The following is a 453,227-nucleotide window of genomic DNA, read 5'->3' on the forward strand; positions in this document are numbered from 1 at the left end:
AAGGCCACCTGGCTCAACGACCGCGACCAGTTCCTGGCCCCCGCCGCCGAGCCGCTGCCCGCCGACTTTGTGGCCGGCTGCGTGGCCTGGAGCCTGTTCAGCAACTCGAACCAGACCGCCGCCCTGGCGGCAGTGCCCTACCAGGGCACCACCTACAGCGTGCCCAACCACCTGTATCCGTGGGCCAAGGCGGAGGTGCGCACCTGGCCCCTCAAAGACCTGGACGTGCAGCGCACCCTCACCGCCGCCGATCCCGACCGCCACGCCGCCGCCTGGCTGCTGGTCCACGCCGCCGCCCTGCCCCCCGCGGCCCAGGCCCTGCTGGCCGCGGCCCGCCCGCTGTACCAGTTTTTCTACGCCCACCTGCCCGCCCTGCGCACTGGCCACTTCCGCATCGGCACCTGGGACGCGGGCTGGTTTCAGGTGCGCAACGCCCTGGCCGACCAAAACCTGGCCCCCGACCTGCTGGCCGACGTGAAGCGCCACCACGCCGCCCTGGGCCAGTGGCTGCTGCCCCAGCTGGCCCCGCTGGGCTTCCTGCCCTAGCCCCGCCCCCCGCGCCGGGGCCCCCAGCCCGCTCCAAGGACGTTTTTTTTCCTTCGGAACGGGTTTTTACTCCCCCGGAGGGAGTTATTGCTGCTTCGGCAGAAGGAGTTTCTCCCTTGGAGGGAGTTATTGCGCTCTCGCAACGGTTTCTCTCGCCTTCGGAGGGAGTTATTTCCCCTGCCCGGGGCCCCCAAACCCCTGCGGTGGGCGCAAAAGCTCGTTCCGAAGGCCCGATAAGTCGCTCCAAACGACTTAGGGGGCCCCGGGCGGGCACAAAAAATGGCTCCGAACGGGCAATAAGCCGTTCGGAGCCAGTAAGAGGTAGGGCAGCGCTACATTTTGGGAGAGAAAAACGGCTTAAGCAGCGGGGGCGGCCTTTTTGGCCGGCCGGCCAGGGAAGCGCTGGCTCAGGTCGTCGTAGGCGAGCTGGGCCCCGGGCTGCTTCTGCTGCGCCAGGAACCGGATATTCTGGTACACGGGCGAGGCCTGGGTCATGCCCTCCGAGCCGGCCAGCATCACGGTGCTGCCCAGGTCGAGGGCCAGCTGGGCGGCAAACTGCTCCACAGGGGCCAGGTCGGTGGCCGTGCCCACGTCCTGCTTCAGCTCATCAAAGTTCACGAAGGCCGGCACAAAGGCCGGCGAGTTAGCGGCATAGTCAAGCAGCTTCGTCATGAAGCCTACTGACTTGTCGCCCATTTTCACCATATTCTTGCGCTCGTCGGGCGTGAGCGGGTGCAGGTAGGGTTCGAGCAAGGCGCGGGCCTGCTTGAGCAGGTCGAGGGCCTGGGCCAGGTCGGCGGGGGGAACGGCGGCGGTAACGCGGTTGGACATCGGATAGCGAAAATAAAGAAAGGGATAACGTGCCGGGGGCCCCGGCTGCCGGGCCCCCGGGCCGGCCAGCCGGCCGGCGCCCAAAGATGCCGGTTTTAAGCGGGACCGTCCGCCCGCGGCTCATCTTTTCTTCACCAACGCTCAGCCCGCCAGCGGCAGCTCAACGTAAAACTGGGTGCCCTCCCCCACCACCGTCTCGAACCAGATGCGGCCCCCGGCGCTCTCGATGCCGCGCTTGGCCACGGCCAGCCCAATGCCCGAGCCGCTTTCCTTGGTGGTGAAGTTGGGCACGAACACCTTGGCGCGCACGTCGTCGGCGATGCCCGTGCCGTTGTCGGCGATGGTGATGAGCACCTTGTGGGGGCCCTCGGCGCGCAGGGCCACGGTTTGGCGGGCCGGGCGGCCGGGCGGCACGGCCTGCCTGGCGTTTAGCAGCAGGTTGTTAAAGGTGCGCACCAGCAAGCTTTCGTCGGCAAACACGGTGAACGCGCCGTCGGGGGGCAATTCAAAGCGCAGCTCGTCGTGCTCGTCGCCGTCGCTCTGCTGGAACAGGTCGGCGCAGCGCCGCAGCACGGCCACCACGTCGAGGCGCTCGGGGCGCATGGCGGGCAGGTTGGTGAAGGTGCTGAACGAGGTAGCAATGTCGCTCAGCACGTCTACCTGCGTGATGAGCGTCTGGCTGATGCGGCCGATGAGCTCCTCGGCGTTGGGGCGGCGCTCGGCAATGGCCTTCTGCAAAAATTGCAGGCTGAGCTTCATCGGCGTGAGCGGGTTCTTGATTTCGTGGGCCACCTGGCGGGCCATTTCGCGCCAGGCCACTTCTTTTTCCTGGGCGGCCAGCTCGCGGCGGCTGGCTTCGAGCTTGCCAATCATGGCGTTGTACTCGCGCACAAGCAGGCCAATCTCGTCGTCGCTGCTGCGGTACGGAATCGGCTCGTTCTGGCCCGTGAGGGTGGTGCGGGTGAGCCGCTCGGTGATGCGCTTGAGCGGCGCCGTGAGCTGGCGCGCCGCCACAAAGGCCAGCCCCAGAAATAGCAGAAACATGAGCGTCACGATGTTGAGTAGCGTCGTGAACAGCCCCGTGAGCTTGGTATCGAGGTTCTTGGCCGAGTCGAAAAACGGGACGCCCACGTAGCCCACGATGGGGCCCGCCGCGTCGTCGGGCAGTAGCTCGTCGTCGGCCAGCACGCGGCGCCGGGCCCCCGCCGGCGGGTAACCGGCGCTGTCGGCCACCTCGCCCGCGCTGGCCCGCACCGGCAGGTACAGCGCCGTGAAGGCCAGCGAGCCAGCCTGCTCCGTCAGCAGCGCCCGCGGGGCCCCGCGCTCGCGCAGCGTGGCCACGGCCTCGGGGTTCAGCAGGGGCCCCAGCAGCCCGGCCTCAAAAATGAGGGGCTGGCTGCTGGCCAGCAGCTCGCCGCGGGCGTTGTAGAGGTTGACGTCGGTTTCGGTGAGGGCGGCCACCGTGCGGGCCAGCTGGGCCAGCACAGGCCGGGCCGTGGAGTCGGCCAGTAGGTGGCGCTGGGCGCGCACGCTATTCAGGGCCAGGCGCCCGCGCCGCTCGTAGGTGCGGATAAGGTCGAGGCGGTAGGAGGCAATGAGCTGGCTAGCCGTGGCGATGCTCACCACCAGCAGCGGCACCACAATGCCCATGTTCAGCAGCAGCTGGATGCGCCCGCTGAAGTTGAGCCGCAGCCGGGCCCCGGCGCGCCGGCGCAGCAGCAGCCACGCCCCGCCTAGCACCAACCAAAACACCACCGACAGCAAAAACTGAAACGAGAAGTTGGCCAGCCCGTCGGCCAGCGAGTAGCGGGCGGTGGTAATCACCACGGCCCGCTGCCGGGCCCCGCGCACGGCCAAGTGCTGGAAGCCGCCCAGCTCCAGCCCGTTGGTGTACAGGGCGGGGTCGCGCAGGCGGGTAGCGGGCAGGCGGTTGGCGTAGTCGAACTCGCCCTCGCTGTACACGAGGCGGCCGTGGTCGTAGCCGGCATAGCTGAACTGGCTCACCACGCTGGACTGGAAGAACTTTTGGTCGACGAGCAGCTCGGGCAGCACGCTGTACGACGACAGTTTTTTCAGCGTCAGATCGACCCGCACCGTGCCCAGCGCCGGCCCGGCCCGGCCCGGCCCGGGGCCCTCCACCGTGGCCAGCGCCACGTAGTGCCGCGAGCTAAAGGAGTTGTCGGAGCGCAGCAGGTACACGCCCCGCTGGTCGGTGCGGGTAGCATTGCGCCGGATGGCCCGCCGAATGTTGGCCAGGCTGGGGGTCCCGGCCGGGGCGTCGAGCGGCTGGCCGGCCGCGTCGTACAGCGTCACCTGGCTCTCGTATTTATCGAAGTAGTCGCCCAGGTACTGGCGGTCCACGCGCCGCTCGGCGTCGCCCGCCTGGCCAAACGCGCCCACCAGCGCCTGCCGCACAAACGGATCGGCCGCAATCTTGTGGATGCGCTCTTCGAGCAGAAACTCCCCCTGGAAATCGTTGTCCACCAGCAAGCTGCTGGCCAGGCGCTGCTTGTCGGCCAGCAGCTGCTGCTCGAACTGCTGGTGCAGCACCAGGGCCCCGGTGGCGGCGGCCAGGGCCCCCAGCAGCACGCCCAGGGCCCCCAGCTGGTAGCCGCCCAGGGCCCCGGCGCGCAGCCGCGCCAGCCGCACCAGCGCCCCAAACGTGGCCAGTACGCTCAGTAGCTGCCACTGCACTGCCCCCGTGGCCACCCCCACTGCCAGCACCACCGCCGCCGTGAGGGCCGTGGCGGGGACCAAAAACGATTCGGACACGTGCCGCATCACCGCGTCGGCAAGCTGCGTGAGCAGGAAAAACCCGATTAGGTAAGCCCCCGTTTGCACCACCAGGGCCAGGGCCAGGACCAGCCGGAACCCGGTCACGGGCAGGCCCCGCGTCACGTCCAGGCTGAGTTGGCTGCTGTTCAGCATGTCCGTATAAGTACCGTAGAGCAGCTGCAGCAGGGCCCAGAACAGCAGCACCAGCCCGGCCACTACCACCATTTGCCCCGGCATGGTGCGCGGGGCCCGCACCCGCGCCGCCACTCGGGCCCGCACCCACAGCACGCCCACCGCCGCCGCCCCGCCAAACACCAGCACCGCGTTCAGCAGCAAGTCGCCCAGCGAAGGCGACAGCCGTGAAGCGGCATACACCCGCGGGTCGAACAGCGGCAGCTCAATGAGGGAAAACGGCAACCCCCAGTACAGCAGGGCCCCGCGCAGCAATAGCAGCGGCCCGGCTAGCACTGCCAGGGCCGCCTCCACGCGCCCGGCCCGCCAGTAGCGCAGCGCCAGCCACGCCCACCCGGCCCCGTAGCACAGCGCGCCCAGCAACAGCAGTCCCAGCGGCGCGTACTGGCCCGTGAGCCGGTACGGGGCCTGCTGCTGAATGGAAAACAAGTACCGCCCCGCCGGGTCCCGAAACGCCGGTAGCCGCCGGTTTGCACTGTCGAGCACCACCCGCAGGCGCAGGCCCTGGAACACGTCGGCGGTGCCGCCCTTACGCAAGTAGCGGTTGCTGATGCCGTAGTGGCGCTCCAGCGGCACGTAGGCCAGCACCTGCCAGTGGCCCACGCGGCGGCGCACCAGCAGAAACTGACCGAACGTTGTTTCTACCGCCGTCTCGGGCAGGGCCCCCACCAAGTCATCCGGGGTGGGGCGTAGCGCGGCCGATGACCAGTAGCGCAGCTTCCCGTCTTGAAAAACGAACGTGGGGTAGTAAGTCTGGCGCAGCAGCTGGGCGAAGCCGTAGCTGCTGTGCTGCACCTGGGCGGCCACCGTATCGGCGTCGCGGCCAGCCACCACTTCGGCGGCGCGCACCAGCTGGTGCAGGCGGCGCAGGTCGGTGCGGCGCACCACGCCCGGCAGCTGCCCGTACCGGCTGGCCAGAAAACCGCTCGCAAAGCACACCGCCGCCAGCACCAGCAGCGCCCACGGGCCCGGGCGCAGGGCGGCCAACAATTTTCTCACGGGCAAAGGGCTGGTACGAAATGCATTTCCAACAAAAATGCCGCCAATTGGCGGCATTTTTGCAAAACTGTTCCGATGTAGCCGCAGCCCGCAGCCAAGCTGATTATACCTTGGTCGGCTTCGGATGCGTGCGCCGGTACCAGAAGTAGCCCACGGCACCCATTAGCAAGTAGGGCACGGTCATCATGTACACAATGCCTTTGTTAAGGCCCGTCACGTCGTAGTCATCGTTCTCGGCCTTAGCAGCCTCAACCTGGGCTTTACACATAACGCACTGGGCCCCCGCTACCATTGGCGCCAAGCCCAACATAAAGGCCAGCGCCAGCGCCGCCACTCCCCGGAAAAATGCTTTCGTTTTCATACAATTAACCAACAGGTTTTTAAGAAGAAAGTTTCCAACGCCCCAAATGGCCCCAAGCCGCTAGCTCAGGTATAGTACGGAGCAATCATGAAGTATACCACCACGCCCGTTACCGACACGTACAGCCACACCGGGAACGTCCACTTCGCAATGGCTTTATGCTTGGTGTATTGGCCAGTAAGGGCGAAATACAAGGTAAACAGCACCAGGCCCACCGTTACTACGGCTAGGCTGATGTGGGTGAGCAGCAGGAAGAAGTAAGCATAACGCATTGCCCCTACGCCGCCAAACTTGGTGCTGTCTACCTGCGAATGATAAGCTACGTACGAGAGCAAAAACAGGGCCCCCAGCCCAAAAGCTGTGCCCATGGAGGCGCGGTGTGCCAGCACGTTTTTTTGCTTGATGAAATAAAACCCGACTAGTAATGCCACCGCCGTCAACGAATTCAGCCCCGCGTTCACAGCGGGCAGGAACTTTACCTGGGCCCCTGGAATGCGGAACAGGTTCGGAAATGTGAACAGCACGGCCACCAGCAGCGGCACCACCACGCCCAGGGTGCCCAGAATTATCTTGTAGCGCGCGTAGTTGCCAGCGGGCAGCACGGGCGGGTGCAGTTGGTCAGTGGGAGTGGGCATATTCGTAAAGTTGCACGTTGATTTCGGTGAGCAGCCGGTCAATTTCCCGGGGCTTGGTGCCGTCGTAAACGCCCCGCACCCGGCAGTCCCGGTCAATCAATAACAGTGTACCGGGCGGTAGGTTGGGCCCCACCACGGGCAGCAATTGGTGCGGCTGCGCGGCACGGCCCAATTCCTGCTGCGCCACCTGTTTCAGCGCATCGGCCGGCCCCGTCGCAAACATCCATTTGCCAGCGATGGTGCCGTATTGCTCAGCCAATTGGGCTAAAGTGGCAACCGGCGCAGGGCCCGGCTCCAGCACAATTGACACCAGGTGCACCAGTGGTTCCTGACGAAATTTTTCCTGCACTTGCAGCAACTCGCGCGCCACGCGGGCACTCGTTTCATCGGGACCAAACAATTGGGCTACCCATACGCCGCGGCCGAGGCTTTGGCTGGTCAGTTCACGTCCATTGGAAGCTAGCAGCTGAAACGGTTGGATTTGATGGAAAACAGTATCGCGCTGCCACTTACCGCCAACCTGCGTGGAATCCACGCGGTCGGGCAAATAAGTTGGCAGCGCGTAACGATTAGCGCCAAAGCGGTACAGAAACAGAAAAGCCAGTACCGGCACCATTAACAGAAGGCCCAACAACAAGGTCTGGCGGGGCCGCATTGGTTAGCTGAACATATTGCTCAGCGTTTCGCCGATGGAAGAACCTTCTGTCACCAAAGCAACCAGCAGCCACACCAACAGCACGCTAGGCACCAAAATAGTCCATATAAGGCCTTTGGTCTCATGCTTCAAGTGCATGAACTCACCTACAATGAAGAACGCCTTCAAAATGGTCAGGCCAATGAGGATGCTGTTGCGCAAGGTGCGCACGCTTTGCGCCTCCATGGCAAACGTGACAGCAAACTCAATGGCGGTAATGCCAACCAGTATGAAAAATATTTTCCAAATCCCGGCCGTATTGGGTTTGGTGATTTCGCCGGTTTGTACGGCATGGTCAGGAGCAACAGGAGCAGACATAATGCGCGAATAAAAGTAAGTGAATAATCTTCGCAACGTACGCAATCAAACGGTATCACTCGTTCAGTTGAGCACGTGCTTGTTCACTAATCAGACCAAGTAGAAAAAGGTGAAGACAAATACCCACACCAAGTCAACGAAGTGCCAGTAGAGGCCAATTTTCTCCACCATTTCGTAGTGGCCGCGCTTCTCAAAAGTGCCGTTGGTGGTAGCAATGAAGCACCAGACGAGCAAGCATACCCCAGAAAGCACGTGCGTACCGTGAAAGCCGGTGATGAAAAAGAACAAATCAGCGAATAGTACGGGGCCGTACTGGTTCATCGACAGATTGGCGCCGTGGAACACCGTACCGTCGGCCATCAGCGTACCTTCTTCATGGCCCCGGATGAAGTGCCCCCACTCCCAAGTCTGGCTAAGCAAAAAGATCGTTCCGAAAAGAATGGTCCAAAGCAACCATTTCTGCACATCTTTCTTGTCCATGCGGTGGCCAGCCTCCACGGCCAGCACCATCGTCACGGAGCTAAAGATGAGGATCATCGTCATCAACGCCACAAATCCCAGGGGTACGTTGGCATGGCCCATCCCAGGGAAAGCATTGAATACGTGGTCAGGGATAGGCCACCATTTCGTACTAAAATGGAATGCTGATGCTTCGCCGGTAAACACCTCGTGTTTATGGCGAATCATGCCGTAGGTGGTCAGAAAAGCTCCAAACGTGAAAGCATCCGACAACAGGAAGAACCACATCATGAGCTTGCCGTAGCTCGCCTTAAAGGGTTCGTTGCCGCCGTCCCAGTTGCCAGTACGGGGAGCGTCGAGGGTGGAGGCCGCAGTGGGCTGCAAGGTGGTGGTTTGGGCCATAGCGGATAAAGATAGGGCGTTTTAGTGGTTCAAAAGTAAGAACAAATACAGGTACAGCCAAAGAGCTCCCAAAAAGTGCCACAGGATGGAAACGTTGCCGATGGACAATAATGCCCGCGAATGCACCTGATAGTTAAAGGTTCGGCGCAATACAACTGCCAGGAAAATCAGCCCCGCAAGTAAGTGGAAAGCGTGCATGCCCATGAGCACGTATACAAACGAGCCAGACACGTTAGCGTCAATTCCACCGAAAAAGGTACGGCCTGCCACTAGGTCGCCCCAGCATATCCATTGCCCGACCAAAAATACCAGCCCGAGCCCTAAGGTGAGTGCCAAGCCAATTTTGACCCGGCCTATTTCATCTTTTTTGGCCGAGCTGTAAGCCCACTGCAAAGCAATGCTGCTCAAGGCAATTACAATGGTGTTGATGCCCATAATGGTGGGCAGGTCGAACTCACGCCAGTTGCCTTCGTCTCGCCGCACGATGAAACCACTGGTAAGCGAAGCAAAAATCATGGTGCTCGACACCATGAGCAAAATCAGCAACACACGTTTAGGGTGCCAGCCCAGGCCGACTTCCTTTTCTGAGAAGGTTTCGATGGGATTCATAAAGTTGTTTGGCGAATTGCTAAGTGCGGCCGGCAACGGCGCCGGCAAGAGCAATTTGCCCTTGAATGTGTAACAATAAACTACTGTATTTTGTCCAACACCAGCGCAATTTGTACGATGGGTAGATATAAAAAAGAAGCAAACATGATGCGCAACGCGGCCTTGCGGTCCTGGGTGCGCATGAGTTGAAACGTGAGCAGCAAAAACAGCACGCCGCACACCACCGCCACGCCCGCCGAAATACGGCCGGCAATATTGAATTCGAGCGGCAGCAAGCTCAATGGGATAAGCAGCAGCGTATAGGTCATTATCTGAAAAGCCGTACGCAGGTCGCGTTTACCTGGCGAAGGCAGCATCTTGAATCCAGCTCGCTTGTAATCGTCATCGGCCACCCAGGCAATGGCCCAAAAGTGCGGAAATTGCCACATAAACTGAATACCAAACAACACCCACGGCTGGGGGCCCATGGCCGCAAACGTAGCTGCGGGGCCCATGCCTGCAACCCAGCCAATAAGGGGAGGCAACCCACCTGGCAGGGCCCCCACCGCCACGCAAACGGGCGAAATGGTTTTGAGTGGCGTATACACAAACCCATATAACACCAACGACAGCAGTGACAGCGCCGCCGTGAGGTAGTTAAACTGCAACGCTAGCAGTGCCAGCCCGGAAACGCCCAACAACACGCAAAAGACCCATGCCTCGGCCGGTGATATGATACCGAGCGGAAGTGGCCGCTTAGCCGTGCGGGTCATCAGCTTGTCCAAATCCTTTTCGTGGACCTGGTTGATGATGTTGGCTGCTCCCGTTACCAGTAGTCCGCCCAGCATCACTAACAGTACATTCGTCCAGCGGAATTCCGCTACCCGTAGCATGTAGCCAATAGCACTGGAAAACGCCACTGTGAGCGAAAGCCGGAATTTAAGCAGCTGAAAATAGGCGCGGGCCTTGATCATTCAATAATTACTACAAAAGCCACTCAGCAAATGAAAGCCGAACGGGGCCATAAAGTTACGCAACAACCCTGTGGGCCGGCTGGATTGGCACACCAATTTTCGGTTTAGCATTCAATCGCCCGACGGCCAACAGCCCGAGAAATTGTAACCCGAACAATACAGTAGCCAGCGTGAGGTGCACCGGTTGCACTGCTGGGGGCAGGGCCCCGTATGCCAGCACTAAGCCAGCAAGTAGTTCCAATACCAGCACAGCTACCATGCCCTGTGCCAGTCGCCGCAAATAGGACCCCAGCGACCATAGCTCGTAGGCCATATACAACACCAGTACCACTACAGCTGCCGAGAATGCTCTGTGCACAGTAAAACTGCTGCCCAACTGCGCAACCCAACCGGCACGGTTGGCATAGTTTGCCACTGCCGATACCATATCTACCTGCTCACGCACTTGGGTTCCCAGCACAATTTGCCCAAACGTGACTAGAAGCCCTACCCACAATACGGCCTGTAAGCCGCTATTCGAGCCTGCTTGAGGGCGAATATTGATAGATGGGTTGTCTTGCATCTGAGCTCGGTCCACGGCATACAGCAACATAGCTACGATTAGCAGAGCCAGCCCCATATGAATAGTCACCATTACTGGCAAAAGGTTGGTTGACACCACTAATGAACCTAACCAGCCTTGCACACCAGTTAACAGCCAGGCTCCCACAGCCAGCCAAAATACTGGAGGATCGCGGCGGCGGTATGACCAAGCGAATACAGCCGTCAAAAACACGAATACGCCGATGAGGGCCCCTAGCAGGCGGTTCACGTATTCAATCCAAGTTTTAACGGGATTGAAATCAGTTTCTATATACTGCGTAGGATGGGCAAAAATGCTACCTGCTACCTGGGCGAATCCCATCCGCTGCAGCGTAAGGGCAAGCTTTTGGTTCTTAGCTACGCGCTGCGCAGTATAAACCTCTTTATAATTAGCGGGCAGTTGGCTAATGTCAGTAGGCGGCACCCAAGTACCAAAACACTTCGGCCAATCAGGGCACCCCATACCCGACCCAGTGCTTCGAACTACTCCTCCTACCAGAATCAATAAATAGATTGCTACCACAGTGAGCAACCCGACGAAGCGGAAACGTCGGTAAGCAGCGTTTTGCATGAGCAGTGAATCTTTAAATGACAATTGCAAAGCACTTTACGTATTGTAGTGCGCCACAAAAAAGCGGGCCGCCGATCAGGCGGCCCGCTCAGGACTTCGGTTTATTCCTTTAGTTAGTCGGCTAGTTCTTGCTCGTAAGGCAAGTTAGAAGACTGCGTTTGAGAATAAGGGATGTTCTGTGGAATGAAGTCCGACTCTGATCCTGGCTTACTGTAATCGTAAGGCCAACGGTAAACAGCAGGTATCTCACCCGGCCAGTTGCCATGTCCTGGCACGATGGGAGTGGTCCATTCCAAAGTGTTAGAATTCCACGGATTTTGCGTAGCACGGCGGCCACGGAAAATGCTGTAGAAAAAGTTGAAGATGAAAATGAATTGAGCAGCGAAAGCAGCGATGGCCGCAACTGAAATGAATTTATTCAGGTCAGCAAACTGCGAGAAAGAATCAAAGCCAGTCCACGCGTAATAACGACGGGGGAAGCCGGCGATACCGATGTAGTGCATAGGCAAGAACACCAAGTAAACACCCGCAAACGTTAGCCAAAAATGAATGTAGCCAAGCTTCTCGTCCATCATACGACCAAACATCTTCGGGAACCAATGATAGACGCCAGCGAATAGGCCAAAGAATGCCGCCGAACCCATTACTAAGTGGAAGTGAGCAACCACGAAGTAAGTGTTGTGCATCTGAATATCCAGCGTAGCGTTACCCAGAATAATGCCTGTCAAGCCCCCCGAGATGAAGAGGGATACAAACCCGATACTAAACAACATTGCAGTGGTAAAGCGAATGTTACCACGCCACAACGTCGCCAGCCAGTTGAACACTTTTACACCGGAGGGAACAGCAATGATCAACGTTAAGAACATGAACACCGAACCTAAGAAAGGATTCATGCCTGTCACAAACATGTGGTGAGCCCACACAACGAAAGACAACAGTGAAATACCAATTAGTGACCCAATCATAGCACGATAGCCAAAGATTGGCTTACGAGCATTGGTGGCCAACACCTCCGAAACCATGCCCATTGCTGGCATAATTACGATGTATACCTCTGGGTGTCCCAGGAACCAGAACAAGTGCTGGAACAATACTGGCGAACCACCTTGGTTGGGTAAAGCCTGTCCAGCAATGTATATGTCCGAAAGGAAAAACGAGGTGCCAAAAGAACGATCAAACACCAACAACAGAGCTGCTGAAAAAAGTACCGGAAAGGAGAGGATACCAAGGATAGCTGTCAAAAAGAACGCCCAAATGGTAAGCGGCAGTTTGCTCATGCTCATCCCACGGGTGCGAAGGTTAATAACGGTAGTAACGTAGTTAACACCACCTAGCAACTGCGATATGATGAAAAACACCATGCTCACCAACCACATCGTCATACCCATTCCCGAACCCGGAATTGCCTGTGGTAGAGCTGAGAGCGGAGGATAAATAGTCCAACCCGAAGCAGCAGGACCAGTCTCCAAAAACAGGGAGGAGAACATAACAAGACTCGACAGAAAAAAGAACCAGTACGAGAGCATGTTCATGAAACCCGAAGCCATGTCTCGGGCCCCCACTTGCAATGGAATCAAGAAGTTGGAAAAGGTACCACTAAGCCCGGCGGTAAGCACAAAGAATACCATTATGGTACCGTGCATCGTTACTAAGGCTAAGTAAAACTCTGGATTGAGTTTACCGCCTTCTACCCATTTGCCAAGCAAGGGAGTGAGCCACTCCATTGTGCCTTCCGGCCAACCCAATTGCAGACGAAAAAGACTAGACAGCGTGCCACCGATGATGGCCCAGAATATCCCGGTAATAAGAAATTGCTTACCAATAACCTTATGATCTTGGCTAAACACGTACTTCCATAACCAGTGCTGATCGTGGTGTTCGTGCTCATCGTGGTGGGCATCGCCATGCTCCGTGTGCGATACAGGGGCAGTGCCTACACCACCGGCCGTCTGAACCCCGGCTGACAAATTCGGCTTGGCTGACATATCTGACATATCGAAAGGCTTTTGATTTGTATTTAGTAAGAAGCGTTAGCCAGAGGAACCGGTGCTACTTCTTTTGATTCGGTAGGCACATTTGGTTTCGCTATATCTTGGATTGCTTTCTTTTTAAAAGAAGCAACCAAGTCGGGGTTTTGTGAGGCAAACGATTTTTGTGAGGCAAACCAGTTCTGATAATCATCCGGTTCATCTACAATAACAGTTGCCTTCATTGCATAATGGCTTTTACCACAGACCTGATTGCACGCTAGCTCGTAGTTGAACTTGGGATTGCCCAACTTGGCACGCATCTCATCGGTAGACATTGTTGGGGTAAACCAAAAACGAGTAGGCATACCTGGAACGGCATACATCTGCACTCGAAAGTTGGGCATGTACACTGCGTGCAAAACATCACGCGAACGAATCTTGAATAGTATCGGGTGGCCTTTTGGTATATGGATCTCGTTCACTGTAAAATCATCCTGCGACGCCTGATCGTTAAGGTCAATACCGAAATCGTTAGAAGCATCAATCAGGCGGTAGTTGATAACACCCAATTTCAAATCCCGACCAGGATAACGCACCAACCAGTTGAACTGCTTACCCATCAACTCCACTACCACGGAGTCCTTGGGAGCTGGGCCAGTAATGCGCGTCCATGCTTTCCAACCGGCAAAAATGAGCGCAGCCATCACAATGGCTGGGATGATAGTCCAGATTACCTCTATCTTATTGTTGTGTGAAAAAAAGTAAGCGCGACGGCCCTCCTTGTACTGATACTTGTAGGCGTACACAAACAACAGCGTTTGGGTGATTGCAAAGGCAACACCAATTACTGTCATCGTTGTCCAAAACATCGTTTCCATGTGATGGCCATGAACCGATGCAATCGGGGGATTCATTTTGCTATAGTTCTGAACAAAAGAATAAGCGAACCATCCGCCGCCGCCAACTAAGAACACGAGCATTAGAATAGCGTTTACGCTATTGCTCATGCCTATGTCGCGAGTAAATGATCCAGAGAAGATGGAAGACAGAATCTGGAGACGAAATAGCAAGCCGAGGACGACCAGTAGCAGTACCAGAACTGCTATAATAGTAAGAGCAGACATTGTGATTTGTTAGGTAGCCAGCAAAGAATAGCTATTAGATGCCTTTAGAACAGGTGTGGCCGGCTTAAGTTATATGCCGTGGCTGTTAGTTCTGATGAACATCTTTCTAAGTAGTGTGGTGAACACTTTCCTCAACAAAAGGATGGTTGACTGGAATCAACAAAGCTCCTGCCAGTCGACGGGTCATCAGCAAAAGGAATGCGCCTAAAAATATTGCTGCTACACCTATCTCTATCAAGAACCCATTTTCGCCCCTCATAGTGCCCGGCATTAGCATCAAATAGAAATCTATCCAGTGCCCAACGAGAATGGCAATACAGACGATTTTAAGAATGATCATTTGCCGTTTAGCATCGCGAGTCATCAACGCCAAAAAGGGGAAGACAAAATTGATGACTATGTTAAGGAAAAACAGACCCGTGTATTGACCATTGAAACCGCCAAGACGCTGATTGAAATAAACCGCTTCTTCGGGTAGGTTGGCATACCAGATCAGCATGAACTGCGAAAACCACAGGTAGGTCCAGAAAATACTGAAGCCAAATATCAACTTACCCAAATCGTGTAAGTGGTTGGCGTTGAGCATTCGCAAATAGCCATTTTGCTTAAGAAAAATAGCTGTCAGCGTGATGCCGGCAATTCCGGATACCCACCACGAGGAAAAAACATACCAGCCGAACAAGGTACTGAACCAATGTACATCGACCGACATCACCCAATCCCAACCAGACATGGAAGACGTGACGGCATAAAGCACCAGAAAGCCTGCGGACATGGTCACGCTAGTATGAAAATACCGGGTGCCGCCGTGCAAGTCTTCTTCCAGAGAAAGCTTGCGTAGCTTCCAAGAGAAGGCTGCCCAGATTGTCAGGTACGACACCATTCGGAAGATGTAGAATGGCCCGCTGAGAAAGCCGCCCTTGGCGGCGATGATGGGGTCGTAATTAGCCGCTCCTTTGGTCATAACGCCCTCCTGCGTCCAATGAAAAATGTCATGGCGGCCTAAGAGAAATACGACCAGCATAATAACGCCTCCCGGTACAAGCCAGACGCTGAATGCCTCAGAAATTCGTTTTATTACCACCGACCAGCCAGCATAGGCCACGTAGTTGATAGCTAGGAACACCGTACCCACGGCTGAGACACCGACAAAAAACAAGTTACTGTGCCACAAGCTTATGATTAAGCGCTTGAGCCAGATAGGACTACCGGTCCCGTGCGTGGCCGTTCCGGTGGCTTCGGGCCCAGTACCCCAGTGGAAGATAGCGGCCATAAGGCCCACCACCAGTAGTACAACGCCAGCAATTATGATGGCAAAAAAGATTTTACGGGCGCCATCCGTAACGACGAGTTGCTCAGCCGTGGCGCTTTCTTGATGCGTCAGAGTTGCCATAGTGCGTGCGAGATGGTGTTATTTAGCGGAGCCATTCTGGCCTTTGGTGTTACCCTGACCGGGCGTCTCGGAACCAGTACTTAAATCGGCTTTACTCGCAGGGGTTGTACTTGCCGCTGCGGTAGTAACAGTTGTATCACTGGCCGAAGACTTGGGGCCCTTAGCGATCATCTCAGTGAGTCCGTCGGGGCCCTTGCCTAACTCCAGTGCCCTGACGTACATGGCTATTTTCCAGCGTTCCTCTGGGATGACCTGCGAGCCATGAGGCATCATGCGGTTGCGACCCCATTGAATGACGTGGTATATGTGACCATCGTTCATTTTGGAATAGTAGCCAGCAGCAGCATAGTTTGGAACGCCCTTGAACTTAAGTCCAACCGGGCCCTGACCATTGCCTTGTTCGCCATGGCAATGCTGGCAGTAACGTGAATACAGTAGCTTGCCTTCTTCCAGATTCGCTTTAGTGTAAGCGAAAGGATTGCGAAGCGTACGCTCAGCAATGCCAACGCTATCCTTAGGGATGTGGTCGTAGTAGCTCAATTTGCCGCGAGCTACGGTGCCAGTGGCAGGAGTCCGCTCATTAATGCCGAAAGCATTAATGGTGTTATAACCCGTCTGGCGCAATGGCTCATACGGAATGGACTCGTACATTTCTGGAGCGTATTCTACGCCAGCATTATCGGCTTGCGGCGTGCAAGACGACGCTAGGCCTCCCAACGATAGTAACAGCACCGAAGCGCGTAGACTCAAAATCAGCGGATGCGTCATTATTTCTTGGTCATTTCTTTCTGGTTGACTTCCGATGCGCCGTTTTCACGCAACAACTGAGTCAGCTTTGGCAGTGATGAATTGTTCTCGTCTAATTCAATGGCCATTACGAATTTATCATCAGTCGAGCGCACGTCCATCACCGGAGTTTTGAAGCGTGGGTACAGCCCAGTGATGGTATAAAAGGTTATCACCATCCCGTGGCAGGTGAAGAATACCGTCAACTCAAAAGCGACGGGTATGAATGCGGGCAATGCAATTTGCGGCTTGCCACCAATAATCATGGGCCAATCGAAACCCAGCGTATAGATTTGGAGCCAGAGTGAAAAAGCCAACCCGCACATGCCGTAGAAGAAAGCAGCAATGGGTAAACGTGAGCGCTCAATTCCCAATGCGTCGTCAATACCATGCACTGGATATGGGGAAAACACATCGTAAATCTTGACCCCTGCGCCACGCACATTGTCAATAGCGTGCAGGAGCACGTCCTCGTCTTCAAAGACGCCCAGAGCGAAACGCTTAGTCATGCTTGTCGTAGGTTACGGGGGCCGAAGCGGGCACGCCGGGAGTTACGGAATAGGTAGTGGCCGGCACACTGTGGCCATGGTTACCTGTGTAAGTAGGGCCGTTATCAACGGTATACTTAAGGATACTCTTGATCTCGACCATGTTAATGACGGGAAAAAACTTAGCAAATAGAAGGAACAGCGTGAAGAACAGACCCAACGTACCTACAAACACTCCGATATCAATTATCGAAGGCGAGAACATTGCCCAGCTCGAAGGCAAGTAGTCGCGGTGGAGCGAAGTAACAATGATTACGAAACGCTCAAACCACATCCCGATGTTCACAATGATGGATAAAATGAACGTTAGGACAATACTGTAGCGCACCCGGCGGAACCACACCAGTTGCGGTGTAATTACGTTGCAGGTCATCATAGCAGCATAAGCCCACCAGTAGGGGCCCGTAGCCCGGTTGATAAATGCATATTGCTCGAATTCTACTTGAGAGTACCAAGCAATAAAAAATTCTGTGATATAGGCAACCCCTACAATGGACCCAGTCACCATCATGATTTTATTCATCAGGGCAATGTGTTCGAGGGTGATATAGTCTTCAAGTTTGAATACGACGCGAGTGATAAGCATCAGCGTCAATACCATAGCAAAACCCGAGAAGATAGCGCCAGCAACGAAATAGGGAGGGAAAATAGTGGTGTGCCAACCAGGTACAACCGACGTGGCAAAGTCCATCGATACAATAGTGTGTACCGAAAGCACCAACGGAGTGGATACACCGGCCAAAATCAACGATACTGTTTCGTAACGTGACCAGGCTTTAGCAGAACCAGTCCAACCGAAGCTCAGCATAGAATAGCTGAACTTGGCGATGGGCCCTTTAGCACGGTCACGAATGGTAGCAAAGTCAGGCACCAAACCCGTATACCAGAATACCAACGATACCGTGAAATAAGTAGAGATAGCAAACACATCCCAAAGCAAAGGGGAGTTGAAGTTCACCCACAGGGAACCTAGCGTGTTTTGCAACGGAAACACGTAGAAGGCCAACCAAGGACGGCCCATGTGCAATACCGGGAACATGGCAGCGCAGATAACGGCGAAAATCGTCATGGCTTCTGCTGCACGGTTGATTGACGACCGCCATTTTTGGCGGAACAACAAGAGCACCGCCGAGATTAGTGTACCGGCGTGGCCAATACCAACCCACCACACAAAGTTGGTGATGTCCCAGGCCCAACCAACGGTCTTGTTTAGGCCCCATTCTCCGATGCCATACCACAACGTGCGGTATACAGAGTAGAAGAAAACCCCCAAGAAAAATAAGGCTACGCTCATAGCGCCAATCCAACGGATATTGGGTTTAGCTTCTACTTGGTAGCAAATATCCTGGGTTACGTCGTGTAACGTTTTGCCCCCGGTAATGAGCGGCTCACGAATGGCTGATACGTGTTGCATAATGAGTATTGGGGGCTTGGGTGCGTAGAAACTAAGTACTCCGATGCAATTAAGCTTCTTCCTCAGGCCCGAACATTTCGGATGGTGAGTTACGAATCTTCGTTAAGTATGTCACGTTTGGCTGCACATTGATAGAATCAAGCGAGTGGAAAGCTCGCTCACCATCTTCGCGGCGCAACAACTGGCTAATGCGGCTGGTAGTATCACGCATATCACCGAACACAATAGCATCAGTGGGGCATGACTGTGCGCAGGCAGATACGATTTCCCCATCTTGGGGGCGGCGCTTTTGCTTTTTGGCTTCCAGCTTCCCTAACTGAATGCGCTGGATGCAAAAAGAGCATTTTTCCATCACACCCCGGGCCCGTACTGTTACGTCGGGGTTGAGAACCATACGGCCCAAGTCGGTGAACATGTGGCCGTTAACGGTTTCGAATTTCTCGTTAGAATAGTAAGAAAACCAGTTGAAGCGACGCACTTTGTACGGACAGTTATTTCCGCAGTAGCGAGTACCTATGCAACGATTGTAGGTCATTTGGTTTAGACCTTCCGAGCTGTGCGTGGTGGCCAATACTGGGCATACCGTTTCGCAAGGCGCGTGGTTGCATTGCTGACACATCATCGGCTGGAAAATCACCTGCGGGTTATCCGAAGGGTCTTCCATTGCGCTGTACGTCGACAGTTTGCCTTTTGTATCGAACTCGCTTTCGTGGTGGTCTGACGAGTAGTAACGGTCGATGCGCATCCAGTGCATCTCACGGCGGTTGATAACCTGCTGCTTGCCTACGACAGCAATGTTATTCTCCGTTTGGCACCCCAATACGCACGAGCCACACCCAATGCACGAATTGAGGTCGATGGCCATACCCCAGTGGTGGTTATTATACTGGTAATCTTGCCACAACGACACCTTGTTAGGCTTTTCAAGACCATCAGGGGTAACAACTTTTTCGTACTCAGTTACCTCTTTGGGGTTCTCCTTGTACTTAGCTAACGTGTTCTCCTGTACCACCGAACGGCGGTCCATGATGGTATGGTGGGTTTGAGTCTGAGCGATAGGCGATTTAGCCGCCGTCTTCTCCAACGTCACAGCCGTGGCATACAGGATGCCATTGGGCGTAGCTACCAAAAAGGGCGCTGCATTAGCACCTACCCCATCACCAGCCTTGCCGCTTAAGACGCGACCGTAACCTAGCGCAATACTAACGGTATCTACTGCTTGGCCAGGTTGAACCAGCACTGGCAGTTCGATAGAGGCTACGTTAGGAGCAGTAATCTTAATAACGTCGCCTTGCTCCCATTTGTTAGCTACTGCCATAGCGCGCGGCACAGCTAGGTAGTTGCCCCAAGTAGCTTTAGAGACCGGATCAGGCAGTTCTTGGAGGAAAGGGTTATTTGCACCTGAACCACTGGTAGGCAAGCCAACTTTTTCGTAGAGCGCAACCTCTACCAAGTTAGCAGCAGGCTTAGGGGCCCCAGTAATACGAGCTACTGCTTCGCTAGCGCTTAATGCTGCCGTAGCCATTGCTGGAGCAGCGGGCAAACCTGTGCCGGTAGCTACGCCATCGTGAACAGCCTTATCCCAGGCAGCGGTAAAATTGGTATTGCCTAGAACTCCGCGCCAGTTATTACGCAAGAAGCTATAATATGTCTCATTGTTGCCGGCCCAACGCAATAAGCTTTCCTGCGCTTGGCGGGTAGCAAAAATCGGGGTAATAGCTGGCTGCGATAGGCTAAGAAAGCCACGCTTCGGTTCAAAGTCATTCCACGACTCCAACCAGTGGTGGTCAGGAGTAGCATAGTCGCAGATGCTACCAGTCTCATCCAGGCGGTCGTTGAACGAAATGCTCAACGGCACTTTGGCAATACCCGATTTTACCTGGGCGGCTAGAGGATGGTTGTAAACTGGGTTAGCATTATAGAAGATCACTGCACCCACTGTACCAGCGTTCATTTCTTTCACCAGTGCAGCCATGCGGACGTCATCCCCTTGGCGCACATTGCTAGGGGCGGCAAGGTCTACTGTTGTGCCCACGTTGCCTAAGCTCTGGTTCAACGCGGTTACCAATGCTTGAACAGCCGGGTCATTCGACCCTGAAACGACGAGGCTAGCACCCCGATTTGCCTTTAGCTCAGCAGCGGCTTTGGCGATTTGCGGAGCCACACGTGGGTTGCTAAAGGCGGGCGCGCTACCGCCACCTACTACCGCATTATACAATGCAACGGCTACCAAACCCCACTCTGACGGCTTAACCGACTCGCGCACATCGGCATTGGAGCCAGTGAGCGACATAGCCGTTTCGAACTGGAAGTGGCGCGACATGAAACGTTTGTCGTTGCTCACCTTACGGTTTTTGACGTACTGCTTGGCAAATTCAACCGGCGAAATCCAAGTACCAAGGAAGTCAGCACCAATGCTTACGATCACGTTAGCACGGCTGAAATCATAACCTGGCAACACACCGTTGTTTGCCTGAAGCAAGCCGCTAGCCGACTGCGCATCGTACATAACGTGCTCAGTGGTACGGTAGCGGGCAGCAAAGGCAGCAATGGCTTTCTTAGTGCTCGGGCTGATAATAGTAGGCGAAACAATGACGATTTTACCCGTCGTTGCAGCCAGCTTAGATTGAATTTGGCGATCTACTTCGGCAGTTTCAGTGCGTTGGCCCTTAACAGCGAAATGCTGCAAACGGCCTCCATCATATAAATCAAGCACAGCGGCTTGGGCCCGGGCAGAAAGTCCACCCCGAGAAATGGGCGATTCCGGGTTGCCTTCTAGCTTAATCGGACGACCGTCGCGGTTCTTTACCAGTACAGCGTTGTAATCGGAGCCCGTAAAATACGTCGAAGCGTAGAAGTTGGAGATGGTAGGATCTACTTCCTCAGGCTTATTTAGGTAAGGAATAGCTTTATGCACCGGGGTTTCGCACGCGGCTAGCGCAACTGCACCTATCCCAAAACCCATCAGCTTCAGAAAGTCACGGCGGGGAGCCGACGTGGCATCCTTGCTCTCGTGGCTCTCCTTTACCGGCAGGAACTCGGCAAATGCCGTGCTCATGAATTCCGGAGTGCTTTCTAGTTCCTCAATTCCTTTCCAGTACTTCATTTTTGGGGACTTAGGGACTCCAGTCTTAGGGGCCGTAAGCCAGCTAAGCCAAGAGGTACTTAATTTTTTAAAGCGGGATTTTCTATTGAGCAGTTAACGGCTCTGCAATTCTATCAACAAGCACTAGAAATTGCAGAGCCTTTTTTAACTGATTAGTAGTGGCACTTCGAGCACTCGGTACCGCCGTTTGACGATACGGTGAAGGGGGCCCCTGCATTTTTGGTATCGTGCAGCTTTACTAAGTTGTCGTAGTAAGCATTACCCTTGGTGTTAAGCGGTGATTCGCGGTGGCAGTTGATGCACCAGCCCATGGTCAGGGCCGAATACTGATACACTACTTCCATGTTTTGAATAGGGCCGTGGCAGGTCTGGCACTGGAGGCCAGCTACCTGGGTATGCTGCGAGTGGTTGAAGTAAGCCAAGTCGGGCAGGTTGTGAATGCGAACCCACTGTACTGGCTGCTTGCGCTCGATGGCGCGGTAAATCTTCTTGATTTCCGGCGACTCTGTTTTGATCTGCGAGTGGCAGTTCATACAGATGTTAGCCGAAGGAATGTTGGCCGACTTGCCCTTGTACACCGACGTATGACAGTAGACACAGTTAATCTGGTTAGTACCGGCGTGCAACTTGTGCGAGAAAGCAATGGGCTGCGTTGGTTGGTAACCCTGGGTCAGGCCCACAGCCATTACGCTTTGTACGCCTTCGTAAAGCAGCACTAAGGCAAATACGACACCAACAATGCCACGCAACACCGGCGAACGATAAAACTTGCCCCAGTCAAAACGCTGCTCCAAAATCTCGTTATCGCGACCATCGAGGTCTTTACGGCCGCGCAACACATCCTTCATCAGGTTGCCGATGATGATCAGCGTTACCACCATCACGATTAGTACTACCACTAGAGCGATGAGCAGAATGTCAACGTACTTACCTGCTCCGGCACCGTCAGCACTTGCGTCAGATGCTTTCCCGTCAGTCGAACCGGCATTTTGTACAGTTACCCCACCTGCTACTGCAGCGGCAGGCTGACCCTCCTGTGAAGTGATGTAGGCAACAATCGAAATAATTTCTTTGTCCGACAGCCCAAAACTGGGCATTTGCTGCTTCTGGAACTTATTGTTGATGGCTATGGCGTACTCATCGCCGCTGGCAATTAATTTGGAAGAATTTTTAATCCACGGAATGATCCAAGTAATTGGGCGGCGTTTGCTGATGCCCCCAAGCGCAGGGCCAACCACCTGCTCATTTATGGCGTGGCATTGGGTACAGTTAGCTTTGAATAAGGCATCACCCGCCTGAATGGCGGCGGCGTCAGCCCCACCCGCAGCGGGGGCGACAGCTGTGGCAGGCGTGGCACCGGCGGTAGCGCCGGGCGTGACGCCTGCTTTGCTCACGGTGGCAGTGCTAGCACTTGCATCCTGAGCCGTGGCCTGTTGGGCCCCGGCTAGCGTAAGCAGTATCGCTAGCAACAGGTGAGGTAACGAACGTAGTCGGTTACTATTCATACAAAAACAAGCAGAAATAACGAAATGCCAGGGCATTTCAGGGCCACAAAGGTAAGATGTGATTTGCGGGCAGCAAAAGCTAGCAGAGGTTTTGTGAGTTTAGAAACGGTTGTGGGAGACTATTTGGAATGTGACTAAATAAGCATAATCATCTTATTCAGATACCAATTATTCAACTGCACAAACCCGCTAACTCAGCAGTTAGGGGCCCTTGGAATGGACGCCAGCTTGGTAGCTGCCTGCTTCTCTTGGACAAATTTATGCGTCAACTTGTTCAAGTTTTTGGCTAAAAGATGACCTTAGTGGGGAAAGGCCGGCAACAGCTTGATTTTCTGTCGCAAAATCAGTACCTTTGCGCCCCAATCAAATTTTTTTCACCAAATTCACCCCGTCGTAATGGAAGTAAGAAATTACGAGACGGTCTTCATCGTAACCCCCGTTTTGAACGAGGGCCAGGTGCAAGAGACGGTCGAGAAGTTCACCCAGGTGCTTAAGGAAAATAGCGCCGACATTTTGTCCACCGAAGCCTGGGGCCTGCGTAAGCTAGCCTACCCCATCCAGAAGAAAACTACCGGTTACTACTTCTGCTTGGAGTTCACGGGTTCGGGCAACATCGTTGACGTGCTGGAGCTGGCTTACCGCCGCGACGAGCGCATCATCCGTTTCTTGACCACGGTGCTTGATAAGCACGCCGTGGACTACAACCGCCGCCGCCGCAACGGCGAGATGAACCAGCAAAAGGCTGCGAAAGAAACCGAAGCCGTAGCCCAATAACTTTAGAAAAGATATGGCAACGCCCTCGAACAACCGCAACAACGACCGCTCGGCTATGAATAAGCCAGTGGACACGCGTAAGAAATACTGCCGCTTCAAGAAGAATGGCATTAAGTACGTGGATTACAAAGACCCGAACTTCCTGCTGAAGTTCGTGAACGAGCAGGGCCGCGTGCTGCCCCGCCGCCTCACGGGCACCAGCCTCAAGTTCCAGCGAAAAGTGACCCAGGCTGTGGCCAAGGCCCGCCACCTGGCCCTGATGCCTTACATCGCCGACGCCCTGAAATAAATTATGAGTTACAAACTATGGGTTATTAATCACTGCTCCATTGATTGATAAGTCGTATTTCAAAACTCAAAACTCATAATTAAAACAAGACATGGAAATTATCCTCAGAGACGACGTCAAGGGCCTCGGCTACAAGAACGACATCGTAACCGTGAAGCCGGGCTACGGCCGTAACTTCTTGTTGCCGCAGGGCTTGGCCATGCTGGCCGACAAAACGAACAAGAAGATTACGGCTGAGAATGTGCGCCAGGCGGCTCACAAAGCCGATAAAGTGAAGGGCGATGCCCAGGCCGTGGCCGACCAGATCGGCGGCATGGTGCTGGACATCCTAGCCAAGGTGGGCGAAAGCGGCAAAATCTTTGGCCGCGTCACCACGTTGCAGCTGGCCGAAGCTTTGAAAGCTAAGGGCATCGAAGTGGACCGCAAGCGTCTATCGTTCGACCAAGAGCCTTCGGCGGCTGGCGACTACACTGCTACTTTGAGCCTGCACAAGGAAGTGAAGCACACCGTAAACTTCCGCGTGGTAGCAGAGTAACCTACCTGGGGTTTGCCTGTTTAAAAAGGCCCTGCCGTGACGGCGGGGCCTTTTGCTTTTTAATGCTGCCGGGCGGCTATTTTTGCCACAATGTTTAGAACTGAACTGATACTTGCGCCAATGGCGCAACAGCTGCCGCCGTCGGCGCGGGTGCTTACGCTAGGCTCTTGCTTTGCAGATAGCATTGGTGCACGCCTGGCCGCACACAAAGTAAACGTGGTAGTAAACCCCTTCGGCACGGTGTTCCAGCCCTTGGCGATGGGCCGGCTGCTGCGGGCGGCGCTGGGCGAAGACGTGGATTGGCAGCAGCACTTGGTGGAAGCCCGGGGCCGCTGGCAGAGCTACGACCTGCACGGCAGCCAGGGGGCCCCCACACCGGTAGAGCTGCTGCACGACATTCAGCAGACGGTGCGCCGCACGGGCGAATTTCTGCGCGGGGCCGATGCGGTACTACTCACGCTGGGCACGGCCTGGGCCTACCGCCTGCGCGAAACCGGTGAATTGGTAAGCAACTGCCACAAAATGCCCGCCGAACTGTTCGAAAAGGAACTGCTGACCCCGGACGAAATCATTAACGCGCTGGCCGAAACGCACGCTTACCTGCGGCGCATTAACCCCAAGCTGCGCGTTATCCTGACGGTGAGCCCGGTGCGCCACCTGCGCGATACCCTGCCACTGAATGCGGTGAGCAAATCGGTGCTGCGCGTGGCCTGCCACTACCTCAGCGAACTGTTGCCGGAAGTGAGCTATTTCCCGGCCTACGAGCTACTGGCGGATGACTTGCGTGACTACCGGTTTTATGCCGCTGACATGCTGCACCCGTCGGAAGTAGCGGAGGACTACATATGGGAGAAGTTTGCCCGCACGTACTTTGATGCCGATTTTGGTCGTTTCCGCAAAGAGTGGGCGGGGCTGAGCCAGGCCCTGGGCCACCGGCCTCTGAACGCCGCGGCCCCCGAACACCGGCAGTTTCTGGTTGCCACCCGCGAGCGGCTGGAGCGCCTGAGCCGCCAGCGCGTGAACGTGGCCGCCGAACTGCGCGAAGTAGACGAGCGGCTCGCTACGCTGCCCGTGCCCGCCGATGTGGTAACACCCGGGCCGGAGCTTGACGCAGAAGAGCGGGTGGATGTTGGCAACGCCAAAACGGTGGAAGCGCTTTCCTTGACAGAGGCGGCAGCCAGCGCGGATGGGGCCCTGGCAACAAATAATGAGCGGCACGCACGCTTGTCACCGGAAGAGTTCCGGGCGCAACGCGCGGCGCGCAACAACCGGCCGGGGCGCGGCCGGCGCGAGGACCGCAACGCGGATCCGAACGCTGAGCAGCCCGCTGCCGATGCTGCCGCAACGGCCGATGCCGTGGCAACTGCTGACTTAGCTGCACCCTTTGAGGCGTTCGACGATAGTGCTGTTGAGACTCCGCCCGCCGTTGAGGGAGCCGAACTGGACCCAGCGAAAAAGAAGAAGCGCCGTTCGCGGGGCGGTGCCAAGCGCACGGCCCGCAAAAACGCCGCTAAGCTTGCTGCTGATGGCGATGACGAAGGACTTGCCCCTACCGAGCCGGACGCAACGGCCGAGGGGGGCCCAGCCTTGCCGCGCAATCCGCAACCGGAAGCCCGCAAATCGAGCGTCATCACCAAATCGGTACCCGTGAAACGGGGCGGCCGTGGGCGTGACCGTTCGCAAGACGACGCAGCCCCGGTGGAGACAATGGCCAATGGGTACACGCCGGCTTCGACGCAGGAAGCAGCAGTGCAGCAACCGGATAAGGCACCACAGCCAAGCATCAATGAGCCGGTAGCCCAGGCAGCGACAGCGGCTGATGAGTCAATGACTTCTCAGGCCGACCGCACGGGCAACCGGCGCAACCAGGGGCCCAAAACCCGGCCTTTGTTTGCCACCCTGGCGCAAGAGGCCCCGGGCGCTTCAGATACCTCGGAAGCAACTCCTGTAGACGCTGTCAGCCAGCCAGCCCCGGCCGCAGCAGCGAAGAAGCCGAGTCGTCGCCGGCCGTCGCTCATGACCGAAACGCCGCCCATGACGCCCATCGTACCGATTCGAACGGCACCGCAAGTTGGCGTAGCCGCGGGCCGAATGCGCGGCTCCGATGCTACGCTGATAGCCAGCGTACCGGCGAAGAAAGCCTTAGCGCCGAAAGCTGCCGTTTCAAAAGCTGCTGCGCCAAAGGCAACTGCGCCAAAAGCTGCTGACGTGCCGAAGGCTGCCGCACCGAACAAGGCTACACCAAAAGCCACCATGCCCAAAGCTTCGGTGAAGGAAGTTGCCGTACCCAAAGTTGCGGCTGTAACGGCCCCAGCGGCTGCGGCCAACACCCTTACAGCTAAGGCACCCAAAGCCACTGCGCCCAAGGGTAGTACGCCGAAAGCCGTTGTGTCGAAGGCTAAGATACCGAAAACCGCTGCGCCGAAGGCCACAGCCCCAAAGGCTGATAAACCGAAAGTGAAGGCCCCCAAAGCCACGCCGAAAGCCAAGGCCCCTACTCTGGCCCCAGCCCCGCCGGAGGCACCGGCACCCGCTGCGAAGCGCCCAGCCAAGCCTCGGGCGAAGAAGGACGCTGGCTCTCCCGAATAGGCGGCTAGTTCAGATTCCCCGGTTTAGCCGGTATTTATTCAAACCCGGCCTTGTTTGCCGGGTTTGTTGTTTAACCGCCGCGTTAGTTTTACCCGCCCATGCCCGAACACGCCCCTAACCGCCTCGCCCACGAAACCAGTCCCTACCTGCTCCAACACGCCTACAACCCGGTGGACTGGTACCCGTGGGGCCCCGAGGCGCTGGCCCGCGCCCAAGCCGAGCAGAAGCCCATCCTAGTGAGCATTGGCTACGCGGCCTGCCACTGGTGCCACGTGATGGAGCGCGAATCGTTTGAGCACGAGGCGGTGGCGGCCGTGATGAACACGCATTTTGTGTGCATTAAGGTGGACCGTGAGGAGCGGCCCGACGTGGACCAAGTGTACATGGACGCCCTCCACGCAATGGGCGTGCAGGGCGGCTGGCCGCTGAACGTGTTTCTGACGGCCGACGCCAAGCCGTTCTACGGCGGCACGTACTTCCCCCGGACCAGCTGGACGCAGCTATTGGTCAACATCGGCGAAGCCTACGCCGGCGAGCACCGCGATGAATTGGAGCAGTCGGCAGCCCGGTTCATGGCCGCCATCGGGACCAGCGAGCTGGCGAAATACGGCACCACGGTGGGCGGCGGCGTGTCGGCCGACGAATTTAAGCTGCTGCTGTACAACCTCGGGCTAAAGTTTGACCGCGAGCGGGGCGGCACCAACCGGGCCCCCAAGTTTCCGATGCCCAGCATCTGGCGGTTTTTGCTGCGTGCCCACGCCGCCACGGGCAGCGCGGAAGCGCTCAAGCAAGCCGTGCTTACGCTGCGCGAGATGGCCTGGGGCGGTATTTACGACCAAGCCCACGGCGGCTTCGCCCGCTACTCGGTGGACGGCGAGTGGCTAGCCCCGCACTTCGAGAAAATGCTCTACGACAACGGCCAGTTGGTGAGCCTCTACAGCGAAGCCTTCCAGCTGACGGGCGAGCCGCTGTTTCGCAGCGTGGTGTACGATACCGTGGAGTTTGTACGCCTGGAGCTAACGAGCGAAGACGGCGGCTTTTTCTCGTCACTCGACGCTGACAGCGAGGGCGAGGAAGGCAAGTTCTACGTCTTCACCAAAGACGAGCTGCGCAAGATTTTGGGCCCTGAGGAGCCGTTATTTTCCGACTACTACCACTGCACGGAGGAGGGCAACTGGGAGCACGGGCGCAACATTTTGCACCGCCGCGAGTCCGACGCCGACTTTGCCGCCCACCACCACCTCACGCCCGGGGCCCTAGCCACAGCGGTGGCCGGCTGGAAGGAAAAAATAATGGCCGTGCGCGCCGGGCGGGTACGCCCCGGCCTCGACGACAAAATCCTGACCGGCTGGAACGCCCTTATGCTGCAGGGCCTCACCGACGCCTACCGGGCGTTTGGCGAGCCCGAATTTTTGGCGATGGCGGAGCGCAACGCGGCTTTTATTGAAAAAAACCTGCGCCGGGGGCCCCAGCTGTGGCGCACGTTCAAGGCCGGCACGGCGCACATCGATGGCTTTCTGGAAGACTACGCGCTGGTTATTCAGGCCTACATCGGCCTGTACGAGGTAACATTTGCCGAGCAGTGGCTGCGCACGGCCGAAACCCTAGCGGAATACGCAATGGGGAATTTTTTCGACTCCGCCGAAACGCAATTTTTTTATACCGACAGCAACGCTGAGCCGCTCATTGCCCGCAAAAAAGAACTGTTCGACAACGTTATTCCCGCCTCCAACTCGGTGATGGCGCACAACCTGCGCCGCCTGGGCCGCCACCTCGACCGCGCCGATTACGTGGACCTGGCCGCCGCCATGCTGGCCCAGGTGCGCGAATTGGTGGCCAAGGAGCCACAGCACCTCGCCAACTGGGCCTCACTCTACGCCGCGCTGTTGTACCCAGGGCCCGAAATTGCCATCGTGGGCAACCAAGCCGGCGCCTTCCGCGCCGAGCTGAACCAGCAGTTTCTATTCGATACCGTGCTGGCCGGGGGCCCCAAGATGGGCAAGCTACCGCTGCTCCAGCACCGCCCGGCGCGGCCCAACCACACCGACGTATACGTGTGCCGCAACTACGCCTGCCAAGCGCCTGTGCAAACCGTTGCCGATGCCCGAGTGACGCTGGCCGTAGTTTAGCGCGCTACGCGCAACTACTGGCCGACGAGTGGCGCGAGTTTGTAACTCGCAAAATTGAACGACCGACCTGTGCCACCCGCTGGGCCGCTACGCGGCCGCGCGTCGCAAACTCACCCCGTTTGCCGGCTTGCAGTTACGCGCTTTACGCTAAACTACGGCCAGCGCCGGCGCGTTATCTTTACTATTCGCCTACTCTGCCGCCGTTTTGACTTTAGCGCTTGATTTTATTTCGCCGACCCCGGCCAGCGCGCCCGACCGGGTGACGCTGTTCGTGGACGTGATTTTGCCCCTGCCGCTGCCCCGGCTCTACACCTACCGCGTACCGTTTGAGCTGAACGACAACGTGGTGATTGGGGGCCGCGTCATCGTACAGTTTGGAGCCAAGAAGACGCTGAGCTGCATTGTGGCCGCCGTGCACGAAACGCCGCCGGCCAACTACCAGGCCAAGTACATCCTCGAATTTATTGATGACGCGCCCGTCGTCACGCAGCCACAACTGAAGCTATTTCGCTGGATGGCTGACTATTACCTCTGCACGCTGGGCGAGGTCATCAACGCCGCGCTACCGGCCGCGCTCAAACTCAGCTCTGAGTCGCGCATCCAGCTGCACCCAGGCTTTGCGCGCGAAGACAACGAGTACCCGCTCACGCCGCAGGAAGGAATAATCGTCGACGCGCTGGGCACAGTGAGCGACGGCAAGGCCCTGACCTTCACCGAAGTGGGCGACCTGCTGGGCATCGCCTCGTTCCACAAGGTCATCAAGTCCTTGATGCACAAGGACGTGATTTTCCTTTTTGAGCATACCGCTGATAAGTACGCGCCCAAGGTGCTGAAAAAGGTGCGCCTGGCCCACCGCTACGTGAGCGCGGGGGCCCTGGAGGAACTATTCAACGTGCTGGGCAGCAAGCCCAAGCAGCTCGATGCGCTGCTGCACTACTTGCAGCGCGTGCCGGTGGTGCAAAACGAACACGCCAACCACGCGGGCCTCGAAAAAGCGGCCCTTACCAGCAGCCCGCGGCTATCGGCCTCGGCCGTGAACACGCTGATTAAGAACGGCGTACTGGAGCAGTTCGACCAAATTGTGTCGCGCTTTCCGATGGACGACGGCACGGCCACTCAGCCCAATTTCGACCTCACCGCGGCCCAGCTCGCGGCGCGCGACGAGATTATGACGCACTTTGGAGCCCGCGACATTGCCCTGCTGCACGGCGTGACGGGCTCGGGCAAGACCGAGATTTACATCGACCTGATTCAGCAGGCGCTGGCGGGCGGCGGGCAGGTGCTGTACCTGCTACCCGAAATTGCCCTCACGGCCCAGATTGTGACCCGGCTGCTGCGCGTGTTTGGGGCCCGACTGGGCGTGTACCACTCCAAATTTTCGGATAACGAGCGGGTGGAGGTGTGGAACGGCGTGCTCGGCGGACGCTTCCAGGTGGTGGTGGGCGTGCGCTCGGCGGTGTTTTTGCCGTTCGACAACCTTGCGCTCATCATCGTCGACGAAGAGCACGAGTCGAGCTACAAGCAGTACGACCCCGCCCCGCGCTACAACGCCCGCGAGGTGGCCTTGATGATGGGCAGCTTCCAGGGGGCCAAGGTACTGCTGGGCTCGGCCACGCCGGCCGTCGAAACCTATTACCAGGCGCGCCAGGGCCGCTACGGGCTCGTCACGCTCAGCAAGCGCTTTGGCGAGGCCGGCATGCCCGACGTGGAGCTGGTGGACACCCGCAAGGCCCGCGAGCAGAAGACGATGCACAACCACTTCTCGGCCGAGCTACTGGGCGAAATCGAACGAAAACTAGGGGCCCAGGAGCAGGTCATTTTGTTCCAGAACCGGCGCGGCTACTCGCCCGTGGTGGCCTGCGACGACTGTGGCTGGATTCCGAAGTGCGCGAACTGCGCCGTGAGCCTGAGCTACCACAAGCACAGCCACGAGCTGCGCTGCCACTACTGCGGCTACCACGAAAGCATGGTGGTCAAGTGCCCCGCCTGCGGCTCGCGGGCCGTGAAAACGGTGGGCTTCGGCACCGAAAAGATTGAGGACGACCTCAAAATAATGCTACCCCAGGCCAACGTGCAGCGCATGGACCTGGACACAACGCGGGCCAAAAACTCGTACCAGCAAATCATTTCCGACTTCGAAAAGCAGAACACCAACGTACTGGTGGGTACCCAAATGGTGACCAAGGGCCTCGATTTCGCCAACGTGAGCCTGGTGGGCATCATCAACGCCGACAGCATCATCCACTACCCCGATTTCAGGGCCCACGAGCGGGCCTACCAGATGTTTGTGCAGGTGAGCGGCCGGGCCGGGCGCAAGGGCAAAAAAGGTAAGGTGCTGATTCAGACCGCCGACCCCACGCAGGTCATCTTCGACAAGGTGATGCGCAACGACTACGAGGAGTTTTACAACTACGAAATTACGCAGCGCCACGAGCACGGCTACCCGCCCTTCACCCGCATCATCAAGATGACGGTGAAGCACGTGGAGCAGGGCGTGGGCGAAAAGGCGGCCATTCTGCTCGCGCAAGAGCTGGTGGAGCGCCTGGGCGCGGGCGCCGTGCTGGGCCCCGAGGCGCCCTATATTTTCCGCATCCGCAATTTTTTCTTGCAGGAAATCACCATCAAGCTGGAGCGCGCCCACACTGTGCTGCGCCACGCCAAGGAGCAAATCGGCGCGGCCATGGACGTGGTACGCGACCAGAAAGAGTTCAAGCAAGCCCGCCTAGTGGCCGACGTAGATCCCATGTAACCAATTCATTAACTCAAAATTAGAGCCCCTGGCTGAATAGCCAGGGGCTCTAATTTTGAGTTAATGATCAACTAGCCTACGGCCTACGCTTGGTCAAGCAGCCAGAGCACGATGAATACCAAGCCGATGACGGCGAGAATAGCGCCAATCACACCGAAAATCCCGCTGATGCCGGCGAACAACGATACGATCAAGCCCACCAGCAGAAAGATCAAACCCGTACGCAGGTTGCCATCGATGCGCGCCGTGGAGGCAGTGCTGCTACCGTCTTTGGCTTGCATCCTGGCGGTAATCTTGTCCAGTTTTTTCATCACTTTCTTGGCCATCATGCGCTGCACCAGCGTAGGCTTGGGGACCGCAACTACGGCGGTGGCCGCAGCGGCCGACGGCGTAGCCAGGGCCTGGGGGGCCACGGCTTGGGGCGCGGCGGGCGCCACAGCGGCTACGGGCGCTACCAAAGCAGGAATGGGAGCCTCTATCGGGGCGGCAACTACGGCGGCGGGGGCAGCGGCCACGTGGCGGTGCGTAGCCTCGCCGTAATACGTCGACGTTTTGGGGAGCATGGCGTACTCAGCGCGGTTGCAGCTGCCCAGGGCGAGGGCGCAACCGGCCACGGCCAGCAAGCGAGCGAAGGGAGAGGAGAGTTTTTTCATAAAGGGTAGTAGGAGTAAAATGAAAAACGATTTGTGGCGTTCTACGAGTAAAAGTAGGTACCGTTGTATGCGTCGATGGTTTTCTTACATTATTTTTTTTGGAATTAGAGCCCCGAGTAATTGCCAAACCGGGCCCCGTTTTTGCCTGCTTAACCTCAGCATTAACCCAATGCGCCAAACGGGACGGCCCAGTTTGCTGTTAAGCCCGGCGCGATTAGCTGCTCCTTCTTATGCGTAAATATTCTGTGATTTGGTTGCTCGGCCCGGCGGCAGGGGCCCTCTTGGCCGCTTGTGCCCAGATGCCCACCGAAACCGCCACCACTGGCCGCGTAGGGGCCCTGGCGGCGCTATCTCCCGCCCCGCCCCTGCCCGACACCAGCGGCTACGAGCTGGCCCCGCCCCGCGACCCCAACGGCATCGGCAAGTACTATCTAGGCCGCCAGATTGCCCACGTGATGGGCCACGAAGGCGCCGACTGGCTGGAACGCAGTGACCGCAGCCATGAGGAAGGCACCGACTTGCTTCTCAAAGAGTTGCAGCTAAAGCCCACCGACGTAGTGGCCGACATCGGGGCCGGCACGGGCTACTTTTCGTTTCGGATAGCCCGGCTGGTACCCCAAGGCCAGGTGCTGGCCGTTGACATTCAGCCCGAGATGGTTGCCGAGCTGACCGCCAACAAGGCCAAAAACCACCTCGCCAACGTGCGCCCCGTGCTAGGTGCGGCCGACAACCCTAACCTGCCCGCCGGCGCCGTGGACCTGGTACTAATCGTGGACGCCTACCACGAGTTCGACTACCCACGCGAAATGGGCAGGGCCATCCGGCAGGCCCTGCGCCCCGGCACCGGCCGCCTGGCCCTGGTGGAGTACCGCGCCGAGGACCCTAACGTGCCCATCAAGCGCATTCACAAAATGGACGTGGCCCAGGCGCGTAAGGAAATGGCCGCCGTGGGCCTGGAATTTGCCGGCGCCATCGAATCCCTGCCCCAGCAGCACCTGCTGCTGTTTCGCCGGCCCAAGTAGAACGAGCTGGAGAATCCAGGGCCCTGGCTGCTGGCTTTTCGCCAGCTGTCCGGTAATCGCTGAACCGCTGCACCCCTGGGGCCCCTAACTGCCCGCAAACCACCGCGACGATTACCGGGCAGCCGGCGAAAAGCCGGTAGCCCGGCCCCAAACCGCTTCCTTTGGACCTATGAACCCGCTTACAGACCAGCCGACGGACCCGCGCCAGCTCGCCATCCAAGACTTTGTGTACGATTTACCGCCCGGGCGCATTGCCCCGGAGCCCCTGCCCGACCGGGCCGCCAGCCGCCTGCTGGTGAACCGGGGCGGCGTTATTGAGGACCGCATCTTCCGCGACTTGCCCGGCGAGCTGCCCGCCGGGGCCCTACTGGTCTTTAACGACACCAAAGTGGTACGGGCGCGGCTGCTGGCCCACCGCCCCACCGGCGGGGCTGTGGAGCTGTTTTGCCTGGAGCCCGTGGCGCCGCACCGGGCCCTGGAACCCGCTCTGGCCCAGATGGGAGCCTGCACCTGGCGCTGCCTGGTGGGCAACGGCCGCCGCTGGAAAGAGGGCCCCGTGGCCGTAGAATTCATCGCCCCTGACGGCCAGCCCGCCACCCTGTGGGCTACCCGCCAGGCCCGCGAGTCCGGCGGCACGGCCCTCATCAACTTTCGCTGGGCGCCCGGGGCCCTCACCTTTGCCGAGGTGCTGCAAGGCGCCGGCCGCCTGCCGCTGCCGCCCTACCTGGGCCGCCCCGACACCGACGCCGACGCCGTGCGCTACCAAACCGTGTACGCCGCCCACGAGGGCGCCGTGGCCGCCCCCACCGCCGGCCTGCACTTTACGCCCGAACTGCTGGCCGAGCTGCAAGCCCAAGGCTTCGAAACGGCGCATGTCACGCTGCACGTGGGCGCCGGCACCTTCCAGCCCGTGAAGGCCACCCGCATGGCCGAGCACCCCATGCACACCGAGCCGCTGCTCGTGACGGCCGCGCTGCTGCGCCAGTTGCTAGCCCACCGGCCGCGGCCGGTCATTGCCGTGGGCACCACCAGCCTGCGCACTCTCGAAAGCCTTTACTGGTTGGGCGCCGCCCTGGCCACGGGGGAGGCCGCCGGCCCGGCGCTGGCCGTGGGCCAGTGGCAGCCTTATGAGAACGCCGCTGATGTGTCCGTCGAGGCGGCCCTGGGGGCCCTGCTGCGCCACCTCGAAGCCAGCGGCACCAACACGCTCCAGGCCAGCACCCGGCTGCTCATCGGGCCCGGCTACCGCTTCCGGCTGGTGCAGGGGCTCATCACCAATTTCCACCAGCCCGAAAGCACCTTGCTGCTGCTGGTAGCCGCCCTACTGGGCCCCGGCTGGCGCGCCGTGTACGACCACGCCCTGGCCCACGGCTACCGGTTTCTGAGCTACGGCGACAGCTCGCTGCTGCTGCCGGGGCAGGATCGGATTTAAACCCTATTTATTGCTGTTTTATTGCTCTGGCACGCTCCTTGCGAATAACTTTTATACACCGGGGGCGTACAAAGCTCCGTCACAATTTTTATACTCCCAATCATGAAAAAAGCACTTCTGTTGCTCGCCAGCTTCGCCTTTACCACTGCCGCCTTCGCCCAAACCACGCCCACCACCGAAGTGAAAGTGCGTGACAACGGCACGGAAAAAACGGTGACCACGACCGGCAAAACCAATGTGGGCCAGGCCATCGAAAACACGACCGACGCCGCTGGCAACCTCGTTAGAAAAGGTGCCAAAGCCGTGGAAAGAAGCACTAAAAAGGTCGCCCGTAAGACGAAAAAAAACAGCCTGAAAGCCAGCCGTAAACTCAAAAAGAGCACGGCCAAGATGGAGAAGAACAGCCAATAGCTCCACTCATTTCCCAACAAAAAGAGCCCCGGAGCAATCCAGGGCTCTTTTTATTGGGGCCCGCTGCGGGGCCCCTACGCGCCCGGCGTGGGCTTTTCGCGCACCTCGTGCAATACTTTTTCTACCACGCCGCGGCCGAACAGGCTGACGCCGGCGTTCAGCACGACGAGGGCGGCGGTACCGGCGGCCACCCACTGCAGGGCGGGGGCCCGGCGGTCCTTCAGGGCCCCGGCCCAGTGCACCATGCTGGCCCCGGCCCCGATGACGGCCAGCCCGGCGGGCGCAAACAGCAACCATTTTTTCTTGTGCGTCATGGCCATGCGGCAAGGGTGAGGGGGAAAGCCGGGGCCCGTCCGCCGCGTAACTTTCGGCGCGAAGGTAGCGCGCCTGCCTTCGTTTGCCCACGGCCCCGGGCCGTGTTTTCCGCCCCCATGTCGCCCTACGAACAACTCCTGCACCTCGCCTTCGCCACCCCGGCCGAGGCCGCCCAGTACCTCACCCCCACCGCCCGCGGGGCCCACGACCAGTTTCGGTCTGCCGCGCCGCCCGACCAGTCGTTTCGCTTCGAGCAGCTGCGCCTGGGCCTGGCTATGAGCCTGCTGAAACTGCTGGCCGACCTCGGCGACCACGAGGAGAGCCGCCGGGCCCTGGCCGTGCTGCACCGGGCCCTGGAGCAAAGCCGCTCGCCGCAGGACATCGACCGCATCATCGGCCGCGAAGCCCAGCTGTTCGACCAGCTCTACGACAACCTCTACGTGAACGAGCAGGGCGAGGAATTGCTCAACCTCTTCGGCCGCACCCTGGACGCCGACACGCCCCACTTGCTCGCCGAAATTGCCCGCGAAGGCATGGACCTGGCCCGCAACCTCGACTTTGAGGCCGACGCGGACGACGAATGAATTGCGGGAATTAATTGTTAAATACTAACGGCTTCCGGCCCGGGCGCTTTTGAATGCCCGCGCGCCGGTGGGCCCCCAAATTTCTCTACCCAACCCATGTTCTTGGTCATAATTGGTTTCTTTATTTTGATAGTGGGGCTGAACGCGAGCCGGTTCTCAGAGCGCGTGGAGCGGCTGCGCGGCGGCCTTATTTTCCTAGGTAGCGCGCTGCTGCTGCTCGGGGCCGCCTTCAGTACGCTGGTGCAGGTGGGCGTAGGCCAGGTGGGCGTGCAGACCTTGTTTGGGCAGGTGCAGCAGCGCGTGCTCCAGCCCGGCCTGAGCTTAGTGAACCCGCTCGTGGATGTGACGCGCTTCGATACCCGCACCCAGAACTATACCATGTCGGCGGTGCGTAACGAGGGCCAGCAGGCCGGCGACGACGCCATCCGGGTGCTGTCGGCCGACGGGCTGGAAGTGGTCATCGACCTCACCGTGCTCTACCACGTGGTGCCCACCCAGGCCCCTAAAATCCTGGCCACTATCGGCGAGGACTATCAGGACAAGATTGTGCGGGCCATTTCGCGCACCCGCATCCGCGACAACGCCGTGTACTACGACGCAGTAGCACTGTACTCCACGCGGCGCGAGGAATTCCAGGCCCGTATTCTGGCGGCCATCGAGAAGGACTTCCGTTCCAACGGCCTCCAGCTCGACCAGCTCCTCATCCGCAACATCCAGCTCCCGCAGTCGGTGAAGGCCAGCATTGAGAGCAAGATTTCGGCCGAGCAGGATGCCCAGAAAATGCAGTTCGTGCTGCAAAAGGAAAAGCAGGAAGCCGAGCGCAAGCGCGTGGAGGCCCAGGGCATTGCCGATTACCAGCGCATTGTGAACACCGAACTGAGCGACAAGCTGCTGCAATACGAAGCCATCAAGGCCAACCAGGCCATTGCCACCTCGCCCAACGCCAAGGTCATCATCATGGGCAGTGGCCGGGGGGCCCCGCAGCTGATCATCGGCGAGAAATAAATGCTAGCGCAAACACGAAAAAGGCCCGCAACAAGTGTTGCGGGCCTTTTTATGTTTACGCTAGCCAGAGCTAGTACCCGGGGTTTTGCACCAGGTTGGGGTTTACGTTGATTTCGGCCAGCGGGATGGGCAGCACCAAGCGCGGCGAGTTCCAGGCCACGGCGGCCCCGGTGGCGGGGTCGGTGGTGGATTCCTGGTTGCGCTTGAGGTCGCCGAGGCGGAAGCCCTCGAAAGCCAGCTCTAACTTGCGCTCCTTAAGGATGATGGGCAGCGTGACGGTGGCCAACGCCGGCAAGCCCACGCGGGCCCGCACCAAGTTGACATCGCTGAGCGGCGTGGCGCCCACCGGCACCGCCGTACCGGCGCGGAAGTTGGCCTCGGCGCGGGTCAGGTACATTTCGGCCAGGCGGATAAGCTTGATGGTGCCATACTGCGCGTCGTATTTGTTCGAGTAAGTTTGGCTAGCCTTTGCGGTGAACAAGCTGGTGCGGGCATCGCCGGCCTCGAATTGCTTCAGCAGCTGGCTATTAATACTCACATCGCCTCGTCGCTTCTCCGCATAAAAAACGTTCAGCTGGTTGGTACCACTTTGAGCCGAGTTCTGGATGGTGAAAATGTCTTCCGGCGTGTTGGCCACTAAATCGGTGCCTTGGTAGAACTCAGTATTGTAGACAGGGTTGAGCAAATAGGGCCCCGCGGTGGCGCGGTTGGCGGCGGCGGCGGCCTCCGGGTAGCGGCCCTGCTGCAAGTACACCCGCGAGATGATGGCCGCCGCGGCGTACTTGTTGGCAAATATCCCGTTGTTGGTAGGCAGTTGCGCTTCAGCCGCCGTCAGGTCGGCGATGATTTGGGTATATACCTCGGCCACCGTGTTGCGGGTCAGTAGGTTGGCGTTCGTTACGACGGTGGTGGGCGTGGTCACCACGGGCACGCCGAGGTTGGTACTGGGCGTGCCATCGTTCCAGGCGCGGGCATAGAGGCGCACCAAGTCGAAGTACGACAGGCCCCGCAGGAACCGGGCTTCGCCCTCAATCCGCGTTTTGCTGGCGGCAGCCGTTACCTTGTCCAGGTTGGCTAGCACATTGTTGGCGCGGTTGATGACGGTGTAGCCCTGAGCCCAGGTGTTTTGCGCGTTAGTGTTGTCGCGGCGAATGCTTTTACGCTGGAACTGGTACGGGTTGATGAAGGTCCCTACGAAGGTAAAATCGCCGTCGTCGGCCAGCAGGTCCGAGTCAAACTGCACGTACCCGCCGTACGCGTCGGCGGACTGCAAGCTAGTGTAGCTGCCCACCAGGGCGGCCTGCACATCGTCGGACGTATTCAGGGCATTGGCGGCGTCAATAGAATTAACGGGCACCACGTTGAGCTTGTTGTTGCAGCTTATTACCGTACCCGTGGCGAGGCAGGCGGCCAGTAACCCAAATAGTATTTTTTTCATAAGAGTAGCGCGTTGAGAAGAAATAGGGCCCCTACGGCTTAAAAGCCCAGGTTGACGCCCACCGTGAAGGTGCGCGCCTGCGGCGCGGTGTAGAAGTCCGTGCCCTGGTTGATATTATTCTGGCTCGTGCTGCCCGAGCCGGTCAGGTAGTCGGTGCTCACCTCGGGGTCCCAGCCTTTGTACTTGGTGAAGGTCAGCAGGTTGAGGGCCTGCACAAACACGCGGGCCGATTGCAGGTAGCCGCGCTTCACCACGCTGGTGGGCAGGTTGTAGCCCAGCAGTACCGTGCGCAGGCGGCCGTAGTCGCCGTTGCGCACGAAGCGCGACGAGGCGCCCGTGCCGTTGCCCCCAAACAGGTAAGCCTTGGGCACATTGGTGATGTCGCCCGGCTTCTGCCAGCGGTTGAGCTGGTCGATGGTCTGGTTGTCGTAGCCGTTATTGAAGCCCACCGAATAAAACTGGGCGCCACCGTCGTAAATCTGGTTGCCAAACACGCCCACTAGCGTCGCCGCCAGGTCGAAGCCTTTGTAGGAGAAGTTGTTCGTGATGCCCCCCGTCCAGGTCGGGTTGGGGTTGCCCACTACCACGTAGGCAGCGCCGTTGATGTCATTGGTAGTTGAGCGGTCGAGGCTGCCGTCGGCCTTTGTGGCGTTAGAGTAGTACAGCGCGTCGCCGTTGGCGGCATCCACGCCGGCGTACTCGGGGCCCACAAACACGCCTAGCGGCTGGCCTTCCTGGGCGCGGCTGAGGTTGCCACCCAGGATGGACGGCCCGTTGAGGTTGGTGATTTTGTTGCGGTTGATGGATGCGTTAAAGCTAGTCGTCCAGGCAAAGTCGCCCACGAAGTTGCGGGTCGTCAGCGTGAACTCAAGACCTTTGTTTTGCAGGCTGCCCACATTGCGGAAAATCGAGCCGAAGCCCGTCGTCAGCGGCACGGGCTGGTTCAGGGCCAGACCGTTGGTGTTTTTCAGGTAGATATCAAACTCGCCCGAAATGCGGTTGTCGAGGAAGCCGTACTCCAGCCCGGCGTCGTACTGCGTGGTCGATTCCCAGGTCAGGTCGGGGTTGCCGAGCTGCAACGGCGACTGGCCCGGCACACCCACGTAGCCGGAGGTGCCGCTGAACAGGTTGCGCGACGGGAAGTTGCCAAAGCCCTGGTTGCCGGTTTTGCCGATGCTGGCCCGCACCTTGAGCGTGCTCAGGGTGGCGTTGCCCTTCAGGAAGTCTTCCTCCGAGATGAGCCAGCCCAGCGAGCCGGCCGAGAACAGGCCGTAGCGGTTGTTGGCCCCGAAGCGCGACGAGCCGTCGAGGCGGGCGCTGCCGCCCACCAGGTACTTGCCCGCGTAGGCGTAGGATAGCCGGCCGAAGTACGAGACCAAAGTGTTGCCGCCGTTGTTGAACGAACTACCCGCCGTGATGGACGAGGCATTAGCGATGGTTTTGTAGGCATCCGAGGCAAACTGGGTACCGGTCACGTTGTTGCCCGTGATTTGGCCCTGCTCATAGGCCGTGCCCACAGTCACGTCCACCAGGTGCTGCTCGGCAAACGTTTTATGGTAGTTGAGGTAGTTATTCACCACCAGTTTGGCATTCACTTGCGCCGCGTTGTAGCCGTAGCCGTTTGTAGGGTTGCTATTGCGTGAGGTGACGCGGCCCAGGTACTGCTCTTCGTTGTAGTTGGTGAAGTCAACGCCCACTTCGGAACGGAAGTATAGCTCCGGTGTGAATTTGTACTGTGCGTACACGTTGCCCAGCAGCCGGTAGGTAGTAGTGGTGTACGAGCCCCCTAACACGCTCAGCAAAGGGTTGTAGTAGAACGGGAAGTTGGTGCTATAAGAACCAGTGGCCGGGTCGAGGGCCCCAGCGGGCAGGTTCGTGCGCGGGTCAGTAATGGGCGTCAGGGGCGACAGCGCTACAATTTGCATCGGCGTGCTGAAGGCGTTGTCATTGGGCAGGCGGTTGTTCACCGAGCGGGTAGCCCCCACGTTGGTGCCGAACGTTAGCTTGTCGGTGGCTTGGTGGTCAAGGTTAAAGCGCGCGTTCATACGCTGGTAGCGGTTGCTCACCAAAATGCCGTGCTGGTCGCTGTACTGGCCCGAAATAAAAAACCGTGTCTTCTCCGAGCCGCCGCTGGCGCTCAGGTCGTACTGCGAGAACGGGGCGCGCTGGAACGCCTCGCGCTGCCAGTTGCTGTCGAAGCTCGCCGGGTCCTGGCCGCCCGAGATGATGCGCAGGCGGGCAGCAGTGGAAGCGGCCGAGGAGCTGTTGTTGTTGCGGGCCTCGGTCAGCAGGTCGATGTACTGCGAGGCGTTCAGAAAGTCGCGCAGGTGCGTGGGGCTGCTCAGGCCGGTCTGGTAGGCCACGGTGAACTTGGTGGCCCCCACCCGGCCGCGCTTGGTCGTCACGATGACCACGCCGTTGGTGGCGCGCGAGCCGTAGATGGCCGTGGCCGACGCGTCCTTCAGCACGCTGATGCTCTCGATGTCGTTGGGATTGATGTCGCCAATTGGGTTGGTGGCGGCCGTCGTCGACGACAGGTTGTCGGCGAGCACCGGGATGCCGTCCACCACGTATAGCGGCTGCGTGTCGCCGCTGATGCTGGATACGCCGCGCACCCGCACCCGAATGCCCTGGCCCAGCTTGCCGCTACCACTCTCGATGAACACCCCGGCCGCCTTGCCTTGGATAGACTGCTCGAACGACTGCACCGGCTGGTTGCCCACGTCTTTGCTCGACAGCAGGGCCACCGAGCCTGTGAGATCAGCTTTATTTTGGGTGCCGTAGCCCACCACCACGGCCTCACTCAACTCGGTGGCGCTGGCTTGCAGCGTAACGTTGACGGTAGACTGGCCGCCCACGGCAATAGTTTGGGTGGCGTAGCCCACGGAGCTGAACACCAGCGAAGCCCGGGGCCCTACGCTCAGGCGGTAGGTGCCGTCGGCGCCGGTAGTGGCGCCGTTGGTGGTGCCTCGCTCCAGCACGGTTACGCCGGGCAGGGCCCCGCTATCCGAGCCCAAAATACGGCCGCCCACGGCCTGGGTCTGGGCCCAGGCGGGCACAGTTAGCAGCCAGCTCAGCAGCAGTAATAGCGGCCGATAATGAGTAAAATGTTTCATCTTCATGCAGCAGGGTTTAAAGTTGAAAAAGCAAAACAAGGGGAATACAGTACCAAAAATTAATATTTTTTCTCAAACTATGTCAATTATAAAGGTCAAATCTATTCCAATTTAACAAAAACTCCACTTATCACCCAATTTTTTTACCTTAAAAAAGCTTGTTGGACTATTTGCATGAATAAGCCACGTAGCATTTGATAGGCAATAGGGCCCCACACCCCTATTTTTGCCAGCGATGCCCACAATCCACTACCTCACCACTGCCGACGCCATTGCCGCCGCGGCCACCCACTTCGCCACCCTGCCGCGCATCGGCATCGACCTGGAGTTTGACGACATGCGCTACCGCTACGGCCGGCACCTGGCGCTAATCCAAGTGTTCGACGGGCAGGAAGTATACCTCATCGACCCGCTGCCGCTGGAGCCCGGCATGGCTGCCGGCCTTGACCCGCTGTTTGCCGTGCTGCGCGACCCGTCCGTGGCCAAGGTATTCCACTCCTGCAAGTCGGATATTCTACTCCTCGACGAGGTGTTTGGCGTCAACTGCCGCACCATCGTCGACACCAGCGTGCAATTCAGCCTGCTGGCCGCCGAAGATAACAACATCTCCTTGGGCCGCCTCATCCAAAGCGAGCTGGGCTTTGAAGTGGACAAGGGCGAGCAGAAGTCGAACTGGCTGAAGCGCCCCCTCACCGAGGCCCAGAAGGAGTACGCGGCCAACGACGTGCTCTACCTGTTCGAACTGACCGACCGCCTGGCCGACCGCCTCGCCGACATGGGCCGCGCCCAGTGGGCCGCCGAGGAAAACCAGGCCCTGGAAGCCGTGCGCTACGGCCGCGACGAGCCCCGCCCCTGGGCCCGCAACGCCACCAAGTTCAAGATTACGCCCGAGGAAATGCCGGTATTCCGCGAGCTGTACAAACTCCGCGACACGGTGGCGCGGCAGCTCGACCGCCCGCCCTACCACGTCATCAGCAACGACCGGCTGGCCGAGCTAGCCCGCCAGCCCATCGAAACCGCTAACCAGCTGCGCGCCGCCAACGGCCTGCACCCTGAGCTGAAGCGCGCGCCCTACGCCGACCAGTTGCTGGCCATCGGCACCACCGACCTGCCCGGCGAGGCCCCGCTGCCCGCCGACCAGCGCAAGTTCCCCTTCCGCCGCCGCCTGAACGGGGCCACCGCCAACCGCGCCGAAGCCCGCGAAACCTTGCTGCTGACCCTCAAGGCCCACCTCGCCGCCGACCAGGGCCCCGTGATGGCCAACATGGTCCTCAGCAACCGCCTCATAGCCGAGGTGGTGGAGCAGGGCGCCGCGGGGGCCCTCCGCCCCTGGCAGCAACAGCTGCTAAAAGCTACCGCCGAAAAGCACGGCGAAGACTACGAGTTGATTACCGCTCCATTTGCCTGAACCGCAGATTAAGTAGACTTAACGGATAAGAACAGATTCGGGGAGGCCTTTTGATGGGGCCTTGGGGCGGGCTGCTGGTTTTTTGCCGGCAGCCCGCTAATCGTTGCGGCAGTTTGGAGCCGTTGCGTGGCCGACTGGGTTGGCAATAGTCGTCTGCCGGGGCCGTTGATGCGCGGCGGGGGCCCCGAACCTTCCAGCTCGCCTTTACGGTTGGGGCCCCGGGGCGGCCATAATTCATTAACCGAGTACGATGCGCCGTTGGCTGTTAATTGGATGTTTGGGTTTGCTGGGGCTGCTGGTGGCGGGCGGCTATGCGGCGTGGCGGGTACTGTACCGGCCCAATGTGGTGGCATTTGAGGAGGGCGATGCGTACCTGTACATTCGCACGGGCAGCGGCTACGGGGCCGTGCGCGACTCGCTGCGGCGGCAGGGGATGCTGCGCGAGCCGGGCGCGTTCGATTGGGTGGCGCGCTGGCGCGGCTACCCGGCGCACGTGCGGCCCGGCCGCTACCGGCTGGGCCCCGGGCTGGGCAACCTGGCCCTGGTGCAGCTGCTCGAAAGCGGGCGGCAAGACACGGTGCAGTTTGAGCTAGCGCCGTTCCACTACTTAGAAAACCTGCCCCGGCAAGTCAGCCGCCAGATTGAGGCGGATTCGTTCAAGCTCAGCCTGTTGTTGAATAACAACGCCGGCCTACGCGCGCGCTACAACCTTGATACCTGCACGGTGCGCACGCTGTTCATTCCGGGGCCCTACCGGCTACTGTGGAACACCAGTGCCGCCGCTTTCCTGGATACCGTGGCGGCGCGGCACCGCCGGTTTTGGTCGGTCCCGCGCCGGGCCCAGGCCGATTCGCTGGGCCTCACGCCGGTGCAGGTGGGCGTGCTGGCCAGCATTGTGCAGCGCGAAACGGCCCAGCTTACCGACAAGCCGCTCATCGCCGCCGTGTATCTCAACCGCCTGCGCCTGGGCCAGCCCTTGCAGGCCGACCCCACCTTGCTGTGGCCCCTCCACGGCCTCGGCACCCGCAAGCGCGTGCTGAACGTGGACAAAAAAGTGGATTCGCCCTACAACACCTACCGCCACAAGGGCCTGCCGCCGGGGCCCATCACCACGCCCCGCGCCAGCTCGCTCGACGCCGTGCTACGTCCCGCCCACAACGACAACCTGTTCTTCTGCGCCCGCCCCGACGGCAGCGGCTTTTCGGACTTCGCCGCCACCTACACCCAGCACAAGCGCAACGCCCGCCGCTACCAGCACCACCTGGATAGCCTGGGCGTGAAGCGGTGAGGGCATTGGGTATTAACTAAATATCAATTCCAAGAACGTCATGCTAAACACAGTGAAGCACCTCTACCGCGCAGGTAATCCAGCCGATTGAGGCAGTTACGCGGCAAAGAGATGCTTCACTGCGTTCAGCATGACGTTCTTTTTTGCACTTATTCCAGATAGGGTCTGGCAACCAACCGCTACCGGGGCCCCAGGCGGTACACGCGCAGCTGCACCGAATCCTGCGTGGCTTCGCGCTGCCAGTCCAGGGTTTGGTCGTAAGTGAGGCCGGTGAACTCGGAATGCTCCAGGAACAGCAGCGGCTCGGTGAGGCGGGTTTCCGGCCAGGCGGCCAGGGGTGGCTGGCGGCGCAGCGAGTCGAACTGCGCTACGTGGGCCACTTGCCAATAGGCATCGAGCACCACGTAGTCGTAGCCCTGGCGGCGCAGGGCCCCTAGCTGGCGCTCGTTCGTTATGCTAGTAAATTCTTCGCCTTTAAGTAGATACGGGGCCAGGCCCAGGCCCACCGTGCTGGCCACGCGCCGGGCCCCGTGGGCGCGCAGCCACGCGGCCACGGCGGGGTAGTGGCTGGGCGGGTAGCGGTAGAGGTGCTGCCAGAGCCGGTAGCCATTCAGGGCCAGGGCGGCCAGCAGCACGGCGGCCCCGGGGCCCCGCCAGCGGCCGGGCAGGTGGCGCAGGCTGAGCACCACCAGCGCCGCCAGGGGCAGAAAGGCGTAGGTGAGGCCGCGGGGCGCCTTTTGCAGCAGCGCCATGCCCGCCAGCCAGCACCCCGCCCAGATGCCCAGGTACAGTAGCAGCGGCAGCGGCCGGCCGGCGGGCCCCGGCAGCCGCGCCCGCCACTGCCGCCACCCCAGCCACGCGCCCGCCGCCAGCCCCGGCAGCAGCAGCGGCGACTCGAACGCCCACAAATAGCGGAAGTAGAAGAAAAAATCGGGGCTCAGCACCAGCTGCCGGCCGGCGGGGTTGGGCGCGTCGGGCAGCACGAGGCGCACGTAGGTGGCCGGCCAGCGGTACCAGGGCAGGCCGGCCAGCAGGGCCCCGGCAGCCATCAGCACCATGTAGGGCAGCGCCAGGCGGCCCAGCACCTGCCACTTCACGGCCCCGCGCCAGGCCGGCCAGTCGGCCCGCCACCCCTCCAGGGCCCCCAGGATGGGTAGCACCAGCAGGAACTTGTAGCTGTAGCACAGGCCCGCGGCCAGCCACCACGCGGCCTGCCGCAGCGCCGCCTGCCGCCCGGCCAGGGGCCCCGCCTGCACCCGCCGGAAGTGGCTGCGCAGCAGCCCCGCCGCCAGCACCAGCCCGCCCGCGCCAGCCGTAAAATCTCGCCCCGAAAACGTAAGCAGCAGCCCGGTGCCGCCCAGCAGCACCAGCGCCGCCGCCTCGGCGTTGCGCCAGGGCCGCCCGCTGGCCGCTACCGCCTGCCCCACAAACCGCGCAAACAGCCCCAGCCCCGCCACGCCCAGCAACGCGTTGGCCACCTGAAACACCCGCACATCCGACGTGACGCAGGCCAGCAGGGCAAACACCAGGTTGAAGCCCGGCCCGGCCGTGAAGAACATGGAGTGGCCGTCGCCATGCGCCAGCTCCTGCACCAGCTGCCAGTTGCGCACCGAGTCGTAGTCGGGCAAGCCATTGGCAAACAGGTGCCACAGCCGCAGGACCAGCACCGCCAGCAGCGCCAGGCCCAGCCCCCAGCGGGCGGTGGGCGGGGCGGGAAGCGGCGGCGCGGCGTTATTTGCGGGCATCAGGGGGCAATTAGGACCCCGGGGGCGGGCCACCGCAAAGGTCGGCACGGGCATCCGCTGGGGCCCCGGCAGATCAGTATTCAACTTAATTTTTCTTATGCGCCTTGTCATTCAGCGCGTTCGCAGCGCGCAGGTTACTGTGGCGGAGGCCGCCACGGGCAGTATTGGACCGGGGCTACTGGTACTGGCCGGCTTCGCGCCCACCGATGGCCCCGCCCAGCTAGCCTGGATGGCCCGCAAGCTGGTGCAGCTCCGCATTTTTGCCGACGAAGCGGGCCAGATGAACCGCAGCGTGCTCGACGCCGGTGGCGAAGTGCTGGTGGTGAGCCAGTTCACGCTGCTCGCCGACGCCCGCAAGGGCAACCGCCCCAGCTACGTGGGCGCCGCCCCGCCGGCCGTAGCCGAGCCGCTGTACCAGCAGTTTGTGGCCATGGTGGCCGAGCTGCTGGGCCGTCCGGTGCCCACCGGCATCTTCGGGGCCGACATGCAAGTGAGCCTGGTGAACGATGGCCCCGTCACCATCGTCCTCGATTCGCCCGCTGGGTAAGGGCCCCGCCAAGCTGTACTCGGCCTTGCCTATGCTGCCCTGGGGGCCCCTGGGGCGAGGCCCAGTGCAGCTTGGCGTCACATCCCTACCTGGCCGCTTAATTTTATCACTAAAACCAACCTTACGCCATGACCATCGAGCAAGCCCAACAAACAGTTGACCAGTGGATTACGACCACCGGCGTACGTTATTTCAACGAACTCACCAACATGGCCATCCTCACCGAGGAAGTCGGCGAAGTGGCCCGGCTCATTGCCCGGCAATACGGTGAGCAGTCGTTCAAAGAGTCCGACAAAGGCCACGAGTTGGGCGACGAGCTGGCCGATGTACTGTTCGTGGTCATCTGCCTCGCCAACCAAACTGGCGTCGACCTCACCGAGGCCATGGCGCGCAACCTGGCCAAGAAAACCCAGCGCGACGCCCAGCGGCACCAGGACAACGAGAAGCTGAAGTAGCTGGGAAGCCATCTAATGGCTTCTAATATAACGTTATGCCGAGCGCAGCGAAGCATGACGTTCTCAAGTATTCGTTCCTCGCCTCCCGGGGCCCTACGCCAGCACCAGCCGGTCGTTTTGCAGCACGGGCAGGGCGTGGGCGTAGGTGTCAATTTTCGCGCAGAACAGGAAATCGTCGTTGGCTTCCAGGGCATTGAGGCGACGCACGGCGGCCGATTGCAGCAGGTAGCCCGGCAGGTCGGCCTGGGCTTGCTGCCACAGGTGCAAGGCCGCCAGCGTGCTGTCGGAATGGTCCACGTCGAAGCCCAGGGGCCCCAGGCGGGCGGCCAGGGCCCCACCAAACAGGGTGTCTTCGAGGCAGAACTGGCCTTTCCAGCCGGCGCAGACCACTAGTACGTCACGCTGCTGCTGCTGGGCATAGTTGACCACGGCCGTCAGGTTCACGAAGCTGCCGATAACGACGGCCTCGGCCGCCAGCGAGCGGCGCAGGGCCTGGGTGCCGTTGGTGGTGCTGATGGCCAGGGCGCGGCCCCGCACCGGCCGGGCGGGGTCGAGGAAGCCGAAGGGCGAATTGCCCAGATCGAAGCCTTCGGCCATCACACCCTCACGCTCGGCCGCTGTGAGGCAGCCCTGGGCCCCCAGCGCCTTGCATTCGGCAAGGGTACCCACCGGAAATACATGCGTGACGCCCGCCACCAGGGCCGTAACGATGGTGGTGCTGGCCCGCAGCACGTCCACAATCACGGCCACCCGGCCCCGCAAATCATACAACGGCAGCAAATCGGGGGAAAAACAAACGTCTAGAGCAGGCATTTCGGGGGTGTTGAATTTCTAAATAAGTGACAAGCACGCGGGCGCACTGGATGACAAAAAACGGGTCATCCTAAGCGCAGCGAAGGATCTGGGAAGGCCGAAAGGTTGGCAGTAAATAAATACTGCAAGCCGTTCAGTTGTCCTCAGATCCTTCGCTGCGCTCAGGATGACAGTTCGTTATGAAAGTTCTTTGGCCAAAATCTATACATCCTCCGTACCCGGCACCAGCGGCAGCTTGTGCACGGTGGCGGGCAGGTTTTTGCCCCGGATTTGCACGAAGATTTGGGTGCCGGGCGCGGCCAGCTCAGCGCGCACGTAGCCCAGGCCCACGCCCTTGCCCAGGCTCGGCGACTGCGTGCCGCTGGTGACGTCGCCGATTTTCTGGCCGTCGGCGTCCACCAGTTCGTAGTGCCCGCGCGGAATGCCGGGGCCGTCCATCACAAAACCGACCAGCTTTTTGGCCATACCGGCGGCTTTTTGGGCCTTCAGGGCCGTGCTGTTGGTAAACTCCTTGGTGAACTTGGTGATCCAACTCAGGCCCGCTTCGAAAGGCGAAGTGGTGTCGTCGATGTCGTTGCCGTACAGGTTGTAGCCCATTTCGAGGCGCAGCGTGTCGCGCGCGCCCAGGCCGATAGGCTTGAGGCCGTGGGGCTTACCGGCCAGCATGATGGCATCCCACACGCGCTGGGCGTACTCGTTGGGCACGTATAGCTCGAAGCCGCCCGCGCCGGTGTAGCCCGTAGCCGAAATGATAACGTCGGGGGCCCCGGCGAAGGGGCCCTGCGTGAAGGAGTAGTACGGAATGGCGGCCAGGTCCACGTTGGTGAGGCCTTGCAGCGCGGCTACGGACTTGGGGCCCTGCACGGCAAACAGGCTGGTGCGGTCGGAAATATCTTCCATCTCCGCCCCCTCAGTGTTGAACTGCTGAATCCAGTTCCAGTCTTTTTCGATATTGGAGGCGTTGACTACCAGCAGGTAATCGTTTTCGGCCAACATGTACACCAGCAGGTCGTCGACGAGGCCGCCGGTGTAGTTGGGCAGGGCTGAATACTGGGCCTTGCCGGGCTGGAGCTTGGCGGCGTCGTTGGTGGTCACGCGCTGGATGAGGCCCAGCGCCTGGGGGCCCCGCACCCGGAATTCGCCCATGTGCGACACGTCGAACATGCCCACGGCCCGGCGCACAGTGTGGTGCTCATCGAGGTCGGAGGAGTAGCGCACAGGCATGTTGTAGCCGGCGAAGGGCACCATTTTGGCCCCTAGCTGCTGGTGGGTGGCGTCGAGGGCAACGGTTTTGAGCGAGGAAACGATCATGAGGGAAAGGGAATGAGGCCGACTGCGGCCGCGGCTTCGGCCCGCGAAAGTAGCTACTTTCGGCCCATAGCCGTAGACGAACTTACGCCGACGCCGCCCCATGACCCCCAAAGAAATTAAGCAGGACTTCGAGTCGGCCATTACCAAACACGTATTGTTCAAGGTAAAGGCGCGCTCGTTTTTGTACGGCAATGGCTACGCCGAAGGGCCCCTGCGCGACCCCGACCAGTGCGCCCTGGGCCACTGGATTGCCGAACGCCGGACCGGGGCCTACATGCACGTGCCCGAGATGGCCATCCTCGACGCCGCCCACCGCCGCCTGCACCGCGACGCGGCGGTGCTGATGGACCACCGCCTGGCCGGCCGCCTCGACGCGGCCGCCGCCGGCCTGCCCGCCGTGCTGGTCCAGGCCGAAGGCATTGCGGGCATCTTGCGAACCATTGAACGCACGCTACGTACCGAAGCCTAAGCCCGGGACCCTATTCAGCGCCGGGCCTGCGGCCCGGTAACTCCATGAAGATCAAGCTAAGTACCAAATTATTTGCCGGCATTCTGCTGCTGCTGGGGCTGTTTGCGGCGGTGCTGTTCGTAAACTACCGGCTGGCCGTGCAAGTGGTGAGCAATGCCCGGGCCGTGGCAGCGTCGGAGCGCGTATCGGAAGGAGCCAACGGCCTGCTGCGCAACATTGTGGACATGGAAACCGGCTTCCGCGGCTACCTGCTTTCGGGCGACGAAGAATCGCTCGACCCTTACTACCAGGGCGAGCGGCAGCTGGTAGGCCGCTTCAGCGACCTGCGCACCCTGGTGGCCCACGACCCGGCGCAGGTGGGCCACCTCAACCGCTCGCAGCGCCTGTTTCGGCAGTGGAGCGCGTACGCGCACCTCATCATCGTGGAAAAACGCCGGGTGCACGCGAAAAATCCCAACATGGAAGCACTGGCGGGCCTGCCTCACCGCCGGCTGGTGGAGGGCCTCACGGGCAAGCAAATTATGGACAACGTGCGCTTTCACCTCGGCCAGTTCGACGTAGTGGAAAACGCCACCCGCCGCCAGCTCGATACGCGACGCGACGCCAGTATCAACCGGGCCCAATGGATTTCGGTAAGTGCGGCCGTGGCGGCACTGGTACTCGGGCTAGCCTGGGCCGTGTACCTAATGCGGCTGCTCACGCGGCGGCTCGGCGGGCTGGTGCGCTTGGCCCGCCGCCTCGCCGCCGGCGACTACGACGCCCAGCTCCTCGACGACAACCAGGACGAGCTGAGCGTACTCACCGGGGCCCTCAACGGCCTGGGGCGCACCGTGAATACCAGCATCGGCCAGCTCGAAGCCCGCAACCGCGAGTTGGACCAGTTCGCCTACGTGGTGTCGCACGACTTGAAAGCGCCCCTGCGCGGCATTGAAAGCGCCTCACGCTGGATTGAAGAAGACATGGGACCCGACAAGCTGCCGGCCCACGTGCGCGAGTTTCTGGGGCTGATGCGCCAGCGGGTGCACCGCATGGAAAACCTTATCACCGGCATTCTCGACCTGGCGCGGGTGGGCCGCGTGACGGAAGTGCACGAAACGGTGTTTGTGCGCCAGCTGCTGCGCGAAATTGCGGCCAACCTCAACCTGCCCGCGGGCCTGCACTTCGAGCTACCGTTCTTTTTGCCCACCCTCGTCACCACGCGGGTGCAGCTGGAGCAGGTGCTCACCAACCTCATCAGCAACGCTGTGAAGTACCACGAGCACCCCGAGCAGGCCAACATCACCATTGGCTGCGACGACGCGGGCGACTTCTACCGCTTCTCGGTGACGGACGACGGGCCGGGTATCGCGGCGGAATACCACGAGCGGATTTTCGTCATTTTCCAAACCCTGGTTGAGCGCGATACGCTGGAGAGCACCGGCGTGGGCCTAGCCATTGTGAAGAAGATTGTGGAACGCCAGGGCGGCACCATCGGCGTCGAATCGGTGCCCGGGCAGGGCGCCACCTTCGCTTTCACCTGGCCCAAACAGCCGCCCAGCACCCAAGCCAAACCCGCCAAGGACTACGCCACCACGCCCGCCCTGGCCGCATAGGGCCATTGCTTTGCCCTTCCACACCCCGGCCCCGCCGGTTTACTTTTTCGCTTATGTCCCCCGAATCCACCCCGAGCATCCTGTTAGTTGAAGACGACCAGATGGACGTCATGAACGTACAGCGCGAGCTGCGCCGCCAGCACATTGAAGTGCCGCTCACGCACGCCCGCAACGGCCGCGAGGCCCTGGACCTGCTGCGCGGCGAGAACGGCCAGGAAAAAATTGCCAAGCCCAGCCTGGTGATGCTCGACATCAACATGCCCCGCATGAACGGCCTGGAGCTGCTGGATGTCCTGCGCGCCGACCCCGAGTTTGCGGATTTGAACGTGTTCATCATGACCACTTCCGACCTGGATTCGGACCGCTTCAAGGCCCGGCAGCTAGCCGTGAGCGGCTACATCATCAAGCCCCTGAGCTTCGAAACCTTCGGCGAAGGCGGCACCAGCGTTGATGGCTTCAGCCTGTTCCTCGACCTGATTCGGCTGAAGCGGTGAGGGCCCCGGGGCCCCGGCCGGCGCTACTGGCCACCCGCACCGGCCTGCCGCTCGAAGCCGGCCTCGACGAGGCCGGGCGGGGCTGCCTGGCGGGGCCCGTGTTTGCGGCAGCGGTCATTTTGCCGCCCGGTTTTGCCCCGCCCCTGCTGCGCGATTCCAAGCAGCTCAGCGCCCGGCAGCGCGAACTGTTGCGCCCGCTCATCTGCGCCGAAGCCGTGGCCTGGGCCGTGGGCGAGGCCTCGGAAGAAGAGATTGGGGCCCTGAATATTGCCCAGGCCAGCTACCTGGCCATGCACCGGGCCGTGGCCGCGCTGCCCGTGGTGCCGGCCCACCTGTTGGTCGACGGCAACCGCTTCCGGCCCCTCGATGGGTTTGCCCATACCTGCGTGGTGGGCGGCGACGGCCGGTACCGCAGCATTGCCGCCGCCTCGGTGCTCGCCAAAACCTTCCGCGACGAGCGCATGGCCGCCCTCGACCGCGAGTTTCCCGCCTACGGCTGGGCCCGGAATGCGGGCTACCCCACCGCCGCCCACCGGGCCGCTATCCGGGCCCACGGGCCGTCGTCGCGGCACCGGCTGGGGTTCCGGCTGCTGTAAAGCGCTGGCCTGAAATGGTTTTAACTGAGCGGGGGCCTGCGGGCAGCCATTGTGGCTGCCCGCAGGCCCCCGCGGTTCGCAATTTTCGGAATGATTGCGGCTATGCTTAGGACTACTTGTGGCCGCCGGCATTACTGCCAATCACGTCTGGGTCATCCTCGCCGCGCACAAAACCCTGGCTATCGCGCGGCACCATGGCCTCGTCGATGTTTGCTTCTTCCTCATTGGTCACGTAGACATTGGTAGTCGGGCCGAGGCCACCGTTTTTCTCAGCCAGCGCGGCTTCGGCCTGGGCGAAGTGCAGCGTGAGGAGCGGGTCGCCCTCGGTGGGTATGGGTGGAATGTTTTCGTTATCGGCGGGTTGTTTGGAGCTGGTTGACATAGTGAAGGGATAGCGACCGGGAAATAGACGGCCGATTCCGTTCTTGAATACGACGGTCGGCTAACTCAGGTTCATCCGTCGGTCCCAAACGAGCACAAAAAAAGGCCGTTGCCCGAGGGCAACGGCCTTATAAGCAGCAGGGCCGGCCGGAAGCTGTCTACCCCAGCTTTTTGGCCAACCCCACCAGCGCACGAGAGGTCCTTCCTTTCCACATTTCCAGCCCGTGCGGGGCACTTATAGAAACAAACTTACAGCGGACTTTGGATTGTTGTTCATTCATTTAGACCAATTTGGTACTATCCTCTGCCAAAGGGTAATATTCCTCGCCGAATGGCGCCATGGCGGCGGGCACCGCGTAGTTTTGCCGGGTGCGCGGCCCATACCCGCGCCGCCCGCGCCCATGCCTTCCAACGCCGAATTCGACGAAACCCACAACCCCTGGCGCGTGCTGAGCAGTGCCGTGAAATACCAAAATCCCTGGATTTCAGTACGTGAAGACCAAGTACTGAACCCCGCCGGGGGGCCCGGCATCTACGGCGTGGTGAGCATGAAGAACAAAGCCATCGGCATCATTCCCGTCGACGCCGAGGGCAACACTTGGCTCGTGGGCCAGTACCGCTACCCGCTCAGCGAGTACAGCTGGGAGATTCCGATGGGCGGGGGCCCCGTGGAGCTCGACGTGCTGGAATCGGCCCAGCGCGAGCTGCGCGAGGAAACCGGCCTGCTGGCCGCCCGCTGGACGCGCATTGCCCGCCTGCACACCTCCAACTCCGTGACCGACGAAGAGGGTTTCGTGTACCTGGCCGAGGAGCTGACGCTGGGCGAAACCGAGCCCGAAGAAACTGAGGACTTGCGCCTCTGGAAGCTGCCCCTGGCCGAGGCCGTGCGCATGGCTATGACCGACCGCATCACCGACGGCATCAGCGTGGCGGGCCTGCTGAAGGCCGAGCGCATTTTGGCGGCGCGCGCTACGGGCTAACTTTGCCCGGACTATGCGCCACTTGCTTCGCTACCTGGGCCATCGCCTCTACACCACCTGGGCCACGTTTTGGTTCATGCTGCCGTTCGTGGTCACGTACCCCTGGCAGCGGTGGCTGGGGCGCTCGCCGGCCGGCTACCCCGGGCTGCACCGCATTTACAGCGGCTGGGCCACGTTCTCGATGGCGCTGTGGGGCGTGCCGATTGAGGAAATCCACGAGGAGGCGGGGCCCCTGCCCAGCCCCTGCGTGTACGTGGCCAACCACGGCTCGTACATCGACATCATGTTGATGTTTAAAACGATACCCGGCTACCTCAACATGATGGGCAAGCTTTCGCTGGCTAAGGTACCACTGTGGGGGCCCCTGTTCGCCAAGGTCTACATCACCGTGGACCGGGCCAGTGCCGTGAGCCGCGGCCGGGCCCTGGTGGCGGCCCGCCAGGGCCTGGCCGCCGGGCGCAGCATCGCCATTTTTGCCGAAGGGCGCATTTCGCCCACGCCCGGCCGCGAGCTGCTGCCGTTTCAGGACGGCGCTTTTCAGCTGGCCATTGCCGCCGGTGTGCCCATCGTGCCGGTAGGGATGCCCCTGAACCACCTGTTCATGCCCGACGTGAAGGGCAGCCTGCGGGTGCGCCACCACCGCCTCAAAATTGTGTTCCACCCCGCCATTTCCACCGCCGGCCTCACCGCCGCCGACGTGCCCGCCCTCAAGGCCCGCGTGGCCGCCCTACTCACTGCCGACTTCCTGCCCGAAGGCGCCGAGAAACCGGGCCCCAGCACCTGGCGGTGAAGTGGCTAATTGGTAAAGTGTAAATACTAAGACACTTAAAAGAATAGTCATGCTGAGCGCAGCCGAAGCATCTCTACCGCTTAACTAACTCAATCGATTCAACGAAGCGGTAGAGATGCTTCGGCTGCGCTCAGCATGACGGCCTTGCTTAACTCATAACTTTTAACTCATAACTCCAAAAATGAGCACCGACCTAGCCACCCTGCGCGGCCTCGCCCATCTGGCCCGCCTCGAATTTGACACCGCCCACGAGCAGCAGATGCTCGGCGACCTGAACAACATCCTCGACTTTGTGGCCCAGCTGGAGACCGTGGACACGACCGACGTGGAGCCGCTGGTGCATTTATCGCAGGAAATCAACGTATTGCGCGACGACGAAGGCCACAACACCGTGAGCCACCAAGAGGGCCTGCGCAACGCTCCGCGCAAGGATTCGGACTACTTCCGGGTGCCCAAAGTGCTCGACTAGTTGGCGCCTCCTGCACTTCCCGGGGGCCCCGGCCGTGCCTGGCGGCCCCGGCCGCTGGCCGGGCTGGCGGCGCTGGCCGTAGGTTTGGCGGTTTACTACTACTTCACGGGGCCAGCCGCCACGTTGCCACTGGTGCTGGTGCCGCACCTGCTGGCCCAGCCCCTCACCCTGCAAACCCTGGCCGTGGGGCCCCTGGCGCTGCCCGTGCAGGCCAGCGGCTTCGTGGTGAGCTTGACGCACGACCTGGCGGGGCCCTTCGTGCAGCCGGCCGCCGCCACGTGGCTGGTGGCGCTGCTGGCGGGGGCCCTGGCGGGCTGGGTGGCGGTGGCCACCACGCTGCGGCGCACGGCCTTCGTGGCGGCACTGGTGCCGGTCATCTTCCTGCTGATGTCGCTCAACCTGGACTTAGTGGGCGTTTTTTCGATGGAAAAACAGTATTTCCTAGCCCTGAGCCTGGCGCTGGTGGGCGGGCTGGCCTTCGGGCTACACGCCTACGGCGAGCGGGTGCCACTGGCCGGGCGCGTGGCGCTGTGCGCGGCGTTGGTGGCCGGGCTGGGGGCCCTATTATTCTTCCGCGGCCAGCTACCACCCGCTGAATTAGCGCTGCACCTGGCGGCCTACGCCACCCCGAGCGGGGCGGTGCTGGTGGCGGCGCTGGTGCTGTGGGTGGGCATTGAGAACGTGCGCGGCCTGCTGTGGCTGGCCGGCCGTGGGGGCTCGACGGGCACGGGCCTGGGACCCTTCGTGGGGGCCAGCCTGGTGTACATCGGCCTGCTGGCTGCCTGGTTCTGGACCGACGGGCAGCTGACGCTGTACCGCAGCGTGGGCCTCGACCCGCTAGTGCTGCTGCTGCCGGCCGTGCTGGTGGGCGGGCTGGGCCTGCGCCTGCGGGCCCCCAGCTACGCCGCCTGGGTGCCCCACGCGCCGGGCGTGGCCCAGTTCTACCCGCTGCTGCTGATGGCCGGCGGCGGCACCCTGGCCTACGCCCTAGCTACGGATAACACGCCGCTGCTGGCGGCGGCGCGCGGCTTCAGCGGCCTGGCGCTGCTGGGGCTGGGGTTCGCCTTTTTTGGGTACGTGCTGATTAATTTTGGGCCCCTGGTGCGGCAGCGGCTACCGGTGTACCGGGTGGCGTTTGCGCCGCGGCGACTGCCGTTCTACACGGTGTACGTGCTGGGCCTGGGGGCCCTGCTGGCCGTGCAGCTGCGCCTCGACTGGCCACTGCTGGCGCAGGTGCGCGCCGGCATGTTTAATTACCTCGGCGACCTGGGCCGCCGCCAGAGCGAGACCCACCCCGACGACCTCGGCCTGGCCTTGCTGGCCGAGCGCTACTACGCCGAAAGCGGCGACGTGCTCGCCCGCAACAACCTGCATGCCCAGCTGGGCCGGGCGGCTCTATATCGCTTCCGCGAGCAGCGCCAGAACGAGCTGAACGCCCTGCGCCGGGCCCTGCTGCCCGCCCCCAACGAGAAGGTATCGCTGCGCGTGGCGGCCCTCGGCACCGCGCCCCAAGACTTGTTCGACAACCTCGATGCCCTGCGCCAGGGCCTGCGCCGCCAGCCCGGCAGTGCTGCCCTGGCCGGCGACCTGGCCCAGCTGTTCACCCAAACGGCCCTCACCGATTCGGTGGCCATTTACCTGGACCGTGCCGAGCGCCTGGCCCCCGGCTCCTACCCCAGCCGCACCAACCGCCTGGCCTTTTTGCTGCAGCAAAACCTGCTCCCCGACGCCCAGAAGCTGGCCGCTGGCTTCCAGCCCACGGCCGCCGAGCCAGCCCTGGCCAGCAACCTGCTGCTACTGCGGCTGCTGCAACACCGGCCCGCGGCCGGGGCCCCCAGCGTGGCCGACGGCGACCTCGACGCGGCGCAGTTTGCGGCGGTGTACCACGCGGCGCTGGCGGCGGCCGGCCAGGCGCGCCCCGCGCTGCTGCCGCTGCTCACGCGCCTGGCCGCCCGCCCGGCCAACGCACCCTACTACGAGCAGCTGCTGTTTTTGCAGGCCCTTACGCGGCACGCGCTGGGGCAGGAGCAGGTGGCCCGGCAACTGCTGGCCCCGCTGGCGGCGGGTACCAGCGCCACGGCCGGCTACTACCAGCAGCTGCTGGGCCTGTGGCAATTGCAGCAGAGCCAGTTCGCCACGGCGGCCGACCAGCTGGCCCTGGCTGCCGAGCACGGCGCCACCACTGCCCCGCTGGCCCGCGCTGGGGCCCTGCTCCTGGCCGGCCAAGTCGATGCGGCCCGCGCCGTGCTGGCCCGCATCGCGGCGGCGCCTGATACGGCGTTGCGCCGCGCCGCTGGGCCCCTGGCGGGGGCCCTGCCCGGGGCCGATATAAACCAATGGCGTACCGCGTTTGCCGCGCATTACCCGCGGGCGGGAACGGCCTGGTTGGCGCAGGCACGGGCAGCCGGCACGGGGCCCCAGGCGGCAGCCTTATACCAGCGCATCGTGCGCGAAGCCCCGTTCAACGAGCCAGCGGTGCTGGCGGCGGCGGCCTTCTACACCCAGCGGCGCGACTACTCGGCGGCCTACACCTCCTTGCAAATGGGCCTGGCCGAAAACCCCGGCTCGCTGGCGCTGTTGCAAGCCTACGTGCTGGCCGCGGCCGACGCGGGCTTGTTCGATTACGCCACCGACGCCCTGGCTCGGGTGCGCCAGCAGCTGCCGGCGCCGGCCTTTGCGGCGCTTCAAGCGCAGTTTGCGGCGCGCCGGGCGGCCCACGCGACTTTTTAAGCGTTTATTTCGACCGTTTTTCGCCCCCGCTTATGCAACCAAACGTCATCGAAACCCACAATATTTCCCGGATGTACCGCATGGGTACCGAGGAGATTCACGCCCTGCGCTCCATCAGCATCACCATTCCGCGCGGCGAGTACGTGGCGTTTATGGGCCCCTCGGGCTCGGGCAAGTCCACGCTGATGAACATTGTAGGCTGCCTCGACACACCCAGCGGCGGCCAGTACATCCTCAACGGGCAGGACGTGAGCCGCATGAGCGACAACGCCCTGGCCGAGGTGCGCAACAAAGAAATTGGCTTCGTTTTCCAAACCTTCAACCTGCTGCCCCGCGCCTCATCGCTCGACAATGTGGCCCTGCCGCTGATTTACGCCGGCTATGGCAAGCGCGAGCGCGACGAGCGGGCCATGCACGCGCTGCAGAGCGTGGGCCTGGGCGACCGCGCCAAGCACCGCCCCAACGAGCTCAGCGGCGGCCAGCGCCAGCGCGTGGCCATCGCCAGGGCCCTGGTCAACAACCCCAGCATTATCCTGGCCGACGAACCCACCGGTAACCTCGACAGCAAAACGAGCTACGAAATCATGGATTTGTTCGAGGCGCTGTACGCCAAGGGCAACACCATCATCATGGTAACGCACGAAGAGGACATTGCCCGCTACGCCCACCGCATCGTGCGCCTGCGCGACGGCTTGGTGGAAACCGACGAAGTGAACACGGAAGTAGCCATCCACACGGTGCCCGGGTGAGTGAATTGCTGAGCTGGAAAGAGACCATCATGCTGAGCTTGTCGAAGCATCTCTACTGCTCAACTAATTATTTACTACCGCGGGAGAGATGCTTCGGCTGCGCGGACACCAGATGAGCATGACGGCCTTCTTTCATCAGATATTTTTTAGGCAACTCGATTAGCTAAACCATGAAAATCTACACCCGCACCGGCGACCAAGGCCTCACCTCGCTTATCGGCGGCACCCGCGTATCCAAAGGCAGCCTGCGCATTGACGTCTACGGCACCGTCGACGAGTTGAATTCGCACGTGGGCCTGCTACGCGACCAGGACATCAACGCCCCGCGCCGGCCGCTGCTGAAGGAGCTACAGGACCGGCTGTTCACCATCGGCTCGGCCCTGGCCGCCGACCCCGAGAAGTCGCGCATGAAACTGCCCGACCTGCACGACGCCGACGTGAAGCTGCTGGAGGACGAGATGGACCGCATGAACGAGGAGCTGCCCGAGCTGCGGGCCTTCATCCTGCCCGGCGGCCACCCCGCCGTGAGCATGGCCCACGTGGCCCGCTGCGTGTGCCGCCGGGCCGAGCGCCTGGCCATTCACCTGCGCGAGGAATCGTTCGTGGCCGATTTGGTGGTGATATACCTCAACCGCCTCTCCGATTACCTCTTCGTGCTGAGCCGCTACATGGCCCACGAGCTGGGCGTGGAGGAAGTAACCTGGAAGGCCCGGGTATAACCCACCCGATCGGCTGGGGCCCCGGCCTTACCTTTGCCATCATCCCACCCACCCGTTCTTCGTTCGTTACTCCTTCAGTTTATGCTCGACACCCTCGCCATTCGCACCCAGCGCACCGATGCCTCTCGCATTGCTGAGCGCGACGCCACTCCGCTGGAGTTCGGCAAAGTGTTTTCCGACCACATGTTCCTGGCCGAGTACCGCGGTGGCGAGTGGCACAATGCCCAGATTTTGCCCTTCGGCGACCTGCCCGTGAGCCCAGCTAACTCGGCCCTGCACTATGGCCAGGCCATTTTTGAGGGCATGAAGGCCTACCCCATCGCCGACGGTGGCGTGGCCCTGTTCCGGCCCCTCGACAACTGGGCCCGCCTCAACGCCTCGGCCGAGCGCATGTGCATGCCCCCCATTCCTGAGGAGCTGTTCATGCAGGGCCTTAAGGAGTTGGTGAGCCTCGATGCGCACTGGCTGCCCAAGGTGGCTGGCGGGGCCCTCTACATTCGCCCCTTCATGTTTGCCACCGACGGCATGCTGGGCGTGCGCCCTTCCGAAACCTACCTGTTCTCCATCATCACCTGCCCGGTCGACCTGTACTACAGCAAGCCGCTGCGCGTGCGCTTCGAGCAGAAGTACGTGCGCTCGGCTGAGGGCGGCGCGGGCTTCGCCAAAAACGCGGGCAACTACGGTGCCGCCATGTACCCCACCAAGCTGGCCCAGCAGGAAGGCTACAACCAGCTCATCTGGACCGATGCCTCGGAGCACCGGTACGTGGAGGAATCGGGCACGATGAACATCGTATTTATTATTGATGGTAAGCTTATTACCCCGTCACTCAGCACGTCCATCCTCGACGGCATCACGCGCCGCTCGGTGCTCCAGCTAGCCCACGACATGGGCGTGCCCGTGGAAGAGCGCCGCGTGAGCAGCCGCGAAGTCATTGGGGCCCTGCAGGCCGGCACGCTGCAAGAAGCCTTCGGCGTGGGCACAGCGGCCACCATCGCCCCCATCGCCGTTATCGGCTACGAGGGCCACGACTACGAGCTGCCCATCCCGGGCCCCGACGCGCTGTCGAAGCAAATCAGCGCGGCCCTCGCGGCCATTCGTAGCGGCCAGGCCGCCGACCCGCACGGCTGGATGGTACAGGTAGACGAATAGTTGATTCGGGAAATCTGTTTTACATAAAAGAACGTCATGCTCACCTGGCGTCCGCTTGCCGAAGCATCTCTCCCGCAGCAGTAAATCATGATTAGTGAGCGGGAGAGATGCTTCGGCGCGCGGACGCCAGGTGAGCATGACGTTCTGATTTCAGCAATGCAAAAAAGGCAGCCGGCCCCGTAACGGGCCGGCTGCCTTTTTTTTGCGGACCTTTGCCCGTTCAAACTCCACCCATCCCATTCAACACTCCTAAGAATGACTCAAGACCACGTGCGGGACTTGAAGGGCCGCGCCGAGGCCCTAAGGAGGTATCTTTGACTACGATACCCGCAAAGAACAAGTGACCGCGGCCGAAGCCGAAACCCTCGCCCCCGACTTCTGGGACGACTCCAAGGCAGCCGAAACCAAGCTCCGCGAAATCAAGGCCGTCAAGACCTGGACCGACGACTTCGAGGCCGTGCAACACGCCGTGGCCGACGTCGAAGTGCTCTTCGACTTCTACAAGGAAGGCGAGGCAACCGAGGCCGAGCTCCAGGCTGAATTCGACAGGGCCCAGCAGAAAGTAGAGGCCCTGGAATTCAAGCAGATGCTCTCCAACGAGGAAGACCAGCTGCCGGCCGTCATCGAAATCAACCCCGGCGCGGGCGGCACCGAAAGCCAGGACTGGGCCGAGATGCTCATGCGCATGTACATCATGTGGGGCGAGCGCCACGGCTTCGGTGTGCGCCAACTCAGCTACCAGCCCGGCGAGGGCGCCGGCATCAAGTCGGCCTCGCTGGAAATCGATGGGCCTTTCGCCTACGGCTACCTCAAGAGCGAGATTGGCGTGCACCGCCTCGTGCGCATGTCGCCGTTCGATAGCAGCGGCCGGCGGCACACCTCGTTCGCGTCGGTATTTGCCTACCCCGTGGTCGACGACACAATTGTCATCGACATCAACCCCGCCGACATTTCCTGGGACACGTTCCGGGCCGGCGGCGCGGGCGGCCAGAACGTGAATAAGGTCGAAACTGCCGTACGCCTCACCCACGCCCCGTCGGGCATCGTCATTGCCGTGCAAATTGAGCGCAGCCAGCTCATGAATAAGGAGCACGCCCTGCGCATGCTCCGCTCACGCCTCTACCAAGTGGAGATAGACAAGCGCCACGCCGAGCGCGACAAAATCGAAGCTACCAAAAAGCGCATCGACTTCGGCTCCCAAATCCGCAACTACGTGCTGCACCCCTACAAGCTCATCAAAGACTTGCGCACCGGCATCGAGCGCACCGACGTGCAAAACGTGCTCGACGGCGACCTAGATGAATATATCAAAGGCTTTTTGATGCAGCACTAGGGGCCCCATTGCCTTCCCCAAAGCAAGCCCGCCGGGGCTGGCGGCCAGACAACTGTTTCCGTAGAAACAGGGGAGCACTGACGCATAAGGTATTACCAGAGATAAGGTAAGCCCAATCTCGTAATTACATTCGCACTCGAAATAAAATACATTATGCGCCAATTATTTATTTCCAACGAGCTAACTTTTTAACAACTACGGTCAACCACCTTCTTTTTGGAGGTAATAAACCAAAATAAAATTCATATACACAAGCACTTAAGCTATTATCAGTTTAATAATTTTTCTCTTTTTTATGTAGAGAATTACTATTTTTATAATGAAGAAGATTTTTTCTCGCGCATTCGTCATACTTTTAGCCAGCATAACAATTTTTTGATTTAAAGAATACAATTTCTTTACTTACCCCCCTTTCTCTTCATCACTTATGAAAAAAACACTACTCATGAGCTTGGTGCTCATGTTCACGCTTTTCCATCAAGTAATGGCCCAAACGCGGACCATTTCGGGCAGAGTAACTGACCAGACCAACGGCGGGGGCCTACCCGGCGTAACGGTGGTGCTGAAAGGCACCACCACCGGTGTATCAACCAACGCCGACGGCGGCTTCACCCTAGGCGTTCCTGCCAGCGGCGGCACGCTGGCGTTCAGCTCCGTGGGCTTCATCACCCAAGAGCAGCCCATCGGTAGTTCGGCAGTAATGTCGGTAGCCATGGCCACTGACACGAAGCAATTGAACGAGATTGTGGTGATGGGCTACGGCACCCAACAGAATCGCCGTGAAGTAAAAGGCGCCGTGTCCACGGTAAATTCAGCTGACTACAAGGACCAGCCTATCATCAGCGTTGACCAGGCTTTACAAGGCCGGGCCGCCGGGGTGCAAGTGGTGCAGAGTTCGGGCACACCCGGTGGCGGCATTAGCGTGCGCGTGCGTGGCGCGGCCTCCATTGGGGGCAGCAACGAGCCGCTGTACGTGGTGGACGGCTTGCCCGTCGTCACGACCAGCCCCACCCAGCAGGGCGCGGGAGGCCAGTTGACCAACGGCCTGAGTGACCTTAACCCCAACGACATCGAGTCCATTGAAGTGCTGAAAGACGCCGCCTCGGCCGCCATCTACGGTTCGCGGGGCTCGAACGGCGTGGTGCTCATCACCACCAAGCGGGGCAAGTCGGGCAAGGCCCGCATCGACCTCGACTACTACACCGGGGCCCAGTCGGTGTGGAAGCGCCCGCAGGTACTAAACGGCGCGCAGCAAACCCAGCTGTTTCTGGACGCCGCCGCTGGCGCGTACCCGGCCAACGCGGCCGGCAACTACCCGGCTTTCGGCGCCATCTTCCGCAGCAATGCTGACTTGGCCGCCTACATATACGGCCCCGGCGACGCGACCATCGTGAACGGCCTAGCCCAATACGTGGACGCCGGCCCGGTTCGGCCCCTGAGCCAGTTTCAGAACCCCGCCACGTCCACCAGCACCGACTGGGGCAAGGAGGTGCTGCGCACGGCCCCCATCAGCAACTACGGCCTGACATTTTCGGGTGGCTCGGATGCCAGCCGCTACCGCTTGGCACTGAACTACTTCGACCAGCAAGGCACTATTATTGGCTCGGGTTTCGCCCGCGGTAGCGCCCGCTTGTCGGTAGACAATAAGCTGTCGGACAAAGTACGGATGGGCGTCTCCATTGGCCTGAGCCAGAGCGTGAACAACCGCGTAAACAACGACAACAACATTTACGGGGTGCTGACAACGGCCCGCCTCTACTCCAGCGACCTGCCGATTTACAACGCCGACGGCACCTACTACAAAAACGGCTCGCTGGAAAACCCGGTGGCCGCGGCCAAAGAGCCTTTTTTCAAGGCTACCACCAACCGCTTGATTGGCAGCCAGTACACCGAGTTTGAGCTGGTCAAGAACCTGAAGTACCGGGCCACCTTCGGCATCGACTATACCTACAGCCGCGACGATGTTTTCTTATCGACTCTAACCAACGCCGGGGCCGCGGTACGTGGCGATGCCACCGCGGCTACTTCGCAGGACCTGAACTACAACCACATCAGCTCGCTGAACTACAATAAAACGTTCGGCACCGACCACAGCCTGAGTGCTTTGGTGGTAGCCGAGTACCAGCGTGATCGTCTGAGCACTATTTTCACGGAGGTGACGGGCTTCCCCAGCAACGCCATCCGTGAGCTTTCGGCCGGTGCTACAAAAACGGCGGCTACCTCTGCTTCCACGGGCAACGCGCTGTTTGGCTTGCTGGCAAAAGTTGATTATGCCTATAAGGGCCGTTACCTGTTAGGGGCCTCCGTGCGCCGCGACCAAGGCTCGCGCTTTGGAACCGATAACCAAGTGGGCTATTTCCCAGCAGTCTCGGCGGGCTGGCGCGTAATTGAGGAGAGCTTCCTCAAGGACCAGACTACCCTGAGCGAATTGAAATTCCGGGGCAGCTACGGCGAGACGGGCAACCAACCTGTTGGCAACTTTGGTTCGCGCGGCCTCATCAGCCCGGGTAACAACTACCTCGCCCAGGGCGGCTTGGCTTTTTCACAACTGGCTAACCCCAACCTGAAATGGGAGCGGACGCGCCAAGCCAACATAGGCGTGGACTTCGGCTTCTTGCAGAACCGCTTTTACATCTCGGCGGATGTGTACCAACGCAAAACCGATGACCTGTTGCTCGCGCAGAACCTGCCGTCCGATACCGGTTTCCTGAGCTACAGCGCCAACGTGGGCAACCTCGAGAACAAAGGCATCGAGTTTGCCCTGACCACGGTTAACTTCCGCCACGAAGGCACGGGCTTTAACTGGGAAACCAACTTCAACATCAGCTTCAACCGCAATAAGGTAACGAAGCTGTCGGACCTCAGCGCTACCGGTACTGCGCAGGGTTTTGCCAGCCGCCTCATCGTGGGCCAGCCATTGGGTGCGTTCTATGGCTACCGCGTGGACCATATCTTCCAGACCCAGGATGAAATCAACGCATTGGACGCCAAGGCCAGGACGGCCAGTGGCTCGGCTGACGCGGCCTACCAGTCTACTGACACCCGGCCCGGCGACATCAAGTTCAAGGACCTGAACGGTGATGGCCGCATAACGGCCGCTGACCAGGAGATTATGGGCAACGCTCAGCCTAAATATTACGGGGGCATTACCAACACGTTCCGCTTCATGAACTTTGACTTTAGCGCCTTCCTGCAATACAACGTGGGCAACAAAGTGTACAACAACCCGCGGGCCTATACCCAGGGCATGAGCAGCGTATATGGCCAGGACGTGGCGGTGCTGAACCGGTGGACGCCGACCAACACCAACACCGACATGCCGCGCGCCGTGTACAACGACCCCAACAACAATGCCCGGACGTCGGACCGGTTCCTGGAGGACGGCTCGTACCTACGCCTGAAAAGCCTGACGCTGGGCTACACCCTGCCGTCGGCCCTGGCTACCCGCGCCCACCTGCGCACCGTGCGCATCTACGTGCAGTCGCAAAATCTGGTGACCTTCACTAAATACACGGGCCTCGATCCTGAAGTTAGCACAGTCAACGGTACGAATCAAGACAGTAACGCATCACCCGGCACCGACTTTTTTACTTATCCCCAGGCCCGCACCATCACCGGCGGCGTGACGCTCGGCTTCTAACCTCTTGCTTATTCATAACCATGCAAATAATTAATTTTCGTCAGCTTGCCAACCGCTCGGCCCTGCTTTTAGGCCTGGGGCTGGCCGTGGGTGCGTGCGACAAGGCAGTAAACGTGCAGCCAACGAACGACATCAGCTCGAATGCCGGCTACAGCACCAAGGAAGATGCCGCCGCCGGCTTGCTTGGCTGCTATGATGCACTACAAGATGTTGACTACGACGGGGTAGGTTTTCCGTCAACAGTTGACTTGCTAGCCAGAGAAATCCGGGAAGTAGGCACGTATAACACCACCTTCGGGCTGATAAACCAGAACCAGACTGCGCCGGACAACGTGCAGGTAGGCAACACCTGGAACGCCATTTACAGCGCTATTAACCGCACCAACTACCTGCTGCAGCAGAGCGACAAGATTACCGACCCCGCCTTTCCAAAGCTGGATACCCAAGGCCAGGCCCGGGCACTACGGGCCTATAGCTACATGAACTTGCTGGCTTTGTGGGGCGGCAGCCCCCAGGGCTACGGCTACACCGGGGGCCTCGGCGTGCCGTTGCGCCTCACGCCTACTACGTCCATTGGCTCGGAGACGGCCCCGGTTCCCCGCTCAACCGAAGCCGAAGTAGCAGCAGCCATCCGGGCCGACCTGGATTTTGCTGTTGCCAACCTGACGGATGGGGATGGCACCGTTGCCCTCGTCACCAAAAGCGCAGCACTGGCCCTGCGGGCCCGCTTTGAGTTACGAATGCGCAACTACGCCAATGCCCTGGCGTTCGCCAAGCAAGTGTCCGCCACAGGTGGCTTTGCCACGGCCGCGGCCACGGGCATCACAGCACCCGATGCTATTTGGCAGCTGGTATTCTCGAATACCGATCAGAACCTGTTCGCTTTTTACTGGTACCCTGCCCCCGGCGGACGGAACGAGTTTGACCCGGGCACGGGCTTTGCAGCGGCGCACCCGACCGGCGACCGACGCCTGGCCGTCAACGTGGCTCCTTCGGGCACCACGCTTAAATACACCCATACTGCCACCCGCGACGACCCATTTAACGCGGTACGTTATGCAGAAGTGGTGCTGACGCTGGCCGAAGCCGCTGCCCAAACCGGTGACCTGGCCACCGCTACGACCCAGCTTGACCTCATTCGTACGCGGGCCGGCCTGGCCCCCACCACAGCCACCACGGCGCCGGATCTGGTTAATGATATCCTATTGCAGCGCCGCTTGGAGTTAGCTTACGAAGGCAACTACTGGTTCGACCTGCGCCGCACCAACAACGTACAATCAATACTGGGCACGGTACCGCCGGCAGTGCCAAATGCCTGGAACCAGACCTACCGCAACTTGTTCCCCATCCCGTTGCGCGAGGTCAACATCACCAATGGAGTGATTGCGCAGAATCCGCAGTATTAATTCAGCGGACCCCTTGTATGCAAAGAAGCCCTAGCCAACTTGGCTGGGGCTTTTTTGCGTCTATACCGCGCGCAAATCCTCAGAGAATGTACTGGCTCAGGTCGCGGTTTTTGACCACGCTGGCCAGGCGCTCATCGCCCCACTCTGCTGTGAGTGGGGATGGGCGCGGGCCCCCATTTTGCTAGGCACGTCGAATGCAAACCTCCTGACCCTCTATTTGCAACTGGTCCAGCAAATGGAAGAACCTTATTGAGAGTTGGCTAGCAAAAAATAGCGCTGACCTTACCCCCTGGGGAAGGATAGAAAAAAGATTAGGGCAAAGGCCAAGGCCAAATTGGCCAGGACCTTTTTAAGGGCCCCTGGCCATGATATGCCCAAACTTTTTGTGAGGGGCAATATTTTCTCTCGGCAATTTTCAACGCCATTAAGCACTCATGCAAAAGTAATCGTGTAGTGATTACCGACGTTTGCCAGCACGTGTTCGAGGCGTTGTAGCAAGGTTTGCTCCGTGGCGTAATCCTGGGGGCGAACCCAATAGTGCTTGCAGCGGTGCCAGAGCAGTTCGATGTGGTTGAGTTCGGGGCTGTAGGCGGGCAAGAAAAAGAGTGTCAGGCCGGCCGCTGCCCACTTGGCTTCACAAGCGCGCACCACGTGCGCTTTGTGAATGGAGGCATTGTCGAGTACGAGCACGGTAGGGCCGCTTAGACTGTGGCAGAATGCGTTGACGGCCAGCACAAATAAGTCGGCCGTCAGGCTGCCTTCCCGCACGTAGGCCTCCAGGGGCTGGTGCGGGGCGTGGGCCTGCCAGAAGCCCAGGACCGAATGCCCCCCGCGCCCCCGTACGGCGGGCAGGCCCACCGGGGGCTGCCCACGCCGTTGCCAGGCATAGGGCACGGGGGCTTGGCGCGAGAAGCGGCACTCATCGACGTAGACCACGGCCACCGCGCCGCGGGCTTCGGCTTGGTGCAACGTGTGCAGGTGCTGCTGGGCGGCGGCAAACAAGACCGGGTCGCGTTGCGCTTTCAGACTCCTGCGGCAGCGCTTCCAGCGGTAGCCGGCGCGGCGCGCCAGCCGGCGCAGCGTGCTCAGGCTGAGCTTGAGGCCCCAGCCTCGGCGGATGTCAGGAAGCCACGCGCGCAATTGCTGGGTGGCCGTACCCAGCCAGGTCGCTACTTTTTTTTACTGCTGGTGGGAGTTTCGGCGGGCGGCCCGACCGCTGGCCCTCGGCCAGCCCGGCCAAGCCCAGCTCCTGCCAGCGGCGCAGCCAGATACCGACCGTATTATAGCCCACGGCAAACAAAGTGGCCAATTGCTGAACGGTCGCCCCGCGGTGGTGTCCCAAAATAACTTGGGCACGCCGCCGCATTCGCGGGTGCGGGCCCTGAGCAGCAGCGGCCTCCAGGGTGGTGATTTCAGGAGCTGCGAGCGGAAGTGAAGCGAGTAGCATACGCCAAAATTAGCGCCTTCGCCCCACACGATTACTTGTGCATGGGTGCTTAGTGGCCGAAGTGTGGAATGACAGAACATTTTTCAGATATAATATGTAATAATATTTATTTAAATTACTATATATTTTATATTAGCGTCGGTGATAAAAAGCAGAATATTAAGCTCATCTGGTTACTAGTTGAGGTTGTTTTACAGGGCATTTTGGTGTACTATTGATGAAAAAATTCCATTAATGAGTTTCTAAACCATTACCTTTTGGGCAGCATTTCATTTACCAAATCTAATTTTTCATCTGCCCAACCGGGCAACTAACTCTTTTTCGCATATGAAAAGAACATTACTCATGAGCTTGGTGCTCATGTTCACACTCTACCACCAAGTGATGGCCCAAACGCGGACCGTCTCAGGAAGAGTAACCGACCAAAAATCCGGCGAAGGTTTGCCAGGAGTAACCGTGCTGCTGAAAGGCACCACCACCGGCGTTTCTACCAGTGCCGATGGTGCGTACGCTCTGACCGTTCCTCAAGATGGAACAACGCTAGTGTTTTCGTCCGTAGGCATGGCCACTCAAGAGCGGCCAATCGGCAAACAAGCACAGATTAACGTTGCCTTACTGCAAGACGCGCGCGAACTGAGCGAAGTCGTGGTAACGGCCCTCGGTATTGAGAAAGACAAGCGCACGCTGGGCTATGCAACCCAGGAAATCAAAGGCGGAGAGGTTGCCCAAAAGTCCGAGCCCAATGTCATCACGGCCCTGCAAGGCAAGATTGCTGGCGTGAGCATTACGGGAGCTAGTGGCTTGGCCGGCTCTTCTGTCAACATCAACCTCCGCGGTATCACTTCGCTGACGGGTAGCAACCAGCCCCTGTTCGTAGTAGACGGTATTCCGATTAGTAACGATGCTGACCGTACGAACGGGGGCGCGGCGGGCACCTTGTACGGAGCCCAAACGTCGAACCGGATCGCGGACATCGATCCGGAAAATATTGCCAGCATCAGCGTTTTGAAAGGACCGGCCGCGGCCGCGCTTTACGGCTCGCGGGCTTCATCGGGTGCGATTGTAATTACCACTAAGTCGGGCGCTGACGTCAGTAGAAAGCTGGAGATTAATGTCACTTCGGGTCTCAATTTTCAGCAGGTACTAGGGCTGCCCGACTTTCAGAACGACTACGGCCAAGGAACCCTGGGGGTAAATACTACCACCGGTGGAGCCGGAAACATTTTTACAGGCAGCCCCAACTCTTGGGGTCCCCGCTTCGGTACGATGCCTACCCGAGCAAACGGTTTACTGCTCGCCGATGCCAGTTTTTTGCCTTACCAAGCGTACCCAGACAACATTAAAAACTTCTTCCGGCAAGGACGTTTGCTGACGAACGGGGTACAGTTGGCGGGCAATAACGGCACGTCCAACTTCTCGCTCAACATCAACAACACCGACCAAAAGGGCATCACGGAATCATCGCTCCTAAAGCGCACCAACGTTCAGTTGGGGGGTGGTACTACGTTGCAGAACAAAGTACGAATCTCGGGCTCGGTAAATTTTTCGCAAACCGAGCAGCTCTCTCCCCAAACGGGTAACGGTGGCAGTGCCTTCGGTACCTTGGCTTTGGTACCACGAAGCTTCGATTTACAAGGGCAGCCCTATCAGACGGCTACGGGAACTAACTTGTACTTCCCAGGCCGCGACAACCCGAACTATAACCTTCGCAATTCTAACACAGCCAGTAACGTTACCCGCTTCATCAACGTGGCTAACGTCAGCTACGATATTCTCCCGTGGCTGAGCGTGGCCTACCGGGCCGGTCTGGACGCGTACACCGACCGCCGGAAGCAAATTGCTTCCCTCAGTTCGGCCCGTAACCCAAGCGGCCTGATTTTTCAGGACAATATTCAGTACGCTGAGTTCACCGGCGACCTGCTGATAAACGCCAAGAAGGAAAACATTTTTATAGACAAGCTGAATGCCAATCTACTGGTTGGTCAGCAGGTCAACCAGCGCCGGCGCAACGAGCAGTATGTTTCGGGGGTTTCTCTGGCCTTGCCCGGTTTTTACAATGCCAGCAATGCTGCTAACTTCAACGGCAGCGGCGAATTTTCTACCGTTCGTCGCCTACTTGGCTACTACGCCGACCTGTCGCTATCTTACAACAACTACTTGTTTCTGGAAGCAACGGCGCGGGTTGACCAATCATCGACCTTGCCTAAAAACAACAACACATTTCTGTACCCGTCCATTTCGGCTGGCTTTGTGTTCACGGATGCCTTACACATCGATTCCCGCTTTTTCTCCTACGGTAAAATTAGGGCGGCCTATGCGCAAGTGGGCCGCGACGCGGACCCCTACCGGCTCGACAGCTATTATGTGCAGGCAGGCCAGGGCAATAACGTCGCCAACGTCACTTACCCTTTTATCGGGTTGGTGGGCTTCACTCCCAGCAACACTTTGGGCGGCGGCGACAATTTGAAGCCGGAGTTTACTAAGTCGGCCGAAGTGGGCTTAAACCTGGGCTTCTTTAACAACCGTCTGACGTTTGATGCTACTTATTTCAAGACCGTTAGCACCAACCAGATTGTGCCCGTTACTATTCCAGGCTCTACCGGCTACACCAGCTTTTACACCAATTCGGGCGAACTTGATAATAAGGGCATTGAAGTATTGGCTACGATCAGGCCCGTCAAATCCGCTTCGGGCTTCACCTGGGATGTTTCGGCCAACTACACCTGGCTGCGCAACCTGGTCGTTTCCATTTATCCCGGCGTGCCAAGCTCGTCGATTCCGGGCAGTGCCTTTATCGGTTCTATTCCGTCATACGTGGCCGGCCAACCTTACGGGGTTATCCTGGGCCAGAAAAAGGCCACTGCTCCTGACGGCCAGTACCTGATTAACGGCAAAACTGGTTTGTGGGTGCCCGAATTAAGCTCACAAGTCACGGCTAATCCGAACGTAAAGTGGCAGGGCGGAATTACTAACACATTGATTTACAAAGGCCTGACGCTTTCTTTCTTGGCTGATGCGATTGTCGGGGGCGACATCCTTTCCTTTACCCAGGCCGCTTACAAGTCATCCGGCTTGTTGAAAGAAACCGGCCAAAACCGCGAACAGCCCCGTGTTATTCCGGGCGTGATTCAGAGTGCGGACGGTACTTATCGCCAGAATAATATTCAGGTTGATGCTCAGAGCTACTGGGCCAACCAAGGTTTGCAGAGCGACCGGGCCATATTTGACGGAACCCACTACACCTTGCGCGAAGTATCGCTGGGCTACTCACTACCCAAGGGGTTGTTGGAGCACACTCCTTTTGGCAACGTAACCTTCTCGCTGTCGGGCCGGAACCTGTTTTACTACGCACCCAATGCCAACTTCTTCCCGGAAGTGAACACCCAAGGGGCGGGTAACATCCGTGGCCTTGACCTGCAGGGCCCCCCGAGCGTGCGCAGCTACGGCGCTTACCTGCGGTTCACTCTCTAACGGAATCACAAAAGCACAGATGAAAAACCTATATAGCTTTCGGTATTCTGCACTTGCTACGGCTGCCCTGGCAGTCGCAAGTTGCTCCCCCAACAATTTTTTGGACGTCAACGCCAGCCCCAACAGTCCAACCGTCGTCCCTCCCTCTGTCCAATTGCCGGCCATCACCGTCGGCACTGGTTTTGTGGTAGGCAACACGCTGGGCCGGGATGGCGACCTGTTCACTCAGCACTACGCAGGCATTGCCAACCAACCTGCCACAGAAGACCGTTATGTAATCAATGGCAACTACGATAACGAATGGCAGGGTGACCTTTATGGCAATAACCTGATTGGTGCGCAAACACTCATTACCAGCACCCAGGCAACCAGCCCGGCGTATTCGGGCATCGCCAAGCTCATCAAGGCATACAACTTCGCACTGACTACTGACATGTGGGGTGACATTCCCTACTCGCAGGCGTTGCAAGGACTGGCCAATCTCCACCCCGTCTTTGATAAGCAACAGGACATATACGAGGGTGCCACCGGAATCCAAAGCTTATTTGACCTAGTGCGCGACGGCTTGGCTGATTTGGATAAAACCAGTGCTTTAACACCCGGTGCTGATGACGTAGTTTATGGCGGCAACCTTGCAAAGTGGAGGAAAGTGGGTAACATGCTACTGCTGAAATTTGCCAACACTGTAAGCAGCAAAGACCCGGCCTTAGCTACGAAGGTGATTAACGAAGTATTGGCCAAAGGAGTCGGTGGTAGCGCCGCCATTAACGCTAATGGTGATGACTTCGCCGTTCCTTTCGGCCCTGCCGTGGGTAACACGAATCCGTTCTACTCTTACAATGTCACGAACCGGCCTGATGACCAAATGGCTAGCACCCGCTTCCTGGACTCGCTGGCGGCTTACAAAGACCCGCGCCTGCCCAAGTATTTCACGACTACACCCGGCAACCCCACTCCCACAGAAACTACCTCGTTTGGTAAATTCACAGGCTTCGAAAACGGTAATAACATCGTTGCACCCGCGAGGAACGCTGATCCGGCAAAGACAAGCCGTTCGGTGTACGGTGCTTACGTGTTGAATGACCCAAAAAGCGGTGCAGCGGGGGCAGGCCCGATTCGCTTGCTTACCAATTTTCAGCGGGCTTTCATCCTGGCGGAGTCGGCAATACGACTAAAAACCGCCGGCGATGCCGATGCTTTGTACAAGGAAGGTATTCGTCGCTCGATGGAGGAAACAGGCCTTACAACGGCCGAGATTGATGCCTATTTTACTGCCAACCCGGCTATAGTAGGGCTACATGGTACAGATGACCAAAAAGTTGACCAAATTCTTCGTCAGAAGTGGATGGCTTGGCTTGGCAACGGCTACGAGTCGTTTAATGATTACCGTCGGACGGGTCGCCCGAGGTTGCAACCGGCCTTGAACGTGGTAGTTACCCCAAATATTCCGCAGCGTTTGCTGTACCCACCGTCCGAAGTATCCGGCAACAGAGACAACGTTCCGACGACGGTAATTTCCGACCCGGTCTGGTGGGCATCGAAATAATGCCTGGCTCCAACAACTCTCCTTTGCTTCATACCATGAAAAATATAGCCTTTAAGTTTTTTGCCCTTCTGCTTCTTGCCGTAAGTTTTACGGCTTGTAAGAAAGACTACGGCAACCAGCTCGGCCCGCTTCAAGACAGCCTTGCCGCTATTCCGGTCACCGTCACCAATCAAGTGTATTTTGAGCGTTTCCCCATCGTAACCGCCAAAGTGGACACTACGAACGGCAGTCCTAATTCCACCGGCACGTTTTCCATTGCCTTCAGCATTCCCGCTGACAAAGGCAAAATAAAGGAAATCACGAAAATAGCCACCGGCAACGGCGGGGTGGAGTACCTGCAGGATGGGCGTTACCCCAGCTACACAACCACCACCATCGCTGGCAACGGCTCAAATACCATCACGTTCAGTTCAGACTTGAACGCGATGCGGGATTACGTGAAGCGGCTCAACGCTGCCTTCGCTGTTCTGCCGGGTAGCGCAACGAAAGCCGCCGCCTTCGTCTTTTCCGGCAAGTCGACCGGAAGAAAAGGTACTCTCACGCCAAATGCGGACCCGCAAGCACCCAACCAACTGCGCTTTTTCTTTCTTATTACTCTGGAAGACGGCACCATCCTTATTCCTACTGAGGTAGACGTTCGGCTCATCTAAAACCCGCGTAAACGCAAATAATAAAAAAAGCCCTGGCAAATGATGCCAGGGCTTTTTTTATTATTTGCGTTACTATTTGCTGATTATCAAGATTTTTTATGCTGAGAACGTCATGCTGAGTTTGCTGAAGCATCTCTACTGCATCGTTTAACGGAGTAGTGGAGATGCTTCAGCAAGCTCAGCATAACGTTATAATTTACTTAAGAAATTCACCGTCAATTGATAGCAATTCTAATACAGTCTCCGTTTTAATTCTATTGAAACTGACAAGCCAACTCCTCAGAGAATGTACTGGCTCAGGTCGCGGTTTTTGACCATGCTGGCTAGGCGTTCCTCTACCAGTTCGGCAGTAATTTGGATGTGGGCGTGGGGCCCTATTTTGTCGGGCACGTCGAAGAGCAGGTCGTTGAGCAGGCGGCTCATGACGGTGTGCAGACGGCGGGCCCCGATGTTTTCCACCTCGGCGTTTACTTCAAAGGCGATTTGGGCCACGCGCTCCAGGGCGGCATCGTCGAAGGTCAGCTCTACTTCCTCGGCCTTTAGCAACGCTTCGTACTGCTTGGTAAGGGCATTTTTGGGATCTTTGAGGATGCGGTAGAAGTCGTCTTTGGTCAGGCTTTGCAGCTCGACGCGGATGGGGAAGCGGCCTTGCAGCTCGGGTATCAAATCGCTGGGCTTGCTAACGTGGAAGGCGCCAGCGGCAATGAACAGAATGTGGTCGGTGTTGACGATGCCATACTTGGTGCTCACGGCCGACCCTTCGACGATGGGCAGAAGGTCGCGCTGCACGCCCTGGCGGCTCACGTCGGGGCCCCCGTTCTTGCCGCCGCCGCTGGTGGCCACCTTGTCAATTTCATCGATGAAGATGATGCCCGCGTTTTCGGCTTGGCGGATGGCTTCCTCCTTCACCTCTTCCATATCAATGAGCTTGGTGGCCTCCTCTTCGAGGAGGACTTTGCGGGCCTCAGCCACGGTCACCTTACGCTTGCGCGACTTCTTGGGCATCATGTTGCCCAGCATTTCCTGCAAGCCCGAGAGAGCGGCCTCGTCCATGCCCGGGGCCCCCATCACGCCCACGTTAGGCCCCGCCTGAGCTACTTGAATCTCAATGTGGCGGTCTTCCATTTCGCCGTTGCGGATCTTTTGGCGGAACCGCTCGCGGGTACGCTCGTTCAGTTCCTGGTCGGAGGTGGGCAGGGCATCACCCACGATGTTTTCACTACTGCCGCCGAAGCCCACGTTCGCACGCGCCGCGCCGCCGTCCTTGCCGGGGGCTTTGAGGGGCGGAATGAGAGCGTCGAGGATCAGGTCTTCCACAGCCTGGGCGGCCTGGGCCTTCACGGCCTCCTGGCGGCGTTGGCGCACGCGGCTCACGCTCTGCTCAGCCAGGTCGCGCACCATGCTTTCCACGTCGCGGCCTACGTAACCCACTTCCGTGAACTTGCTGGCCTCCACCTTCACAAAGGGCGCGTCGGCGAGGTGGGCCAGGCGGCGGGCAATTTCGGTTTTGCCCACGCCGGTGGCCCCAATCATGAGGATGTTATTGGGCACGATTTCGGCCTGCATATCGGCCGGTGCGTGCAGGCGGCGCCAGCGGTTGCGCAGGGCAATGGCTACGTGGCGCTTGGCCTCGTGCTGGCCGATGATGTACTTGTCGAGTTCGGCCACGATTTGGGCCGGGGTCAGGAAATGTTCTTGGAGCATGGGTAGGGAATGGGGCCCCGGACCGGCGAACGGCCGCCGCCCCGGGGCCCGGGGAGTAGTTCAAGTATTGAGCCGTTAGCTTTTAGCTGCTAGCTATTATTTTAACTGACAACGAGTTGCCAATGATATATTGTCAGTTTGATTTCACCTGGCCAATTATAACCCGCGGGTTAATCTTTCTTCTTAACTAAAGCGCGCGCCAGGGTAAAATAGTTGCTGGCCCCCGCCGCTTGCAGGGTAGCATACGTGTAATCGAGCTGAAAGCCGCTGATGGCCACCATCGCCCCGAAGCTGAGGCCGGCCCCGCCGCTAGTGGTGGCCAAGCGCAGCTCGCGGCGCTGGAGGTGGTTGTAGCCCACGCGCAGTTGCAGGTTCTGGCTGAGTACCAGGGCGGCACCCACCGTGAAATGCCGGGCCAGGTTATCGCCGAAGCTTTTTTTGGGGGCCTGCACGCCACCGTTGGCGTCGAGGGTGGTGGCGGCGGGGTCGAGGTACTGAATATCCCACTGCTGCAAGTGGTGGGCCGTAAGCGAGAAACGCACCGGCATGTGCGTGGGCTTGGCGGTGGTGCCCAGCTGCACGTCGAGCGGTAGGGGGCCCCGGGTGGTGCCAGCGTAGGGCACGAACTGGTAGCCCACGTTTTTGGCCACCAGGCCCAGCGTAAAATCCTGGGTGGGGTGCTTGTATAATACGCCGGCATCGGCCACGCCGGCCAGTGAGCGGATGCCGGCAATGCTCGACACGGCCAGCTTGGCGGTGAGGCCAAACGTGAACTTGCCCTTGGTGTAGCTGTCGCTCACGCCGGCCGTGTACTCGCTCACCACAAACGAGCCCAGGCTGTTGCCGGCCGCGTCGTAGCTGGGCAGGTCGGCGTAGTTCACGTACGTCAGGGCCAGGCCGAAGCGGCCGGCTTTGGCCGTGTTGAACACGTAGGCGGCGGTGCTCTGCTTGATGTCGGCCACGTAGCCCACGTAGCTCAGGGCCAGGCGGTGGTCCATGTCGGCGTTCAGCAGCGCGGGGTTGCCGAAGAGCATGGTGGGGTCGGCGCTGCGGGCCGATGGGTTCATGCCGCCCCAGGCCGCCAGCTGGGCCCCGGGCGGCAGGTCCAGAAACGGCAGCACTGCCCGCCCCCCAAGCTGGGCAGCGGCGGGCAGGGCCCCCAGCAGGCCCGCCAGTCCGAAAGCAAAACCGGCAAGCCGGCGGGCGGAAAAGTGCTTCACGGGGGAATTAAAAATTAAAAACGAAGAATTAAAAAGGAGAAACGAACGCCGGCCCGCCTTCGTGAGCCAGTTTTAATTCTTCATTTTTAATTTTTAATTCTACCTACTGCACCTCCACGCTGGGACCCGGGGCGGGCACCGGCTCGTCGCGCACGGGCAGCTTTTGGGGGTGCGGCACCAGCTCGGCGAGCAGGGCCACGCCTAATACATCCAACACGCGGTCGACGTAGTGAATATGCAGGCCCTGGAGGTAGTCGGCGGTGATTTCGTCCACGTCCTTGCGGTTTTTGGCGCAGAGGATAATGTCCGTCATGCCGGCGCGGCGGGCGGCCAGCAGCTTTTCCTTGATGCCGCCCACTGGCAGCACCTTACCGCGGAGCGTGATTTCGCCGGTCATGGCCAGGCGTGGGCGCACCCGGCGCTGGGTGAAGGCCGAGGCCATGCTGGTGAAAATGGCGATGCCCGCGCTGGGCCCGTCCTTGGGCACGGCACCCTCGGGGAAGTGAATGTGCAGGTCGTACTGCTCAAACAAGCGGTAGTCGATGCCGATTTCGTCGGCCCGGCTGCGCAGGTAGCTCAGGGCCGTAATGGCCGATTCCTTCATCACGTCGCCGAGCTGGCCCGAGAGCGTAAGCTTGCCTCGACCGCGGCTCAAGAGGCTCTCCACGAACAAGATGTCGCCGCCCACGCTGGTCCAGGCCAGGCCCGTCACCACGCCGGCCGTGTCGTTGTCCTGGTACATGTCGCGGTCGTAAATGGGGGCCCCCAGGATGCGGCGCACCTCGGCGGCATCGAGGACGGCGGGCACGGGCTCCTTGCCGGCCTTGCGGCGGGCCAGGTTGCGCGTCACGGCGGCCAGCTTGCGCTCCAGGCCGCGCACGCCACTCTCGCGGGTGTAGTCGTCGGCCACGCGGTGCAGGGCCCCGTCGCTGATTTTTACTTCCTGGGGCCCCAGGCCGTGCTCACGCAGCTGCTTGGGCCACAGGTGCTTCTTGGCAATCTGCACCTTTTCTTCCTGGGTATAGCCGGTCAGATCGATGATTTCCATCCGGTCGCGCAGGGCGGGCTGAATAGTGTCGAGCGAGTTGGCCGTGGCAATAAAGAGCACCTTGCTCAGGTCATACTCTACCTCTAAATAATTATCGACGAAGGTCGAGTTCTGCTCCGGGTCGAGCACTTCGAGCAGGGCCGAGCTGGGGTCGCCGCGGAAGTCGGCGCTCACCTTGTCAATCTCGTCCAGAATGATGACTGGGTTGCTGGCCCCGGCCTTCTTAATTTGGGCAATGATACGGCCCGGCATGGCGCCCACGTAGGTTTTGCGGTGCCCGCGGATTTCGGCCTCGTCGCGCACGCCGCCCAGGCTCAGGCGCACGTACTTGCGGCCCAGCGCCGTGGCAATACTGCGCCCGAGGGAGGTTTTACCCACGCCGGGGGGGCCGTACAGGCACAAAATGGGCGACTTCAAGTCCTGCTTCAGCTTGAGCACGGCCAGATATTCGAGAATGCGCTCCTTCACCTTCTCCAGGCCGAAATGGTCGGCGTCGAGGATTTTGCGGGTTTGCTTGAGGTTGATTTTGTCCTTCGTGTACTCGTTCCAGGGCAGGTCGAGCAGGAATTCCACGTAGTTGGAAATCACTGAGAAGTCGGGCGCCATCGGGTTGGTGCGGGCCAGCTTTTCCATCTCTTTGGCGAAGTGCATGGCCACCGGCTCGGGCCACTTTTTGGTCAGGGCCCGGTCGCGGTAGCGGCCAATGTCCTGGTCGGGGCCCTCCTGGCCCAGCTCGTCCTGCAAGGTTTTGAGCTGCTGGCGCAGGAAGTACTCGCGCTGCTGGGCGTCGATGCCGGTGTGGGTTTTGGTGCGGATATCCTGCTTGATTTCGAGCAGCTCCACCTGGTTCAGCAGCGCTTCGAGCAGCTGGCGGGCCTGCTGCTCGGGGTCGCTCAGCTCCAGCAGGCGCTGCTTGGCGGGCAGGTCGAGCTGCACGTTCGAGCACAGAAAATGCGTGAGGAAAGCCGGCGACTGGATGCCTTCGAGCATGCTACGCGCCTCCGACGGAATTTCGGGGCTCAGCTCCACCACCTTGCCGGCGGCCTCGCGCAAGCTTTGCAGCAGGGCAAATTCGGCGGGCACGTCCACGTTCAGCGACGTTTCGGCGAAGTACTGCACCTGGGCCGTGAGGCGGGGCGCGTAGGTCAGCTCCTCCTCAATGGTGAAGCGCACCTGGCCCTGGATGATGATGGTCACCTGCCCGTCGGGCTGCTCAATGAGCTTGAGGATGCGAGCCAGGGTGCCCACGGGGTGCAGCTCGGCCACAGTGGGCTCAGCGTCGTCGGGGCTGCGCTGGGCCACTACGCCGAGTAGCTTGTCGCCGCTGGCGTAGATGGCGCGCACCAGCTTAGCGCTTTTCCTGCGCGTGACGGTGACTGGCAGCACCACGCCCGGAAACAGCACAGTGTTGCGCACGGGCAGCAGCGACAGCTTGGCGGGCGCGTCGTCGCCGTTGAGCAGGTGGTCGGGGTCGGCCGCCATGATGGCGATGGCCTCGGGTTGGGGATTGGCTTCGCCGCGCAGCCAGTGAGGGCGCGCCGCGGCGATGGAAACGGAAGCCAGGGGCATGGCAGAAGGAATCAAAGGACAAGCGCCGGGGGTGCCAGATTGGCAGCCCGCCGCGGATACAGAACTAGCCGACAAGATACACCCGTCGGCGGCCCTGGCTGGTCAAGTGCCGTGCCAGAGCCCGGGGCCAGCCAAAGCGGCGCTTACCCGGATAATTATATTTTTATGAACAACTTGCATCCGCTAATCAACTCTTCGCACCCGGGCCATGCCTGTAATGTTTTGTCGGCGGGCGCTGCGGTGGCTCGTCTTTGCGTGGAGCCTGGCCCTGGGGCCCGGCGCGTGGGCCCAGGCGCCGCGCCCGGTCATTACGCCCGGGGCCTACAAAGTACGCGGCCTGGGCAGCCCCACCAGCCGCCGGCTGCGCCTGCGCCCCGACGGTACGCCCGATTTTGTATACATCAATAAATACCGTTTCTACGAAGACAAAAAGGCCCTACGCGCCATTGCCCACGCCGAAAAGCGCCACCGCTACCACCAGGCCCGGCTGCTGCTCGAAGACTACATCGCGCGGTTCGGGCCCGAAAACTTTGGGCGCGGCACTGGAATGCTCTGGCGCATGGGCCAACTGCTGGAGCGCGACAGCCAGTTGGTGAAGGCCAAGGCGTACTACCGCCTGGCCTTGAAACATCGCCGGACGGATGTTACCAAAGTACAATTGTACTACGATTCGCTGGAGCAAAAAACTACCGCCTTGTACGTGCCGCTGCAAACGTATTACGATCTGGTGGAGTACCGCAAGAACCTCAATACGTTCCATCCGCCCAAGGGCGTGTACACGAGCATGGGCGACGCCGTGAACAGCAAGGCCCCCGACTACGGCCCCACCCTAGCCGGGCGCGATTCGCTGCTGCTCTTCAGCAGCAAGCGCAAGCGCCGGGGCCTGACCGGCACCGTGGACGAGGACCTGTACATCTCGCGGCGCGAGGGCGTGAGCTGGACCGACGCCGAGCCGCTGCCTAAACCCATCAACTCGCCTTATAACGAAGGGTCGGCGTGCTTTAGCAAGGACGGGCGTACCATCTTTTTTGCCCGCTGTGAGTGCCCCACCTGCCACGGCAACTGCGACCTATACACGGCCAAGCTGGGCAAAGACGGCCAGTGGAGCGTGCCCCGCAGCCTGGGCCCCGCCGTGAATTCGGTAGCCTGGGACTCGCAGCCCGCGCTGTCGCAAACCGAAGACACCCTGTACTTTGCCTCCGACCGCCTAGGTGGTTTCGGGGCAAGCGACATCTACTTCACCGCCCGCCAGAAGAACGGCCAGTGGGGCCCCGCCCAAAACCTGGGGCCCGTGGTGAACACCCGTGAAAGCGAGGTCAGCCCCTTCTACCACCCCCTCTACCACGTGTTGTACTTCAGCTCGCGCGGGCAATTGCTGAACTTCGGCGACTTCGACATCTACAAAACCTACCGCGTACAGGGGCGCTGGCAGGAGCCGCGCAACATTGGACCCCTGGTGAACGGCAAGGGCCCCGAGTACTATTTCACCATCGACCGCGGAAGCCGCAACCTCTACTACGCCCGCTCCGAGCCCACCGATGTGGGCAACCTCGACCTCTACTCCTTTCCGCTGCCCATGGAGGCCCAGCCGCTGGCCACCACCACCGTGGCCGGCACCCTGCGCGACTCCATCAGCAACAAGCCGCTGCAAGGCATTGTGAGCGTGATTGATACCGATAACGGCGTGGAAGTGGCCAGCAAGTACCTGCGGCCCGACGGCAGCTTCGACTTCGAGTTGATGGAGGGCTCGCACTACGTGCTGCTCATCCAGAGCCCGGATTTTTTCAGCGTTGAGAAAAAATTTGAGCTTAAAGGCGACACCGTGGTGAGCCTGCTGACGAACAGCTTGAACTACAAGCTACCGCTGGTGTTCAAAAATATCGAGTTTGAGGCCGGTAAGGCCAATGTGCTGGCGGCCATGCACTCCACCCTCGACCGGCTTACGACCTTCCTGGCTGACCACCCCAGCTACCGCCTCAGCATTGCGGGCCACACCGACGCCCAGGGCGACCCCGACGCTAACCTGCTGCTCTCGCAGGCCCGCGCCGAGGCCATTCGCCGCTACATCGAGCACCGGGGTAAGATTGCGCCCGCCCGCCTCGAAAGCGGCGGCTTCGGCAGCTCCCAACCGTTGAAAGACGAGGCCAACGAAGCCGACGCCCGCGTGAACCGCCGCGTGGAGTTCCGCATCCTCCAGCCCGACGGCAACGCCCCGGCCAGCGGGGCCTGGAAATAAAAGCCGGGTTGAAGCCCTGAAATCAACTACTTGCTTTACAGCGCTTTAACAAATATGTAGGCATTCAGTAGCATGAAGGACAGGGCCGGCAGCGAAACCAACAGACCGTCCTTCACTTTGATGCGGATGGCTACGCCCAGGAACATCAGCACGGCCAAGCCGCCGGAGGCAATCAGCAGGATGGGGTTGATTCTTAGGCCCACCAGCAGCCCCACGGCCCCGAGCAACTCGAAAATTATGGCAATCAGCCCCACCCTTTCCAGCCCAAACCGTTTGAACTCCTCCTTCATGTTGGGCGAGATGAAATAGGCAACGCCGTAGCCCAAAAAGGACAAGCTCGAGAATAGCGTTAAAACGGTGAGCAGGTACATCAGGCGGCAGGAGTATGCAGGGCGGCGTAGGCAATGAATAAGCTCAGCACCAGCAAGACTAAGGAAGGAGCACGCTTGAAAAGCGGATTATTGACCTTGTAGTGAAAGTATTGCGCGGCCAGCATCAGCACGGCCATGAGCAGGGCGGGCACCAGCACCAGGGCCGGGTACCAGATGCCGGCAATCAGCAGGGTGGCCAGGGCAATTTTGGTGGACCCTACCAGCGTGCGGGTTTGGTCGCTCAGGCCGTACTGCTTGAATTCCAGTACGATGTTATCGAAGCGGAAGACCCACACGTAGATGACCGACAGGGCAACAACGAGCTGGACGATGATGGCGGCAGTAGTCATGCTAGTTTCCGTTTAGTGCCCCATCGGCCGGTTGCCTTGCCGCGTTGGCTCGGGTTGCTGCCGGCTATGCCGCCCCGTTTTCCGGGCCCGGCGCAGTGCATGGGTTTGGTAGCAAAGCCCCTAAGCCGCTCGAATGTTTAGGTCGGGGCGTTAGCAAAGGCGTGTAGAATGGAGTGCCACTCCATTTTTGTGCGCACGCCAAACGGAGTAGCACTCCGTTCTACGCACCTTCCGTGCTGGCTGTGCACTGACTTGAAAACTGCGCCAACAGCGCTACGAAACGGCCAGCACCTGCACCGTTTTGCCGTTGAACACGGCCGCCTCGCCGGCGCGCTTGCCCTTCAGGGCCAGGGCCACCGGCGCGGCCCCCGACACGGCAAAGCACTCCTGCCCGCCCACCACTAGCCGGCCGGCGCTGATGGCCAGGTAGAACCAGCCCAACGAGGTGTGCACCAGGGCCCCCGGGCGCACCGCGTCGCAGGGCGCGTCGGGGCTGATGCGGGCCAACTCAGCAGCCAGCTGCCGGGCCTGGTGCAGCTGACCGGCGTTGCGGTCGCGCTCCTGGGTGGCCATTTCGCGGCCGGTTTCGTACTTGTCGCCCGCGCTGCTTTTGGTGTCGGAGTTAGCCGATTCCTGGGCGGCCTGCATGGCCAGGGCAGCAGCGGCCATGCGCTGCTCGATGAAGGCCTGGCAGGCGGCGTGAAGGGCGGGTTTGGGTAAAAAATCGGCCATTGGGGCGAAGCGGAAGAGGTAAAAGCGGGCCCGGCCGGGCCCTGGCAACCGCCGCGCAGCCGCGGCGGGGACTAAAATCGGGTAATTCTACGCGATAAACAGCTGGCTGCACCTTGGTTCTTTGCAGTGCCGAACCGAACCAACGCGGGGCCCTGGCTTTTTGCCCCGCCGCGCGCCACGAAATCACCCGCTTTCTTTTTCCCTACATGAGCCCTATGCCCACGCTGATGCTTGAAGCTGAGGCCCCCGCGCACCGCCTGCCGCGCTGGCAACAGCGGCAGAAGAACTTCGACGCCGCGGTTCCCACCGTGGCCGATTGCGCCCGGCGCGCCAGTGTCATTCCTTTTCACCCCTCCCCCATGTCGTCGCGCGAACTCGCCAACCTCCCCGCCCTGAAAAGCGCCCAGCGCGCCGAGTTTCTACGCCGGGCCCGCCAGCTGGGCCACTACTTCGACGCCCTGGAGCAGGGGCTGGAGGAACGTCGGTTTTTTACCGCAGCCGCCGAAGCGGTGCGGCTGCTGCCCGCCGCGGCCTTGCAGCCGCACCGCGTGCCCGGCTTCTACCAGCCGGGGCCGGAGGCCGGGGGGCCGGGCAAGGGCGGGGCGTTGGTGTTTGCCGACGGCCTGCTGACGGCGGGGCCCCGGGGGCCTGTGCACGTGCACGCCATTTCCATCGACACCAAGGTATTGGGCCCCGGCGAGCAGTGGGACGTGAGCCCGCCCGACGGCGACGCCTGGGCCCCCGATGGCCTGCCCTCCTACGTGGTGGTGAACGTGCGGCGGCTGATTCTGCACCCCGGGGCCGTCGTGGTGGTGCGCGGCCACGCGTTTTCGCTGCTTTGCCAAGAGTACCACTCCCTGGCCGTTGCGGACGCCGGTGCACACCAGGTGGCCATCGGGCCCGCGCCGCTGGGGGCCGGCCTACCGGGGCCCTGCCAGCTGGCCGAGCTGGTGTTCCGCGACGTGTGGGGGCCCCTGGCTGTGCACGCCCAATCGGCTGCCCACGCGCCCGGCCGGCGCGTGGTGCTGGCCCACCATGTTTCCGGCCTGGCCTAATCCGCTCCCGCTCAGGCATAAATAAATTTGCAGTAGCGCTTTATTACGCATTGGCTGCTAGTTGCTTATACCTTGTATAAAGTTCACCTTATTTATCCCCAATAAATGCCCTCTAATCCCGACCTCCTTACCCCCCAACAATTCGAGCAGTACGCCGCTGAGTGGCAGAAAATTGCCAGTGGCGCCGGGGGGCCAGCGCTCGAGCGGTGCTTCGCCGCGCCCGGCCACGGCCGCCGCACCTACGCCAGTCTGCCCGTCCAGCACTTGGTATGGCTGGTGTCGACGGTGGGTATCGTCTACGTTAGGACCCGGTTTTTAGCTATTGCCCACGACGACCGCCCGACCCGCTTCGCGCTGGCACTATTTGCCACCGATGCCGAGGGCAAACGCCTCTCGGCCTACTACTTGGCCGATGCGGAGGACGAAGGCTCCGCCCTGCACCAGCTGCCCGCCACCCAGGTACCGCACAGCCTGGTGAAGACTTGGCTGCACAACTGGACCGCGGCGCCGGCCATCACGCCCGCTCTGTTTGCCACCGGCTACGGGCCCCTGCGGGGCTACACCTTCGAGCTGGGCGATTTCCTGGAGCCCCTGTTTGCCGCCCAGCCTTTCGGCGACCAAACGCTGCGGGTTAGCTTCGGCCTGCACGAATACTACCCCACCGAGGGCCCCCTGACGCAAACCTTCGGGCTAGTGCTACGCATCCACGACCCTAAGAAGCTGGACGGCAGCGGCTCCAGCGACCCATTTTTCGATATGTCGAGTCCCTGCCCACCGAAGTGCTAGGGGCATGCCCGAGGGCGTAGGCAGCGCTAAGGGCAGCTTACCATTCTCTACTTGCCCTACCCGTAAGCAGCATGACCAGCGACGGATTATTTATATTTATACTTATAGCCCGCTTTATGGAGGTCGCGCTAGCGGTCGCGTTCCTCAGCGGCGTGATACGCTTCCGGCGGCTACCGCCGGAACTGCGGTATTTGGCAGTGTTTTTAGGGTTTGACGTGGCAACAGAAGTTGTATCTACTTGGCTAGGGTATTTACATCGACCCAACTTGTTCCTATTCCCAATTTTTGCGGCGGTTGAAGTGTGGTTTTTGGCGTTAGTCTACGACCGGGCGTTGCGATGGCCGGCCTTTTCGCGGTGGCGGCCGTGGCTGGCCGGCGCATTCGTAGCCTACTGCGCGCTCGACGGCTTGCTGGCCCCCGAGGTGGCCCGGTTCAAGCCCGCCCTGTTGCTCGTGGAAAGCGTGCTGGTGCTGAGCCTGGTGGGGCTGTATTTCCGCAAGCTGCTCCACGAGCTGCGCGTAACACGCCTGGATCGGGAGCCAATGTTCTGGATTTCGGTCGGAATCGTCATTAACTTTCTGGGCAGCATTCAAATTCACCTGTTCAGCAACTACCTGCTCACGCACTACTCTAAGCAGCTGAGCTTATATGCCTGGACCGTCCACTCACTACTCAACGTGGTGTTGTATGCCTGCTACTGCACCGCTCTATGGATTCGCCCCCGGAAGTAACCTTCGCCCCGCTGCTGTTCGGCGGCATTGCGTTCATGCTGCTGGCGGCGGGGGCCCTGGTGCTGTTTTTAGTGGTGTACCAGAAGCGGCTGCTGCAACAGCAACTGCGCCTGCGCGCGGCCGAGGCCACGCACCAGCAGGCGCTACTGGCCGCCATCGTGGAGGCCCAGGAACTGGAGCGGGAACGCATCGGCCGCGACCTCCACGACGGCATCGGCTCGACCATTGCCACGGCCAAACTGCTGGTGCACCGCCTCGAAGGCCCCCAGCCCCTCGACGACCGCGCCGATTTACTCGGCTTGGTGAAAGAAATAATGGGCACCGCCGTGCAGGACGTACGCACCGTATCGCACAGCCTCTACCCGGTGGTGCTGGCCCGTTTTGGCTTGGCCGAAGCCCTTCAGCACTTGGTCGACGTGTCGAACGAAGCCGGCACGCTGGCCGTCGAGCTGGAGGTGGAGTACCCCCGCCCCCTGGCCCTGGCCCAGGAGCTGGCCCTGTACCGCATTTGCCAAGAGCTGATGCACAACGCTTTCAAGCACGCCGTCGGGGCCACGCGTCTCGGCGTGCAGCTGCGGCAGCGCGGCACACTGCTCACGCTGGCCGTGGACGACGACGGCTGCGGCTTTGCGCAACCCGCGCCGGGGCCCCCCGCGCTGGCCGGCGCGGGCGTGGGCCTGCGCAGCATCGACGTGCGGGTGCAACTGCTGCGCGCCCGCCTGCACCGGGCCTCGGGCCCCGGCCAGGGCACCCACACCCGCGTCGAGCTACCCTCGGCCTTTGTGGTGTAAGCCCAGGGGTTTTTACCGTTTCTGTCCTTTCCCCCTTCCCATGGCTTCCATCGATTTCCCGGTTCGCATTGCGCTACTCGACGACCACCCGCTGTTTCGGCAGGGAATGCGCTACATTTTGCAGGCCCTACCCTACGTGGAGGCCGTGGACGAAGCCGGCGAGTTTGCCGAGCTGCTGGCCCTCTGCCGCCAGCGCCTGCCCGACGTGCTGCTCCTCGACCTGCAAATGCCCGGCATGGACGGCCCCGAAGTAGCCAAAACCCTACTCGCCGAATTCCCCGGCCTGAAAATCATCGTCCTCTCGATGTTTTCCGCCGACAAGTTCATCACCCAAATGCTGAAGCTGGGGGCCCGCAGCTACCTGCCCAAAGACGCCGACCAGGACCAGCTCCGCCAGGCCCTGGAAGACGTGCTCACGACCGGCCACCACGTCACGCCGCGCATGGCGCGGGCGTTGCTGCGCGGGGCCCCGGCGGCCCCGGCCCCCGCGCCGCCGCTCTCGGCCCTGGTGCAGCTCACCCCGCGCGAGGAGGAAATCCTGCGTCTCATCTGCGAGGGCCGCACAGCGGCCGAAATTGCCGACCACCTCTTCATCAGCCGCCGCACCGTGGAGGGCCACCGCCAAAACCTGCTCGAAAAAACCCACGCCCCCAACTCGACCGGCCTGGTAGTGTACGCCGTCCGCCACGGCCTACTGGACGCGTGAGTTAGGTGCTGCGCAATTTGAACGAGTGGGTTGGCAAGCCCAAAGGCAATGCGCGTGGGACCCTACGGCTACTTCGGTAGTTGCGGGAACTCGCCGACCAGAGACGTGTGCTTGCCCTTGCTGGCAATTTTGGTGATGGTTTCCAGGAACTGGTAAAACCGGATGTTTTCGTCGCCCTTCATCAGCTCCGAAGCGTTTTTCAGGGCCCGGGCCGTAGCCACAGTCGTGCGAGCGTTTTCTAGGTCGGCCTTTGCCCGGATTTTGGCTTCCAAGTGCCGGGCGAATAGTTCTTGAATATTTTTGGGGAAAGTCAGGTCGCGCAGCTGCACCATTTCGAGCACTACGCCAAATTCTAGCGCGCGCTGGGCCAGGGCCTCGGTCTGCAAACTGGCAAGCTCGGCCCGTCGCTCATTCAGGTCCTCGCTGGTGGAAACGCCAATCTGGACGCGGGCCGAAAGCTGCACGGCGACGGCCACGCGCTGCTCGGCTTCGTTCAGGGCCGGGCCTACGCCCTGGCTGAAATCGAAGCTGTTCACGAACCGCAAGCCATCGGCAATGCGGTAAAGTACCACGCATGAGAACCGGAGCGCAATATTATCGCTGGTGAGCACCTCTTGGTTGGTAATCACTACTTGCCGGGAAGTAGTGGGCAGCACCAGTAACTCGGTCTGGTTGCGCCAATCAGACACTTCGTAACGCCCCGGCTCCCACTGTTTTTCCAGCACGTTGTTGCGGTACAAGAAACCTTGGCTATTGGGCCGTACCTGATAGGTTTTGGTAAATAATCCCATAACAAAGCGACGGGGGTTGAGAATAGTCAAAAGTAGGAGAAAAAGGACCCCAGGCCGGCCGGGGGCCGTGCGTAAGCTTTGGGGCAGGCCCCGCGGCGGTATCTGCACGGCCACAAACGGCCAGCTGGGTAAGCCGAAGCTTCGCCCTTTTCCTCCACTCAAGGTCAGCTTTTCAGGCTGTTTGCAGGATAGTGCAAAGTCCTTCCAGGTCTGACGAGGGGAATCGAACCCCCTACCGGCCCGCTCCGCAATGCCCTGAATCTAACGGGCCGGCAAGTGATGCAGGTGGCGGTTAGGCCCCAAGTTACTACTTTCTACTGGGCGCTCAGCAACCCCTCGGCCAGGGCCCTATCGTTACTCAGGCGGGGCACTTTATTCTGGCCACCGAGCTTGCCCAGGCGCTTCATGTGGCGCTGGAACGCGCCGGGCGGCAGCGGCGTGAGTTGCAACGGCACGAGAATATTACCTTTTCTTAAGTCATCGTAGTAGGTGTTGCGCTGGCGTAGGGCCCCGTCCAGGGCCCCGGCGAAGGCGGCGGCATCAGCCGGGGCCCGGGCAAATTCTACCAGCCACTCGTGGCGCGAGGGCTGCGAGGGGTCGGCGCTGATGAGCGGGGCCACGGTGAACTCCACTACTTCCACCGCCGGATACTGCCGCATGGCTTCGCGCAGGGCCCCTTCCACCTCCTCGCCGATGACGTGCTCGCCGAAGGCCGAGAGGAAATGCTTGAGGCGGCCTGTGACTACCACCCGGTGCGGGGCCAGACTCACGAAGCGCACCGTATCGCCGAGCGAGTAGCCCCACAGGCCGGCGTTGGAGGTGAGGACGACGGCGTACTGGCGGTCCAACTCCACGTCGGCGATGGTGAGGCGGGGCGGGTTCTCCTCAAAAAACCGTTCGGCGGGCACGAATTCAAAGAAAATGCCGCTGTTCAGCAGCAGCAGCAGGCCGGGGTTGCCGGGCTGGTCCTGGAAGGCCAGGAAGCCCTCGGAGGCCGGAAACAGCTCGATGCTGTCGATGGGCCGGCCGATGCTTTCGAAAAGCTTGGCGCGGTAGGGCGCGAAGTTGACGCCGCCGTATACGAACAGATTGAGGTTCGGGAAAACGTCTTTAATGGGCCGGCCGGTGAGCTGGATGAGCTTGTCGAAGTACATCTGCACCCAGGGCGGGATGCCCGAAATCAGCGTCAGGTCTTCGGGCAGCGTTTCCTCCACGATGCGGTCGAGCTTGGCCTCCCAGTCCTCGATGATGTTCGCCTCGTAGCTCGGCAGTTGGTTGCGGCGCAGGTAGGCCGGCACGTGGTGGTTGGCGATGCCCGAGAGGCGGCCGGTGGCAATGCCGTGGTGTTGCTCCAGGGCCGGCGAGCCGCTGAGGAACATCAGCTTACCGTCCAGAAACTGGCTGCGGCCGGTGGCGTGCACGTAGTGCAGCAGCGCGTCACGGGCCCCGTTGATGTGGTTGCCGATGCTGGCCCGGGTGATGGGGATGTACTTGGTGCCGCTGGTAGTGCCGCTGGTTTTGGCCAGGTACAGCGGGTGGCCGGGCCAGAGCACGTCGGCCTCGCCGGCCTGGGTGCGGTCGAAGTACGGCTTCAGGCCCTCGTAGTCGCGCATGGGCACCAGGCGGACCAGGTCGGCGGGCGTGCGCAGGGCCCCCAGGCCGTGGGCCTGGCCAAAAGCGGTGGGAGCCCCAGTGGCGCCCAGCAGCCGCAGTAGCCGCAATTGCGCGGCCACCGGCTCGCGCTGCCACTGGCGGTCACGGTGCACGATGTAGGCGGCCAGGGGCCGGCTCAGCGTTGATTTTAATCCCATAACCCGAGCAAAACGCCCTTTTAGACGCCCGGCGAAAGTACGCCCGGGGCCCCCGCCGCCCGCCGGGCAGCAACCTTCGCCCGGGGGCCCCGTTTCCTATCTACACCTCCACTTATTCTTTCTTTACATCATGGCAGATCATGCAGGCAAGGCCGTTTGGAACGGCGACATTAAAGGCAGCGGCACCCTCACCACCGACAGCGGCCAGCTCAACGCGCCGTACTCGGCCAGCAGCCGCTTTGAGGGCAAGCCCGGCACCAACCCCGAGGAGCTGATTGGCGCCGCTCACGCCGGCTGCTACACCATGTACCTCACCAGCGTGCTCACCAAGCACGGCCACACCATCGAGAACATTACCACGACCAGCACCGTGACGATGAACCCCAACGATGGCCACCCAATCATCGAGCACATCCACGTGAACACCGTGGGCAAGGTGACGGGCGGCAACATCACGCCCGACGACTTCCAAAAGCACGCCGAAGACGCCAAGGCCAACTGCCCGGTGTCGAAGGCGCTGGGCGCCGTGCCCAAGATGACGCTCGAAGCCAAGCTGGCCTAGGTTAACTCCTATTACTTCCCGCTGCCGGTTTTGCGCCGGGGGCCCATTTGGCGGCTCCGACGCAAAACCGGCAGCGGGAAACTATTTTTGTCCCATGCCCACAGGTTCTACCCGCATCCGCCTCCGCCCCGCCAACACTTCCCGCGTCCCGTTTTGGGGCCAGCTGGCCATTGGCTTGTTCTGGGTGGTCTACGTTTTGGGCATGGCCTGGGGCGACCCCACGGCCCACGACTACCACTTCCTGCACTGGGTATTCCTGGCGTTCAGCCTCGTGTACATCGGCTACGTGCTGGTGAACAACGCCCCGATTTTTGGCACCCAGAGCTATTTGGAGTTCACGCCTGGCTACATGGTGCACAAAAACGGCCTGTTTCGCCCCAAGCAAGTGTTCGCCGTTGAAAACATTGTCAGCCTGGAGCTGCTGGCGTCGGTAATGCGCGTGCGCATGAAAGACAACGAATTGTATGCCCTCGACTTGAAAGAGGTGAAGGGCAAGCGCCGCAAGCTGGTGTTCCGCGAGCAAGTGCGCCGCTTCGCTGCCCGCTACGATATCAACCTGATTGAGCCCAATCCGCTACGCGGGTAGCCTGCCAGCCGGGGCCCCTACTTGGCGAATTTCTTGCGCAGGTCGTCGACCTGGCTGCGGAATTTCTTGTCCAGATCTACCAGATCCGACACGGTTTGCACCGAGTGCATGACGGTGGTGTGGTCGCGCCCGCCGAAGTGGAACCCAATGGTTTTCAGCGTGTGGCTGGTGTAGTGCTTGGCGAAGTACATGGCCACCTGCCGGGCCGTCACCACTTCCTTCTTGCGGGTTTTATCCTTCAGCAGGTCCACCGATACGTTGAAGTACGCGGCCACCGTTTTCTGGATGAAGTCGAGGTTTACTTCCGCCTCCACCTCCTCGATGATATGGCGCAGGGCCTGCTTTACCATTTCCAGGTCGATGTCGCGGCGCGAAAGGCTGCTCTGGGCCACCAGCGAGGCGATGACGCCCTCCAGCTCGCGCACGTTGGTGTGCACCGAGTTGGCCAGGTAATCGACTACGTGCGGGGCCGGAATGTCAATTCCGTCCTGCTCCATCTTGTTGCGGATGATGGCCACACGCGTTTCAAAGTCGGGCGTTTGCACATCGGCCGTCAGGCCCCACTTGAAGCGCGAGAGCAGCCGGTCTTCCAGGCCCTGCAAGTCCTTGGGCGGCCGGTCCGAGGTCAGCACAATTTGCTTGGCCGACTGCTGCAAGTGGTTGAAGATGTGGAAGAACATCTCCTGCGTCTTGTCCTTATCGGCCAGAAACTGCACATCGTCCAGAATCAGCACGTCTACTTGCAGGTAGAAGTTGGCGAAGTCCTGCACCTTGTGCGACTTCACGCTCTCGATGAACTGGTTCGTGAATTTCTCAGCCGACACATACAGCACGAACCGCTCGGGCGTGGTGGCCTTGATGTGGTTACCAATGGCCTGCACCAGGTGAGTTTTGCCCAGCCCCACGCCACCGTACACCATCAGCGGGTTGAAGCTGGTGGTGCCCGGCTTGTTGGCCACGGCAATGCCGGCCGAGCGGGCCAGGCGGTTGCAGTCGCCCTCAATATAGTTGTCGAACGTGTAGGAGCCGTTGAGCTGCGAGGGCACCAGGTTGCCGTCCACGGCGCGCGCCTGCTGGAAAGGGTTGCGCGGGGCGGCTTCGGCGGTGGCTGCGGAGGCCATCACGGGGCGGTTGCTGCCGGCGGCCTGGTAGTAGCGGGGGCCGCTGGCGGGCCCGTTGCCAGGCACGGGGCGGGGCCGCGCGTCGGGCGGCGGGGCGTCGCGCTCGGGGGCCGCCTGCTTGCGGGCCGGGGGCAGGTGCAGCGTTTTGGGCTGGTCGAGAGGCGTGCCCTGGTCCACCACCACGCTGTACTCCAGCCGGCCGGCGGGCCCCAGCTCCTGGAACAGGGCCCGGCGCAGCTCGTCCACGTAGTGCTCTTCGAGCCAGTCGTAGAAGTAGTTGCTCGGCACCTGGATGGTGAGTACGTTGTCCTTCAGCTCAATCGGCACAACGGGCCGAAACCACGTCTTAAAGCTTTGCTCGCCGATTTCGGCCGCAATCGTGCGCAGACAGCCTGCCCAAACGGTGCGAAAATCTTTGAGCATGGGATAAGTCCGCCAGCGAGCCGGGCAGCATCAAACGAGGGGTAGAAGAACAACCAAACCCGTTCCGAACGTGGAGGCGTTTGGGTTAGGGGGGGACAAAATTGTGGAAAACTTAGCAGGAAAAAAAGTCGGTTCTTCCTTGCTTATGTCGGGCTTTTAGCAGGCCCCACGCACGGGCACCACAGCGGCACTGGCTAGCCCGCCACGCTTGGCCCCTGGCGAAAATTCGTAGTCGAGCCGCCCCAGGTTGATGCCCGACCAGCCCACCTGGTTGATGAGCGCGGCGTGGCCATCGGGGCCCTGGATGGACTCGGGCGCATCCATGAAGGTGTGGGTGTGGCCGCCCAAAATTAGGTCGAGGCCGGCCACCTGGGCGGCCAGCTTGCGGTCGTCAATTTTTTCGTTGTCGTACTTGTAGCCCAGGTGCGAGAGGCAAATCACCATGTCGCACTTTTCGGGGCCCCGCAGCTGGGCCACCATTTCCTTGGCCTTGGCCACGGGGTCGAGGTAGCGGGTTTGGCCGAAGTTTTTGTCGCCCACCAGCCCGGCCAGTTCAATGCCCAGCCCGAACACGCCCACGCGCACGCCCTGCTTCACGAATACCTTGTAATCCTGGAATTTACCGGCCAGCGGCGTCTGGACAAAATCGTAGTTGGCGATAAGAAACGGGAAGCCGGCGTTGGGCAGCTGGCGCCCGAGGCCATCGAGGCCGTTGTCGAAATCGTGGTTACCCAAGGTGCTGGCGTCGTAGCCCATGCGGGTCATCAGCTTGTATTCCAGCTCGCCGCCGAAGAAATTGAAGTACGGCGTGCCCTGGAAAATATCGCCTGAGTCGAGCAGCAGCACGTTGGGCTCCTGGGCCCGCACATCGGCAACCAGGGCCGCGCGCCGGGCCATGCCGCCCAGGCCCGCCCACTGCCCGCCGCCCTCGGGAAATGGCTCAATGCGTGAGTGCATGTCGTTGGTGTGCAAGATGGTAAGCTTCACCGGGGCCCGCTGAATGGCCGCTTCGGCCGTGTTGGCCAGGGTCCCCAGCGCGGTGAGGCCGGCAGTGCCCAGCAAAGAATTACGGAGAAAGTCGCGGCGTTGCATATCGAATCAGTTAACAGTGAGCAGTTATCAATGAAAAATCGTTAGTCCGGCTCAACAGCGAACAGCTTTCGCAACTGCTAACTGTATCACTGTATCACTGTATCACTGCCTAATTGACTTTCACCCGGCCTTCGACCTGGGCCGTGACAGGCTGGCCGGCCTTGGTGAGGGCCCGGATGTGGTCGGCGATGGCGGTGCGCAGCAGCACGCCGGTGTGGCGCGGGGCGATGTTCTTGAAAAACACCATGTTGTCGCCGCCCCCGGCCAGGTAGTCGGAAATGGCGATGGCGTAGGATTTGGCCAGGGCGGCATCGAAGGGCTGGCCGCCGATGCGAATATCCTGGGCGCGGCCGTCGGGCATGGCCGTGTAGGTGGCCCCGGAAATGGCCATTTTCACGTGGGCGGCGTAGTCGAACAGCTGCTGCACGGTGGCGGCCGGCGCATCAAGCACCACCAGCTCGTTCTCAAAGGGCATCAGCTCGAACACGTTGCCCAGTGTGACGGGCCCCGCGGGCAGGCTGGCGCGCAGGCCGCCGTTGCTCATTACGCCCAGCGGCACGGGCTCGTGCAGTACCTCGGCGGCGCGCTGGCGCTGCAAGTCGGCCACAAAATTGGCCAGCGGTGACTCGCCCGATTTCTTGGTAAGGGCCACCGGGGCGGTGCCCAGCACGCCCTGCATTTCGGCCGTCACCTTGTCGTGGTAGGGCCGGATGAGGGCGGCCACGGCGGGGTCTTCGGCCTGGGTTTTGCCCACCGGCTGGCTCGTGGCGGGCGCGAAGTGGGCGGTGGGCCGGTAGGGGCCCCGCTGGCAGCCGGCGGCCACCAGGGCCAGTAACAGGCTGCTGGCAACGAGCTGGCGGTAGTGGGCGGCGAAGATCATAAACTGGCAAGCATTTTTTGAGAAATAACGTCGGCGCTGACCCACACCGTTTTATTTGAACAAATCGAGGGTCAGCAAGCCGTAGATGCGCGTGACGGGCGTAGCAATGCCCCCAACACCGCTGTAGCCGTCGCTGCGCTCATAGCGCACCAGCAGGTTCAGGTTGCGGCCTTGCCAAACGGGGGCGGCCAGCCCCACGCCACCCGTCAGGCCCAGCTCCAGCCGCCGAAAGCCGTCGGTGCCGAACACGGGCCGCGGCGAACCGGTGCCACCGCTGGAATTAATATCCTGCGCCGAATTATTGGTTTTGAAGGCATACGCCACCGCGCCCCCTGCTTCTGCAAACGGATGCACGTGCCCGTTGGGCAAGGTATAGCGGAGCAAAACGGGGGCCCGCAGGCCAGCCAAGTCAAATTTATAGGCGGTAGTGGTGGTCCCGACCGAGCTATACACCGGGCTTTTTCCCGTCAGCGCGTACTGCTGGGTTTCGTAGAACACATTGACCTGCAACGACAGCTTGCGGCTGTGGCGCGAAAATGGAACGGCCAGCGCCAGGCCCACCACGGGGCCGGTAGCCGCCTCAGAATCCGTGCTTAGCGCGTCTCCGGTGTTGATGGTGAGGCGGCCCTGCTGCACGCCCACCAGCAAGCCAACGGTGGGCCGGCCCGCATCCACACCCGGCGGCGCTGCAGGCGCCACGTGGCCGGCAGCTGGCGCCGCGCAAGCATTGTAGCGCGCCACGGCCCGGACCAGGGGCCGTTCGCCAAAGGCCAGCGTGGGCAGCATCGACTGGGCCGCCGGGCAGTTGGGCAAAGCCTGCGCCAGGGTAGCGCGGTAGGTACGCTGCTCGTCGTAGTACGTTTTGCCGTCGCGCTCTACCAACATCGTGCGATGCACCAACTCGCTGAGCGGCAGGGCTGGCGAAGCCACGTAATACCGGTCTTGCCCATCTTCGGCGCGCAGGTAGTACAGCTGGGCCGGGCCGTCGGCCAGCACCAGCAGGAAGCTGGGCGCGGTGGCAGGGGTCGGGGCCGGGGCGGGCGGGGGCCCCGGCACGGCCAATGCCCGGTAGTCCTCTTTGGGAGCTGCGTAGCCATAGGCCAGCACATCGGCAGGGGTGTACGTGGCGATGGCGCCGGCGGCATCGGGCCGGAAGCGGCACCGCGTGGCGTTCAGGCGGGCTTCGCGCCGGTCCACCAAGCCGCGCAGGGTGTCGCCGGCGGTGCGCACCACGTAGCCGCTGCGGAAATCGGCTTGGGCCCGGGCTTCCTGGCCAGAGGCCACCAGCCCAACCCAGGCAAAAACAGAAATTATGAGGCAATTATTTTTTCGCATAAACTTTACGCTTGAACATAATACTTGGACATAAAACCGGAACATAGCAGCGGGTAAAGGTAAGCGGGCACGCGAAGCCCCAACAACTGTTTGGGGGCCGGGGCGGTATCTTGCGGCCCCCCGCGGCCCGGACCGGCTGCGGTTTCCCACCCCCGCCTTATGTCCGAACCCCTGCCGGCGCCACCGGTTGCTTTCACTGAATTTCCGGCCCTGACCACCGCCGCCTGGCAGGCCCGCCTGGCCCGTGACCTCAAGGGCCAGGATCCGGCCGTGCTGCGCTGGCCCCTGCCCGGCGGCCCGGTGCTGGAGCCGTTTTACCACCGCGAGGCCCTCGACGCGCTGGGGGGCCCGCCCGCGCCCCTGCCTTTCCCGGCCCGGCCCTGGCAGAACGTGCCCGCCCTGCCCGTGCCGGCCGGTACCGACGGCCACTTCGAGATTGAGCGCGCCGTAACGTCGCTGGCCCACGGGGCCGAGGGCGTGCACTTCGAGTTGGCCACGGCTTCGGCCTTTGATGCCGACTACCTGGCCCAGCGGCTGCCGCTGGGGGCCACGTTCGTGGGCTACACCGTGGCCGAGGGCCCCGACGAGTTGCTAGCCCGCCTGGCCGCCGCCGCGCCGGGCGTGGCGCTGCGCGGCTTCCTGTGCTTTGCGCCGCTGCTGGGGCCCGAGGGCGGCACGCCACCGCAATACGCCGGGGCCCTACGCTACTGCGTGGCCCTGGCCCAAACGTGGCCCGACTTCCGGGCGCTGGCCGTGAACGCGGCGTACTTCGGCAACGCCGGGGCCACCGGCGGGCAGCAGTTGGCCTATGGCCTGAGCACCGCCGCCGCCCTGCTGGCCACCCTACCCGACGCGGCCACGCCCCTGGCCGCCGTGACCGGGGCCTTGCACTGGCACGTAGCCGTGGGTCCCAGCTATTTCCCCGAGCTGGCCAAGCTGCGGGCCCTGCGCCGCCTCTGGCCTACATTGCTGCACGCCTACGGCCTGCCGCCCGCCGCCGCCGCCACCCTGCGCGTGCACGCCGCCACCGCCACCTGGACGCAAACCACCCTCGACCCGCACACCAACCTGCTGCGCGCCACCACCGAGGCCATGAGCGCCGTGCTGGGCGGGGCCGACTCCTTATCGGTGGGTACGTTCGACAGCTTGTACGCCGTGCCCAACGAGTTCTCGGGCCGCCTGGCGCGCAACCTCTCGCTGGTGCTGCGCGAGGAAGCCCACTTCGGCGCCGTGCAAGACCCCGCCGCCGGCTCGTACTTCGTCGAAACCCTGACCGACGAGCTGGCCCGCGCGGCCTGGGCCCTGTTCCAGCAAACCGAAGCCGCGGGCGGGCTGCCGGAAGCCCGCCCGCTGGTGCTGGAGGCCGTGCACGCCACGGCCACGGCCACATTCCAACGCATCGCCGCCGGCAAGCAAGTGGTGGTGGGCACCAACCGCTTCGAGAACCGCGCTGAACGCTTTGCCTTCAACCCCAAGAAGTTGCTGCGCTCGGCCGCCTTCGATACCACGCGCGCCACGTACCCGTCGGAGGTCTTGCGCCTGGCCACGGCCCTGCACTTCGAGCGGCGCGAGCGCAAGACCCGGCAGGCGGCGCTGGTGCTGCTGGGCGCGGGCGTCAACCGCCACATCGAAAACTCGTTTTGGCAGTCGCTACCGGCCCTGGAGCGTCCCGAGCTGGCCGCCAGCCACCCCGATGGCACCCTCTCGTTCCTATTCTCCTCGCCCGAGGAGGCCACGCTGATGTACGCCACGCCCGAGCAGTTCCAGCGCTTCGCCCGCTTCCTCTACCGCATTCCGGTCGAGCGCCAGATGTTCATGGCGCCCGTGCTGCTCTCGTCCGACTTGGCCACGCTACAGGAGGCCCTGCGCGTGTTCGGCTTCCAGGAAATGCGGGTGCAGGGCTACACCACCGAAGAAGTGCTGGCCCGCCTGCAAGGGCGGTAGGCTTCAATTAAAATTAAAAATGAAGAGTTATGAATTATGAATTTCCACCTTGGCTCTTCGGCAAAAATCAAGGCCGGACCAGCTGATTCGCTGATTTTTAATTCATGATTTTTAATTTTTAATTCTCCCCTATGAAACCCGACTTCGCCGCCATTGCCTACGACGCCGCGCCACCCCAGCCCGCCCCCGGGGGGGGCCAGGCGCCAGCCCAGCCCACGCCCGAAGGCATTGCGCTGAAGCACAGCTACTCCGCCGCCGATGTGGCCCACCTCGACCACCTGGGCTTCGGGGCCGGGCAGGCGCCCTACCTGCGGGGGCCCTACGCCAGCATGTACACCCAAAACCCGTGGACGGTGCGGCAATACGCGGGCTTCTCGACGGCCGAGGCCAGCAACGCCTTCTACCGCCGCAACCTGGCCGGCGGCCAGAAAGGGCTGAGCGTGGCCTTCGACCTGGCCACCCACCGCGGCTACGACTCGGACCACCCGCGCGTGCAGGGCGACGTGGGCAAGGCCGGCGTGGCCATCGACTCGGTGGAGGACATGAAGATTCTGTTCGACCAGATTCCACTGGACCAGATGTCGGTGAGCATGACCATGAACGGGGCCGTGCTGCCGGTGCTGGCCTTCTTCATCGTGGCGGCTGAGGAGCAGGGCGTGCCGCCCGAAAAGCTGACCGGCACCATTCAGAACGACATTCTGAAGGAGTTCATGGTGCGCAACACCTACATCTACCCGCCGGGCCCCAGCATGCGCATCATCGCCGATATTTTTAGCTATACGGCGGCGCGCATGCCCAAGTTCAACTCCATTAGCATCAGCGGCTACCATATGCAGGAAGCCGGCGCCACCGCCGATTTGGAGCTGGCCTACACCCTGGCCGACGGCCTGGAGTATGTGCGCGCCGGCCTGGCCGTGGGCCTGCCCATTGATGACTTTGCGCCGCGCCTGTCGTTTTTCTGGGCCATTGGCATGAACCACTTCATGGAAATTGCCAAGCTGCGCGCCGGCCGCCTGCTTTGGGCCAAGCTCATGCAGCAGTTCAACCCCCAGAACCCTAAAAGCCTGGCCCTGCGCACGCACTGCCAAACCTCGGGCTACTCCCTCACTGAGCAGGACCCCTACAACAACGTGGCCCGCACCGCCATCGAGGCGCTGGCGGCCGTGCTCGGCGGCACTCAAAGCCTGCACACCAACGCCCTGGACGAGGCCATTGCCCTGCCCACCGACTTCTCGGCCCGCATTGCCCGCAATACCCAACTGTACTTGCAGCACGAAACCGACGTGACGAAAGTGGTGGACCCCTGGGGCGGCTCATACTACGTCGAAACCCTGACCCACGAACTGGCTGATAAAGCCTGGGCCCTCATCCAGGAAGTGGAGGAGCTCGGCGGCATGGCCAAGGCCATCGAAACCGGCCTGCCCAAACTGCGCATCGAAGAGGCTGCCGCCCGCAAGCAGGCCCGCATCGACGCCGGCAAGGAGGTGATTGTGGGCGTGAACAAATACCAGACCGACGAGAAAACCGAGGTTGAAGTGCTAGACATCGACAACGATGCCGTGCGCGAAAGCCAGATGGCCCGCCTCACCCACGTGAAGGCCACCCGCGACGACGTGGCCGTGAAAGTGGCCCTGGCCGCCCTCACCGAAGCCGCCGGCCTGCGCCTGGCCGACGTGGCCGCCGAGGCCCGGGGCCCCGAAGCCATGCCGCATAACCTGCTGGCCCTGGCCGTAACCGCTGCCCGCGCCCGCGCCACGCTGGGCGAAATCTCGGACGCACTGGAGGCTATGTACGGCCGCCACCAGGCCACCACGCGCACCGTGGCGGGCGTGTATTCACAGGAAATGAGCCATAACGAGGAATTTGCCCGGGCCCGCGCCGCCGCCGATGCCTTCGCCACCGCCGAAGGCCGCCGCCCGCGGATGCTGGTGGCCAAAATGGGCCAGGACGGCCACGACCGGGGCGCGAAAATCATCGCCACCAGCTTCGCCGACGTGGGCTTCGACGTAGACATGGCGCCCCTCTTCCAAACCCCCGGCGAAGTGGCTGGCCAGGCCGTGGACAACGACGTACACGTGGTGGGCGTGAGCAGCCTCGCCGCCGGCCATAAAACCCTGCTGCCCCTGCTCATCCAAGAGCTAAAAGACCAAGGCCGGCCCGACATCCTGGTTATCGCCGGCGGCGTCATTCCCGCCCAGGATTATCAGTTCCTGTTCGATGCCGGCGTGGCAGGCGTGTACGGCCCCGGCACGGTGATTGCCAAAGCCGCGCAGGAGATTTTGGGCAAGCTGGTTGCCCCCGAACCTCCGACGCTTGGCTGATTTAGCCTTTTCAAATCTTTCAAAAACAGGCTATTTGCGGCGCATCGGCTGCCACTGCCGGTAGGTAGCGCTGCGCCACAGCCACTCCAGGGGCCCATAGCGGAAGCGGTGCAGCCAGGCGTGCGCCGCGGCGGCTTGGGCGGCGAATAGGAGCGCGGCGGCCCCGAGCACCACTTGCAGCGGTAGGCCGGCTGCCCCCACGTAGCGCCGGCCGCACCAGGCGAAGAGCAGCAGACATAAGGATTGCAGCACGTAGGTGCTCAGGCCCATTTTGCCTAGGGGGCCCAGCCAGGCCAGGGCACGCCGAAACAGGGGCTGCCGGTACAGTTGCATCATGCCGGCCAGGTATAGGGCCGAGACGGCGAGACTTTTCAGGGTGAAAAAGGTGTCGTAGAAACGAATCGCCGGACCAATTCCCGCGCCCACTACCGAGGCGAATTGGCTGTAAAAGAGCTTGGCGCCGGCAAACCCAACCGCTGCTACAACCAAAACCCGGTTAAAAAATACCCGGTTGGCAGCGGTATCGGCAAATGCATCGCGGCGGCCCAAGTACAGGCCGAGCACGAACATGGCGGCAACGGTGAATACCCGAAATCCAGAAAATTCGTCTACCAGAAAACTACCCACCGCCTCCCCAAAAGCCCCGGTGAACAGCGCCGTGACCGGCGCCAGCCAAAAGGCAAACCCCAGTCCGCCGACGAAAAGCAACCCGCTTGCAAACAACAGCCACGCGTTGCGCCACCGGTACACCAGCACCAGCAGCAAGCCCACCACGGCGTAGATGTGCAAAATTTCAAACTCGAACAGCAGCCGGTGCAGCCACCCCAGGGCCCCCAGCAGCGCTAGCCGCCACACGAAGCGCGCGGTGTAGGGCTGGCCTTTGGCTCCGGCGCTGCGCAGCTGCAAAGCAAAACCCAGCCCAAAAAGCAGCGAGAAGATGCTGAAAAACTTCCCCGCCACGAACGTGTCAATTGCCAGCCGAACGGCTGTTTCGCCGGCGCTTGGCGGGCCCGCGGGGCCCGTGCCGTCGCCACGCTGGCCCACAAAAGTTATTAGGAAGTGCACCAGCCAGATGCCCAGTAAAGCGAAGCCGCGCAGCGCGTCCACCGCTTCGAGCCGCACCGGGGCGGCGGGGCCAGCGGGCGACGGAGCAACCGGCTCAGAGGAAAACGTTGGGTTTGCTTGCACGCCGGGGTTCAGTTGGGCCCCACCGGTGGGGCCCTGGCAAAACTAACCGTTGGCGGCGCTTTGGCTGGAGGCAAGGCAACCCCGCCGGACGAGTGCTAGGCGGCGGTGGGAGTGCCGGGCCCGGCGGCCAGCGGCTGGGCAGAATAGAAGTAGCGGCTGGAGTGCGCAGCAGCACCCGCGGGCTGGGCGGGTTTGTGAACCGCTTTGGCCATGGCAAAGCCACAACCAAAAGACAAGCAAGCAAACGCCAGCACCCGAAAAGTAAAATTGTTTAATACCGTGTTCATAAATAAGTAATTTACAACCTTAATTAATCGTCATCATCAATAAGATACAAATTATTGCAATAAATACCCAAAATGTTTGTAGGCCAAATACTTCGTTTGCAATAGATCTGACAAATAAAGGCAATTATTTACGGTCTAACTGATTTTAGTTTTGTTAAAAAACAACGTAAGAAATAAGCTTGCTTTAATATTATTTTTATTATAATTTTTCCAATTATCGAGTGCAGTTTTAACTTCCCGGTCTTGGGCTGGGGGCCCAATTATGGGGGTGGGACGGGCGGCCGCCGGTGCCAAGGCCCCGGTGTGGCCGTTACGCGGTGCCAATTGATTTTCCTTACTCTTTTTCCTGGCTCCTGGATCTTCCACTCACCAGGTAAAATGGCCCTCTTGAGGGTTCCACGGCGGGTACCGGCCTGGCCATTACCCAGCGGCTGGCGGCCACGGGGGCCCACCTCATTGCTTATCGGGCGCGCGGGGGCCAGCAAAAAAGGTCCGCCGCCCCTAACCAGTGGTTGGAGCGGCGAACCTTTTTTTCTGGGGGGCCCAGCGGGACTTATTCGGCCGCTTCGGGCTCGCCGCCGAGCAGCACACAGGCTTCCTGGTTGCCTTGCTGGCCGGCGAGGTGCAGGGCGGTGAGGCCGCGGGCGTCCTGCACGGTGGCGTCGGCCCCGGCTTCGAGCAGGAGTTTAACCAGCTCGTTGCGGCCAAACATGGTGGCAAACATGAGGGCCGTGCTGCCGTTGCCGTTGGTCAGGTTCAGGTCGGCGCCGCGGGCGATGAGCAGGCGGGCAATTTCGGAGTAGCCCTTGAAGCTGACGCCCATCAGGGCCGAGTTGCCGCTGGCGTCCCGCACATTGGGGTCGGCGTGGTGGTCGAGCAGCACGCGGACTGCGGCGAGCTGGTTGTCGTAGGTGGCTAGAACGAGGGCCGAGAAACCCTTATCGTTTTGAGCATTGATGCCAACGGCAGAGTTTTGCAGCAACTGTTCAATTTGGGCTACATCGCCTTTGCGGGCGGCATCAAACAGCAGGTCTTGGGGGTGAGCAGCGGGAGATTCCATGAGAAAGCGGGTTAGAACAAGAATAATTTGCTGGCCGATACGCGGCAAGACCGTTTTGCGCCGGGTGGGGTGGGCCCGGGGCCATAAGAAAGTCTTCCCGGGCTGGGAGGCTTTCTTATGCTATGCGTTGTGGCGTAGGTGCTTATAGCAGTTTAAGGGCCCTTCCCCGGCGGCAGTGCTTTATGTATCCCGCACACCGAATGCGAAACTGTTTTTTAAGCCTGGGGCTCCTCCGGAATGGCTGGCTCCTTGGGATCTTTCGGGGCCACCGAGCCGTTGGCGACGGTGGGTTGGGGCTCTTTTGCGGGCGCCGGGGCCGGTATGGGCGCGGGCTTGAGGGCCCCGGATTCTCTTACCCGAATGCCCGCGTCCTTCAGCTTGCCCCACGAGAAATTGCCCGTAACCAGAGCGCTGGCCACGGCGAGGCCCGCGGCGGCCAGCGCCCCGGCCAGCAACGGGTTCAGCGTGGTGCGGGTGTAGTAGCTCTTCATTACGTGGCCGGGGTAGTCGCTGTGAGCGTGGCCGCCCAGGCCGGGCTGCCGCAGGCCCCCGGCGGGGTTACCGGCGGGCTTGTCGCTTTTCTCCTGGCCCACAATGGCCTTGGCGCTGATCCAATCCATCACGCCGGGCGCCAGCTTGTTGGTGACGCTCATCACTTTGCCACCACCGCCCACGTAAATGTCGCGCATGGGGTGCACCGCGGCGTGCAAAATGGCGTTGGCCACTTCCTCGGGCGCGTACACGGGCGGCGGCAGCTGCAATTCGCTGTCAGTATAGTTGCGCACGTTCTTGTTAAAGGGCGTGTCGATGCTGGCCGGCTTGATGAGCGTGACCGTGACCGGGGCCTGCTCGTGCTCCAGCTCGATGCGTAACGCGTCGGTGAAGCCCTTCACGGCGTGCTTGCTGGCCGAGTACATGCCCTGCATGGGAATGGCCACGTCCGACACCACGCTGCCCAGGTTGATGAGGGCCCCGCCGTGCGCCTTAAAGTGCTTGAGGGCCTCCAGCGAGCCGTTGACGATACCCCAGAAGTTGGTTTCGAACAGGCGGTGGTGATCTTCGGAATTGCCGTCTTCGATGCGGCCGAAAATGCCCACGCCGGCGTTGTTCACCCACGTATCGAAGCCGCCGAAGTGGCTGCGGGCGGCCTCGGCGATGCGGGCCACATCGACGGGCTTGGCCACGTCGGCGGCCACGGTGGCCACGTGGGCCCCGGCTTGCTCAAGCTGCCCGGCCACGGCGCGCAGGTCTTTTTCGGAGCGGGCGGCCAACACGAGGCGGGCCCCGGCCCGGGCGGCGGCGCGGGCCGTGGCCAGGCCGATGCCGCTGGTAGCGCCGGTGATGACAATGATTTGCTGGTCGAGCGGTTTGGGTTGGTGGGCCATGGGAAGCGAGGAAATGAAAGGAAACCGGATGCTTTAGTCACGCGGGCAACTTCCCTGCTTACGCGGCCGCGCCCCGGTTGGATATGCCGGGCTTACCGGGGCCCCACCGGGCCGCGGCCCGGGCTGCCGGCTTCTCGCCGGCGGCCCGGTAATCGCCAGGGGCCCAAGAATAACGTAAGCAAGGCAACGATGGGCGGGCCACTGGCGAAAAGCCGGCAGCCCGCCCCGTCCCTACCTTTGCCCAAGCTCATTCCCGTCCCCAAATGACCCCTGATTTTACTATAAAAACCCTGGCTTTGCTGGGCAGCACCGGCTCCATCGGCACGCAGGCGCTGGAGGTAGTGCGCCAGCAGCCGGGCCGCTTCCGGGTAGCCGTGCTGAGTGCCCAGCGGCAGTGGGAGTTGCTGGTGCGGCAAGCGCTGGAGTTCCGGCCCGCCGTGGTGGTCATCGGCGACGAGAGCCTCCGGGCCCCCGTGCAGGCCGCCCTGGCCGGGCAGCCCGAAACCGAGGTACTGGCGGGCCCCGGGGCCCTGGCCGAGGTCGTCACGCGCCCCGAAATCGACATTGTGCTCACGGCACTGGTGGGCTACGCCGGGCTGCTGCCCACGGTGGCCGCCATCCGGGCCGGCAAAGACATTGCGCTGGCCAACAAGGAAACCCTGGTGGTAGCCGGCGAGCTCATTACCAGCTTGGTGCAGCAGCACGGCGTGCGCCTGCTGCCCGTCGATTCTGAGCACTCGGCCATTTTCCAATGCCTGGTGGGCGAGGCGCTGAACCCGATTGAGAAAATCATCCTCACCGCCTCCGGGGGCCCCTTCCGTGGCCGCTCGGCCCGCGAGATGGAGGCCGTGACCAAGGCCCAGGCCCTCAAGCATCCCAACTGGGACATGGGCGCTAAAATCACCATCGACTCGGCCTCGCTCATGAACAAGGGCCTGGAAGTGATTGAGGCCAAGTGGCTGTTCGGGCTTGACGATGAGCAGATTGACGTGGTGGTGCACCCCCAGAGCATTGTGCACTCGCTGGTACAGTTCGCCGACGGCTCGCTGAAGGCCCAGCTGGGCCTGCCCGACATGAAGCTGCCCATCCAGTACGCCCTCGGCTACCCGCAGCGGCTGGCCAACACGTTCCCGCGGTTCTCGTTTCTCGACTACCCGTCGCTCACGTTTGAGGCCCCCGACCGGGCGGCGTTCCCCAACCTGGAGCTGGCCTTCGGGGCCATGCGCCGGGGCGGCAATGCGCCCTGTATCCTCAACGCAGCCAATGAGATAGCCGTGGCCGCATTTTTGCGAGAGGCAGTCGGATTCCGCCAGATGTCCGACCTTGTGGCCGGGTGCCTGGCGCGGGTGCCGTACCTTGCGGCCCCGTCGCTCGACGATTTAATGCACACCGATGCGGAAACGCGGCGGGTGGCTATGAGCTTAATTAAAAATTGAGAATTAAAAATTAAGAATCAGTGTAGCTCTTTCAGCCACTGTCCCTTTTAGTTTTTGGTTTCGGTGATTTTTAATTCATAAATTTTTAATTTTTAATTCCTGCTTCTTGGAAATTCTCGTTATGGCCGGCCAGCTGCTGCTGGGCCTGTCGCTGTTGGTAGGCTTGCACGAATTCGGCCACTTCGCCTTCGCCAAGCTGTTTAAGATTCGGGTCGATAAGTTCTACATCTTCTTCGACTTCCTGTTTCCGCTGCCGGCGGTGATGAACTTCGCTCTGGTCAAGAAAAAAATCGGCGAGACGGAGTACGGGATCGGCTGGTTCCCCCTGGGCGGCTACGTCCAAATCCACGGGATGATTGACGAAACCCAGGACGCCGATGCCCTGGCCGGCCCCCCGCAGCCCGACGAGTTTCGCTCGAAACCGGCTTGGCAGCGCCTGTTGGTGATGCTCGGCGGCATCATCATGAACGTGATTACCGGCATCGTCATTTTCTCGGCCATCACCCTGTACTATGGCGAAAACTACCTGCCCGCTTCCGAGGCCCGCTACGGCATCCTGCCTAACGGCCTGGGCCGCAGCATGGGCTTCCGCACCGGCGATAAGATCGTGAAGATCAACGGCCGGCCCTTCGCCGAGTTCGACGAGGTGTACAAGCCCGACGTGCTGCTGGGCTCACATTCCTACTTCACCGTGGAGCGCGGCAGCCAGTTGGTAGACGTAAACGTGCCAGCCAACTTCATGGATCACTTCGCCCAGCAGAAAGACAGCCTGTTTGTGCGGCCCCGCGAGCCTTTCACCGTGGGCCGCGTAGTGGCCGGCAACCCGGCCGCCGAAGCGGGCCTCAAGCCCGGCGACCGCATCGTGGCCATCGCGGGCAAGCCCATCCAGTTTTTTGACGAGCTGCAGGCCGCCCTGGTGGCCAACGCCGGCAAGAAGACCACCCTCGCCGTGGAGCGCGACGGCCAGCCCTTGACCCTGACGGCGGCCGTGACGGCCGCAGGCAAGCTCGGCTTCGAGCCCAAACCTACCATGCACTTCGAGCAGCGCCAGTACACCTTGGCCCAGGCCGTGCCAGCGGGCGTCAGCAAAGCCTTTGGCGTCATCAGCCTACAAGGCCGCGCCATTGCCAAGATTTTCCGCGGCGAAGCCAAGGCCTCGGAGAGCCTCGGGGGCCCCGTGGAAATTGCCCAGCAGTACGGCGGGCAGTGGGATTGGCAGCGCTTCTGGGGCCTCACCGGCGGCCTGAGCATGGTACTGGCCTTCATGAACTTACTGCCCATCCCAGCCCTCGACGGCGGCCACGTGGTGTTCCTGCTCTACGAAATGATTGCCCGCCGCAAGCCATCCGACAAGTTCCTGGGCGTAGCCCAGCAAATCGGTACGGTCCTGATCCTGATGCTGATGGCCTACGTCATCATCCTCAAGCCGCTGCTCAAGGCAATCCACTAAAAACGAACGGCTTTATTGCCGCTTTTCATCCTCGTTAGGCCGTCATGCTAAGCGTAGCCGAAGCATCTTTTCCGCCCAAGTAATTTTTTACTCAGCGGGAGAGATGCTTCGCTGCGCGCTGCACGACGTTATTTTTGTGCTGTTTTTTATTTAGGAACAACTTTAAACCCTTCCGCCCATGCTGTCCTTTGCGCCGTTGCTCGGTTTGGTTTTGACGTTGCTGGCCCCTCCCGCGCCCAGTAGCCCGAAGTTGCACGCCTACCACGCCAGCATCACGGAGCTGCGCTACAACGCGGCCAAGCAGCAGCTGGAACTGGCTACCAAAGTCTTCACCGACGACTTTGAGAAGGGCCTGTCGGAAGGCCGCCCGGCGCACGTGGACTTGCAAACGGCGGGGCCCACCGGGGCCCTCATAGCTGCTGATTATCTGCGCCGCACGCTGGTGCTGCACACGCCCGCCGGGGCCCCGCTGCCGCTGCAATTCATTGGCATGCAGCCCGAAAAGGATTCGTACTGGCTGTATTGCAAAGCGGCCGTGCCGGGCAAAACGACAGGCGTGCAAGTGCGCAATTCCTTGCTGCTCGATTCCTTCGCCGACCAGATGAACATCGTGAACCTGGAAGCCAACGGCAAGAAATCCAGCGCCCTGCTGCGCCAGGGCCACGAGCAGGAAACGCTGAGTTGGTAGCAAGTAGCGCGGACTTTATAGTCCGCGGCTCCCGCTTCGTCCTGCCAGTAATCGTTCGGCGACCGTTCAACCGCGCGGACTCGCAGAGTCCACGCTACGGCCCGGCGCTACTGATCCAGCGCCTCGCGCAAAAAGCCGCAGAACGGCACCAGGGCCCCCAGCCGCGCCAGCACGTAGCCACGAAAATCCTGTTGGGCCAATGCTTCGGCGTCCGGTATTTCCTGGCTGATGATGAAGCTCTTATGCTTCAGGAATTCGATTTCGGGGTGGGCGGGGTCGTAGCCAGCGGGGGCTTTTTTGAGGCGGTCACCGCCCAGGCCGGCGAAGTATTGGCGGAAGCCGGGGGCCCCCAGCACGGCGCGCAGGCCAGCAGCATTGTAGTCGATTTCCTGACGGATGATGGCCAGCTGCGCTTTGTCGGGCTGATAGAGGCCGGCGGCCACCAGCGTACCGCCGGGGCCCACCTGCACGTAGTAGCCGGGCGCGTCGACGTCTTTGCCCGCGCTGGCGGTGAAGTAGGCAGAAAAGTGCGTTTTGTAGGGGTCTTTGTTCTTCGAGAAGCGCACGTCGCGGTAGATGCGAAACACGCTGGTACGGCCCAGGGGCCCCGCCAGCGCCGGGTCGAGCCGGTTCAATGCCTGCCGCCAGAAGGCGGCATCTTCCTCAAAATCAGCCCGAAGGCGGGTGTACTCGGCCTTGCGCTCCTGGAACCAGGCGCGGTCGTTGTGCGCGGCCAGACCGGCAAGGAAATCAAAAAGCGGGGAAAGCTGCATGGGCGTACCAACGAAAAACGGGGCCCCGCGGCCAACTAGCCGGGGGCCCGCAAAATAGCAGCGGCCGGCCGGCGTTGTATCACTCAAGGGCGAGGCAGGGCTTAAATCCGCTGATAACTACCTGAACGTCATGCTCACCTGACGTTCTACGTTTTAACCAGGTGGCCCCATACATAGGGCCCTGCGGTTGGCCCGGTTTTCGTTTACCTGGCGTCTACGCTGCTTTTTTTGCACCCATGAAGATTCCCATTTTTCCCCTGCGCCTGCTCGTGCTACCACTGTTGCTGCTGGCCAGCGCGGCCAGCGCCCAGCGCCCTACCGACCTTTGGTACTTCGGCCAGCAGGCCGGCTTACGCTTCGCCGACGGGGCCCCCACGCCCTTGCTCGACGGCAAGATGAGCACCTACGAGGGCTGCGCCGTGGCCACTACTGGCAAGGGCGAGCTACTGTTTTATACCAACGGCATCAGCGTCTGGAACCGCGAGCACAAAATAATGCCCAACGGCCAACACCTAATGGGCGGCACCAGCGCCACGGGCCCCGGCAGCAGCACACAGTCGGCGCTAATTGTACCCGACCCGGGCTCGGGCAATTTGTTCTACATCTTTACGGTAGCCCCGCAGGGCGGGCGCGACGGCCTGCGCTACTCGCTGCTGGACATGACGCGCGCCGATGGCCTCGGCGACCTGCCCCGCACCAACCTGCTGCTGGTGCAGCCCGTGGCCGAGAAGCTGGCCGCCGTGCGCCACGCCAACGGCCGCGACACCTGGGTGCTGGCCCACCGCTGGAACTCCAGCGCTTTTGTGGCCTACCTCGTCACGCCCGATGGTGTGCAGGGCAACAAGCCAGTGCTCAGCAGCGTGGGCAGCGTGAACTCGGGGCCCGGCCGCAACGCCATCGGGGCCCTGAAGTTCTCGCCCGACGGCCGCCATGTGGCCGCGGCGCTATGGCGCGAAAACAATAAGTTTGAGGTGTACGACTTCGACCGCAGCACCGGCAAGGTCAGCAACGCCCGCAGCTACGGGCCCTACGCCGAGGCCTACGGCGTCGAGTTTTCGCCCGACGGCAGCAAGCTCTACGGCAGCTGCAACGGCACGGGCGGCGGCGAAACCCAGATTTGGCAGTTCGACCTGGCCAAGAAAGGCGCCGCCACGCTGGTGGGCCGCTCGGCCAACCGCAAGATCGGGGCCCTGCAACGGGGCCCCGACGGCAAAATCTACGTGGCCCGCGAGGACAACCCCAGCCTCGGCGTCGTGCAAATGCCCAATGCTGCCGGCAAAGCGTGCCAGTACGTCGATGATGGCCTTAAGCTGGGCGGCCGGCGCAGTAAATTGGGGCTACCCAACTTCGTGGTAGTGCCCTAAAAGCTGTTAGCTGTTGTTCTTATTGATTTTGAAGCTTTTTAGGAAGTCTGGAAATTCAAAATTGAACGTCATGCTCATCTGGCAATTTCCTAAACAGCTTCTTTAATGCGGTGGCGCGATACCAAGCAACGGCACGCTTTTTTCTTAAGCGTAGTTACCATTCGCGCCATTCGTTCTCGTTTTTGCCATGAATAAATCTTCCTTTTTCGCGTTGCTGCTGGCCCTTTCGGGGGCCTCGCTGGGGGCCCAGGCCCAGTTTTCGCTACCCAAAATCGGTGGCTTCAAGCTGCCCACGCTGGGCAAAACCACCCCGGCCACCAGCACCACCGGCGTGCCCGCGGGCGTGAGCAGCACCGAGGCGGCCAGCGGCCTCAAGGAGGCTCTCATCCAGGGCATCAGCAAGGGCGCCGACCTGGCTTCCAAAACCGATGGTTTCAACCTCAACAGCCTGATTCGCATCCCGTTCCCGCCCGATGCGCAGCGCGTGGCCACCACGTTGCGCAGCATCGGGCTGGGCAGCCAGGTCGATAAATTTGAGCTGTCGCTGAACCGCGGGGCCGAGGACGCGGCCAAGAGCGCCAAGCCCATTTTCCTGAACGCCATCAAAAGCCTGTCGTTCAGCGACGTGTGGGGCATCCTCACCGGCCCGAAAGATGCGGCCACGCAGTACCTAAAGCGCACCACCACCACGCAGCTCACCACGGCCTTCCAGCCCATCATGCAGCAGAGCCTTGATAAAGTGGACGCTACCAAGTATTACACCGGCCTCACCACGCGCTACAACCAACTGCCGCTCGTGACGCCTGTGCAAACCAACCTCAACCAATACGCCACCAGCAAGGCCATCGACGGCCTTTTCACGCTCATCGCCCAGCAGGAAGCCGACATCCGCGAAAACCCCGTGGCCCGCACCACCGCCCTGCTAAAAAAGGTATTCGGCGGCTAAAGAATGTGGCGCGGCCTTTGGTCTTTGAGGCCCCGGTAGGCCGTCATGCCCATCTGGCGTCCACGCAGTGAGGCATCTCTTTCACGCAAGTAATCAGGATTTACTGCCGCGAGAGAGACGCTTCACTGCGTTCTGCACGGCGGTCTATTCTGTTGTTTATATCCAGTTGCGACAGCGGGCCAAACCGTATTAGCCGGTAAGTTTGCGGGGCCTAACCACTGCCCCCGCCCCTACCTTGCCCGCCCCCCGCCTTTCCGCTGCTGCTTTTGTTGAGGGATTACTAGCCGGGCAGCGCGGCGTGCTGAGCCGCGCCATTACGCTGGTGGAAAGCACGTTGCCCGCCGACCGGGTCCTGAGCCAGGAGGTGCTGCAAGCCGTGCTGCCGTGCACCGGACGCAGCCTGCGCATCGGCATCACAGGCGTGCCGGGCGTCGGCAAAAGCACGTTTATTGAGGCCCTGGGGCGCCACGTGGTGGGAACGTTGGGCAAAAAACTGGCCGTGCTGGCCGTTGACCCCAGCAGCCAGCGCGGCGGCGGCAGCATTCTGGGCGACAAAACCCGGATGCCGTGGCTATCGGCTCACCCGGCGGTGTTCGTGCGGCCCTCGCCGGCCGGCACCAGCCTGGGGGGCGTCACGCGGGCCACCCGCGAGGCGCTGCTGTTGTGCGAGGCGGCGGGCCACGACGTCATTTTCGTCGAAACCGTGGGCGTGGGGCAGTCCGAAACCGCCGTGCACGGCCTGGTCGATTTCTTCCTGCTGCTGCTGCTGGCCGGCGCCGGCGACGAGCTTCAGGGCCTCAAGCGCGGCATTATGGAAATGGCTGATGCGCTGTGCATCACCAAGGCCGACCATGCCAACGAGCAGGCCGCCCGCCGCGCCCGCGTCGATTACCAGAGCGCGCTGCACCTGTTCCCGCCCGCGCCCTCGGGCCAGGTGGTACCGGTGCTGCTCACCTCCGCCGTCACCGGCGCCGGCCTGCCCGAAACCTGGGCCACCATCGAAACCTACGCCGCCACGGCCCAGGCCAGCGGCTACTTCGCGCAGCGCCGGGCCGAGCAGCAGCTTCAATGGTTTGAGGAGGCCGTGCAGCAGGCCCTGGCGGCGCAGTTCTACGGCCGGGCGGGCGTGTGGGGGGCCCTGCCGGGCGTGCGCGCCGCCGTAGCAGCCGGGCAGCTCACGCCCTGGGCCGCGGCAGAACGGCTGCTAGGGGCAGAGTAGCGCGCCGCGGAGCAACCGATGCAAGGCTTTCGGGGTTAGCAGTGAACAGTGGGCAATGCGGGGGCCCCGGGCCGTCATGCTGAGCTTGTCGAAGCATCTCTCCAGCTGACTAAATCAATCAATTTTTTTAGTTGGCGGGAGAGATGCTTTGGCTGCGCTCAGCATGAAGGTCCGGGGCCCCCGCATTGCCCACTGCTAACTGTTCACTGCTAACTGATACTACCCATGCCCGTTCGCCACTACCCGACCCTGCACACCTACGTGGAGGCCAACCGCCGCACCACGCCCGAGTACGACGACGTGGCCCTGGAGCTACTGGAAGGGGCCCTGCCGCCCGACCTGGTGGGCACACTGCTGCGCAACGGCAACGGCCACTTCGAGCAGCACGGTGTACTGTACAACCACCTGTTCGACGGCGACGGGATGGTGGCGCGGTTCGTGTTCGACGGGCAGACGGTGCGCTACCGCAACCGCTACGTGCGCACCGATGAGTTCGTGGCCGAGGAGCAGGCCGGGCGGATGCTCTACCGCAGCTTCGGCACCAACCTGCCCGGGGGCCTACGCACCAACTTCCTCAAAACCAAGTTCAAAAACACCGCCAATACCAGCCTGGTGCAGCACGGCGGCCAGTTGCTGGCCCTGTGGGAAGGCGGCCTGCCCCACGCCCTCGACCCCGCCACGCTGGCCACCCGCGGCCGCTTCGACTACGGCGGGGTACTGCGCAACCCGTTCTCGTGGCTCGACCGGCGCATCACGCCCGAACTGCCGTTTTCGGCCCATCCCAAGGTGCACCCCACCACCGGGGTGCTGCACAACTTCGGCACCGTAGCGGGCACCCAGCACCGGCTGGTACTCTACGAGGTGAGCCCCGCGGGGGAGGCCCGGCTGGCCCACGTGCTGCCCATGCCCGAGGCCACCTTCGCCCACGACTTCGTGCTGACTGAGAGCGGGCACCAGATTTTTTTTCTGACCCCGGTGGCCTTCGATGTGCTGCGGGCCTTCGCGGGGCTGACCTCGCCGGCGGCCTCCATTAAGGTGAACACCACCCAGCCGACGCAAATTATCGTGGTGGCCCCGGACGGCGTCGTGCACAGGCTGCATACTGAATTTGGCTTCGTGTTTCACTTCGTGAATGGCTTCCAAGATGCCGACGGCACGCTGGTGGCCGACGCGCTGCTGCTCGGCAACTACCCCGACTCGGCCAGCATGAAGGCGTACTTGAGCGGCCACCTGCCCGACGACCAGCCCCAGGCGCGCTTCGTGCGCTTCCGCCTCGACCTGGCCGCCGGCACCGTAGCCCGGCAGTCGCTGTCGGACTGCGAGGGGGAGCTGCCCGAAATCCACCCCGACCGCCTGGGCCGCCCCTACCGCTACGCCTGGACCATCGGCCGCCCGCCGGGCCACCCCCTGCCCCTGCTCGACCACCTGCTCAAGCTCGACGTGCAGACCGGCGAAGTGCGCCACGCCTACGCCCCCGACACCCTGTGCAGTGAGCCCGTAGTAGTGCCCCGCCCCGGCAGCACCGCCGAAGACGACGGCTACCTGGCCTACCTGCGCTACTCGGCCGCCACCGACACCACCGATTTAATCGTGGCCGACGCGGCCGATATGCGCCTGCTGGCGCGCCTGCGGCTGCCGCACCACATCCCGCTAGGGTTTCATGGTATGTGGCTGAAGTAGGGCTACTGAGGAATGAATGGTCGTATGTTTGGCGGAGCACTACTTCCTCCTTTCCGATTTGCCAATCTTTCAATGGACGCCCGCTACGCTACCCCGCAAAAACTTTTCAGTGGAGAGATGCAATTTGTTGTTCCACTGTTTCAGCGCTCCTACAGCTGGAAACTGAAGCAGTGGAAGGCCCTTTGGGATGACTTAAAACAGCTACCCGATTTAGAGGCCGGCCGACAGCATTTCATTGGTTCGGTGGTGATGCACCCAACGAACACCGTGCCTACCGGCGTCAGCAAATACGCGGTAATTGACGGCCAGCAGCGGCTTACGACGCTTTTTATTTTGCTAATTGCGCTGCGGGATACGGCGCGGGCCGCAGGCAATGAACGGCTAGCCGAGCGCATCACTGATAATTATCTGGCTAATAAATATGCCCCGGCGCACGAGCGCTACAAGCTACTGCCCACGCAGGCCGACCGGGCGGCATTTCGGCAGCTGGCCGACCACGCCCCGGGCACCGAGGCTGTGCCGGGCTTGATTAGCGAAGCCTTTGATTATTTCCGGCACCGGCTGGGTGCCTGGGTTGGCAACGAGCCAGGGCAGGCCGAAGACATGCTACGCTTGATACTGGAGCGGTTGTCGCTGGTAAGCATTACCCTCAACGACGACGACGACCCCTATCTGGTCTTTGAAAGCCTCAACGCCAAAGGAATGCAGCTGACGGCGGCTGACCTCATCCGCAACTACTTGTTCATGAAGATTCACCCGGACCAGCAGGATGACTTGAACGAGCGGTACTGGATGCCGATGCAATCGGCGTTGGGCGATTCGCTCACGGCTTTCATTTGGCATTACTTGATGCGGAACGGGGGTAACGTGCCGCAGTCGGATGTGTACCTCTCGTTTCGCAAGGCCACCGCGGGGCGCGAAGTAGCGGAAGTACTGGCCGAGCTGGCCCGCTACGCCCCCACCTACGCCCGGCTGCTGAACCCGGAACTGGAAACGCAGCGCGGGGCGGTACAACGGGCCATTCGCCGGCTCCACCGCACGCGCCTGACGGTAGCGTACCCGCTGATTATGCGTCTTTACGACCAGGTGCGCCACGGCGGGCAACTGGCCGAAGCCACGCTGCTGGCGGTATTTGACTTGCTGGAAAACTACGCGCTGCGCGGTTTCATAGCCCGCCGGGGCGTGGGCGGGGCCAATAAATCGATGCAGACCCTGGCCACCCGCACCAACCACCTCGACCAGCAGCCCGAAGCCCTATTGGCTGATATACGGGCTTACCTCGCCACCCAGAACTATCCGAGCGATGCGGACGTGTACACGGCCTTGCAAGAGCAGCCACTGTACCACCACGCCGGCGAGCGGCACACCCGCACCAAACTGCTGCTCGATACGCTGGAAGCCGACCTTAACCCCAAAGAAACTGTGCTGCTAAGCACTCTCAGCATCGAGCACATCATGCCGCAAACCTTAACCGCCAGCTGGCGGGCAGATTTGGGCGAAGCAGCGGAGCGCGACCACCAGCAGCTGTTGCACACCCTCGGCAACCTTACTCTCACGGGCTACAACAGTGAGCTTTCCAACTCCCCGTTTGCAGAGAAGCGAAAGCATTACGCCGGTAGCAACGTGGGGCTGAACGCCGAGTTGGCAGCAGCTCCGGCCTGGAACGCCGCCGCCATTCGAGAGCGGGGCGTACGATTGGCGCACCGCGTATTGGCCCGGTGGCCTTCGTTTGCCCCGGATCTAGTCGAGGAGGCCGATACGCCCCATGCGACCAGCAACCGGCCCACGGCTGTGGTTTTGCGGGGGCAGCGGCAGGCCGTCGGCACGTGGGTGGAAGTGGCAACGGCAACCGCGCATTTGATAGCCGAAACGTCTGGGCCGGACTTGTGGATCCGGCTGCAAGAAGCCAAGCCGGGGTACTTTACCCAACAAGCCCACCTGCTGCGCCGCCCGAAGCTGCTGCCTGATGGTTGGTACTACGAAGGCAACAGCGATTCCGAAGGCCACCGCCGCAACTGCCGGCTCATGCTGGAGCAAGCCGGCATCGCGGAAACCGAATGGCAGGTTGAGACAACTGGATAAGCAGCGAGCCTATTCACCGAAGCTAGGGCCCCTGGGGCCCCTAGCTGGCTTTGCGCCGGGGACGTAGGGCAAGATAGTCAAGGTAATACAATACCTTGATCGACACGTTGTTGTTGTGCGGGGTGTTGGCCACGTTGGCCAGGTTGTCGAAGTAGAGCGGGGTGGCCTCGTTGCCGAGCAGGTACGACGAGGTGGCGTCCTTCCAGACCAGGCTCACCTGCGAGCCGGGCGCGAACCACCAGACCAGGGACGCGTCCACGTTGAAGGCGCTGAAGCTGTTGTCGTGGTTGCGGGTGTACTCGGGCAGGCTTTCCTCGGCCCCCCCGGGGCGCAGGCGCGCGAAGGCCTGGTAGCGCACGGCGCTCACGTAGTGCCGCAGGCGAATGGTGAACGAGAGGCGGTTGGTGAAGGTGTAGTTGGTGGTCAGCGTGTTGGTGAACGTGGCCACGCGGCGGCCACCCAGCAGCACGTCGGGCCCGAAGGCGGCAATGAGTGGCTGGTCGAGCGGATTGGTGGCGTCCAGGCCGTCGTTCACGTAGCCGATCTGGTTCACCTTCAGGCCGTAATCAAACGTGTAGCGGAAGTTCAGCTGGTCGCTCACGCGGTAGCGGGGGCTGAGGGTGAGGCCGTAGCCGGCGCGGCGCGGGCGCGGCAGGCGCTCGTCGGGGGCGTAGGAGCGCACGCCGAGGTTCACGTCGTAGGCCAGCTTCTTGCGGTAGTCCGACGACACGAACACGCCCAGGTTGGCGCTGGCGGGCACCCGCACGTAGTAGGGCCCCAGCGGGGCGGTGCGCGGCTCGTAGTAGTCGTGCTTGGCCAGGTCGAGGTTGGCGTTGAAGCCCGTGGTGAGGAAGCTTTTGGAAAAGGTGGTGTTGGCGCTGCCGTACACCCCGGCGTCTTGGTAAAGCAGTGGCCGAAACAGCTGCGATTGGTAGGCCCCCAACGAGGAGGAAAAGTTATTCACCTTCCAGAACGGCTGGTACTTGTTGTAGTTCACGGTGGCCGACTGCGAGATGTTGTTGTTGCCGAACAGGATGCCCAGGTCGTTGGGGTTGTAGGTGTCCGACTCGATGCCGTGGTCCACGTTCCAGGTCCAGTTGCCCGATATTTTGCCGTAGTTGAGGTAGTATTTGTAGCCGTTGCGGTCGCTCACGGGGGCGTCCGAGTTCAGGATCTGCCCGCGGCGCTGCGAGTAGTTGAGCTGGCCCTTGAAGGCATACTGGTTCAACTTATCCACGAAGCGGAACAGGCCCGCCGTCACGTTGGCGTCGTAGGCCTGGCCGGCGCGCGTCACGTTGGTGTTGATGAGCGAGATGTAGGAATTGTGGGGCAGGCTTTGGTCGAGCACCACGATGTTGTAGTTGGTCAGCGGCTGGGTCAGCACCTCACGCCGCTCACCGCTCACCGAGTCCTGCACCGTGGCGTAGCTGGCCGCCGACAGGGCGTTGAACACGCCGATGCCTAGCCCCTTACTGGTGCGCCCCGATACTTTGGTGGCGTTGATGAGCCGCGTCACGCCCGGGTTCTGGTACACGAATTCGCCCCTGCGCAGCTGCCCGGCCACGTCGTTGAAGCCGATGGGCTGGGACCCCACGCGCCGCGAATAAAACAGGCCGCCCTTGTTGAAAAGCTCGGTGCCTTCGGTGAAAAAGGCCCGGTTTTCCTGGTACTGCACCTCGAAGGGCGAGAGGTTCAGCACCTGGTTGTCGCTAATAACCTGGCCGAAATCGGGCACCAGCGTAGCGTCGAGCGTGAAGCTCTCATTGATGCCCCACTTCACGTCGGCCCCGCCGTTGAAGCTGGTGCCGTAGTTGCGCTTGCCCTGCTCGTTGTAGGGGTAGTGGTTCACGTAGCTGCTCACGTAGGGCGTGAAGGAGAGGCGCAGCGGCGGATGCAGGTTTTCGAGGCCCGTGAGCTCGCCCCACTGGTTCACGAAGCCGTCCGCCGCGGGGTCAATCGGGTTCCAGGCAAACTGTTGGTTAGCCGCCTTACGCTGCCGGAAAAACTGTACGCCCCAGGTTTGCACCGGGGCCTGGGCGAAGCGGATGGCCGAATACGGAATGCGAATTTCAACGCTCCAGCCGTGGCCGTCGGGCAGTGGGGCCACGCGGCTGTCCCACACGGCGTTCCAGGCGTTGTCCTCGCCGTTGGCGGGCGAAAGGCGCTGGTCGACCTGCACGCCGGTACTCAGCACGAAAAAGCCGTAGCCGTTGAGGTGGTCGCGGTAGGGATCAAGGAACACAGCAAAAAAATCGGTATTACCAATATTATCGCGCTGCGTCAGCTCGCGCCGGATGCTGTCGGAGCTGGCCTCCACCAGCTTGGCGCCCACGTACATGGCCACGTCGTCGTAGAGCACGCGCACCTCGGTGGGCTGGCGCTCGCGCCGCCCGGGGTGGGGCCGAAACTCGGTGAACTGCCCGGACACCGGGGCCCCGGCCCAGGCCGCGTCGTCGAGCAGGCCGTCGAGCTTGATGGGCGCCGCCGTGCGCTGGGCGGCCAGCTGCCGGCGCACCACCGGCGCGGGGGCCCCAGCCGGGCCTTTCTGGGCCGCGGCCCGGGGGCCCCCGCTCAGCAAAAGGGCGCACGCCAGCAGGCACGGCAGCCAGCGCAAAGCCAAAAAAGAACACATGAAGGTTGAATGGGGAGAGGTATCGGTGGGGCAGAGACGTTAGGAAAAGCCGGCCGTTGTCTGGTTAGAAGATTATTTTTTTGCCCTCCCGCCCCTCCCCGGGGCGGGCCTGCCCCGGGCAACGCCCCGCCAGGCCACAGCACGCAGCCACTAACAGGCTATCCCAGCAGGCAGTTATGCTCGCCTGGCGCCCGCGCGGCCCAAGCGGGAAAAAGGCTGCGGCTGCGCGGGCATTAGGAGAGCACAACGTTAGAAGGGGCCACTTTGATTAGCTACAAGCGCGGCTGGCCCCTATAAAAAAATCCAGAAGCGTTATTGCTTACGGAAGAACACGTCGCCGCTCACCGAATCAATTTGCACCAGTGGGCCGCCGCTGCCCAATGTACCCTTCAGGGTGTAGCCCACTAGCGAGTGCGCCCGCCGGTTGCTGAAAGTCACGGCCGGGTCAGCGTACACCTCGCCCGTTACCGAGCGCAGGCTCAGGTCGGCGCCCTCGGCGGCGGGCCAGGTCACGTCCACGTTGCCGCTCACCGAGGCCACGTCGGTAGCCGCGCCGTTTTCGGTGGTCAGTTGCACGTCACCGCTCACCGTTTTCACGTTCACGGCGCGGGGGCCCCGGTGCGTCACCTTCGCGTCGCCGCTGATGGTGCGGGCCGTCACGGCGCCGCTCAGGCCGGCAAAGCGCAGGTCGCCGCTCACCGTTTTAGCCGTGATTTCGCCCGTCAAATCCTGCAAGTCCAGGTTGCCGGTGATGGTGGCCAGGCGCAGGTCCGTGCCCGCGGGCAGCGTCACCTCGTAGTCGATTTGCAGGCAATAGCGGTAGCCCTTGCCCGCGTCGCCGTTGTTCCAGTTGTAGGTGCCGCCGCTCTTGCCGTTGCTACCACCGTTGCTACTGCTGCGGCCGTTGCACTCGCCCGAGAACTGAAACTTGCGCAGCAGCGATTCGTCCAGCGTTTCCACCACGCTCACCTCCGCGGCCGACTGCTCCAGCTTCAGGCTCACGGCGTCGTTGCGCTCGTTGTTGTTCACCACCACCGTGGCCTGCACCGCCAGCCCCGCCCCGCCCGGCCGCACCCGGATGCGGTGGGCGTGCTTGAGGTCGAGAAACACGCCTTGCCCGTCGCGCAGGGCTGCCGTTTGGGTGATGAGGCGCTGGGCCAGGGCCGGGGCCAGGCTGCCGAGTAGCAGGCTAGCGGCAAATAGAAAGCGGTTCATGGGTGAAGGGATTAAAGGAGGTGAAGAGAGAATTAGGACCTGTTCAGAACGGGTGTTAGAAGAACGGTCATGCAGAGCGGTTTCAGAGATAGTGGCTGTAGGGGCGGGGCTTGCCCCCGCCCGGCCGTTCGCGCCAAGCTACCGATTCCGTTCAACGACGGGCGGGGGCAAGCCCCACCCCTGCAGCGTCCAAACTGTATAGTAACTACTTGGCTTTACGCACGAAAATGTCGCCGCTCACCGTTTTCAGACTGAGGGTGACGCCGCCGCCGTTGGTGCGGCCGTCGATGGTGCTGGTGCCGCCTACGTGGCGCAGGCCGCTGGGGCCGCCCAGGCTCAGGTCGAAATCGGTGTAGATTTCGCCCGACACCGAGCGCATCGAGAGCGTGGTTTTGGCGCTGGCCGGCAGGGTCACGTCCACGTCGCCGCTCACCGTTGATACGGCGCTGGGCTCGTCGGGCGTGGTGCTGAACACCACCTTGATGTTGCCGCTGATGGTGTTGGCCACCACCGGGCCCCCGATATTCAGCAGCCGGATGTCGCCCGATTTCAGGCTCACCTCCACCCGCCCCGCGATGTCGCGCACCGTCAGGTCGTCGGAGCCGCCCCAGGCGGCCTGCGAAAACACCACGTCGGTGCGGCGGGGCAGGCGCACGGTGTAGTGGCCGTCGCTGCGCGAGGTGCGCGTCACGCGCAGGGTATTGTCGCCGGCCGGCGTCACGGCCAGGCCCAGGCGGGTGTTATCGTCCATACCGCCGCTGTACACCGGGCGCAGGCCGTTGGAAAGGGCCGGCGGCGGGGTGTAGCCGCCGCTGCCGCGCACCACCAGCTCGTCGCCGTCGTAGCCCTCCACCGTCACGTCGCTGCCGTGCATGTCGAGCACCACCTTGCGGTGCTGGGTACTGACAAACTTGGCGCGAAATTCCTGGGCCCGCAGGCCGGCGGGGGCCCCCAGCAGCGCCAGCGCCAGCAGGAGCGCCCCAGCTGCCCAAGGCCCCCAGCGCGTGGCCCGGGCGGCAGTTGCAGCGGGATGCATTTTGGCGGCATATATCTCGTAATCAATCATCTTCTTGCGTATTTATCAATTGTTGTTTAGATAAGCTGCCCGATGCCGGCTTCGGCCTGCTGGCGCACGGCGCGCAGCACTTCGGGCTGCTGGCTGAGCTGTTCGAGCTGAGGCACGGCGCGCTTTTCACGCAGCGCCACGAGGGTTTCAATCAGGGTAATTTGCACGTTGGGGTCGGTTTGCAGGGGCAGGGCGGCCACCAGGGCGGGGCCCACGCGGGGGTCGGCCCGCAGGCGGTACAGGGCTTCGCAGGCGGCTAGCCGCACGTTGGGGTTAGGGTCGGTGCTGAGAGTGTTGATGAGGGCGGCCACGGCCGGGTCGCCGGGGGCCAGCACGGCGGCCGGGGCTTCGGCCACCAGGCGCAGGCGGTCGGTGGCGGCGGCGGGCCGCTGCACGGCGGCCGCCAGCTGGGTGGCCAGGGCGGGGGCCTGCTGCACCGGAGCCACCGCCACCTGAGCGGCCGGCTGCCCGCCGCGCAATAGCAGGCCCAGCATGGCCCCCACCGCCACCAGCGCCACGCTGGCCGCAATGCGCAACCAGTTGCCAGTGTTTTGGTTCATAGTGCTTAGGGCCTGGGGCTTAGGCGCTATTTCCAGCGGCTGCCCGCCGCGTTGGGCCGTCAGGCCGGGGGCCTGATCGGCAGTTGGAGCAGCGGCGGCCAGCGTGGCTTTTTCCGCGGCCAGCATAGCCAGGAAATTGTCGCGCAGGGCCAGCGGGGGCACTTCGGCGGGTAGGGCGTCGAGATCGGCAAACAGGATGCGCAACGTGGCCAGCTCGGCCTGGCAGGCGGGGCACCCGGGCAGGTGGGCAGCCAGGGCCTGAGCGCCGGCCGGCAGCGGCGAGCCATCGGCCAGGTCGGGCAGCCAGGGCCGCAGGGCCACGCAGGCTGGGTTAGCAGAAAGATGAGGATTAACAGGATTCATTTTAATCGATTATTAGCTTATCTAGCAATTCATTAGCTCAGGTAAATTCGCCGCAGCGCGTCCAGGGCCCGGTGGGCTTTTACGCGGGCAGCGCCGGCGGTGCAGCCCAGCTGCTCGCCGATTTCGGCGTAGTCGAAGCCCTGGAAGCGGTGCAGCACCAGCACTTCGCGCTGGGGGGCGGGCAGCAGGGCCAGGGCTTCGTGCAGGGCCTGGTGCTCGTCGGCGGCGGCGCGCTGTGTCTGGGCGGCGCGGCCGTGGGCGGCGGTTTTTTCTACGTTCTCCAGGTCATCGGTGGGGCGCTGGCGCTGGCGCTGGTAGTGGTCGGCCCACACGTGGCGGGCCATTTGGTACACCCAGGCCCGGAAGGGCTGCCCGGGCTGGTAGCTGGCGCGGTAGCGCAGCACCCGCACAAACACGTTCTGGGTCAGGTCCTGGGCCACGTCCCGGTCGCCGTTGGCCAGGCGGGCCAGGAACCCAAACAGGGGCCCCTGGTAGCGCTCAAACAACCCCGTAAGGCAGTCCAGCTCGTCGGCCCGCACGCGGGCCATCAGGGCTTCGTCACTCGGGGGCGCATCAACTACGGCAACCGGCATACACGTGAAAGCAAACGGCGAGAAGGAAGGGTTCGGAAGGAGTACCGCCGGGCGGGCGGTTCGTTACGGGGCCCCGGAAAAATATTTTCATTGGCACGGGAGTAGCCACCGGCAAAGGCGAGTTTTTGAGAAATAGAGTTATTCCTGAATTATAAAAAACGCAGCACGTCATGCAGGCTTTTTAAAAAGTCCCTTTGGTCAAAAAAAAGGGCCAGCTTCTTGGCTTGCAAGAAACTGGCCCGGGTACTGGCCGTCGGTGCTTAAGCGCTACCGCTCATCGACGCTGATGCTAATGGCGGATTTGGATTTGCCCGCCCCCGTGGCCGCGGGCAGGAACAGCCGGCGGTACTTATCGAACTGCGCCGGGGTCAGGGCCCGGCCATTCACGCGCCCGCCCTTGTCGTCGAGCTGGAACGTGAAGTTCTTCTCGGTGGCCCCAATCAGGCCGGCGCGGCGCAGCTCGTCGCGCACCTTATCGGACGATGCGGGGGCCGGCGGCGCGGGCGGACCCTGCGGCACGCGGGGGCCCCGGGCCGTACCAGCCGCGTTGCCACCCGTCGCTTCTTCGCGCTGCAACACCGCCAGCTCGCGCTGGGCGTCGCGGATTTGCGCTTGCAGCTCACGGCGGCGCTCCCGCACGTCGTCGGCCGGGGCCCCGGGCTGGCCCTGCGCCTCGCGGCGGCGCACCTCCGCCTCAATGCGGCGGGCGTTTGCTTCGGCCTGCCGGCCGTTTGCCTCGGCCCGAAGCGCGTTCACGCCGGCCTGCCGGGCATTTGCTTCGGCACGGCGCGCGTTGGATTCGGCCCGCCGGGCGTTGCTTTCCGCTTGGTTGCTGTCGCGGCGGCTGCGGTTGTCCTCCAGCGATGCCAGCGCCTGCTCGGTGGCGCGGCGGTCGTCGTCGCTCAGGTTGGGGTTTTGCAACGACTGGCGCAAGCTGCGCCGGGCCGACGCCACCGCATCACGCTCGATGCCGTCGGTGTCCAGGTTCATGTCCAAATTCACGTTTGGCGTGATGCGGGCGAGACCATTGAGTTGCTGGTTATAAGTACCCAAATTGTAGTTTCCCAACTGGCGAGACAGCTGCTCTTGCTTTTGGAACATTCTGTCGCGCTGCTTGAACAACTTCTCCTGCTCCTTAAACATTTTGTTTTGCTGCTCCAGGTTAGCTTCCGGCCCGAAGGTTTGTACCCTGGGGTCCATACCAAGGGCCCGCAGCGTGGCTTCGGGGTTGCCGGGCACGCCGGATATGGCCCAGACGCCCGACATAGGCAGCTGAATCACTTCCACTTGGCTCTTTTTGTTCTTCTTGTTTTTCTTGCCGGGGCCCTGGGTTTCCACCGGCTGCCCGTCCACAATCAACTGAGTGAGGCGGCCCTTCTTGTCCTTCTCAATAATGACCGTACTACCGGGGCCCTGCTGCCCGCTGCGCAACCGGCGGAGCCGCGGGGGCTGCGGCGCATCAGGCGCTGCCGGCACTTCAGGTACTTCAGGTACGACGGGTACTTCGGGAGCCTCAGGAGCTTCGGGCGCACTGGCTACCGGCGGCGCGGGCGGCACCGGGGGGAGGGCAGGTAGCGCGGGGAAAGATGGCAGAGCCGGTAGCGCAGGGAAAAATGGCAGGGCCATTGCGGCCCGACGTTTAGCAGTGTCGGCGGGGCTAAATACCGATTGCCACGCCACAACTGGGGCGGTGGGCACCAGCTGGTGCAAACGCGGGCCGGCCGGGGCCAGGGCGGCGGGCGCGGCCAGCGCCACACCGGTGCCCAGCAGGCCCAGGCCGCCCAGCAGCAGGGCCACGGCGGCCAGGCTCTCGCCGCGGGTGGGACGGGCCGGGGGGCCCTGCACCAGCCGGCGCACCCGGCTCAGCAGCGAGCCAGGGCCGCCGGTGGCGGCCAGGGCCAGGCGCGGCACGGGGGCCAGCACGGCGGTTTGGCTCCACTCGGCCAGGGCGGTGAGGGCCCGGGCCAGCCGCAGCGGGTCGCCGCCCACGAGGTCGGTAGCGAGGTCGTCGCAGCAGTTTTCGCGCTCGGCGCGCAGGCACTGGCCCAGGTACCACACAGCGGGGTGGTAGAAAAACACGGTTTCGGCCACGGTTTGCAGCAGGTTCACGAGGTAATCGCGGCGCAGCACGTGGGCCAGCTCGTGGGCCAGAATGGCTTCGACGCAGGCTACCGGCAGGCCCGCCACGGCGCCCAGCGGCAGCAGTACCAAGGGCCGCAAGTGCCCCACTACCAACGGCCCGGCCACCAGGCCCGACTCCAGCAGCGCCACCGGGCGGCGCAAGCCGGCCCGGGCCACCAGGGCCCCCAGCCGTGCCTGCCAAACGGCTGGCAGCGGCCGGGTGCGGTGGCGGCGCAGCCGCTGCACGTACAGCAGCCCGCCCAGCAGGCGCAGGCTCATCACGAGCAGGCCCAGGCCCCAGGCCAGCACCAGCCAGGGCAGGTTTTGGTCGAAATGGAAGCGGGCCATGACCAGCCAGCCCGGGCGCGGCACGGCAACAGCGGTCGTTGCAGAAGACACGAAATCCGCCGCCACAGCCACGGCAGCCGCGGGCGCGGCTGTGGTTTGGGCCAGCTCAACGGCGCCGTAGGTGGGCGCGGCGAGTGTTTCCGGGGCCCCGTAGTAGTAGCCGAAGGTGCCCACCGACAGCAGCACCAGAGCCCCCAGGGCCCCGGCCGCTACCCGGTAGCGCACGGCCGCCGACCGCCGGCGCAGCACCAGTAGCGCCACCGCCACCACGGCGGCGGCCAGCGCGCCCTGCCATAGCGAGTGCAGCAGCGTCCAGCCCAAGGCCCGCAGCACGGCGGGCGACAAAATTTGCTCAAGCGCGCGCATCGTCGTCGGAAGTAGAGGTGGAGGAATTTTGAATCTCGATGTCGTTCAGCAGCCGGCGCAGCTGGGCCAGTTCGTCGGCCGAGGTTTGGCGATTACCCAGCGCCTGCATCACCAACTTCAGGGCCGAACCGCCGAAGGTGGCCGCCACAAACTTGTCGAGCAGCAGATTTTGGGTGTCCTGCTCGCGCACAGCGGCCCGGTACACGTGGCTGCGGCCCTCGTCGTCGCGCCGCACCAGGCCCTTGTCGAGCATCAGCTGGAGCAGCTTCAGGGTGGTGGTGTAGCCCACTTCGGCTTGCCGGCGTTGGCCCAGCTCATCGTTCACGGCGCGCACCGTGGCGGGCCCTTGCTGCCAGAGCACGTGCAATATTTCCAGTTCGGAATCAGTAGGTTTAGGCGGGGCTTTGCTCATGCGGATAAAGCTAAGCACTACGAATCATTTCGTAGGACGACACAAATATGATACGAAATATTTCGTAGTTGCAAGTGCATCATACGAATTATTTCGTATGATGCACTTCATATTCGCTAACCGCCTGCTAATTAAGCAAATATTTTTCTATAAATATTGCTTATTTCCACTTTTCACCCCAGCTAGCGTTTCCGCTTCAGCGTCACGCGGGCCCGATGGCAAATGCCGCCCAGCGGCGGGTTGAACTTGCTGACGCTGATTTTCACCTGCTGCACGTGGGGTAGCTCGGCCATCACGCGGTCGAGCACGCGGTGGGCCACGTGCTCGAGCAGCCGGGCGGGGGCCCGCATTTCCTCGGCTATCAGACGGTACAGTACCTCGTAGTTCACGGTGTTGTCGAGCTTGTCCGACGCGCCCGCGGCCAACAAATCGGTGCGGATGAAAAGGTCCACGCCGTACTTATTGCCGATGCGCTGTTCCTCGTCGTAGTAGCCGTGGAAGGCAAAGAACTCCATCCCTTCGAGCGCAATCTGGTCCACGGTTTTCAAGTTAAAGGTTAGGTAAAAATTATCATTTAGCGCCTCACAGGCGGTAGCGCGGACTTTAGCTTGGCTGACCTTCGGTTATAGTCCGCGGCTCTCGCTTCGTCCTGCCGATAATCGGGCAGCGACCAGGCAGCGCCGCGGACTACAACCGAAGGTCAGCCAAGCTAAAGTCCGCGCTACAACCAGCGGCAATCGTGCAACGCGCGGACTCGCAGAGTCCACGCTACGAACCGTCCAGTGACCGTTCAGAGCCGCGGACTACAAAGTCCGCGCTACAGATTCACTCTGACAAAAGTGGCACAAAAAAAGCCCGCGCCAGGCGCGAGCTTTTAAAGAACGGAATCATTCACAAAATCCGGCTAATCCGTGGTCTAGATTTCATCAAAAAACGATTTTTCAGCGACCACGGCGCCCATGGGCTGGCCGGGGTGAGTCACTGGCGAGGGCTGGCCGATTTCGGGCCGGTTAGGGCCCACGGGCACGATGTCGGGCGCGACGGGCTCAACATAGGGCGGGGCCGGGTCGGGCACTTGCGACGGGGCGGGCTGCTCGATGTTGGGCGCAGGCGCGATGCCAGGGTTTTCGGCCGGGGCGTTAGGGCGCTCAATGTCGGGGCCCGGGGCCTGGTCCGGGTCGGGCTGCTGGCCGGGCTTAGGGTTGTAGGCGGCTGGCGCGGGGCCCTGGTCGGGGCGGTCAACGAAGGCCGACGGGGGCGACGCGGGGGCGGGCGGCGCGGCCAGGATAGAAGCGGAAGCGGTGAACATGGCGGAAGGGGTTTTAGAGGCGGCCGGTTCGGTGGGCCGCTCCACCTTTACGCTAGCCGCGCGCGAAAGGATGGCCACCGCGCCACCTTTAGGCCGCTGGCCGGCTTTGTTGGCCTGCGCGACGGCATCGGCGGCCAGGCGCTGCAAATCGCGCACCAGGCCGTCGAACTGCTGCTCCAGCTGCTGGCACTCCTGGCCGAGGCCACTAGCCTGGCGCTGCATGTCGGCGACGGTTTTTTCGGCCGTTTGGTAGGCCTCGTCCACGATGGCGCGGGCGCGCTGGCGGGCTTCAGCCAAGGCGTGCTCGGCTTGAAGCTGGGCCTCGCGCCGGTGCAGGGCGGCCTCGCGCTGGGCCTGCTCCGTGATGCTGTGGCCGGTGTCCTCGGCCGTTTTCAAGGTGCGGTAGAGGCTGCTTTCTACCTCGCGCATCTTCTGCACGTCCTGCTGGGCGTGCTCCAGCTTAAGGCGCAGCTCGCGGTTTTCGTCGCCCAGCCGCTCCCACTGCTGCGACACGGTGGTGAGGAAGGCCTGCACCTCGTCGCGGTCCACGCCCCGGAAGGACTTTTCAAACGTTTTCTGCCGGATGTCGAGGGCGGTAAGTTTCATTTTTTTTAGCTGTTATACTGCTCACAAAGTAGAATGCGAAAACGAAGTAGGGTGCGGGGCTTGCCCCCGCCCGTCCTTGAACAGTTCAGTCGGCTTTCGTTCCACGACGGGCGGGGACAAGCCCCGCACCCTACTTCGTAACGAGTATAGCGCTCATCCATTAGCTGTTAGATTTTTTTAGAACGAATGGAAGCAAGCCCAGAGCCCCTGAAAAAGCTAACAGCTATAGCTGAGAGCTAACAGCTTACCCAACCTGCCACACGGCCAGGCTGCGGTCGTCGCTGCACGAAACTAGCCGGTTTTCGGCACCCGGCCAAACCAGGCGGTTCACCGACGTGCCGTGGCCGGCGGCCCGGGCCCGGTCGAGCACGCGCAGCAGGGTGCGGTCGGCGGCGTCCCAGATTTTGATGCTTTTATCGAGGCTGCACGAGGCCAGGTAGCGCCCGTCGGGGCTGAAGGCCAGGTTATTGATGGTGTACATGTGGGCCCCTACGGTTTGGGCCAGGGCGTAGCCGGCGGCCACGTCCCAGGCCCGGATCTGGGCGTCGCGCCCGGCCGTCAGCAGCGTGCCGCCGTCGGGCGAATACGCCACGGCGAATACCGAGTTGGTGCTTTCGCCCAGCTCGTATTTCAGGGCCAGCGAGTCGAGGTCAAGGATGCGGGTGAACGCGTCAGAGCTGCCCACGGCCAGCTCGGCGCGGCCTTCGTGCAGGGCCAGGCAGCGCAGGCTTTTGCCCTGGGCCACGCGCAGCAACTTTTCGAGGCGCAAATCGGGCAGCGTGAGCACGGCCAGCGTGCCGTCGGCCAGGCCCGCGTACAGGCGCTGGCGGCTTTCCGACACTACGATTTCGAAGATGGCCACCGGCGGCAGGGCGGCGGCGCACACCAGTGTTTTCTGCGCCAAGTCGATGGCCTGGAGGCCCTGGAAGTTGTGGCCCAGCACCAGCCAGTTCAGCCCCGGCAGGTGGCGCAGGGCGTACACCGAGTTCTCGACGCGGGCCAGTACCTCGCCGTCGCGGGCGGGGTCGGCGGCGTCCCAGCCCACCACCAAGCCATCGGCCCCCGATGAGTACACGGCGCTGCCGGGGCCCCCGGTCATGGCGTATACCGCATCGTAGTGGCCGGTAAAGGCAGCAATTTTGTGAACTTCCGGGCGAACCATGCCGCGAAGGTACGGCGGGCTCCTACCTTCGCGGTCCGCCCGCTGCGCCCATTTATGCCCCTGCACCGCCTGCTGCGCCTCTCCCCCACCGCCGTGCTGGGCCTTTGGCACCGCACCGAAACCGCCGCTGCCCTGGGGGCCCTGCTGCCCGCGGGGGCTCCCTACTCCGCCCTGCTGCCCCCCACCGCCGGCCCCGAGCGCCAGGGCCAGTGGCTGGCCGGCCGCGTGCTGGCCCACACCGTGGCCGCCGCGCTCTGGCCCGGGGCCCCCGCGCTGTGGGTGCGCAACGACGCGGCCACCGGCCGGCCCTATCTGGGGGGCCCCGGCGTGCCGACCGGCGCGGTGGTGTCGCTGTCGCACTCGGGGGCTTGGGCCGCGGCGCTGCTGGCTACCGGCGGCCGCGTGGGCATCGATGTGGAGCTGGTGCGCGACAAGGCCCGGCGCATCGCCACCAAATTCCTATCGGCCCCGGAACTGGCGGCGGCGCAGGTGGTGGGCACCGACGCGCATTTTACGCTACTTTGGAGCGCCAAGGAAACGCTCTATAAGCTGGCGGAGCGCCGGGGCCTTATTTTTAAAGAACAATTACTGCTGGACTCCTTCGTTCCGGCCCCGGCGGGCGAAATCCCGATGGAGCTGCGCCTGGCCGACAGCCAAAGCCGGCACCGCATTTGCTATTCTCAACCGGCTGCCGGCTACGTGCTTACGTACTGCTGGGAGCCCGGGGGCCCCATCGATATTCTTTAGCTGCTCCGCTTCTGCCCTTCCTTTACCAGCTTACCATGTCGATTCGACGCCTTTCCATTATTGCCGCTGCGGCGCTAATCTTTTGCACGGTGGCCGTGGGCGCGGCGCGGGCCCAGAGCACCGTGGCCGATTTCAGCCTGCAAACGGCCAACAACGCCACCGTATCGCTGAAGAGCTATGCCGGCAAAAAGGCCGTAGTGGTAGTGTTCCTCAATCCCGCCTGCGCCTACTCGCGCCTGTACCAGGAGCGGCTGGCGGCACTGAGCAGCAGCTTCGGCGGACGTGGGGTGCAGTTTCTGTTCGTCAACGTGCCCATCAACCTCGACGCGCCCGGCGCCGCCGCTCCCGGCGAAGTCGGCCTGCCCACCCTCACCGACGCCAGCCAGCAGGTAAGCGGCCGGCTGGGCATCAGCAAAACCACCGAGGCCGTGGTGCTCCAGCCCGAAGCCGGTGGCTTCGTGGTGCGCTACCGCGGCGCCATCGACGATAACCCCCAGGTGGCCAGCGGTGTGCAGCAGCATTACCTGCGCCAGGTGCTCAACAACCTGCTCGCCGGCCGCTCCGCCGGCGTAGCCGACAAGCGCGCCGCCGGCTGCCTCATCAAGCGGTAACGCAGCGTGGACGCTGCGAGTCCGCGCGTGGGGCCCCGGCTTATAAAACGGTCATGCTCATCTGGCGTCCGCGTAGTGAAGCATCTCTCCCGCTGAGCGACCCAATCGATTGGATTATTTAGCGGGAGAGATGCTTGACTGCGCGGACGCCAGATGAGCATGACCGTTTTTATAAGTATACCCTATTAACCCTCCTCCTCATCCTCCGGCGCTTCTTCCGTCAGGATTTCCAATAGCTGGGCTATTTCGGTGGCTTTGGCGGGCTCTTGCAGCTTCTCGAAGCTCATTTGCAGGTTGCGCAGGGCCCGGCTCACGATGGCGAGGTTGGAGCAGGGCTCGAAGAAGATGTCGTTGGGCGACAGGTTGAGCTGGCTCACGTAGTGGGCGATGTCGGTGCGCGAGAGCACCAGGCCCCGGTTGTAGCAGTTGAGGTAGAAAGGCACGGCGCCCGGCTGCTCGGGCCGGAAGGTGAGCACGAACAGGTTAGGCAGGTTCACGCCGAACACCGGCAGGTGCAGCCGCTGCGCCACCAGCAGGTAGATAACGCAGAGCGCCAGCGGGTTGCCGCGCTTGGTTTCAATCACGCGCTGGAGCATGGAGTTGGCCGGCGAGTGGAAGTGCTGGGTGTTGGCCGCGAACTTGTGCGAGCGGAACAGCACGTAGTTCAGCACTTGCACCTGGTCGGCGGGGTGCATTTCGGGCCGCATCAGCGTCCAGGCCTCGAAGCGCAGCTGCTCGATGGCGCGGTTCAGGGCCTGGAAATCGGCGTCGGGGTACTGGTAGGTGTTCAGCAGCCACATACCTTCGAGCAGATCGGTGGCGCCGGCCTCACGCCACACGCGCAGGCGCTGCTGCAAACCCTCGAACTGGAGGTGGTGGATGAGGTCTTCGAGTCGCTGTTGCTGCTGGGCGTCAAGGGTTTCCTCCCAGCTTTCTTCCAGAAACGGGATGATGCTCTCGCCCAGGTTCTGGATTTCGCTGTGGACCTGGGGAGCTATTTCCGGGTCGTCGAGCAGCGAGATAAGGGCTTTGATTTCTTTGTTCGTCATCGGGTGCAAAAACAGCCGCCGCTGCGGTGGCGGGGCCGAATTTAACAGTCGGAGCCGGGCTTTGTGTTCCGTTGGCGGCGTTAAGGTGGAATATAAAAGGCCGTCATGCTCATCTGGCGTCCGCGCAGCCGAAGCAGCTCTCCCGCGTAAGTAATTGATTACTGCTGTGGGAGAGCTGCGTCGGCTGCGCGGACGCCAGATGAGCATGACGGCCTTTTGCTTTCGAGATGGATGCTAAACCAACCAGGGGCCCTAGCGGAGCAGGTTGGTTTTGGCCACTTCCAGCGGCCCGCCGCCGCGGCCGCCCATCAGGGCTTTCAGGGCGTAGAGGCCGGAGCCGGCGGCCTGCTTGGCCTCGATGATGGGCGGGATGCTCAGCTCCTGGCGGCGCACCACGGCGTCGACCACCACGGGCCCCGGGTGGGCCAGAGCTTCGCGCAGCACGCTTTCGAGCTGGCCGGGGTCGCTCACGCGGTAGCCTTTGATGCCGGCGGCTTCGGCCAGGGCCCCAAAGTTGGGGTTATCCAGCTCGGTGCCATGCTCCAGGGTGCCGGCGGCCTTCATTTCCAGCTCCACAGAGCCCAGGGCCGAGTTGTTGAAGATGATGATTTTGACGGGCACTTTGTGCTGGCGCACGGTCAGCAACTCGCTCAGCAGCATGGCGAAGCCGCCGTCGCCGCACAGCGCCACCACCTGGCGGCGGGGTAGGCCAGGGCGGCGCCGTAGCCCTGCGAGAGGGCCCCGGCCATGCTGCCGTGCACGACGGAGCCCAGCAGGCCACTCAGGCCCACGTCGTAGGGGTTGTTCGGCTCCACCACATCCTTGCCGCGCAGGGTGTGCACCACCGGCGCTTGCAGGGCCCCAGCCACTTGCAGCAGCTCGGCGTGGGCATCAGCGCAGCCAATGCCGGCCAGGATGGTGATTTTTTTGCAGTCGTTGAGCAGCGCCGCGGCCTCCCGGATGTCGGCCGCCGACGGTACCAGGGCGCTGCGGCGGCGCAGCGTGGGCAAGCGCACTTCGGGGGCGTCGGCTTTGAGGTAGGCCACGTCGCCGGGGATGACCACCACGGCCACGCCGCCCAGGCCCGGCGCGGCCGTTACGGCCGACTCTACCGTGCGCACGGCCTGCTCGGGCACGGCAACTTGGCAGTAGTGGCTGCACTCCAAGAACAGCCGCTCGGGGTGGGTTTCCTGGAAGTAGCCGGTGCCGATTTCCACGCTCGGGATTTAGACCGCAATGGCCAGCACCGGCACGCGGCTGCGATGGCAATCATACAAGCCGTTGATGAGGTGGGTGTTGCCCAGCCCGCACGAGCCAGCGCACACCGCCAGGTCGCCGGTGAGGTGCGCCTCGGCGCCGGCGGCGAGGGCGCCGCCGCCTTCCTCGTGGCGCACGGCCACAAAATCGATGCCGTCGCGGGCCCGAAGCACGTCGGTGATGCCGTTGAGCGAGTCGCCCACCACGCCAAACACGCGCTTGACCCCGGCCGCTTGCAGGGTGTCGACGATGATTTCCGCTACTGTTTTTTGGGGCATAATTTCAGAGGTAAAGCCAACCGTTGTACGCAACGGTTGCGGGAAGGGCCCGGCACAAGTTGCCGGACCCTTTCCGTTTCCGCGGGCTTTCTTCTGAATCCGGCCGCAAGCGGTGGAAGTCCAGAGCTATTAATTTCTAGTCTCTCGCCCTCCACGCAACCCCGCCCCCTAGCCCCCTCCCCAATGGGGAGGAAGAACTAGTTTATAGCTATAAAATATTGTTTATCAAATTATTACAATTAGAGCTAGTCCCTCTTTCCCATCGGGGAAGGGGCTAGGGGATGGGGTTGCGTGGAGGAGGAGACGCTAGAACTTAACAGCTCTGCCCCGGGGGCCCCGGCTAGTCCTGCTGCGAGGGCAGGTGCTCCTGGGCCGGGGCCCCGGCGCGGTACGCCAGCTTGTAGGTGAGGGCCACCACCACGTTGTTTTTGGCCGACGTGATTTGCGGGACGAACTGGCCCGCCCGGTAGGCCGGCAGGTTGTAGTTGGCCTGGTTCACGAAGCCCACTTGCAGAATCAGGTGCGCGTTGGCCTGGTAGCCCACACCAGCGTAGAGGCGGTTGCGCTCGAACACGGGGCCGTTGGGGTTGAGGAAAATCTCGTCGTAGGCCGACAGGAACATCGTGCCGGCGGTGATGGTCGGCTTGTTGAGCGGGAAAAAGGCGTTGAGCCGGTAGCGAAACCGCTGGCGAAAGGCCGTGCTGTCGTCGCGGAACCGCAGCCAGCGCTGCTCAATGCGGTAGCGGTGCTCCAACTTGAGGCGGTGCGAAAACTGGGTGAGGACGACCTGTTCCCAAAGGCGCTTTTCCACGTTCAGGGGCCCCTGGCCGAGGTCGCGGTAGTCGGAGGTGGTGTAGCGGCCGGTGCCCAGCAGCACGGTGAAGTTGGGGTCGACGTCGTAGCTCAGGCCCGCCTTCAACTCGTTGTAGAAGTAGTGCCTAAACACGGCGTCGGTGCGGGCCTGCACCTCGGCGTAGCTGCCCCACTTGTGCGCAGCATCGCCCGGCAGCTGCACCGTGGCAATGAACCAGCTGCCCCAAGGCTGGGCCGGGTTGGCCGGCGTTTGGGCGTAGGCGGCGGGGCCCCCACCAGCGCCAAAGGCTGCCAGCAGGCAGCGAAAAACGTATTTGTTCATCCAAAAGGTGAAGAACCGGCAACGCCTGCCGGCTTCTCCCACCAGCAAAGGTACCCGCCTAAGCGGCGCGGCACCCCGCCAGTCTTAACTATAACTTCACAGTGGCGGCTGGCCACGCCCCATACCGCCACCGGGGGCCCGTTACCGCAGCAGGGCGTGCAGCAGGTCGACGGTGCTGCGCCAGGTTTCGGCGGGGTGCCGCGCGGTGAGGTAGGCAACGTGCGGCAGGGCCCCCGCGATTTCGAGCCCGACGGCCGCCACGGGCAGCAGCAAATACGCCCACCACGGGTATAGAAAGCGCGGGCGCAGGCCCTGCGTGAGGGTGCACCAAGCGGCGAGCATCCGGCCACGGTAGTGCCAGAAAATCAGGAAAATGAGCCCGATATAGAACAACAGCCGCCACTGAAGCGCCGGCAGTATTCTCACATACGTTACGTCCACCACGAGCAAGTTGGCCGCGATGGGTAGCAGCAGCAGGGCCCCCACCAGCGCCGTGCGGTGCCAGAGCAGCAGCAGGCCGGCCACGATTTGCGCCCCGCCCACGAAGGACTTAAACGGCTCCTGCCCAAACAGGTACCAGGCAAGCTTAAACAGCCCCAGCTGCTGCACCGACTGCGCCAGCTGCGCCGCGCTGAGGCCGAACTGCGCGCCCGTCAGCTTGGCGTAGCCGTAGCTAATGAACGTGCCGGCCGGCAGCACCCGCGCCGCCAGCACGAAATAATCTCACGCTTGGGCCCTAGTAAGGGTATGCATGGCAGTAGTGATTAAAGGATGAGGCCAGCGGCGGGTTAAGAGGCTATCCGAATAGCGCATTATCGTTCCGGCGAAGGAGAAATCTGGAGACGACCCTTGACTGGTTTTACCCAGATTCCTGCTTCGTCAGGATGACAACGCGCTATTCAGAAACCGCGCTAATAGGTACCGGCTTGCCTCGCCGCGCGGCGGCGCAAGTACCACGCGGCCAGCAGCCCCAGGGCCCCTACGAGCGTGCAAATACCCGCCCACAGCAGAAAATTGTAAGCGGCGGCGTAAGAGCGGTAGCCCGCGGTAATGGCGAACAGCACAAGCCCCACCACCTCCCACAGCCGCGCCTGGGGCCCCGGTGCGGGCGGCAGCGCCGGGCGGCCCACCAGCACGCGCAGCGTGAGCCAGTCCCAGGCCAGCAGCAGCCCGTTGGCCAGCAGCATCAGCCCGGTGATTATGGGCGTGCCGGCAAAATTATACGAGAGGGTGATGACGAAAATATTGGCCATGATGGGCAGGAACAACAGGGCCCCTAGCGTGGCGAAGCGCTGCGTGAGCAGTAGAAAACCCGCCAGGCACTGCACCCCGCCCAGAAATTGCCAATACAGCCCCGACTGGTACAGCGTCTCAAAAAAGTGCTCGGGACTGTGGATGGGCGCAGCCGCCCCGCTCAGGCGCATGAAGCGGTGGCCCTCGATTTTGACCACGCTGGCGAACACGAAGGCCGCGCCCAGCAGGTACCGGGTGTAAACGATGGCGAGTTGCAACCAGACACAGCGCCGCGCCGTTTCGATGAGGTTCCGCATCGCCGGGGCCCTAGCGCACCAACTGGCCCAGCGCCGTGCCCGAGAGCGTAGCGGTGGCGCTGTCGGCGAAGTGGTAGCGCAGGGCGGGAATGGCCAGGTTGCTGATGGCCAGCTCGCCGTGGCGGCGCACGTCGAGGTTAGCGGCGGCAATGCGGTTGCTGCCGTTCAGGGCGAGGGCCGCGCCGCCGGGGCCGCTGCCCACTTCGGCGCGCAGGTAACGCAGGGTGTTGCCGGCCAAGGCCACGTGGCTGGCGCGGCGTTGGCGCAGCACCAGGCTGTCCTGCACAAAATCTTCCACCGCCACGCGGCCCATGGTGCCGTTGTTGTCGGCTTGGGGCTTGCCATCGAGCTGGTACACGGCGTCGGTGGTGAGGCTGTCGAGCCGCGGGCACGAAATGATGAGCATTTCGTGCTGCCCCCAGTATGGGCGCTGCCCCGTGAAGCTGGCCGTGACCACCAGTTGCCCGCCATGCTGGGCCACGTGCACCCCAGTGGCGTCTTTGTTCAGGCGCACACTAAAGGGGCCCCGCACGATTTTCACCTGCAAAGCCGTGGCCGCGGGCACACTCACACTAGTGAAGTTACTGAAATTCAGCGCCGCGAAGTTGTGCAACGGGTTCTTGTAGTTGCCGGTGCGGTACTCGGCCCGCAGGCCCATGTTGAAGGCCGTGAGCGAGCCGAGCAGCAGCAGCACGGCCGCCAGCACCCATTTATTACTGTTTTTCATCGGAAGTGGTGGGAATGAGGGCGGCTTGCCCGGCTTGAAACGCTTGGTAGCGCTGCTGCAATTCATCGAAACCGATGCCCAGCAGCGAAATCGTGTTGAAAAACCCCGGCAGCTCCTGCTGCAAAAACCGCTCGCGGCGCAACTGCTTCACCCGAGCGTCGGCGTCGGGGGCCACGAAGAAGCCGATGCCGCGCTTGTTGTACACCACGCCCTGGTTTTGCAGGAATTCGTAGGTCCGCATCACGGTGTTGGGGTTCACTTGCAGCTCGCTGGCCAGGTCGCGCACCGACGGGATTTTCTCGTCGGGGCCCCAGGGCTGGCGCAAAATCTGCTCGCTCACGTACCCGGCAATTTGCAGGTAAATGGCCTCGTTGTCTTTGAATTCCATGCTTATAGCTGTTTTTCCGTCAGGCGCAGGTACGTGGCCCGCCACAGCAGCGCGGCCAGCACCAGCGGCAGCAGGATGTACCACTGGGCCTGCGCGTCGGGCAGGCTCACGCCGTAGGGACCCGTGGCCTCGTTGAGAACAATGCCGCTGAACGGCGAGGCCATTTGCAGGCTTTCTCCCACGAAAGCCTTTACTATCTGGTAGTTAGCCACCACCAGCCCCACGGCCAGCACCAGGGCCCCAAACGCGGTTTTGATGAAGTGGTTCTTCTCAAAGTAAATGGCGCCCCACAGGGCCCCGGCGTGCAGCGCGGCGTAGTAGAGAAACACTTTGTACACCTGCTGGGAATCAAACAGGCGAAACAGCTCCTTGGGCCGGCCGTACCAGTCGTCCAGCCCCACCACAATCCAGTCGATTAAATAGAAGCAGGCCGTGTACACTACGCTGAAAATCAGGAACGAGTACACCCAGCCCACCAGGTATTTTTCCAGCTGCGAGGCTGGCAGCGTTAGGGCCACCGTGGCCTGCTTGGGGGCCCCGTACTGCGCAAAAATGCCGGCCGTAAATAATGCACCCGCCGCCAGCAGCCCTACTTGGTAGAGTGCACCCTGGGTCAGGGTACTCAGCTGCGTCAAGTAAGCTATGTAGCCCAGCACCAGCCCAATGCCGCCCATCAGCACCGCTGTGGCCATGGCGTAGCTGGGCAGAAACTCGGCCGTGTGCCGGCTGAACAAGCGGCGGAACCGCGAAAAACTAAATAGCTGGCTCATGGCGGGCGGGGGTGGAGTTTAAGTAGTTGACCACGGCCGGGTTGTCGCCGGCCACGGCGTTGAAGAGCAGTTCCAAATCGACCTTGCCGTAGGCCCCGCCCAGGTTGGGGCGCACCACTTGGCGGCCGCGCACCGAGGGCTCGGCGTACAGGGCCCCCGCACCATCAGCCGAGCCGGCGGTGCCGAAGGTGAGCCGCTCGGCCAGCGCGTCGAGGGCACTGTTGAGCACGATTTGGCGGTTGTGCACCACCAGCACGGTATCAATCAGGCTGTCGAGGTCGCGCACCTGGTGGGTCGAGATGATCATGCAGCGCTCCTCGCTCAGGGCCCCGGCCATAATTTTGCGGAACTGCACTTTGGAGGGAATGTCGAGGCCGTTGGTGGGCTCATCCAGCACCAGCAGGCCGGTGTTGGCGGCCAGCGCGAAGGCAATCATGAACTTCTTCTGCTGCCCGAACGAGAGCTTCGGCAGCTTCGTTTGGCGCGGCACCTCCAGCTCGGCCAGGTAGCGATGAAACTGCGTTTCGCTGAACCTGGGGTAGAAGCCCGCCGTGTGGGCCACAAACTGGTCGGCCGTGAGGGCGGGCGTGTGCAGCTCCTCGGGCAGGAAAAACAGGTCTTCGAGCACCGCCGGCAGCCGCGCCGCCGCCGGCAGGCCGTTCACCTCGCAGGTGCCCGCCTGCGGAAACGCCAGCCCCACGATGTTCTTGAGCAGCGTCGATTTGCCCGCCCCGTTCTTGCCCAGCAAGCCGTAGATGTGGCCCCGCTCCAGCGTCAGGCTCAGGTTTTCAAACAGCGGCACCCGCCGCGAGTACCCAAAATGGAGGTTTCTAATGCGCACCATGTGTCTGTTGTTTTAGTGTACTAATGTTCTAGTACACCACAAACGTAAGCAAGATTTTTGATATTCGGTTCTCGCAATACTAAAATAGTTTTTGGCTGCGTCGTGGGGATAGGCGCTTGCCCCCGCCGGTCATTGCTAAAGCGGTTCCCAATTCGGTGTGCCCGGTTGTGGTTTTCAAGTCAGTGCACCGCAGCGCGAACTTAGTGGTTCGCGCCGCCACGCGGCCATCGCTGGGACGAAGCGAGCAACGCGAACTACCAAGTGCGCGTTACTGCTTCGTGGCTGTACGCTGATCGGGAAACCGCTCTGGTTGCTGCGCTGGCCTGTACCGCCAAGCTGCGCTGGCACCGCTACAGTCGTTCCCCTAGAGCGGTTTTCGAGTTAGTGTACCCGGTGCTGTAGAACGGAGTGGCACTCCGTTTGGCATTTGCATGAAAACGGAGCGCCACTCCGTTCTACAATCCTTCCGTACTGGCGGCACACTGACTTTAAAACCGCGATAACGGGCGATTTCCAGGTCCTTGTACAGCCTGGTTGCTGCCGGTCCGCCAGCTCTTTCATCCAGCCGACCAGGCCGTACCCGGACCTGAAAACTGCTCTAATGGGCGGGGGTAAGCCCCGCCCCTACCCTGCTTCACGCCGGGGCCCTATAGCTGAATCATGATTGGCCCGTGGCCGGCCCGCGGCATCCGGTACGCCTTCAGCCACGCTTTGAGGGCGGCCGGGTCGTGCTCGAAGGCCAGCACTTCGGCGGCCAATTGCTTGATTTTGGCTTGCAGCTTAGTAGTTTGGCGCTTGAAGTCGTACTCCATCGCGGCCGGCGTGGTCAGCGCGTAATACGGCTGCCCGGTGAAGCCCGACAGCTCCTGCTGCTCTTCGTAGAGGGCGTCGTCGAGGTCGCTGGCTTGCTCGCGCAGCAGCTTGTTGTAGTGGCGGAGCTGGTCTTCGGCCAGGTTTTCGAGGTGGCTTTGGTCGATGTGTTCCAGCTCCAGCTGAAGGCGCAGCAGCGTCAGCAGCTCGTTGGCCTCGTAGGCAGCGGTCACCTGTTGCAGCAGCGCGGTTTTGCGGGCTTTCTCGGCTTCGTCGGGCTCCAGGTCGGGGTGCAGGGCCTTCACCAGGTCCATGTACAGCGAGCGCACCGACTTGGTGATGCGCTGCTCCTCGGCCAGCTTTTTGGCTTCGGCGGCCTGTTGTTTAGGCGATTTTTTGCGGGTGGCGCGGCGGGCTTCCTGGCCTTGCTGCGCGGCCTCGTACTCAACCTGCTGGGCGGCCATTTTCTCATCCACGTAGGCCCGGAACTTCTCCTGCGTGCTCACGTCCACGGCCGGGTCGAACACAATGCCGAAGCGCATCGCGAACAGCTTCTTCATGGCCTCCGAGGTTTGCCGCTCTTCCTCGACCTCCTCCTCGGCCGACGCAGGCGGCGGGGCGTGCTTGTCGAAAATGGGCTGCAAATCGGGGTGGCCGCGCTCCACCAAGTCGTAGCAGCCATCGAGCAGCAGGTCCACAATTTTGCGGCGTTCGCCCTTTGTGAGCTTGTATGTTTCCAGGGCCCGGTCAAACAGCCGCACCAGGTCGGCCCGTACCGCGTTGTGCTGGGTTTGCAGCGGCCGGTACTCATTTTGCACGCGCTGCCGCAGCCGGGTGGCAGCTTCACGGAATTCCTGAACGTCTTTTTCCAGCTTGGCGATGCGCTTAGTAAGGCGGTTGAACTCCTTCTGGGCCTTGGAAAGCGGGGCGTCGTCGGCGCTGGGCGACTGAATGTGCACCAGTTGGGGCTTGGGCGCGGCGGTTTTCTTGGCCATATGAGCAAAGGCAGGGAAAGTATCTGACCGCAAATTACGGGCGGTTTTCCATTTCGTTTCCGGGGCCCCCGCCGCTTCCCGCCGCCTGCACCAGCGTCTGGATAAAGGCCCAGCGCTGTTGCAGCAGCGCCAGGGGCCCAATCTTCTCCAGCAAAATCAGGCAGCTGGCATCAGCAATGATAACGGGCGGCATCCTGCACGTCGTTTTGCAGGTCTTCCTCCGTCAGGCTGAAGATCGAGACGCCGTAATCGCCCAGCAGTTCCATGAACGTGCGCTTGCTGTAACCCGCCATTTCAGCCGCTTGCCCTAACGACAGTTTGCCCTACTCATAAAGGCGCGTGGCCCGCAGCATGGTCACTTCAATGGTGCCACAATAAAATTACTATTTCAACAAATCATTTATCTTTTGCTGAGCATTTAAAGGATTATATCCTTCCATAATACACGCCCGGTTAATCAATTCAGAAATCATTCCCGAGCCATAAAAATCAATAGGCTGGGTTTTTTGATATTTTTTTATTACTTCTTTAAAAGTTTCTCCTTTAATTATTTCGATAATGCTTTGCGCTTGCTGCTTAGTTGAAATTAACTTCAGCCTTGTCAAATCCTTTATATATTTATTACTAAAATAGGTAAAGTAAAAATTATTCCGAAGAATCGCTATATTTACCTGCGCAGTATCTATTTGGATTTTTGTAGAACCCAAACGTAGAGGTAAATAACCCAACTCATCGTTGTTAATAATTTTTAAAATCATTAACGAGTAACGGGTCTGAGGATAGGGCTTAGACGTAAGAGGTATCGTATCTAAACGCTCTAATTTTAAAACATAGAACGGAGCTTGACTTATTAAGGAAATAATTTTATAATACGCCGATGGTTTCGCAAGGCATCGGTGTGGTATACCAGGATACGTGTAGCAATTAAATTGGTAGATAGTATCGTTACACTGACGCAGTGTCGGTGTCTGTATTCCGCGTCCGATAAAGCTGTAGTCTCCATAAATAACGCGCTGGGCAGCTACTTTATCGGAGAAAGTAAAAAGCACGATCAACCAAAGCAACTTTAACATACCGATGAATAGTTAAAAACGCGTGGTTGGTCAACTATTTTTTTACCTGATTGCCGACTGTAATAAATTCAAACTTACTAAGTACTCACGCACAAGTAAGCGTATTGAACTGAACGTCATGCTGAGCGCAGTCGAAGCATCTCTACCTCGTAAGTAAATAATTACTTATTGCGGTAGAGACGCTTCGACTGCGCTCAGCATGACCGCCTTTTTTGCTACGGTTACTTTTGCGCGACTACTTAATTATTCACACCTGAATAACCCCCACGTTATACGCCTTTTCAATCGGCGCGTGGTTGGCCGCGCTTATTCCCTCCGAAATAATCTTCCTAGTTTCCAACGGGTCAATTACCGCATCTACCCACAACCGCGCCGCCGCGTAGTAGGGCGATAATTGCTCCTCGTAGCGGGCTTTGATGCGGTCGAGCAGTTCCTTTTCGGCTTCGGGGGTGATGACTTCGCCTTTGGATTTGAGGGAAGCGACTTGGATTTGCAGCAGGGTGTTGGCGGCGGCGGCGCCGCTCATTACGGCCAGTTGGGCGGTGGGCCAGGCCACGATTAGGCGCGGGTCGTAGGCTTTGCCGCACATGGCGTAGTTGCCGGCGCCGTAGCTGTTGCCAATGATGACGGTGAACTTGGGTACTACGCTGTTGGCCATGGCGTTCACCATCTTCGCGCCGTCCTTGATGATGCCGCCCTGCTCGCTGGCCGAGCCCACCATGAAGCCCGACACGTCGTGCAAAAAGACCAGCGGGATGCGTTTCTGGTTGCAGTTCATGATGAAGCGAGCGGCCTTGTCGGCCGAGTCGGAGTAGATGACGCCGCCCATCTGCATCCCGGTTTTCTTGCTCTTCACGATTTTGCGCTGGTTGGCCACGATGCCCACGGCCCAGCCATCGATGCGCGCCAGCCCGCAAATGAGCGTCTGGCCGTAAAGGTCTTTGTAGGGCTCGAATTCGGAGTTGTCCACCAGGCGGTTGATGATTTCCATCATGTCGTAGGGCTTGGCGCGGTCGGCGGGCAGCAGGCCGTAGATATCGGCCTCGGGCAGCGCGGGCGCCACGGGCGCCTTGCGGCTGAAGCCGGCCGTGGGCAGGGCCCCCAGCTTGTCGAAAATGTTGCGGATGTGGTCCAGCGCCTCCTCGTCGGTATCGAACTTGTAGTCCGTCACGCCCGACACTTCCGAGTGCATGGCCGCGCCGCCCAGGGCCTCGTTGTCGATGGTTTCGCCGATGGCCGACTTCACCAGGTACGAGCCGGCCAGGAACACCGAGCCCGTGCCGCTCACAATCATGGCCTCGTCGCTCATGATGGGCAGGTAGGCGCCGCCGGCCACGCAGGGCCCCATGATGGCCGAAATCTGCACGATGCCCAGGCTGCTCATCACTGCGTTGTTGCGGAAGATGCGGCCGAAGTGCTCCTTGTCGGGAAAAATCTCGTCCTGCATGGGCAGGTACACGCCCGCCGAATCGACGAGGTAGATGATGGGCAGGCGGTTTTCGAGGCTGATTTCCTGGGCCCGCAGGTTCTTTTTGGCGGTGATAGGAAACCACGCGCCGGCCTTCACGGTGGCGTCGTTGGCCACCACCACGCACTGCCGGCCCTGCACGTAGCCAACGACTACGACCACACCGCCGCCGGGGCAGCCGCCTTCTTCCTGGTACATGCCTTCGCCGGCAAAAGCCCCGATTTCCACCTGGGCCGCGCCCTTATCCAGCAGGTAGGCAATTCGTTCGCGGGCCGTGAGCTTGCCCTTGGCTTTGTGGGCGGCGATGCGCTTTTCACCCCCGCCGAGGGCCACGCGGGCCAGCCGCTGGCGGAGTTGAAAGGCGAGTTGCTTGAGTTGGTCTTCGTTGCGGTTGAACTCGATGGTGGGCGACATGGGGCGGGATTTGGGGAGGAAATGGGCACAAAAAATCCGCCCGGAGGCGGATTTCAAAGGTACGGCGGCGGGCACGGCAAGAAAGAGAGCTGTCATCCTGCACATCAGGCAGAGATGAAGGATAACAGGGCATAATCAGGATGACGAATTCTTTATTGCCATTCCTGGGGCCCTACTTCAGCGCCGGCGTGCTTTCCACTTTTTTGGTTTCGGTGGTCACGGTGCCGTCGGGGCTTTTGGTGGTTTCCTTCTTGGTTTTGTCCTTGCCGCCGCCGAATACCGAAAAGTGCACGTAGCGCTTGGGATTGGCCTTAAAGTCTACCAGTAGCGAATTGGTGCTGGCCGAGGTAGTGGTCAGGTTATTGTAGAGCGTCGAGTCGTTGAGCAGCTTGCCAAGCGAGCCGTTCTGGTCGTTCAGGGCCTTGTTGAGGCTGGCCACGGTAGTTTGGGCCTCGGCCATGGTGGCGTTGAGGCGGCGCACGGCCGAACCCACGGGGGCCTTTTTCAGCGAATCAGACAGCTGGCTGAAGTTGGTAGCGATGCGGTCGAGCTTGGTGCTGCTGCCGTTCAGGGCCCGGGTGAGGTGGGCCATATTGGTGGTGATTTCGTTGATGTTGCGCTGGTTCTGAATGATCAGGTTTTTCAGTGCCTCCGAGCTGCCCTGGGCGTTCAGCAGCGTGGCCTGGATGCTGACTTTGGCGTCCTTGCTCAGGAAGCCGTTCACGCGGGCCAGCGTCGAGTCCACGGTACCGAGCATGGGCAGCGCCTTGGCCTGGAAGGCGTCAGCGATGCTGGCCACAGTGAACGACTTCAGCTCCTCGCCGCCGCTGTATGTTTTGCTGTTTTTACCCATGAATAGGGTAATGGTCTTCGTCCCCAACAGCGAGCCCGCCAGGCTGGCCACCGTGGAGTCGCCCACCACGAGGTCTTTTTTCAATTCAAAGGTGGCTTTCACCATATTGCCTTCCTTGGGCAGCAGCTCCAGGTTTTTCACCTGCCCCACTTTAATGCCGTTGAACATCACCTGGGCCCCCACGCCGAGGCCGTCGACATTGGCGTACTTAGCATAGTAAGTGTGGCTGCTGGACAGCACGTTGGAACCACGCAAGTAGTTGAAGCCCACGAATAATACCACAAGGGCCACAAGGGCCAGCAAACCCACTTTAATTTCTTTGGACAGCACGGAGGGGAGGGTTAGAATGCACAGAAAAACGGTTGATACGCAAATGCAGGCGCGGCGGTCAAATCCGGGCCGGGGCCCCAGCGCCCGTCAGTCGTCGGCCGCATCAGCCGACGAGCCCTCCAGTTCGCGCTTGTAGGCGCGAAAGGCGCGAAAGATGCCCGCGGCCATATACGTCTGGTTGGCTTTATCGTTTAGGTAGCGCTCCTCGGTGGGATTGGTGAGGAAACCGGACTCGATGAGCACCGAGGGCATGGTCGATTTCCAGAGCACGATGAAGCCGGCCTGCTTCACCCCGCGCGAGGCCCGGCCCACGTCGCGGCGCAGGGCCCCATCCACGCGCTGGGCAAAGCGCAGGCTGTTGGTGACGTAGGCCGACTGAAACAGCGAAAACAGGATATGGCTCTGGGGCGAGCGGGGGTCGAAGCCATCGTAGTGGTCTTTGTAATCAGCTTCTTGCAGGATAACGGAGTTTTCGCGCTGGGCCACGCCCAGGTTGGCCGTCGATTTGTGGAGGCCCATCGTCCACACCTCGGTGCCGTGGCTGTCGCGGGGCCCCGCGTTGCAGTGGATGGAAATAAAAAGGTCGGCGTGGCGGCGGTTGGCGATGGCGGCGCGCTCGTCGAGTTCCACAAACACGTTGGTTTTGCGGGTGTAAATCACCTTCACCTCGGGCATGTGGTCCTCAATCTGGCGGCCCAGGGCCAGCACCAGGCCCAGGGCCACGTCGCTCTCGCGGGCCTTCAGGCCGTGGCAGCCGGGGTCTTTGCCACCGTGGCCGGCGTCGAGCACGACGGTGCGCAAGCGGTAGCGGGTCGGAGCCGGGGGGCCGGCCACGGGCCGGGAAGGGGCCGGGGCCGCGGCCAGCAAAAGCGCGGCACCAGCCAGGGAAGCAATAATCCGCACGGCGTTCGTTGAGGTCGGGTAGCAACCCGCTACCTTTGTAGAAGCCTCAAAAGTAACCGAATTGCCCGCTATATCCCACGTTCTCCGTTGCTGTGCTGGGCTTTGCCGGCGGGCGGGCATTGCCGGCGGGGCCCTGCGCGGGCTGGCGCTGGCCTGGCTACTGCTGAGCACCGGCGCGGCCCTGGCCCAGCATGCGCCCACGGCCAACCCCGCCACCGTGCCCGGGCAGCGGCCGGGCAGCGCGCCCATGCCCCCGGTGCGCGTGATGTCGCCCGACCCAACCCTGCCCCAGGGGCCCCCACCGCCCGGCACCACCAACCCCGGCCAGCACAGCATCCCAGGGGCCTCGCGCGAGCCCGTGGCCGGCATCCCCGACAGCATTCTGGTGAAGCAGGCCCGGCAAGATTCCCTCAAGCTGGCCGCCAAGCCCAAGGGGCCCATCGAAACCACCGTGCACTACGTGGCCAAGGATTCGATTCAGTTCGACGTGACCCGCAAGGAAGCCAGGCTCTATAATAAAGCCAACGTGAACTACGGCGCGATGGACCTGAAGGCAGCCCTGATTACCATTGATTATGCCGCCCACGTGATGACGGCCGAGGGCCGGCGCGACACGCTGAAGCACAAGGTGGTGGACAAGCCTGTATTTAAGGACGCGGCGGGGCAGTACGCGGCGGGCAAAATTGCCTATAACTTCCAGAGCAAGCGCGGCAAGATTACCGAAACCGTGACCCAGCAGGGCGAGGGCTACGTGAGCGCCCAAAGCATCAAGAAAGCCGCCAACAACGACCTGTTTGGGGTGCGCGGCCGCTACACCACCTGCAACCTGGAGCACCCGCACTTCTACATCCAGGCCAGCAAAATGAAGGTGATTCCGGGCGACAAGGTGGTGACGGGGCCCTTCAACCTGGTGATTGGCGACGTGCCCACGCCGCTGGGCTTCTTGTTCGGCTTCTTCCCCATGCCCAACAAAAGCCGGGGCTCGGGCGTCATCATCCCCACCTTTGGGCAGGCCCAAAACCGGGGCTACTACCTCAGCAACGGCGGCTATTATTTTGCGCCGAACGACAACATCGGCGTGCGCCTCACCGGCGACATCTACGCCGGCAACGCCCAGACCTTCGGGGGCTGGGGCAGCACGGCCGACGTGAGCTACCTGAGCCGCTACAACTACCAGGGCAATTTTAACTTCCGCTACACCACGCAACCAACCAACCAAATCCTGTCCACGGCCTCGCTGAACACCAGCCTCGAATACATCAAGCCGCCCGCGGCCCAGACGTTCTGGATTAGCTGGAACCACACCCCCGTGGCCCGGCCCGGCGGGGGGCGCTTTTCGGCCAGCGTGCAAGCCGGCAGCAACAGCTACAACCGCACCAACAGCTTGTCGTCGCGCGCGTTTCTCTCGCCCACGTTCAGCTCCAGCTTGTCGTACACGAAGCAGCTGCGCTACCTACCCATCAACTACAGCCTGAAGCTGAGCCAGAGCCAGAACACCCAAACTGGCGTCATGGCCTTCACCCTGCCCGACGTGAGCGTGGGCGTGGCCCGGCAGTACCCCTACCAATGGTTCAAGCTGAAGCCGCGGCCATTCTACGACCAGATCAGCATCAGCTACAACCTGGTGGCCCAGAACCTGATTACCAACACCGTGGCCGCCCGCTCCCTCGACGGCAGCGTGCCGCTGCTGGGCGGCACCACGGGCAGCAGCACGCTACCCATCGGCTTCAAAAACATTGGCTCGCTGCTGCGCAATGCCCAGAACGGCATGCAGCACCAGTTCGGCATCTCGCTGGGCTCCTACACCTACAAGTTCCTGCACATCAGCCCGGGCTTCAACTACGGCGAAACTTGGTACGCCCGAAGACTGGATTATAAGTACGTGGACCGCGCCCAGGCCGTGCGCGTCGACACTATACCAGGCTTCAGCCGCGCCTATTCATACTCGGCCAACCTCAACCTGAACACCACGTTCTACGGCACACTGGTGCGCAAGGGCAACCACAAAATCCAGGCTCTGCGCCACAAGGTTACGCCCAGCCTTAGCTACAGCTTCTCGCCTGATTTGACCGGGGGTTCGGCATACCAACAACTCAACTTTGGCCGCGAAGCCAACGGCACCGCTATCCCGGACGCCAACGGCAATTACATTGCCCCTTTGCGCGGCTCGAACGGCCAGTTCCTCGACCCCCGCAGCTACTCGCGCTTTCAGGGCTCTTTGTACGCCCCCCCCAGCTCGGGCGCGGTGCAACAGATTGGCTTCTCGCTACAAAACGCGGTGGAGATGAAGGTGCGCGACGACAAGGATACCACGGGTACCAACCCGGTGAAAAAGGTGAGCCTGATTGATGGGCTGGACTTCAACGGCTCCTACAACTTCCTGGCCCCGGCGTTCAACCTGTCGCCCCTCACGGCGTCGTTCCGCACGCAGGTGGCCCGCAAGCTCAGCCTCATTTCCAACGCCAGCTTCGAGGCCTACCAGCGCGACAGCTCCGGGCGCACCATCAGCCGCTACCTGTTCGACCAGCCGGGCCACCGCAAGCTGGCCCGGCTGGCAGCGGCCAGCTTCACCACCAGCTACGCCTTCAACCCCGTATCGGGCAAGAAGCGCAGCGTGGTGCCCCGCCAGGTGGCCCCGGCCAACGACCCCACCCTGGGCAGCGTGGGGCCCCTGGCCATGTACGCCGACTACGTGGACTTCGACATTCCGTGGGAGCTAAGCCTGAGCTATACCGCTGGCTACACCACCAACGCCATTCCCCTCCAACAGCGCATCTTCGATGCCCGGCTGCTGCCCACCAACGGGGTGCTGGTGCAGTCGCCGTTCCGGTCTTCGCTCACGGCCTCGGGCAGCGTCAAGCTCACCGAAAACCTTAAGCTGACCTACAACACGGGTTTCGATTTCAGCAGCATGCAGACCACGCTCACCACCATCAGCTTTTTCCGCGACCTGCACTGCTGGCAGGTGGCCGGGCAGTGGACGCCCTTCGGCACGTACCGGGGCTACAACTTCACGATTTCGGCCAAGAGCAGCCTGCTGCAAGACCTGAAATACAACCGCAACCGCAACGTGCAGTACCAGTAGGGCCCCGGGTTTGGGCGCGCGGTGCCACCTTTGCGGCCCCAACCCGCTTTCCACGCCCCGCCCCCGCCATGTCGCAGCACAAAGAAATCAAGCTCGTCACCACCCACCAGATGCTGGCCATGAAGCAGCGCGGAGAGAAAATCTCCATGCTCACGGCCTACGACTACTCAATGGGCCAGATTCTGGACGGGGCCGGCATCGACGTGCTGCTCGTGGGCGACTCGGCCTCCAACGTGATGGCCGGCCACGAAACCACCCTGCCCATCACCCTCGACCAGATGATTTACCACGCCCAGAGCGTGGTGCGCGGCGTAAAGCGCGCCTTCGTGGTCGTCGATTTGCCGTTTGGCTCCTACCAGGGCAACAGCTCGGAGGCCCTGCGCTCGGCCATCCGCATCATGAAGGAAGGCGGCGGCCACGGCGTGAAGCTCGAAGGCGGCGCCGAAATCAAGGATTCCATCACCCGCATCCTCACCGCTGGCATCCCCGTCATGGGCCACCTCGGCCTCACGCCCCAAAGCATCTACAAGTTCGGCACCTACTCGGTGCGCGCCAAGGAAGACGACGAGGCCCAGAAGCTGCTCGAAGATGCCCGCCTGCTCCAGGAAATCGGCTGCTTCGCGCTGGTGCTCGAAAAAATCCCCGCCGCCCTGGCCAAGCGCGTGGCCGAGGAGCTGACCATCCCCGTCATCGGCATCGGCGCGGGCCCCGACGTGGACGGCCAGGTGCTGGTGGTGCACGACCTCCTGGGCATCACCAAGGAGTTCCAGCCCCGCTTCCTGCGCCGCTACGCCGAGCTGCACGATGTGATGACCGAAGCCGTGCAGCACTACATCGCCGATGTGAAGAGCCGCGACTTCCCCAGCAAGGAGGAAGGCTACTAGCCCGTTGAATAGCGTAGCGGCGCGGGTGCGTACCTTCGCCCTAGCAAAAGCAAAAGCGGGGTATCCGATTGGTGTGGTCTGACGATGTGCGGTGGCCCCCGGGGCCCTAGCCTGCTTGCGCCGCTACTTCCCATTTTCCGCCCGCATTCGCCGCGTGAACCGTCCCAACATTTGGTCCGAAGGCAGAGAAATTCTGTTTGAAGACAACCACCTCCTCGTCATCAACAAGCCCGCCGGCCTGCTCGTGCAGGGCGACGCCACCGGCGACGAGCCCCTTTCCAAAAAAGCCGCCGAGTACCTGAAATTCAAGTACAAGAAGCCCGGCGAGGCTTTTGTGGGCGTGTGCCACCGCATCGACCGGCCCGTGAGCGGCATCGTGGTGCTGGCCAAAACCAGCAAGGCCCTGAGCCGCCTGAACGAGATGTTCCGCGACTCGCTGATGACCAAAACCTACTGGGCCCTCACCGGCAGGCCGCCTGTACCCGAAAGCGGCACGCTGGTGCACTGGCTGGTGAAGGACACGATTCGCAACGTGACCAAGGCCTACCCCGAAAAGCACACCCAGGGCCTACGCTCCGAGCTGCGCTACGAGCTGCTGGGCCCCGCCGCCAACCGCTTTCTGCTGAAAATAAACCCCGTCACGGGCCGCCCCCACCAGATTCGGACGCAGCTGGCCACCGGCCTGGGCACGCCCATCATCGGCGACGTGAAGTACGGCTACATTGCCCCGCTGCCCGACGTGAGCATTGCCCTGCACGCCCGCCAGCTCCAGCTCCAGCACCCCGTCACGAAAGAAGCCATGACCTTCGTGGCGCCCCTGCCCGACGCCCCGCACTGGGACCCGGCCCGCGAGCTATTCTGCTAAAGCTTACCCCCGCACCGAGCCCCGTTCAGGGCCCCGCGGCGGGCATCGCAAACGGTTATTGCTGAATAACCTTTGTTAATAATAACCGCGTTTTGTGCAAGATTTGGGGGTTTTTACCCCTGGGAAGTCCAAGCCGGGGCCCTAGCCGTAATTTTGTAGCGAAGCCGCTGAACCAACCGCCGGGTATTTTACTTGTGCGGGCAATTCACGCTCCCAACACCTATGGCCATCCTCGTTTTCTTCGTTGCCCATTACTACTTATCGCTGTTCACGCAAACGTTCTACCTGCACCGCTACGCGGCGCACAAGATGTTTACAATGAATAAGTTCTGGGAGAAATTCTTCTTCCTGTTCACCTACATCTGCCAGGGCAGCAGCTTCCTCTCACCGCGGGCCTATGCCCTGCTGCACCGCATGCACCACGCCTACTCCGACACGGCGCTGGACCCGCATTCGCCGCACTTCTCGAACAACGCGTTCGACATGATGTGGAAAACCAAGAACATCTATAACGACGTGGTGCACAACAAGCACGAGGAAGCCAAACGCTTCGATGGCGACATTCCGGAGTGGAAGTCGCTGGAGGCGTTCGGCGGCACGGTGTACTCGCGCCTGGGCTGGGGCACGGCCTACGCGCTGTTCTACATCAACTTCGCCACGGCGTGGTGGCAGTACCTGCTCCTCCCGATTCACTTCCTGATGGGCCCCATCCACGGCGCCATCGTGAACTGGGGCGGCCACAAGTATGGCTACCAGAACTTCGACAACCACGACAAGAGCAAGAACACCCTGGCCCTGGACTTCCTGGCCTTCGGCGAGCTGTTCCAAAACAACCACCACAAGCTGCCGATGCGCGTGAACTTCGGCGTGAAGTGGTGGGAGCTGGACCCCACCTACTCGGTCATCTGGACTCTGGACAAGGCCCGCATTATCAAAATCAAGCGCAAAAACGTGCAGCCCAAGCAGCGCACCAAGAAAATGGCCGTTTCGGCATAGTTTGCTTGCTGACAGTGAAAAGAGAGGGTCCTTTCTGCGGAAGGGGCCCTCTCTTTTTGCATCTGGGACCCCGGCCCTGCTTCTGCCATACCAGCACGCCGTTATTCATTGGGCATGAGTGGGCGCGGGTTGGGTTGGGGCCCTCACTACTGCCACCGCGCAGCAGCCAGCCGGCGGCCAGCAAAGAGTTACGCATTCAGGAAAGGGAAAGAAAAACCAGCGCGGGGCCTATAATGCCCAACCCCTGCTGACTTCGACGTTTTCCGCTTTGCCCAGCCGTAGGAAACGTATTTATTATTAAATAGCCCCACAGCTTGTCGCCCTTTCGTACGTACCTTTGCGGGCCCAAATAATTTTCAACCAAACGCACGAGTTGCGTTGCACAACCCCCAAGGTTTATGGCAGTTAAAATCCGCCTCGCCCGCCGTGGCCGTAAAAAAGCCGCGACTTACGACATCGTAGTAGCCGACGCCCGCTCGCCCCGCGACGGCCGTTTCATCGAGAAACTCGGTACCTACAACCCCAACACCAACCCCGCTACCATCAACTACGACGCCGACCGCGCGTTTTACTGGATGATGACCGGCGCCCAGCCCACCGATACGGTGCGCGCCATGCTCTCGTACCGCGGCGTGCTCTACCGCCGCCACCTGCAGCTGGGTGTCGACAAAGGCGCCCTCACCCAGGACGTGGCCGACCAGCGCTTCGCTGATTGGAAAACCGATAAGGACACCCGCATCGAAGGTAAGCGCACCGGCTTAGTAGACGCCAAATCGGACGCCCGCACCGCTGCCCTGGCCGCCGAAACCAAGGTGAAAGAGGCCCGCAGTGAAGCCCAGCGCCAGAAGCAAGCCGCCGCCCTGGCCGCTGCTGCCCCGGCCCCGGCTCCCGCCGCCGAAACCGAGACGACCGAAACCGCCGAGGTATCGGCCGAGGACGCCGCGTAGTTTTTGCCGCTTAGCGACTGAAAAGTCCGGCAGTTGTTGTCCGCCCGGGCAGCGGCTGCCGGATTCTTTTTTCACCCCCTTTTTCGCCCGCCATGCTTTTCGACGAAACTTATCAGCTCGGCAAAATCATCAAGCCCCACGGCCTGCGCGGCTTCGTGGCCGCCGACTTTGACGTGGACGACACCACTGCCTACCAAAAGCTCAAAACCGTGTACCTGGCCCTGCCCGGGGCCCCCACCAAGCTCGTGGCCCACGCTGTGGAGAAGGTGCAGCCCCAGTCCGGTACCCGCGTGCTGCTCAAGCTCCAGGGTATCGAGCGCATCGAGGAGGCCGAGCCGCTGCGCAACGCCACGCTGCACCTGCCCCTAGAGGCCCTGCCCGCCCTCGACGACGACCAGTTTTACTACCACGACGTCATCGGCTTCACCGTCATCGACGAAGCACTGGGCGAGTTGGGCGTAGTCGAGAACTTCTACGAGCTGCCCCAGCAAGATATGCTGGCCATGCGCTACCAGGACCACGAGGTGCTGGTGCCCGTGGTGGACGCAATCGTGCTGCGAGCCGACATGACTGCCCGCCAGGTATTTGTGCGCCTACCCGATGGCTTGCTCGACATTTACCTCGCCCCCACGACCCGCCAGCAGGACGAGGCCGACGAACCCGTCTAGCCCCGGGGCCCCACGATGCGCATCGACATCATCACCTGCCAGCCCGAGCTGCTGGCCAGCCCCTTCGCTCACTCCATTGTGAAGCGGGCCCAGGACAAGGGCCTGGCCGAAATCTACGTGCATGACCTGCGCCAGCACGCCATCAACAAGCACGGGCAGATTGACGACTACGTGTTTGGCGGCGGGGCCGGCATGGTGCTGCGCGTGGAGCCCATTGCGGCCTGGCTGGACGAGCTGCTGGCCCAGCGGGCCTACGACGCCGTGATTTACCTCACGCCTGACGGCGAAACCCTGCGCCAGCCGCTGGCCAACCGCCTCTCGCTGCTCACCAACGTCATCCTGCTCTGCGGCCACTACAAGGGTATCGACGAGCGCCTGCGGGCCGCCTACATCACCCACGAAATCAGCGTGGGCGACTACGTGCTGAGCGGCGGCGAGCTGGGGGCCGCCGTGCTGGTCGATGCTGTGGTGCGGCTGCTGCCCGGCGTGCTGGGCAACGAAGAGTCAGCCTTATCGGACTCTTTTCAGGACGATTTGCTGGCCCCGCCCGTGTACACGCGACCGGCCGAGTGGCGCGGCCAGGCAGTGCCCGCCATCCTGCTATCGGGCAACACACCGCTCATTGAAGAGTGGCGCCACGCCCAGGCCCTGGCCCGCACCCAGGCCCGCCGGCCCGATTTATTGAATGGTTTTGAGGAAAAATAGGGCCCCGGCCCCGGTTTTTCAGCAGATAACACCTTATCTATCCGCCTCTTCTGCCACGCATTTGCTATCGTGCGCCAAAATCCATATCTTTGCGCTCCGTTTCGTAAAATCAATCCGGGCCGGCGGCGCCGTCCCTTCGCAATTTCTTTCGCCATGAGCGTACTACTCGACTTTATTAATGCCGAAGCGCAGGAGCGCCGCGCCAGCTTCCCGCTCTTCGCCGCCGGCGACACCGTGAACGTGCACGTAAAAATCCGCGAGGGCAACAAGGAGCGCATCCAGCAGTTCCAGGGCGTGGTGCTCCAGCGCCGCAACCCAAGCTCGAACGGCGAAACCTTCACCGTGCGCAAGATCTCAAACCAGATCGGTACCGAGCGGATTTTCCCCCTGCTCTCGCCCAACATCGACAAAATTGAGGTGATCCGCCGCGGCAAGGTGCGCCGCGCCCGCCTGTTCTACCTGCGTGGCCTCTCGGGCAAGCAAGCCCGCATCAAAGAGCGTCGCTTGAACGCTCCCAAGCCCGCGGCCGCCGCTTAAGGCGTTCTCGACTGCCAAGCCGGCCTTCTCTTCGCGGAGAAGGCCGGTTTTGTTTATGCCCGGCGCGGCCGATCCAGAACTAGGGGCCCCGCGTGACAAGCTAGGGGCCCCGCATGATAAGCAAGAAGGCCAGCTCCTGTATGAGAGCTAGCCTTCTTGCTTGTCACGCGGGGCCCGAGAGCCTAGTTATTGCTGGCCGAATCGGCTTGCAGGTCGCTGGCAGGGGTGCTCTTGTCGCTGTCCTGCACTTGCTTGGCGGCGGCAGTCAAGGCATCGCCCAGCTTCTCTACGCGGGGCTGGGTGTTGCCGTCGGCAAATACGGCCGCCTGGCTGGTATTCTTGCCGAGGCGTGCCAGCAGCTTGCTAATGGTATCCTTGTCGTAGCTACCGCTGCCGAAGTGGGCCTTTAGCTCCTGCAGGTCCACGATCAGCTGGTGCAGCTGGGGGTTGTTGACGGCCTTCAGGTCTTCAATCCAGCGTTGCAGGTGGTTGTCGAGGCCGGCGCGGCTGGCTTCTTCCACCAAGTCTTGCGACAAGATGTTTACGGTGCCGTCGAGGTGGTTCTGGTGCTGAACTTCGGTCTTTTCCATGGGTACTGAATCGTATGTAAAACGTCTGATCCAAACGCAGAAACGCCGCTCAGGGTTGGCCGAGGCCAAAAAAAGGGCCCCGCCAGCAGCTGGCGGGGCCCCGGCGGGGCGGGGCTGGCGGGGGCCCTACTCAATCTTGTTCATGCGGTCCTTCACCGAATCCAGCGACAGGCGCATATTCACAATGTCGGCCCGGGCCGATTCCTGCTCTTTCAGGTTGGCGTCGACCAAGTTGTTGTATTGCAGCAACTCAGCCGCATTCTGGGCCAGCTGCTGCTGAATTTCCAGCTTGCGGACCTTGTTTTTGTCCACGTCTTTCTTGATAACCTCAACCTTGGCGATGATGGCCGCGTGACTGTTCTGCGACTGCACCAAGGACTTCTCCGCCTCCGCAATCTGCGCTACCACGTCTTCGCGGTACATGCCGCGGGCAAAGTCCTTGAGGTATTTTTCGGCTGCTTTCCACTGCGCCGGGGTAGTTTCGCGGCCCAGGTAGGCGTTGCCCAAGTCAATGCTCCACCACACGGTGGTGCCCGTCGGGATGCCGTCGACCTTGGAAATAACGCGCACCGGTGTGGGAGAAACGTCGTCAACCACCACGCCATCGAGCTTGATGACGCCTTTGACGTTCTTCACCTTGCCAGGATATTTATCGCCGAGGTATTTAAGCCACGCGGCCTCCACGCGGCGGTTGTCGAGCTGGATGGAGACGCGCTGACCTTTGCGTGGAATGCCGTCGATGGTGTTGTCGGTTTCGTCCACCGGCGAGCGTTGCGCCAGGGCTCCAAAAGAAACCAGGCACGCAAACAGGAAGAAAAGTAAGCGTTGGGTCATGGGAATAAATATTAGAAAAAGCTAAAAAGATAGGATTGAAAGCGCGTAAAGAATACGGGAATGGTTTTTCATTTCAAATTTATGCCTATTCCGTGAGCCCACACTATAAAGTACCAAAAATTTAGCTTAAAAATGTATTTTTATTAGATAATTTAAATTTACTCGTCCTTCCATCATAGAATTACTCGTGCAAAACCGGGCCCGTTGGGCAGCATTCAATACCCGCCCGGCTGCCGAACAAAATTCGTGAAGGTCCGGTTAAGTGTGACTATGTCCGTAACCGTCTGCCGCGTCGAACACTTTAATGCCGCCCACCGCCTCCACAACCCCGCCTGGGACGACGCCCAGAACCAGCGCGTGTTCGGGCCTTGCAACAACCCCAACTACCACGGCCACAACTACAACCTGGTGGTACGCCTCACCGGCGCTGTGGACCCCGATACGGGCTACGTGTACGACATGAAGCGGCTGAGTGACCTTATCAAGCGCGAGGTGCTCGACCGCTACGACCACCGCAACCTCAACCTGGACGTGGAGGAGTTCCGCACCCTGAACCCCACGGCCGAGCACATCGCCGTGGCCATCTGGCAACGCCTGCGCCCGCACCTGGCGGCCGAGCTGGCGCTGTCGGTCACGCTCCATGAGACGGAGCGCAACTTTGTTGAATACCATGGATAATGACTCCGGGGCCCGCCCCGCCCCCGACGCGCACCTGCCCGCTGGCCTGCGCACCCCTTTGCGGCCCGACGCCTTTGACGCGTCGGACGAAACCAAGATTACGGCCATCGCGGGCCACTTCGCGGCCATCATGCGGGAGCTAGGCCTCGACCTAACCGATGACAGCCTGGCTGGCACCCCGCGCCGGGTGGCCAAAATGTACGTGCAGGAGTGGTTCCGGGGCCTCAACCCCGCCCACCGGCCCGACGTGAAGCTGTTTGAGAACCGCTACCAGTACCACCAGCTGCTGGTGGAGCGCGACATTACGCTGTTTTCGTGCTGCGAGCACCACTTCGTGCCCATCATGGGCAAGGCCCACGTGGCCTACCTGCCGGCCGACAACGTGGTGGGCCTCAGCAAGCTCAACCGCGTGGTGCAGCACTACGCCCGCCGCCCGCAGGTGCAGGAGCGCCTCACCCGCCAGATTACTGCGGAGCTGCAGCAGAGTCTGGGCACGCCCGACGTGGCCGTGCTCATCGAGGCCGACCACCTGTGCGTGATGAGCCGCGGCGTGAACGACACCAGCAGCTCGACGCTCACCAGCGAGTACGGCGGCCGCTTTGCCACCGACGCGGCGCTGCGCACCGAGTTTCTGCGGCAAATCGGGAAGTAGGTGGGTGGAGAGCTGGAAGTTAAATTGTTGCCCGTTCCGACGGAGTAGCGCGTATAGATATTGAGCTTGCGCTTGGCAGCTTTCATTATCGCAATACACCCAACAATTTGCTGTTCATCCCTTAAATCATTCCATTACTATGAAAGTCCTCATCACCGGCGGCACGGGCCTCGTGGGCACCCGCCTGTCCCAATTGCTCACCGAGGCCGGCCACGAAGTGGCCCTGCTCAGCCGCGAGGCCAACAACGTGGGGCCCTACAAAACGTTCGTGTGGGCCCCTAGCGCAGGCACCATCGATCCGGCCGCCGTACCCTTTGCCGACGCGGTGGTGAACCTGGCCGGGGCCAACGTGGGCGAAGGCCGCTGGACCGAAGCCCGCAAAAAAGAGCTTGCGGCCAGCCGCCTCGACAGCCTGGCCCTACTGCACCGCGAGCTGGCTAAGCCCGGCCACCACGTGCAAGCCGTCCTCTCAGCGTCGGCCATCGGCTACTACGGCAACACCGGCGACCAATTGGATACCGAGAGTACGCCCCCGGCGCACGATTTCCTGGCCGAGCTGACCCAGCGCTGGGAGCAAGCCGCCGCTCCCATCGCGGCGCTGGACATCCGGCTCGTCACGCCGCGCATCGGCGTAGTGCTCAGCACCAAAGGTGGGGCCCTGGTGCCACTGGCCGCCACCGTTAAGCGGGGCTTGGGGGCCCCCCTGGGTACCGGCCAGCAGTACCTGTCCTGGATTCACCTCGATGACCTGTGCCACCTTTTCATGGCCATACTGGCCGACGATGCCTGGCAGGGCCCCTACAACGCTGTGGCCCCCTACCCCGCTACCAACGAGGCCTTTACCGAAGTGCTGGCCGAAGTGCTGCACCGCCCGCTGCTGCTGCCCAAAGTACCCGGCTTCGCCCTCAAGCTGCTGCTAGGCGAGCAGAGCGAAATCGTGCTGGCCGGCCAGCGCGTGAGCGCCGAAAAGGTGATGGCACAGGGGTTTGAATTTGATTACCCGGTGCTGCGCGGGGCCCTGAAGAAGCTGTATTCCAGCTAGTATCGGTTTATGAACAGTAGGTTTTTACCCGTTTTACTGTTTTATACAGCCATTTTCGGGGCGCGGGGCCAAACTGCGAAAATGCGTTCATTACCAGAATTGATTAATGAGCAAGACCCGGGCTGGACGCTGGTTAGCAAATGGATTGCGGAGGCAAAGAATCCCGTTCAGATCCTTCCAAAAACAGCATCCAGGGCCGATAGTGCATTGCTGGCAGCTCAAGTTACCATGAGGTCGCCCTTGGGGGCTATCATCTACGAGACAGGTGGTGTGCTTATCGATAATGGCTGGCTGCGGATTCTTGGGTCTGGGTCACCAAGCCTTAACAGGGATATTATGGGCTGGAATACCGGCAAAAACGATGGTTTTCTACTTGTAGCCGACGACGCAGTCGGTGGTTTTTTTGCTATCAACGCGGGCGCATTTGGATCAGAGTCCATAGGAAAAGTTTTTTATCTTTCCCCTGATAACTTGGAATGGGAGCCAACTGATAAATCTTATTCGGATTTCCTAATCTTCTGCTTTTCTGGTAACCTCGAGAAATTCTACCTAGACGCGCGCTGGAAGGATTGGGCCAAAGATGTAAGGCAGTTAAGTGGAATGCAGGGAATAGCCTGTTACCCGTACTTATTCACGAAAGAAGGAGGCGACATTGATAAGGTTACCCGCAAAACGGTACCAATTGCTGAACTTTGGACGTTTCAAAACCAAATGCGTCAGCAACTTAATATTCATTAGTTAGCGCACGCTATCCGGCGGGCCGCCGGCGCCATTCATGCGCTCCAGCAGGTTGTCGGCGGCGATGGTATCCACGGCGGCTTCGCGGCGGCGGGGCTCGCTGGGCGATACGCAGGTGTACTTTTTGTTGATTTTGACCGTGGGAGCGGGGAAGTGGCCGTAGTCGTAGCCTAGGGATTTGTCCTGGTAAATCTTCTCCATGTACTTGCCGAAGATGGGCAGGGCCGTGCGGCCGCCCTCCCCCTGCTGCGAGCCCACGAAGTGGATGCTGCGATCTTCGCCGCCCACCCACACGCCGGTTACGAGGTCTTTGGTGAGGCCCATGTACCAGCCGTCGGAGTAGTTGGAGGTGGTGCCGGTTTTGCCACCAATTTGATTGTCCTTGTGCCAGAGGTCGTAGTCCCACAGGGCCTGCGAGGTGCCGCCGGGCTCCTCCATGCCGCCGCGCAGCATATAGGTCATCAGCCAGGCCGTTTCGGGCGAAATGGCGCGGCGTTGCACGGGATCGAACTGCTGGATGACGTTGCCGTGGCGGTCCTCGATGCGGGTGATGAGGCGGGGCGTGGAGCGAAACCCCGTGTTCATGAACGTGCTGTAGGCGTTCACCATCTCGTACACGCTCACATCGCCGGCCGAGCCCAGGCCAATGCTCGGCACCGGTAGCAACGGGCTGGTAATGCCCACCTTGCGGGCGTACACCGCTACTTTGTCCCAGCCCACCAGCTCCGTCAGCTGGGCTGTGACGGAGTTGACGGAGCGGGCCATGGCGTGGCGCAGCGTCATGTTGAGGCCCGTGTACTCGCGGGTCACATTGTCGGGCTGCCACTCCATGGGCTTGCCGTTTTCGACGTACTTAATGGTCACGCGCTGGTCCCGGATGCGGTCGCAGGGCGAGTAGCCGTTGTCGAGGGCCGTGAGGTACACGAAGGGCTTGAAGGTGGAGCCGGCCTGGCGGCGGCCCTGCTTCACGTGGTCGTACTGAAAAAAGCGGTAGTCCAGCCCCCCCACCCAGGCCTTGATAGAGCCCGTGTAGGGGTCCATCGTCATCATGCCGGCCTGCAAAAAGTGCTTGTAATAGGCCAGCGAATCGAGCGACGACATCACCAGCGTAGTGTCGCCGTCGTCGTGCTTCCAGGTGAACACCTTCATGGGGCGCTTCAGGTTCAGGGCCGCCTCAATCTGGGCCTGGTTGCCGTGGTAGCGGTTATGGAGGGTTTTATAAACCTCGGTGCGCTTGATTTGGGTATTGATGAAGTCGGGGATTTCCTCACCTTTTTCGTCCACCCAAGGGTTTTGGCCGCGGTTGCGCCAGAAGTTGTCGAAGCTACTCTGCAAGGCCTTCATGCGCTCGTGCAAGGCCACTTCGGCATGGTTTTGCATCCGCGAGTCGAGGGTGGTGTAGATGCGCAGGCCGTCGCGGTACAGGTCCAGGTCGTGGTCGTCGCACCACTTGGTAACGAGCTGGCCAATAGCCCCGCGGAAGTAGTTGTCGGGCCCGTCGATGTGGCGCTCCACGTGGTAGTCCAGCGCCACGGGCTGGGCTTGCAGGGGCCCTACCTCGCTGGCTTTCAGAATACCGGCCTGGCCCATGCGCTCCAGCACCACGTTGCGGCGGCGGCGGGCGGCTTCGGGGTGGAAGCGCGGGTTGTAGGCCGTGGGGTTGTTCAGCACGCCCACCAGCATGGCCGCCTGCACGACCGAGAGGCTGTCGGGCGAGGTATTGAAGTACGTTTTGGCCGCCACCTTGATGCCGTAGGCGTTCGAGCCGTACTCCACCGTGTTCAGGTACATGCGCAGGATTTCCTGCTTCGTGTAGCGGCGCTCCAACTCCACGGCCGTCAGCCACTCCTTGGTTTTGCTGATGAGCGTGCTCAGGCCGGGCACGTGGCCGAGGCCGCCGCGGGTTTCGCCGCGCCGGGTTTTGTACAAGTTTTTGGCCAGCTGCTGAGTGAGGGTCGAGCCGCCGCGCTTTTCGCCGCGCACGGCCGCCGCCAGGGCCCCCAGCAGGGCTGGCCCGTCGATGCCGGCGTGCTCGTAGAAGCGCACGTCTTCCGTCGCCACCAGGGCCTTGATGAGCACCGGCGAAATCTTACTCAGCGGCACCGGCGAGCGGTTTTCGCGAAAGTACCTGCCCATCAGCACCCCGTCGGAAGTGAACAATTCGGAGGCCTGCTCCACCTTGGGGCTTTCCAGCTCGGCCAAGCTCGGCGACTTCCCAAACAGGAACAAAAAGTTGGTGCTGACCAGGATAGGATATACTAGAAAGAGCACCAAGCTCAGCCCGAACAGCGCCCAGGCCCACCGCACCAGGCGGCGCGGCCAGCGGCCGGAAGGGATGGGCACGCGCGCCGGCGACGCGGATGGAATTGGCGGGGAAGGAACGGCCATGCAGGAACGCAGGTGGAGGGCGAGGCCAGGGCCCCGCCACGCAGAAGTGCAAATATACCGCGGGCCAGGCCGGGGCCCTACGCCAGGCGCTGGCCCGGACCAGCGGGGGCCGCCGGCCGGCGGCGGCGCGGCCAGCGCCAGGTCAGCTCGGCCAATGCTAGCAGGCTAAGGGCGATGCCCAGGCAGTGGCTGAGGTGCAGGCGTCGGGCTGGCAGCGGGGCCCCCAGGTCGTGGTAGAGTAGCACGGCCCACAGCTCGTCGGCCAGCGTGAGCACCCAAGCGGCCAGGGCCAGCACGCGGCTGGCCCGCCCGCCCGCCAGGTACAGGTGCAGCAGATACAACCCCAGCCCGGGCAAGGCCGACACCAGCACCAGCGGGGCCTCCAGGGCCAGCGGCAGCACCAGCAGCAGGAAGCTCAGGGTTTCCTTGGCGGCCTGGGCGGCGGCCAGCGCCCGGCCTAGGCGCGAGAGTTTGGGCGGGGCGGGCAGCGAAAGCGGAGGGAGCATAAGCGGCGGCGAGGCACAGTCGGCCCCGGCCCCAAGATAGGGCCCCCGCCGGCTTAGTGGCGCCGCAGCGGCATGCGGCCGTCCTGGCAGCGCCAGACCAACAGCATCAGCAGGGTCCCTTTGAGTGAGTCGGGCACCAGGTTGTCGGGCTTGCCGAACACGACGCAGATGCCCACGCCAATGCCAATCCACCAGGCCCCCAGCAGGTAACACAGGGCCGCAAAGTGCGGCCGCCGCAGGCCGGGCGTAGCCGCCCGGTCGCGCCACGAGAGCAAAAATTCAAAAGTAGTCAGGTCGCCCAGGCAGGCAGGCAAATTATTTGATTGTCATCTAATTAATAAAGCTAGTTCGGAAGAGTGTGCTAAGCTACTGCCCGTGGGCGAGGCGTAGTTTTGGACATGGATTATCTGACCCTTCGGGAGCGGCCTCGGCAGTTGTTAGCCCTGACCAGTCTGCGGCCGGCCGAGTTTGACGACTTGTTGACCGACTTCGCCCCAGCCTGGGAGTGCCACCACCATTACCACACCCTGGAGGGGGCCAAACGGGCATTCCCCGCCCACCAGGAGCGGGCCAATGCCGTGCTGGCGGGCAGCGACACGAAGCTCTTTTTTCTGCTCACCTACCTCAAAAGCAACGCCTTGCAGCAGCACCAGGCCGCCAGCTTCGGCATTTCGCAAGCCCGCGTCAGCCAGTTGGCCACCGCCCTGCTGGGCGTACTCAACCACGTGCTGGCCCGGCGCGGGCTGTTGCCTGTGCGCGACGGCGGCGGGTTAGCCCAGCGCCTGGCTAACCACCCGGAGCCGGTCTTTGCCTACGACGGGGTCGAGCGGGGCGTACCACGCAACTGCGACCGCGAGGCGCAAGCCGAGGCATACAGCGCTAAAAAAAAGCGCACCGCGTGAAAAACATGACCTTGTGCGATTCCACGCAGTACGTGCATTTTCTCTCCGCCACGGAAAATGGGCGGGTACATGACAAAAAATTGGCCGACGAGTACGCCTTGTACTTGCCGGCGGGCTGCGTGTTGCGGCAGGATTTGGGGCTGCTGGGCCACGCCCCAGCCGGGGTCACGGTGGGGATGCCGCACAAAAAGCCGCCAAAACGGGAACTGACGTTTTCGCAAAAGATTTATAATCAGCTGCTGAGTCCGTTGCGAATCGTTATCGAACACGCCCACCGTGGCATCAAACGCTTGCACATGGTGCAGGGTACGCTGCGGTTGCGGGGCGAATGGATGCGCTATACAGTGATGGTCGTGGCCTGTGGCCTGCACAACCTGCGCGTCCGCAGCCCGCATCGGGCCTTCTCGCACCCGTAAAATTCGCCAACCACTCCGAATAAGCTCTAAAGTAAAAGGACAAAAAGAAACGTGCGGGTCAGGCACGGATGCAGCGGCCGGCGGACCAGGAAATTTCGTTTGCGGGCTCAGAGCGGTTTCCGAGCAACTGTATTTAGTTAAAAGTGAAGAGTTAAAAAACAGTCTAAAAGGGTTTTAACTCTTCACTTTTAACTCGCTTAGAACACGTACATTAACTGAAAAACAGCTTTGGGCCAGGGCCCCAGGCGACGACCTGCTAGTCGGGGCGCAACAGCTTCTCCAGAACCTCCAAATGCTGCTGGAAGGCGGCGCGGCCCTCGGCGGTGGCGGTGTAGGTAGTGTTGGGCTTCTTGCCGATGAACTGCTTGCTGATCAGCACGTAGCCCGCTTTTTCGAGGGCCGCTACGTGGCTGGCGAGGTTGCCGTCGGTGAGACCGAGCACTTCTTTTAAGTCGTTGAAGCTCACGGCATCGGTGGCCAGGAGCACGGCCATAACGCCCAGCCGCACGCGGTGGTCAAACGCTTTGTTGAGGGTGTGGATGAGGTGCTTCACCGGCCCAATACGGATGCGGCGGGGGCCCCGGCAGGGCCGGCGGGCCACTCGTAGCGCTGGTACATCCGCAGGCCGTAGCCGATGAGGTGCTTCACCGGCCCAATACGGATGCGGCGGGGGCCCCGGCAGGGCCGGCGGGCCACTCGTAGCGCTGGTACATCCGCAGGCCGTAGCCGATGTGGCCCAGCCCGATGCCCAGCCCGAAAAACACCACGCCCCAGCCCGGCAGCAGCATAGCTACCAGCCCCAGCCCAAGCTGCCTGAGCCCCAGCCAGCGGATTTCATCAAAGGTGTACTTGCTGGCGTTCAGCAGCGCCAAGCCGTAGAACACGAGCAGGCCGGGCACCACCAGGCCCGCGTCGCCGCCCAGGTACAGGCGCAGGCAAAACAGCCCGCCCGCCCCCAGCGGCAGGGCCAGCGCCACCAGCAACCGCCGCGTCAGGCTGTTCCACAGCGGCTGGCCGGGGCCCTGCCGCTGCGTGAAGAACCAGGCCACGAGCAGCGCTGCCGCTACCATCGCGGCCGCCAGCAGCAGCAGAAACGACAGCGCCGCCTGCCGCTCTTCGGCAGTGCTCGCCAGCAGGTGCTGGTAGCCGCTGGCGCCGTACTCGCTGGGATAGTAGGCCTGCAAGTAGAAATGGCCAGCCGCCGTGCCCAGCAGCGCCACCACGCCCGCCCCCACCCCGCTCAGGCCGGAGAGCGATAAAAAGCGCAAGCTGCGCTCCATGATGGCGCGGATTTCGGTGAGCTGGACAAGAGAGTAGGTCTGCATATCACGAAGTTCTTTGTGACGCAAAGCTAATACTCATTTATTGTTTCCGAGTATCATTGCAAAAAAAATTGGGTGCCGGTTTACCCCGATTTAGCTCGCAGGTACCTGTGGCTTTCTTTGCGCAACGGCTTGGTAATGCTGCTGCTGTCCACCACATTGATAGGCGCGCTGGTTTATTTTATACTCCAATCCCAAACCCCAGCATTAGTCTTCTCGCCCCTAAAGTTACCCTCCGGGTTGAGCGGGCCATGGCCAATCTGGTTGACATCGTGGGAACGTTCTGGTTGGGTACTTTTTTCTTCGGGGCCCTCTTCGTAGAGGTGTTGGCCGCGCTGTTTGGCCTGCTGCGGCTGTAGCCCATGCACTGGCTGCTGCGAATTTGCCTGGCCGAGTCCACAAATCCCAACGTAGAACTTGGCCTGACGGGTACCTTATTGCTTTTCGAAAGTCCGCTGCTAAGTAGGCCGAAGGAATTAGTTTGATGCCAGCAACAAAAGCATAGGATTTTGCGCGTTAGTGAGCCTGCCCTTTCTAGCAAGTTGCTCTGGGCTACCCGGCAGTTGCTAAAGGCCACGCGGCTGGAGGCAACAGAGTAATCCCGCTACAAACTCACCCCGATGCCGGGCCCCAGCAAAAAGAACCATTGGCCGGCCGACAGCTTATAGCCCCCGCCCAGGTAGAGCGGAAACGAGAGGCGCCCCGTGTGCAGCGGCGTCACCGATCCCAGCACCACCACCCCCAGGTCGCGCCCTGTAGCTTCCGCTGATAGGTTGAAGGCGTTCAGGGCCACGAAGCCCGCCCCTATTTTATAGGGCCGCAGGTGGTTGATGCGTCCGGGCGAGTAGAAGCTGAGCTGCGCCAGCGTAGCAATGCTGATGCCGCTGAAACTACCGTAGCCGGATTCGTTCTGGTTTTTGGTGAGCAGACCGGCCGGAAAACTGACGTCGATGTCGAAGCTAGTGCGGCGGCTCAGCACCAAATCCACCACCTGGGTGTAGCCGGGCTCGCCGTACTGGCTGGCATTATGCTTGATGGTGACGGTGATACGCGCCCAATCGTCGAGGTCATAGGTTTTGCGGCTCAGCAGCGTGTTCAGGCTGAATGGCCCGCTCTGGCACTGCTTGTCCTGGTAATAGGCGGCGCGGGGCGACGGGTCGGAGGGGCAAATTACCAAGTTATCGACGGTTTTTTGGTCGAGCAGGTTGTTTTTGGCGTCCACCACGCGCACATCCAGCGTCAGGTACTGCTTGCCGTAGAGCGTCGTAGCCCCGTCGATGGCGGCGGTGTTGAAGGAGAACACCACGTCGGGGATGCTGTGCTGGTAGAGCACTGGCCCGTTGAGGCGGGTAACGGGCAGGGGCCCCTCACCGTAGCTTACGCTCACGAAGTTGAGCGGGTGCGGGCGCTGGGCCTCGCGCACCGTCAGCACGAAGCCCGTGGGGTTGACCCCTTCCAGGATGGCCAGGCGGCGGCGCACCACGTTCAGGGGTACCTGCATGCGGTATATCAGTGAGTTATCGGAACGCACCGACGAGTCTGAGGGTATCGAAAGCAGGTCTTCGACGTGGAAACGGCCCTTGAGCAGCGACTCGCCTTCGAGGCGCACATCCACAATTTCGCCGGGGCCCACAGCCAGGTTCTGGGTCCAGTCGCCGCCGCGGTGCAGCACGCTTACGGCCGTGATGCGGGGCCGCGGCGCAATGTCGAAGTTGGTGATGTAGCGGGCCACGTCGCCCTCCTTGATATAGAGGTAGCCCGCCGTTTGGCGGTGGGGGTTAAAGACGCGCAGCTGACATAGCACGCGGTTGTTGGTAAGGTAGTTGCGGGTGTATATCTCGGCCACCAGGGCCCCGCCGGGGTCTTGCTGGGCTTCCAGCCGGTAGGTGCGATGCAGGTCGAAAGACTGGCCGTCGTCCAAAATCAACTCCGTGCCCTGCAAGCGCCCGGCCTCGTCGAAGGCAATGTCCTTGCGGTCCACGCTCAGGAATCGCAAGCGGCTGGCTTTCACCACAAAGTCCTGGCGCAGCGGCGGGTACGCGTACGTCAGCTTGCCGTCGGGGCCCAGGCGCGGGCGCTCGGCCAGCAGGTTCAGCACCAGCGAGTGGAGGCCCGGGTCGTTGGGCAAAAGGTGCAGGCGCAGGCCGGGGCCCTCGCGGGTGATTTTGTAGTCGATGTCCTGGCCGCGCGTCCAAGTGTTGGTCACGCGCACGTTGGCGGAGTTGTCGGTGCTGAGGTCGATGACGCGTTCCTCGCCCACGAACAGCTCGGCGTTGGGCACTCGCAGGCCGAGGCTGCTGCGGGTGAGGGGCAGCAGGCTCACAACTTGCTGCTGGCGCACGGGCCGCCCCGCCGAGTCGGCGGTGGCCACGAACACCAGCTGCACAAAGGGCGTGGCCGTGAGGTTACGGAAGCGCACGGTGCCGCGGTAGCTGCCGTCGGCGGCGCGCACCAGCGAGTCTTGCAGCTTAAAATTGGCTGAGGGCAGCAGGCGCAGGCCCTGCACGGGGCCCGTGGGCGTGGCGCGCAGCTCGGCGGCCTGGTCATCAGTGCGGTAATAGAAGTACAGCCGCGGCTCGCCGGCCACCGTCAGCTGCTGGGCCGGCAGGGCGTAGCGGGTCGTATCGAGGGTGAGGGTAACGCCCCGCACCAGGGGCCCCGGCGCGGCGGCCTGGCCGCAGGCCGGGCCGGCCAGGGCCACTCCCAAGCCCAACAGCAACACTGCCCAAAGAAGAGATAAACGCATAGATCCAACTAAAAACTTAGTGCGACCAAAAGTAAGCGCCCCCCCGGGCTGTTAACATGAAAACGGTACTTTTAGGCGTTTATTCTAATCGCGCCGTGCCCCAGTCCTACGATGTTGCCATTCTTGGCGCCGGCCCGGCCGGCACGGCCTGCGCCCTGGCCCTGCGCGGGGCCGGCCTGCGGGTGGCGCTACTGGACAAGGCCCGGTTTCCGCGCGATAAAATTTGCGGCGATGCCATCCCCGGCCCCGCCCTGAAGGCCCTGCGCCAGCTCGACCCCGCCTATGCCACCGAGCTGCTGGCCGGCCTGCACCCCAAGGCCGAAACCCGCACCAGCCGCGTGGTGGCCCCCAACGGCCGCGGCCTGGGCGTGCGCTGGCACCTGCCCACCTTCAACAGCCCGCGCCTGCACTTTGACGCCGCCCTGCTGGCCCTGGTGCGCCGCCACACGGCCACCGACGTCCTCGAAAACTTCACCGTCAAAACCATCGCCGGGGCCCCCGACGCGGTAACGCTGACCGCCCCCGACGGCCAGCAGCTGCGCGCGGCGATACTCATTGCCTGCGACGGGGCCAACTCCGTGGCCGCCCGCCAGCTCGCCCACCGCCAAATCGACCGGGCCCACCACTGCGCCGCCGTGCGCGCCTACTACACCGGCGTGGCCGGCGCCGACGGCCGCACCACCGAGTTTTTCTTCCTGAAAAAGTACCCCGCCGGTTACCTCTGGGTGTTTCCGGTGGGCGGCGGCGTGTACAATGTGGGCTTCGGGATGCTATCAAAAGACATTGCCACCCAGGGCGTTGACCTGAAGAAAACGTTGCTGGAACTACTCGGCACGCACCCGCAGCTGGCCCCGCGCTTCGCGGGGGCCCAGTCGCTGGGCCCCGTTGCGGGCTTCGGGTTGCCGCTGGGCACTGGCCGGCCGGCCCACGCCCTGGCCGGCCCGCGCTGGCTGCTATGCGGCGACGCGGCTTCGCTCATCGACCCGTTGCAGGGCCACGGCATCGACACAGCCGTGCGCAGCGGCATTCTGGCCGCTGCCCAGGCGGTGATGTGCTTTGAAGCACAGGATTTCAGCGCCACCTTCACGCAGCAATACGCCCGCGCCGTGCAGGCCCGCCTGGGGCCCCAGCTGGCGCGCAGCTACCGCATCATGCGGTTTCTGGGCAACAAGCCGTGGTTGGTAAACGCTGGCGTGCGCCTGGCCCAGGTACCGCCCATCGGCCGCTGGCTGCAACGGCTGGTGGGCTGATTTTGGTTGTCAGTTGTTCGTTGGCAGGATTTAGAGCCCCCAGGCTATCTCTCTCCCGCAGTAGCAAATCAATCGTTCAACGAAGCAGTAGCGGCACTTCACTACGTTCAGCACGACTGCCTGGGGCCCCCAAATCTTGCCAACGAACAACTACCAACGAACAACTGACAACTTGTACCTCCATGCGCCTACGGCTTCGGTTATTCGAATTTGAGGATCTATCCTGGTTCCCGGCCGTGGTGCGGGCCGGGATGATGGACTATTTGCGGTTCATGATTACCGCCCTGGGCACCTACCGGCCCATTGTGCCGCTGCTGGCCGAGGCCCTGCGCCGCACCGGCCAAACCCACCTGCTGGAGCTGGGCGCCGGCGCCGGCGGCGGCACCGAAACCGTGCTGGCAGCCCTGCGCGCCCAGGGCCACCCCGCCGCCACCATCACCCTGACGGACCTCTACCCCCAGCCCGCCGCCTGGGCCGACATCAGCCGGCGCACGGCCGGCGCCATTTCAGCCGAGCCGGGGCCCGTGGATGCGCTGGCCGTACCCGAGCACCTGCCGGGGCTGCGGGTTATTTTTTCGGCGTTTCACCACTTCCCGCCCACCGCGGCCGTGGCCCTGTTGCGCGACGCCGTACGGGCCGGCACCGGCATCGGCGTGTTTGAGGGCGCGGGCAAACACTGGGGCGAGCTGCTGCTAGCCGGCACCGCGCTGCCCGTGGCCCAGCTGCTGCTGACGCCATTTTTCCGGCCCTTCCGGTTCAGCCGCCTGGTGTTCACCTACTTGGTGCCCATCATCCCGCTCTGCACCATCTGGGACGGGGCCGTGTCGTTGCTGCGTATGTACTCGCCTGCTGAGCTGCTGGCCCTGGCCAGCCTGGCCGACCCCGCCGGCTGCTACCACTGGCAAACTGGCAAAAAAAGCCACTGGTGGGGCCCCCAGGTCACGTACCTGGTGGGCTGGCCGGCCGCCGCGTAGCAGCCGTCACTCAACGGTGGAACATGATGGCTTTTCCCACTCGCAAGCCGTTGGGGGCCGCACAGGCGGGTTGTTCTCACCACCTTTGCCCACCTGCGTGCTCAATAAACGCTGGCTATTCAATGTTGACTGCTTACCGAAAAGCGCTGCCGCTGCTGCGCATCCCGTTTTCACTGTACCTGATGCCCGTGTTCTGGTTCGGGCTCAGCGCGTTACGGGGGCCCTGGAGCGGGGCGCGGGCCGCGGGCGTGTTCGTGGTACTGCACCTGCTGGCCTACCCGGCGTCGAACGGCTACAATTCCTATTACGACAAGGACGAGGACAGCATCGGCGGCCTGAAAACCCCGCCCAAGGTCACGCCCGAGTTGCTGCACCTGGTGAGGCTGTTCGACCTGCTGGCGGTGGTAGGGGCGGCGCTGATTTCGGCCACTTTCGCGGTGCTGGTGGTGGTGTACCTGCTGGTTTCCAAGGCCTACAGCTACGACGGCATCCGCCTGAAAAAGTACCCGCTGCTGAGCACGGCTGTGGTGGTGGTGTTTCAGGGCGCGTTCACGTTTTTGATGACGCAGGTGGGCGCCGGGGCCCTGCCGGCCCAGCTTTTTGAGAAAACCAACCTGCTGCTGGCCGTCGTCAGCACGCTGTTTTTATGCGGCTCCTACCCGCTCACCCAAGTGTACCAGCACGCCGAGGACGGCCGCCGCGGCGACCGCACCCTGAGCCTGCGGCTGGGCATCCGGGGCACGTTTGGGTTTGCGGCAGTGGGGCTGCTGGCCGGCGCCGGGGCCCTGGCGCTCACCTACTGGCTGCGGGGCGAGCCGCGCAATATCCTGATATTTTTGGTGGCCACGGGGCCCGTAGTGGCGCTGTTTGGGCGCTGGGCCTGGCTGGCCTGGCACGATGCGGCCCACGCCAACTTCGCCTGGACAATGCGCATGAACCAGGTATCATCGCTCTGCCTGAGCGCCGCATTTATCGCCATGCTGCTCTGGCGCTGAGGCCGGCCGGGCCCCGGCCGCGGCAACGCGCGGGGGCCCCAGCTGCGTATTAAGCACCTATCTACCAATTCCTTTCCAGCTCCATGCGCCTTTACCCATTCCTCGTGCTGCCGCTGCTGGCTGCCTGCAACACTGCCCCTACGGCCACCACCGAAACCGCGGCGCCGCCCGCTGCCCAGCCTACCCCCCCTCCCGCCGCGCCCACCGCCGGGGCCCTGCCCCCGCCCGATACGGCCCGCACCAAAGCTGTTTCGGCCCTCGGCGACACACTGCGCGTGGTGCGGCAGCAGCACAATTTCAGCCGTTCCGAGGGCCCGGCCGATGCGTTTCGGCTGGTATTTCGGGGCCCCTCGGTGCTCAAGGGCACCGCTGAATTCACGATTACCGACCCCAGCGGCCAGGTTATTTTCCGCGAAGTGCTAACCGAGCCCGACCTCGAAGCAGCCCTGGTGTACGAAATGAAAACCCCCACCGCCACGCCCGCCGAGCGCGCGGCCTACGTGCTGCGCCGCATCGACCAGTTTTTCCAGCCCGCGCAGTTCCAAACGCCCGCCGTGGGGCCCCAGGCCACGTTCCCCAGCAATATTGAAAATCTCAACCAGGCTACCTGGGCCGACCTCAAGCGGCGCCCCGGCACCATCGGCTTCGACTACCTTAAAGGCAAGGAAGACCGCCAGCGCCTCGCCTGGTCGCCCCTAAAAAAGCAGACCATCCGCGTGCGCTAAGGCTATTTAGCAGTGACGAGGGCTACGCCAGCCGCCCCGCGGCTACCGTAGCGCGCCGCCGCCGAAGCCCCATCCAAGAACTCAAGCCGCCGTATTCTTTTGTGGGCCAGCAGCCGCCGCAATTCTGCCGGGGCCCCGGGCGCCACCAGCCGGCCATTCACCACGCATAGCAGCACGGCGGCGCGCGGCCGCGGATCAGCGGCTTCCGCCTGCCGGCATTTTTCTTCATACGCCTGCCGCTGCGCTGCCGAAAGCGGCAGGGTGCACACCGCCGGCTCCCAGCCCCGCACGCTGGCGTCGCAAACCACGCGCTGCTGCAAGGCCGCTACTTGCTGCTTTAGCGGCAGTTGTCGCACGTTGGCCACCCACGCCTGCGCGCTGGGATAGGTAGCCAATACCGGGCAGGCAGGAGCCGTTTGGGCCACGGCCGACCAGCCGGACAGGAGCAACAGCGCGAGAAAGGGCGTTTTCATGTGGCAGATTTAACGCCTAAAGAAAGCTGGTTTTTTGGTAGGCGCCAGCCAACTCCCTTGGGGCCCCGACGCAAAAAGCCACCGCTTTTGGCGGTGGCTTTCAGGTGCAAACGGAGCTTTTGCAGCCGGCGTTAGCCGTTCATCGAGAGCAGGAACTCGTGGTTGTCCTTAGTGCCTTTGATGCGGTCTTTCAGGAATTCCATGGCTTCGGTGGCGCTCATGTCGGTCATGAAGCGGCGCAGCACCCACACGCGCCCCAGCTCTTCCTTGCTCATCAGCAGGTCTTCGCGGCGGGTGCCGGAAGCCGGGATGTCGATGGCCGGGAATACGCGCTTGTTGGCCAGCTTGCGGTCCAACTGCAGTTCCATGTTGCCGGTGCCCTTGAATTCTTCGAAGATCACCTCGTCCATTTTCGAGCCTGTTTCGATCAGCGCCGTGGCGATGATGGTGAGCGAGCCGCCGCCTTCCACGTTGCGGGCCGCGCCGAAGAAGCGCTTGGGCTTTTGCAGGGCCCCGGCATCAATGCCGCCCGAGAGGATGCGCGAGCTGCTGGGCTGCACGGTGTTGTAGGCGCGCGCCAGGCGGGTGATGGAGTCGAGCAGAATCACCACGTCGTGGCCGCACTCCACGAGGCGCCGGGCCTTGTCGAGGGCCATTTCGGCAATTTTCACGTGGCGGTCGGCCGTTTCGTCGAAAGTCGAGCTGAGCACTTCGGCCTTCACGGTACGGGCCATGTCGGTCACTTCCTCCGGCCGCTCATCGATGAGCAAAATCATCAAATACACCTCCGGGTGGTTCTCCGAAATGGCGTTGGCAATTTCCTGAAGCAGCACCGTTTTACCGGTTTTGGGCTGGGCCACGATGAGGCCCCGCTGGCCCTTGCCAATCGGCGCAAACATATCGAGCACGCGGGTGCTGATTTGGCTCGGCTTGGTGCTCAGCTGCATCCGCTCATCGGCAAACAGCGGCGTGAGGTGGCTGAACGGCACCCGGTCGCGGACTTCCTCCACGGTGCGCCCGTTCATGCTGTCGATGCCCACCAAAGCAAAGTATTTCTCGCCTTCGCGCGGCGGCCGAATGGTAGCTACCACCGTGTCGCCGGGCTTTAGGGCAAACTGCTTCACCTGCTGCGGCGACACGTAAATGTCGTCCGGCGAGGTCAGGTAGTTGTAGAACGGCGAGCGCAGGAAGCCGTAGCCGCCGTCGGGCATCAGCTCAAACGTACCGTTGCCGGGCACCACCAGGTCGATTTCCTGGCGGGCAGGCCGCTGGTTTTGGTTTTGGCCCTGGTTTTGGCCCTGGTTTTGATTCGGGTTCTGGCCTTGGTTCGACTGGCCCTGGGGTTGGTCGGGGTTTTGGCCGTTGGCGCGCTGCTCGTCGCGGCGCTGCTGGCGTTGCTGGTCGCGCTGGGCCTGGCGCTCCTCGCGGGTCATGCGGGGCTGGTCCTGGCCGCTGCGGGGCTGATCTTGGCGGGCTTGGTCGTTGCGCGGTTGGTCCTGGCCCTGGCCGGTGCGGGGCTGGTCGCTGCGGGGCTGGTCGTTGCGGTACTCGCGGGGCTGGTCCTGGCTGCTGCGGGGCTGGTCTTGCCGGAAAGCGCGGGGCTGGTCGCGGTCGTTGCGGCGGTTGGCGTAGTCATCGGCGCCGTAGTCGCGCCGGGGGTTGTCGCGGGCAGGGCCCCCGGTGGGGCGGCCGGCATCGGCAGCCGAAGTTTCGGCGCTGGGCGCGGGCAGGGCCCCGTCGCCCTCGCTGCTTTCCACGGCTTCGCGGGCGGCGCGGGCCTGGTCGCGGACGGCCTGCACGGCTTGCTCAGCGGCGCGGTTCTCGCTGATGGGCCGGCCGTTGCGGCCCACCCGCTCGCGGCGGTGGCGCTCGGTAGGGGCCCCATCGGCCGCCGGGGCAGCTTCGGAACTTTCAGCAGCATTTTCGGCCGCAGGCTGCGCCGAAACGGGCGCAGTTTCAGCAGCTGGCGCCTCCTGGGTAGTTTCAGCAGCCGGTGCCTCCTGGGTAGCCGCGGCGGTGGGGGCAGCAGCAACCGTTTCGACTGGGATGGGGGCTATCTGCACGGCAGAGGGGCCCTCCGCGGCGGGCGGGGCCACATCGGAGAAGGGTTGCTCGGGCATTGTGGGCGCGACGCGGCGGCTGGTGCGAGCCACAGCAGGGGCCCCAGCGGCAGCAGCAGCGGCACGGGGGGCACGGGCCGGTTTGGCGGCGGGCGCAGCTTCAGCGGCCTCAGTGGCGGCTTCGGGGCCCGGTTGGGCGGCTTGCTGGTCCAGAATCTTGTAAATCAAATCCTGCTTGCTAAGCCGCTTGAAATTACCAACGTTGAGCTGCTCGGCAAGTTCTTTGAGGTCGGGCAGCAAACGGTCCTTCAACTCGTTGAGGGTGTGCATAGAAAAATTAGAGGGAGGGAATATCGGGGAGGGGCCGGCGGGCGGGCCTTGGAGCCGCCAAAGGCGCGCGGGCGGCAACGGGGCGTGTACGCCGCCGGCCGAAGAACCGCGTCAGCGCGGCACAACAACACTAATCGGATGGAGCAATACGAATGGGGGCAACCCGGCGCTACTTATGAAAAGGCAGGGATGGGTGCGGGCCGGCGGCACCCCCTGGGCCCGCGGCCCGGCCACGGGGGCCGGTTGCTACCGCAATGTTAGGACATTACGGGCAAACTGCCAAATCGGATGCCCGGCGGTCTACCTTTGCCGCCGATTCTAACAACCCGCGCCCCATGCTGCAAGTTTCCGTCCTCAAAGAACAAACCGACCGGGTACTGGCCGGCCTCGCCAAGAAACACTACCCCACGGGCCCCGCCGATGTGGCCGCCATCCTCGACCTCGACCAGCGTCGCCGGGCCCTGCAAACCACCCACGACGCCGCCCAGGCCGAAGCCAACGACCTCGCCCGCCAGATTGGGGCCCTGATGAAGAGCGGCGACAAGGCCGGCGCCGAAACCCTGAAAATCCGCACCACGGAGCTCAAGCAGCACACCAAAACCGCCACCGACGAACTGACGCAGGTGGAAATTGCCATCCAGCAGCTGCTCTACAAGCTGCCCAACCTGCCCCATGCCAGCGTGCCCGAAGGCCGCGCCGCCGCCGACAATGAGCTGGTGCGCGCGCACGGCACTAAGCCTGACTTGTACGCCGGGGCCCAGCCGCACTGGGAGCTGATTAAAAAGTACGACATCATTGATTTTGAGCTGGGCATCAAAATTACCGGGGCGGGCTTTCCGGTGTACAAGGGCCAGGGGGCCCGGCTGCAACGGGCACTGGTTAATTTTTTCCTCGACGAGGCCCGCGCCGCCGGCTACACCGAGGTGCAGCCCCCCATTGTGGTGAACGAGGCCAGCGCCACCGCCACCGGCCAGCTGCCCGACAAGGAGGGCCAGATGTACCACGATGCCAAGGACGACCTCTACCTCATCCCGACGGCCGAGGTGCCGGTGACGAACCTCTACCGCGACGAGATTATTCCGGTCGAGAAGCTGCCCATCCGCAACGCGGCCTACACGCCCTGCTTCCGCCGCGAGGCCGGTTCGTGGGGTGCCGACGTGCGGGGCCTCAACCGCCTGCACCAGTTCGACAAGGTGGAAATTGTGCAAATCACGCAGCCCGAAAATAGCTACGCCGCCCTCGACGGCATGGTGGCCCACATCGAAAGCCTGCTCCAAAAGCTGGGCCTCCCCTACCGCGTGCTGCGCCTGTGCGGCGGCGACATGGGCTTCACCAGCGCCCTGACCTACGATTTGGAGGTGTGGAGCGCCGCCCAGGGCCGCTGGCTCGAAGTGTCGTCGGCGTCCAACTTCGAAACCTACCAGGCCAACCGCCTTAAGTGCCGCTACCGCGCCGATGGCGGCAAAACCCAACTTCTGCACACGCTCAACGGCTCGGCCCTGGCCCTGCCCCGCATCGTGGCCGCGTTACTGGAAAACAACCAAACCGCCGACGGCATTGAGCTGCCCGAGGTGCTGCACAGCTACTGCGGCTTTAGCAAGATTGGTTAACCGTCTAGCCTTGGCGGGACTTAATTTCCAACTTGGCGAAACTTCGCGCCAAAGCCGTTAGCAAAAATTTTCGCCAAGGTTTAATGCCGCTATCTTTGGCCCAACGCACGGTATCCACCTCGCCAACCCGGTTGCCTACAAACGGCGAACCCCCGGCCGTTGGACCGACCGAGGGTTCAAGAAGTAGGTGTTGAAGCACCTAATCTTCTCATCCAGATGGAAAAGGAACGTGCGAAATCGGAGGTTAAGTTCAGGCTTGACGTCCGAATACCCGAAGGGCTAGTAAAATGGCTGCTTTGGTTTCTGGTGGGCGGCGGTGCCTTAACGGCCGCCGAACACTGGATTAAGTAGGGTAAGGGGCTGGGCCGCGAGGTTCGGCCCCTTATTTTTTGTGTGGCAAATATACGGGTGCCGCGCAAAAAGTTTGCTTGGTTCTTTTTATGGCTCTGGCGGGCTCTCACTGGGGCCCTAATACTCCAGCGTTTGCTCGTCCACGTAGCACCAGAGCCACCGCTCGCCGGGCTGGGCAGAGGCAATGACGGGGTGCTGCGTGGCGTAGAAGTGCTTGGTGGCGTTGCTTGTTCTTCGAGTCGTCGCAGCAGCCGACGTGGCCGCACTCCTGGCAGGTGCGCAGGTGCACCCAGGCGTCGCCCAGGGCCACGCACTCGGGGCACACGTGCTTGGTATCCGGGATGATGTGGATGATGTGGGCGAGGTGCTGGCAGATGGCGGACATGACGGCTTTTTAGTTGTCAGGTGCTCATTATCAGTTGTTAGGTGCGCAGGTGGTTTACTGAGAACTGCCAACGAGCAGCTGACAACTAACCCCGGGGCCCTAGCGGCCGTCGCGGGGCGGCGGCAGGTTCAAATCCAAATCCTGGTCGTTCATGCACTTGAAATGGCCCTGCGGGCACTTTGCAAACCCGATTTTGGAGCAGGGGCGGCAACTCAGGTTCAGCACCTCCAGGGCCCTAAATTCGGTTTTGTAGGGGTACATGCCGAAGGCCGGCACCGTATTGCCCCACACGCTGAAAATCTCCTTCTTGAAGGCCGCCGCGATGTGCATCAGGCCCGTGTCGTGGCTCACCACCAGTTGCGCCTGCCGCAGCAGCGAGGCCGACTGGTGCAGCGAATATCGCCCGCAACCGTTGTGAATGAGCGGGTTGGAAAAGGAATGCAGGGATGATTTTTCGGGGAAATAATATGGGCTCTCGGGGATGCGGGCCGTGGGCTCGGCGCGGCCCGCACCCGCGTCAAACGCCAGCTCAATGACGTGACCGGTAGTCTCGTCCTCAGCCCCCCCGAGCAGCACGATGGGGCGGTTAATCTTGGCGCACAGCGCAATAAGCTTCTCGACGGGCAGGCGCTTGGTGGCGTGCTGGGCCCCGATGGCCACCGCCACGTAGCCGCGCTGGAAGCCCGCGGGCAGGTCGCGCAGGTCGACTTCCTGGCCTTCGGGAATGAAGTAATCGAGGCCCTGGCCGTCGTTGCGTACACCCAGCGGCGCGGCGGCAGCCAGGTAGCGGTCCACGATGTGGATATCAGGCAGGGTGTTGACTTTAAAATTGACCAGCAGCCACTTCTGGCGGTTCAGCTTGTCGAAGCTGGCCGATTTCACGTTGAGCTGCAACTTAATTAGCCGGGTGCGCAGGTTGTTGTGCAGATCGACGATGAAGTCGAACTTCTCCGCCCGCAACTCGCGCACCAAATCGCGCAGCGAGCCGCTGAGCACGTGCACTTTGGCAATGTACGGGTTGGGCTCCAGTAGGCCGCGGTAGGCAGGCTTGGTGGCAAAGTGCACCTCCGCGCCCGGCACCTGCTGCGCCAGGGCCCGCACCACGGGCGTGGTCAGCACAATGTCACCGATGGAGGAAAAGCGGAGAACGAGGATTTTCATTTATAGGACAGGGGCCCCGATAGAACAAGACATCGGCATTACAAGGCCGTCATGCTCAAACGAACAACGGCCCCCTACTCAAACAGCGACGTTTTGAAAACTTCCGGCGGCTTGATGGCGGCTTTGCGGGCGGCGAAGTAGGCGGCGGCTTCGTCTACCGATTTGGTGTTAAACGTCATCTCCTTGGCTAGCATGCCTTTGCGGCCCATGAGCACACCGTAGCGAGTGTCGGCGTAACCGTCGGTGTGGTGGGCGTCGGGGTTGATGCTGAGCTGCACGCCTTGGTCGAGGGCGTAGCGCACCCAGCGCCAGTCGAGGTCGAGGCGCCAGGGGTTGGCGTTGATTTCGATGATGACCTGGTGCTGGGCGCAGGCATCGATGACGGCCTTGTAATCAATGGGGTAGCCCTGGCGGCGCAGCAACAGGCGGCCGGTGGGGTGGCCCAGCATGGTGCAGTAGGGGTTGGCGATGGCGCGCAGCAGGCGGTCGGTGGCCTTGCGCTCGTCCATTTTCAGGTTGGAGTGCACCGAGGCCACGATGAAATCGAAGCTCGCCAGCACTTCGGGCGCGTAGTCCAGGGCCCCGTCGCTGAGGATGTCGCTTTCTATGCCCTTGAAAATGCGGAAGGGCGCCAGTTCCGCGTTGAGCTTGTCGATTTCCTGGTGCTGCTGGCGCACGCGGTCGGCGCTGAGACCGTTGGCGTAGTGGGCGGCCTGCGAGTGGTCGCAGATTCCGAGGTACTCGAAGCCGTGGTCGCGCAGCCAGATAGCCATTTCGCGCAGCGAGTGGTTGCCATCAGAGTAGGTGCTGTGGTTGTGCAGCGAGCCGCGGATATCGCCGTCTTCGAGCAGGCGGGGTAGCTTGTTTTCGGCAGCCAGCGCGATTTCGCCCAGGCCCTCGCGCAGCTCGGGCACCAGGTATTGCAGGCCAGCGCGCTCGTATAGAGCCTCTTCGCGCTCGAATTTCTCGCGGCGGGCCCACTGGCGCAGCGTAGCGGGCTGGCCGGGGCCCAGGCCGGCGGCGTTGGGCAGTAGCTCGGCGAGGTGCGTTTCGGTGGCGGTTTGGAGGAACAGCTCGTTCACGAAATCGGCGGGGGCCACTAGCAGCACTTCCACGGCCACGCCCGAGCCGGCGGCGGTGCCGCGCCAGGCGAAGGGCCCCGAGAGCGCCGGCGCGGGCACCAGGCCTTCGAGCGAATTGAGCAGGTCGTGGGCCATTTCGGGCGCGTCGGTGGCGGCCACCAGGGCCACGGTTTCCACAGTTTCGAGGCGGCGGCGGGTTTCGCCGGCCACCGCCACCTGCTCGGTGCCAAGGGCTTCGCGGAGGCGGCGGGCCAGGGCCTCGGCCAGCTCCTCGGCCTGCGGGTAGAGCAGCTTGCCCTTGCTTTGGTCCGTGAATTCGAGGGCTTCCAGGATGCCCTGCTGGGTTTTCTGGCCGAAACCCTTGAGCTTGCTCACCTGGTCGGCCTCGGCGGCGGCGCGCAGCTGCTCGGCGCTTTCAATGCCTAGCTCGCGCCACAGGGCCCTGATCTTTTTCGGGCCGATACCCTTAATTTTCAGTAGCTCCACCACGCCGGGCGGGGTGGCGGCGAGCAGGCGCTGCAAGTCGGAGAACGTGCCCGTGTCGAGCAGTTCTGCCACTTTGGCGGCGGCGGTTTTGCTCAGGCCGGTGCGGTCGGGCAGGCCGGAGCGCTCTACCTCGGCCACCGGGAAGCTCAGGGCTTCCAGGGCCGTAGCAGTGCCTTCGATGGCCCTGATTTTGAAGGGATTTTCGTCGTGCAGCTCCATGAGCTGCGCCGCTAGCCGGAAGGCGCGGGTAAGGGCGCGGTTGTCCACAGGAATAGGTCGTTTGGGTGAGCGAAGGTACCGCTGAGCGTAGCTTGCAGCTGGCAGCCGGGGCCCTACCGGGGCGCCCGCTGTTTCTTGTTGCCTACGTTAATCTCCTTGCTCATGGCCCTTTCCTTCCCCCGCTGGCTGGCGGTGCTGCCGCTGGCACTCGTGGCCGCCACGTGCCAGTCGCCCCGCCCCGACCGCCTACCCACTTCCCCCGCCGACTTGCAGGGCACGTGGCTGCAATCGAACGAAGAAAGCCGCGGCGACACGCTCGTGTACCGGCCCAACACCTACAAATTTCCGCCCAGCCGCGGCCGTACGGGCTTTGCCGTGGGGCAAGCGGGCCGCTTCACCGAGTTCGATATTGCGCCCACTGATGGCCTGGAAGGGCACGAGGGCACCTGGACGGCCCCCGACGCCGCCCACCTGCGCATCCACCTCAATGACAACAGCGCGCCCGACTACACCTTGGAAATCATTTCCTTGCATAACGGCGTGCTGAAGCTGCGGCGGCCGTAGGGCCCCTGGCGTTGCCGGGGCATTATCTTCGCTGGCATTCCCGCCCAGCGCCAGGGCCGTGCGCGCCGCCGGGGCGTGCGGGGCCCCACCGGCGCGCACGGCCCTGGCGCGCCGCGCCGGTGCGGTGGGTTTTCCGTCGATTACCTCGTCCTTCGCATGAAATTTTTTCCATTATCCGTCCTGGCTTTGGCTGGGGCACTGGCCGTTTCGACGGCGCACACGGCCCCGCTGGGGGGCCCCAAAGCAGCCCCGGCCTACGGCCAAAAAGCCGGCGCGGCCATCGACCGCATCGACCCCACCTACTGGTTTGTGGGCATGAAGAACCCCCAGGTGCAGTTGCTGGTGCACGGCCCCGGCCTGGCCAGCAGCACGGTGGAGCAGCCCAACTACCCCGGCGTCACCCTCGACAAAGTGGAGAAGCTAACCAGCCCCAACTACTTGTTGCTCAGCCTCACAGTACGGCCCGATGCCAAGCCGGGCAAGATCAAGCTGCAATTCAAAGGTGCTAAGAACTTCACGTACAGCTACGAGCTGCGGGCCCGCAACCCCGACCCCGACCGCACCCAGGGCCTCACGCAGGCCGACTTCATTTACATGCTGATGCCGGACCGTTTTTCGAACGGCGACCCGAAGAACGACGTGGTGAAGGGCACCCGCGTGAACCACGTGGCCCGCGACTCAATGTATGCCCGCCACGGCGGTGATTTGAAAGGCATCGAGAACCACTTCGGCTACCTCAAGCAACTGGGCGTCACGGCCGTCTGGCCCACGCCGCTCGTGGAAAACGACATGCCCAAGGCCAGCTACCACGGCTACGCCGTGACGGACTGCTACAAAATTGACCCGCGCTACGGCACCAACGCCGAATACGTGCAGTTTGTGAAAAAAGCGCACAAACAGGGCCTTAAAGTGGTGCAGGACATTGTGCTAAACCACTGGGGCAGCTATAATTACCTATTCCTGGACCAGCCAGCGGCCGACTGGTTCCACGCCTTTCCCACCTTCACGCGCAGCAACTACAACGCCTACGTCCTCAACGACCCGCACGGGGCGGCCATCGACCGCAAGCTGGAAAACGACGGCTGGTTCGACACCACCATGCCCGACGTGAACCAGAGTAACCCACTGGTGGCGACGTACTTGATTCAGAACTTTTTGTGGTGGGTGGAGAGCACCGGCCTCGACGGATACCGCATCGACACGTACCCGTATTCGGAGCCGCAGTTCCTCATGGCCTGGGGCAAGGCCATTGCCGACGAGTACCCCAAGCTGGCTCTGTTTGGCGAGGCCTGGGAGGGCACCGAGGCCGAGCAAGCGTTCTTCGCGCAGAACATTTTCCCGCCCGTCAACGGCTTCAGGTCGAACCTGCCGGGCGTACTCGATTTTCAGGTTTGCTTCGGTATCGGCGACGCGCTGAAAGGCGACGGCGGCGATTTGAACAAGCTGTACCGCGCCTTGCAGGGCGACTGGATGTACACCGACGCCACGCGCAACGTGCCGTTTCTCGACAACCACGACATGAGCCGGTTCTATTCGGTGATTGGCGAAGACTTTGCGAAGTACAAGATGGGCCTGGCCTGGCTGCTGACGCTCCGCGGTACGCCGCAGCTGTACTACGGCACGGAGGTGCTGATGAAGAACTTCTCGGACCCTGACGGCAAGGTGCGCGAGGACTTCCCCGGCGGCTGGGCCGGCGACAAAACCGACTATTTCACGGCCCGCCCGGGGCCAGCCGGCGAGGCCTTCGACTACGTGAGCAAACTGGCCAACTACCGCAAAACCCACCCCGTGCTCAGCAGCGGCAAGCTCATGCAGTTCATTCCGCAGGACGGCGTGTACACCTACTTCCGCTACACCGATGCGGGCGAGTGCGTGATGGTCATCGCCAACAACACCAAGGACGCTAAGCAAGTGGATGGCAGCCGCTTCGCTGAGCGCACCGCCGGCTTTACTTCGGGCCAGGACGTGGTGACCGGGGCCCCGGTGCCCGACCTGAAAACCCTCGCCGTGCCCGCCCGCACGGTCATGGTGGTCGAACTCAAAAAATAGATTTGGAAATGGGGCCCTGGGGCCCCATCTTCATCGCGCATCTTCCTAAATCCCACCTACTTCTATGGCCGCTGGAGTCATCACGTCCGCCCATTCTACCCACGCCAAGCCGCGCCTTTCGTTCTGGCAAATCTGGAACATGAGCTTCGGCTTCCTCGGCATCCAGTTCGGCTTTGCGCTGCAAAACGCCAACGTGAGCCGGATTTTCGAGACGATGGGCGCCAAAACCGATGAAATCGCCTTTTTGTGGCTGGCCGCGCCCGCCACGGGCCTCATCGTGCAGCCCATCATCGGCTACCTATCCGACCGCACCTGGAGCCCGCGCTGGGGCCGGCGCCGGCCCTACTTCCTGATTGGAGCCATTTTAGCGTCGATTTCGCTGCTCATTATGCCCAACGTGACGGCCCTGTGGATGGCGGCCGGCATGCTCTGGATCATGGATTCGAGCATCAACATCAGCATGGAGCCGTTCCGGGCCCTGGTGGGCGACTTGCTGCCCTCGGAGCAGCGCACTACGGGCTTCGCGGCCCAGACGTTTTTCATTGGCGTGGGGGCCGTGGTGGCCTCGTCGCTGCCCTGGGTGCTCACCAACTGGTTCCATGTAGCCAACGTGGCAGCGGCAGGCCACATCCCGGCGTCGGTGCGCTACTCGTTTACGGCGGGCGGCGTGGTGTTTTTCCTGGCCGTGCTCTGGACGGTGCTGCGCACCCGCGAATACCCGCCCGCCGACCTGGCCGAGTTCGAGGCCGAAAAGGCCCGCACATCTGGCATCGCGCACGGCTTCAAGGAGTCGTTTGCCGGCATTTTCAAGATGCCCAAAACCATGCGCCAGCTGGCTGTGGTGCAGTTTTTCTCGTGGTTCGCGCTGTTTTCGATGTGGATTTACACCACGCAGGCCGTCACCAGCCACGTTTTCCACACCACCGATACTACTTCGGCGCTCTACAACAAAGGCGGCGACTGGGTGGGCGTGTGCTTTTCGGTGTACAACGGCTTGTCGGCCGTGATGGCGCTGCTGCTGCCCGTGGTGGCGCGCCGCACCAGCCGGCGCTTCACCCACATGCTGGCGCTGGTGCTGGGCGGGCTAGGGTTGATTTCCATTTACTTCATCCACGACTACCACTACATTTTGCTGTCGATGGTGGGCGTGGGCATTGCCTGGGCCAGCATCCTGAGCGTGCCCTACGCCATGCTGGCGGGGGCCCTGCCGTCCAATAAAATGGGCTACTACATGGGCGTGTTCAACTTTTTCGTGGTGCTGCCGCAGGGCGCGGCCGGCCTCATCTTGGGGCCCCTCACGAAGCACGTTTTCCACGGCCAGTCCATTTACACGCTGATGGTGGGCGGCGCCGCGATGATCATTGCCGGCCTGCTCACCCTCACCGTGGACGATGTGGACGACGTGCCCGTGGCCACCACCGGCGAGCCAGCCGAGAACTTCGGCTACGGCACCCCCGCCACCCGGGCGTAGTTTTTGCCTCGTTGTCATTCCGAGCGCAGGGAGGAATCTGGGCCAAACACAGCTTCAGATTCCTCCCTGCGCTCGGAATGACGTTTTTCCTCCCCTATGCTACTTCGCTTTGCCCTGCTGGCCGCCCTGGCCGCCGCTCCCTTCAGCCCCGCCGCGGCCCAAACCGCGCCGGGGGCCCCATCTGCTAAATTGGTGGCCAACTGGGGCCTCACCGACCTGGCCGCCGCGCAAGCCAAGGCCAAGGCCACCGGCCGGCCCATCGTGGCTGTGTTTTCGGGTTCCGACTGGTGCGCGCCGTGCGTGAAGTACGAGCGCGAGGTATTTGCCCAGCCCGCCTTCGTGGCCTACGCCAAGGACCGGCTGGTGCTGGCCCATTTCGACTTCCCGCAGAAGCCCCAGAACCAGCCCGCGCCCGCCCAAATCAAGCGTAACGACGCGGCCAAAGCGCAGCTTAACCGCGAGGGCGAGTTCCCGTTGGCCGTGGTGGTGGCACCCGACGGCAAAATCCTGGGCAAGATTGGCTACGTCACTGGGGGCCCCACGGGCTTCGAGGCGTACCTGAAAACGTTGCTGGGCAAGTAGTTATTTCTGAAGGAATAGAATAAAGAAAGGCCGTCATGCTCATCTGGCGTCCGCCTGTCGAAGCATGACGGCCTTTTCTGGCTGCTTTCTCAACTACCGGCTAAGCCGACACCAACGCCTCCCGCACCAGCGGGGCCACGCGCGTACCGAGCAGCTCGATGGCGTGCAGCATTTTGGCGTGGGGCAGCAGCAGGTTAGTCATCTGGATGGAGATGCGCGCCAGGCCGCCCAGTGACTCGCTGACGGCCAGCAGCTTGGCGGCCACCGTTTCGGGGTCGCCGATCATGAAGGCGCCGCGGGGGCCCCGGGTGGCGTCGTACTGCCCGCGGGTGGGCGCCGGGAAGCCGCGCTCCTTGCTGATGGTGGTGAACATTTGGGCGTAGCCGGGGTAGAAATCGTCGGCCGCCTGCTGGGTGGTGTCGCCCACGAAGCCGAAGACGTGGACGCCCACTTTCAGCTGCTCGGCGGGGTGGCCGGCGCGGCGGCCAGCCTCGCGGTACAGGTCCACGAGCGGGCGGAAGCGGTGCGGCTCGCCGCCGATGATGGCAATCATGAGAGGCAGGCCGAGGGTGCCGGCGCGCACGAACGACTCGGGCGTGCCGCCCACGCCGAGCCAGATGGGCAGCTTTTCTTGCAGCGGGCGCGGGTAAATACCCTGGTTTTTGAGCGGGGCCCGGTACCGGCCCGACCACGTAACGTTGGCGTTGTCACGGATTTTCAGCAGCAAATCCAGCTTCTCGGTGAAGAGCGAATCGTAATCGTTCAGGTTGAGGCCAAAGAGCGGAAATGCCTCCGTGAACGAGCCGCGGCCCACAATGAGCGCCGCCCGGCCCTGCGAAAGCAGGTCGAGCGTGGCAAAGTTCTGGAACACGCGCACCGGGTCGTCGGCGCTGAGCACGGTCACGGCGCTGTTGAGATGGATGCGCTTGGTGCGGGCCGCGGCGGCCGCCAGAATCATGGCCGGGGCCGCGTCGAGGAAGTCGCGCCGGTGGTGCTCGCCGATGCCGAAGGTGTCAAGGCCCACTTCGTCGGCCAGCGCAATTTCTTCCAGCAACTGCTGCATCCGGTCGGCCGGGCCGATGGGTTGGCCCGTGGCCGGGTCAATGCCCGCCGCCACGAAGCTGTCGATGCCGATTAAGAGTTGGTTGCTCATGGGTTGTGTGGTTGAAAGTCTATACTGAGGGAGACGGGCCGTTCAAAGGAATCAGAACAGGCCGTCATGCTTCGGCTCCACTTCGTTTCGCGGACGCCAGATGAGCATGACGGCCTGTTCAACAACTAACTACCAACGATTTAGTGGTTAACGGGAGCCTCAACCAGCAAAAACCGGGCGTCGGCGCTGGTTTCGAGGTGGATGGCGTCGGTATCCCAAATGCCCAGGCTGTCGCGGGTGCCTACCTCCTGGCCGGCTACGGTTACGGTGCCGCTAATGACGAACAGGAACACCATCTTATTCAACGGCTTGAGGGCGTAATCCACCGCGGTGGGCTGCTCGTAGTGGCCCAGCGAGAGCTTGGCGTTCTGGTTGATCCAGCAGTGGGCCTGGCCTTCCTCGTTGCTGACGATGGTGGTGAGCTGGTTGCGGCGCTGCGCCTCCGGGAACTGGCGGCGCTGGTAGCGGGGCCCCACGTTTTGCAGCTTAGGCTCGATCCAGATTTGCAGGAAGTTCACCTCGTCCTCGCCCACGTTGTACTCCTCATGGCGCAGGCCCGAGCCGGCACTCATGATTTGCACGCCGCCGGGTGCTATCACCTCCGAGTAGCCCAGCGAGTCTTTGTGGTTCATGGAGCCAGCCAGCAGCACGGAAATGATTTCCATGTTGGCGTGCCCGTGGGTGCCGAAGCCGCCGCCGGGCTGCACAAAATCGTCGTTAAACACCTTCAGCAGCCCGAAGCCGTTGCGCAGTGGGTTAGCGTATGAGCTGAAGCTCAGCGTGAAATTGCTTTGCAGCCAGCCAATGTCTTTGCGGCCACGGTCGGCAGCGCGGGTGAGGTGGGTTTGCATGGGAAAAGCGTAGGTTATGGTAGAAATTAGGACCCCGGCGCGCGGCGCGGCCGGGGCGTTAGTGCCGGGCCCCTAGCCGAGCATGGGCACTTCCATCAGCAGCAGTTCGGCGTTGCTATCGGCCGTGATGGCCAGCGCGTCCACCTCCCACAGGCCGAAGCCGTCGCGGCGGTGCAGGGCCTGGCCGTTGATGGTCACGTCGCCGGCCAGCACGAAAGCGTACACGCCGTTGCCGGGCTGCTTGAGCCGGTACTCGGTGGCGAAGCCCTGGTCGAGGGTGCCGAGGTGAAACCAGGCATTTTGGTGCAGCCACACGCCAGCATCGTCGGGGCTCGGCGATGCCACTTGCAGCAGGCGGTTGTGGCGCGCTTCGGGCGAAAAGGTTTGCTGGCCGTAGCGCGGGGCCACGTTTTCTGCGTTGGGTATCACCCAAATTTGCAGGAACTTGACCGCGTCGTACAGGCTGTGGTTTTTCTCAGAGTGGGCCACGCCAGTGCCCGCGCTCATCACCTGCACGTCGTTTTGGCGAATCACGGTTTTGTTGCCCAGCGAATCCTGGTGCTCCAAATCGCCGGCGAGCGGGATGGAAATGATTTCCATGTTTTGGTGCGGGTGGCGGCCGAAACCCCTGCCCTCGGCCACGGTATCGTCGTTCAGCACGCGCAGGGCCCCAAAGTGCATGCGGGCCGGGTCGTGGTAGTTGGCGAAGCTGAAGGTGTGAAACGAGTCGAGCCAACCGTGGTTGGCGTGGCCGCGGGTGGCGGCCAAATGCAGAACGGAGCGGGCCATACGAAAAGAGCGGGATAATTTTGAAGCCAGAACCGAGGCGGCGGCACAGTGCCGGGCGCAATCGGTCTAAAAATGTATATACATCAAATGTACGTACATTGTTCCACTACAACTCTTTTTCTCTCCTACCTCGCATGAACTACTGGCTTGTTAAATCCGAACCCGAAGCTTACTCCTGGGCCGACTTCCTCCGCGACGACGGCACGGCCTGGACCGGCGTGCGCAACTACCAGGCCCGCAACAACTTGAACCTGATGCAGCCCGGCGACCAGGTGCTCTTCTACCACAGCGTGAGCGAGAAGGCCGTGGTGGGCCTGGCCGAAGTGGCCGCCCCCGCCGCCCCCGATGCCACCGCCGAAGCCGGCTCGCCTTGGGTGGCGGTGGCCCTACGCCCGGTGGGGCCCCTGGCCCGGCCCGTGGCGCTGGCCGCCCTCAAGGCCGACGCGCGGCTGGCCGAGCTGGCCCTGCTGCGGCAGTCGCGCCTGTCGGTGCTGCCGGTGCGGCCCGACGAGTTCGACCTGATTATGGCCCTGGGCGCGGCGTGAGGCGAGGCCCCGGCCGAACGACTTGCCCGCGGCCCGCGTTAGCCAGCGCGGTGCGGCTTGCGTACTAGCGGCGCAGGACGTACCTTTAAAATACTACCGTTTCCAGGGCCTATCCCCTGGGCGGCTAACTAGCGGAACGGGCATGAAAACACTGTACCCCTTGCTGTTGGCAGCGTGCTTGCTGCTGGGCCCCGGCGGGCCCCTCCGCGCCCAGGACCGGGGTGGCGCGCCCCTGCCGCCGCCTCCCGGGGCCCCCACCCAAGCGGCCCGCATCGAGCTGGACCTGGACCCCAGCACCAGCGAGGCCCACGTGCAGGCCCTGCCGGCCGATAGCTCGGTAGTAGTGCTGCTGGGGCGGCCCAACCGGCCGGGGGGGCGCGAAACGCTGTTTGCGTTTCAGCAGTACGACCGCGACCTGCGCCTGCGCACCGAGCAAGCCGTGGAAGTGCCCGACGAGTTCAGCTTCGTGCGCATTTGCGCCGAGCCGCGCATCGTGTACGCGCTGTTTGGCTCGACGCGGGTACCCGGTCGGTTTTTGGTGGCGGCCTACGACGCCCGGGGCGGCCAGGCCCTCACGCAGGTGTTTGAGACGAAAACCGCCCGCGACGTGCTGGACCTCAAGGCGATGGACGGGCACTTGTTTGCCACCGTGACGCTCAACGACGGCCAGCACCTCACGGCGCTGCTACTGGACGTGGCTACCGGCCGGCTGCAATTTCTGGCTTCCGTGTACGAGCAGCTGCCTACCCAGCTCAGCTTCGTGGCCGACGCCGCCACCGGCCGCGCCGAGTACGTGCTCACCCAAACCAACGGCCGCAAGAGCCGCCTCCAGCTCAAGCAGCTCACCGGCCGCGGGCAGCTCGTCAGCTCCGAGTACGTGCAGGCCGAGAGCGACCGCAGCCTCATCACGGCCCAGCTCAGCCCGCCCCAGGACACGAGCACGCGCCTGCTGACGGGCACCTACTCGCTGCGCGACCCCGGCTACGCCCAGGGCCTATTTGCCACCGACCTGAGCGCGGCGGCCGTGGGGCAGTCGGCGCTGCGGTTTTATGATTTCCGGCGGCTGAAGCACTTTTTCGACTACCTCAACCCCGCCCACCTGGCCCGCCTGGAGCGCCGCAACGAGCGCATCGACGCTAAGGCCCAGGAGCCCCAGCGCTGGCGCTACCGCCTGCTGCTGCACGAGCTGCTGCCCCAGGCCGACGGCGGCTACGTGCTGGTGGCCGAGGTATACGCCCCCCACTACCGCAGCAGCGCCTACACCGGCAGCCGCTACTACGGCTCGGGCTACGGTGGCTACGGCCGCAGCCTACCCGGCTACGCTGGCCTGCCCCTCGACCTGCCCCTGGGCATGAACAGCGCCTATGGCAACCCGCGCGACGCCGACGGCTACCAAACCAGCCACGTCGTGGTCTGCGGCTTCGACCGCGCCGGGGCCCTGCTCTGGGATAATACCTACGTGCTGAACGACGTGCACCGCCGCGACCTGGAGGAAACTGTGCGCCTCCAGTCGCTACCCGACGGCCGCCTGGCCCTGGCCTATCTGCGCGATGACCAGCTGCACTACAAGCTGGTGGACCGCGACGCAACGGGCCCCAACGACCTGGCCGTGCCCCTGTTCACGCCCCCCACCGGCTCGCCCTACAAAATATTAGACTCGGAGCCCGACGAGCTGCTGCCCTGGTTTGGCACGCGCTTCGTGGCCAGCGGCTACCAGCGCGTGCGCCGCCCCGGGGCCCCCGACCGCGACGTGTTTTTCCTGAACGCGGTAGCTTTTTAAGTAGTCGTTCAAAAATAAACAGGTTGTCAGTTGCTCGTTGTCAGCTGTCAGTCAACGATTTATTAACAAACTAACAACTGTCAACGAGTAACTGACAACTTAGGGCCCGTGGCCCGGCTTGGCCCGGCGTTTGCGAGGCGGCGCGGGCGGCGGGCCGTCATTTCCCCGCCGCCTTTTCGTCATGCTGAAGCGCGTTATCGCTCCGTTTTCCTCGTTTTTCCTGTTGGGTTTGCTGTTGCTGGCGGGTTGCCGCGCCGGCGGGCCCGGCGGGGCCCCGGCCCGCACGATGGCCGCTTTTTTCAACAAGTACGACGGCCAGCCCGGCTTCCACACCACCCAGTGGTCGGCCGATTTGCTCCAGCGCCTGGCCCTGGTGCGGGCCGCCAAGCTGCTCGGCGGCTCCGAGCTGACGGACGGCATCACGGGCATCCGGTCGGCGCGGTTCATCAGCTTCGTGCCCACGGCGGCCGCGCAGGTGGCCCAGCAGGGCCTGCGTAGCGAGGCAGCCGGCGTGCTGCAAAGTGAAAAGTACACTGCCTTGAGCGCGGGGGCCCCGGCGGCCAGCAGCTACCAGGTATCCACCCGCGGCAGCGGCGACAAGGTATCGGAATTTGCCGCCGTGGGCCAGCTGCCCGACGCGGCCAACTCCTTCGTGCTTGTCTCGGTGCAGGGCAATTTCACCCAAGCCCAGGTGCAGGCCCTCAGCAAGTACCTGCCGGCGCTGGTGCAGGCCACGGGGAAATAAGTTAAAAGTGAGAAGTTAAAAATGCTCGCCTGATGCTTCAGATAGGCATTTTTAACTCCTCACTTTTAACTTTTAACTCCTTCTACCGCTGCATGAGGCGCTCGATGTCGTCGGCTTCGAGCGGGATGCTGGCCATCAGGTTTTCGTTGCCGTCGGCGGTGAGGAGGTAGTCGTTTTCGAGGCGGATGCCTAGGTTTTCGGCGGGGATGTAGATGCCCGGCTCGATGGTGTACACCATGCCCGGCTCGAAGGTGCGGTACTTGGCGCCCACGTCGTGCACGTCGAGGCCCAGGTAGTGGCTGGTGCCGTGCATGAAGTACTTTTTGTAGAGCGGCTGGTCGGGGTTTTGGGCGGCCACGTCCTCGGCTTTCAGCAGGCCAAGCTTGATGAGCTCCTGCGCCATTTTTTCGCCCACGCTCTTGTGGTAGGCTTCGATTTCGTTGCCGGCGCGCAGCTGGGTTTCGGCGTAGCGCATCACGGCCAGCACCGATTCGTACACCTCGCGCTGGCGGGGGCTGAACTTGCCGCTGACGGGGATGCTGCGGCTGAGGTCGGCGGCGTAGTTGGCGTACTCGGCGCCGAAGTCCATCAGAATCACGTCGCCGGCCTGGCACTGCTCGTCGTTGGTGGTATAGTGCAGCACGGTGGCGTTTTTGCCGCTCCCGATGATGCTGCCGTAGGCGGGGCCCCGGCTGCGGTTGCGCAGGAACTCGTGCACGATTTCGGCCTCAATCTCGAACTCCCACACGCCCGGCTGCACGAAGCCCAGCACCCGCCGCAGCGCTTTTTCGGTGATGGCGCAGGCCGTGCGCATCGCCTCAATTTCCTGGGGCCCTTTAATGGCGCGCAGCCGGTGTAGCAGCGGCGCGGCGCGGCGGTAAGTGTGCAGCGGGTACTGCTGCTGGATGGCTTTGATGAAGCGGGCGTCGCGCGTTTCCACGTCCACCACGGCGCGGATGTGCTCGTTCGTGTTCAAATACACCTGCTCGGCCTCGTTCATCAGGGCGGGCAGCACGGTTTTGAAGCTCTCCAGCCACATAACGGTGGGAATGCCCGAATTTTGGCGGGCTTGCTCCTTGGTCAGCTTGTGGCCTTCCCACACCAGAATCAGGTCGGAGGTTTCCTTCAAAAACAGGATTTCGCGGTGGCCTTCGAGCCGAGCGTTGGGCGAAATTACCAGGATACTTTCCTCCTGGTCGATACCCGCCAGGTAGTACAAGTCGCTGCTCTGCCGGAAGCCCATCGAGCCGTCGGCGTTGGTGGGCATGATATCGTTGGACTGGAAAATGGCCAACGAATTGGCCGGCAGCAACTCGCGGAAGCGGCGGCGGTTTTCAACAAAAAGCTCGGGGGCCAGGGGGGCGTAGCGCATAGTGGAAGTGGGGTGGGTTAGGGGCCGCAAGTTAGCGGCGCGGCGGGTGCCGGGGCCCAGGCGGGCGGCCCGGGGGCCCCGGCACTCGGCGTTCCGGCAGTGGGCAGTAAGTTGCCGCCGCAAATAGCCCCTTCCCAAACCGCCGTTTACCGCTCCTCATGAAAAAATTCGCCCTGCCGCTGGTGCTGGCTTCGTCGTTCGTGCTGCTCGGTTTGCGCACGTTCCTTCACGCCCTGGCCACGGACCAGCCGTGGCGCATGGCCACGGCGGCGGCGGGTTTTGCCATTGCAGCCGGGCTACTGGTGGCGCTGGGGCTGGCCACGATGAAGCATTTCACCGCTAGCAAGGCAGATTAAATCTTTATAAACCAGACATTTGATATAATTCGTGAAAACTTTCTTGTTCTACGTGCTCATCATAGCACCGATACCCCTCCACATGCTTTTTAGCAGAGGAACAATGAGCCCAAACATTTCCTTGGCGTTGGTTTTCCTTTACGTTTTCGTGTACCATCCCACCCTCGTAGGCCTGCGGCTGCTGGATAAGCACGTTATCACCAAGGCTGATTTTGCCAAAACGTACATTCCGTTCTGGAACCAACGCTATTTTTCGCAAGCCTTCTTTTAGAAACATCAGGGGCCCCAGCAACGCAACAGGGCGCTTCTCCAGCCGGAGGGGCGCCCTATTGCGTTGCGCAGATCGTCTTGTTCCTGAATTAGAAAAAACGCAGCACGTCATGCAGCGCGTAGCGAAGCATTTTTCCGGCGCCAGCAACCATGATTGATGCCGCGGTAGAGATGCTTCGCTGCGCGCTGCATGACATTCTTTTTTACACACTTTTTATTTGGGGGACAACTCTAATACCCTCCTACCCTTCCTACCTCTTACAGGGCGGGCCAGTTGATGGGCACTTGGGCGACGGGCTGCACGCAGTTGTCGAGCGTGTTGAGGGGCACGAAGCCAATAAGCTCTACCCGGGCGGCTTTGCTATAGCCGGGCGCGCCCGTAGTTTTGGGGCCCCGCCCGCCGCCATGTCCCAGCCCAACCCGCCCATCCTGCTCATTCAAACGGCGTTCATCGGCGACGTAATTCTGGCCACCGCCCTGGTGGAGTACCTAGCCCAGCACGAGCCCGCTACGCCCGTGGACGTGCTGGTGCGGCGCGGCAACGAGGCCTTGCTCCAGGGCCACCCGCACATCCGGCAGGTGCTCATCTGGGACAAGAAGTACCGCAAGTATGCCAACCTCTGGCAGTTGGTGCAGCAGGTGAGGGCCGGCGGCTACGGGCGCGTCGTCACGCTGCAGCGCTTTGCCAGCACGGGGTTCCTCACGGCGTTTTCGGGGGCCCCCGAGCGGGTGGGGTTTGCCGAGAATCCTTTTAGCCGGTGGTTCACGCGGCGCGTGCCCCACATCATCGGCAACGGCACGCACGAGGTGCAGCGCAACCTGGCCCTGGTGGCCCCCTCGCGCAGCACCAACCCGCGGCACCAGCGCCGGGGCCCCCGCCCGGCAGACCTGCCGCGCCTGGCCCCGCGCCTCTACCCCACCCCGGCCGACGAGGCGGCTGCCGCGCCCTACGCCGCCCCGGGGCCCTACATCTGCCTGGCGCCCACATCGGTGTGGTTCACCAAGCAGTACCCCGAAAGCAAGTGGCTGGAGCTGCTGGCCGCCCTGCCACCCGGCCTGCGCGTGTACCTGCTGGGGGGCCCGCCCGACGTACTGGCCTGCGACCGCCTGGCCGTGAACAGCGGCCGCCCGAACGTCGTCAGCCTGGCCGGGCAGCTGGGCCTGCTGGCCTCGGCCGCCCTCATGCGCGGGGCCCGAATGAACTACGTGAACGACTCGGCCCCGCTGCACCTGTGCTCGGCGGTGGGGGCCCCGGTGGTAGCGGTATTTTGCAGCACCGTGCCGGATTTCGGGTTTGGGCCCCTGGGGCCGGCCGCGGCGGTGGTAGAAACCGAGGAGCGGCTCGACTGCCGGCCCTGCGGCCTGCACGGGCACGCGGCCTGCCCGCTGGGTCATTTCCGCTGCGCCTACGGCATCGAGGTGGAGCAACTGCTTGAAACAATGAACAGTGGGCAGTGAACAGTTATCGACGGTCAATGCGTTAGTCTACTCTCAAATCGTTTCTGCCGGTCCTGGAGAATTTCGGGGGCCGTTTAGTCGAAAGCTCCAGAAAATTCCTCCATCAAGGCTTGTTAACTGTTCACTGCTAACTGCCCTTCCTTCTATGATTGATTACGATATCCACGAGTACCCCAACGGCATCCGGCTGCTGCACAAGCAGGTACTGCACACCAAAATCGCGCACTGCGGCTTTTTGCTCGACGTGGGCTCGCGCGATGAGGGGCCCCACCAGCAGGGCCTGGCCCACTTTTGGGAGCACATGGCCTTCAAGGGCACCCACAAGCGCAAGTCGTTCCACATCCTCAACCGCCTCGAAACCGTGGGCGGCGAGCTAAACGCTTACACCACCAAGGAAAAAATCTGCTTCTACGCCACACTCCTCAGCACGCACTTCGAGCGGGCCTTCGAGCTGCTGACCGACCTCACCTTCAACTCCACTTTCCCCGGCCGCGAGCTGGAGAAGGAGCGCGGCGTGATTCTGGAGGAGATGAGCATGTACCAGGACGCGCCCGAGGACGCCATCATCGACGATTTCGACACGGTGGTGTTTGGCGAGCATCCGCTGGGCGTCAACATTTTGGGCACCCGCGAGAGCGTAAGCAGCTTCTCGTCCAATGATTTTCACGCCTTCTATAGCGAGAACGTGCGCACCGACCGGCTGGTGTTCAGCTCCGTCAGCAACCTGCCGTTTAAGGAAGTGAAGCGGCTGGCCGACAAGTTTCTGGCGCCGCTGCCGGCCCGGCTGGGGCCCCGGGCGCGCCGCGGCGTGGGAACCTACGCCCGCAAAATGCAGCTCGAAAGCCGGCCCATCTCGCAGGCCCACTGCTTGGTGGGGGGCACCGCCTACCCGCTGGCCGACGCCCGCCGCATCCCGTTTTTCATGCTGAACAACATCCTTGGGGGCCCCGGCATGAACTCGCGCCTCAACCTGGCCGTGCGCGAGAAATACGGCCTGGTGTACACCATCGACAGCACGTACTCGCCCTACACCGACACGGGGTTGTTCGGCATTTACTTCGGCACCGAGGGCAAGCAGGTGAAGCGCACTCTGGGCCTGGTGCAGAAGGAGCTGAAACTGCTGCGCGACAAAGCCCTGACCACCACGCAGCTGCACGTGGCCAAAAACCAGCTCATGGGCCAGCTCGCCATGAGCGAGGAAAGCAACTCGGGCCTGATGCAGCTGCTCGGCAAGAGCACCCTCGACCTGGGCCGCGTGGAGCCGCTGAGCGAAATCTTCGGCCAAATTGAGCACGTGACGGCCGCCCTCCTGCGCGATATGGCCAACGAGCTCCTCACCGAGGAGCACCTGAGCGTATTGCAATACCTGCCGGAAGAAAAGTAGCGCGGCGCGATGGCAAAGCTCCCGTTCGTGTTTGGGCCCCTGCCCGGCGTGGCGCCCGGCCACGAGTTCCGCAACCGCCTGGAGCTATATGGCGCCGGCGTGCACACCCAAACGCAAGCCGGCATTAGCGCCCGGCAGGGCGAGGGCGCGGCGTCTATCGTGCTGTCGGGCGGCTACGAGGACGACGAGGATTGGGGCGGCGTTATCATTTACACCGGCCGCGGGGGCCGCAGCGCCGAGAGCAACCAACAGGTAGCCGACCAAACCCTGACGGGTTCCAACCTGGAGCTGGCGCGCAACTGCACCACGGGGCTGCCGCTGCGCGTGATCCGCAAAGTAGAAGCCCGTAGCGGCAGCTTCTACCGCTACGACGGCCTCTACCGTGTGGCGGGCTATTGGGCGGAACCGGGCAAATCGGGGCCCCGCGTCTGGCGCTTCCGGCTAGAGCTGCTTCCCGACGATGGCCCCCCCGGCTCCAATCCGGCAGCGGCGGCTTCCGTCGTGGCCGAAGAAATTGCGGCCTACGGCCCCGCGCCGCGCCGGGCCAGTACGGTGCTGCGCGTGGTGCGCGACACGGCCATCGGCCGCTCGGTGAAGGCACTGCACGACCACCATTGCCAGGTGTGCGGGGTGCAGCTCCGGGGCGCGTTGCCTTACGCCGAGGCCGCTCACATCCGGCCGCTGGGGGCCCCGCACCACGGCCCCGATACGTTGGCCAACGTGTTGTGCTTGTGCGCTAACCACCACGTTTTATTTGATTTAGGTGCCTTTGGCATTGCCCACGATTTCCAGCTATTGGGTTTGCCCGGGCGGCTCATCACCCAGAAAAAGCACCTCATTACCCCTGAGTTTCTGGCTTACCACCGGGCCCATTTTTACGAGCCACAGACCAACGCCGGGCAGGAATAAGCCCCAACAAAGCATGGCATTATTCCCCTTCGGCCACGTGGGCACCGCGCGGGCCGGCGACTTGTTCGACTCGCACCACGAGCTGGCCGAACGGGGCCAGCACCGGCCGCTGCGGGCGGGCGTGTGCGCCACGGCCCAGCACGGGGCCGAAAGCATTATTCTGGCCGACCAGTACGAAGACGACGATATCCACGACGACTACTTCTGGTACGCCGGACATGGCGGGCGCAACCCCAAAACCGGCCGCCAGGCCGACGACCAGGACCTGAACTACCACAACCAGGGCTTGGCCCGCAGCCAAACCACGGGTCGGCCGGTACGGGTGTTTCGACGCATTGCTTCGCCGCCGGCAGAACGGCAGTTATGCTACGAAGGGTTGTTACAAGTGGTGGCGCACGAATACGTAACGGGCAAGTCAGGCTACCAAGTGTGGCGCTTTCGGCTGGAATATATCTGAACCACGGATTTATCGGATTGAGCAGATTAATCAGATTTCGGGGACGATTGCTTGGCTACTTTAATAATTAAGTACTTGACAATAATTGCTTTACTTTATCAGGCCGTCATGCTGAGTGCAGCGCAGCGGAGTCAAAGCATCTCTAATGCTCAACTAATCTGGATTGCTGCCGCGGGAGAGATGCTTCAACTGCGCTCAGCATGACGTGCTACTGGCCTCGGCGTACAAGCCTGATTTATCAACCAATTTTGCTTTTCAGGGCCCTCCGAAATCGTCCCCAAAATCCGACCAATCTGCCAAATATGATGAATCCGTGGTTCAAATAGATGCCTACGCCGCCGCCCACACGGCCCCCGAGCCGCCGCTGCTGGCGCAACTCACCCGCGAAACGCACCTGCAACTGCTCCTGCCGCGCATGAGCAGCGGCCACGTGCAGGGGCGCTTTCTGAGCCTGCTGAGCCAACTGATGGGGCCCCGGCGGGTGCTCGAAATCGGCACGTTTTGCGGGTACGCCACGCTGTGCCTGGCCGAGGGGCTGGCCGCGGGCGGGCACCTGCACACCATCGAAATCAACCCCGAGCGGGAGGCGCGCATCCGGCGCTACGTGGCGGCGGCGGGCCTGGCAGAGCGCGTGACGCTGCACATCGGCGACGCGCACGAGGTTTTGACCAGGTTGGCCGACGAAGTGTGGGACTTGGTCTTTATTGACGCCGACAAGCGCGCCAACGCCGCTTACTTTGAAGCAGTTATCGGCCAGGTACGGCCGGGCGGGTTACTCATCGTCGACAATGTGCTGTGGAGTGGCAAGGTGCTGCCAGGCCACGCGCTGAAGCCCGGCGACAAGGATACGCTTGCTGTACAAGCATTTAACGACCAGGTGGCCCGCGACCCGCGCATCGAGCCCGTGTTTTTGCCCCTGCGCGACGGCTTGCTGCTACTGCGTAAGAGGTAGGGGCCCGCGCGGGACTCCGGGGCCCTAGCCTGCCTGTCCGCCTTTCCGCCGCCTGTTCCCACTGCTTGTTGATGAAACGCTACTTACCGTTGCTATTGCTACTGGGCCCCGCCCTCGCCGCCCATGCCCAAACCGCCGTGAGCGGGCGCGTGGCCGACGGCAAGGACCAAAGCCCGCTCATCGGGGCCAACGTGCTGCTGATTCATTTGCCCGACTCGGTGCGCAGCGGGGCGGCGGCCGATGCGCAGGGCGCGTTTCAGTTTGATAACGTGGCCCCCGGGCGCTACCTGCTCGACGCCTCGTTTGTGGGCTACCAGCGCCTGCGCCAGGCCGTGACGGTGGGCGCCGAGCCGGTGCGCCTGGGCACGCTGGCGCTGGCCGCGGGCGGCGTGCAGCTGAAGGGCGTGATGGTGACGGCCGCCGCCCAGCTGGCCTCGCAGAAGGGCGATACGACGCAGTTCAACGCCCGGGCTTTTAAAACCAACCCCGACGCCACAGCCGGCGACCTGCTCCAGAAGATGCCCGGCGTGACGGTGGGCACCGACGGCAAGGTGCAGGCCCAGGGCGAAACCGTGACCCAGGTGCTGGTGGACGGCAAGCCGTTTTTCGGCACCGACCCCGACGCAGTGCTCAAGAACCTGCCCGCCGATGCCATCGACAAAATCGAGGTGTTTGACCAGCGCAGCGAGCAGAGCCGGTTTTCGGGCTTCGACGACGGCAATACCACCAAAACCATCAACGTCATTACCAAGGCCGAGTACCGCAACGGCAGCTTTGGGCGCGTGGTGGGCGGCGTGGGGCCCGCCAGCCAGCGCGACGCGGCCAGCAACGACGCGGCCCGCTACCGCCTCAGCGGCAACCTGAACAACTTCCACGGCGAGCGCCGCATTTCGGTGCTGGCGCAGAGCAACAACGTGAACGAGCAGAACTTCGGCACCGACGACCTGCTGGGCGTGGTGGGCAGCTCGAACCAGGGCGGCGGCGGCGGCGGCGGCCGCGGGGGTGGTGGCGGCGGTGGCGCATCCAACAACTTTTTGGTAAACCAGAGCGGCGGCATCACCAAAACCAACGCGCTGGGCCTGAACTACTCCAACGCGTGGAACAAGAAAACCCAGCTCACGGGCAGCTATTTCTACAACCGGGCCGACAACCGGGTGCTGAGCAACACGCAGCGCTACTACGTGACGGCGGCGGGCAGCACCTACAACCAGGACGCCAACACGGGCAGCCTGAACACCAACCACCGCTTCAACCTGCGCCTGGAGCACCAAATTGACTCGGCCAACTCCCTGCTCTTTATCCCGCGGCTGAGCTTCCAGCGCAACAACGGCAACAGCAGCTTGCAGGGCCTCACGGCCCGCAGCGGCGTGGTGCAGAGCCAGATTAACTCCGACTACGCGGCCCTGTACGACGGCGTGAATACGGGCGGCAGCTTGCTGCTGCGCCACCGCTACCGCCGCGTGGGCCGCACGCTCTCGCTGAACCTGAGCGGCGGCTACAACAACAAGGCCGGCAACTCGGACCTGCTCACCACCAACACCGGCTCGCCCCGCGCCAACCTCAACCAGCACAGCGACTTGACGCAGTACGGCAGCAACGTGGGGGCCAACCTCGCCTACACCGAGCCGCTGAGCAAAACCGACCAGCTCCAGGCGAACTACAACATCAGCTACGCGCCCAACAACTCCGACAAGCGCACGCTGGACTACGCCGACGCTGGCCGCCTGAACCCGCGCCTCGACTCGGCCTTGAGCAACGTGTTTCAGAACTACTACCTCACCCAGGCCGGGGGCGTCAGCTACCGGCACGTCACGCCCAAGTACCAGGCCAGCCTGGGCGTGGCCGGGCAGTATTCGGAGCTGATGAGCACCGCGCAGTTTCCGCGGCCGGGCACGGGCAACTATACCTTCGTGAACCTCCTACCCCAGGCCATGCTGAACTACCGGTTTTCGCGCCAGAAAAACCTGCGCATCTTCTACCGAACCAGTACCAATCCGCCCAGCATCAACCAGTTGCAGGCCGTGGTAAACAACTCCAACCCGTTGCAGCTCACCATCGGCAACCCCAACCTGCGGCAGGAGTACGGGCACTCGGCGGTGCTGCGCTACTCAGCGTCTAACTTGCAGGCATCGAGCAACTTCTTCGCCCTGCTCTCGGGCTCGTTCACCCAGAACCCGATTTCGAACCGCACCCTGGTGGCCGCCCGCGACACGGCCGTGGCCCCCGAGGGCGCGGGCCTGGTGGCGCTGCCCGCCGGAGCCCAGCTTACGCAGCCCACCAACCTGAGCCAGCAGTACAATGTGCGCACCCAGGCCAGCTACGGCCGCCCCCTCAAGGCCCTTAAGAGCAACCTGAACGTGAACCTGAGCGCCAGCTACGCGCAAAACCCCGGCCTCGTGAACGGGGGCCTGAACTACGCCCGCACGCCGGCACTCGGCGCGGGCGTGGTGCTCAGTTCCAATATCAGCCCGCAGCTCGACTTCACGCTCTCGACCAACGCCACCCAGAGCTACGTGCGCAACACGCTGCAAACGCGCCTCAACACCAACTACTATTCACAGGTCACGCGCCTACGCCTGGGCTGGATTGTAGGCCCCGGCATTAACATCCAAACCGACGTGGCCCACCAGGCCTACGCCGGCCTCTCAGCGGGCTACAACCAGCAGTACATCCTCTGGAACGCCAGCCTGGGCAAGAAGGTGTTTCCGGGCCAGCGGGGCGAGATTAAAATCTACGCCTTCGACCTGCTGGGCCAGAACCGCAGCATCCAGCGCAACGTGACGGAGGCCTACTACGAGGACGTGCGCACCACCATTTTGCAGCGCTACTTCATGCTGATGTTCACCTACAACATCCGCAGCGGCAACGTGCAGGTGCCCCAGGGCCCCGGCGAGGGCCGCCCCGGGCGCGGCGAGGGCGGCGAGCGGCGCGGCGGCTTCGACCGGCCCGACGGCGGGGGCCAGCGCCCCAGCGGTGGGGGCCCTAGCACGGACGGGGCGTAACCGCCCGGCAGTGGGGCCCCAGCACGGACGGGGCTAGCCCGGCGAGAAGCGGGCGGCGCACAAGCAGCGCAAAGGCCGTTCTTTGTACTTTGCTAGTCTGCTACTTCCCTTGCGTTTATTGATGAACACCCGCTTTTTGCTGCTGGGGCTACTGGCGCTGGCCGGGGCCCCGGCGGCGGCCCAGCGCCCGGGCGGGGCCCGCCCGGCCGTGCCGGCCGAGATGGACGCCCTGGGCCTGCACCTGGTGCTGACGGCAGAAGCCCAGCGCCTGGTGCAGCTCCGGGCCGATGCGCTGCGCCGGCACCAGCCCTCGTTCCAGGCGCGGGTCGATTTGGCCGACGCCGCGTTTCCGCTCATCGACCAAACCTTGCAGCAGGCGGGCGTACCGCGCGATTTCCGCTACCTCGCCTTGCAGGAAAGCGCCTTGCAGGCCGACGCCCAGAGCGCGCACGGGGCGGTGGGCTACTGGCAGCTCAAGCGCGAAACCGCCACCGGCCTGGGCCTGCGCGTGGACGGCGCCGTGGACGAGCGCAAGCACCTGGCCGCCAGCACCCGCGGGGCCGCCCGCTACCTCAGCCAGAGCAACGCCGCGCTGCGCAACTGGCTCGACGCGCTGCTGAGCTACTACACCGGCCTGGGCGGCGTGAAGCCCTATACCCTACCCACCGACGCCGGGGCCACCGAAATGGCCATCACCGCCGACACGTCGCCCTATGTGCTGATGTTTCTGGCCCAAAAGGTGGCCTACGAGCCCGCCTGCGGCCTGAACCCGCACCCGGCCCGGCTGCGCGAGCTGCCCGCCGTGCCGGGCCAGGGCCTGGCCCAGCAGGCGCAGGCCCTGGGCGTGCCGCCCGCCGCCCTGACCGCCCAAAACCGCTGGCTACTCGCCACCGCCGTGCCCACCGACGGCCGCGCCTACACTTTGGTAGTGCCCGTGGCCACCGATGCGCAGGCCGCCGCCGTGCGGGCCCGCCAGGGCCTGGGGGCCAGCCCCGACCTGCCCGCCCGCCCCGTGGCCGACGCCCGCCACCCCGCCGAGGTGCGCGTGAACGGCCTGCGGGCCCTTATTGCCCTGCCCGGCGAAACCACCGCCGACCTGGCCCAGCGTGGCGGCCAGCACCTGCCCCGCTTCCTGCGCGACAACGACTTACGGCCGTTCGACGCTGCCGTACCCGGCCGACCCTACTACCTCGAAGGCAAGCGCGACGATGCGGAGGTGGAGTATTACGTGGCGCAGCCCAACGAAACCTTAGCCGATGTGGCCCAGAAATTTGGGGTGCGCCGGCACGCGCTGTCCAACAAGAACCGCCTGGCTCCTTTTGAGGCCCTGCGCCCCGGCCGGGTGCTGTGGCTCCAGCACACACGGCCCCGCCACGTGGCCATCGAGTACCGCACCCCGCCCGAAACGCGGGCCCCCAGCCCCGCCGTGGGTGGCGCGGCGCCGCGCCCGGCCGTGCCCGCCGCCGCGCCACCCACGGCGGACCCGGCCAGCGACGACGATTCGGCGGATGCGCGGGCGGGCTGGCCGGCGCCGCTGCCCACGCGCCCCCGGCGCCCGGCGCCGCTGCCCACGGCGGGCCCCTCCCCCACGCCCGCCGTGGTGTACCAGCCCGCCCCGCCGAAGCCCATTCCCATACCCGCCCCCATTCCCGAAGTGGCAAAGGAAGAGCCCACGCCGCCGCCCGCCCCAGCCGTGCCCGTGCGCCGGCCCGTGTTGCCACCCGTGGCCGAAACCGTCCCAGTAGTGGTGCGGGCCCCCACACGGCCTGGGGCTATCCTGGCCCCAGCGCCGGTGCGCGCGGTGGCACCCAAGCCAGCGCCCGCGGCCCCCGTAGCCACGGCCGCGCCCGCCGTGCCTAGCCACTATCAGGTGCAACCCCACGAGGGTGTGTATGCCATTGCCCGCCGCTACAACCTGCGCCCTGCGGACCTGCTGGCCTGGAACCAGCTGCCGCCCAACGCCGGCCTCACCGTGGGCCAAACGCTGCGCCTGACGCCGCCGCCCGCCGCCAGGGCCCCCAGCACCGTTAGCATTATTTACCAGCCGCGGGCCACCGCCGCGCCGGTGGCAGGGGCCCCTAGCGCCTTGCCCGCCACCACGCCCGCCGTGTGGCACGCGGTGCTGGCCGGCGAAACCCTCTACAGCCTGGCAAAGCGCTACGCTTTGAGCGTGAACGACTTGCAGGCCTGGAACCACAAGCCCGACGCCAGCGTGCGCCTGGGCGAAGTGCTGCGCATGAACGCCCCGCCCACCCGCTGACTTTTTCGTCTTTTCAGAAGCTGTTCGAGTTAATGAAAACAGTGATGCTTCGCTGTGCTCTACATAACGTGCTACTTTTTTCTAGCTCTGAGACCACACATTTACGCCTTTTTAGCCCAGTTGTCGCATACGCTTTTTCTTCCGGTTGTTGGGCTTAGCACTGCTAGCGTTGGCGGTGGCACTGGTGGTGAATACGTTGCGCGTGCCCCGGCACTAGCTGGGGGCCCAGCCGCCGCCCGCACCCGTGGCCGTACCCGATTCGGCGGTGGCGCGGCTGGCGGCGGCGGTGCGCATTCCCACGGTATCAACCAGCGATTTTGCGCAAACGGATACGGCGCAGTTTGGACGGTTCGGGGCGTTTTTGCGGCAGGCTTTTCCGCGGGTGCAGCAGGCGCTTACTTGCCAGAAATTCAACACTTACGGCCTACTTTACGAATGGAAGGGCCGCAACCCAGCTCTGCCGCCCCTGCTCCTGCTGGCCCACTACGATGTGGTGCCCATGCAGCCCGGCAGCGCAGCGCAGTAGCACCAGCCGCCCTTTGCCGGCCGCGTGGCCGATGGCTACCTCTACGGCCGCGGCACGCTGGACGACAAACTGAGCGTACTGGGCCAGCTGGAAGCCGTTGACTACCTGCTACAAAGCAACTTCCAGCCCGAGCGCACCGTGCTGCTCGCCTTCGGCCAGGATGAGGAAACCTAGGGCCAGCGCGGGGCCGCCACCATTGCCGCCGCGCTGCAACGCCGCGGCATCCACCCCGCGCTAATTCTCGACGAAGGTGGCCTCGTCAAAACCGACGGCATGGCCGGCCTGGCCCAGCCCGTGGCGCTGGTCGGCATCAGCGAAAAAGGCTACGTAAGCCTGGAAATCAGCGCGATGGGCGTGGGCGGGCACTCGTCGATGCCGCCGGCGCACACCAGCATTGGCTTGGTGGCCACGGCTGTGGCGAAGCTGGAGGCCCACCCCTTCCCGATGCGGCTCGACGGCGGCGTGGGGGCCCTACTCGACTATTTAGCCTCGGAAGTACCCTTCGGTAAGCGGCTGGTATTTACCAACCGCTGGCTGTTTGGGCCCCTGATTAAGCGCATGCTGGCGGCCACGGCCTCCGGCAATGCGGCGTTGCGCACTACCACGGCGCCCACCATTTTCCGGGCCGGCACCAAGGATAACGTGCTGCCCATCGGCGCCGCCGCCACCGTCAACTTTCGCATCCTACCCGGCGACTCGGTGGCCGGCGTGGTGCGCGAAGTCCGGCGCATCATCGACGACGAGCGGGTGCAAGTGCGTTTACTGAAAAAAGGTAACGAGCCGGCGCCGGTTTCCAGCACCGCGTCGGCGGCGTTTGGGGCCCTGCATCGCACCATCGGCAGCGTATTTCCGGGGGCCCTGGTAGCCCCCTACGTGCTGGTGGGCTCCACCGACGCCCGCAGTTATGCCGGCCTCAGCCCTAACACCTACCGCTTCTCGCCCCTGCCCATGGCCGAGGCCGATATCCAGCGCCTGCACGGCACCAACGAGCGGATTCGGGTGGCCGACTACGAGCGGGTGATTCAGTTTTACGTGGCGCTGATTAAGAATTTTCAGCCCTAGTAAAAAGTTGGGCCCGCCCCGCGATGCGCGGAGCGGGCCCAACGAAAATTAATAAAAACGCGGCGTTACGCCACCACCAGCACCGGCCGGGCAAAGCGCCGGCTGCGGGCGCGCAACAGGGCCACCACGTCGGCGTCGGAGCCGTAGCGGCCGCCCAGGTTCACGAAGTTCTTGGCCAGCAAGTCGTAGCGCTTCAGCATGAGGAAGGCGAAGATGTGCAGGTAGTGGATGCCATCGAACACGATGGCGTCGTTGGCGGCGTACTTGTCCACGTTTTGGCGGAAGTTGGCGGGGTGGTCAGTCCAGTGCAGGGCCGGGCGCAGGTGGTGGCTGATGTGGTAGCCGTCGTTCCAGCACTTGTGGTTGTAGGCTGTGTTAATGCACGTCACGCTGTTGGTGTAGCAGTTATCGGGAGTGTTGGCGTCGATAAAGGCGTGCTGGCTCCAGTTGCCGAGCATCATCACCGAGCGCGTGACGAGCACCGGCACCACGAACACGGCCAGCGTGGCCGGCAGGTTCACGAAGGCCAGCGCCACCACGGCCACCACATAGGCCACCTCGCCGCGCAGCAGCTGGCGGTGCAGGGTGCGCTTACGGGTGCGGCGCAGGTAGGCCCCCAGGCGCGGCAGGCCCATCACCAGGAAATCCGCCCAGTAGCGCAAAAAGCTCAGCGCCGAGTCGCGCTGGTAAAACATGGTCGAGCTTTCGTCGTCGGGCATGTTGTTTTCCGGGTGGTGCATGCCCATGTGGTGGGTGAAGTACGTTTCCGGCGTCAGGCCAAACAGGGGCCCCACCACCCAGGGCGTGTACTTATTGAGCCAACCATGCGTTTTCTTGAACAGGGGCCGATGCGTGATGCAGTGCATCATCAGCCCCAGGGGCCCCTTGAAGTAGAACGTGCCGAGGAAAAAGTATAACCCCGCCGCCATCCACCACGCCGTGCCCACAACGGCTGGCACGAACAGCAGCACTGCCAGCGGCAGCATGGTGAGCGAGATTTGTAGCAGCAGGTACACAAATGGCAGGTCGCGCTCATCCTGCACGTAGCGCCGCGCAAACCGGTGAAAGCGGGAAGGAAGCACCGCCGGGGTATAACCGGGGTCGGTGCAGACGGCAAGGTCTTTCATGAAACTGAAATGAGCCCTTTTTCGCTGCTCAGCGCGCCAATGCGGCTTGTGAGGAGAGAACCCACAGGCGACTAGACCCAAAGGAGGCAATGAGGAAATGTGCACCACGCCCGTGGCTAACAGTGCTTCTACTTATTTGTTGGTGCGCCCAAGTATTGGTTTTATACGCAGTGATGTAGGATCTATACGCAGTGGTGTAAAGCTAGTTTAAACGGTAGGCTCTGGCGGCGGCGGCGCAACTTTCAAGTTATCAAACGGCTGGCCCGCGCCCCGGCTTCCGGGGTCCCAAATCCAGTCCCGGCTGGCGAACCATCCCCGGGGCCCCGGCCTTATCTTTACCCATAACCCCGTTTTGCCCCGCCCGCCGCCATGCCCGTTTTCTCGCACCTCCACAGCCACACCCAATACTCACTGCTCGACGGCCAGGCCAGCATTGGAGCCCTCATGAAAAAGGCCCAGGCCGACGGCATGCCCGCCGTGGCCCTCACCGACCACGGCAATATGTTCGGGGCCTTCAACTTCGTGGCCGAGGCCAACAAGTACAACGTGAAGCCCATCGTGGGCTGCGAATTTTACCTGGTGGAGGACCGCCACAAAAAAGCCTTCAGCCGCGAGAAGGGCGAGCGGGACGTGCGCCGCCACCAGCTGCTGCTAGCCAAGGACCAGGCCGGCTACCATAACCTGAGCAAGCTGTGCTCGCTGAGCTTCATCGAGGGCTCGTACTCGAAATTCCCGCGCATCGACAAGGAATTGCTGGTGCAGTACCACGAGGGCCTCATTGCCACCAGCTGCTGCATCGGGGCCGAGATTCCGCAAACCATCCTGTTCCGCTCCGAAACCGAGGCCGAGGAAAAGCTGAAGTGGTGGCTCGACTTGTTCGGCGACGACTACTACATCGAAATCCAGCGGCACGGGCTGATGAACTTCGACGGTACCGGCAAAAGCCAGGAAGACGTGAACCAAGTGCTGCTGCGCCTGGCCCACAAGCACGGCGTTAAAGTCATCTGTACCAACGACTCGCACTACGTGGACCAGACCGACTTCGCGGCCCACGACCTGCTGCTGTGCGTAAACACCGGCGAGGAGCACAGCATCCCGGTCGGCGACATTCGCACGAATTACTACACCCTGCTCACCACCGACGGCCAGGTGCGCTACGACCTGCTCGATAACCTGCGCCAGAACCACGGCCGCGACGAGCGGGCCCAGAAGCAGTTGCGCCGCATCGACGAGGAACTGCAGAAGCCCAAGCCGCACACCCGCTTCGGCTTCGCCAACGACCAGTTCTATTTCAAGAAGCAGGCGGAGATGAACGCGCTGTTCGCCGACGTGCCGGAGAGCGTGGACAACACGAACGAGATTGTGGACAAAATCACGCCGCCCAAGCTGGCGCGCGACATCCTGCTCCCCAACTTCCCACTGCCCGTCCAGTTCGCCAACGCCGACGAGTTCCTGCGCGACCTCACCTTCAAGGGTGCCTTTGAGGGGGCCCGGCCGCGCTACTCCGAGCGCACGCCCGAAGTGGAGGAGCGCCTGAACTACGAGCTGCGCATCATCCAGACGATGGGGTTTGCAGGCTACTTTCTTATCACTCAAGATTTTATTAATCACGGCCGCTCGGTGGGCGTGGCGGTGGGCCCCGGGCGGGGCTCGGCGGCGGGCTCGGCGGTGGCCTACTGCGTGGGCATCACCAACATCGACCCCATCAAGTATTCGCTGCTGTTCGAGCGCTTCCTGAACCCGGAGCGCGTGTCGATGCCCGATATCGACATTGACTTCGACGACGTGAACCGCCAGAAGGTCATCGACTACGTGGTGCAGAAATATGGCAAAACCCAGGTAGCCCAAATCATCACCTTCGGCACGATGGCGGCCAAAAGCTCCATCAAGGACGTGGCCCGGGCCATGGAGCTGCCCCTGCCCCAGACCAACGACCTCACCAAAATGGTGCCCGAGCAGGTGGGCACCACCCTGGCCAAAGCCTTCGCCGAAAATATGGAGCTGGACATGATCCGGCGCGACGAAAGCCCCGACAACCTCAAGGGCCAGATTCTGCGGCTGGCCGTGCAGCTCGAAGGCTCGGTACGCAACACGGGCATCCACGCGGCGGGCGTCATCATCGCCCCCGACGACATCACGAAGTACATCCCGGTTTCGACCTCCAAGGATTCGGACCTGCTCGTGACGCAGTTCGATGGCAAGGTGATTGAGAGCGCCGGGATGCTGAAGATGGACTTTCTGGGCCTCAAAACCCTGACCATCATCGTAGATGCCATCCGCCTGATTGAACGGAACCACGGCGTGAAGATCGACATCGACGACATTCCGCTCGACGACGAGAAGACCTACGCCATGTACCAGCGCGGCGACACGATTGGCACGTTCCAGTTCGAATCCGAGGGCATGCGCCAGTACCTCAAAGACCTGAAGCCCACCAATATCGAGGACCTGATTGCCATGAACGCCCTGTACCGCCCGGGCCCCATGCAGTTCATCCCAAACTTCATCAACCGCAAGCACGGGCGGGAGCCAGTTGAGTACCCGCATGACCTCCTGGAACCCATTCTATCTTATTCTCAGGGTATTATGGTTTATCAAGAACAAATCATGCAGACGGCGCAGATTCTGGCCGGCTACTCGTTGGGTGGAGCCGACTTGCTGCGCCGCGCCATGGGCAAAAAGGACATGAAAAAGATGGCCCTGGAGCGCGAGAAATTCACCAAGGGGGCCCTGGAGCTGCACAGCATTCCGGCGAAGAAGGCCAATGAGGTGTTCGACGTGATGGAGAAGTTTGCCGAGTACGGCTTCAACCGCTCGCACTCGGCCGCCTACTCGGTGGTAGCCTATCAGACTGGTTACCTGAAGGCTAATTACCCTGCCGAGTATATGGCCGCCGTGCTCACCAACAACATGGGCGACATCAAGAAGGTGACCTTCTTCATCGAGGAAGCCCGCAAGCAGGGCGTGGACGTGCTGGGCCCCGACGTGAACGAGAGCCTGCTGAAATTCAACGTGAACCAGGAGGGCAAAATCCGCTTCGGCATGGCCGCCGTGAAGGGCGCCGGTGAGCTGGCCGTGGAGTGCATGGTGGAAGAGCGCGAAAAGGCGGGGCCCTACTCCGACATTTTCGACTTCGCCAAGCGCGTGAACCTGCGCACCGTGAACAAGAAAACCTTCGAGAGCCTGGCCCAGGCCGGCGCTTTTGACGACTTCGGCAAGCACCGCCGCCTGTATCTCGATGCACCGGCCGGCGACCAGTCGCTCATCGAGAAGGCCATGAAGCTGGGCCAGCAGCACGCCGCTGCCAAGGAGAGCAGCCAGCACAGCCTGTTCGGGGCCTCGGCCTTTGGGGCGGTGGCCGCGCCGCTGCCCAAAATGCACGAGATGGAGCCCTGGACCAAGACCGAGCAGCTGCGCCGCGAAAAGGAAGTGGTGGGCTTCTACCTCTCGGGCCACCCCTTGGACAGCTACAAGCTGGAGTTGGACGCCTACTGCACCTGCGGCCTGGAGCAAGTGGAAAAGCACAAAAACAAGGAAATCAACGTGGCCGGCCTCATCACCAACGTGGCCTTCAAAACCACCAAAATGGGCCAGTCGTTCGCCACCTTCACCCTAGAGGATTACGAAACGAGCATCAGCCCGGCGCTGTTCCGCGACGACTACACGCGGTTTGCGCCGCTCATCAACCCCCGCAACTACGCCAACGAGCAGGTACCGCCCATGTTCGTGCGCCTCAAGCAGGAGCTGCGCCGCGGCACCCAGGACCAGTGGGACCTGCGCATCCTCAACATGCAGCCGCTGAGCGAGGTGGCCGAAAAGCTAAGCAAGGGCGTGCGCGTGCGCCTCGACCTGCGCACCGTGACGGGGCCCCTGCTCGACCGGCTGGAGGAAGCCATTCAGGCCGCGCCCGGCCGCAAGCGCCTCGAAATCCAGTTCGCCGAGCCCCACGAGCACTTGGCCGTGGATATGTTCTCGCGCAAGTTTCAAATTGAGCCTAAAGTATTTATCGAAAAAATGCAGGAGATGGAAATAGACGCCTGTCAGCTCATCTGAGGGCCCCGAACCTAATGCTCGCGCGCCGGGTTTGGTACGTACCAACGGACTTGGTAGCTAGCATGAACTTTCTATGGGGGCCGTTGTTAACGCCCCAATCTGCTACCTTGCGACCCCGTTGGCCGTACACGCCAGAATCCACTTTAAACTGAACCCTTACTGAAATGGGACATAAAGCAATTGAGATTACCGATGCTAATTTTGAGTCCATCATCAACTCCGACAAGCCGGTGCTGGTCGATTTCTGGGCCGAATGGTGCGGTCCTTGCCGCATGGTGGGCCCGGTAGTGGAGGAGCTAGCCAGCGAGTACGAAGGCAAGGTCATCGTGGGCAAAGTTGACGTGGACGCCAACCCCCAAACCTCGGCTAAGTTCGGCATTCGCAGCATCCCCACGCTGCTCGTGTTCAAGAACGGCCAGATAGTTGACAAGCAAGTAGGCGCCGTGCCCAAGCACGTGCTCGCCCAAAAACTCGAAGCCCAAGTAACGGCCTAAGCGCCCGCTCTTCCGTTTATAAATGCAAAAGCCTGGACCCCGCGGTCCAGGCTTTTTTGCGTGGTTTTGGCACGGTGCTTGCCGACGGACCTGTGCGGTACCGGGGCCCCGGCCCAACAACTTGAGCGCCGTAGTGCTACATTTCCGGTGGCATTGGGACGTTCCCGGGCCGCGCCGATTTCTTCACCTCCCACCCATCTTTTTTCGGTCTTTTTTATGAAACGCCTCCTCGGCTTCCTTCTCTCGCTCAGCCTGTTGGGCGGAGCCGCCCACGCACAAGCTACAGCCCCCGCCACCGGCACCATGAGCTCGTCAAAAATGACGAGCACCAAAATGTCGCAGACCCCGGCCACAACAACGCACACTACCACGTCGCGCACCGGCATGATGGGCTCGAAGGCCTCCACTGGCTCGAAAAGCACGGCCACCAAAACGGCCACCATGTCGTCGACCTCGACGGCTACCAGCAGCAAAATGAAGGCCAACGGTACGCCCGACATGCGCTACAAGGAGAATAAAATGGCCAAAACCACCACGGTCACCGGCAAAATGAAGGCCAACGGCACGCCCGACATGCGCTACAAAGCGAACAAAACGACGTCCACCACAACCAAGAAAACGATGTAAACCGGGGCAGCTTGCCCTGGTTGCTCAAAGCCTTTTCCCAGCAGGGAAAAGGCTTTTTTCATGCCCCCGGAGTAACGACCGTCGTCCACGAAACGGCGCTACCTTTCGGTCCAAAATTGCACTTCCACACCTACAGCCCATGCTGCTACAAGTTACTGTTCCCATTGCTTTTTCCGTGCTTGGAGTCCTTATCGGCTTGCTGGTATTATTGCTGCTAGCCAAGTCGCTGCTGGGCATCGTGGTCATCAGCGAGCTGGAGGTGGGCGTTGTGGCCAAGAAATTCGCCCGCACCAGCCTGAGCGCCGGCCGCTTCATCGCCCTGGAGGGCGAGGCCGGCTACCAGGCCGATACCTTGGCCCCGGGCTGGCACTTTTTCCTGTGGCCCTGGCAATACGCCGTCACGAAGGAGCCCGTAGTGGTGGTGCCGCAGGGCGAAATTGGGCTGGTGGTAGCCAACGCCGGGGCCCCCATCCCGCCGAGCCACATCCTGGCCCGGGTCGTGGATTGCGACAACTACCAGGATGCCCGCGCCTTCCTCACCAAAGGCGGCGAGAAAGGCCGGCAGCTGGGCATGGTCACCGCCGGCACGTACCGCATCAACACGGCCTTGTTCACGGTCATCACCCAGCGCAACGCGGGCACGATGGGCATGCGGCCCGAAGAATTGTTCATCTACCGCGTGGTGCCCGAGGCGGTGGGCATCGTGACGACGCTCGACGGCGTACCGATTGAGCCGGGCGAAATCGCGGGGCCCGTCATCCCCACCCACGACAACTTCCAGGACGCGCAGGCCTTTTTGGTGGCCGGGGGCCGCCGCGGCTTGCAGGAGCAAGTGCTGCTCAGCGGCTCCTGGAACCTTAACCCCTGGTTTTGCCGGGTGCAGCAGGTACCGATGACCGAGATTCCGATTGGCCACGTGGGGGTGGTCATCTCCTTCGTGGGCAAGCCAGCAGTGGACGTGAGCGGCACCGAGTTCACCCACGGCAACCTCGTGGACGTGGGCCACAAGGGCATTTGGGCCATCCCGCTCTACCCCGGTCGCCAGCCCCTCAATACCCAGATTATGAAGGTGGAGCTGATTCCGACCACCAACATCGTACTCAACTGGGCCAACCGCACCGAGGCCCACCACTACGACGACTCGCTGAGCAGCATCACGGTGCGCTCGCGCGATGGCTTCTCCTTCAACCTCGACGTGGCCCAGATTATCCACGTGGGGGCCCTCGATGCGCCGCGCGTCATTTCGCGCGTGGGCTCGATGCAAAATCTGGTGGACCACGTACTGGAACCCATTGTGGGCAACTACTTCCGCAATTCCAGCCAGGAATACACGGTGCTCGACTACCTCACGAACCGCGCCGAGCGGCAGCGCGAGGCCGCCACGTTCATCCGCACGGCCTTGCTCGACTACAACGTGCAGGCCGTCGATACGCTCATCGGCGACATTGTGCCGCCCGCCCAACTCATGACCACCCAAACCGACCGCAAGCTGGCCGAGGAGCAGCGCAAAACCTACGAGGTGCAGCAGGCCGCCCAAACCCAGCGCCAGGCCCTGGTGCGCGAAACCAGCATCGCCGACATTCAGAACTCGCTGGTGCAAAGCGAGCAAGGCGTGAATATTGCCGAGCTGCAAGCCAATGCCCAGGTGAAAAAAGTGCGCGGTGAGGCCGAAGCCGCCAAGCTACGGGCCGGCGGCGAGGCCGAAAGCACCCGCCTGCGGGCCATTGCCGATTCCGAAGCCACCCGACTGCGCGGTGTGGGCGAGGCCGAAGCCATCCGGGCCATCGGCAACGCAAAGGCCGAAGCCTACCGTGTGGGCGTACAGAGCCTGGGCACCCGCGAATTCACCGGCTTGCAATTGATGCAAATAATAGGAGACAACCGGGTGAAAATTGTGCCCGAAGTGCAGGCCAACGGCGGCGCGGGCGGCCAGGGCGGGGGCTTAGTGGAAGCCCTTATTGGCTTGCTGGCCCAGCAGCAATTAGCCCCCGGGGCCCCATTCGTGTCGGCTTCAGAACCCGCAAAACCTGCCTCGCTGCCAGCAGCTGGCGCGCAGGAAAACACGCAGAGTTAAAATTTAATTTGGTATATACTACTGGAAATTAATTACTTGAAAACTAACAATCGTTTGTTGTGACGTTTTTATTACATTTCTAACATAGAAACTTATCTAATCTTATTCTACCTTTACAGTCAGCAAGAGCGAAAGACTTTTGCTGATAACTTGTAGTGTGGTGGAACTGGCAGACACACCCTCCTCTCTCGAGGGTGAAGGTTCGGAATAAATCGGCCCCCGGCCGGCTAACCACTTCGTGGAGGTTCAAGTCCTTCCGCTACAGCCCAAAGGCTTAAAGAGGCGACTTTACAGTAAAGTCGCCTCTTTAAGCCTTTGGCATTTTTTGTTTTGCAGCTACCGGGCCGCTACGGCCCCGTGCCGGGCCTGGTAGCTGCGCCGCCCCTCTTTCAGGAACTGCGCGAACTGCGCCACGTTGGGCTCGTAGGCGATGGGCGCCACGAGCGGTTTGCCCGTGGGGTCGTCGGGGTTGAGCAATACGTAATAGGGCTGGGCATTGAAACCATAGCGGGTTACCTGGAGGTCAGCGTTTTGCTTGCCCAGGCTGGTTTTTTGCTGGTGGTCGCGCGTCGAGGTATACCACTCGTTCTGGGGCAGCTCGGTTTTGTCGTCCACGTACAAGGCCACCACTACGTAGTCGTTTTGCAGCTGGGTGAGCACAGCCGGGTCGCTCCACACGGTGGCTTCCATCTTGCGGCAGTTCACGCAGGCGTGGCCGGTAAAGTCGATGAAAATGGGCTTATGCGCCAGCTTAGCCGCGCGGATGCCTTGCTGCAAGTCGAAGTAGCCCTGCAAGCCGTGGGGCAGCTCCAGGAAGTCGCCAAAGCGCGGCGTTTCGCCCAATGCGCTGGCGGCCTGCACCGGCGTGGCGGGGGCCCCAGCGGCCAGCGAAAAGTCGTGGCGGCTCTGGGGCGGCAGGTAGCCGGCCAGCAGCGGCAGCGGGGCCCCAAAGAGGCCCGGTACCAGGTAGGTCATGAAACTGAAGGCCAGCACGGCCATCAGCAGCCGGCCCACGCTGAGGTGCTCCAGCGGCGAGTCATGCGAGAGGCGGAACTTGCCCAGCAGGTACAGCCCGAGCAAGGCCGAGAGCACCACCCATAGCACCAGGTACACGTCGCGGGTGAGAATGCCCCAGTGGTAGGCCAGGTCCACCATACTCAGGAACTTGAGGGCCAGCATCAACTCCACAAAGCCCAGCACCACCTTCACCGTATTTAGCCAGCCGCCCGAGCGGGGCAGGCTTTTCAGCCACGACGGGAAGATGGCGAACAGCGTGAACGGCAGCGCAAAGGCCAGCGAAAAGCCCAGCATGCCCACCACCGGGGCCAGCGTCTGGCCGCGGGCGGCGAGGCCCAGCACCGTAGCCACGATGGGCCCCGTGCAGCTAAACGAGACCAGCACCAGCGTGAAGGCCATGAAGAACACCCCGAGCCAGCCGCCCTTGTCGGCCTGGGCATCGGCTTTGTTCACGAGGCCGCTGGGCAGCGTGATTTCAAACAAGCCCAGAAACGAAAGGCCGAACACCACGAATACCACAAAAAACAGCAGGTTCGGCAGCCAGTGCGTGGCCATGAAGTTGGGGCCGTCTTCGCCCAGCAGGCGGGCCACCACCACGCCAATCAGCGTGTAAATGACAATGATGCTGAGCCCGTACACCACGGCCTTGAGGATGCCGCGGCCGCGGCTGTCCTGGCCCCCGGTGAAGAATGAAACCGTCATCGGCACCATCGGGAACACGCAAGGCGTGAGCAGCGCCGCCAGCCCCGAGATGAACGCCAGCACGCCAAAGCTCCACAGCCCGCCCGCGTCGGCAACCGGTGCCGCCGCGGCCACTGCCGCCGACACGATGGGGGCCCCAGCGGCCGTTTCGGCGGGAGCGGGTGCGGAGGCCAGCGGCGCCACAACGGCTACCGGAGTGGCAGCCACAACGGGCTCGGCAGCCGCGGGCGTTGCAGCGGTAGGCGCCGCGGGAGCCGTTGCTACGTCGGCAGCAGCGGGGGCCCCAGGCTTGGCGATGGGTGCGGCGGCGGCGCTAGCGACGGCCGCGCCACTTACTTGCAGGGGCCCGAAGACCAGGGTTTCGTTGCCGGGTACGCAGCGGCCGTCTACGTCGGTACAGCTTTGGTAGTCGGCCTCGGCCTTAATGGTGAGGGGCCCCGGCTGGAGCACCTTGATGCGCTGGCGAATCTGGCCGGTTTTTTCCCAAAAGGCCACTTCGCCCTTGAATACCTCGTCCATCTGGTGGTGCGACTTTACCGACTGCGGCTTACCCACCAGGGCGTAGGCCGCGCTGGGCGCAAACTTGAGCGTGAACACCACGGGCCCCACGTCCTCGCTGAAATCGGTGGCGTAGAGGTGCCACTTCTCGTCGATGCGGGCGTTCACCAGCAGCTCCACTTCCTGGCCCACTTTGGCGGTGGGCTGGCTGAGGGCCGTGCTGAGGTGCGTGGGCACCAGGATCTGGGCCGTTAGCGGCAGGGCCGGCAACCAACAGAGCAGTAGAAATTTAAAAAACCAACGAATATTCATACAGAATTAATCAGCATTAGCACGTAAAATTAGGCTTCTTAAGCACAATTGGCTGGTTAAAAAGTTCAAACGCCTAACCCCGCGCGCCAAAGTCCGTACTTTTGAGTTACAATGGCACCCAGACCGTCCGCGTCGCGGGGGCCGCCGACATGGGTTTACAGATCTTATTTACCGTTTTGCTGGTGTTGGCAAACGGGTTTTTCGTGGCTGCCGAGTTTGCGCTGGTCAAGGTACGCTTGTCGCAGCTCGAATTGAAGGCGCAGGAGGGCAACCGCCTGGCGCGCTTGGCCGAGAGCATGTTGCGTAACCTCGACGCTTACCTGTCGGCCACGCAGTTGGGCATCACCCTAGCCTCGCTGGCCCTGGGCTGGGTAGGCGAGAGCGTAGTGGCCGCGGCCATCCTGGGCCTCATGCACCGCTTGCAGCTGAACGTGACGCCCGAGTTGGCCCATTCCATTGCCATCCCCGTTTCCTTCGCCACCATTACCGTCTTGCACATCGTCATCGGCGAGCAGGCCCCCAAGGTATTGGCCATTCAGCGCTCCGAAGCCACTACGCTGGTCATCGCCGCGCCGCTGCGGGCATTCTACCTCATCACATTTCCGGCTATCTGGCTACTCAATAAACTGTCTAACATGCTCTTGGGTGCGTTCGGAGTAAAATCGACGCATGGCACCGAGGTGCACACGGCCGAGGAGCTGCGCCTGTTGCTCGACCAGGGTAAGCAGAGCGGCGAAATTGAAGATTCGGAGCACGAGCTGATCGAGAACGTGTTCGAGTTCAACGACCGCATGGTGAAGCAGATTATGGTGCCGCGCACCAAGCTGGCGGCGCTCGACGTGCACGCCTCGGAAGACCAGATTTTGGAAACGGTGTTCAGCGAAGGCTACTCGCGCCTACCGGTGTACGAAGGCAACATCGACAACATTGTGGGCATCCTGAACGTGAAGGACCTGCTGCCCATCATCCGGCGCAACGAGCCGGTAGAGCTGGCCCGCATTATGCGCGCGCCTTACTTCGTGCCCGAAACCAAGAAAATCAACCGCTTGCTGCGCAGTTTTCAGCGCAAGCACACGGTCATGGCCGTCGTGAGCGACGAGTTCGGCGGCGTGTCGGGCATTGTTACCATTGAGGACATCATGGAGGAACTAGTAGGCGAAATCCAGGACGAATACGACAACGAGGTGCCCGTGGTGGAGAAAGTAGCGGCCGACGAATACCGCGTGGCCGCCGCCACGTCCATCTCCGACGCCAACGAGTACCTACCCTTCCCGCTGCCCGAAAGCGAGGATTACGAAACCGTGGGCGGCCTGCTGAACGTGGTGTACGGCAGCATCCCCGAGGTGGGCGACGTGGCCGTGCTCGACCCCTACGAGTTTCGGGTATTGGAGCGCTCGCGCCGCGTCATCGATCTGGTGCAGCTGCGCGTGGTGCGCGCCGAAGAAAAAGCCGAACCCCGCACCGACCTGAGCGCCGAGATTTAAACCGTCTTTCTCAAGGCTTCAAGCCACAAACAGGGCCCCAGCATTCGTGAATGCTGGGGCCCTGTTTGTGGCTTGAAGAAATTGCTGGGTGGTTCTACAGCGCTTTATTCTACAGCGCTTTTATGATGAACAGCACCACGCCCACTACCAATACAACGGCGCCAGCAGTAATCAGGAACCCCGAGCTGACAATGATGCCGATAACCAGCGCGGCCAAACCCACCAATGCTACCGTTATCGACGTGCCGGCGGCGGCGGCGTGCGCAGTGCTAGCCGTGTTTTGCTGGCGCGCCTCTGCTTTGGCTACCTGCTTCATCACCTTATTGATGGCCATGCGCTGCAGTAGTGTGGGCTTAGCGGTGCCGGCAACGGGCCGGACCACCGTTTGGGCCACTACCTGAGCCGAGCTGGCGCGCGCTAGGCTGGTTTTTGCAGTGGGCTCGGCCACCGAAGCGGTAGTAACTACTGGCGCGGCAGCAGCCACGGGAGCCCCGGCCACGGCGGGGACCGCAACGGTTACCTCGGGGGCGGTTGCTACGGCAACGGGTGCGGCCGTGGCCTGCGTGGTGCCTAAGTAGGAAGGCGTTTGCGGTTTGAACGCATAATCAGTGCGGCTGCACGAGCTCAGCGAACCAGCGATTACCCCGAGGGCAAGCGTAAGAGAATAGGCCTTTTTCATGGTTAAGTAAGGAATTAGTTGAAGAATGAGAGGATACAAGTCCTATACGCGCCCCACGTAGCAGCGATTATCCTCTTTGTTCCCTGCCAGTAATTAACCTCAACCTTGCAAGAGGTAACTCACTGTTTTAATATATATTAATTTTTTCAAAAAATATCAAAGCTAATTCGGAAGTGTGTGTTAAGTTACTGCCCGTAGGCGAGGCGTAAATTTGGCTATGGATTACCTGAGTTTGCGCGAGCGGCCCCGCCAGTTTCTGGCCCTGACCAGCCTGCGAGCGGCGGAGTTTGACGACTTGCTGACCGACTTTGCCCCGGCCTGGGAGCGCCACCACCGCTACCACACCCTGGAAGGAACCAAACGGGCGTTCCCCGCCCACCGCGAGCGGGCCAACGCCGTGCTGGCGGGCAGCGATATAAAGCTCTTTTTTCTGCTCACCTACCTCAAAAGCAACGCCTTGCAAGAGCACCAGGCCGCCAGCTTTGGCATTTCGCAAGCGCGCGTCAGCCACTTGGCTACCGCCCTGCTGGGCGTGCTCAACCAGGTGCTGGCCCGGCGCGGGCTGCTGCCCGTGCGCGACGGCGGCGAGTTGGCTCAGCGCCTGGCTAACCACCCGGAGCCGGTCTTTGCCTACGACGGGGTCGAGCGGGGCGTACCACGTAACACGGACCGGGAGGCCCAGGCCGAGGAGTACAGCGCCAAAAAAAAGCGCACCGCGTAAAAAACATGACCTTATGCGATTCCACGCAGTACGTGCATTTTCTCTCGGCTACGGAAAGCGGGCGAGCGCACGACAAAAAACTGGCCGACGAGTACGCGCTGCACCTACCGGCGGGCTGCGTGTTACGGCAGGATTTGGGCTTGCTGGGCCACGCCCCGACCGGGGTCGTGGTGGAGATGCCCCACAAGAAGCCGCCGAAGCGGGAGTTGACGTTTGCCCAAAAGCTGTATAACCAGTTGCTGAGTCCGTTGCGCGTCGTTATCGAACACGCGCACAGCGGTATCAAGCGCCTGCACATGGTGCAGGGCACTATCCGCTTGCGCGGCGAATGGGTGCGCGATACGGTCATGGTCGTGGCCTGTGGGCTGCACAACCTGCGTGCGCGCAGCCCGCACCGCGCCTATCGCGCACCTGTCCACGCGAAACTCGCTAACTACGCCGAATAAGCTTTATCATACTAAACTCGCCAAATAATTCAAGCATTAGCGCTGATCAGGTTTGTTCTGTAGGCCTTGAAACCTCAGCCATTGGCCGCAGGGGCCCTATCTGTGAAGCGCTTGCGAGCCAGCAGCTTACCCAGCCGACGCTAACGAATACGGGTGCCGACGAGTACCTGCCTTACCGGCGCGAAAGCGAGGACCACGAAACCGTGAGCGGCCTGCTGAGCGTGGTGTACGGAAGCACCCCGGAGGTAGGCGACATGGCCGTGCTGGACCCCTACGAGTTTCGGGTACTCGCGCCGAGGTGAAGAACGAGATCCGCACCGGCCTGAGCGCCGGGATGTAAGCAAGTTAACAGTGACCTTAAGAGCACAAAAAATACCCGCTTGATTGCAAACGGGCATTTGGCGGTGGTCTATTAGCGAGTGAGGTTGTAAATTAGCGCATGGTTTATACGCAACACTTATGTGCCCGCTGTGGTAGTGAACACATCCGCCGCAATGGCACGCAGGGTGGTCAGCCTAAATACCAGTGCAAGGCGTGCGGGTATCAGGCACGGTTTATACCAGCGGCCGTGGCCAAGGCGGCACAGTATGCGCAGGTGGAAGCCTTGCTCACCGAGCGTAACTCCCAACGTAGCATCGTGCGCGCCACCGGCGTGGCACGGATGACCATCGCCAAGCTGATAAAAAAAAGCGGCCTTGGACTCGCCCCGGCTGCCGCGTCGCCGGACGAAAAAGGCCCAACGCCGGAAACCTGAAGCCCTCGAACTTGACGAAATGTGGACCTTCGTGGGCCGGCGCACGTGCAAAGTCTGGTTGTGGCTGGCCGTTGAACGGGCCTCGCGCCGCATCGTGGCCTGGGTGCTGGGTTGCCGGGGAGCCGCCACGGCCCGGCGCTTGTGGGCCGCGCTGCCGCGACGCTACCAACGCCACTGCCGCTACCACACCGACCAGTGGGAAGCCTACGCCAAGGTCTTGCCCGCCCACCAGCATCGGCCTCATCCCAAAGGCAGCGGCAAAACCAATATTGTTGAGGCTATCAACTGCTCCTTACGCCAGCGCTGCGGGGTATTGGTCCGCAAATCCTGCTCCTTTAGTAAAAGTTTGCGCATGCACACGGCTCGCATCAAGATTGTGATTGACAATTACAACCTCACTCTTCAATAGACCGCCGCCGGGCATTTTTTGTAAAGAAAATTACAGAGAAGGCGTTACAGCTTCTTAGCGTACTCGCCACCTTTTGGTTTTAGGGTGCCGAGGATGATGCGAATGAAGTCGATGAGCGACAGAATACCGAACACCCCAAAAGTCAACAGTTCCAGAATACCTAGTCCGGTATAGCCCAGGTAGAAGCGGTGAATGCCAAGGACGCCAAGGAAGAAAGAGAGTATAAGTGCGACAAGCTGACTCTTACCTTCCGCTTTCATCCCCTTGGGAGCTGCGGCTAGTTCGCGTTTCAACCCTTGCTTTACGGCTTTGCGGTCGGCCTTGGTAACCGCCAAGTGCTGGGTGGCACTGGCTTGTGGCGCGGCGACCGGCGCCACTGCATGGGAAGCAGTTGCCCGGTGAGTTAACGCTTGGGCAGCTTCGTAAGCCGGGGACGTTGTCGCTACTAGCGGGGCGGCCTCAGTCGAAGCCGTCATGGTTTCGTCCGGTACCGGTGCTATAGCCACAGCCGAATGGACTCGCTCCGAGCCCAGGTAAGCAGGCGTATTTGGATTAAAGGCATAGTTAGACTTGCTGCACGAGGCGAGCGAAGCACAGGCCGTACCTAAGATTAAAAAACGGTAGAATGATTTTTTCATACTTAAAAAAGGTTGGAAAAGGGTGATGTGCAGTGGATAAAAATTCTTTGAAAAAGGGGGTATGAAGAAAAAAGGAACCATTTTTTGACCGCATAAATATAAAAGCATAAATTTGAAATTAGATTTATTTTAAATTTAATTATACAATTATAGGACTTACGCAAACGCGAGCGAAGGCTGGCGTAATTCATGTCGCATATACTCATCCAAAAAGCCTTGTTTGAGCTGATAGACGGTTTGTTTGGTTTGGTAGGCGGCTTGTTTAAGGCAGGTCCAAGCGCGCACGGCCAGGGCAATATGATTGCGCTGACTGCGGGCCAGCCGGCACTGGCAGGCCTGCACGCCGGTGAGTTGCTTGAGTTCGCGGTGAAACTGCTCAATCGTCCAGCGGACGCTGCTTTCGTGTTCGGCAGCGGCCGTGTGCAAGGGCTCAACCTCGTTGGTGAGGAGGTAGTCCGTCCGGTGGGTGGACACCAGTACGCGGAAGAGTTTCAGTTTGAAATCTTTGGGCATGCCCTTCACTTTCAGGATTTTGCCAGCTTCTACTTCGGCGGCCGACCAGCACAGGCAGGCCACGGGCTGGTAGGGCTGCTGGCCGCCGGAATCATCGACGAGCCGGTTGCTTTTCAGCGGGCAGTAAAATGTTTTGCCTTCGTCCAGCAGCCACTTGAACAGGGCCGTGGTGGCGTACCAGCTATCCATGAGCACCGTGCGGTATGGGATACTGCGCGGGGCCAATTGCCCGAGCATGTCGGCCATATGGTCGAGCTTGGTCTTGCCGTCGGTGTCGGGGGCGAAAAGGCGGTAGTCAATGAGCCAGAACTGGTCGGTTTCGGGGTTGACGCACACACACGTCACCAGGCCGATGCCGGCAATCACGCCGTGGGCGTTGCCGCTGTACTGGCGGCGTACGAGTTCGATGCGCCGGCTGTGGTGCTTGTCGAGCACCGTGTCGTCAAACAGGACGTAGCCCCGCGCGCTGAGCATCACCTGTGGGCGTACTTGCTGCCAGAGCTGGCGGGGGGTGAAACGCCGGGTTTTGAGAAAATAGCGCACGTTGTCGTGCGAGAGGCCCTCCAGATGCTCGGCCAGATACGTCCCCGTGTAGTTGACCTGGCTGCTCACCAAAAACTGCCCGTACAGTTGTGCCGTCACTTTCATGGCTTTTCCTTTCAAGTTACACTTTTTGCGTAAGTCCTAAATTATAAAGATAACTATTTTCTAAATCAGTATTTAGTTAAAATTAGGTTTTTTTAATATATTATGTAGTTACTCGTCTTCAAAGAATCCTGCCAGCACTTCAGTGTCCGGATCGGCGTAAAGCTTAGCTGTTCCTGGGAGCAGCGAGCCCACGGCTACGTTTTCGTGTGCCCATAAATTTTTCATATTCCTACCAGAAGCTGCGTCACTTGCGAATGATGGGGCTTTTTGGGGTATTGATTGAATTCCTACTACGCCAATAGCAAGCGCAAATCTGATAGCAGGCCCAGGGGCCCCGCGGTAACAACCACGACGGGCCGGTCGCAATGCCTGTGATTGGCACTGCCGGACCTGCCAGCGTTATAGCGAGCGGGGCCCAGCCCAAGGCGCGATGCATTACCGCGCCCAACTGGTTCAGGTTATGCTTCTGGTGCTGCCGCGAACCAGCTGGCGTAGAGCTGGTAATTCTCGGCGGTGCGGCGCAGGCCGGCGCGCTGGGCTTCGCTCACGGGCTTGATGCGGCGGGCGGGCACACCAGCGTAGAGGTAGCCGGGCTCGCAGATAGTATTTTCGAGTACCACGGCCCCGGCGGCAATAAGGCAGCCCGCGCCCACTACGGCATGGTCCATCACAATGGCTCCCATGCCGATGAGCACGTCGTCTTCCACGGTGCAGCCGTGCACCAGGGCCCGGTGGCCGATGCTGACGCGCGCGCCGATGCGCAGGGCCGCGCCCTGGTAGGTGCAGTGCAGCACAGCCCCGTCCTGGATGTTGGTGCCGGCCCCGATGCGGATACTGTTCACATCGCCCCGCACCACGGCCGTGAACCACACCGTACAGCCGGGGCCCAGCACCACGTCGCCCACCACGGTGGCGTTGTCGGCCACGAAGCAGTCGGCCGGAATTTCGGGGTAAACGCCGCGGACGGGCAGGATGAGGGCGGGCATATAAACGCAGGTTGGTGGAAACCCAAAGGTAGCTGTCGCTATATTTAGCATATGGTTTCCTCCCCTGCTCCCGGCCCCGTAGTATTTTCTGAAAGCCAGGGTTTTCTACGCTCCTGGTGGTGGCTGCTGGTGCTGCTGGCCATTCTGCCGGTGGGCATCGCCGCCGTTGCCAGCGGGCCGGCACGCTGGCCGCCGGTGGCCCTGGTGGGGCCGGTGTTACTAGCTGTGGGGTTGTTCGCCTGGCTGCGGTTGGATACCCGCCTCGATGCCCAGGGCCTCACGTACCGCATGCGCCCGCTGGGGTGGCAGCGCCTAGCCTGGACCCAAATCCAGTCGGCGCATGTGCGCTCCTACTCCCCCATCGGCGAGTACGGCGGCTGGGGCATCCGGGGCCTATTTGCGAAAAACCGGGCCCTGAACGTCGCGGGTAGCCACGGCTTGCAGCTAGAGTTAGCCGATGGCCGCCGCCTGCTGCTGGGCACCCAGCGCCCCGAGGAGCTACGGCACGCACTGGCCCAACTGGGGCCCCTGCTGGCGCCCTAAACGCGCAGCAGCCGCTTCCAGGTGCCCTTGTCCCAGTTGTATTTGAGGGTGCTGGGCAGGGCTTGCCAGAAGTATTTGCTGGTTTCGACGGCGAAGCTGGGCTGCATGTAGCAGTTGATGGTGCAGCCCTCGCAGGCAGGCAGGCGGCCTTCGAGGGCTGCGAGGCGCTGGGTTTCGGGGGCCCCGTAAAGGTCGAAGAGGTGGCCGTCGATGGGAAATTTTTGCTGGCCCAGGTGGTAGCAGGGTAGCACCAGCTCGTTGCTGGGCGAGATGACGAGCGTGGTGCTGGCCGCCCGGCACACGGGGGCCGCCACGTGGTTGCCGCCGTCGCGCCGCAGCGCAATAAAGGCCTCGTTGAGGTACACGCCCTTGCGCCGGCCAAAGGCGGAGAGGTAGTCCAGCTCCGCGGCCGTGAGCTGCTCACCGGTTTCCACATCGCCGTACTCAAAGGCGGGGTTAAGAATGAGCACCAGGCCGTTGGGTTGGGTAATGTCGCGGTACACGGCCTCCAGGTCGGCCAGGTTGTGGCGAAAAACGGTGAAGAGGATATCCGGCCGCTCGCCCAGCTCCTTGGCCACGCGGATGCTTTCGAGTACGAAATCATAGCAGGCCACGCCGCGGCCCCGGTCGTGGGTGTCGCGGTCGGCCGAGTCGAGCGAGAAGTGCAGCATGTCCACCAGCCCACGCAGCTTCTCGGCGTTTTTGGGGTAAAGCAGGCCGTTGGTGGTCACCGTGGTGATAAACCCCAGCGCCCGCGCCAGCGCCAGGAAATCAGGCAGCTGGCGGTGCAGCAGCGGCTCGCCCCCGGTGAAGTCAATCACCGACACGCCCAACCGCTTGAGGTCGCGCAGGTTGCAGTCCACATCGCCGAGCGTAATGTAGGGCGAAGGCTTCTCCCAGATGTCGCAAAACGCGCACTTCGCATTGCAGCGGTACGTGACGTAGTAATTGCAGAGAACAGGGTGCTTGACGAGGAGCATATTATTAGCTATTAGCTATTAGCTACTGGCTGTTAGCTTTTTACATTGTTGGCGGCATCAACCACCACAACGAAGCTAACAGCTAAAAGCCAACGGCTAACAGCTAAAATCAATGTGGCAGCTTGCCCCAGGCGGCGGCGTCCCAGGCGGTGGGCGTGGCGGCCAGGGCCTCGGGGGTGGCGGCGCCGTAGTGTTCCTGGTAGTAGCTGCAGAAGCCCTTGAGGGGGCAGCGCGGGCAGTTGGGCTTCAGGAAAAAGCAGATTTGCTGCCCGTGCCAGTAGTTATGCTTGTGGAAGTTGAACAGCCCTTCGGCATCGAGCTGGGGCCCTAGCAGGGCCAGCAGTACACTGTGCGCCTTCTCTACCGATACCTTGGGGCCCAGGAAGCCCACCCGCTGGGCCACGCGGTGCACGTGCGCATCCACGGGCAGCACGGGGTGGTGGTAGTTGAAGAGCAGCACCAGCGAGGCCGTTTTCAGGCCGATACCGGGCATGTCGGTCAGCCAGTCCATGGCGCGGTCGGTAGGCCAGTCGGCCAGGAAATCGAGGTCGAATTTCCCACCCGTCTCGGCCTGAATGCGCCGCAGAATCTCCTGGATGCGCGGGGCCTGCGTGGCCGGCCAGCGCGTGGTGCGGATGGCGTGGATGAGCTCCTCCACCGGGGCCCCCAGCACGCCGGGCCAGTCGCCGAAGGCCTCCAGCATCCGGTCGTAGGCCAGCTCTTCGTCGGCGTGGGTGGTGCGGTGCGAGAGCACGGTCGAAATCAGCTCGCGCATGGGCGTGCGCCGCGCCACCGGCGGCAAATGCCCGTAAAACTGGTCGAGGATTTCGTAGTCGGCCAGGGCCTTGGCAATGGGTGTCTGAACCACGGATTTATCGGATTAGGCAGATTCGTCGAATTTTGGGGACGCCCTTTTAACGACCCGAAATAAAAAAAGCTGCCCATACGGGCAGCTTTTTTTATTTCGGAACATCATGGGCTCAGCTCAGCAAATAGTCCTGAAACCCATTCCCAAGATCTGACGAATCCGTGGTTCAGACTTACAGGACGCCTTTCTTAGCGGCTTTCTGCATTTTCTCGTTGGCAAAAATGGCGACTTCCACGCGGCGGTTGGCGGCTTTGCCGGCTGCGGTAGCGTTGTCGCCCACGGGCTGCGAGGAGCCGTAGCCCTTGACCGTAACGCGGGCCGGGTCCACGCTCTTGCCGGTCAGCTCGTTGGCTACGGCCTGGGCGCGACGCTGGCTCAGGGGCTGGTTGATGGCGTCGGAGCCCGAGCTATCGGTGTGGCCTTCCACCACCACGTTGGTGTCGGCGTATTTCTGGAGCGTGGTGGCCAGCTCGCCGATGTTGCCAGCGGCAGCGGCCGTCAGCGTCGAGGAGCTGCTAGCGAACAGGATACCCGAGGCAAACGTAATTTTGATGCCTTCGCCCACGCGCTCCACGGTGGCGCCTTCCAGGTCGCGGCGCAGCTCGGCGGCCTGCTTGTCCATTTTGCGGCCGATGAGCACGCCCGCGCCGCCGCCCACCACGGCCCCGAGGATGGCGCCCTTAGCCGTGCCCGACTTGCCGCCAATCAGGCGGCCCAGCAGGGCCCCGCCCGCCGCCCCGCCCAGGCCGCCGATGATGCCGCCCTTGGTGGCTTTGTTCATGCCCTTGGGCTTGGCCGTGCTCACGGTAGTGCTCTGGGCCTGCACCAGTTGGCCAACCAGCAGCAACAGTGCCAATAAAAAAGAGAAAGGAGTGCGAAGATTTTTCATGGGTAACGTAAAAAATGAATTTCGGCAGGAACGGAATGAACCGCGGTGAGAATGTGGGCGCCGGCCCGCCAAACAGCCGGCAAGTGCGCCTTTTGCAACCATCTTGCCAAACTTGCACCCGCCGCCGGGGCCCCACAGAAAAGCCTGGCGGTGCGGCCAGGCTTTTCTGTGGGGCCGGTTACCGGGCCAGCGCGGGCCCCTTATTTTTTGCCATGGTAGCCTTTGTAGCGGGCCGGGTCTTTTTTCTTGTCTTGGTTGCGACCAATCAGGCCGCCGCCCACCACGCCGGCCGCCGCGCCAATGAGGGCCCCCTTGCCGCCACCAAGCATGGCCCCGGTCACGGCCCCAGCCCCGCCGCCGATGGCCGCCCCTTTGGCTTTGCGGCTCCAGCCTTTTTTAGCGTCCTGGGCTTGCGCGGCCGAGCCGGCCAATAGGAAAAACAGCAGCAGAAAGGCGAATACGATTTTGAAGGATTTCATGACAGAGAAAGGTCAGGGGAAAAGTAAATGAGCGAAGCAGTGATTTTAGCGCAAGCCACTTCACTGGCGTTACTTAGCACTGGCATATATGCAACGCCTGGCATAAAAAGAGCCACCCGAAGGCGGCTCTTTTTTGTTCAAAGCCCAGCTGCTGCAAGGGGCCTCTGCGTGTTTGCTTTGGATTAATTATACATTAATTCAGACGCAATAACTTAAATACCAACGCAAAAGCTAACGGCTCAATACTCTGCTTGGCGGCTGCACTACAACGTGCCAGCTTCGGCGGCTTTCTTCATCCGCTCGTTGGCGAAAATGGCAATTTCCACGCGGCGGTTGGCCTGCTTGCCGGCCTCGGTCGAGTTGTCGCCCACCGGGTCCGACGAGCCCAGGCCCTTAGTGGTGATGCGGCTGCTGCTCACGCCCTGGGCCACCGTGGCGTCGGCCACCGATTGGGCCCGGCGCTCGCTTAAGGGCAGGTTGATGGCGTCGGTACCGGTGTTGTCGGTGTGGCCTTCCACGAGCACGTTGGTGTCGGGGTATTTCTCAAGCGTAGCGGCCATCTTCACGATGTCGGCTTGCGAAGCCGCCCGCAGGTTGGCCGAGTTGGTGTCGAAGAGGATGCCCGAGTCGAAGGTGATTTTGATGCCTTCGCCCACGCGCTCCACGGTGGCATTTTTCATGTCGCGCTGCAAATCAGCAGCTTGCTTGTCCATTTTCCTACCGATGAGCACGCCGGCCCCGCCGCCCGCGGCTGCCCCTAGGATGGCACCGATGGCCGTACCGCGGCCGCCGCCCAGCAAGCCGCCCAGCAGGGCCCCGGCGGCGGCGCCGCCGCCAGCCCCAAGCAAGCCGCCTTTCGTGGCCTTGTTCATACCGGTTTTGCGAACTCCGGTGCCGTTAGCCGACGTATCAGCAGGCTGGCGCATCGAGGCGCAGGAACTGAACAACAGCACGCAGGCCATAAAAATCGAGAGTAGGGATTTGGGAGTGGTCATGTAAAAAAATCAAAAAGTGAAAAAGCTGACTGCCGCATTGTACGGCAAACCCCGCCCCGGGGATAGGGGCGGCGTTTCAAGAAGTATGCCGAACCGGCCGCCCGGGCCCTAACGGACCTTGCCGGAGCTGCGGCGGGGCGCCGCGGCAGTGGCGCTGGCCACCGGCGCCGCCGCCCCGGGGGCCGGCCGCAGCAGATGCAGCAGATCGGCGAGGCGGCGCTTGAGTTCGCGGCGGTCCACAATGAAGTCGAGGAAGCCGTGCTCGAGCACAAACTCGGCGCTCTGGAAACCCTTGGGCAAGTCCTTGCCGATGGTTTCCTTGATGACGCGGGGCCCCGCGAAGCCGATGAGGGCCCCGGGCTCGGCAATGTTGAAATCGCCGAGCATGGCGAACGAGGCCGTGACGCCGCCCGTGGTGGGGTCCGTCAGCAGGCTCACGTAGGGCACGCCGGCCTCGGCGAGCAGGGCCAGCTTGGCCGAAGTTTTGGCCATCTGCATCAGCGAGTAGCCGGCCTCCATCATGCGGGCTCCTCCCGAGCGCGAAATCATCAGGAACGGCACGCGGTACTGGCGGGCGTAGTCGATGGCGCGGGCAATTTTTTCGCCCACCACCGAGCCCATCGAGCCGCCGATGAACTTGAAATCCATGGCAGCCACCACCAGCGGCTGGCCATCGCTCAGGCCGTGGGCGGTGCGCACGGCGTCTTTCAGGCCGGTATTTTTTTCGGTGGTCGCCACGCGCTGCGGGTAGGCCTTGGTGTCGACGAAGTGCAGCGGGTCGCCCGAAGTCAGGTCGGCGTTGAGTTCTTCAAACTGGCCGCCGTCGAACAGCAGCTCGAAGTAATCGGCCGCGTCGATGCGGTCGTGGTGGCCGCAGTGGTCGCACACGTAGCGCAGGCGCTTGTGCTCGGCCATGGTGGCCACCGTTTTGCATTCGGGGCACTTGTACCAGAGGCCGTCGGGCGTTTCTTTCTTTTGTTCGGTGGGGGTGTTGATGCCCTTTTCCTCGCGCTTAAACCAAGCCATTTGTTCGGGAGCTACAAGCTGTGGGCGGCGGGCCACCAGCTTTGGATACGATAAAGTGACCGCAAAAATACGCGCTGGCCCGTAGAGGCTGCGGCCGGGCCGCCGGGGCCCCGCCCGGCGCGCAGGGGCAACAAAGTAGCGAAACCGCGGCACAAACGTTGCCCACCCGGGGCCCCCACCCCGGTCCAGCCGCCGGCAAAACGCGCCCCGGGGCCCCCACCGGGCCGGCGCGGGGCGCTGCCCCGGCCGTACCTTGCCCCGGCGTTTGGGGCTGTGCGGCTGGCGGCGAGCCCGGCGGCAGCGCGGGGCTCCGTTTATTTTTTATTATGCGCCTGAAAAATTTCAAGCCGGTCCTGCTGGGCCTGGGTTTGCTCGCCGCCGGGGCCCTGCCGGGCTGCGTGGCCGCCCGCAAGTACGACGACCTGCAAGCCCGCCAGCGGGCCGATGCCCAAGGCAAGGCCGAGGCCGAGCGCCAGCACCGCGCCGCCACCGCCGAGCTGCAAAAAACCTCCGACGCACTAGCCCAGCTGCGCCTCGATAACCACCGCCTCGAAGACGACTCGCTGGCCACCGGCACGGCCCTGCGCAAAGCCCGGGGCCTCAACCGCGACCTGAATGACAGCTACGACCGCCTGCTGAAAAATAGCGGCCAGGAGTTGGCCAATAAGTCGTCGGACTACAACAAAGTAGCCCGCGACCTGGCCCGCCGCGAGGCCGAGCTGGGAGCCCTCGATGCCGGCCTGCGCACCAGCAAAACCGACAACGACCGCCTCGCCGCCAACCTCAAAACCCGCGAGGCTAAGCTGGCCGAACTCACCCAAGCTCTGGCCGACAAGGACCGGGCCGTGAACGACCTCAAGGCCCGCGTGAGCAAGGCGCTACTGAGCTTCAACGCCAGCGACTTGCAGGTGAAGCTGAAGGACGGCAAGGTGTACGTGTCGCTCTCCGAGCAGCTGCTTTTCAAGTCGGGCTCGGCCAAAGTGGACCCCAAGGGCCAGGCCGCCCTAAAGACCCTGGCCACTGTGCTGCAAGAGCAGCCCGACGTGAACGTGGTGGTGGAAGGCCACACCGACACCGTGCCCATCAAGGGCGTGGTGAACGGGGCTAAAGACAACTGGGACCTGAGCGCCCTGCGCGCCACCGACATTGCCCGCCTACTGACGGCCGGCGGCGTGGGCCCGGCCCGCATCACGGCCGCCGGTCGCGGCCAGTACGTACCCGTGGCCCCCAACGACACGGCCCCCAACAGGGCCCTGAACCGCCGCACCGAGATTATCCTGACCCCGAAGCTCGACGAGCTGTTCCAGATTCTGGAGAGCAGCAGCGGGGCCCCGGCGCCGGGCAAATAAGCTAGTAAGTTGCTCAGCGTCAAACCCCTTTTTCCTCCCTAACTTACCGGCAGAAAATCCTTTCCCCTTTCTGCCTTTATGAATTCATCTTTCTACTCCCGCTGGCTACCGGCTTTGCTGCTGTGGCTGGGCTCTGCGCTGGCGGCGCAGGCTTCACACATTTTAGGTACGGAGATTACCTACGCGCCGGTGGCCTCCACCACGGCCGGCACGCCGCGCTACCACGTCGTCCTTAAGCTGTACATCGACCTGTCCCTACAAGCAGCAAAGCAGCCGACGGCGACGCTGACGTTCAGCCGCAACGGCTGCGACGCCGTTGGTACCGGCAGCTTTTCCGTTAACGTCCCCATCACGCAGGTGCTGAAAACCTACGGGCAAAGCTGCCCAGGGAACCTGACGTACACCGTGCAACTTTACGAAACCGACGTGGACCTGCCCCGAGGGCAGTGGACGATGGGTTTTAATGGTGAAGGTCGGGCCGCTGGTGTTAAAAACATCACCGTTCCAAATTCTTCATCCTACGGCATTTATTGCAGCGCTTTCCTGAACACCGAGCTGGTGGCCCAAAATACCTCGCCTGTGTTTCTGTCGACGCGCTTGCCTTACGTGGCCAGCGGCCAGGCGGAACGCTACAGCTTCAGTACATTTGATGCCGACGGCGACTCGTTGGTGTACCGCTTCGCAACGCCGCAGGAAGGCGCGAGCCCCCGGTTCGTGTGCGGCGCTGATATCCCGAGCACGCCGTCGCCCCACTTCCAGCTAAACGCCGCCACGGGGGCCCTCACCGCCCCGGCGGCGGCCACCACCGACGTAGGCCGCTACATCATGGCGGCCCGCGTGGACGAGTTCCGGCGGCTGAACGGCAGCTGGCAGCAAATTGGGTAGGTGATGCGCGACGTGAGCTACTTATACCTGAACGCCGCCAACCGGGCCCCGGGCTTCACGGGCCTCACCGTGGGCGGGGCCCCGGCGGCGCAGCCCCTGAACCAGCTCATCCGGGTGCGGGCCGGCCAAACTGTGGTGCTGGCCCTCGACGCGGCCGACCCCGACGCGGGCCAAACCCTGAGCTTCAGCAGCGACGCCGTGGGCGCCATACCCGGCCTGAGCTTGCAGCCCCTGGGGCCCACCCGCGCCCAGCTGACCTGGCAGGTGCCCGCCACCCTGCCGCCGGGCCGCTACACGGCCACGGTGGCCGTGACGGACGACGGCTGCCCCACCGCCAGCGAGGAGCAAACCCTGGCCTTCCTGGTAACGGCGGCCACGCCGCTGGCCACCCGCCCCGAGCAGGACGCCAAGGCGGCCGCCTTCCCCATGCCGTTCCGCGAGCAGGTGCAGTTTCAGGCCGGGGCCCCGGGGCAGGCCATTACTATCGTGGATGAGTTGGGGCGCGTGGTGGCCCAACTGCGCACCCAAGCCGATGGCCGCGTGGTGTGGCAGCCCGCCGCTGCCTTGCCAGCGGGCCTGTACGTGGCCCGCGGGGCCGATGGCCGCCCGCTGGCGCGCTTGCTCCGGGCCCCTGGCACCGATTATTAGCAACCGCGGCAATTGCCTCTTTGGTAGGCCTTCGCGTTGTATTAGCTTAATTTTCAGTTAATTGCCTTAAATTTTCTCCAATGAAAAAGCACTTGCTTAGCTGCCTGCTGCTGGCCCCGGGGCTTGCCCTCGCCCAAACGTCCTTTCCCTTCACCATCAAGGGCAAAATCGGCAATTTGAACGCGCCGGCCAAGGTCTACCTCATGCGCGGGTTGGAGCCCGCGGACTCCGCTACGTTCAAGGATGGGGCGTTTGAGCTAAAGGGCACCGCCGACGCACCCAAAAAAGTGGATCTGATACTTAAGCGCGACGGCAAGCTGGGCAACGGCATGTACGGGATGGTTGACAGAACGCAAGTGTTTCTGGAGCCTGGGCCGGTGGTGCTCACCAGCCCCGACTCATTGTTCAAAGCCCGCGTTACGGGGGGCCCAGTTGCGGCGGACGACCAGCGGCTGCAAGTCGCGCTCAAGCCCATCTACGACAAGAGGAAAGTGGTTGGGGCCGAAATCAGGAAAGCTTCGATGGAGGAGCGCCGGGCCCCGGCGTTTGCGGCGCGGATGCAAGGGCGGTTCGATGTCCTCAACAAAGAGGATCAGCAGGTCCAGCAAGATTTCATTAAAGCCAACCCCAGCTCTTGGGTGAGCCTGAATGCACTAACTAATTTGATGAGCGTGCCCCAGTATGCGGTAGTAGCTCCGCTCTACGAGGGGTTGAGCCCGGCCCTCCAGGCCAGCCCCGAAGGTCGCCAGTACGGCGAGATGCTGCGGGGACTCAAGGAAGTTGCCATCGGCGCGCAGGCCCCTAACTTCTCCCAAAAAACGCCCGCCGGCAAGTTGGTATCACTCACAGACTACCGGGGCAAGTACGTACTGATTGATTTTTGGGCCAGTTGGTGCAAGCCATGCCGCCAGGAAAATCCGGCCGTTGTTAAGGTATACGAGGCTTACAAAGGCCGCAACTTCGACATCCTGGGCGTGTCGCTCGACAGCGAAAACAGCCGTGAGAAGTGGATGAAAGCCATTCAGGACGACCATTTGCCCTGGACGCAGGTATCGGACCTGCGCGGCGGGGACAACGCCGTCGCCCAAACTTACCACGTGCAGAGCATCCCGCAGAACTTCCTGATTGACCCCAGCGGCAAAATCGTGGCCACCAACCTGCGCGGCGAGGAGCTGCAAACCGTGCTGGCAAAATTCATCAAGTAACGGCGGCCGCGGGGGCCCTAAATTAACCAGCGCGCCACGTAAAAAAGCCCGCCCTGACGACCAGGGCGGGCTTTTTTAGCGTTGAATTGCCTTCGTTTACAGCGTGATGTTCACGCGGGCGAAGTAGTAGGCGCCGCTGAAGCCGAACTGGTTGGCGCTGTAGAGGAAGCGGCCGCGGTTCGAGTTGTCGAGCCCCGAGCTGTAGCTCAGGTCGGGCTGGGTAGAGCCGGCGGGCTGGGGCGCGTTGAAGTTGGCGGCGTTGTTGCGCGGGTTCACGATGAGCTGGTCGGGGTAGACGTTGAATAGGTTGTTCACCCCGATGATGAGACCCACCTGCTTGGTGACCTGGGCGCTGAGCGTGAGGTCCGTAATCCACTTGGCCGAGAACGTCTGGTCGAGGAAAGCGCGGGCAGGGTCGGGGTCGGCGGTTTTGATTTCGCCGAAGCGCACCGAGCGGCCCTCAATACCGAAAATGCCGTAGGTGTAGGCGGCCGAAAGGGCGATTTTGCTGCGCGGGTTACCGCTTTCAAGGCGGGTGCGCTGGGCGCGGTCAAACAGCGTGTTTTGTAGGTTGCTGGTGCCGGGGGTCTGGTCGTTGTTCACCGTCGACGACGAGCTGTTGAAATTCGTCACCACCGTTTGGTTGAAGTTGGCGGCGGCCATCAGCACCAGGCGGCTTTTGTCGCCCAGCGGTAGGCGCTCGTTCATCACAATGTCAATGCCCTTGGTGCGGGTGTTCACGGCATTGGCGAAGAACTGCACCCGGCTCACGGGCAGCGTACCCAGGATGGCGGCTACCGTGGGATTGGTACGCGTGAACTGCGCCGAGAGCACAATCCGGTCCTTGATGTCAATCAGGTAGGCGTCGGCCGTGAGGGTGAAGCCGCCCGACTTGGCGGTGAGGCCTACGCCGTAGTTGGTCGATTTTTCCTGCCGGAGCGGCTCCACGCCGAAGCCCTGCTGGCCGGTGCCGCCGGCCGTGTAGCTGTTGCGCACGATGGGGTTGTCGTTGTTCACGGTGAGCACCTGGTTGGCCACGCCGCTCACAAACTGGGTGCTGGTGTTACTGAAGTAGCGCTGCTGGAGCGAGGGGGCCCGGAAGCCGTTGCCCAGCGAGCCACGCAGGGCCACCGCGTCGGTGATGCTGTAGCGCAGCCCCAGCTGGCCACTTACGTTGCCGCCGAAGTCGCTGTAGTTTTCGGCCCGGCCGGCGGCGTGGATGAGCAGCTTATCGGTGATGTCGCTCTCCAGATCGAGGTAGCCGGCCACGTTGGTGCGGCCCTTGTTCACCTCGTCCTGCGGCTGGTAGCCGGGGAATACCTGCGAGCCCGACGCCGTGGGCGCAGTGCTAATCTGCCGCCCGCCGTTGATGTACGAGGCGTACTCGCCCCGACCGATCAGGAAGTTATCGTAGCGAAACTCGCCGCCGAAGGCCACGTTGAGGTTGGCCAGGGGCCCCACCTCGATGAAGCGACGCGAGAAGCCCAGGTTGGTCGTGTTCTGCAAAAAGGCCAGGCGGCCGGCGTAGAAGCTGGTCGGGTTCACGCCCACCAGGTTGGGGCCCTGCGGCAGCGAGGCGTTCACGGAATTGTCTACGTTGTAGGCCAGTTCGTTGCGGCCGAAGGTGTTGCTCAAATCGACGGCGAAGCCTGCGAAGTTGTTGCGCACGCCCACAATGGCCGACTGGTCGTAGATGGTGGTGTTGATGAACGGCAGGAAGCCGTTGGGGAAGAGGTTCAGGTCGCTCTGGGTGGCCTGGTTGGGCAGGCGGTTGAAGCCGGAGCCGCGGCCGGTGCGGTACGAGGCGCCGCCCGATACGTACAGCTCGTAGCCGCCGCCCAGGCGGTAGCCGCCGTTGATAAAACCACCGAAGTTGCGCGTTGCCGACTGGCCTACGCGCAGGTCGTTGCGATTAAAGCCGTTCTGCGCCACCAGGGCGTCGTCCTGGGCTTTCAGGTCGCGGCGGGCTTGCTCAGTGGTGGCCGAGGCGGGGTAGTTGCCGCCGCTGCCCAGGTAGATGAGCGGGGCGGTGTCGGTGAAGCCGCGGTCGGTGTAGGCGCGGTTCAGGAACTGGCCGCTGAGGTCGAGGAAGCCGCGCTTGTTCAGCCCGATGCCCACGTTGAAGTCGACCTGCTCGGTTTTGCCGTCGCTCTGCGTCGTCTGGCCATATAGCGCACTGCTACTCACGCCGGTCGAGTCGTCCTTCAGCTGAATGTTAATCACGCCCGCAATGGCATCGGAGCCGTAGAGGGCCGCCGCGCCGTCGCGCAGCACTTCGATGCGCTTGATGCTGGCCGTTGGAATCACGTTCAAATCGGTGCCCACCGAGCCGCGCCCGATGGTGCCGTTGATGTTCACCAGCGCCGAGTTGTGGCGGCGCTTGCCGTTCACGAGCACCAGCACCTGGTCGGGGCCCAGGCCACGCAGGCTGGCGGGGTCCACAAAGTCAGTACCGTCGGAAATGGACTGGCGCGACGACTGGAACGAGGGTGCGGCGTAGGTCAGCACCTGGCTCACGTCGGTCTGGGCAAAAGCCTTGATTTCGCGGGCCGAAATCACGTCTACCGGGGCCGTGGTCAGCACGTTGGAGCGGCCCTCGGTCACGCGCGAGCCGGTCACTACCACGTCGCCCAGGTCGGTGGCCGAGGTTACCAGGCGCACGTCGAGGCGGATACGGCCGTTGAGTGGAATCTGCTGCGTGGCGAAGCCAATGGCCTGCACCGTGATGGTAGCCGTGGGGGCCACGCTCAGCGAAAATTCACCGTTGGCCCCCGTGCCGGTGCCGTTGGTAGTGCCGCGCTCGAGCACGGTGGCCCCGGGCAGGGCCTCGCCCTGGGCCCCTAGCACGCGGCCAGTGACGGTGACGTTCTGCGCGTGCACGGCCAGGGCCGTAACTGCGAACAGGGGCGTGAGTAAGAGTTTTTTCATGCAGGAAACGAGGTATTGAAATAAAAAAGGAGGAAACCGATCAAGTTCAGCGGCTGCAAAAGCTTGGGCCGCCGTATTCCAACCAATGTAACAATTATTCTTCCGAAAAAAACAAAACCGTAGCCAGCGGCCGCCCAAGAAGCCAAGTGCCTGCCACCGAAAGTTCCGTTGCATCCACTGCCACCGCAACAAAGTCATCCAAACCGTGCCCATAAGCAGGAAGTATTGCGCAATGTTACCGCAATACTTTCGCAACTTTATAGCACCACCGCCATTGGCGGCTGCCCTCTGGGCTGGCTAGCGCAGCCGATAGGCCACGCCCCAGCGCAGCGTGCGAACGTAGGCCTCGCGCACGGGCCCGCCCACCAGGCCCGCCTGGGCGTTGGCAGAGCCGTAAGAATAGCTGGCATTGACGCCCACCCGGCCGCGCCACGCGGTGGCATCGGCCCGCAAGCGGCCGTCGAAGGGGAAGCGGCCGCCACGGTCGGTGTTCGTGGCCCACGCCGTGCCGTTGTTGTAGGTGCCGTGGCCCGTTTCGCGGGCGCTGAGCTGGCCAGCCAGCTCGGGGCCCGCCAACACACCGAGGGCCAGCAACGCCACCTTAAAGCGGTGGCCCAGCCCCGGTCCTGGGACCGCAAGTGCGCACGGCCGATGGCGGCGTACGCCGTGTTGGCGTAGCCGGCCAAGTAATGGAGGGTAGCGAGACCGTGCGGCTCCGCGCCCAATCGTAGCCCAGGTCGAACGCCAGCAGGCCCTAGCGCCGGCCCACCCGCTGCACGCGCCCGCCCAGGGCGAAGCCCGTGCCCAGCCGGCTGCCGTAGGGGTTGTTGGTGTAGCCGCGCTCGGAACCGGCGTAGCTGCGGTAGTTGCCGAACGATGTGGCTTCGGTGCCGCTGCCCCGGTACTGGGAAAAGCTGGCCCCAACCTGGCCAATCAGCTCGGTGTGCTGGGCCGCTGCTGGCGCGGCCAGGGCCAGCAGCGGCACGAGTAGTAAGCGTGTTTTCACTGGCGGACGGGCATTGGGTGGAAAGCTGGCAGTGCGCAACTGTTTCGGGATACCGCTTGCTCCCAAAGCGTTGCATTAGTGGGGAGCGGTATTTCACTTCAATAATTCCTGCACTACGGGTAGCACCTGCTGGGCCCAGCCCTGCAGGTGGGGCCCCGTGTAGTGCAGGCCGTCGGCGGTGAACTGGCTGGCGTCGCCAGCGGCGGCGCGGGTGGTGGGCGTGATGTCGACGCAGGCCACGCCGGCCCGGCGGCACTCGTCCTGGGCCAGGGCGTTGAACTGGTCAATTTCGCGGCCGATTTGGGCCCGGTCGCGGCCCTCGGCGAAGGGCGCCTGGCCCCAGTCGGGAATGCTGAGTACGACCACCCGGCCGAACCGCCCGCCGGCCAGCCGCGCGGCCGCGGCCAGTAGCTGCCGAAACTTGGCGCGGTAAGCAGCCTGGCTCAGGCCCCGGTACTGGTTGTTGACGCCAATCAGCAGCGATACCAGACCGTAAGTAGCGGGGCGATGGGCAGCCCGGACGGCAGTTTGCAGCTGGCCGGTGGTCCAGCCGGTGCGGGCAATGATGTCGGGGTCGGCCAGGGCCCCGCCCTGCCGGCGCACCAGCCCAGCCAGCTGCACGGGCCAGCGGTCGGCCGCGGCCGCGCCTTCGCCGATGGTGTAGGAATCGCCGAGGGCTAAAAAAGCGGGGCCGCTGGCAGGCACAGAAGAAGCAATAGACACGGTAGCGACGGGAAGTTTGGGGGCGCAGGCGGCCAGGAATACGGCGAACGAAAGCAAGAAGCGCACAGCTTGGATGCCCCAGTGCCCCCCCACCTGCAGCGCGCGGGGCGAGCTGGGTTTGGGGACCCGCGCCCAGCTACTTGGCCATCAAGCCCCTAGCTTATACTAGTCAGCAGGGTGCGGGGCTTGCCCCTGTCCGTCGTCGCACGATTGGCGCGCTTCGTGCAACGACGGGCGGGGGCAAGCCCCGCACCCTACTGCGCGACGAGTATAATGGAAACCCCGCGGGGGCCCTAGCCAATGGCCTGGGCCAGGTCCTCAATCAGGTCCTCGGCGTCCTCGATACCCACGCTCAGGCGGATAAGCGAGTCCGACAGGCCGGCCTTGCGGCGCTGCTCCGGTGGGATGCTGGCGTGCGTCATGGTGGCGGGGTGGCCGCTGAGGCTTTCCACGCCGCCCAGGCTTTCGGCCAGGGTGAAGAGCTGGAATTTCTCGAGCACGGCAATGGCGTCTTCCTTTTTGTCACCTTTCAGCACGAACGAAATCATGCCCCCGAAATCGCGCATCTGCCGGGCGGCCACGGCGTGGTTGGGGTGGTTTTCGAAGCCGGGCCAATACACGTGCTCCACTTTCGGGTTTTGGCGCAGGTATTCGGCCACGGCGCGGCCGTTTTCGCAGTGGCGCTGCATCCGCAGGTGCAGGGTTTTGAGGCCGCGCAGCACCAGGAAGCAATCCTGGGGCCCCGGCGTACCGCCGCAGGCGTTCTGGTAAAAGCTCAGGCGCTCCAGCAGCTCGTCGCTGTTGAAAACCAGGGCCCCCATCACAGTATCAGAGTGGCCGGCCATGTACTTGGTGAGTGAGTACACCACGATGTCGGCCCCCAATTCCAGCGGCAGCTGCAGGTAGGGCGTGCTGAAGGTGTTGTCCACGGCAAGCAGGGCCCCGGCTTCTTTGGCAATGGCGGCCACGCCGGCAATGTCGATGACGTTGAGCAGCGGGTTGGTGGGCGTTTCTACCCAAATGAGCTTGGTGTTGGGGTTAACGGCGGCGCGCACCGCGGCCAGGTCGCGCATCGGCACGAAGTGGCACACGATACCCAGCGGCTCGTACACCTTGGTGAAGAGCCGGTAGCTGCCACCGTAGAGGTCGTCGGTCGAAATCAGCTCGTCGCCCGGCTTGAGCAGCTTCATTACGCAATCAATGGCCGCCATGCCCGAGGCAAAGGCCAGGCCGTGCTGGCCGTCGTCGAGGGCTGCCAGGGCATCTTGCAGTTGGGTGCGGGTGGGGTTGTGGGTGCGCGAGTACTCGAAGCCCTTGTTGACGCCGGGCGAAACTTGGGCGTAGGTCGAGGTCTGGTAGATGGGCGTCATGATGGCCCCGGTGGTGGGATCGGGGTGCACGCCGGCGTGGATGGCTTTGGTGGCGAATTTCATGGGTGGGCAGGAAGGGCGGGGAGCCGGTGAGAATCAAGTTGGCGACAAAGGTCGGGGGCCGCGCCCACAAGGCAAGCGACGGGTAGTTTATGCATGGTAATATTAAATTTATTACATATTTTTAGCTCTGGCCAATTCCCTGTAAATGCGCCTGAGTTCCTTGTTTAACAGCTCACATCTCTCTTCTTCCCGCACAATGAAAAACCTGCTACTCGCTGCTTTGCTAGCCCTGTTGCTAACGGCGCCGGCTGGGGCCCAGCCGGGTATTCCCACCATGCGCACCCTGCCGCAGCTCCAGGATTCGCTGCGGGCCGTGATGACCCGCGAACACATTCCGGGGCTGATGCTCACGCTGGTCAGCCACGACTCGGTGCTGTTTGAAGGGGGCTTAGGGCTGGCCGGTGTGACCGCTAAACGGCCCGTGACGGCCCACACGCTCTTTCGCATCGGCTCGGTCACGAAGACCTTTATCACCGCCGGCCTCATGCAGCTCATCGAGCAGGGCAAGCTGCACCTGAACGACGAGGTGCACAAAATTGCCCCTGAAATCCCCATCGACAACCCCTGGGAAGCCACCGACCCCGTGCGCATGGTGCACCTGCTGGAGCACACCGCCGGCTTCGACGACGTGGACCTCAACCACATGTACAACAATACGGCTACCGACCCCCGCGGGCCGGCCGTCCTGGCTATATTTCGGAACGAGCTGCACTGCCGCTGGCGGCCCGGCGAACGCATGAGCTATTCCAACCCTGGCTACCAAGTGGCGGGCTACCTGCTCGAAAAGTTCAGCGGCCAGCCCTACGAGCAGTACCTCACCGCGCACTTTTTGCGCCCGCTGGCCATGCCCGATGCCAGCCCGGCGCTGCGCATCGTGCCCGGCCCCGGCATGTCGCGGGGCTACAGCTACGCCGATGGGCGTTACCGGACCCTCCCCCTTCTGCCCACCTACGTCGGCCCGGCCAGCTCGATGAGTGCCTCGGCGGCCGACATGACTCAGTGAGTGAAGTTTTTTCTGCACGACGGCCACGCCCCCGATGGCCACGTCCTGCTGCAGCCTGCCAGCCTACGCGCGCTGGAAACCGTGCACTCTTCCCTGGCCAGCCGCGCGGGCCTACCCACCGGTTATGGCCTGGCCAATCCCCCGTCGGGGCTGAGAGGAAAAGCTACCTTTCGGGGCCACAACGGGAGTATTGCCGGATTTATCAGCGCCTTTGGCTACAACCGCGAGCTGGGCATGGGCTATGCCTCTCGAACAACGGCGGGCAGCGCGCCCCCAAGCTGGAACAGCTGGTGCAAGCATTTTTGCTGCGGCAGTTGCCCCCGCGCGGGCCAGCGCCCGCGGTGCCGCTCGATACCGCAGCCGTGGCGCTCTACCTCGGCCACTACCGGAGCGCTGCACCGCGCCAAGAGCTGACCAGCATTGCCAACTACCTGGCCGGCAGCGGCAACCTGCGCCGGCAAGGCAATCTGTTGCTGGTCGAACCCCTCATCGGCAAGGCCGGTACCCTGCTGCCCACCGGCCAGCTCACCTTCCGCCTCCCGAATCAGCAAACGGCCACCATTGTGCTCGCGCAGGACAAAGAAGGCCGGCGGGTGCTCATAACCAGTATGCCAATAGCGCAAGCTGATTATGCGCTGGCGGTGGGGTTCTGGTGGTGGCTGCCCCCGGCCCTGCTCGCCCTTTCCGTACTACTGATCATCACCAGCAGCTTGGCCGCGCTGGTGGGTCTGGTACGGGTGCTGCGCCATAAGCTTCCACGGGCGCAGCTGCTGCCCCGCCTGCTGCCGCTACTGGCGCTGGGCGCGCTGGCCACTACGGCGTGGGGGCTGGCAAGCCTCATTGGCCACCTCACGACGGACGGCCACCTGAGCACAGTAGCGTCCGTAGCCGCTTCGCTGGGGCCGTTGGTGTTCGTGGCCTGCACGGTGGCGGGGCTTGTGCTCACGGTGCGTTACTTTGGGCGTTTCCGCCGGCCCGCCGTGGCCTAGCACCTACTGCTCACCTACAGGGCCCTGGGCTGACTGGCTGGCGGCGGTGCTGGGCGCGTGTGGCTGGATGAGCCTCCGGCTTTGGGCGGTGTAAAACCCACCGACCGGGCCGGGTGCGCCGCGCCGCCGTAAACGGGCCTACCCGCGCCGGCACCATCCGGCGGGGTAGGCCCGTTCTTTGGGGCCCCGGCCCCACCCTTACCGTTTCCGATGGCTTTTTTGCGCGCGCTTTTTCAGAAGAATTTCTCCACCCTGCTCACCATGTTCCTGCTGGTGGCCGTGCCGCTACTGGGCTCGTCGGCGGTGGCGGCGGTGCTCTACCGGCACCAGCACCTGCTCGAAGGGCTGCGCTGGGGCCCCGCGCTGCTGTACTTCGCCCTCACGGCCGTCACGATGGCCTTTGCCCTCACACCCACCACGTTCGTGGCCATTGCCACGGGCTACTACTTTGGCTGGGCGGGGCTACCGGGCATGGTGGCGGCCTACGCCGTGGCCGCCGCCATCGGCTACGAGCTGGCCCTGCGCCTCGACCACGGCAAGCTGCGCCAGTTCCTGCACTTATTCCCCAAGGCCGGGGGCGTGGTAGATGAGCTGCAAACCCAAAGCTGGTCGCTCATCATCCTTACGCGCCTCTCGCCGGTGCTGCCGTTTGCCCTCATGACGTTCGTGCTGGCGATGGTGGGCGTGCCGCGCCGCCGCTTCCTGGCCGCCTCGGTGGCGGGGATGCTACCGCGCAGCCTGTTTTTCTACTGGCTCGGCACCGAGGCCTCCGACGTGCTGGCCCTGCTCCGCAACCCCGACCAGGGGGCCCTGAGCAAGCTCGTGCTGGTGGGCCTGGTGGCGGCTTCGCTATTCGGCCTGTTTTTCGTGTTCAACCGGGCCCTGAAGCGCAGCTTGCAGGCAAATGCGGCCCCCGACGCAAAAATCTTACCCTGATAATGAACGGGTTTACCCCGGCATGGCAAAAAAAGCCGGGCCAAAGTTGCGGCAGCCCCAAAAGCCTCCCTACCTTTGTGCTCCCAACAAGGGAAATGGTTGTGTAGCTCAATTGGATAGAGCATCTGACTACGAATCAGAAGGTTTAAGGTTCGACTCCTTACACGACCACTTAAAAGGCCCTCAGCAATGCGCTAAGGGCCTTTTTTAATGCCGTTTTTAAAAAAGCCTCGATTGGCAGGGCCCTGGTACGGGGCCTCACTCGCAACGGCGTGCATATCTTTACCCTGTGCAACGGCCCTACGAATCCGTGCCCCGCTTTTGATGATGCACCTACTTTGGCGAACGCAACGTTCACGCCCTTTCTTTTCCTTAAAGGCCCTCGGCACTGCGCCAAGGGCCTTTTTTTTATGCGCCAATCGCTAGGATTTAAGCCCGATTAAATAGTTTTTCTATCCCACGGCTCGCCAAGCGCCCCTCCCAATTATCTTCCACCATCAGTTACTACTAATTATCTACCAAGCCATTAGTTCTATGAAAAGCCTGCTACTCCTCTTATCCCTGGCGTTGGCCGCGCCGGCCGTGCGCGCTCAAAGTGCCCCCGCGCTGCCCGTCGACCCCACCACGCACCTGGTGGCCTACTCCGCCGTGGTCGACATTCCCGGGGCCACCGAAAGCGAATTATTCCGCCGGGCCCGTGCCTGGGCCCTGCGCCGCTACAAGGGCGACGCCGCGGTGCTGCAAGTGCAGGACGCGGCCACCGGCAAAATCATCGTTAAGGGCCGCACGCAGGCCTTGGTGAATGGCCGCAGCTGCGGGCCCGTGGGCCACGTGCTCAGCATCCGCGTCCTTAAGGCAGGGCAGTACCAATACAACGTCACCCACTTTGTGAACACCAATACCACGCCCACCGGCGACTACGGCATGGGCCCCTTCGAGCGCGAAAAACCGCACCTGACCTCGGCCTATACCGACGAAGTGACGGACGCCCTCATGCAAAAAACCTGGAACCTGCTACGCGTCAACACCGACGACGAAATTAAGACCATGCTCGGCTACTTGCAGGCCGCCATGACTGACGCTACCCAGGACGCTAAGCTGTAGCCGGCCCGGCCTATGCGGCGCGGTGGAAGTGCTCCCAAAGGGCCCACACGAAGCCCGCCGCCGCCGCGAAGGCCATTAACACGTACACGATGCGGGTTTGGCGGGGAATAATTTCGTCGCGTTTCATGGGGGCGGGCCATTGGTAACTAACTTCCAACGGCCCGCAGGGGGCCCCAGTTGTTATCCCCAGGTTATCATTTACCGATGGAGCCAATCTTGGGCTGAATCTGAATAATAAAGCGCTTGTTCTTGGCCTCCTCGGGGCCCGTGTAGCGGCCGGCGCCGCGGAAGCCGCTGCCGGCGGCCACTACTTCCAGATTGGGCGGGAATTGCAGGCCGGCCTGCTCCCAGAGCCGCAGCACGGCCAGGGCCCTACTGTAGCTGAGCTGGCGCACGGCGGGCCCGTCAAGGTTGTGCGGATCGGTAGCGGGGTAGCGCAGGTCCTTAGCGGCGCGGCCCTCTACCACAATGAGGTACTGCACATTATCCCGCTTGTCCAGGCTCTGCATCTGGTGCAGCAGGAAGCGCCCGGCCTGCACCAGGGGCCCCTGGGCGGCGGCGGGCAGCACGTCGCTCTTGGGCGCGAAGGTGACTTCCGAGTTCAGCTCGTAGCGCTTGTAGCGCTGGTTGTAGGTGAAGTAGCTGCTCTCCAGGCGCTTCAGGGCGTCCTTGATTTCGTCGAGCTTGCGCTTTTCCTGCACCTGCACCTTTAGCTCAGCAATCAGGTTCTCGTTGGTGCGCTGCTTGTCCTGGAAGCGCTTGTAGCTGAGTACGAACAGCACCAGCATCACCAGGAACAAGGCCGTCATCAGGTCCACGTAGCTGGGCCAGAAGAAATCTTTGCGGTCCTGGTTCATTTTAGTTGTCAGTTGCTAGTTATTCGTTATCAGTTGTTTGTTGCAGTCGTGCAGGGCCCCCAGGCCGTCATGCTGAGCAGAGCCGAAGCATCTCTACTGCGCAAGTAATCCAATCAATTGAGTTAGTACCGCGGGAGAGATACTTCGCTGCGCTCCGCTCAGCATGACAATCTTGAAGGGCACGATGACGGCCTGGGGCCCCTAAGCGCTGATAACCGCCAACGGGCAACTAAATCCTCACTTCTTGTTCAGGCCCAATGCTTTCTGGAGCCAGCTGCGCTCGGTGAGTTGCTCCAGTACGGCGTTGGTACGCGTGACTTGGAACAGCAGCTGCTGCTGCAAAGCCGTGTCGGCGTCGAGGCGCTGCTCCAGGGCCCTAATGGCCTGCGCAGTTTGCTGGGCCTGGCGCTCTTGCAGCTGGTTAAGAGCTTGTTGCTGGGCCGGTAGTTGGCTGAACGGGTTGAGGTACTCGACGATGCGCTGGTAAATGTTGTCGGCCTTGAGCGTGTCGAAGCGGCGCTGCCATTCGGCCTGAGCGTTCTCGGCGTCGGCATTGAAGTGGGCCAGGCGCGTGGTCATCATGCCCGTGAGCTGGCGGCTGGCCTTGTCGAAGTACTGCTCCGTGTCGGCGCCCATGCGGTCCATGCGCTCCTGGCTTTGGTTGAAGAACCGGAACTGGCGGTCCACCGTGTCGTTGTGCTGCTGGAGCATCGCCGGCACTTGGTTGAGGCCGGTTTCGAGGCCTGTGAGGCGGCTCAGCAGGCCCTCCACTTTGCGCACCACGTCGCCGCCAGCGGCCAGCGTGGCGTTCAATTTCTCCTGGTACACCAAAAAATCCTCGAACATGTGGGCGCTGCGGTCCATCCGATCGAACACGGCCACCGAGGCGTTGGCCATCTCGGTGAACCCTATCCCCTGCAATCGCTCCAGAAACCGCCGCTGCACCTCCGTACTGCTGATAATCTGATCGATAAGCGGCCGCAGCTGCTCAAAAGCCGGGCCGATGGACTGGATGTCGTTGACGAATTTGACATTGAAACCATCGAGCACCGTTTTCAGTGTGCTCAGGCTACCGGCCATATCAGAATGCAGAATGGGCAGCAATTCGACCTGCAAAAACGAGTAGTAATCGTTGCGTAGCCGCTCGGCCTGGCGGCGGGCCTCGCGGTACCGCGCGTTGCCCCACAGCGTGAGGCCCAGCCCGCACAAGCTGCCCACCATCGCCACCGTGATGCCCCGCAGGAAGCCCGCAATGGCCGCATCGTCAAACTTGCCGTCGCCCAGCACGAGGCTCACCAGGCCCAAAATGGCCCCGCCAAACGTGCCCATCAGCCCGATGTAGAGCGGCAGCGAGGTGGTGGATTGGATTTCGCCGTCGAGGGCCCCCACGCGCCGCTCGGTCAGGTCTTGCAGGATGTTGAAGTCGGCCGTACCCTTGTTTTTGAGCAGGTACACGTTAGTGTTGGCCAGCACTTCGGCAAACTCGGGCGAGGGCGCGGTGCTGGCCACCGTATCTACCTCCCGCTGCGTCGCCGGGTCGCTGACTTTGGCAAGAAACAGGGCCCCGGCGCTGGGAAACAACTTCTCCAAACGGCCAATTTGGGCGCGGGCCCCCAGGAAGGCCCGCACTTGCAAGCCAATCAACAGCACCACGGCCAGGGCCTCAATTATCAGTAGCATAGGGTTGTTTTAGAATCCGTTACCTGGCTACCCCACCCCCGGCCCCTCCCCGGCGGGGAGGGGTACCAGTACCTGGCCCGTTGAACGCACCCTCCCCACCAGGGAGGGGCCGGGGGTGGGGTTCCACGTCAGGCGAAGTAAATGCGCGCCTTGCGCACGATTTCCCAGTCGCCGCCGTCCACGCGGCGCAGTAGGCCGGGGGCCTCAGTCACGATGCGCGAGGCCGCGCCCTGGGGCAGGTTGAACTCGCAGGCCGGCTCCAGCACGTCGGCGTAGGAGCTGATGTGGCGCGGGTGCGAAGCTGGGTCCGGGTTCACCTGGAACGTGGTTTCGTCGGGCCGCGCCGGGTCGAGGGTTAACTCATAAATGCTATTGTGGGCGGGCTGCTCTTGCAAGGCGTTGCGCCGGAACCGCCCGTTCACCGGCGCCGAGCTAACGTAAGCGCGGCGGGGCCCCGCCGGCGCGGGCGGGGCTGGGGCGGGCACAGCCGGCTCCAAAAAGACCTCGTATTCTTCGTTGGCCGCAGCTGCAGTTGCTGTCGGCACAGCGGCCTCGGGCGGCGTGATAAGCGCGGGCATCGCAGCCACGGGCCGAATCAGGGGTTTGTTGGTTACTGCCTTGGACAGGCCGGGGGCCGCCGGGCCAGCTGCCAGCTTGGCTTGCTCGGCCAAGGCCCGTTCTATCATTCGGTGCACCTGCTGGTGCTGGCCAGGGCTCAATGCATTCGGCTGCGCCACTGCTTGCGAAACAGGGCTGCCCGCCGCGCCCAAAGACGAAGACTTGCGCCGGGGCTTTGGCTTTAAAATCAAAAAAGCTACCCCGATCAAACTCAGCACCGACAAGGCCAGGGCCCATTCGCTCCAATCGTGGGCGGCCAAAGGCGCCGCCGCCACTTGGGCCACGGGCGGGCGGGCCGCCGGGGATGCCGGCGCAGTGTCCAGCACGCCTTGGGCCAGGGCCCCGCCAATCGGGCCCGCCAGCAGCACGGCCACGGCCAGCCCCTGAGCAGCCGACTTCCCGAAATTAAGCAGTTTGCGCAGCATAATAGCGTTCGTAAAGGCGTTGGGTGAGCTTAGGCAGCGCGTCGCGGAAGGGGAAGAAAAACAGCGTTTCGCCGATGGGCGAGGTTTCCTTGGCGGTGCCGGCGGCGAGCTGGTTGAAGCCCGCGTTGAGGCTGTCGCCCATCTCCTGCCGGAAAAACTCGCTCAGGAATTCGGCGTCAAACTCCACGTTCAGGCGGGGCAGCAGCTCCTCCACGTCGGGGTCGTTGGCCAGGAAGTCGATGAGGCGCTGGGCGTTGACCAGCACGCCGTCGCGCCGGTCGCGGGCCTGGGCCAGGTTGGGCTGGGCAGCGCGGCCGGTGAGCACCGGCGCGGGCGCCGCGGCCAGGGCCCCTGCGGCAGCAGTCGCGTCGTCTTCGTCGGCATCCTTCGGGAAGGTGTCGCCAATGATAGCGGTGGCCTTCATGTTCTCCATCAACTCCTGCAAGGCCAGGTGCTCGCCCTGCTGGGCGGCGAAAAGGCGGGCCCCGCCGTTGGCGGTGGCCTCCTTGGGGTGGTCGGCCACAGTGAGGCGGAAGTCGGCGGGCACGGGCTGGCCGGTGGCAAACTCCAGCAGCAGGCGCGCCAGCTTGGTAGCCGTAGGCTGGCCGGGGCGGAAATCGAGCAGCTTGATGTACGTGCTGCCCTTGCCGCTGAAGCTGAGGTGGCGCGGCAACGGCGTAAGGCCCTGGGCCTGCGCCGCCTGCCCCACGTGGTACACAATGGCCGCGAAGTGCAGCAGCAGCACTACGCGTAGGTGCTGGGCCAGGATAATTTTCTCGCTGAACCGCAGCTGGTCATCGAACCCAAACAGCAGGCTCACTACGTCGGAGGCGTAGAAATCGGGGTTTTGCACGGCCTTGTCGAAGGCATTACGGGCCTTTTGGAAGGCGTCCTTATTCGTTTCGTCGGGCACCATTTTTCCCACCAGGGCCGTCTGGTAGCGTAAAAAGCCGTTCAGGCGGCCGCCGCGGGTCTGGCGCGAGCCGTCGCTCCACAGCACGTCGCCGGCGAAGCGGAACGAGCTGATAGCGGCCGGCTTCTCGCCCCGCACAAACAGCACGTCGGTGGTGCCGCCGCCAATGTCCACGTTCACGGCGTTCACGCCGTCGCGCGGCTCGATGGCGCCCTGCTTCACCAAGTCCAGGTACGGGGCCAGCGACTCGCTCAGCACCCGCGGCGGGTGCAGCTGCCGGGCCCCAAACACCCATTGGTATTCCTCGGCCCAGGTATTTTCAAACACCAGCTGGGCGGCGGCATTCATGCTCAGCGGCCGGAACCACACCACCTGCGTCTTGCTCACGTCGCCGTTGTTAAGGGCGGTTTTATGCTTGATTAGCAGTAGTATCTCACGCAAAAAGGCGCGCACACGGCGCTGGCCAGCTTCGTTGTCGGCCCCGCTGGTTTCCCACTTCAGGTTGGTTCGGTAGTGACCAGCGGCGGCGTTCAGCTCGTCGCGGTTGATGTTGAAACCGATGTTGACGTTGCCGAACAGCTGGGTAATCTGGCCCGCGAAAATCGGCGTTTCGCAGGTCGCCGTCCGAATCGGGAAGGCGTAATCGGCCCCGTCCACGCCGATGAAGGCGGGCACAAACTCGCGGTTTTGCACCGTGCGGGCGTAGGCCAGGCTGCCAAAGCTGGTGCTGTAGCGCTCAGGCAGGGAGTTGGCGCGCTTCAGCGGCTGGTTCAGCGTCACCACCTGCAACTCGTCCTCCGTGGCAATGCGGAAGGACTCGGGCGTGGTGTCGGCGCCGCGCATCAGGGCCACGTGGCTGTTAGTAGTGCCAAAATCGACGGCGAACGTGAAGGCGGCCGGGCCGCTCGTCACCGCTTTCCAGCGGGGCACCACCACGTTGCGCACCGTGCGAAACGGCGTGCCCGGCGCATCAGGCAGCGGGCATTCCAGCTCCACGAAATCAAACGGGGCCTGCCGCAGCTGGTAGTAAATGCTGGCCGCCCCGAACGGGTTGCGGGCCACGCGCACCTGCTTCTCGGCCCCGCGGGGCCCCTGCGCGTCGTGGAAATGCAGGTCGGCCAGCGTCGCGCCGGGGTTGTCGTCCACCAGCATCACTTCGTAGGTGTTGTTGATTTCGGCCCGCTCGTGCTTGTAGAACGGGAACACGCCCAGGTTCACGAGCGTCTCCACGAGGAAGCCGTTTTCGGGGCGCTGGCTCACGGCGCTGGGCAGCTTGCGGTAGTAGTGGCGCTCGTAGATGACGGGCTGGCCGTGCTGCACGGGCACGGTCAGCGTCACGGTCACGTAGTTCATTTCCACCGTGAACTGCACCAGGCGGTTCACGTCCTCCGGGGTGAAGAAATTGAAAAACTGCTTTTTCAGCGGTAGTAGAAACGGAAACTGCAAGTCCGCATCGGTGTCAAAATCGGTGTATTGGTACGCCTTCCGGGCCCCCGGCTGGTAAATGACCGGCTGGCGGCCGGCCGCGAATTTGTCGCGGTTCAGGCCGTAGGGCAGCTCCACGAGGAAGTCTTCCAGCAGGTCGTTCACCGTCAGGTACGGGTAGGTGATGCCCAGCGCGGGCAGCACGCGGGCCGCCAGGTTGGGCTCGGCGTCGGCCCAGCCAATCTGGGCCCCCATGCCGGCCGCGCCCTTGGTGCCGCCGTAGTAGTTGCTGCCCGTTAGGTCGAGGTCAGGCTTAAGCACGAGCGGCGCGGGGCCCTCCAGCACGCGGGTGGCGGCAATGAACCAGTCGCTGGTGCCCGGCTTTTGGGAGATGCGCGCCTGGTACAGCTCGGCCCCTTTGATGCGTACCGTGCCGCCCTCGTAGGGCAGCGGCTCGTAGTCGGCCAGGAACTCGGTGGGATTGAGGTTTTGGCCCGCCACGTCGTTCACGCGCTGCCGGTCAGTGTCCTGCAAATAGCGGAACAGGCTGTTGGCAAACGTCTTATCGCGCAGGTTTTTGTTGACGTCGAACCAGCCGTACAGAAATTTCTGAAACTCCGGGGCCCTGTTGGCCAGCGGCACAATGGCTTGGTCGAAGTAGCGTCCCGCACCGTTCACCCGCTGAATATCCAGCGGCCGCAGCCCCTGCCGCGCAAACACCAGCGTGAACGGCGAGGTGAGCCCGAGCAGCTCACGCCGCCCGCTGCCCCGCGCCTCCCCAAAAATCAAGAATAGCGTTTCGACGCCCGCAAACTGCGGGTCGTTCAGGTACAGGCCCAGCGTGCGGCCCATCAGGCGGGTGGCCTCGTTGCTTTGCAGGGCCCTGAGCTGGTCGTCTTTGTGCCAGGGCAGCAGCGTAAGGCTATAGTTAGCAAACTGTTGCCGAAAAAACAGCAGCTCCAGCAAGTCCAGGCAGTGCGTCACTAAATGGTGGTACACGGAGGTGCCGTTGGGCTCGTGGCGCACAAACTCGAACGCCTCGGCCAGCAAATGCAGCTGCCCAAACGGCGTCGGAATCGACGTGCTCGTGACGTGCGCCGAGCCGCCATCAGGGTCGGCAATGGTCTTTATCTGGTTGTCGCTGATGCGGTCGGACTGCTGCCAGCCGCGAAGCAACGATTTGCCCTGCTGGTGCAGGCGAAGGATGGTGCTCATAGTGAATAGTATAGGTGCGGTCTGGGCCCGGGCTGCCGGCTTTTCGCCGGCTGCCCGGTAATCGCTAAACGGTTGGAGAGGAACGGTAATCGCTGCACGGCAAGGGGGCAGGCGGAAGGCAACGGCTCGGCGCTGGGGGCCCTAATTGCCCGGGCGGCGATTACCGGGCAGCCGGCGAAAAGCCGGCAGCCCGGGTCGGTCTCCTTCTAAAAACCTTTGATTTTGCTGTCTACCATTTCGCGCATCACCTTGCTGAACAGCTCCACGAACTGGCCCGGCCGGGTGGTGTGCGTCACTTTGGTAGCACTGTCGTCCAGCGACTTACGCAGCGAGTTGGTGACGATGCCCTTGTCGAAAAAGCCGGTTTCGACGCGCTGGCCATGCACCAGGTCGTTGTAATCGGCTGAGCCGAGCTGGAACGGGGCGAAGGCGCGGTCGTTGGCGGCCAGCTCCTTCAGCCAGGGCGTGAAGCCGTAGGCGGGGTTGTCGAGCAGCTCGCGCAGGGCCCTATAAAAGTCGTCGTGCTTCCAGTCGGCGGGCAGTTGCAGGGTTTTGGCAAACACCGCGTCCATCGTGCCGGGCAGGCCGTGGGTAAGGAAGGTGGCGAAGAGCTGGAACCGCGTGAGGGCCCGGCCCAGCAGCTGCATGCTCTTGTCGGCGTCGAGCGAGCCGAAGCGCACCGGCCGGTCGTCCTTCTCCAGGCCGTACTCGAAAAATAGCTCCTGGCCTTGCAGCTCTGACTTGCTGTGGGCCATGAAATCGAACACCGCCAGGGCCCCCACCAACTCGATGAAGTGGGCGCCGTTGGTTTGGTCGGCGCCGCCCTCCTGGTTGTCGTAGCTCTTGGTCACGGGGTCGGCCAGGTAGTACAACGAGTTGAGGCCCCGCAGGTTGGTTTCATAGTAGCTGAGGGCCGCCTTAGTTTTGGTAATGAAAAACCGCGAGTCGATGGCGCTTTCCGCGCTGGGGTTCACCTTGAAGTAGGGCAGCACCGAGAGGCCGCCCATGGGGGCCTCGCGCAGGGCTTTCTCGTTGGGCAGGCGCTGGCCGCCGCTCAGGTCGGGGTAGCGCAGGTTCTTGAGCAGCAGCGGGAAACCGGCCGCGCCCGTGCCCCCGAAAATAGAGCTGATAAAGAACACCCGGTCACCATCCTGCTCGTTGAAGTTGTTGGCAAAGGCCTGGATTTCGGCCGAGCCCATCAGCCCGTTCAGCACCACCGAGCCCACGTTGGGGCTACCCTTAAAGCCCACGGTGAGTGGGCTGGCCAGGTTTTCGGGCGTGAAGAGCAGGTCCACCAAGTGGCGGCTTTCCACCGGCATCCGGTCGTAATGCAGGTAGTCGCGGAAGCTCTCGTTGATGTTGCCGAAGTCGTACACAAAGGCATCCTTCACGTCGCCGCTACCAGTTTGGGCAATGGCCGAGAGCGTTTTGATGTCGGTGTGGAAGAAGTCGCCCGCCGCCGGAGCCGGCTCCAGGGCCTTACGCAGCCGGGCGTAGGTTTTGAGTAGCTCCACGGTGCGGTTCATGTCGCCGTTGCGGGCGTCGGGGTCGATGATGATGGGCACCACCGTGTCGCAGTTCTTGATTTCGACGCCCGCCGCCAGCAGCATTGTCAGCGAGCGAATGACGCGCGAGCCCGTGCCGCCGATGCCGAATAAAAACAGTTTAGCCATTGAGGTAGAATGGGATAGAAGATAAAGGGTCGGGCCCGGCCCGGGCTGCCGGCTTTTCGCCGGCTGCCCGGTAATCGCCAGGGCCCCCAGGCTGACCTAACTAATTCAACGATTAGCGGGCAGCCGGCGAAAAGCTGGCAGCCCGCCCCGGGGCCCTAGTTAGGCCAGCGCACCGGCGTGGTGCGGGCGCTGGTGGAAAAGGATTTCACCACAAACGACCAAAACACAAAAAACAAGGCCCCGAACAGCGCATTCACGCACAAAAAGCCCAGTACGTAACGGTTGTAGGCCGATTGCTCGATGCCTTCCAGCGCCACACCGCTGCTGTTGAGGCTCTCCGTGACGACCGAGTGCGCCTGCGAATACGCCAGTGCCGCCGCCGCCACGGCCGTGAGCAGCACGAACAGCAGCCAGTGCGAAGTTTTGAACAAGGCCGTGGTCATCAGCCGGTTCAGCACCACGTAGTACACCAGGGCCATGCCCAGCGCCACGGCGAAAAATGTGCTGAGGCCCACGCCGGGGAAAATGCTTTTTTGGTACACGGGGATGAGCGACGACGGCGCCGGCGTGCCCAGCAAAGCCTGGTAGAGCGAAGTGAAAAGCTGTTGAAACATGGGGTGGTTTGGGTTGTCAGATTATGTAAAGATTAGGGCCCCAGAGCTGTAGCGCGGACTTTATAGTCCGCGGCTCTGAACAGTCGCTGCACGGCCGCCAAACGATAATCGGCAGGACGAAGCGAGAGCCGCGGACTACAAAGTCCGCGCTACATTCAGTCCGCCCGCTGCACGCGGATGGGCAAATCGAGGGCTTGCTGGGCGCTGGGCTGGTCGGCGAAGTAGTCGGCCACGCCCTGCATGACGTCGGTGAGAAGGAAAGTTTTGGGGCCCTGGCGGGCGATGTTGCTGTCGTTGGCGGTGGAAGTTTGGGCAATCCAGGCGGGCTGCGAGCGGGGCAGCGTGAGGTGCAATAGGGCCCCGGCACCGGGCACCTGGCCCAGCTTTATTTTAGCCAAGTGCGTGTACTGCTGCAGGTAAGGCTTGCCTACGGCGGCCGGCTCCTGGGCCACGGGCCAGGTGCGCAGCAGCGTGGCGTCGGTGGCGGCGGCGTCGAGGCGCAGGCCCTGGGTGGCGGCTTTTTGCCACTCGGCGGGCACACCTTTCAGGTCGAGGCCGAACACGACTTCGGCCGGCTCCTTGCGCGTCACGCTCTTGGTGAAGCTGAGCGTGGGCACGCCGTTCACCGGGTCGGCCTGGTACCATTCGCCCTGGTTCTGGAAGTGGTCGAGGGCGGCGTAGGGCGGCGCAAACCGGGTGTTGAAGTGGGCCTGGGGCTGGCCGGCCAGCCGCTTCAGCAGCGTGCCGTCGACCTGGCCCACCAGCGCCGGGGCCCCCACCACCCAGATGTAATAGGGCAGCTTTTCGCCACGCAAAGCCTGCGGGCGGGTGCGATTGCCGGGGTAGAAATTGCCGCGGTAGGCCGACGTGTTGGCGAACACCGACACGGCCAGCGTCGCCGCGTCGGCGGTGGCCAGGGCGTCCTTCACGTCGGTTTTCACGCGCCAGGTTTCGTCGGCGTTTTTGGGACTGTAGATGAAGTCCGACACGATGATGCTCACTGTGCCGGGCCGTTTAGCGTGCAGCTTCAGGGCTTCGGCCAGCATCTGGGGCAGCTCGGTGCCCAGGGCGGGCTTTTGGATGCCGGTGCTCACGGCGCTCGTCAGGGCCCCGTAGCTGGTGGGCACCAAGATGCGCGGGTCGGCGCCGGTGGCTTCCTTCACGAAGTAGTAGGCCGCGGGGGCCCCGTGCTGGCCGTTCACATCAGAAAGCAGCGCAGCCACCGTTTGCTGGAAGTTGCTGCCGGGCTCGCCGGGCGCGTTGGCGTGCATGAAGCCCTGCATCCCGCCCGAGGCGTCAACCAACACGTTGATTTGGCTGATTTTATCAGCCGCCAGGGCCCCGGCGGCGGGCTTGCCGCCGGCAATTTTGACGGGCTCGCCGCCGGAGCCGCAGGCCATGGCTAGCCCGCTCAGCGGCAGCAGCAGGGCATATTTTCTAAGGATCAAAGCTGAACTCATGCGCCGGAAAACGGACTGAAGGGAGAGGCAACGGGCACCGCGCGGGTTTCCGGCAACAAGGTAGGGCCGGCGCGCGGCCCGGCCGCTCCTCGCACATAACAGGCCAGACCGACGCAGACAACGCCAAAACAGCCAACGATTTCGGGCCCTTGGTTGTTGTATTGCCACGGGGCCGTTGGCGGCCCCAGCCGGGAAGGTTACCTTTGCGGCCGCTTGTTTCAGAGACTTAGCTCGTTTATGCCCAACGTAATTTCCACCGATATCTGCATCGTCGGGGCTGGCCCAGTGGGCCTATTTGCCGTATTTGAAGCCGGCTTGCTCAAGCTCCGCTGCCACGTTGTTGACGCCCTGGCCCAGCCTGGCGGCCAACTCACCGAAATCTATCCCAAGAAGCCGATTTACGACATCCCAGGCTTCCCCGAGGTGCTGGCCGGCGACTTAGTGGACAACCTGATGAAGCAGATCGAGCCCTTCCACCCCACTTTCACGATGGGCGAGCGGGTGGAGCGCTTCGCCAAGCTCGACGACGGCACCTTCCAGCTCTACACCACCGACGGCACCGAGATTCAGTGCAAGGCCGTGGCCATCGCCGGGGGCCTCGGCTCGTTCGAGCCCCGCAAGCCGGCCGTCGAAAACCTCGAGCGCTTCGAGGGCGGCAAAGGCGTGCATTACATGGTGCGCGACCCCGAGCGCTTCCGCGGCAAGAAAATCGTGATTGCCGGCGGCGGCGACTCGGCCCTCGACTGGACCAACTTCCTGGCCAACGTGGCCTCGGAGGTGACGCTGGTGCACCGCGGCACCACCTTCCGTGGGGCCGCCGACTCGGCCGAGAAAGTGCAGAAATTGCACGAAGCCGGCAAAATCAAGCTCGTGTTGAGCTCCAACGTGACGCACCTGCACGGCAACGGCCACTTGCAGGAGGTCACCATCACCGGCAACGACGGCGTGGCCGAAACCGTGCCGCTCGACGCCTTCGTGCCACTCTTCGGCCTCACGCCCAAGCTGGGGCCCATCGGCGAGTGGGGCCTGGGCCTGGAGAACGACGCGGTGAAGGTGAACACGCTGGATTACAGCACGTCCACCCCCGGCGTGTTCGCCATCGGCGACATCAATACTTACCCCGGCAAGCTCAAGCTCATCCTCTGTGGCTTCCACGAGGCCGCCCTCATGTGCCAGGGCGCATTCAAATACATCTACCCCGACAAAAAATACACCCTGAAGTACACGACGGTGAACGGGGTACCTACTTTGTAAATAACAGAAGAAGAACGTCATACTCATCTGGCGTCCGCGCAGCCGAAGCGTCTCTACCACGCTAGTAATTAGTTACTTCCCCGATAGAGATACTTCGGCTGCGCGGACGCCAGATGAGCACGACGTTCTGCTCTGGCTTTACAGCCCTTACCGATTCTATGGAAAACGACATCCGCATTTACGTGGAGGAGGCCCCCGGCCAGCGCCGCGAGTTGGAAGCACCTACCGACATGGGCCTGAGCCTGATGGAGCTGCTGAAGGCCAACGACTACCCCATCCAAGCTGCGTGCGGCGGCATGGCTCTGTGTGCCACCTGCCATGTGGAAGTGCTGGCCGGCCCCGCCCTCCCCGAGCCCCAGGACGCCGAGCTGGACATGCTCGAAACCCTACCCCACGTGTACGAAGGCTCGCGCCTGAGCTGCCAGATTCGCCTCCATCCCCACACTGATGGCCTGGTGGTGCGCATTGCCGGGTAAGCTGTTGTAGCGTGGACTTTGTAGCCCGCAGCTTTCGCTTCGTCCTGCCAATGACCATGCAGCGCCGCGGACTATGAAGTCCGCGCTACATTCAACGATACAAAAAATCCCTGCCAGTAACTGACGGGGATTTTTTGTGGTGGTAAACTAGGCCCTAGCGGCGGTGCTTCTTGCTGCTCTTGTGGCTGGCCGTGGCCTTCTTTTTAGAAGGCGACGGCTTCTTGTGCGAGGTCACTTTTTTGGCGGAGGCTTTGTGCTTGGTTTTGGTGGTGTGGCTGCGGTGGCTCTTGCTGCTCTTGGCGGCACGGGCTTCCTTTGCACGGGCGGCTTTCGACTTAGTTTTGCTGCTGTGGCTGGCTTTGCTGCTGTGGGTAGCCTTGGAGCTGCGCCGGCTGCTATGGTGGCGGGCGGCGCGGCGCTCAGAGGCGCGCTCTTCGGCCCGGGCCTCGGCACGGCGGGCAGATAGCCAGGCGGCGTGGCGGGCGGCGTAGGAACGGGTGGTATGGATTTCGTGGGCGGCTACGCTGGCTTCTTCGGGCCGGGCGTCATCGGCGCTGGCCGTGGCGTGGGCGGTGGCATCGTTTTCGGGCGAAGCAGTAGCGTCAGCGGCAGCAGCGGCGGCGGCGCGGACGGCTTCGGGCTTCTTGCGGCGCACCGGCATCAGGAAATCGCGCTCGGCGCGCTCGCGCAGGCTCAGCTTTTCTTCGCCGGGAAGTTTGGTTACGGGCGTCTGGGCGTGGGCCGTGCCCAGGGTCAGGAATAGGGCCGCCAGGGCTAACAACTGCTTCATAGTATAATCATTATCCAATTGGTCGAAAGGCAAAGCTAAGCCCATTCTTGGCAAGATGCAAGTGCCGCCGGGCCCCAACTTGGCCCGGCAGCCGCCCCGTTTGCCCCCGCCCGGGGCCCCTATTTACCCCTCTCCTACTGCGCAATACTCAACCGTTGCCCAGCCGAATTGGCCCCGAATTCGGGTGCGTACAGGCACTGCACCTGGCTCAGGCCACCCGAGAAATTGCCGGCCTGGCTGGCCCGCAGCCGGTACTCAAACACGTGCGTACCGCGCGGCACTTCGCTCAGAAAAAAGTTGGTGGCCGCGTCGCGCGGGCTCTCGTAGTAGCCCAGGCCGTTCTGGTAGCGGTAGCCGCTGAGCTGGCCGATGGGCTCCAGGCCGGCGGCGCGCTGGTCTTTGAGGTGCACGTACTCCAGGGCCCTGTCGGTGCGCAGCACGAGGCGCACCACCAAGGCGTCGCCCACTTTGAGGGGCGTGGCGGCGGTCAGCTTTTCGAGCACGGGGCCCCCGGCGGTGCGGGTTTCGCGGTAGAGCTGGCGCTCCAGGCTGAGGGGCGTGGCGGCGGGCGTAATCTTGTCAATGTCCTCAAAATACTGCCAATACAACGCTCCCCAGGCCACGCCCGCGTCGGGCTTGGTGATGGTGACTTTGCCCTGCGCGGGCAGGATTTCGGCCGCCGGCCAGCTGGTTTTGAAGTAGCCGGTACCGGCCTGGGCGGCGTCGGGCCGCACGGGCTGGGCCCCCACACTGATTTGCAGCGGCTGCGGGGCGGCCAGCCAGTCGGAGCCGCGCAGCAGCAGGGCGTAGCAGGCGTCGGCGGTGGCGCGGGTGCTGGGCCAGTTGTGGGTTTGCTTCTGGGTAAGCAGCCAGAGCTTCATTTCATCCACCGATTTCTGATCGTTTTTCACTTCGTCGAAGGCTTCGATGAGCGTGGCCTGGGTTTCGGTGGGGGCCTCGCGCCAGTAGTAGCCGCCGGTCACTTCCTTCCAATACATGCCCAGGGCGGACGAGTGCAGGGCGTTTTCGGCCAGGGCGCGCAGGATTTGCTGGGCCGCTGGGGCCCCCTTGCTTTCCCGAAACAGCGCCAGGGCCACCTGGGCTTGCAGGTAGCGCGTCTGGCCCGGCCAGAACTGGGCGGCCTGCCCGCGGTAATAGGCGTATGCGAGCGCCGCAGCCTTGGCCACGGGCTGGCCGGGCCAGAAGCTGCGGGCGTACAGGGCCTGGATTTGCAAGTCGCCGAGGTGGTTGTCAGCCAGCTTCGCAGCCTTTTGGCGGCGCAACTCGGCATAGTCGCGGGCGGTGGCGGCGTCGAGGTAGCGTAGGGCGTTTTGCAGGATGGAACGGGCGGCAGCATTTTGGCTAGCGTCCAGGGCCCCCAGCTTTTTCAGCTTGCCGAAGCCGGCCACGATGAGCTGGGTGAGGTAGCGGTCGGCGGGCATTTTCTCGAACCACGGAAACGCGCCGTCGGGCCGCTGCATGGCCTGGAGCTTGGCCAGGGCGCGGGTGGTTTCGGTGCGCAGCCGCACGGTATCAAACAGGGTGGTGAGGCGGCCCAGGCGCTCGGTTTCGCCCTGCGCGTCGCGCACCCAGGGGGTTTCTTGCAGCAGCAGGTTTTTCAGCTCCTGGTTTTGGCTGAGCTTGCTTTCCAGGGCGTTGCGCTGGGCAGCGGTGCCGCTCTGGGCCTGGCGCGTCCACTCGGCCAGCACGGTTTTGAAGCGCGGGTTGGACCGCAGGATTTGGGCCGCCAACACGTTGGCGTACAGCCGGTCGAAGACCTGCTCGGAGCACTCGTAGGGGTACTCCATCAGGTAGGGCAGGCTCTGCACGGCGTACCAGGCGGGGTTGGCTGTCATTTCCAGCGTGAGGGAGTAGTTGCGCCGCGTAGGCGAGGCGGTGCTGGTCAGCTTCTTCAGCTCGAAGATGCGGGTGCCGGGGCCCACAATGGGCAGCGGCAGGCTCTCGGTGACGAGGATGCGGTTGGGCAGCACGGGCAGCGTGTTTTCCTCGCCGTCGGAGTAAGTTGTGAGTTGTGAGTTGCGAGTTGCGAGTTTTTTGGTGCGCTTGGCTTTTTTGCCGGTTAAATGCTCACTGTCAACTGTTGACTGCGTTTCCGCTACTACCCGGTACGTCACGGCCACCGGCGCGAAATCGGCGGGCAAGCGCAATTCCCAGCCCAGCGCGGCGCTTTGGTGGGCCCCAGCGGCCACCGCTTGTTGCGCGGGGCCCCGCAGCAGCTGGGCGGTGAGGTCCTGGCCGGTGGCGGCGTCGAGCAGGAAGAGCTGGGCCGTGCCGCTGGTGGCGTGGTCGGTCAGGTTCGAGAACTTGGCGGGGAAGGTGAACGTGTCACCCTGGCGCAGGAAGCGCGGGGCGTTGGGCGTAATCTGGATTTCCTTTTGGGTGACAAGCTGCCGGGCCAGCTGGCCCGCGCGCAGGCTGCGGTCGTGGGCCAGGGCCAGCAGCTGCCAGCGCGTCACGGCCTCCGGCATCTGGAATTCGAGCACCGCGTCGCCGTTTTTATCGGTGCGCAGGGCCGGCTCCCACAGGGCCGTTTCGCGGAAATCGGTGCGGGTGGGCACGGCGGAGAGGTCGGGGGCGGGGGGCGGGCGCTTAACGGTACTCACGGAACCAGTTAGTTCAGAACGTTTTTGCGTCCCGTAACCCACTACCACCATTTCGTTCAACGCTTGGCTATCAGCCATCATCGGGACTGCGGCAGCGACGCTTGAAATTCCTCGTATCCTGATGTTTACCCCACCGACGGGGGGCCCGCGCCGTATTTGCACCCCAGACACCCGTCCCATCAGTCTGCTTTCAACCGATGAGTCCCAGGTGTTGAGCACTGGATAATCCACGTTTAAGGATTCGGCTCCATTATCTAGTTCTGCAAACGGATTAGAATTCAATTCTCCAAAATTTCCCTGCCACCCAAAATGTGGCGGGTAATACTGGCCACCAAAATTCAGCCCCTGAAACCTATGCTGCCGGAACACGTCCAGGCTCTGGTCGTAGAGTGTCGCCAGCAACTCGGCATCGGCCGCTTGGCCGTTGGCTTGGTGTATGGCGATGCGCCAGGTTTCTTTCTGCCCGGGCTGGAGCTTGTCGCGGAAGGTGCTGATGGCGAGCTGCAACGGCTGCGGCTTCTCTGCCACTTGCACCGTGGCATCGTGGCGGTATAGGCGGTTGGCGCGCACCTGCGTGGTGTGGATGTACAGGGGCCCCGGGGCCCCGGCGGGGCCGCTTTCCACGGCTACGCGGCGCTGCTCCCCGGCGCGCAGCGTGAGCCACTCCTGGCGCAGGAGCTGGCCGCCGCGCTCCACTTCCAGCAGGATGCGGGCCTCGGCCTCGCTGCTACCCAGCAGGATGGCGGTGGCCTGGCCGGGGGCCACGGTGTCGGCCAGCGCCACAAACCAGTCGGGCGTGGCGAAGGGCACGGTGGGGGCCCCGGCGTCGTAGAGCGTGAAGTCGTGCTGAGCCCGCGCCGAATCGGCCCCAGCAGCCCGGGCTTCGAGGCGGTAGCGGCCGGTGGGTAGGGCCCCCAGAGCGGCGCTCAGGCCGAGGGCGGGGCTGGCCTTGGTGTCGAAAGCGAGGGTTTTGACCAACTCCGGCGCGGCTTCGTTATCGGGCGTTTCGGGCGCGGGGCCGGGCACGCCGGCCGGGTTGGGGCGGTAGCGCAGGGCCAGCAGGCGCAGCGTGCCGGCGGCGGGCAGCGGCTCGCCGGTGGCGTTGGTGCCCAGCAGCCGGAAGGTGGGCAGGTGCTGCTTATCGGCCAGGTCGGGGCCCGTAATGCTGAGGCTAAGTGGATTGCGGCCGATGGGGAAGCCGCGGGTGGCGCTGCGGGTTTCACCGGCCGCGTCGGTCACGTCGGCGGTTACCTCGAATAAATAGCCCGGCTCCCAGCCGCGCCGGCCGGCCCGCGGGGCCCCCAGCGGCGGCGTGAACGTGACGCTGAAGCGGCCATCGGCGTCGGTGGTGGCGGTGCCGTGGGCAATTTCCTGGTTGCCACCGCGGTTGGGCGGGTACATACCGCGCCCAAAACCGGAATCGAACAGCGCGTACAGCTCGCGGCGCGTGACGCGGTACTGCACCGTGGCCCCGTCGGTGGCCGGCCCGGCGTAGGCGCGGGCCCGGCCGCTCACGGCCAGCGGCTGGCCCAGCTGCGGCCGGCCGGGCACCGAATCGAGCTGCACGTAGAAGGTGGGCCGCTTGTAGTCCTCCACGGCAAAAGCCAATTCGCCGTCGTCCGCGCTCAGCTTGAATTCGCCGTTCAGCAAGCCCGCCGGCAGCACAAAAGAGCCGTTGAACGAGCCAAAGTCGTTGGTTACGAAGCTGAGCTCCTGCACGGTGTCGCCGTTCACGTCTTCCAATTCCACGTCCTGCTTTTCCTTGGTCAGCAGGCGCGATTTTCCGTCCCGGTTTTCTACCAGAATGCCCTTAAAGTACACCGTCTGCCCCGGCCGGTAAATGGCGCGGTCGGTGAAGAGGAAGCACTTGGTTTCAGGATTATCCTCTTGGTTGTCATTGTTATAGTAGCCGCCCAGGTTATTCACCGCCAGCGTATCGCGGCCCCGCCAAACCTGGGCCCCGGCCACTTGCTCGTCCGGCCGTTGCGGGGTGTTGGTGGTGGCCGGCGGCAGCTCGGCGATGCCGATGGCGGCCGTTTGCTGCACGGCGCTCAGGCGCGTCACCTGCTTGCGGCTGGCTTGGTCGTAGTGCCGGTACGCGGCCTGCGCCGATACCCCGGCCAGCGGCTGCCCACCCTGCCGATCCAGCACCAGCAACTGCGGGGCCCCGGTGCCGGGCCGGTGGCGGCTCACGGCGCTCAGCGCGCTGGCACCCAGCGCGGCGTAGCTGGTGGCCGCTCCGACCTGGGGCTGGGCGGGGTCGGTGCTTTGGGTGCTGACGATGACCAGGTAGTAGCCCACCGGCAATACTGGGCCGGCCGCCGCTAGCTTTTGCGCCTTGTAATCAAGCGGATGCGCGGGTACCGGCACGGCCCAGGTGGCCGCGGGCGCGGCCTTCAGGGCCCGGGCAAACCGCTGAGGCATGGGTTTTTGCCGGGCCTGGTAGTCGTTGAAGCTCGTCCACTCCCTCAGCGAAATGCGGTAGGCCCAGGCGTGCAGCTCCGTCACGTTGCGGACCGTCACATCCAGCCGCCAGGACTGGCCGGGCACCACAATTTCGGCGGCGGAAAAGGTCAGCTCCGGCCGCTCAATTCCGGCGCGTAGAGCCCGGGCCCGCGCCGCGCCGCGTGACTTGGGGAACTGTGCTTCGGCCGTACGAGCCAGGGCTACGGCGGCCACCGGGGTGCTATCGCGCGCGGCTTCGGCCTGGCGGGCGATGAACTCGGTGCTGAGGGGCAGGGCTTTATATGTCTCAGCAAGGCGAGCCAGGGCGGGCGCATACTGGCCGGCGAGGTCGGTGTTTTGGGTGAGGGTGCGCAGGTAGTCGAGGCGCTGCAAGTCCACATCGGCCAGGGCCCCGGGGTTGGCGGCGGCCAGCGGCAGGCGGGCGGCGGTGAGGCGCTGCAACAGGCGCAGCGCCAGCAGCGGACCGTTCAGCGAATCGGCGGCCGGGGCCCCCAGCTTTAGCGCGGCAAACTCCGCGGCGCTGCCGAACAGCTTGGGGTCAGTTACTTGAAACTGCTGCTCGGGCCGGGAGATGTACAGCTCCTGGTTCTGGAGGCCGGCGATGGCGCGCTGGGCCAGCAGGTCGTAGAGGGTGGGGCGCAGGGCCCGGCCCTCGGCGTCGCCGCCCGTGGCCAGGTCGCCAAGGTCGGTCAATGTGGTTTTGAGCTGCCGCTCGGGCTCGTCTTCTACCGATTGGAAGTAGTGCCGCACGATGGCCGCCCCGAGCCGGCCGGCGTCCCAGGTAGCGAGGGCAGTACCGCCGTCGGCCGCACCGGGCGTGGCGCCATCGGCGGTGGGCAGGGCTCCGGCCGTGCGCTGGTACAGCTGGTAACGGTGCTGGTTGTAATAGTCGGCATACAGGCCGGCCAGCAACGAATGCAGGATGGGCCGGGCCGGGAACTGGGCCGTTTTCACGTCGGCCTCCAGCAGGGCAATGGCCTTTTCATCGGCGTCGTTTTCCTTGTTCTCCAGCAGCCGGATTTTATAGAGCAGGGCCCTAACATAGGCCGGGGCATTGTTTTCGCGCCGGGCCTGCTGGTAGATGTTTTCTATCAGCGGCGCGGCGGTGGCGGTCTGCTCCTTTTGCAGAAGGGCGTCGATTTTTTTCCACTGCGCGGGGTACGGCGTACCGGGGCCCGGCGCGGCGCGGTCGGCGAAAAAGGTCATCAGCAACAGCAGGAAAACAAGTAGGAACGGGCGCATAAGCAGCAACGGAAGGAAGGGTTGAGGCCCTAAAGATGCCGTACCCTACCACATTCCACACAAGCCGCGCAATTAATTGCGGCCGCACCGGTAGCGTAGGCGCTGCAAGTCCGTGGCTCGCGCTTCACCTGGCCAATTGACAACGATTGCCGGGCAGCGCGACGCTACAGCAGTTTGCAGCCCGTGCGGAAGGCATGTAGAACGGAGTGGCACTCCGTTTCCGTGCGAACGCCAAACGGAGTGGCACTCCGTTTGACAGCGCTAAGTATACTGGCTTGGAAACCGCTTTGAAGTCGACGTTACGTTTTGATGGTTCAACCGCACGGACTCGCAGCGGCCACGCTACGCCGTTTACTTACGAGGCCATGGGCAGCCCGGCCAGCACGCGCTCGGCCTGGCCGGCATGGCGCTGCAAGTGCACCACGAGGTATTCGAGCTGGTCTGCCAAGCGTAGGCACAGCAGGGGAAATTGCGGGTTGGGGATACGTACCGCGTTGGCGTTCACTTGGCGGGCGCGCAGCACCAAGCTCAGTAGCTCGTCGAGCTGGCGGCTGTACACCTCCGTGACGGTGCGGGTGAGGCGGGTGCCGGTGGGGGCGTAGCGCTGGGGCGTCGTGCGGGGTTTTTCGGCGGCGGGCACGCGCAGGCTGGCCACCAGGCGGGCGCCCAGCAAGCCGGGCTTCACGGTGGGCGCGGGCTGGCTGCCGCGTTCCTGGGCCCGGCGCAGGCGGGCGCCGATGGCGGGCAGAAAGTAGCCGCCCACGATGTTGAGGTGCTCCAGGCATTCGCCCACGCTCCAGGGCCCCGGGCCCGGGCCGGGGCGGCGGTTCAGTACCTCGGGCCCCAGCGGGCGGAACCGACTCTGCGCCTGCACCCGCAGCACCAACAGGACGTTGGTAAGGTCGTCGAAGAAATCGGAGGTGGCACGGGGGGGCGCGGGCATACGCAGGAAGACGCTTACAGGAATGCAATATTACAGCGAGCCACCCGATTCGGTTCGGCAGGGCCCCACTGCTCTTTGCCGGGGGGCCTCCGCCCCAGGCAACGGCCCGGCCGCGCAGCGGGGCCCCCACGCGCCAGCGGCCGGGAAGCATGTTGCGGTGAGTTTGGCGGCAAAAGGGGGGATTACTTCTCGTCGCCTTCGGCGCGGCCAGCGTTGGGCTTCGGCGCCGTGTCAGCCTGTTCGTCGGGGGTGCCGGCGGGGCGGAAGGCCTTCTGGGCAGCGGGGCCGCTGTTTTGGGCGTCGCGCTCCTGCTGCGTGTAGTCGCCCTTAGCCGGCGAGCCGCCGGTGGCGCCGGGCTGCCCGGCAGCGTACTGGTCATCGTAAGAACCACCTTTCGAGCCGAAGCCCTCGCGCATGGCTTGCTCAGCCGCGTTGGGGCCCTTACCGAAACCGCTGCGGTCGTCGCCAGTGGCGTAGTCGGGCAGGTGCGCCTCGCCCTGGCGGCCCTTATCGCCGTAGCCTTCGCCGGCAGCGTCGGGGGCGGGGGTGCCGCCCGTGGCGGGAGGCGCCGGGGCCGCGCCCGTAGCCGCCGAGCCGCCGGGGCCGTTGGCCGAGCCCTGGTTGTCGTAGCCCCCGCGCGACGAGCGGTCGTCTTCGCCCTGGTTGCGCTGGGGCACGTCGGTAGGCGCCGCCGTGGGCGTGGGGGCACCGCCGCCGAAGGCCGTGTGGCCATAGTCGGCTGCGTAGCCGGGGCCCTGGCCGGGGCCGGCGCTGTTATCGTTCTGCTGGTTGGCGCGGGCGTCGGTGCGGCCGGGCAGGTTACGGGTGTCGTGCTGGTTGCCGCGGCCGTCGGGGCCCGGCGTTTCGGGGCTCGGGGCGGGCGGCTGGGCGGCGTCGGGCGAGTTGGCGTGGATTAGCTGGTCGCGGTCTTGCACGTAGGAATTGTGCTGGGGCCCGGGCTCGCCGGGGCCCCCGTAATAGCGGTCCTCGGGCGAGTCGCGGGGCTCGTAGTCGGCCTCGCGGTTTTGATTGCCGTAGCCGCCGTGGGTATTATGATCGCCCTGGCGGCCAAACTCGCCCCGGCTGGCGTCGGCCCGCTGGTTATCGAGGCGGGCCGCGTCGCCGACCACGTCCTGGGTGGCGTTGCTGAAATTACCGCCGTAGGCGTTGGGCTGCCCGGCCGCGGCCGGGTCGCTAGGCTCGGGGTCGAGGTCGGCGGGGTCGGCCTCCTTGTTTTCCTGCTGGCCGTAGTCGTCCACGCCACCTTCGCCCACGCTCATTTCGGCGTCCACCAACTGCTCGCTCGATACCGGATGGGTGGGCGGTATGCCCGCCGGGGGCACGGGTTTCGTGGCCGTGTTGCCCGCGGGGCCACCCGGGCGGTTGCCGGCAATTTCGTTCGGTTCGGTGTTGAGGTTTTCCGTGCTCATGGGCGAAGAGATTAAGGAGGAAGAAAGCCCCGGGGGGGCCTAAACTATACGCGCCCCCCGGGCCACGGTTGGGGCCCGGCGCGGCGGGTTGCGGGCGGGGCCGTATTTTTGCCGCCACGCTTCCCTTTTATTTTCGATTCGCTGCTTATGGAAACCGGTACGGTTAAATTTTACGACGACGCCAAAGGCTTCGGCTTCATCATCCCCGACGGCACGGAGGAGGAAATTTTTGTGCATCAAACCGGCCTCATCCACGAAATTGAGGAGGGCGACCGGGTGCAGTTCAGCGTTAAAGCCGGCAAAAAGGGCCCCAACGCCGTCGAGGTGACGCGCATCGTGTAGCCCCTTTCATGCCCATTAAAAAGCCGGCCCCGCGCACTGCGGAACCGGCTTTTTTGCATTTTGCCGCGGGCCGTTATTTCTTCGCAGGGGCCTGGTACTTGGCCACGCGCACGCCCACGGCCATCAGCCCGGGCAGCTGGTCCTGGCGCATGAACTGCTCCAGCGTGAGGGTGTAGTTGCCGGGCTGGGCAAAGCGCTGGCGGGGCAGGGCCAGAATCTGGTGGTCGTAGATGTCGCCGGTGCCGCTGCCGCGGGGCTCGCCGGTTTTGGGGTCCATCAGCAGCATTTGGTGCAGCAGCGGGGCCCCTACGCGGCCGCCGGGGCCCGTCAGCGTAGCCTTCACATAAAGGTTGTAAAAGGGGTACACCGAGGCGTTGCGCACGTCGAAGTATACGTCGTAGCGCGCCGCCGTATCGGCAATAGCAAACGTGAAGGCGGGCTTGCGCTGCACATCCCATGAGTTGTTGGGGAAATCGGTATTCTCCTCAAACACGCGGTTAGGGTCGCAGCCGGCCAGGGCCAGCAGCCCCAGGGCCCCCACTAAGGCCCTGGGTCGGGCCAAAAAGCTCAAATCAAAAAAGCGAAGCATAAGCGTTTACTGTCAAAAACTTAGGCACCGGCCGGCGCGGGGCCAGCTCCAGGATTGGCGGCTCCGTCGCCGCCGCTGCGGCCTTCGCCACCGCGGCCACCACCGCGGCGCGAGCCACGCCCGCCGCGGCCTTCGCGGGGGGGGCCGGCGTCGCCGCTGGGGCGGGGCGTGGGCGCGTCAGGGTTGCGGCGGGGCCCCTCGGGACGGTCGGCGCGGGGCGGGCGCGGCTCGCCGGCTTCGCCTTCGGGGCGGGCGCCGTCGGCCGAGCGGCCGCGGCCGTTGCGGCGGTTGAGGGGGCGGGCGGCGGCGCCGCGGCGGCCCCGCTGCTCGGGGGCCGCATCGCCGGCGGCGGGGGCCCCGGTGGCTTCGCGGGGTGCATCGGGGGCCGCTGGGGCCGGGCGGCGCTCGGCGGCGGGGCGGGGCTCGCGCGGCTCCCGTTCCCGTTGTTCCCGGGGCTCGCGTTGCTCGCGTGGTTCACGCTGCTGTTCCCCCCGGGGCTCGCGTTGTTCCCTTGGCTCGCGTAATTCACGCGGCTCGCGGGTGCTGGGGCGCTCGGCGCGGGGCGGGCGCGGGGCCCCGGCGGTGGCAGGGGCTTCGGGGGCACCGTCAGGACCACCGTCGGGCTTGCCTTTTTTGCGCTTGCTGCGCTTGCCGCTGGTGCGGATCTGGTCATCGAGGCGATCGAGCGAGCCCTCCACGATGGCCGATACTTCGGGCTCCGGCTCCTCCTCGCGGGGGGGCAGCAGGCTCTCGATTTTCTCGCCGCGCTTGTTCATTTCGAGCAGCTCGCGCACGCGGGCGGCCTCCAGCATCACCCAGTTGTTATCGCCCTTGATGGCGAACCACATGCGGCGGCGGAAGATGTCAGTTTTCTGCAAAAAGGCCTCGCCTTTAGCCGTTTGCAGCGGGCGCTGCACCTGCGGAATGTCCTTCAGGGCATCGAGGTAAGCATCAAGCTCGTAGTTGAGGCAGCACTTGAGGCGGCCGCACTGGCCGGCCAGCTTCTGAGGGTTCAGGCTCAGGTTTTGGTAGCGGGCGGCGGTAGTACTCACCGTTTTAAAATCGGTAAGCCACGTCGAGCAGCACAGCTCGCGCCCGCAAATGCCGATGCCGCCGATACGGCCGGCCTCCTGGCGCAGCGAAATCTGGCGCATCTCCACCCGCACCCGGAACTCGTCGGCCAGCCGCCGGATCAGCTCCCGGAAGTCTACCCGGTCTTCGGCCGAGTAGAAGAACAGGGCCTTGGTGCGGTCGGCCTGGTACTCCACGTCGCTCAGCTTCATGCGCAGGCGCAATTCGCCCACCATCGCCCGGGCCCGGAACATGGTGCCGTTTTCGAGGTCGCGCACGGCCTGCCAGCGCTCCTCGTCGTCGGGCGTGGCCACACGCAGGATGGTGCGGATGTCTTTGGTATCGGTGGGCACCTTCTTCTTGCGCATTTGCAGGCGCACCAATTCGCCTTTCAGGCTCACGTGGCCCAGGTGCCAGCCGCTGCCGGTGGCCTCCACCACCACGGCGTCGCCGGTGACGAGGGGCAGGCGGTCGGCGTTGCGGAAGAACTCTTTGCGGCCGCCCTTAAAGCGGATTTCCACAATGTCGAAGCCCGCGAAGGAGTCGGGTACGTCCACGTCGGCTAGCCAATCGAAGACGTTGAGGCGGGTGCAGCCACTACTGCACCCCCCTTTAGAGCCGCAGCCGCCTACCTTACTGGTAGAGCAGCCGCCGCCGGAGGAACAAGTTGAACAAGCCATAAGGCCGAGGGTATATATATCGTGAAGCGGCGCTTTATCCGGGCCGCAGAAAGTTCGGAATCTAGCAAAGATAATCGTTTCGGCAAGCGTACGGGCAACCCGCAACGGCGCCTAGCTGCTAGGGCCCCAGCCCCCCGGCAAGGCCATAAAAAAAGCCCGCGGCGGAGCCGCAGGCTTTTCAGGCAACCAATCTGAGGTGCCGGCGCCAGACAGGCGCTGGGGGCCCTACGGCTTCAGCACCACCTTCGCGCAGTTCTCCTTCTTGTTGCGGAAGATGTCGTAGCCGTGGGCAGCGTCGGCCAGCGGCAGGTGCTGGGTGATGATGCCATCGAATTGCACTTTGCTGTTGATGACATACCAGAGGATTGGGCCCCCACCCCGGCGCACGTTTGGGTAGCGGATTATTATAGTGGCTTACCCCAATGCACGGGCCTGGCGCGTTGCAGCGGCATCTGTCGCCGCGGGCCTTCTGGCGCGACGTGCAGGACGTGCTGCGGCTAATTCCTTTTCGGTGGTGGTCCAAAATAAGATGGTCCGGCGGCTTTTTCCGTCGTCGGGCCACTCCGACGACGTCTCGGAGCCACTGTTTTTCAGCAAGAATAGCCCGACGAAGCCCTTCGGGCAACTCACCGGACCACCCCTTTTTAGACCACACCGACTTTTCATCGGCGGCGGGGCTACTGCATTGCGCAGGGCCCCGGCGGCGCACGCAACAACCTTGTACCTCTTATCATTTGGCAGCGGTAGCCCGCCCATCCTTCACGGCAAAAAGTACCATCCTACCCCCGGCGAGCAGGCCAGCGCGCAGGCATGGTACCGACCAGAAAACTGGTTACAAACCCGGCGGCAACAGTTGTTTCCGCGTAGGTATAGTAGTAACTGGCAAAAGGAACCGGTGCGGGACTACCCAGTGGCCGGCCGCTTTTCTAGCTTAACTACTGTTCCTACACAAGACTTTATGACCGAGCTTATTGAAATCCGACATCTTCAACTTACTGACTATGAGGCGGTGAAAACCGCCATGCTGCAAGCCTACCCGCGCATGGCCACCTACTGGCGGCGCGAGCAGCTAGCCCGGCTGGTGACCATTTTTCCCGAAGGCCAGTTTGTGGTAACGGTCAACGAGGAAGTGGTGGCCGCCGCGCTGGCCCTCGTTATCGACCACGAGAAGCTGGCCGACCAGCACACGTTCCGGCAGGTTACCGGCGACTATACCTTCTCGACCCATGACCCGGCCGGAGATACGCTTTATGGCATCGAGGTGTTTGTGGTGCCGGCCATGCGCGGGCGGCGGCTGGCGCGCCGCCTCTACGATGCCCGCAAGGAGCTGTGCGAGCGCCTCAACCTGCGCGCCATTGCTTTCGGAGCGCGCATTGCAGGCTACCACGAGTACCAGCACGAGCTGTCGCCGAAGGAGTACGTGCGCCGGGTGAAGGACCGTGAAATCGTGGACCCAGCGCTCAACTTTCAGCTGGCCAACGACTTCCACGCGGTGCGGGTATTGCGCAACTACCTGCCCGGCGACGAGGCCAGCGGCGACTACGCCCTGCTGATGGAGTGGGACAACATGCTCTACGACACCCGCCCGGCCCCGCCCGTGGCCCAGAAAACCCAGGTGCGCCTGGGCTTGGTGCAGTGGCAAATGCGCCTCTACGACGGCCTCGAAGACCTGTTTCAGCAAGTAGAATATTTTGTGGATGCGCTGGCGGCCTACCGCGCCGACTTTGCGCTGTTTCCCGAGCTGTTTCACGGCCCGCTGATGGCGGAGACGAACGAGCTGGCTGAAATCGACGCGATTCGCAAGCTCAGCCAGTTTTCGGACGAGATACTGGCCCGCTTTACCAAGCTGGCGGTGAAATACCACATCAACATCATCACCGGCTCGATGCCCGTGGTAGCCGACGAGGGCCACCTGCTGAACGTGGGCTACCTGTGCCGCCGCAACGGCTCAGTGGAGCGCTACGAGAAAATCCACGTGACGCCCAACGAGGCCAAGTGCTGGGCCCTGCGCGGCGGCACCCGCCTCCAAACGTTCGATACCGACTGCGGCCCCATCGGGGTGCTCATCTGCTACGATTCGGAGTTTCCGGAGTTGGCCCGCCTGCTGGCCGACCAGGGCATGAACATCCTGTTTATACCCTTTCTGACGGATACCCAGACGGCCTACTCACGGGTGCGGCACTGCGCCCAGGCCCGCGCCATCGAGAACGAGTGCTACGTGGCGATAGCCGGCTCGGTGGGCAACTTACCCAGGGTCAAGAACATGGACATCCAGTACGCCCAGAGTGCCGTGCTTACGCCCTGCGATTTCGCCTTTCCCACCACCGGCGTGAAAAGCGAGGCCACCCCCAACACCGAGATGATCCTCGTAACCGATGTGGACCTGTCTATCCTGGACCGCCTGCGCCACAGCGGCAGCGTACAGAACCTGCGCAACCGCCGCCACGATATGTACCGGCTCTCATCTAACGAGATGATGCCCAAGCACTAGGGCCCTGCCGGGCCCCGGCCCGCGCTTTTTCAATTTCTTACTTTCTTTCCATAAGTACCCGTTGGTGAATAGCTTATGTTAAAACAGACAGTCATACTGAGCTTGTTGAAGCATATATGCTAAGTAACTAACTATGAATTTTGTAGTTAACTCCGAATAAGAGATGCTGTGACTGCGCTCAGCATAACGTTCTTTACATCAAACTAATTAATAACGGGTACTTACCCCCTCCACTATGGCAGGAAAACTCACTGGCAAAGTTGCCCTCATCACGGGGGCCAGCGCCGGCATTGGCGAGGCCTGCGCCCGCGCGTTGGCCGCCGAAGGCGCCCAGCTCATCCTCACCGCCCGCCGCACCGAACGGCTCGAAACCCTGGCCGATGAACTGGCGGCCCACGCCCCCCGGCCCATCGTCGTCGTTGGCGACGCCCGCGACGAGGAAACGGCCCGCCAAGCCGTGCAAGCCGCCTTGGACGGCCCCGGCCGCCTCGACATCCTGCTCAATAACGCGGGCACCGGCAACTACAAAAACCTGGTGAACACCAGTGCCGACGAATACGACGACCTGATGGACACCAACATGCGCTCGACGTTTCTATTTACGCGCCACGCTGCGCCGGTCCTCATCAAGCAAGGCTCGGGCACCATCCTCATGCTTTCGTCGATGGCCGGCATATACGGCTTTGCGGGCGAGGCGGTGTATTGCGCCACCAAGTTTGCCCAGGTCGGCTTCGCCCAAGCCTTGGACAAGGAGCTGCGCCCCCACGGCATCAAGGTCGGGGTCATCTGCCCCGGCGGCGTCAAAACCGAATTCGCCCTCGGCCGCGGCCGCACCGAAGACAGCGTAGCCCAGTCGGGGATGCTGGAGCCCGAAGACGTAGCCGGGGCCGTGCTACTGGCCTGCACGCAGTCGCCGGGCTCGCGCATCATCGAAATTCAAATGCGCACCATGGCCGAAGGCCTGACCTAAGCCCTCCGCCGGACTATCTCCTTCCATAGCTTACCGAAGCCAGATCCGCTCTGGCTTCAAATTAAAAATGCCCTTCGCAAGCTTACGAAGGGTATTTTTGCTGGTAGGTAAGCGCTGGAGGCCCTACGGCTTCAGCACTACCTTCACGCAGTTCTCCTTCTTGTTGCGGAGGATGTCGTAGCCGTGGGCAGCGTCGGCCAGCGGCAGGTGCTGGGTGATGATGTCGTCGAACTGCACCTTGCCGTCGATGACGTATTAGAGGAGCTTATCGATGTGCTTCTGGGCCGGGGCCTGGCCGCCGCAGATAGTGATGCCCTTATCGAAAATTGGCGCACTGGGAAGTTATCGAACGGCGTAGCGTACGCGCCCACCACCGACACGATGCCGCCGCGGCGCACGGCGCTCATGCAGGTTTCGGTGATTTTGGGTGAGCCTTTCTCCAGGTTCAGCACGGCCTTAGCGCAGTCGGCGAGGCTGCGGTCGGGCTCGAAGCCCACGGCGTCCACGCACACTTCGGCCCCGCGGCCGGTGGTCATGTCGCGGATTTGCTTTACCACGTCGTCGTGGTTTTCCCAGAGGATAGTTTCCACGTTGGCCGATTTCTTAGCCATGTCCAAACGATATTGCAGCGTGTCGACGATGACGGCGCGCGCCGCGCAGCCAGGCCGATTTAGCCGCCATGATGCCCACGGGCCCCGCCCCGGAAATAGCCACCGTTTCGCCGCCGCTCACGTTGCTCCAGTCGATGGCCGAGTAGCCGAGTAGCCGAGTAGCCGGTGGGAAAGATATCGGTCAGGAACAGGGCCTGGTCGTCGGTGAGCGAATCCAGAATAACCCGGGGCCCCAAGTCGGCGTAGGGTACGCGCACGTACTCGGCCTGGCCGCCGTTGTAGCCGCCGTACAGGTCGGTGTAGCCAAACAGGGCCCCGCTTTTTTCGGTCAATAGGCTACCCTCGGGACTGTAATAGTCGGGGTTAGAATTTTCATAATGGCCGGGCAAGTCGTGGTTGTAGAAAAAGCACGTGCCGCAGGCAATAGGGAACGGCACCACCACCCGGTCGCCTACCTTCAGCTTGTTGCCCACGTCTTTACCTACTTCCTCCACAATGCCCATGAACTCGTGGCCGAGCACCATGGGCCGCAGCTGGGGCAGGCTGCCGTTATAAATGTGCAAGTCGGACCCGCAAATGGCCGCGCTCGTGACGCGGATAGTGGCGTCGCGGCCATCCTCAAAATCCTGGGGTCTTCCACAGTGTCGACGCGCACGTCTTTCATGCCGTGATACACTAATACCTTCATGGAATTAGGGTTGATGTTGGGAAAAAGAACAGGAGTTTATCTTTTCCAACGGCCTGCCCCCACCAGGATTACTACCGCTTAGCTTACCCGGGGCCCTACGGCAGCCGGTACACGGCCACGCCCTGGGCCGTGAAGAGGTAGGCGTACTGCTCGCCCACCAGCACCTGGCGCAGGGCCCCGGCGTCGGCCGCAGTGGGCAGGGCTACGGCGCGGCTGGTCAGGTTGTAGAGGTGAAAGAACCGCACTTGGCTACCATCGAGATAATACAATTCGTCGCCCCGGAAGCCCACCATATTCAGCCCCGGCAAAGGCAGTTTTTTCTTGTAATTACCCAGGTTGTCGAATACGTATACGCCGGTGGTTTTATCGACCAGGTACGTGTTATTCTGGTACTGGCGAATAAACCGGAAGTCGGGCCGCGTACGGCCAATGAGCAAGTCGAGGGGCGTATTTTGCACCAGGCGTAGCGTGCCAGGGTCGAACTCGCGCAATGTGAGCGTGCTTTCGTCGAGTAGCCAGATTTGATTGTCGGGGGCCAGCGTGGCCACACGCACCGTGCCGTCGAGGTAGTCGGCCAAGCGCAGCTCACTCAGCGGAGCCAGAAAGCGGTCGAGCAGCACCAGCTGCTGGCGGTCGTCGTAAAAAACGAGCGTGTTGGTGAGGTTGAAGGCTTCGAGCTGGCCCACGTGGCCGGGTTGAGCGGGCGCGTAGGTGTTAAGCGGCAAGCCTTCAGGCCCAAACTGGCGGATGTTGTTGTCGGCATCGGCCACGTACAGGCCCCCGCGCCGGTCGAGCGAGGCCGCGCCGGGATTGGGCAGGCGCAGGGTGCGCACCAGGGCCCAGGCCCCGGTGGCGGGCACCTCAGCCGGCGCGGCCGCGGCCGCCGGGCGCGGGGCTTCCACGGGGGCCACAACGGCGGCGGGGGCCACCGAGGCGGCACTGGGCAGGGTGGCTTGGGCCTGGGCTCCCAGGGACCCAGCGGCTAATAATAGCCCCCCCAGCGCGCGCAATGCGCAGTGGCTACTGTTGCTCAAAGTACCGCAAAACCAAGTCGTTACCATCGTAGTCGGCATACGAGCAATAATTGACCCACTCGCCGAGGTTGACGTAGCGGCTGCCGGGGCCCACGGCCAGGTCGAGGGGCAGGTGGCGGTGGCCGAACACGTAGTAGTCGTGGTGCTGGCGGGCCTCCAGTTCGCGGCAGTACACGAGCAGCCACTCGTCCTCGCCGAAGTATTTGGCATCGACGGCCGTATTTTGAATGCGGCTGCGCTTGCTCCAGCCGCTGGCCAGACCGATGCCCAGGTTGGGGTGCAGCCGGGCAAAGAGCCACTGCGCCAGGTCGGAGGTAAACACCTTTTTCAGGGCCTTGTAGCTGCGATCTTTGGGCCCCAGGCCGTCGCCATGCCCAATATGAAACAGTTGGTTACCAATCTGCTGCGTCACGGCTTCACGCAAAATCGGAATCCCCAGCTCTTCGGTGAAGTAGCCGAACATCCACAAGTCGTGGTTGCCGGTGAAGATGTAAATCGGTAGGCCCGCGTCGGCCAACTCGGCCAGCTTGCCTTGCAGCCGGATAAAGCCGCGCGGGATGGCGTGGCGGTACTCAAACCAAAAATCGAACAGGTCGCCGACCAGGTAAATGGCCGCCGCGTCGCGGGCCGCCATGTCGAGCCAGCGCACAATGCGCTTCTCGCGCACCGCCGACGTGGCCGCGTCGGGCGTGCCGAGGTGAAAATCGGAAGCGAAGTACACCCGGCGGCCGGGCGGCAGGGCCAGCGGGGGCAAGGTGGCGGGCAGTGGGCTCATGCAGCAGCGTCAGGGGCCCCGACGTCGGGCGCGTCGTCAAGGAGGAATAATACCAGCCGGCGCGGGCCATGGGCCCCCAGCACCAGGGTTTTTTCGATGTCGGCGGTGCGGCTGGGGCCCGTGGTGAGCGAGGTCATCGAGGGCAGGCTGGCGCCGTAGCGGGCTTGCAGCCCGCGCAGCGCATCGCCGATTTCGGCCACTACCTGGCCGGTGCGGGCTAGCACCAAGTGCTGGTCGGGGTACACGCTGAGGCGGCGGCCGCTGGCCGTGGCTGGGGCCACCAGCAAGCTGCCGGTGCGCGCCACCAAGGCCTCGCAGGTGGTGAGGCTGGCGTCGGCGTGGGGTAGAAATTCGGTTTCGTCGGCCACAAACGTTACGTGGCCGGTATAAAGCACGCGTTGCAGCGCCGCCTCCCACGCAAACAAGCGGCCGATTTGCTGCTCCTTCAGGTATGCGCTCAGCTGGGCGATAAAATGCGCTTCGGAAGCACAATAGAAAAACACGCCGCCCACGCGCACGAAACTTTCGGCAAACGCCACGGCGAGGTCGGCCGGCAGCGGCGGATGCACGGGGGCCCCAAAATCGGGGCGCGGAGGCTGCGGCGCAGGCTGCGCCAGCCCCTGGCGGATACGGGCCAGCACGGCGGTGCGCGCTGCGGCGGCAGAAGATTCAGGAATCATGCGGTAAAGGAAACAAGGTGACGAAGATACGGCCGGGGCCGGGCCAGCGCGCCGGGGCCCCGGCGCGGCGGTTTCGGGGGCTACGCCGCGCATATTTTACGCGGGGCGCGGCATTTATTTATCCTTACCTTCACGAGCGGTACAACACCAATTCCTTTCCACTTAGCTATTTGCCTATAAAATGACCATTTACTTTCTGCATTCGTTTTATCCAACGTACCAAGTACCGCCGATAGCGCTCACCCTGGCTCCAGGCTGGATTTGCCTCACGCACTCCTATAATGACTGAGTTGGGAACCCGCAGAGCTTGCGAGGCCCAAAAAAACCCGCCCTCGATGACCGAGGGCGGGTTTTTTGTTGAAATAAATGGCTGGCTAAACGCCAGCTACGGCGCTGCCGCTGGGAGCGGCGGCTTCGCTAGGGCCGTTGCCAGTGTCGAGGCCGGGCAGGTGCAAATCGGGTAAATCGCTGCCGATAGTGGTCCCGGCGTGCTCGTTGATTAGTTCACCGGCGGTTTCGCTACGGTCGGTACCGGCCATGTGGGCCTGATAGTTGGTCTGGCCGCCGTAGGGGCGCTTACCCACCAGGCGTTCCAGGTCGTCTTGCAGCAGCACCTCCTTCTCCAGCAACTCCTTGGCAATTACCTCCAGCTCGTGGCGGCGCTCGTTGAGCAGCTCCTTGGTGCGGACATAGGCCTGCTCGATAATCGTACGGACTTCTTCGTCAATCATTTGCGACGTAGCTTCCGAATAAGGCTTCGAGAAGCCGTACTCGTTCTGGCCCTTCGAGTCGTAATAGGACACGTTGCCGAGCTTCGAGTTCATGCCGTACATCGTCACGATGGAGTAGGCCATCTTGGTGATGCGCTCCAAGTCGCTCAGAGCCCCGGTCGAGATTTTGCCGAACACCAGCTCTTCGGCGGCGCGGCCGCCCAGGGCCATGCACATCTCATCAATCAGCTGCTCGGTGTTGTACAAGAATTGCTCCTTGGGCAGGTACTGCGCGTAGCCAAGCGCAGCCACGCCGCGGGGCACAATGCTAACCTTCACCAACGGGTCGCAGTGCTCTAAGAACCAGCCCACGATGGCATGGCCGGCTTCGTGATAGGCCACGATGCGCTTTTCGCTGGGCGAAATAATTTTGTTCTTCTTCTCCAGGCCCCCAATTACGCGGTCAATGGCATCGGTGAAGTCCTGGTTAGTGATGAATTTCTTGTCGCGGCGGGCGGCGATGAGGGCCGCTTCGTTGCAGACGTTGGCAATTTCAGCGCCCGCAAAACCCGGCGTTTGGGCCGACAGCTTCCTGGCGTCCACGTCGGGGCCCAGGGTCAAGGGCTTCAAGTGCACCTGGAAAATTTGGGTGCGGCCGTTGATATCAGGCTTGTCGATGCTGATTTGGCGGTCGAAGCGGCCGGGGCGCAACAGGGCCGAATCCAGGGTATCGGGCCGGTTGGTAGCGGCCAGAATGATAACGCCCGAATCGGTGCCGAAGCCGTCCATTTCCACCAGCAGCGAGTTCAGCGTGTTCTCGCGCTCATCGTTGCCGCCGGGCATGTTACCCTTGCTGCGCGAGCGGCCCACGGCGTCAATCTCATCAATGAAGATGATGCACGGCGCCTTGGCTTTGGCTTGCTTAAACAAGTCGCGCACCCGGGCCGCGCCCACACCCACAAACATCTCCACGAAATCGGAGCCCGAGAGCGAGAAGAACGGCACGTCGGCCTCGCCGGCTACAGCCTTGGCCAACAGGGTTTTACCGGTACCGGGAGGGCCCACGAGCAGAGCGCCCTTCGGGATTTTGCCGCCGAGTACAGTGAACTTGCTAGGGTTTTTGAGGAACTCAACAATCTCCTGCACTTCCTCTTTAGCTTCTTCCAGCCCGGCCACATCCTTGAACGTAATTTTCACCTTGTCGCCGCCCTCAAACAAGGCAGCGCGGCTCTTGCCGATGCTGAAAATCTGGCCGCCGGGCCCCCCGGCACCGCCCATGCGCTTCATCATAAAGATGAAGCCCACCACGAGCAGGGCCAGCAGGCCCCACTTGCCGATGAAGTCGCTCAGGCCCTCGCGCGACTCGATGTTGAGGGCGAGGCGCTGGGGCAAGGGCGTGGCTTTTTGCAGCTGATCAAGATTTTCCTGGAACAGCTTGGCGTCGACGATAGGGAAGTAGAAGTGGGCGTCGCCACTCACTCCAAAAGGCGATTTGCGCACCAGCTCGGTGGCGTACTGGCTTTTGGCCAGGGCGGCCGGCGTGAGCGACAGGTCGACCTCTTTCTCGTTGACGAGGGTAATCTTGCCGACATCGCCGGCGGCCAGCATCTGCTCGAATTTTTGCTGGTTAATTTTGGCGGGCTGGTTGATGTTGCTCACGAACATCACCCCGAACATGAACACGAGCAAGCCCGCCAGCACCCATAGCTGCACCCCGGGACGGGGCGTGGGGCTGGGCGTCGGTTTTTTCCGCTTGTTGGTGCCGTTAGGCGTTTTATCAGACATAAGACACGAGGTTAAAAAGCACGGATTTTTACGGGAATGAGGCCCGGGGCCCGTCGGGGTAGACGCAGCCAGCACGGTTTTACTTTGGGCTAACCGGCCGGCGCGCCATTCGTTGGGCGCCCGGGCTAGTCACCTAACACCAACGGCAACAAAATCCGTCCCGAAAATGCTTAAAAACAAAGCGGCAGGCCCGTGCTAGGCCGTTACCTCTTCGATGTACGAAATTTGGGCATCGCCCCACAATTCTTCCAGCGCGTAGAACTTACGGCGGTCGCGCAGGAAAACGTGCACCACCACGTCCACGTAGTCGAGCAGCACCCACTCGCGGTTGGTGCGGCCCTCGGTCTGCCAGGGATAGTCGCCGGTGACTTTTTCTACTTCTTCTTCCACCGAGCGAGCGATAGCATCAATCTGGGTATCGGAATTAGCCGAGCAGATGATGAAATAATCCGCCACGGCGTTTTTCAGCTCTTTTAAGTTGAGTACGACGATGTCAGAAGCTTTTTTGTCCTGCATGCCGCGCACTACTACGTCTGCCAATGTGTCCGAATCCTGCCGGACCAAGGTGCTTTTCATAAGGTATAATTAGGTTTGAGCCCCGGTTCCGCCGAGGCCCTCAATACAAGTTACACAACAAAGGTGATGGAAATTAGTCCCCAAACCCTGTTCACGGGCCAGCAGCTGCTGTGGTTGCCCGCGTGCGGCTCTACCAACGCGGAGGCACAGCGCCTGCTTGGCGAAAACCGGGCCAGCGAAGGTTGCACCGTAGCCACCGGCCACCAAACCGCCGGCCGGGGCCAGCGCGGCAACCAATGGGAGGCCGCCGCCGGCGAAAACCTGACCCTTTCAGTGGTGTGGCTGCCCACGTTTCTGGCCGCCGGCCAGCAGTTTTTGCTCAGCCAAGCGGTGGCCCTGGCGGTGCACGACTGGGCCACCGCGCTACTGGGCCCCGCCCCCGCACTGCGCCTGAAATGGCCCAACGACCTGTATTACGGCGGCCAAAAGCTGGGCGGCATCCTCATCGAAAACGCGCTGAGCGGGGCCCAGATTCAGCACAGCGTGGTGGGCATTGGCCTGAACGTGAACCAGCTGGTGTTTGGCATCGCCACGGCTTCGTCGCTGGCCGCCCTCACCGGCCGCGCCTACGACCTGGGGCCCCTGGCCGCCCGCCTGCTCGAGTGCCTGGAACGGCGCTACCTTCAGCTACGGGCCGGCCAGGTGGGGGCCCTGCGCCGCGACTATCTACAGGTGCTGTACCGCTACCAGGAGCCCCACGCCTACGAGGTGGCCGGCCAGCGGGTGCACGGCCAGATTGTCGGGGTGGGCGAAGATGGCCGGCTGGCGGTGGAGATTGACGGGGCGGTGCGCCGGTTCGGCTTGCAGGAGATTCGGCACGTGTAGGCAACCTTTTGGCGGGTTTGCGCATCTACCCCGCAGCCCGGCACGGTGCTTGACTTAGGCTGGCTTGGGCCATTGGATGCCGCCACTTCGCGCCCCGTGGCGGGCCTGCTGGCGTGCCCGGCTTTCTTCCGCTTTTCATATTTCATAAAAGATGAAAATATTTACTCCGTTTTTTTTGGCGCTGGCCGTGGGCGCGCTGGCCGCGGCCCAACCGGCCGCGGCCCGCACGCCCAAGCCGCTCACTTTCCTGGCGGGCCCGGCGCAGGGCCCCGGCGAGGCCCTCGGCCTGAGCCTGTATCCCAACCCCAGCCGCGGCTTCGTGACGGTGCAGCTGCGCCAGCCCCCGGGGCCCGCCTACTTGCTGCGCCTGAGCAACGTCATCGGCCAGGAAATCCGCTCCGTGGCCCTGCGCCCCGACACCAGCTTTCCCGGTCTGAACCTGACCGACCTGCCCGGCGGCCTGTACTTCTACAGCCTGGTGGTGGACGGCAAAGTAGCCAGCACCAAGCGCCTGGTGCTGCAAAACTGACGGCCCGGGGCCTTGGGTTGCGGCGGGCTGCCCGCTGATCGCTGCGACGGGTTGCGCCGCCCTCAGGGCCCCGGTTGCGTTCAAAGATTACCGGGCAGCTGGCGAAAAGCCGGCTGCTCGGGTCTAAAAGGCCCCGCCCGCACTTCTTCGTTTCCTGAAAGCAGCCCCCGGCTGCTTTCGGTGTTTATGGACGTGCCGGCGCCCGGGGCTGATCGGGCGGGTGGCCCGGCGCCCGTGCCTACTTTTGAACTTTCCCAGCCGCGCCCGGCCCTTCCTGATTTGCCCGCGGGCCCCCACGGGGTGCCGGGGCCGCACTACTTTTTTTATGCGTTTCCAACGACTAAACAACCTCGTCGGGTGGCTCGTGTTCGCCATCGCCGCCGCCACCTACCTCAGCACGCTCGAGCCCACGGCCTCGTTCTGGGACTGCGGCGAGTTTATTGCCTGCGCCTACAAGCTGCTGGTGCCGCACCCGCCCGGGGCCCCCACGTTCCTGCTGCTGGGGCGGCTGTTCTCGCTGTTTTCATTCGGCGATACCACCAAAGTGGCCGTGCTCGTCAACGCCCTTTCGGGGCTGAGCAGCGCCTTCACCGTGTTGTTTTTGTTCTGGAGCATTACGCGCATGGCCAGCAAGCTGGTGCTGCGCCGCTCGGCCGTGAACACGCCCACCGAGGTGCCCACCAACACCGACACGCTGCTTATTCTGGGCGCGGGCGCCATTGGGGCCCTGGCGTTTGCCTTCACCGATTCGTTCTGGTTTAACGCCGTGGAGGGAGAAGTCTACGCCATGTCGTCGCTATGCACGGCGGCCGTGGTGTGGCTCATGCTGAAGTGGGAAGGCCACGCCGCCGAGCCCGACTCGGACAAGTGGATCGTGCTGATTGCCTACGTCATCGGCCTCAGCATCGGCGTCCACTTGCTGAACCTGCTCACGCTGCCGGCCCTGGGTCTCATCTACTACTACCGCCGCAACCCCAACCCCAACGTGAAAGGCATTGTGCTGGTGATGGCCGTGTGCCTGGTGCTGCTGGCGGCCGTGCTGGTGGGCATCATCCCGGGCCTGCCCACGCTGGCCGGCTACTTCGAGGTATTCTTTGTGAACACCGTGCGCCTGCCCTTCAACTCGGGCCTCGTCATCTTCGTGGTGGCCCTCATCGGCCTGATGGTGTACGGGTTCCGGATTTCGTTCCGGCGCAAGAGTCAGCTCCTGAACACGGCCATGCTGTGCTTCACGTTTATTTTGATCGGGTATTCGAGCTACCTCATCGTGCCCATCCGCTCGTCGTACCACCCCACCATCAACGAGAACGACCCCGAGGACGTGCTGAGCTTCGTGAGCTACCTCAAGCGCGAGCAGTACGGCTCGCGGCCACTGCTTTACGGGCCCCAGTTCAATGCCCAGCCCGACCACAACGAGCCCGGGGCCCCGCGCTACGTACGCAACACAACTACCAACAATTACGACGAGGTGCTGCCCCGCGCCCAGGAAGCCGGCTACCGCGACGAGGACAACATGCTGCTCCCGCGCCTCTACAGCAATTTACCGGGCCACCTCCAGGAATATCAAAAATGGGTGGACGTTCAAGAAGGTGTGAAGCCGACGATGGGCCAGAATCTGTCGTTTTTGTTCCGCTACCAGATGGGCCACATGTTCTGGCGCTACTTCATGTGGAACTACGTGGGGCGCGAGTCCGACGTGCAGCAGGCCGGGGTGGTGACGCCCTTTAGCCCGAGCGCCCACAGCCTGCCCGAGCGCATCGGGATGAGCAAGGCCCACAACAACTTCTTCGCCATCCCGCTGATTCTGGGGCTCATCGGCCTGTTTTTCCAGAGCCGGCGCGACAGCAAGGACGCCCTGGTGGTGGGCCTGCTGTTCCTGCTCACCGGCCTGGCCATCATCGTATACCTCAACCAGCCGCCGCTGGAACCGCGCGAGCGTGATTACACGTTTGCGGGGGCCACGTTTGCCTTCGCCATCTGGATTGGGCTGGGCGTGCTCGGTATCGCCGATTTGCTACGCTCGGTCATTAAGAACGAGGGGCCCCGGGCGGCCATTGCCATTGCGCTGGGCGTGGTAGCGCCGGGCATTCTGGCGGCTCAAGGATGGGACGACCACGACCGCTCGGGCCGTTACAATTCAGTGGATTCGGCTAAGAACCTGCTCAATAGCTGTGCCCCGAATGCCATCCTGTTCACCAACGGCGACAACGATACCTTCCCGCTCTGGTACGTCCAGGAGGTGGAGGGGGTACGCACCGACGTGCGCGTGGCCGTGCTCAGCTACCTGAACACCGACTGGTACATCCAGCAGATGAAGCGCCGCTCGTACCTCTCGCAACCGCTGCCCATCACGATGGGCGACAAGGCCTACGCCCAGGGCACCAACGACTACCTGCCCTTCGCCCAGAACCCGGCCGTGAAGGACGTGGACGTGAAGCAGTTCATCCAATTGGTGCAGCAAAACAACCCGCTGCTGCAAGTGCAGTACCAGGAAGACGGCCCCGGCATCATGTCGTTTCCAACACCAAACTTTTACCTGCCCGTGGATACGACGGCGTTTAAGAAGCTGGGCCTCATCCCCAAGGGCCGCGAGAACCAGCTCGTAGACCGCATGGACTGGAGCATGGGCAAGCGCGGCATCGAGAAGAAAAACCTGGTGATTCTCGACATGATTGCCACCAACAACTGGAAGCGGCCCATCTACTTCAGCTCCACCGTCACGCCGAGCGACTACATGAACCTCCAGCCCTACTTCCAGCTCGAGGGCCTCGCCTACCGCCTGCTGCCGCTGAAGGACCCCAACTACACGCCCCAGGGCGAAGACGGCTACGTGGACCTCGACCTGAACTACCGCGAGCTGATGAAAACTTTCAGCTACCGGGGCCTGACGAACGACAAGATTTTCTACGACGAGAACAACCTGAAGTTTCCGTCGAACTACCGCGACAAGTTTGCCCGCCTCGCCAACACCTACCTCGAGCGCGGCAACAAGGCCAAGGCCAAGGAGGTAGCCGACTATTGCTTGCAGGTGATGCCCGACAAGGCCATTCCTTACGACTACTACTCGCCGCAGCTGGTGCCGGCCCTCATCGCGGGCGGCGAGAAGCAGCGCGCCGACGAAATCCTCGACACCATGACGCGCCGCTCCATCCAGATGCTCTCGTACTACGCCGCCCGCCCCGACGGCAGCCTCTTCGACTACGACCAGCGCCTGCACCTCGTCAACCTCCAGTACGTGTACCGCTCGGCCATGCAGGCCGGCGACACCGTACGGGCCCAAAAAGCATTTGCTGTGCTCCAGCCCTACCTGCAAGGGCAGCGGTAGCGGGGCCGGGGCCCCAGCACCACCCAAAAAGGGCCGGCTCGCATTGCTGCGGGCCGGCCCTTTTTGGGTAGAATTATACTGCTTACGAAGTGGGATGCGAAAACAAAGTAGGGTGCGGGGCTTGCCCCCGCCCGTCCTTGAACGGTTCAGTCGGCTTTCGTTCAACGACGGGCGGGGACAAGCCCCGCACCCTACTTCGTGACGAGTATAACCCCCAGCTTTCTATACCGAAGGCAGCAGCTCGATGGCGGCGGCTAGCGCCCGGGCGGGCGCGATTTGGTCGATGCGCGGGTCGCGGGCCGGGGTGCTGAAATCACCTCGGGCGAAGCGGGCCTCCTGGCTGGGCGGGAACAGGCACCGGCACGGGGCCCCCAGCAAAGCAGCGGGGTACGGGAAGAACTTGCCGTAGTTCTCGCCCATCAGCAGCACCAGCAGGGGCACGCCGGCCTGGGCCCCCAGGTGGGCCGCCACGGTATCGTTGCTGATGAGCAGCCGGGCCCCAGCCACCAGCGCAGCCAGCCCGGGCAGATCGGTTTGGCCGCAGCGATTTTCCAGAGGTACGCCCGGGCCGGCGGCCTGCACCATGCGCTGGGCGTGGGCATCGTCGGCGGCACTACCGGCGATGATGAGTCGGTACCGGGCCCCAAAGTGCCGGTACAGGCCCCGCGCCAGCTGCGCAAAGTGCCCGGTGGGCCAGCGCTTTTGCCGGGCGCTGGCCCCCGGGAACAGCACGATGTAGGGCCCCGCGGCCGCCTCAGCCACCGCCGCTTCGTGCACAGCGGCGGGCAGGCGCAGCGGCACAGCGGCGGCCGTGCCGCCCGGCACGAGGACCAGGGGCGCGTCGGTTTTGATAGCACCGCGCTGCCAGTTTTCAAAGAACTCGCGGTTGCGGTCGTACTCGAACAGCACGGCCGGCGTGCTGGGGAGCAACCGGGTGTAGCACGCGTTGATGAGTTCCACCCAGGGGCCCTGCTGCCCGCTCTGGCTGGCCACGCGCACGGGGGCCCCCAGGAACCGGATGAAGTTTTCTACCGACGCCTCGCGGGCGTGGAGCGGGTACACGATTTCGCCAAAGCCCAGGGCACCGAGGGCCCCCAGGGTTTCGGCGCGGTAGGCCAAATCTTTAGCGAAGCGGCCGAAATCCACCACCACCAGCTCGTCAAATACGTCAGCGTCCCAGGCGCGGGCCAGCGGGGCCCACAGCGCATTGGCCACCAGCGTGAGGCGCTGGCCGCGGCCGCGCACCGCGGCGCTCATTTGGCGCAGCCAGGGCCGGTAGAGCAGGTAGTCGCCGATGGAATCGTTGCGCACCACCAGCACCCGGGCCGGGTCGGGCGGGGCCTGCGCGGCCAGGGCGGTGGCGTCGGCCTGGCTCAGGGCCGCTACCTGGCCGCCCTGCCGGCGCTGGCGGCGAAACTGGCGGAAGCGGCTAATCAAATAGCTGAACATGGCGGCAAAGCTACGGCGAGGCCCGCCGCGGTCTGGGGCAGTCTGGGGCTCCTAAAGCCTGATGCGAACGACGCAAAGAGGGCCGTCATGCTGAGCGGAACGAAGTAGAGCCGAAGCATGACGGTCTTTTTTACGCCCGAACCGCCCCTTAGTCGGGCACGGGGGCCCCTGGGGCCCCAGCCGGCGCGACGGGGGCTGCGGCCAGCAGGATGAAAAACAGGCCAATCAATACCCCAATCTGCGTTTCCAGCGTGTACTCGACCATGAAGGAAAGCGATACAATCGAGTACATCAGCAGCAGCATGAGGTTGCGCTGCCGGATGCCCTCCCACAGCGCGTAGTAGAACCCCAGCACGAACACCAGCAACCCCACCACGCCGTAGGCCGCTAGGTTGTAGAGGAACTGGTTGTGCGGCAGCAAGTAGTGGGCAGGCTCGATGCCCGGGTACATGGCGTGGTACTGCCGGGCCATGGCGGACTCCAGCTCTATCTTGCTCAGGCCCAGCAGCGGGCGCTGCTTGATGAGGGCCCAGGCCACGTTGTACGAATACACCCGCGCCGTGACGGAATAGTAGTTGGCAGCGCCGACGGAATCGAACTGCTCGGCGTCGGAGCGGGTGACGATGATTTTATTTTGAAGCGTGGGAAACAGCAGCAGGCACGCCCCCCCTAGCAGCAGCAGCAGCCCGGCCCCGGCCAGCGCTACGCGCCAGTGCCGCAGCTGCCACCCGAGCCACACCAGCCACAGGGCCCCCGCGGCGTACATTGTCACGATGCCGCTGCGCACGGCCAGCAGGTGCTGGAACAAAAATAGAAGCACCACGCCCGCCAGGGTAGCCAGCCGCAGCCGCGGGGCCAGCTGCTTGTTCAGCGTCAGCACCAGCCCCGCCAGCACGGCCATGCTCACCAGCAGGCTGAACCGAATGTGGTCGGGCACGGTGGGCATCACTTTAGAGTGCAAGTAGCTCTGGTCGATGATGTCCTGGTGCAGCAGGTAGTACGCCGTGGTCCGGGCCGCGGCCCCCAGGCAACCGCCGATGAGCACAAGCCACAGCACCCGCTTGTGCACCGCCAACCAGCTGGGCAACAGCAAAAACGCCACTGGCAGCAGCAAAAACGGCAGCTGAAGCACCGCGTCGCGCTGGAAAATTTCGTTCGCCCAGCCGACGTGCAGCAACGCCGTGCCCACGTGCAGCCCATAAACCAGCACGAAGCTCAGCAGCAGGGGCCAGTGGGCCCGCTGGGCAATGCGCCGGTGGGCCACAGCGTAGCCCACGCCGCTCACAAACAGCCCGGCGATACCGATGCTCGGCAGCACCCGCACGTAGTCCGACACGAAAATTCCGGCGATGATGACCGTGCCCCAAAATACGCCCAGCTGCCGTGCTCTCGTTTCAGAAAAAAACCTCTTCATACGGCAAATGGCGGCCGGACGTGGCACAATTAGTAGCGGGACAACAACGCATGGCCCTGCGGATATCGTGCCTGGCACGAAGCATTTAGGGCCCCTGGCAGGGCTTCGGGGCCGCACCGCACGGCCTCGAACCCCCGCAAAGCAACAACCACTTCCGGGTAGATACGTGAAGCAGCCTCCTTTGCACGCCGCTGCCGGGGCGGCAACGCCCACCCTGCCGCCGCAGTCCAAATTTGATTTCGGTGGGAGCACACTTTCCGCAAATCCTGTTCGTTCCGGAAATTAACGCATTTCAGGCAAGGCCTTGGCAACTAACAGCAGAGCCGAACCGGCTAATCGGACCGCATAATTTGGTGCAATGCCCTGCGCGCGCAGTCCGCACCGGGCCGCAAACGCACCGCTAAGCGTAGTTTCCAAGTCAGTGCACAGGGCGGGCTACCGGCTTTTTGCCGGCTGTCCGCTCGCCTTTCGCGCCGGTAGTTCTACCGACGAGCGGACAGCCGGCGAAAAGCCGGCAGCCCGCACCCAACAAGCTGTACCCTGACTTGGAAACCGCTCTAAGCGCAACCCTACAGCAATAAGGCGGGGCAGCCTTGCGCGCGTTGGAACAGGCCTCCGAACGCCTCACTTGAAATAATATCGGCCCCCGGCAAGCTTAAAAGTGACGGGGCGGCGGCGGGCCACGGCCGCCACCGCCGGCCTTGTGCATATGTTTGGGGCCCCAACTACGTACACCCTGGCATGAACCGTTTTCTCTCCTGGGCGCTGGCGCTGGCCGCCCCCTGCTTGGCCGCGCTGCCCCTGGCCGCCGGGGCCCAGGCCCTACCCCGCCCCGATTTTGCGGGCCTCTACCGCGACGTGCCGCGCGTGATGCTGGACGTGCGCCGCGAGGTCGACAGCCTGCGCCTGTACGTGCGCCTGCCCGCCGGCACGGCCGTGGGCCAGCTGCGCGTGGCGGCCTGGGCCAGCTACGAGGCCCCCGCCCCACAGTGGCAGGACAGCATCCCGCGGGCACGGCAGCACCGGCGGCCCGACGCCACGGGCGGCACCCGCGCCAGCTTCTGCGTGGCGGCGGCGCGGGTACCGGTGGGCACCGTGCTGCAAGTGCAGGTGGGCCCCGTGGGCCCGGCCGGGGGCCCGCAAAACGCGGCCACCACCACCTGGCTGCCCCTCACGGCCGAGCGCCTGGCCCGCCCGTTCATCGTCACCGACTCAGCAGGGCTGCCGCTGCTGCGCGGCTACGTGCGGGCCGGCGAGACGTTTCGGGTGGATAACTACGGGCTGATCCAGCCCCTGCGGCTGCGGCGCTACGCCGTGCCGCCCACCCCCGCCCTGCCGCCTATGACGAACCCCGCCACCGTAGTAGGGCCCCCATCAACCCTGCCCCTGCTCGACTCGGCCGCGGCCCGCACCGGCCAGCTGCTGCGCTGCGACGACCCCAGCCTGCTGGCTCTGCGCGTGGGCGGCCTCGGCGGCCAGGCCCCGCGCACCCTAGCCCTGCTAGTGGTAAACGGCGACTACCCCAACCTGCGCACCGCCAAGCAGCTCGTCGAGCCCCTGCGCTACCTCACCAGCACCGCCGAGCACCAGCGCCTGGCCGCCGCCGCCGACCCCAAGCGCGCCGTGGACGGCTTCTGGCTGAACGCCGCCCACGACAACCAGCCGCTGGGCAAAACCATGATTCGCAACTACTACGGCCGCGTGGCAGCCGCCAACCGCCTCTTTGCCGCCCACAAAGCCGGCTTCCTCACCGACCGCGGCTTGCTATACGTGGTGCTGGGGGCCCCGCAGGGCGTGCGCCGCCTGGCCAGCAGCGAGGAGCAGTGGTCGTACGCCAACGTGGGCAACGCGGGGCCCCTCACCTTCAGCTTCCGGCCCCGGCCGAGTACCTTTGCACCGGATAATTACGAATTAGTGCGCCGCCCCGAGTACGAAAAACCTTGGTTCGGCGCCGTGGAGCAATGGAGAAACGCACAGACCGCCCCGAGCGCCCCGACCGACCCCAGCGGCCGGTAACTGGCCGCCGCTTTTACGACGAGCAAAACCGGCCCGTCACGCCCAAGCAATTCCGCCCCGACCGCGACGCGGCCGACGGCTTTGCCGAAGAAGCGCGTGCCCGCCCCCGCGGCCGCGGCGGCAGCGACAACCAGCCCGACCAGCCCGACCGCAGCAGCGCCCCCGCCCGCCGCGACGGCGCCGCCCGCCCCCCCTACCGCCAGGACCGACCCGAGCGCGGCGAGCGTTCCGGGCATTTCGACCGCGACGAGCGCCCTCGCTACGAGAATAGGGCCCCGCAGCCCGACCGCAGCATCGACATGCTGTTTGGCCTGCGCCCCATTTTGGAGGCGCTGAACGCGGGCCGCACGCTGGAAAAAATCTTCCTGCTGCGCGGCACCAAAAACAGCCTCGTGGGCGACATCTCGACGCTGGCCCGCACAGCCGGTATTCAGGTACAGCAGGTGCCGGTGGAAAAGCTCGACGGCCTTACCCGCAAAAACCACCAGGGCGCGGTGGCCTTCGTGTCGCCCATCGACTACGCTCCGCTCGACAACCTGCTCAGCGGCTTGTTTGAGGAAGGCAAGGTGCCGTTCCTGCTGCTGCTCGACCGCATCACCGACGTACGCAACTTCGGCGCCATTGCCCGCACCGCCGAGTGCCTGGGCGTGCAGGCGCTGGTAGTGCCCAGCCACGGCGCCGCCCAAATCAACGGCGACGCCCTCAAAACCTCCGCCGGGGCCCTCAATATCTTGCCCGTGTGCCGCGAGGCCAACTTGCAGGAAACCATTCGCTTCCTCCAGCAATCGGGCGTAACGGTGGTAGCCTGCTCCGAAAAAGCCACCGAAGCCGTGGGCGCCGCCGAGGTCGATTTCTCGGGCCCCGTGGCCGTGCTCATGGGCTCGGAAGAAGACGGCATCGCTCCCGAACTCCTCCGCCTGGCCGACGTGCGCCTGAAAGTGCCCATGACCGGCCAAATCCAGTCGCTGAACGTGAGCGTGGCAGCGGGCATCATGCTATTTGAAGTGGCCCGCCAGCGGGTAGCATCAGAATAGTTATCGTGTTGATTCAGTGGCGAACCGAGTACTGAATTGGCTATTATTTTGCATTATCCTCCTCACCTTATTTGGTTGGCTAAATAACCGAGTCAGTTATAAATACGAAGCTGACCTAATGGAAACATTCGCAATCGTTGAGCACCGCCCTCAAGCCGATATTATAGCAATTCACGCCCGGGGACAGCAACTTGACAAGGAGCTGCATATCACCAAAATACTGCTGACTGGATCAATTATATTGTTAGTCAGCAACATCACAAGAAATATACTAAGCAACAATAAACGTAAACATACCTAAAAAAGGCCTTCCCACTGGGAAGGCCTTTTTTGCGTTTGCATTAACAAACAACCGCAAAGCCGGCTGTTAAATGTCAATTGATAACTGTTAATTGCATTAATTGTACCCCGTGCCCTTCTTCGCCTTTACGTCGGCCACAAATTCCTTCACGCGCTGCTCTTCGCTGCGCTTGCAGATGAGCAGCACGTTGTCGTACTCGGCGATGATGTAGTCTTCGAGGCCCTGCACTACTACGAGGCGCTCGGACGGGGTTTTGATGACGCAGCCGGTGGTGTCGTACAGCAGCACATCGCCGTTCACCATGTTGCCGTTGGCGTCTTGCTGGCCAATGCGGTGCAGCGAATCCCAGGTGCCCACGTCGCTCCAGCCGAAGTCGGCGGGCAGCACATATACGTTGTCGGCCTTCTCCATGATGCCGTAATCGATGCTGATGTTGGCGCAGCGCGCATAGGCCTCGCTGATGAAGGCTTCCTCCTGGGGCGTGCCCAGGGCCCCGGCGCCGTCCTCAAACACCTCGGCCATATCGCCCAGGTACTGGCGGAAGGCGTTCAGAATGGTATCGGCGCGCCACACAAACAGGCCCGAATTCCAGAGGAAGTCGCCGCTGTCAACGAACATCTTGGCCAGCTCCAGATTAGGTTTCTCGGTGAAGGTCTTCACTTTGTGCAGCTGGCCGCAGGGCAGGCTCTGCGAATCCATGTACTGGATGTAGCCGTAGCCCGTGTCGGGCCGCGAGGGGTGGATGCCCAGCGTCACGAGCACATCGTGGTGGCGGGCGGCGTCCACGGCCAGGCCCATCACGCGCCGGAATTCCGCTTCGTTGGATACCGCGTGGTCGGCGGGCGTTACAATGATGATGGCCTGGGGGTCGCGCTGGGCAATGCGATAGCTGGCGTAGGCAATGCAGGGGGCCGTGTTACGCCCGATGGGCTCGCCCAAAATCTGGTCGGCCGGCATCTGGGGCAGGTGCTGCTGCACGAGTTGCACATAGTCGCGGTTGGTCACCACGAACACGTTTTCGGCCGGGCAGAGGCCGGCGAAGCGGTCCACAGTTACTTGCAGCATGGAGCGGCCGGTGCCCAGCACATCGTGAAATTGCTTGGGATGGTTGGTGCGGCTGAACGGCCAGAACCGGCTGCCAATGCCACCGGCCATCACAACGAGGTAAGTCGAATTCATAGGTGTTACAACATAGTGATATTGCCGCGGCAAGTTAAGAGTCGTTTACACAAGTCCCTCCCGCAGCAGGTCGTGCAAGTGGATAAAGCCGGCAAACTGCTCATTTTCCAAGACAACGAGTTGCGTGATGTTGCGGGCCTGCATCCGCGCCAGGGCCTCGGCGGCAAACTCGTCGATGCCGATGGTGGCCGGCGCGGGGGTGAGGATGTCGCGGGCGCGTACCGTTTCCAGGTCGGCTAGGTGGCCGCCGAGCATCCGCCGCAAATCGCCATCGGTGATGATGCCGGCCAGGGCCCCGGCGCCGTCGAGCACGGCGGTAGCCCCCAGGCGCTTGCCCGAAATTTCGAGCAGTACCTCCCGCAGCGGCGCGTCGAGGCCCACACGCGGGCGCTGGTTTTGGCGGCTCAGGTCGCCCACGGTGAGGTAGAGCTTTTTGCCGAGCGTGCCGCCGGGGTGCAGCCGGGCAAAGTCCTGGGCCGAGAACTGGCGGCTTTCGAGCAGGCACACGGCCAGGGCGTCGCCCAGGGCCAGGGCGGCGGTGGTGCTGGTAGTGGGGGCCAGGTCATGGGGGCAAGCCTCGCGGGCCACCGGGGCGTGCAGCACGTAATCGGCCTGCTGGGCCAGGTACGAGTTGGCGTTGCTTACGAGGGCCGCTAGCGGCACGCCCTTACGGCGCAGCAGCGGCACGAGCACCTTGATTTCGGGTGTATCGCCGCTTTTACTGATGGCCACGACAAAATCCTGGGCCTGAATCATGCCCAGGTCGCCGTGAATGGCGTCGGCCGCGTGCATGAACAGGGCCGGCGTGCCCGTGCCGTTGAGCGTGGCCACGATTTTGCCGGCGATGTGCGCGCTTTTGCCCACGCCCGTCACCACCACGCGGCCCGAAAGGCCCAAAATGGCCGCCACGCAGCGGGCAAAATCGGGGGTGGCGCCTACGGCGTCGGCTACGGCGTAAAGGGCCGTGGCTTCTTCGTGCAGCACGTGGCGGGCCACGGCCAGTACATCGACGGCGGCGGCTACGGGAGTAGTGGAATGGAGCGTGGACATGGTAGGCAGGGCGAAACTACCGCAAAGGTGGGGCCGAATACCCGGTGCCGATGGCCAGTGCCCCCCCCCGGGCCCGGCCAGCCGCCGGCAAGCAATAAAGCGCATTGCTTGCCGGGCAACTCCCGGGTTGTGCAACATGCTACCCCCAGCGCGCTGCTTGGCCAGGCCGGGGCCCCGGGGCGTGGCCGGGGCCCCGGCCAAGTAGCCGCCAACGGCCTACATGGTATGGTTGAGCAACGCAAAGTTTTTCCGCAGAATTATGGGGATATGAACAAAAAAGGGGCTTTAAAAAGCGCCAGTGCTTATCTTCGTTATCAGCCGCTGCTCCTATATTAATCACCTGCCTTAACTACATCATGCCTTCACAACCCCTGGTTGCAGCCCCCGAACGGGCGGCGACGCTCAAGCATACCCTGAAAGAAGTATTTGGCTACGGCCAATTTCGGGGCACCCAGGAGGCGGTGATTCACAACGTGCTGAGCGGTAGCAACACGTTCGTCATCATGCCCACGGGGGCGGGCAAAAGCCTGTGCTACCAGCTACCGGCCCTGGTAGTGCCAGGCACGGCCATCGTTATCTCGCCGCTTATTGCCTTGATGAAGAACCAGGTAGACCAACTGGGGGCCTTTGGGGTGAATGCGCAGGTGTACAACTCGACGCTCACCAAAACTGAGATGACGCGGGTGCGCAAAGACGTAATGAACGGCGCCGTGCGCCTGCTCTACGTGGCCCCCGAAAGCCTGACGAAGGAAGATACCATTGCCTTTTTGCAGAAAACGGCCATCTCGTTCGTGGCCATCGACGAGGCCCACTGCATCTCGGAATGGGGCCACGATTTCCGGCCCGAGTACCGCAAGATTCGCGGCATTATTGACAACTTAGGCGGCAACATTCCCATCATTGCCCTCACGGCCACGGCCACGCCCAAGGTGCAGCTCGACATCCAGAAGAACCTGCAGATGGACGACGCGAGCGTGTTCAAAACCTCGTTCAACCGCACCAACCTCTATTACGAGGTCCGGGCCAAGCACAACACCAAGAAGCAGCTGATTCAGTACGTGAAGCAGCACAAAGGCAAAGCGGGCATCATTTACTGCCTGTCGCGCAAGAAAGTAGAAGAAATTGCGGAGCTGTTGCGCGTCAACGACGTGCGCGCCCGCCCCTACCATGCCGGCCTCGACCCGCACACCCGCATGAGCAACCAGGACGCGTTCCTGAACGAGGACTGCGACGTGATTGTGGCCACCATCGCCTTCGGCATGGGCATCGACAAGCCCGATGTGCGCTTCGTGATTCACTACGACGTGCCCAAATCTATCGAGGGCTACTACCAGGAAACCGGCCGCGGCGGCCGCGACGGCCTGGAGGGCAACTGCCTGATGTTCTACAGCTACGACGACATTCTGAAGCTCGAAAAATTCAGCAAAGACAAGCCCGTGACTGAGCGCGACAACGCGCACCAGCTGCTGGCCGAAATGACCAACTACGCCGAAAGCGCGGTGTGCCGCCGCCGGCAACTGCTGCACTACTTCGGCGAAACACTGGAGCAGGACTGTGGCTTTTGCGACAACTGCAAGCACCCCAAGGAGCGGTTTGAGGGTAGCGAGGCCGTGGGCCTGGCCCTACGCGCGATGGTGCAAACGGAGGCCCGCTTCAACCTCACGCATGCGGGGCAGGTACTGCTGGGCCTCAGCAACCCGCACATCGAGAGCTACGCCCACAACGCGCTGCCGGTGTACGGCCAGGGCAAGGCCCTGGGCGACGCGCAGTTCTGGCACTCGGTGCTGCGCCAGTGCCTGCTCAACGGCTTTCTAGAAAAGGACATCGATAGCATCGGGCTGGTACGGATGACGGAAAAGGGCATGGATTTTATCGAAAACCCGCAGTCCATCACGCTCACAAAGGACCACAACTTTGAAGCCGAGCAAAAGGCTGACGAGGATAAAGAAGAAGAGCAGCAAGCCGCTGGCCACGACGAAGCCTTGTTCGTACAGCTCAAGGAGTTGCGCAAGCAAGTGGCCAAGCAGAAAGACCTGCCGCCCTACGTGCTCTTCCAGGACCCCAGCCTGAAGGAGATGGCCACCACCTACCCCACCAGCCTCGCCGACCTGACGCACGTGGCGGGCGTGGGCCAGGGCAAGGCCCAGAAATTTGGGGCCCCGTTTGTGGCGGCCATCAAGAAGTACGTGGAGGACAACGACATCGAAACGGCGTCGGACGTGGTGATTAAGTCGGCGGTGAACCGCTCAAAGATCAAAATCTACGTCATCCAGCAAATCGACAAGAAGACGATGCTGGATGACATTGCTTCCTCCAAGGGCATCAGCATGGCCGAGCTGATGGAGGAAATTGAGCACATCTGCTACGCCGGCACGCGCCTAAACATCGACTACTACCTGGAGGAAATGGTGGACGAGGACAAGCAGGACGAGATTTACGACTATTTCATGACGGCTACCACCGATAACATTGCCGTGGCCCTGAGGGAGTTGGGCGCCGATGATTACTCGGAGGAGGAAATACGCCTCGTACGCGTCAAGTTCCTGAGCGAGGTGGCTAACTAGACCACAGATTGAACGGATTTTAACGGATTAAACAGACTTTTTTGGGTTCCGATCCTTAGTGGATTTTGATGGAGCAGGCGGTTGATTTGACGGGCTACAATGATTTGACGCACCGAATAATTGGCTGCGCGATGACGGTGCACTGCAAGTTAGGGCTTGGGTTTCCGGAGGTTGTTTACCAACGGGCACTGGCCATTGAGCTTTTCAAGCAGGGGCTGAAGGCCGAACGGGAAGCGGAATTATCCATTTATACTGCTCACGAAGTGGAATGCGAAAATGAAGTAGGGTGCGGGGCTTGCCCCCGCCCGTCGTTGAACGGCTCAGTCGACTTTCGTTCAACGACGGGCGGGGACAAGCCCCGCACCCTACTTCGTGACGAGTATACTATGGCAACGAAAAAGTCGGCTCCCGCAGAGCCGACTTTTTCGTTGATGGGCGGGTATTGGTTGAAATGAAGGCCGTGCTGCTCGGAGCCGAGCAAGTAGCGGCCGGCTGGAGCCCTCAGTCGCCGCTGCCCGGGGGGCAGCCGGCGCACTGGCCGCCGGGCGCCTCCCCCCCGAGCAGGGCTTCGGTTTCGAGCAGCAGGGCCATTATTTCTACCAGCTCTTGCAACTGGCCCATTTTGAGGTGGGTGAACACCAGGGCCAGACGGTCGGCGCGGGTGCGCAGGGCCACGCAGCGGACCCCTGCATCGATGACCGACCGCTGGGCGGCTTGGTAGGCGGTGGCAGCTACCACGTCGCGGAAATCCACGAACTCGGGCGGGGTAAGGGCCATGGCCACCGTGCCGAAGCACAGGTGCAAGTAGCCCGTGTGCGGGCAGCGCACGCGGTAGCCGAACTCGTTATGGTCCAGAAATTTCGCCATAATTAAGCAGCGCTTTTTTAATTTATTAGTCATTGGTTGCCAATAACTAGCGTAGTCGTAGCTAATTGACAATTAACTGATGCGGGCAACTGGCAACCCGTTTGCTTCTTATAGCGCGGCCACCAGGGCCCGCCACGCCGCCAGCTCGGGCACGCCCGGCTTGCGCTGGCCAAACATGAGCAGGAGGTTGCGCCCGTGGGCATCGAACAGCTCCAACGAAGTCACTACACCGTCGGCGGTGGGCTTTTGCACCACCCAGCTTTCGGCCACGTCTTCTAGCTTAAGATGCAGGTTAAATTTGGGGTCAAGCACGTTCAGCCAGGGGCCCATGGGCACGATTTTGTGCACCAGGCCGGTGTGAATCTGGATGCAGCCGCGGCTGGCCACGAACAGCATGATGCCCAGCCCCTGGGCCGCGGCGGCGCGCAGGGCCCCGTCGATGGCGGCGGCGGGCACGCGGCGCAGCAGTTCGGGGGGCCCTAGGCGCAGAGCCTGGGTGCGGCTCACGCCAAACTGGCGCAGCAGGCCAAAAAAGGCGTGCGTGTCCTGCATGCCGCGCCACGCGGCCCGGAAGCTGGCCACGTCGATGGTGTCGTCCGGGGCTTCGGGAGTTTCGGCGGGGGCGGGTTGCAGGACCAGCGCAGGGCCCTGGGTTTCGGCGCGGAAGCGGGTCACCAAGGCGTCGTAAGCAGCGTAGTCGCTGGCCTCGGTGAGGCAGATTTTATGCAGCGCCTCGCCATCAACGCCGAAGAACTGGAGGCTGCAGCGGCCGTTTTCGCTCACCGCGAAGGCGTGCTTCCAGTGCATCATGAACAGGCGCAGGTCGATGTCTTCGCCCAGCACCAAGCCCATGGGGCCCTGAAACGACACGTCGCGGTAAGTGCCCTGGCGCTCGTGCACCACGCTGTCGTTGCGGGTGAGGGCCATGACGTGGCCCAGGGCGGGCACCGCCAGCAGGATTTCCTGGAAGTCGGCCGCGAGGGCCACGGCGGGCGCCTCGGGCTGGCCGGTGCAACCGGTGGCCAGCAGCGCGGCCTCGCCCACGCGCAGGGCCTGGGCGGCGTCGCGGATGCGGCTTTTGGGGTGGGCGAGCTTGAATTCGGCCCAGCGGTTAGCCAGGGAAGTGGGAGCGGTTAGGGGTTCCATAGGAGGTTGATTAAGCGCGGCAATGACTGAAAGCTATGGCGTTTAGGGGCCCAGACGGAACCCGGGGGATTTACCCCATCTTTTTAATAATGAGCGGAAACCCCTCGCCAGGGTGCGGCAGCAGCTCTACCTCTATCCCGAAAGCCAGCTCAATGTTTTCGGGCGTGAGCACCGCGGCCACGGGGCCCTGGGCCACCGGCCGACCGCGGTAGAGCAGTAAAATTTCGGCAGCGTACCGGACGGTCAGGTTGAGGTCGTGCAGCAGCACCGTTACCACCGCAGAGCCGCGCCGCGCCGGCGCTGGGCCGCAGCTCGCCGATGAGCAGGCGCAGCAGCGTAGACTTGTCCGCCTCGTTGGCCCCCACCACGGCCAGCACGTGCCCGGGGCGGGGCGGGCCAGATACCTGTTGCAGCAGCGTTTTCCGGCCGGTTTGGTAGGTTAGGTTTTCGAGTTCGAGCATAAGCGCAGGGGAGTTTAGTTGCTGGTTATCAGTTGCTCGTTGCCGTTCTTATATTTTATAGAAGCGCTAACAACTGATAACGAGCAACTGACAACTCAAGCGAGGCGCCGCTTTTCGCGCAGCAAAATCCAGAGGAAAACGGGGGGGGCCAGCAAAGCTGTGAGGATACCGATGGGCACCTCGGCGGGCGCCGCGGCGGTGCGCGCCAGTGTGTCGGCCAGCAACCAGCACGGCCGCGCCGCCCAGCGCCGAGCCGGGCAGCACGGTGCGGTTGCCGGGACCTGCCGCCAGGCGCACCAGGTGCGGCAGCACCAGCCCCAGGAAAACGATGCTGCCCGCCACCGCCACCGATGCGCCCACCGCTAGCGTGGCCAGCACCACCAGCTGCTGCTTGCGCCGCGCCACCGGCAGGCCCAGGTGGGCCGCCTGGGCCTCGCCCAAGGCCAAAAGATTCAGGCTTCCGCCCAGGCGCGGCAGCAGCAGCCCGGCCATTAAGGGGCACGATGCCCAGCACCACCAGCCGCAAAGCACCACTTAGGCTGCCCAGGCCCCAAAACGTGATGAAGCGCAGCTGGGCATCGGTGGCGGTGTAGGTGAGCAGGCCGATGAGGGCCCCGGCTGAGGCATTGACGGCCACCGATGCCCAGCTGCATGGTACTCCTTTCGGTGGTGGTCCAAAGTGGGGTGATATTCTATTTTCAGTTATTAGCGCGTTCTGATGGGAACCACTTGAATAGCGTCAGAAAAGCGGAAAACAGCGTGTCAAGAAGCAGAATTAAATGCTGGAATCACCCCACTTTGGACCACCGCCCTCCCTTCATGCGGCCCTCGGTGCGGGCCAGGCGGTACACGGCCAGCGTGGTGGCGCAGGCCCCCACGGAGACCGCGGCAGGCAGTAGCGGCAGCCAGGGAAAGCGGAGGGGGAAAGGAAAGGGCATTGGCTTTATTTATAATAATTCTAAATATTGGCAAAGGCATTCGCTCGCCGCAAATCCACGATATTTATCTGGAATATTTCTAAATAATAAAAAAATCTATTAAAAAAAGCCACCCCGGTTAGGAAGTGGCTTTTAGGGCATTAGGGCCGGCTATGGCCTTAGCAGTATTCTTCGAAGGCGCCTTGGAGGTTGTTAACGATGCGGGTGAGGTCGTTGCCTTCGATGTGATAGCGCTCAATCATGTGCACCAGCTCGCCATCCTTAAATAGCCCGATGCAGGGCGACGAGGGCGGGTAGGGCAGCAGATGCTCGCGCATTTTGGCCACGGCTTCGGTTTCCATGCCTGCAAACACGGTCACGAGCTTACCGGGCTTTTTGTCGGAGCTGGCGAGGGCCATTTTGAGGGCGGGGCGGGCCTTGGAAGCGGCGCAGCCGCACACCGAGTTCACGGCCACTAGCACGGTGCCTTCGGTAGCAGCCAAGCTGGCGTCCACGTCGGCGGGGGTCATAAGCTGCTCAAAGCCCACATCCGTCAGGTCTTGGCGAATGGGGGCCACCATGTATTCGGGGTAAACTGCCATAGTAGTAGAAATAAAGAGAGTGCGGAGCAACGACTGAGAAATCCAGCCGTTGGCGGCATGAACAAAGATACACACGCCTGGCCGGGTGCTAAAGCCACCGGCTGGACAAAAGGTTCGGGCCGGGGCCCTTGGTTGGTTGATGCATGCAACTGGTCGGCGGACCGAGGGCTCCGAGGTGGCGCCTGGTATTTTATTTGCACGCCCCGGCCACCCGCGCCCGCAGTCGTTTCTACGCGCTAGCTTTTCCCTCATCCAACTCACTGCACGAGCCTTACTGCGGTCGGTTACTTCGGGCGCGTGGCGCTGCCGGGGCCCTTGGCGTGGGCCACCACGGGCCCCGACCTTTAGCGACGCTCGCTACCGTTCGCCCCTACTTATGGGCCGAAACGCTTTTTGCCAATTCACCTGCTGGCCCCGTCCTGCTCAAAACTTCGCGCTACCAGCTTCATATCTGGCAAGCAGCTCTCGCATGGCCCGCACAAGGCTAAAGTCAAGATGAGTACCTAGCCCAAATTAACTACGCACTAATTCGAATGCAATAATTTAATTATCAATAAGAAAGCCAAGAACTCAACACTTAACCAGGAATACTGGGCATGGGAGGGCCATCCCGCAACTCCTGCAACGCCAGCTGCCAGAGGGCTTCGTAAGGGATAATTTCCACCTCCGCGAAGGCTTCACCGGGAGGTGGGGCATCTTCTAGTTGCTTCAGCAACGCAGAGGCCTGCCGGGCGCTACGCACCGGATCAAACTCTTGATCCACAACAAGCAGCAGCAGCCGCAGAAACAGCCGGGTGCGCAGGTTGGCCGCCTCGCGCAAATGGCGCTGCTGGTACTTGCGCAGGCGGTCGGCGCGCAGCAGCACGGCGTCGAGGTCGCGCTGGCGCAGGAAGTACAGCACCTGCATCACCAAAATGGCCACGTTGTGGCCCCGCTTGTCGCGGCTATACTCAGGAATGGCGAGGGCCCACTCCTCCATTTGCCGCCGCCGCACCGGCGTGGGCCGGGCCGAGGGCTGCACAAAATCGACGTAGGCCCGGAAAAGCTCCCAGCGCTGCTGCGCCGCCGCCCGCTGCTTGCCAAAGCTAACGTTGCCGGTGGCCGTTTGCAGCACTTGCCGCGCCTGCGCGTAGTCGCCCGCGTGTAGCGCCAGCAACAGGTAGTGCTCCTGGAAATAAAACCAGTTACCCGAAGAAGGGTGAAAATCCTTGTCGTACACCGCCGCCAGCTTCAAGCCTTTTTCCGCCTGCCGGCTCAGTAAGTGGGCATACACGCTCATGAAGTGGTTGAAGCGCACGTCGAACCGGCGCGGGTTCAACTTACCCGCCTTAAGCTGCCGCGCCGCTTCCGCCGTGATTTTGATGATTTCGGCATAATTACCCGTCAACTCCTGCTGAGCCAAACGGACTTGATACAAGTAGTTATTGGTATTGAATGACTTAGCCTTTTGGTGTAGCGCTTCTAGCCTAGTTAAGTACCCTGAAATCAATGGCAATAAAACCCGCCGCATTTTTACTGTTCCCGCCATCGCCAGCTGAACATTGCTGTATATGTCATCGGCCTCTTCCTCGCAGGAGCGCACGTCCTGCAACCCTTTCAGTGTCTTCGATATTGCTCGATAACTAGGTCTCTTTTGCTGCTGGGCGTACAGGAGTCTCAATAAGCTAGCAGCATGAATTGCATACTTAGTAAATCCATCACGTTGGGCCAACTCCAAACATTTGCCAAGCAAGCGGGTGGCTAGTACGTACTCACTTTCGTTAGATAGAATAACTGCTTTGTGCAGCAAACCCAAGCATTCTAACTCATAACGTCTTGAAACTAAATGTCTTTGATCTGAATTATCAAGAAAATATAGGTGATTTAATAGTTTAGCAGTGACCCTAGAATGCAATTTTCGAAAAGACGCTTCTGTACTAGCACTTCCCTTACCATAAAGCGTCCGTACCAATTGCGCACGTGTTGATTCTTGACCTTCGACCAGAGCGGTCACCAACTTATTTTCCTTCATTTTCTCCCCTGCATCAAAATCCAAGAGAGGCAGTAAGGGCAATTTTCGAGACGTTACTATGCGCGCTAGGTTTCTCGATTCTTTCATAACACACCACGATTGACTAGAGAGCTATTCCGCACTCCGCAGCAAATATCTTCAAATAACCTTATCCTACAGGAATAATGAAACTCTGCACCGTGAGCTTGCGCAGCATTTCTTCAATTATGAAAATATTTTAGTGCAACTTTCATATTCCTAATGTCACTTTTTACTGTCTTTTTGCAACGTAAAATAGTTTTATACAAGTAAAAGTAGGTACTATAAAGATATAAGACGAATACTTTATAAAATAATTTATAATTTGTAATTATATAATTATAGTCACTATTCTTCTATTAGTGTCCTTTTTTTATAGCTCAGCAGTACCCGAAATTTGTGCCCTACAAACACCAACAGTAAATAAAGGCCGCTCCCATGTTCGAACTCATTGCCTACGCCTTGTTCCAACTTTTTAGCATCACCGGAACACCCGTTCAGAATGCTACTTCACTTGATGGCGGCAGCGGTGGCTGGGGCACCGGCATTGTCGCCAACAAAGGCGGCAGCGGTGGTTGGGGCACCGGCATTGTCGCTAACAAAGGCGGCAGCGGTGGTTGGGGTACTGGTATTGTTGCCAACAAAGGCGGCAGCGGCGGCTGGGGCACCGGCATTGTCGCCAACAAAGGCGGCAGCGGTGGTTGGGGCACCGGCATTGTCGCCAACCAATAATTGACCAAGAAGCCCTAAGTAGTTACTCTGCCAAGCAGAACATTACTTCTTCGCTTAAATTAAGGTGGCGGGATGGAACAGGATGGCTAACTTAGCCCCGTTCTATCCCGCCATCGTTTTATGAAGTTATCGTTACTCGCTAGCTTGTGCACAGGATTGCTGACGGCCTGCTCGGGCCCGGGAGCAAATGTGGCTGAGGGTGTGCGTATTCGATGGGCTACCGATCCAGAAAGCCTTGACCCATTGGTGCAACCAAACCAAGCAAGTACCGACGCGGATAACTTACTTCACCTGAGCTTACTACAAACTGATTTTGCAAAATCATCGTACAGCCCTGGGTTAGCGGACTCCTTGCCCAAGATCAGGTTGGTGGGCGACTCGCTCACGCTGCTTACGTACTGCCTGCGCGGGGCCGCCGCCTGGGACAACGGCCAGCCCGTGCTCGCCAGCGATGTTGCGTTCACCCTCAAGCTGATGCAGGCCCCGGGCTTGCACAACGAAGGCATCCGGACCCAATTCAGCTTTATTCGGGAGTTGCGGGCTGACCCTAACAATGCGCGGCGGTTTACGCTAGTGTGCAGGGGGCAGGCATCGGACTTCGCACACGCCTCCGGCGATTTTTTCATTTTGCCCGAAGCCGCTCTGGATGCGCGCGGCACGTTGCGCCGCTACCGCCTTGCCGATTTAATCGACCGCCCCACCAATGCTGCCCCGGACACTGTACTAGCGGCAATAGCCCAGCGATACGTTGCCGCCGCCCCGGGCCGGCACCCCGAACGGCTGCCCGGTTGCGGGCCCTACCGATTAGTAAGTTGGGAAAAAGACCATCGCCTGCGGTTCCAGCGCAAGCCGCAGTGGTGGGCCGACCAGTTAAAATCTCCTCCGCTAGTGTTGCAGGCGCACCCACAGCAAATTGACTTCTTGGTTATCCCTGATGGCGCCAGTGCGGCGCTGGCGTTGCGCCGAGGCGAAGTGGACCTGTATCCGGAGGTACCCGCCCGCGATTTCAATCGGCTGCGCCGTTCAGCAAAGGCCCAGCAAACGCTGGCCTTTTATATTACCCCGTCGCACAACGTGGTGACGGCCGGTTTCAATACCCGGCGGCCGGCTCTGGCCGACCGCCTCACGCGGCAGGCCTTGGCCTTGCTTTTCGACGTGCCGGCCCTGCTGGCGGCTGCGCAGCAAGGCCTGGGGCAGCGCACAGTTGGTATTATTTCGCCCAATACGGACCGTAACTATGCCGATAGTTTGCCCTTGCTCTCGTTCGCCCCGAACCGGGCCGCGGCGCTGCTGCAACAAGCTGGTTGGCGGCAAAAGGCAGCGGACCCCGCGGCTGGCTGGATGCGACAGGGCCCCGGCGGCGAGGTGCAGCGCCTAGCGTTGCAGGTGCGGTACCGAGCCGACGAAACTACGTTTACAACCATTGGGCTGCAGTTTCGGGCGGCGGCGGCCCGGCTAGGCATTGCCGTAGAGTTGCGGCCTACGGAGGCCAGCGCTTTCCTGTCCACGCTAAAAGCAGGCGATTTCGATTTGTACATTAGATTAGTCAGGGGCAACCCCTACTTGTTTAATTTCACCTCCGTGTTGCATTCAGAAGCGGCAGGCGAAGACAACCTGACGGGTTTCGGTACCCCGGACAGCGACCGCTTGGTGGAGGCCCTTGCGGTAGCGCAGTCGCCGGCCATCAGAGGCCGGTTGCTACGCAAATTGCAAGTAGAATTGCGCGAGGAGATGCCGCTAGTCCCGCTCTTCTTTCAGTACAACTGCCTTGCGGCAAACCGCCGGCTGCGCCACCTTTATCCCAGCAGCCTGCGGCCGGGCTACGCGGCAGCGGCCATTACCTGGGCCCCCCAGGCAATTCTTCCGTAGGCGTGGGGAAGGTTTTTCTTCAACGCGCCGGCCAAACGGTAGTTGCCGTGTGGGCGTTGGCTTCGCTTGTATTTCTGCTGAGCCGTTGGGCCCCGCCACCCGATGAGAGCCTGGGCCTTGCCAACGCCGCCGACCTCAGCAGTGGCGCGCCGGCCAGTGTGCAGGCGCGCAATTTGGCCCGCCAGGCGGCCCGCCAGCGGCTGGGTTTGGCCGAGCCGCTGTTCTATTTTTCACGCCCGCCCCGCGCGCTTGGCGGAGGCCTGGCGCCCTGGCAGTGGAATGGCTTCCATAACCAATACCACCGCTGGCTAGTGGCAACGCTCCGGGGCGATTGGGGCACCTCATTCCGAGATGGCCAGCCCGTGGCCGTGCGTTTGGGCGCAGCCTTAGCGTGCACAATTCCCCTCACCGGCGCAGCGGCAGCCCTGTCCTTGTGGCTGGCGCTGGCGCTGGCGCTGGCGCTGGCCCGCCGGCCGTGGTGGCAGGGGCCCGCGCTGGCCCTCTTGGCGGGCTTGCAGGCCTTGCCCCTGTTTATACTGGCCACGGGCTTGCTGCTGAGCCTGGCCAACCCTGATGCTCTGGACTGGTTCCCTACCTACGCGCAAACCACTGGCGGGACGGGCGGCTACGCGTTAGGGCCCTATTTAATATTGCCATTAGCGTGCTTGGTACTAAGCGCCTTGCCTGATCTTACCCTGCAGATGACGGCTTCCCTCACGCACGAGCTCGATACCGGCTATGCCATCACGGCGCGGGCCAAAGGCTTAGCGAAGAGCCAAGTACTTCGGCACCACACGTTGCGCAACGCCCTGGTACCCATTTTGCCGCTCGTGGCCGACCTGCTGCCCGCTCTGGTGGCGGGCGCCGTGGTGGTAGAAGTAGTGTTTTCGCTGCCCGGCATGGGCCGCCTACTGGCCGAAGCCGCCGCCACCCGCGACTACCCTGTGCTGGTGGGCGGCGTGCTGCTGGTAGGCGCCGCCCGCCTGTTCGCCCTGGTGCTGGCCGACGCCGGGGCTCGTTGGCTTGATCCACGCGTGGCATGAGGCGTGCTCCGCGCTTTGCCTTTGCGCGCGGTGCGCGTGCGGTAGCAATCAGCTGGCTGACGCTGGTGGGGGCCCTGGCCCTGCTGGCGCCTATACTACCGCTGCCGTACCCACCCGCCCAGCCCGACTTAGCGCACTTCAGCCTCCCGCCTTTTACCGCTGGCAGCGCCCACTGGCTGGGCACCGACCCTTTGGGCCGCGACGTACTGACCGAACTGGTGTTTGGAGCCCGCACAGCGCTGGGCCTGAGCGTAGTGGCCACCGTACTAGCTAACGCTTTGGGGGCACTGCTGGGCGGAGCCGCTGGCTTTTGGCGCAACCAACTGCGCTTGCCTCTCATCAGCAGTGCGGGTTTATTCGGGCTGCTGTGGTGGGCCCTGACGCTACCCGGGGCCGGGGCTGGCCTGGTGGTGGCGGCGGTAGGGCTAGCCGGCAGCTGGTGGGCATCGGCGCGCCGGGGGCCCTGGCTGCCGGTACCGCTCGATGCGGGAGTGCTGGGAGCCACGGCGCTGCTGGGGGCGGTGCCGCGGCTGGTGCTTGTGGTGGTGCTGGCCGGCAGCGTGGCGCTTTCGCCGGCGGGCTTACTCGGGGTGCTGGTGCTCACGTCGTGGGCGGGGCCCGCGCGGCTGGTGCGGGCCGAGATGCTGCGCGTTGGGGTCCAGCCGTTTGTGGCCGCCGCCAGGGCCCTGGGGCTACCACCGGGGCGCGTGTGGTGGCGGCACGCGTTGCCGGCCGCATGCTGGCCGCTGCGCACAGCCTTTCCACTCGGCTTGGCAGGCCTGCTAGGGCTGGAAAGCACGCTCTCGTTTCTGGGCATTGGCTTACCGCCGGAAGTGCCCAGCTGGGGCCAGTTGCTCAACACCGCTCGCCTCGAACCCACGGCGTGGTGGCTGGTGGCCGGGCCAGGTGGCCTCTTGCTGCTCACCATCCTGGCCCTTCAGGCCCTTAGCAGCCCTTCGGCACTGGGCAAATGAGTTTTGTTTCCCTTAAGCAATGTCACACTGGAGTGTTTTTTTGCAAGCGAAGGACTCAGCCGGGTGGTTCTAAATAGGTATTTTACCACTATTTATGGCGTATTTATTGAATAAAAGCGGCGTTTTCAATATTTAGAGCCACTCTTTATTTCAGTATTTTCTATTTTTTTTAATAATGTTTTTTGCGCCCGGTGATGTCACAATTACTTGCAAAGTGTCTTAGGGCAGGGACGGGCAGGGTCGGTAATATTGTATATTCTTAGTGAATATCCAATCTCTCAAGTGCCTCTGCTGATGTGTCCGACTATTACCATGGCGTCTATTTTTGATCTGTACCAACCCACGCCCCCGCCCACGCCCTGGACGCGGCCCTACGCAAACGCTCGCCGCGCCGCCGCGCCAGCCCCCGATTTCTTGACCCCCGACGGCCACCTCATCCCGCGCGCCATCGGCGAGGCTGCCCTGCGCGATTCCAAAGCTATCCTCATCGGCGACTTGCTGGTGCTGGGCATCCCCGACCTGGGGGCCAGCGTGGGCAGCCACAGCAGCTGGTAGCCCCCGCGGTTGCGGCCGGGCTCCGTTGGGGGTCGCCGCAGCCCGCCACTTGCCTTTATTTACTATTACGTTTCTAATCCTAATTATAGCCCACGCAAACGGCCTGCCCTTTCCCGGGCGGGCCGTTTGCGTAAAGGGCAACCCGCCGGGGCCCTACTGGGCCGCTACTAAGGCAATGCCCTCCTCGAAGGTACGGGGGCGGTAACCCAACTCGCGCTGCGCCTTGCCGATGAGCAGGCCCGTGCGGGCCGGCCGCCGGGCCGGCTGCGAAAACGTACTGGCGTCGACCCGCTCAATCAGGCTTTTATCGAGGGCAAAGTAATTGGCCACGCGCAGGGCCATGGCGTAGGGCGTCAGCATTTCATCGCCACAGATGTTGTAGATGCCCACCCCGCTGTGCTGGGCCAGCAGCCAGCAGCCTTGGGCCAAGTCTTCGGCCAGCGTGGGTGTGCGCCACTGGTCGTCGACTACCTTGATGGCTTTGCCAGCGCGTAGCGAATCGCGCACCCACAGCACGATGTTGGTGCGGCCGCCGCCGCGCAGCACCCCGTACACGAGCACGGTGCGGGCAATGGCCCAGCGCAGGCCCACCGTGCCCTGCACCGCATTCTCAGCGGCCAGCTTGCTGGCCCCGTAGTGGCTGATGGGCGCGGGCACAGCGTCTTCGGCAAGGGGCCCCACGCTGCCGTCGAAAATAAAATCGGTGCTGAGGTGCGTGAGGTGGACGCCTTGGGCAGCGCAAACGGCGGCGAGGTGCGCCGTGGCCACTACGTTTTGCTGCCAGCAAGCGGCCTGGTTCAGCTCGCACTCGTCCACGTTAGTCATAGCCGCGGTGTGAATGACGTGGGTGGGCTGCTCTTGGGCCAGCACGCGCTGCACCTGGCCGGCGTCCGTTACGTCGAGGACCACGAAGCACAGGTTGGGGTACCATTCGGCCAGGCGGTTGGGGCCCCGGCCGGTAGCTACCAGCGCCAGACACGGCTGCGCGTGCAGCAGTGCCACCAGCTTTTGGCCCAGCAGACCGTTGGCGCCGGTAAGGAGAATTTTCATCGTTTAACAGTTACCATTTATCATTTAACAAAGAGCATTTGGCCTTCAGCCAGGCACTCTTATTACGCCAACAGCTACGCTGCAACGAGAGCAATTTGGTACGCGCTGATAAATAGCAATTAATAAATATTAAATGTATTGATAGCCATAGAGCCTGGTGATTTTTTTCTTCCGTAAGTGCTCCACTTTCATCGTCATGGGCACGTTGATGAGGGGCCGGTCGCGGTTGTCTTTCGGTACTTTAGCGATTTTATCCACCACGTCGAGGCCCTGAATGACCTGGCCAAACACCGTGTACTGGCCGTTGAGGCGGGGGGTGCCGGCGTGGTTTTCAACCAGGTAAAACTGCGAGTTGCTACTGGGCGTGCCAGCGGGGCCGCCCGTGCGGGCGGCGGCCAGGGCCCCGTACACGTGTGGGTGGCCGGGACCCAATTCGGCGGGCACGGTGGGGGCCCCGGGGATGCCCTGGCCATCGTTGCTGGGGTCGTCGTCCTTCGAGTTGGCATCGCCGCCCTGAATCATGAAGCCGTCGATGACGCGGTGAAACGTGGTGCCGTTGTAGAAGCCTTTGCGGGCTTTTTGCAGGAAATTGGCCCGGTGCAGCGGCGTGTCCTGGAACAGCAGCAGCCGGATGGTGCCCTCGGGCGTGGTGATAGTCACCACATCGTCTTTGCCGCCCTTGCGGGGGCCCTTGGCCAGCGGCGCGGCGGCTTGTGCGGCCGGGGCCAGCAGTAGCAGCGCCACCAGCCACCGCCCAGCCCGGGAAAAAGAGAAAGTCATAAACCAGTCAATGAGCCATTTAACGTCGCGGCGTTCGCAAAATTATGCCGCCCGGAGCCCTCAGCCGCGGTGCTCGCGGATGCTGGCCAGGATTTCGCGGCCGCCGCGACCCAGCACCGAATCGGCCACGGATGTGCCCAGCCGGTGGGCGTCGGCAGCGGGGGCGGTTTGGATATCGTCCACGTATTCCTCGCCGCTCAGGCTGATGATGCCGGCGTGCAAGTGCAGGCCCCCCGCCGCGTTGAACGTGGCCAGGGCAAACGACGGAATGCTGCACCCGCCCTCCATTGTGTGCAAAAAAGCGCGCTCGGCCCGCAGGCAGGCGTGGGTGGCGGGGTGGTCGAGGGCGGCCTTAATGTGGCTTTTCAGGTCCTCGTCTAGGGCCCCGGCGCACTCCACGGCGATGCTGCCCTGGCCGGTGGCGGGCACAAACCGGGTTTCGGGCAGCGTGTGGCGCACCAAGTGCTCGTAGCCCATGCGGTGCACGCCGGCGTAGGCCAGCACCAAACCGTCATACTGGCCTTCTTCGAGCTTGCGCAGGCGGGTTTGGAGGTTGCCGCGGGCCTCGGCCGTGGTGGCTTCGGGGTAGAAGCGGCGCAGCTGGGCCTTGCGGCGCGTGCTGCTGGTACCCAGCACAATACCCGGCTTATCAAGCACAAAACGCTCGTTAAAACTCAGCACCACATCGTTAACTTTCTCACGCTCTAAAAAAGCCAGCAGCTCCAGGTCGTCGGGGATGCGGCTTTGCACATCCTTGGCCGAGTGTACGGCCAAGTGGGTTTCACCGCGGCGCAGGCTTTCCTCCAGCTCTTCGGTGAACACGCCCTTGGCGCCGATTTTGGCCAGCGAGCGGTCCAGCACCTGGTCGCCGATGGTGGTCATGGGCACAATTTCGGACGGCAGGCCGGCTTGGTTGAGCAGGTAAGCTACGCGCTCGGCCTGCCAAAGGGCCAGGCGGCTGCTGCGGGTGGCGAGGCGAATGGGGTTCATTTAACAAGTATCATTTAGTAGTTAACAACTCCGCTGGGGCCCCTAAGCGGCGCGCACCTGGGGCCCCTAAGCGGCGTGGAGCTGGCCGCCGAGCCGCAACGAGCTGTCAACGAACACCATGCGCGGGTTGGCATTGCGCTCGATGTGGTAGTGGGCGTCGGTTAGCTCCTTGGTTAACGCGTCGGCGTTGCGCGGGGTCACAAATTTGGCGAAGCTGGCCACAAACTGCTCTTCCTCAGCCGGCAGGTGGGGCATCAGCCGCGGGTCGATGCCAAAGAGCAGCACCTTGCGCACCAGCACCAGGGCGTAGGCCAGCAGCTCCTTCTGGTTCTCGCGGCCCTGCTTTTGGAAGGCTTCGCTCTGCTTGAGAATCTCGGCGCCCTTGGTGTTGTAGTTGAAGCACAGGCGCATCCAATCGCGGAAAAACGCGAAGTAGTCGTGGTCGGCGCTCTGGTCTTTGGAGGCGATAGCGGCCCCCAGGCTGCCTTCGGCCAGCTGCGCCACCTGGCGGGCCTTGGCCTCGGGCACGTGGTAGTGCGCGTGCAGGTAATCGGCAATATCGGCCTCGGCGAAGGGGCGCACGGCCACGGGCTGCACCCGGCTGAGGATGGTGGGCAGCAGCCGCTCGGGCGCGTGGCTCACGAGCAAGAACACGGTGGCGGGCGGCGGCTCCTCCAGCAGCTTCAGCACGGCGTTGGCCGTGGCGGGGTGCATCAGTTCGGGCAGCCAGAGGATAACAATTTTGAACCTAGCCTCGAAAGCCTTGAGGCTCACCAGCTTCAGCAGCTGGCCGGCTTCCTCCTTAGAAATGCTGCCCTGCTTATTCTCGGCCCCGATGTGCTGCATCCAGTCGTTGAAGCCTTGGTAGGGGTTGTCGCGCACGAAGCTGCGCCATTCGGCCATGAATTTGCTACTCAGCGCGTCCTTCGGCACCGCTTTGGTAGTGGTTACCGGCACGATGAAGTTGAGGTCGGGGTGTACCAACTTGGCAATTTTGGTGCAGGCCGGGCAGTGGCCGCAGCTGTCGTCGGCGTCGGGGCCCCGCTCTTCGCAGTTCAGGTACTGGGCGTAGGCGAGGGCCAGGGCCAGCCCCGCGCCACCCTCGCTGCTGCGAAACAGTTGCGCGTGCGCCACGTGCTCCCGCCGCACCGATTGGCGCAGCAGCTGCTTGACGGCGAGCTGGTTGGGAATTTGGGTGAACGTCATTATTCAGGCAGCAAGTCTAAGCGCCAAGTTTTATCCGGCCGAATTTCGCGCCAATCCCAACACGTACTGAAGAACTCATCATGCAAAAATTCTCGATACTCTTCATCGTTTTTTGGTTCGTCAACTAACATGACTGGGCTCCATCCCCCCTGTTTCGGGTCTGTCGTTCCGTCAATATGATTAAATAAGTCGAAGACTACACCAGCTGCGCAATCAGCCAACACTTTGCGGAGAGCTGAATGCATGGCCGGGTTATTTTGAAGTAGCTGGAGAGCTTCAGTTTCTTCAGCAGTAAACCCACCGTTGGGTGGATAAACAGGCACTATGCTTTCGCCTTGCAACAGACTATCAGCATGATAAGCAGCATATTCTTCGATTGACTGATTAATGGCAACAAGAAAAGTGTGCCGGTTAATTTCAGAAAGCTGCATACTTAGAGGGTGTTTGAGTTAATAAAAACGGTCATGCTGAACGCAGTGAAGCATCTCTCCTGCTTCGTCGAACAGCTTATACGAATCAGGAGAGATGCTTCACTGCGTTCAGCATGACCGCCGAAAAGATATTATAGTTAACTCAAACTGCTTCTTAGGCTTTTTCTTTATCCCATACCCGGTCCTCGGCTGTGGCCTTGAACACGACTTCCATAATTCCCGCTTCTACCACGTCGTAGGGCAGGCCCCGGCGGCCCATCACCCGCTCGGCTACTTCGTTCACTTTGGGTAGCTTGAAGGTTTCGAAGCCCGCCGGGCCACCCCAGCTGAAGCTCGGGATGAACTGCCGCGGGAAGCCAGCCCCGAAAATATTGGCCCCCACGCCAACCACCGTGCCGGTGTTGAACATGGTATTGATGCCGCACTTGCTGTGGTCGCCCATCATCAGGCCGCAGAAGGTTTGGCCAGTATCCACGAAGCGGTGGGCGGCGTGGCTCCACACCTTCACCGGGGCGTAGTTGTTCTTGAGGTTGCTGGTGTTGGTGTCGGCGCCCAGGTTGCACCACTCGCCGATGACGGAGTTGCCGAGGTAGCCCTCGTGGCCTTTGTTGCTGTAGCCCAGCAAGATGCTGTTGGCCACCTCGCCGCCTACCTTGCAGTAGGGCCCCACGGTGTTGTCGCCGCGCAGCTTGGCGCCGGTATTGATGTGCGACCCTTCGCCCAGCGCCAGGGGCCCCCTAAGGATGGCGCCTTCGTGCACCTGCGAATTCTTGCCTAAGTAAATTGGCCCGTTTTCGGCGTTGAGGATGGCGGCGCGAATTACCACGCCTTCCTCAATAAAGATGTTTTCTGGGGCGTACACGATGGTGTGCGCGTCGCCGACAGGCTGCGAGGTGCGGCCGCGGGTGAGCAGCGCGAAGTCGCGCCGAATCTCGGCGCCGTTATGCAGAAACAGGTGCCAGGGCCGCGAAATCACCGTTACGGGCTCGGCCACCTGCCGGGCGTCGGGCAGGCCGTCCTGCACCAGCTCGGCCACGAGCGTGGCGTCGGCCAGGTGGGCGGCCACCAGCACCTCGTCGCAGTACAGGGCCTGGCCGGGGCGCAGGGCCTGCACCTGCTTGATTAGCAAGTCATCGGGGCACACTGCTCCATTTATGACCAGCGCGGGCCCCTGCACATCACCGGCCGGAAATTTGGCCTGCAAGTACGGCTGGGTGAGGTAGCCCACCGCCGGGACCCTCAGGCGGTGCTGCCACTTTTCGGCCAGCGTGAGGATGCCGCAGCGCAGCGCTGCCACCGGCCGCGTGAAGGTGAAGGGCAGCAGGTGCGGCCGGATGGCCGGGTCGTCGAATAACAGAATGTGCATTTTTTTTTAAGCTGTTAGCCAATAGCTGTTAACTATTAGCTTCTTGTATAGCGGGGCAAATTTACAGTAGCACAACTGGCCAAGGGCCCAAAAAAAACTCCTTCCGGGGATCCCGAAAGGAGTTTTCAAAAGCTAACAGCTAATAGCCAGAAGCTAACAGCTAAGCAAAAGCTATTCTTTGTTGGCGCTGCTCTGCTCTTTCTTGGCGTAGCGGCTGCGGAATTTCTCCACGCGGCCGGCCGTGTCGATGAACATGTTTTTGCCGGTGTAGAAGGGGTGCGAAGCGCTGCTAACTTCGATTTTCACCACCGGATACGTTTTGCCATCTTCCATCGTAATGGTTTCGGTTGGCTTCATCGTGGAGCGGGTGATGAACTTAAAATCCGAAGAGGTGTCCTGGAACACAACTTCCTGGTACTCGGGGTGCGTCTCTTTTTTCATGTAGGAAGCCGGTTTAACCGGGTGAACCCGGCCGATTTTGCGGAAGGGACTGCAAAAGTACGGCTTCGCGCCGACTTAGCCAACGCCGCCCTGGTTTTTTTTCGGATAACCGCCGCCAGTGCAACGCTTTGGGCCCCGGCGGGCTCCTGCCAAGGAGCAGTATTTGTACTTTTGAGATAATACCTACCACAAGCGCTGCCGTAATTTCCTTCCACGAATCGTTATTAGCATGAGGCAATTGCTGCCTGTTGCTTGTCCGCCAGCTACCCTGGCGGGCTTGCTTTTGCTGGGGGCCCTCCCGGTCGCGGCCGCCGTTTGGCTGCTGCCCACGCACCTCACCGCCACCCGCACCGGGCCCGATGTGCGCCTGGAGTGGTCGGTGGCCGACGAAACCGGCGTGCAGGGCTACGACCTGTACCGCCACACGGCCACCGACCTGCATTTCCAGTTAGTAGCACGGCGGCCGGCCGCCGGCCGCCGCTACTACCGCTGCCTCGACGCGGGTGCCTCGCATTTGGCCGGCGGCGAGCCCCTCACCTATCGCCTCGTAACGCTTCGCCCCGGTGGCGGCTCAGATGCGCTGGCCTTGCTGGCGGATGCCCCCGGGCCCTTGGCGCGCTCTTGGCAGGTTATCAAGCAAACCTTTCGGCAGTAGGCGCGGCGTTGCGGGCGCGGGCGCGACCTTTGCGGGCCCACCGTCACTACTTGTTTGCCCATGCGCCTCTGCTTTGCTTCCAATAATGCCCACAAGCTGGACGAAATCCGGCCCCTGCTGCCACCCGGTCTCGAACTGCTGAGCCTGGCCGACATCGGCTGCCACGAAGAGCTGCCCGAAACCCAGGATACCCTCGAAGGCAATGCCCGCCAAAAAGCTGACTATGTGCGCCAGCACTACGGCGTGGCCTGCTTCGCCGATGATACCGGCCTGGAGGTGACGGCCCTTGATGGGGCCCCAGGCGTGTATTCGGCCCGCTACGCCGGGCCCCAGCGCGAGGCCGCCGACAACGTGGCCAAACTGCTGCGCGAACTGGCCGGCCGCCCCGACCGCACGGCGCAATTCCGTACGGTGGTGGCGCTGGCCCAGGCCGACGGCAGCACGCGCACCTTTGCCGGGGCCGTGGCGGGAAGCATTGCCGAGGCTCAGCGCGGCACAGGCGGCTTCGGCTATGACCCCGTGTTTGTGCCCGCCGGGGGCGACGGCCGCACGTTTGCCGAAATGAGCGGGGCCGAAAAAAACCAAATCAGCCACCGCGCCCGGGCCGTGGCGGGGCTGCTGGCCTACCTGAAGGCCCAGTAGCCGCGCCCCTCCCGCTGCTGGGGCCCCCACGGCCCGCCGCACAACTGCCGCCCGATAAAACTACCTTTGCGGCCCTATGCAGCAACCCTACCTCGTCGGCATCACCGGCGGCAGCGCCTCGGGCAAAACCACGTTTCTGAACCGCTTGCTGGCGGCGTTTCCCGAAGACCAGGTTTGCCTGGTCTCACAGGACAACTACTACCACCCGCGCGAGCAGCAGGTGCTCGACGAGCAGGGCGTGCACAATTTCGACCTGCCCGTGAGCATCGACTCGGCGGCCTACGCGGCCGACGTGCTGGCCCTGAGCCAGGGCCGCGAAGTGCGCCGGCAGGAGTACCTCTTTAATAACGCCGCCGCCACGCCCAAGCAGCTGGTGTTTCGGCCCGCGCCCATTGTGGTGGTGGAGGGCATCTTCGTGTTTCACTTCGCCGAAATTGCTAAGCTGCTCGACCTCAAGGTGTATATCGATGCCCAGGAGCACGTAAAGCTGCACCGCCGCATCATCCGCGACCGCGACGAGCGGGGCTACGACGTGGCCGACGTGCTCTACCGCTACACCCACCACGTGGCCCCCACCTACGAAAAATTCATCGCGCCCTACAAGCACGACGCCGACGTGGTGATTCCCAACAACCGGCACTTCGACAAGGGCCTGGAGGTGCTGGTGGGCTTTTTGAAGGGCAAAGTGGCCGTATCTTAGGGCTAACCAAATCGCCCGCGCAATGACTTCCCTCGACTGGCCCCAGCAGCTGCGCACCCTGCGCGGTGCGCCCATCAACGGGCTTTCTGACGACGATTTTTTTGAGCTTTGCCGGCTCAACCCCGAGCTGCGCCTGGAGCGCACGGCCCAACAAGATATTATGTTCCGTTCTCCGGCTGGCTCCGGGTCCAGCGAATCAAGTGGTGAAAACTATGGCCAGCTTTGGCTTTGGAACCGGCAAGCCCAGCTGGGCCACGTGTACGAATCATCGGCTGGCTTTAAGCTGCCCGACACGTCGGTGCGCTCCCCCGATGCGGCCTGGCTGAGCAACGCGGCCTGGGAAAAACTCACACCCGAACAGCGAAGCAAGTTTCCGCCGGTGTGCCCGGAGTTTATGATGGAATTGAAATCGCCTTCCGACGCGCTGACCGACTTGCAGGCCAAGATGCAGGACTACCTGGCCAACAGGATGCAGCTCGGCTTTTTGCTGCACATTGAAGCCGAAACGGCCTGCGTGTACCGCCCCGGCCAGCCCACCGAAATCGTGCGGGGCTACGACCAGGAGTTGAGCGGCGAGCCGGTGCTGCCGGGGTTCCGGCTCGATTTGCGGCCCCTGCGCCGGGCAGCATAGCGTACTAAGCATGTACAGCAAAGCCGAAGCCACACAGTTGCGGCAAGCCTTTTGGACTACGCTGGGGCAGTATATGGCCCCGGTGCCGTCGGCTGAGGGCGTACCCGCCAACTGGATAAATTACAAGACGGGCCTGAAAAATGTGTATTTCCGAATGCACGCCGACGCCCAGCGCGCCACCATCGGCATTGAGCTGACGATGCCCGACGCAGGCATCCGAGCCCTATTCTTCGAGCAGTTCGAGGAGCTAAAAACCCTGCTGCACGAAACCCTGGGCGAAACCTGGACCTGGGAGCCCGCCGCCCTCGACGCCAACGGCCAGCCCCTGAGCCGCATCTACACCGCGCGGGCCCCGGCCAACCTGTTCAGCCGCGACGACTGGCCGGCGCTGATTTCGTTCTTCAAGCCCCGCCTCATTGCGCTGGATGCGTTTTGGAGCGACGCCCAGTACGCCTTTGAGGCCTTGAAATAGGGCCCCGGCACGGGGCACGGCCGTTGCGGCTAAAGTCCTATCTTTGCAGTCCCCGTTTACATCCATGCTGGTTTTACTTTCCCGCTTTTGGTCTTCGCTCCGCTTCGCCTGGCTCGCCGCCACGGTGCTGCTGGTGCTGGGCCTGAACCAGCGGGCCGTGAGCGTGCTGCGCCTGCCCGGGGCCCCCGGCGACACCCGCCTCGCCGCCCCGGCCAAGGCCACGGTGGTCAAGCAAAAAGTGTTGTTGGAAGCTACCTCTGCCCTGGCCCACTTTGTGGCCCCGGTGGCCGTAGCGTGGCTGCCCACCACCGCCGGCAGCGGGTGGCTGCCGCAGCTGCGGCGCGCCCTGATTGCGCCGCGCCCCTGCGCCGGCGTGCGGGCCGGCGAAGTATTCCGGGCCCGGCTGCTGGCCGTGGCGCTGGCCCCACAGGCCCCCTAGTTTCAGTTGGCAGTGAGCAGTTTGCAGTGAACAGTCCGGGGTATTCCCCGCGGCTGTTGGCTCAGGCTTGCTCGTTTGCCTTTTCTGATTCAACTGTTCATTGATAACTGTTAATTGCTCACTGACAATACTATGCGTAACAAAGGACTCATTACCACCCTCACCATCATCATTGCGGTGATTTGCGGGTACCACCTGTTCCTGACCTATATCTCGAACGGGGTGCAGGACAAGGCCGTGGTTTATGCCACCACCGGCGGCAAGCTCAACGAGTTGAAGCGCCAGCACTACCTCGATTCGGTGTGGCGCGCGCCCGTGTTCGGGCCCCTCACCTACCGCCAGGTGCGCGAGAGCCAGCTCGGCGAAGGCCTTGACCTGAAGGGCGGGATGCACGTGACGCTGGAAGTATCGCCGGTGGAAATTGTGCGCGCCATGAGCGGCAACTCGAAGGACCCGGCCTTCAACACCGCCCTGGCCCAGGCCCAGGAAGCCCAGAAGGTGAACTCCAGCACGCCGTTTACGACGCTGTTTGCGCAGGACTACCAGCGCCTGGCCCCCAGCAAGCCGCTGGCCACCATCTTCGCCAACACCACCAACAAGAGCCGCGGCATCGACATCAACTCGACCAACCAAAAGGTAATTGCCGCCATTAATAAGGAAGTGGAAGAAGCCATCGACCGCTCCTTCAACATCCTGCGCACCCGCGTGGACAAGTTCGGCGTGAACCAGCCCAGCATCCAGCGCGTGAAGGGCACCGGCCGCCTCCAGATTGAGCTGCCCGGCGTCGATAACCCCGAGCGCGTGCGCAAGCTGCTGCAAGGCCAGGCTAAGCTGGAGTTTTGGGAAGTGTGGACCCAGCAGGAAGTGGGCCCCTACCTAGTGCAGCTCGACCAGGCTCTGGCTGCTAAGGAGAAAGCCGAAGCCGCCGCCAAAACTCCGGCCGCTGCCGGGGCCCCCGTGGCCGCATCGGCCACCGCCGCCGCCGGCGACACTACCTCGCTGGCCGCCCAGCTGGCCAAGAAGAACCCCGCCGCCAAAGGCGCCGGCGCCGACTCGGCCGCCGCTTCACAAAAAGTGGGGCCCCTGGCCCGCTTGCTCACCATGCCCGGCCGCCTGGGCGTGGCCCTGCGCGACACCGCCCGCATGAACGCCCTGCTGCACAGCCCCGAAGCCAAGGCCATTTTGCCCCCCAACCTGGCCCTGCTCTGGAGCGTGAAGCCCACCGTGGTTGACCGCCAGGAGTACCTGGAGCTGAACCCCATCAAGAAAACCCGCGACGGCCAGGCCCCCGTGGCCGGCGAAGTAGTGGCCGATGCCCGCCAGGACTACGACCAGAGCGGCCACCCCGAGGTGAGCATGAGCATGAACCCGAGCGGCGCCAAAAAGTGGCAGCGCATGACGGCCGCCAACATCGGCCGCCAAGTGGGCATTGTGCTCGACGACTACGTGTACTCGGACCCCGTGGTGCAGGGCGAAATTGCCGGTGGCAACACCAGCATCTCGGGCAACTTTTCCATCGAAGAAGCCCAGGATTTGGCCAACGTGCTGAAGGCCGGCAAGCTGCCCGCCCCCACCCGCATCGTGGAAGAAGCTGTGGTGGGCCCCTCGCTGGGTAAAGAAGCCATCAACCAGGGCCTGTACTCGTCGCTGGCTGGCTTGCTGATCATCATGGCCTTCATGGCCGCCTACTACGGCCGCGCTGGCCTAGTGGCCGACGCCGCCCTGCTCTTCAATATGTTCCTGATTCTGGGCGTGCTGGCCGCGTTCCAGACGGCCCTCACCCTGCCCGGCATCGCGGGCCTGATTCTGGTTATTGCCTCGTCGGTGGACGCCAACGTGCTGATTTTCGAGCGCATCCGCGAAGAGCTTAACCACGGGCACAACCTCCCCGATGCCATCAATGCCGGCTACTCACGCGCCTTCTCGGCCATCTTCGACTCGAACGTAACCACGATGCTCATCGCCGTGATTCTGGGCTTCTTCGGCACCGGCCCGGTGCAGAACTTCGCCATCACGCTCGGCATCGGCGTGCTCACCTCGTTCCTGTCGGCCGTGTTCGTATCGCGCCTCATCATCGAGGCCCTGGTGAAGGGCAAGGAAATCAGCAAAATCTCCTTTTCGACCTTCCTCTCGCGCAACCTGTTCCAGAACGTGAATTTTGACATCGTGGGCAAGCGCAAGATTGCCTACGCCTTTTCGACTACCGTCATCGTCATCGGCTTCGTGCTGATGTACCTGCAAGGGGGCCCCAACCTGGGCGTTGACTTCACCGGCGGCCGCGCCTACGTCATCGATTTCAACAAGAACATGGTGGCCTCCGACGTGGCCGACGTGCTGCGCCCCGCCTTCAAAGGCGCCGGCATCGAGGTGAAGCAGTACGGCGCCGATAGCCGCCTGCGCGTAACCACCAGCTACCTCGCCACCGACGAAAGCCCTACAGCCGATAAGCAAGTCCGGGCCACGCTGCTACGGGGCCTAACGCCTTTTGGGACTACAGATAAGAATATTGTTAGCAGTTCCAAAGTGGGCGCCACCATTGCCGACGACATCAAGCGCACCTCGGTGCTGAGCCTGGGCCTGACGCTGCTGGGCATCTTCGTGTACGTGCTCTTCCGCTTCGAGAAGTGGCAATACTCGATGGCGGCCGTTATCGCACTATTCCACGATGCGCTGTTGGTAATTGCCTCTTACCCAATTGCCCGCGCCTTCGGGTTGAACTACGAGATGGATCAGATTTTTGTGGCCGCCGTGCTTTCCGTTATCGGCTTCTCGATGAACGACACAGTGGTGATTTACGACCGGGTGCGCGAGTACCTGCGCGAGAACCCTAAGCTGACGTTTGCCCAAGTGGTAAACCCGGCCTTGAACTCGACCTTCTCGCGGACAATGATTACGTTCACGACCGTTTTCCTGGTGGTTTTGGTGCTGTACATCTTTGGCGGTGAGACACTTCGCTCGTTCTCGTTTGCTATGATGATCGGCATCATCTTCGGTACGTATTCGTCGCTGTTTATTGCTACGCCCATCATCTTGGACACCTACGGGAAGAAGGAAGAGCGCGAGCGCCTCGCCGCGGGCGAGGATGTGGTGGACCTGACCGGCGGCACGCCCAAGCTGAGCCGCAGCACGGTAAGCTAGGGCCCCGGGGCGGGCTTCTGCCAGGCTCGCCCCCGCCCTTCTGGCATTTGCAAAAGAGCCCGGCCCCGATGGCCGGGCTCTTTTGCATTTTGGCTTTTGCTGATAACGCAAAAAGGCCGCTCCCAGATTTGGAAGCGGCCTTTTTGCGTTCGAATCAAGCTATACCAAGATGCCCTCGGCGACGACGCTTTGCACTTCGGGCACCATGCGCTTGAGCAGGTTTTCGATGCCTGATTTCAGCGTGACGGTGGCCGAGGGGCAGCCCGAGCACGAGCCTTGCAGGTTCACGGTCACGACGCCTTCGTGGTAGCTTTTGAAGGTAATATTGCCCCCGTCCTGCTCCACGGCGGGGCGCACGTAGTTATCGAGCAAGTCGATGATTTTCTGGGCCGTTTGGCCTTCCTGAGCGGTGGGGTCGCCGGCCGTAGCCTCCTGGGCGGCCTTTTGCTCAGCGGCGGGGTCTACGGTAAATAAGGGGCCCCCGGCCTCCACGTAGCCCTTCAGGAACTGGCGCAGCTCGGGGATGAGCTGCGTCCAGGCCAGATCAGGATGGTTTTTGGTAACAGTGACGAAGTTCTGGGCGATGAACACGCGGCCCACGTAGTCGAACCCGAACAGCTCCTGGGCTACGGGCGAGTTGGCGGCGGCCTCCAGCGTTGGGTAATCCACGCTCACGCCGTCGGCGAGGAGCTGCTGGTTGAGGACAAATTTCATGCTCTCCGGGTTCGGCGAGGCTTCGGCGTAAATGGATATAGCGGACATGGCGGTAAGGAGTTGACTGTACGGGACAAGGGCCCCCAGGGACGGTACCACAACAGCGCCGGCGCGGGAGAGGTTGCAAAGGTACTACAGCGGCACAGCTCCCCTTGCCAATCTATTCTTAATTAGTCTAGTTAAGGATAGTGCATACCACGAAGTAGGGTGCGGGGCTTGTCCCGGCTCGTCGTTGAACGAAAGCCGACTGAACCGTTCAAGGACGGGCGGGGGCAAGCCCCGCACCCTACTTCGTTTTCGCATTCTACTTCGTGAACAGTATGGTGCATGCCACCTAGAGTAATTTTCAGGCCCGCGTACCGGCGGACCAGGCAGTACACCGACCTGAAAACTGCTATAATCTAACTTACAGCTTGTTGCTGCGCGCCCGCAGCAGCAAATCGACCAGCACGAGGTGGGTCATGGCCTCCACGATGGGCACGGCGCGGGGCAGCACGCAGGGATCGTGGCGGCCGCGGCCGGCCAGCGTCACGGCTTCGCCGGCCTGGTTGACGGTAGGCTGAGGCTGCAAGATGGTGGCCACGGGCTTGAACGCCACCCGAAAGTAGATATCCTGGCCGTTGGAAATGCCGCCCTGGCTGCCGCCGCTGCGGTTGGTGCGGGTGGCGATTCGGCCAGCTTCGTCAGTATAAAACTCGTCGTTGTGCTGCGAGCCGGCCTGCTTCGTGCCTTCAAAGCCCGAGCCGAACTCGAACCCCTTCACCGCGTTGATGCTGAGCAGGGCGTGGCCCAGCACGGCGGGTAGCTTGTCGAACACCGGCTCGCCGAGGCCCGCCGGCACGCCGGTAGCCACGCCCGTAATCACGCCGCCCACGGTGTCGTGCGCGTCGCGCGCAGCCCGGATGCGGTCCTCCATGCGGGCCGCGGTGGCAGGGTCGGGGCAGCGCACGAGGTTGGTATCAGTCAGGCTCAGGTCCAATTCCGCGTAGCCCACGGGCACTTCAATTTCGCCCACCGCCGACACGTAGGCCTGTACCCGCACCCCGAAGTGCGCCAGCAGCTGCGCGGCCACAGCCCCGGCGGCTACACGGGCAGCCGTTTCACGGGCCGAGCTACGCCCCCCGCCGCGGTGGTCGCGGCGGCCGTATTTGGCGTCGTAGGTGTAGTCGGCGTGGCTGGGGCGGTAGGCTTGGGCAATGTGCGAGTAGTCGTCGGAGCGCTGGTCGGCGTTGGGAATGAACAGGCTGATGGGCGTGCCGGTGGTCAGGCCCTCAAACAGGCCCGACTGAATTTGCACGCGGTCGGCCTCGTTGCGCGGCGTGGTCAGCTCGCTTTGGCCGGGGCGGCGTCGGTCCAGCGCGGCTTGGATGTGCGCCGCTTCGACGGCCAGGCCCGCCGGGCAGCCGTCAATAATTACCCCAATGCCGGTGCCGTGCGACTCGCCGAAGGTAGTGATGCGAAAAAGGGTACCGAAAGTATTGGACATGAGCAAACGAAACAAAGAAAGAGCGAAATAAGGGGCAACGGGCCGGCAAGTTCGCGGGAAAATTATCAGCCGGTGCGCCGCCGGGCCTGCCACCAGCCGGCGGTGGCAAGGCCCAGCAGCGCCAGCAGTAGGCCCCCGGCGTAGCGCCGCGCCTGGCCATAGGCATCGAGGGGCTGCCAGACGGCATCGGCGCGGGCAATGGCGGGGCCGTAAAATGGATCGGCGGGCGCCGCACTGGCTGCTGCGGGAGCCAGCGCCGCCGCGGCCGCCCCGGCCCGAATCTGGAGGCGCAGGGCCGAGCGCAGCGTGTCGTAGCGCCCCGTCACGGGATCGAACACGGCCAATTGCAAAAGGCTGTCGAGCGGCAGGGGCCCCGGCCGCTGGGCCACCAGCCGGTAGCGAAACAGCTTGCGCCCCCCCCCGCCGGGCAAGGTTTCGTCGCGCACCTCGGGGCCGTACACGGCCAGGCCGGGCCGCGGGGCCAGCACCGGCGGCGGCAGGGCCCCCAAGTTACCGCGCCCCTCCACACCAAACGTATAGCTGAACACCTGCCCTGCCGCAAACTCGGTGCGGCTAATGGATTCGTGCAGCTGGTAATGGCCCACGGCCGCCGGCCTCCCCCCACCGCGCCGCGCCGGCAGCGGGCGCACGGCCACCGCCAGGGCTGGGGCCAGATAAGTTTTGTACTGGGCCAGGCGGCCGTCCACGCCCGGCTCGGGCTTTTTCAGGAGCCGGAACTTAGTCATCGTCAGGGCCAGGGGCGGGAAGCGCAGGGGCTGGGCCGTGAGCGGGTAGTAGGTGGTTTCGGCCAGCCGGAAGCGCAGCAGCAGCTCGCCGCCGCGGCGCACGGTGTCGGGCAGCACCCGCTGCTCGGCGGCGGGCACTTCCCAGGCCGTGGTTTGGCGCAGCTGGCCGATGAGGCGCGGCAGCTGCTCGTCGAAATCGTGGAAGGCCAGCACTGCCTGGTCGGCGGGCCGCAGGTAAAACGACAGCGCCACGCGTACGCCCTCGCCCACGTACACCTGCCGCCGGTCGGCCTCCAGGGCCAGGGCCCCGCGGTCGGGCACGTCCAGGTACAGGGCCGGCTTGGGCTTGCCAAATAGCTGGTCGAGGGCCCCCACGCCTTGCAGGGGCGCGGTGCCGGCCGCCGGAGCCTTGGCGGCCGGCACCGTTATTACCGCCGGGCCCACGTGCACGGTGCCGCCGCCGCTACGCACGCGCAGGCCGTTCACCGTTAGTTGGAACGGCTTGATGGCGTAGTCGCCCTCGCCGTAGGGGGCGTAGCGCTGCGTCAGGGTTAGCTCGCTAAAGCGGCGGCCCGCCACAATTTGGGTAGTGGTAGTGCTCGTTTTGCCGGCTTTTTTAAAGCCTTCCAAATCAGGAAACTCCGTGTACTCCGCCAGGGGGGCCCCGCGCAGCCGAAACGCCAGGGTATAGGTACCCGTGACCGGCACGCTGGCCGGGCCGAGCACCAGCTCAGCGTGCAGTGGCTCGGGCTGGGCCCAACTGGGCCGGGCAGCCAATAGCGAAAAAATAATGGCCAGAAATGGCAGTGCAATCGTTCTCAATCTATTTTTAATCTCTATCATTTAAGAGGCTTAAAATGGCCTGAACCACTAAATAAGGCAGCTATAGCTCAGTATTATCAGCATTGTATTAAAACAAGAACAAAATAATTTAATGAATAACACAATCCCTTCGACGCGGCGGCCCGTATCTAGCCCACGAAACGCCTTTGGCGCGCAGTTCATTTGGTGCATGTTGCTTGCACCAACACGCAGCTATACCGGAGTGCCGGGCAATGAAAATCAGTTTATTTCATTTTTTACCATTTTCCTTTTTCACCATGTCCCAACACTCCCAAGTAGGCGACCAGGACGAGCTAAACATCGCCAAGCCGTTGTACACGCCTATCAAACGGCGTTCGTTCTTCATGTATGCCGGCGCTACTGCTGGGGCTACCGCGCTGTTACTGGCCGGTTGCTCGAAAGATGACACCACTGGCCCCACTCCTCCTCCAGTCGGAGGCACTGTAAGCTTGGGCTCGGGCGACGTTGGTGTGCTAAACTACGCTTACGCCCTGGAACAACTCGAAGCTGCTTTTTACGCACAAGTGAAAGCATCTACCGTGATGGGTTTCTCGCCTGCTGAAACCGCTTACTTTGCCGAAGTAGCATCCCACGAAGCCATTCACCGCGACTTCTTCAAGGCTGCCATCAACCGCGATGCTCCTGGCAAGATTTTGCAAGATTTGACTCCGAACTTCACAGGCATTGATTTCACCAAGCGCCTCATGGCGGCCGGCGATGTCAAACTGGGCGTGCTCGACGCCGCGAAGGCATTCGAGGACTTGGGCGTAGCCGCTTACAATGGAGCCGGCAAACTCATCAAAACTGCCGCTTACCTGGTCATTGCTGGTCAGATTGTATCGGTTGAAGGCCGCCATGCGGCTTATGTCCGTGATTTGATTAATCCGGGCTCTTTCGCGGCTGATGACCAGGTAGACCCCATTAGTGGCCTCGATAAGGCCATGGCCCCACTTGACGTCATCAAAGCTGCTTCTGGCTTCGTCATGGAGAAGCTCGATGCCAGCATGGTTGGCATGTAATCCCTTTCTTTTCTACTAGTCATCAACCTCTGTTATGGATTTCTTCAAAATAATTGACCAGCTCGGTGAAGTGGACGCCGACGTTCTGGGCCGCTTCGATTCGCGCCGCGCCGTTTTCAGTTCCCTGGGCACGGTAGCCAAACGTGCGGCCCTCACCGCTACGCCCCTTTTCCTGGGGGCTCTGTTTCAAAAGGCCTACGCCGGCACGCAGTCCATGCCAGTAGATGTGTTGCAGTACGCACTTACCCTGGAGCTGTTCGAGCAGGACTTTTACAAAAAGGTGCAAGCATCGACCCAATACATGGGCGCCGCAGCCGCTGACAAAGCAGCTATCGACCAGATTAAGAAGCACGAAGACTCACACGTTAAATTGCTGAGTGGCGCTATCACAAGCCTCTATGGCACCCCGGTTACGGGTGTGACGTTCAAGTCATCAGTGTTCGCCACGCTGGCAACTTTCAATGGTGGAACTTTTGCTACCAGCCAGCTTGGCATTGCTCAATTACTAGAAGATACCGGCGTGCGCGCATACAAGGGCCGGGCCGGCGAATTGCTCGGCACTGACTTGTTGACTGTAGCGCTACAAATTCACTCGGTGGAAGCTCGTCACGCTTCGCACATCCGCACCATGCGTGGCCAGCGGGCTTGGGTTAACCCAGGTGATGACGCTGCCGCGCATCCTACCTACACAAGTGGTGTGACTGGTCCAACATCCACTACGTCACCTTTTGGCTACGGTATCCCAGCATACACGGCTCCAAGCCCAATCGAGAACAACACCGTTCAGTCGAACGTCCCCATTACCACGGGCTTAGCTAGCCCGTACACCGCGAATGACGCTGCTGCTGCATTCGATGAATACTTACAGGCTGCCGAGGTTCTTGACGCTTCGCGCGCTGGTGGCTTAGTAGGTGCCTAAGCAACTGGCTCAGATCCATCCTACAGATTAAAAACCGCCGGCCTCGCAATGCGCGAAGCCGGCGGTTTTTTTTAGTACATTCTCTATAATAGCCTAACTCGTTGTTAGTGGAAATCAGCTATTTCCAAGCATCAGGACCTAACTGCATCTATAAAATTTGGGGATTCGCCCGCCGAAAAGGTAGCCCTGGTCGATTTCCTTGCGTACTAGAGCACCGTAACCGTTGAGCACCGCGTTCCTACCCGAGCGGCGGTGCTTAAGCCGATGTAACTTGTGTACGCGGCCGGCTGCTTTGCCCTCCTTTCCCTAGCCCACCCAAGTCCCATGCTCGAATATGCCAAAATCATCTTGCTAAAAGTTAGTTTTAGCAGATTGCTGTTTGAGAAAGAACTGCGCAAAGCGCTCAAAACCGTATTGCCGGCCGACCTGGCGTACTTCCGCACGTGGTGCTATGCCGAATTTTCGCGCCTCTACCGCCGCGTGCTCAAGCGGGTATTCCGAGCCCACGCCGGCCTGGGGCCCGCCCTAAGCGGCGTTTAGGGCCCCACGGGGTTACGCTTCGGGCAAAACGAATTTGATGTTGCGTGTGAGGCCCGCGTAGCCCGTCCGCTTCACCGCCGACTGGCGGAACAGTTCCGTGAACAGTTCGTGGGTGATTTCGCGCCAGTCGCCGGGCGTTAGGTTTTTCAGGTCGGGGTGGGCCTGGAATTGCGGCTCCTGGTGGGGCTTGGCGAAGCGGTTCCACGGGCATACGTCCTGGCAGATATCGCAGCCAAACACCCAATTGCCAAACTTACCACCTACTTCGGTCGGAATCTGGTCCTTCAGCTCGATGGTGAAGTAGCTGATGCACTTGCTGCCGTCCACCACATAGGGTTCGGTAATGGCTTGCGTTGGACAGGCATCTAGGCACTTGGTGCATGTGCCGCAGTAGTCGCGGATGGCCCCGTCGTACTCAAGGTCCACGTCCACAATCAATTCGGCGATGAAGTAGAACGAGCCGCTGCCCGGCGTGATGAGGTTGGAGTTTTTGCCCACCCAGCCCAGGCCACTTTTCTTGGCCCAGGCCTTGTCCAGCACCGGGGCCGAATCGACGAAGCAGCGCCCACCAATTTCGCCAATCTCGGCCTGCATATCAGCCAGCAGCATTTTCAGCTTGTCTTTGATGACGAAGTGGTAGTCGCGCCCATAGGCGTACTTACTGATTTTCAGCGTATCGTCGGGCTGCTGCTCTTCCTTGGGCGGGTAGTAATTGAGCAGCAGCGAAATCACCGATTTGGCCCCGTCCACCAACAAGCGTGGGTCGAGGCGCTTGTCGAAGTGGTTTTCCATATAGGCCATGCGACCGTTCATGCCGTGCTTGAGCCAATTTTCGAGCCGCGGGGCTTCGTCTTCCAGGAACTCCGCCTTGGAAATACCGCACGCCATGAAGCCCAGCTCGACCGCGCGGCGTTTAATGAAAGACGTCCAATCAGCGCGAAGAAGCATTAGAAAACAGGTATTTAGGGCCCTAAATAAACGAAGAACGCACCGCTTGGGGCGGCGCGTTCCGTGTGCTGTGCAGAGGAAATTTGGCAATCTTTTCCATTTAGATAGGCCGTTATGCTTATCTGACGGCCTATTTAAACGGCTATTACGCCGTAATCTCGGCAAATAAGTCGCCGTTGTTGCCGCGCAGATGGTTGGGCAGCAAGCGGCCCAGGTGGTGGTAGGCAGCTTCGGTAGCCTCGCGGCCGCGCGAGGTGCGCTTGATATAGCCTTCCTGGATGAGGAACGGCTCGTACACTTCCTCGATGGTTTCGCCCTCCTCGCCGCAGGCCGTGGCGATGGTAGTGATGCCCACGGGGCCCCCTTTGAACTTGTCGATGATGGTGGTGAGGATGCGCTTGTCCATGTCGTCGAGGCCGCGGGCGTCCACGTCCAGCGCGTTCAGGGCAAACTGCGCAATATCCACCGTGATGGTGCCGTCGCCCTTGATTTGAGCAAAGTCGCGGGTGCGGCGCAGCAGGTTATTGGCAATGCGCGGGGTGCCGCGCGAGCGGCGGGCAATTTCAAAGGCCGCGTCCTCGTGAATGGGCGTGCCCAGGATTTCAGCCGAGCGTAGCACAATGGTGGTCAGTAGCTTGGAATCATAATATTCCAGCCGGGCCGAAATACCGAAGCGGGCCCGCAGCGGCGCCGTGAGCATGCCCGAGCGGGTGGTGGCCCCCACGAGGGTAAAAGGCGAGAGCGAAATCTGCACCGAGCGGGCGTTGGGGCCCGAGTCGAGCATGATGTCGATGCGGTAGTCCTCCATCGCCGAGTACAGGTACTCTTCCACCACGGGATTCAGGCGGTGGATTTCGTCGATGAACAGCACATCGTGCGGCTCCAGGTTGGTAAGCAGGCCGGCCAGGTCCGAAGGCTTGTCGAGCACGGGCCCCGAAGTCATCTTGATGCTGCTGCCCAGCTCGTTGGCAATGATGTGGGAGAGCGTGGTTTTGCCCAGGCCGGGGGGCCCGTGCAGCAGTACGTGGTCGAGGGCGTCGCCGCGCTGCTTGGCGGCGGCTACGAACACCTTCAGGTTTTCCAGGATTTTGGCCTGGCCCGTGAAGTCGTCGAACGACAGCGGCCGCAGGGCCTTGTCGATGTCCTTGTCGGTGGCGTCGAACTGTTCGTTGCCGCCGGTGAGATAGGCTTCGCGCATGGGTTAGTTATCGGTTGGTAGTGGTCAGTTGGCAGCCGTCGGGGCCCTGTTACTCAACCCCAACCGCCGGAAAAAAGCTCCCGTTTTTTTAGCAAAACCGCACGAAGCGCCTAGGCTCTGCTAACGGTTCATTAGCACTTCAATATCGAGGTGCAGCCAGTCGTCTTCCCAGGCTTTGTGGTTGAGGCGGGCCCCAATGTCGAAGCCGGCGTCAAGCATCCGCGCCACCGTTTCGTTGTGGCCCTCGGGCAGGTAGCCGAGCCACACGTTGGCCGGGTGGGTGGTGGGGTGGGTGTGTACCTGCACGGCCCAGTCGTCGTAGTGGCTGTCGGGCTCGCGGGTCAGCAGCAGGGCCTGCCCAATTTGCAGCGAAGGCTCTACTTCGTCGATTTCGGGGCGGCGGTGCGAGGTGCCCGCGACGAGGCACTCCAGTAGCACGAGGGGTTCGGTAGCCTGCTTCATGGGGCCAAATTACGGGGCAGATGGCGAACCAGCCGAATAACCGCTAAGGAAAGACATAAGGCTAAGCGCTGGGGGCCCTGCGAACCGTACGTACCAACTTTGAACTGAAAGTTTGCCGATTACTCTTCCGTAACGTTCTTCAGCAGACGTGCTGTTTCATCTTTACCGATTGATGCTGTTTCCGCTTTGTCGTAAATAGCTAGCAAGAACAGTTTGACCTTTTGGGCTTTTTCATCAATAACCCGGCGGTAAGTGATGACACGGGCCCCGCCGCTTTTGCCACGGCTTTTACTGGCAATAGCCAAGCGAATCTTATAACAATCCTGCCCCAGCGGTTCGCCGTGGGTAGATTCCTGTCGCAGCATTTCGGCCAATCGGGCCAGCTCGGGCTTTAGCGAACGATATTTTTCAACTGAGGCTTAGCTTCCCGTCGGAAATTTGCCGTGGTTACAACCAGTACGCTTGGCTCACTCACAGCGAAGCCAGGAAATCATCCAGGCTGATTTCGGGCTGGCGGCCGGTCAGTATTTCCGGCACCTCACGCAGGGCCCTATGCATTCCGTTCAGCACCAATTCGCGCCCTTGCAACTGGCGGTAATACTGCTTCAACTCCAGCCAATCGGCCATCGGCAATACCACGGCCTCGGGCTTGCCGGCGGCATCGGTGAGGTAGTGGAAGGAATCAGTGGTGGACATAACAGCTTTATTTAATCGAGTAAATAAATATTGCTGAAGCTTCTAGCGCAGCCAGAGAGCGGGGTATACGTGGTGGCCTGACAGCCAGCATTGTTCATTAAATAATAATGCTGGCGGAATAGCTTGCGTGAGCTTTTATTTCCCTTCAACCATCCCTCATCATGAAGAAATTCTTTGCTTTGGCAGCCCTGGTCCTAGCCGCAACTGGCTCCTGGGCTTTTTATCCGAAGACCACCGAGCCCAGCGGCTACATGATGGTAATAGGCCGGGTTTACAATAAAGCTTATTCGGCGTAGTTAGCGAGTTTCGCGTGGACAGGTGCGCGATAGGCGCGGTGCGGGCTGCGCACGCGCAGGTTGTGCAGCCCACAGGCCACGACCATGACCGTATCGCGCACCCATTCGCCGCGCAAGCGGATAGTGCCCTGCACCCTGTGCAGGCGCTTGATACCGCTGTGCGCGTGTTCGATAACGACGCGCAACGGACTCAGCAACTGGTTATACAGCTTTTGGGCAAACGTCAACTCCCGCTTCGGCGGCTTCTTGTGGGGCATCTCCACCACGACCCCGGTCGGGGCGTGGCCCAGCAAGCCCAAATCCTGCCGTAACACGCAGCCCGCCGGTAGGTGCAGCGCGTACTCGTCGGCCAGTTTTTTGTCGTGCGCTCGCCCGCTTTCCGTAGCCGAGAGAAAATGCACGTACTGCGTGGAATCGCATAAGGTCATGTTTTTTACGCGGTGCGCTTTTTTTTGGCGCTGTACTCCTCGGCCTGGGCCTCCCGGTCCGTGTTACGTGGTACGCCCCGCTCGACCCCGTCGTAGGCAAAGACCGGCTCCGGGTGGTTAGCCAGGCGCTGAGCCAACTCGCCGCCGTCGCGCACGGGCAGCAGCCCGCGCCGGGCCAGCACCTGGTTGAGCACGCCCAGCAGGGCGGTAGCCAAGTGGCTGACGCGCGCTTGCGAAATGCCAAAGCTGGCGGCCTGGTGCTCTTGCAAGGCGTTGCTTTTGAGGTAGGTGAGCAGAAAAAAGAGCTTTATATCGCTGCCCGCCAGCACGGCGTTGGCCCGCTCGCGGTGGGCGGGGAACGCCCGTTTGGTTCCTTCCAGGGTGTGGTAGCGGTGGTGGCGCTCCCAGGCCGGGGCAAAGTCGGTCAGCAAGTCGTCAAACTCCGCCGCTCGCAAGCTGGTTAGGGCCAGAAACTGGCGGGGCCGCTCGCGCAAACTCAGGTAATCCATAGCCAAATTTACGCCTCGCCTACGGGTAGTAACTTAACACACACTTCCGAATTAGCTTTAATAACTATTCTCTAGTTACCGTCAGTCCTACCGGCGAAACTGATACGCAGGTCATTGATGATAAGACCCACGGCAATAGTGCTGACAAACAGCTACTAGCCAGTGAACAACTATATCAAGCAGAAATTCGCAAAATCAATTCTTTAAAACAAGTCGGTTGGAAAGTCACCAGTGTATCGGTTCACTCTAGCCAGTCTTTGCTTTATCACGAGGATGTTTATTTACTAGAAAAGTAACATCTTGGTCTATGCAAACGGCCGTCCCAAATCGAGACGGCCGTTTTCGATTTTATTGGATTAGATCCTTACTTAAACGCCTGAATTCCCGTGATATCCGCGCCCGTAATGAGCAGGTGGATATCGTGGGTGCCTTCGTAGGTGATAACCGATTCGAGGTTCATCATGTGGCGCATGATGGGATACTCGCCGGTGATGCCCATGCCGCCGTGAATCTGGCGGGCCTCGCGGGCCACGTGCAGGGCCATGTCGACGGAGTTGCGCTTGGCCATGCTGATTTGGGCGCTGGTGGCCTTGCCTTCATTTTTGAGCACGCCCAGGCGCCAGGCCATGAGCTGGGCCTTGGTAATTTCGGTGATCATCTCGGCCAGTTTGCGCTGCTGGAGCTGGAAGGCGGCGATGGGCTTGCCGAACTGCTCGCGCTCCAGGCTATACTTGAGGGCCGACTCGTAGCAGTCGATGGCCGCGCCGATGGCGCCCCAGGCAATGCCGAAGCGGGCCGAGTCGAGGCAGCTGAGGGGGCCCCGGAGGCCTTCGATGTTGGGGAGTATGTTCTCCTTGGGAATCCGCACGTTGTCGAATACCAGCTCGCCGGTGGTGCTGGCCCGCAGGCTCCACTTGTTATGGATTTCGGGCGTGGTGAAGCCTTCCATGCCGCGCTCCACAAGGACGCCCTTGATGCGGCCTTGCTCGTTTTTGGCCCAGACCACGGCCACCTGGCACTCGGGGGAGTTAGAAATCCAGAGCTTGGCACCGTTCAAAACGTAGTGGTCGCCTTCCTCCTTGATGTTGGTGGTCATGCCGCCGGGGTTAGAGCCGTGGTCGGGCTCCGTGAGGCCGAAGCAGCCCAGCCACTCGCCGCTGGCCAGCCTGGGTAGGAACTTCTGGCGCTGCGCCTCCGAGCCGTACTGATAAATGGGGAACATCACGAGCGAGCCCTGCACCGAGGCCGTGGAACGCATCCCGGAGTCGCCGCGCTCAATTTCCTGCATAATCAGGCCATAGCTGATGTAGTCCATGCCGCCACCGCCGTACTCGGTGGGGATGGTGGGCCCGAAGGCCCCCACGTCGCCAAACTTGCGCACGATTTCGGAGGGGAAATGCGCCTGCTGGGCCCACTTCTCGATGTTGGGCGAAATCTCCTTTTTTACGAAGTCGCGGATGCTCTGGCGCACAAGGATATGCTCCTCGGTGAGCAGGCCATCGAGGTCGAAATAATCGGTGAAGCCGTTGGCGTTGGTGCTGCCGCCCTGGGCGGTGTGGGCTTTGGCTTCGGGGGCAAGGACGTCGGCGATGGAGGACATGGGGGGGGAAGTTATGGGGGGGGAGCAAAGGTAACAAGCCAAGCCGCAGGACGTTCAGCAGGCCGCGTGGGCAGCGGCAAATTATTAGCCGGCCGCGCGGCCAGGCGGGGGCTCTATTCCACGCCCACCGTCAGCGCCAGCTCGTCGCCGGGGGCGTAGGTGCGGCCGGGCGGCGCGGGCACATCTGTGAGAGTGGGGCCGCCGGCCAACTGCACCAGCAGCCGGCCACTGGGCAATATTGCCACTACCCGGCCTGCCAGGGGCCCCGGGGGCTCCGGCGCCGGGGGCCCCACGCGGCGCACTTGGCCCAGGTCCAGCTCCACCACGCGGTGGGCGAGGCGGGCAATTTCGGCCGGGTCGTGGCTGATGAGCAGCGTGGTGAGGCCAAAGTGCTGGTGCGCATCGGCCAGCACCTGCTGGAGGCGCAGGCGGGTGGGCAGGTCGAGGGCCGAGAGGGGCTCGTCGAGCAGGAGCAGGCGCGGGCGGCGGGCCAGGGCGCGGGCCAGCGCCACGCGCTGCTGCTGGCCGCCCGACAGGGCCCCGGGGCGGCGCGGGGCCAGCTCGGTTAGCTCCATCAGGGCCAGCAGCTCGGCTACCAGGGGCCCCGCGCCGGGCTGACCGGCGGCGGCAAAGGCCAGGTTTTCGCGCACCGTCATATTCGGAAACAGGGCATAGTCCTGAAACACGAAGCCCAGCGGGCGCCGCTGCGGCGGCAGCCACTGGCGCGCATCCTGGTCGTACCAAACCTGGCCCCCGGCCCGCACGAAGCCGCCGTCGGGCCGGTCGAGGCCGGCGAGCAGACGCAGCAGGGTGGTTTTGCCGGCGCCCGAGGGCCCCGTTACGGCCAGCAGCTCGCCGGGGGCCAGGGCCAGGGCCACGTCGAGGGTGCGGGGGCCGGCGGCGGTGTGCAGGGCTTTGCGGAGGTGGAAGTCAATCACGGACAATTAAGTTGTCAGTCATTAGTTGTTAGTTATTGGATAGCCATAAGTTGCTGACCAACAAATTATAACAGTCAAGTAACGACCCATTTACTTTTGCACGGACAATTACAGCAGGCGGCGGGCGGAGTCTCTTTTTGTTACGTAAAAGAGTAGCACCAAAATAACAAAGGCCACGCCCAACAACGTGAGGGCGTAGGCGTTGGCCTGCGGGTAGTGCAGGCTCTGCTGCTCGTCGTAGATGGCGATGGAGGCCACGCGGGTGCGGCCCGGCAGGTTGCCGCCAATCATCAGCACCACCCCGAACTCGCCCAGGGTGTGGGCAAAGGCCAGCACGGTGCCGCTGAGCAGGGCGGGCTTCATGTTGGGCAGTAGCACCCGCCAGAGCGTGGTGAGGCGCGACTTACCCAGCGTGTGGGATGCCTCGGTGAGGGAGCGCGGCAGGTTTTGGAACCCGGCTTGCAGCGGCTGCACCATAAACGGCAGGCTGTACACCAGCGACCCCACCAGAATGCCGGCAAACGTGAAGTTCAGGCTCAGCCCCAGCGTGTTAATTAAAAACCGCCCCAGCGCTGTGTCGTCGCTGAACGCCAGCAGTAGGTAAAACCCGATTACGGTGGGCGGCAGCACCAGCGGCAGGCCCACCACGGCCTCCAGCAGCGGCTTGAAAAAGCCCCGGCTGTGCACCAGGGCGTAGGCCAGCGGGATGCCCAGCAGCAGCAGCAGCCCCGCCGTGCAGGTGGCCAGGGCCAGCGTCAGGCGCAGGGTTTCCCAATAATCGGGGGTTAGCTCAAACGCCAAACGGATGGGTAGCAAATAACGGTGAATGAATGCTTTAGCGACCGCCGGCCAGGCTGAAGCCGTACTTGCGCAGCGCTTGCCGGGCCACCGGGCCGGCTACAAACGCCACGAAAGCCGCGGCCGCGGCGTTGCCCTGGGCCCGCTTCAGCAGCACGTAGCTCTGCTGCAAGGGCGTGTGGGCGGCGGCCGGAATCAGGTAGAATTTGCCCAGGCGGCGCAGCTCGGGGCTGAGGGCCAGCGAGTAGGCCAGCAGGCCGGCGTCGGCCGCGCCGGTGCTGGCGTACTGGGCGGCCTGGCCGATGTTTTCGCCCAGCACCAGCCGGGGCTGCACCCGGTCGTAGAGCTGGTAGTGGCGCAGCACTTCCTCGGCCCGGCGGCCGTAGGGGGCGTGGGCGGGGTTGGCAATGGCCACGCGCTGCATCCGGGGGTCGAGCAGCGTGTTGATTCCCTTTAGCTTAGGGTCGACTTTCTTACTCCACAGCACCAGGCGGCCCTGGGCGTAGGGCACCGGAGCCCCGGCCGTGAGGCCCGCCTGCTGCAAGCGCCGCGGGTAGTCGCTGTCGGCCGAAAAGAAAATGTCGAATGGGGCCCCGTGGCTCAGTTGCTCATAAAACCGGCCCGACGAGCCATACACCACGCTGGCCTGGGCTGCGGGATGCCGCCGGTTAAAAATCGTCACCAGCGAGTCGAGCACGTACTTTAAATCGGCGGCGGCGGCAATGGTGAGCGCCGGCCCCCCCGGGGCGGGGGCGGCCCCCCCGGCCCCCCCGGCGGCCAGCAGCAGGCAGAATAGGAATATTAAGCGGCGCATGGCAATTACGGTAAGGGCCACCCGATAACTACCGGGTGGCCCTATGGTTATATTCGCAAAGATACTGCGCTGCGCCGGGGCCCCGGGGGCCCTAACTCAGCGCCTGGCGCTGCGCTACCAGCGCAGGTTCACCGAGGCCAGGAAGTTGGTGAAGGCCTGCGGGTAGTAATAGCTGTAGTGCTGCGGCTGGCCGCCGCTGATGTAGCCGTAGGTGTAGCCGTTGTTCACGTACTTGGCCCCCAGCACGTTGTTGAGCAGGCCGGCCAGCTCAATCTCGCGGAAGCCCAGCTTGCCGGGGTGCCAGAGGTAGCGCACGCGCAGGTCCTGCACGTAGTAGGGCGCGATGCTGCGGCTGTCGGTGCTGGTGTTATCCAGGTACTGGCGGCCGGCGTAGCGGGCCAGCGTGGCCAGGCGCAGGCCGGGCAGCGCCTCGTACTCCAGGGTGTAGGCGAAGGTGACGCTGGGCGAGAACGAGATGTTGGTCTGCCGGAAAGCCGTGCCCCGCTCGCCACCGTTGTCATAGTCGGCCAGGTAGTCGGTGTAGTTGTTGATTTTGTTGCGGCTGAACGTGGCCGTGGGGCTGAAGGTGAGGCCCCGGGCCAGCACCGCGGCGGCTTGCAGCTCCAGGCCGGTGCGGTACGAGTCGCGCACGTTGGCGTGAATAGGGTTGCCCACGTCGTCGAGGTGGCCGCTGAGCACCAGCTGGTTGCGGTACAGCATCAGGTAGTAGTTGGCCGACCATTGGATGGGGCCCGTGGTGCGGCGCAGGCCCAGCTCGAAGTTGTTGAGCATTTCGGAGGTGGGGCGGCGGTCGGCGGGCGTGTCGGTGTAGTCGGTGCGGGTGGGTTCGCGCTGGGCCAGGGCGTAGGAGGCGTAGGCCGCCAGCCCGTCCTTCACCTGGAAGGTGAGGCCGGCCTTGGGGTTCAGGAAATTGAACTTGATGGTTTGCTGGCTCTTGCCGCCGTTGGGGCTGCCGTCGGGCGCAAACAGCTCGTAGTTCACGTACCGAAATTGCAGGTCGCCGAAGGCTGAAAGCCGCTCGCCCAGCGCCACCGTGGCGCGGGCGTAGCTGTTCACGTCAAGCTTGTGGGCGTTGGGCTCCTCGGCGTAGCGGTAGCCAGTTTCGGGAATGTTATTACCCCGCTGGGCCCAAGTCAGCTCGTCGAAATGCTGGCCGCGGTAGTTCACCAGGGCCCCGCCCAGGGTGAAGGATTGCAGGCGCGAATCAGTGCCCTTGGGCTGCAGCTGCAAGGCGTAGGTGGCGCCGTAAAGGTCGGTTTTCAGCCAGCGCCGGCGGATGACGTCGGTGGTCGTCAGCGTGTCGAGGCCGCCACCGGTGCGCGGCTGGTACACGGGGCCCCCAATGCCGTACTTGGCAAAGCTCTGGTTGGCCTTATACTCCTCGTAATAGCCGCCGCCCCGCGTCCAGAAGGGCGTCACGCTCAGGTTGAGATTAGGGGTTAATTGCCTTGAAATCAGAAATTGGTAGTAGTCCTGCTGGTAGTTGTCGGTTTGGTTTTTGTAGGCCGGCAGGTGCTGGCCGGCGTCGGTACCGGCCTCGTTGTAGCGGCGGTTTTTGGTGAGCAGCGAGTCGGCCAGGCCGTACCAGCTTTGGTAGGTGGTTTCGTAACCGGTGATGATGAGGGCCCGGAGCAGGGTTTTCTCGTCGGAATAAGTGCCGGCCAGGTACAGCGACTTCAGCCGCGACGCGCCCCGGTCGATGTAGCCCTCGCTCTGCACCCGCGAGGCGCGGGCGTCCACCGTGAAGTGGTTGTTGATGAGGCCCGTGCCGGCGGCCACGGTGCTTTTCCAGGTGCCAAACGAGCCGGCCGAGTTGTTGATTTCGGCGTAGGCTTTCGGCCGCAGGCCCAGGGTTTCCACGTTCAGGCTGGCCCCGAAAGCCCCCGCGCCGTTGGTGCTGGGCCCCGCCCCGCGCTGCACCTGGATGCTCTGCACGGACGACGCCAGATCGGGCAAATCGACGAAAAACACGCCGTGGCTTTCAGCTTCGTTCACCGGCACCCCGTTGAGGGTCACGTTGATGCGCGTACCGTCCGTGCCGCGGATGCGGATGCCGGTATAGCCCACGCCGGTGCCTGCGTCCGAGGTAGTGACGACGCTCGGCGTCTGATCGAGCAGGTAGGGCAGGTCCTGGCCGAAATTGCGGGCCTGGAGCTGCTCGCGGCTCACGTTTTGGTAGGCGGTGCCGGTGCGCTCGTTGGCGCGGGTAGCCGTGACGACGGCCTCGGGCGTGAGGTTGCGGGCCGTTTGCAGAGCCAGCGCGGGCAGCTGCTGGGGGCCCGGCTGGCCTTGCAGCGGCAGGGCCACGGCCTCGAAGCCCACGTAACTGGCCCGCAGCGTGTGGGGCCCCGCGGGCACGGCCGGCAGCACGAAGCGGCCGGCGGCATCGGTGGTGGCGCCCAGGCCGGGCACATCGGGCAGGGTAATGGTGGCGCCGGGTAGGGCCGCGCCCCGGCCGTCGGTGAGGGTGCCGGACACGGGGCCCTGCGCCCACGCTGGCGCGGCGGCCAGCGCCAGCAGCACGGCTCCCGCAAAGGGTTGAATTTTCAAAAAAGAAGTAAAAAAAGTAGAACGCGCCCGGGCCCCAGGGGTCGGAGCCGAAGCGGAAACGTCCGCGGATTGTTTATTTCCCTTCGCCGGCATTACCCGGTTCAGGTTCGATGGGTATCATCTCAGCCAGCGTCGTGCACAACGCCAGCACCCCTAAACAGGCCACAAAGGTAGGGCAGGCCGGAACCATTCGGGGGGCCCGCGGCTTTTTTCTACCGCGGCGGCTAGCTTTCCGGTGGAAATCAATTAATTTAGAGCGGCGGTCCGCTGAAACACCGGGGCGGTTTTAGCCGTTGTTAGTCCGGCCGTACCTTCTCTGCTTGCCTACTATGTACCAGCTTCTCTACGCCGTTGTGCTTTGTGCCGTGCTGCTGTTCGTACTCGTGGTACCGCGCCGCCGCGTGGGCCCTCCACCGCCGCCGCCCGATGGCGACGACGACGGCGGCGAGCCGCGCGACCCCGGCCTGCCCGATCTCGACCTGCCCCCCGGCATTTCGCGCCCCATCAACGACTGGGAGCCCGACTACAACCGCCCGCGCGTAGGCGCCTAATTTTTTTAAGAGTCAGACTTGTGCCTGAGTTTGAGTTAAAAATAGGAATATCACGCAGTTTTTTATTCGGCAGCCAATCTAATGTGAGGAGATGTGTAAAATGGGCAGTCCATCCCCCCACATTTTCACATCTCCCCGCATTTAAAAATCAAAACACCTCGCCCACGTTGAACGAGAGGCTGCTGGAGCCCTGGATACCGCGGGCGTAGTCGATGGCTAAGTTGGTGTGTGACACCTTGTTGAGATTGAGGCGCAGGCCAACGCCCACGGCCGGGGCCACCTTATCATAGCGCTTGGAAATGGGCTCGTCGGGCCGCTGCGCGTCTTCCGACACGGCTTGAGCGTTGGCGAATACCACGCCGCCCAGCAGGTGGTTGCGGGTGAGGCCGAAGCGGTACTCGCTTTCGAAGTAGAGCAGATTTTTGCCCCGAAACCGTCCCTGGATGTAGCCCCGGCCGAGGTTGCTCGACATGTCCCAGCCGGTGCTGGGCAGGTCCAGAAACGGAGGATTACCCCTCAGGGTCAGGGCGTTGTACGACCAGAAGGCCAGTACGTTGGCCGAGCGGCGGCTGGGGTGCAGGTAGGCGCGGCCTTCGAGCAGTAGGGTTTCGTAGTTAGTGGTACTGCCCAGGGCCTGCCGGTTGGGCCGGAACACGGCGCTGAGGTAAGCCCCGCCGGCCGGATTGATGGCGTTGGCGCGGCTGTCATAGAGGAAGTTGAGCGTGGGGCCCACCGAGAGGGAACGGCCGCGCACGCCGTCGCGGTAGTGCGAGATGGTGCTAACCTGGCGGGCGCCGTTGCGGCTCACAATATTCCAGTGGTCGTCGAGCTGCACTCCCAACCCGGCGTAGAAGCTGGGGCCCAGGCGGCGCAGCGCGCTCTGGTAGGCGCGCAGGTAGTTATAGTCCATCGTTGTCACCTGCTCGGTGGTGCTGGTGTGCATGCCCAGGCCGTAGGTGCTTTGTGGGTAGCGCATGACGCGGTAGTCACTGACAAAATTCCAACGGTTGTCGGCCACCCACACCGATGCCGCAACCGTGGCAATGGCCTGCGCCCGCGCCGTGTAGATAAGGGCCCCCAGCACCGTCGACATGTTGGCCCCCGGCCGGCGAAACGCCACGCTGGCCGCCACTTCGGCCAGCGCGCCGGTTTGCTGCGAGTAGCCCACGGCCGGCAGCAGCGCCAAAAACTTGTGGCCCCGCACCAGGGCCAGCGAGTCGTGCGGGGCCAGCCGCAGCCGGGGCGCCGCTACATTCAGGGCATCCACTACATCGGCCGCCAGGAGCGCGGCGCGGCGCGGGGGCCCGGGGCGCAGGCTATCGGCCGGCACTTGATGCGGCGCCTGGGCCGGGGCCCCGGCCGCACGCAGCGCCCCGGCCAGCAACAAGCAAAACCACGCACGGAACGGCATTGGGGAAGTAAAAAGGGGGCGAATAGTAGTTTCTCCTCAGACCGTAGCGGGAGCCCCGGGCTTAACGCCGATCCCCACACAATTCCGGCGGCTCAGCCAATTTCTATTTCGTAGGTGGCCGCAAACGCCTGGCCGGGGCCCAGCGTGAGGATGCCTTCCTTATCGCGCAGCTCCTGCGGGGGCCCCGTGGGGCTGGCCACGCCGTGCCAGGGCTCGATGCACACGAACGCCGCCCCGGGGCCCTTGGTCCACAGGCCGAGGTAGGGGAAGCCGTCGAAGCGCAGGCGTACGAAGTGCGGCGAGCCGTGGGCCCGCAGCGCCACGCGCGTGAAATCGTAGTGGGCAAATACCAGCGCGTCGTCGGCAAATAGCTCGTAGGTGAGCGGCAGGATGGCTTGCTGGTGCAGCACAGGGGCAGTTTCGCCGCTGCGCAGGCCGCCGCGCAGCAGCTGCGTGCTGAGCGTTACGGGGTGGTCAAACTCAAAATAATAATCCTCGAACCGCTCGCCCGGCAGCAGCGGGCAGCCAAACGCCGGGTGGGCCCCGATGCTGAACAACAGGTCGTCGGCGGGGGTCCCGGCGGGGTTGCGCACGTCCCAGCGCACGGCCAGAGCGGTGCCGCGCAGGGCATAAGTAATGGTCAGCTCGAAGACAAACGGGTAGTTGGCACGGGTTTCAGCCGAGTCCGTGAGGCGGAAGGCTAGCTCGTCGGCGGTGTGGCGCAGCACGGCAAATTCCTGGTCGCGGGCGAAGCCGTGCTGGCCCAGGCGGTAGGCCTGGCCCTGATGCAGGTAGGTATCGTCGGGCAGGCGCCCCACGATGGGGAACAGTACCGGCGCGTGGCGGCCCCACACGGCGGGGTCGGCGGGCCACACATATTCCAGGCCGGTGGCGGCGGCAACGAAGCCGGTCAGCTCGGCCCCGTGGGCGGCGAAGGTGGCCCGGCACTGGGCATTGTCAAGAACAAGGGCGGGCATGGCGCGGGCAGTAGCGGAGGCACAGGGTTATACAGGCCCCTAAGCTACGGCTGGGCGCGCAGCAGCCCATCTACCAGCTGCTGGGCCGCGGCCAGGCGCTGCGCCGGGGGCCCCCAGATTTCGGCAAACGGGTCGGGGCCCGCGCGCAGCGCAGCGCGGTAGCGGTCGTAAAAGTGCTGGCGCAACTGCGGGTGTTCGCGCAGCGGATCGGGCTCCCAGGGCACGTCCACGCCCAGCAGCAGCACCAGGTCGTAGCGCGGCTGGGCCACAGCCGCGGCAATCCAGGCGGGACATTGGCCGAAGGCGTGCTCCGCCCAAATCTTGATTACCAGCAAGTTGGTGTCGGCCACCAGCAGGGCCCCACCAGCGGCTTCGGCCGCGGCTTCGGCGGCCAGCTGGCCATGGGCAATGGCTTCGAGGTCGGCCAGGGCGTAGGGCAGCTGGCGGCCGGCGAGGTAGGCGCGGGCGTATTCGGGCACCCAGCGGGCGCCGTAGTGGGCGGCTAGCTGCTGGCTCAGCGTCGATTTTCCCGTCGATTCCGGGCCGGTCAGCGCGAGTCGGAGCATGGCAAAGGGTAGGTTTCTGGAAAGAGTTGATAAGAACGGCTTTATGCCCGGGCAAAGGTGCTGACCATCGGGCCGATTGCTACCGCGCCGCGCCGGCAACTGCATCCATTTATTACTGATTAAAATCACTTTTGTTCCAAATTGAAATTCTCACCGGAGCCGGCTTTCGCGGTGGGGCTACCTTTGCTTTCTATTCGCCTGTTTGTTTTTATGAATATCGCCGCTATCAGCCCAGTTCAACTTGCCAGCCGCCTCGCCGCCGGTGATTCGCTCTATTTGTTTGACGTGCGCGACCCCATCGAGTTTGATTATTGCCACCTGCCCGGCAGCGTGCTGCTACCCCTCGACGAGCTGCCCCAGCGCACCGACGAGGTGCCCGATGTGGGCGAAGTAGTGCTTATTTGCCACCACGGCGTGCGCTCGGCCCAGGCCCTCAACTATTTGCAGGCCCGCCACGGCCGCACCAACCTGCTGAACCTGCGCGGCGGCATCGACGCTTGGAGCTGCGAAGTAGACCCCTCCGTACCCCGGTATTAGGGCCCCACCCAGCACAATTAGGGCCCGGCGGTGGTTATAAGGGCCCATGCCCTCTTCGCCCATTATTGCCCCCACCCTGGCCGGCCGCCTGGCCCTGCGCCAGCCCCCCGCCGGCCCCCCACTAATGCGCCAGCGCTGGGGCGACCTGCTCTTCATGCACTGGCCGGTACCGCCGGCGCTGCTGGCCCCCTTCCTGCCCCCGCGCCTGGCCCTCGACCTGCACGACGGCCATGCCTGGCTGGCCATCGTGCCGTTTCGGATGTGGGACGTGCGCACCCGCTTCACGCCGCCCATCCCCGGGGCCAACCAGTTCCTGGAGTTGAACGTGCGCACCTACGTGCACCTCGACGGCGTGCCCGGCGTGTGGTTTTTATCGCTCGACGCTACTAATGCCCTGGCCGTGTGGGCGGCGCGTACCATTTTCCACCTGCCCTACCTGCGCGCCCGCATGGCGCTGGCCCGCCCCGCCCCCGACCAAGTGCGCTACACCGCCCGCCGCACCCACGGCGGGGCCCCGGCCGCGCACTTCGCCACTACCTGGCGCGTGGGCGAGCTGCTGCCACCCGAAGCTACCGCGCCCGGCTCGCTGGCCTTTTTCCTCACCGAGCGCTACTGCCTGTACGCGGCCTGGGGCCCCCGGCTCTACCGCGGCCGCATCCACCACGAAGCTTGGCCGTTGCGCGCGGCCGAGCTGCTGGAATTCGATTCGAACCTGATTGAGGCGCACGGGCTGCCCACGCCCGCCGGGGCCCCGGTGCTATACGCCGGGGGCCCCCTGGCCGTGGAGCTGTGGTGGCTGCAACGGGTGTAGCGCGGCCAATTCCGTTTCCTTTGCGGTTTGCTTGCCCCAACTTTCGCGCTCCGCTATGATTCTCGTCGTGCTGGTCAACTACAACTCCACAGGCCACACGCTTGCCTGCGTAGAATCGTTGCGCATCCACACCCAGCCCGGCACCGCCTACCAGATAATAGTGGTTGACAACGCCTCCGCGCCCGCCGAACGCGACGCTTTGCAGGCGCTGGCCGCTTATCCCGAAGTGGAGGTGTGCTATTCGGCGGTCAATTTGGGTTTTGCCGGGGGCAACATGCTGGGGTTTCGCACCGCCACGGCCACCCGCCAGCCCACCCACGTATTTTTGCTGAACAACGACACGCTGCTGCGCACCGACTGCCTGACGGAGCTGGCTGATTTGTTGACCACACGCCCCGAAATTGGCCTGGCGGCCCCCCAAATGTTTGGGCCCGAAGGCCAGTGGCTGGAGAGCTACGGCTTCTTCCCCACGCTGGGCGACAAACTGTTGGGCCGGGCCCTGTGCCGGGCCCTGGGGCTAGGCTACCACCCGCCGCGCCCCGCCCGCGCCGCCCGCCAGCCCTACCCCGCCGACATGGTGACCGGCGCCGCCATGTTCGCTGATGCTAAGCTTTTTGCGCGCATCGGCGGGCTTGATGAGAAGTATTTTCTGTACTGTGAAGAGGAAGACCTGGCATGGCGCATGTGGCAGGCTGGACGCCAGGTGGTGGTGGCACCTACGTCGGAATTCGTGCATTTGGGTGGGCGCAGCAGCCAGCCCAGCTTCGGCCTGCTGCGCGAATTCTACATCTCGCTCGCCTACTTCTTGCGCAAAAACTTCAACCCCGTCCACGCCGAAGCCGTGCGCTGGCTGTTCGTGGTGAAGCTCGTTTTCCGGGCCCGGCGCGGCCGCCAGTACCTGCGCCTGGCCAAGTTCCTGGCCCAGGGCGCACCCATGGCGGCATCCATTCGCCCCACCGCGGCCGGCCCCAAGTAAGGGCCCCGCGGGGGCGACAAACAGTCGATTATAAGGTTTTTTCATAAAAACGTCATGCTGAGCGCAGCCGAAGCATCTCTCCCGCAGCAGTAATCACTGATTAGTTAAGCAGTAGAGCTGCTTCAGCTGCGCTCAGCATGACCGCCTCGTAATGCAAACCTGCCGTTACATAGCTGCCTAAACCCCGGCGCCGCGCCCACCGCTGAACTGCTACTTTTCCCGCTCTTTCCGCCTCGCCCTTGGCCAACGATTTCCGCCTGCCCCCGCTGCCCGATTTGCCCATCATCGCGGCACTGCCAGCCCTGCGCGACGCTCTTGCCGCCCACGCCCGCGTGGTGCTGGAGGCCCCGCCCGGCGCGGGCAAAACCACGGTGGTGCCGCTGGCGCTGCTGGCTGCCGAGTGGCGGGGCCCCCAGGATAAAATTCTGGTGTTGGAGCCGCGCCAGCTGGCCGTACGCGGGGCCGCTGCCCGCTTGGCCCAGCTGCTGGGCGAGCCCGTGGGCCGTACCATCGGCTACCGCGTGCGGCTCGACAGCAAAGTGAGTCAAGACACCCGCGTTGAGGTCATTACCGAAGGCATTCTCACCCGGATGCTGCAAGACGACCCAGCGCTGGAGGGCGTGGCCTGCGTGGTGTTCGACGAATTTCACGAGCGCAGCCTGAATGCCGATTTGGGCTTGGCCCTGGCCCTGGATGCCCAAGCCGTGCTGCGGCCCGAGCTGCGGATTCTCATCATGAGCGCCACGCTGGAGGCGCAGCGGCTGGGGCAGTGGCTGCCCGCGCCGGTGGTGTCGTCGGCCGGTTTTCTATTTCCGATTGATACGCACTACCTCGACCCGCGCCGGGCCGCCGCCCTGCCCAACCGGCCCGGCGAGCGGCTGGCCACGCTGGTGCCGGCCCAGGTGCGCGCCGCGCTGGGGGCCCACCCGGTGGGCGACGTGCTGGTATTCCTGCCCGGCGTGGCCGACTTGCAGCGCGTCGCCCGGGCCCTCGACTCGCTGCCCGACGCCATCGACCTGCACCTGCTGCACGGCGAGCTGCCACTGGACGTGCAGGACGCCGCCCTGCGCCCGGCGCGGGCCGGCCGGCGCAAGGTCATCCTGGCCACCAGCATCGCCGAAACCAGCCTCACCATCGAGGGCGTGCGCGTAGTGGTGGACGGCGGGTTTGCCCGGGTGCCGCGCTTCGTGCCGCGCACCGGCTTCACTACCCTCGAAACCGTGCCCGTAGCCCGCGCCGCCGCCGACCAGCGCCGCGGCCGCGCCGGCCGCCTGGCCCCCGGCACCTGCTACCGCCTCTGGACGGAGGCCGAACACCACCAGCTGCCGCTGCACCGGGCCCCCGAAATCCAGGCCGCCGACCTCAGCGCCCTGGCCCTGGAGCTGGCCCTGTGGGGCACCGCCAACCCGGCCGATTTACGCTGGCTTGACGCGCCACCCGCCGCCGCCTACGCCCAAGCGCAGGAGCTACTGGTGCGGCTGGGGGCAATAAGCAGTGCACAGTTATCAGCAAACAGTGAACAGTTAGTCGGTGCTGATAATCAACCCAAGCCGGCTTCAGCAACTGTTAATTCCTCACTGACAACTATTAACTGTCCGTTCAAGCCCACCGCCCACGGCCGCCAGCTGGCGCGGCTGGGCCTGCCGCCGCGCCTGGGCCACCTCGTGGTGCGCGGCCAGGAGCTGGGCCAGGGCCCCGCCGCCACCGCCCTGGCCGCCCTCCTGGCCGAGCGCGACCTGCTGCGCTGGGCCACACCCAACGACCCGCGCCCGCTGCCGCCCGACCTGCGCCTGCGCCTCGAAGCGCTGGCCAGCGGCCGGGCACCGCTGCCCGGCCTGGCCCTGCACCCAGCCACCTTGCAGCGCGTGCGCGACGTGGCCCGCCACCTGCAGAGCCGCCAGGGCCCGAAAGGACATCCACTTATTCACTCATTCACTCATTCACCGATTGGCCTGCTCACGGCCCTGGCCTATCCCGACCGCGTGGCCCAGCGCGAAACCGACGGCCGCCTGCGCCTCGCTACCGGCCAGCGCGTGGAGCTGCGCACGGAGGATGTGGACCCGCAGGCCGAGTTTTTCGCCGTGGCCCACCTGGCCGGCACCGCCGCCACGCCCCGCGCCACCCTGGCCGCGCCCGTGAGCCGCGAAGAGCTGGAAACCGCTTTTGCCGGGCAGATTACGACCACCGACGAGGTGCGCTACGATCCCGCCACCCAGCGCGTAACCGGCCGGCGGGTGCGCCGCCTGGGGGCCCTGCGCCTGGCCGAAACCGTTATCGGCCAGCCCGACGCGGCGCTGGTGGCCGGGGCCCTGCTGGCGTATTTGCAGGAAGCCGGCTTGAGCAAACTGAACTGGACGCCCGGGGCCCGGCAGCTCCAGCAGCGGCTGGAGTTTCTGCGGTACCAGTTCCCCGAGCCCGCGGCCGCCGGTGGAGAAGCTTTCACCACGGCCCAAGCACCAAGCACCAAGCACCAAGCACCACCCTGGCCCGCCTCCGACGAGGCCACGCTGCTGCGCGAGTTGCCGCAGTGGCTGGGGCCCCACCTGGCCGGCTTCAAAAGCCTCGACCAGGTGCAGCGCCTGGATTTGACCGAGCCGCTGTTGGCGCGCCTGCCCGGCGGCTGGGCCCAGCGCCAGGCCCTGGACCGCCTTGCGCCCGCCGCCCTGGAGGTGCCCAGCGGCTCGCACGTCACTCTCGACTATGCCGAGCCTACCGCCCCGGTACTGGCCGTGAAGTTGCAGGAGCTGTTTGGCCTGACAGAAACGCCCACCGTGGCCGGCGGCCGCGTACCGCTGCTGCTGCATTTGCTCTCGCCCGGCGGCCGGCCAGCGCAGGTCACGCGCGACTTACGCAGCTTTTGGGAGAAGGGCTACTTCGACGTGCGCAAGGATTTGAAGGGCCGCTACCCGCGCCACCCCTGGCCCGATAAGCCCATGGAGCACATCCCAACTAAGCTGACTAAGAGGCGGTTGGATAACTTATAGCGCGGACTTTGTAGTCCGCGCTACAGTTGCGAATGCTCACTGGCGGCTGTGCAATGCGCGGTCTCGCAGAGTCCACGCTACAAGTTTGTTACCGCATATCGTCCTCGCCTACGAAAGCGCTGTCGGGGCCCCCGGTACGGGGCGCGTAGTGGCGGTGCAGCCAGCGTGAAAGGCCCCCGAGGCCGGGCAGCAGCACCCGCTCGGTGATGTTGGCCTGGTCGAGCTTGTCGCGCACTTCCCACTTGAGGGCAGCGGGGATGACAATGCGAAAGTACAATTCGGGGTGGCGGGCCAGCCACTCGTGCAGTACGCTCTGGCTGGAGCTCATCAGCGAGAACAGCGCGTGCTGGTGCACGATGCGCGCGTCGAGGCTGGGCGGCTCCAGAAACAGCACGAATGGCTCGGCTTGCAGGCTTTCGAGGTCGCGCAGGCTGTCCGTTACGGGGGCCAGCAGCTCGGAGGTAAAGACGTTGGAGCCCTCGTGGCGCAGGGCGTCGCGCAGCGAGTCGGGCAGGTGCTCAGCGGCTTTCACGTAGTTCAGGGCCCAAATAATTCCATCCTGGTGGTAGGCCTGGAGGTCGTCGGTGGCGAAGTGCAGGGCCACGTAGGGCGAATACGTCCAGTCGAGCAGGCGGGTGGGCAGGCCGTGGTGCTGGGCCAGGGCCAGCCAGTCCCACACCGCGGCCGTGGCGGCGGGTGAGGCAGCCGTATCGCGGGCGTACTTGCGGAAGTTGCGCAGCAAGTGATGCTCCAGCTCGAAGTAGTTACCGCCCAGCCGCTGCAAGCTGGTGGTCAGCAGGTAGTTTTTGGAGCGCTGCCCGCGGTACACGAACGGCGAGCGGAAACGCCCGATGCGCCCGTCCCAGGTGTCCTGAAACAGCAGTTCCTGCAAGTGGGCCCAGGAAGTGGCCACGTAATCGCTGGCAGGGTAGGGCATGGCCCGAAGGTACGGCGGGGGGAAACAACGGGAATATGCGCTACAAAAAACGGGCCCCCAGCAAAACGCCGGGGGCCCGTTTTTGTAACCGAAAAGCCGCTGCAATAAAGCTAATTCGGAAGTGTGTGTTAAGTTACTGCCCGTAGGCGAGGCGTAAATTTGGCTATGGATTACCTGAGTTTGCGCGAGCGGCCCCGCCAGTTTCTGGCCCTGACCAGCCTGCGAGCGGCGGAGTTTGACGACTTGCTGACCGACTTTGCCCCGGCCTGGGAGCGCCACCACCGCTACCACACCCTGGAAGGAACCAAACGGGCGTTCCCCGCCCACCGCGAGCGGGCCAACGCCGTGCTGGCGGGCAGCGATATAAAGCTCTTTTTTCTGCTCACCTACCTCAAAAGCAACGCCTTGCAAGAGCACCAGGCCGCCAGCTTTGGCATTTCGCAAGCGCGCGTCAGCCACTTGGCTACCGCCCTGCTGGGCGTGCTCAACCAGGTGCTGGCCCGGCGCGGGCTGCTGCCCGTGCGCGACGGCGGCGAGTTGGCTCAGCGCCTGGCTAACCACCCGGAGCCGGTCTTTGCCTACGACGGGGTCGAGCGGGGCGTACCACGTAACACGGACCGGGAGGCCCAGGCCGAGGAGTACAGCGCCAAAAAAAGCGCACCGCGTAAAAAACATGACCTTATGCGATTCCACGCAGTACGTGCATTTTCTCTCGGCTACGGAAAGCGGGCGAGCGCACGACAAAAAACTGGCCGACGAGTACGCGCTGCACCTACCGGCGGGCTGCGTGTTACGGCAGGATTTGGGCTTGCTGGGCCACGCCCCGACCGGGGTCGTGGTGGAGATGCCCCACAAGAAGCCGCCGAAGCGGGAGTTGACGTTTGCCCAAAAGCTGTATAACCAGTTGCTGAGTCCGTTGCGCGTCGTTATCGAACACGCGCACAGCGGTATCAAGCGCCTGCACATGGTGCAGGGCACTATCCGCTTGCGCGGCGAATGGGTGCGCGATACGGTCATGGTCGTGGCCTGTGGGCTGCACAACCTGCGCGTGCGCAGCCCGCACCGCGCCTATCGCGCACCTGTCCACGCGAAACTCGCTAACTACGCCGAATAAGCTTTAATGAATCAGGCCGTCATGCTGAGCTTGTCGAAGCATCTCTACTGCGCAAGTAATCCAGCCGATTGGGTCAGTTACGCGGCAGAGATGCTTCGGCTGCGCTCAGCATGACGGTCAATTAGAACTCAGTTGCTTTCTGAATAACATCCAATTCAAACCTACTTTTCGGCCGGAAAATCAGCGCCTTCGCCCACGCTGGCGTACTGCTCCACATCGGCACTTAGCTCCTTGATTTTGGCGCGGGCGCCCTTCACGGCGGCGGCGCCCAGGGGCAGGTGCAGGGGCGGGTTTTCCTGGTTCACCACGTCGTACATGGCCTGGGCGGCGCGCACCGGGTCGCCGGGCTGGTTGCCGCTGTAGCCCTGGATGTCGCCCATGTTCTTGCCGGCTGTGGCGTCGTAGTCGGCGTTTTTGGGCTTCGTGAACGTGGCCGATTCGCCGGCCCATTTCGTGCGGAAGCCGCTGGGCTCGATGTTGGTGACGCGGATGCCCAGGGGCCCCACTTCCTTGGAAAGCGCCTCGCCGATGCCTTCGAGCGCAAACTTGGAGCCGTTATAAATGCCCACGCCCGGGAAGGCGCGCAGGCCACCGATGCTGGTAATGTTCAAAATGTGGCCGCTTTTGCGTTCGCGCAGGTGGGGCAGCACGGCCCGCAGCACCCGCAGGGCCCCGAACACGTTCACGTCGAACTGCCGCTGCACTTCCTCCTCGCCGATTTCCTCGATGGGGCCCAGCGAGCCGTAGCCGGCGTTGTTCACCACCACATCGAGGTGGCCGAGGGCGTCAATGGCTTCCTGCACGGCGCCGGGCACGCGGGCGGCGTCGGTCACGTCGAGTACCACGCCGTGGCCGTTAGCGCCAGCTTTTTGGGTGAATTCGTCGGCTTGGTTTTGGTGGCGGAAGGTGGCGGCTACTTTGTCGCCCTTGGCGAGCAAGAGTTCGGCCAGGGCCTCGCCAAAACCGGACGAGGCGCCGGTGATAAACCAGTTTTTGGGGGAATTAGGCATGAGTCGTTTTTGCAAATGGTGAAAATACCAGGTGTATAAGACGGCGCGGAACCCCAATTTGTTTTGGCCGGGCCGTAGTAGGGCCCCATCACGGCCTGGCCAAAACACTTCTATCGATATTATTTTATCTTATTGGTATACAGCAGATAGTAGCTTCAAAAGCCGTATTGTGCAACGTGCTTTGCAGCGCGCTGCTCTATCTTCCCCAATCCTTTCCCTTCTGCCTTTTTTCTTATTCTTATGCAGTTCCGCACTACCCTTTTGCCCGGCTTGCTGGCCGGGGCCCTGCCCTTGGCGGGCGTTGCCCAAGTTGCTGCTCCGGCCGCGCCCAAAGCCGGGTATTTTGTGGGCCTGAGCGCTGCGGTCAGCGGCTACCAGTTGCCAACGGGCTCCTATGCCAACGTCATTTCGCCCATGCCCACGGTGGGCGCGCAGCTGCGGCCCCGCTGGGCGGTGCAGGCCAGCGCGTTGTATTTCCAGCAGAACGATTCGTATGGCTACACAGGCTTGCTTTTTATCAACGGTGGGCTGCACCAGGGCGTGAGCGTGAGCACCAGCCGGCGGCACACCGTAGCCGTGCCTGTTTTAGCGCGTTACACCCTCACCCGCCGTTCGGCGCAGCACTTTCAGGTTGATGTACTGGCCGGGGCTACCGTGGTGCGCTCTACCTACCGCAGCAGCGGCACAGCCACCGACAGCCTCCAGAACGTGGTATACAACAACGACTTCCGGACCGCCGAAACCGGTATCTACTTCACTCTGGGCCCCGGCTTGCGCTACCGCCTGGGCCAGCAGTTCGCGTTGACAGGCGACTTGGGCTTTAATTTTCTACTCAACTCCCGCCCGGCATCCCATGCCAACGGCCCTACTTCGGCCACCCTGACCCTGGGCCTACGCTACCGCTTTGCCCGCGGATAGGGCCCCGGCTTATCGCCAAAAATAAACGCCCCACCCCTCCGGCGGGGCATTTATTTTTCCGGCACGTTCCAACTTCCCGCTGTAACTTTGCCCTGCAACAGGTTTTCCCTAAAAATCCTTTTGCATATGGCTGATCCCGCCGCCCTCGCTAACAAAATTGCCTTCGAGGCCCTCACCTACGACGATGTACTGCTGCTCCCGGCGTACTCCGAGGTACTGCCCCGCGACTGCGACCCCGGCACCCAGCTCACCGCCCGCATCCGCCTCCAGATTCCGCTGATTTCGGCGGCGATGGACACCGTAACGGAAGCCGACATGGCCATCGCCCTGGCCCAGGAAGGCGGCCTGGGCATCATCCACAAAAGTATGAGCATCGGCAAGCAGGCCGAGCAGGTGCGGCGCGTCAAGCGCAGCGAGTCGGCCCTGATTCAGGACCCGTTTACGCTGCTGCCCACCGCCACCCTCGCCGACGCCCGCCACCTGATGCGCCACAACAATATCGGCGGCATTCCGGTGATTGATGGCGAGCGCCGGCTCCAGGGCATCCTCACCAGCCGCGACCTGCGCTTCGAGCGCGACCTGACCCTGCCCGTGACCACCGTGATGGTGCCGCTGAGCCGCCTCGTGACGGCCCCCGCCGGCATCGACCAGGCGGCGGCCGAGGAGCTGCTCCAGGACAGCAAGGTGGATAAGCTGCCCCTCGTGGACACCGAAGGCCGCCTCGCCGGCCTGATGACCTACAAGGACATCCGCAAGCGCCGCCGCTCGCCCCAGGCCAGCAAAGACAGCCAGGGCCGCCTGCGCGTGGGGGCCGCCGTGGGCGTGACGCCCGACCTGCTCCAGCGCGTGGCCGCCCTCGTGGAAGCCGGCGTGGACCTGGTGAGCCTCGACACGGCCCACGGCCACTCGAAGGGCGTGCTCGACGCCGTGCGCGCCATCAAGGCCGCTTATCCCGGCCTCGACGTAATGGCCGGCAACGTGGCCACCGCCGCCGGGGCCCGCGCCCTGGCCGACGCCGGGGCCGACTGCGTGAAGGTGGGCGTGGGCCCCGGCTCCATCTGCACCACGCGCATCATTGCCGGCATCGGCGTGCCGCAGCTTTCGGCGGTGCTGGAGGCGGCCCGTGGCCTGGAAGGCACCGGCATTCCGCTGGTGGCCGACGGCGGCATTAAGTTTTCGGGCGATATCGTGAAGGCCCTGGCCGGGGGCGCCGCCGCCGTGATGGTGGGCTCGCTGCTGGCCGGCACCGAGGAATCGCCCGGGCAGCTCATCATTTACGAAGGCCGCAAGTACAAGAACTACCGCGGCATGGGCTCGGTGGAAGCCATGGAGGACGGCAGCAAGGACCGCTACTTCCAGAGCGCCGAGGACGACGTGAAGAAGCTCGTGCCCGAGGGCATCGTGGGCCGCGTGCCCTTCAAAGGCGCCGTGAGCGAGATTATCTACCAGCTCGCCGGCGGCCTGCGCGCCGGCATGGGCTACGTGGGGGCACCCGACCTGCCCGCCCTGCAAGCGGCCCAGTTCGTGCGCATCACCGGAGCCGGCCTGCGCGAGAGCCACCCCCACGACGTGCAAATCACCCGCGAGGCGCCCAACTACAGCAGCCGCTAGGGCCCCGGCCGCGGGGGCGGGCGGGCGTTTCGGCGGTGCGCCCCCGGTATGGTATCTTGCGCCCCGGCTGCGCGGCCCGGTTCCAGTGCCCAGCCTTAATTTGTGTCGCTACCCTTTCCTTCGTCTGTGCGCCACCCGCTGTTCTTCATAGGTTTTTTATTTGCGCTGCTCAGCGGCGGCATGGCCGCAGCCAGCCTGCTGGGGGCCCCCGGGGTCGAAATGCCCACGCGGACGGCCAGCTTGCTGCTGGTCAGCAATCTGGGTATGCTGGTGGTGCTGGCGAGGTTGTATTTTCGGCAGCCAGCCGTGGTGCCGGCGGCAGTAGTAGTCGCGCCGCACCGCGCCGAAATTCAAAGCTTGCAGCGCCTGGTGCAAATCGTGCAGCACGGCCAAACGCCGGCCGAGGTATACCACATCCTGCTCGAATCAGCGGTGCAAACTGCGCAGGCCGACGCCGCCTGGCTCGACCTGGGCCCCGACCACGACAGCACCAGCGACGTTGCGCAGTACTACCAGCTCGCTCCGGCCCAGGCCGATGCCCTGCGCGCAGGGCTGCGCGCGCAGGGCCCCAGCGACGACGAATCCATCATTGGCGACTTGCGCTCGCGCCCGGGTTTTGCCGGCCCGGCTCTCGCTTTTCGCTCTTTAATGCGGCTGCCCCTGCACGGGCGGCACCTCGACTACGGGGTGCTGTACTTGCTGAAAGCACAGCCCAACACATTCGACCGCGAAGACTTGAGCGTGCTGCAAACCTTCGCCAGCCAAGCTGTGCTCAGCATCGAGAACCTGGCGCTGGCCACCATTGCTCTGCACAACCAGCGCACGCAGGAGGAGCTGAAAATTGCCTCGGAAGTACAGGACAGCCTGATTCCGAAAAAGTTGCCGACCGACGACTGGTTTGAAATCAGTACCCACTCGCTGGCGGCAAAGGAAGTGGGCGGCGACTTCTACGATTTTCTGCTGCTTCCGGGCCGGCGGTTGGCCGTGCTCATCGGCGACGTGAGCGGCAAGGGCATCACCGCGGCCTTCCACATGGCCCAGATGAAGGGCATTTTCCACGCCCTGATGCAGGGCAACCCGCTGGCCAAGAACGAGCGTGACCGGTTTCCAGTGCCCAGCCGCTTCATGACGCAGGCCAACGCCGCCCTGGCCCACTGCCTGGAGCGCTCGTCGTTCATCACCTCGTCGCTCTATATTATTGATTATGAGCAGGGAGGCTTCATGTTTGCCCGCGCCGGCCACTGCCACACGCTCTACTACCACGCCCTGCGCGAGGAGGTGTTCTACTTCCAGTCCACGGGCCTTGGGCTGGGCATTATCCGCGACGACAGCTACGAGAAGCATATCAACAACCAGTTTTACGACTACGGGCCCGGCGACGTGATGGTGATTTACACCGACGGCATTGTGGAGGCCCGCGGCGCTGGCAAGGAAGAATACGGCGAGGACCGCCTCAAGCAGCGCCTGGAGGAATGCTATTACCAGGACGCCGACGCCATCAAGTGGTTTATCCTGAACGATTTAAACGGATTCACTACCGGCCAGCCCATCCACGACGACCAGACATTGCTGGTTATTAAGTTCAAGGCCGTCGAACCCGAAACGACGGCCTGACGTATCGGCCTCATCATGAAAGTAACCGCTCAACCCTCCGCCGACTCCCTGCTCCTCCTCCTCGATGGCGAACTGGACGCCAGCTCGGCCGTGCTGCTCGACACCGAATTCAACAAGCCCGACCTGCTTAGCTACCGCAAAGTACTCGTCGACTGCACCAAGCTCAGCTACATTTCGTCGGCGGGCCTGGGCGTCTTCATTTCGCACTTGCAGCGCCTGCAAGACAACAACGTGAAGCTGGTGTTCTTCAATATGCAGGAGAAAGTGTTTAACGTTTTCGAAATCCTGGGCCTCGATTCGCTGATGACCATCGTGCCGACCCAGGCCGAGGCCGTGGCCGCATAATGCGGCTCTGGTTTGGGGCCCCCGTGGCCCCAAACCAGAGCGGTGCTTGACAACGTTAATAACACACTATCGATAGCAAATAGAAGGTTTCTGATGAAGGACGTGCTCCGCATTGAATGTTCGCGCCGCAACCTGCAACAGGTGCGCGACTTCGTGCGGGGTTTCCTGAGCCGTCGGTCGGTACCTGAACTGCTGATCAACCAAGTGGTGCTGGCCGTAGACGAGGTGGTGGCCAACTTCATCATTCACGCCAACGGCGAAGACGAGCACCAGTTCATCGACCTGGAACTGGTGGTGGACGGGCGCGTGCTGAGCGTGGAAATTGCCGACAACGGCGACACCATTTTTCTACCTGCCCCCCACTCCGCCCCCGACCTACCCGAGTACATCCGGCAGGGCCGCAAAGGGGGTACGGGCATGGCCCTGGTAAACCGGCTGATGGACCGGGTGGAGTTTTTCACCCGCGACCACCACACCGTCTGTCACCTCAGCAAGCACCTGGTGTGAGGGCCCCGGAGTCCCGCGCGGGCCCCTCATCGGTTGGAAATTAGCTAATTTCGCTGTCCGGGTATGGGGCCGGCCGGTATTGTGCTGGCGGCCAAGCCCGGTGGGTTCCTTTTTTCTCTTCCATGCACATACGTTTTTTGCACGTTGGCGCGGCCGCCGTGCTGTTCCTGGCGGGCTGCCAGGCCACCAAACCCCAGGCCGCCGGGCCTTCGCAACCCATGGCCACCGGGCCGGCTGTTGAAACCCTGGGGCCCGTGGCGGTGCCGACCAGCGAGTTTGCCTACGTGTACCGCAAAAACAACGGCACGGCCGCCGACTACGGCACCCGCGCCAGCGTGGCCGAATACCTCGATTTATACACCAACTTCCGCCTGAAGGTGCTGGAAGCCGAGCGCCGCGGCCTCGACACCACGCAGGCCTTCAAACGCGAGCTGGAGGGCTATCGCCAGCAGCTGGCCCAGCCCTACCTCACAGAGAAGAGCGTAACCGACCAGCTCGTGCGCGAGGCCTACGACCGCATGGGCCAGGAAGTGAGCGCCGCCCATATCCTCATCCGGGTGGGTCCCGACGCGGCCCCGGCCGACACGCTGGCCGCGTACCAGAAAGTAATGGCCCTGCGCCAGCAAGTGGTGGGCGGTGCCGACTTTGGGGCCCTGGCCCGGCAGCAGAGCGAAGACCCCTCGGCCAAGGAAAATGGCGGCAGCCTGGGCTACTTCACGGCCCTGCAGATGGTATATCCGTTTGAAACGGCCGCCTACAAAACGCCCGTGGGCCAGGTATCGGCGCCCATTCGCACGCGCTTCGGCTACCACCTCATCAAAGTGAACGACCGGCGAGCGGCGCAGGGTGAAATCAAGGTGGCCCACCTGATGGTGCGCGTGAACGCCCGCGCCCCGGCCGCGGATTCGCTCACGGCCAAAAAGAAAATCGACGAGCTGTACGCCCGCCTGCGCAAGGGCGAGAGCTGGGACAAGCTGGTGGCCCAGTTTTCGGAAGACGCGGGCTCGGCCGCCAACGGCGGCGAGTTGCCGCCCTTCGGCACCGGCCGCATGATTCCGTCGTTCGAGGCCACCGCCTTCCGCTTGCAAAAGCCCGGCGATATTGCCCCGCCCGTGCAAACGCCCTACGGCTGGCACATCATCAAGCTGCTGGAGCGGCAGCCGGTGCCGGCGTTTGCCACGATGGAGACAACGCTGAAAAACAAGGTGGCCAAGGATTCGCGCGCCGAGCTGAACCGGGCCGCCTTCCTCAAGCGCATCCGGCAGGAAGACCAGTTCCTGGAAATTCCGGCCGCCAAAACCCAGGCCCTGGCTCGGGCCGACTCCTCGCTGATAGCCGGCCGCTTCAAGTACACGGCCCCTGCTGCGCCGGCCGATGCGAAGCGCAAGAAGGCCAATGCCGCCGATAACCTGGTGCTGTTCACCATTGAGCAGCAGCCTTACTACGTGCGGGACTTCCTGCAATACGTGGCCCAGAACCAGCGCCCACGCCCGGGGGCCCAGCCGGCCTTCGTGATGGAGCAGCTCTACGACCAGTACGTGGACCAGCGCCTGACCGACTTCGAGAAAAACTCGCTCGACACCAAGTACGAGGACTACCGGATGCTGGCCAAGGAATACCGCGACGGCATCCTACTGTTCCAGCTGATGGACGAGAAGGTGTGGAGCAAGGCCATCGAAGACTCGGTGGGCCTGAAGAAGTTCTTCGCCGCCAACCAGGAAAAGTACCAGTGGGGTCCCCGCGCCCAAGCCACCGTGGTGAGCGCCGCCACGCCGGCCCTGCGCAAAGAGGTGATGCAGTACTTCCAAATCATTCCCCCATCCGCGACGCGGCAGACTTCGAGGGGCTCCGTCACAGCGGGAATGACGGAAACCGTGATGCCCACCAGCAAGGGAATCCCGGCCACCGTTCGGTTTCGCCCGGGAACGGCTACCTTACTGCCGGCCAGCACGGCGGCCTTGGACGGCGTGACCCGGCAAATGGCGAACGATACGACGTTACGGGTGGACCTCAGCGCCCAGGTGAAAACCCGCGCTGCGGCCGTGCTGGGTGGGCAGCGCGTAGCAGCCGTGCAGACGTATTTGCTAGAAAAAGGGGCCCCAGCCAAACGCTTAGACTACAACACCACCATCGGCAGTAAGCAGTCCAAACTGCCAGCTTCTGCCGACGCGCTGTACCTGAGTGGCTACACCCACGACCCCGCAGCCATTGAGCAGCACTTTAATACCAAGAACCCCCTGGCGGTGCAAATCCAGCAGAAGGCGTTTCAGAAGGGCGACAGCAAGGCGGCCGACCAGTTTCTGACCAGCGCGCCCGGCTCCTACACCACCCAGTTTGATGGCCGCTACTACGCCGTCATGGTGGCCAGGCAGTTGCCCGCGGGCCCCAAGGTACTGGCCGACGCCCGGGGCCAGGCCACCAGCGACTACCAGAATTTCCTGGAAAAAGAATGGATTGCCCAACTCCGCCAGCAGTACCCGGTGCAGGTGAACCAACCCGAAGTGGACAAGCTCATTACCAAGTAACGAACTGCTGGTCAAGCTTTTTTAAGAAAAAATGATCGTTTTATAAGAGCCCCGGCCCGCTGGCCGGGGCTCTTGGCTGCCCGGCGGGTTGCAACCAACGCGGGGCCCCGGGGCTCCTTTTATTGCCGCGGGCCGTTTTGTGGTGAAATTTACGGGCCGCTTTGCACGTTGCGCGGGCGTGGCAACGCGGGCAGCGGTAACTTTACGGCCCGGTTCCAACCGTTATCCTGAAATAGTTAAGTGATTATGCATAATCCATTGAATCGGCTGGTGGCCGCTACGCTGTGCGCCTTGGCGCTGGTGCTGGGCGGGGCCCCGGCGGCGCAGGCCCAGCTGGGCGTGAGCCGGCCTAAGGGCCAGAACATAATCGACGGCATCATCGTGAAGGTAGACAACCAGATTGTACTGCGCTCGGACGTCGAAAACATCTACGCCCAGGAAACGGCCCGCGCCGAGGGCAAGGCCCTGCCGCCCAACCTGCGCTGCAAAATTTTGCAGAGCCTGGTACTGAACAAGCTGATGCTGGCCCGCGCCGACGTGGACTCCGTAACCGTGACCGACGCCGCCGTGGACGGCGAGCTAAGCCGCCGCATGGCCTACTTCGTGCAGCAGGTGGGCTCGGAAAAGAAGCTGGAGGAATTGTACAACAAGTCGGTAAAGTCGCTGAAAGATGACCTGCGGCCCCAGGTGAAGGAGCAGCTGGTGCAGCAGAAAATGCAGGAAACCATCACGGGCAAGCTCGCCGTGACGCCCCGCGAGGTGAACCAATACTTCACCCGCATCCCCAAAGACAGCCTGCCTTACTATTCCACTGAGGTGGAAGTAGGCCAGATTGTGGTGCCCGCCCAGGTGAACGACGCCGCCAAACAGGCCGCCGTAGCCAAGCTGAACGACCTGCGGGCCCAGGTGCTGGCCGGCGCCAGTTTCGAAGAGCTGGCTAAAAAGTATTCGGAAGACCCGGGCTCGGCGGCCCAGGGGGGCCTGCTGGGCTTCTTCAAGCGCGGCGAACTGGTGCCCGAGTACGAGGCCGCTTCACGCAAGCTGGAGCCCGGGCAAATGTCGCCGGTGGTGCAGTCGCAGTTCGGCTTCCACCTTATCCAATTCATTGAGCGCAAGGGCGACAGATATTCCACGCGCCACATTTTGCTGAAGCCCGCGACGGGCGCATCCGATGCCAGCGCCTCGGCGAAGAAGCTGGCCCGCCTGCGCATCCAGATTTTATCGGATAGCATCAGCTTTGCCAAAGCAGCCAAGGACAACTCCAGCGACAAGGCCTCTAGCACGAACGGCGGCCTGCTGGCCAACCGCCAGGACGGCGGCTCGCGCCTACCCCTCGACAAGCTCGACCCGGCCATTTTCTTCACCATCGACACCATGAAGGTGGGCCACATCACCCTGCCCCTGCCCTACCGCACCGACGATGGCAAGGACGCTATGCGCATCCTATACCTGAAATCGAACACGGCGCCGCACCAGGCTAACCTCGACGACGACTACCAAAAGATTGCCGCCGCCGCCCTCAGCGAGAAGAAAAGCAAAGTCCTGGACCAGTGGTTTGTGAAAAACCGCGGCACCGTGTACCTCGAAGTGGTGCCTGAGTACGCGCAGTGCAAGGTACTCGACGTAGAATTATAACGAATTTTTTAGTTGTCAGTTTTTGGTTGTCAGTTGCCAGGTTTTCTAGCAAGTTTACCTCGTACTGAAAAACCAGCAAATGAATGAGGGCAATGTTGGAACGTGATGCCTAACAACTGACAACCAACAACTAACAATTAGATGCAGAACGACAAAGAAGCCGCCGACGCCCTCGCGGCCCACTACCAGGCCCTGCGCCGCGAAATCGGCAAGGTCATCGTGGGGCAGGACGAGGTGGTGCGGCTGGTGCTCACGGCCGTGTTTGCCCAGGGCCACTGCCTGCTGGTGGGTGTGCCCGGCCTGGCCAAAACCCTGCTGATTCAAACCATTGCCGACGCGCTGGATTTGTCGTTCAACCGCATCCAGTTCACGCCCGACCTGATGCCGAGCGACATCGTAGGCTCGGAGACGCTGACCCAGCAGCGCGAGTTTCAGTTCGTGAAGGGCCCCATTTTCGCCAACCTCGTGCTGGCTGACGAGATTAACCGCACGCCGCCCAAAACCCAGGCCGCCCTGCTCGAAAGCATGCAGGAATACGCCGTGACCGTGGCCGGGCAGCGCTACCCGCTGGCGCGCCCGTTCTTCGTGCTGGCCACCCAAAACCCCATTGAGCAGGAAGGCACCTACCCGCTACCCGAGGCCCAGCTCGACCGCTTCATGTTCAACGTGCAGCTGGGCTACCCCAGCTACGCCGAGGAGCTGAACATCGTGAAAAACACCACCGCCGACCGCCAGCCCACAGTAAGCAAAGTGCTGACGGCCGCCGAAATCCAGGCCTACCAGGCCCTGGTGCGCCGCGTGCCCGTGGCCGACAACGTGGTGGAATACGCAGTGAGCCTGGTGCACAAAACCCGCCCCCAGGGCGAACGCGCCGCCCCCAGGGCCCAGCAGCTGCTGGAGTGGGGCGCGGGACCCCGGGCCTCGCAGTACCTGGTGGTGGCCGCCAAGTGCAACGCCCTCATCAGCGGCAAGTATTCGCCTGATATTGAGGATGTGCGCGCCGTGGCCCTGCCCATCCTGCGCCACCGCCTGGTGCGCAACTTCAAAGCCGAAGCCGAGGGCGTGACGGTGGAGCAGATTATCAAAGAGTTATTGTAGCATTTCAGACCGTCATGCAGAACGCAGTGAAGCATCTCTCCCGCGTAACTAACCATGATTACTTACGCAGTAGAAATGCTTCACTGCGTTCTGCATGACGTTCTTTTCCCCCGCTAAAAAGATGGAATCCCAAGCCTACTACCAGCAATTTGAGCGCAACGTGCGCATCATTCTCGACGCCCTGGCCGCCGGGCTCGACTTGCGCGCTACGGCCCTCGAAACCAGCCTACCCATTGAGGTGTACGTGCTGTGCGAGGTGCTGAACCAGGGCGCCGGCGAGCAGTTCCGCCTCGCGACCGAGGGCGTGGCCCGGCTGGGCGAGTTCGAGCAGCAGTTTATGCAGCAGGAGGGCCCCGCGCTGGCCGCCGTCCGGCACATCCTGGCCGATAAGCGGGCCCTGATGGCCACCCCCGAAGGCCGTGTGCTGACCAAGGAAATGCTCATCCGCCGCCTCGAATTCTTCAACGAAGCCGCCCGCCAGGTGAACGTGATGCGCACCCAGCATATGCTGGGCAGCCCCCGGCAATACGCCGGACAATAAGAATCCCTAGCTTTTTAACAAGGCCAGAAGCCGGCTGCTCGTGGAGCAGCCGGCTTCTGGCGTTTCGGGCATATCCCAAAAGAAGGCCATCCTTTTATCGCTGAATTGATTATCGCATTTATTATTGATAATCAGTAATATACATTGACCCGATTGCGTAAATACGAGAAAGCAAAAAGGCTGGAATATCTGATTTTAATCGTTTACTAAACAGACATTTAATTAGTTACGGAGGTAATAGTTTCAGGCAAAAGTCTGACAAGGCTAATTATTGGATTGGTAGGGCCTGAATCGGCTTGTACGTTTGGTGAAAGCAATTAGCATACGCTGCTTCGCAACTGCTAAACCGCAATTCTTTCTATTTCATCTTTTATTTTACCCTATTCTATGAAGCCTTTATTTCTATTGCTCCCCCTTGCATTACTGCTAGGTTGTAAAAAAGACACCGCTGCCCTGGCCAACCAACTGCCGCCCGCCACCCAGACTGGGGCCGGCACCTTTGGCTGCCTCGTCAACGGCCAACCTTGGGCCCCTAACGGGAACAGCGGAGTGCCCAATTTTGTGGCAACTTATGATCCTACATACTTAGGAGGATCCCTACAAATTAAGACGTATCGTTATACGGGACCCAAGCAAGATGTTCTGCAAGGGATGGTTTTCGGAGCTAGCCACGTCAGCAAAGCGGGAGTATTCGATATCGTCTTAAAAGGGGATAATGGTGCCAACTACATAGATAACGGCCCATCCGCGCCTTGCAACTATTATGGAGAACCACCTGCGTTGACTTATCGCCAAGGTACATTCACAATAACGCGCCTGGATTTACAGGCTGGCATCGTTTCCGGCACGTTCGATTTCACGCTTTTTCAGCCCGGCTGCGACTCGGTGCGCATCACCCAGGGCCGTTTCGATAAAAGACTATAATTAGTTTCACTTCCTTTTCAACCCATAAAAACTATGACGCAAAAAAGGCCGGTAACCCACGTTGGGTTGCCGGCCTTTTTTATGGGCTGGGGGCCCTATTTTTTCGCCGCGGCCAGCGTGGCCATGTCGATGACGTAGCGGAAAGGTACTTTCCCCTTTTCCACGTCGCCGAAGGCTTGGTTGATGTTCTTAATGTCAATCAGCTCCACGTCGGACGTGATGCCGTGCTTGCCGCAGAAGTCGAGCACTTCCTGGGTTTCGGCGAGGCTGCCGATGAACGAGCCGGCCACGCTGCGGCGCTTGCTGGCTACCAGCATGTTGTTGGTGCCCGAGGCAAGCGGCTCCAGGGCCCCCACTAGCACCAGGTGGCCATCGCGCTTCAGCAGCTCTACGTAGGGGTTCACGTCGTGCGCCACGGGAATAGTGCTAAGGATGAAGTCGAACTTCTCCGCGTGCTTGAGCATGGCAGCGGGATCCTTCGAATAAATCACGTCGTGGGCCCCCAGTTCCCGGGCGCGGCCTTCCTTGTCCAGCGAAGAGGTGATGACCGTTACTTCCGTGCCCATTGCCACGGCTATTTTCACGGCTACGTGGCCGAGGCCGCCGAGGCCTACCACGGCCACTTTCTGGCCGGGGCCCACTTTCCAGTGCTTCAGGGGCGAGTAGGTAGTGACGCCGGCGCACAGCAGCGGGGCCACGCCTTGCAGCCGGTGGCCCAGGCTGGTGGGCACGCGCAACACAAACTTTTCGGTCACCACCATGTGGTCCGAATAGCCGCCGTAGGTGTTGCTGCCGTCGGGCTTGAAGGGGCCGTTATAAGTGGCCAGCATCCCGTTTTCGCAGTATTGCTCCTCGCCCTCGGCGCAGGAAGCGCAGTGCTGGCACGAATCAACCATGCAACCCACGCCCACCAGGTCGCCCACTTTGTGCTGGGTTACCTTGTCTCCCACGGCCGTGACGCGGCCTACAATTTCGTGGCCCGGCACGCAGGGGTACAGCGAATTGCTCCAGTCGTCGCGCACTTGGTGCACGTCGGAGTGGCACACGCCGCAGTATTCAATGTGGATGGCTACGTCGTGGGCTCCGGGTTCGCGGCGCTCAAAGTGGAAGGGAACGAGTTTAGCTTTAGCGCTTTTGGCAGCGTAGCCGATGGCAGCAGACATGGGGAGGGGGTTGGTTTTGGAAAAAGATGATGGGCCCCGCGGCCGGGGCGGCGAGGATACTTTGTACTCCCGGGTCCTACGCCGGGTTACCACGGTGGGGCTTATTGCCGCCTATTTATTTGGCGGCCCCGCGGCTGGCTGGGGCCCCGGCGCGCCACTACCGGACGGTTTTTGCCGTACGTGAGGCCATGCCGCTTCCGCGTATCCCCCTACTCACCGACCGCTTGCTGCTGCGCCCCTACGAGGCGGCCGACGCCGACGCTTTTTTTGCCCTGCTCCAGCACAACCGCCCCCGCCTGCACGCTTCCTTCCCCGACCGCCTGCGCACCGTGCCCACCGCCACCGCCGCCCCCGGGGCCCTGGCCGCCTTCGCCGCCGACTGGGAGAGCGGGCGCTTCTATGTACTGGGCATCTGGCTGCGCGCCACGGGGGCCTACCTCGGCGACATTTGTCTGATGCCCCAGAGCGACGCGCAGTCCGAAATTGGCTACTACCTGGCCCAGGAAGCCGAGGGCTACGGCTACGCCCGCGAGGCTTTAGCAGCCGTGTGCAGCTTCGGTTTCGGGCCGGTGTCCAGCCGCCGCCTACTCATCCGTTGCTTCGCCGATAACGCCCGGGGCCAGGCCGTCGCCCTGGCCGCCGGCTTCCACCTCGAAAAGCCCGCCCCCCGCCGCTCCTGGTTTCGCAACGCCGACGCGGTAGGTCGCATCTACCGCTTCGTGCAGGAGAAACCAATGAGTGAATCGCATTGAGTCGGTGAATTGGCGAATGAGTGAGTTAAAAACCGCATAAAAAGAACGTCATGCAGCGCGCAGCGAAGCATCTTTTCTGCGCCAGCAACCAGGATTAGTTGCGCAGGAAAAATGCTGCGCTGCGCGCTGCATGACGTTTTACTATTTGCTAATTCACCGACTCATCAACTTACTCATTCACTGATTCACCGCGATTCACTGCTGCCCCGCGCGCATCCGTCGGCCCACGTTGCCGAGCAGCCATTCCTGCCGGAAATTGAGGTAGAAGCCGAACGAAAAATCCAGTAGCTGCCGGTTGAAGTCGTACACTGGCTCTACGCGCACGGTGAGGGCCGCCGCGTCGGAGATGCGGAAGTCGCGCAGCAGGCGCACCAGCAGCAGCCGGCGCTCGGCGTCGGTAAAGCCGGGCGTGCCGTAGCGCGAGGCGATGGACTGATAATAATTGCCACCTAATGGGGCAAAAAACTGGTGGCCCTGCCAATAGCTCGCCATGACGTCGAAATAGCGAGTTTCGAGCGTACCGTTGATATACAGTCCTTTACCAGTTTGGTAAGGCAGCCGGTAGTTTGAGAACGAGTGATCGTCAAACAGCAGGCCGTAGGCGTTGAGGCGCACCGCTTGCAGCACCGACCCGTGCAGCGGCACCCGCGCCACCACGCCCGTGGCGTAGTTGAACAGCGTCTGGACGGGTGCGTGTAGCGTATCAATTTGCCCGCCGTGGTGTTGGGCCGTGAACTGCAATGGGATGGACACGTCCACCGGGCTTTCGGGCCGGGTGAGGCGATAGCTGCCGCTGAGGCCCCCGGCAATCTGCTCCTGGTAGCTCACGCCGGCGTACTCCTGCCGCAGCCAGTCCACCCACACGTCCAGCGATATGCGCTGGGTGTGCAGCCGGTACTGCAAGCCTTCCTCCAGCGGCTTTAGCATCACCCGCTCAAAATCCAGCAGCGGCTCAATGTAGCCGTGGTTGAGGTTCGCCCGGATGTTACCGAAGATGAACTGGTGGGGCCCGTGCGTCCAGGTGGCGCGGTAGGTAGGGCGCACCTGCCGCAGAGTGGGGTTGCCAAAATCCTTCCACAAAAAAACGCCGGCCTCCAGGCGCAGTTCCTTGGTGGGGTAGTACACGAGCTGCGGGTTGAGCTGAGTACCGAACAGCGTGTAGCCCTCCACAATGTCGTTGAAGTACTCGTTGTCTTTGAAAAAGGTGAAGGCGTTCAGGCTGATGCGCAAGTCGCCGGCCTGGGGCGTGGCCCGACTCACCGCCGTATCAGCGCCTTCCGCGAGCAGCGAGGGATTTTTGCCAAACTTGGTGCGGCCCGGCTCCGGCGAAGTAAACGCCCGGTTGTCTAGCTGCGCCCGGGCCTGGCCGGCCGTAACCAGCAGGGCCCCAACAGCTACTAAAATTCTTAGAAAATTCCCCATATATTTCCAACCCCAATGGCACAAAACCGGGGGCCCCGGTGTTAGAAAAGGCCACCCAAAAACAGTAGTATCGCAAGCCTTGAGTTTGTGCATATGCACGGGGCACAACCCGCCAAAACCCCTTAACTTTACCCAAACGTAATTCCTTTTTTCCAACTCCCTCCCACATGGCATTAGCATCCTCCAAGGCTTTCAAAGCCGATAAAGCCGAAAAGGCGGACAAACCCGAAAAGAACGAGAAGGGCGAAGTGAACGTCGCCGCCGAAAAAATGAAGGCCCTCCAGCTTACCCTCGACAAGCTGGACAAGGCCTACGGCAAAGGCACGGTGATGAAGCTCAGCGATAACAAAGTTGATAACATCCCGAGCATCAGCACCGGCTCGCTCTCGCTCGACATTGCCCTGGGTATTGGCGGCGTGCCCCGCGGCCGCGTGGTGGAAATCTACGGCCCCGAGTCGTCGGGCAAGACCACCCTGACGATGCACATGATTGCCGAAGCGCAGAAGAAAGGCGGCATGGCCGCGTTCATCGACGCCGAACACGCCTTCGACAAATCCTACGCCGAAAAGCTGGGCATCGACACCACCAATCTGCTCATCGCTCAGCCCGACAACGGCGAGCAGGCCCTCGAAATTGCCGACCAGCTCATTAGCTCCGGCGCCATCGACATCATCGTAATTGACTCTGTGGCCGCCCTCGTGCCGAAAGGCGAGCTCGAAGGCGATATGGGCGACTCGAAGGTGGGCCTGCACGCCCGCCTAATGAGCCAGGCCCTGCGCAAGCTCACCGGCACCATCAACAAAACCGGCTGCTGCTGTGTGTTCATCAACCAGCTACGCGAGAAAATCGGCGTGATGTTCGGCTCACCCGAAACCACGACCGGCGGCAACGCGCTGAAATTCTACGCCTCAGTACGCCTCGACATCCGCCGCATCGGCCAAATCAAGGAGGATAAGGACAATGTGACCGGCAACCGCACCAAGGTGAAGGTGGTGAAAAACAAAGTCGCGCCGCCCTTCAAAGTGGTCGAGTTCGATATCATCTACGGCCAGGGCATCAGCAAAGTGGGCGAAATCGTGGACCTGGGCGTCGACATGGGCATCATCGGCAAGTCGGGCTCGTGGTTCAACTACGGCGAAACCAAGATTGGCCAGGGCCGCGAGGCCGTGAAAACCCTGCTGCTTGACAACCCCGAGCTAGCCGACGAAATCGAAGCCAAAATCCGCGCGATGGCTAAGGGCGATGTCGACGTTATCCCCGTGGACCTAACCATTGTGGAGGACGGCGAAGACACGCTATAAGAACCCGCCCGCACGGTGTGGCTGACGACTGGGCCCCCCGGGCTTTCACTTTCAGCCGAAAAGCTTTCATTAAACCAAGCAAAAGGCTCGCTGCAATCCGCAGCGGGCCTTTTCGCGTTTTTATTTGAGGGCTGGCACTGCATTTGACTAACGCCGGTCGTTGGTTACGCCTTAGATTTACCCCTTCTGCTTGTCCCATGCGCCGCTGGATTTACGCTGCTCCGTCTGCCTTGCTGCTCCTGGCCGCCCAACCGGCTACGGGGCCCGGCGAGGCCGTGCGCTACCTGCCGCAGGCCAGCTTCGGGCGCGGCGAGGTCATCAACTACAAAGTGCACTACGGCCTCATCAACGCCGCCGAGGCCACCGTGGAAACCAGCGGGGCCCTGGAGCGCGTGGCCAACCGCCCCTGCTACAAGGCCACCGTGAGCGGGCGCACCATCGGCTCGTTCGACTTCTTCCTGCGCATCCGCGACCAGTGGCGCGCCTACATCGATACGGCCAGCATCCTGCCGCTGCGGGCCCAGCGCGACATTACGGAGAAGGGCTACCACAAAAAGGAAACGGTGGACTTTGACCAGATCCGCGACGTGGCCGACGTGCAGGACCACAACAAAGAGAACCCCACCCGCACATCAGTGAAGGTGGCCAACAACTGCCTGGAGCTGGTAAGCGGCTTTTATTACCTGCGTACCATCAACTTCGACCACATGCACCCAGGCGAAATAGTGCGGATGCCGGCCTACTTCGACGGCAGTAACTTCCTGCTCGAAGTGGTGTACAAAGGCCGCGAAACTGTGGAAACCAAGGCCGGCACAGTGCGCACGTTCAAGCTGGTGCCCAAAATGCCGGCCAATAAGATTTTCAAGGGCGAAAACGCCATTTCGGTATATCTCTCCGATGACCGCAACAAGATTCCGGTGCTCTTCCAAGCCGAGCTATTCGTGGGCGCCGTGAAGGTGGACATGTACCAGTACCGCGGCCTGAAATGGCAGGTGAACATGGTGCAATAGCCGGCGGCGGGGCCCCGGGCTGCCGACTTTTTCGCCGGCCGCCCAATCGCTGCATTATTAGGCCTGCTTTTAGAGCCCCCATAGTAACAGTCGCTCCTAGGGGGCCTAACGATTGCCGGGCAGCCGGCGAAAAAGTCGGTAGCCCGGCCAGAGGCCCGCGTCACACAAACGTAACACTGCCTTGACGCAACGCGGCGGTAATTTTGTGGCAACATTCCACCTAAGCCCCCGCGCCATGAGCACTGCGAAACCGCCCGTTTACAAAGTTCTGGTGGTCGACGACGACCCGGACATCGTGGAATTGCTGGAATTCAACCTGAAAAAGGAGGGCTACCTCACCGCCTCAGCTGGCGACGGCCGCCAGGCCCTGGAAGTGGCCGCCACCTTTGGCCCCGACATCATCCTACTCGACGTGATGATGCCCCACCTCGACGGCATCGCCGCCTGCCGCCTGCTGCGCGAGCAGCCCAAGTTCAAGGACACATACATCCTGTTCCTGACGGCCCGCGCCGAAGAGTTTTCCGAAGTGGCGGCCTTCGACGCCGGGGCCGACGATTTCATCGCCAAGCCCATCAAACCCCGGGCCCTGCTCAGCCGCCTGGCCGCCCTCAAGCGCCGCGACCAAGACCCGCACGCCGCCGTAGAAGCCATCGAAATCAACGGCTTGCGCATCGACCGCACCGGGTTTGCCGTGTACCAGGATGGCCGCAAAATTACGCTCCCCAAGAAGGAATTCGAGCTACTGGCCTTCCTGGCCGCCGCACCCCACAAGGTGTTCAACCGCGAAGAGCTGCTCCAAAACATCTGGGGCAACGACGTTTTCGTGCTGGCCCGCACCGTGGATGTACACGTGCGCAAGGTGCGCGAAAAGGTGGGCGACCACCACATCCAAACCATCAAAGGCGTGGGCTACCGGTTCAACGCCGACTAGTTTTTTTTAATGGGGGAGTGTGTTAGATGTGAAAATGTGCTGGATGCGTTGACGCAGTGTCCTTGGTATTCATTCCTTTTTGCACGGTATCTTTTGAAGCCGACGCTGGCAGCGTCGGCTTTATTTTTGAAAATTGTTACCGGGCAATTTGTACAACTGCATTCTCCACGTTTGCCACATCCTCCATATTTCCTACACTACGATAGATGAACTTTTCCTCCCGCACCGTCGCCATCCTCATTGCGCTACTGGTAGCGGGCGTGCTCACGGCGTGCGCGCTGGTGGTGCCGGGCCTGCCGCAGCGCGAGGCGTTTCTGGCGGGCGGCATCACGGTGGCCGCGTGCTTTTTGCTAGTGTACCTGACGTTTGAGGCCCTGATTTTTCGGGAAATCAACGGCATTTACGCCGGCCTGGAGCACATCAAGCGCAAGGAGTTCAAAAAGCTGAGCAACAAGTTCTTGTTTCGGCCCGAGCCGGTGAAACGGGTGCGCGATGAGATTTTGCAGATGGCCGAGCGCCGGCAGCAGGAGATTGACGAGCTGAAGCGCCTCCAGGCCCTGCGCCGCGAGTTCTTGGCCGACGTGTCGCACGAGCTGAAAACGCCGCTTTTCGCCGCCCAGGGCTTCGTGCACACCGTGCTCGACGCCGAGGGCCCCGGCGACATCGACCCCGCCACCCGGCACAAGTTCCTCACCAAAGCTGCCACCAGCCTCGACACGCTTGACGCGCTGATTCAGGATTTAGTCACAATTTCGCAGCTCGAGCAGGGCGTGGTGCGCCTGCGCCGCCAGCGCTTCGACCTGGTGGCCCTGGTACGCGAAATATTCGAGTTGGTAGAGGAAAAGGCCCGCCGTCGCGGTACCACGCTCGAACTACTGCCGCCCAAGTACGCCACCGTGGACCTCACCATCGTGGCCGACCGCAACCGCATCCGCCAAGTGCTCATCAACCTGATTGACAACGCCGTGAAGTACGGCCGCGACCAGGGCCAGGTGCGCGTGTCGCTGCTGGAAAGCCACCGCGGCGTGCGCATTGTGGTGCGCGACGACGGCCCTGGCATCGCCCCCGAGCACCAGGCCCGCATCTTCGAGCGCTTCTACCGGATTGATAAAAGCCGCTCGCGCGAGTCGGGTGGCTCGGGCCTGGGGCTGGCCATCAGCAAGCACATTGTAGAGGCCCACAAGTCGGGCATCCGCGTGAAGAGCGCCGTGGGTGAGGGCACCACCATGGAGTTCAAATTGCCCAAGCCCAAGGTGGCGCCCGGGGCCCCCTAGCCCGGGGCGGGGCCCCCAGCCGTACCTTTGGAGCCCTTATGAAGCTCCCGAATTTCGCCGACCTTATCCTGTTTGAAAGCGACGACTACCTCGTTGTCAACAAGCCGCCCTTTCTGGCCACGCTCGACGAGCGGGTGGGCGGGGCCCCCAATATGCTGCGCATGGCGCGCCAGCACTACGACGACATCCAGGCCGCCCACCGCCTCGACCGCGACACCAGCGGGGCCCTGGCCTTTGCCAAGCACCCCGAGGCCTACCGCCACCTGGCCATGCAGTTCGAGAGCCGGGAGGTGAAAAAGCAGTACCACGCCGTTGTCTGGGGCACTCCGCGCCTGGAGCACCAGCTCGTGGACCGCCACATCGAAACCACCACCCGCGGCAAGGCCCGCCTCGCCTACAAGGGCAAGGAGGCCGAAACCTACTTCACTACGCTCGACACGTACACTCGCCACGCCCTTGTACTGGCCGAGCCCGTGACCGGCCGGATGCACCAGATTCGGCTGCATTTGCAGTACCTCCAGGCCCCCATCGTGGGCGACGGCATGTACGGCGGCGAGGATTTTTTCCTCTCGTCGCTCAAGAAGAAGTTTAACCTAAAGGAGGGCGAAACCGAGCAGCCGTTCATCAAGCGCTTTGCCCTGCACGCCATGCGCCTGCAATTCGCGGGCCTCGGGGGCGAAGAAATAGCGGTGGATGCCCCCTACCCCAAAGACTTCCGGGTGCTGGTGGACGTACTGGCCCAGAACCGCTAGGGCCCCAGCCGCTAAGTTCGTCGTCAGTTGCTAGTTGTCAGCTAATCTATAAGATACTGACTAGCAATTGACAATGAATAACTTATCTAGCGTACTTTTTATTTAGCGCACTTTCTCGAACACCACCAGCCGCGCCGTGCCCCGGCTGGGGTTGTCGGCCTGGCGCAGCTGGGCCCCGGCCCAGCGCTGTCGGAAGTGTGGGTTGGTCACCAGCATTTCGAGCGGCAGGTTTCCCTCCACAGTGCTAAACCAGTCGTCCCAGAATACCAGGGTGCCCACAGGTAGCTGCTCCAGGCTGGTGTGGCCGTTGACCGATGCAATGGGGCGGGCCCGCCGGTCGAACACGTCCACGTCCAGGGCCCGGCCGATGGCCGGATGGTCGAGCACCACGGGGCGTGCCGGGGTCCCGGGCTGCTGCCGATACCAAGCAGCAGCCTGCTCGGCCAGCGCTAAGTCGCCGGGAATGGCAAAGTCGCGCTGCCAGCGCATCTCCATGCGCAGCCCCGTGAAGAGGAACACCACCGCCAACGCGGCCACCCCCAGCGCAATGCGCTGCCGCGCGGCGGCCGTGCGGCCTAGCGCGCACAGCACGCTCAGGCCGCGTAGGGCAATGATGGCCAGCAGGGGCATAAGCGACGCCAGCACCCGCACCAGTCCCGCCGACCCAAACAAACCGAACACCCAAAACAAGGTGTGGGCCGCCACGAACACCGCCGCGCTGCCGTACACGAGTAGCAGCTCGGCCCGAAAAAACGGGTTTTGCCAATTGGTGCGGCGCGCAGCGCGCCAGAGCAGTTGCCCGCCGCCCAGCACCGCCAGGGCCCCAATTACCCAGCCCAGCAAGGAGACCAGCCCCACCGCAAACTGGCCCCAGCCGCCGTGCCCGTAGGCCGACAATGTGGAGTAGGCGTTGCGCCCAAATACCCAGCCCGGCTCGTGCAGCACCAGGGCCCCCACGGCGCTGTACATGGCGTAGCCTAAAAATACCAGCGGCAGGGCCCGCCACTGCCGCTGCCACCCCAAGTACAACACCCACAGCCCCAACAGGATGAAGCCTTCCGAACGCACAAACGGCAGCCACGACACCAGCGCCACCGACCACGCCGGGCGCCCGGCCACGGCCAGCGCCACCCCGCCCACCAGCACCAGGCCAAACAGCGGCTCCGTAAGGCCCGAAAACTGGATGCGGAAGTAATCGGGGGCCGCGTAGCAGCACAGGATGGCCAACGCCGCGTAGGGCACGCGCAGGGCACGCGCAACGCGGTAGCTCAGCCAGGCCGACGCCGCCACCAGCCCGCATTGAAACAGCATGAGGACCCGGTAGCCCAGCTGCGAGGGGCCCATGATGACCAGCGTAAAGAACGGCTTGGCCCACGAGTGCAGCAGGTTGAGGGGATGCTGCGGGGCGTAGCGGGCGTACAAATAGTGCTGGATGCTGTCGCCGGTATCGTAGGGGTTTTTGGTGATGAACACGAACGCTACCGACACTAGCAGCCCAATTACCAACAGCCCACGGGCCACCCGGTCAGAATCGGCAAAATCGTCAAGCGTGGTACGAAGCGGGGCCATGGAATAGGGCAACGGTGGGGGAAGGTGCGCAAAAGTAGGGGGCCCCGCAAGACAAAATCCTGAATACTACTTGGTAATCTGAGCAGAAAAAGGTACCTTTGTGTCCGTTTTTCCCGAAGCCCAACCGGCTTCGGGTTTATTTTCAATTGTTTAGCCTACCTATATTTCCGACTCATGGACCACCTGAGCTTCAAGACGACCCACGTCAACAAGGCCAACGCCCAGAAAAGCTGGGTTATCGTCGACGCCAGCGTAGCCCCGCTGGGCCGCGTGTGCAGCCAGATTGCCAACATCCTGCGCGGCAAGCACAAGCCGTCGTTCACCCCCAACTCCGACTGCGGTGACAGCGTAATCGTCATCAACGCCGATCAGGTACGCCTGACGGGCAAAAAGATGACCGAGAAGGTGTACATCACCCACTCGGGCTACCCCGGCGGCCAGAAGCGCCGCACCGTGCGCGAGCAGATGAACCGCGATTCGCGCCGCGTAATCGAGCACGCCGTAAAAGGCATGCTGCAAGGCAACAAGCTGGGCGCCGCCCAGTACCGCAATATGTACGTGTACGCCGGTACCGAGCACCCGCATGAGGCCCAGCAGCCCCAACTCATTGAACTCACCAACCTGTAATTTTTAAATGTGGGGAATGAGTAGAACGTGAGAGATGTGGAAAATGGTCTTGCTTTTAGCTGACTAAATATTTTCATATTACGCATATTCTCACATCTTCCACACCAGATGCATTTTCACATTTTTTCAACTTAAATGGCAATTACCAACACCTCTGGTAGAAGAAAAACCTCGGTGGCCCGCATCTACATGCAGGCCGGGCAAGGGAATATCACTATCAACGACCGGGACATGAAAACGTACTTCAGCAACGAGTTGCTGGAAAACGTCGTGAACCAACCCCTCACCCTCCTCGAGCAAGTCGGCCAGTACGACATTAAGGTGAACGTGAAAGGCGGCGGCATTTCGGCCCAGGCCGAAGCCATCCGTTTGGCCATCACCAAGGCTTTGGTGAGCAACAACGAGGAAACTCGTCCGGCGCTAAAGAAAGAAGGTTTCCTGACCCGCGACCCGCGGATGGTGGAACGCAAGAAGTTCGGCAAGCGCAAAGCCCGTCGTTCGTTCCAGTTCTCGAAACGCTAAAACCAGGAGGACCTTTATCATGGCTCAGACAACCTATAAAGACCTGCTCGAAGCAGGCTCGCATTTTGGTCACCTCACCCGCAAGTGGGACCCCAAGATGGCGCCGTATATCTTCATGGAGAAGAACGGCATCCACATCATCGACCTGAACAAGACGCTGGTTTCGCTGGAGTACGCCTCCACCGCCATCCGCAACATCGCTAAGAGTGGCCGCAAAATCATGTTTGTGGCCACCAAAAAGCAGGCCCAAGAGATTGTGACCACCGAAGCTGAGCGTCTAAAGATGCCCTTTGTTACCGACCGGTGGCTGGGTGGCATGCTCACCAACTTCGCCACGGTGCGCAAGTCGCTGAAAAAAATGTCGACCATCGACAAGATGGTGAAAGAGAACACGGCCTACGCCGCTCTCGCCAAGCGTGAGAAGCTGATGATGTCGCGTGAGCGCGCCAAGCTTGACCGCGTGCTGGGTGGCATCGCCGACCTCGGCCGCCTGCCCGCCGCCCTGTTCGTGGTAGACGTGAAGCGCGAGCACATCGCCGTGAAAGAAGCTCAGAAATTGGGTATTCCGGTGTTTGCCATGTGCGACACCAATTCGAACCCCGAGCTGGTGCAGTTCCCGATTCCCGCCAACGACGACGCCTCGAAGTCGATCCAGCTCATCGTGGGCGTGATCGGCAAGGCGATTGAAGAAGGCCTGTCGGAGCGCAAGGTGGACAAGGAGGACGCCGACCGCAAGGAGGCTGACGAAGCCGCCATTGCCGAGAAAACTGCTGCCGACGAGGAATAAGCGCCTTTTCGCTCTTTGAAAGAAGGGAACCTTCGCGAAGCAGTTGGCTCCGGGGGTTCCCTTCTTCTTTTTGATTCTACACTCAACCCCAACTTACTCTAATGGCCGCAATTACCGCCGCAGACGTAAACAAGCTCCGCACCATGACCGGTGCGGGCATGATGGATTGCAAAAAAGCCCTCGTGGAAGCCGACGGCGACTTCGAAGCCGCCCGCGATATTCTCCGCAAGCACGGCCAGAAAATTGCCGACAAGCGCGCCGAAAACGAAACCTCCGAGGGCCTCGTGCTCGTGAATGTGAGTGCCGACGGTACCAGCGGCAAATTGGTGGCCTTGGCTTGCGAAACCGAATCGGTGGCCAAAGTAGCCAACTTCCGTGAGTTGGCCCAGCAAATCCTGGACACGGCCGTGCGCACCAACGCCGGCACTAAGGAAGACCTGCTGGCCGCCAAGGCTGCCGACGGCCGCACCGTGCAGGAGCACGTGACGGACCTGATGGGCAAAATTGGCGAGAAGCTGGACGTGACCTACGCCACGCTGACCGCTGAGAAAGTCGCTTCGTACGTGCACTCCGACAGCAAGAAAGGCGTGCTCGTGGGCCTGAAGAACGTGGGCAGCGCCGACACCGCTGAGGTAGGCCGCGACGTAGCCATGCAAATCGTGGCCATGAAGCCCGTTGCCGTGGACAAAGACGGCGTGGACTCCGCTACGGTAGAGCGCGAAATCGAAGTTGGCAAGGAGCAGGCGCGTGCCGAAGGCAAGCCCGAAGCCATGCTGGAGAAAATCGCCCAGGGCAAGCTCAACAAGTTCTACAAAGACAACACGCTCCTGAACCAGGAATTCGTGAAGGACAACTCGAAGACCATCGCCCAATTGCTCGACGGCACGTCGAAAGGCATGACGGTTTCGGACTTCAAGCGCGTAGTCATCGGAGCTTAATTGCTGCTTTTAGCTAAATTGAAAAGGCCCGCTAGCTCAACGCTAGCAGGCCTTTTATTTTTTGCTTCTGATATCAGAGAGGAGACGATTTCCTTTGTCGGATTACTGAAATCAAGTATATAATTAGGCAGGCCATAAATGAAGAGCCAACAACCCAATGGATGTTATTGGTTACATGCAAGTCGAACCAAGAACCTAATACGTTTGTAATTGCCAGCACCAAAAATGAGATTCTTAGGTACAGCGGGAAAACAAGTTTCATAAGCGGCTACAGCAATGGTGCTTCCAAATATATAAAATTAAGGCTAATTGCACACATTGACTTACTGCCGCGCCCGCACCCGGGCCGCGGCATTCTCGCGGATATTCAGGTAGAACAGGCCGCAAGCCGCAGTGTAGTTGCTACTTCTGTTTGGGCTGGCGCGACTGCTGCTGCATTTCCCTGATTTTGGCGAGGTAGGCTTCCAGCGGCTCCATGCCGATGCTGGCGCGGCGCTTATCCACATTGGCCGGGTCGAGGAGGTTGCGCGGCGTGGGCTGGCCATCGGCTTTGTACTCCACTTGGGAGCAGTAGGTCTGGGGCTGGCCGCGGTTGAGGGCCACCCGGTCGGTGAGGTAGGCGAAGCTGCGGTTGTCTGCGTTTTTACGTTGAACCTCTGCCGACATTATTTTTAGGATTTTCTCCTGAAAAACGGGGTATGCATCGGCGTGCTGCACCAATAGAAAGAAGTTTTTGGCGCTGGTTTCGCCCACTTGCTTAGTACCTGGATACCCGCATTTCTTTACGATGGCTTCCAGCACGGGCTGGTGGCGGGCAAAGTTGACGTATTGCTCCGCAACGAGGCGCTTTTTGGTGCTGTCGGCCGTCTGGCCGCGCATCATTTCCTGCATGGGTCGTTGGTCCACAAAGGCTAGGCTATCCAGCGTTTTGCTGAGCGCCGGATATAGGACCGGGCTCGTTTGGGCCGTGGCAGGTAACGCAAAATCGGCAGCTAGCAGTACGATAAAGAAGGGTTTCATCACAGAAGAGAAAGGCATTTAGCTGCTATAACGCAGGGCTTACTGCTTTAGGTATAGCAAGTTCACTTCTTACCTTTCTCCCATGCCCGCACCCGCGCCGCTGCGTTCTCCCGAATGTTCATGTAGAACAGGCTGTAATCGGCGGCGTGGAAGGAGTGGCGCAGCTCGGGGTAGCCGGGGAGGAAAAAGCGGGGGTAGCCGCTGACTTTGGGCGGGGTAATCCAGAGCAGACCGCGGTGGACTTGGGCATCGGTGACGTGGGCATCGACGCGCTTCATGTTGGGGCCGACGCCGCCGCGGTTGCGGGCGGCGTCGGCCCTGAGCGTATCGAGCGTCCAGGTGAGGGGGTTGGTGGCGGCCAGGCTGTAGTAGGGCGGGTAGTCGAAGCCGCGCTCAGAGGTGTTCCAGGCCACGAAGCAGCCGGTGGCCAGCGAATCGGGGCAGGGGCGGATGGTTTGGTACTCGTTAGTTTTCGCCTGGCAGCCAATGAGGTAGGCAGCAACCAGGCGCTTGCGCAGCACGGGGTCGTTATCGAAAAAGTCGTGGAGCAGGCGCATGGCGTGGGTGGCGCCCTGGCTGTGACCGGCAATGATGACGGGCCGGCCCTGGTTGTAGTAGGCGAGGTAGTATTGGAAAGCGGCTTTTACGTCGGCGTAGGCCAAGTCGAGGGCCTGTTGGCCGTCGGGGCCCTGTTTATCAAAAAACGAGTACAGCGTGGCTTGCCGGTAGCGCGGGGCGTAAACGCGGCCCGCCGCGTTGAACACGCTGGCCTGGTTGAAGATGGTGGTGCGGTCGGTGTAACGGTTGAGGCGGGCGTTGCCCACGTCGGCGTTCCAGCTGCCGCGCCAGTAGTAGGTGGTGGGGTGAATGAAAAATACGTCGGCGGCGGCCGTGGCCTGGCCATCGCGCAGGCCGGCGGCCCGGGGCAAGGCATCAGCCGAGTCGCGGCGGGTGGGCAGGGCGGCCCAGTTGCTTTCCTGGGCATAGTCGGGGCCCATCGTGGGGGCCGGGGCCGTAAACCCGTGGGCGGGCTTTAACAAGCCGGCGCAGCCGGCGCAAACCAGTAAAACCAGGGGCCACCACCGGGCCGGGCGCGGGGCCCAGTGGCTTGGCAAAACGAAATGAGGCAAACGCATAGTGGCAGAGATATAGCTAACCTAACGTCGCGAAACAGCCGGGACGCAGTGCAATGTTTTTGGCGCACCGCACCTGTTTCACCATTAGAGCTGAGAGTCCTGCTAAATAGGGCGTTGTCGTTCTGATGAAGGAGGAATGTGAAGACTATTCTCGAATGATTTTACCAGGATTCTCTCTCCACTTGATGCGTGGAATCTCGGAATGACAACGCCCTATTTGGCAAGGCGCAAAGTACCAGGGAGCCCCGCACCGTTCGGCGCCTGGGGCCCCTACTACGGCATCAGGGTGTTTTCGATGACTTTTTCCTGGCGCAGGTAGTCGATTTTGTAGTCAGGCGTGAAGCGGACCCGCACTTGGGTGCGCGTTTGCTGGTGCTGCTGGAGCGTGAGCCGGAATGAGCGCGCTACTTCGGTGTAGGTGGCGGTGCGCGAGCCGTCGGCCGCTGGCGCGCTCACGCGCAGCGAGCCCGGCGCAATGCTGGCCCGGTAATCCTGAAACTCGGGGAAGTGATTGGTGGCCAGGTTCTCGGAAATGGCGGCGGGGGTGGTACCGCGCAGCAGCAGAAACCGCTCGACGGCGGGCGCGAAGTGGGCCCCGGCGTCGAAGGGCGCGGCTTGCAGATCGGCGTAGTAGCTGGCCAGGGCCCCGCGCACCGCCTGCTCGGCGGCGGCGGCCGTAGCGACGGGAAGAGCGACGGTGGCGGTGCTATCGGCGGCAGGCGCTGCGGCAGGGGCGGCAACGGGGGCACTGGGCACTGCGGCGGAGGCGGGCGCGGTGCTGTCCGGAGCCGGCACCACGGGGGCAGTTTGGGGGAATACGCGTACAGTTTCGGGAGCAGCCACGGGGGGGCGCTCCAGCTGCGGGGCCTGGGGCCCTACTTCAGGGGCCGTGGCGGCGCTGTCGGCAGCGGTGCGACTGGTGCTGGTCAGGTGCTCGGAGGCGCGCGGGCCGCTCATCAGGTACACTACCAGCAACACTAGTAGTAACACGCCGCCACCAATGAGTACGTAATTCAATGTGGGCGAGCCGGCCGGTGGGGCCCCCAGCTCAGCGGCGGCCTCGTCCTCCACCGCGGTGGGCGGCGGGGCGGCAACCGGTGGCACGGGCGGGACGGCGGGCGGCGTGGGCCTTTTCAATCCTGTGAAATCCGGCATCGTCGCAGCGGGCGGCACGGCTGGTTTTCGGGTTTCCGGGAAGTCTGGCGTTGGTGCAGTGGGCGGCGCAACGCGACCGGGCCCCACCGCAGGCGCGGGCGCGACCGGGGCGGCCGGAGGACTAGGCACCGCGGGGGCCCCGCCTTCGGCTTGCAGCAGGGCCAGCAGGACGGGCGCATTCTGGCCTTGCAACAGGGTGGCGATGCGGCGGTCGTAGTCGCGGTCGGTAATCAGGCCGTTCTGGCGGTCGTGGCGCAGCTGGCGCAGCGCGGCAAGGGCAGTTTCGAGCGAAGGATCCACGGGGGAAAAAAGGCTATTTGCGTTCGAGGCCCGAGAGGCGGGCCTGGCGCTGCTGCAAGCGCTTGGAGGCCGCCTCCCGCGCCTGCACATTGAGGAGCAGCGCTGACGAATCCTGACTGATTTGCAAGCGGTCGGCGGCGTTTTGCTTGATGAGCGACTCGATTTTGGATAGGTTATTTGACGTGTTTGAGCGGGCCGAATTAGTGCTTTTTTCGAGCCGGTCCTTATCCTTATCGGCCTTTTTTACCAAGTCTTCGGCCTCGGCTATCCGCTCGCGGTAAATCTTGAGGCGGGCGGCGTTGGCGAAGCTCTGGGTGATGGTGCGCAGGGCGTTGAACTCGGTCGGCGTGCGGTCGGGATCGAAGAACGAGCTGCCGTCGAAGCCGCCGAACACGGCCAGTTCAGCCACCGAATCGGAAGGCGCCACGGTGGTGGCGTAAAGGTCGATGAGCTTGCCTGAGACGGTGGAGGCCGGCGTTTGCTTGGCCTTGAGCGGGTCGGTTTTGTTGCCGCCCACGCCGAGCAGGCCGCCGCCCCGGAACTTGATGGCGTAGTTGTCCTTCATCCAAGTCTGGAAATAGTCGCGCAGCCAGCTGGCGCTGCTCTCCACCTGCACCTTGAGGGCGGCCCGCTCGCGGCGGTCGTAGTTGACGGTGCTGGCGCGCACGTCGTAGGTTTGGGCCCCGGCCGGCGCCGTTGCTAGCAGCGTGGCTAGGCAACTCAAAAGCAAGCAATAGCGCTGAAACATAAGCAGAAGGCGTTTAGAAAGAAGAAATCGGTGGAGCCCCTGGCGCGATTTTGGGGCCTTTAGATATAATTAAAAATTATATCTATCGAAGATGAATATGGGAACCGCCCTAGCGCAGCTCGTGGCGCTCGAAGGCGGCCTGCAAATCGGCGCGCATGGCCTGAAAGCGGCCGATGGCGGCGGCCAGGAACTCATCGTCGAGCAGCTCGCGGGCCTCGGCATCGGTGCCGGTCATTAGGTCCAGCTCGGCCACTTTGTAGGTCTGCTCCAGATTACCCTGCTCCAGCTTGAGCAGGAACTTGCTGTTCCAGGCCAGCAGCGTGATTTTGACGGCGGGGTGTGGGATATCGGCAACGTGGCGCATGACTCAAAAAAAGCAGTAGAGCCCCGAAGGTAGCCTGTGGGGCCCCAACCCCGCCGGGGCCCCTGCGTAGAAAACCCGGGGGCACCAGCCGGCCAGCGCGCCGCTGTTGTTTCACCTTCAACCCTTTACCGCCATGCCACAGGGAGACAAGTCAAAGTACACCGATAAGCAAAAACGCCAGGCTGCTCACATCGAAGCCGGCTACGAGCAGCAAGATATGCCCACCGAAGAGGCCGAAGCCCGCGCCTGGGCCACCGTGAACAAGCAGGACGGCGGCGGCAAAAAACCCGGCGGCGCCGGCCGCAAAACGACCGCCAGGAAATAAGCGCGCCGGGCCGGGCCGAATTCTGTTGGCCGGCCGCGCAATCCTGCACCGGCGCGGGGCATCCCTTTTGCGTTAAGGGTTGTTATGTAGTGTGTTGTCCGGGCTTCCGGGCCACCTATTTGTATTCAGCCCGCCGCCTGCATCCGACTTCTGGCCTCGCCCCTGCGCCGCCCGCTGTAGGGCCCCTGCGCACCGAAACCCTTGCCATCGAGGGCATGACCTGCGCTTCCTGCGCCAGCTTCGTGGAGAAAGCCCCCGCCAGGGCCCCGGCGTGGCCATGGGGGCCGCCGGCACCACCCTCATGTGGCCCGATTTACAGGGCGTGGCCACGGCCCTGTTCCTCTCGCGCCACACTATGCGCACCATCCGGCAGAACCTGTTTTTCGCCTTCATCTACAACGTGGTGGGCATTCCGGTGGCGGTGGAGCTGCTGTATCCGTTCACCGGCTGCCAGCTTTCGCCCATGCTGGCCGCCGCCGCCATGGCCCTCAGCTCGGTTCCGGTGCTGACGAACTCGCTGCGCCTGCGCGGCTTCCAGCCCGCGGCGTAGTCGGGTGCCAGCTGGCAGTTGTCAGCTGTTGAAGCAGTTTTTAGGTTAAAGCACGGCCGAAGCGAGGGCCCCGGTCCGCCGGCTGAAAAAGCTGGCGGACCAGACCTTTTACCAGCCCAATAATCGCTTTAAATAACTTATGTTCAATTAATTAACAATGAATAATTGATGATCTATTTGCTTTGCATAGCTATTCAACTTTCGATGTCATGGACATTACACAAGTGCTCGTTGCCATTATCGGCCTAGGGCTGCTGGCTTTCGTGGCCTGATTTTTCTTTGGGGCCCCGCACCAGGTGGCGGTGGCCGCACCGGCAGCGGGCAGCAGGTGGGCATCCACGTGAAAGGCGGCTACTCGCCCGACGTCATCGAGGTGCGCCGGGGCCAGCCCGTGCAACTCAATTTCTACCGCGACGAAACCACCAGTTGCTCGGAGGAGCTGCTGATGCCCGACTTCCACATGCGCCGCGACCTGTCCGCCTATCAAACCACCACTGTGGCGCTGCTGCCCCAGCAGGCCGGCCAGTTCGAGTTCACCTGCGGGATGCACATGCTCCGCGGCATTTTGGAGGTGAAGTAGGGCCCCGAAGGTTTGCGCGGCAGGGCCTTATTTTGCCCACTCCAACCCTATCCCGCCGACCATGTTCACCCGCCAGACCCTGCGCCGCCTCGCCAACGACAACAGCTACCGGCGCGGCGAAGACTACTACGACGAAGGCCATGTGGAAAAGCTGCGCCGCGAGGCTGACGGCTTTGCCGCTACCGTGCGGGGCAGCCGCCCCTACCGCGTGGCCCTGCACCAGGGCCCCGCCGGGCCCGAGTTCAGCTGCAATTGCCCCTACGCATTCGACGGCATTTGCAAGCACATGGTGGCGCTGGGCCTGGCGGTGCTCGACGCCTACGGCTCGGAGTTGACCAGCCCCAACCCCGCCCCGGCCGCCGCCCCGCCGCTGGCCGACCAGGCCCTGGCCGCGGCCATCAAAGCCGCCTGGTCCGACCGCCGTAAGGGCGACAAGCTGCGCTTCCTTAAGCAGGCGCTGGCTAAGAACGACGGCCTGGCCCGGCAGTTTCTGGGCTTCGGCCAGCCGGCCGCAGCGCCCACCGACCCGCTAGCCGACCTGCCCGCCCGCCTCGCCGACACGCTGGGCGTACTGGACTTTGACGAGGACTTCTGGGAAAATAGCGAGTCTTTTTACGAGGACGACGAGGGCGACGGCTTGCAGGAAGCTGCCGACGAGCTGCTGCGCGACACCCTGGAGCCCTTCGCCGCTGAGCTGCTGCACTTGGCGCGGGGCGGGCAGTTTGCGCCGGCCCTGCGCTACTGGGCCACGGCCTGCGGGGCCCTCTCCCAACTCGAAGAGCCGGCCAGCGACGACTTTGGGCTGTTTGGCGACTACGGAACCGACGTGCTGCACCAGTGGCACTCGGTGCTAGCCGCCGCCGGCTGGCCCGCCGCGCTGCTGGCGGCCGTGCTGCCGCCCGCCGCGCTGGCGGCCGGCCTCGCCTGGCTAGGCCCGCACCTGGCCGATCCACCCGTCCGCTGGCCCAGCTTCGAGGCCAGCTGGCAGCCACTGCTGCTGGCCCTGGCCACCGATGCCGCGGCCGCGCCCATGCTGCCGCCGCTGCTGGCCCAGGCCGCCCTGGGGCCCGCCGCCGCGGGGCCCCTGCGCCTGCGCCTCGCCCAGACGATGGCCGACGACGTGGCCTGGGCCCAAACCGCCGAAGCCCTGCTGCCCACCGATGCCGCCGTGGCCCAGCAGCTCATCAATTTCTATACCAGCCAGGCCGACCGCCCCGCCCTACTGCGCACCGCCGCCACGGCCTTCGCCACCTGGCCCGACCAGTTTGGCGACTACGTGCTGCGCGCCTTCACCCCCACCACGGCCCCCACCCTCTACCGCGACGCCCTGCGCCACCGCGCCCAGGCCAACCACAGCCTGCCCGACTACGCCCTGCTGCGCCCTCTGCTAAGCGCCGCCGAAACCGCCGCCTTCGTGCAGGCCGCCGTGGAAGCAGCCCAGGCCCGGCGCGGCAGCGTGGCCTTCGCCGCCCAGCTGCTGGCCCAGGCCGGCGACGTGACCGCGCTGCGCGGCTTTGTGCTTGGGCTTGAGTGGCTGGCCGTCAGCCCGCCCTACCACAGCGAAATTGCCCTGATGGCCCTGGCCGCCGCCGACCCCATCCCCCTCATGCTGGAGCTGGAAACCCGCCTGCCGGCCTACCTCCACGGCCGGGCCAACGCCAAGCGCGGCGCCTTCCTCTACGAGCGCATCGGCCGCTGGCTGGTGAGCCTGCGCGGCACCGCTCCCCGCCTCGCCGAACCCATCTTGCGCCTGGCCCAGGAGCTACGCGAGGAGTTCCCCACCCTGCACGGCCTACGCGACGTACTGCGCCGCGAGGGCCTGCTGGTGGCCGCAGAGCCAGACTTACCAGTACCCAAGAAGAAAAGCGGGCGCAAGCCCCGCTAGGCGCAACTGTGCATGGCACGCCGCCGAGCAAATGGCACCATTACCGGCCCCGCTGTAGTTTCGCCGGGCCGTTTTCATTCTACCCCCTCCCCATGTTGCCAGATTTTCTTGGTGAGTTTCGGCCGCAGCTTGAAAATTACAAGCTCGATTACCTGAAGCTGGGGGCCCAGCCGCTCGGGGCCAGCGCGCCGACGGCCCTCACGCAAAGCAAGCTGCTGGGCCAGCCCTATTTGCCGGCGGGCACGCCCTACCCCCATGACAAGTTGGGCCAGCCCATAATTTTGCTGGCGCAAATCAACTTTGCCGGGGCCCCCGCGCTGCCGCCCTACCCCACGGCGGGCATTTTGCAGCTGTTTGTGTCGCCCACCGAGTGGTGCGACATAGACGACTATTGCGTACTGTTCCACCCCGATACCAGCGCCGGGGCCCAGATCGACTTTAGTTTTCTAACCCCGACCTCTACGCCAACTCCCCAATTAGCGGGGAGCACACGCTGAGCTTCACCCTGGCCACTGAGTACGGCGGCGCTGAAGACTGCCGCTTTAAGCCGGATTTTGGGGGCAAAGACTACTACGAATACCTGGAAACCCTGACAGGGGAACAGGAGGAAGCACTAGACCACTGCTGCTACAACGCGGGGCACAAGGTGGGTGGCTACGCCTAGTTTTACGCAGGGCGACCCCCGAACTGTGGCGGCTTCGCGGGCCAACGATGTGCTGCTGCTTCAGCTTGATTCGGACGAAGAAATCATGTTTAGCGACAGTGGCCTGGCGCACCTGTTTATCAGCCCAACCGCGCTGCAAGCGCGGCGATTTGACCAAGCTTACTTTTACTGAGACTGCTGCCAATTTATTAATCACTTATTAATGAAATACTTATTAGCCCTCCTTTGCTGCGGGGTTCTGCTACCCGCCCGGGCACAACAGGCACAGTTCACGGTGTGCAACCTGCGGCTGCCCAAGGAGCTGGCCTACTACGACAACCAGTTTTCCGGGCTCGCCGCCAGCGCCGATAAGCTGTACCTGATGTCGGAGAGTAGGCTCCAGGACAAGGCGGAGGCCAAGCTCTACACCGTGCGCCTTGCCGACCTCGACCGCCAACTCGCCGACACCACCTACGTGCTGCCCTACCAGAAGCTACCCATTACCGGCCTGCCCGCGCTGCGCGCCAAAATAGCCGCCGCCGGGCAGCGCTACGAGGGCCTGGAAGCCCTGCTACTCGTGCAGGACGCGGTGTACTTGTCCGTCGAAACCGATACTCCCTCGCCCCTTTGCTACCTGCTTAAGGGCCAGCTGCGCGCCGACGCCGTGGTGCTCGACACCACCTTTCTGCTGCCCCTGGCCAAGCCCCTGGCGGCCGATGGCAGCCACATCTACAACGCCGGCTTCGAGGCGCTGGCCGAGGCCAATAACCAGGTACTGGCCTTTTTCGAGTTCAACAGCTTTCCGGGCCAGAATCATATTTATGGTTTAGATACCAGCCACTTATCCAGCGCCAGCGTGCCGGTTAAGCTGCCCCTGGCCCAGCTGCCCTTTCGCCTCACCGACGTCACGGCGGTCGGCAAAAACCGCTTCACGGCCCTGAATTATTTTTTCAAGGGCGGGGGCGGGGATGCCATCTACCGCACGCCGGCCAGCGACTTACCCAACGCGCAGCTCATCCTAGACCAGGGCGGCTACAAAAACTACTCTCGCCTACTCACTATCGAACTCAAAGACAATACGTTAACCTGGCAGCCGCTGTGGGAATTTCCCGAGCAGTACCGGGGCTACAACTGGGAGGGCATTACCGCTTACAAGGGCGGCTATTTCGTTATCAACGACAAATACACGCCCAGCCGGCCCTACCAAACCACTCTGTTGTATTTGCAACCGCGGAAATAAGGAACCGCCAAGCTTCTGGGCGAGACCAACGCTTTACTGCACAGGCGCACCCCCTCACTCCCCGCCCCGGGGCCCCAACCCGGACGGCCGGGCACCGTATAGCCGCCTAACCAACGGTGATGGATTTCCACCGCGAACCGCCGGCGCCCACGCGCCGCGCTGATGATTCCTACGAAACCGACCGGTCGCAGGGGCCCGCCGGCTGAATCATCTTGTTACTTCGCGCCGTGGCTTACCGTTTTGCTTCCTCTATTTTTCGCTGGCTGCCGGCCCGGCTGCGGACTTCGTCTACCACTGCCACGGCAGTTTTTTTGCTGCGCTGGGCGCTGCTGGCGGCGCTGGTGGGGGCCCTGGCGGGCACGGCGTCGGCGGGCTTTTTGGTAGCGCTGGAGTGGGTGACGCGCTGGCGCGAGGCCCACTCTAGGGCCCTGGCACTGCTACCGGTGGGCGGCCTGCTGGTGGGCCTGGCCTACCATTACTTCGGCAACCGGGTGGTGAAGGGCAACAATCTGATTCTGGACGAGATACACGCGCCCAGCGACACGATTCCGCTGCGGCTGGTGCCGCTGGTGCTGGGCGGCACCCTCGTTACGCACCTGTTCGGCGGCTCGGCGGGGCGCGAGGGCACGGCCGTGCAAATGGGCGCTGCCCTGGCCGACCAGCTGGGCCGCTGGCTGCCGCGGCGCGAGCGCCGGCTGCTGCTCATCGCGGGCATGAGCGCGGGATTTGCCGCGGTGTTCGGCACGCCGCTGGCGGGGGCCGTGTTTGGCTTGGAGGTATTTTTGCTGGGCTCCGTGCGCTACGACGCCATTCTGCCCAGCTTCCTGGCCGCTGTGGTGGCCGATGCCGTGACGCGCGCCTGGGGCGTAGGCCACACGCCGTACCCCGCGCTGGCGGCGCTGCCGCTCACGGCCACCGGGCTGGGCTGCACGCTGCTGGCGGGGGCCCTGTTTGGGCTGGCGGCGCGGTTTTTCGCCACCCTCACGCACGGCATCTCCCGGGTTTTCAGTCGGATAAAGTACCCGCCGCTGCGGCCGGTGGTGGGCGGCGCGCTGGTGGCAGCGGCCATGTGGGCCCTGGGCACCATGCGCTACGCCGGTCTCGGCGTGCCCGTGATTGTGGAGGCATTTCAGCACCAGTTGGGGCTCCAGGATTTCGCCCTAAAGCTGGTGCTCACGGCCCTCACGCTGGGCGCGGGCTTCAAGGGCGGGGAGGTTACGCCGCTGTTTTTCATCGGGGCGGCGCTGGGCTCGGCGCTGGCCGGGGTGCTGCCGCTGCCGGTGGCGCTGCTGGCGGGCATGGGTTTCGTGGGCGTGTTTGCGGGCGCGGCCAACACGCCCCTAGCCTGCGTGCTGATGGGCCTGGAGCTGTTCGGGGCCCGCGCCGGCGTGTACCTGGGCCTGAGCTGCGTGGTGGCCTACCTCTTCTCGGGCCACCACGGCATCTACACCTCGCAGCTAATCGGGCAAGCTAAAAACCCGCTGCTGGGCCGGCAGCAGGGCCGGCGGCTGAACGAGCTGGGTTAAGGATGTAAAAATGTGAGGGATATGAGGGATGTGAGAATAAAGCTGTTTAAGGAATCGTCAGGACGATATACTGAGCTTGCCGAAACATCTCTAATGCTCAACTAGCGCGGTTTCCAAGTCCGTGTACCGTAGCGCGCACTTAATAGTTCGCGCTGCTAGGGGCCCCTACTGCGCCACGGCCTCGGCGGCTTTGCTAATGTCGCCGCTCACTTTTTGCAGGAAAGCCAACTGCTCGCGCCAGGCGGGGTCATCGGGGGCAGCGGTGGCGGGCGGGGTGTCCGCAGCTGCCTCGGGGGCACCGGGGGCCAGGCAGCGCAGGGCCGTCGCCAGGGCCCCCTGGGCCCCCATCAGGGCGCGCCGGGTAGCAACCGTGAACGCGGGGCCCGGGTCGGCGGCGGCCAGGGCAGCAATGCCCGAGGCCAGAGTGTAGTTCAGCACCACAAATTCGTACACGGCGGTGGGGTGGCGGTGGGTGCGCTTGGGCTCGGAGAGCATCCGCTGGAAGGCGGCGGCCAGGTTGGCAGTGGCCACGTAGGCGGTTTTGCGGGCCAGGCGGTAGGCAGTAGGCGCGGGGCCGGCGGGGGCCGCCAGGCGAGCGGCCACCTGGTAGAGGTAGGCCTGGTTGGCGCGCAGCACGGCGGCCATCAGCTCGGGCAGGCCGGCAGCCTCCCAGCGCGGAAACAGGAAGTAGCCGCAGCCAAACGCAATGGCGCAGCCGAAGAGCGTGTCAATTATTCGCTCCTGAAGCACGCCGAGGTACTCAAATTTCAGCAGCCCATACATGATGATGAGGTAGGCCGTAAGGAACACCACGAACACCACGTAGCTCAGGCGCTGAAACGAGTAGGCCGTGATGGCGAATACCACCAGCACGGCAAAGCGCACGTCGTTGCTGCTCACTGCGGCCAGCACAGCCAGGCCCAGCAGGCCGCCGCCCAGCGTGCCCAGGATGCGCTGCCCGTTGCGCTGCCGCGTGAGGCTGAACCCCGGCTTAAGCAGCACCGTGGCCGTGAGCAAAATCCAGTAGCTGTGCGACCCGTGCCACAGCAGCTCGGCCACGCCAAAGGCCACCACGCTGGCCACCAGCACCCGCAACGAGTGCCGGAACACCGCCGATTTCAGGGTGAAGCTTTGCCAGTAGGCGCCCGCTCGCCAGGCGTCGCGGGCGATGAACTGTAAGTGCTGGGCCGCGCGGCCGGGCACAGCGGGGGCCGCCCCGGGGCCCGCGGCGGCGTCGAAGTACCGGCTCATGTCGGCCAGGCGGCGGCTAAAATCGCGCAGAGTGACGAGCGTTTTCTTGAGCGGCCACACGCTGGGGCCCCCTTCCTGGGCCCCCAGTGCGTCGAGGTGGGTTTTGAGGGCTTCGAGGGCGGGCGCGAAGTCGGGCGGCGGGCCGCTCAAGGGCCGGTTGGCCTGGATGGCGGCCCCCAAGCGGTCGAGGGCCGCAGCCTGGTCGCGCAGCAGCCGGGCCACCTCATCGAGCGCACCGCTGGCGGCAAAGTCGCGCCGCAGGGCCCCATAGTCAAGAAAAGTAGCCGTGGCACGCTCGTACAGGTCCACCATATCAACGAAGGTGAGCACCAGCCGCCGGCCCGTGCTGGTGGACTCGTTCACCACCTGCCGGCTGCGGAAGAGCACGGCGCGCACGGCCTCCTGGGTGTCGCTCACGGCCACCTGGCGGGCCACCAGGCGGCGGTAGTCGTCGGCCAGGTCGGTGCGGGTGCGGTAAAAATCGGCCTTGGCGCTGAGGTAGCCGGCCAGCGCGTGGATGCTCTCGCCCAGCGCCTGCTGGGCCGCCCGGTAGGGCCCCACCCAGTTCAGCACCAGCGCCAGCAGGCCGTACCAGGCAGCGCCCGCGCCCAGGGCCAGCGCGTGGGGCAGCACCAGCGCCGGCTGCGCCGCCGGGTGGGCCAGCGTGAGCACCAGCGCCAGCAGGCCAGCCGTACCCACAGCCCCGGCCCGGGCCCCCCAGACCAGCAGCATGCTCAGCCCGAAGCTCAGCAAGGCCACTTCCAGCCCCAGCAGCCAGCGCACCGGGGCCACATAGCCCGTGAGCAGGGCCACGGCAAATACCAGCGCCAGGGCCGTGAGCTGACCGTTGCGGCGATGGGTGGGGGGGCCCGGCGCGTCGGGCACGCTCACGCACACGGCGCCCGTGGCCATGGTCAGGCCCAAGTCGAACTGCCCGAACTGGGCCCCCAGCGCCGCCGGCAGCAAAATGGCCACGGCCGTGCGCAGCCCACTCGAAAAGTCGGCCCCGAAAAAGAAGTAGTACAGGCGGGTAGGGAAGCGTGGGCGTGGCATGGGGCCAATGTACGGCTGGGCGGGCCGGCGGGGTGCCCTGCCCCGCGACCAATTTTCGGCAAGGGTCCGTTCATCCCCGCCTAATTAACGGCGACGGATTTGGTCTTCACCACGATGCCGGCGTCCGTGAACTCGCTGTACCGCTCGATGACGTAGCCCCGGTGGGCGGGGTCTTTTTCGATGGGCTTCACCCCGCTTTCCATCTCGTTGCAATGCACGGCAAAGGGCGGCACCGCGTAGGCCCAGCGGCGGTGCGCGGCGCGTAGCTGAACACCAGGTAGCTACGCCAGCAGCTGGTGAACCAGTCCGGCAGCACCCCGAGGTCGTCCTTGCCGTCGTCGTTCAGGTCGCCCAGGTTGGTGAGGGCCCCGCCAATGTATTTCCCTATCGCCAGGGGCTTGATAGCCGGGTTGGAAAACTGCACCACGCACCGGCACTCGCCCACGCAGTCCATGCTATCAGGCGTTAAGGGCGGCGGCACGGCCCAGGCAAACTCCGGGGCCCCATCGCCGTCGAAATCGCCCTTCACGGCGCCGGCCGGTACGAGCGTACCCCCGACCAGCCGCGGGGCAGCGGGCACGGCGCCGCTCAGCCCCAGCAAAACAAGTACAAACCCGAAACGCATGGCATTGCTATAAAAGACATTAAGGCTTTTTTTACGCCGGGGCCCGGCCGGGGTTGGCTGTGCCCCGGCCGGGCAGTGCGGGCCGAGGCCCGGGCAGCGCCCATCTTTTCAGGGGTCGTTTCGGGGCCCGGTGGGGCCCCGGCGCGGGCAGCTGCTAACCGACCTCCCACCCCGGCGGCGCGGCCGTTAGTACAGCACGTCGTCCACGGGCTCCACCTTGGGCGGCAGGGTGGCTTCGCCGAGCAGCTCGCGCAGGTCTATTTCGATACTGCGGCAAATGCTGGTCATCGGCACGTCGTTCATGGTGTTGTCGAACGGGTTTTCGCTGATGTGGCCCACCAGCTCAATGGTGTTGAACACCCACGACACGAGCACCGAGAACGGCACCATCAGCCACACGTGGTACTGGCCCAGGGGCAGGCGGCTGTCGAACTCCTCCACCAGGCCCAGCGGCAGCAGCAGCGCGAACAGCCACACAAACACGAAGCTGAAGTAGGCGTACTGCCGCGGAAACGGCGTGTTCTTGATGCGTTCGCAGCCGCCCTGGAAGTTGAAAAAGTCCTGCACGGTCTGCATCATGGCCACCTGCCGGAACTCGCTGAGCAGGCCCACGCGGTGAAGGTCGAGCAACTCCTTGCTCTGGTGGCGCAGCAGGTGGGTGGGCGGGTTGGCGGCGAAGCGAGCGGCCGAGTCGTCGGGGTCGAGCAGGAAAGGGGCCACCTCGGCGTCCCAGCCCTCGGCGGTTTGGCGGCGCAGGTGCAGGCGCAGGGCGTTGCACCAGGCAATTTGGCGGTACACCAGGCGGCGGTGCAACACTTGCACCCGGTCCGCATCGGGGTAGCCGTCGGGAAACTGCACGAAGTCGAACACCCGCAGCGTCCACACCCGCGAGGTGTTCACGATGCTACCCCACAGCTGCCGGCCTTCCCAGAAACGGTCGTAGGAGCCGTTGTTTTTAAAGCCGATGTAGAACGCCACCGCCGTACCCAGCGTGGCCACCGGCTGCCACGGAATATCGAGCGCGTGCATGTTCAGGGGCCCGTACAAAAAGCAAATCATTCCATTGTAGACCAAGAAGAAAATTAGGCTATTGCGCGATAAGCGCCAGATGACGATGGGGCGAAGATTGGTACGGACGTACATGAATAAGCTGTTGAGAAGAACCCCGCATACGCCGCCGCCGGGCCCCGCGGCCAAACCCTGCCCTAAATAGGCCCTCCGGCCGCGGCCAGCGCGGGCATTATCTGAAGGCAGCCGACCCGGGCAGTGCCGGCGCGACGCCCAAAATTAGCGTATTTTGGGGGGTGATGCGCCGGCCAAATGGCTTTGGCACCCATCCTTCCTCCATGCATACGCCCCTGTTTCCCGCCCTAGCCGTAGCCCTGTGCCTGGCCGCCGGCCCCGCCGCCCACGCCCAAAAACGGGCCCCCGTCCCCCCGCCCGACCGCACCCAGGTGTACGACTCAGTGGCCCAGCCGGCCGTGCCGCTGGGCGGCACCGCGCGCTACGCCCAGTTCCTGGCCGACCACCAGCGCTACCCGGCCCCGGCCATGCAGCAGGGCCAGCAGGGCACCGTGCCGGTCAGCTTCGTGGTGGAAAAAACCGGCGTGGTGAGCCACGTGGAAGTAACTAAGCCCGTGGCCCCGCTGCTCGACGCCGAGGCCCTGCGCCTCATCAGGAGCGGCCCGCGCTGGACGCCGGCCAAAAACGGCGGCCAGGTGGTGCGCCAGCGCGTGACGGTGCCGGTGAGCTTCGTGCTCTCGCCCCCGGCCGCCACCGTGCAGCTGCCGGCCAAGGGCGGGGCCCCCACGCCGCCCAACGCGGCCGACATCGCCGCCTCGACCCACCCCAACCAGCCGGCCGTGGTGGCCCCCGACCGGCCCGCCACCCCGGTGGGCGGTACCGACGCGTTTTTTGCCTGGATCGAGAAGAACCAGCAGTACCCCAAGCTGGCCCGCCAGCGCAAAATCCAGGGCAAGGTGCCGGTCGAGTTTATGGTGCAGGCCGACGGCAGCCTGACGGACGTGCGCGTCCTCAAAAAAATGGGCTCGGGCCTCGACGAAGAAGCTCTGCGCCTGATCCGGACGGCCCCAAAATGGGAGCCCGCCACGTACCAGGGCAAGCCGTTAAAGCAAAAGCTGGTGCTGCCCGTCTTGTTCCAACTGTAGGATGGGCCGGCGGCCCACTGGGGTCATACTTTTTGGTGGCGCCAGTTGTTGTGCTTGCGCCGCGCCTATCTTTTCTGCTCCATGCTTACCGCCCAAATCGCCACCTTGCTGCCCGACGCCCCGCTCGCCCCCACCGCCGAGGCGCCCGTGTGGCCCTACCAGGCCCGCTTCCGGCGCACGGCTCAGGCCCTGGCCGACGAGCTGTTTGGGCTGCTCGACGACGAATTGCATCCCCTGGTGCAGCTGCTGGCCCTGCCCACCAACGCCGACCCGGCCGCCCGCTTTCTGGAAACCGGGGCCGACGCCCTGCCCGCGGGGCCCTTCGCCGGGGTGGTGGCCCGGGGCCTGGACCTGCAATACGCTAGCTTATGGGCCTACACCGACCGCGACGACCTCTCGCCCGCCATTCTGCACCGGCGGCAGGAAGGGCGGGGCCTGCGCGGGGCCGTGCAGGAGGTGCTGAACGCGCTGGACGCCGACACGCCCTACGCGCACTTCGCGGGCTGGCCCATCCGCATCAACGACTGCTTCATCATCACGGTGCTGCGGTTCCAGCGCAAGGCCTTGCGCGCCCACCCCAGCCTGCTGCCCAACCGCTTCTACACCGACGGCCGGCCCCTGTCCACGTCGCTGGCCATGGCCGTGATATACCGCTTCAACGAGGAGGCCGTGAAAAACCTGAGCGAGCCCGAGCCCGGCGCGGGCGTGATGAGCCGCCCCCGCGAAGCCGAGGAGTTGCTGCGCGCCGCCGGCCGCTCTTTCCTCGATACGCCGGCCCAGGCCCTGGGCCTCGACCCCGCCGTGGCCCAGCTGTTCGTGACCTGCAACACCATTTCGAGCCTCCGCTACGAGGGCGCCGAGGGCGTGGGCCGGCTGCTGCTGGCCCGCCGCCACCACCCCAACCTGGAGGAGGTGTTCGCCCTCACCTGCCCCACCCCGCTCACCGATTACCGGGCCGTGCGCAAGCTGCTGGAGATGACGACCCCCGACGTGCACCTGCTCGCCGACGGCGAGAACGTGTACGCCCTGGGCCGCCAGGTGGGCCACTACGACACGGCCCGCGAGGACCTGTTCGCCGTCAACTTCATCACCCACTACGCCTGGGAGCTGCAGCACGGCACCCACCTGCTGCTGCGTGCCCACTACGGCCTGCCCGGCCTACCGCGCACGCGCCTGAGCCGTACCAACTTCCGGCGCGACCTCAAGCGCACCTTCGGCCTCACCGACGCGCCCAAGGTGGACAAGCTCTGGGACGTGGTGCTGGAGGCCAGCCGCCAGAAGCACGGCACGCTGCTCGTCATCACCACTGAGGCCCTGGCCGAGGCCGACCGCCTCAAGCTCCAGTGCACCCTCATTGAGCCCGTACCGCTCACGCCTCTCATCACGCGCCTCATCACGGCCATCGACGGGGCCGTACTGCTTGACCCCGAGGGCTACTGCTACTCCATCGGCGTGATACTGGACGGCACCGCCAGCGGCCGCGGCGACGGCAGCCGCGGGGCCCGCTACAACTCGGCCCTGCGCTACGTTGAAAGCTCGCGCTACCCCTGCTTAGCCGTGGTTGTGAGCGAGGATGGCTTGGTGAACGTGCTCACCTCGAAGCGCGACGCCGGGGAGCGGTAGGCGCTGGTCGGCCGGCACTTTTAAAATTTTGCGGTAAGCTTCGGCTAATTATTCCGTACCCTAGTTTTTACCTGGGCCCCGGGCTGCCGCATTTTAATCGACGGACGATATTTAAGCCGAAAAAACGAATCTGGTTTCCCATTCGCCTCACGGCAGCGGAATGCCAACAGGAGCAGTTTTACGCGGGGCTGCGCCAGACCCGGGAAAGATGGCGGCGCGAAAACGAAGCGGCGGAGCATCGCGCCGCGCCCCTGGCCCGGGATTGGGAAAGACGGCCCGACGCGCTGGCCCAATCGATGGCAGCCTTGAGCGAAGCCCGGCAACTGGTAGAACGGGGGCGGCCAAACGCCTGAGCTGCCCGACCCCGGCCAGCCGCCGGCCGTTGGTCCCGTGGGATACTGCCTGACTTGGCCGCGCCAATCGCGCGGCAGGCACTGCCCATCAAACTCGACCTGCTGGTGACGCTGCTTCGAAAGCCAGCCAGCCGCATAAGCCGCCCGGCCCTCCTATTCAAAAAAAGCCGCCCCAGTAACCAGGGCGGCTTTTTTGCGTGGTGGCTAGGTTGGACAAGTTAGGCGGCGGGCAGCGCGTCGTGCCGGGCCTTGACGGCGGCAATGGCTCCGCTGAGCACCGCCACCTGGGCATCAATCTGGTCGGCGTCTACGGCGGCCAGAAAGCCGGCCGCGCCGCCCGCGTCGGCCGTGCGGCTGGTGAGGCGCGCCTGCTGGTAGGTAGCCGTCAGGAGCTGGTCCTCGTAGCGGCGGCGGTCGGCGGGGGCCAGGTTGGGGCCGGCCAGCTGCTGGGTCAGGTAGTTTACTTTATCGGTAGCGGCGGCCAGGCGCGTAGTAGCCGAAGCATCCGAGCGGTCGTTCCGCCGGTCCTGAAACGCCAGGTTTTGGTCGCGGTTCTGGTAGCCGTCGAGTTCGGCTTCCAGCGAGGCTTGGGTTTCCAAGCACTGGGCCCGGTCTTTCAGGGTGTTGACGTCGTAGGTCATAACTAAAATAAAAAGGGTAGAAAATGAATAAATGGTGAACCAAAGATAGGCGCCGGTTTCGTTTTGCCCGTACGCCGCAAACGGCGCCTACCGCGGCAGCAGCGCCGCCAGTGCCGCCGCTTCGGCTTCGAGGGCTTCGGCTTGCAGGCGCAGCAGGTGGTAGCGGGCGCTCAGGTCGGGCGGCAGGGCCGGGGGGCGCTGGTCGAGCCAGCGGTGGCGGTGCCAGGCCTGCCACGCCGGCCAGGCGGTGGCCGGGTCGGGGGCGGCGGCGGGGCCAGGATCGGGCGGCAGGGCCGCCCGCAGCGCGGGCAAGGCGGCGGCCCACCGGGCGGCCGTGGCCGCCTGGGCTTCGAGCGGAACCAACGCCCGGCGCAGGCGGCGGGCGTGGTGCTGGCAGTAGTCGAGCCGGGCGGCGAGCGGGGCCGCATCGGGCGGGGCCAGGGCCAGCGCGGGTAGCGCGGCCGAGGCTAGCCGCAACGCTCCGGTGACCGGGACCGCGCCAGGCAGCGGCAGCCGCGCCACTAGCGGGGCCAGGGCTTCGGCGGCGTCCCCGGCCAGGGCGCGCCGGCCGGTTTCTAGGTGGCCGGCTTGGGCATTGCTCACGCCAAGCCAGCCGGCTAGCTCCTGCTGGCTCAGGCCGAAGTGCCGGCGCACATCGGCTACTACAGAATCGGAAGATAAGCAGTGAAGCGCCATATTTGTAGGTAACATTACGTGAATAGTAAAAATATCCTACAGATATTGTAGGGCATTTTTGCTATTCACGTAATATTACCTACAAATTGCTTATCCGTTGGACTGTTACCAGGCCGCCGGGCGGGCGGCTAATTACTACGACTGGGTGCTGAATGGCAAAGTGCCGATGTAGTGTTCCGTAAATTCCTAATCGGGGTGGCCGGCCAACGTCGCCGGCCACCGGATTTCGGATTGGGCCATGCGCTCTAGTGGTTGAAAAATATTAATAAGTCGCATTGGTTTGGATATTAAACGCTTTCTCATGTGACCATTTATTGTCTCAATCCAACCGCTGAGGAACGCTAGACCTTGGAAGAGTGGCAGAAAAAGCACAAAAGCCATTCGCCGAAGCTGCAACGGATTAAAATTCTGTTGAATAGCGATGAGCAAGTGGACCGCCGCCCGGTTTCCGAGCTAGCCGCCGTGCTGGGTATCTGCACCAGAACCATTGAACGGGTGCGCCGCCAGTTCTGCAAAGAGGGCTTGGCCTTGTTTGAGCCCAGGCTGCGTAAAACACGTTCCGACAAAAAGATAGACGGCCGGGTGGAGGCCCACCTCACGGCCCTGCGCTGTCAAAGCCCGCCCGGTGAGCAGCCCCGCTGGCAGTTGAAGATGCTGGCGGACCGGCTGGTGGAGTTGGACGTGGTCGCGCACATCTCGACCACAATGGTGGCACGGCTGCTAGAAAAAACGAACGCAAGCCTTTTAATGGCCCGCAGCAGTGGGTAATTCCGGCCGAGCAGAGCGCGTTCTTCGTGTGCCAGATGGAACAAGGTGCTTGACCTCTACGAGCAGCCCTACGACGCGGACTATCCCGTAGTCTGCCTGGATGAGTCGCCCAAGCAACTACTCGACCACGAACAGTTTACCACTTCTACCGGCCAGCGCTACCGCGATTCGGAGTACGTGCGCCGGGGCGTGGTGGAGTTGTTTGTGGCCACCGAGCCGCTGCGGGGCTGGCGCTGCCTGCGCGTGGGGGCCGACCACAAAGCGGCCATGTGGGTGCAGTTCGTAGCCCGGCAGATGGACACGACCTACTGCAAGGCCAAAAAGGTGCGCTGGGTCATGGACAACCCCAGTACCCACAAGCTCAGTTTCTTTTATGCCCACTTTCCGCCCGCCGTGGCCCTGGCCTGGCTGCGACGGATGGAAATCATTTACATCCCGGCCCATGGCTCGTGGCTGAACATGGCTGAAATAGAATTCTCTGCCCTCAGCCGGCAGGTCCTTAACCAGCCCTTCACTACGGGCGAGCAGGTGCACCACGTAGTGCAACAGTGGCAAGACCGGCAGAATGCGCGCCCCAAGCCGCGCAACTGGCAATTCAAAACAGCCGATGCCCGTATTAAACTAGCTGAATTGTACCCGACCCAATAGTATTTTTCGGCCACTAGTGCGTTACTAATTGTAGGGTAATTTGAGTTTGAAACAAAATTATCCTACAATTAGTATAGGGTAATTTTGTTTCAAACTCAAATTACCCTACACTAAGTAGCTTTTGCCCGGAACGACCACGTCACGCGGAACACCGCCACCACGGCGCCGGCCTCGTCCACGCCGGTGCTGGTGCACACCACGGTGCGGCCCTCGCCGGTAGCGCGGCTCTCGGCCACGGCCCGGGCAATGGCGGCCCCATCGGGGCAGGTGAAGGCCACCAGGCCCGTGGCTTTCTTGGTGAAGTCGGCCGTCAGGCTCGTCACCAGCATCGACGCGGGGGCCCCGGCTTGCACGTGCATCATGGCCTGAAGGCCGCTGGCCAGCTCGGCCGCCATGGCCAGGCAGGCGAAGTAGATGCTGCGAAACGGGTTTTGGGTAAGGTACTTGTACCGAATGGTAACCGTGGCGGCTTCCGGCGTCAACTCGCGCAGGCGCAAGCCGGCCAGCCAGGCCATCGGCAATTTGCGCAGCATGAACAGCCGCAGCTTGGCCGGGCTGAGCACCTGGCGGCGGAAAGCGGCGGCTTGCGGGGTATCGGTAGAAACGGTGGGTTCGGGCATGGGGAATGTGAAGATGATATAGAAATGTGGGAGATGTGGAGATGTGAGAAATGCAGAGGTGTGGAGAATGAAAACGAAAATCACAAGCACAACCGCCTCACTCCCAAATCTCCACATTTCTCATATCCTCCACATTATTCACTTTTTCTTCGGGTGCACCGTCAGCTCCTGGTAGCCGAAAGTGGGGTCGGTTTCGCGCCGGAACTCCAGGTCCGGCAGCTCGGCCAGCACGATTTCGGCGGTGGTGTACACGCGGCAGCCGTCGAGCAGGTGGCCGCCGAAAGTGCGGCCTGTGCTGTCGGCCACTGCCAGGTGCAAGTGCGAGCCGTTGGTGGAGAGCGTGCCCACGAGCGACACGATTTCGAAGTGGCCGCGGTACTCGGTGGGGCCCTCCTGGTTGGCCAGCCGCAGCGTGGCCACCGTGAGGCTGCCCACGCACGTGAGCAGGGCCCCCGCCCGCAGGTGCTGGGCCTGCACGAAGGCCAGGAGGCCCTGGCGCAGGTCGTCGCCGGGGCGCAGGCGCAGGGCGTAGGTTTTCAGCGAAGAAGACGGGGCGGCGGGCACGGCAGCAGCAGATGGGTGGCACGGCACGGACTGCGCCAGCGCGGGGCCGGCCAGCAGCCCGAGCAGCGGAAGGAGGAAGCGGGACACCTGGTAAAGTAACGGCATGCCGCGGGCATTGCCGGCCACGGCCCGGGGCCCCGGCGGCTTACTCGCCCGGGTAGCGCAGCCCGATTTCGCGCCGCACCGCGTCCAGCAATTCCATCAGCGCCAGGCTGAAGGCCAGCGGCAGCAGCGGGCTTTCGCGCAGGCCCTGGGCCAGGCACTGCTGCACGTGCGCCGCCTCGTGTTGGTAGCCGCCGCCCGCGGTGGGCGCGGGAAACTCCTGCGCTTCGGCCTCGCCCAGCAGCTGCACCCGCACGCCGGTGGGCGCGTGGAAGCGCCCCAGCAATTGCAGCTGGCCCTTGGTGCCGTACAGCACACAGCGGTTGTCGGTGGTGGCGGCGATAGTGGAAAACAGGGTGGCCGTGGCCCCGCTGGCGTAGGCCAAGGCCATGGCGCAGTTCGCGTCCACGCCGGTGCCGGTGGGCGTCGAAACGGCCCGCACGGCCGCCGGGGCCCCCAGGAAAAGCTGGCTAATAAAGAGCGGGTACACGCCAATGTCCAGCAGGGAGCCGCCGGCCAGCGCGGGGTTGAACAGCCGGCCTTCGGGCTCAAAGGGAGCCGCGAAGCCGAAGTCGGCCACCAAGTGCTTCACCTCGCCGATGACGCCCGATTGCACCAATTCCAGCGCCTGGGCGATGGCAGGGAAGAAGCGCGTCCAGAACGCTTCCATCAGGAAAACGCCCTGTTCCTGCGCCACGCGCACCATTTCCTGGGCTTGGCCGGCGTTCTGGGCAAAGGCTTTTTCGCAGAGCACGGGCAGGCCACCCCGCAGGCACAGCAGGGTGTGGGCGTGGTGCTCGGAGTGCGGCGTGGCCACGTACACAGCATCAATGCCGGGCACTGCCAGCAGTTCCTCGTAGCTGCCCACGGCGTGGGAGGCCCCAAACTCGGCGGCAAAGGCCTCGGCTTTAGCTAGGCTGCGCGAAGCTACGGCGTGCAGCTTGGCGCCGGGCACGTGGGCCAGGTCGGCGGCAAATTTGCGGGCAATGCGGCCCGGGCCCAGGATGGCCCAGTTGAAAGTGCGCATGAGAAAAAGCTGGGTGGATGAGCAGCCGAAGGTAAGGCGGGGCATGCTTTTGAGCAGTTCCGCCAAGCGCCCCCGCTGGCAACAGCCGCCGCCCGGGGCCCTAGCGGCTGAAGCGCACCGTGCCGTTGCGCACCCGGATGCTGACGTTGCCCGCGCCGCGCCGCGGCACAGACCGCCCGAACACGCCGAGCACGTCGCTCGACTGCGCCCCGTGGGCCTCCGAGAGCACCCGCACCAGGGCGGGATCCACGAGGAGCTGGCCCTGTTCGGTGCGCACGTCGAAGCGGAAGGCGGGCGTTTCGGCAAAGCCCAGGCGGATGGTGCTGAAGCCCCCGTCGAGGGTAATCTGGCGGAAATTGGGGCCCGTATCGCGCACCTCAAAATCGGGGCAGTAGCGCAGGGCCATATCCAGCTCTTCGCCAATTTTCTCCACGCTGAAGCGCGAAAAGCCCGACGAGCCCCGCAGCGAGCCCACCGTGCCCAGGGCCAGGTCGCCGTACTTGCTGTGCACCACCAAGTTGTCCACGGTGCCCATTTCCACATCGGCGTAGTTGGTGTGCAGGTCCACGGCCTGGCCGGCGTCGAGGCGCAGGCGGGCGTAGCTGGCATCAATGCTGGCGCGGCCCGCAAACGGGATGGCACAGTTGCCGTTGGCGATGCGCACCGCGTTGCGGGGCCCCAGCAGGCGGGCCGTGCGCAGGTCGCCGTAGTCCACGGCCAAGTCGGTGGGCCCGGTGAGGTCGCCGGTTACGGCCACGGCCCCGAAGCCGTTGGCCACACGCAGGGCCGTGGCCGCGGGTAGCCATACAGTGTAGTTGATTTCGTAGCGCCGGCCGCTGCACCCGCTGCGGCCGCGCAGCATGGGCCCAAACTGCGAGGCCACCAGCACGCCGCCCGTGCGGGCGTCGTAGTCGAGCCACTGCACGCCCAGGGCCCCCAGCACTTCCCGGGCCCCGGCCTCCGTTTCGGAGCGGGCCACCAGCTCGGCTTCGACCTTAATTTCGGCCTTGGCCCAGGTGTTGATCTGCACCCGGCCGTAGCGGGCCTCCAGGGCGAAAGGGCGCCCGCCGGCCGGCACCCGGTAGCGGCGGCTCAGGCGGCGGCGCTGCTCCACGGGCGGGGTGGCCGCGTCGAGGTCGGCTTCGGCCTCCGTTTGGTCGGCGGCAGCGGCGGGGGCCCCGGGGCCCTGCTGGCCGGTTTGCCCGGCGCCGGCTGCGGCCAGGGCCCACGGGGCCCCGGGCGCGCGGCGGGCCTGCGCGGGCGCACCAAGGCCCAGCAGCCCGGCGGCCAGCACCAGCGCTCCCAGGCGCCGTATTTTCCAACGGAGGGCCCCGCGCTGCACTACGGCCGGCGGTAAGAGCGGCTATCGGCCAGCACCAGGCCGGTGGCGGCGGGGCGGGCTTCGGTCATGGCGCGGGTTTGCAGCTGGCGGTCGAGCAGGTCGAGGCGGATTTGCAGGTTGCGATTCATGGCCGTCAGCACCACGTCGGGCTGCGGGTGGTGGGGCAGTTCCAGCTTCAGGGTGCGGTAGCTCGAATCGAGGGCTGCCAAATCGTGCCGCCACTCGGCCGTGGGGCTGCCGGCGGCCGAGTCGGCCAGCTGGCGCAGTTCGGCCTTGCGCTCGTTGAGCTGAGCCACGTAGTAGCTTTCCATGCCGCTCACGGCTGTAATCAATCGACTGTCGGTGAGGTCGTTGCGCTCGGTCGTGGCCAGGGCCTGCGGGTCGCCCAGGTATAGGGGCCCGATGGGGGCCGCGCTGGTTTCGGCGGCTATGCCCGGCTCGGGGCCCGGCTGGCGGTGGCCCGATTTCCAGGCTTCGCTGGCACCGGCGGCCACCACCAGCAGAGCCAGCGCGGCGGCTACGCCGTAGCGGTGCAGCCACGGGGCCCGGCCGGCGGGTGCTACGGCCCGGGGCATGGGCACGGAAGGCCCGGGCAGCGACACGGCGGCGGCGGGCACCGCAGCGGGGCCCGCGAGTTCCTTCTCCAGGGCCGCCCACAGCTCAGGGCGCGGCTCGTGCACGTCGAAATCGGCGCGGTGCCGCTCGACGAAGATGGCTAATGAATCGGGCTTATCGGATTGCATAATAGTAGTAAGAACAGGCGGCTGGCGTTGGGTGGGGCAGCCGCCAGTGCGGCATCTATAAAACAGAGAGTTGGGCAACGGAGGTACGGCCCGGGGGGGCCAAAAAGATTCAGTGGAGGCCCTGCTGGGCGGCCAGCTCGCGCAGCTTGGCGCGGGCCCGGCTGTACTGCGACTTGGAAGTGGATTCGGAAATGCCGAGGATACCGGCCACCTCCAGGTGGTCGTACCCCTCTAAGAGGTAAAGCGTTAGTACCACCCGGTAGCCGTCGGGCAGCTCCTGGATGCAGCGGCGCAGCACGTCGGCGCGGTAGTGGGTTTCGGCCTCGTCGTCGGCCGAGTAGTGGGTTTCGAGAGGCGCGTCGTGGTGCTGCTCGCCCAGCGGCACCAGCGCCAAGCGGCGCTGGCGCAGGCAGTTGATGCTCTTGTTCACCACAATCCGCTTCAGCCAAGCCCCAAACGAGGAATCACCCTTGTAGCTGCTTAGCTCGCGGAAGGCGCTCAGGAACGACTCTTGCAACACGTCCTCGGCCTCAGCGTAGTCGCCGGTGATGCGCAGGGCCGCGTTGAACATGGCCTTGGCGTAGCGCCGGTACAGCTCGGCCTGGGCCTGGTGGTCGTGCAGGCGGCAGCGCTCCACCAGCGAGGCGTTGATGTCGACGTAGGCAGAGTAGGAAAGGGCTTCCATGCGGGGCGATGAAGGAGCGGAACGCGTTAGCAACCCAAAGACTGCACGATGGGTTCGGGGTTGCACTCCGAACCAGGCGCTTGGCTGAACAAGAGGGCCCCGAAATTTCGCCGGGCCGCAACGCCCAGAACAGTTTTCTCGCATCGTTGCACTGTCTTTGGCGCAGCAACGCTTTTTTTATACAGAGGTGCAAAGAGACAGGCTCGATGAACCGCCGGCAACCCCACTACGTGGAACGGTGCCAAGTCCTGAGACTTGCGCTCCTGAATTAGAAAAAAAGCAGCCCGTCATGTTTGGCTGCGCGCTACATGACGGGCTGCCCCAACGGCTGCGCCCGCCCCCACCCGGGCGAAGTTGGGCTGGCGGGCCGGTCCCTGGCCGCTATACCCTGTATCCCAGCGCCAGCCACGCCGGCAAGTGCCTCAACAAGCCCCACCGCGAAATGCCGGACGAAAACGGCATCCTCCTGCCTGCGCGAGCTAACGCCGCCACTGGCCGCCTACGCCGCTGGCCGGGGTCCCGGCGAGGGCTTCGGCGACTTCGTAGTGCGCGCCGGCGTAGTAAAAGCCGCGGCAGAAGGGCTGGACTTCCGCGCCCAAGAGGCTGCTTGGGTTAACATCAGCCCGGTATAGCGACGCATCCTGGCGCCTCCGGCTTAAACGATGCTCGGGCAGGTCGTTCAAGCCGAAGGCGCCAGGATGCGTCGCTACCCCCGTTCCAGGAGCCAAAAAATCAAGTCAGCCAGCAGCTTCTAAGATCGGTTTTTCAATTAGTGTACCGCTCTTGCGCTCGGGGGAAGCTCACAAGATTCCCTACTTACACAACGACTCTAGAGCGGTTTCCAAGTCAGTGTACAGCTTATTGGGTGCGGGCTGCCGGCTTTTCGCCGGCTGTCCGCTTGTCGGTAGAACTACCAGTGCGAAAGGCGAGCGGACAGTCGGTAAAAAGCCGGTAGCCCGCCCTGTACACTGAATTAGAAACTGCTCTAAGTCCTTATTAGTAGGTCGGATGAATTAGTTTGCATTAAATGGGCTGAACGTAATAACGAGTTGCTTCCCGAAATTTGCGAGGCAGCGATTGGTGGCGTAGGCCAAGTCATCGGCCTGGGCGTAGTCCTGGGGTTGGAGCCAACCGCCCTTTAAATGCCGCCATAGGGTTTCGGCCAGGTTGAGGTGGGGCGAATAGGGCGGCAGAAAAAACAGACGCAGGTCCCGTTGCGCCCAGACCGCCCGCCGTTGCTGGATAAGATGCGCCTTGTGGATGCTGGCATTGTCTAGCACAATAACCGTTGGACCAGCGATTCGCAGTGAAAGAGCGTCTAATTTTTCGGCCACAAAAGCGGCGGCAATGTTCTGGCAGGTGGTGGCCCAATGGCACTGGTTATCGCGGCTGAAGAGGCCCCAGCAGTTGAGGCGAACACCTTTTTGAGCGGGGATAAACACGTCTTCGCCCGGAAATTGCCAGCCGTAGGGCACGTAGCCTTGCTGGCAGACGTGCGATTCATCGCCGTAGAACAGGGTCAACTCGCCGGCCTCGGCCAAGGTCTCCAATTACGCTAAGCGTTCGACCGTTTCGGCGTAGTGGAGCGGGTCGGGCTCCTTAGCCGGGCGCCGCCGGATGCGCTTGTATTGGCCACCAAGGCTTTTAAAAAAGCGCGGAAGGCATCGCGTCCCACGGCCGGTTCCCCCGCCACCCGCTGGCTTTCCCACTCGGCCTTGGCCAAGGCAATGCGCTGGCGATTGGTGGCCACGGCGGCCCGCACGCTGGCTTGGTCAGCGGCGACCGTGAGCAGGGATTTACGGCCGCGTCCGGGCTTAGTTTCCAGCCCGTTAATCCCTTCTTTGCGGTAGCGTTTGAGCCAGCTGTTGACGCTGACATGACAGAGGCCGACCACTTGACCAACGTCGTGCGAAGTGCGGCCCGTGGCTTTGAGCAGCACCAGTTGGCAGCGCTGCCGCAGGGTATGATTCGGATGCTGTTTGTACAACGATTCCAGGGCTGCCCGTGCGGCCTCATCCAACAGGGGAGTGTTAACGCGACTCATAACCCAAAGATACGCCGATAATGCAAACTATTTCATCCGACCTACTTTTACGGCCGATTGGGGCCACCACCCAGGCCCCGGGTCCTGCCCTGGCCGCGCTGCGGCCCGCCCCTCCGCCCCGCGCGGCGCCCCCAGCCCCAGGCCGAACTTCCCGGTTAAAGTTGTATTTTACCTGAGATTATGGCCACTGACCTGCTTATGTCTGCGCCGCCTGCCAAGGGCCCCGCCGGGGGGGGGCCGACGGGGCCCTCGCTGCCCGTGTTCCTTGACCTGGAGCAGCGGCGGGTGCTGCTAGTGGGCGGCGGCGACGAAGCCCTGGCGCAGCTCACGGCCGTGCTACAAGAGCACCCGCACGCGGCCGTCACGGTGGTGGCCCCGCACCTGCTGCCGGCCCTCTACGCGCTGGCGGCGCAGCACGAGCAGGTCATCCTGCGCCGCCGCGCCTTCGAGCCCGACGACCTAGTGGGCCACGACCTGGTGCTGGTGGCCGCCACCGACGCCGCGCTGCACGGCCGCGTGCGGGCCGCCTCGTCGGCCCGGCGGCTGCACGCCGTGGCCGCCTTCGGCCCCGCCGAGGAGGCCGCGGCCATCGACTACTGGCGGCGCGTGGCCACGGCCTCGCTGGGGGCCTTCGCCATCTTTTTGGTCCTCAACATCTTGTCGTATTACTTCACCTGGCAGCAGGTGTGGGGCGTGGCCCGCTCGTCGGGCACGTTCTACACGTTCGTCGCGGTGGGGTTTATCGCCCAGCTAGTCGACGGGGTGCTGGGCATGGGCTACGGCGTGGTATCGGCCATCAGCCTGATGTCGCTGGGGCTAAGCCCGGTGTCGGTCAGCGCCAGCATCCACACGGCCGAGATGTTTGCCAGCGGCGCCTCGGGCTACAACCACTACCGCTTCGGCAACGTCAACAAGCTCCTGTTCAAGGTGCTGCTGCTGCCGGGCATCGCCGGCTCCATCGGCGGGGCCCTGCTGCTGGCCAGGTTCGGCGATGAGTACGCCAACATCGTTAAGCCCGTACTAGCGCTGTACCTGCTCGCGCTGGGCGTGCGCATCATCAGCAAAGCCGTGCGCCGGCAGGCCCAGCAGCGCCGCAAGGTGAAAAACGCCGGCTGGCTGGCCGGCGCCGGCGGCTTCCTCGATTCGTTTGGCGGCGGCGGCTGGGGGCCCCTGGTCACGAGCACGCTCATCGCCAACGGCCGCACGCCCAACTATGTCATCGGCACCGTCAGCCTGGTCGAGTTCTTCGTGACCTTCGCCAGCGCCCTCACGTTTTTCGCCATGCGGGGCCTCTCGCACTGGCAAATTGTGGCGGGCCTCATCGTGGGCGGCGTGGCGGCGGCGCCCATCGCCGCCCGCCTGGCCGGCCGCCTGCCCACCCGCTGGATGTTCATCGGCGTGGGACTGATGGTGGTGGTTTGGAGCCTCTGGGCATTGCATAAAGTGGACGTGGCCGCGGTTTGGCACTACCTGGGGGCCCTATTTAATTAGTCAGCGGGCACTTTTGCCAGCGCGCGGGCGTACTTTGGTAGTGCCTTAAATTTAGGCAATGATATACGTGTGAACACTAGCTGCATAAAATAGCCCCGTAGTAATACGGGGCTATTTCTATTCTAAGCCGGTACTAATTCAGCGTCAGATTCCCCATCTGCCTCATTATCCTTCGGCGGCTCGGGTTTCTTGCGCTTTTCTGGTTTCGGCGGTGGGGGGATAGCCATAAGGCCCTTCAAACTCGCATCAAATTCATTGGCTGGCTTGGGTGGTAGCCTACGTATTTTTTGCGTGGCTTCCATTGACTTAGCAATATCTAATTTACTTAATGATCTAAGTTGGTCTGCTGCCATTTCCGAAAGGTATCCCAGTCGCTTTGCCCTGGGATGCTGGTCTTTCATTAGCATCGCATTAATTACTTCTAAATTGGCAATAACGGCCAACTCGTGAGTGCCAGCATTATCACGAAGATTATATCCTTGCAATGCCCTTGCGGGGTTAGTCTCTCGCCATTCCCTAGCTGTTATACCAAAAACCGCTAGGTTCAATACATCCGCCTCTTCCGCGTATTCAAATCGCTCTTTATTTTGAGCAATCTTCAACGTGGGCAACAAGTGGTCACGTACCGCATCCGTTTGAATACGATAATTGACTTTGCTTAGCAATCGCTTGATTGTCCAGTCTGGAGTCTGTACCTTTTGCTCCTCCTCCTTTAGCCGCTGAAACTCTTTGAGAACATAGAGTTTGAAAACGGGGTCAAGCCAAGTGCAAAATTCTAAAGCAATGTCTTCGTGAGCGAATACGGCCCCGCCACGGCCGCGCTTCACTTCAATACCAATAGCATTGGTAGTTTTTACCCAACGGTCTGGCGACATAGAGAAGCTTTTGCGGGTAATATCCGCCATATGCTCTTGGAAGGCGTCGTCTCCAAAGTCTCCTTTAGAACCATAAAGCTTCTCCCAAGCAGCTAAGTACTTCATCGTATCACCAGCTCGAAGCCAAGTAGACACTGCTTGGCCCGCATCCTCCCCTGCTTTCGTGCCAGCAGCGGCTAATTGGCTGATATTGATGTATTTCTGACCTAACACATCTGTTACCAGGATAGGATGACTTTGAACCGTCATTGTTAGCTTATTCTTCATTTCAATTGCATTTTAAAAAGGCCTAGAAAAGTATGTCTTTTTTTAATCCAATAAGTATCATTACGTAATATTCTGTCTTTCAAAAATATAACATAATATGATGCAATTTTAAGTGAAAATACAACCTGTCAAAATTATGTTATAATTACTTAGTGTGCAATCAGTGCTTTGTAGGTCAAGCGTCCGGCAGCATTACCCAGTACCAAGTCAAAGCGTTCGGCGGTTTGCATCCGGCGCGTGTTCCACCGTAGCGAAAACTCGTTCACGTAGGCTTGCAGATGCTCTAGGCTCATGTAGTGGTAGATGCCATCTACCATGCGCTTGAAGTGGCTCCAAAAGCCTTCCAGTCCGTTGGTGTGCGCCAGCCCGTTCACGTACTCTTTAGCACTGTGCCGCACGTACTCATGCGTGTAAACCTCGGACATCTTCTGATACACCTGGTACTCGTCGCTCACAATCGTAGCACCTGCCTGCACTTGCTCTTCCATGATGGGTAGCAGCGTAGCCGCATCTACGGCGGGCACCACTACGGCCACCACGTTGCCTTCGCGCTCTAGCATCCCGAACACAGCCGCCTTGGTTTTGAGGCTGCGGCCCTGGTTGCCCGCCGTTTTCTTGTCTTTGTGCTTATTGCTTTCCTTGCCGCCCACAAAGGTTTCATCTACCTCTACTACGCCTTCCATCATCGCTTGAAAGTTGGGATGCGCGAAGGCATAGCGCAGACGGTGAAGCAGGAACCAACCCGTTTTTTGCGTTACGTCAATATCGCGGGCCAACTGGTGCGAGCTGATGCCCTTTTTGTGGCTCGAAAAGATATAGAGAGCCATGAACCACTTTTGCAGCGGTATCTTGGTGTCCTCGAAAATAGTCCCGTTCTTGACCGTAAAGTACTTGTTGGTGTTCTTGCACTTGAACTTGTGGCCCGCGCACTTGTACACCTTAGAAGTAGGGTCGAAGGGCGAAACCACCTCGCCAGCCCAGCGCAGTTTCTCCAAGTGGCTAAAGCAAGCGTCCTCGTCGGGAAAGGCTTTTACCAAGTCAAGCAGGCTTTTGAACGGGAGCGACATTACACCAAGGGCTAGTTTACTGGTGTAAAGATACGGATAAAATCAGTAGGTTGTTACGATATCTGATTTTATTTAGTGTTCACTTGTATATCATCGCCTAAATTTATTTCCTATGACGAAAGAACAGGTAATAAATTCTTTACAAAACTTGCCCGATGACTTCCAGTTGGAGGATTTAATCGAGCGGCTGCTGTTCGTGCAGCACCTGGACGAGCGAATCGCGCTATCCCAGCAGCCCAGTAACGGTGTTTCTTTCGAGGAAGCGCAGCGCTTGATAAACGCGACCTCCCATACGGCCTGAGTTTCTCACCGTTTGCCTGGAAGATATTTTAGCCATCAGGGAACATTTAGCCGGCCATTCGGCCAGTGCGGCTACGCGCTTCGTGGAATCGGTTTTTGCCAAAGTGGCCCAATTGGAGTCGTTTCCCCAGCTTGGCCGCATGGTGCCCGAATACTAGCAGCCCTCCGTTCGAGAACTCTTGTACCGTCAGTACCGCATTGTTTACTGCTTGCTCAGCGACGGCTGTATTTCGGTAATTGCCGTGCGTAGCGGCTTGCTACCACTTGATTTAGAACCGTAAAACGGCCCGCCTGAAGCATCAGGCGGGCCGTTTCTATTGGCTATCAAACCCACCCGGGGGCCCTACACGTCGAACTTAATACCCTGGGCCAGCGGCAGTTCGGTGGAATAGTTAATGGTGTTGGTTTGGCGGCGCATGTACACTTTCCAGGCGTCGGAGCCGGATTCGCGGCCGCCGCCGGTTTCCTTTTCGCCGCCGAAGGCCCCGCCGATTTCGGCCCCGCTCGTGCCGATGTTCACGTTGGCAATGCCGCAGTCGGAGCCGGTGGCGGCCAGGAAGGCTTCGGCCTCGCGCATGTTCAGGGTGAAGATGCTGCTGCTCAGGCCCTGGCGCACGTCGTTCTGTAAGTCGATGGCGTTTTGCACTTCGCCGATATACTTGATGAGGTAGAGAATCGGGGCGAAGGTTTCTTCCTGCACCGTGGCGTAGTGGTTTTCCACTTCCATCAGCGCGGGCCGCACGTAGTGGCCGCCGGCGTATTCGGGACCGCTCAGTACCTCGCCGCCGGTCAGTAATTTGCCGCCTTCGGCCTGCACTTTTGCCAGGGCCCCGGTGAAGGCGGCTACGGCGGCCCCGTCAATCAGGGGCCCCACGAGGGTGCCTTCTTGCAGCGGGTGGCCGATGGGCAGCTTGGGGTAGATGGCCAGCAAGCGCTGCTTCACGTCCTCAAAAATACTGTCCTCGATGATGACGCGGCGGGTGCTAGTGCAGCGCTGCCCGGCCGTGCCCACCGCCCCGAACACAATGGCGCGGATGGCGATGCCGAGATCGGCGTTTTTGGTGACGATGATGGCGTTGTTACCGCCCAGCTCCAGCAGGGCGCGGCCCAGGCGGGCCCCCACCACTTCGCCCACCTTGCGGCCCATGCGGGTGCTGCCCGTGGCCGACACCAGCGGCACCCGCCGGTCGGCGGCCAGGGCCGCGCCGATGGTGGCGTCGCCGATAATCAGGTTGAACACGCCCTCAGGAATGTCGTTGTCGGCCAGCACGCTCTTAATGATGTGCTGCACGGCCACCGCCGTGAGCGGCGTTTTTTCCGAGGGCTTCCAGATGCTGACGTCGCCGCAGACGGCGGCCAGCATGGCGTTCCAGCTCCACACGGCCACCGGGAAGTTGAAGGCTGAGATGATGCCTACCACGCCCAGCGGCTGGTACTGATCGTACATGCGGTGCGCGGGCCGCTCCGAATGCATGGTAAAGCCGTGCAGCTGGCGGCTCAGGCCCACCGCAAAGTCGCAGATATCAATCATTTCCTGCACTTCGCCCAGGCCTTCTTGCAGTATTTTACCCATCTCGGCGCTCACTAATTTGCCCAGCGGCTCCTTGTATTCGCGCAGCTTGTTACCGATTTGGCGCACGATATCGCCGCGCTTGGGGGCTGGTACCAAGCGCCAGGTTTTGAAGGCCTCGGCGGCAGCTTGCGCCACAGTTTCGTAGTCCGCGGCCGTGGCAAAGGCCACGCTGGCAATGCGCTGCCCGTCGGCGGGGGCGTTGATGACGCGGCGGTCGGCGTTGGGGGCCCCGCCCCAAGCGCGGCCGGTGCAGTAGGCGGCGTTATCGGCTTCGACGCCGAGCTCGCGCAGCACGTCCTGGAGGCCGTGGGGGTCGGCGTGGAGGTGGCCACCGGGCACGGCGAGGTCGGCGGCGGTTTCTTGTTCGAGGGCTTGCTTCATGTATAAAATGGCGACGGGTGGGAAGGCAATGGGACGGGCCGCGATGCGCGGCTGGCCCCGGCAAAAGTAGGGCCCCGGAGCACCCGCCGCCCCGGGGGGCCAAAAACCTGACGCTGTGCAGCGGTAGGTGAAGAAACCATATCCTTTTACCACTACCTTGCCGGCATGTTCACCATTTTCCTTTCTTTCCTTTTATGATGCAAAAAAGACTCTGGCTGATGGGGTTGGGCATAGCGCTGGCTCTGCAACCGGCCGCCGCCCAAACCAAGAAGAAACCCACTCCCAAGCCCAAAACCGTGGTGGCCGCTAAGCCCGCCGCCACCGGCGCCAAGCTGGTAGAAACCGTGACGCGCAAGCCCGGGGACCTTACCATTCCGTACAGCAAATACGTACTGCCCAACGGCTTGACCGTGGTGGTGACCGAGGACCACTCCGACCCGCTGGTGCACGTGGACGTAACCTACCACGTGGGCTCGGCACGCGAGCAAATCGGCAAGTCGGGCTTCGCCCACTTCTTCGAGCACATGATGTTCCAGGGCTCTGACCACGTGGGTGACCAGCAGCACTTCAAAATTGTGACGGCCGCCGGCGGCACCCTCAACGGCAGTACCAACCAGGACCGCACGAACTACTACGAAACGGTACCCAACAACCAGGTGGAAACCGCGATGTGGCTCGAAGCCGACCGCATGGGCTTCCTACTAGACGCTGTGAACCAGAAAAAATTTGAGATTCAGCGCTCGACGGTGAAAAACGAGCGCGGCCAGAACTACGACAACCGCCCCTACGGCCTGGCCGGCGAGTACGTGGCCAAAACGCTGTACCCCTACGGCCACCCCTACTCGTGGCTAACCATCGGCTACCTCAAGGACCTCGACGCCTCGAACGTCAACGACCTCAAGAACTTCTTTCTGCGCTGGTACGGCCCCAACAATGCGACGCTGACCGTAGGCGGCGACGTGAAAACGGCCGACGTGATTAAGTACGCCGAGAAGTACTTCGGGCCCATCAAGCGGGGCCCCGCGGTGCAAAACCAGCACCTGCCCGAGCCCGTGCTGAGCGCCGACCGCTACGTGAGCTACGAGGACAACGTACGCTTCCCGCTGGTGGAGCTGGTGTTCCCAACCGTGCCCCAGAACACGCCCGACGACGTGGCGCTCGAAGCGTTGGCCGAAATTATTGGCCAGGGTAACAACTCGCTGCTCTACAAGAACCTGGTGAAAACCCAGAAGGCAGTGCAGGCCGTAGCCTATAGCAATACCTCCGAGCTGGCCGGCCAATTCGTGGTGCAGGCCCTCCCCTTCCCCGGCAAAGGCCTCGACAGCACCGAGGTGCGCCTGCGCCAGAGCCTGACTGAGTTTGAGAAAACCGGCGTTAGCGACGCCGCCTTGCAGCGCTTTAAGGCCAGCCGCGAAGCCCAGGTGGTGAACAGCCTGGCCAGTGTGCAGGGCAAGGTGAGCCAACTGTCCGCCTACCAAACCTACACCGGCAACCCCAACTACCTGGCCGTAGAGTTGCAGCGCCTGCGGGCCCTCACCAAGGCCGACGTGCAACGCGTGTACGACAAGTACCTTAAGGGCAAGCACGCCGTCATCCTGAGCGTGGTGCCCAAGGGCAAGCCCGAAATGGTGGCCCAGAAGGACAACTATACCGTGGACCCCTCGGGCTACCAGGCCCCCAAGGACCAGTACGCGGGCCTGACTTACGTGAAAGCCCAGGACACGTTTGACCGCAGCAAGCAGCCCAAGAGCAGCGGCAACCCCGTGGTGAAGGTGCCGGCGCTGTACGAAGCCACGTTTGCCAACGGCCTGAAAGTGGTGGGCACCCGCAACACCGAAATTCCGGCCGTGACGATGCTGCTCACCATCCGCGGCGGCCACCGCCTGGAGCAGGCCGACCCCGGCAAGGCCGGCGTGGCCGCCCTCACGGCGGCCCTGCTGAACGAAGGCACCACCAAGTATACCGGCGAGCAACTGAGCGCTGCCCTCGACCAGCTCGGCAGCACCGTGCGCGTGAACGCCGGCAACGACAACACGACCGTGTACGTGCAGTCGCTGACGAAAAACCTGCCCGCCACCCTGGCCCTCATGCAGGACGTGCTGCTGCACCCGCGCTTCGACGCCGCCGACTTTGACCGCCTCAAAAAGCAAACCTTGGAGGGCATCGCCAACCAAGTGACGCTGCCGGTGGCCATCGCCGACAATACCTACGGCCGCTTGCTGTACGGCCCGGCCAGCATTATGAGCGTGCCGGCCATCGGCACCACGGCGTCGGTGACGAGCATTACGCTCGACGACGTGAAGGCCTTTTACGCCGCTAACTACGCGCCCAACGTGTCGTCGTTGGTGGTGGTGGGCGACGTGGCCGAGGCCGACGTGCTGCCTAAGCTCGACTTCCTGAAAACCTGGGCCAAGAAGAACGTGGTGATCCCGCCCACGGTGGCCGCCATTCCGCAGCCCGACAAAACGCGGGTATACTTCGTGGACAAGGACGGTGCGGCGCAGTCGGAAATCCGGGTGGGCTACCTCACCACCCTGCCCTACGACGCCACCGGCGACTACTACAAAGCCTACCTGACCAACTACGTGCTGGGCGGCGCCTTCAATTCGCGCATCAACCTGAACCTGCGCGAAAACAAGGGGTATACCTACGGGGCCCAATCGTATTTCCAGAGCACGCGCAACCCGGGGCCCTTCACGGCCCAGGCCGGCGTGCGCGCCGACGCCACCGCCGCCTCGGTGAAGGAATTTATGAGCGAAATCTCGGGTTACCGCGCCGGCATTACCGACGACGAACTGGCTTTCCTGCAGTCGTCGGTGGGCCAGAGCGACGCGCTGAAGTACGAAACCGGCGGCCAGAAAGCGGCCTTCCTCGCCCGCCTGGTCGAGTACGACCTCAAGCCCGACTACGTGACGCAGCAGGCCACCATCCTGAAGAACCTGACCCGCGCCGACGTGCAAGCCGCCGCCCAGAAAGACCTGCCCGAAAGCATGTACATCGTGGTGGTGGGCGACAAAAAGCAGCTACCCGCCGTGCAGGCCCTGGGCTACGAAGTAGTGGAGCTGGACACCGACGGCAAGCCCGTGCCGGCCGCCGCTCCTGCCCCGGCCGCCGCCGCCATGCCGGCCCCCGCGCCCGCCGAGCCCATTGGCAAGGTGAAGCGCAAAACCAAGGACGCTGACGGCAAAACCACCAAGGAGAAAATGCGGCCCAGCGACACCAAGTAGCGCCGCCGCTTCCCTCAAAAAAGGCCCCGCCGGATGTTCCGGCGGGGCCTTTTTGGTGCGATTTAGGGCCCCGGGGCCCCAGCTCCGGCAGTAGCTAAAGCCGCTTATCGAAGCGGCCCTGGGTGACGCGCACCGAGTCACAGCCTGGCTTGGCTAGGACGAAATCGAACGTACCCGCGATGATGCCCGCTTGCAGGTCTAAGCGCTTGACCGTTAAGGACCCACAACAAAATATTGTGGGGTCGGTTGAATAATAAGTGCAATTGATGGGGCCATTCACAAAGCCGGCTCCGTGGTGTCCTAATGTTCTGAGCTTGTAGTGGCCAGGGCCAGGAAGCAGACTGTCGGAAAAAATGCCGATGACCTCTTGCTTGACTTGACTGTTAGCATATCGATATGCGGCGATATTGAGCGTACCTAGAGCGAATTTCAGGTTACTGTACGTGGTATCCACAATGGTCAAACCAGTTTCTAGCATCCTGCTCACTTATCCATTCAGTGGCCGTCTGGATAACGCCTTCCAGCGCTTCTCGGGTGCGGGCCTGGGCCCTGCGCAGCCAGGTTTTGAGCTTGCTGAAGGCCAACTCAATGGGATTGAAGTCAGGCGAGTAAGGGGGTAAGTAAAGCAGGCGGGCTCCGCGGGCTTCCACGAGTTGGGCCAGTCCAGCGACTTTATGGGCCGGCAGGTTGTCGAGCACGACCACGTCGCCGGGCACCAGGGTGGGGCCGAGCACCTGGTCGAGATAGGCGGCAAACACGTCCCCGTTGACGGCCCCGCTCAGGGTCATGGCCGCTTGCAGGCCGGTGGGCGTCAGGGCAGCTACGAGCGTCACGTTCGGCCCCCCGTGCAGGGGCGTGGCCTGGTGGGCGCGCTGCCCGCCTTCGGCCCGGGCGTAGCGGCGGCAATAGGTCAGGTTGGTACTGGTCTCGTCCACGAACTTCAAACAGGTGAAATCTTCGGCTTGCACCGCTTCGACAAAGGCCCGGCGCAGGGCTACGACCCGCTGGGTGTCGCGCTCAGCGGCGTGAACGCTCTTTTTTTTCGCCGCCAATCCAGCGCCTGCACGGCTCGCCACAAGGTCGATTGGCTCACGGCCGGACCACCAATGGCGGCCAGCCAGGTGCACAATTCGGCCAGCGTGGCATCGGGCTCCTGGCGCAGGCAGGCCCGCAATTCGTTCCGGGCGGCCGCGTCCAGTTCCGGCGCTGGACCAGGATGCGGGGGCAGTGCCGCCACCGAGCCCGTAGTGCGCTGGCGGTGCAGCAGCTTTTCCACAAACGACACCGAGACGCTGAACTGGGCGGCCACGGCTGGCATGGTGCGGCCGGGCTGCGCACTAGCGGCCGCCACGCGTTCGCGCAAATCAAGAGAATACGCTTTCATAATCAGAAGATACCACCAAACCCGTATACTATTCTGAAATCCGCTCTAATCGGAAGGTAGGGTCATAAACCACACTATAATTTGATGACCCATTATAGCCCTGGGGCGTCCAGGGCTGGCCGTTGACGAGGCAGCCCAGGGTGTTGGCCCCGGTCTGGGTGGCGGGGGGCAGTTGGTCGGCCGGGGCTTGTTCGGTCTTTTTGCAGCCCAGCAGCAGAGCCAGGGATAACAACAAAAATGCTTTCATGGGCAGGCGGGAATGGCGGGAATGGCGGGAATGGCTTGTTGGCACCGGCCGCGTGGCAGCAATCAGGTACTGGCATCAAACCTACCGCTTCGGCAGAAGCCGGCCAAACCAATAATTAAGTCCATTAGACTTTTATAATCAACCCTTTGGTCATGTAACACTATGCAGATCATATAATTAAGTAATAATAATTAGGCGCGAGCGTTCCGAGCAATTTTCCCTGGGCGGCGCTGCTAAACCGGGGCCCCGCGCCGCTGGCCGGCTATCAACTACCGGCGGCCAGGCCAAGTGCGTGGCGCGCAGCTCCCGCCCCACGGTACGGCGCAAGCAGCCCCAAAACGCGCAGCGCCGGCCGCTACAAGAAGCGGCCGGCGCTGGCACCGTAATTCATAACCTTGGGGCCCCGGCTACCGCATTACTACCGCTTCGGGCGTGGCGGCGCGGCTGAGGGTGCGGAAGGCGTGGGCACTGTCGCCCTGCACGTTGCGCAGCTCCTCGTCGGAGAGCTGGCGGATTTTGGTTTGGTGGTCCTGGTAATGGGCCACGAACACGGCCAGCTCCAGGGCCCTGTTTTCGAAGGGCACCATGTTTTCGATGACCTGCGTGAACAGGTGGGGGCTGTGGGTGGTGATGAAGAACTGGTTGCCGCTGCCGGCCACAATGCGGCGCACCAGCTCGGTGGCGTAGTCGGGGTAGAGGTGGGTTTCGGGCTCTTCGAGCAGCAGCACGGCCTTGCGGTTCGATTCGAGCACGGCCAGCAGGAAGCCGTAGTGCCGCAGCGCATCGCCGGTGCTTTGGTAGGGGTACACGTAGCTCAGGCCGTCCAGATCCTTCGAAATTTCCAGCCGGCCCGCGTCTACGCGCACGCGCAGCGACAGGCCCTGCGCGGCAAACAGGCCCGTGAATTCGCGGCGCAGATCGGCGTTGGTTTCCAGCACCCGCACCAGGTTGTCGCCGTGGGGCGGAAACAAGGCTGAGCCCGGCCGGGCCACGGCCAGCTTGGCCTCGCTGCGGAAGCGGTAGGGCTTCACGGCCTGCGGGTACCAGGGCGAGCCCGACGACAGGTAGCGGGCCTCGGCGGGGGCCCCCAGCCCGGGGCGGCCGCGCTTGTCGAGTTCGGTGTAGTAGTACCCTCCTGGCGTGGGGGGGCCCCCGGTGCGCAGCAGGTAGGGCCCCAGGCGGTCGAGCAGGGCCCCGTCGTCGCCGGCCCGCGAGAGGTGGCCGCCGGCCAGGGGCGTGCCCATCTGGGTGCGCAGCTCGCGGTAGGCCTCCTGGCTGAAGCTGGCGTAGCGGTAGCCGGGGCCCTGGCTGTACTTGCCCAGCAGGCACAGGTCGCGGTCGGTTTCAATTTTGATGGGGCTGGCCGTCAGGTTGTCGTGGAACAGCTGGCGGGGCTTGTCGTAGCGCACAAAGCTGCCCACAAACTTGTCCTGCTGCTCGTAGGGCACGCTGCCCAGCAAGCTCATGGCCTCCAGCACCGTCGACTTACCAGCGTTGGGCTGCCCAATAATAATGTTCACCCGCCGCGGGTGCAGCAGCGCACTCCGAATCGACTTAAAGTTCTGAATGTGTAGCGTATTGATGGCGGTGTCCATGCAGGGGCCGGGCGGTGACGTAGGCAGCGGGCAAGCTGGGCAGCCCCTCACGCGAAAAAAAGAGCAATAGACTTCACAGCAAGCCGACAAACATACAACCCGAACAATGAAATAATTGAATTTTTAGGCCTCATTTTTATCGCCACAGTATCCTAATGTTCAAATACTTACAGGCAATAGTATTCCCCCGCGAAGCGACTTAAAACCTTCCAATTTATCCCTAAAAAATACCCGAAAAAAGTCCCGGCTGAACCGGCCTCGGCCTTACCCAAATCTTTCGCCAGCTTATTTGGATGTTGCGTCAAGACCTTTTTTTGCTAATCAACGTCACCCGAAAAGCAGCAAAATGAATAGGCAACCGCCCAAAAAAGCCCTTCCGGCCATGTGGCCAGAAGGGCTTTCGAGATTTGGGTAAGGCCAAGGCCGAACCGGCCGGGGCGTGCTATTCGGGGGCCCTGGGGCCCTACTCCTGCCCGATGGGGTAAAAGGACTTACGGCCGTCGGGGTACACGCCCTCGACGAGGGCCCCGGAGTTTTCGCGGGCCTGGTCGAGGTAGGCCTGCACGTCGGCGGGCTTGCGCACCAGGTTCTTATCGATGCGGGTGATGATGAAGCCATCGGCCATTCCGGTCCCGCGGAAATTACTACCCTTAATGCCCGTGATGGCGGCTCCGCCCTTGATGTCGAGCTTATTCTGGAGCTGCGTCGGCACAACGGAGAGGGTGGCGCCTTCGTACTTCACGGAGGCCGCTACGGCAGCCTCGCGCACCACGGCGGTGGTGCCAGTGGCGTTGCGCAGGGTGGTCGTCACGGTGGTGGGCGTGGCGCCGCGCAGGTAAGTTACCTTAATCTGGTCGCCGGGGCGGAAGCGCGCCACTTGCTCTTGCAGCTGCGAAGACGTGTTGACGGCCAAGCCGTTGATGTCGGTGATGACGTCGCCTTCCTTAAGTCCGGCGGCGGCGGCGGCGCTGTTGGGCGTGAGGCCGGCTACGTACAGGCCGTTCAGGTTGGTCAGTTTTTTCTCCGAGGCGAGGGTGGCGTCCACTTCGCGCATTTGTACGCCGAGCAGGGCTCTCTGCACCACTTTGTACTTCAGCAGGTCGTCGACCACCTTACTCACCAACGCACTGGGGATGGCGAAGGAGTAGCCCTCGTAGCTGCCCGTGTGCGAGGCAATTGCCGAGTTGATGCCCACCAAGTCGCCGCTCAGGTTCACCAGGGCCCCACCCGAGTTACCGGGGTTCACCACGGCGTCGGTCTGGATGAACGACTCGATGCCCATGCCGTCTTCACGGCGCAGGATATTGATGTTGCGGCCCTTGGCCGAGATAATACCGGCGGTTACGGTCGAGTTCAGGCTGAACGGGTTGCCCACGGCCAGCACCCACTGGCCCACCTTCACGTCGTCGGAGTTGCCGTACTTCACGAAGGGCAGGTTGTCGGCTTTCACCTTCAGCACGGCTAGGTCGGTGTTGGGGTCGGCTCCTACCAGCTCCGCCTCGTAGCGGCGCTTGTCGTCCATCACCACCGTGATTTTCGAGGCCTTATCAATCACGTGGTTGTTGGTCACGATGTAGCCGTTGGCCGCAATGATGACGCCCGAGCCTGAGCCCTGGCCGCCACCCCGGGGCTCTCGGCCTTCGCCCTGCTCCTGCCCTTGCCCCTCACCCCCGTCGCCAAAGAACTGGCGCAGAAAAGGGTCCATCTGCATCCGCTGGTGCTGCCGGTCTTGCGGCGCAGCGGCGTACTCGGTCATCACGTGCACCACGGCGGGCGTCACGGCGGCCGCGGCGGCCACAAAGTTCAGGCCCTCGGGAGCGGCGTAGGTGCTGCTGCGCATGGCCGACGTGTAGCGCACGTTCGGGTCGGCGGCCAGCACGGTTTGGGAGGTGCGGGGCGCGGGTTCCAAAAGCTTGTACCCGCCCACGGCCACGCCTCCGCCCAAAATGGCGGAACCGAACAGGCCGAGCATCATTTGTTTTGCTTGCATGATTGGTAAAGAGGAAGATAGTTAAATGAGAACGGAACCGACCGGCCAGGATTTACCACCCGCTGGCCCCCCCGCAACGCACGAGGCAGTCAAATTCGTGCGGCAAGGTTGCCTGGTTATATAAAGCAGATTGGTGCCCTAATGGTTCGGCCCCGCGGGGCCCAGTTCCGGCCCATCAAATTACAATACTTAGGCCAATAAAAAAAGCACCCCGCTGGGGTGCCTTTTTTGCCGATATGAAGCGGACGAGGCCCCGGCGAACGGTAAATTCGTCAGGCTGCAGCCGGGTCCAACCTAATGCTGGGTAGGCAGTTGCTGCCGGCCGGCCGCATCGCAGCCCGCCCCGAAGGTGTAGCGCACATCGAGGCCCAGCAGCGGGGTACGCATGTTGAGGTTGCCGCCGGCGGTTTGCTTGCCCGTGCTGTCGTACTGAGGCAGCGTAACCAGGTAGTCGGCGCCGTAGGCAAGCCAGGGCGTAAGGTCGAAGCTGGGGCCCGTACGCACCCCCACTTCGGCCCGCAGGCTGGTGTACTGGATGAACCGCTCGCTGGGGTCGGTGGCCTCCTTTTGCAAGCGCAGGTGGGTGGCGGCCTCGAAGCTGAGGCGCGGGCGCAGGGCCAAGCCGGTGGCCGGGTCGGCCCCGCCAAGGGAAATAATTTTCTCCAAATCGAGCCGCAGCCGCACCCAGTTCTGGTTGGACGACGGCGAGAAGTTGCCGATGTAGAAGCGCCGCTCCACGCTCAGGCGCTGCCCGAAGGTAAGGGGCCCCAGGGCCGAGCGGTGGCGCAGCAGCACCTCGGGCACGAACGCGGCGCTGCTACCGCTCTGCCCCACCTGCAACCGGCCGCCACCGCTCCAGGCGGGGGCCCAAAAGTGCTCGTAGGCCACCGATTCCAAGCCCGAACTGGTAAAGCCGTTGCTGGTGGCAAGGTAAGACCCCACTTGCAGCAACAGGTAGTCGCCATTTTTCAGGGCCAGCTCGGCCTGGGCGGTGGGCACCAGGGTCAGGGGATTAGTATCGCGGCTGGTTTGGGCGCGGGCGGGCATCAGGGGCCCCAGCAAGGGCAACGTTAGTAACAGTAAGCGACGCATAAAGTGGGTAATGATTGGGATAAGATAATAGATTTATGGAATAAGAAGGAACGAAGAAGAACGGTCATGCAAAGCGCAGCGAAGCATCTTTGCCGCGGCAGCAATTATGATTAGATGAGCAGTAAAGACGCTGCGCTCTGCATGACCGCTCTTTTTTGCTGATTCACAAACAGGTCCAACCAGCTTTTAAAGCTACTGCCCGGCCAGGGCTTGCAGCTCGCGCACGGCCAACCAGGCCATCAGGCCGGGGCCCACGGCGAGGGCCTTTTCGTCGATGTCGAACGTGGGCGTGTGCACCGAAGCGGCGAAGCGGCCGTCGGGAGCCCGCGTGCCCAGGCGGTAGAAGCAGGCCGGGGCCGCCTGCGAGAAGTAAGCGAAGTCCTCGGCCGCCATCCACTGGTCGAGTTCTACCACGTTTTCGGGGCCCAGGTATTCTTCGGCGGCGGCGCGGGTGCGAGCCGTGAGGGCGGGCTCGTTCTCTAAATACGGGTAGCCGCGTCGGATTTCCAGCTCGCACACCGCGCCCATGCTGGCAGCCAGGCCCTCGCAGAGCTGGCGCAGGTGCTGGTGAGCTTCGTTGCGCCACTCCTCGTTCAGGGTCCGGAAGGTGCCTTCGATATACACCTCGTTGGGAATGACGTTGGTAGCCCCGTTGGCAATGACTTTCCCGAAGGAAAGCACCGACGGCAGCTTGGGGTTGGCGCGGCGGCTCACGATTTGCTGCGCCGCCACGATGATGTGGGCCGCCACCAGCACGGGGTCGAGGTTTTGCTCGGGCATGGCCCCGTGGCCGCCCTTGCCCTTGATGGTCAGGTACAGCTCATCGGTGCTGGCCATATAGCGGCCGGGCCGCAGCCCGATTTTGCCAGCCGGTAGCTGCGGAAACACGTGCTGCCCGAGCACGCTGCCAGGTGCGGGGTTTTCGAGCACGCCCTCCGCAATCATCAGCGAGGCGCCGCCCGGCAGGCGCTCCTCACCGGGCTGAAACAGCAGCTTCACGGTGCCGGGCAGCTGGCCCGCGTCCCTCAGCGCTACAAAAATGCGCGCCGCGCCCAGCAGCGAGGCCGTGTGCACGTCGTGGCCGCAAGCGTGCATCACGCCCGGGTTCTGCGACTTGTAGTCCACATTGTTCAGCTCCTGGATGGGCAGCGCGTCCATGTCGGCGCGCAGGGCCACGGTGGGGGCCCCGGCGGGCCCCTCCACCAGGGCCACCAGGCCGGTGCCGGCCACGGGCTGCGGGTCGAGGCCCAGCTTGCGCAGCTCGGCGGCCACGTAGGCGGCAGTGGCGGTTTCCTCGAACGAGAGTTCGGGGTGGGCGTGCAGGTGCCGGCGCACGGCCACGGTGTCGGCGGCGTGGGCAGCGGCGAGGCGCTGGATTGTCTGAATCACGGATTATGCGGATTAAAGCGGATTTGTCGGATTTTGGGGACGATTCGGGGACGATGCTTTTCAGGTATTGAGGCTGTTTTAGGATGTCGTCAGATCGTCATGCTGAGCGAAGCGGAGCGCAATCGAATCCCCTCTCCCGCAGCAGTAGTCAATGATTAGCGGAGTAGTAGAGATGCTTCGACTCCGCTCCGCTGCGCTCAGCATGACGTTCAACCTTGAATTTCCAGACTTCCTAAACAACTTCATTAACTGATGTTACGCAGTCCTTTCGTCAGCTTACTGGAAACAGGCTTTTGCAGTCCATACAAATACCCTTTCCAGCAGATAGCTGCAGGTGCTGCGCAACATCAGTTCATTAATTAATCGAAAGGCGGCCGTCATGAAAATATACAAAAATTATTCGGCACAACGGCTACGCAAATGAGTTCCCCAGCGTAAATCTTCCCCAAAATCCGATAAATCCGCCTAATCCGATAAATCCGTGGTTCAGACAATTTATAGGTTCTTATTCAGCACCACTTGGGTGGCCTCCAGCTCGGCGCGCTGGGTGAGGCCGCGCAGGCGGGCTTTGGCGCGGGCCGCCTCCAGCCGGGTGAGGTAGTCGCCCACGTAGAGGCGGTACACGGGGGCCTTGAAGGTGAGGTAGTCCGTCTCGTCGGGGTAGCGCCCGATGACGGCCCGCCGGATGGCCATGGCCTGGCCGCGCTCCAGGCCCAGGTACACCAGCAGGCGGTAGCCCTGGGCGTACTTCACGTTCTGGTTGGTAGCGGCCTGGTCGCGCAGGCGCTGCTCCACCTGGGCGTTCACGTGGTTGGTGGGCAGCGGCGCGGGGCGGGCCGGCGCGGCTGCCGTTGGGGCCCGGGCCCCGGCGGGCGGCTGTGGCACGGGCAAGCGGTAGGCGCGCAGGTCGTCGGCCGGCATAGCGGCGGCTTTGGCCGTGGGCACGGTGTCGGCCATAGCCGTGGCGCGCGGGGCCCCGGGCGACGTGCCGGCGCAGGCTGCTAACCCGATCAGGAGCGGAACGGCCAGCACGTTAACGAATCGGGTTTTCATCATCCACGAGCAAAGTCAAGCTGTTCGAGGCCCCCAGGCGGTTGGCCCCGGCGGCCACCAGCGCCAGCGCCGCCGCCCGCGTGCGGATGCCGCCCGAGGCCTTAATGCGGACGCCGGCCGGCAACACCCGGCGCAGCAGTTCCACGTCGGCCACTGACGCGCCCCGGCTGGCAAAGCCGGTTGAGGTTTTCACAAAGTCGGCTTCGGCGGCGGCGCACAGGCCCGCGGCCACGGTTATTTCGTCATCGTTGAGCAGCGCCGTTTCGATGATAACCTTCAGCAGGGCCCCCTGCACATGCGCCAGATTGGCCAGGTCCTCAATTTCGGCCTGCACGGCGGCCGTCTCGCCCGATTTCAGGGCCGACACGTTCAGCACCATGTCCAGCTCGCTGGCCCCGTCAGCCAGGGCCCCTTCCGCCTCGCGAAACTTGGCCAGGCGCGTCGTATACCCCAGCGGGAAGCCGATAACCGTGCACACGGCCACACCGCTCCCCTCCAGCAGTTCGGCGGCCAGGGCCACGTAGCAGGGCGGCACACAGGCGCTGGCGAAGCCGTGGTCGCGGGCCTCCTGGCACAGCTGCCGGATTTCGGCCGCCGTGCAGTCGGGCCGCAGCAGGGTGTGGTCGAGGTAAGGAGCAAGGTTCATGGGGCAAAGGTAACGGGGCGGGCCGCCGGGGCCCTATTCGTCTAAACCCGGGACCTCACCCGCCACCCGTTTTACCCGTACTTTGGCACAAATCCCCCCAGTTATGGAAAACGCCATCAAGTTGCTGCGCATCCAGAATTTCAAGTCCATCAAGGACGTGACGTTACACCCCCGGCGCGTGAATTTAATTATCGGCGAGCCGAACGTAGGCAAGTCGAATATTCTGGAAGCCATGAGCTTGCTGGGCGGGATGGTGTACGATAAAAAGCGGCGATTCATGGAAGGGATGGTGCGGTATGAGCAGGCAAATCAACTGTTTTTTGATAACCGGACCGCTAATACCATCTACGTTGAAACGGATCAGTTAATATGCTTTGTAAGTGCCGATGTATCGGCCGCCAAGAACTGGTTTCAGGCGCTGCTCCTGACGCGGGCGGCTCTCAGGCAAGCGCTGGGCAATGACGAGCATTCCGCTCCTGCTTTCAATGAGTTACGTTCCATTAATAATTTCATCGCAGAATTTAACGCGGCTAACCAACAGGTAAACCTTCAGCGCCAAGATAAATTAGCCCAGGACGGAGTTTTACGCACCTATTTTGATAAGAACGGCTTGCGTCAGATTGGTGCGAAAGCCGTCAGTTTTTTTATTGATAAAAGCAGTAGTGCCACCCGGACCGTCCGGCCTTACATATTTGCCAAAAAAACGCTTATCAACCAAGATTACGCCACCACCTTTTTGGAGCCGCCCAGCGGCGACAACCTCAAAAATATTATTCAAACTTATGAGCCCCTCCGCCGGGAGGTGGCGGCCATATTTAAGCGCACTGGTCATCGACTTACCTTGCGCATGGAGGAAAACAAAATGGAAGCCGTCAAAGACATCGACGGCGTTATCTACTCCTATCCTTACTCTAGCGTCGCTGATACGCTGCAACGCCTTGTCTTCTATCTGGCCGCCATCGAGAGCAACGACGATGCCGTGCTGCTGTTCGAGGAGCCAGAGGCGCATTCATTCCCGGTGTACGTGAGCAAATTGGGCCGGCGCATTGTGGAAAGCACGAACAACCAGTTTTTTATTGATACGCACAGCCCTTACCTTATTACCGAGATATTGGAAGACATGCTAACTGATGATGAGCAAGTCAAGCAATTGGCCATGTTCGCGGTGTATTACGAAGATCACCAGACAAAAGTGCATCAACTCAGCGACGAGGAAATATTCGACATTCGGGCTGATGGCATCGATGTATTTTACAACATGAAGCGGTTCACGACCGGCCGGGCCGATGCCTGAGCTAGTGCTATTTGTACCCGAATGCCACGTTGATACTGCTCTCGCGCAAGTTCTACTAGCCGGCCGGCGCACCTTTTTCAACCACTAACACGGAATTTCGAAAGTAGCCAACCTGCTTCAAAGCCAGGCCACGGCCGCCCGGGGCCCCCGCTTCGTGGTCGGGATGGTGGGCAAGGATAAGCGGTTTGCCGACGTGAGGTACTTGCGCCAGTTCAGCCGCGTGGTCGCGGCCCGCACCGAGCCCGATTACCGCGATTACCGCGATTGCCGCTATTCCATCTACCAGCACGAGCACCACCTGACTCATTAAGCACCCATGCACAAGTAATCGTGTGGGGCGAAGGCGCTAATTTTGGCGTATGCTACTCGCTTCACTTCCGCTCGCAGCTCCTGAAATCACCACCCTGGAGGCCGCTGCTGCTCAGGGCCCGCACCCGCGAATGCGGCGGCGTGCCCAAGTTATTTTGGGACACCACCGCGGGGCGACCGTTCAGCAATTGGCCACTTTGTTTGCCGTGGGCTATAATACGGTCGGTATCTGGCTGCGCCGCTGGCAGGAGCTGGGCTTGGCCGGGCTGGCCGAGGGCCAGCGGTCGGGCCGCCCGCCGAAACTCCCACCAGCAGTAAAAAAAAGTAGCGACCTGGCTGGGTACGGCCACCCAGCAATTGCGCGCGTGGCTTCCTGACATCCGCCGAGGCTGGGGCCTCAAGCTCAGCCTGAGCACGCTGCGCCGGCTGGCGCGCCGCGCCGGCTACCGCTGGAAGCGCTGCCGCAGGAGTCTGAAAGCGCAACGCGACCCGGTCTTGTTTGCCGCCGCCCAGCAGCACCTGCACACGTTGCACCAAGCCGAAGCCCGCGGCGCGGTGGCCGTGGTCTACGTCGATGAGTGCCGCTTCTCGCGCCAAGCCCCCGTGCCCTATGCCTGGCAACGGCGTGGGCAGCCCCCGGTGGGCCTGCCCGCCGTACGGGGGCGCGGGGGGCATTCGGTCCTGGGCTTCTGGCAGGCCCACGCCCCGCACCAGCCCCTGGAGGCCTACGTGCGGGAAGGCAGCCTGACGGCCGACTTATTTGTGCTGGCCGTCAACGCATTCTGCCACAGTCTAAGCGGCCCTACCGTGCTCGTACTCGACAATGCCTCCATTCACAAAGCGCACGTGGTGCGCGCTTGTGAAGCCAAGTGGGCAGCGGCCGGCCTGACACTCTTTTTCTTGCCCGCCTACAGCCCCGAACTCAACCACATCGAACTGCTCTGGCACCGCTGCAAGCACTATTGGGTTCGCCCCCAGGATTACGCCACGGAGCAAACCTTGCTACAACGCCTCGAACACGTGCTGGCAAACGTCGGTAATCACTACACGATTACTTTTGCATGAGTGCTTACCTCATCGTGCTGGACCCGGCTTGTGATACCTGGATTTTTGAAGTCGCCAGCGCCGCCGGACTCGACGTAACAGCTTTCGACCTGCCCGCCACCTTACCCGACTTTATCGATTTCATAAAAGAGGAAGGCATAGAAGACGATGCAAGGGTAAACCGCCTGTTGCAAGCCATCAAGCAGGCCCAGCCCCCGGCCTACCGCGAACTGGCTGAGTTCGTGGCCGAAATAATGGACACGCGCAGCAAACTCTGGCAGCAGTCTTAATTCATAATCGACCAAAAAAGGGCGACTTTCTCAGTGAGAAAATCGCCCTTTTCGATTATCCCGCGGGGGCCCTAATCCACCAGCACGCAGCGCTGGGTTTGCAGGTCCTGCTCCACGGTTTTGTATTTTACGTCGCGCAGCACGCGGCCGTCCATGTACTGCACGCTCACTTTCTCGTTGCGGTTGGCCACTTTCTGGCTGCGGGCCGGGGCCTGCTTTTCCACCACGGCGGGGGCGTCGGGGCCCATGTCCTCGGGGCCCGCGCCGAGCGAGTCGAGCATCGACTCCTTTTGCTCGGTGAGCTTGGGCTGGGGCAGTTCGTCTTCGTAGTAGAACTCGGCGTCGTGGTTGGTGCCCACGGCTTCTTCCTGCACCGGCACATCGGCGTGGAACAGGAAGGTCGACGTTTCGTCGTTCACCTTACCAATCATACGCTTGAACAGCTCAAACGACTCGAATTTATACACCAGCAGCGGGTCTTTCTGCTCGTACACGGCGTTTTGCACCACTTGCTTCAGGTCGTCCATCTGGCGCAGGTGCTGCGTCCAGGCCGTGTCGATGGTGCCGAGCACGGCCACCTTCTCCATGCCGCGCAGGATGTCGTGGCCGCCCGTAGCCTGGGCCCGGCGCAGGTTGGCCAGCGCCGTAATGTGCTTGCGCCCGTCGGTGAAGGGCACGGCGATGTTCTCGTAAACGTTGGCCTGGCTGAGCAGCTCGTTGACCATCGGCAGGGCGTTGGCGGCAATATGCTCGTTCTTGCTCTCGAAGTAAGTTAGGGCCTCGTCGTAGAGCTTCTGGGTGAGCTGCGGCACTTGCAGGGCCCCCAGCTGGCCGGCGGTAATCTCAGTGTCGTAGCCAAACGTCTTAATGACGGACAGCTTAAAGTCCTCGTGGTCGCCGGTTTGCTTGTGGCCCACAGCAATGTCCTCGGCCACGTCGTAAATCATGTTCAGGATGTCCACCTCCATCCGGTCGCCGTGTAGGGCGTTGCGGCGGCGCTTGTACACCACTTCGCGCTGGGCATTCATCACGTCGTCGTACTCCAGCAGGCGCTTGCGGGTGCCGAAGTTGTTCTCCTCCACCTTCTTCTGAGCGCGCTCAATGCTGTTGGTAATCATCGAGTGCTGAATCACTTCGCCCTCTTCCATGCCCATCTTGTCCATGAGCTTGGCGATGCGGTCGGAGCCGAACAGGCGCATGAGGTTGTCCTCCAGGCTCACGAAGAACTGCGAGGTGCCCGGGTCGCCCTGGCGGCCGGCGCGGCCCCGCAGCTGGCGGTCCACGCGGCGGCTCTCGTGGCGCTCGGTGCCGATGATGGCCAGGCCCCCGGCGGCTTTCGAGGTTTCGCGCAGCTTAATGTCGGTGCCGCGGCCGGCCATGTTGGTGGCGATGGTCACGGTGCCGGGGAAGCCCGCGCCGGCCACAATTTCGGCTTCGCGCTGGTTCTGCTTGGCGTTCAGCACCTGGTGCGGAATGCCCTTGAACTTCAACATGCGGCTCACCAACTCACTGATTTCCACCGATGTGGTACCCACCAGCACCGGCCGGCCGGCTTCCACCAGCTTCTGGATTTCGAGGGCCACGGCGTTGTACTTCTCGCGTACCGTTTTGTATACCTGGTCGTGGGCGTCCTGGCGGGAAATGACGCGGTTAGTGGGAATTACCACCACGTCGAGCTTGTAGATTTCCCAGAACTCGCCGGCCTCGGTTTCGGCCGTGCCGGTCATGCCGCACAGCTTGTGGTACATGCGGAAGTAGTTCTGCAACGTCACCGTGGCGTAGGTCTGGGTGGCGTCTTCCACGCGCACGTTTTCCTTGGCCTCGATGGCTTGGTGCAAGCCGTCGGAGTAACGGCGGCCTTCCATCACGCGGCCGGTTTGCTCGTCCACAATCTTCACCTTGCCGTCGTCGGTGAGGATGTACTGGTCATCCTTCTCGAACAGCGTGTACGCCTTAAGCAGCTGGTTTACGGTGTGAACGCGCTCCGATTTCTCATTGTAATCCTGCATCAGCTGGTCTTTGCGCTGGAGCTTTTCCTCGGCGCTGAGGCCGGGGGTTTTCTCAATGGCGGCAATTTCCATCCCGATGTCGGGCATGATAAACAGGTGCGGGTCTTCGCCCTGGGCCGTAATCAGGTCGATGCCTTTTTCAGTCAGCTCAATCTGGTTGTTCTTCTCGTCGATGGTGAAGAACAGGGGCTCATCGGCCTTGGGCATCTGGCGCGAGTTGTCCTGCAAATAGAAGTTTTCCGTCTTCAGCAGCACGGCGCGGTTACCAGTTTCCGAGAGGTACTTGATGAGCGGCTTGCTCTTGGGCAGGCCGCGGGCAGCGCGTAGCAGCAACAGGCCGCCGTTGCCGTTCTTATCGCCCTCCTCGGGGCCGTCCTTGCCTTCGGCGATGAGCTTGCGGGCCTGCACTAAGTAGTTTTGGACCAGCTTTTTCTGCTCGTCCACCAAGCGTTGGATGCGCGGCTTGAGTTGGTAGAACTCGTGCACGTCGCCGCGCGGTACGGGCCCCGAGATGATGAGCGGCGTGCGGGCATCGTCAATTAGCACCGAGTCCACTTCGTCGACCATGGCGAAGTGGTGCTTGCGCTGCACCAGCTCCTCGGGGTCGCGGGCCATGTTGTCGCGCAGGTAGTCGAAGCCAAACTCGTTGTTGGTGCCGTAGGTGATGTCGGCGGCGTAGGCCGCGCGGCGGGCGTCGGTGTTGGGCTGGTGCTTGTCGATGCAGTCCACGGTCAGGCCGTGGAACTCGAACAACGGCGCGTTCCACTCCGAGTCGCGTTTGGCCAGGTAGTCGTTTACCGTCACCAGATGCACCCCGCGCTTCGACAGCGCGTTGAGGAACGAGGGCAGCGTTGAAACCAGGGTTTTGCCCTCGCCGGTGGCCATTTCGGCAATTTTGCCCTGGTGCAGCACCACGCCGCCGATGAGCTGCACGTCGTAGTGCACCATGTCCCAGGTGATTTCGGCGCCGCCGGCCAGCCACTTGTTGGCCCACACCGCCTGGCTGCCCTGGATGGTGACGTTGCTCTTGCGGGTGGCAATTTCGCGGTCGAAGTCGGTGGCAGTAACCACCAGCTGGCCGTTTTCCTTGTAGCGGCGGGCGGTTTCCTTCACGATGGCGAAGGCCGACGGCAGCACCTCCAGCAGCACGGCTTCGAGGTCTTTGTTGCGCTGCTTTTCCAGCACGTCAATCTGCTCGAAGCGGGTTTCCTTTTGAGAAACCTCCATAGTGGGCACGTCGGCCATCTGCTGGTGCAGGGCCCCAATCTGACCGTCAATGCCGGCCAGGCGCTCGTCGATGCGGTTGCGCACAGCCTGAGTCTGCTCACGCAGCTGGTCGTCGGTCAGGCCGGCCAGTTTGGCATATTCGGCATTAATCAGCGCCACGTAAGGCACGATTTCCTTCAAGTCACGCTCCGATTTGGAGCCGAATAGCTTAGCGACGGTCTTGCCGAAAAAATCTAACATCGGTAGTTTTTTTAACGAATAGGCGCCAGAGCGCTCCCCAAATTTACGGCTTCCTAGCCAAAACCGTCCCAAACAAAAAGCCCCGCCAGATTGGCGGAGCTTTTTGGGAACGTGAAATTAAGCACCGGCGAGCCGAAACCCGCTGGGCAATTAGGGCCCCGGGGGCCCCAGCGCCGGGCTAGGCTTTGGGCGCGCGGCTTACCAGCTTGTCCACCAGGGCGGTGCTGCCCGAAATGGCGGGGCGGGCGGGCTTAGCGGCTTCCTCCTTCTCAGTCAGGCGCTTGTACAGCGTCAGGGCTTGGGCCACCACCTGGTCCATGTTGTAGTATTTATAGGTGGCGAGGCGGCCCACAAAGTGTACGTTGGGGGTTTCTTCGGCCAGCTTTTTGTACTTATTGTACAATTCGGCGTTTTCGGGCTGGGGCACGGGGTAGTAAGGGTCGCCCTCGGCCTGTGGGTACTCGTACACGATGGCCGTTTTGCTGTGCTCCTGGCCGGTGAGGGCCTTGAACTCGGTGATGCGGGTGTAGGCGTGCTCGTTGGGGTAGTTCACCACAGGAGCCACTAGGTGCTTCTCCTTGCTCAGGGTTTCGTGCTTGAATTCGAGCGAGCGGTAGGGCAGCTTGCCAAACTGGAAATCAAAATACTCGTCCACGGGGCCCGTGAAAATCATCTCCTTGAATGGAATGAAGTCCATGATTTCGTGGTAGTCGGTGTTCAGCATCACCTTGATATTCGGGTGGTCGAGCATCTTCTCGAACATCCGGGTGTAACCGTGCAACGGCATGGCCTGAAAGGTATCGGTGAAGTAGCGGTCGTCGCGGTTGGTGCGGGTGGGCACGCGGCTGGTCACCGACTTATCGAGCTGCGACGGATCGAGGCCCCACTGCTTGTTGGTGTAGTTCTTGAAGAACTTGTTGTACAGCTCGCGGCCTACCTTGCTCACCACCACGTCCTCCGACGTTTTGATAACCGGCACATCCTCAGCCACCGACTCGAAGAACTGGTCCAACTCGAAGCTATTCAGCTTCAGGCCGTATAGCAAGTTGATGGTGTCCAGGTTGATGGGCATCGGCACGAACTGGCCGTCCACCGAGGCGAGCACGCGGTGCTCATAGGGACGCCAATCAGTGAAGTTGCCCAAGTAATCGAACACATCCTTGGAGTTGGTGTGGAAAATGTGGGGGCCGTACTTGTGGATCAGGATGCCATCCTCGTTGTAGTGGTCGTAGGCGTTGCCGCCGATGTGGTTGCGCTTATCAATGACGAGCACTTTTTTGTTGCTGCGGGTGGCCAGCCGCTCGGCCAGCACGCTACCGGCAAATCCGGCCCCTACAATGAGATAGTCAAACATACGGAAAGTAGAAAAGGGAGGATTATACGGAGAAAATATGCGTTTCGGGAAAGCCAGTGAAGGGCTAAGCCGTCTTCGCGGCGGGGGCCTTGGCGGCCAGGCGGTCCTGCATCAGGTCCACCATTTGCTGCCAGGTCTGGTCCCACGAAATCGTGGCCAGGTAATCGTCGGTGCGCTGGCGCCAGTCGGCGTCGTCGCGCTGGGTAAGGGCCCGCCCGATGGCCGCGCCAAAGGCCTCGGCATCAGCGGCAATGTGTACCAGATCGAGGTCGCCGTAAGGCCGCACCACATCGCGGATGGGCGTGCTCACCACGGGGTTGCCAGCGGCCAGGTACTCAGGGGTTTTGGTGGGCGAGATAAACTTGGTGCTTTCGTTGTCGGCGAAGAGCAGCGTCGCCACGTCCCAACCCTTTAGGTAGGCCGGGAGTTCCAGGTAATCCTTGCCGCCCAGGTAGTGCACGTTGGCCGGGCGCGGCAGGCTGGCGGGGTCAATTTTCACCACCGGCCCGATGATGACAAATTGCCACCCGGGGTGGTTGGCGGCCAGCTGAGCCAGCAGTTCGATGTCGAGGCGCTCGTCAACCACGCCGAAGAAGCCGACGCGCGGGTGCGCAATGCCGGCCTGGTCGGCGGGCTCGGCCATGGGGCCCCGGGCCTGGCCGAAGTGGGCCTTGTCGATGCTGCTGGGGAAAGGGTGCACATCGGGGTGCTGCTCGCGCTTGGATTCGTAGATGGTCATGCCGCCCGTGAACACGAGGTCGGCGCGCTCGAATAGCTCCTGCTCGCGCTGGCGCAGCTCGGGCGGCGCAAACTTGAAAGCCGCCAGCTCGTCCATGCAGTCGTACACCGTCAGCACGGGGTGGAAATGGCGCGACTTGTTCAACGCCATGGGCGTGTAGTACCAGAAAACGTACTGGAGAATGCCCTGCGCGGCGAAGTACCGGCTCAGCAGCTCAAACTGAATTTGGTCGGCCGCCGCTTCGGATAAGCCGGCCGGCAAATGGGCCACGACGACGCGCAGGCCATTGTGGCGCTCCTTGATTTCGAGGTGTGGGGCCACCTGGTCGGGGTGGTAAAAGGCGTCTTCCACGTAAAACACGCGGCCGTGCTGGGCAAAGCGCGACAGCAAGTGCTGGGGGCGCTGCCACACAAAATCCCAGTGCAGGTGCGCGAAACACACGAGGTCGGGCAGGGCGTACGGGGTTGCGGTTCGGGCAGCAGCGGCCTGCGGCAGCGCATCGGGGCGTGCGGCAGCCTCCGCCAAAGCAGCGTGGGGCATGGGAATCGACAGGAAGAGGATGCGGTGCTGCGTATAATATAATTGCCGATAATCGGTCTAGCTTGCAGCGCTCTCAAGTTATACGGGCCCCGGCCCCAAAAGGATACGCCCGGCGAATGGCGGCATGGGGCCCCGGCTCAGCCGGCGGGTCCCAGCACGAGCTGAAACTCGACGGCGTCGAGCCACTGGCCCGGCACGGGGCCCCGCAGCCACGCCCGCCGGGTGCCCACCCGCCGAAACCCAGCCGCTTGGAACAGTCGCAGACTGGCCCGGTTAGCAGCCGCCACGGTGCAGTATAGCTGGTGCAGGTGCAGCACGCCGCGGGCATGGGCTACCAGCAGCGCAAGGGTGAGCTGCGCGTAGCCCTGCCGGCGCGCACCGGCCAAAATAATTATGCCCACGCCCGCCCGCTGGTGCAGCGGCTCAAAGCCGAACAGGTCGACCACGCCCACGGCGGGGCCCCCAGCACACGGCTCAACGACCAGCCGCAGCTGCCGTACCTCGTGGAAGTCGGCGGTGGAGTGGGCCAGGTACTCGCGCAGCGCGTGGCGCGACACGGGGGCCAGCGTGTCGGACACGGCCCATACGGCGGGGTCGTTTTCCAGGGCATAGAGGAATTCCAGGTCGTCGGGCTCCAGGGCCCGCAGCCGCACGAGGGGCCCGGTGGGCGCGGCGGCCACTACAGGCTGATTTCGCCGCCGAACACGCGCACGGCGGGCCCGCTCAGCCACACGTTGGCAAAGCCGCCGCCGGGCTGCGTTTGGAAGGCCACTTCCAGCAGGCCGCCGGGGGTTTGGAGGCGCACGGGCGAGGCCGCGCCGCGCTGCGAGGCGGCCAGGGCCACGGCCGTGACGCCGGTGCCGCAGCTCAGGGTTTCGGCCTCCACACCGCGCTCGTAGGTACGCACGGGCCAGGGGTGGGCGGGGTCGGCGGGCACTTCCACGAAGTTGACGTTCACGCCGGCCGGGTCGTAGGCCGGGTCGTAGCGGATGGCGTGGCCCGCGCTGTGCACGTCAAACTCGGCCAGCGTGTGGCCTTCTTCAGCGGCGAGGAAATGCACATGGTGGGGCGAGCCGGTGTGCACGAACACGGCCCCCTCCCCTACTTCGGCCGGCTGCAGGGCGGCAGCGTCAATCATTTTCAGGCGCACGGTGCCGTCGGCCTCCACCCGGGCGGCGTGGGGCCCGTCCACGGCCAGGAAATAAGCTTCGTCGGTGATGACGCCCAGGTACTTGGCGAAGGCTACCAGGCAGCGGCCACCGTTGCCACACATAGTGCTGGGGCGACCGTCGGCGTTGAAGTACACCATCTCAAAATCGTAGCTCGCATGGTTGCGCAACAGCATTAGCCCGTCGGCCCCGATGCCGAAGCGGCGGTGGCAGAGCCGGGCAATGCGAGCGTGGTCGGCGGTATCGAACTGTGCAGCGCGGTCGTCGAGGATAACGAAGTCGTTGCCGGTGCCTTGGTATTTGTGGAAAGCGAGGGTCATGGGGGGCCGGGGTTTGCACAAATTTCGGTGGTTTTGCGCGATTGCTGGCCCGCTGGGGTCCCGGCGGGTCAGGTGCTGCACCGGGCCACCGCCCAGGCGATGCCCGCCACGGCCAGCAGCGTGCCCAGCCGCAGCAATAAAAATACCCACGCGGGCAACTCCGGGTCTTTGCGAATTCCAAACATTGCCACTTATACGAGCGCCGACGCCGGAAAGATGGGAAGCCTACTGGCCTTCGGGCACCGGCACCGGCGCGGGCGGTGGCGGCTTGCGGCCCAGGCGGTGCGCCAGCTCATAGGCCCGGCCGCGGTACTGCATGCGCCGCTCCCAGCGCTTGCGGCGGGGGGCAATGGAGCCGCGCAGGTATTTTTCAATGACCAGGGCGGCGCAGGGGGCCGCTTCGGTGGCGCCAAAGCCGGCGTTTTCGAGGTACACGGCCACCGCAATTTTGGGGTGGTGGGCGGGGGCGAAGGCGACGAACGTGGCGTGGTCGTCGCCCTCGTCGTTCTGCACAGTGCCCGTTTTGCCGGCCACGGCAATGCCCACATCGGCCAGGCTGGAGGCGGCGGCGGTGCCGCCGCGGTGCATCACAGCCAGCATGCCGGGCACCAGGGCTTCCAGGTTGGCGCTGTCGACCAGGGTGTGGTGCCGCACCAGAAAGCGCGGAAGGGGGCCCCCGGTGCCCACACCACGCACGAAATGCGGCGTGTAGTACCAGCCCCGGTTGGCGATGATGGCCACCATATTGGCCATTTGCAGGCCCGTCAGGTTGATTTCACCCTGCCCGATGCTGAGTGAGTAAATGGAGCGAAACCGCCAGTTGCGCGTGTGCCGGGCCTTGTCGTAGTAAGCCGGCGTGGGCAGAAAACCGGCCTGCTCGCGGGGCAAATCCACGCCGAGCAGCGTGTCGAGCCCGAACGATTGGGCGTAGCGCTGCCAAATGGCTAGGTTGGCGTGGCGGGCAGCCACTGTGTCGGCCATCAGGCTATCAGGCACGTGGTCAATCAGGGCCCGCATGGTTTGGTAGAAGTACGGGTTGCAGCTGTATTGCAGACCCATAGTGAGATTACGGGCCGCCGGGTGGTAATGCACGCAGCTGATGAGCGACTGGTTGCACGGAAACCCGGTACCGGGCGTAATGGCCCCCAGCTGCAAGGCAATGGCCGAATTCACGAGCTTGAATACCGAACCGGGCGGGTTGGCCAGCACTGCGGGCCGGTTCAGCAGCGGCAGGTCCTCGTCCTCCAGCAGCTGGCGGCGTACGCCGGCCTGGTCGGGGCTGGTGAGGGCGGCGGGCGCGTAGGTGGGGGCCGACACCGAGCAGAGAATTTCGCCGGTGCGCGGATCGAGGGCCACGAGGTAGCCCTTGCGGCCGCCCAGCAGGCTTTCAGCGTAGGCTTGCAGCTTGGCATCGAGGGCCAGGTGCAGGTCCTGCCCATCCTGGAAGGCCGTGTCGGGGGCCCAGCTGCCGCGGCGCTGGCCCAGCGCGTCCACCAGCGGGTGCAGGTAGCCGCGGTGGCCGGTCAGCAAGCCGTTGTAGTAGGTTTCGACGCCGCCGTTCCGTAGGCGGTAAAACTGGCCGCTCCGGTAGCGAATCGTTTGGTTGATAAATGGTTGGGCATTGGCAGCGAGGTAGCCCAGCACCGGGGCGGCCGTGCGCACGGTGTAGGTGCGCTGCACGGCTTCGGCCAGGGCCAGCTGGGGCCACTCTGCCTGGTGGCGGTGCACGCTGCCGGCTTCGGCCGGGGTGATAACGAGCTGGATGGGGCCCCGGAGGCGGGCCCCGGCATAGGGCAGGGCCTCGGCCAGGCGGCGCGCCAGGGTGCTATCGGGCCAGCCCAGCAGGCGGTTCAGGGCCACGGCGGTGGCCGAATCGAGCCCCGGGCGCAGCGGCACGGCCAGCAGGTAGTTCAGGCGGGTATCCACCAGCACCGAGTCGTGGCGGTCGAGGATGCGGCCGCGCCGGGTGGGCGGGGCGGTTACCTCACGGCGCCGCGCGTAGGTTTCGGCGGGCGCGTTGGCGGCCGGGCCGGAGGGCGACGAGCATGCGCTCAGCCCTAGCCCTGCGAGCACCAGCCAACCGCAAACCATTACCAGCCAATTTTTTCCAGCCATTACTTAAAATTACGCATCCTTTTGCCCGGCCGTATTAACCAGTTCGGCAAGTGAGGCCCAGCGCCTTGCGAGTAGCCCCCGGTAACGGATAAAGCGAGCAGAGGTTTTCGGGGGTCCTGGCTGGCTGCCCGGGCCGCTTCGGGAAACCCGCGGGCGACAATGGGGCCCCGGGGGCCCGCCCCTACCTTTGCGGCCCGCTTATGTACGACTTCCTCACCACCTCGCCCTGGCCCGACTACGAGCTGATTGACTCCGGTAATTTCCAGAAGCTGGAGCGCTTCGGGCCCCACGTGCTGGCCCGCCCCGAGCCCCAGGCCATCTGGGACCCGCACCTGCCGCTCACAGAGTGGGAACGGGCCGACGCCGCCTTCGCCCGGGCCCCCGGCAGCACCGAAAAGGGCCAGTGGCGCCTCAAGCCCGCCATGCCCGAGCAGTGGCTGATTAACTACGAGCGGCCCGACGGGCTGAAGCTGAGGTTTCGGCTGGGCCTCTCGTCGTTTAAGCATGTGGGACTGTTTCCGGAGCAGGACCCGAACTGGCAATTCATTTACAACCAGACCAAAGCGCGCCGCGCCGCCCAGCCGCGGGTGCTAAACCTGTTTGCCTACACTGGGGCCGCCACCCTGGCCGCCCGCGCCGCCGGGGCCGACGTGACGCACCTGGACTCGGTAAAGCAGGTGAACTTCTGGGCCCGCGACAACATGGAGGCCAGCCGCCTCGACGGCGTGCGCTGGCTGGTGGAAGACGCCATGAAGTACGTGCGCCGCGAGGTGAAACGCGGCAGCAAGTACCAGGGCCTCATCCTCGACCCGCCCGCCTACGGCCGGGGCCCCAACGGCGAGAAGTGGCAGCTGGAGGACGAGCTGAACGAGCTACTCAAGCTCAGCCAGCAGCTGCTCGACCCGGCCGACCACTTCTTCGTGGTGAACCTGTACTCGCTGGGCTTCTCGGCGCTGATATTGGACAACCTGACCACGGCTATCTTCCCGGGGCCCAAGGCGGTGCGCGAGTTGGGCGAGATTTATCTGCACGATGCCGGGCAGCGCAAGCTGCCGCTGGGCACGTTCTGCCGGTTTGCGAATTAGCCGCGTTCCGTCTTAAAATCGGTTGGCTCCGCCCGGGGCAGCGACGCATCCTTGCGTCTCAGGTGTGAACGGCAGGCTTGCACGATGTCCGGGCAAGTCGTTCAAGCCGAAGACGCAAGGATGCGTCTCTACATCGGGCTGATTCTCACCTGAACAGTAGCGTTATTCCTAAATTAGAAAAAAGCGGAACGTCGTGCAGAGCGGTCATGCAGCGCGGTGTTTATTTGGGAACAACTCTAGCTCCTAAATCAAATGCATACCTAAGCCCGGGGCAGGGGGCCCGGCGGGCGGTTTAGCCAGTAGTGAAAGCCCAGCGTGCCGGCTGCGTAGGCCAGCACATCGAGCGGATCGGCCACGGCCCGGGCCGACCACAGCGGCAGCAGGCCCTCGAACCATACCGATACGCCGAGCCATGCGCCGACCAGCCACGCAACGGGCAAGGTGCCGCGCGGGTCAATGAGCCAGCGGTGCGCCGCCAGCGCCAGGCCCAGCATCAGCGGCAGGGCCAGCAGGTCGGCCAGGTGCGAGGTAACCAGGGCAGGCAGCGGCCAGTGCAGCCAGTGCCGGTTGAGCCACAGCCCGCCGTAGAGGCCGGCCGCGCCCACCAGCAGCGGGTGGCGCAGCCCCGGGGCCCCGCCCACGGCTAGGCGGCGATGGCCGTGGCCACCCACACGAAAAATGAGAGCAGCGCGATGAACAGCAGCTGCCCGCCCCGCCCAATCCACTTGAAGAAGGTCAGCACGGGGCCGTCTTCGGGACGAATTTCGATGAGGCGCAACGCTGATTTTTGCGGCTGCGCCGCCGCCACGGCATCGGCTTCGGCGCGCTGGTGGGCCTGCGGGTCGAGCAGGTGGCCGCAGTGCGTGCAGCGGTCGGTGGGCCGCAGCTCCCACTCGGACCACTGCTGGCAGAACGGGCATTTTTTGGTGGAAACGAGCGGAGTAGCAGCCATTACTTGTGCATACGCAGGCGGCGAAAGGGGCGTTGCAGGCCGCCGGCCCGCTTACTTTGCACCCGCCAGCCTCCCGGCACTTATTCTGCACCGTATGCCCCCGCGCCATCGCCTCGCCCTTATCGACATGGGCACCAACACGTTTCACCTGCTGATTGTGGAGCTGCCCGCCGTGCCCGGCCAGCCGCCGCACGAGCTGCTGCGTACCAAAGCCGGCGTGCGCCTGGGCGAGGGCGGTATCAGCAAGGGCGAAATCGCGCCCGAGCCCTACGCCCGGGCCCTGCATACGCTGGCCGGCTTCAAGGAAGAAATGGAGTTGCACGGCGTGACGCAGGTGCGCGCCACGGCCACCAGCGCCGTGCGCGTGGCCCGCAACGGCCCGGCGCTGGTGCGCGAAATTGCCGACCAGTTCGGCATCGAGGTGGAAGTGATTGCCGGCGAGCGCGAGGCCGAGCTCATCTGGAAGGGCGTGCGCCAGGCCGTGCCGCTGGGGCCCCAGCGCCAGCTCATCATGGACATCGGCGGCGGCTCGGTAGAGTTCATCATCGCCAACGACCACGAGATTTTCTGGAAGCAGAGCTTCGAGATTGGGGCCCAGCGCCTGCTCGACCAGTTCTTCCCCGACCCCAGCGGCGTGTTTCCGGCCGCTGCCGTGGCCGCCGAGCAGGCGTATTTCGATACCATGCTGGGGCCCCTGGTGGCGGCCCTCAGCGAGCTGAAGCCGGTGGGACTGGTAGGAGCCTCGGGCAGCTTCGACAGCCTGGCCGACATGCAGCTGGGCCGCCTGCGCACCGAAAAAGAATTGCCGCCCCGCGTCGAGCTGGCCCTCGGCAGCTTCCAGCACAGCTACGCCCAGCTGCTGAGCCGCGACCACGCCCAGCGGCTGGCGCTGCCCGGCATCCTGCCCATGCGGGCCAACATGCTGGTGGTGGCCACCGTGCTCATCGATTGGGTGCTGGGCATCAGCGGCATCACGCACATCCAAACCTCGGCCTTCGCCCTGAAGGAAGGGCTGCTGGCCGAGATGCTTTCCTAGGGCGAGGGGGTAAGAGAGCAGGTAGGTGGGAGATGGCCGTGGCCTGCATCAACTCCTACCGCAAGTACACCGGCGGGAAACAGTAGCAACAGGGCCCCCAGCCCACCCAAAAGTTATCCACAAACCCAATGTGGATAACTGGATAACTCCCTAAAAACCGGGCCCCGGCGCTGCGTAGCGCCGGGGCCCGGTCGGTTTTCGCCCAAGGCCGCTGGCTTAGGGCTGCCTGTCAAACTGGACGGGCACGGTGAAAATTACGTTCACCGGGATGCCGCCTTGGCGGCCAGGCACAAAGGCGGGCAGCTTGCTGACGGCTGTCATCACGGCCGCATCGTAGGCGGGCCCCAGGCCTTTTACTATTCTGGGTTCTACCACGGCGCCGTCCTTATTCACTGCGAAGGACACGAATATTCGGCCATCTTTTTGATCGGCCGCAGCGAGCGTTGGGTACTGAATATTTTTTTGAATGGCTTCCACAATGGCAGTATTACCGCCCCCACCGGGCAGGTGCGGCATCTCCTCTACGAACACGTAAAGCTTCGAGCCGTCCTTTAGCTGGTTAAATTGCAGTTCTGACGAAGCAATGGGCGGCGGAGGGGGCGGAGGCAGAGCTACCCCGTTGTTGGGTTGCGTATCAGCGGCCGGCTGGCAGGCTACGACCAACAGGCCCGCTACAACGGGCAGGGCCAGCCACTGCTTCCAGCGGCGCACGGGGTGAGACGACTTTAACATGGCAATGCGGGTGAGGGTGAGGGAATGGGTAAAAGAGTGCAGCAGGGACAGTGGCGCTTCGGGCAGCGTGATGCGGCGGGTGGCCAGCCGGGCCAGCAGCGTGGCGTAAGCGGTGGGCCCGGGCCGGGGCCCCGGGGCGGTGGGGGCGGCGGTGGTTTCGGCCAGGGCGGCGCGGTCGGCCAGTAGCTCGTGGGTGAGGGCCAGGGCCCGCACCAGCGGGTAGATGAAGGGGTTGAACCAGAGCACGGCGCGCCAGCTTTCCAGCCACAGCACGTCGTAGGTGTGGCCCTGGCGCACATGGGCCGCCTCGTGGGCCAGCACCTGGGCCGCCTCGGCGGGCGCCAGGGCAGCCGTCTCGTCCCAAAAAATGGTGCGCCCGAACGAGCTGGTGGGCAGCCGGCCGCCAGTATTGGCCAGCGCGTAGCCCGGCCCGGCAGTGCGGAGCAGGCCGCGCGTGGCTCGGTGCAGCCGCGCCAGCCGCCAGACAAGGCGGCCCAGGCCCACCGCCACGCTGGCCGCGTATAGCCAGACTAGCGGCGGAACTCCCGCCCACTCGGCCCCCCAGCCGCTGGCCTGTACGTGCAGCGTGGGCAGCACGAACGACGGCCCCACGCCCGCGCCGGCCAGCCCCGGGGCCCCCGGGGCCGCGGCGCCGGCCAGCCACCCCAGCGCCGGGCGCGGCAGCAGCGGCAGCCCCGCCGCCACCAGCGGCGCCAGCAGCAGGAACGCACGGTTGTAGCCGAAGCAGCGCTCGGCGCGCAGGGCCCCGCGGTACAGGACCCAGGCGGCACTTAGCCCCAGCACGGAGCCCAGCATCCAGGTTAGCAAGTCGTTCATGGTTGCGGGGCGTGGGGGGTGGCGGCGGCATCGAGGGCGGCGGGCGCGTCGTCGCTGGGGCCCCCGGCCTGGGCCTGGCGGAGCAGCGCGTCGAGGGAGGCGGCGTCGAGGTTTTCCTCCTGGGCAAAAAAGGAGAGCAGCCGGCTGAACGAGCCGCCGAAGTGCCCGCCCAGCAACTTGCGCAGCGAAAAGCGGCGGTAGTCGTCCTGCCCCACCAGGGCATGGTAGCGGTGCGTGCGCCCAAAGGCCTCGTAGCCCACAAAGCCCTTTTGCTCCAGAATGCGCACGATGGTGGACACCGTAGTGACGGCCGGCGCCGGGGCCGGCAGGGCCCCTTGCACGTCCTTGACGTAGCTGGGGCCCTCGCGCCAGAGGATTTGCATCACCTGCTCCTCGGCGCGGGTAAGTTCGGGGAAGGAAGGGCTCATGAGTGGATGCGGGAGGTGATGGAACAAATATCAACTAAATAATTAGTTTATCAACTAAATTGTTAGTTGATTAATTTAAAACGTTGATAAATAGTGTAATAAATATTTATACCCGCGTAAATTTTATTTTAAGGCAGTTCCCAAGTGGCGGTAGGGGCGGGGCTTGCCCCCGCCCGTCGCTGAACAGAATCGGTGGATTGGCGCACTATCCGGGCGGGGGCAAGCCCCGCCCCTACCGCCGCTGATTCCGAAGTCAGTGCGTAGAACCACCGCCAGGCCCCACCCCCGGCCCCTAACCACTCGTTCCACCGCGCGTCCGCGCTACATCCGCGCCGCTTCTACCTTTGCCCGTCCTACCAATTTCGTGCCCATGCCCACCCCCACTACGTTTGCTTATAACCAGCTATTTGCCTTCACCGAAGGCGTATTCCAGGCCATTGGCTGCCCCGAGGCCGACGCCACCCTGGCCACCGAAACCCTGCTGGCGGCCGATTTGCGGGGCGTCGATTCGCACGGCGTGGCCCGGCTGGTGGGCTACGTGCGCCTCTGGGAGGCCGGCCGCATCAACGCCGCGCCCCGCGTGGCCGTGACCTACGAAACGCCCAGCACCGCCGTGGTGGACGGCGACGGCGGCCTGGGCTTGGTGGTGGGGCCCCGGGCCATGCGCGTGGCCATCGAGAAGGCCCAACAGGTGGGCACCGGCTGGGTGTCGGTGAAGAACTCCAACCACTTCGGCATAGCAGGCTACCACGCCATGCTGCCCCTGGCCCACGGCATGATCGGGGTAGCCATGACCAACGCCTCGCCCCTGGTAGCTCCCACCTATTCTTTGGATAGACTACTGGGCACCAACCCCATTGCCGTAGCCGTGCCCGCCGGCGAGCAGCCCGATTTCGTGCTCGACATGGCCACCACCACCGCCGCCAACGGCAAGCTCGAAATCGCGCAGCGCAAGGGCCTGCCCCTGCCCGAAGGCTGGGCCCAAACCGCCGCCGGCCTGCCCAGCACCGACGCCAACGCCGTGAAGGACGGCGGGGCCCTGCTGCCGCTGGGCGGCGCCACCGGCTCGCACAAGGGCTACGGCCTGGGCGCGGTGGTCGATATTTTCTCGGCCGTGCTCAGCGGGGCCAACTACGGGCCCTGGGTGCCGCCGTTCGTGGCGTTCCTCCAGCCCTCGGCCAACCCCGTGGGCCAGGGGCTGGGCCACTTCTTCGGAGCCATGCGGGTCGACGCCTTCCGGCCCGCTGATGAGTTTAAAGCCCACATGGACAATTGGATAACCACCTTCCGCCAGGCCCACGCCGTGGAGGGCAAGCACGTCCTCATCCCCGGCGACCCCGAGCGCGACACCGCCGCCCACCGCCTGCTCGACGGTATTCCGCTGCTCGACGCCGTGGTGAAGGACCTGCAGGGCGTCGGGGCCAAGTTTGGGGTGAAGCTGTAGGAGAATTGGGGCCCCAGGAACGAGGATTGGGGCCCCAGGAACGGCGTAGAGACGCATCCTTGCGTCTCCGGTTTAAACGGCTTGCCCGAACATCGTTCAAACCGGAAACGCCAGGCTGCGCTGCTACAACCGGGCACAAAAAAAGGGCCTGCACATTATGCGCAGGCCCTTTTTTAGGTTAAAAACACGGCGTTACGATACGCGCTGAGCTTCGGCGGCCAGCGCTTGCATGGCCACGTGCTGGTTCAGGAATTTCGAGCGGTAGCCGGCGTGCGAGCGGTTGATGAAGAGGCAGGTGCCACCGTTCACAGCGTCGATGATTTGGGCGTACTGGTCCATGGGCAGGGCGGGGCAGCCGAGGCTGCGGCCCAGGCGGCCGTTCTGGCGGATGAACGCTTCACTCACGTAATCAGCGCCGTGCATCACCACCGAGCGGGTGGCGGCGTTGGTGTTGTAGCCCTCGTCGAGACCCTGGAGGCGCAGCGAGTGGCCGTGCTTGCCCTGGTACTCGCCGCCCGTCACGTAGAAGCCGAGGCTGCTCATGTTGCTGGCGTCGGTGTTGGAGAAGTTGGTGGCCTCGTTCCCGCCCGAGTTGTGGCCGTGAGCCACCAGGGTGTGGAAAATAATTTGCTGGCTGGCCAGGTTCACCACCCACAGCCGCTTCTCGGTGCTGGGCAGGTCAAAGTCCACCACCGTCAGCAGCTGCTTGCCATCGGCGAGGCGGCCGCCCTGCTTGAGGTTGAGGTAGCCGGTCATGGCTTTCTCGAACACCTCAAACTTCAGGCCCTGGGCCTGGGCCCCGAGGCCGGCGTAGGTTTCGTGTAGCTTCAGATCGAACAGCAGCGCTTTGGTGGGGGCCACATGGGCCGCCTGGTGCGTGCCCACGGCGGCATTGCCGGCCAGCGAGCGGCTCACCGGGCCCGCCCCCGGTGTGGCCAGGAACAGCGCGGCCAGGAAGGGCAGCACACGCCGCACGAGGCGCTTGGTACGCCGGTCGCGGCGCTGGCGCAGGACAACGCTAACATGATGCTTTTCCATAGACTAATACAATCTGCTGAATAACAAGGGCGAATCAGTAAGCAAAGTAGCCAATAGTGGCCAATTAACACCGAAAGCCCCGAGGCACATACGCAAAAACAGCGGCGGTGGCGCACGGCATAACCTAAATTTTAGCCAAAATATTCCCGGTAGATTACCGCGCCGGGGCCCTAGCCCCAGCCGCGGGCCAAAAACCGGCGGGTGGCCACGGGTCCGTCGAGCCAGCGCGAGTGCAACCCGGGCCCGCTCAGCAGCAGCGTAGTACCGCCCTGCACCGTGCTGATAATAGCCTTGAACTGCTCGGGCGGCAGCGCCGGGCAGCCGCGGCTGTAGCCCAGGTGGCCGTGCTGGCGCACGTAGGCCGGGCTGGCGTAGTCGGCGGCGTGCAGCACCACGTAGCGGTTGTAGGCGTTGGCGTTTTCGCCCTTGTCCAGCCCCTCCAGGCGGCGCGAGTAGCCGTGGATGCCGTCGTAGCTGCCCGCCGTGCGGTAGAAGCCCAGCGAAGTGCAGGCCGACGCCTCTTGGTTGGAGAAGCGGCGGGCGCGCAGGTGACCCGAGCCTTCGCCGTGGGCCACCAGGCTGCGGTACAGTACTTTGGCGTTTTTCAGGTCGAGCACCCACAGGCGCTCCTCGGTGTTGGGCAGGTCCATGTCGGCCACGGCCAGCAGGCCGGCGCGGAAGCTAGGGTCGGTGCGGCGCAGGGTGAGGTAGCCCACGCAAGCCTGCTCCAGCACGGCCGGGCGCAGCGCGGCGGCGGCGGGCCCCAGGGCCGCGTGCAGCTGGGCAATAGCCCGGCGCAGGGTGTCGGGAACTTCGACTACGGCGGGCACGGGCGTAAGCACCAGCGAATCGGGCAGGGCCGCCGGGGGCCCCGGGGGCAGCCCCGGCGGGGGCCCCGCGGCCGTGGGCACGTCGGCGGGCCGCTGGCAGCCGGCCGCGCCCATGAGCACGGCCAGGGCCGCGCCGGTCAGCAAAGCGGGAAAGCGCATCATGCCCCGAAACTACGCGCCCGCCGCAAGAAAACCGACGGTGGGCGCCAGCTTTTCTTATTTTTATCCAATGCGCGGGGGTGCGGCGGCATTCGGCGGCGGGCGTGGGGCCGGGCGTTGGTGGGAACTATTGGGCGCGCAAGAGTGTGCCGCCAGGCTGTGCTGGCGCAGGCAAAACCATACCCCTAAAGCGGTTTTCAGATCAGTCTACCGTCCAGTCCGCTGGCTTTTCGGCTGGCGGGCCGTTTGGCTGGCATCCACCCATTCTCCCCAACGGCAAGCGGCCGGCCGGTTGAAAAAGCCAGCGGACCGGTAACGACTGGCTGGCACACTGATCCGGAGACTGCACTCCGATATAAACCTCAGCCCCAGCCGGGCCGTTGAACTGGAGCGCCCGCCCGCAGCGCTGGGCGTATTTTTGGGCCCGACCGGCTGATGCCGGGCCGCATCGCTTCCTCGCTCTTATCCGTGCCGCCTCCGCTGCGGCGTTTTGCTCTTATGGCCAAAGTCGCCATCAACCTCACCACCGGGGCCCTCCAACAGGAGGAAATCATCGTCGGCATCGACCTCGGCACCACCAACAGCCTGGTGGCCTACGTGCACCCCGAAACCCGCCAGCCGTTGGCCATCAACGACCTGGGGCGGGGCAGCATCGTGCCATCGGTGGTGCACTTTCCGGCCGATGGCCACGACCCGGTGGTGGGCACCGAAGCCCAGGAATACCTGCTCACGGACCCGCAGCGCACCATTTACTCGGTGAAGCGGCTGCTGGGCAAAAGCTACCGCGACCTGGGGCCCCACGCCGGCCAGCTCGGCTACAAGATAATTGACGACAACGCCGAGGGCCTGGTGAAAATCCGCGTTGCCGACCGGTTTTACTCGCCCATCGAGCTGTCGGCCGACATCCTCAGGGAGCTACGGGCCCGCGCCGAGCACGCCCTCAAAACGCCCGTCAACCGCGCCGTCATCACGGTGCCGGCGTACTTCAATGACTCGCAGCGCCAGGCCACGCGCGATGCCGGCCGCCTGGCGGGCCTGGAGGTGCTGCGCATCGTGAACGAGCCCACCGCCGCGGCCCTGGCCTACGGCATCGGCCTAAGCCCCGACGAGGAGAAAACCGTGGCCGTGTACGACCTCGGCGGCGGCACCTTCGACGTGAGCATTTTGCGCATTCAGCAGGGCATTTTTGAGGTGCTGAGCACCAATGGCGATACGTACCTGGGCGGCGACGACTTCGACCGCGCCATTGCCGAGCACTGGCAGGCCACGGCCGGCCTGCCCGCCGCCTTCGCCACCGACCCGCCCCTCCAGCAGCAGCTGCGCCTGGCCGCCGAAATGGCCAAGCGCTACCTCAGCCAGCACGACGATTTCACGACCCAGCTCACCGACGCCGCCGGCACGGTGTTTCCCGTGGCCCTCACCAAAGCGCAGTTCAACGAGCTGGTGGGGCCCCTGGTGGCGCGCACCATCGATGCCTGCCGCCAGGCCGTGGCCGATGCCAAGCTGGACGTGGGGGCCCTGGACGCCGTGCTGCTGGTGGGCGGCTCGACGCGCGTGCCGCTGGTGTTCGACGAGGTGTCGAAATTCTTCGGCCAGCCGGCCAATAACTCGCTGAACCCCGACGAGGTGGTGGCGCTGGGCGCGGCCATCCAGGCCGATATTCTGGCTGGCAACCGGCGCGACGTGCTGCTGCTCGACGTGACGCCGCTCACGCTGGGCATCGAGACGCTGGGCGGGCTGCTCGACCCCATTATTCCGCGCAACTCGAAGATTCCGACCAAGGCCGGGCGCCAATACACTACGAGCATCGACGGGCAGGTGAACCTGAAAATCGGCGTGTACCAGGGCGAGCGCGACCTGGTGAGCCAGAACCGCAAGCTGGGCGAGTTCATCCTGACCGGTATCCCGGCCATGCCCGCCGGCCTGCCCAAGGTGGACGTGAACTTCCTGCTGAACGCCGACGGCATCCTGCAAGTGGAGGCCGTGGAGCTGCGCTCGAACACCCGCCAGCAGGTCGAAATCAAGCCCCAGTACGGCCTCACCGACGAGCAGGTGGAGCAGATGCTGATGGACTCGCTGCTGAACGCCAAGGACGACGTGGCCGCCCGCCTCCTCATAGAGGCCCGCACCGCCGCCGAGCAGCTGCTCTACCAAGTCGAGAACTTCACCCGCAAGAACCGCGTGCACCTCACCGAAGAGGAGCTGGCCACTACCGGGGCCCAGGTGGGGCGCGTGCGCGCTGCCCTGGCCGGCACCGAGCGCGACCCCATCCTCAAGAGCATGGACGAGCTCGACGAGCTGACGCGGCCCTACGCCGAGCGGGTGATGAACATCTCCATCCAGCAGGCCATGGCGGGCAAGAAGATCGGGTAGCAGCGCGGTTGGCAGGCGGTATGCTTTCTTGCGTCCCGCTGGCCGCGCCCGCGCACCGTTTTATTGCTTGCCGCACGATTCCTAACATGATTTCTCCACGTTTTCGCTCGCTGCTGTTGTGGCTGTTTTACGTCGCCTTGGCTAGTCTGCCGCTGTCCATCAACTGGTTTTCGCCCTGGGGCCACTTCGGGCTGCTGGTGGCCGTCGAGCCCCTGATGGTGCTGACCGTGGGCCTGGTGGGCCTGGGCGTGCTGGCCGGGTGGGTGGCCCGGCCCGGGCCCAGTTCCTTGCTCGACAAGCTGGTGGGGCTGCACTTAGGGGCCCTGCTGCTGGCCACGGCTTTTTCCAGCGATGCGCAGGTATCGGCCAAGTACGTGACCACGGTGCTGGTCTTCGTGGGCTTTGGCTACGGCGTGCCGCGGGTGCTGCGCCTGGGGCGCACCGAGTGGGGGCGGGCGGTGGTGGCGCTGGGCGCGGGCACTGGCGCGCTGGCGCTGTACGTACTGGCGCGCCACGTGCTGCTGGGCATCTCGTACCCGCTCTCGTACGCCATTGCGCAGCCATTTTTGCCGCACGGCCACACTAACCTGACGGTGCTGCTGGAGCCCTTGGTGCTGGGCCTGAACCTGGTGCTGCTATTCCACCCCCGGGCCCAGGGCCCCCGCGGCCGCCTGCTGGCCACGGGGGCGCTCACCGCCGTACTGATGGCGGTGGCGTTTTCCTACTCGCGGGCTTCCTACATCTCGCTGCTGGTGCAGGCGGTGCTGCTGCTGGTGCTGCTAGGCCGCCCGGCCGTGGCCCGGCTGTGGGGGCCCTGGGCGGTGGCCGGGGCCCTGGTGTTCGGTAGCTGGCAGGGCATTACGTGGCGGCTGGCCCCACCGGAGGCCGTGGTTACCGCCCCCTCGGGCGAGCGCCCCACCCTGCTGCACGAACTGGGGTCGGTGAGCGATTTCACGGCCACCAACGAGTCGAACGCCGAGCGCCTCAACCGCTGGAAGTACGGCCTGGTCCTGTACCGGCGCACGCCGCTGGTGGGCATCGGGCCCGGTACTTTTCCCGACCGCTACCTCGATTTCGCGCGCAGCATGCCCGCGCACGACCGGTACTACACCACCTTTCGGCGCATGAACGTGCACAACCTCTACCTCGGCTGGCTGATCGAGGCGGGGGCCCTGGGGCTGCTGACCGGCCTATTGGTGCTGGGCTACGCGGTGCTGGGCCAGCTACGCCGCATAGTGCACGGCGAGCGGTCGGCGCTGGCCGTTGGCCTGGCCTTGTACTTTGTTTTCTTTCTGTTGCATTCCTTTGTCCAGGATTTCTGGCAGGAGCCGCGAGTAATCGTGGTGTTCTGGCTGGCCCTGGCACTGCAACGCTACTACGCCCAAGCCGCCCGGGCCCCCGCCGAGAGCCCGCTGCTGGCGTAACGCGCCGCGCCTTCCCTGCTGCCGCGCCTTCCCCGTGCCTGGCCGGGGCCCTGGCGCCGCCCAGCAGCACAAGCGGGTATAAAACTCGTCTTGTACTTAATAAAAGGTTCTTAAAGGCGCAAGAATGAACGCAGCCATTGCCCGCCTCTGCCACCTGGCCCAGCAGCCCAGCCGCCGCATCGTAGGGCTGATGTCGGGCACCTCGCTCGACGGGCTCGACGTGGCGCTGTGCCGCCTCACGGGGCACGGCGCGGCCACGCAGCTGGCGCTGGAGCACTTTGCTACGGTGCCCTACACCGATGACGTGCGCCGACGCATTCGGCAGGTATTTGCCCGCGAGCAAGTTAGCCTCGAATACCTAACCTTGCTGAACCCCTGGCTGGGCCGCCTGCACGCTGGCATGGTGCTGGAGTGCCTGCGCGCCTGGCAGGTGGCCCCGGTCGACGTGGACCTCGTGGCCAGCCACGGCCAAACCGTGTACCATGCCCCGGCCCACCAGCACCAGCAGGCCGATTTCGCGGGCCAGAATGCCACATTGCAGCTTGGCGACGGCGACCACGTGGCCCAAGGCACGGGCATTATCACCGTCAGCGACTTCCGCCAGAAGCACCTGGCGGCCGGCGGCGAGGGGGCCCCGCTGGCCACCTACGGCGACTACCTGCTGCTGAGCAGCCCCGCCGAAGCGCGCCTGCTGCTGAACCTGGGCGGTATCGCCAACTTCACCTACCTGCCCCGCACCGGGGCCGACGCCCGCACCGCCTTCAGCACCGACACGGGCCCCGGCAACACCCTGCTCGACGCCACCATCCGGGCCCGCCGGCCGGGCTTGCACTACGACGCGGACGGCCGCCTGGCCCTGGCTGGCCGCGTGCACCCCGGCCTGCTAGGGGCCCTGCTCGACCATCCGTTTTTCGCCGCTGCGCTGCCCAAAACCACGGGCCCCGAACTGTTTGGCCCCGCCTACCTGGCCGCCGCACAGGCCCAAACCGGCACCGCCGCCCTGGGCCTCGAAGATCTGCTGGCCACGCTGGTGGAGCTGAGCGCCGCGGGCGTGGCGCGGGCCGTGCGGCAGGTGTTTGGCAGCGCGAGGGCCCCGCTGCCGGCGGTGTACACCAGCGGCGGCGGGGCCCACAACCCGGCGCTGCTGGGGGCCCTGCGCCGCCACCTGCCGGGTGCCGCCTTCGCCAGCACCGCCGCGCTGGGCGTGCCGCCCGACGCCAAGGAGGCTATCCTGTTTGCGGTGCTGGCCAACGAGGCGGTGGCGGGCCAGCCAGTGGCGCTGGGCGCGGGGCGGCAGCGCGTGCCGGCCGTCACGATGGGCAAAATCTCATGGCCCGGGTAGCCATGCTGCCCGGTGGGCCCCGGGTACAAACGGGGAGAACTGCTAGCCGCGCCCAAGCCCAAACACCAAGTGTAGTCCGGCACGGGACACCTGGTGTTTGGGCTTGGGCGCAGCGGCGCGGGGCGCTGCCGCCGGCTACGGTGCGGTGTGCACCTGGATGGGGCAGTCGGCGGCGGCGGTGGTGGTGGCCCCGCCCATGCGCAGCGTGTCGGTGCTCGACCATGCCACGAACTTGTCGCCGCCGACCTCGGTGGCCGTGCCCACGGCTTGCACCCGGCCGGTGTTGCTGCCCGAGCCGGCGGCGGTCCAGACGAGCGCGGGCTCTTGTGCAACCCAACAGAAGGCGGGTAGGTACCGCCGCGCCAGCAAGCGCACGGCAGGAACGAGTAAACGTGTTTTCATAAAAATACGAAGAAGGGTAATACACCAGTGCCTGCTTGGCTAAAGCCTTGCGCTCCACAAAGTTTTCCATAAATCCTGCTCCGGGCAATACCTACTTATAAGTAATTTTTGGGGCCCCGGCCGTTGCTTATAAGCCGTGCTCGTGGGCAAAGCGCATCAGCTCAGCCACGCCGTGCAGGCCCAACTTCTGCATCAGGTTGCGGCGGTGGGTGGCCACCGTGACTTCGGCCAGCGAGAGGCGTGCGGCAATGGCGCGGGAGGAGAGGCCCTCGCACACGAGACCGATGATTTCGCGCTCGCGCGCCGAGAGCTGATGCAGGCGCAGCAGGGCCTCGGCGGCCGGGTGGGGCGCGGCGGCGGCCCGGGGCCCCGGCCGGGCCGGAAACACCCGCTGCCCCGCGTGCACGGCCCGGATGGCAGCCAGCAAGTCGGTGGCCTCCGCCGATTTGTCGAGGAAGCCGTGGGCCCCGGCCGCCGCCACCTGCGCCACCAGCCCGGGCGAGGTGGCGCTGCTGAACACCAGCACCCGCAGCGCCGGCCACTGGCGGCGCAGGCGCGGCAGCAGGGCCAGGCCGTCGTGGGGCGGCGGCAGGTGCAAGTCGAGCAGCAGCACATCGGCCGGCAGCGCGGGGGCCCCTTCCAGGAACGCCAGCAGGGCCCCGCCGGTGGCAAACTGCCCGCTCACCGCCAAGTCTGGCTCTTGGCTGAAGAGCGCGGCCAGGCCCCGCGTCAGGGCCGGGTGGTCGTCCACGAGAATTAAATGGCATGGCATAAGCAAGCAGCAAATAACGCTCGGCAATAAACGCCAAAATTACTGGCAATCAATGACTCGTTACCTCTTAAAACACTGGTAGCTCGACGGTAACGACCGTGCCCTGGCCGGGCTGGCTGCTGATGAGCACCCGGCCGCGCAAATAGCTGGCACGGGCCTGCACGCCGCGTAGGCCCAGGCCCCCGCGGTGCGGGGCCGGGCCGTGGGGGTCGAAGCCCCGCCCGTCGTCGGCCACAGTGATGCACAGGCCGGTGTGGAGGCAGCGCACGCCCACGTGCACGTAGCTGGCCTGGGCGTGGCGCAGGGCGTTGTGCAGCAGCTCGGCCACAATGCGGTAGGCGGCCTGGGCCAGGGGCGCGGGCAGGCCGTCGGCGCCGGGGTCGCAGCGGGCCGTCACGCGGGGGCCATCGTCGGTTAGGGCGAGGGTTTCGACGAGCAGAGCCAGGGCCTGGGGCAAGGGCAGCAACTCGTCGGCCGGGATGGGCAGCAGCACGTGGCTAAGGGTGCGCACGTCGTGGCGCAGCTGGCGCAGCAGGGCCTCGGTTTGGGCGTGGGCCTCGGCCAGCAGCGGCGGGGCCAGGGCCAGGGCCTGCCGTACCAGCCGGCCCTGCCAGGCCAGGTGCAGGGCGGTGAGGCCGGGGGCCAGGGCGTCGTGCAGCTCGCGGGCCAGGGCCGCGCGCTCCTCCTCCTGGGCCCCGATAAGGCGCTGGCCGGCCACCGCCCGCTCGCGCAGCTGGCGCACGCGCAGCTCGGCGTTCTGGCGCAGCGTGTGGCGGAAGCGGCCCGTGAGCAGGGCGCTCAGCGCGAGCAGCTCCAGGGCCAGGCCCCAGGCCAAGCCGTTGGGGTCGGCGACGTGGATGTTGGTCAGCCCCGAGCGGTTCAGCAAAAAGTTGATGCTGCCCAGGAAAAAGCAGCTGTACGTGAGCCCGTAGAGCGCCGCCAGCCGCCGCTGCGGCGGCCGCCCCCGCGCCCACACCACGCCCAGTACCCCGGTACCAGCGGCCAGCAGCGCCCACAGCAGCACCTCGCGGGCACCGTTCAGCCAAACCAGGCCCGACGGGGCCCGCGCCAGCACGGGCCCGAACAGCAGGGCGTAGGCCCCCGCGCACGCCACTGCCCCTACGCTCAGCCCCACGCTGAAGCGGTACAGGCGGGGCCAGCCCTGCCGCAGCCGCACAAACAGCCCCATGATGCGCAGCCCGCAGGCCAGGGCCAGCAGCAGCACGCTGTACTGCCCCAGCCGCCAGCCCAACCCGTAAGCCCACGGCGGCAGCAGCCAGGCATCGAGGCCGTCTTCCATCAGCAAAAACCAGGTGATGAAGAACACGTAGGCCCCGTACCAGAGGTGGATGCGGTCGCGCAGAAAGGCGTAGAGGAGGAGGTTGAACAAGGCGCTGCTCAAGTACACGCCCAGTAGCCACACCCAGTTTTTGGTCATGAAAAACCCCGACTCGTAGGCCAGGTAGTCCTCGGCCGTCGTCAGGTCGGTGGGCAGGTATAGGGCCCCGGTGTGGTTGTCCACGCGCAGGTACACCACGGCCTGGGCCTGGGCTTCGAGCCAGAACGGCAGGCAATTGGCCCGCGCCGGAAACCCGCGCTGGGCGGCCACTACCCGCCCGCTGGTGGCCGCCACCAAGCGCGGCACGCCCCGCCCGCCGGGCTGCACAAAGAGCGTGGCACTGTCCACAAACGTGTACAGGCTCCACACGAAGCGGGTGCGCTGGGGCAGCGTGTTCACCACAGTGGCCCGCAGCCACAGCCGGTCCTGGGTGTAGCCCACCTGAAACACGCGCCCCGGCGGCACCCCCCGGAACTGCCCGGCGGCCCACAGCGCCGCCGCTTCGGCCCCGCTGTTGGGCTGGGCACAGGCGTCGAGGCAGTAGGCAAAGTAGTGGTTCCAAGGCCCGTCGTTCACGGCTTGCAGGAATAAGGTATCGGCGGCCAGGGGCCCCGGGCGGGCCCCGGCCGGCCCGGCCAGCAGCCAGCCGCACCCTAACCAGCCAAGCAGCACGAAAAAACGCATGGAACGCTCGCCACCGCTGTTTTACCCGGGAAGCCCCACAATATAGAACAAAGTTTTTTTATTGATTTCCCAAGTTGCAAATCGGTGCCCGTGGCTGCTTCGCCCGTTCAACTAATTGGTCCTCAGCCTTACTTGCATTTAGCATCGAACGGTACCACCCCACACCTCAGCGCCGCCGCACCACCACCCCGAACCCCAGCGGCCGGGTGGCCAGCGAATCCTGAAACGTGACGTCGAGCACTACATGGGGCCCCGGCCGGGCCGAATCGGCGGCAAACCGGAACTGGTAGAACAGTAGCGCCGGCCGCCCCTCGGGCAGGCGCCAGCCCAGCTTGTACAGCTCGATGGCGGGGCCCCAGCGCCAGGCCTGCGCCCGCAGCGCCGCCACCTGGCCCGCCGCCTGCGGGGCCGACAGTGCCGCCCCGGGGGCCAGCGCGGCGTACGCGGCGCGGGGCCGGCCGGCCAGCGCATTCAGCAAAAATTGGCGGGCCAGGGAGGCCTGCGGGGGCCGCGCCGCGGGGGCCCCCAGGCTGGCCGCCGCCCAGGCCAACAAGCCTAACAGGGCCCCCAGGGCGCTTTTCACTTGCCCTCGGCGTCTTCGGGCACCATGATGAACAGGTCCTCGCCGGGGCGCTTCATCAGGTATTTTTCGCGGGCAAATTTCTCCAGCAGCGCGGGGCTGCTCATCAGCTCGGCGCGGTCACTCTTCACGGTTTCGATGTTGTCGAGGTAGTACTGCTTTTCATTCAGCAGGTCCTGGTACTTTCGGTAGATGTCGAACTGCTTGCCCAGGTCGTTGGCGTCGAACACCACCATCCACACCAAAAAGGCCCCGCCTACGAGGAAGTAAAAGCTGCGCACCACGCGCAGCACCGGCACCAAAACCCGGGGTATTTTCATCAGCGTTTCGTCGTTAGGGGGACCTAAAGCTACGCAAAAGCCCCCGCTGTTCAGCACAGCGGGGGCTTTCTCCATCCGTAAAAACGCGCGGCGTGCGGACTCGTCGAGCCCGCGCGGCACTACATTTTGCGGCCGGGGAAGTAGGCGATTTCGCCCAGCTCTTCCTCGATGCGCAGCAGCTGGTTGTATTTAGCCATGCGGTCGGAGCGCGAGGCCGAGCCAGTTTTGATCTGGCCGGTGTTCAGGGCCACGGCCAGGTCGGCGATGGTGCTGTCTTCGGTTTCGCCCGAGCGGTGGCTCATGATGGACTTGTAGCCGTTGCGACGGCCCAGGTTCACGGCGGCAATCGTCTCAGTAAGGGTACCGATCTGGTTGACTTTGATGAGGATGGCGTTGGCAATGTGCTCGTCGATGCCCTTCTGAATGCGCTCCACGTTGGTCACGAACAGGTCGTCGCCCACGAGCTGGATTTTTTTGCCCAGCTTTTCGGTCACCATTTTCCAGCCCGCCCAGTCGTCTTCGGCAAGGCCGTCTTCCAGGCTGATAATCGGGTACTTGTTGACCCAGTCGGCCCAGTAGTTCACCATTTGCTCAGGCGTGAGCTTGTCGCCGGTGCTCTTTTTGAAGTGGTAGTGGCCATCTTCGAAGAACTCCGACGCGGCGGGATCCAGGGCAATCATCACCTGCTCGCCGGGCTTGTAGCCGGCCTGCTCGATGGCTTGCAGCACAATCTGGATGGCCTCTTCGTTGCTCTGGATGTCGGGGGCAAAGCCGCCTTCGTCGCCCACGTTGGTGCTGTAGCCTTTTTTCTTCAGCACCGTTTTGAGGGTGTGGAAGATGTCGGTGCCCCAGCGCAGCGCCTCCGAGAAGGAACTGGCGCCCACAGGCATCACCATAAATTCCTGAAAGTCAATCTTGTTGTCGGCGTGCGAGCCGCCGTTGAGGATGTTCATCATCGGCACGGGCAACGTAGTGGCGCCCATGCCGCCCACGTAGCGGTAGAGCGGCATACCGGCGTCTTGGGCAGCGGCGCGGGCGGCGGCCAGGCTCACGCCCAGGATGGCGTTGGCCCCGAGGTTGCCCTTGTTAGGAGTGCCGTCGAGCTCGATCATGATTTTATCGATCAGCCCCTGCTCGTACACCGAGAAGCCCACCAGCTCTTCGGCCAGCGTGGTGTTCACGTTCTCCACCGCCTTGAGCACGCCCTTGCCCTGGTACATGGCTTTGTCGCCGTCGCGCAGCTCCACGGCTTCGTGCACGCCGGTGCTGGCCCCGCTGGGCACAGCGGCACGGCCCGTGGCCCCGCTGTCGGTGGTCACGTCAACTTCGATGGTGGGGTTGCCGCGCGAATCAAAAATCTGGCGGGCGTGGATTTGCGAAATGATGCTCATTGACAATGAGGGTTGGTTGGGGAGGAAATTTCCAAAAGCACGCCCCGGCGGCCCCAATGCCCGCCGCGGCGCGTTGCGGCGGCAAGGTACTCATTCCGTTTTAGCTCCCCACTAGGGCCCCGCGCAACACGGTAACTTAACACGCGCCGGGGCCCTACCCTTCCAGCCAGCGCCGGAACTCAGGCGTTTGGGCGGCGCTGGTGGTGAGCACCGCCGCGGGCTTGGTGCGCAGCTGCACCGCCAGCCGGTTGTTGAAGTACGCCTCCACGCGCGCCACGAAGGCAATGTTAACCAGCTCGGAGCGGTTGAGGCGGCCAAAGTGGGCGGGGTCTAGCTGGCGCTCCACCTCGGCCAGCGTGCCGGCCAGCGGATAGTGCGCGCCGGCCGCGTCCACGGCGAAGGCCACGCCCGCATCTGCCTGTACGTAGGCCACGTCGGCCACGGGCAGCACGTAGAGGCCGTTGCGCATCCGCACCGAAAACCGCTGCTTGTATTGGGGCCCCGGCGGCGGGTGCAGGGCCTGAGCCAATGCGCGCAGCACTTCAGGGCTCAGCGCTGGGGGCCCTAGCACCGGGGCCCCAGCGCCAGCGTTGGGGCCCCCAGCCAAGAGCTGGTACTTGTCCAAAGCTTCGCGAAACTGGGCGTAGTCGAACGGCTTGAGCAGGTAGGCGATGCCGTTGCCCCGGAACGCGGGCAGCAAAAATTGGTCGTAGGCGGTGGTGAAGATGACCGGGCACGTCACCCGGAACTGCTCGTAGAGCCCAAACACGTTGCCGTCGAGCAGCTCAATGTCAGAGAGAATCAGGTCCGGCATGGGGTGCGTTTCCAGCCAGGCCAGGGCCTTGGCCACGCTGCGCAGCACGGGCGGGGCCGGCGGCGCCAGCCCCGCCCGGACCAGAAAATCCACCGTTTGGCGGGCGGCCAGCTCTTCATCTTCCAGAATCAGGATGTTCATCGCAAGGCAGGCTTGGGGGCCCCGGGGCCAGCGCCACCAGTGGCACGGCCACGGCAAAGGTGGCGGCGGTGGCCGTGATGGCAATTTCCTGGCCGGCCAGCAGCCGGTACCGCTCGCGCAGGTTGGCCAGCCCCGTGCCCAGCGAGTCGACGGCCGTACGCTTGGGCCGGCGCGGGTGGACCACGCGCAGGGCCCCAGCGGTGGCCCCGATGGTGATGCGCAGCGGATCGTCGTCGCCGCCGGCATTGTGCTTGATGGCGTTTTCCACCAGCAGCTGCACCGTGCCCGGCACCACCAGCAGCCGGTGCAGCTCGGCCGCCGCGGGCAGCTCCTGCCGGAACTCGTAGGCCGCGCCGAAGCGGTGGCGCAGCAGGTAAATGTATTCGTCCACGAATTGCAGCTCCTCGGCCAGCGTCACAAAATCGTCGTCTTTGTGGCGAATCAAAAAGCGGTAGAGCGCGGCGAAGCGGGTCAGGTACTCGTGGGCCTCGGCCGGGTCGTGCTGAATGAGGCCCCGCAGCACGTTGAGGTTGTTGAACAGAAAGTGTGGGTCAATTTGGGCTTTGAGGTGGCGCAGCTCGCTTTCGGTCTGGGCCTGCCGCAGCTGCAATACCTTTTTCTGGGCCTCAAAGTAGCGCTTGCCCGTCAGCAGTACGGCCAGCAGGCCGTAGCTTTTGGCGTGGGCCACGGCCCCCAGCACCAGCCACACCCCCGAAAGCGGCCCTGTGTGCCCCAGCAGGGCCCCGTAGAGGCTGACGTACGCCCAGCCGCTCAGCAGCAAAAACAGGGGCAGTAGTGCCAGGCCCAGCCAGTGCCGCCGGTTCAGGAACAGCGGCAGCAGGCCCCCCACCAGCACGCCCATCGTAGCAGTATCGAACAGCACCGTGGCCCCCACCACCGGCAGCGCCCGGGCCCAGCCCCAGCCGGTATCGGCCTCGTACTGCACCAGCAGAATGGGCCCCACCACGAGCCAGTACGCGGCTACCAGCCCCAGGTCCGAGCGCGAAAGCCGCGGCGCGGCAGGAAAAGCATTCATGCGAAAAGGGGTGTAATCAATGGCCAAGGTAATCAGCTATCGTTGGGGCCCCAGCGCGCTACCGCAACGCTAGGCCTTCGCCAACGCCACCAGCTGCGCCACTTCGTTCATACCCGAGTGCACGAAGATGGGCAGCAGCAGGCTCCCGCTCCGCGCCCGGCACCAGGCCAGCACGAACCCGCCCACTGTCGGGATGGCCATCGGCAATAGTTACAGCGCGACGTGCAAATCGGGGCCGACACGCAAGCCGTGGCACAGCCCAAAAACAAGCGAGCTGGACACCGTGCCCCGTCCCACATCGGCCCCCAGCACGCGCACCCGCTCCGTAAAGGTCCGGTCGAGCAGCGCCAATAGCACCCCGCGAAAGGCAAGCTCTTCGGTCAGCCCAGGCATTGTCAGTTAAAATAAGTGGTATTCCAGCGCCGGCTGTCCGCCCGGTACCAATGCACAGCACCACTGATTCAACGAGCATTAGCGGCAACAGGTAGCGAACCACGTCGCGGCCAATTCCAGGATTGAAACCGGCCCGCAGCCCGAACTCTGCCCGTTTCCACCCGCCTAACCACACCAGCAGGACAATGGCAATCCCGCTCACCAGCAGCGCCAGCGCTTGGCCAGTCCATTTATCCAGCGGGGCCCAGGCAGCCACAACGTTGCAAAAAACGAGCAGCGCCCCGCATAGGATATTGCGCCGGCCAATGGCGCACCGCAGCCCCGGTAAGCACAGCAGCAGCACGAGCGTTCCCAATATGAATACACTAAAAACTAGTCTCATTGGCTTCAAATGATTGATTTATTACCCTACTTTAAAATTTCTGCCGGTTAGCGGAGGCTGGTTGCCGCCGCTCCCGGGGCCCCCAGCGGCGTCACCGGGCCCGAGCCGCGCACCAGCACCAGGTACTGCACGTAGGCCGTAGCCGGCAGCTCGGGGCGGAACTGTATCTGCTGCTCCGGCGGCATCCCCGGCGCGTAGCGCAGTTGGATGGGCTGGCGGGTAGCGGCGGCTCCCGGCGCGTCGAGCCGCACCAGCGTGGTGCTGCCCGGCGCGGTGCGCTGCTTCAATTCGGCCAGGCCGATTATCGTCACCAGGGGCCCGTCATGGTTGAATTTATCGGTGGTAGTGTACGGCTGCCCCGCCGCTTGCCAGGGCCCCGGCAGGCCGTCCGTCGGGTATAGCATCCGGCACTCGCTGAACACGCACAGCACCGACGCCACTTTATCGTGCACCGGCAGCGCACTCTGCCGAATGCGAGCCGCCAAGTCTAAAAAGCCGTTTTGCAGGGGGCTTTGCAACACGTGGCCCAGGCCCCACATCCCATACAGCTTCTCGTGGGCCAGCCGCTTGGTCTGCATCAACGCCTGGAAATTTGCAAAGATGTTATCCTCTCGCCGCCCCGCGCGCAGATCGTAGCCCGCATTCGCCAGCGCGTGGCGCAAATCGTCGTACTCAACGTTTGGCCCCATGCTGGCCAACGTCCGCCGCGCCACCCCCATTAGCCCCGGGGCCCCTAGCTGCCGCAGCACCGCCACCACCGAATCGACGCGGCTGCGCAGCCCAGGAGCCAACGGCGACGTGCGCAGCAGCGCCGTGACGTAATCGGCCGCCAGCGGCAAGTCCTGCAACTCGTCGAGCCCCACGAACCGAATGCGCCGCGCCGTCGGCAGCGTAAGGTTCAGGAACCTGATGCGTTGAATTTTCCGGTAAAACTCCTGGTTGGCCCACTGCGCCCGGCCGGCCATCCAACTCCTGAACACGAGTCGCAAGGCACTATCCTGGCCCGTGCGCAGGTACTCGTTTAGGTAAAATGCCTTGGCGCAGTCCACTTCTGCCATGTAGGTGCGCACTCCCGCCCGGGCATTCAGGTGCTTTAGTAGGGCAAAATCAACGTCCTGGGGCCCTCGCACCCCGTGCGATTCGCCCAGCAAAAATAACTGATTGGTATAAAACGCTTTGTCGAACAGCGCAAACGCCTCCCTTCCCGCCTCAATAGTTTCCAACGGGGCCCCGGCAAATACAGATTCCGGCGCAGCGGTTTGCGCCCGGACTCCCGGGGTATCCAGCAGCAGCACGGCCCAAAGCAATGTGTAACGCAGAAGCAGGGTGACTTTCATGATGCAAAACGGCTTAGCCGCAGAGGAGGTGATTGAATCCTTCAAAGCACGCCTCCCCTACCGCTGGCTCCACCTCGCCGCCCGCCAATCCACCGAAAATTCCGATGAGCTGCCGCAAAAATCCCACGAGCTTTATTGCCCAGAACCCGACAAAAAAAGGGATGCCCCATGAGGAGCATCCCTTTTCGAAATCAAACTTTAAAGCTTACGCGTCGGCTTTGGCC

Annotated in this window: 413 protein-coding genes, 1 tRNA gene, 2 pseudogenes and 3 riboswitches (2 of these 419 only partly in view); of the genes and pseudogenes, 191 read left to right on the forward strand and 225 right to left on the reverse strand. The window is 62.8% G+C overall.

Going from position 1 to position 453,227, the window contains the following annotated elements; translation table 11 throughout:
* Positions 1-546: the final stretch of a hypothetical protein gene (locus tag DDQ68_RS10625; protein WP_109656277.1), read on the forward strand. It extends 1,935 nt beyond the left edge of the window; 546 of the gene's 2,481 nt are visible here — the last part of the coding sequence; the start codon falls outside the window, past its left edge; its stop codon occupies positions 544-546.
* Between the two features lie 357 nt (positions 547-903).
* Here the strand turns inward: DDQ68_RS10625 and DDQ68_RS10630 are convergent, their stop codons facing one another.
* From DDQ68_RS10630 to DDQ68_RS10715, 18 genes are all read right to left on the reverse strand, one after another.
* A complete protein-coding gene (locus DDQ68_RS10630; RefSeq protein WP_109656278.1) occupies positions 904-1,377 on the reverse strand; it encodes a hypothetical protein in 474 nt (157 codons plus the stop codon).
* Between the two features lie 141 nt (positions 1,378-1,518).
* Entirely contained in the window at positions 1,519-5,343 is a 3,825-nt protein-coding gene (locus tag DDQ68_RS10635) for a sensor histidine kinase (RefSeq protein WP_162550023.1), read from the reverse strand.
* A gap of 103 nt (positions 5,344-5,446) precedes the next feature.
* On the reverse strand, positions 5,447-5,704 hold the full coding sequence (locus tag DDQ68_RS10640) for a hypothetical protein (protein ID WP_109656280.1): 258 nt from the start codon (positions 5,702-5,704) through the stop codon (positions 5,447-5,449).
* 65 nt (positions 5,705-5,769) lie between these two features.
* Complete coding sequence (locus tag DDQ68_RS10645) at positions 5,770-6,339, reverse strand: DUF420 domain-containing protein (RefSeq protein WP_109656281.1); 570 nt, start codon at positions 6,337-6,339, stop codon at positions 5,770-5,772.
* Complete coding sequence (locus DDQ68_RS10650) at positions 6,323-6,970, reverse strand: thioredoxin domain-containing protein (protein ID WP_162550024.1); 648 nt, start codon at positions 6,968-6,970, stop codon at positions 6,323-6,325. Before DDQ68_RS10650 ends, DDQ68_RS10645 begins: the two co-directional genes overlap by 17 nt.
* Positions 6,971-6,997: 27 nt before the next feature.
* Complete coding sequence (locus DDQ68_RS10655) at positions 6,998-7,351, reverse strand: cytochrome C oxidase subunit IV family protein (protein ID WP_109656283.1); 354 nt, start codon at positions 7,349-7,351, stop codon at positions 6,998-7,000.
* 90 nt (positions 7,352-7,441) lie between these two features.
* A complete protein-coding gene (locus DDQ68_RS10660) occupies positions 7,442-8,212 on the reverse strand; it encodes a cytochrome c oxidase subunit 3 (RefSeq protein WP_109656284.1) in 771 nt (256 codons plus the stop codon).
* A 21-nt stretch (positions 8,213-8,233) separates the two neighbouring features.
* Positions 8,234-8,821, reverse strand: a complete 588-nt coding sequence (locus DDQ68_RS10665; RefSeq protein WP_109656285.1) for a cytochrome c oxidase subunit 3 — start codon at positions 8,819-8,821, stop codon at positions 8,234-8,236.
* An 80-nt stretch (positions 8,822-8,901) separates the two neighbouring features.
* Entirely contained in the window at positions 8,902-9,774 is an 873-nt protein-coding gene (gene cyoE, locus DDQ68_RS10670; protein WP_109656286.1) for a heme o synthase, read from the reverse strand.
* A 55-nt stretch (positions 9,775-9,829) separates the two neighbouring features.
* Positions 9,830-10,927, reverse strand: coding sequence for a COX15/CtaA family protein (locus DDQ68_RS10675; protein ID WP_109656287.1), 1,098 nt, complete (start codon positions 10,925-10,927; stop codon positions 9,830-9,832).
* 113 nt (positions 10,928-11,040) lie between these two features.
* Complete coding sequence (locus DDQ68_RS10680; protein ID WP_109658398.1) at positions 11,041-12,915, reverse strand: cytochrome c oxidase subunit I; 1,875 nt, start codon at positions 12,913-12,915, stop codon at positions 11,041-11,043.
* A 32-nt stretch (positions 12,916-12,947) separates the two neighbouring features.
* A complete protein-coding gene (locus DDQ68_RS10685; protein ID WP_109656288.1) occupies positions 12,948-14,024 on the reverse strand; it encodes a cytochrome c oxidase subunit II in 1,077 nt (358 codons plus the stop codon).
* A gap of 106 nt (positions 14,025-14,130) precedes the next feature.
* The gene (locus DDQ68_RS10690) at positions 14,131-15,417 is read right to left on the reverse strand and encodes a quinol:cytochrome C oxidoreductase (protein WP_170121923.1); all 1,287 of its coding nucleotides are present in this window, start codon (positions 15,415-15,417) and stop codon (positions 14,131-14,133) included.
* Positions 15,418-15,435: 18 nt separating this feature from the next.
* A complete protein-coding gene (locus DDQ68_RS10695; RefSeq protein ID WP_245897404.1) occupies positions 15,436-16,068 on the reverse strand; it encodes a c-type cytochrome in 633 nt (210 codons plus the stop codon).
* Positions 16,069-16,184: 116 nt separating this feature from the next.
* Complete coding sequence (locus DDQ68_RS10700) at positions 16,185-16,712, reverse strand: DUF3341 domain-containing protein (RefSeq protein ID WP_109656290.1); 528 nt, start codon at positions 16,710-16,712, stop codon at positions 16,185-16,187.
* Positions 16,705-18,165, reverse strand: coding sequence for an NrfD/PsrC family molybdoenzyme membrane anchor subunit (gene nrfD / locus DDQ68_RS10705; protein WP_245897405.1), 1,461 nt, complete (start codon positions 18,163-18,165; stop codon positions 16,705-16,707). The genes DDQ68_RS10700 and nrfD overlap by 8 nt, the downstream gene beginning before the upstream one ends.
* Positions 18,166-18,214: 49 nt before the next feature.
* Positions 18,215-21,271 carry a TAT-variant-translocated molybdopterin oxidoreductase gene (locus tag DDQ68_RS10710; RefSeq protein WP_109656291.1) on the reverse strand — a complete coding sequence of 1,019 codons (3,057 nt, stop codon included), beginning with the start codon at positions 21,269-21,271 and terminating at the stop codon, positions 18,215-18,217.
* A gap of 152 nt (positions 21,272-21,423) precedes the next feature.
* On the reverse strand, positions 21,424-22,665 hold the full coding sequence (locus DDQ68_RS10715) for a cytochrome c3 family protein (protein ID WP_245897406.1): 1,242 nt from the start codon (positions 22,663-22,665) through the stop codon (positions 21,424-21,426).
* Between the two features lie 507 nt (positions 22,666-23,172).
* Here DDQ68_RS10715 and rpsF point away from each other — a divergent pair.
* From rpsF to priA, 6 genes are all read left to right on the forward strand, one after another.
* On the forward strand, positions 23,173-23,550 hold the full coding sequence (gene rpsF, locus DDQ68_RS10720) for a 30S ribosomal protein S6 (protein ID WP_109656293.1): 378 nt from the start codon (positions 23,173-23,175) through the stop codon (positions 23,548-23,550).
* 55 nt (positions 23,551-23,605) lie between these two features.
* Complete coding sequence (gene rpsR / locus DDQ68_RS10725) at positions 23,606-23,839, forward strand: 30S ribosomal protein S18 (protein WP_068239553.1); 234 nt, start codon at positions 23,606-23,608, stop codon at positions 23,837-23,839.
* Between the two features lie 91 nt (positions 23,840-23,930).
* Positions 23,931-24,374 (forward strand): 50S ribosomal protein L9, encoded by a 444-nt coding sequence (gene rplI, locus DDQ68_RS10730; protein WP_109656294.1) that lies wholly within the window; start codon positions 23,931-23,933, stop codon positions 24,372-24,374.
* A gap of 120 nt (positions 24,375-24,494) precedes the next feature.
* The gene (locus DDQ68_RS23860; RefSeq protein WP_245897407.1) at positions 24,495-26,963 is read left to right on the forward strand and encodes a GSCFA domain-containing protein; all 2,469 of its coding nucleotides are present in this window, start codon (positions 24,495-24,497) and stop codon (positions 26,961-26,963) included.
* Positions 26,964-27,061: 98 nt separating this feature from the next.
* Positions 27,062-29,092, forward strand: coding sequence for a thioredoxin domain-containing protein (locus DDQ68_RS10740; RefSeq protein ID WP_109656296.1), 2,031 nt, complete (start codon positions 27,062-27,064; stop codon positions 29,090-29,092).
* Positions 29,093-29,297: 205 nt separating this feature from the next.
* The gene (gene priA, locus DDQ68_RS10745) at positions 29,298-31,841 is read left to right on the forward strand and encodes a replication restart helicase PriA (protein ID WP_109656297.1); all 2,544 of its coding nucleotides are present in this window, start codon (positions 29,298-29,300) and stop codon (positions 31,839-31,841) included.
* Positions 31,842-31,924: 83 nt separating this feature from the next.
* Here the strand turns inward: priA and DDQ68_RS22805 are convergent, their stop codons facing one another.
* Positions 31,925-32,494 (reverse strand): hypothetical protein, encoded by a 570-nt coding sequence (locus DDQ68_RS22805; protein ID WP_162550025.1) that lies wholly within the window; start codon positions 32,492-32,494, stop codon positions 31,925-31,927.
* 230 nt (positions 32,495-32,724) lie between these two features.
* On the opposite strand from DDQ68_RS22805, the gene DDQ68_RS10760 reads away from it, so the two are divergent.
* The 3 genes from DDQ68_RS10760 (at position 32,725) to DDQ68_RS10770 (ending at position 35,359) form a co-directional block, all read left to right on the forward strand.
* A complete protein-coding gene (locus DDQ68_RS10760; protein ID WP_245897408.1) occupies positions 32,725-33,516 on the forward strand; it encodes a class I SAM-dependent methyltransferase in 792 nt (263 codons plus the stop codon).
* Positions 33,517-33,685: 169 nt separating this feature from the next.
* Positions 33,686-34,948 (forward strand): S-adenosylmethionine:tRNA ribosyltransferase-isomerase, encoded by a 1,263-nt coding sequence (locus DDQ68_RS10765; protein ID WP_109656301.1) that lies wholly within the window; start codon positions 33,686-33,688, stop codon positions 34,946-34,948.
* 102 nt (positions 34,949-35,050) lie between these two features.
* Positions 35,051-35,359 carry a hypothetical protein gene (locus tag DDQ68_RS10770; RefSeq protein ID WP_109656302.1) on the forward strand — a complete coding sequence of 103 codons (309 nt, stop codon included), beginning with the start codon at positions 35,051-35,053 and terminating at the stop codon, positions 35,357-35,359.
* 74 nt (positions 35,360-35,433) lie between these two features.
* Here DDQ68_RS10770 and DDQ68_RS10775 read toward each other — a convergent pair whose 3' ends face one another.
* A complete protein-coding gene (locus DDQ68_RS10775) occupies positions 35,434-35,679 on the reverse strand; it encodes a hypothetical protein (RefSeq protein WP_109656303.1) in 246 nt (81 codons plus the stop codon).
* 111 nt (positions 35,680-35,790) lie between these two features.
* Between DDQ68_RS10775 and DDQ68_RS10780 the strand changes: the two genes are divergently transcribed.
* The gene (locus tag DDQ68_RS10780; RefSeq protein WP_109656304.1) at positions 35,791-36,258 is read left to right on the forward strand and encodes a hypothetical protein; all 468 of its coding nucleotides are present in this window, start codon (positions 35,791-35,793) and stop codon (positions 36,256-36,258) included.
* A gap of 96 nt (positions 36,259-36,354) precedes the next feature.
* A complete protein-coding gene (locus DDQ68_RS10785; protein ID WP_109656305.1) occupies positions 36,355-37,263 on the forward strand; it encodes a prohibitin family protein in 909 nt (302 codons plus the stop codon).
* Positions 37,264-37,333: 70 nt separating this feature from the next.
* Here DDQ68_RS10785 and DDQ68_RS10790 read toward each other — a convergent pair whose 3' ends face one another.
* A complete protein-coding gene (locus DDQ68_RS10790; protein WP_109656306.1) occupies positions 37,334-38,701 on the reverse strand; it encodes a RagB/SusD family nutrient uptake outer membrane protein in 1,368 nt (455 codons plus the stop codon).
* A 38-nt stretch (positions 38,702-38,739) separates the two neighbouring features.
* Positions 38,740-41,823 (reverse strand): SusC/RagA family TonB-linked outer membrane protein, encoded by a 3,084-nt coding sequence (locus DDQ68_RS10795; protein WP_245897409.1) that lies wholly within the window; start codon positions 41,821-41,823, stop codon positions 38,740-38,742.
* A gap of 229 nt (positions 41,824-42,052) precedes the next feature.
* Between DDQ68_RS10795 and DDQ68_RS10800 the strand changes: the two genes are divergently transcribed.
* Together DDQ68_RS10800 and mltG are read left to right on the forward strand one after the other, a co-directional pair.
* Positions 42,053-43,225 (forward strand): ribonuclease D, encoded by a 1,173-nt coding sequence (locus tag DDQ68_RS10800; protein ID WP_109656307.1) that lies wholly within the window; start codon positions 42,053-42,055, stop codon positions 43,223-43,225.
* Between the two features lie 277 nt (positions 43,226-43,502).
* Positions 43,503-44,513: an endolytic transglycosylase MltG gene (gene mltG, locus DDQ68_RS10805; RefSeq protein WP_211320263.1), complete on the forward strand. Its 1,011-nt coding sequence runs from the start codon at positions 43,503-43,505 to the stop codon at positions 44,511-44,513.
* A gap of 179 nt (positions 44,514-44,692) precedes the next feature.
* Here mltG and DDQ68_RS10810 read toward each other — a convergent pair whose 3' ends face one another.
* Positions 44,693-46,258: a hypothetical protein gene (locus DDQ68_RS10810; protein ID WP_109656309.1), complete on the reverse strand. Its 1,566-nt coding sequence runs from the start codon at positions 46,256-46,258 to the stop codon at positions 44,693-44,695.
* Between the two features lie 97 nt (positions 46,259-46,355).
* Here DDQ68_RS10810 and dtd point away from each other — a divergent pair, with 97 nt between their 5' ends.
* Together dtd and DDQ68_RS10820 are read left to right on the forward strand one after the other, a co-directional pair.
* Entirely contained in the window at positions 46,356-46,805 is a 450-nt protein-coding gene (gene dtd, locus DDQ68_RS10815) for a D-aminoacyl-tRNA deacylase (RefSeq protein WP_109656310.1), read from the forward strand.
* A 128-nt stretch (positions 46,806-46,933) separates the two neighbouring features.
* Positions 46,934-47,260: a nucleotide pyrophosphohydrolase gene (locus DDQ68_RS10820; RefSeq protein WP_109656311.1), complete on the forward strand. Its 327-nt coding sequence runs from the start codon at positions 46,934-46,936 to the stop codon at positions 47,258-47,260.
* A gap of 93 nt (positions 47,261-47,353) precedes the next feature.
* On the opposite strand, the gene DDQ68_RS10825 is transcribed toward DDQ68_RS10820, so the two are convergent.
* Complete coding sequence (locus DDQ68_RS10825; protein ID WP_109656312.1) at positions 47,354-48,073, reverse strand: 2-phosphosulfolactate phosphatase; 720 nt, start codon at positions 48,071-48,073, stop codon at positions 47,354-47,356.
* A gap of 201 nt (positions 48,074-48,274) precedes the next feature.
* Complete coding sequence (gcvT, locus tag DDQ68_RS10830; protein ID WP_109656313.1) at positions 48,275-49,384, reverse strand: glycine cleavage system aminomethyltransferase GcvT; 1,110 nt, start codon at positions 49,382-49,384, stop codon at positions 48,275-48,277.
* Positions 49,385-49,484: 100 nt separating this feature from the next.
* On the opposite strand from gcvT, the gene DDQ68_RS10835 reads away from it, so the two are divergent.
* From DDQ68_RS10835 to rnhB, 4 genes are read left to right on the forward strand one after another with little or no spacing between them, the layout of a single operon-like run.
* Positions 49,485-49,853, forward strand: a complete 369-nt coding sequence (locus DDQ68_RS10835) for a CZB domain-containing protein (RefSeq protein ID WP_109656314.1) — start codon at positions 49,485-49,487, stop codon at positions 49,851-49,853.
* A gap of 44 nt (positions 49,854-49,897) precedes the next feature.
* Positions 49,898-51,445 carry a sensor histidine kinase gene (locus DDQ68_RS10840; RefSeq protein ID WP_109656315.1) on the forward strand — a complete coding sequence of 516 codons (1,548 nt, stop codon included), beginning with the start codon at positions 49,898-49,900 and terminating at the stop codon, positions 51,443-51,445.
* Between the two features lie 53 nt (positions 51,446-51,498).
* Positions 51,499-51,939 carry a response regulator gene (locus DDQ68_RS10845; protein ID WP_109656316.1) on the forward strand — a complete coding sequence of 147 codons (441 nt, stop codon included), beginning with the start codon at positions 51,499-51,501 and terminating at the stop codon, positions 51,937-51,939.
* Positions 51,936-52,535 (forward strand): ribonuclease HII, encoded by a 600-nt coding sequence (gene rnhB / locus DDQ68_RS10850; RefSeq protein WP_245897410.1) that lies wholly within the window; start codon positions 51,936-51,938, stop codon positions 52,533-52,535. The genes DDQ68_RS10845 and rnhB overlap by 4 nt, the downstream gene beginning before the upstream one ends.
* Positions 52,536-52,647: 112 nt before the next feature.
* Here the strand turns inward: rnhB and DDQ68_RS10855 are convergent, their stop codons facing one another.
* Positions 52,648-52,917 carry a hypothetical protein gene (locus tag DDQ68_RS10855; protein WP_109656317.1) on the reverse strand — a complete coding sequence of 90 codons (270 nt, stop codon included), beginning with the start codon at positions 52,915-52,917 and terminating at the stop codon, positions 52,648-52,650.
* A 400-nt stretch (positions 52,918-53,317) separates the two neighbouring features.
* On the opposite strand from DDQ68_RS10855, the gene DDQ68_RS10860 reads away from it, so the two are divergent.
* The 10 genes from DDQ68_RS10860 (at position 53,318) to DDQ68_RS10905 (ending at position 66,884) form a co-directional block, all read left to right on the forward strand.
* Positions 53,318-53,896 (forward strand): NUDIX domain-containing protein, encoded by a 579-nt coding sequence (locus DDQ68_RS10860; protein WP_109656318.1) that lies wholly within the window; start codon positions 53,318-53,320, stop codon positions 53,894-53,896.
* 13 nt (positions 53,897-53,909) lie between these two features.
* Entirely contained in the window at positions 53,910-54,686 is a 777-nt protein-coding gene (locus DDQ68_RS24280; protein WP_109656319.1) for a lysophospholipid acyltransferase family protein, read from the forward strand.
* A gap of 181 nt (positions 54,687-54,867) precedes the next feature.
* A complete protein-coding gene (gatC, locus tag DDQ68_RS10870) occupies positions 54,868-55,155 on the forward strand; it encodes an Asp-tRNA(Asn)/Glu-tRNA(Gln) amidotransferase subunit GatC (protein WP_109656320.1) in 288 nt (95 codons plus the stop codon).
* Positions 55,156-57,885, forward strand: a complete 2,730-nt coding sequence (locus tag DDQ68_RS10875; protein WP_109656321.1) for a hypothetical protein — start codon at positions 55,156-55,158, stop codon at positions 57,883-57,885.
* A gap of 32 nt (positions 57,886-57,917) precedes the next feature.
* Entirely contained in the window at positions 57,918-58,634 is a 717-nt protein-coding gene (locus DDQ68_RS10880) for an ABC transporter ATP-binding protein (RefSeq protein ID WP_109656322.1), read from the forward strand.
* Between the two features lie 170 nt (positions 58,635-58,804).
* On the forward strand, positions 58,805-59,353 hold the full coding sequence (locus DDQ68_RS10885) for a cob(I)yrinic acid a,c-diamide adenosyltransferase (RefSeq protein ID WP_109656323.1): 549 nt from the start codon (positions 58,805-58,807) through the stop codon (positions 59,351-59,353).
* A gap of 81 nt (positions 59,354-59,434) precedes the next feature.
* Positions 59,435-60,505 (forward strand): branched-chain amino acid aminotransferase, encoded by a 1,071-nt coding sequence (locus DDQ68_RS10890; protein WP_109656324.1) that lies wholly within the window; start codon positions 59,435-59,437, stop codon positions 60,503-60,505.
* Between the two features lie 255 nt (positions 60,506-60,760).
* Positions 60,761-61,838, forward strand: a protein-coding gene (gene prfB / locus DDQ68_RS10895) for a peptide chain release factor 2 (protein WP_211320264.1) whose coding sequence is annotated in 2 segments (ribosomal slippage) — positions 60,761-60,811 and positions 60,813-61,838 — 1,077 coding nt in all. Because the reading frame shifts where the segments join, the coding sequence is not laid out codon by codon here.
* 427 nt (positions 61,839-62,265) lie between these two features.
* On the forward strand, positions 62,266-65,478 hold the full coding sequence (locus DDQ68_RS10900) for a SusC/RagA family TonB-linked outer membrane protein (RefSeq protein ID WP_109656326.1): 3,213 nt from the start codon (positions 62,266-62,268) through the stop codon (positions 65,476-65,478).
* Positions 65,479-65,498: 20 nt separating this feature from the next.
* Positions 65,499-66,884, forward strand: coding sequence for a RagB/SusD family nutrient uptake outer membrane protein (locus DDQ68_RS10905; protein ID WP_109656327.1), 1,386 nt, complete (start codon positions 65,499-65,501; stop codon positions 66,882-66,884).
* Positions 66,885-67,316: 432 nt separating this feature from the next.
* Here DDQ68_RS10905 and DDQ68_RS10910 read toward each other — a convergent pair whose 3' ends face one another.
* Together DDQ68_RS10910 and DDQ68_RS24760 are read right to left on the reverse strand one after the other, a co-directional pair.
* Entirely contained in the window at positions 67,317-68,024 is a 708-nt protein-coding gene (locus DDQ68_RS10910; RefSeq protein WP_162549719.1) for an IS630 family transposase, read from the reverse strand.
* Entirely contained in the window at positions 68,005-68,331 is a 327-nt protein-coding gene (locus tag DDQ68_RS24760; RefSeq protein ID WP_109652446.1) for a helix-turn-helix domain-containing protein, read from the reverse strand. The genes DDQ68_RS10910 and DDQ68_RS24760 overlap by 20 nt, the downstream gene beginning before the upstream one ends.
* A gap of 327 nt (positions 68,332-68,658) precedes the next feature.
* On the opposite strand from DDQ68_RS24760, the gene DDQ68_RS10920 reads away from it, so the two are divergent.
* The 3 genes from DDQ68_RS10920 to DDQ68_RS10930 all read left to right on the forward strand — a co-directional run bounded on the left by DDQ68_RS10920 (position 68,659) and on the right by DDQ68_RS10930 (position 73,998).
* Positions 68,659-71,802, forward strand: a complete 3,144-nt coding sequence (locus DDQ68_RS10920) for a SusC/RagA family TonB-linked outer membrane protein (RefSeq protein ID WP_109656328.1) — start codon at positions 68,659-68,661, stop codon at positions 71,800-71,802.
* A gap of 154 nt (positions 71,803-71,956) precedes the next feature.
* Entirely contained in the window at positions 71,957-73,348 is a 1,392-nt protein-coding gene (locus DDQ68_RS10925) for a SusD/RagB family nutrient-binding outer membrane lipoprotein (RefSeq protein WP_162550027.1), read from the forward strand.
* Between the two features lie 35 nt (positions 73,349-73,383).
* Positions 73,384-73,998, forward strand: a complete 615-nt coding sequence (locus tag DDQ68_RS10930) for a hypothetical protein (RefSeq protein WP_109656330.1) — start codon at positions 73,384-73,386, stop codon at positions 73,996-73,998.
* A 279-nt stretch (positions 73,999-74,277) separates the two neighbouring features.
* On the opposite strand, the gene hslU is transcribed toward DDQ68_RS10930, so the two are convergent.
* The 3 genes from hslU to lon all read right to left on the reverse strand — a co-directional run bounded on the left by hslU (position 74,278) and on the right by lon (position 79,452).
* Entirely contained in the window at positions 74,278-75,702 is a 1,425-nt protein-coding gene (gene hslU, locus DDQ68_RS10935) for an ATP-dependent protease ATPase subunit HslU (RefSeq protein WP_109656331.1), read from the reverse strand.
* 170 nt (positions 75,703-75,872) lie between these two features.
* On the reverse strand, positions 75,873-76,922 hold the full coding sequence (gene porQ / locus DDQ68_RS10940; RefSeq protein ID WP_109656332.1) for a type IX secretion system protein PorQ: 1,050 nt from the start codon (positions 76,920-76,922) through the stop codon (positions 75,873-75,875).
* Positions 76,923-77,025: 103 nt separating this feature from the next.
* Positions 77,026-79,452 (reverse strand): endopeptidase La, encoded by a 2,427-nt coding sequence (gene lon / locus DDQ68_RS10945; RefSeq protein ID WP_109658403.1) that lies wholly within the window; start codon positions 79,450-79,452, stop codon positions 77,026-77,028.
* A gap of 295 nt (positions 79,453-79,747) precedes the next feature.
* Between lon and DDQ68_RS10950 the strand changes: the two genes are divergently transcribed.
* Positions 79,748-81,775 carry an OmpA family protein gene (locus tag DDQ68_RS10950; protein ID WP_245897411.1) on the forward strand — a complete coding sequence of 676 codons (2,028 nt, stop codon included), beginning with the start codon at positions 79,748-79,750 and terminating at the stop codon, positions 81,773-81,775.
* 35 nt (positions 81,776-81,810) lie between these two features.
* Here the strand turns inward: DDQ68_RS10950 and DDQ68_RS10955 are convergent, their stop codons facing one another.
* The 3 genes from DDQ68_RS10955 to DDQ68_RS10965 form a co-directional block, all read right to left on the reverse strand.
* The gene (locus tag DDQ68_RS10955) at positions 81,811-82,101 is read right to left on the reverse strand and encodes a DoxX family protein (protein WP_211320265.1); all 291 of its coding nucleotides are present in this window, start codon (positions 82,099-82,101) and stop codon (positions 81,811-81,813) included.
* A gap of 44 nt (positions 82,102-82,145) precedes the next feature.
* Positions 82,146-82,496 (reverse strand): DoxX family protein, encoded by a 351-nt coding sequence (locus tag DDQ68_RS10960; protein WP_109656335.1) that lies wholly within the window; start codon positions 82,494-82,496, stop codon positions 82,146-82,148.
* A 273-nt stretch (positions 82,497-82,769) separates the two neighbouring features.
* Positions 82,770-83,228, reverse strand: a complete 459-nt coding sequence (locus tag DDQ68_RS10965) for a 3-oxoacyl-ACP synthase (protein WP_109658404.1) — start codon at positions 83,226-83,228, stop codon at positions 82,770-82,772.
* A 206-nt stretch (positions 83,229-83,434) separates the two neighbouring features.
* Here DDQ68_RS10965 and DDQ68_RS10970 point away from each other — a divergent pair, with 206 nt between their 5' ends.
* From DDQ68_RS10970 to DDQ68_RS10990, 5 genes are all read left to right on the forward strand, one after another.
* Positions 83,435-84,283, forward strand: coding sequence for a hypothetical protein (locus DDQ68_RS10970; RefSeq protein ID WP_162550028.1), 849 nt, complete (start codon positions 83,435-83,437; stop codon positions 84,281-84,283).
* A 105-nt stretch (positions 84,284-84,388) separates the two neighbouring features.
* Positions 84,389-85,069, forward strand: coding sequence for a hypothetical protein (locus tag DDQ68_RS10975; RefSeq protein ID WP_109656337.1), 681 nt, complete (start codon positions 84,389-84,391; stop codon positions 85,067-85,069).
* Between the two features lie 266 nt (positions 85,070-85,335).
* A complete protein-coding gene (locus tag DDQ68_RS10980) occupies positions 85,336-85,800 on the forward strand; it encodes a hypothetical protein (RefSeq protein WP_109656338.1) in 465 nt (154 codons plus the stop codon).
* On the forward strand, positions 85,779-86,591 hold the full coding sequence (locus DDQ68_RS10985) for a sensor histidine kinase (protein WP_109656339.1): 813 nt from the start codon (positions 85,779-85,781) through the stop codon (positions 86,589-86,591). Before DDQ68_RS10980 ends, DDQ68_RS10985 begins: the two co-directional genes overlap by 22 nt.
* Before the next feature lie 40 nt (positions 86,592-86,631).
* Entirely contained in the window at positions 86,632-87,297 is a 666-nt protein-coding gene (locus DDQ68_RS10990; RefSeq protein ID WP_109656340.1) for a response regulator transcription factor, read from the forward strand.
* 68 nt (positions 87,298-87,365) lie between these two features.
* Here the strand turns inward: DDQ68_RS10990 and DDQ68_RS10995 are convergent, their stop codons facing one another.
* Together DDQ68_RS10995 and DDQ68_RS11000 are read right to left on the reverse strand one after the other, a co-directional pair.
* Entirely contained in the window at positions 87,366-88,088 is a 723-nt protein-coding gene (locus DDQ68_RS10995) for a slipin family protein (protein ID WP_109656341.1), read from the reverse strand.
* 314 nt (positions 88,089-88,402) lie between these two features.
* Positions 88,403-89,899 (reverse strand): GH3 family acyl-acid amido synthetase, encoded by a 1,497-nt coding sequence (locus DDQ68_RS11000; RefSeq protein ID WP_109656342.1) that lies wholly within the window; start codon positions 89,897-89,899, stop codon positions 88,403-88,405.
* 130 nt (positions 89,900-90,029) lie between these two features.
* Here DDQ68_RS11000 and DDQ68_RS11005 point away from each other — a divergent pair, with 130 nt between their 5' ends.
* Positions 90,030-90,461 (forward strand): OsmC family peroxiredoxin, encoded by a 432-nt coding sequence (locus tag DDQ68_RS11005; protein ID WP_109656343.1) that lies wholly within the window; start codon positions 90,030-90,032, stop codon positions 90,459-90,461.
* A gap of 94 nt (positions 90,462-90,555) precedes the next feature.
* Positions 90,556-91,047: a hypothetical protein gene (locus DDQ68_RS11010; protein ID WP_109656344.1), complete on the forward strand. Its 492-nt coding sequence runs from the start codon at positions 90,556-90,558 to the stop codon at positions 91,045-91,047.
* Positions 91,048-91,064: 17 nt separating this feature from the next.
* On the opposite strand, the gene dnaA is transcribed toward DDQ68_RS11010, so the two are convergent.
* The 4 genes from dnaA to DDQ68_RS11030 all read right to left on the reverse strand — a co-directional run bounded on the left by dnaA (position 91,065) and on the right by DDQ68_RS11030 (position 95,847).
* Complete coding sequence (dnaA, locus tag DDQ68_RS11015) at positions 91,065-92,591, reverse strand: chromosomal replication initiator protein DnaA (RefSeq protein WP_109656345.1); 1,527 nt, start codon at positions 92,589-92,591, stop codon at positions 91,065-91,067.
* Positions 92,592-92,747: 156 nt separating this feature from the next.
* The gene (locus DDQ68_RS11020) at positions 92,748-93,683 is read right to left on the reverse strand and encodes a bifunctional metallophosphatase/5'-nucleotidase (RefSeq protein ID WP_109656346.1); all 936 of its coding nucleotides are present in this window, start codon (positions 93,681-93,683) and stop codon (positions 92,748-92,750) included.
* 109 nt (positions 93,684-93,792) lie between these two features.
* Positions 93,793-94,563 carry a 5'-nucleotidase C-terminal domain-containing protein gene (locus tag DDQ68_RS11025; RefSeq protein WP_109656347.1) on the reverse strand — a complete coding sequence of 257 codons (771 nt, stop codon included), beginning with the start codon at positions 94,561-94,563 and terminating at the stop codon, positions 93,793-93,795.
* Between the two features lie 51 nt (positions 94,564-94,614).
* Positions 94,615-95,847 (reverse strand): porin family protein, encoded by a 1,233-nt coding sequence (locus DDQ68_RS11030; protein ID WP_162550029.1) that lies wholly within the window; start codon positions 95,845-95,847, stop codon positions 94,615-94,617.
* Positions 95,848-96,057: 210 nt separating this feature from the next.
* Here DDQ68_RS11030 and DDQ68_RS11035 point away from each other — a divergent pair, with 210 nt between their 5' ends.
* Together DDQ68_RS11035 and scpA are read left to right on the forward strand one after the other, a co-directional pair.
* A complete protein-coding gene (locus tag DDQ68_RS11035; RefSeq protein ID WP_109656349.1) occupies positions 96,058-97,842 on the forward strand; it encodes a methylmalonyl-CoA mutase family protein in 1,785 nt (594 codons plus the stop codon).
* Between the two features lie 131 nt (positions 97,843-97,973).
* The gene (gene scpA, locus DDQ68_RS11040; RefSeq protein WP_109656350.1) at positions 97,974-100,163 is read left to right on the forward strand and encodes a methylmalonyl-CoA mutase; all 2,190 of its coding nucleotides are present in this window, start codon (positions 97,974-97,976) and stop codon (positions 100,161-100,163) included.
* Positions 100,164-100,193: 30 nt separating this feature from the next.
* On the opposite strand, the gene DDQ68_RS11045 is transcribed toward scpA, so the two are convergent.
* The 4 genes from DDQ68_RS11045 to DDQ68_RS11060 form a co-directional block, all read right to left on the reverse strand.
* Positions 100,194-101,351: a DUF418 domain-containing protein gene (locus DDQ68_RS11045; protein WP_162550030.1), complete on the reverse strand. Its 1,158-nt coding sequence runs from the start codon at positions 101,349-101,351 to the stop codon at positions 100,194-100,196.
* 95 nt (positions 101,352-101,446) lie between these two features.
* Entirely contained in the window at positions 101,447-101,638 is a 192-nt protein-coding gene (locus tag DDQ68_RS23460; RefSeq protein ID WP_109656352.1) for a hypothetical protein, read from the reverse strand.
* A 553-nt stretch (positions 101,639-102,191) separates the two neighbouring features.
* Positions 102,192-102,698, reverse strand: a complete 507-nt coding sequence (locus DDQ68_RS11055) for an ankyrin repeat domain-containing protein (protein WP_109656353.1) — start codon at positions 102,696-102,698, stop codon at positions 102,192-102,194.
* A 215-nt stretch (positions 102,699-102,913) separates the two neighbouring features.
* On the reverse strand, positions 102,914-104,083 hold the full coding sequence (locus DDQ68_RS11060; protein ID WP_109656354.1) for an SDR family oxidoreductase: 1,170 nt from the start codon (positions 104,081-104,083) through the stop codon (positions 102,914-102,916).
* A 263-nt stretch (positions 104,084-104,346) separates the two neighbouring features.
* Between DDQ68_RS11060 and DDQ68_RS11065 the strand changes: the two genes are divergently transcribed.
* The 3 genes from DDQ68_RS11065 (at position 104,347) to DDQ68_RS11075 (ending at position 107,657) form a co-directional block, all read left to right on the forward strand.
* Positions 104,347-105,519 (forward strand): 1-deoxy-D-xylulose-5-phosphate reductoisomerase, encoded by a 1,173-nt coding sequence (locus DDQ68_RS11065; protein WP_109656355.1) that lies wholly within the window; start codon positions 104,347-104,349, stop codon positions 105,517-105,519.
* 106 nt (positions 105,520-105,625) lie between these two features.
* Entirely contained in the window at positions 105,626-106,969 is a 1,344-nt protein-coding gene (rseP, locus tag DDQ68_RS11070) for an RIP metalloprotease RseP (protein WP_109656356.1), read from the forward strand.
* Positions 106,970-107,147: 178 nt separating this feature from the next.
* Positions 107,148-107,657 carry a DUF6702 family protein gene (locus tag DDQ68_RS11075; protein WP_109656357.1) on the forward strand — a complete coding sequence of 170 codons (510 nt, stop codon included), beginning with the start codon at positions 107,148-107,150 and terminating at the stop codon, positions 107,655-107,657.
* Between the two features lie 107 nt (positions 107,658-107,764).
* Here the strand turns inward: DDQ68_RS11075 and DDQ68_RS11080 are convergent, their stop codons facing one another.
* On the reverse strand, positions 107,765-108,430 hold the full coding sequence (locus DDQ68_RS11080) for a DUF2461 domain-containing protein (RefSeq protein WP_162550031.1): 666 nt from the start codon (positions 108,428-108,430) through the stop codon (positions 107,765-107,767).
* Between the two features lie 236 nt (positions 108,431-108,666).
* Here DDQ68_RS11080 and DDQ68_RS11085 point away from each other — a divergent pair, with 236 nt between their 5' ends.
* The 5 genes from DDQ68_RS11085 (at position 108,667) to DDQ68_RS11105 (ending at position 115,721) form a co-directional block, all read left to right on the forward strand.
* Positions 108,667-109,794 carry a TolB-like translocation protein gene (locus DDQ68_RS11085; RefSeq protein WP_109656359.1) on the forward strand — a complete coding sequence of 376 codons (1,128 nt, stop codon included), beginning with the start codon at positions 108,667-108,669 and terminating at the stop codon, positions 109,792-109,794.
* 187 nt (positions 109,795-109,981) lie between these two features.
* Positions 109,982-110,740, forward strand: a complete 759-nt coding sequence (locus DDQ68_RS11090; protein ID WP_109656360.1) for a DUF4197 domain-containing protein — start codon at positions 109,982-109,984, stop codon at positions 110,738-110,740.
* A gap of 235 nt (positions 110,741-110,975) precedes the next feature.
* The gene (meaB, locus tag DDQ68_RS11095) at positions 110,976-111,959 is read left to right on the forward strand and encodes a methylmalonyl Co-A mutase-associated GTPase MeaB (RefSeq protein ID WP_109656361.1); all 984 of its coding nucleotides are present in this window, start codon (positions 110,976-110,978) and stop codon (positions 111,957-111,959) included.
* A 225-nt stretch (positions 111,960-112,184) separates the two neighbouring features.
* On the forward strand, positions 112,185-113,639 hold the full coding sequence (locus DDQ68_RS11100) for a carotenoid oxygenase family protein (protein WP_109656362.1): 1,455 nt from the start codon (positions 112,185-112,187) through the stop codon (positions 113,637-113,639).
* A 117-nt stretch (positions 113,640-113,756) separates the two neighbouring features.
* A complete protein-coding gene (locus tag DDQ68_RS11105) occupies positions 113,757-115,721 on the forward strand; it encodes a DUF262 domain-containing protein (RefSeq protein ID WP_162550032.1) in 1,965 nt (654 codons plus the stop codon).
* A 40-nt stretch (positions 115,722-115,761) separates the two neighbouring features.
* Here DDQ68_RS11105 and DDQ68_RS11110 read toward each other — a convergent pair whose 3' ends face one another.
* From DDQ68_RS11110 to DDQ68_RS11155, 10 genes are all read right to left on the reverse strand, one after another.
* Positions 115,762-118,353 carry a DUF5916 domain-containing protein gene (locus DDQ68_RS11110; protein ID WP_162550033.1) on the reverse strand — a complete coding sequence of 864 codons (2,592 nt, stop codon included), beginning with the start codon at positions 118,351-118,353 and terminating at the stop codon, positions 115,762-115,764.
* Positions 118,354-118,665: 312 nt separating this feature from the next.
* Complete coding sequence (locus tag DDQ68_RS11115) at positions 118,666-119,568, reverse strand: DUF4097 family beta strand repeat-containing protein (RefSeq protein WP_109656365.1); 903 nt, start codon at positions 119,566-119,568, stop codon at positions 118,666-118,668.
* Between the two features lie 205 nt (positions 119,569-119,773).
* Positions 119,774-120,604: a DUF4097 family beta strand repeat-containing protein gene (locus DDQ68_RS11120; protein WP_162550034.1), complete on the reverse strand. Its 831-nt coding sequence runs from the start codon at positions 120,602-120,604 to the stop codon at positions 119,774-119,776.
* Positions 120,605-120,660: 56 nt separating this feature from the next.
* Positions 120,661-121,557: a HEAT repeat domain-containing protein gene (locus DDQ68_RS11125; protein WP_109656367.1), complete on the reverse strand. Its 897-nt coding sequence runs from the start codon at positions 121,555-121,557 to the stop codon at positions 120,661-120,663.
* A 32-nt stretch (positions 121,558-121,589) separates the two neighbouring features.
* Positions 121,590-122,150, reverse strand: coding sequence for an RNA polymerase sigma factor (locus DDQ68_RS11130; protein WP_109656368.1), 561 nt, complete (start codon positions 122,148-122,150; stop codon positions 121,590-121,592).
* Positions 122,151-122,417: 267 nt separating this feature from the next.
* Positions 122,418-124,985, reverse strand: a complete 2,568-nt coding sequence (locus tag DDQ68_RS11135; RefSeq protein WP_109656369.1) for a M56 family metallopeptidase — start codon at positions 124,983-124,985, stop codon at positions 122,418-122,420.
* On the reverse strand, positions 124,972-125,397 hold the full coding sequence (locus DDQ68_RS11140; protein WP_109656370.1) for a BlaI/MecI/CopY family transcriptional regulator: 426 nt from the start codon (positions 125,395-125,397) through the stop codon (positions 124,972-124,974). The genes DDQ68_RS11135 and DDQ68_RS11140 overlap by 14 nt, the downstream gene beginning before the upstream one ends.
* A gap of 182 nt (positions 125,398-125,579) precedes the next feature.
* Entirely contained in the window at positions 125,580-125,936 is a 357-nt protein-coding gene (folB, locus tag DDQ68_RS11145; RefSeq protein WP_109658405.1) for a dihydroneopterin aldolase, read from the reverse strand.
* Between the two features lie 377 nt (positions 125,937-126,313).
* Positions 126,314-127,312 (reverse strand): DivIVA domain-containing protein, encoded by a 999-nt coding sequence (locus DDQ68_RS11150; protein ID WP_109656371.1) that lies wholly within the window; start codon positions 127,310-127,312, stop codon positions 126,314-126,316.
* A gap of 244 nt (positions 127,313-127,556) precedes the next feature.
* Entirely contained in the window at positions 127,557-128,474 is a 918-nt protein-coding gene (locus DDQ68_RS11155) for a WD40 repeat domain-containing protein (RefSeq protein ID WP_109656372.1), read from the reverse strand.
* Positions 128,475-128,528: 54 nt separating this feature from the next.
* Between DDQ68_RS11155 and DDQ68_RS11160 the strand changes: the two genes are divergently transcribed.
* A complete protein-coding gene (locus DDQ68_RS11160; protein ID WP_109656373.1) occupies positions 128,529-129,221 on the forward strand; it encodes a 4'-phosphopantetheinyl transferase family protein in 693 nt (230 codons plus the stop codon).
* Between the two features lie 35 nt (positions 129,222-129,256).
* On the forward strand, positions 129,257-129,832 hold the full coding sequence (locus DDQ68_RS11165; protein ID WP_109656374.1) for a redoxin domain-containing protein: 576 nt from the start codon (positions 129,257-129,259) through the stop codon (positions 129,830-129,832).
* A 185-nt stretch (positions 129,833-130,017) separates the two neighbouring features.
* On the opposite strand, the gene DDQ68_RS11170 is transcribed toward DDQ68_RS11165, so the two are convergent.
* From DDQ68_RS11170 to DDQ68_RS11235, 18 genes are all read right to left on the reverse strand, one after another.
* A complete protein-coding gene (locus DDQ68_RS11170) occupies positions 130,018-130,881 on the reverse strand; it encodes a transglutaminase-like domain-containing protein (RefSeq protein WP_109656375.1) in 864 nt (287 codons plus the stop codon).
* Positions 130,882-131,133: 252 nt separating this feature from the next.
* Positions 131,134-131,574: a thiamine pyrophosphate-dependent enzyme gene (locus tag DDQ68_RS23465; protein ID WP_211320132.1), complete on the reverse strand. Its 441-nt coding sequence runs from the start codon at positions 131,572-131,574 to the stop codon at positions 131,134-131,136.
* Positions 131,532-132,098 (reverse strand): hypothetical protein, encoded by a 567-nt coding sequence (locus DDQ68_RS23470; protein WP_211320133.1) that lies wholly within the window; start codon positions 132,096-132,098, stop codon positions 131,532-131,534. The genes DDQ68_RS23465 and DDQ68_RS23470 overlap by 43 nt, the downstream gene beginning before the upstream one ends.
* Before the next feature lie 9 nt (positions 132,099-132,107).
* Complete coding sequence (locus DDQ68_RS23475) at positions 132,108-132,416, reverse strand: thiamine pyrophosphate-binding protein (protein ID WP_211320134.1); 309 nt, start codon at positions 132,414-132,416, stop codon at positions 132,108-132,110.
* Between the two features lie 340 nt (positions 132,417-132,756).
* A complete protein-coding gene (locus DDQ68_RS11180) occupies positions 132,757-133,551 on the reverse strand; it encodes a DUF2490 domain-containing protein (RefSeq protein ID WP_109656376.1) in 795 nt (264 codons plus the stop codon).
* A 141-nt stretch (positions 133,552-133,692) separates the two neighbouring features.
* Entirely contained in the window at positions 133,693-134,265 is a 573-nt protein-coding gene (locus tag DDQ68_RS11185) for a hypothetical protein (RefSeq protein WP_109656377.1), read from the reverse strand.
* Positions 134,266-134,462: 197 nt separating this feature from the next.
* Entirely contained in the window at positions 134,463-135,101 is a 639-nt protein-coding gene (locus DDQ68_RS11190; protein ID WP_109656378.1) for a hypothetical protein, read from the reverse strand.
* A gap of 10 nt (positions 135,102-135,111) precedes the next feature.
* A complete protein-coding gene (locus DDQ68_RS11195; protein WP_109656379.1) occupies positions 135,112-135,828 on the reverse strand; it encodes a hypothetical protein in 717 nt (238 codons plus the stop codon).
* Positions 135,815-136,216, reverse strand: coding sequence for a GntR family transcriptional regulator (locus DDQ68_RS11200; protein WP_109656380.1), 402 nt, complete (start codon positions 136,214-136,216; stop codon positions 135,815-135,817). Before DDQ68_RS11200 ends, DDQ68_RS11195 begins: the two co-directional genes overlap by 14 nt.
* A gap of 2 nt (positions 136,217-136,218) precedes the next feature.
* On the reverse strand, positions 136,219-136,986 hold the full coding sequence (locus tag DDQ68_RS11205; RefSeq protein ID WP_109656381.1) for a hypothetical protein: 768 nt from the start codon (positions 136,984-136,986) through the stop codon (positions 136,219-136,221).
* Positions 136,970-137,830 (reverse strand): ABC transporter ATP-binding protein, encoded by an 861-nt coding sequence (locus DDQ68_RS11210; protein ID WP_109656382.1) that lies wholly within the window; start codon positions 137,828-137,830, stop codon positions 136,970-136,972. Before DDQ68_RS11210 ends, DDQ68_RS11205 begins: the two co-directional genes overlap by 17 nt.
* A gap of 647 nt (positions 137,831-138,477) precedes the next feature.
* Positions 138,478-139,635, reverse strand: a complete 1,158-nt coding sequence (locus DDQ68_RS11215) for a hypothetical protein (RefSeq protein WP_109656383.1) — start codon at positions 139,633-139,635, stop codon at positions 138,478-138,480.
* A gap of 34 nt (positions 139,636-139,669) precedes the next feature.
* Complete coding sequence (locus DDQ68_RS22810) at positions 139,670-139,828, reverse strand: hypothetical protein (RefSeq protein WP_162550035.1); 159 nt, start codon at positions 139,826-139,828, stop codon at positions 139,670-139,672.
* Positions 139,806-139,928, reverse strand: coding sequence for a UPF0175 family protein (locus DDQ68_RS11220; RefSeq protein ID WP_245897017.1), 123 nt, complete (start codon positions 139,926-139,928; stop codon positions 139,806-139,808). Before DDQ68_RS11220 ends, DDQ68_RS22810 begins: the two co-directional genes overlap by 23 nt.
* Positions 139,929-140,018: 90 nt before the next feature.
* Positions 140,019-140,708 carry a hypothetical protein gene (locus DDQ68_RS22815; RefSeq protein WP_162550036.1) on the reverse strand — a complete coding sequence of 230 codons (690 nt, stop codon included), beginning with the start codon at positions 140,706-140,708 and terminating at the stop codon, positions 140,019-140,021.
* 247 nt (positions 140,709-140,955) lie between these two features.
* A complete protein-coding gene (locus DDQ68_RS11225; protein WP_109656384.1) occupies positions 140,956-142,590 on the reverse strand; it encodes an acyl-CoA carboxylase subunit beta in 1,635 nt (544 codons plus the stop codon).
* Between the two features lie 172 nt (positions 142,591-142,762).
* Positions 142,763-143,773, reverse strand: a complete 1,011-nt coding sequence (locus DDQ68_RS11230; protein ID WP_162550037.1) for an MlaD family protein — start codon at positions 143,771-143,773, stop codon at positions 142,763-142,765.
* Between the two features lie 87 nt (positions 143,774-143,860).
* Positions 143,861-144,640 carry an N-acetylmuramoyl-L-alanine amidase family protein gene (locus tag DDQ68_RS11235; RefSeq protein ID WP_245897438.1) on the reverse strand — a complete coding sequence of 260 codons (780 nt, stop codon included), beginning with the start codon at positions 144,638-144,640 and terminating at the stop codon, positions 143,861-143,863.
* Between the two features lie 97 nt (positions 144,641-144,737).
* Here DDQ68_RS11235 and DDQ68_RS11240 point away from each other — a divergent pair, with 97 nt between their 5' ends.
* The 8 genes from DDQ68_RS11240 to rplS all read left to right on the forward strand — a co-directional run bounded on the left by DDQ68_RS11240 (position 144,738) and on the right by rplS (position 153,363).
* On the forward strand, positions 144,738-147,761 hold the full coding sequence (locus DDQ68_RS11240; RefSeq protein WP_109656387.1) for a putative LPS assembly protein LptD: 3,024 nt from the start codon (positions 144,738-144,740) through the stop codon (positions 147,759-147,761).
* A gap of 68 nt (positions 147,762-147,829) precedes the next feature.
* Entirely contained in the window at positions 147,830-148,645 is an 816-nt protein-coding gene (gene panB, locus DDQ68_RS11245; RefSeq protein ID WP_109656388.1) for a 3-methyl-2-oxobutanoate hydroxymethyltransferase, read from the forward strand.
* Between the two features lie 154 nt (positions 148,646-148,799).
* Positions 148,800-149,510, forward strand: a complete 711-nt coding sequence (locus DDQ68_RS11250; RefSeq protein WP_109658406.1) for an RluA family pseudouridine synthase — start codon at positions 148,800-148,802, stop codon at positions 149,508-149,510.
* 222 nt (positions 149,511-149,732) lie between these two features.
* On the forward strand, positions 149,733-150,506 hold the full coding sequence (locus DDQ68_RS11255) for an acyl-CoA desaturase (RefSeq protein ID WP_109656389.1): 774 nt from the start codon (positions 149,733-149,735) through the stop codon (positions 150,504-150,506).
* Positions 150,507-150,904: 398 nt separating this feature from the next.
* The gene (locus DDQ68_RS11260; protein ID WP_109656390.1) at positions 150,905-151,453 is read left to right on the forward strand and encodes a 30S ribosomal protein S16; all 549 of its coding nucleotides are present in this window, start codon (positions 150,905-150,907) and stop codon (positions 151,451-151,453) included.
* A 92-nt stretch (positions 151,454-151,545) separates the two neighbouring features.
* Positions 151,546-152,121 carry a ribosome maturation factor RimM gene (gene rimM / locus DDQ68_RS11265; RefSeq protein ID WP_109656391.1) on the forward strand — a complete coding sequence of 192 codons (576 nt, stop codon included), beginning with the start codon at positions 151,546-151,548 and terminating at the stop codon, positions 152,119-152,121.
* Between the two features lie 15 nt (positions 152,122-152,136).
* Positions 152,137-152,826, forward strand: a complete 690-nt coding sequence (trmD, locus tag DDQ68_RS11270; protein ID WP_109656392.1) for a tRNA (guanosine(37)-N1)-methyltransferase TrmD — start codon at positions 152,137-152,139, stop codon at positions 152,824-152,826.
* A 153-nt stretch (positions 152,827-152,979) separates the two neighbouring features.
* Positions 152,980-153,363, forward strand: coding sequence for a 50S ribosomal protein L19 (gene rplS, locus DDQ68_RS11275; RefSeq protein ID WP_109656393.1), 384 nt, complete (start codon positions 152,980-152,982; stop codon positions 153,361-153,363).
* A 182-nt stretch (positions 153,364-153,545) separates the two neighbouring features.
* On the opposite strand, the gene DDQ68_RS11280 is transcribed toward rplS, so the two are convergent.
* A complete protein-coding gene (locus tag DDQ68_RS11280) occupies positions 153,546-153,953 on the reverse strand; it encodes a hypothetical protein (protein WP_109656394.1) in 408 nt (135 codons plus the stop codon).
* Positions 153,954-154,079: 126 nt separating this feature from the next.
* Complete coding sequence (locus DDQ68_RS11285; RefSeq protein ID WP_109656395.1) at positions 154,080-154,787, reverse strand: hypothetical protein; 708 nt, start codon at positions 154,785-154,787, stop codon at positions 154,080-154,082.
* 270 nt (positions 154,788-155,057) lie between these two features.
* Here DDQ68_RS11285 and DDQ68_RS11290 point away from each other — a divergent pair, with 270 nt between their 5' ends.
* The 4 genes from DDQ68_RS11290 to DDQ68_RS11305 all read left to right on the forward strand — a co-directional run bounded on the left by DDQ68_RS11290 (position 155,058) and on the right by DDQ68_RS11305 (position 157,897).
* Positions 155,058-155,465 (forward strand): 6-pyruvoyl trahydropterin synthase family protein, encoded by a 408-nt coding sequence (locus DDQ68_RS11290; protein WP_109656396.1) that lies wholly within the window; start codon positions 155,058-155,060, stop codon positions 155,463-155,465.
* The gene (gene folE, locus DDQ68_RS11295; protein ID WP_109656397.1) at positions 155,458-156,117 is read left to right on the forward strand and encodes a GTP cyclohydrolase I FolE; all 660 of its coding nucleotides are present in this window, start codon (positions 155,458-155,460) and stop codon (positions 156,115-156,117) included. Before DDQ68_RS11290 ends, folE begins: the two co-directional genes overlap by 8 nt.
* A gap of 139 nt (positions 156,118-156,256) precedes the next feature.
* Positions 156,257-157,159: a TIGR01777 family oxidoreductase gene (locus DDQ68_RS11300; protein ID WP_245897018.1), complete on the forward strand. Its 903-nt coding sequence runs from the start codon at positions 156,257-156,259 to the stop codon at positions 157,157-157,159.
* Between the two features lie 9 nt (positions 157,160-157,168).
* Positions 157,169-157,897, forward strand: a complete 729-nt coding sequence (locus DDQ68_RS11305; RefSeq protein WP_211320136.1) for a DUF2625 domain-containing protein — start codon at positions 157,169-157,171, stop codon at positions 157,895-157,897.
* Here the strand turns inward: DDQ68_RS11305 and DDQ68_RS11310 are convergent, their stop codons facing one another.
* From DDQ68_RS11310 to DDQ68_RS11320, 3 genes are all read right to left on the reverse strand, one after another.
* On the reverse strand, positions 157,898-160,285 hold the full coding sequence (locus tag DDQ68_RS11310) for a transglycosylase domain-containing protein (RefSeq protein ID WP_109656400.1): 2,388 nt from the start codon (positions 160,283-160,285) through the stop codon (positions 157,898-157,900). It lies immediately after the preceding gene.
* A 77-nt stretch (positions 160,286-160,362) separates the two neighbouring features.
* A complete protein-coding gene (locus DDQ68_RS11315) occupies positions 160,363-160,791 on the reverse strand; it encodes a hypothetical protein (RefSeq protein ID WP_109656401.1) in 429 nt (142 codons plus the stop codon).
* A gap of 53 nt (positions 160,792-160,844) precedes the next feature.
* Positions 160,845-161,105 (reverse strand): hypothetical protein, encoded by a 261-nt coding sequence (locus DDQ68_RS11320; protein WP_109656402.1) that lies wholly within the window; start codon positions 161,103-161,105, stop codon positions 160,845-160,847.
* Between the two features lie 84 nt (positions 161,106-161,189).
* On the opposite strand from DDQ68_RS11320, the gene DDQ68_RS11325 reads away from it, so the two are divergent.
* Together DDQ68_RS11325 and DDQ68_RS11330 are read left to right on the forward strand one after the other, a co-directional pair.
* Complete coding sequence (locus tag DDQ68_RS11325; RefSeq protein ID WP_109656403.1) at positions 161,190-161,693, forward strand: transposase family protein; 504 nt, start codon at positions 161,190-161,192, stop codon at positions 161,691-161,693.
* A 5-nt stretch (positions 161,694-161,698) separates the two neighbouring features.
* Complete coding sequence (locus tag DDQ68_RS11330) at positions 161,699-162,109, forward strand: transposase family protein (protein WP_162550038.1); 411 nt, start codon at positions 161,699-161,701, stop codon at positions 162,107-162,109.
* A gap of 256 nt (positions 162,110-162,365) precedes the next feature.
* On the opposite strand, the gene DDQ68_RS11335 is transcribed toward DDQ68_RS11330, so the two are convergent.
* The 3 genes from DDQ68_RS11335 to DDQ68_RS11345 form a co-directional block, all read right to left on the reverse strand.
* Positions 162,366-162,662 carry a winged helix-turn-helix domain-containing protein gene (locus tag DDQ68_RS11335; RefSeq protein WP_109656405.1) on the reverse strand — a complete coding sequence of 99 codons (297 nt, stop codon included), beginning with the start codon at positions 162,660-162,662 and terminating at the stop codon, positions 162,366-162,368.
* A gap of 91 nt (positions 162,663-162,753) precedes the next feature.
* A complete protein-coding gene (locus DDQ68_RS11340) occupies positions 162,754-163,434 on the reverse strand; it encodes a hypothetical protein (protein WP_109656406.1) in 681 nt (226 codons plus the stop codon).
* Between the two features lie 601 nt (positions 163,435-164,035).
* Positions 164,036-166,177, reverse strand: coding sequence for a hypothetical protein (locus DDQ68_RS11345; protein ID WP_162550039.1), 2,142 nt, complete (start codon positions 166,175-166,177; stop codon positions 164,036-164,038).
* A 95-nt stretch (positions 166,178-166,272) separates the two neighbouring features.
* Between DDQ68_RS11345 and DDQ68_RS11350 the strand changes: the two genes are divergently transcribed.
* The 4 genes from DDQ68_RS11350 (at position 166,273) to DDQ68_RS11370 (ending at position 170,121) form a co-directional block, all read left to right on the forward strand.
* Complete coding sequence (locus DDQ68_RS11350; RefSeq protein WP_162550040.1) at positions 166,273-167,427, forward strand: NAD(P)/FAD-dependent oxidoreductase; 1,155 nt, start codon at positions 166,273-166,275, stop codon at positions 167,425-167,427.
* Between the two features lie 182 nt (positions 167,428-167,609).
* On the forward strand, positions 167,610-168,401 hold the full coding sequence (locus DDQ68_RS11355) for a class I SAM-dependent methyltransferase (RefSeq protein ID WP_162550041.1): 792 nt from the start codon (positions 167,610-167,612) through the stop codon (positions 168,399-168,401).
* A gap of 122 nt (positions 168,402-168,523) precedes the next feature.
* Positions 168,524-169,396, forward strand: a complete 873-nt coding sequence (locus DDQ68_RS11360) for a UbiA family prenyltransferase (RefSeq protein WP_109656410.1) — start codon at positions 168,524-168,526, stop codon at positions 169,394-169,396.
* Positions 169,397-169,479: 83 nt separating this feature from the next.
* Positions 169,480-170,121, forward strand: a complete 642-nt coding sequence (locus DDQ68_RS11370) for a hypothetical protein (RefSeq protein ID WP_162550042.1) — start codon at positions 169,480-169,482, stop codon at positions 170,119-170,121.
* 2 nt (positions 170,122-170,123) lie between these two features.
* Here the strand turns inward: DDQ68_RS11370 and DDQ68_RS11375 are convergent, their stop codons facing one another.
* Together DDQ68_RS11375 and rho are read right to left on the reverse strand one after the other, a co-directional pair.
* Positions 170,124-170,594: a hypothetical protein gene (locus tag DDQ68_RS11375; protein ID WP_109656412.1), complete on the reverse strand. Its 471-nt coding sequence runs from the start codon at positions 170,592-170,594 to the stop codon at positions 170,124-170,126.
* Between the two features lie 131 nt (positions 170,595-170,725).
* The gene (rho, locus tag DDQ68_RS11380) at positions 170,726-172,984 is read right to left on the reverse strand and encodes a transcription termination factor Rho (protein ID WP_109656413.1); all 2,259 of its coding nucleotides are present in this window, start codon (positions 172,982-172,984) and stop codon (positions 170,726-170,728) included.
* Between the two features lie 335 nt (positions 172,985-173,319).
* Between rho and serS the strand changes: the two genes are divergently transcribed.
* Positions 173,320-174,594 carry a serine--tRNA ligase gene (serS, locus tag DDQ68_RS11385; RefSeq protein ID WP_109656414.1) on the forward strand — a complete coding sequence of 425 codons (1,275 nt, stop codon included), beginning with the start codon at positions 173,320-173,322 and terminating at the stop codon, positions 174,592-174,594.
* A 457-nt stretch (positions 174,595-175,051) separates the two neighbouring features.
* Here serS and DDQ68_RS11390 read toward each other — a convergent pair whose 3' ends face one another.
* The 3 genes from DDQ68_RS11390 to DDQ68_RS11400 form a co-directional block, all read right to left on the reverse strand.
* Entirely contained in the window at positions 175,052-175,330 is a 279-nt protein-coding gene (locus DDQ68_RS11390) for a ubiquitin carboxyl-terminal hydrolase family protein (RefSeq protein WP_245897019.1), read from the reverse strand.
* A 99-nt stretch (positions 175,331-175,429) separates the two neighbouring features.
* Positions 175,430-176,491 (reverse strand): glycosyltransferase family 9 protein, encoded by a 1,062-nt coding sequence (locus DDQ68_RS11395; protein ID WP_109656415.1) that lies wholly within the window; start codon positions 176,489-176,491, stop codon positions 175,430-175,432.
* A gap of 74 nt (positions 176,492-176,565) precedes the next feature.
* On the reverse strand, positions 176,566-178,326 hold the full coding sequence (locus tag DDQ68_RS11400) for a DNA polymerase/3'-5' exonuclease PolX (RefSeq protein WP_109656416.1): 1,761 nt from the start codon (positions 178,324-178,326) through the stop codon (positions 176,566-176,568).
* A 114-nt stretch (positions 178,327-178,440) separates the two neighbouring features.
* On the opposite strand from DDQ68_RS11400, the gene DDQ68_RS11405 reads away from it, so the two are divergent.
* From DDQ68_RS11405 to DDQ68_RS11420, 4 genes are all read left to right on the forward strand, one after another.
* A complete protein-coding gene (locus DDQ68_RS11405; RefSeq protein WP_109656417.1) occupies positions 178,441-178,842 on the forward strand; it encodes a hypothetical protein in 402 nt (133 codons plus the stop codon).
* Positions 178,843-178,998: 156 nt separating this feature from the next.
* Positions 178,999-180,891 (forward strand): alpha-amylase family glycosyl hydrolase, encoded by a 1,893-nt coding sequence (locus DDQ68_RS11410; RefSeq protein ID WP_109656418.1) that lies wholly within the window; start codon positions 178,999-179,001, stop codon positions 180,889-180,891.
* 64 nt (positions 180,892-180,955) lie between these two features.
* The gene (locus DDQ68_RS11415; RefSeq protein WP_211320137.1) at positions 180,956-182,362 is read left to right on the forward strand and encodes an MFS transporter; all 1,407 of its coding nucleotides are present in this window, start codon (positions 180,956-180,958) and stop codon (positions 182,360-182,362) included.
* A 96-nt stretch (positions 182,363-182,458) separates the two neighbouring features.
* On the forward strand, positions 182,459-182,944 hold the full coding sequence (locus tag DDQ68_RS11420; RefSeq protein WP_109656419.1) for a thioredoxin family protein: 486 nt from the start codon (positions 182,459-182,461) through the stop codon (positions 182,942-182,944).
* A gap of 100 nt (positions 182,945-183,044) precedes the next feature.
* Here DDQ68_RS11420 and DDQ68_RS11425 read toward each other — a convergent pair whose 3' ends face one another.
* From DDQ68_RS11425 to DDQ68_RS11435, 3 genes are all read right to left on the reverse strand, one after another.
* Positions 183,045-184,097: an LLM class flavin-dependent oxidoreductase gene (locus DDQ68_RS11425; RefSeq protein ID WP_109656420.1), complete on the reverse strand. Its 1,053-nt coding sequence runs from the start codon at positions 184,095-184,097 to the stop codon at positions 183,045-183,047.
* Between the two features lie 140 nt (positions 184,098-184,237).
* Positions 184,238-184,948 (reverse strand): pirin family protein, encoded by a 711-nt coding sequence (locus DDQ68_RS11430; protein WP_109656421.1) that lies wholly within the window; start codon positions 184,946-184,948, stop codon positions 184,238-184,240.
* Between the two features lie 72 nt (positions 184,949-185,020).
* Positions 185,021-185,737 carry a pirin family protein gene (locus tag DDQ68_RS11435; protein WP_109656422.1) on the reverse strand — a complete coding sequence of 239 codons (717 nt, stop codon included), beginning with the start codon at positions 185,735-185,737 and terminating at the stop codon, positions 185,021-185,023.
* 134 nt (positions 185,738-185,871) lie between these two features.
* Here DDQ68_RS11435 and DDQ68_RS11440 point away from each other — a divergent pair, with 134 nt between their 5' ends.
* The 3 genes from DDQ68_RS11440 to DDQ68_RS11450 all read left to right on the forward strand — a co-directional run bounded on the left by DDQ68_RS11440 (position 185,872) and on the right by DDQ68_RS11450 (position 188,807).
* Positions 185,872-186,282, forward strand: coding sequence for an EVE domain-containing protein (locus DDQ68_RS11440; protein ID WP_109656423.1), 411 nt, complete (start codon positions 185,872-185,874; stop codon positions 186,280-186,282).
* A gap of 142 nt (positions 186,283-186,424) precedes the next feature.
* Entirely contained in the window at positions 186,425-188,062 is a 1,638-nt protein-coding gene (locus DDQ68_RS11445; protein WP_109656424.1) for a hypothetical protein, read from the forward strand.
* Between the two features lie 181 nt (positions 188,063-188,243).
* On the forward strand, positions 188,244-188,807 hold the full coding sequence (locus tag DDQ68_RS11450) for a DUF4252 domain-containing protein (RefSeq protein ID WP_109656425.1): 564 nt from the start codon (positions 188,244-188,246) through the stop codon (positions 188,805-188,807).
* Between the two features lie 82 nt (positions 188,808-188,889).
* Here DDQ68_RS11450 and DDQ68_RS11455 read toward each other — a convergent pair whose 3' ends face one another.
* The gene (locus tag DDQ68_RS11455) at positions 188,890-190,179 is read right to left on the reverse strand and encodes an aminopeptidase P N-terminal domain-containing protein (protein WP_109656426.1); all 1,290 of its coding nucleotides are present in this window, start codon (positions 190,177-190,179) and stop codon (positions 188,890-188,892) included.
* Positions 190,180-190,337: 158 nt separating this feature from the next.
* On the opposite strand from DDQ68_RS11455, the gene DDQ68_RS11460 reads away from it, so the two are divergent.
* From DDQ68_RS11460 to DDQ68_RS11510, 12 genes are all read left to right on the forward strand, one after another.
* Positions 190,338-190,535, forward strand: a complete 198-nt coding sequence (locus tag DDQ68_RS11460; RefSeq protein ID WP_109656427.1) for a hypothetical protein — start codon at positions 190,338-190,340, stop codon at positions 190,533-190,535.
* A gap of 127 nt (positions 190,536-190,662) precedes the next feature.
* Complete coding sequence (locus tag DDQ68_RS22820; protein WP_162550043.1) at positions 190,663-190,806, forward strand: hypothetical protein; 144 nt, start codon at positions 190,663-190,665, stop codon at positions 190,804-190,806.
* Positions 190,807-191,210: 404 nt separating this feature from the next.
* Complete coding sequence (locus tag DDQ68_RS11465; RefSeq protein WP_109656428.1) at positions 191,211-192,263, forward strand: glycosyltransferase family 9 protein; 1,053 nt, start codon at positions 191,211-191,213, stop codon at positions 192,261-192,263.
* A 145-nt stretch (positions 192,264-192,408) separates the two neighbouring features.
* A complete protein-coding gene (locus DDQ68_RS11470) occupies positions 192,409-193,647 on the forward strand; it encodes a M16 family metallopeptidase (RefSeq protein WP_109656429.1) in 1,239 nt (412 codons plus the stop codon).
* Positions 193,648-193,656: 9 nt separating this feature from the next.
* The gene (locus tag DDQ68_RS11475; protein ID WP_109656430.1) at positions 193,657-194,556 is read left to right on the forward strand and encodes a YDG/SRA domain-containing protein; all 900 of its coding nucleotides are present in this window, start codon (positions 193,657-193,659) and stop codon (positions 194,554-194,556) included.
* Between the two features lie 13 nt (positions 194,557-194,569).
* Positions 194,570-195,013 carry a YDG/SRA domain-containing protein gene (locus DDQ68_RS11480; protein WP_109656431.1) on the forward strand — a complete coding sequence of 148 codons (444 nt, stop codon included), beginning with the start codon at positions 194,570-194,572 and terminating at the stop codon, positions 195,011-195,013.
* A gap of 313 nt (positions 195,014-195,326) precedes the next feature.
* Positions 195,327-195,965, forward strand: coding sequence for an O-methyltransferase (locus tag DDQ68_RS11485; protein WP_109656432.1), 639 nt, complete (start codon positions 195,327-195,329; stop codon positions 195,963-195,965).
* A 71-nt stretch (positions 195,966-196,036) separates the two neighbouring features.
* Positions 196,037-198,967, forward strand: a complete 2,931-nt coding sequence (locus DDQ68_RS11490; protein ID WP_109656433.1) for an outer membrane beta-barrel protein — start codon at positions 196,037-196,039, stop codon at positions 198,965-198,967.
* Positions 198,968-199,088: 121 nt separating this feature from the next.
* Positions 199,089-201,227, forward strand: coding sequence for a LysM peptidoglycan-binding domain-containing protein (locus DDQ68_RS11495; RefSeq protein WP_109656434.1), 2,139 nt, complete (start codon positions 199,089-199,091; stop codon positions 201,225-201,227).
* 244 nt (positions 201,228-201,471) lie between these two features.
* On the forward strand, positions 201,472-201,753 hold the full coding sequence (locus tag DDQ68_RS11500) for a hypothetical protein (protein ID WP_109656435.1): 282 nt from the start codon (positions 201,472-201,474) through the stop codon (positions 201,751-201,753).
* A 24-nt stretch (positions 201,754-201,777) separates the two neighbouring features.
* Positions 201,778-201,927: a M20/M25/M40 family metallo-hydrolase gene (locus DDQ68_RS11505; RefSeq protein WP_109656436.1), complete on the forward strand. Its 150-nt coding sequence runs from the start codon at positions 201,778-201,780 to the stop codon at positions 201,925-201,927.
* Between the two features lie 99 nt (positions 201,928-202,026).
* Positions 202,027-202,815 carry a M20/M25/M40 family metallo-hydrolase gene (locus tag DDQ68_RS11510; protein ID WP_109656437.1) on the forward strand — a complete coding sequence of 263 codons (789 nt, stop codon included), beginning with the start codon at positions 202,027-202,029 and terminating at the stop codon, positions 202,813-202,815.
* Positions 202,816-202,880: 65 nt separating this feature from the next.
* Here the strand turns inward: DDQ68_RS11510 and DDQ68_RS11515 are convergent, their stop codons facing one another.
* Positions 202,881-203,942, reverse strand: coding sequence for a fatty acid desaturase family protein (locus DDQ68_RS11515; protein ID WP_109656438.1), 1,062 nt, complete (start codon positions 203,940-203,942; stop codon positions 202,881-202,883).
* A gap of 369 nt (positions 203,943-204,311) precedes the next feature.
* On the opposite strand from DDQ68_RS11515, the gene dnaE reads away from it, so the two are divergent.
* The 4 genes from dnaE (at position 204,312) to DDQ68_RS11535 (ending at position 211,190) form a co-directional block, all read left to right on the forward strand.
* Positions 204,312-207,995, forward strand: a complete 3,684-nt coding sequence (gene dnaE / locus DDQ68_RS11520; RefSeq protein ID WP_109656439.1) for a DNA polymerase III subunit alpha — start codon at positions 204,312-204,314, stop codon at positions 207,993-207,995.
* A gap of 164 nt (positions 207,996-208,159) precedes the next feature.
* Positions 208,160-208,489, forward strand: a complete 330-nt coding sequence (trxA, locus tag DDQ68_RS11525) for a thioredoxin (RefSeq protein ID WP_109656440.1) — start codon at positions 208,160-208,162, stop codon at positions 208,487-208,489.
* A gap of 216 nt (positions 208,490-208,705) precedes the next feature.
* Positions 208,706-209,116, forward strand: a complete 411-nt coding sequence (locus tag DDQ68_RS11530; protein ID WP_109656441.1) for a hypothetical protein — start codon at positions 208,706-208,708, stop codon at positions 209,114-209,116.
* Positions 209,117-209,291: 175 nt separating this feature from the next.
* Positions 209,292-211,190, forward strand: coding sequence for an SPFH domain-containing protein (locus tag DDQ68_RS11535; RefSeq protein ID WP_211320138.1), 1,899 nt, complete (start codon positions 209,292-209,294; stop codon positions 211,188-211,190).
* Positions 211,191-211,526: 336 nt separating this feature from the next.
* Here the strand turns inward: DDQ68_RS11535 and DDQ68_RS11540 are convergent, their stop codons facing one another.
* Complete coding sequence (locus DDQ68_RS11540) at positions 211,527-213,719, reverse strand: protein-disulfide reductase DsbD family protein (protein WP_109656443.1); 2,193 nt, start codon at positions 213,717-213,719, stop codon at positions 211,527-211,529.
* A 182-nt stretch (positions 213,720-213,901) separates the two neighbouring features.
* On the opposite strand from DDQ68_RS11540, the gene DDQ68_RS11545 reads away from it, so the two are divergent.
* Positions 213,902-215,203, forward strand: coding sequence for a hemolysin family protein (locus DDQ68_RS11545; RefSeq protein WP_342767450.1), 1,302 nt, complete (start codon positions 213,902-213,904; stop codon positions 215,201-215,203).
* 109 nt (positions 215,204-215,312) lie between these two features.
* Here DDQ68_RS11545 and DDQ68_RS11550 read toward each other — a convergent pair whose 3' ends face one another.
* Positions 215,313-215,882 carry a hypothetical protein gene (locus DDQ68_RS11550; protein WP_109656444.1) on the reverse strand — a complete coding sequence of 190 codons (570 nt, stop codon included), beginning with the start codon at positions 215,880-215,882 and terminating at the stop codon, positions 215,313-215,315.
* A 217-nt stretch (positions 215,883-216,099) separates the two neighbouring features.
* On the opposite strand from DDQ68_RS11550, the gene DDQ68_RS11555 reads away from it, so the two are divergent.
* From DDQ68_RS11555 to DDQ68_RS11570, 4 genes are all read left to right on the forward strand, one after another.
* Positions 216,100-216,603, forward strand: coding sequence for a transposase family protein (locus tag DDQ68_RS11555; protein WP_109654390.1), 504 nt, complete (start codon positions 216,100-216,102; stop codon positions 216,601-216,603).
* A gap of 5 nt (positions 216,604-216,608) precedes the next feature.
* A complete protein-coding gene (locus tag DDQ68_RS11560; protein WP_109656445.1) occupies positions 216,609-217,049 on the forward strand; it encodes a transposase family protein in 441 nt (146 codons plus the stop codon).
* A 439-nt stretch (positions 217,050-217,488) separates the two neighbouring features.
* Positions 217,489-217,803 carry a transposase-like zinc-binding domain-containing protein gene (locus DDQ68_RS22825; protein WP_162549800.1) on the forward strand — a complete coding sequence of 105 codons (315 nt, stop codon included), beginning with the start codon at positions 217,489-217,491 and terminating at the stop codon, positions 217,801-217,803.
* A gap of 19 nt (positions 217,804-217,822) precedes the next feature.
* The gene (locus DDQ68_RS11570; RefSeq protein ID WP_162550044.1) at positions 217,823-218,212 is read left to right on the forward strand and encodes an IS1 family transposase; all 390 of its coding nucleotides are present in this window, start codon (positions 217,823-217,825) and stop codon (positions 218,210-218,212) included.
* A 44-nt stretch (positions 218,213-218,256) separates the two neighbouring features.
* Here the strand turns inward: DDQ68_RS11570 and DDQ68_RS23875 are convergent, their stop codons facing one another.
* The 3 genes from DDQ68_RS23875 to DDQ68_RS11585 all read right to left on the reverse strand — a co-directional run bounded on the left by DDQ68_RS23875 (position 218,257) and on the right by DDQ68_RS11585 (position 220,997).
* Positions 218,257-218,958, reverse strand: coding sequence for a TM2 domain-containing protein (locus tag DDQ68_RS23875; protein WP_245897021.1), 702 nt, complete (start codon positions 218,956-218,958; stop codon positions 218,257-218,259).
* Positions 218,959-219,006: 48 nt separating this feature from the next.
* Entirely contained in the window at positions 219,007-220,011 is a 1,005-nt protein-coding gene (locus tag DDQ68_RS11580; protein WP_109656448.1) for an IS701 family transposase, read from the reverse strand.
* 458 nt (positions 220,012-220,469) lie between these two features.
* Positions 220,470-220,997: a gamma carbonic anhydrase family protein gene (locus DDQ68_RS11585; RefSeq protein WP_109656449.1), complete on the reverse strand. Its 528-nt coding sequence runs from the start codon at positions 220,995-220,997 to the stop codon at positions 220,470-220,472.
* A gap of 51 nt (positions 220,998-221,048) precedes the next feature.
* Here DDQ68_RS11585 and DDQ68_RS11590 point away from each other — a divergent pair, with 51 nt between their 5' ends.
* A complete protein-coding gene (locus DDQ68_RS11590; protein WP_109656450.1) occupies positions 221,049-221,540 on the forward strand; it encodes a hypothetical protein in 492 nt (163 codons plus the stop codon).
* Here the strand turns inward: DDQ68_RS11590 and DDQ68_RS11595 are convergent.
* The 6 genes from DDQ68_RS11595 to accD all read right to left on the reverse strand — a co-directional run bounded on the left by DDQ68_RS11595 (position 221,537) and on the right by accD (position 226,777).
* A complete protein-coding gene (locus DDQ68_RS11595; RefSeq protein WP_109656451.1) occupies positions 221,537-222,520 on the reverse strand; it encodes a radical SAM protein in 984 nt (327 codons plus the stop codon). The genes DDQ68_RS11590 and DDQ68_RS11595 overlap by 4 nt on opposite strands.
* Positions 222,521-222,629: 109 nt before the next feature.
* Positions 222,630-223,388: an endonuclease III domain-containing protein gene (locus tag DDQ68_RS11600; RefSeq protein ID WP_245897022.1), complete on the reverse strand. Its 759-nt coding sequence runs from the start codon at positions 223,386-223,388 to the stop codon at positions 222,630-222,632.
* 172 nt (positions 223,389-223,560) lie between these two features.
* A complete protein-coding gene (locus DDQ68_RS11605) occupies positions 223,561-224,277 on the reverse strand; it encodes a YiaD family glycine zipper/OmpA-like lipoprotein (RefSeq protein ID WP_109656452.1) in 717 nt (238 codons plus the stop codon).
* Positions 224,278-224,477: 200 nt separating this feature from the next.
* Positions 224,478-224,756: a YMGG-like glycine zipper-containing protein gene (locus DDQ68_RS11610; RefSeq protein ID WP_109656453.1), complete on the reverse strand. Its 279-nt coding sequence runs from the start codon at positions 224,754-224,756 to the stop codon at positions 224,478-224,480.
* A gap of 263 nt (positions 224,757-225,019) precedes the next feature.
* Entirely contained in the window at positions 225,020-225,751 is a 732-nt protein-coding gene (locus tag DDQ68_RS11615; protein ID WP_170121925.1) for a YiaD family glycine zipper/OmpA-like lipoprotein, read from the reverse strand.
* A 108-nt stretch (positions 225,752-225,859) separates the two neighbouring features.
* On the reverse strand, positions 225,860-226,777 hold the full coding sequence (gene accD / locus DDQ68_RS11620; RefSeq protein WP_109656454.1) for an acetyl-CoA carboxylase, carboxyltransferase subunit beta: 918 nt from the start codon (positions 226,775-226,777) through the stop codon (positions 225,860-225,862).
* Between the two features lie 326 nt (positions 226,778-227,103).
* Between accD and DDQ68_RS11625 the strand changes: the two genes are divergently transcribed.
* From DDQ68_RS11625 to DDQ68_RS11640, 4 genes are all read left to right on the forward strand, one after another.
* Complete coding sequence (locus DDQ68_RS11625) at positions 227,104-228,126, forward strand: OmpA/MotB family protein (RefSeq protein ID WP_109656455.1); 1,023 nt, start codon at positions 227,104-227,106, stop codon at positions 228,124-228,126.
* Between the two features lie 78 nt (positions 228,127-228,204).
* On the forward strand, positions 228,205-229,011 hold the full coding sequence (locus tag DDQ68_RS11630; RefSeq protein WP_109656456.1) for a hypothetical protein: 807 nt from the start codon (positions 228,205-228,207) through the stop codon (positions 229,009-229,011).
* A gap of 3 nt (positions 229,012-229,014) precedes the next feature.
* The gene (locus DDQ68_RS11635; protein ID WP_109656457.1) at positions 229,015-229,659 is read left to right on the forward strand and encodes a putative Ig domain-containing protein; all 645 of its coding nucleotides are present in this window, start codon (positions 229,015-229,017) and stop codon (positions 229,657-229,659) included.
* An 80-nt stretch (positions 229,660-229,739) separates the two neighbouring features.
* A complete protein-coding gene (locus DDQ68_RS11640; RefSeq protein ID WP_109656458.1) occupies positions 229,740-230,864 on the forward strand; it encodes a TlpA disulfide reductase family protein in 1,125 nt (374 codons plus the stop codon).
* A 96-nt stretch (positions 230,865-230,960) separates the two neighbouring features.
* On the opposite strand, the gene DDQ68_RS11645 is transcribed toward DDQ68_RS11640, so the two are convergent.
* The 5 genes from DDQ68_RS11645 to DDQ68_RS11665 form a co-directional block, all read right to left on the reverse strand.
* Positions 230,961-233,792, reverse strand: a complete 2,832-nt coding sequence (locus DDQ68_RS11645; protein ID WP_162550045.1) for a TonB-dependent receptor — start codon at positions 233,790-233,792, stop codon at positions 230,961-230,963.
* A gap of 297 nt (positions 233,793-234,089) precedes the next feature.
* Entirely contained in the window at positions 234,090-234,392 is a 303-nt protein-coding gene (locus DDQ68_RS11650) for a hypothetical protein (protein WP_162550046.1), read from the reverse strand.
* Positions 234,393-234,546: 154 nt separating this feature from the next.
* Positions 234,547-234,798: a hypothetical protein gene (locus DDQ68_RS11655; RefSeq protein ID WP_109656461.1), complete on the reverse strand. Its 252-nt coding sequence runs from the start codon at positions 234,796-234,798 to the stop codon at positions 234,547-234,549.
* A 93-nt stretch (positions 234,799-234,891) separates the two neighbouring features.
* The gene (locus DDQ68_RS11660; protein ID WP_245897023.1) at positions 234,892-235,587 is read right to left on the reverse strand and encodes a GDSL-type esterase/lipase family protein; all 696 of its coding nucleotides are present in this window, start codon (positions 235,585-235,587) and stop codon (positions 234,892-234,894) included.
* 227 nt (positions 235,588-235,814) lie between these two features.
* A complete protein-coding gene (locus DDQ68_RS11665; RefSeq protein WP_109656462.1) occupies positions 235,815-236,954 on the reverse strand; it encodes a cystathionine gamma-synthase in 1,140 nt (379 codons plus the stop codon).
* Between the two features lie 196 nt (positions 236,955-237,150).
* Here DDQ68_RS11665 and DDQ68_RS11670 point away from each other — a divergent pair, with 196 nt between their 5' ends.
* From DDQ68_RS11670 to DDQ68_RS11690, 5 genes are all read left to right on the forward strand, one after another.
* Positions 237,151-237,957: a serine hydrolase domain-containing protein gene (locus DDQ68_RS11670; protein ID WP_162550047.1), complete on the forward strand. Its 807-nt coding sequence runs from the start codon at positions 237,151-237,153 to the stop codon at positions 237,955-237,957.
* A 341-nt stretch (positions 237,958-238,298) separates the two neighbouring features.
* Positions 238,299-238,946, forward strand: a complete 648-nt coding sequence (locus DDQ68_RS11675; RefSeq protein ID WP_162550048.1) for a hypothetical protein — start codon at positions 238,299-238,301, stop codon at positions 238,944-238,946.
* A 210-nt stretch (positions 238,947-239,156) separates the two neighbouring features.
* Complete coding sequence (locus tag DDQ68_RS11680; RefSeq protein WP_109656465.1) at positions 239,157-239,882, forward strand: TVP38/TMEM64 family protein; 726 nt, start codon at positions 239,157-239,159, stop codon at positions 239,880-239,882.
* Between the two features lie 97 nt (positions 239,883-239,979).
* Positions 239,980-240,053, forward strand: a tRNA-Arg gene (locus DDQ68_RS11685).
* Between the two features lie 363 nt (positions 240,054-240,416).
* Complete coding sequence (locus tag DDQ68_RS11690; protein WP_109656466.1) at positions 240,417-240,986, forward strand: DUF4468 domain-containing protein; 570 nt, start codon at positions 240,417-240,419, stop codon at positions 240,984-240,986.
* Between the two features lie 194 nt (positions 240,987-241,180).
* Here the strand turns inward: DDQ68_RS11690 and DDQ68_RS11695 are convergent, their stop codons facing one another.
* The 7 genes from DDQ68_RS11695 to DDQ68_RS11725 all read right to left on the reverse strand — a co-directional run bounded on the left by DDQ68_RS11695 (position 241,181) and on the right by DDQ68_RS11725 (position 251,866).
* A complete protein-coding gene (locus tag DDQ68_RS11695; RefSeq protein ID WP_109656467.1) occupies positions 241,181-241,843 on the reverse strand; it encodes a hypothetical protein in 663 nt (220 codons plus the stop codon).
* 237 nt (positions 241,844-242,080) lie between these two features.
* Entirely contained in the window at positions 242,081-243,523 is a 1,443-nt protein-coding gene (locus DDQ68_RS11700) for a hypothetical protein (RefSeq protein WP_109656468.1), read from the reverse strand.
* Between the two features lie 128 nt (positions 243,524-243,651).
* Positions 243,652-244,566: a hypothetical protein gene (locus DDQ68_RS11705; protein ID WP_109656469.1), complete on the reverse strand. Its 915-nt coding sequence runs from the start codon at positions 244,564-244,566 to the stop codon at positions 243,652-243,654.
* On the reverse strand, positions 244,547-248,119 hold the full coding sequence (locus DDQ68_RS11710) for a hypothetical protein (protein WP_109656470.1): 3,573 nt from the start codon (positions 248,117-248,119) through the stop codon (positions 244,547-244,549). Before DDQ68_RS11710 ends, DDQ68_RS11705 begins: the two co-directional genes overlap by 20 nt.
* 206 nt (positions 248,120-248,325) lie before the next feature.
* The gene (locus DDQ68_RS11715) at positions 248,326-249,792 is read right to left on the reverse strand and encodes a hypothetical protein (protein WP_109656471.1); all 1,467 of its coding nucleotides are present in this window, start codon (positions 249,790-249,792) and stop codon (positions 248,326-248,328) included.
* 155 nt (positions 249,793-249,947) lie between these two features.
* Positions 249,948-250,406: a hypothetical protein gene (locus DDQ68_RS11720; RefSeq protein ID WP_109656472.1), complete on the reverse strand. Its 459-nt coding sequence runs from the start codon at positions 250,404-250,406 to the stop codon at positions 249,948-249,950.
* A 155-nt stretch (positions 250,407-250,561) separates the two neighbouring features.
* Positions 250,562-251,866 carry a hypothetical protein gene (locus tag DDQ68_RS11725; protein ID WP_162550049.1) on the reverse strand — a complete coding sequence of 435 codons (1,305 nt, stop codon included), beginning with the start codon at positions 251,864-251,866 and terminating at the stop codon, positions 250,562-250,564.
* A 237-nt stretch (positions 251,867-252,103) separates the two neighbouring features.
* Between DDQ68_RS11725 and DDQ68_RS11730 the strand changes: the two genes are divergently transcribed.
* Together DDQ68_RS11730 and DDQ68_RS11735 are read left to right on the forward strand one after the other, a co-directional pair.
* The gene (locus tag DDQ68_RS11730) at positions 252,104-253,120 is read left to right on the forward strand and encodes an NAD(P)/FAD-dependent oxidoreductase (protein ID WP_109656474.1); all 1,017 of its coding nucleotides are present in this window, start codon (positions 252,104-252,106) and stop codon (positions 253,118-253,120) included.
* A 158-nt stretch (positions 253,121-253,278) separates the two neighbouring features.
* Complete coding sequence (locus tag DDQ68_RS11735; RefSeq protein ID WP_109656475.1) at positions 253,279-253,596, forward strand: 2Fe-2S iron-sulfur cluster-binding protein; 318 nt, start codon at positions 253,279-253,281, stop codon at positions 253,594-253,596.
* Between the two features lie 154 nt (positions 253,597-253,750).
* Here the strand turns inward: DDQ68_RS11735 and DDQ68_RS11740 are convergent, their stop codons facing one another.
* The 4 genes from DDQ68_RS11740 to DDQ68_RS11755 all read right to left on the reverse strand — a co-directional run bounded on the left by DDQ68_RS11740 (position 253,751) and on the right by DDQ68_RS11755 (position 263,091).
* Positions 253,751-254,386: a hypothetical protein gene (locus DDQ68_RS11740; protein ID WP_162550050.1), complete on the reverse strand. Its 636-nt coding sequence runs from the start codon at positions 254,384-254,386 to the stop codon at positions 253,751-253,753.
* A gap of 134 nt (positions 254,387-254,520) precedes the next feature.
* Positions 254,521-260,718, reverse strand: coding sequence for an alpha-2-macroglobulin family protein (locus tag DDQ68_RS11745; protein WP_109656477.1), 6,198 nt, complete (start codon positions 260,716-260,718; stop codon positions 254,521-254,523).
* Positions 260,719-261,073: 355 nt separating this feature from the next.
* On the reverse strand, positions 261,074-261,661 hold the full coding sequence (locus DDQ68_RS11750; RefSeq protein ID WP_109656478.1) for a DinB family protein: 588 nt from the start codon (positions 261,659-261,661) through the stop codon (positions 261,074-261,076).
* A 182-nt stretch (positions 261,662-261,843) separates the two neighbouring features.
* Positions 261,844-263,091, reverse strand: coding sequence for a hypothetical protein (locus tag DDQ68_RS11755; RefSeq protein WP_109656479.1), 1,248 nt, complete (start codon positions 263,089-263,091; stop codon positions 261,844-261,846).
* A 147-nt stretch (positions 263,092-263,238) separates the two neighbouring features.
* On the opposite strand from DDQ68_RS11755, the gene DDQ68_RS11760 reads away from it, so the two are divergent.
* Complete coding sequence (locus tag DDQ68_RS11760; protein WP_109656480.1) at positions 263,239-263,433, forward strand: cold-shock protein; 195 nt, start codon at positions 263,239-263,241, stop codon at positions 263,431-263,433.
* Positions 263,434-263,506: 73 nt separating this feature from the next.
* On the opposite strand, the gene DDQ68_RS11765 is transcribed toward DDQ68_RS11760, so the two are convergent.
* The 3 genes from DDQ68_RS11765 to DDQ68_RS22830 all read right to left on the reverse strand — a co-directional run bounded on the left by DDQ68_RS11765 (position 263,507) and on the right by DDQ68_RS22830 (position 266,160).
* Positions 263,507-264,022, reverse strand: coding sequence for a gliding motility lipoprotein GldH (locus DDQ68_RS11765; RefSeq protein ID WP_109656481.1), 516 nt, complete (start codon positions 264,020-264,022; stop codon positions 263,507-263,509).
* Positions 264,023-264,042: 20 nt separating this feature from the next.
* Positions 264,043-265,773: a PSP1 domain-containing protein gene (locus tag DDQ68_RS11770; protein WP_109656482.1), complete on the reverse strand. Its 1,731-nt coding sequence runs from the start codon at positions 265,771-265,773 to the stop codon at positions 264,043-264,045.
* A gap of 225 nt (positions 265,774-265,998) precedes the next feature.
* Positions 265,999-266,160, reverse strand: coding sequence for a hypothetical protein (locus tag DDQ68_RS22830; RefSeq protein WP_162549649.1), 162 nt, complete (start codon positions 266,158-266,160; stop codon positions 265,999-266,001).
* Between the two features lie 571 nt (positions 266,161-266,731).
* Between DDQ68_RS22830 and DDQ68_RS11775 the strand changes: the two genes are divergently transcribed.
* Both DDQ68_RS11775 and DDQ68_RS11780 read left to right on the forward strand, forming a co-directional pair.
* Complete coding sequence (locus tag DDQ68_RS11775; RefSeq protein WP_109656483.1) at positions 266,732-268,264, forward strand: carbon-nitrogen hydrolase family protein; 1,533 nt, start codon at positions 266,732-266,734, stop codon at positions 268,262-268,264.
* Positions 268,265-268,499: 235 nt separating this feature from the next.
* On the forward strand, positions 268,500-269,234 hold the full coding sequence (locus tag DDQ68_RS11780; protein WP_109656484.1) for an SDR family oxidoreductase: 735 nt from the start codon (positions 268,500-268,502) through the stop codon (positions 269,232-269,234).
* Between the two features lie 143 nt (positions 269,235-269,377).
* Here the strand turns inward: DDQ68_RS11780 and DDQ68_RS24425 are convergent, their stop codons facing one another.
* From DDQ68_RS24425 to rsfS, 7 genes are all read right to left on the reverse strand, one after another.
* Positions 269,378-269,845, reverse strand: coding sequence for an MDR/zinc-dependent alcohol dehydrogenase-like family protein (locus tag DDQ68_RS24425; protein WP_342767392.1), 468 nt, complete (start codon positions 269,843-269,845; stop codon positions 269,378-269,380).
* 59 nt (positions 269,846-269,904) lie between these two features.
* Complete coding sequence (locus DDQ68_RS24430) at positions 269,905-270,408, reverse strand: alcohol dehydrogenase catalytic domain-containing protein (RefSeq protein WP_342767393.1); 504 nt, start codon at positions 270,406-270,408, stop codon at positions 269,905-269,907.
* Between the two features lie 220 nt (positions 270,409-270,628).
* The gene (locus tag DDQ68_RS11790) at positions 270,629-271,543 is read right to left on the reverse strand and encodes an NHL repeat-containing protein (protein ID WP_109656485.1); all 915 of its coding nucleotides are present in this window, start codon (positions 271,541-271,543) and stop codon (positions 270,629-270,631) included.
* Between the two features lie 10 nt (positions 271,544-271,553).
* A complete protein-coding gene (locus tag DDQ68_RS11795; RefSeq protein ID WP_109656486.1) occupies positions 271,554-272,342 on the reverse strand; it encodes a UDP-2,3-diacylglucosamine diphosphatase in 789 nt (262 codons plus the stop codon).
* Entirely contained in the window at positions 272,339-273,022 is a 684-nt protein-coding gene (locus DDQ68_RS11800) for a LutC/YkgG family protein (RefSeq protein ID WP_109656487.1), read from the reverse strand. The genes DDQ68_RS11795 and DDQ68_RS11800 overlap by 4 nt, the downstream gene beginning before the upstream one ends.
* Before the next feature lie 374 nt (positions 273,023-273,396).
* Complete coding sequence (gene ftsH / locus DDQ68_RS11805; RefSeq protein WP_109656488.1) at positions 273,397-275,517, reverse strand: ATP-dependent zinc metalloprotease FtsH; 2,121 nt, start codon at positions 275,515-275,517, stop codon at positions 273,397-273,399.
* A gap of 195 nt (positions 275,518-275,712) precedes the next feature.
* Positions 275,713-276,093 (reverse strand): ribosome silencing factor, encoded by a 381-nt coding sequence (gene rsfS / locus DDQ68_RS11810; RefSeq protein ID WP_068235924.1) that lies wholly within the window; start codon positions 276,091-276,093, stop codon positions 275,713-275,715.
* Positions 276,094-276,159: 66 nt separating this feature from the next.
* On the opposite strand from rsfS, the gene DDQ68_RS11815 reads away from it, so the two are divergent.
* The 3 genes from DDQ68_RS11815 (at position 276,160) to DDQ68_RS11825 (ending at position 280,772) form a co-directional block, all read left to right on the forward strand.
* Positions 276,160-276,918 carry a biotin--[acetyl-CoA-carboxylase] ligase gene (locus tag DDQ68_RS11815; RefSeq protein WP_109656489.1) on the forward strand — a complete coding sequence of 253 codons (759 nt, stop codon included), beginning with the start codon at positions 276,160-276,162 and terminating at the stop codon, positions 276,916-276,918.
* 151 nt (positions 276,919-277,069) lie between these two features.
* Positions 277,070-277,447: a T9SS type A sorting domain-containing protein gene (locus tag DDQ68_RS11820; RefSeq protein ID WP_109656490.1), complete on the forward strand. Its 378-nt coding sequence runs from the start codon at positions 277,070-277,072 to the stop codon at positions 277,445-277,447.
* 325 nt (positions 277,448-277,772) lie between these two features.
* On the forward strand, positions 277,773-280,772 hold the full coding sequence (locus DDQ68_RS11825) for a glycosyltransferase family 117 protein (protein WP_109658413.1): 3,000 nt from the start codon (positions 277,773-277,775) through the stop codon (positions 280,770-280,772).
* A 222-nt stretch (positions 280,773-280,994) separates the two neighbouring features.
* On the opposite strand, the gene DDQ68_RS11830 is transcribed toward DDQ68_RS11825, so the two are convergent.
* Together DDQ68_RS11830 and DDQ68_RS11835 are read right to left on the reverse strand one after the other, a co-directional pair.
* Positions 280,995-282,221, reverse strand: coding sequence for a glycosyltransferase family 9 protein (locus tag DDQ68_RS11830; protein WP_109656491.1), 1,227 nt, complete (start codon positions 282,219-282,221; stop codon positions 280,995-280,997).
* 148 nt (positions 282,222-282,369) lie between these two features.
* Positions 282,370-283,635, reverse strand: coding sequence for an O-antigen ligase family protein (locus tag DDQ68_RS11835; protein WP_109656492.1), 1,266 nt, complete (start codon positions 283,633-283,635; stop codon positions 282,370-282,372).
* Between the two features lie 741 nt (positions 283,636-284,376).
* Between DDQ68_RS11835 and DDQ68_RS11840 the strand changes: the two genes are divergently transcribed.
* A complete protein-coding gene (locus DDQ68_RS11840; RefSeq protein ID WP_109656493.1) occupies positions 284,377-285,651 on the forward strand; it encodes a GWxTD domain-containing protein in 1,275 nt (424 codons plus the stop codon).
* Positions 285,597-286,685, forward strand: coding sequence for a 23S rRNA (guanosine(2251)-2'-O)-methyltransferase RlmB (gene rlmB, locus DDQ68_RS11845; protein ID WP_342767394.1), 1,089 nt, complete (start codon positions 285,597-285,599; stop codon positions 286,683-286,685). The genes DDQ68_RS11840 and rlmB overlap by 55 nt, the downstream gene beginning before the upstream one ends.
* 397 nt (positions 286,686-287,082) lie before the next feature.
* Here the strand turns inward: rlmB and DDQ68_RS11850 are convergent, their stop codons facing one another.
* Positions 287,083-288,165, reverse strand: a complete 1,083-nt coding sequence (locus DDQ68_RS11850) for a mannose-1-phosphate guanylyltransferase (RefSeq protein WP_109656494.1) — start codon at positions 288,163-288,165, stop codon at positions 287,083-287,085.
* A gap of 45 nt (positions 288,166-288,210) precedes the next feature.
* Positions 288,211-289,215, reverse strand: coding sequence for a KpsF/GutQ family sugar-phosphate isomerase (locus tag DDQ68_RS11855; protein WP_109656495.1), 1,005 nt, complete (start codon positions 289,213-289,215; stop codon positions 288,211-288,213).
* A 356-nt stretch (positions 289,216-289,571) separates the two neighbouring features.
* Between DDQ68_RS11855 and recQ the strand changes: the two genes are divergently transcribed.
* Positions 289,572-291,779 carry a DNA helicase RecQ gene (gene recQ, locus DDQ68_RS11860; protein ID WP_109656496.1) on the forward strand — a complete coding sequence of 736 codons (2,208 nt, stop codon included), beginning with the start codon at positions 289,572-289,574 and terminating at the stop codon, positions 291,777-291,779.
* A gap of 131 nt (positions 291,780-291,910) precedes the next feature.
* Positions 291,911-292,234, forward strand: coding sequence for a GxxExxY protein (locus DDQ68_RS11865; RefSeq protein WP_245897439.1), 324 nt, complete (start codon positions 291,911-291,913; stop codon positions 292,232-292,234).
* A 46-nt stretch (positions 292,235-292,280) separates the two neighbouring features.
* On the opposite strand, the gene DDQ68_RS11870 is transcribed toward DDQ68_RS11865, so the two are convergent.
* The 8 genes and pseudogenes from DDQ68_RS11870 to DDQ68_RS11895 all read right to left on the reverse strand — a co-directional run bounded on the left by DDQ68_RS11870 (position 292,281) and on the right by DDQ68_RS11895 (position 297,189).
* Entirely contained in the window at positions 292,281-292,646 is a 366-nt protein-coding gene (locus DDQ68_RS11870; protein ID WP_162550051.1) for a hypothetical protein, read from the reverse strand.
* Positions 292,647-292,754: 108 nt separating this feature from the next.
* Entirely contained in the window at positions 292,755-293,792 is a 1,038-nt protein-coding gene (locus DDQ68_RS11875; RefSeq protein WP_109656499.1) for a hemin-degrading factor, read from the reverse strand.
* Between the two features lie 70 nt (positions 293,793-293,862).
* The gene (locus DDQ68_RS23880) at positions 293,863-294,069 is read right to left on the reverse strand and encodes an ATP-binding cassette domain-containing protein (RefSeq protein ID WP_245897024.1); all 207 of its coding nucleotides are present in this window, start codon (positions 294,067-294,069) and stop codon (positions 293,863-293,865) included.
* Between the two features lie 61 nt (positions 294,070-294,130).
* Positions 294,131-294,253: pseudogene (locus DDQ68_RS24975) on the reverse strand (heme ABC transporter ATP-binding protein); the annotation flags it as partial.
* Positions 294,254-294,319: 66 nt separating this feature from the next.
* Positions 294,320-294,745 carry an iron chelate uptake ABC transporter family permease subunit gene (locus DDQ68_RS24980; protein ID WP_245897025.1) on the reverse strand — a complete coding sequence of 142 codons (426 nt, stop codon included), beginning with the start codon at positions 294,743-294,745 and terminating at the stop codon, positions 294,320-294,322.
* A gap of 296 nt (positions 294,746-295,041) precedes the next feature.
* On the reverse strand, positions 295,042-295,191 hold the full coding sequence (locus DDQ68_RS22835; protein ID WP_162550052.1) for a hypothetical protein: 150 nt from the start codon (positions 295,189-295,191) through the stop codon (positions 295,042-295,044).
* 158 nt (positions 295,192-295,349) lie between these two features.
* A complete protein-coding gene (locus DDQ68_RS11890; protein WP_109656501.1) occupies positions 295,350-295,772 on the reverse strand; it encodes a BrxA/BrxB family bacilliredoxin in 423 nt (140 codons plus the stop codon).
* A gap of 577 nt (positions 295,773-296,349) precedes the next feature.
* Positions 296,350-297,189, reverse strand: coding sequence for a hypothetical protein (locus DDQ68_RS11895; RefSeq protein ID WP_162550053.1), 840 nt, complete (start codon positions 297,187-297,189; stop codon positions 296,350-296,352).
* A gap of 1,050 nt (positions 297,190-298,239) precedes the next feature.
* Between DDQ68_RS11895 and DDQ68_RS11900 the strand changes: the two genes are divergently transcribed.
* The 5 genes from DDQ68_RS11900 (at position 298,240) to DDQ68_RS11920 (ending at position 302,974) form a co-directional block, all read left to right on the forward strand.
* Positions 298,240-298,533, forward strand: a complete 294-nt coding sequence (locus DDQ68_RS11900; protein ID WP_109656503.1) for a hypothetical protein — start codon at positions 298,240-298,242, stop codon at positions 298,531-298,533.
* Between the two features lie 351 nt (positions 298,534-298,884).
* Positions 298,885-300,402: an ABC transporter substrate-binding protein gene (locus tag DDQ68_RS11905; RefSeq protein WP_162550054.1), complete on the forward strand. Its 1,518-nt coding sequence runs from the start codon at positions 298,885-298,887 to the stop codon at positions 300,400-300,402.
* A 2-nt stretch (positions 300,403-300,404) separates the two neighbouring features.
* Positions 300,405-301,445: an ABC transporter permease subunit gene (locus tag DDQ68_RS11910; protein ID WP_162550055.1), complete on the forward strand. Its 1,041-nt coding sequence runs from the start codon at positions 300,405-300,407 to the stop codon at positions 301,443-301,445.
* The gene (locus DDQ68_RS11915; RefSeq protein ID WP_109656506.1) at positions 301,442-302,419 is read left to right on the forward strand and encodes an ABC transporter permease subunit; all 978 of its coding nucleotides are present in this window, start codon (positions 301,442-301,444) and stop codon (positions 302,417-302,419) included. The genes DDQ68_RS11910 and DDQ68_RS11915 overlap by 4 nt, the downstream gene beginning before the upstream one ends.
* Before the next feature lie 312 nt (positions 302,420-302,731).
* Positions 302,732-302,974: a hypothetical protein gene (locus DDQ68_RS11920; RefSeq protein ID WP_109656507.1), complete on the forward strand. Its 243-nt coding sequence runs from the start codon at positions 302,732-302,734 to the stop codon at positions 302,972-302,974.
* Positions 302,975-303,127: 153 nt separating this feature from the next.
* Here DDQ68_RS11920 and DDQ68_RS11925 read toward each other — a convergent pair whose 3' ends face one another.
* The 7 genes from DDQ68_RS11925 to DDQ68_RS11950 form a co-directional block, all read right to left on the reverse strand.
* Positions 303,128-304,024 carry an SDR family oxidoreductase gene (locus DDQ68_RS11925; RefSeq protein WP_109656508.1) on the reverse strand — a complete coding sequence of 299 codons (897 nt, stop codon included), beginning with the start codon at positions 304,022-304,024 and terminating at the stop codon, positions 303,128-303,130.
* A 129-nt stretch (positions 304,025-304,153) separates the two neighbouring features.
* Positions 304,154-304,804: a peptidylprolyl isomerase gene (locus DDQ68_RS11930; protein WP_109656509.1), complete on the reverse strand. Its 651-nt coding sequence runs from the start codon at positions 304,802-304,804 to the stop codon at positions 304,154-304,156.
* A 60-nt stretch (positions 304,805-304,864) separates the two neighbouring features.
* A complete protein-coding gene (gene hemC, locus DDQ68_RS11935; RefSeq protein ID WP_109656510.1) occupies positions 304,865-305,794 on the reverse strand; it encodes a hydroxymethylbilane synthase in 930 nt (309 codons plus the stop codon).
* Between the two features lie 66 nt (positions 305,795-305,860).
* Entirely contained in the window at positions 305,861-307,000 is a 1,140-nt protein-coding gene (locus DDQ68_RS11940; RefSeq protein WP_109656511.1) for a DNA polymerase III subunit, read from the reverse strand.
* The gene (locus DDQ68_RS22840) at positions 307,000-307,431 is read right to left on the reverse strand and encodes a hypothetical protein (RefSeq protein ID WP_162550056.1); all 432 of its coding nucleotides are present in this window, start codon (positions 307,429-307,431) and stop codon (positions 307,000-307,002) included. The genes DDQ68_RS11940 and DDQ68_RS22840 overlap by 1 nt, the downstream gene beginning before the upstream one ends.
* Before the next feature lie 154 nt (positions 307,432-307,585).
* Positions 307,586-308,797 carry a GlmU family protein gene (locus DDQ68_RS11945; protein WP_109656512.1) on the reverse strand — a complete coding sequence of 404 codons (1,212 nt, stop codon included), beginning with the start codon at positions 308,795-308,797 and terminating at the stop codon, positions 307,586-307,588.
* A 171-nt stretch (positions 308,798-308,968) separates the two neighbouring features.
* The gene (locus DDQ68_RS11950; protein WP_068235991.1) at positions 308,969-309,238 is read right to left on the reverse strand and encodes a type B 50S ribosomal protein L31; all 270 of its coding nucleotides are present in this window, start codon (positions 309,236-309,238) and stop codon (positions 308,969-308,971) included.
* Between the two features lie 283 nt (positions 309,239-309,521).
* Between DDQ68_RS11950 and DDQ68_RS11955 the strand changes: the two genes are divergently transcribed.
* The 7 genes from DDQ68_RS11955 to secDF all read left to right on the forward strand — a co-directional run bounded on the left by DDQ68_RS11955 (position 309,522) and on the right by secDF (position 315,915).
* Positions 309,522-309,893, forward strand: a complete 372-nt coding sequence (locus DDQ68_RS11955; RefSeq protein ID WP_162550057.1) for a hypothetical protein — start codon at positions 309,522-309,524, stop codon at positions 309,891-309,893.
* Between the two features lie 60 nt (positions 309,894-309,953).
* Complete coding sequence (gene rdgB, locus DDQ68_RS11960; RefSeq protein WP_211320139.1) at positions 309,954-310,535, forward strand: RdgB/HAM1 family non-canonical purine NTP pyrophosphatase; 582 nt, start codon at positions 309,954-309,956, stop codon at positions 310,533-310,535.
* Between the two features lie 76 nt (positions 310,536-310,611).
* Positions 310,612-311,235, forward strand: coding sequence for a uridine kinase family protein (locus DDQ68_RS11965; protein ID WP_109656515.1), 624 nt, complete (start codon positions 310,612-310,614; stop codon positions 311,233-311,235).
* A 22-nt stretch (positions 311,236-311,257) separates the two neighbouring features.
* Entirely contained in the window at positions 311,258-311,866 is a 609-nt protein-coding gene (locus tag DDQ68_RS11970; protein WP_109656516.1) for a Uma2 family endonuclease, read from the forward strand.
* Between the two features lie 10 nt (positions 311,867-311,876).
* The gene (locus tag DDQ68_RS11975; RefSeq protein ID WP_109656517.1) at positions 311,877-312,338 is read left to right on the forward strand and encodes a DUF4268 domain-containing protein; all 462 of its coding nucleotides are present in this window, start codon (positions 311,877-311,879) and stop codon (positions 312,336-312,338) included.
* 64 nt (positions 312,339-312,402) lie between these two features.
* Positions 312,403-312,777 (forward strand): hypothetical protein, encoded by a 375-nt coding sequence (locus tag DDQ68_RS11980; RefSeq protein ID WP_109656518.1) that lies wholly within the window; start codon positions 312,403-312,405, stop codon positions 312,775-312,777.
* A gap of 132 nt (positions 312,778-312,909) precedes the next feature.
* The gene (secDF, locus tag DDQ68_RS11985; RefSeq protein ID WP_109656519.1) at positions 312,910-315,915 is read left to right on the forward strand and encodes a protein translocase subunit SecDF; all 3,006 of its coding nucleotides are present in this window, start codon (positions 312,910-312,912) and stop codon (positions 315,913-315,915) included.
* Positions 315,916-316,074: 159 nt separating this feature from the next.
* On the opposite strand, the gene DDQ68_RS11990 is transcribed toward secDF, so the two are convergent.
* From DDQ68_RS11990 to DDQ68_RS12000, 3 genes are all read right to left on the reverse strand, one after another.
* Positions 316,075-316,677: a NifU family protein gene (locus tag DDQ68_RS11990; protein ID WP_109656520.1), complete on the reverse strand. Its 603-nt coding sequence runs from the start codon at positions 316,675-316,677 to the stop codon at positions 316,075-316,077.
* Positions 316,678-317,035: 358 nt separating this feature from the next.
* Positions 317,036-318,115, reverse strand: a complete 1,080-nt coding sequence (gene aroC, locus DDQ68_RS11995) for a chorismate synthase (protein ID WP_109656521.1) — start codon at positions 318,113-318,115, stop codon at positions 317,036-317,038.
* 65 nt (positions 318,116-318,180) lie between these two features.
* Complete coding sequence (locus DDQ68_RS12000) at positions 318,181-319,638, reverse strand: BatD family protein (protein WP_162550058.1); 1,458 nt, start codon at positions 319,636-319,638, stop codon at positions 318,181-318,183.
* A gap of 323 nt (positions 319,639-319,961) precedes the next feature.
* Between DDQ68_RS12000 and DDQ68_RS12005 the strand changes: the two genes are divergently transcribed.
* The 3 genes from DDQ68_RS12005 (at position 319,962) to DDQ68_RS12015 (ending at position 322,182) form a co-directional block, all read left to right on the forward strand.
* Positions 319,962-320,723, forward strand: coding sequence for a ferritin-like domain-containing protein (locus tag DDQ68_RS12005; protein ID WP_109656523.1), 762 nt, complete (start codon positions 319,962-319,964; stop codon positions 320,721-320,723).
* 34 nt (positions 320,724-320,757) lie between these two features.
* Positions 320,758-321,642: a ferritin-like domain-containing protein gene (locus DDQ68_RS12010; protein ID WP_109656524.1), complete on the forward strand. Its 885-nt coding sequence runs from the start codon at positions 320,758-320,760 to the stop codon at positions 321,640-321,642.
* 324 nt (positions 321,643-321,966) lie between these two features.
* The gene (locus DDQ68_RS12015) at positions 321,967-322,182 is read left to right on the forward strand and encodes a hypothetical protein (RefSeq protein WP_109656525.1); all 216 of its coding nucleotides are present in this window, start codon (positions 321,967-321,969) and stop codon (positions 322,180-322,182) included.
* Positions 322,183-322,194: 12 nt separating this feature from the next.
* Here DDQ68_RS12015 and queG read toward each other — a convergent pair whose 3' ends face one another.
* From queG to DDQ68_RS12040, 5 genes are all read right to left on the reverse strand, one after another.
* Positions 322,195-323,130: a tRNA epoxyqueuosine(34) reductase QueG gene (queG, locus tag DDQ68_RS12020; protein WP_109656526.1), complete on the reverse strand. Its 936-nt coding sequence runs from the start codon at positions 323,128-323,130 to the stop codon at positions 322,195-322,197.
* A 145-nt stretch (positions 323,131-323,275) separates the two neighbouring features.
* Entirely contained in the window at positions 323,276-324,328 is a 1,053-nt protein-coding gene (gene ruvB, locus DDQ68_RS12025) for a Holliday junction branch migration DNA helicase RuvB (RefSeq protein WP_109656527.1), read from the reverse strand.
* Between the two features lie 120 nt (positions 324,329-324,448).
* Positions 324,449-324,790 (reverse strand): HIRAN domain-containing protein, encoded by a 342-nt coding sequence (locus DDQ68_RS12030; protein WP_109656528.1) that lies wholly within the window; start codon positions 324,788-324,790, stop codon positions 324,449-324,451.
* 119 nt (positions 324,791-324,909) lie between these two features.
* Positions 324,910-325,155 (reverse strand): hypothetical protein, encoded by a 246-nt coding sequence (locus tag DDQ68_RS12035; RefSeq protein ID WP_245897026.1) that lies wholly within the window; start codon positions 325,153-325,155, stop codon positions 324,910-324,912.
* Positions 325,156-325,261: 106 nt separating this feature from the next.
* Entirely contained in the window at positions 325,262-325,486 is a 225-nt protein-coding gene (locus DDQ68_RS12040) for a hypothetical protein (protein WP_109656529.1), read from the reverse strand.
* A 161-nt stretch (positions 325,487-325,647) separates the two neighbouring features.
* On the opposite strand from DDQ68_RS12040, the gene DDQ68_RS24285 reads away from it, so the two are divergent.
* Entirely contained in the window at positions 325,648-325,782 is a 135-nt protein-coding gene (locus DDQ68_RS24285; RefSeq protein WP_281271037.1) for a hypothetical protein, read from the forward strand.
* Here the strand turns inward: DDQ68_RS24285 and DDQ68_RS12045 are convergent.
* The 7 genes from DDQ68_RS12045 to DDQ68_RS12075 all read right to left on the reverse strand — a co-directional run bounded on the left by DDQ68_RS12045 (position 325,770) and on the right by DDQ68_RS12075 (position 333,440).
* Positions 325,770-326,210: a transposase family protein gene (locus DDQ68_RS12045; RefSeq protein WP_109656530.1), complete on the reverse strand. Its 441-nt coding sequence runs from the start codon at positions 326,208-326,210 to the stop codon at positions 325,770-325,772. The two genes, DDQ68_RS24285 and DDQ68_RS12045, sit on opposite strands and share 13 nt — an antisense overlap.
* Positions 326,211-326,215: 5 nt before the next feature.
* Complete coding sequence (locus DDQ68_RS12050) at positions 326,216-326,719, reverse strand: transposase family protein (RefSeq protein ID WP_109654390.1); 504 nt, start codon at positions 326,717-326,719, stop codon at positions 326,216-326,218.
* A 364-nt stretch (positions 326,720-327,083) separates the two neighbouring features.
* Positions 327,084-328,319 (reverse strand): acyl-CoA dehydrogenase family protein, encoded by a 1,236-nt coding sequence (locus DDQ68_RS12055; protein WP_109656531.1) that lies wholly within the window; start codon positions 328,317-328,319, stop codon positions 327,084-327,086.
* A gap of 113 nt (positions 328,320-328,432) precedes the next feature.
* Positions 328,433-329,257, reverse strand: coding sequence for an ATP-binding cassette domain-containing protein (locus tag DDQ68_RS12060; RefSeq protein WP_109656532.1), 825 nt, complete (start codon positions 329,255-329,257; stop codon positions 328,433-328,435).
* A 108-nt stretch (positions 329,258-329,365) separates the two neighbouring features.
* Positions 329,366-330,073: a molybdate ABC transporter permease subunit gene (gene modB, locus DDQ68_RS12065; RefSeq protein ID WP_245897027.1), complete on the reverse strand. Its 708-nt coding sequence runs from the start codon at positions 330,071-330,073 to the stop codon at positions 329,366-329,368.
* A 19-nt stretch (positions 330,074-330,092) separates the two neighbouring features.
* Positions 330,093-330,869: a molybdate ABC transporter substrate-binding protein gene (modA, locus tag DDQ68_RS12070; protein ID WP_211320140.1), complete on the reverse strand. Its 777-nt coding sequence runs from the start codon at positions 330,867-330,869 to the stop codon at positions 330,093-330,095.
* A gap of 114 nt (positions 330,870-330,983) precedes the next feature.
* A complete protein-coding gene (locus DDQ68_RS12075; protein ID WP_109656535.1) occupies positions 330,984-333,440 on the reverse strand; it encodes a TonB-dependent receptor in 2,457 nt (818 codons plus the stop codon).
* Between the two features lie 61 nt (positions 333,441-333,501).
* A riboswitch (TPP riboswitch) is annotated at positions 333,502-333,605 on the reverse strand.
* 164 nt (positions 333,606-333,769) lie between these two features.
* On the opposite strand from DDQ68_RS12075, the gene DDQ68_RS12080 reads away from it, so the two are divergent.
* The gene (locus DDQ68_RS12080) at positions 333,770-333,991 is read left to right on the forward strand and encodes a hypothetical protein (RefSeq protein WP_109656536.1); all 222 of its coding nucleotides are present in this window, start codon (positions 333,770-333,772) and stop codon (positions 333,989-333,991) included.
* A 148-nt stretch (positions 333,992-334,139) separates the two neighbouring features.
* On the opposite strand, the gene DDQ68_RS12085 is transcribed toward DDQ68_RS12080, so the two are convergent.
* The 3 genes from DDQ68_RS12085 to DDQ68_RS12095 form a co-directional block, all read right to left on the reverse strand.
* A complete protein-coding gene (locus DDQ68_RS12085; RefSeq protein ID WP_109656537.1) occupies positions 334,140-335,402 on the reverse strand; it encodes a BamA/TamA family outer membrane protein in 1,263 nt (420 codons plus the stop codon).
* A gap of 92 nt (positions 335,403-335,494) precedes the next feature.
* The gene (locus DDQ68_RS12090; protein ID WP_109656538.1) at positions 335,495-336,379 is read right to left on the reverse strand and encodes an aldose 1-epimerase family protein; all 885 of its coding nucleotides are present in this window, start codon (positions 336,377-336,379) and stop codon (positions 335,495-335,497) included.
* 44 nt (positions 336,380-336,423) lie between these two features.
* Positions 336,424-336,945 carry an AAA family ATPase gene (locus DDQ68_RS12095; protein ID WP_109656539.1) on the reverse strand — a complete coding sequence of 174 codons (522 nt, stop codon included), beginning with the start codon at positions 336,943-336,945 and terminating at the stop codon, positions 336,424-336,426.
* Positions 336,946-337,155: 210 nt separating this feature from the next.
* Here DDQ68_RS12095 and DDQ68_RS12100 point away from each other — a divergent pair, with 210 nt between their 5' ends.
* The 4 genes from DDQ68_RS12100 to hrpB all read left to right on the forward strand — a co-directional run bounded on the left by DDQ68_RS12100 (position 337,156) and on the right by hrpB (position 342,253).
* Complete coding sequence (locus DDQ68_RS12100) at positions 337,156-337,482, forward strand: rhodanese-like domain-containing protein (RefSeq protein ID WP_109656540.1); 327 nt, start codon at positions 337,156-337,158, stop codon at positions 337,480-337,482.
* A 46-nt stretch (positions 337,483-337,528) separates the two neighbouring features.
* A complete protein-coding gene (locus DDQ68_RS12105) occupies positions 337,529-338,293 on the forward strand; it encodes a YqjF family protein (RefSeq protein ID WP_109656541.1) in 765 nt (254 codons plus the stop codon).
* 55 nt (positions 338,294-338,348) lie between these two features.
* A complete protein-coding gene (locus DDQ68_RS12110; protein WP_109656542.1) occupies positions 338,349-339,269 on the forward strand; it encodes a glycosyltransferase family 2 protein in 921 nt (306 codons plus the stop codon).
* A 239-nt stretch (positions 339,270-339,508) separates the two neighbouring features.
* Complete coding sequence (gene hrpB, locus DDQ68_RS12115) at positions 339,509-342,253, forward strand: ATP-dependent helicase HrpB (protein ID WP_245897028.1); 2,745 nt, start codon at positions 339,509-339,511, stop codon at positions 342,251-342,253.
* An 88-nt stretch (positions 342,254-342,341) separates the two neighbouring features.
* On the opposite strand, the gene DDQ68_RS12120 is transcribed toward hrpB, so the two are convergent.
* Complete coding sequence (locus tag DDQ68_RS12120; protein WP_109656543.1) at positions 342,342-343,190, reverse strand: FRG domain-containing protein; 849 nt, start codon at positions 343,188-343,190, stop codon at positions 342,342-342,344.
* A 673-nt stretch (positions 343,191-343,863) separates the two neighbouring features.
* On the opposite strand from DDQ68_RS12120, the gene DDQ68_RS23895 reads away from it, so the two are divergent.
* On the forward strand, positions 343,864-344,304 hold the full coding sequence (locus tag DDQ68_RS23895) for a transposase family protein (protein ID WP_109654769.1): 441 nt from the start codon (positions 343,864-343,866) through the stop codon (positions 344,302-344,304).
* Between the two features lie 161 nt (positions 344,305-344,465).
* Here DDQ68_RS23895 and DDQ68_RS12135 read toward each other — a convergent pair whose 3' ends face one another.
* Positions 344,466-345,314 carry an oxidoreductase gene (locus tag DDQ68_RS12135; protein WP_109656545.1) on the reverse strand — a complete coding sequence of 283 codons (849 nt, stop codon included), beginning with the start codon at positions 345,312-345,314 and terminating at the stop codon, positions 344,466-344,468.
* A gap of 240 nt (positions 345,315-345,554) precedes the next feature.
* Between DDQ68_RS12135 and DDQ68_RS12140 the strand changes: the two genes are divergently transcribed.
* The 10 genes from DDQ68_RS12140 (at position 345,555) to DDQ68_RS22845 (ending at position 357,032) form a co-directional block, all read left to right on the forward strand.
* Entirely contained in the window at positions 345,555-346,232 is a 678-nt protein-coding gene (locus DDQ68_RS12140) for an outer membrane beta-barrel protein (RefSeq protein ID WP_109656546.1), read from the forward strand.
* Between the two features lie 126 nt (positions 346,233-346,358).
* Entirely contained in the window at positions 346,359-347,843 is a 1,485-nt protein-coding gene (guaB, locus tag DDQ68_RS12145) for an IMP dehydrogenase (protein WP_109656547.1), read from the forward strand.
* Positions 347,844-347,969: 126 nt separating this feature from the next.
* Complete coding sequence (locus DDQ68_RS12150; RefSeq protein ID WP_109656548.1) at positions 347,970-349,457, forward strand: PP2C family protein-serine/threonine phosphatase; 1,488 nt, start codon at positions 347,970-347,972, stop codon at positions 349,455-349,457.
* Positions 349,458-349,472: 15 nt separating this feature from the next.
* Positions 349,473-349,802, forward strand: coding sequence for an STAS domain-containing protein (locus DDQ68_RS12155; RefSeq protein ID WP_109656549.1), 330 nt, complete (start codon positions 349,473-349,475; stop codon positions 349,800-349,802).
* Between the two features lie 93 nt (positions 349,803-349,895).
* A complete protein-coding gene (locus DDQ68_RS12160; RefSeq protein ID WP_109656550.1) occupies positions 349,896-350,309 on the forward strand; it encodes an ATP-binding protein in 414 nt (137 codons plus the stop codon).
* Positions 350,310-350,431: 122 nt separating this feature from the next.
* A complete protein-coding gene (locus DDQ68_RS12165) occupies positions 350,432-352,834 on the forward strand; it encodes a peptidylprolyl isomerase (RefSeq protein WP_109656551.1) in 2,403 nt (800 codons plus the stop codon).
* A 246-nt stretch (positions 352,835-353,080) separates the two neighbouring features.
* On the forward strand, positions 353,081-354,469 hold the full coding sequence (locus DDQ68_RS12170) for a peptidylprolyl isomerase (protein ID WP_245897029.1): 1,389 nt from the start codon (positions 353,081-353,083) through the stop codon (positions 354,467-354,469).
* A gap of 141 nt (positions 354,470-354,610) precedes the next feature.
* Positions 354,611-355,567: an AAA family ATPase gene (locus DDQ68_RS12175; RefSeq protein ID WP_109656552.1), complete on the forward strand. Its 957-nt coding sequence runs from the start codon at positions 354,611-354,613 to the stop codon at positions 355,565-355,567.
* A 94-nt stretch (positions 355,568-355,661) separates the two neighbouring features.
* Positions 355,662-356,108, forward strand: coding sequence for a hypothetical protein (locus DDQ68_RS12180; RefSeq protein WP_109656553.1), 447 nt, complete (start codon positions 355,662-355,664; stop codon positions 356,106-356,108).
* Between the two features lie 387 nt (positions 356,109-356,495).
* Positions 356,496-357,032 carry a Riean_0653 family protein gene (locus DDQ68_RS22845; protein WP_162550060.1) on the forward strand — a complete coding sequence of 179 codons (537 nt, stop codon included), beginning with the start codon at positions 356,496-356,498 and terminating at the stop codon, positions 357,030-357,032.
* 95 nt (positions 357,033-357,127) lie between these two features.
* Here the strand turns inward: DDQ68_RS22845 and DDQ68_RS12185 are convergent, their stop codons facing one another.
* Positions 357,128-358,195 (reverse strand): NAD(P)-dependent alcohol dehydrogenase, encoded by a 1,068-nt coding sequence (locus tag DDQ68_RS12185; protein ID WP_109656554.1) that lies wholly within the window; start codon positions 358,193-358,195, stop codon positions 357,128-357,130.
* 188 nt (positions 358,196-358,383) lie between these two features.
* Between DDQ68_RS12185 and DDQ68_RS12190 the strand changes: the two genes are divergently transcribed.
* Entirely contained in the window at positions 358,384-358,947 is a 564-nt protein-coding gene (locus tag DDQ68_RS12190; RefSeq protein ID WP_162550061.1) for a GNAT family N-acetyltransferase, read from the forward strand.
* 195 nt (positions 358,948-359,142) lie between these two features.
* Here DDQ68_RS12190 and DDQ68_RS12195 read toward each other — a convergent pair whose 3' ends face one another.
* Complete coding sequence (locus DDQ68_RS12195; RefSeq protein ID WP_109656556.1) at positions 359,143-360,369, reverse strand: lipid A deacylase; 1,227 nt, start codon at positions 360,367-360,369, stop codon at positions 359,143-359,145.
* A 269-nt stretch (positions 360,370-360,638) separates the two neighbouring features.
* Between DDQ68_RS12195 and recA the strand changes: the two genes are divergently transcribed.
* The 5 genes from recA (at position 360,639) to DDQ68_RS12220 (ending at position 365,637) form a co-directional block, all read left to right on the forward strand.
* Complete coding sequence (gene recA, locus DDQ68_RS12200; RefSeq protein WP_245897440.1) at positions 360,639-361,670, forward strand: recombinase RecA; 1,032 nt, start codon at positions 360,639-360,641, stop codon at positions 361,668-361,670.
* A 197-nt stretch (positions 361,671-361,867) separates the two neighbouring features.
* A complete protein-coding gene (locus DDQ68_RS12205; protein ID WP_109656558.1) occupies positions 361,868-362,680 on the forward strand; it encodes a DUF3108 domain-containing protein in 813 nt (270 codons plus the stop codon).
* A gap of 235 nt (positions 362,681-362,915) precedes the next feature.
* The gene (locus DDQ68_RS12210; protein ID WP_109656559.1) at positions 362,916-363,611 is read left to right on the forward strand and encodes a response regulator transcription factor; all 696 of its coding nucleotides are present in this window, start codon (positions 362,916-362,918) and stop codon (positions 363,609-363,611) included.
* A 206-nt stretch (positions 363,612-363,817) separates the two neighbouring features.
* Entirely contained in the window at positions 363,818-364,885 is a 1,068-nt protein-coding gene (locus DDQ68_RS12215) for a sensor histidine kinase (protein WP_109656560.1), read from the forward strand.
* Between the two features lie 38 nt (positions 364,886-364,923).
* Complete coding sequence (locus DDQ68_RS12220) at positions 364,924-365,637, forward strand: RluA family pseudouridine synthase (RefSeq protein WP_109656561.1); 714 nt, start codon at positions 364,924-364,926, stop codon at positions 365,635-365,637.
* Positions 365,638-365,739: 102 nt separating this feature from the next.
* Here DDQ68_RS12220 and DDQ68_RS12225 read toward each other — a convergent pair whose 3' ends face one another.
* On the reverse strand, positions 365,740-367,206 hold the full coding sequence (locus DDQ68_RS12225; protein WP_109656562.1) for a hypothetical protein: 1,467 nt from the start codon (positions 367,204-367,206) through the stop codon (positions 365,740-365,742).
* Between the two features lie 174 nt (positions 367,207-367,380).
* On the opposite strand from DDQ68_RS12225, the gene rplM reads away from it, so the two are divergent.
* The 4 genes from rplM (at position 367,381) to tsf (ending at position 370,080) form a co-directional block, all read left to right on the forward strand.
* A complete protein-coding gene (gene rplM, locus DDQ68_RS12230) occupies positions 367,381-367,833 on the forward strand; it encodes a 50S ribosomal protein L13 (RefSeq protein ID WP_109656563.1) in 453 nt (150 codons plus the stop codon).
* Positions 367,834-367,968: 135 nt separating this feature from the next.
* Positions 367,969-368,355 (forward strand): 30S ribosomal protein S9, encoded by a 387-nt coding sequence (rpsI, locus tag DDQ68_RS12235; RefSeq protein ID WP_070745925.1) that lies wholly within the window; start codon positions 367,969-367,971, stop codon positions 368,353-368,355.
* A 19-nt stretch (positions 368,356-368,374) separates the two neighbouring features.
* On the forward strand, positions 368,375-369,142 hold the full coding sequence (gene rpsB, locus DDQ68_RS12240) for a 30S ribosomal protein S2 (RefSeq protein WP_068236152.1): 768 nt from the start codon (positions 368,375-368,377) through the stop codon (positions 369,140-369,142).
* Between the two features lie 101 nt (positions 369,143-369,243).
* Complete coding sequence (tsf, locus tag DDQ68_RS12245) at positions 369,244-370,080, forward strand: translation elongation factor Ts (RefSeq protein WP_109656564.1); 837 nt, start codon at positions 369,244-369,246, stop codon at positions 370,078-370,080.
* A 402-nt stretch (positions 370,081-370,482) separates the two neighbouring features.
* Here the strand turns inward: tsf and DDQ68_RS12250 are convergent, their stop codons facing one another.
* From DDQ68_RS12250 to DDQ68_RS12270, 5 genes are all read right to left on the reverse strand, one after another.
* Entirely contained in the window at positions 370,483-371,100 is a 618-nt protein-coding gene (locus DDQ68_RS12250) for a DUF6624 domain-containing protein (protein WP_109656565.1), read from the reverse strand.
* Between the two features lie 62 nt (positions 371,101-371,162).
* Positions 371,163-372,236, reverse strand: coding sequence for a DUF3089 domain-containing protein (locus DDQ68_RS12255; RefSeq protein ID WP_109656566.1), 1,074 nt, complete (start codon positions 372,234-372,236; stop codon positions 371,163-371,165).
* A 273-nt stretch (positions 372,237-372,509) separates the two neighbouring features.
* Positions 372,510-373,691: a hypothetical protein gene (locus DDQ68_RS12260; RefSeq protein WP_109656567.1), complete on the reverse strand. Its 1,182-nt coding sequence runs from the start codon at positions 373,689-373,691 to the stop codon at positions 372,510-372,512.
* 13 nt (positions 373,692-373,704) lie between these two features.
* A complete protein-coding gene (locus DDQ68_RS12265) occupies positions 373,705-374,439 on the reverse strand; it encodes a hypothetical protein (protein WP_109656568.1) in 735 nt (244 codons plus the stop codon).
* Positions 374,440-374,548: 109 nt separating this feature from the next.
* Positions 374,549-374,803 carry a hypothetical protein gene (locus tag DDQ68_RS12270; RefSeq protein WP_109656569.1) on the reverse strand — a complete coding sequence of 85 codons (255 nt, stop codon included), beginning with the start codon at positions 374,801-374,803 and terminating at the stop codon, positions 374,549-374,551.
* A 133-nt stretch (positions 374,804-374,936) separates the two neighbouring features.
* On the opposite strand from DDQ68_RS12270, the gene DDQ68_RS12275 reads away from it, so the two are divergent.
* From DDQ68_RS12275 to DDQ68_RS12310, 8 genes are all read left to right on the forward strand, one after another.
* On the forward strand, positions 374,937-375,128 hold the full coding sequence (locus DDQ68_RS12275; RefSeq protein ID WP_109656570.1) for a hypothetical protein: 192 nt from the start codon (positions 374,937-374,939) through the stop codon (positions 375,126-375,128).
* Between the two features lie 301 nt (positions 375,129-375,429).
* Positions 375,430-375,678 carry a hypothetical protein gene (locus DDQ68_RS12280; protein ID WP_342767397.1) on the forward strand — a complete coding sequence of 83 codons (249 nt, stop codon included), beginning with the start codon at positions 375,430-375,432 and terminating at the stop codon, positions 375,676-375,678.
* 328 nt (positions 375,679-376,006) lie between these two features.
* Positions 376,007-376,258 (forward strand): cupredoxin domain-containing protein, encoded by a 252-nt coding sequence (locus DDQ68_RS12285; RefSeq protein WP_245897030.1) that lies wholly within the window; start codon positions 376,007-376,009, stop codon positions 376,256-376,258.
* Positions 376,259-376,319: 61 nt separating this feature from the next.
* Positions 376,320-378,143 carry an SWIM zinc finger family protein gene (locus tag DDQ68_RS12290; protein WP_109656571.1) on the forward strand — a complete coding sequence of 608 codons (1,824 nt, stop codon included), beginning with the start codon at positions 376,320-376,322 and terminating at the stop codon, positions 378,141-378,143.
* 92 nt (positions 378,144-378,235) lie between these two features.
* A complete protein-coding gene (locus DDQ68_RS12295) occupies positions 378,236-378,640 on the forward strand; it encodes a DUF1963 domain-containing protein (protein WP_109656572.1) in 405 nt (134 codons plus the stop codon).
* Between the two features lie 192 nt (positions 378,641-378,832).
* Entirely contained in the window at positions 378,833-378,979 is a 147-nt protein-coding gene (locus tag DDQ68_RS12300; RefSeq protein ID WP_245897031.1) for a DUF1963 domain-containing protein, read from the forward strand.
* A 30-nt stretch (positions 378,980-379,009) separates the two neighbouring features.
* Positions 379,010-380,026, forward strand: a complete 1,017-nt coding sequence (locus tag DDQ68_RS12305; protein ID WP_109656574.1) for an esterase-like activity of phytase family protein — start codon at positions 379,010-379,012, stop codon at positions 380,024-380,026.
* 106 nt (positions 380,027-380,132) lie between these two features.
* Positions 380,133-380,205, forward strand: a riboswitch (Fluoride riboswitch).
* A gap of 48 nt (positions 380,206-380,253) precedes the next feature.
* On the forward strand, positions 380,254-381,552 hold the full coding sequence (locus tag DDQ68_RS12310) for a chloride channel protein (RefSeq protein ID WP_245897032.1): 1,299 nt from the start codon (positions 380,254-380,256) through the stop codon (positions 381,550-381,552).
* A 165-nt stretch (positions 381,553-381,717) separates the two neighbouring features.
* On the opposite strand, the gene DDQ68_RS12315 is transcribed toward DDQ68_RS12310, so the two are convergent.
* The 4 genes from DDQ68_RS12315 to DDQ68_RS12325 form a co-directional block, all read right to left on the reverse strand.
* A complete protein-coding gene (locus DDQ68_RS12315; protein WP_109656575.1) occupies positions 381,718-383,856 on the reverse strand; it encodes an FUSC family membrane protein in 2,139 nt (712 codons plus the stop codon).
* An 80-nt stretch (positions 383,857-383,936) separates the two neighbouring features.
* Positions 383,937-384,074: a hypothetical protein gene (locus DDQ68_RS22850; RefSeq protein ID WP_162550062.1), complete on the reverse strand. Its 138-nt coding sequence runs from the start codon at positions 384,072-384,074 to the stop codon at positions 383,937-383,939.
* Positions 384,044-384,481 carry a hypothetical protein gene (locus DDQ68_RS12320; protein ID WP_109656576.1) on the reverse strand — a complete coding sequence of 146 codons (438 nt, stop codon included), beginning with the start codon at positions 384,479-384,481 and terminating at the stop codon, positions 384,044-384,046. Before DDQ68_RS12320 ends, DDQ68_RS22850 begins: the two co-directional genes overlap by 31 nt.
* Positions 384,482-384,667: 186 nt before the next feature.
* Positions 384,668-385,624, reverse strand: coding sequence for a bestrophin family protein (locus DDQ68_RS12325; protein WP_109656577.1), 957 nt, complete (start codon positions 385,622-385,624; stop codon positions 384,668-384,670).
* Between the two features lie 203 nt (positions 385,625-385,827).
* On the opposite strand from DDQ68_RS12325, the gene DDQ68_RS12330 reads away from it, so the two are divergent.
* Together DDQ68_RS12330 and DDQ68_RS12335 are read left to right on the forward strand one after the other, a co-directional pair.
* A complete protein-coding gene (locus tag DDQ68_RS12330) occupies positions 385,828-386,649 on the forward strand; it encodes an energy transducer TonB (protein WP_162550063.1) in 822 nt (273 codons plus the stop codon).
* Positions 386,650-386,730: 81 nt separating this feature from the next.
* Positions 386,731-388,272: a DNA integrity scanning protein DisA nucleotide-binding domain protein gene (locus tag DDQ68_RS12335; protein ID WP_109656579.1), complete on the forward strand. Its 1,542-nt coding sequence runs from the start codon at positions 386,731-386,733 to the stop codon at positions 388,270-388,272.
* Between the two features lie 571 nt (positions 388,273-388,843).
* On the opposite strand, the gene DDQ68_RS12340 is transcribed toward DDQ68_RS12335, so the two are convergent.
* Together DDQ68_RS12340 and DDQ68_RS12345 are read right to left on the reverse strand one after the other, a co-directional pair.
* Positions 388,844-389,266 carry a hypothetical protein gene (locus DDQ68_RS12340; RefSeq protein WP_109656580.1) on the reverse strand — a complete coding sequence of 141 codons (423 nt, stop codon included), beginning with the start codon at positions 389,264-389,266 and terminating at the stop codon, positions 388,844-388,846.
* Positions 389,267-389,353: 87 nt separating this feature from the next.
* The gene (locus DDQ68_RS12345) at positions 389,354-389,962 is read right to left on the reverse strand and encodes a helix-turn-helix domain-containing protein (RefSeq protein WP_162550064.1); all 609 of its coding nucleotides are present in this window, start codon (positions 389,960-389,962) and stop codon (positions 389,354-389,356) included.
* Positions 389,963-390,373: 411 nt separating this feature from the next.
* Between DDQ68_RS12345 and DDQ68_RS23485 the strand changes: the two genes are divergently transcribed.
* Entirely contained in the window at positions 390,374-390,730 is a 357-nt protein-coding gene (locus tag DDQ68_RS23485; RefSeq protein ID WP_211320141.1) for a helix-turn-helix domain-containing protein, read from the forward strand.
* A 45-nt stretch (positions 390,731-390,775) separates the two neighbouring features.
* The gene (locus DDQ68_RS23490; protein WP_109656582.1) at positions 390,776-391,378 is read left to right on the forward strand and encodes an IS630 family transposase; all 603 of its coding nucleotides are present in this window, start codon (positions 390,776-390,778) and stop codon (positions 391,376-391,378) included.
* Between the two features lie 110 nt (positions 391,379-391,488).
* Here the strand turns inward: DDQ68_RS23490 and DDQ68_RS12360 are convergent, their stop codons facing one another.
* The 8 genes from DDQ68_RS12360 to DDQ68_RS12395 form a co-directional block, all read right to left on the reverse strand.
* A complete protein-coding gene (locus DDQ68_RS12360; RefSeq protein ID WP_109656583.1) occupies positions 391,489-391,998 on the reverse strand; it encodes a PaaI family thioesterase in 510 nt (169 codons plus the stop codon).
* A gap of 138 nt (positions 391,999-392,136) precedes the next feature.
* On the reverse strand, positions 392,137-392,649 hold the full coding sequence (locus tag DDQ68_RS12365; RefSeq protein ID WP_342767398.1) for a PPC domain-containing DNA-binding protein: 513 nt from the start codon (positions 392,647-392,649) through the stop codon (positions 392,137-392,139).
* Between the two features lie 58 nt (positions 392,650-392,707).
* Complete coding sequence (locus DDQ68_RS12370) at positions 392,708-393,691, reverse strand: Gfo/Idh/MocA family protein (RefSeq protein ID WP_109656584.1); 984 nt, start codon at positions 393,689-393,691, stop codon at positions 392,708-392,710.
* Positions 393,692-393,791: 100 nt separating this feature from the next.
* Positions 393,792-395,033, reverse strand: coding sequence for a hypothetical protein (locus DDQ68_RS12375; protein WP_109656585.1), 1,242 nt, complete (start codon positions 395,031-395,033; stop codon positions 393,792-393,794).
* The gene (locus DDQ68_RS12380) at positions 395,033-395,776 is read right to left on the reverse strand and encodes a hypothetical protein (RefSeq protein ID WP_109656586.1); all 744 of its coding nucleotides are present in this window, start codon (positions 395,774-395,776) and stop codon (positions 395,033-395,035) included. The genes DDQ68_RS12375 and DDQ68_RS12380 overlap by 1 nt, the downstream gene beginning before the upstream one ends.
* Before the next feature lie 109 nt (positions 395,777-395,885).
* Positions 395,886-396,461: an RNA polymerase sigma factor gene (locus tag DDQ68_RS12385; protein ID WP_109656587.1), complete on the reverse strand. Its 576-nt coding sequence runs from the start codon at positions 396,459-396,461 to the stop codon at positions 395,886-395,888.
* A 174-nt stretch (positions 396,462-396,635) separates the two neighbouring features.
* Positions 396,636-396,738: riboswitch (SAM riboswitch) on the forward strand.
* Between the two features lie 736 nt (positions 396,739-397,474).
* Positions 397,475-398,011: a transposase gene (locus tag DDQ68_RS12390; protein WP_211320142.1), complete on the reverse strand. Its 537-nt coding sequence runs from the start codon at positions 398,009-398,011 to the stop codon at positions 397,475-397,477.
* A 5-nt stretch (positions 398,012-398,016) separates the two neighbouring features.
* Complete coding sequence (locus DDQ68_RS12395) at positions 398,017-398,505, reverse strand: helix-turn-helix domain-containing protein (protein ID WP_109656588.1); 489 nt, start codon at positions 398,503-398,505, stop codon at positions 398,017-398,019.
* A 198-nt stretch (positions 398,506-398,703) separates the two neighbouring features.
* On the opposite strand from DDQ68_RS12395, the gene DDQ68_RS12400 reads away from it, so the two are divergent.
* Positions 398,704-399,996, forward strand: coding sequence for a TSUP family transporter (locus DDQ68_RS12400; RefSeq protein ID WP_162550065.1), 1,293 nt, complete (start codon positions 398,704-398,706; stop codon positions 399,994-399,996).
* 122 nt (positions 399,997-400,118) lie between these two features.
* On the opposite strand, the gene DDQ68_RS12405 is transcribed toward DDQ68_RS12400, so the two are convergent.
* Complete coding sequence (locus tag DDQ68_RS12405; protein WP_109656590.1) at positions 400,119-401,138, reverse strand: KilA-N domain-containing protein; 1,020 nt, start codon at positions 401,136-401,138, stop codon at positions 400,119-400,121.
* Between the two features lie 149 nt (positions 401,139-401,287).
* Positions 401,288-402,205, reverse strand: a complete 918-nt coding sequence (locus DDQ68_RS12410; RefSeq protein WP_109656591.1) for an IS1595 family transposase — start codon at positions 402,203-402,205, stop codon at positions 401,288-401,290.
* A 112-nt stretch (positions 402,206-402,317) separates the two neighbouring features.
* Here DDQ68_RS12410 and DDQ68_RS12415 point away from each other — a divergent pair, with 112 nt between their 5' ends.
* Positions 402,318-402,506: a hypothetical protein gene (locus tag DDQ68_RS12415; protein ID WP_109656592.1), complete on the forward strand. Its 189-nt coding sequence runs from the start codon at positions 402,318-402,320 to the stop codon at positions 402,504-402,506.
* A 34-nt stretch (positions 402,507-402,540) separates the two neighbouring features.
* Positions 402,541-402,663, forward strand: a complete 123-nt coding sequence (locus DDQ68_RS24775) for a hypothetical protein (RefSeq protein WP_369076540.1) — start codon at positions 402,541-402,543, stop codon at positions 402,661-402,663.
* A gap of 185 nt (positions 402,664-402,848) precedes the next feature.
* Here the strand turns inward: DDQ68_RS24775 and amaB are convergent, their stop codons facing one another.
* Positions 402,849-404,459, reverse strand: coding sequence for an L-piperidine-6-carboxylate dehydrogenase (amaB, locus tag DDQ68_RS12425; protein ID WP_109656593.1), 1,611 nt, complete (start codon positions 404,457-404,459; stop codon positions 402,849-402,851).
* A 194-nt stretch (positions 404,460-404,653) separates the two neighbouring features.
* On the opposite strand from amaB, the gene DDQ68_RS12430 reads away from it, so the two are divergent.
* Positions 404,654-407,686 carry a M16 family metallopeptidase gene (locus DDQ68_RS12430; RefSeq protein ID WP_109656594.1) on the forward strand — a complete coding sequence of 1,011 codons (3,033 nt, stop codon included), beginning with the start codon at positions 404,654-404,656 and terminating at the stop codon, positions 407,684-407,686.
* A gap of 94 nt (positions 407,687-407,780) precedes the next feature.
* Here DDQ68_RS12430 and DDQ68_RS22855 read toward each other — a convergent pair whose 3' ends face one another.
* From DDQ68_RS22855 to deoC, 10 genes are all read right to left on the reverse strand, one after another.
* Positions 407,781-408,140: a Riean_0653 family protein gene (locus DDQ68_RS22855; protein ID WP_162550066.1), complete on the reverse strand. Its 360-nt coding sequence runs from the start codon at positions 408,138-408,140 to the stop codon at positions 407,781-407,783.
* Positions 408,121-408,762: an IS630 family transposase gene (locus DDQ68_RS12435; RefSeq protein WP_245897033.1), complete on the reverse strand. Its 642-nt coding sequence runs from the start codon at positions 408,760-408,762 to the stop codon at positions 408,121-408,123. The genes DDQ68_RS22855 and DDQ68_RS12435 overlap by 20 nt, the downstream gene beginning before the upstream one ends.
* The gene (locus tag DDQ68_RS12440) at positions 408,681-409,070 is read right to left on the reverse strand and encodes a helix-turn-helix domain-containing protein (RefSeq protein WP_211320143.1); all 390 of its coding nucleotides are present in this window, start codon (positions 409,068-409,070) and stop codon (positions 408,681-408,683) included. The genes DDQ68_RS12435 and DDQ68_RS12440 overlap by 82 nt, the downstream gene beginning before the upstream one ends.
* A 28-nt stretch (positions 409,071-409,098) precedes the next feature.
* Complete coding sequence (locus DDQ68_RS22860; protein WP_162550068.1) at positions 409,099-409,317, reverse strand: Riean_0653 family protein; 219 nt, start codon at positions 409,315-409,317, stop codon at positions 409,099-409,101.
* 407 nt (positions 409,318-409,724) lie between these two features.
* Entirely contained in the window at positions 409,725-410,912 is a 1,188-nt protein-coding gene (locus tag DDQ68_RS12445; RefSeq protein ID WP_109656596.1) for an AAA family ATPase, read from the reverse strand.
* Positions 410,913-411,375: 463 nt separating this feature from the next.
* Positions 411,376-412,902 (reverse strand): S1C family serine protease, encoded by a 1,527-nt coding sequence (locus DDQ68_RS12450; protein ID WP_245897034.1) that lies wholly within the window; start codon positions 412,900-412,902, stop codon positions 411,376-411,378.
* Positions 412,903-413,196: 294 nt separating this feature from the next.
* Positions 413,197-413,994 carry a hypothetical protein gene (locus tag DDQ68_RS12455; protein WP_162550069.1) on the reverse strand — a complete coding sequence of 266 codons (798 nt, stop codon included), beginning with the start codon at positions 413,992-413,994 and terminating at the stop codon, positions 413,197-413,199.
* Between the two features lie 192 nt (positions 413,995-414,186).
* Complete coding sequence (locus tag DDQ68_RS12460) at positions 414,187-415,383, reverse strand: M20 metallopeptidase family protein (RefSeq protein WP_109656598.1); 1,197 nt, start codon at positions 415,381-415,383, stop codon at positions 414,187-414,189.
* A gap of 495 nt (positions 415,384-415,878) precedes the next feature.
* A complete protein-coding gene (locus DDQ68_RS12465; protein ID WP_211320144.1) occupies positions 415,879-416,439 on the reverse strand; it encodes a hypothetical protein in 561 nt (186 codons plus the stop codon).
* Positions 416,417-417,082 (reverse strand): deoxyribose-phosphate aldolase, encoded by a 666-nt coding sequence (deoC, locus tag DDQ68_RS12470; protein ID WP_109656600.1) that lies wholly within the window; start codon positions 417,080-417,082, stop codon positions 416,417-416,419. Before deoC ends, DDQ68_RS12465 begins: the two co-directional genes overlap by 23 nt.
* A gap of 103 nt (positions 417,083-417,185) precedes the next feature.
* Between deoC and DDQ68_RS22865 the strand changes: the two genes are divergently transcribed.
* The 5 genes from DDQ68_RS22865 to DDQ68_RS12490 all read left to right on the forward strand — a co-directional run bounded on the left by DDQ68_RS22865 (position 417,186) and on the right by DDQ68_RS12490 (position 420,019).
* Positions 417,186-418,376: an AAA family ATPase gene (locus DDQ68_RS22865; protein ID WP_162550070.1), complete on the forward strand. Its 1,191-nt coding sequence runs from the start codon at positions 417,186-417,188 to the stop codon at positions 418,374-418,376.
* 163 nt (positions 418,377-418,539) lie between these two features.
* Positions 418,540-418,686, forward strand: coding sequence for a hypothetical protein (locus tag DDQ68_RS22870; protein ID WP_162550071.1), 147 nt, complete (start codon positions 418,540-418,542; stop codon positions 418,684-418,686).
* A gap of 130 nt (positions 418,687-418,816) precedes the next feature.
* Complete coding sequence (locus DDQ68_RS24780; protein WP_369076534.1) at positions 418,817-419,062, forward strand: helix-turn-helix domain-containing protein; 246 nt, start codon at positions 418,817-418,819, stop codon at positions 419,060-419,062.
* A complete protein-coding gene (locus tag DDQ68_RS12485; RefSeq protein WP_162549719.1) occupies positions 419,043-419,750 on the forward strand; it encodes an IS630 family transposase in 708 nt (235 codons plus the stop codon). Before DDQ68_RS24780 ends, DDQ68_RS12485 begins: the two co-directional genes overlap by 20 nt.
* Complete coding sequence (locus DDQ68_RS12490; RefSeq protein WP_109656601.1) at positions 419,747-420,019, forward strand: hypothetical protein; 273 nt, start codon at positions 419,747-419,749, stop codon at positions 420,017-420,019. The genes DDQ68_RS12485 and DDQ68_RS12490 overlap by 4 nt, the downstream gene beginning before the upstream one ends.
* A 71-nt stretch (positions 420,020-420,090) precedes the next feature.
* On the opposite strand, the gene secA is transcribed toward DDQ68_RS12490, so the two are convergent.
* The 6 genes from secA to DDQ68_RS12520 all read right to left on the reverse strand — a co-directional run bounded on the left by secA (position 420,091) and on the right by DDQ68_RS12520 (position 429,732).
* Positions 420,091-423,495, reverse strand: coding sequence for a preprotein translocase subunit SecA (gene secA, locus DDQ68_RS12495; RefSeq protein WP_109656602.1), 3,405 nt, complete (start codon positions 423,493-423,495; stop codon positions 420,091-420,093).
* A 178-nt stretch (positions 423,496-423,673) separates the two neighbouring features.
* A complete protein-coding gene (gene glf, locus DDQ68_RS12500) occupies positions 423,674-424,849 on the reverse strand; it encodes a UDP-galactopyranose mutase (RefSeq protein ID WP_109656603.1) in 1,176 nt (391 codons plus the stop codon).
* Between the two features lie 64 nt (positions 424,850-424,913).
* Positions 424,914-426,128 (reverse strand): glycosyltransferase, encoded by a 1,215-nt coding sequence (locus DDQ68_RS12505; protein ID WP_109656604.1) that lies wholly within the window; start codon positions 426,126-426,128, stop codon positions 424,914-424,916.
* 137 nt (positions 426,129-426,265) lie between these two features.
* Positions 426,266-426,808: a GNAT family N-acetyltransferase gene (locus DDQ68_RS12510; protein WP_109656605.1), complete on the reverse strand. Its 543-nt coding sequence runs from the start codon at positions 426,806-426,808 to the stop codon at positions 426,266-426,268.
* Positions 426,808-427,617, reverse strand: coding sequence for a diaminopimelate epimerase (gene dapF, locus DDQ68_RS12515; RefSeq protein WP_109656606.1), 810 nt, complete (start codon positions 427,615-427,617; stop codon positions 426,808-426,810). Before dapF ends, DDQ68_RS12510 begins: the two co-directional genes overlap by 1 nt.
* A 225-nt stretch (positions 427,618-427,842) precedes the next feature.
* Positions 427,843-429,732 carry a peptidoglycan D,D-transpeptidase FtsI family protein gene (locus DDQ68_RS12520; protein ID WP_109656607.1) on the reverse strand — a complete coding sequence of 630 codons (1,890 nt, stop codon included), beginning with the start codon at positions 429,730-429,732 and terminating at the stop codon, positions 427,843-427,845.
* A 200-nt stretch (positions 429,733-429,932) separates the two neighbouring features.
* On the opposite strand from DDQ68_RS12520, the gene DDQ68_RS12525 reads away from it, so the two are divergent.
* Positions 429,933-430,817 carry a class I SAM-dependent methyltransferase gene (locus DDQ68_RS12525; RefSeq protein ID WP_109656608.1) on the forward strand — a complete coding sequence of 295 codons (885 nt, stop codon included), beginning with the start codon at positions 429,933-429,935 and terminating at the stop codon, positions 430,815-430,817.
* Between the two features lie 260 nt (positions 430,818-431,077).
* Here DDQ68_RS12525 and DDQ68_RS12530 read toward each other — a convergent pair whose 3' ends face one another.
* A complete protein-coding gene (locus tag DDQ68_RS12530; protein WP_162550072.1) occupies positions 431,078-431,488 on the reverse strand; it encodes a hypothetical protein in 411 nt (136 codons plus the stop codon).
* Positions 431,461-431,769, reverse strand: a complete 309-nt coding sequence (locus tag DDQ68_RS12535) for a hypothetical protein (RefSeq protein WP_109656610.1) — start codon at positions 431,767-431,769, stop codon at positions 431,461-431,463. Before DDQ68_RS12535 ends, DDQ68_RS12530 begins: the two co-directional genes overlap by 28 nt.
* 94 nt (positions 431,770-431,863) lie before the next feature.
* Here DDQ68_RS12535 and DDQ68_RS12540 point away from each other — a divergent pair, with 94 nt between their 5' ends.
* Positions 431,864-432,805, forward strand: coding sequence for a Ppx/GppA phosphatase family protein (locus DDQ68_RS12540; RefSeq protein WP_109656611.1), 942 nt, complete (start codon positions 431,864-431,866; stop codon positions 432,803-432,805).
* A 216-nt stretch (positions 432,806-433,021) separates the two neighbouring features.
* Here the strand turns inward: DDQ68_RS12540 and DDQ68_RS12545 are convergent, their stop codons facing one another.
* Both DDQ68_RS12545 and DDQ68_RS12550 read right to left on the reverse strand, forming a co-directional pair.
* Positions 433,022-434,374 (reverse strand): M56 family metallopeptidase, encoded by a 1,353-nt coding sequence (locus tag DDQ68_RS12545; protein WP_162550073.1) that lies wholly within the window; start codon positions 434,372-434,374, stop codon positions 433,022-433,024.
* Positions 434,371-434,802 (reverse strand): BlaI/MecI/CopY family transcriptional regulator, encoded by a 432-nt coding sequence (locus DDQ68_RS12550; RefSeq protein ID WP_109656613.1) that lies wholly within the window; start codon positions 434,800-434,802, stop codon positions 434,371-434,373. Before DDQ68_RS12550 ends, DDQ68_RS12545 begins: the two co-directional genes overlap by 4 nt.
* Before the next feature lie 370 nt (positions 434,803-435,172).
* Here DDQ68_RS12550 and DDQ68_RS12555 point away from each other — a divergent pair, with 370 nt between their 5' ends.
* Positions 435,173-436,246: an Ldh family oxidoreductase gene (locus DDQ68_RS12555; protein ID WP_109656614.1), complete on the forward strand. Its 1,074-nt coding sequence runs from the start codon at positions 435,173-435,175 to the stop codon at positions 436,244-436,246.
* Between the two features lie 192 nt (positions 436,247-436,438).
* Here DDQ68_RS12555 and DDQ68_RS12560 read toward each other — a convergent pair whose 3' ends face one another.
* Together DDQ68_RS12560 and DDQ68_RS12565 are read right to left on the reverse strand one after the other, a co-directional pair.
* Positions 436,439-437,284, reverse strand: coding sequence for a murein L,D-transpeptidase catalytic domain family protein (locus DDQ68_RS12560; protein WP_109656615.1), 846 nt, complete (start codon positions 437,282-437,284; stop codon positions 436,439-436,441).
* Positions 437,285-437,454: 170 nt separating this feature from the next.
* The gene (locus DDQ68_RS12565; RefSeq protein ID WP_109656616.1) at positions 437,455-438,276 is read right to left on the reverse strand and encodes a murein L,D-transpeptidase catalytic domain family protein; all 822 of its coding nucleotides are present in this window, start codon (positions 438,274-438,276) and stop codon (positions 437,455-437,457) included.
* Between the two features lie 495 nt (positions 438,277-438,771).
* Here DDQ68_RS12565 and hscA point away from each other — a divergent pair, with 495 nt between their 5' ends.
* The 3 genes from hscA to DDQ68_RS12580 all read left to right on the forward strand — a co-directional run bounded on the left by hscA (position 438,772) and on the right by DDQ68_RS12580 (position 443,412).
* Complete coding sequence (gene hscA / locus DDQ68_RS12570) at positions 438,772-440,646, forward strand: Fe-S protein assembly chaperone HscA (RefSeq protein WP_109656617.1); 1,875 nt, start codon at positions 438,772-438,774, stop codon at positions 440,644-440,646.
* An 86-nt stretch (positions 440,647-440,732) separates the two neighbouring features.
* Positions 440,733-442,070 (forward strand): O-antigen ligase family protein, encoded by a 1,338-nt coding sequence (locus DDQ68_RS12575; protein WP_162550074.1) that lies wholly within the window; start codon positions 440,733-440,735, stop codon positions 442,068-442,070.
* Between the two features lie 124 nt (positions 442,071-442,194).
* Positions 442,195-443,412 carry an anhydro-N-acetylmuramic acid kinase gene (locus DDQ68_RS12580; RefSeq protein ID WP_109656619.1) on the forward strand — a complete coding sequence of 406 codons (1,218 nt, stop codon included), beginning with the start codon at positions 442,195-442,197 and terminating at the stop codon, positions 443,410-443,412.
* Positions 443,413-443,547: 135 nt separating this feature from the next.
* Here the strand turns inward: DDQ68_RS12580 and DDQ68_RS12585 are convergent, their stop codons facing one another.
* From DDQ68_RS12585 to rplQ, 11 genes and pseudogenes are all read right to left on the reverse strand, one after another.
* A complete protein-coding gene (locus tag DDQ68_RS12585) occupies positions 443,548-443,814 on the reverse strand; it encodes a hypothetical protein (protein WP_162550075.1) in 267 nt (88 codons plus the stop codon).
* 127 nt (positions 443,815-443,941) lie between these two features.
* Complete coding sequence (locus tag DDQ68_RS12590; protein ID WP_109656621.1) at positions 443,942-444,586, reverse strand: response regulator; 645 nt, start codon at positions 444,584-444,586, stop codon at positions 443,942-443,944.
* 67 nt (positions 444,587-444,653) lie between these two features.
* Positions 444,654-446,597: a sensor histidine kinase gene (locus DDQ68_RS12595; protein WP_162550076.1), complete on the reverse strand. Its 1,944-nt coding sequence runs from the start codon at positions 446,595-446,597 to the stop codon at positions 444,654-444,656.
* A 178-nt stretch (positions 446,598-446,775) separates the two neighbouring features.
* The gene (locus tag DDQ68_RS12600) at positions 446,776-447,192 is read right to left on the reverse strand and encodes a hypothetical protein (protein ID WP_109656623.1); all 417 of its coding nucleotides are present in this window, start codon (positions 447,190-447,192) and stop codon (positions 446,776-446,778) included.
* Positions 447,189-447,509 carry an FtsB family cell division protein gene (locus DDQ68_RS12605; protein ID WP_109658422.1) on the reverse strand — a complete coding sequence of 107 codons (321 nt, stop codon included), beginning with the start codon at positions 447,507-447,509 and terminating at the stop codon, positions 447,189-447,191. Before DDQ68_RS12605 ends, DDQ68_RS12600 begins: the two co-directional genes overlap by 4 nt.
* Before the next feature lie 119 nt (positions 447,510-447,628).
* Complete coding sequence (gene eno / locus DDQ68_RS12610; protein WP_109656624.1) at positions 447,629-448,900, reverse strand: phosphopyruvate hydratase; 1,272 nt, start codon at positions 448,898-448,900, stop codon at positions 447,629-447,631.
* A 154-nt stretch (positions 448,901-449,054) separates the two neighbouring features.
* Positions 449,055-449,855, reverse strand: a complete 801-nt coding sequence (locus tag DDQ68_RS12615; protein WP_162550077.1) for a LytR/AlgR family response regulator transcription factor — start codon at positions 449,853-449,855, stop codon at positions 449,055-449,057.
* Complete coding sequence (locus tag DDQ68_RS12620; RefSeq protein WP_162550078.1) at positions 449,830-450,891, reverse strand: sensor histidine kinase; 1,062 nt, start codon at positions 450,889-450,891, stop codon at positions 449,830-449,832. Before DDQ68_RS12620 ends, DDQ68_RS12615 begins: the two co-directional genes overlap by 26 nt.
* Positions 450,892-450,960: 69 nt before the next feature.
* A pseudogene (locus DDQ68_RS24435) lies at positions 450,961-451,284 on the reverse strand (CPBP family intramembrane glutamic endopeptidase).
* Between the two features lie 429 nt (positions 451,285-451,713).
* A complete protein-coding gene (locus DDQ68_RS12635; RefSeq protein WP_109656629.1) occupies positions 451,714-453,003 on the reverse strand; it encodes an erythromycin esterase family protein in 1,290 nt (429 codons plus the stop codon).
* Positions 453,004-453,208: 205 nt separating this feature from the next.
* On the reverse strand, positions 453,209-453,227 hold the 3' portion of the coding sequence (gene rplQ / locus DDQ68_RS12640; protein ID WP_109656630.1) for a 50S ribosomal protein L17. 581 nt of this gene lie beyond the right edge of the window; 19 of the gene's 600 nt are visible here — the last part of the coding sequence; its start codon lies beyond the right edge, outside the window — the gene reads right to left on this strand; its stop codon occupies positions 453,209-453,211.

The sequence above is a fragment of the Hymenobacter nivis genome (assembly GCF_003149515.1).
Classification (GTDB): domain Bacteria; phylum Bacteroidota; class Bacteroidia; order Cytophagales; family Hymenobacteraceae; genus Hymenobacter; species Hymenobacter nivis.

What these genes read in the sequence shown, in the direction of transcription:
- DDQ68_RS10630 (WP_109656278.1), bottom strand. Translation starts at nt 1,377, where the DNA reads ATGTCCAACCGCGTTACCGCCGCCGTTCCCCCCGCCGACCTGGCCCAG.
- DDQ68_RS10640 (WP_109656280.1), bottom strand. Translation starts at nt 5,704, where the DNA reads ATGAAAACGAAAGCATTTTTCCGGGGAGTGGCGGCGCTGGCGCTGGCC.
- DDQ68_RS10645 (WP_109656281.1), bottom strand. Translation starts at nt 6,339, where the DNA reads ATGCCCACTCCCACTGACCAACTGCACCCGCCCGTGCTGCCCGCTGGC.
- DDQ68_RS10655 (WP_109656283.1), bottom strand. Translation starts at nt 7,351, where the DNA reads ATGTCTGCTCCTGTTGCTCCTGACCATGCCGTACAAACCGGCGAAATC.
- DDQ68_RS10660 (WP_109656284.1), bottom strand. Translation starts at nt 8,212, where the DNA reads ATGGCCCAAACCACCACCTTGCAGCCCACTGCGGCCTCCACCCTCGAC.
- DDQ68_RS10665 (WP_109656285.1), bottom strand. Translation starts at nt 8,821, where the DNA reads ATGAATCCCATCGAAACCTTCTCAGAAAAGGAAGTCGGCCTGGGCTGG.
- cyoE (WP_109656286.1), bottom strand. Translation starts at nt 9,774, where the DNA reads ATGATCAAGGCCCGCGCCTATTTTCAGCTGCTTAAATTCCGGCTTTCG.
- DDQ68_RS10675 (WP_109656287.1), bottom strand. Translation starts at nt 10,927, where the DNA reads ATGCAAAACGCTGCTTACCGACGTTTCCGCTTCGTCGGGTTGCTCACT.
- DDQ68_RS10680 (WP_109658398.1), bottom strand. Translation starts at nt 12,915, where the DNA reads ATGTCAGCCAAGCCGAATTTGTCAGCCGGGGTTCAGACGGCCGGTGGT.
- DDQ68_RS10685 (WP_109656288.1), bottom strand. Translation starts at nt 14,024, where the DNA reads ATGTCTGCTCTTACTATTATAGCAGTTCTGGTACTGCTACTGGTCGTC.
- DDQ68_RS10690 (WP_170121923.1), bottom strand. Translation starts at nt 15,417, where the DNA reads ATGGCAACTCTGACGCATCAAGAAAGCGCCACGGCTGAGCAACTCGTC.
- DDQ68_RS10695 (WP_245897404.1), bottom strand. Translation starts at nt 16,068, where the DNA reads ATGTACGAGTCCATTCCGTATGAGCCATTGCGCCAGACGGGTTATAAC.
- DDQ68_RS10700 (WP_109656290.1), bottom strand. Translation starts at nt 16,712, where the DNA reads ATGACTAAGCGTTTCGCTCTGGGCGTCTTTGAAGACGAGGACGTGCTC.
- nrfD (WP_245897405.1), bottom strand. Translation starts at nt 18,165, where the DNA reads ATGCAACACGTATCAGCCATTCGTGAGCCGCTCATTACCGGGGGCAAA.
- DDQ68_RS10710 (WP_109656291.1), bottom strand. Translation starts at nt 21,271, where the DNA reads ATGAAGTACTGGAAAGGAATTGAGGAACTAGAAAGCACTCCGGAATTC.
- rpsF (WP_109656293.1), top strand. Translation starts at nt 23,173, where the DNA reads ATGGAAGTAAGAAATTACGAGACGGTCTTCATCGTAACCCCCGTTTTG.
- rpsR (WP_068239553.1), top strand. Translation starts at nt 23,606, where the DNA reads ATGAATAAGCCAGTGGACACGCGTAAGAAATACTGCCGCTTCAAGAAG.
- rplI (WP_109656294.1), top strand. Translation starts at nt 23,931, where the DNA reads ATGGAAATTATCCTCAGAGACGACGTCAAGGGCCTCGGCTACAAGAAC.
- DDQ68_RS23860 (WP_245897407.1), top strand. Translation starts at nt 24,495, where the DNA reads ATGGCGCAACAGCTGCCGCCGTCGGCGCGGGTGCTTACGCTAGGCTCT.
- DDQ68_RS10740 (WP_109656296.1), top strand. Translation starts at nt 27,062, where the DNA reads ATGCCCGAACACGCCCCTAACCGCCTCGCCCACGAAACCAGTCCCTAC.
- DDQ68_RS22805 (WP_162550025.1), bottom strand. Translation starts at nt 32,494, where the DNA reads ATGAAAAAACTCTCCTCTCCCTTCGCTCGCTTGCTGGCCGTGGCCGGT.
- DDQ68_RS10760 (WP_245897408.1), top strand. Translation starts at nt 32,725, where the DNA reads ATGCGTAAATATTCTGTGATTTGGTTGCTCGGCCCGGCGGCAGGGGCC.
- DDQ68_RS10765 (WP_109656301.1), top strand. Translation starts at nt 33,686, where the DNA reads ATGAACCCGCTTACAGACCAGCCGACGGACCCGCGCCAGCTCGCCATC.
- DDQ68_RS10770 (WP_109656302.1), top strand. Translation starts at nt 35,051, where the DNA reads ATGAAAAAAGCACTTCTGTTGCTCGCCAGCTTCGCCTTTACCACTGCC.
- DDQ68_RS10775 (WP_109656303.1), bottom strand. Translation starts at nt 35,679, where the DNA reads ATGGCCATGACGCACAAGAAAAAATGGTTGCTGTTTGCGCCCGCCGGG.
- DDQ68_RS10780 (WP_109656304.1), top strand. Translation starts at nt 35,791, where the DNA reads ATGTCGCCCTACGAACAACTCCTGCACCTCGCCTTCGCCACCCCGGCC.
- DDQ68_RS10785 (WP_109656305.1), top strand. Translation starts at nt 36,355, where the DNA reads ATGTTCTTGGTCATAATTGGTTTCTTTATTTTGATAGTGGGGCTGAAC.
- DDQ68_RS10790 (WP_109656306.1), bottom strand. Translation starts at nt 38,701, where the DNA reads ATGAAAAAAATACTATTTGGGTTACTGGCCGCCTGCCTCGCCACGGGT.
- DDQ68_RS10795 (WP_245897409.1), bottom strand. Translation starts at nt 41,823, where the DNA reads ATGAAGATGAAACATTTTACTCATTATCGGCCGCTATTACTGCTGCTG.
- DDQ68_RS10800 (WP_109656307.1), top strand. Translation starts at nt 42,053, where the DNA reads ATGCCCACAATCCACTACCTCACCACTGCCGACGCCATTGCCGCCGCG.
- DDQ68_RS10810 (WP_109656309.1), bottom strand. Translation starts at nt 46,258, where the DNA reads ATGCCCGCAAATAACGCCGCGCCGCCGCTTCCCGCCCCGCCCACCGCC.
- dtd (WP_109656310.1), top strand. Translation starts at nt 46,356, where the DNA reads ATGCGCCTTGTCATTCAGCGCGTTCGCAGCGCGCAGGTTACTGTGGCG.
- DDQ68_RS10820 (WP_109656311.1), top strand. Translation starts at nt 46,934, where the DNA reads ATGACCATCGAGCAAGCCCAACAAACAGTTGACCAGTGGATTACGACC.
- DDQ68_RS10825 (WP_109656312.1), bottom strand. Translation starts at nt 48,073, where the DNA reads ATGCCTGCTCTAGACGTTTGTTTTTCCCCCGATTTGCTGCCGTTGTAT.
- gcvT (WP_109656313.1), bottom strand. Translation starts at nt 49,384, where the DNA reads ATGATCGTTTCCTCGCTCAAAACCGTTGCCCTCGACGCCACCCACCAG.
- DDQ68_RS10835 (WP_109656314.1), top strand. Translation starts at nt 49,485, where the DNA reads ATGACCCCCAAAGAAATTAAGCAGGACTTCGAGTCGGCCATTACCAAA.
- DDQ68_RS10840 (WP_109656315.1), top strand. Translation starts at nt 49,898, where the DNA reads ATGAAGATCAAGCTAAGTACCAAATTATTTGCCGGCATTCTGCTGCTG.
- DDQ68_RS10845 (WP_109656316.1), top strand. Translation starts at nt 51,499, where the DNA reads ATGTCCCCCGAATCCACCCCGAGCATCCTGTTAGTTGAAGACGACCAG.
- DDQ68_RS10855 (WP_109656317.1), bottom strand. Translation starts at nt 52,917, where the DNA reads ATGTCAACCAGCTCCAAACAACCCGCCGATAACGAAAACATTCCACCC.
- DDQ68_RS10860 (WP_109656318.1), top strand. Translation starts at nt 53,318, where the DNA reads ATGCCTTCCAACGCCGAATTCGACGAAACCCACAACCCCTGGCGCGTG.
- DDQ68_RS24280 (WP_109656319.1), top strand. Translation starts at nt 53,910, where the DNA reads ATGCGCCACTTGCTTCGCTACCTGGGCCATCGCCTCTACACCACCTGG.
- gatC (WP_109656320.1), top strand. Translation starts at nt 54,868, where the DNA reads ATGAGCACCGACCTAGCCACCCTGCGCGGCCTCGCCCATCTGGCCCGC.
- DDQ68_RS10880 (WP_109656322.1), top strand. Translation starts at nt 57,918, where the DNA reads ATGCAACCAAACGTCATCGAAACCCACAATATTTCCCGGATGTACCGC.
- DDQ68_RS10885 (WP_109656323.1), top strand. Translation starts at nt 58,805, where the DNA reads ATGAAAATCTACACCCGCACCGGCGACCAAGGCCTCACCTCGCTTATC.
- DDQ68_RS10890 (WP_109656324.1), top strand. Translation starts at nt 59,435, where the DNA reads ATGCTCGACACCCTCGCCATTCGCACCCAGCGCACCGATGCCTCTCGC.
- DDQ68_RS10900 (WP_109656326.1), top strand. Translation starts at nt 62,266, where the DNA reads ATGAAAAAAACACTACTCATGAGCTTGGTGCTCATGTTCACGCTTTTC.
- DDQ68_RS10905 (WP_109656327.1), top strand. Translation starts at nt 65,499, where the DNA reads ATGCAAATAATTAATTTTCGTCAGCTTGCCAACCGCTCGGCCCTGCTT.
- DDQ68_RS24760 (WP_109652446.1), bottom strand. Translation starts at nt 68,331, where the DNA reads ATGCTACTCGCTTCACTTCCGCTCGCAGCTCCTGAAATCACCACCCTG.
- DDQ68_RS10920 (WP_109656328.1), top strand. Translation starts at nt 68,659, where the DNA reads ATGAAAAGAACATTACTCATGAGCTTGGTGCTCATGTTCACACTCTAC.
- DDQ68_RS10930 (WP_109656330.1), top strand. Translation starts at nt 73,384, where the DNA reads ATGAAAAATATAGCCTTTAAGTTTTTTGCCCTTCTGCTTCTTGCCGTA.
- hslU (WP_109656331.1), bottom strand. Translation starts at nt 75,702, where the DNA reads ATGCTCCAAGAACATTTCCTGACCCCGGCCCAAATCGTGGCCGAACTC.
- lon (WP_109658403.1), bottom strand. Translation starts at nt 79,452, where the DNA reads ATGGCGGCCGACCCCGACCACCTGCTCAACGGCGACGACGCGCCCGCC.
- DDQ68_RS10950 (WP_245897411.1), top strand. Translation starts at nt 79,748, where the DNA reads ATGCCTGTAATGTTTTGTCGGCGGGCGCTGCGGTGGCTCGTCTTTGCG.
- DDQ68_RS10960 (WP_109656335.1), bottom strand. Translation starts at nt 82,496, where the DNA reads ATGACTACTGCCGCCATCATCGTCCAGCTCGTTGTTGCCCTGTCGGTC.
- DDQ68_RS10965 (WP_109658404.1), bottom strand. Translation starts at nt 83,228, where the DNA reads ATGGCCGATTTTTTACCCAAACCCGCCCTTCACGCCGCCTGCCAGGCC.
- DDQ68_RS10970 (WP_162550028.1), top strand. Translation starts at nt 83,435, where the DNA reads ATGAGCCCTATGCCCACGCTGATGCTTGAAGCTGAGGCCCCCGCGCAC.
- DDQ68_RS10975 (WP_109656337.1), top strand. Translation starts at nt 84,389, where the DNA reads ATGCCCTCTAATCCCGACCTCCTTACCCCCCAACAATTCGAGCAGTAC.
- DDQ68_RS10985 (WP_109656339.1), top strand. Translation starts at nt 85,779, where the DNA reads ATGGATTCGCCCCCGGAAGTAACCTTCGCCCCGCTGCTGTTCGGCGGC.
- DDQ68_RS10990 (WP_109656340.1), top strand. Translation starts at nt 86,632, where the DNA reads ATGGCTTCCATCGATTTCCCGGTTCGCATTGCGCTACTCGACGACCAC.
- DDQ68_RS10995 (WP_109656341.1), bottom strand. Translation starts at nt 88,088, where the DNA reads ATGGGATTATTTACCAAAACCTATCAGGTACGGCCCAATAGCCAAGGT.
- DDQ68_RS11000 (WP_109656342.1), bottom strand. Translation starts at nt 89,899, where the DNA reads ATGGGATTAAAATCAACGCTGAGCCGGCCCCTGGCCGCCTACATCGTG.
- DDQ68_RS11005 (WP_109656343.1), top strand. Translation starts at nt 90,030, where the DNA reads ATGGCAGATCATGCAGGCAAGGCCGTTTGGAACGGCGACATTAAAGGC.
- DDQ68_RS11010 (WP_109656344.1), top strand. Translation starts at nt 90,556, where the DNA reads ATGCCCACAGGTTCTACCCGCATCCGCCTCCGCCCCGCCAACACTTCC.
- dnaA (WP_109656345.1), bottom strand. Translation starts at nt 92,591, where the DNA reads ATGCTCAAAGATTTTCGCACCGTTTGGGCAGGCTGTCTGCGCACGATT.
- DDQ68_RS11020 (WP_109656346.1), bottom strand. Translation starts at nt 93,683, where the DNA reads ATGCAACGCCGCGACTTTCTCCGTAATTCTTTGCTGGGCACTGCCGGC.
- DDQ68_RS11025 (WP_109656347.1), bottom strand. Translation starts at nt 94,563, where the DNA reads ATGATCTTCGCCGCCCACTACCGCCAGCTCGTTGCCAGCAGCCTGTTA.
- DDQ68_RS11035 (WP_109656349.1), top strand. Translation starts at nt 96,058, where the DNA reads ATGTCCGAACCCCTGCCGGCGCCACCGGTTGCTTTCACTGAATTTCCG.
- scpA (WP_109656350.1), top strand. Translation starts at nt 97,974, where the DNA reads ATGAAACCCGACTTCGCCGCCATTGCCTACGACGCCGCGCCACCCCAG.
- DDQ68_RS23460 (WP_109656352.1), bottom strand. Translation starts at nt 101,638, where the DNA reads ATGAACACGGTATTAAACAATTTTACTTTTCGGGTGCTGGCGTTTGCT.
- DDQ68_RS11055 (WP_109656353.1), bottom strand. Translation starts at nt 102,698, where the DNA reads ATGGAATCTCCCGCTGCTCACCCCCAAGACCTGCTGTTTGATGCCGCC.
- DDQ68_RS11060 (WP_109656354.1), bottom strand. Translation starts at nt 104,083, where the DNA reads ATGGCCCACCAACCCAAACCGCTCGACCAGCAAATCATTGTCATCACC.
- DDQ68_RS11065 (WP_109656355.1), top strand. Translation starts at nt 104,347, where the DNA reads ATGACCCCTGATTTTACTATAAAAACCCTGGCTTTGCTGGGCAGCACC.
- DDQ68_RS11075 (WP_109656357.1), top strand. Translation starts at nt 107,148, where the DNA reads ATGCTGTCCTTTGCGCCGTTGCTCGGTTTGGTTTTGACGTTGCTGGCC.
- DDQ68_RS11080 (WP_162550031.1), bottom strand. Translation starts at nt 108,430, where the DNA reads ATGCAGCTTTCCCCGCTTTTTGATTTCCTTGCCGGTCTGGCCGCGCAC.
- DDQ68_RS11085 (WP_109656359.1), top strand. Translation starts at nt 108,667, where the DNA reads ATGAAGATTCCCATTTTTCCCCTGCGCCTGCTCGTGCTACCACTGTTG.
- DDQ68_RS11090 (WP_109656360.1), top strand. Translation starts at nt 109,982, where the DNA reads ATGAATAAATCTTCCTTTTTCGCGTTGCTGCTGGCCCTTTCGGGGGCC.
- DDQ68_RS11100 (WP_109656362.1), top strand. Translation starts at nt 112,185, where the DNA reads ATGCCCGTTCGCCACTACCCGACCCTGCACACCTACGTGGAGGCCAAC.
- DDQ68_RS11105 (WP_162550032.1), top strand. Translation starts at nt 113,757, where the DNA reads ATGCAATTTGTTGTTCCACTGTTTCAGCGCTCCTACAGCTGGAAACTG.
- DDQ68_RS11110 (WP_162550033.1), bottom strand. Translation starts at nt 118,353, where the DNA reads ATGTGTTCTTTTTTGGCTTTGCGCTGGCTGCCGTGCCTGCTGGCGTGC.
- DDQ68_RS11115 (WP_109656365.1), bottom strand. Translation starts at nt 119,568, where the DNA reads ATGAACCGCTTTCTATTTGCCGCTAGCCTGCTACTCGGCAGCCTGGCC.
- DDQ68_RS11120 (WP_162550034.1), bottom strand. Translation starts at nt 120,604, where the DNA reads ATGCATCCCGCTGCAACTGCCGCCCGGGCCACGCGCTGGGGGCCTTGG.
- DDQ68_RS11125 (WP_109656367.1), bottom strand. Translation starts at nt 121,557, where the DNA reads ATGAATCCTGTTAATCCTCATCTTTCTGCTAACCCAGCCTGCGTGGCC.
- DDQ68_RS11130 (WP_109656368.1), bottom strand. Translation starts at nt 122,150, where the DNA reads ATGCCGGTTGCCGTAGTTGATGCGCCCCCGAGTGACGAAGCCCTGATG.
- DDQ68_RS11135 (WP_109656369.1), bottom strand. Translation starts at nt 124,985, where the DNA reads ATGCGCGCGCTTGAGCAAATTTTGTCGCCCGCCGTGCTGCGGGCCTTG.
- DDQ68_RS11140 (WP_109656370.1), bottom strand. Translation starts at nt 125,397, where the DNA reads ATGAGCAAAGCCCCGCCTAAACCTACTGATTCCGAACTGGAAATATTG.
- DDQ68_RS11150 (WP_109656371.1), bottom strand. Translation starts at nt 127,312, where the DNA reads ATGAAACTTACCGCCCTCGACATCCGGCAGAAAACGTTTGAAAAGTCC.
- DDQ68_RS11155 (WP_109656372.1), bottom strand. Translation starts at nt 128,474, where the DNA reads ATGGTTCGCCCGGAAGTTCACAAAATTGCTGCCTTTACCGGCCACTAC.
- DDQ68_RS11160 (WP_109656373.1), top strand. Translation starts at nt 128,529, where the DNA reads ATGCCCCTGCACCGCCTGCTGCGCCTCTCCCCCACCGCCGTGCTGGGC.
- DDQ68_RS11165 (WP_109656374.1), top strand. Translation starts at nt 129,257, where the DNA reads ATGTCGATTCGACGCCTTTCCATTATTGCCGCTGCGGCGCTAATCTTT.
- DDQ68_RS11170 (WP_109656375.1), bottom strand. Translation starts at nt 130,881, where the DNA reads ATGACGAACAAAGAAATCAAAGCCCTTATCTCGCTGCTCGACGACCCG.
- DDQ68_RS23475 (WP_211320134.1), bottom strand. Translation starts at nt 132,416, where the DNA reads ATGCCCCAAAAAACAGTAGCGGAAATCATCGTCGACACCCTGCAAGCG.
- DDQ68_RS11180 (WP_109656376.1), bottom strand. Translation starts at nt 133,551, where the DNA reads ATGAACAAATACGTTTTTCGCTGCCTGCTGGCAGCCTTTGGCGCTGGT.
- DDQ68_RS11190 (WP_109656378.1), bottom strand. Translation starts at nt 135,101, where the DNA reads ATGCGGAACCTCATCGAAACGGCGCGGCGCTGTGTCTGGTTGCAACTC.
- DDQ68_RS11195 (WP_109656379.1), bottom strand. Translation starts at nt 135,828, where the DNA reads ATGAAAAACAGTAATAAATGGGTGCTGGCGGCCGTGCTGCTGCTGCTC.
- DDQ68_RS11200 (WP_109656380.1), bottom strand. Translation starts at nt 136,216, where the DNA reads ATGGAATTCAAAGACAACGAGGCCATTTACCTGCAAATTGCCGGGTAC.
- DDQ68_RS11205 (WP_109656381.1), bottom strand. Translation starts at nt 136,986, where the DNA reads ATGAGCCAGCTATTTAGTTTTTCGCGGTTCCGCCGCTTGTTCAGCCGG.
- DDQ68_RS11210 (WP_109656382.1), bottom strand. Translation starts at nt 137,830, where the DNA reads ATGGTGCGCATTAGAAACCTCCATTTTGGGTACTCGCGGCGGGTGCCG.
- DDQ68_RS11215 (WP_109656383.1), bottom strand. Translation starts at nt 139,635, where the DNA reads ATGGCCAAGAAAACCGCCGCGCCCAAGCCCCAACTGGTGCACATTCAG.
- DDQ68_RS22810 (WP_162550035.1), bottom strand. Translation starts at nt 139,828, where the DNA reads ATGCCGCCCGTTATCATTGCTGATGCCAGCTGCCTGATTTTGCTGGAG.
- DDQ68_RS11220 (WP_245897017.1), bottom strand. Translation starts at nt 139,928, where the DNA reads ATGGCGGGTTACAGCAAGCGCACGTTCATGGAACTGCTGGGCGATTAC.
- DDQ68_RS22815 (WP_162550036.1), bottom strand. Translation starts at nt 140,708, where the DNA reads ATGTTAAAGTTGCTTTGGTTGATCGTGCTTTTTACTTTCTCCGATAAA.
- DDQ68_RS11225 (WP_109656384.1), bottom strand. Translation starts at nt 142,590, where the DNA reads ATGTCGCCCACCATCGAGTTCAACCGCAACGAAGACCAACTCAAGCAA.
- panB (WP_109656388.1), top strand. Translation starts at nt 147,830, where the DNA reads ATGTCGCAGCACAAAGAAATCAAGCTCGTCACCACCCACCAGATGCTG.
- DDQ68_RS11255 (WP_109656389.1), top strand. Translation starts at nt 149,733, where the DNA reads ATGGCCATCCTCGTTTTCTTCGTTGCCCATTACTACTTATCGCTGTTC.
- DDQ68_RS11260 (WP_109656390.1), top strand. Translation starts at nt 150,905, where the DNA reads ATGGCAGTTAAAATCCGCCTCGCCCGCCGTGGCCGTAAAAAAGCCGCG.
- rimM (WP_109656391.1), top strand. Translation starts at nt 151,546, where the DNA reads ATGCTTTTCGACGAAACTTATCAGCTCGGCAAAATCATCAAGCCCCAC.
- trmD (WP_109656392.1), top strand. Translation starts at nt 152,137, where the DNA reads ATGCGCATCGACATCATCACCTGCCAGCCCGAGCTGCTGGCCAGCCCC.
- rplS (WP_109656393.1), top strand. Translation starts at nt 152,980, where the DNA reads ATGAGCGTACTACTCGACTTTATTAATGCCGAAGCGCAGGAGCGCCGC.
- DDQ68_RS11280 (WP_109656394.1), bottom strand. Translation starts at nt 153,953, where the DNA reads ATGGAAAAGACCGAAGTTCAGCACCAGAACCACCTCGACGGCACCGTA.
- DDQ68_RS11285 (WP_109656395.1), bottom strand. Translation starts at nt 154,787, where the DNA reads ATGACCCAACGCTTACTTTTCTTCCTGTTTGCGTGCCTGGTTTCTTTT.
- DDQ68_RS11290 (WP_109656396.1), top strand. Translation starts at nt 155,058, where the DNA reads ATGTCCGTAACCGTCTGCCGCGTCGAACACTTTAATGCCGCCCACCGC.
- folE (WP_109656397.1), top strand. Translation starts at nt 155,458, where the DNA reads ATGGATAATGACTCCGGGGCCCGCCCCGCCCCCGACGCGCACCTGCCC.
- DDQ68_RS11300 (WP_245897018.1), top strand. Translation starts at nt 156,257, where the DNA reads ATGAAAGTCCTCATCACCGGCGGCACGGGCCTCGTGGGCACCCGCCTG.
- DDQ68_RS11305 (WP_211320136.1), top strand. Translation starts at nt 157,169, where the DNA reads ATGAACAGTAGGTTTTTACCCGTTTTACTGTTTTATACAGCCATTTTC.
- DDQ68_RS11310 (WP_109656400.1), bottom strand. Translation starts at nt 160,285, where the DNA reads ATGGCCGTTCCTTCCCCGCCAATTCCATCCGCGTCGCCGGCGCGCGTG.
- DDQ68_RS11315 (WP_109656401.1), bottom strand. Translation starts at nt 160,791, where the DNA reads ATGCTCCCTCCGCTTTCGCTGCCCGCCCCGCCCAAACTCTCGCGCCTA.
- DDQ68_RS11325 (WP_109656403.1), top strand. Translation starts at nt 161,190, where the DNA reads ATGGATTATCTGACCCTTCGGGAGCGGCCTCGGCAGTTGTTAGCCCTG.
- DDQ68_RS11330 (WP_162550038.1), top strand. Translation starts at nt 161,699, where the DNA reads ATGACCTTGTGCGATTCCACGCAGTACGTGCATTTTCTCTCCGCCACG.
- DDQ68_RS11340 (WP_109656406.1), bottom strand. Translation starts at nt 163,434, where the DNA reads ATGCAGACCTACTCTCTTGTCCAGCTCACCGAAATCCGCGCCATCATG.
- DDQ68_RS11345 (WP_162550039.1), bottom strand. Translation starts at nt 166,177, where the DNA reads ATGCGTTTATCTCTTCTTTGGGCAGTGTTGCTGTTGGGCTTGGGAGTG.
- DDQ68_RS11355 (WP_162550041.1), top strand. Translation starts at nt 167,610, where the DNA reads ATGCGCCTACGGCTTCGGTTATTCGAATTTGAGGATCTATCCTGGTTC.
- DDQ68_RS11360 (WP_109656410.1), top strand. Translation starts at nt 168,524, where the DNA reads ATGTTGACTGCTTACCGAAAAGCGCTGCCGCTGCTGCGCATCCCGTTT.
- DDQ68_RS11370 (WP_162550042.1), top strand. Translation starts at nt 169,480, where the DNA reads ATGCGCCTTTACCCATTCCTCGTGCTGCCGCTGCTGGCTGCCTGCAAC.
- DDQ68_RS11375 (WP_109656412.1), bottom strand. Translation starts at nt 170,594, where the DNA reads ATGAAAACGCCCTTTCTCGCGCTGTTGCTCCTGTCCGGCTGGTCGGCC.
- rho (WP_109656413.1), bottom strand. Translation starts at nt 172,984, where the DNA reads ATGCACACCCTCAACGAGTTGAAGGACCGTTTGCTGCCCGACCTCAAA.
- serS (WP_109656414.1), top strand. Translation starts at nt 173,320, where the DNA reads ATGCTGCAAGTTTCCGTCCTCAAAGAACAAACCGACCGGGTACTGGCC.
- DDQ68_RS11390 (WP_245897019.1), bottom strand. Translation starts at nt 175,330, where the DNA reads ATGTCCGCCATCTGCCAGCACCTCGCCCACATCATCCACATCATCCCG.
- DDQ68_RS11395 (WP_109656415.1), bottom strand. Translation starts at nt 176,491, where the DNA reads ATGAAAATCCTCGTTCTCCGCTTTTCCTCCATCGGTGACATTGTGCTG.
- DDQ68_RS11405 (WP_109656417.1), top strand. Translation starts at nt 178,441, where the DNA reads ATGGCCCTTTCCTTCCCCCGCTGGCTGGCGGTGCTGCCGCTGGCACTC.
- DDQ68_RS11410 (WP_109656418.1), top strand. Translation starts at nt 178,999, where the DNA reads ATGAAATTTTTTCCATTATCCGTCCTGGCTTTGGCTGGGGCACTGGCC.
- DDQ68_RS11415 (WP_211320137.1), top strand. Translation starts at nt 180,956, where the DNA reads ATGGCCGCTGGAGTCATCACGTCCGCCCATTCTACCCACGCCAAGCCG.
- DDQ68_RS11420 (WP_109656419.1), top strand. Translation starts at nt 182,459, where the DNA reads ATGCTACTTCGCTTTGCCCTGCTGGCCGCCCTGGCCGCCGCTCCCTTC.
- DDQ68_RS11425 (WP_109656420.1), bottom strand. Translation starts at nt 184,097, where the DNA reads ATGAGCAACCAACTCTTAATCGGCATCGACAGCTTCGTGGCGGCGGGC.
- DDQ68_RS11430 (WP_109656421.1), bottom strand. Translation starts at nt 184,948, where the DNA reads ATGCAAACCCACCTCACCCGCGCTGCCGACCGTGGCCGCAAAGACATT.
- DDQ68_RS11435 (WP_109656422.1), bottom strand. Translation starts at nt 185,737, where the DNA reads ATGGCCCGCTCCGTTCTGCATTTGGCCGCCACCCGCGGCCACGCCAAC.
- DDQ68_RS11440 (WP_109656423.1), top strand. Translation starts at nt 185,872, where the DNA reads ATGAACTACTGGCTTGTTAAATCCGAACCCGAAGCTTACTCCTGGGCC.
- DDQ68_RS11445 (WP_109656424.1), top strand. Translation starts at nt 186,425, where the DNA reads ATGAAAACACTGTACCCCTTGCTGTTGGCAGCGTGCTTGCTGCTGGGC.
- DDQ68_RS11450 (WP_109656425.1), top strand. Translation starts at nt 188,244, where the DNA reads ATGCTGAAGCGCGTTATCGCTCCGTTTTCCTCGTTTTTCCTGTTGGGT.
- DDQ68_RS11455 (WP_109656426.1), bottom strand. Translation starts at nt 190,179, where the DNA reads ATGCGCTACGCCCCCCTGGCCCCCGAGCTTTTTGTTGAAAACCGCCGC.
- DDQ68_RS11460 (WP_109656427.1), top strand. Translation starts at nt 190,338, where the DNA reads ATGAAAAAATTCGCCCTGCCGCTGGTGCTGGCTTCGTCGTTCGTGCTG.
- DDQ68_RS11465 (WP_109656428.1), top strand. Translation starts at nt 191,211, where the DNA reads ATGTCCCAGCCCAACCCGCCCATCCTGCTCATTCAAACGGCGTTCATC.
- DDQ68_RS11470 (WP_109656429.1), top strand. Translation starts at nt 192,409, where the DNA reads ATGATTGATTACGATATCCACGAGTACCCCAACGGCATCCGGCTGCTG.
- DDQ68_RS11475 (WP_109656430.1), top strand. Translation starts at nt 193,657, where the DNA reads ATGGCAAAGCTCCCGTTCGTGTTTGGGCCCCTGCCCGGCGTGGCGCCC.
- DDQ68_RS11480 (WP_109656431.1), top strand. Translation starts at nt 194,570, where the DNA reads ATGGCATTATTCCCCTTCGGCCACGTGGGCACCGCGCGGGCCGGCGAC.
- DDQ68_RS11490 (WP_109656433.1), top strand. Translation starts at nt 196,037, where the DNA reads ATGAAACGCTACTTACCGTTGCTATTGCTACTGGGCCCCGCCCTCGCC.
- DDQ68_RS11495 (WP_109656434.1), top strand. Translation starts at nt 199,089, where the DNA reads ATGAACACCCGCTTTTTGCTGCTGGGGCTACTGGCGCTGGCCGGGGCC.
- DDQ68_RS11510 (WP_109656437.1), top strand. Translation starts at nt 202,027, where the DNA reads ATGGCCGGCCTGGCCCAGCCCGTGGCGCTGGTCGGCATCAGCGAAAAA.
- DDQ68_RS11515 (WP_109656438.1), bottom strand. Translation starts at nt 203,942, where the DNA reads ATGAAAGACCTTGCCGTCTGCACCGACCCCGGTTATACCCCGGCGGTG.
- dnaE (WP_109656439.1), top strand. Translation starts at nt 204,312, where the DNA reads ATGCCCGTTTTCTCGCACCTCCACAGCCACACCCAATACTCACTGCTC.
- trxA (WP_109656440.1), top strand. Translation starts at nt 208,160, where the DNA reads ATGGGACATAAAGCAATTGAGATTACCGATGCTAATTTTGAGTCCATC.
- DDQ68_RS11530 (WP_109656441.1), top strand. Translation starts at nt 208,706, where the DNA reads ATGAAACGCCTCCTCGGCTTCCTTCTCTCGCTCAGCCTGTTGGGCGGA.
- DDQ68_RS11540 (WP_109656443.1), bottom strand. Translation starts at nt 213,719, where the DNA reads ATGAATATTCGTTGGTTTTTTAAATTTCTACTGCTCTGTTGGTTGCCG.
- DDQ68_RS11550 (WP_109656444.1), bottom strand. Translation starts at nt 215,882, where the DNA reads ATGAAAAAGGCCTATTCTCTTACGCTTGCCCTCGGGGTAATCGCTGGT.
- DDQ68_RS11555 (WP_109654390.1), top strand. Translation starts at nt 216,100, where the DNA reads ATGGATTACCTGAGTTTGCGCGAGCGGCCCCGCCAGTTTCTGGCCCTG.
- DDQ68_RS11560 (WP_109656445.1), top strand. Translation starts at nt 216,609, where the DNA reads ATGACCTTATGCGATTCCACGCAGTACGTGCATTTTCTCTCGGCTACG.
- DDQ68_RS22825 (WP_162549800.1), top strand. Translation starts at nt 217,489, where the DNA reads ATGGTTTATACGCAACACTTATGTGCCCGCTGTGGTAGTGAACACATC.
- DDQ68_RS11570 (WP_162550044.1), top strand. Translation starts at nt 217,823, where the DNA reads ATGTGGACCTTCGTGGGCCGGCGCACGTGCAAAGTCTGGTTGTGGCTG.
- DDQ68_RS23875 (WP_245897021.1), bottom strand. Translation starts at nt 218,958, where the DNA reads ATGCTTTTATATTTATGCGGTCAAAAAATGGTTCCTTTTTTCTTCATA.
- DDQ68_RS11580 (WP_109656448.1), bottom strand. Translation starts at nt 220,011, where the DNA reads ATGAAAGTGACGGCACAACTGTACGGGCAGTTTTTGGTGAGCAGCCAG.
- DDQ68_RS11585 (WP_109656449.1), bottom strand. Translation starts at nt 220,997, where the DNA reads ATGCCCGCCCTCATCCTGCCCGTCCGCGGCGTTTACCCCGAAATTCCG.
- DDQ68_RS11590 (WP_109656450.1), top strand. Translation starts at nt 221,049, where the DNA reads ATGGTTTCCTCCCCTGCTCCCGGCCCCGTAGTATTTTCTGAAAGCCAG.
- DDQ68_RS11595 (WP_109656451.1), bottom strand. Translation starts at nt 222,520, where the DNA reads ATGCTCCTCGTCAAGCACCCTGTTCTCTGCAATTACTACGTCACGTAC.
- DDQ68_RS11605 (WP_109656452.1), bottom strand. Translation starts at nt 224,277, where the DNA reads ATGAAAAATCTTCGCACTCCTTTCTCTTTTTTATTGGCACTGTTGCTG.
- DDQ68_RS11610 (WP_109656453.1), bottom strand. Translation starts at nt 224,756, where the DNA reads ATGAAATCCTTCAAAATCGTATTCGCCTTTCTGCTGCTGTTTTTCCTA.
- DDQ68_RS11615 (WP_170121925.1), bottom strand. Translation starts at nt 225,751, where the DNA reads ATGACCACTCCCAAATCCCTACTCTCGATTTTTATGGCCTGCGTGCTG.
- accD (WP_109656454.1), bottom strand. Translation starts at nt 226,777, where the DNA reads ATGGCTTGGTTTAAGCGCGAGGAAAAGGGCATCAACACCCCCACCGAA.
- DDQ68_RS11625 (WP_109656455.1), top strand. Translation starts at nt 227,104, where the DNA reads ATGCGCCTGAAAAATTTCAAGCCGGTCCTGCTGGGCCTGGGTTTGCTC.
- DDQ68_RS11630 (WP_109656456.1), top strand. Translation starts at nt 228,205, where the DNA reads ATGAATTCATCTTTCTACTCCCGCTGGCTACCGGCTTTGCTGCTGTGG.
- DDQ68_RS11635 (WP_109656457.1), top strand. Translation starts at nt 229,015, where the DNA reads ATGCGCGACGTGAGCTACTTATACCTGAACGCCGCCAACCGGGCCCCG.
- DDQ68_RS11640 (WP_109656458.1), top strand. Translation starts at nt 229,740, where the DNA reads ATGAAAAAGCACTTGCTTAGCTGCCTGCTGCTGGCCCCGGGGCTTGCC.
- DDQ68_RS11645 (WP_162550045.1), bottom strand. Translation starts at nt 233,792, where the DNA reads ATGAAAAAACTCTTACTCACGCCCCTGTTCGCAGTTACGGCCCTGGCC.
- DDQ68_RS11665 (WP_109656462.1), bottom strand. Translation starts at nt 236,954, where the DNA reads ATGAAATTCGCCACCAAAGCCATCCACGCCGGCGTGCACCCCGATCCC.
- DDQ68_RS11670 (WP_162550047.1), top strand. Translation starts at nt 237,151, where the DNA reads ATGAAAAACCTGCTACTCGCTGCTTTGCTAGCCCTGTTGCTAACGGCG.
- DDQ68_RS11680 (WP_109656465.1), top strand. Translation starts at nt 239,157, where the DNA reads ATGGCTTTTTTGCGCGCGCTTTTTCAGAAGAATTTCTCCACCCTGCTC.
- DDQ68_RS11690 (WP_109656466.1), top strand. Translation starts at nt 240,417, where the DNA reads ATGAAAAGCCTGCTACTCCTCTTATCCCTGGCGTTGGCCGCGCCGGCC.
- DDQ68_RS11695 (WP_109656467.1), bottom strand. Translation starts at nt 241,843, where the DNA reads ATGAACCAGGACCGCAAAGATTTCTTCTGGCCCAGCTACGTGGACCTG.
- DDQ68_RS11700 (WP_109656468.1), bottom strand. Translation starts at nt 243,523, where the DNA reads ATGCTACTGATAATTGAGGCCCTGGCCGTGGTGCTGTTGATTGGCTTG.
- DDQ68_RS11705 (WP_109656469.1), bottom strand. Translation starts at nt 244,566, where the DNA reads ATGCTGCGCAAACTGCTTAATTTCGGGAAGTCGGCTGCTCAGGGGCTG.
- DDQ68_RS11710 (WP_109656470.1), bottom strand. Translation starts at nt 248,119, where the DNA reads ATGAGCACCATCCTTCGCCTGCACCAGCAGGGCAAATCGTTGCTTCGC.
- DDQ68_RS11715 (WP_109656471.1), bottom strand. Translation starts at nt 249,792, where the DNA reads ATGGCTAAACTGTTTTTATTCGGCATCGGCGGCACGGGCTCGCGCGTC.
- DDQ68_RS11720 (WP_109656472.1), bottom strand. Translation starts at nt 250,406, where the DNA reads ATGTTTCAACAGCTTTTCACTTCGCTCTACCAGGCTTTGCTGGGCACG.
- DDQ68_RS11725 (WP_162550049.1), bottom strand. Translation starts at nt 251,866, where the DNA reads ATGAGTTCAGCTTTGATCCTTAGAAAATATGCCCTGCTGCTGCCGCTG.
- DDQ68_RS11730 (WP_109656474.1), top strand. Translation starts at nt 252,104, where the DNA reads ATGCCCAACGTAATTTCCACCGATATCTGCATCGTCGGGGCTGGCCCA.
- DDQ68_RS11735 (WP_109656475.1), top strand. Translation starts at nt 253,279, where the DNA reads ATGGAAAACGACATCCGCATTTACGTGGAGGAGGCCCCCGGCCAGCGC.
- DDQ68_RS11740 (WP_162550050.1), bottom strand. Translation starts at nt 254,386, where the DNA reads ATGAAGCAGTTGTTAGCCCTGGCGGCCCTATTCCTGACCCTGGGCACG.
- DDQ68_RS11745 (WP_109656477.1), bottom strand. Translation starts at nt 260,718, where the DNA reads ATGCGCCCGTTCCTACTTGTTTTCCTGCTGTTGCTGATGACCTTTTTC.
- DDQ68_RS11750 (WP_109656478.1), bottom strand. Translation starts at nt 261,661, where the DNA reads ATGCCCGCGCCCCCCCGTGCCACCTCCGATTTCTTCGACGACCTTACC.
- DDQ68_RS11755 (WP_109656479.1), bottom strand. Translation starts at nt 263,091, where the DNA reads ATGAGCACGGAAAACCTCAACACCGAACCGAACGAAATTGCCGGCAAC.
- DDQ68_RS11760 (WP_109656480.1), top strand. Translation starts at nt 263,239, where the DNA reads ATGGAAACCGGTACGGTTAAATTTTACGACGACGCCAAAGGCTTCGGC.
- DDQ68_RS11765 (WP_109656481.1), bottom strand. Translation starts at nt 264,022, where the DNA reads ATGCTTCGCTTTTTTGATTTGAGCTTTTTGGCCCGACCCAGGGCCTTA.
- DDQ68_RS11770 (WP_109656482.1), bottom strand. Translation starts at nt 265,773, where the DNA reads ATGGCTTGTTCAACTTGTTCCTCCGGCGGCGGCTGCTCTACCAGTAAG.
- DDQ68_RS11775 (WP_109656483.1), top strand. Translation starts at nt 266,732, where the DNA reads ATGACCGAGCTTATTGAAATCCGACATCTTCAACTTACTGACTATGAG.
- DDQ68_RS11780 (WP_109656484.1), top strand. Translation starts at nt 268,500, where the DNA reads ATGGCAGGAAAACTCACTGGCAAAGTTGCCCTCATCACGGGGGCCAGC.
- DDQ68_RS24425 (WP_342767392.1), bottom strand. Translation starts at nt 269,845, where the DNA reads ATGGCTAAGAAATCGGCCAACGTGGAAACTATCCTCTGGGAAAACCAC.
- DDQ68_RS11795 (WP_109656486.1), bottom strand. Translation starts at nt 272,342, where the DNA reads ATGAGCCCACTGCCCGCCACCTTGCCCCCGCTGGCCCTGCCGCCCGGC.
- DDQ68_RS11800 (WP_109656487.1), bottom strand. Translation starts at nt 273,022, where the DNA reads ATGATTCCTGAATCTTCTGCCGCCGCAGCGCGCACCGCCGTGCTGGCC.
- ftsH (WP_109656488.1), bottom strand. Translation starts at nt 275,517, where the DNA reads ATGTCTGATAAAACGCCTAACGGCACCAACAAGCGGAAAAAACCGACG.
- rsfS (WP_068235924.1), bottom strand. Translation starts at nt 276,093, where the DNA reads ATGAAAAGCACCTTGGTCCGGCAGGATTCGGACACATTGGCAGACGTA.
- DDQ68_RS11815 (WP_109656489.1), top strand. Translation starts at nt 276,160, where the DNA reads ATGGAAATTAGTCCCCAAACCCTGTTCACGGGCCAGCAGCTGCTGTGG.
- DDQ68_RS11820 (WP_109656490.1), top strand. Translation starts at nt 277,070, where the DNA reads ATGAAAATATTTACTCCGTTTTTTTTGGCGCTGGCCGTGGGCGCGCTG.
- DDQ68_RS11825 (WP_109658413.1), top strand. Translation starts at nt 277,773, where the DNA reads ATGCGTTTCCAACGACTAAACAACCTCGTCGGGTGGCTCGTGTTCGCC.
- DDQ68_RS11830 (WP_109656491.1), bottom strand. Translation starts at nt 282,221, where the DNA reads ATGTTCAGCTATTTGATTAGCCGCTTCCGCCAGTTTCGCCGCCAGCGC.
- DDQ68_RS11835 (WP_109656492.1), bottom strand. Translation starts at nt 283,635, where the DNA reads ATGAAGAGGTTTTTTTCTGAAACGAGAGCACGGCAGCTGGGCGTATTT.
- DDQ68_RS11840 (WP_109656493.1), top strand. Translation starts at nt 284,377, where the DNA reads ATGAACCGTTTTCTCTCCTGGGCGCTGGCGCTGGCCGCCCCCTGCTTG.
- rlmB (WP_342767394.1), top strand. Translation starts at nt 285,597, where the DNA reads ATGGAGAAACGCACAGACCGCCCCGAGCGCCCCGACCGACCCCAGCGG.
- DDQ68_RS11850 (WP_109656494.1), bottom strand. Translation starts at nt 288,165, where the DNA reads ATGAATTCGACTTACCTCGTTGTGATGGCCGGTGGCATTGGCAGCCGG.
- DDQ68_RS11855 (WP_109656495.1), bottom strand. Translation starts at nt 289,215, where the DNA reads ATGTCCACGCTCCATTCCACTACTCCCGTAGCCGCCGCCGTCGATGTA.
- recQ (WP_109656496.1), top strand. Translation starts at nt 289,572, where the DNA reads ATGCCTTCACAACCCCTGGTTGCAGCCCCCGAACGGGCGGCGACGCTC.
- DDQ68_RS11865 (WP_245897439.1), top strand. Translation starts at nt 291,911, where the DNA reads ATGACGGTGCACTGCAAGTTAGGGCTTGGGTTTCCGGAGGTTGTTTAC.
- DDQ68_RS11870 (WP_162550051.1), bottom strand. Translation starts at nt 292,646, where the DNA reads ATGGCGAAATTTCTGGACCATAACGAGTTCGGCTACCGCGTGCGCTGC.
- DDQ68_RS11875 (WP_109656499.1), bottom strand. Translation starts at nt 293,792, where the DNA reads ATGGAACCCCTAACCGCTCCCACTTCCCTGGCTAACCGCTGGGCCGAA.
- DDQ68_RS24980 (WP_245897025.1), bottom strand. Translation starts at nt 294,745, where the DNA reads ATGGCCGGGCTGCTGCTGCCGCGCCTGGGCGGAAGCCTGAATCTTTTG.
- DDQ68_RS22835 (WP_162550052.1), bottom strand. Translation starts at nt 295,191, where the DNA reads ATGCCCTTTCCTTTCCCCCTCCGCTTTCCCTGGCTGCCGCTACTGCCT.
- DDQ68_RS11890 (WP_109656501.1), bottom strand. Translation starts at nt 295,772, where the DNA reads ATGGCAGTTTACCCCGAATACATGGTGGCCCCCATTCGCCAAGACCTG.
- DDQ68_RS11900 (WP_109656503.1), top strand. Translation starts at nt 298,240, where the DNA reads ATGTTCGAACTCATTGCCTACGCCTTGTTCCAACTTTTTAGCATCACC.
- DDQ68_RS11915 (WP_109656506.1), top strand. Translation starts at nt 301,442, where the DNA reads ATGAGGCGTGCTCCGCGCTTTGCCTTTGCGCGCGGTGCGCGTGCGGTA.
- DDQ68_RS11920 (WP_109656507.1), top strand. Translation starts at nt 302,732, where the DNA reads ATGGCGTCTATTTTTGATCTGTACCAACCCACGCCCCCGCCCACGCCC.
- DDQ68_RS11925 (WP_109656508.1), bottom strand. Translation starts at nt 304,024, where the DNA reads ATGAAAATTCTCCTTACCGGCGCCAACGGTCTGCTGGGCCAAAAGCTG.
- DDQ68_RS11930 (WP_109656509.1), bottom strand. Translation starts at nt 304,804, where the DNA reads ATGACTTTCTCTTTTTCCCGGGCTGGGCGGTGGCTGGTGGCGCTGCTA.
- hemC (WP_109656510.1), bottom strand. Translation starts at nt 305,794, where the DNA reads ATGAACCCCATTCGCCTCGCCACCCGCAGCAGCCGCCTGGCCCTTTGG.
- DDQ68_RS11940 (WP_109656511.1), bottom strand. Translation starts at nt 307,000, where the DNA reads ATGACGTTCACCCAAATTCCCAACCAGCTCGCCGTCAAGCAGCTGCTG.
- DDQ68_RS22840 (WP_162550056.1), bottom strand. Translation starts at nt 307,431, where the DNA reads ATGCAGCTTTCTGAAATTAACCGGCACACTTTTCTTGTTGCCATTAAT.
- DDQ68_RS11945 (WP_109656512.1), bottom strand. Translation starts at nt 308,797, where the DNA reads ATGCACATTCTGTTATTCGACGACCCGGCCATCCGGCCGCACCTGCTG.
- DDQ68_RS11950 (WP_068235991.1), bottom strand. Translation starts at nt 309,238, where the DNA reads ATGAAAAAAGAGACGCACCCCGAGTACCAGGAAGTTGTGTTCCAGGAC.
- rdgB (WP_211320139.1), top strand. Translation starts at nt 309,954, where the DNA reads ATGCGCCTCTGCTTTGCTTCCAATAATGCCCACAAGCTGGACGAAATC.
- DDQ68_RS11965 (WP_109656515.1), top strand. Translation starts at nt 310,612, where the DNA reads ATGCAGCAACCCTACCTCGTCGGCATCACCGGCGGCAGCGCCTCGGGC.
- DDQ68_RS11970 (WP_109656516.1), top strand. Translation starts at nt 311,258, where the DNA reads ATGACTTCCCTCGACTGGCCCCAGCAGCTGCGCACCCTGCGCGGTGCG.
- DDQ68_RS11975 (WP_109656517.1), top strand. Translation starts at nt 311,877, where the DNA reads ATGTACAGCAAAGCCGAAGCCACACAGTTGCGGCAAGCCTTTTGGACT.
- DDQ68_RS11980 (WP_109656518.1), top strand. Translation starts at nt 312,403, where the DNA reads ATGCTGGTTTTACTTTCCCGCTTTTGGTCTTCGCTCCGCTTCGCCTGG.
- secDF (WP_109656519.1), top strand. Translation starts at nt 312,910, where the DNA reads ATGCGTAACAAAGGACTCATTACCACCCTCACCATCATCATTGCGGTG.
- DDQ68_RS11990 (WP_109656520.1), bottom strand. Translation starts at nt 316,677, where the DNA reads ATGTCCGCTATATCCATTTACGCCGAAGCCTCGCCGAACCCGGAGAGC.
- aroC (WP_109656521.1), bottom strand. Translation starts at nt 318,115, where the DNA reads ATGTCCAATACTTTCGGTACCCTTTTTCGCATCACTACCTTCGGCGAG.
- DDQ68_RS12005 (WP_109656523.1), top strand. Translation starts at nt 319,962, where the DNA reads ATGTCCCAACACTCCCAAGTAGGCGACCAGGACGAGCTAAACATCGCC.
- DDQ68_RS12010 (WP_109656524.1), top strand. Translation starts at nt 320,758, where the DNA reads ATGGATTTCTTCAAAATAATTGACCAGCTCGGTGAAGTGGACGCCGAC.
- DDQ68_RS12015 (WP_109656525.1), top strand. Translation starts at nt 321,967, where the DNA reads ATGCTCGAATATGCCAAAATCATCTTGCTAAAAGTTAGTTTTAGCAGA.
- queG (WP_109656526.1), bottom strand. Translation starts at nt 323,130, where the DNA reads ATGCTTCTTCGCGCTGATTGGACGTCTTTCATTAAACGCCGCGCGGTC.
- ruvB (WP_109656527.1), bottom strand. Translation starts at nt 324,328, where the DNA reads ATGCGCGAAGCCTATCTCACCGGCGGCAACGAACAGTTCGACGCCACC.
- DDQ68_RS12030 (WP_109656528.1), bottom strand. Translation starts at nt 324,790, where the DNA reads ATGAAGCAGGCTACCGAACCCCTCGTGCTACTGGAGTGCCTCGTCGCG.
- DDQ68_RS12035 (WP_245897026.1), bottom strand. Translation starts at nt 325,155, where the DNA reads ATGCTGCGACAGGAATCTACCCACGGCGAACCGCTGGGGCAGGATTGT.
- DDQ68_RS12040 (WP_109656529.1), bottom strand. Translation starts at nt 325,486, where the DNA reads ATGTCCACCACTGATTCCTTCCACTACCTCACCGATGCCGCCGGCAAG.
- DDQ68_RS24285 (WP_281271037.1), top strand. Translation starts at nt 325,648, where the DNA reads ATGAAGAAATTCTTTGCTTTGGCAGCCCTGGTCCTAGCCGCAACTGGC.
- DDQ68_RS12045 (WP_109656530.1), bottom strand. Translation starts at nt 326,210, where the DNA reads ATGACCTTATGCGATTCCACGCAGTACGTGCATTTTCTCTCGGCTACG.
- DDQ68_RS12050 (WP_109654390.1), bottom strand. Translation starts at nt 326,719, where the DNA reads ATGGATTACCTGAGTTTGCGCGAGCGGCCCCGCCAGTTTCTGGCCCTA.
- DDQ68_RS12055 (WP_109656531.1), bottom strand. Translation starts at nt 328,319, where the DNA reads ATGTCCTCCATCGCCGACGTCCTTGCCCCCGAAGCCAAAGCCCACACC.
- modA (WP_211320140.1), bottom strand. Translation starts at nt 330,869, where the DNA reads ATGCGCCGCTTAATATTCCTATTCTGCCTGCTGCTGGCCGCCGGGGGG.
- DDQ68_RS12080 (WP_109656536.1), top strand. Translation starts at nt 333,770, where the DNA reads ATGTACCAGCTTCTCTACGCCGTTGTGCTTTGTGCCGTGCTGCTGTTC.
- DDQ68_RS12085 (WP_109656537.1), bottom strand. Translation starts at nt 335,402, where the DNA reads ATGCCGTTCCGTGCGTGGTTTTGCTTGTTGCTGGCCGGGGCGCTGCGT.
- DDQ68_RS12090 (WP_109656538.1), bottom strand. Translation starts at nt 336,379, where the DNA reads ATGCCCGCCCTTGTTCTTGACAATGCCCAGTGCCGGGCCACCTTCGCC.
- DDQ68_RS12095 (WP_109656539.1), bottom strand. Translation starts at nt 336,945, where the DNA reads ATGCTCCGACTCGCGCTGACCGGCCCGGAATCGACGGGAAAATCGACG.
- DDQ68_RS12100 (WP_109656540.1), top strand. Translation starts at nt 337,156, where the DNA reads ATGAATATCGCCGCTATCAGCCCAGTTCAACTTGCCAGCCGCCTCGCC.
- DDQ68_RS12105 (WP_109656541.1), top strand. Translation starts at nt 337,529, where the DNA reads ATGCCCTCTTCGCCCATTATTGCCCCCACCCTGGCCGGCCGCCTGGCC.
- DDQ68_RS12110 (WP_109656542.1), top strand. Translation starts at nt 338,349, where the DNA reads ATGATTCTCGTCGTGCTGGTCAACTACAACTCCACAGGCCACACGCTT.
- DDQ68_RS12120 (WP_109656543.1), bottom strand. Translation starts at nt 343,190, where the DNA reads ATGCCCTACCCTGCCAGCGATTACGTGGCCACTTCCTGGGCCCACTTG.
- DDQ68_RS23895 (WP_109654769.1), top strand. Translation starts at nt 343,864, where the DNA reads ATGACCTTATGCGATTCCACGCAGTACGTGCATTTTCTCTCGGCTACG.
- DDQ68_RS12135 (WP_109656545.1), bottom strand. Translation starts at nt 345,314, where the DNA reads ATGCCTAATTCCCCCAAAAACTGGTTTATCACCGGCGCCTCGTCCGGT.
- DDQ68_RS12140 (WP_109656546.1), top strand. Translation starts at nt 345,555, where the DNA reads ATGCAGTTCCGCACTACCCTTTTGCCCGGCTTGCTGGCCGGGGCCCTG.
- guaB (WP_109656547.1), top strand. Translation starts at nt 346,359, where the DNA reads ATGGCTGATCCCGCCGCCCTCGCTAACAAAATTGCCTTCGAGGCCCTC.
- DDQ68_RS12155 (WP_109656549.1), top strand. Translation starts at nt 349,473, where the DNA reads ATGAAAGTAACCGCTCAACCCTCCGCCGACTCCCTGCTCCTCCTCCTC.
- DDQ68_RS12160 (WP_109656550.1), top strand. Translation starts at nt 349,896, where the DNA reads ATGAAGGACGTGCTCCGCATTGAATGTTCGCGCCGCAACCTGCAACAG.
- DDQ68_RS12165 (WP_109656551.1), top strand. Translation starts at nt 350,432, where the DNA reads ATGCACATACGTTTTTTGCACGTTGGCGCGGCCGCCGTGCTGTTCCTG.
- DDQ68_RS12170 (WP_245897029.1), top strand. Translation starts at nt 353,081, where the DNA reads ATGCATAATCCATTGAATCGGCTGGTGGCCGCTACGCTGTGCGCCTTG.
- DDQ68_RS12175 (WP_109656552.1), top strand. Translation starts at nt 354,611, where the DNA reads ATGCAGAACGACAAAGAAGCCGCCGACGCCCTCGCGGCCCACTACCAG.
- DDQ68_RS12180 (WP_109656553.1), top strand. Translation starts at nt 355,662, where the DNA reads ATGACGTTCTTTTCCCCCGCTAAAAAGATGGAATCCCAAGCCTACTAC.
- DDQ68_RS22845 (WP_162550060.1), top strand. Translation starts at nt 356,496, where the DNA reads ATGAAGCCTTTATTTCTATTGCTCCCCCTTGCATTACTGCTAGGTTGT.
- DDQ68_RS12185 (WP_109656554.1), bottom strand. Translation starts at nt 358,195, where the DNA reads ATGTCTGCTGCCATCGGCTACGCTGCCAAAAGCGCTAAAGCTAAACTC.
- DDQ68_RS12190 (WP_162550061.1), top strand. Translation starts at nt 358,384, where the DNA reads ATGCCGCTTCCGCGTATCCCCCTACTCACCGACCGCTTGCTGCTGCGC.
- DDQ68_RS12195 (WP_109656556.1), bottom strand. Translation starts at nt 360,369, where the DNA reads ATGGGGAATTTTCTAAGAATTTTAGTAGCTGTTGGGGCCCTGCTGGTT.
- recA (WP_245897440.1), top strand. Translation starts at nt 360,639, where the DNA reads ATGAAGGCCCTCCAGCTTACCCTCGACAAGCTGGACAAGGCCTACGGC.
- DDQ68_RS12205 (WP_109656558.1), top strand. Translation starts at nt 361,868, where the DNA reads ATGCGCCGCTGGATTTACGCTGCTCCGTCTGCCTTGCTGCTCCTGGCC.
- DDQ68_RS12210 (WP_109656559.1), top strand. Translation starts at nt 362,916, where the DNA reads ATGAGCACTGCGAAACCGCCCGTTTACAAAGTTCTGGTGGTCGACGAC.
- DDQ68_RS12215 (WP_109656560.1), top strand. Translation starts at nt 363,818, where the DNA reads ATGAACTTTTCCTCCCGCACCGTCGCCATCCTCATTGCGCTACTGGTA.
- DDQ68_RS12220 (WP_109656561.1), top strand. Translation starts at nt 364,924, where the DNA reads ATGAAGCTCCCGAATTTCGCCGACCTTATCCTGTTTGAAAGCGACGAC.
- DDQ68_RS12225 (WP_109656562.1), bottom strand. Translation starts at nt 367,206, where the DNA reads ATGGCCCCGCTTCGTACCACGCTTGACGATTTTGCCGATTCTGACCGG.
- rplM (WP_109656563.1), top strand. Translation starts at nt 367,381, where the DNA reads ATGGACCACCTGAGCTTCAAGACGACCCACGTCAACAAGGCCAACGCC.
- rpsI (WP_070745925.1), top strand. Translation starts at nt 367,969, where the DNA reads ATGGCAATTACCAACACCTCTGGTAGAAGAAAAACCTCGGTGGCCCGC.
- rpsB (WP_068236152.1), top strand. Translation starts at nt 368,375, where the DNA reads ATGGCTCAGACAACCTATAAAGACCTGCTCGAAGCAGGCTCGCATTTT.
- tsf (WP_109656564.1), top strand. Translation starts at nt 369,244, where the DNA reads ATGGCCGCAATTACCGCCGCAGACGTAAACAAGCTCCGCACCATGACC.
- DDQ68_RS12250 (WP_109656565.1), bottom strand. Translation starts at nt 371,100, where the DNA reads ATGAAACCCTTCTTTATCGTACTGCTAGCTGCCGATTTTGCGTTACCT.
- DDQ68_RS12255 (WP_109656566.1), bottom strand. Translation starts at nt 372,236, where the DNA reads ATGCGTTTGCCTCATTTCGTTTTGCCAAGCCACTGGGCCCCGCGCCCG.
- DDQ68_RS12265 (WP_109656568.1), bottom strand. Translation starts at nt 374,439, where the DNA reads ATGTTTCAGCGCTATTGCTTGCTTTTGAGTTGCCTAGCCACGCTGCTA.
- DDQ68_RS12270 (WP_109656569.1), bottom strand. Translation starts at nt 374,803, where the DNA reads ATGCGCCACGTTGCCGATATCCCACACCCCGCCGTCAAAATCACGCTG.
- DDQ68_RS12275 (WP_109656570.1), top strand. Translation starts at nt 374,937, where the DNA reads ATGCCACAGGGAGACAAGTCAAAGTACACCGATAAGCAAAAACGCCAG.
- DDQ68_RS12280 (WP_342767397.1), top strand. Translation starts at nt 375,430, where the DNA reads ATGTGGCCCGATTTACAGGGCGTGGCCACGGCCCTGTTCCTCTCGCGC.
- DDQ68_RS12290 (WP_109656571.1), top strand. Translation starts at nt 376,320, where the DNA reads ATGTTCACCCGCCAGACCCTGCGCCGCCTCGCCAACGACAACAGCTAC.
- DDQ68_RS12295 (WP_109656572.1), top strand. Translation starts at nt 378,236, where the DNA reads ATGTTGCCAGATTTTCTTGGTGAGTTTCGGCCGCAGCTTGAAAATTAC.
- DDQ68_RS12305 (WP_109656574.1), top strand. Translation starts at nt 379,010, where the DNA reads ATGAAATACTTATTAGCCCTCCTTTGCTGCGGGGTTCTGCTACCCGCC.
- DDQ68_RS12315 (WP_109656575.1), bottom strand. Translation starts at nt 383,856, where the DNA reads ATGCCACGCCCACGCTTCCCTACCCGCCTGTACTACTTCTTTTTCGGG.
- DDQ68_RS12320 (WP_109656576.1), bottom strand. Translation starts at nt 384,481, where the DNA reads ATGCGTTTCGGGTTTGTACTTGTTTTGCTGGGGCTGAGCGGCGCCGTG.
- DDQ68_RS12325 (WP_109656577.1), bottom strand. Translation starts at nt 385,624, where the DNA reads ATGTACGTCCGTACCAATCTTCGCCCCATCGTCATCTGGCGCTTATCG.
- DDQ68_RS12330 (WP_162550063.1), top strand. Translation starts at nt 385,828, where the DNA reads ATGCATACGCCCCTGTTTCCCGCCCTAGCCGTAGCCCTGTGCCTGGCC.
- DDQ68_RS12335 (WP_109656579.1), top strand. Translation starts at nt 386,731, where the DNA reads ATGCTTACCGCCCAAATCGCCACCTTGCTGCCCGACGCCCCGCTCGCC.
- DDQ68_RS12340 (WP_109656580.1), bottom strand. Translation starts at nt 389,266, where the DNA reads ATGACCTACGACGTCAACACCCTGAAAGACCGGGCCCAGTGCTTGGAA.
- DDQ68_RS12345 (WP_162550064.1), bottom strand. Translation starts at nt 389,962, where the DNA reads ATGGCGCTTCACTGCTTATCTTCCGATTCTGTAGTAGCCGATGTGCGC.
- DDQ68_RS12360 (WP_109656583.1), bottom strand. Translation starts at nt 391,998, where the DNA reads ATGCCCGAACCCACCGTTTCTACCGATACCCCGCAAGCCGCCGCTTTC.
- DDQ68_RS12370 (WP_109656584.1), bottom strand. Translation starts at nt 393,691, where the DNA reads ATGCGCACTTTCAACTGGGCCATCCTGGGCCCGGGCCGCATTGCCCGC.
- DDQ68_RS12380 (WP_109656586.1), bottom strand. Translation starts at nt 395,776, where the DNA reads ATGCAATCCGATAAGCCCGATTCATTAGCCATCTTCGTCGAGCGGCAC.
- DDQ68_RS12385 (WP_109656587.1), bottom strand. Translation starts at nt 396,461, where the DNA reads ATGGAAGCCCTTTCCTACTCTGCCTACGTCGACATCAACGCCTCGCTG.
- DDQ68_RS12395 (WP_109656588.1), bottom strand. Translation starts at nt 398,505, where the DNA reads ATGAGTCGCGTTAACACTCCCCTGTTGGATGAGGCCGCACGGGCAGCC.
- DDQ68_RS12400 (WP_162550065.1), top strand. Translation starts at nt 398,704, where the DNA reads ATGTCTGCGCCGCCTGCCAAGGGCCCCGCCGGGGGGGGGCCGACGGGG.
- DDQ68_RS12405 (WP_109656590.1), bottom strand. Translation starts at nt 401,138, where the DNA reads ATGAAGAATAAGCTAACAATGACGGTTCAAAGTCATCCTATCCTGGTA.
- DDQ68_RS12410 (WP_109656591.1), bottom strand. Translation starts at nt 402,205, where the DNA reads ATGTCGCTCCCGTTCAAAAGCCTGCTTGACTTGGTAAAAGCCTTTCCC.
- DDQ68_RS12415 (WP_109656592.1), top strand. Translation starts at nt 402,318, where the DNA reads ATGACGAAAGAACAGGTAATAAATTCTTTACAAAACTTGCCCGATGAC.
- amaB (WP_109656593.1), bottom strand. Translation starts at nt 404,459, where the DNA reads ATGAAGCAAGCCCTCGAACAAGAAACCGCCGCCGACCTCGCCGTGCCC.
- DDQ68_RS12430 (WP_109656594.1), top strand. Translation starts at nt 404,654, where the DNA reads ATGATGCAAAAAAGACTCTGGCTGATGGGGTTGGGCATAGCGCTGGCT.
- DDQ68_RS12440 (WP_211320143.1), bottom strand. Translation starts at nt 409,070, where the DNA reads ATGAAAGCGTATTCTCTTGATTTGCGCGAACGCGTGGCGGCCGCTAGT.
- DDQ68_RS22860 (WP_162550068.1), bottom strand. Translation starts at nt 409,317, where the DNA reads ATGAAAGCATTTTTGTTGTTATCCCTGGCTCTGCTGCTGGGCTGCAAA.
- DDQ68_RS12445 (WP_109656596.1), bottom strand. Translation starts at nt 410,912, where the DNA reads ATGGACACCGCCATCAATACGCTACACATTCAGAACTTTAAGTCGATT.
- DDQ68_RS12450 (WP_245897034.1), bottom strand. Translation starts at nt 412,902, where the DNA reads ATGCAAGCAAAACAAATGATGCTCGGCCTGTTCGGTTCCGCCATTTTG.
- DDQ68_RS12455 (WP_162550069.1), bottom strand. Translation starts at nt 413,994, where the DNA reads ATGCGTCGCTTACTGTTACTAACGTTGCCCTTGCTGGGGCCCCTGATG.
- DDQ68_RS12465 (WP_211320144.1), bottom strand. Translation starts at nt 416,439, where the DNA reads ATGATGAAAACCCGATTCGTTAACGTGCTGGCCGTTCCGCTCCTGATC.
- deoC (WP_109656600.1), bottom strand. Translation starts at nt 417,082, where the DNA reads ATGAACCTTGCTCCTTACCTCGACCACACCCTGCTGCGGCCCGACTGC.
- DDQ68_RS22865 (WP_162550070.1), top strand. Translation starts at nt 417,186, where the DNA reads ATGGAAAACGCCATCAAGTTGCTGCGCATCCAGAATTTCAAGTCCATC.
- DDQ68_RS22870 (WP_162550071.1), top strand. Translation starts at nt 418,540, where the DNA reads ATGGTGGGCAAGGATAAGCGGTTTGCCGACGTGAGGTACTTGCGCCAG.
- DDQ68_RS24780 (WP_369076534.1), top strand. Translation starts at nt 418,817, where the DNA reads ATGCGGCGGCGTGCCCAAGTTATTTTGGGACACCACCGCGGGGCGACC.
- DDQ68_RS12490 (WP_109656601.1), top strand. Translation starts at nt 419,747, where the DNA reads ATGAGTGCTTACCTCATCGTGCTGGACCCGGCTTGTGATACCTGGATT.
- secA (WP_109656602.1), bottom strand. Translation starts at nt 423,495, where the DNA reads ATGTTAGATTTTTTCGGCAAGACCGTCGCTAAGCTATTCGGCTCCAAA.
- glf (WP_109656603.1), bottom strand. Translation starts at nt 424,849, where the DNA reads ATGTTTGACTATCTCATTGTAGGGGCCGGATTTGCCGGTAGCGTGCTG.
- DDQ68_RS12505 (WP_109656604.1), bottom strand. Translation starts at nt 426,128, where the DNA reads ATGCCCCACGCTGCTTTGGCGGAGGCTGCCGCACGCCCCGATGCGCTG.
- dapF (WP_109656606.1), bottom strand. Translation starts at nt 427,617, where the DNA reads ATGACCCTCGCTTTCCACAAATACCAAGGCACCGGCAACGACTTCGTT.
- DDQ68_RS12520 (WP_109656607.1), bottom strand. Translation starts at nt 429,732, where the DNA reads ATGGCTGGAAAAAATTGGCTGGTAATGGTTTGCGGTTGGCTGGTGCTC.
- DDQ68_RS12525 (WP_109656608.1), top strand. Translation starts at nt 429,933, where the DNA reads ATGTACGACTTCCTCACCACCTCGCCCTGGCCCGACTACGAGCTGATT.
- DDQ68_RS12535 (WP_109656610.1), bottom strand. Translation starts at nt 431,769, where the DNA reads ATGGCTGCTACTCCGCTCGTTTCCACCAAAAAATGCCCGTTCTGCCAG.
- DDQ68_RS12540 (WP_109656611.1), top strand. Translation starts at nt 431,864, where the DNA reads ATGCCCCCGCGCCATCGCCTCGCCCTTATCGACATGGGCACCAACACG.
- DDQ68_RS12545 (WP_162550073.1), bottom strand. Translation starts at nt 434,374, where the DNA reads ATGAACGACTTGCTAACCTGGATGCTGGGCTCCGTGCTGGGGCTAAGT.
- DDQ68_RS12550 (WP_109656613.1), bottom strand. Translation starts at nt 434,802, where the DNA reads ATGAGCCCTTCCTTCCCCGAACTTACCCGCGCCGAGGAGCAGGTGATG.
- DDQ68_RS12555 (WP_109656614.1), top strand. Translation starts at nt 435,173, where the DNA reads ATGCCCACCCCCACTACGTTTGCTTATAACCAGCTATTTGCCTTCACC.
- DDQ68_RS12560 (WP_109656615.1), bottom strand. Translation starts at nt 437,284, where the DNA reads ATGGAAAAGCATCATGTTAGCGTTGTCCTGCGCCAGCGCCGCGACCGG.
- DDQ68_RS12565 (WP_109656616.1), bottom strand. Translation starts at nt 438,276, where the DNA reads ATGATGCGCTTTCCCGCTTTGCTGACCGGCGCGGCCCTGGCCGTGCTC.
- hscA (WP_109656617.1), top strand. Translation starts at nt 438,772, where the DNA reads ATGGCCAAAGTCGCCATCAACCTCACCACCGGGGCCCTCCAACAGGAG.
- DDQ68_RS12575 (WP_162550074.1), top strand. Translation starts at nt 440,733, where the DNA reads ATGATTTCTCCACGTTTTCGCTCGCTGCTGTTGTGGCTGTTTTACGTC.
- DDQ68_RS12580 (WP_109656619.1), top strand. Translation starts at nt 442,195, where the DNA reads ATGAACGCAGCCATTGCCCGCCTCTGCCACCTGGCCCAGCAGCCCAGC.
- DDQ68_RS12585 (WP_162550075.1), bottom strand. Translation starts at nt 443,814, where the DNA reads ATGAAAACACGTTTACTCGTTCCTGCCGTGCGCTTGCTGGCGCGGCGG.
- DDQ68_RS12590 (WP_109656621.1), bottom strand. Translation starts at nt 444,586, where the DNA reads ATGCCATGCCATTTAATTCTCGTGGACGACCACCCGGCCCTGACGCGG.
- DDQ68_RS12605 (WP_109658422.1), bottom strand. Translation starts at nt 447,509, where the DNA reads ATGAAAATACCCCGGGTTTTGGTGCCGGTGCTGCGCGTGGTGCGCAGC.
- eno (WP_109656624.1), bottom strand. Translation starts at nt 448,900, where the DNA reads ATGAGCATCATTTCGCAAATCCACGCCCGCCAGATTTTTGATTCGCGC.
- DDQ68_RS12615 (WP_162550077.1), bottom strand. Translation starts at nt 449,855, where the DNA reads ATGAACATCCTGATTCTGGAAGATGAAGAGCTGGCCGCCCGCCAAACG.
- DDQ68_RS12620 (WP_162550078.1), bottom strand. Translation starts at nt 450,891, where the DNA reads ATGAATGCTTTTCCTGCCGCGCCGCGGCTTTCGCGCTCGGACCTGGGG.
- DDQ68_RS12635 (WP_109656629.1), bottom strand. Translation starts at nt 453,003, where the DNA reads ATGAAAGTCACCCTGCTTCTGCGTTACACATTGCTTTGGGCCGTGCTG.